This is a genomic window from Streptomyces sp. SudanB5_2050, assembly GCF_964272335.1.
Classification (GTDB): domain Bacteria; phylum Actinomycetota; class Actinomycetes; order Streptomycetales; family Streptomycetaceae; genus Streptomyces; species Streptomyces rochei.
Genome location: NZ_OZ186760.1, coordinates 56,380 through 517,752, shown reverse-complemented (window position 1 = coordinate 517,752; position 461,373 = coordinate 56,380). Strand labels below are relative to the sequence as shown.

312 protein-coding genes and 5 pseudogenes (2 of these 317 cut by a window edge) are annotated in these 461,373 nt (G+C 72.4%); 170 read left to right on the top strand and 147 right to left on the bottom strand.

Annotated features, from left to right (window positions below; genetic code table 11):
* On the top strand, window positions 1-226 hold the 3' portion of the coding sequence (locus ACFZP7_RS01875; RefSeq protein WP_385633656.1) for a hypothetical protein. Its footprint begins 197 nt before the window's first position; only the last 226 of its 423 coding nucleotides appear in the window; its start codon lies beyond the left edge, outside the window; it ends in the stop codon at window positions 224-226.
* A 100-nt stretch (window positions 227-326) separates the two neighbouring features.
* Here ACFZP7_RS01875 and ACFZP7_RS01870 read toward each other — a convergent pair whose 3' ends face one another.
* Window positions 327-737 (bottom strand): arsenate reductase ArsC, encoded by a 411-nt coding sequence (locus ACFZP7_RS01870; RefSeq protein WP_127439371.1) that lies wholly within the window; start codon window positions 735-737, stop codon window positions 327-329.
* Window positions 738-939: 202 nt separating this feature from the next.
* Here ACFZP7_RS01870 and ACFZP7_RS01865 point away from each other — a divergent pair, with 202 nt between their 5' ends.
* The 4 genes from ACFZP7_RS01865 (at window position 940) to ACFZP7_RS01850 (ending at window position 4,480) form a co-directional block, all read left to right on the top strand.
* Window positions 940-1,248 (top strand): helix-turn-helix transcriptional regulator, encoded by a 309-nt coding sequence (locus ACFZP7_RS01865; protein ID WP_030969977.1) that lies wholly within the window; start codon window positions 940-942, stop codon window positions 1,246-1,248.
* Entirely contained in the window at window positions 1,245-2,351 is a 1,107-nt protein-coding gene (gene arsB, locus ACFZP7_RS01860; RefSeq protein ID WP_385633655.1) for an ACR3 family arsenite efflux transporter, read from the top strand. Before ACFZP7_RS01865 ends, arsB begins: the two co-directional genes overlap by 4 nt.
* Before the next feature lie 202 nt (window positions 2,352-2,553).
* The gene (abc-f, locus tag ACFZP7_RS01855; RefSeq protein WP_385633654.1) at window positions 2,554-4,182 is read left to right on the top strand and encodes a ribosomal protection-like ABC-F family protein; all 1,629 of its coding nucleotides are present in this window, start codon (window positions 2,554-2,556) and stop codon (window positions 4,180-4,182) included.
* Between the two features lie 79 nt (window positions 4,183-4,261).
* A complete protein-coding gene (locus ACFZP7_RS01850) occupies window positions 4,262-4,480 on the top strand; it encodes a DUF5302 domain-containing protein (RefSeq protein WP_355271050.1) in 219 nt (72 codons plus the stop codon).
* A gap of 90 nt (window positions 4,481-4,570) precedes the next feature.
* Here the strand turns inward: ACFZP7_RS01850 and ACFZP7_RS01845 are convergent, their stop codons facing one another.
* The 3 genes from ACFZP7_RS01845 to ACFZP7_RS01835 all read right to left on the bottom strand — a co-directional run bounded on the left by ACFZP7_RS01845 (window position 4,571) and on the right by ACFZP7_RS01835 (window position 8,343).
* Complete coding sequence (locus tag ACFZP7_RS01845) at window positions 4,571-6,106, bottom strand: glycoside hydrolase family 43 protein (protein ID WP_385633653.1); 1,536 nt, start codon at window positions 6,104-6,106, stop codon at window positions 4,571-4,573.
* Between the two features lie 84 nt (window positions 6,107-6,190).
* A complete protein-coding gene (locus ACFZP7_RS01840; RefSeq protein ID WP_385633652.1) occupies window positions 6,191-7,156 on the bottom strand; it encodes an alpha/beta hydrolase family protein in 966 nt (321 codons plus the stop codon).
* Window positions 7,157-7,356: 200 nt separating this feature from the next.
* Complete coding sequence (locus tag ACFZP7_RS01835) at window positions 7,357-8,343, bottom strand: amino acid ABC transporter permease (protein WP_109203714.1); 987 nt, start codon at window positions 8,341-8,343, stop codon at window positions 7,357-7,359.
* A gap of 587 nt (window positions 8,344-8,930) precedes the next feature.
* Here ACFZP7_RS01835 and ACFZP7_RS01830 point away from each other — a divergent pair.
* The 12 genes from ACFZP7_RS01830 (at window position 8,931) to ACFZP7_RS01775 (ending at window position 21,258) form a co-directional block, all read left to right on the top strand.
* Window positions 8,931-10,058: an LLM class flavin-dependent oxidoreductase gene (locus ACFZP7_RS01830; RefSeq protein ID WP_385633651.1), complete on the top strand. Its 1,128-nt coding sequence runs from the start codon at window positions 8,931-8,933 to the stop codon at window positions 10,056-10,058.
* The gene (locus ACFZP7_RS01825; RefSeq protein WP_385633650.1) at window positions 10,055-10,591 is read left to right on the top strand and encodes a GNAT family N-acetyltransferase; all 537 of its coding nucleotides are present in this window, start codon (window positions 10,055-10,057) and stop codon (window positions 10,589-10,591) included. Before ACFZP7_RS01830 ends, ACFZP7_RS01825 begins: the two co-directional genes overlap by 4 nt.
* On the top strand, window positions 10,588-11,541 hold the full coding sequence (locus ACFZP7_RS01820; protein WP_385633649.1) for an ABC transporter substrate-binding protein: 954 nt from the start codon (window positions 10,588-10,590) through the stop codon (window positions 11,539-11,541). Before ACFZP7_RS01825 ends, ACFZP7_RS01820 begins: the two co-directional genes overlap by 4 nt.
* A 20-nt stretch (window positions 11,542-11,561) precedes the next feature.
* Window positions 11,562-12,593, top strand: a complete 1,032-nt coding sequence (locus ACFZP7_RS01815; protein WP_385633648.1) for an amino acid ABC transporter permease — start codon at window positions 11,562-11,564, stop codon at window positions 12,591-12,593.
* Entirely contained in the window at window positions 12,590-13,354 is a 765-nt protein-coding gene (locus ACFZP7_RS01810) for an amino acid ABC transporter ATP-binding protein (RefSeq protein WP_125536922.1), read from the top strand. Before ACFZP7_RS01815 ends, ACFZP7_RS01810 begins: the two co-directional genes overlap by 4 nt.
* A gap of 34 nt (window positions 13,355-13,388) precedes the next feature.
* Entirely contained in the window at window positions 13,389-14,381 is a 993-nt protein-coding gene (locus ACFZP7_RS01805; RefSeq protein ID WP_046251680.1) for an ABC transporter substrate-binding protein, read from the top strand.
* Window positions 14,382-14,407: 26 nt separating this feature from the next.
* Window positions 14,408-15,610, top strand: coding sequence for an LLM class flavin-dependent oxidoreductase (locus tag ACFZP7_RS01800; RefSeq protein ID WP_385633647.1), 1,203 nt, complete (start codon window positions 14,408-14,410; stop codon window positions 15,608-15,610).
* Between the two features lie 20 nt (window positions 15,611-15,630).
* Window positions 15,631-17,004, top strand: coding sequence for an NtaA/DmoA family FMN-dependent monooxygenase (locus ACFZP7_RS01795; RefSeq protein WP_046251682.1), 1,374 nt, complete (start codon window positions 15,631-15,633; stop codon window positions 17,002-17,004).
* Window positions 17,001-18,101: an LLM class flavin-dependent oxidoreductase gene (locus tag ACFZP7_RS01790; RefSeq protein ID WP_127432965.1), complete on the top strand. Its 1,101-nt coding sequence runs from the start codon at window positions 17,001-17,003 to the stop codon at window positions 18,099-18,101. The genes ACFZP7_RS01795 and ACFZP7_RS01790 overlap by 4 nt, the downstream gene beginning before the upstream one ends.
* Entirely contained in the window at window positions 18,094-19,299 is a 1,206-nt protein-coding gene (locus ACFZP7_RS01785; RefSeq protein WP_385633646.1) for an LLM class flavin-dependent oxidoreductase, read from the top strand. The genes ACFZP7_RS01790 and ACFZP7_RS01785 overlap by 8 nt, the downstream gene beginning before the upstream one ends.
* Before the next feature lie 155 nt (window positions 19,300-19,454).
* On the top strand, window positions 19,455-20,012 hold the full coding sequence (gene ssuE / locus ACFZP7_RS01780; protein ID WP_062136687.1) for an NADPH-dependent FMN reductase: 558 nt from the start codon (window positions 19,455-19,457) through the stop codon (window positions 20,010-20,012).
* 106 nt (window positions 20,013-20,118) lie between these two features.
* On the top strand, window positions 20,119-21,258 hold the full coding sequence (locus tag ACFZP7_RS01775; RefSeq protein ID WP_385633645.1) for an LLM class flavin-dependent oxidoreductase: 1,140 nt from the start codon (window positions 20,119-20,121) through the stop codon (window positions 21,256-21,258).
* A 189-nt stretch (window positions 21,259-21,447) separates the two neighbouring features.
* On the opposite strand, the gene ACFZP7_RS01770 is transcribed toward ACFZP7_RS01775, so the two are convergent.
* From ACFZP7_RS01770 to ACFZP7_RS01710, 13 genes are all read right to left on the bottom strand, one after another.
* Window positions 21,448-22,392, bottom strand: a complete 945-nt coding sequence (locus tag ACFZP7_RS01770) for an ABC transporter permease (RefSeq protein WP_385633644.1) — start codon at window positions 22,390-22,392, stop codon at window positions 21,448-21,450.
* Window positions 22,379-23,176 (bottom strand): ABC transporter ATP-binding protein, encoded by a 798-nt coding sequence (locus ACFZP7_RS01765; protein ID WP_385633643.1) that lies wholly within the window; start codon window positions 23,174-23,176, stop codon window positions 22,379-22,381. Before ACFZP7_RS01765 ends, ACFZP7_RS01770 begins: the two co-directional genes overlap by 14 nt.
* A 42-nt stretch (window positions 23,177-23,218) precedes the next feature.
* Window positions 23,219-24,337: an ABC transporter substrate-binding protein gene (locus ACFZP7_RS01760; protein ID WP_385633642.1), complete on the bottom strand. Its 1,119-nt coding sequence runs from the start codon at window positions 24,335-24,337 to the stop codon at window positions 23,219-23,221.
* A 196-nt stretch (window positions 24,338-24,533) separates the two neighbouring features.
* On the bottom strand, window positions 24,534-24,635 hold the full coding sequence (locus ACFZP7_RS01755) for a putative leader peptide (protein WP_385633641.1): 102 nt from the start codon (window positions 24,633-24,635) through the stop codon (window positions 24,534-24,536).
* 135 nt (window positions 24,636-24,770) lie between these two features.
* Entirely contained in the window at window positions 24,771-25,229 is a 459-nt protein-coding gene (locus ACFZP7_RS01750) for an Rrf2 family transcriptional regulator (protein WP_046251687.1), read from the bottom strand.
* A 42-nt stretch (window positions 25,230-25,271) separates the two neighbouring features.
* Window positions 25,272-26,510 (bottom strand): acyl-CoA dehydrogenase family protein, encoded by a 1,239-nt coding sequence (locus tag ACFZP7_RS01745; protein WP_385633640.1) that lies wholly within the window; start codon window positions 26,508-26,510, stop codon window positions 25,272-25,274.
* A gap of 13 nt (window positions 26,511-26,523) precedes the next feature.
* Window positions 26,524-27,093 (bottom strand): winged helix-turn-helix domain-containing protein, encoded by a 570-nt coding sequence (locus ACFZP7_RS01740; RefSeq protein ID WP_385633639.1) that lies wholly within the window; start codon window positions 27,091-27,093, stop codon window positions 26,524-26,526.
* A 303-nt stretch (window positions 27,094-27,396) separates the two neighbouring features.
* Window positions 27,397-30,171: a fumarate reductase/succinate dehydrogenase flavoprotein subunit gene (locus ACFZP7_RS01735; protein WP_385633638.1), complete on the bottom strand. Its 2,775-nt coding sequence runs from the start codon at window positions 30,169-30,171 to the stop codon at window positions 27,397-27,399.
* Window positions 30,172-30,182: 11 nt separating this feature from the next.
* A complete protein-coding gene (locus ACFZP7_RS01730) occupies window positions 30,183-30,956 on the bottom strand; it encodes an ABC transporter ATP-binding protein (protein ID WP_385633637.1) in 774 nt (257 codons plus the stop codon).
* Window positions 30,940-31,824, bottom strand: a complete 885-nt coding sequence (locus ACFZP7_RS01725; RefSeq protein WP_385633636.1) for an ABC transporter permease — start codon at window positions 31,822-31,824, stop codon at window positions 30,940-30,942. Before ACFZP7_RS01725 ends, ACFZP7_RS01730 begins: the two co-directional genes overlap by 17 nt.
* Window positions 31,821-33,164, bottom strand: coding sequence for an ABC transporter substrate-binding protein (locus tag ACFZP7_RS01720; protein WP_193449691.1), 1,344 nt, complete (start codon window positions 33,162-33,164; stop codon window positions 31,821-31,823). Before ACFZP7_RS01720 ends, ACFZP7_RS01725 begins: the two co-directional genes overlap by 4 nt.
* 36 nt (window positions 33,165-33,200) lie before the next feature.
* Window positions 33,201-33,428, bottom strand: a complete 228-nt coding sequence (locus ACFZP7_RS01715) for a ferredoxin family protein (RefSeq protein ID WP_046250724.1) — start codon at window positions 33,426-33,428, stop codon at window positions 33,201-33,203.
* A 77-nt stretch (window positions 33,429-33,505) separates the two neighbouring features.
* Window positions 33,506-34,294, bottom strand: coding sequence for a GntR family transcriptional regulator (locus ACFZP7_RS01710; protein ID WP_030970013.1), 789 nt, complete (start codon window positions 34,292-34,294; stop codon window positions 33,506-33,508).
* 258 nt (window positions 34,295-34,552) lie between these two features.
* Here ACFZP7_RS01710 and ACFZP7_RS01705 point away from each other — a divergent pair, with 258 nt between their 5' ends.
* Both ACFZP7_RS01705 and ACFZP7_RS01700 read left to right on the top strand, forming a co-directional pair.
* The gene (locus ACFZP7_RS01705) at window positions 34,553-34,702 is read left to right on the top strand and encodes a hypothetical protein (RefSeq protein WP_175461148.1); all 150 of its coding nucleotides are present in this window, start codon (window positions 34,553-34,555) and stop codon (window positions 34,700-34,702) included.
* Window positions 34,703-34,845: 143 nt separating this feature from the next.
* Window positions 34,846-35,703, top strand: coding sequence for a glutathione S-transferase C-terminal domain-containing protein (locus ACFZP7_RS01700; protein ID WP_127441824.1), 858 nt, complete (start codon window positions 34,846-34,848; stop codon window positions 35,701-35,703).
* A 51-nt stretch (window positions 35,704-35,754) separates the two neighbouring features.
* Here ACFZP7_RS01700 and ACFZP7_RS01695 read toward each other — a convergent pair whose 3' ends face one another.
* Window positions 35,755-36,345: a CAP family protein gene (locus tag ACFZP7_RS01695; protein ID WP_385633635.1), complete on the bottom strand. Its 591-nt coding sequence runs from the start codon at window positions 36,343-36,345 to the stop codon at window positions 35,755-35,757.
* Between the two features lie 283 nt (window positions 36,346-36,628).
* Between ACFZP7_RS01695 and ACFZP7_RS01690 the strand changes: the two genes are divergently transcribed.
* The 6 genes from ACFZP7_RS01690 to ACFZP7_RS01665 all read left to right on the top strand — a co-directional run bounded on the left by ACFZP7_RS01690 (window position 36,629) and on the right by ACFZP7_RS01665 (window position 42,259).
* Complete coding sequence (locus tag ACFZP7_RS01690; protein ID WP_385633634.1) at window positions 36,629-37,369, top strand: FadR/GntR family transcriptional regulator; 741 nt, start codon at window positions 36,629-36,631, stop codon at window positions 37,367-37,369.
* Between the two features lie 222 nt (window positions 37,370-37,591).
* On the top strand, window positions 37,592-38,377 hold the full coding sequence (locus ACFZP7_RS01685; protein WP_062136652.1) for an SDR family NAD(P)-dependent oxidoreductase: 786 nt from the start codon (window positions 37,592-37,594) through the stop codon (window positions 38,375-38,377).
* Between the two features lie 52 nt (window positions 38,378-38,429).
* A complete protein-coding gene (gene dgoD / locus ACFZP7_RS01680; RefSeq protein ID WP_385633633.1) occupies window positions 38,430-39,575 on the top strand; it encodes a galactonate dehydratase in 1,146 nt (381 codons plus the stop codon).
* Between the two features lie 47 nt (window positions 39,576-39,622).
* Window positions 39,623-40,291, top strand: coding sequence for a bifunctional 4-hydroxy-2-oxoglutarate aldolase/2-dehydro-3-deoxy-phosphogluconate aldolase (locus tag ACFZP7_RS01675; RefSeq protein ID WP_030970026.1), 669 nt, complete (start codon window positions 39,623-39,625; stop codon window positions 40,289-40,291).
* Complete coding sequence (locus ACFZP7_RS01670; RefSeq protein WP_385633632.1) at window positions 40,288-41,277, top strand: sugar kinase; 990 nt, start codon at window positions 40,288-40,290, stop codon at window positions 41,275-41,277. Before ACFZP7_RS01675 ends, ACFZP7_RS01670 begins: the two co-directional genes overlap by 4 nt.
* Window positions 41,278-41,386: 109 nt before the next feature.
* Window positions 41,387-42,259, top strand: a complete 873-nt coding sequence (locus tag ACFZP7_RS01665; protein WP_030970028.1) for an SMP-30/gluconolactonase/LRE family protein — start codon at window positions 41,387-41,389, stop codon at window positions 42,257-42,259.
* A 75-nt stretch (window positions 42,260-42,334) separates the two neighbouring features.
* On the opposite strand, the gene ACFZP7_RS01660 is transcribed toward ACFZP7_RS01665, so the two are convergent.
* From ACFZP7_RS01660 to ACFZP7_RS01605, 12 genes are all read right to left on the bottom strand, one after another.
* Window positions 42,335-43,606 carry a DUF4380 domain-containing protein gene (locus ACFZP7_RS01660; RefSeq protein WP_385633631.1) on the bottom strand — a complete coding sequence of 424 codons (1,272 nt, stop codon included), beginning with the start codon at window positions 43,604-43,606 and terminating at the stop codon, window positions 42,335-42,337.
* A 97-nt stretch (window positions 43,607-43,703) separates the two neighbouring features.
* Window positions 43,704-44,771 carry a zinc-binding dehydrogenase gene (locus ACFZP7_RS01655; RefSeq protein ID WP_046250718.1) on the bottom strand — a complete coding sequence of 356 codons (1,068 nt, stop codon included), beginning with the start codon at window positions 44,769-44,771 and terminating at the stop codon, window positions 43,704-43,706.
* 66 nt (window positions 44,772-44,837) lie between these two features.
* Window positions 44,838-46,184, bottom strand: a complete 1,347-nt coding sequence (locus ACFZP7_RS01650; protein WP_385633630.1) for an MFS transporter — start codon at window positions 46,182-46,184, stop codon at window positions 44,838-44,840.
* A gap of 213 nt (window positions 46,185-46,397) precedes the next feature.
* Window positions 46,398-47,645: an arabinogalactan endo-beta-1,4-galactanase gene (locus ACFZP7_RS01645; protein ID WP_385633629.1), complete on the bottom strand. Its 1,248-nt coding sequence runs from the start codon at window positions 47,643-47,645 to the stop codon at window positions 46,398-46,400.
* Between the two features lie 91 nt (window positions 47,646-47,736).
* On the bottom strand, window positions 47,737-49,005 hold the full coding sequence (locus ACFZP7_RS01640) for a cellulase-like family protein (RefSeq protein WP_109203739.1): 1,269 nt from the start codon (window positions 49,003-49,005) through the stop codon (window positions 47,737-47,739).
* A gap of 59 nt (window positions 49,006-49,064) precedes the next feature.
* Entirely contained in the window at window positions 49,065-49,931 is an 867-nt protein-coding gene (locus ACFZP7_RS01635; RefSeq protein WP_385633628.1) for a carbohydrate ABC transporter permease, read from the bottom strand.
* Window positions 49,928-50,887, bottom strand: a complete 960-nt coding sequence (locus tag ACFZP7_RS01630) for a carbohydrate ABC transporter permease (protein ID WP_247693001.1) — start codon at window positions 50,885-50,887, stop codon at window positions 49,928-49,930. The genes ACFZP7_RS01635 and ACFZP7_RS01630 overlap by 4 nt, the downstream gene beginning before the upstream one ends.
* A complete protein-coding gene (locus ACFZP7_RS01625; protein ID WP_385633627.1) occupies window positions 50,884-52,212 on the bottom strand; it encodes an ABC transporter substrate-binding protein in 1,329 nt (442 codons plus the stop codon). Before ACFZP7_RS01625 ends, ACFZP7_RS01630 begins: the two co-directional genes overlap by 4 nt.
* Window positions 52,205-54,580, bottom strand: coding sequence for a beta-galactosidase (locus ACFZP7_RS01620; protein WP_385633626.1), 2,376 nt, complete (start codon window positions 54,578-54,580; stop codon window positions 52,205-52,207). The genes ACFZP7_RS01625 and ACFZP7_RS01620 overlap by 8 nt, the downstream gene beginning before the upstream one ends.
* A 190-nt stretch (window positions 54,581-54,770) precedes the next feature.
* Window positions 54,771-57,320: an ATP-dependent Clp protease ATP-binding subunit gene (locus ACFZP7_RS01615; protein ID WP_385633625.1), complete on the bottom strand. Its 2,550-nt coding sequence runs from the start codon at window positions 57,318-57,320 to the stop codon at window positions 54,771-54,773.
* Between the two features lie 122 nt (window positions 57,321-57,442).
* Window positions 57,443-57,727 (bottom strand): MGMT family protein, encoded by a 285-nt coding sequence (locus ACFZP7_RS01610; RefSeq protein WP_193449699.1) that lies wholly within the window; start codon window positions 57,725-57,727, stop codon window positions 57,443-57,445.
* Between the two features lie 7 nt (window positions 57,728-57,734).
* Window positions 57,735-57,968, bottom strand: a complete 234-nt coding sequence (locus ACFZP7_RS01605) for a DUF2945 domain-containing protein (protein ID WP_030970050.1) — start codon at window positions 57,966-57,968, stop codon at window positions 57,735-57,737.
* Between the two features lie 336 nt (window positions 57,969-58,304).
* Here ACFZP7_RS01605 and ACFZP7_RS01600 point away from each other — a divergent pair, with 336 nt between their 5' ends.
* Complete coding sequence (locus ACFZP7_RS01600; protein ID WP_260616872.1) at window positions 58,305-58,790, top strand: hypothetical protein; 486 nt, start codon at window positions 58,305-58,307, stop codon at window positions 58,788-58,790.
* Between the two features lie 120 nt (window positions 58,791-58,910).
* Here ACFZP7_RS01600 and ACFZP7_RS01595 read toward each other — a convergent pair whose 3' ends face one another.
* A complete protein-coding gene (locus ACFZP7_RS01595) occupies window positions 58,911-61,562 on the bottom strand; it encodes a DUF6493 family protein (RefSeq protein WP_385638299.1) in 2,652 nt (883 codons plus the stop codon).
* A gap of 5 nt (window positions 61,563-61,567) precedes the next feature.
* Window positions 61,568-62,974: an SWIM zinc finger family protein gene (locus tag ACFZP7_RS01590; RefSeq protein WP_385633624.1), complete on the bottom strand. Its 1,407-nt coding sequence runs from the start codon at window positions 62,972-62,974 to the stop codon at window positions 61,568-61,570.
* Between the two features lie 209 nt (window positions 62,975-63,183).
* On the opposite strand from ACFZP7_RS01590, the gene ACFZP7_RS01585 reads away from it, so the two are divergent.
* Complete coding sequence (locus ACFZP7_RS01585; RefSeq protein WP_385633623.1) at window positions 63,184-63,792, top strand: GPP34 family phosphoprotein; 609 nt, start codon at window positions 63,184-63,186, stop codon at window positions 63,790-63,792.
* A 171-nt stretch (window positions 63,793-63,963) separates the two neighbouring features.
* Here ACFZP7_RS01585 and ACFZP7_RS01580 read toward each other — a convergent pair whose 3' ends face one another.
* A complete protein-coding gene (locus ACFZP7_RS01580; RefSeq protein WP_030970065.1) occupies window positions 63,964-64,869 on the bottom strand; it encodes a DUF6597 domain-containing transcriptional factor in 906 nt (301 codons plus the stop codon).
* Window positions 64,870-64,952: 83 nt separating this feature from the next.
* Between ACFZP7_RS01580 and ACFZP7_RS01575 the strand changes: the two genes are divergently transcribed.
* The gene (locus ACFZP7_RS01575) at window positions 64,953-65,549 is read left to right on the top strand and encodes a TIGR03086 family metal-binding protein (protein WP_385633622.1); all 597 of its coding nucleotides are present in this window, start codon (window positions 64,953-64,955) and stop codon (window positions 65,547-65,549) included.
* A gap of 160 nt (window positions 65,550-65,709) precedes the next feature.
* On the opposite strand, the gene ACFZP7_RS01570 is transcribed toward ACFZP7_RS01575, so the two are convergent.
* Together ACFZP7_RS01570 and ACFZP7_RS01565 are read right to left on the bottom strand one after the other, a co-directional pair.
* A complete protein-coding gene (locus ACFZP7_RS01570; protein WP_385633621.1) occupies window positions 65,710-66,324 on the bottom strand; it encodes a hypothetical protein in 615 nt (204 codons plus the stop codon).
* Between the two features lie 49 nt (window positions 66,325-66,373).
* Entirely contained in the window at window positions 66,374-66,757 is a 384-nt protein-coding gene (locus ACFZP7_RS01565) for a cupin (protein WP_385638296.1), read from the bottom strand.
* Window positions 66,758-66,909: 152 nt separating this feature from the next.
* On the opposite strand from ACFZP7_RS01565, the gene ACFZP7_RS01560 reads away from it, so the two are divergent.
* Together ACFZP7_RS01560 and ACFZP7_RS01555 are read left to right on the top strand one after the other, a co-directional pair.
* Window positions 66,910-68,424 carry a multicopper oxidase family protein gene (locus tag ACFZP7_RS01560; protein WP_385633620.1) on the top strand — a complete coding sequence of 505 codons (1,515 nt, stop codon included), beginning with the start codon at window positions 66,910-66,912 and terminating at the stop codon, window positions 68,422-68,424.
* Between the two features lie 174 nt (window positions 68,425-68,598).
* Entirely contained in the window at window positions 68,599-70,659 is a 2,061-nt protein-coding gene (locus tag ACFZP7_RS01555) for a flavin monoamine oxidase family protein (RefSeq protein ID WP_385633619.1), read from the top strand.
* 51 nt (window positions 70,660-70,710) lie between these two features.
* Here the strand turns inward: ACFZP7_RS01555 and ACFZP7_RS01550 are convergent, their stop codons facing one another.
* Window positions 70,711-71,712 carry an Lrp/AsnC family transcriptional regulator gene (locus ACFZP7_RS01550; protein WP_385633618.1) on the bottom strand — a complete coding sequence of 334 codons (1,002 nt, stop codon included), beginning with the start codon at window positions 71,710-71,712 and terminating at the stop codon, window positions 70,711-70,713.
* A gap of 124 nt (window positions 71,713-71,836) precedes the next feature.
* Between ACFZP7_RS01550 and ACFZP7_RS01545 the strand changes: the two genes are divergently transcribed.
* Window positions 71,837-73,246 (top strand): MFS transporter, encoded by a 1,410-nt coding sequence (locus tag ACFZP7_RS01545; protein WP_127441812.1) that lies wholly within the window; start codon window positions 71,837-71,839, stop codon window positions 73,244-73,246.
* Window positions 73,243-74,457, top strand: coding sequence for an amidohydrolase (locus ACFZP7_RS01540; RefSeq protein ID WP_385633617.1), 1,215 nt, complete (start codon window positions 73,243-73,245; stop codon window positions 74,455-74,457). Before ACFZP7_RS01545 ends, ACFZP7_RS01540 begins: the two co-directional genes overlap by 4 nt.
* 130 nt (window positions 74,458-74,587) lie before the next feature.
* Here ACFZP7_RS01540 and ACFZP7_RS01535 read toward each other — a convergent pair whose 3' ends face one another.
* Window positions 74,588-75,082 carry an Lrp/AsnC family transcriptional regulator gene (locus tag ACFZP7_RS01535; protein ID WP_385633616.1) on the bottom strand — a complete coding sequence of 165 codons (495 nt, stop codon included), beginning with the start codon at window positions 75,080-75,082 and terminating at the stop codon, window positions 74,588-74,590.
* Between the two features lie 130 nt (window positions 75,083-75,212).
* On the opposite strand from ACFZP7_RS01535, the gene ACFZP7_RS01530 reads away from it, so the two are divergent.
* The gene (locus tag ACFZP7_RS01530; RefSeq protein ID WP_385633615.1) at window positions 75,213-75,761 is read left to right on the top strand and encodes an RBBP9/YdeN family alpha/beta hydrolase; all 549 of its coding nucleotides are present in this window, start codon (window positions 75,213-75,215) and stop codon (window positions 75,759-75,761) included.
* A 176-nt stretch (window positions 75,762-75,937) separates the two neighbouring features.
* Here ACFZP7_RS01530 and ACFZP7_RS01525 read toward each other — a convergent pair whose 3' ends face one another.
* On the bottom strand, window positions 75,938-76,888 hold the full coding sequence (locus ACFZP7_RS01525; RefSeq protein ID WP_385633614.1) for an alpha/beta hydrolase family protein: 951 nt from the start codon (window positions 76,886-76,888) through the stop codon (window positions 75,938-75,940).
* 122 nt (window positions 76,889-77,010) lie between these two features.
* Between ACFZP7_RS01525 and ACFZP7_RS01520 the strand changes: the two genes are divergently transcribed.
* Window positions 77,011-77,400: a MerR family transcriptional regulator gene (locus ACFZP7_RS01520; protein ID WP_127439407.1), complete on the top strand. Its 390-nt coding sequence runs from the start codon at window positions 77,011-77,013 to the stop codon at window positions 77,398-77,400.
* Window positions 77,401-77,439: 39 nt separating this feature from the next.
* Here ACFZP7_RS01520 and ACFZP7_RS01515 read toward each other — a convergent pair whose 3' ends face one another.
* Window positions 77,440-78,405 (bottom strand): YihY/virulence factor BrkB family protein, encoded by a 966-nt coding sequence (locus ACFZP7_RS01515; RefSeq protein ID WP_385633613.1) that lies wholly within the window; start codon window positions 78,403-78,405, stop codon window positions 77,440-77,442.
* A 143-nt stretch (window positions 78,406-78,548) separates the two neighbouring features.
* Window positions 78,549-79,166, bottom strand: a complete 618-nt coding sequence (locus ACFZP7_RS01510; protein ID WP_385633612.1) for a hypothetical protein — start codon at window positions 79,164-79,166, stop codon at window positions 78,549-78,551.
* Between the two features lie 215 nt (window positions 79,167-79,381).
* Here ACFZP7_RS01510 and uppS (ACFZP7_RS01505) point away from each other — a divergent pair, with 215 nt between their 5' ends.
* The gene (gene uppS / locus ACFZP7_RS01505; protein ID WP_385633611.1) at window positions 79,382-80,260 is read left to right on the top strand and encodes a polyprenyl diphosphate synthase; all 879 of its coding nucleotides are present in this window, start codon (window positions 79,382-79,384) and stop codon (window positions 80,258-80,260) included.
* Window positions 80,257-81,720, top strand: coding sequence for an oxygenase MpaB family protein (locus ACFZP7_RS01500; RefSeq protein WP_385633610.1), 1,464 nt, complete (start codon window positions 80,257-80,259; stop codon window positions 81,718-81,720). Before uppS (ACFZP7_RS01505) ends, ACFZP7_RS01500 begins: the two co-directional genes overlap by 4 nt.
* Window positions 81,721-81,787: 67 nt before the next feature.
* On the opposite strand, the gene ACFZP7_RS01495 is transcribed toward ACFZP7_RS01500, so the two are convergent.
* Window positions 81,788-82,441, bottom strand: coding sequence for a sigma-70 family RNA polymerase sigma factor (locus ACFZP7_RS01495; RefSeq protein ID WP_385633609.1), 654 nt, complete (start codon window positions 82,439-82,441; stop codon window positions 81,788-81,790).
* Window positions 82,442-82,599: 158 nt separating this feature from the next.
* On the opposite strand from ACFZP7_RS01495, the gene ACFZP7_RS01490 reads away from it, so the two are divergent.
* Window positions 82,600-83,667: a MerR family transcriptional regulator gene (locus ACFZP7_RS01490; RefSeq protein WP_385633608.1), complete on the top strand. Its 1,068-nt coding sequence runs from the start codon at window positions 82,600-82,602 to the stop codon at window positions 83,665-83,667.
* A gap of 147 nt (window positions 83,668-83,814) precedes the next feature.
* On the opposite strand, the gene ACFZP7_RS01485 is transcribed toward ACFZP7_RS01490, so the two are convergent.
* Entirely contained in the window at window positions 83,815-85,392 is a 1,578-nt protein-coding gene (locus ACFZP7_RS01485; protein ID WP_385633607.1) for an SDR family oxidoreductase, read from the bottom strand.
* A 351-nt stretch (window positions 85,393-85,743) separates the two neighbouring features.
* On the opposite strand from ACFZP7_RS01485, the gene ACFZP7_RS01480 reads away from it, so the two are divergent.
* Both ACFZP7_RS01480 and ACFZP7_RS01475 read left to right on the top strand, forming a co-directional pair.
* Window positions 85,744-86,157, top strand: coding sequence for a hypothetical protein (locus ACFZP7_RS01480; RefSeq protein ID WP_270890183.1), 414 nt, complete (start codon window positions 85,744-85,746; stop codon window positions 86,155-86,157).
* Between the two features lie 13 nt (window positions 86,158-86,170).
* Window positions 86,171-86,659, top strand: coding sequence for a hypothetical protein (locus ACFZP7_RS01475; protein WP_385633606.1), 489 nt, complete (start codon window positions 86,171-86,173; stop codon window positions 86,657-86,659).
* Here ACFZP7_RS01475 and ACFZP7_RS01470 read toward each other — a convergent pair.
* Both ACFZP7_RS01470 and ACFZP7_RS01465 read right to left on the bottom strand, forming a co-directional pair.
* On the bottom strand, window positions 86,599-87,402 hold the full coding sequence (locus ACFZP7_RS01470) for an NUDIX domain-containing protein (protein WP_385633605.1): 804 nt from the start codon (window positions 87,400-87,402) through the stop codon (window positions 86,599-86,601). The genes ACFZP7_RS01475 and ACFZP7_RS01470 overlap by 61 nt on opposite strands.
* Window positions 87,399-87,782, bottom strand: a complete 384-nt coding sequence (locus ACFZP7_RS01465; RefSeq protein WP_261698295.1) for a DUF4406 domain-containing protein — start codon at window positions 87,780-87,782, stop codon at window positions 87,399-87,401. Before ACFZP7_RS01465 ends, ACFZP7_RS01470 begins: the two co-directional genes overlap by 4 nt.
* A gap of 48 nt (window positions 87,783-87,830) precedes the next feature.
* Between ACFZP7_RS01465 and ACFZP7_RS01460 the strand changes: the two genes are divergently transcribed.
* The gene (locus tag ACFZP7_RS01460; protein ID WP_030970115.1) at window positions 87,831-88,589 is read left to right on the top strand and encodes a DeoR/GlpR family DNA-binding transcription regulator; all 759 of its coding nucleotides are present in this window, start codon (window positions 87,831-87,833) and stop codon (window positions 88,587-88,589) included.
* 170 nt (window positions 88,590-88,759) lie between these two features.
* The gene (locus ACFZP7_RS01455) at window positions 88,760-89,977 is read left to right on the top strand and encodes a serine hydrolase (RefSeq protein WP_030970116.1); all 1,218 of its coding nucleotides are present in this window, start codon (window positions 88,760-88,762) and stop codon (window positions 89,975-89,977) included.
* Between the two features lie 141 nt (window positions 89,978-90,118).
* Here the strand turns inward: ACFZP7_RS01455 and ACFZP7_RS01450 are convergent, their stop codons facing one another.
* Window positions 90,119-91,093, bottom strand: coding sequence for a zinc-binding dehydrogenase (locus tag ACFZP7_RS01450; protein WP_385633604.1), 975 nt, complete (start codon window positions 91,091-91,093; stop codon window positions 90,119-90,121).
* A gap of 150 nt (window positions 91,094-91,243) precedes the next feature.
* On the opposite strand from ACFZP7_RS01450, the gene ACFZP7_RS01445 reads away from it, so the two are divergent.
* Window positions 91,244-91,594 (top strand): hypothetical protein, encoded by a 351-nt coding sequence (locus ACFZP7_RS01445; protein ID WP_019324507.1) that lies wholly within the window; start codon window positions 91,244-91,246, stop codon window positions 91,592-91,594.
* Window positions 91,595-91,880: 286 nt separating this feature from the next.
* Complete coding sequence (locus tag ACFZP7_RS01440) at window positions 91,881-93,044, top strand: serine hydrolase domain-containing protein (RefSeq protein ID WP_385633603.1); 1,164 nt, start codon at window positions 91,881-91,883, stop codon at window positions 93,042-93,044.
* A 31-nt stretch (window positions 93,045-93,075) separates the two neighbouring features.
* Here ACFZP7_RS01440 and uppS (ACFZP7_RS01435) read toward each other — a convergent pair whose 3' ends face one another.
* From uppS (ACFZP7_RS01435) to ACFZP7_RS01420, 4 genes are all read right to left on the bottom strand, one after another.
* Window positions 93,076-94,953 carry a polyprenyl diphosphate synthase gene (gene uppS / locus ACFZP7_RS01435; RefSeq protein WP_385633602.1) on the bottom strand — a complete coding sequence of 626 codons (1,878 nt, stop codon included), beginning with the start codon at window positions 94,951-94,953 and terminating at the stop codon, window positions 93,076-93,078.
* A gap of 55 nt (window positions 94,954-95,008) precedes the next feature.
* Window positions 95,009-95,836 carry an ABC transporter permease gene (locus ACFZP7_RS01430; protein ID WP_385633601.1) on the bottom strand — a complete coding sequence of 276 codons (828 nt, stop codon included), beginning with the start codon at window positions 95,834-95,836 and terminating at the stop codon, window positions 95,009-95,011.
* Window positions 95,833-96,438, bottom strand: a complete 606-nt coding sequence (locus tag ACFZP7_RS01425) for an ABC transporter ATP-binding protein (RefSeq protein ID WP_385633600.1) — start codon at window positions 96,436-96,438, stop codon at window positions 95,833-95,835. The genes ACFZP7_RS01430 and ACFZP7_RS01425 overlap by 4 nt, the downstream gene beginning before the upstream one ends.
* Window positions 96,439-96,612: 174 nt before the next feature.
* On the bottom strand, window positions 96,613-97,473 hold the full coding sequence (locus tag ACFZP7_RS01420; protein ID WP_385633599.1) for a helix-turn-helix transcriptional regulator: 861 nt from the start codon (window positions 97,471-97,473) through the stop codon (window positions 96,613-96,615).
* Between the two features lie 140 nt (window positions 97,474-97,613).
* Here ACFZP7_RS01420 and ACFZP7_RS01415 point away from each other — a divergent pair, with 140 nt between their 5' ends.
* The 8 genes from ACFZP7_RS01415 to ACFZP7_RS01380 all read left to right on the top strand — a co-directional run bounded on the left by ACFZP7_RS01415 (window position 97,614) and on the right by ACFZP7_RS01380 (window position 104,503).
* Window positions 97,614-97,880 carry an Atu4866 domain-containing protein gene (locus tag ACFZP7_RS01415; protein WP_019324513.1) on the top strand — a complete coding sequence of 89 codons (267 nt, stop codon included), beginning with the start codon at window positions 97,614-97,616 and terminating at the stop codon, window positions 97,878-97,880.
* A gap of 110 nt (window positions 97,881-97,990) precedes the next feature.
* On the top strand, window positions 97,991-98,749 hold the full coding sequence (locus ACFZP7_RS01410; RefSeq protein WP_019324514.1) for an SDR family NAD(P)-dependent oxidoreductase: 759 nt from the start codon (window positions 97,991-97,993) through the stop codon (window positions 98,747-98,749).
* Between the two features lie 103 nt (window positions 98,750-98,852).
* Window positions 98,853-99,638, top strand: a complete 786-nt coding sequence (locus tag ACFZP7_RS01405; protein WP_385633598.1) for an SDR family NAD(P)-dependent oxidoreductase — start codon at window positions 98,853-98,855, stop codon at window positions 99,636-99,638.
* A 187-nt stretch (window positions 99,639-99,825) separates the two neighbouring features.
* Complete coding sequence (locus tag ACFZP7_RS01400) at window positions 99,826-100,647, top strand: ATP-binding cassette domain-containing protein (RefSeq protein WP_385633597.1); 822 nt, start codon at window positions 99,826-99,828, stop codon at window positions 100,645-100,647.
* The gene (locus tag ACFZP7_RS01395) at window positions 100,644-101,300 is read left to right on the top strand and encodes a hypothetical protein (protein WP_086875322.1); all 657 of its coding nucleotides are present in this window, start codon (window positions 100,644-100,646) and stop codon (window positions 101,298-101,300) included. Before ACFZP7_RS01400 ends, ACFZP7_RS01395 begins: the two co-directional genes overlap by 4 nt.
* A gap of 183 nt (window positions 101,301-101,483) precedes the next feature.
* On the top strand, window positions 101,484-101,999 hold the full coding sequence (locus ACFZP7_RS01390) for a DinB family protein (RefSeq protein ID WP_385633596.1): 516 nt from the start codon (window positions 101,484-101,486) through the stop codon (window positions 101,997-101,999).
* A 218-nt stretch (window positions 102,000-102,217) separates the two neighbouring features.
* The gene (locus ACFZP7_RS01385; RefSeq protein WP_030970136.1) at window positions 102,218-103,051 is read left to right on the top strand and encodes a PIG-L family deacetylase; all 834 of its coding nucleotides are present in this window, start codon (window positions 102,218-102,220) and stop codon (window positions 103,049-103,051) included.
* 537 nt (window positions 103,052-103,588) lie between these two features.
* The gene (locus tag ACFZP7_RS01380) at window positions 103,589-104,503 is read left to right on the top strand and encodes a YceI family protein (protein ID WP_220670330.1); all 915 of its coding nucleotides are present in this window, start codon (window positions 103,589-103,591) and stop codon (window positions 104,501-104,503) included.
* Window positions 104,504-104,696: 193 nt separating this feature from the next.
* Here the strand turns inward: ACFZP7_RS01380 and ACFZP7_RS01375 are convergent, their stop codons facing one another.
* The gene (locus ACFZP7_RS01375) at window positions 104,697-105,119 is read right to left on the bottom strand and encodes a DUF5959 family protein (RefSeq protein WP_385633595.1); all 423 of its coding nucleotides are present in this window, start codon (window positions 105,117-105,119) and stop codon (window positions 104,697-104,699) included.
* A gap of 45 nt (window positions 105,120-105,164) precedes the next feature.
* Window positions 105,165-105,857 (bottom strand): GntR family transcriptional regulator, encoded by a 693-nt coding sequence (locus ACFZP7_RS01370; protein WP_385633594.1) that lies wholly within the window; start codon window positions 105,855-105,857, stop codon window positions 105,165-105,167.
* Between the two features lie 197 nt (window positions 105,858-106,054).
* Between ACFZP7_RS01370 and ACFZP7_RS01365 the strand changes: the two genes are divergently transcribed.
* Window positions 106,055-106,903, top strand: coding sequence for an SCO6745 family protein (locus tag ACFZP7_RS01365; protein WP_385638293.1), 849 nt, complete (start codon window positions 106,055-106,057; stop codon window positions 106,901-106,903).
* A gap of 539 nt (window positions 106,904-107,442) precedes the next feature.
* Window positions 107,443-108,177 (top strand): dienelactone hydrolase family protein, encoded by a 735-nt coding sequence (locus tag ACFZP7_RS01360; RefSeq protein WP_086875320.1) that lies wholly within the window; start codon window positions 107,443-107,445, stop codon window positions 108,175-108,177.
* Between the two features lie 95 nt (window positions 108,178-108,272).
* Here the strand turns inward: ACFZP7_RS01360 and ACFZP7_RS01355 are convergent, their stop codons facing one another.
* Window positions 108,273-109,157, bottom strand: coding sequence for an NAD(P)-dependent oxidoreductase (locus ACFZP7_RS01355; protein ID WP_385633593.1), 885 nt, complete (start codon window positions 109,155-109,157; stop codon window positions 108,273-108,275).
* 172 nt (window positions 109,158-109,329) lie between these two features.
* On the opposite strand from ACFZP7_RS01355, the gene ACFZP7_RS01350 reads away from it, so the two are divergent.
* Entirely contained in the window at window positions 109,330-110,334 is a 1,005-nt protein-coding gene (locus tag ACFZP7_RS01350) for a GlxA family transcriptional regulator (RefSeq protein WP_385633592.1), read from the top strand.
* A gap of 343 nt (window positions 110,335-110,677) precedes the next feature.
* Window positions 110,678-111,088, top strand: a complete 411-nt coding sequence (gene arr, locus ACFZP7_RS01345) for an NAD(+)--rifampin ADP-ribosyltransferase (protein WP_029393024.1) — start codon at window positions 110,678-110,680, stop codon at window positions 111,086-111,088.
* A 107-nt stretch (window positions 111,089-111,195) separates the two neighbouring features.
* On the opposite strand, the gene ACFZP7_RS01340 is transcribed toward arr, so the two are convergent.
* Window positions 111,196-112,725 carry a monooxygenase gene (locus ACFZP7_RS01340; protein WP_385633591.1) on the bottom strand — a complete coding sequence of 510 codons (1,530 nt, stop codon included), beginning with the start codon at window positions 112,723-112,725 and terminating at the stop codon, window positions 111,196-111,198.
* Window positions 112,726-112,800: 75 nt separating this feature from the next.
* Between ACFZP7_RS01340 and ACFZP7_RS01335 the strand changes: the two genes are divergently transcribed.
* Window positions 112,801-113,469 carry a TetR/AcrR family transcriptional regulator gene (locus tag ACFZP7_RS01335; protein WP_019324530.1) on the top strand — a complete coding sequence of 223 codons (669 nt, stop codon included), beginning with the start codon at window positions 112,801-112,803 and terminating at the stop codon, window positions 113,467-113,469.
* Between the two features lie 123 nt (window positions 113,470-113,592).
* On the opposite strand, the gene ACFZP7_RS01330 is transcribed toward ACFZP7_RS01335, so the two are convergent.
* Window positions 113,593-114,270 carry a response regulator transcription factor gene (locus ACFZP7_RS01330; protein WP_127436155.1) on the bottom strand — a complete coding sequence of 226 codons (678 nt, stop codon included), beginning with the start codon at window positions 114,268-114,270 and terminating at the stop codon, window positions 113,593-113,595.
* Window positions 114,267-115,541, bottom strand: coding sequence for a sensor histidine kinase (locus ACFZP7_RS01325; protein WP_385633590.1), 1,275 nt, complete (start codon window positions 115,539-115,541; stop codon window positions 114,267-114,269). Before ACFZP7_RS01325 ends, ACFZP7_RS01330 begins: the two co-directional genes overlap by 4 nt.
* A 327-nt stretch (window positions 115,542-115,868) precedes the next feature.
* Between ACFZP7_RS01325 and ACFZP7_RS01320 the strand changes: the two genes are divergently transcribed.
* Window positions 115,869-118,103: an MMPL family transporter gene (locus ACFZP7_RS01320; RefSeq protein ID WP_385633589.1), complete on the top strand. Its 2,235-nt coding sequence runs from the start codon at window positions 115,869-115,871 to the stop codon at window positions 118,101-118,103.
* 65 nt (window positions 118,104-118,168) lie between these two features.
* Here ACFZP7_RS01320 and ACFZP7_RS01315 read toward each other — a convergent pair whose 3' ends face one another.
* The 6 genes from ACFZP7_RS01315 to ACFZP7_RS01290 form a co-directional block, all read right to left on the bottom strand.
* Entirely contained in the window at window positions 118,169-119,923 is a 1,755-nt protein-coding gene (locus ACFZP7_RS01315; protein ID WP_385633588.1) for a SulP family inorganic anion transporter, read from the bottom strand.
* Between the two features lie 21 nt (window positions 119,924-119,944).
* The gene (locus ACFZP7_RS01310) at window positions 119,945-120,616 is read right to left on the bottom strand and encodes a GAP family protein (RefSeq protein WP_385633587.1); all 672 of its coding nucleotides are present in this window, start codon (window positions 120,614-120,616) and stop codon (window positions 119,945-119,947) included.
* Between the two features lie 31 nt (window positions 120,617-120,647).
* Window positions 120,648-121,142, bottom strand: coding sequence for a DUF1269 domain-containing protein (locus tag ACFZP7_RS01305; protein WP_385633586.1), 495 nt, complete (start codon window positions 121,140-121,142; stop codon window positions 120,648-120,650).
* 74 nt (window positions 121,143-121,216) lie between these two features.
* A complete protein-coding gene (locus ACFZP7_RS01300) occupies window positions 121,217-123,016 on the bottom strand; it encodes an alkyl/aryl-sulfatase (protein ID WP_385638291.1) in 1,800 nt (599 codons plus the stop codon).
* 206 nt (window positions 123,017-123,222) lie between these two features.
* On the bottom strand, window positions 123,223-124,089 hold the full coding sequence (locus ACFZP7_RS01295) for a phenylalanine 4-monooxygenase (RefSeq protein WP_385638288.1): 867 nt from the start codon (window positions 124,087-124,089) through the stop codon (window positions 123,223-123,225).
* Window positions 124,090-124,223: 134 nt separating this feature from the next.
* Window positions 124,224-125,129 (bottom strand): helix-turn-helix transcriptional regulator, encoded by a 906-nt coding sequence (locus ACFZP7_RS01290; RefSeq protein ID WP_385633585.1) that lies wholly within the window; start codon window positions 125,127-125,129, stop codon window positions 124,224-124,226.
* Between the two features lie 218 nt (window positions 125,130-125,347).
* On the opposite strand from ACFZP7_RS01290, the gene ACFZP7_RS01285 reads away from it, so the two are divergent.
* Entirely contained in the window at window positions 125,348-126,115 is a 768-nt protein-coding gene (locus ACFZP7_RS01285) for a glucose 1-dehydrogenase (protein WP_385633584.1), read from the top strand.
* Window positions 126,116-126,154: 39 nt separating this feature from the next.
* Here ACFZP7_RS01285 and ACFZP7_RS01280 read toward each other — a convergent pair whose 3' ends face one another.
* A complete protein-coding gene (locus tag ACFZP7_RS01280) occupies window positions 126,155-127,003 on the bottom strand; it encodes an NAD(P)H-binding protein (RefSeq protein WP_192341858.1) in 849 nt (282 codons plus the stop codon).
* Window positions 127,000-127,425, bottom strand: a complete 426-nt coding sequence (locus tag ACFZP7_RS01275; protein WP_220670336.1) for a nuclear transport factor 2 family protein — start codon at window positions 127,423-127,425, stop codon at window positions 127,000-127,002. Before ACFZP7_RS01275 ends, ACFZP7_RS01280 begins: the two co-directional genes overlap by 4 nt.
* Before the next feature lie 99 nt (window positions 127,426-127,524).
* Here ACFZP7_RS01275 and ACFZP7_RS01270 point away from each other — a divergent pair, with 99 nt between their 5' ends.
* A complete protein-coding gene (locus tag ACFZP7_RS01270; protein ID WP_385633583.1) occupies window positions 127,525-128,118 on the top strand; it encodes a TetR/AcrR family transcriptional regulator in 594 nt (197 codons plus the stop codon).
* 33 nt (window positions 128,119-128,151) lie between these two features.
* On the opposite strand, the gene ACFZP7_RS01265 is transcribed toward ACFZP7_RS01270, so the two are convergent.
* Window positions 128,152-128,724, bottom strand: coding sequence for a hypothetical protein (locus ACFZP7_RS01265; RefSeq protein ID WP_385633582.1), 573 nt, complete (start codon window positions 128,722-128,724; stop codon window positions 128,152-128,154).
* 111 nt (window positions 128,725-128,835) lie between these two features.
* On the opposite strand from ACFZP7_RS01265, the gene ACFZP7_RS01260 reads away from it, so the two are divergent.
* A complete protein-coding gene (locus ACFZP7_RS01260) occupies window positions 128,836-129,438 on the top strand; it encodes a TetR/AcrR family transcriptional regulator (protein WP_385633581.1) in 603 nt (200 codons plus the stop codon).
* Window positions 129,439-129,523: 85 nt separating this feature from the next.
* Here ACFZP7_RS01260 and ACFZP7_RS01255 read toward each other — a convergent pair whose 3' ends face one another.
* From ACFZP7_RS01255 to ACFZP7_RS01240, 4 genes are all read right to left on the bottom strand, one after another.
* Window positions 129,524-130,411 (bottom strand): septum formation family protein, encoded by an 888-nt coding sequence (locus tag ACFZP7_RS01255; protein WP_029393029.1) that lies wholly within the window; start codon window positions 130,409-130,411, stop codon window positions 129,524-129,526.
* Between the two features lie 201 nt (window positions 130,412-130,612).
* Window positions 130,613-131,428, bottom strand: coding sequence for an alpha/beta fold hydrolase (locus ACFZP7_RS01250; RefSeq protein WP_385633580.1), 816 nt, complete (start codon window positions 131,426-131,428; stop codon window positions 130,613-130,615).
* A gap of 81 nt (window positions 131,429-131,509) precedes the next feature.
* Window positions 131,510-132,373 carry an ergot alkaloid biosynthesis protein gene (locus ACFZP7_RS01245; protein WP_385633579.1) on the bottom strand — a complete coding sequence of 288 codons (864 nt, stop codon included), beginning with the start codon at window positions 132,371-132,373 and terminating at the stop codon, window positions 131,510-131,512.
* Window positions 132,370-132,816: a nuclear transport factor 2 family protein gene (locus tag ACFZP7_RS01240; protein ID WP_385633578.1), complete on the bottom strand. Its 447-nt coding sequence runs from the start codon at window positions 132,814-132,816 to the stop codon at window positions 132,370-132,372. The genes ACFZP7_RS01245 and ACFZP7_RS01240 overlap by 4 nt, the downstream gene beginning before the upstream one ends.
* A 135-nt stretch (window positions 132,817-132,951) precedes the next feature.
* Here ACFZP7_RS01240 and ACFZP7_RS01235 point away from each other — a divergent pair, with 135 nt between their 5' ends.
* A complete protein-coding gene (locus ACFZP7_RS01235) occupies window positions 132,952-133,797 on the top strand; it encodes a helix-turn-helix transcriptional regulator (RefSeq protein ID WP_385633577.1) in 846 nt (281 codons plus the stop codon).
* A gap of 13 nt (window positions 133,798-133,810) precedes the next feature.
* Here the strand turns inward: ACFZP7_RS01235 and ACFZP7_RS01230 are convergent, their stop codons facing one another.
* From ACFZP7_RS01230 to ACFZP7_RS01220, 3 genes are all read right to left on the bottom strand, one after another.
* Window positions 133,811-135,298: a carboxylesterase/lipase family protein gene (locus tag ACFZP7_RS01230; RefSeq protein ID WP_385633576.1), complete on the bottom strand. Its 1,488-nt coding sequence runs from the start codon at window positions 135,296-135,298 to the stop codon at window positions 133,811-133,813.
* A 35-nt stretch (window positions 135,299-135,333) separates the two neighbouring features.
* Window positions 135,334-136,248: an MBL fold metallo-hydrolase gene (locus ACFZP7_RS01225; protein ID WP_385633575.1), complete on the bottom strand. Its 915-nt coding sequence runs from the start codon at window positions 136,246-136,248 to the stop codon at window positions 135,334-135,336.
* Between the two features lie 475 nt (window positions 136,249-136,723).
* Window positions 136,724-139,495, bottom strand: a complete 2,772-nt coding sequence (locus tag ACFZP7_RS01220; protein WP_385633574.1) for an AAA family ATPase — start codon at window positions 139,493-139,495, stop codon at window positions 136,724-136,726.
* 185 nt (window positions 139,496-139,680) lie between these two features.
* On the opposite strand from ACFZP7_RS01220, the gene ACFZP7_RS01215 reads away from it, so the two are divergent.
* From ACFZP7_RS01215 to ACFZP7_RS01185, 7 genes are all read left to right on the top strand, one after another.
* Entirely contained in the window at window positions 139,681-140,076 is a 396-nt protein-coding gene (locus tag ACFZP7_RS01215; RefSeq protein WP_109203787.1) for a MerR family transcriptional regulator, read from the top strand.
* 108 nt (window positions 140,077-140,184) lie between these two features.
* Window positions 140,185-141,108 (top strand): NADP-dependent oxidoreductase, encoded by a 924-nt coding sequence (locus ACFZP7_RS01210; protein WP_385633573.1) that lies wholly within the window; start codon window positions 140,185-140,187, stop codon window positions 141,106-141,108.
* A 194-nt stretch (window positions 141,109-141,302) separates the two neighbouring features.
* Window positions 141,303-142,106 (top strand): alpha/beta fold hydrolase, encoded by an 804-nt coding sequence (locus ACFZP7_RS01205; RefSeq protein WP_385633572.1) that lies wholly within the window; start codon window positions 141,303-141,305, stop codon window positions 142,104-142,106.
* A complete protein-coding gene (locus ACFZP7_RS01200; protein WP_385638285.1) occupies window positions 142,106-143,401 on the top strand; it encodes a PP2C family protein-serine/threonine phosphatase in 1,296 nt (431 codons plus the stop codon). The genes ACFZP7_RS01205 and ACFZP7_RS01200 overlap by 1 nt, the downstream gene beginning before the upstream one ends.
* Complete coding sequence (locus ACFZP7_RS01195) at window positions 143,398-143,736, top strand: STAS domain-containing protein (RefSeq protein ID WP_385633571.1); 339 nt, start codon at window positions 143,398-143,400, stop codon at window positions 143,734-143,736. The genes ACFZP7_RS01200 and ACFZP7_RS01195 overlap by 4 nt, the downstream gene beginning before the upstream one ends.
* Window positions 143,737-143,858: 122 nt before the next feature.
* Complete coding sequence (locus ACFZP7_RS01190) at window positions 143,859-144,476, top strand: TetR/AcrR family transcriptional regulator (protein ID WP_385633570.1); 618 nt, start codon at window positions 143,859-143,861, stop codon at window positions 144,474-144,476.
* Between the two features lie 45 nt (window positions 144,477-144,521).
* Window positions 144,522-145,193, top strand: a complete 672-nt coding sequence (locus ACFZP7_RS01185) for an enoyl-CoA hydratase-related protein (protein WP_385633569.1) — start codon at window positions 144,522-144,524, stop codon at window positions 145,191-145,193.
* An 89-nt stretch (window positions 145,194-145,282) separates the two neighbouring features.
* On the opposite strand, the gene ACFZP7_RS01180 is transcribed toward ACFZP7_RS01185, so the two are convergent.
* From ACFZP7_RS01180 to ACFZP7_RS01150, 7 genes are all read right to left on the bottom strand, one after another.
* Window positions 145,283-146,425 (bottom strand): polyprenyl synthetase family protein, encoded by a 1,143-nt coding sequence (locus ACFZP7_RS01180; RefSeq protein ID WP_385633568.1) that lies wholly within the window; start codon window positions 146,423-146,425, stop codon window positions 145,283-145,285.
* A gap of 13 nt (window positions 146,426-146,438) precedes the next feature.
* Complete coding sequence (locus tag ACFZP7_RS01175) at window positions 146,439-146,606, bottom strand: hypothetical protein (RefSeq protein ID WP_210900842.1); 168 nt, start codon at window positions 146,604-146,606, stop codon at window positions 146,439-146,441.
* Window positions 146,607-146,620: 14 nt separating this feature from the next.
* Window positions 146,621-147,994: a cryptochrome/photolyase family protein gene (locus tag ACFZP7_RS01170; RefSeq protein ID WP_385633567.1), complete on the bottom strand. Its 1,374-nt coding sequence runs from the start codon at window positions 147,992-147,994 to the stop codon at window positions 146,621-146,623.
* Between the two features lie 270 nt (window positions 147,995-148,264).
* Complete coding sequence (locus tag ACFZP7_RS01165; protein WP_385633566.1) at window positions 148,265-149,392, bottom strand: alpha/beta hydrolase; 1,128 nt, start codon at window positions 149,390-149,392, stop codon at window positions 148,265-148,267.
* A 90-nt stretch (window positions 149,393-149,482) separates the two neighbouring features.
* Window positions 149,483-150,526 carry a zinc-dependent alcohol dehydrogenase family protein gene (locus ACFZP7_RS01160; protein ID WP_385633565.1) on the bottom strand — a complete coding sequence of 348 codons (1,044 nt, stop codon included), beginning with the start codon at window positions 150,524-150,526 and terminating at the stop codon, window positions 149,483-149,485.
* A gap of 141 nt (window positions 150,527-150,667) precedes the next feature.
* Window positions 150,668-150,799 carry a hypothetical protein gene (locus ACFZP7_RS01155; protein WP_385633564.1) on the bottom strand — a complete coding sequence of 44 codons (132 nt, stop codon included), beginning with the start codon at window positions 150,797-150,799 and terminating at the stop codon, window positions 150,668-150,670.
* A 101-nt stretch (window positions 150,800-150,900) separates the two neighbouring features.
* Window positions 150,901-151,965 carry an MFS transporter gene (locus ACFZP7_RS01150; RefSeq protein ID WP_385633563.1) on the bottom strand — a complete coding sequence of 355 codons (1,065 nt, stop codon included), beginning with the start codon at window positions 151,963-151,965 and terminating at the stop codon, window positions 150,901-150,903.
* Between the two features lie 134 nt (window positions 151,966-152,099).
* Between ACFZP7_RS01150 and ACFZP7_RS01145 the strand changes: the two genes are divergently transcribed.
* Together ACFZP7_RS01145 and ACFZP7_RS01140 are read left to right on the top strand one after the other, a co-directional pair.
* On the top strand, window positions 152,100-153,008 hold the full coding sequence (locus tag ACFZP7_RS01145; protein ID WP_385633562.1) for a helix-turn-helix transcriptional regulator: 909 nt from the start codon (window positions 152,100-152,102) through the stop codon (window positions 153,006-153,008).
* A gap of 131 nt (window positions 153,009-153,139) precedes the next feature.
* Window positions 153,140-154,573 carry a cytochrome P450 gene (locus ACFZP7_RS01140; protein WP_385633561.1) on the top strand — a complete coding sequence of 478 codons (1,434 nt, stop codon included), beginning with the start codon at window positions 153,140-153,142 and terminating at the stop codon, window positions 154,571-154,573.
* A gap of 45 nt (window positions 154,574-154,618) precedes the next feature.
* Here ACFZP7_RS01140 and ACFZP7_RS01135 read toward each other — a convergent pair whose 3' ends face one another.
* Window positions 154,619-155,221: a TetR/AcrR family transcriptional regulator gene (locus ACFZP7_RS01135; RefSeq protein ID WP_019324553.1), complete on the bottom strand. Its 603-nt coding sequence runs from the start codon at window positions 155,219-155,221 to the stop codon at window positions 154,619-154,621.
* A 72-nt stretch (window positions 155,222-155,293) separates the two neighbouring features.
* Here ACFZP7_RS01135 and ACFZP7_RS01130 point away from each other — a divergent pair, with 72 nt between their 5' ends.
* On the top strand, window positions 155,294-156,121 hold the full coding sequence (locus ACFZP7_RS01130; RefSeq protein ID WP_385633560.1) for a class I SAM-dependent methyltransferase: 828 nt from the start codon (window positions 155,294-155,296) through the stop codon (window positions 156,119-156,121).
* Between the two features lie 100 nt (window positions 156,122-156,221).
* On the opposite strand, the gene ACFZP7_RS01125 is transcribed toward ACFZP7_RS01130, so the two are convergent.
* The gene (locus tag ACFZP7_RS01125; protein ID WP_385633559.1) at window positions 156,222-157,475 is read right to left on the bottom strand and encodes a wax ester/triacylglycerol synthase domain-containing protein; all 1,254 of its coding nucleotides are present in this window, start codon (window positions 157,473-157,475) and stop codon (window positions 156,222-156,224) included.
* Between the two features lie 424 nt (window positions 157,476-157,899).
* Between ACFZP7_RS01125 and ACFZP7_RS01120 the strand changes: the two genes are divergently transcribed.
* From ACFZP7_RS01120 to ACFZP7_RS01075, 10 genes are all read left to right on the top strand, one after another.
* Complete coding sequence (locus ACFZP7_RS01120; protein WP_385633558.1) at window positions 157,900-159,033, top strand: SDR family oxidoreductase; 1,134 nt, start codon at window positions 157,900-157,902, stop codon at window positions 159,031-159,033.
* A gap of 156 nt (window positions 159,034-159,189) precedes the next feature.
* Window positions 159,190-160,677 (top strand): PfaD family polyunsaturated fatty acid/polyketide biosynthesis protein, encoded by a 1,488-nt coding sequence (locus ACFZP7_RS01115; protein WP_385633557.1) that lies wholly within the window; start codon window positions 159,190-159,192, stop codon window positions 160,675-160,677.
* A 47-nt stretch (window positions 160,678-160,724) separates the two neighbouring features.
* Entirely contained in the window at window positions 160,725-166,796 is a 6,072-nt protein-coding gene (locus ACFZP7_RS01110) for an SDR family NAD(P)-dependent oxidoreductase (protein WP_385633556.1), read from the top strand.
* A gap of 57 nt (window positions 166,797-166,853) precedes the next feature.
* Window positions 166,854-173,369 carry a beta-ketoacyl synthase N-terminal-like domain-containing protein gene (locus ACFZP7_RS01105; protein WP_385633555.1) on the top strand — a complete coding sequence of 2,172 codons (6,516 nt, stop codon included), beginning with the start codon at window positions 166,854-166,856 and terminating at the stop codon, window positions 173,367-173,369.
* A gap of 233 nt (window positions 173,370-173,602) precedes the next feature.
* On the top strand, window positions 173,603-174,664 hold the full coding sequence (locus ACFZP7_RS01100; RefSeq protein ID WP_019324560.1) for a GDP-mannose 4,6-dehydratase: 1,062 nt from the start codon (window positions 173,603-173,605) through the stop codon (window positions 174,662-174,664).
* A 431-nt stretch (window positions 174,665-175,095) separates the two neighbouring features.
* On the top strand, window positions 175,096-203,946 hold the full coding sequence (locus ACFZP7_RS01095) for a type I polyketide synthase (RefSeq protein WP_385633554.1): 28,851 nt from the start codon (window positions 175,096-175,098) through the stop codon (window positions 203,944-203,946).
* A 10-nt stretch (window positions 203,947-203,956) separates the two neighbouring features.
* Window positions 203,957-227,431: a type I polyketide synthase gene (locus ACFZP7_RS01090; RefSeq protein WP_385633553.1), complete on the top strand. Its 23,475-nt coding sequence runs from the start codon at window positions 203,957-203,959 to the stop codon at window positions 227,429-227,431.
* A 38-nt stretch (window positions 227,432-227,469) separates the two neighbouring features.
* Window positions 227,470-233,673, top strand: coding sequence for a type I polyketide synthase (locus ACFZP7_RS01085; RefSeq protein WP_385633552.1), 6,204 nt, complete (start codon window positions 227,470-227,472; stop codon window positions 233,671-233,673).
* Window positions 233,674-233,943: 270 nt separating this feature from the next.
* Window positions 233,944-250,857: a type I polyketide synthase gene (locus tag ACFZP7_RS01080; RefSeq protein ID WP_385633551.1), complete on the top strand. Its 16,914-nt coding sequence runs from the start codon at window positions 233,944-233,946 to the stop codon at window positions 250,855-250,857.
* 98 nt (window positions 250,858-250,955) lie between these two features.
* Window positions 250,956-283,235, top strand: coding sequence for an SDR family NAD(P)-dependent oxidoreductase (locus ACFZP7_RS01075; RefSeq protein WP_385633550.1), 32,280 nt, complete (start codon window positions 250,956-250,958; stop codon window positions 283,233-283,235).
* Window positions 283,236-283,815: 580 nt separating this feature from the next.
* On the opposite strand, the gene ACFZP7_RS01070 is transcribed toward ACFZP7_RS01075, so the two are convergent.
* The 9 genes from ACFZP7_RS01070 to ACFZP7_RS01030 all read right to left on the bottom strand — a co-directional run bounded on the left by ACFZP7_RS01070 (window position 283,816) and on the right by ACFZP7_RS01030 (window position 298,831).
* On the bottom strand, window positions 283,816-284,664 hold the full coding sequence (locus ACFZP7_RS01070) for an ABC transporter permease (protein ID WP_052731564.1): 849 nt from the start codon (window positions 284,662-284,664) through the stop codon (window positions 283,816-283,818).
* A 98-nt stretch (window positions 284,665-284,762) separates the two neighbouring features.
* On the bottom strand, window positions 284,763-285,767 hold the full coding sequence (locus ACFZP7_RS01065; RefSeq protein WP_385633549.1) for an ATP-binding cassette domain-containing protein: 1,005 nt from the start codon (window positions 285,765-285,767) through the stop codon (window positions 284,763-284,765).
* Between the two features lie 313 nt (window positions 285,768-286,080).
* Window positions 286,081-291,444: a beta-ketoacyl synthase N-terminal-like domain-containing protein gene (locus ACFZP7_RS01060; protein ID WP_385633548.1), complete on the bottom strand. Its 5,364-nt coding sequence runs from the start codon at window positions 291,442-291,444 to the stop codon at window positions 286,081-286,083.
* A gap of 147 nt (window positions 291,445-291,591) precedes the next feature.
* Window positions 291,592-293,802, bottom strand: a complete 2,211-nt coding sequence (pabB, locus tag ACFZP7_RS01055; protein ID WP_385633547.1) for an aminodeoxychorismate synthase component I — start codon at window positions 293,800-293,802, stop codon at window positions 291,592-291,594.
* 205 nt (window positions 293,803-294,007) lie between these two features.
* Entirely contained in the window at window positions 294,008-294,778 is a 771-nt protein-coding gene (locus tag ACFZP7_RS01050; protein WP_385633546.1) for a thioesterase II family protein, read from the bottom strand.
* Between the two features lie 62 nt (window positions 294,779-294,840).
* On the bottom strand, window positions 294,841-295,035 hold the full coding sequence (locus ACFZP7_RS01045; protein ID WP_019328939.1) for a ferredoxin: 195 nt from the start codon (window positions 295,033-295,035) through the stop codon (window positions 294,841-294,843).
* Between the two features lie 40 nt (window positions 295,036-295,075).
* Window positions 295,076-296,257: a cytochrome P450 gene (locus ACFZP7_RS01040; protein ID WP_385633545.1), complete on the bottom strand. Its 1,182-nt coding sequence runs from the start codon at window positions 296,255-296,257 to the stop codon at window positions 295,076-295,078.
* Window positions 296,258-296,333: 76 nt separating this feature from the next.
* Entirely contained in the window at window positions 296,334-297,392 is a 1,059-nt protein-coding gene (locus tag ACFZP7_RS01035; RefSeq protein ID WP_030971039.1) for a DegT/DnrJ/EryC1/StrS aminotransferase family protein, read from the bottom strand.
* Between the two features lie 62 nt (window positions 297,393-297,454).
* Window positions 297,455-298,831 carry a glycosyltransferase gene (locus tag ACFZP7_RS01030; protein ID WP_385633544.1) on the bottom strand — a complete coding sequence of 459 codons (1,377 nt, stop codon included), beginning with the start codon at window positions 298,829-298,831 and terminating at the stop codon, window positions 297,455-297,457.
* Between the two features lie 370 nt (window positions 298,832-299,201).
* On the opposite strand from ACFZP7_RS01030, the gene ACFZP7_RS01025 reads away from it, so the two are divergent.
* The 6 genes from ACFZP7_RS01025 (at window position 299,202) to ACFZP7_RS01000 (ending at window position 311,023) form a co-directional block, all read left to right on the top strand.
* Window positions 299,202-302,087: an AAA family ATPase gene (locus ACFZP7_RS01025; protein ID WP_385633543.1), complete on the top strand. Its 2,886-nt coding sequence runs from the start codon at window positions 299,202-299,204 to the stop codon at window positions 302,085-302,087.
* 72 nt (window positions 302,088-302,159) lie between these two features.
* On the top strand, window positions 302,160-305,162 hold the full coding sequence (locus ACFZP7_RS01020; RefSeq protein ID WP_385633542.1) for an AAA family ATPase: 3,003 nt from the start codon (window positions 302,160-302,162) through the stop codon (window positions 305,160-305,162).
* Between the two features lie 3 nt (window positions 305,163-305,165).
* Window positions 305,166-307,994, top strand: a complete 2,829-nt coding sequence (locus ACFZP7_RS01015) for an ATP-binding protein (RefSeq protein WP_385633541.1) — start codon at window positions 305,166-305,168, stop codon at window positions 307,992-307,994.
* A gap of 491 nt (window positions 307,995-308,485) precedes the next feature.
* Complete coding sequence (locus ACFZP7_RS01010; protein ID WP_086024807.1) at window positions 308,486-309,181, top strand: PAS domain-containing protein; 696 nt, start codon at window positions 308,486-308,488, stop codon at window positions 309,179-309,181.
* 145 nt (window positions 309,182-309,326) lie between these two features.
* The gene (locus tag ACFZP7_RS01005; RefSeq protein WP_164290487.1) at window positions 309,327-310,100 is read left to right on the top strand and encodes an aminotransferase class IV; all 774 of its coding nucleotides are present in this window, start codon (window positions 309,327-309,329) and stop codon (window positions 310,098-310,100) included.
* Between the two features lie 602 nt (window positions 310,101-310,702).
* Entirely contained in the window at window positions 310,703-311,023 is a 321-nt protein-coding gene (locus ACFZP7_RS01000) for a MerR family transcriptional regulator (RefSeq protein WP_062139375.1), read from the top strand.
* Window positions 311,024-311,143: 120 nt separating this feature from the next.
* Here ACFZP7_RS01000 and cynR read toward each other — a convergent pair whose 3' ends face one another.
* Entirely contained in the window at window positions 311,144-312,055 is a 912-nt protein-coding gene (gene cynR, locus ACFZP7_RS00995; RefSeq protein WP_385633540.1) for a transcriptional regulator CynR, read from the bottom strand.
* Window positions 312,056-312,179: 124 nt separating this feature from the next.
* Here cynR and ACFZP7_RS00990 point away from each other — a divergent pair, with 124 nt between their 5' ends.
* From ACFZP7_RS00990 to ACFZP7_RS00980, 3 genes are all read left to right on the top strand, one after another.
* Window positions 312,180-312,758, top strand: coding sequence for a carbonic anhydrase (locus ACFZP7_RS00990; protein WP_385633539.1), 579 nt, complete (start codon window positions 312,180-312,182; stop codon window positions 312,756-312,758).
* A 103-nt stretch (window positions 312,759-312,861) separates the two neighbouring features.
* On the top strand, window positions 312,862-313,332 hold the full coding sequence (cynS, locus tag ACFZP7_RS00985; protein WP_307949162.1) for a cyanase: 471 nt from the start codon (window positions 312,862-312,864) through the stop codon (window positions 313,330-313,332).
* 892 nt (window positions 313,333-314,224) lie between these two features.
* Entirely contained in the window at window positions 314,225-314,917 is a 693-nt protein-coding gene (locus ACFZP7_RS00980; RefSeq protein ID WP_306693533.1) for a PAS domain S-box protein, read from the top strand.
* A 104-nt stretch (window positions 314,918-315,021) separates the two neighbouring features.
* Here ACFZP7_RS00980 and ACFZP7_RS00975 read toward each other — a convergent pair whose 3' ends face one another.
* Both ACFZP7_RS00975 and ACFZP7_RS00970 read right to left on the bottom strand, forming a co-directional pair.
* Complete coding sequence (locus ACFZP7_RS00975; protein ID WP_046250857.1) at window positions 315,022-315,540, bottom strand: RNA polymerase sigma factor; 519 nt, start codon at window positions 315,538-315,540, stop codon at window positions 315,022-315,024.
* Between the two features lie 103 nt (window positions 315,541-315,643).
* Window positions 315,644-316,984, bottom strand: coding sequence for a phthiocerol/phthiodiolone dimycocerosyl transferase family protein (locus ACFZP7_RS00970; RefSeq protein ID WP_385638282.1), 1,341 nt, complete (start codon window positions 316,982-316,984; stop codon window positions 315,644-315,646).
* A 493-nt stretch (window positions 316,985-317,477) separates the two neighbouring features.
* Here ACFZP7_RS00970 and ACFZP7_RS00965 point away from each other — a divergent pair, with 493 nt between their 5' ends.
* The 4 genes from ACFZP7_RS00965 to ACFZP7_RS00950 all read left to right on the top strand — a co-directional run bounded on the left by ACFZP7_RS00965 (window position 317,478) and on the right by ACFZP7_RS00950 (window position 331,656).
* Window positions 317,478-326,111 carry an amino acid adenylation domain-containing protein gene (locus tag ACFZP7_RS00965; protein WP_385633538.1) on the top strand — a complete coding sequence of 2,878 codons (8,634 nt, stop codon included), beginning with the start codon at window positions 317,478-317,480 and terminating at the stop codon, window positions 326,109-326,111.
* A complete protein-coding gene (locus tag ACFZP7_RS00960) occupies window positions 326,104-330,099 on the top strand; it encodes a type I polyketide synthase (protein ID WP_385633537.1) in 3,996 nt (1,331 codons plus the stop codon). Before ACFZP7_RS00965 ends, ACFZP7_RS00960 begins: the two co-directional genes overlap by 8 nt.
* A 31-nt stretch (window positions 330,100-330,130) precedes the next feature.
* On the top strand, window positions 330,131-331,360 hold the full coding sequence (ccrA, locus tag ACFZP7_RS00955) for a crotonyl-CoA carboxylase/reductase (RefSeq protein WP_385633536.1): 1,230 nt from the start codon (window positions 330,131-330,133) through the stop codon (window positions 331,358-331,360).
* A 98-nt stretch (window positions 331,361-331,458) separates the two neighbouring features.
* Complete coding sequence (locus ACFZP7_RS00950; protein ID WP_019328956.1) at window positions 331,459-331,656, top strand: antitoxin; 198 nt, start codon at window positions 331,459-331,461, stop codon at window positions 331,654-331,656.
* A gap of 63 nt (window positions 331,657-331,719) precedes the next feature.
* Here the strand turns inward: ACFZP7_RS00950 and ACFZP7_RS00945 are convergent, their stop codons facing one another.
* The 3 genes from ACFZP7_RS00945 to ACFZP7_RS00935 all read right to left on the bottom strand — a co-directional run bounded on the left by ACFZP7_RS00945 (window position 331,720) and on the right by ACFZP7_RS00935 (window position 334,356).
* Window positions 331,720-332,490: an enterobactin synthetase gene (locus tag ACFZP7_RS00945; RefSeq protein ID WP_385633535.1), complete on the bottom strand. Its 771-nt coding sequence runs from the start codon at window positions 332,488-332,490 to the stop codon at window positions 331,720-331,722.
* A gap of 115 nt (window positions 332,491-332,605) precedes the next feature.
* Entirely contained in the window at window positions 332,606-334,090 is a 1,485-nt protein-coding gene (locus ACFZP7_RS00940) for a class I adenylate-forming enzyme family protein (protein ID WP_385633534.1), read from the bottom strand.
* Window positions 334,090-334,356 (bottom strand): acyl carrier protein, encoded by a 267-nt coding sequence (locus ACFZP7_RS00935; protein WP_062139041.1) that lies wholly within the window; start codon window positions 334,354-334,356, stop codon window positions 334,090-334,092. Before ACFZP7_RS00935 ends, ACFZP7_RS00940 begins: the two co-directional genes overlap by 1 nt.
* A 336-nt stretch (window positions 334,357-334,692) precedes the next feature.
* On the opposite strand from ACFZP7_RS00935, the gene paaA reads away from it, so the two are divergent.
* From paaA to ACFZP7_RS00890, 9 genes are all read left to right on the top strand, one after another.
* The gene (paaA, locus tag ACFZP7_RS00930) at window positions 334,693-335,703 is read left to right on the top strand and encodes a 1,2-phenylacetyl-CoA epoxidase subunit PaaA (RefSeq protein ID WP_029394107.1); all 1,011 of its coding nucleotides are present in this window, start codon (window positions 334,693-334,695) and stop codon (window positions 335,701-335,703) included.
* On the top strand, window positions 335,700-336,011 hold the full coding sequence (paaB, locus tag ACFZP7_RS00925) for a 1,2-phenylacetyl-CoA epoxidase subunit PaaB (protein ID WP_019328961.1): 312 nt from the start codon (window positions 335,700-335,702) through the stop codon (window positions 336,009-336,011). Before paaA ends, paaB begins: the two co-directional genes overlap by 4 nt.
* Entirely contained in the window at window positions 335,995-336,909 is a 915-nt protein-coding gene (gene paaC, locus ACFZP7_RS00920) for a 1,2-phenylacetyl-CoA epoxidase subunit PaaC (protein WP_385633533.1), read from the top strand. Before paaB ends, paaC begins: the two co-directional genes overlap by 17 nt.
* Window positions 336,906-337,418 (top strand): 1,2-phenylacetyl-CoA epoxidase subunit PaaD, encoded by a 513-nt coding sequence (gene paaD, locus ACFZP7_RS00915; RefSeq protein ID WP_385633532.1) that lies wholly within the window; start codon window positions 336,906-336,908, stop codon window positions 337,416-337,418. Before paaC ends, paaD begins: the two co-directional genes overlap by 4 nt.
* 8 nt (window positions 337,419-337,426) lie before the next feature.
* Window positions 337,427-338,554 carry a 2Fe-2S iron-sulfur cluster-binding protein gene (locus ACFZP7_RS00910; RefSeq protein WP_385633531.1) on the top strand — a complete coding sequence of 376 codons (1,128 nt, stop codon included), beginning with the start codon at window positions 337,427-337,429 and terminating at the stop codon, window positions 338,552-338,554.
* 62 nt (window positions 338,555-338,616) lie between these two features.
* Window positions 338,617-339,393 (top strand): SDR family oxidoreductase, encoded by a 777-nt coding sequence (locus tag ACFZP7_RS00905; protein WP_062139035.1) that lies wholly within the window; start codon window positions 338,617-338,619, stop codon window positions 339,391-339,393.
* A gap of 25 nt (window positions 339,394-339,418) precedes the next feature.
* Window positions 339,419-340,267, top strand: coding sequence for a tryptophan 2,3-dioxygenase (locus ACFZP7_RS00900; RefSeq protein ID WP_046248792.1), 849 nt, complete (start codon window positions 339,419-339,421; stop codon window positions 340,265-340,267).
* Entirely contained in the window at window positions 340,257-341,066 is an 810-nt protein-coding gene (locus ACFZP7_RS00895) for an alpha/beta hydrolase (protein ID WP_355518696.1), read from the top strand. Before ACFZP7_RS00900 ends, ACFZP7_RS00895 begins: the two co-directional genes overlap by 11 nt.
* Before the next feature lie 182 nt (window positions 341,067-341,248).
* Window positions 341,249-341,866, top strand: coding sequence for a DUF1707 domain-containing protein (locus ACFZP7_RS00890; RefSeq protein WP_355101820.1), 618 nt, complete (start codon window positions 341,249-341,251; stop codon window positions 341,864-341,866).
* 89 nt (window positions 341,867-341,955) lie between these two features.
* Here the strand turns inward: ACFZP7_RS00890 and ACFZP7_RS00885 are convergent, their stop codons facing one another.
* The 8 genes from ACFZP7_RS00885 to wrbA all read right to left on the bottom strand — a co-directional run bounded on the left by ACFZP7_RS00885 (window position 341,956) and on the right by wrbA (window position 352,621).
* Window positions 341,956-342,975 carry a hemolysin family protein gene (locus ACFZP7_RS00885; RefSeq protein ID WP_385633530.1) on the bottom strand — a complete coding sequence of 340 codons (1,020 nt, stop codon included), beginning with the start codon at window positions 342,973-342,975 and terminating at the stop codon, window positions 341,956-341,958.
* Window positions 342,972-344,309, bottom strand: coding sequence for a hemolysin family protein (locus ACFZP7_RS00880; protein ID WP_127437705.1), 1,338 nt, complete (start codon window positions 344,307-344,309; stop codon window positions 342,972-342,974). Before ACFZP7_RS00880 ends, ACFZP7_RS00885 begins: the two co-directional genes overlap by 4 nt.
* Before the next feature lie 190 nt (window positions 344,310-344,499).
* Window positions 344,500-345,267, bottom strand: coding sequence for a class I SAM-dependent methyltransferase (locus tag ACFZP7_RS00875; protein ID WP_385633529.1), 768 nt, complete (start codon window positions 345,265-345,267; stop codon window positions 344,500-344,502).
* Between the two features lie 212 nt (window positions 345,268-345,479).
* Window positions 345,480-346,196, bottom strand: a complete 717-nt coding sequence (locus ACFZP7_RS00870) for a hypothetical protein (protein ID WP_385633528.1) — start codon at window positions 346,194-346,196, stop codon at window positions 345,480-345,482.
* Window positions 346,193-350,512, bottom strand: coding sequence for a protein kinase domain-containing protein (locus ACFZP7_RS00865; protein ID WP_385633527.1), 4,320 nt, complete (start codon window positions 350,510-350,512; stop codon window positions 346,193-346,195). The genes ACFZP7_RS00870 and ACFZP7_RS00865 overlap by 4 nt, the downstream gene beginning before the upstream one ends.
* Before the next feature lie 5 nt (window positions 350,513-350,517).
* A complete protein-coding gene (locus ACFZP7_RS00860) occupies window positions 350,518-351,180 on the bottom strand; it encodes a DUF7019 family protein (protein WP_210903887.1) in 663 nt (220 codons plus the stop codon).
* Between the two features lie 337 nt (window positions 351,181-351,517).
* Entirely contained in the window at window positions 351,518-351,961 is a 444-nt protein-coding gene (locus ACFZP7_RS00855) for a nuclear transport factor 2 family protein (protein ID WP_127440537.1), read from the bottom strand.
* A 51-nt stretch (window positions 351,962-352,012) separates the two neighbouring features.
* Window positions 352,013-352,621, bottom strand: coding sequence for an NAD(P)H:quinone oxidoreductase (wrbA, locus tag ACFZP7_RS00850; RefSeq protein WP_019328976.1), 609 nt, complete (start codon window positions 352,619-352,621; stop codon window positions 352,013-352,015).
* A 150-nt stretch (window positions 352,622-352,771) separates the two neighbouring features.
* On the opposite strand from wrbA, the gene sigJ reads away from it, so the two are divergent.
* A complete protein-coding gene (gene sigJ / locus ACFZP7_RS00845; RefSeq protein ID WP_385633526.1) occupies window positions 352,772-353,707 on the top strand; it encodes an RNA polymerase sigma factor SigJ in 936 nt (311 codons plus the stop codon).
* Window positions 353,708-353,716: 9 nt separating this feature from the next.
* Here the strand turns inward: sigJ and ACFZP7_RS00840 are convergent, their stop codons facing one another.
* The 5 genes from ACFZP7_RS00840 to ACFZP7_RS00820 form a co-directional block, all read right to left on the bottom strand.
* On the bottom strand, window positions 353,717-354,364 hold the full coding sequence (locus tag ACFZP7_RS00840; protein ID WP_385633525.1) for an urease accessory protein UreD: 648 nt from the start codon (window positions 354,362-354,364) through the stop codon (window positions 353,717-353,719).
* A gap of 257 nt (window positions 354,365-354,621) precedes the next feature.
* Window positions 354,622-355,320 carry an urease accessory protein UreG gene (ureG, locus tag ACFZP7_RS00835; protein ID WP_385633524.1) on the bottom strand — a complete coding sequence of 233 codons (699 nt, stop codon included), beginning with the start codon at window positions 355,318-355,320 and terminating at the stop codon, window positions 354,622-354,624.
* Between the two features lie 30 nt (window positions 355,321-355,350).
* Window positions 355,351-356,025: an urease accessory protein UreF gene (locus tag ACFZP7_RS00830; protein ID WP_385633523.1), complete on the bottom strand. Its 675-nt coding sequence runs from the start codon at window positions 356,023-356,025 to the stop codon at window positions 355,351-355,353.
* 75 nt (window positions 356,026-356,100) lie between these two features.
* Window positions 356,101-357,954 carry an urease subunit alpha gene (locus ACFZP7_RS00825; RefSeq protein WP_385633522.1) on the bottom strand — a complete coding sequence of 618 codons (1,854 nt, stop codon included), beginning with the start codon at window positions 357,952-357,954 and terminating at the stop codon, window positions 356,101-356,103.
* A complete protein-coding gene (locus tag ACFZP7_RS00820; RefSeq protein ID WP_307949186.1) occupies window positions 357,938-358,600 on the bottom strand; it encodes an urease subunit gamma in 663 nt (220 codons plus the stop codon). Before ACFZP7_RS00820 ends, ACFZP7_RS00825 begins: the two co-directional genes overlap by 17 nt.
* A gap of 298 nt (window positions 358,601-358,898) precedes the next feature.
* Here ACFZP7_RS00820 and ACFZP7_RS00815 point away from each other — a divergent pair, with 298 nt between their 5' ends.
* Window positions 358,899-359,150: a hypothetical protein gene (locus tag ACFZP7_RS00815; RefSeq protein WP_385633521.1), complete on the top strand. Its 252-nt coding sequence runs from the start codon at window positions 358,899-358,901 to the stop codon at window positions 359,148-359,150.
* Between the two features lie 125 nt (window positions 359,151-359,275).
* Here ACFZP7_RS00815 and ACFZP7_RS00810 read toward each other — a convergent pair whose 3' ends face one another.
* Entirely contained in the window at window positions 359,276-359,431 is a 156-nt protein-coding gene (locus tag ACFZP7_RS00810; protein WP_078855194.1) for a DUF6131 family protein, read from the bottom strand.
* A 438-nt stretch (window positions 359,432-359,869) separates the two neighbouring features.
* On the opposite strand from ACFZP7_RS00810, the gene ACFZP7_RS00805 reads away from it, so the two are divergent.
* Entirely contained in the window at window positions 359,870-361,555 is a 1,686-nt protein-coding gene (locus ACFZP7_RS00805; RefSeq protein WP_030971106.1) for a ribonuclease J, read from the top strand.
* Between the two features lie 162 nt (window positions 361,556-361,717).
* Here the strand turns inward: ACFZP7_RS00805 and ACFZP7_RS00800 are convergent, their stop codons facing one another.
* Window positions 361,718-362,836, bottom strand: coding sequence for a fatty acid desaturase family protein (locus ACFZP7_RS00800; RefSeq protein ID WP_385633520.1), 1,119 nt, complete (start codon window positions 362,834-362,836; stop codon window positions 361,718-361,720).
* Between the two features lie 7 nt (window positions 362,837-362,843).
* Window positions 362,844-363,899: a ferredoxin reductase gene (locus tag ACFZP7_RS00795; RefSeq protein WP_385633519.1), complete on the bottom strand. Its 1,056-nt coding sequence runs from the start codon at window positions 363,897-363,899 to the stop codon at window positions 362,844-362,846.
* 87 nt (window positions 363,900-363,986) lie between these two features.
* Here ACFZP7_RS00795 and ACFZP7_RS00790 point away from each other — a divergent pair, with 87 nt between their 5' ends.
* The 5 genes from ACFZP7_RS00790 (at window position 363,987) to ACFZP7_RS00770 (ending at window position 368,300) form a co-directional block, all read left to right on the top strand.
* Window positions 363,987-365,126 (top strand): PucR family transcriptional regulator, encoded by a 1,140-nt coding sequence (locus tag ACFZP7_RS00790; protein ID WP_385633518.1) that lies wholly within the window; start codon window positions 363,987-363,989, stop codon window positions 365,124-365,126.
* A gap of 135 nt (window positions 365,127-365,261) precedes the next feature.
* Entirely contained in the window at window positions 365,262-365,405 is a 144-nt protein-coding gene (locus ACFZP7_RS00785) for a hypothetical protein (protein ID WP_385633517.1), read from the top strand.
* Between the two features lie 257 nt (window positions 365,406-365,662).
* Complete coding sequence (locus tag ACFZP7_RS00780; protein ID WP_385633516.1) at window positions 365,663-366,475, top strand: hypothetical protein; 813 nt, start codon at window positions 365,663-365,665, stop codon at window positions 366,473-366,475.
* Window positions 366,476-366,546: 71 nt separating this feature from the next.
* Window positions 366,547-367,632 carry a sensor histidine kinase gene (locus tag ACFZP7_RS00775; protein ID WP_385633515.1) on the top strand — a complete coding sequence of 362 codons (1,086 nt, stop codon included), beginning with the start codon at window positions 366,547-366,549 and terminating at the stop codon, window positions 367,630-367,632.
* Window positions 367,629-368,300 (top strand): response regulator transcription factor, encoded by a 672-nt coding sequence (locus ACFZP7_RS00770; RefSeq protein WP_127440544.1) that lies wholly within the window; start codon window positions 367,629-367,631, stop codon window positions 368,298-368,300. The genes ACFZP7_RS00775 and ACFZP7_RS00770 overlap by 4 nt, the downstream gene beginning before the upstream one ends.
* Window positions 368,301-368,639: 339 nt before the next feature.
* Here the strand turns inward: ACFZP7_RS00770 and ACFZP7_RS00765 are convergent, their stop codons facing one another.
* Complete coding sequence (locus ACFZP7_RS00765) at window positions 368,640-369,503, bottom strand: SDR family NAD(P)-dependent oxidoreductase (protein ID WP_385633514.1); 864 nt, start codon at window positions 369,501-369,503, stop codon at window positions 368,640-368,642.
* A 93-nt stretch (window positions 369,504-369,596) separates the two neighbouring features.
* On the opposite strand from ACFZP7_RS00765, the gene ACFZP7_RS00760 reads away from it, so the two are divergent.
* On the top strand, window positions 369,597-370,190 hold the full coding sequence (locus ACFZP7_RS00760) for a TetR family transcriptional regulator (RefSeq protein ID WP_385633513.1): 594 nt from the start codon (window positions 369,597-369,599) through the stop codon (window positions 370,188-370,190).
* 108 nt (window positions 370,191-370,298) lie between these two features.
* Here ACFZP7_RS00760 and ACFZP7_RS00755 read toward each other — a convergent pair whose 3' ends face one another.
* A complete protein-coding gene (locus ACFZP7_RS00755) occupies window positions 370,299-371,150 on the bottom strand; it encodes a methyltransferase domain-containing protein (protein ID WP_385633512.1) in 852 nt (283 codons plus the stop codon).
* A gap of 688 nt (window positions 371,151-371,838) precedes the next feature.
* On the opposite strand from ACFZP7_RS00755, the gene ACFZP7_RS00750 reads away from it, so the two are divergent.
* Genes ACFZP7_RS00750 through ACFZP7_RS00740 form a run of 3 tightly spaced genes read left to right on the top strand, consistent with a single transcriptional unit; the run spans window position 371,839 to window position 372,996 of the window.
* The gene (locus ACFZP7_RS00750) at window positions 371,839-372,276 is read left to right on the top strand and encodes a phage holin family protein (protein ID WP_307949199.1); all 438 of its coding nucleotides are present in this window, start codon (window positions 371,839-371,841) and stop codon (window positions 372,274-372,276) included.
* Complete coding sequence (locus ACFZP7_RS00745; RefSeq protein WP_385633511.1) at window positions 372,273-372,704, top strand: DUF3618 domain-containing protein; 432 nt, start codon at window positions 372,273-372,275, stop codon at window positions 372,702-372,704. The genes ACFZP7_RS00750 and ACFZP7_RS00745 overlap by 4 nt, the downstream gene beginning before the upstream one ends.
* A 25-nt stretch (window positions 372,705-372,729) precedes the next feature.
* Window positions 372,730-372,996, top strand: coding sequence for a DUF4235 domain-containing protein (locus ACFZP7_RS00740; protein ID WP_220670099.1), 267 nt, complete (start codon window positions 372,730-372,732; stop codon window positions 372,994-372,996).
* Window positions 372,997-373,299: 303 nt separating this feature from the next.
* On the opposite strand, the gene ACFZP7_RS00735 is transcribed toward ACFZP7_RS00740, so the two are convergent.
* Window positions 373,300-374,292 (bottom strand): YihY/virulence factor BrkB family protein, encoded by a 993-nt coding sequence (locus ACFZP7_RS00735; RefSeq protein ID WP_220670098.1) that lies wholly within the window; start codon window positions 374,290-374,292, stop codon window positions 373,300-373,302.
* Between the two features lie 389 nt (window positions 374,293-374,681).
* Window positions 374,682-375,764 carry a glutamate--cysteine ligase gene (locus tag ACFZP7_RS00730; protein ID WP_385633510.1) on the bottom strand — a complete coding sequence of 361 codons (1,083 nt, stop codon included), beginning with the start codon at window positions 375,762-375,764 and terminating at the stop codon, window positions 374,682-374,684.
* 167 nt (window positions 375,765-375,931) lie between these two features.
* Between ACFZP7_RS00730 and ACFZP7_RS00725 the strand changes: the two genes are divergently transcribed.
* The 3 genes from ACFZP7_RS00725 (at window position 375,932) to ACFZP7_RS00715 (ending at window position 378,798) form a co-directional block, all read left to right on the top strand.
* On the top strand, window positions 375,932-377,368 hold the full coding sequence (locus ACFZP7_RS00725; protein ID WP_385633509.1) for an NAD(P)/FAD-dependent oxidoreductase: 1,437 nt from the start codon (window positions 375,932-375,934) through the stop codon (window positions 377,366-377,368).
* A 117-nt stretch (window positions 377,369-377,485) separates the two neighbouring features.
* Window positions 377,486-378,403, top strand: a complete 918-nt coding sequence (locus ACFZP7_RS00720; RefSeq protein WP_385633508.1) for a class I SAM-dependent methyltransferase — start codon at window positions 377,486-377,488, stop codon at window positions 378,401-378,403.
* Entirely contained in the window at window positions 378,400-378,798 is a 399-nt protein-coding gene (locus ACFZP7_RS00715) for an SET domain-containing protein (protein ID WP_385633507.1), read from the top strand. Before ACFZP7_RS00720 ends, ACFZP7_RS00715 begins: the two co-directional genes overlap by 4 nt.
* Before the next feature lie 674 nt (window positions 378,799-379,472).
* On the opposite strand, the gene ACFZP7_RS00710 is transcribed toward ACFZP7_RS00715, so the two are convergent.
* A complete protein-coding gene (locus ACFZP7_RS00710) occupies window positions 379,473-380,579 on the bottom strand; it encodes a sensor histidine kinase (RefSeq protein WP_385638279.1) in 1,107 nt (368 codons plus the stop codon).
* The gene (locus ACFZP7_RS00705; protein ID WP_210903912.1) at window positions 380,572-381,267 is read right to left on the bottom strand and encodes a response regulator transcription factor; all 696 of its coding nucleotides are present in this window, start codon (window positions 381,265-381,267) and stop codon (window positions 380,572-380,574) included. The genes ACFZP7_RS00710 and ACFZP7_RS00705 overlap by 8 nt, the downstream gene beginning before the upstream one ends.
* Before the next feature lie 485 nt (window positions 381,268-381,752).
* Here ACFZP7_RS00705 and ACFZP7_RS00700 point away from each other — a divergent pair, with 485 nt between their 5' ends.
* Window positions 381,753-382,835 (top strand): endonuclease/exonuclease/phosphatase family protein, encoded by a 1,083-nt coding sequence (locus ACFZP7_RS00700; RefSeq protein ID WP_385633506.1) that lies wholly within the window; start codon window positions 381,753-381,755, stop codon window positions 382,833-382,835.
* Window positions 382,836-382,935: 100 nt separating this feature from the next.
* Entirely contained in the window at window positions 382,936-384,090 is a 1,155-nt protein-coding gene (locus ACFZP7_RS00695) for a lipid II:glycine glycyltransferase FemX (RefSeq protein ID WP_385638277.1), read from the top strand.
* 45 nt (window positions 384,091-384,135) lie between these two features.
* Here the strand turns inward: ACFZP7_RS00695 and murF are convergent, their stop codons facing one another.
* Window positions 384,136-385,479: a UDP-N-acetylmuramoyl-tripeptide--D-alanyl-D-alanine ligase gene (gene murF, locus ACFZP7_RS00690; RefSeq protein WP_385633505.1), complete on the bottom strand. Its 1,344-nt coding sequence runs from the start codon at window positions 385,477-385,479 to the stop codon at window positions 384,136-384,138.
* A 106-nt stretch (window positions 385,480-385,585) separates the two neighbouring features.
* Between murF and ACFZP7_RS00685 the strand changes: the two genes are divergently transcribed.
* The 5 genes from ACFZP7_RS00685 to ACFZP7_RS00665 all read left to right on the top strand — a co-directional run bounded on the left by ACFZP7_RS00685 (window position 385,586) and on the right by ACFZP7_RS00665 (window position 390,543).
* Window positions 385,586-386,563: a D-isomer specific 2-hydroxyacid dehydrogenase family protein gene (locus ACFZP7_RS00685; RefSeq protein WP_385633504.1), complete on the top strand. Its 978-nt coding sequence runs from the start codon at window positions 385,586-385,588 to the stop codon at window positions 386,561-386,563.
* Entirely contained in the window at window positions 386,556-387,602 is a 1,047-nt protein-coding gene (vanA, locus tag ACFZP7_RS00680) for a D-alanine--(R)-lactate ligase (RefSeq protein ID WP_385633503.1), read from the top strand. Before ACFZP7_RS00685 ends, vanA begins: the two co-directional genes overlap by 8 nt.
* Before the next feature lie 14 nt (window positions 387,603-387,616).
* The gene (gene vanX / locus ACFZP7_RS00675) at window positions 387,617-388,321 is read left to right on the top strand and encodes a D-Ala-D-Ala dipeptidase VanX (protein ID WP_385633502.1); all 705 of its coding nucleotides are present in this window, start codon (window positions 387,617-387,619) and stop codon (window positions 388,319-388,321) included.
* A 360-nt stretch (window positions 388,322-388,681) separates the two neighbouring features.
* A complete protein-coding gene (locus tag ACFZP7_RS00670; RefSeq protein ID WP_385638275.1) occupies window positions 388,682-390,049 on the top strand; it encodes a Fic family protein in 1,368 nt (455 codons plus the stop codon).
* A gap of 215 nt (window positions 390,050-390,264) precedes the next feature.
* Entirely contained in the window at window positions 390,265-390,543 is a 279-nt protein-coding gene (locus ACFZP7_RS00665) for a DUF6000 family protein (RefSeq protein WP_385638272.1), read from the top strand.
* Window positions 390,544-390,820: 277 nt separating this feature from the next.
* Here ACFZP7_RS00665 and ACFZP7_RS00660 read toward each other — a convergent pair whose 3' ends face one another.
* Both ACFZP7_RS00660 and ACFZP7_RS00655 read right to left on the bottom strand, forming a co-directional pair.
* Window positions 390,821-391,183 carry an MmcQ/YjbR family DNA-binding protein gene (locus ACFZP7_RS00660; protein ID WP_385633501.1) on the bottom strand — a complete coding sequence of 121 codons (363 nt, stop codon included), beginning with the start codon at window positions 391,181-391,183 and terminating at the stop codon, window positions 390,821-390,823.
* Window positions 391,180-391,566 carry an MmcQ/YjbR family DNA-binding protein gene (locus tag ACFZP7_RS00655; RefSeq protein ID WP_220670088.1) on the bottom strand — a complete coding sequence of 129 codons (387 nt, stop codon included), beginning with the start codon at window positions 391,564-391,566 and terminating at the stop codon, window positions 391,180-391,182. Before ACFZP7_RS00655 ends, ACFZP7_RS00660 begins: the two co-directional genes overlap by 4 nt.
* Window positions 391,567-391,697: 131 nt before the next feature.
* Between ACFZP7_RS00655 and ACFZP7_RS00650 the strand changes: the two genes are divergently transcribed.
* Window positions 391,698-392,633 (top strand): helix-turn-helix domain-containing protein, encoded by a 936-nt coding sequence (locus tag ACFZP7_RS00650; protein ID WP_385633500.1) that lies wholly within the window; start codon window positions 391,698-391,700, stop codon window positions 392,631-392,633.
* Between the two features lie 101 nt (window positions 392,634-392,734).
* On the opposite strand, the pseudogene ACFZP7_RS00645 reads toward ACFZP7_RS00650, so the two are convergent.
* A pseudogene (locus ACFZP7_RS00645) lies at window positions 392,735-392,953 on the bottom strand (hypothetical protein); the annotation flags it as partial.
* A complete protein-coding gene (locus tag ACFZP7_RS00640; protein WP_385633499.1) occupies window positions 392,916-393,515 on the bottom strand; it encodes a TetR/AcrR family transcriptional regulator in 600 nt (199 codons plus the stop codon). The gene ACFZP7_RS00640 and the pseudogene ACFZP7_RS00645, both read right to left, overlap by 38 nt.
* 115 nt (window positions 393,516-393,630) lie before the next feature.
* On the opposite strand from ACFZP7_RS00640, the gene ACFZP7_RS00635 reads away from it, so the two are divergent.
* Window positions 393,631-394,452: an SDR family NAD(P)-dependent oxidoreductase gene (locus ACFZP7_RS00635; protein WP_307949226.1), complete on the top strand. Its 822-nt coding sequence runs from the start codon at window positions 393,631-393,633 to the stop codon at window positions 394,450-394,452.
* 598 nt (window positions 394,453-395,050) lie between these two features.
* On the opposite strand, the gene ACFZP7_RS00630 is transcribed toward ACFZP7_RS00635, so the two are convergent.
* A complete protein-coding gene (locus ACFZP7_RS00630; RefSeq protein WP_307949227.1) occupies window positions 395,051-395,698 on the bottom strand; it encodes a TetR/AcrR family transcriptional regulator in 648 nt (215 codons plus the stop codon).
* 146 nt (window positions 395,699-395,844) lie between these two features.
* Here ACFZP7_RS00630 and ACFZP7_RS00625 point away from each other — a divergent pair, with 146 nt between their 5' ends.
* Complete coding sequence (locus ACFZP7_RS00625) at window positions 395,845-396,603, top strand: SDR family NAD(P)-dependent oxidoreductase (RefSeq protein WP_307949228.1); 759 nt, start codon at window positions 395,845-395,847, stop codon at window positions 396,601-396,603.
* Between the two features lie 165 nt (window positions 396,604-396,768).
* Here ACFZP7_RS00625 and ACFZP7_RS00620 read toward each other — a convergent pair.
* Window positions 396,769-397,103 (bottom strand): annotated as a pseudogene (locus tag ACFZP7_RS00620) (DUF4158 domain-containing protein); the annotation flags it as partial.
* A gap of 119 nt (window positions 397,104-397,222) precedes the next feature.
* Window positions 397,223-398,083: an enoyl-CoA hydratase/isomerase family protein gene (locus ACFZP7_RS00615; protein ID WP_385633498.1), complete on the bottom strand. Its 861-nt coding sequence runs from the start codon at window positions 398,081-398,083 to the stop codon at window positions 397,223-397,225.
* A gap of 154 nt (window positions 398,084-398,237) precedes the next feature.
* On the opposite strand from ACFZP7_RS00615, the gene ACFZP7_RS00610 reads away from it, so the two are divergent.
* The 4 genes from ACFZP7_RS00610 to ACFZP7_RS00595 all read left to right on the top strand — a co-directional run bounded on the left by ACFZP7_RS00610 (window position 398,238) and on the right by ACFZP7_RS00595 (window position 403,043).
* A complete protein-coding gene (locus ACFZP7_RS00610) occupies window positions 398,238-398,837 on the top strand; it encodes a TetR family transcriptional regulator (protein WP_385633497.1) in 600 nt (199 codons plus the stop codon).
* A 768-nt stretch (window positions 398,838-399,605) separates the two neighbouring features.
* Window positions 399,606-400,298, top strand: coding sequence for a TetR/AcrR family transcriptional regulator (locus ACFZP7_RS00605; protein ID WP_385633496.1), 693 nt, complete (start codon window positions 399,606-399,608; stop codon window positions 400,296-400,298).
* Between the two features lie 48 nt (window positions 400,299-400,346).
* On the top strand, window positions 400,347-401,870 hold the full coding sequence (locus ACFZP7_RS00600) for an FAD-dependent oxidoreductase (RefSeq protein ID WP_385633495.1): 1,524 nt from the start codon (window positions 400,347-400,349) through the stop codon (window positions 401,868-401,870).
* A gap of 42 nt (window positions 401,871-401,912) precedes the next feature.
* A complete protein-coding gene (locus tag ACFZP7_RS00595; protein WP_385633494.1) occupies window positions 401,913-403,043 on the top strand; it encodes an alpha/beta fold hydrolase in 1,131 nt (376 codons plus the stop codon).
* A 498-nt stretch (window positions 403,044-403,541) separates the two neighbouring features.
* Here the strand turns inward: ACFZP7_RS00595 and ACFZP7_RS00590 are convergent, their stop codons facing one another.
* The 3 genes from ACFZP7_RS00590 to ACFZP7_RS00580 form a co-directional block, all read right to left on the bottom strand.
* The gene (locus tag ACFZP7_RS00590) at window positions 403,542-404,432 is read right to left on the bottom strand and encodes an NmrA/HSCARG family protein (RefSeq protein WP_385633493.1); all 891 of its coding nucleotides are present in this window, start codon (window positions 404,430-404,432) and stop codon (window positions 403,542-403,544) included.
* A gap of 98 nt (window positions 404,433-404,530) precedes the next feature.
* Entirely contained in the window at window positions 404,531-404,956 is a 426-nt protein-coding gene (locus tag ACFZP7_RS00585; protein ID WP_127440566.1) for a MarR family winged helix-turn-helix transcriptional regulator, read from the bottom strand.
* Between the two features lie 160 nt (window positions 404,957-405,116).
* Entirely contained in the window at window positions 405,117-405,704 is a 588-nt protein-coding gene (locus tag ACFZP7_RS00580) for a TetR/AcrR family transcriptional regulator (protein WP_127440567.1), read from the bottom strand.
* 121 nt (window positions 405,705-405,825) lie between these two features.
* Here ACFZP7_RS00580 and ACFZP7_RS00575 point away from each other — a divergent pair, with 121 nt between their 5' ends.
* The 8 genes from ACFZP7_RS00575 to ACFZP7_RS00540 all read left to right on the top strand — a co-directional run bounded on the left by ACFZP7_RS00575 (window position 405,826) and on the right by ACFZP7_RS00540 (window position 413,997).
* Complete coding sequence (locus tag ACFZP7_RS00575) at window positions 405,826-406,947, top strand: saccharopine dehydrogenase NADP-binding domain-containing protein (protein ID WP_385633492.1); 1,122 nt, start codon at window positions 405,826-405,828, stop codon at window positions 406,945-406,947.
* A 238-nt stretch (window positions 406,948-407,185) separates the two neighbouring features.
* On the top strand, window positions 407,186-408,205 hold the full coding sequence (locus tag ACFZP7_RS00570) for a hypothetical protein (protein ID WP_127440569.1): 1,020 nt from the start codon (window positions 407,186-407,188) through the stop codon (window positions 408,203-408,205).
* Window positions 408,206-408,218: 13 nt separating this feature from the next.
* A complete protein-coding gene (locus ACFZP7_RS00565; protein ID WP_385633491.1) occupies window positions 408,219-409,301 on the top strand; it encodes a hypothetical protein in 1,083 nt (360 codons plus the stop codon).
* A 1,771-nt stretch (window positions 409,302-411,072) separates the two neighbouring features.
* Window positions 411,073-411,399 (top strand): PadR family transcriptional regulator, encoded by a 327-nt coding sequence (locus tag ACFZP7_RS00560; RefSeq protein WP_030975066.1) that lies wholly within the window; start codon window positions 411,073-411,075, stop codon window positions 411,397-411,399.
* Window positions 411,396-411,752: a DUF1048 domain-containing protein gene (locus tag ACFZP7_RS00555; RefSeq protein ID WP_046248775.1), complete on the top strand. Its 357-nt coding sequence runs from the start codon at window positions 411,396-411,398 to the stop codon at window positions 411,750-411,752. The genes ACFZP7_RS00560 and ACFZP7_RS00555 overlap by 4 nt, the downstream gene beginning before the upstream one ends.
* Before the next feature lies 1 nt (window position 411,753).
* Complete coding sequence (locus ACFZP7_RS00550) at window positions 411,754-412,080, top strand: DUF1048 domain-containing protein (RefSeq protein WP_030975062.1); 327 nt, start codon at window positions 411,754-411,756, stop codon at window positions 412,078-412,080.
* A gap of 130 nt (window positions 412,081-412,210) precedes the next feature.
* Window positions 412,211-413,209 carry an ATP-binding cassette domain-containing protein gene (locus ACFZP7_RS00545; RefSeq protein ID WP_385633490.1) on the top strand — a complete coding sequence of 333 codons (999 nt, stop codon included), beginning with the start codon at window positions 412,211-412,213 and terminating at the stop codon, window positions 413,207-413,209.
* Complete coding sequence (locus ACFZP7_RS00540; RefSeq protein WP_385633489.1) at window positions 413,206-413,997, top strand: ABC transporter permease; 792 nt, start codon at window positions 413,206-413,208, stop codon at window positions 413,995-413,997. Before ACFZP7_RS00545 ends, ACFZP7_RS00540 begins: the two co-directional genes overlap by 4 nt.
* A gap of 787 nt (window positions 413,998-414,784) precedes the next feature.
* Here the strand turns inward: ACFZP7_RS00540 and ACFZP7_RS00535 are convergent.
* Entirely contained in the window at window positions 414,785-415,369 is a 585-nt protein-coding gene (locus tag ACFZP7_RS00535; protein ID WP_385633488.1) for a helix-turn-helix domain-containing protein, read from the bottom strand.
* 104 nt (window positions 415,370-415,473) lie between these two features.
* Here ACFZP7_RS00535 and ACFZP7_RS00530 point away from each other — a divergent pair, with 104 nt between their 5' ends.
* Together ACFZP7_RS00530 and ACFZP7_RS00525 are read left to right on the top strand one after the other, a co-directional pair.
* Window positions 415,474-416,241, top strand: a complete 768-nt coding sequence (locus ACFZP7_RS00530; RefSeq protein WP_246605286.1) for an AzlC family ABC transporter permease — start codon at window positions 415,474-415,476, stop codon at window positions 416,239-416,241.
* Window positions 416,238-416,552 carry an AzlD domain-containing protein gene (locus ACFZP7_RS00525; RefSeq protein WP_385633487.1) on the top strand — a complete coding sequence of 105 codons (315 nt, stop codon included), beginning with the start codon at window positions 416,238-416,240 and terminating at the stop codon, window positions 416,550-416,552. Before ACFZP7_RS00530 ends, ACFZP7_RS00525 begins: the two co-directional genes overlap by 4 nt.
* Before the next feature lie 313 nt (window positions 416,553-416,865).
* On the opposite strand, the gene ACFZP7_RS00520 is transcribed toward ACFZP7_RS00525, so the two are convergent.
* Complete coding sequence (locus tag ACFZP7_RS00520) at window positions 416,866-417,933, bottom strand: NAD(P)-dependent alcohol dehydrogenase (protein WP_385633486.1); 1,068 nt, start codon at window positions 417,931-417,933, stop codon at window positions 416,866-416,868.
* 92 nt (window positions 417,934-418,025) lie between these two features.
* Between ACFZP7_RS00520 and ACFZP7_RS00515 the strand changes: the two genes are divergently transcribed.
* On the top strand, window positions 418,026-418,619 hold the full coding sequence (locus ACFZP7_RS00515; protein WP_385633485.1) for a TetR family transcriptional regulator: 594 nt from the start codon (window positions 418,026-418,028) through the stop codon (window positions 418,617-418,619).
* Window positions 418,620-418,803: 184 nt separating this feature from the next.
* Here ACFZP7_RS00515 and ACFZP7_RS00510 read toward each other — a convergent pair whose 3' ends face one another.
* From ACFZP7_RS00510 to ACFZP7_RS00500, 3 genes are read right to left on the bottom strand one after another with little or no spacing between them, the layout of a single operon-like run.
* On the bottom strand, window positions 418,804-420,321 hold the full coding sequence (locus ACFZP7_RS00510; RefSeq protein ID WP_385633484.1) for a GMC oxidoreductase: 1,518 nt from the start codon (window positions 420,319-420,321) through the stop codon (window positions 418,804-418,806).
* Window positions 420,322-420,339: 18 nt separating this feature from the next.
* On the bottom strand, window positions 420,340-421,248 hold the full coding sequence (locus ACFZP7_RS00505) for a sugar phosphate isomerase/epimerase family protein (protein WP_385633483.1): 909 nt from the start codon (window positions 421,246-421,248) through the stop codon (window positions 420,340-420,342).
* 8 nt (window positions 421,249-421,256) lie between these two features.
* Window positions 421,257-422,324 (bottom strand): Gfo/Idh/MocA family protein, encoded by a 1,068-nt coding sequence (locus ACFZP7_RS00500; protein ID WP_385633482.1) that lies wholly within the window; start codon window positions 422,322-422,324, stop codon window positions 421,257-421,259.
* A gap of 155 nt (window positions 422,325-422,479) precedes the next feature.
* Here ACFZP7_RS00500 and ACFZP7_RS00495 point away from each other — a divergent pair, with 155 nt between their 5' ends.
* From ACFZP7_RS00495 to ACFZP7_RS00475, 5 genes are all read left to right on the top strand, one after another.
* Window positions 422,480-423,751: an ROK family protein gene (locus ACFZP7_RS00495; protein WP_385633481.1), complete on the top strand. Its 1,272-nt coding sequence runs from the start codon at window positions 422,480-422,482 to the stop codon at window positions 423,749-423,751.
* A 276-nt stretch (window positions 423,752-424,027) separates the two neighbouring features.
* Complete coding sequence (locus tag ACFZP7_RS00490) at window positions 424,028-425,362, top strand: MFS transporter (protein ID WP_385633480.1); 1,335 nt, start codon at window positions 424,028-424,030, stop codon at window positions 425,360-425,362.
* A gap of 59 nt (window positions 425,363-425,421) precedes the next feature.
* Window positions 425,422-426,720 carry a DUF6379 domain-containing protein gene (locus tag ACFZP7_RS00485; RefSeq protein ID WP_385633479.1) on the top strand — a complete coding sequence of 433 codons (1,299 nt, stop codon included), beginning with the start codon at window positions 425,422-425,424 and terminating at the stop codon, window positions 426,718-426,720.
* Between the two features lie 54 nt (window positions 426,721-426,774).
* Complete coding sequence (locus ACFZP7_RS00480) at window positions 426,775-427,305, top strand: TetR/AcrR family transcriptional regulator (protein ID WP_385633478.1); 531 nt, start codon at window positions 426,775-426,777, stop codon at window positions 427,303-427,305.
* Window positions 427,306-427,359: 54 nt separating this feature from the next.
* Entirely contained in the window at window positions 427,360-427,911 is a 552-nt protein-coding gene (locus ACFZP7_RS00475; protein WP_385633477.1) for a hypothetical protein, read from the top strand.
* Here the strand turns inward: ACFZP7_RS00475 and ACFZP7_RS00470 are convergent.
* The 4 genes from ACFZP7_RS00470 to ACFZP7_RS00455 form a co-directional block, all read right to left on the bottom strand.
* Window positions 427,893-428,477 carry a YrhB domain-containing protein gene (locus ACFZP7_RS00470; RefSeq protein ID WP_385633476.1) on the bottom strand — a complete coding sequence of 195 codons (585 nt, stop codon included), beginning with the start codon at window positions 428,475-428,477 and terminating at the stop codon, window positions 427,893-427,895. The two genes, ACFZP7_RS00475 and ACFZP7_RS00470, sit on opposite strands and share 19 nt — an antisense overlap.
* Before the next feature lie 163 nt (window positions 428,478-428,640).
* Entirely contained in the window at window positions 428,641-429,303 is a 663-nt protein-coding gene (locus ACFZP7_RS00465; RefSeq protein ID WP_385633475.1) for a hypothetical protein, read from the bottom strand.
* A gap of 123 nt (window positions 429,304-429,426) precedes the next feature.
* Entirely contained in the window at window positions 429,427-429,894 is a 468-nt protein-coding gene (locus ACFZP7_RS00460) for a hypothetical protein (protein WP_385633474.1), read from the bottom strand.
* A gap of 169 nt (window positions 429,895-430,063) precedes the next feature.
* The gene (locus ACFZP7_RS00455) at window positions 430,064-430,549 is read right to left on the bottom strand and encodes a DUF2637 domain-containing protein (RefSeq protein WP_385633473.1); all 486 of its coding nucleotides are present in this window, start codon (window positions 430,547-430,549) and stop codon (window positions 430,064-430,066) included.
* Between the two features lie 331 nt (window positions 430,550-430,880).
* On the opposite strand from ACFZP7_RS00455, the gene ACFZP7_RS00450 reads away from it, so the two are divergent.
* A complete protein-coding gene (locus ACFZP7_RS00450) occupies window positions 430,881-431,891 on the top strand; it encodes an aldo/keto reductase (protein ID WP_385633472.1) in 1,011 nt (336 codons plus the stop codon).
* A 59-nt stretch (window positions 431,892-431,950) separates the two neighbouring features.
* Complete coding sequence (locus tag ACFZP7_RS00445; RefSeq protein WP_385633471.1) at window positions 431,951-432,370, top strand: SRPBCC family protein; 420 nt, start codon at window positions 431,951-431,953, stop codon at window positions 432,368-432,370.
* A 365-nt stretch (window positions 432,371-432,735) separates the two neighbouring features.
* Here ACFZP7_RS00445 and ACFZP7_RS00440 read toward each other — a convergent pair whose 3' ends face one another.
* From ACFZP7_RS00440 to ACFZP7_RS00420, 5 genes are all read right to left on the bottom strand, one after another.
* Window positions 432,736-433,578, bottom strand: coding sequence for an alcohol dehydrogenase catalytic domain-containing protein (locus tag ACFZP7_RS00440; protein WP_385638270.1), 843 nt, complete (start codon window positions 433,576-433,578; stop codon window positions 432,736-432,738).
* A gap of 37 nt (window positions 433,579-433,615) precedes the next feature.
* Window positions 433,616-434,344 carry a hypothetical protein gene (locus ACFZP7_RS00435; protein WP_385633470.1) on the bottom strand — a complete coding sequence of 243 codons (729 nt, stop codon included), beginning with the start codon at window positions 434,342-434,344 and terminating at the stop codon, window positions 433,616-433,618.
* Window positions 434,345-434,978: 634 nt separating this feature from the next.
* Window positions 434,979-435,551: a TetR family transcriptional regulator C-terminal domain-containing protein gene (locus tag ACFZP7_RS00430; protein WP_385633469.1), complete on the bottom strand. Its 573-nt coding sequence runs from the start codon at window positions 435,549-435,551 to the stop codon at window positions 434,979-434,981.
* Between the two features lie 330 nt (window positions 435,552-435,881).
* Window positions 435,882-436,811 (bottom strand): NADP-dependent oxidoreductase, encoded by a 930-nt coding sequence (locus tag ACFZP7_RS00425; protein WP_385633468.1) that lies wholly within the window; start codon window positions 436,809-436,811, stop codon window positions 435,882-435,884.
* Complete coding sequence (locus tag ACFZP7_RS00420) at window positions 436,808-437,275, bottom strand: MarR family winged helix-turn-helix transcriptional regulator (protein WP_127440754.1); 468 nt, start codon at window positions 437,273-437,275, stop codon at window positions 436,808-436,810. Before ACFZP7_RS00420 ends, ACFZP7_RS00425 begins: the two co-directional genes overlap by 4 nt.
* A 147-nt stretch (window positions 437,276-437,422) precedes the next feature.
* On the opposite strand from ACFZP7_RS00420, the gene ACFZP7_RS00415 reads away from it, so the two are divergent.
* The 7 genes and pseudogenes from ACFZP7_RS00415 to ACFZP7_RS00385 all read left to right on the top strand — a co-directional run bounded on the left by ACFZP7_RS00415 (window position 437,423) and on the right by ACFZP7_RS00385 (window position 443,153).
* The gene (locus ACFZP7_RS00415) at window positions 437,423-438,628 is read left to right on the top strand and encodes an MFS transporter (RefSeq protein WP_270890069.1); all 1,206 of its coding nucleotides are present in this window, start codon (window positions 437,423-437,425) and stop codon (window positions 438,626-438,628) included.
* A gap of 39 nt (window positions 438,629-438,667) precedes the next feature.
* Window positions 438,668-439,090 (top strand): heme-binding protein, encoded by a 423-nt coding sequence (locus tag ACFZP7_RS00410; protein ID WP_385633467.1) that lies wholly within the window; start codon window positions 438,668-438,670, stop codon window positions 439,088-439,090.
* Window positions 439,087-439,455 (top strand): nuclear transport factor 2 family protein, encoded by a 369-nt coding sequence (locus ACFZP7_RS00405; RefSeq protein ID WP_385633466.1) that lies wholly within the window; start codon window positions 439,087-439,089, stop codon window positions 439,453-439,455. The genes ACFZP7_RS00410 and ACFZP7_RS00405 overlap by 4 nt, the downstream gene beginning before the upstream one ends.
* 24 nt (window positions 439,456-439,479) lie before the next feature.
* The gene (locus tag ACFZP7_RS00400; RefSeq protein ID WP_175462668.1) at window positions 439,480-440,313 is read left to right on the top strand and encodes an aldo/keto reductase; all 834 of its coding nucleotides are present in this window, start codon (window positions 439,480-439,482) and stop codon (window positions 440,311-440,313) included.
* Window positions 440,314-440,459: 146 nt separating this feature from the next.
* Window positions 440,460-441,497: a TIGR03571 family LLM class oxidoreductase gene (locus tag ACFZP7_RS00395; RefSeq protein WP_385633465.1), complete on the top strand. Its 1,038-nt coding sequence runs from the start codon at window positions 440,460-440,462 to the stop codon at window positions 441,495-441,497.
* 218 nt (window positions 441,498-441,715) lie between these two features.
* Window positions 441,716-442,246 (top strand): annotated as a pseudogene (tpg, locus tag ACFZP7_RS00390) (telomere-protecting terminal protein Tpg).
* Between the two features lie 403 nt (window positions 442,247-442,649).
* Complete coding sequence (locus tag ACFZP7_RS00385; protein WP_385633464.1) at window positions 442,650-443,153, top strand: MarR family winged helix-turn-helix transcriptional regulator; 504 nt, start codon at window positions 442,650-442,652, stop codon at window positions 443,151-443,153.
* Window positions 443,154-443,240: 87 nt separating this feature from the next.
* Here ACFZP7_RS00385 and ACFZP7_RS00380 read toward each other — a convergent pair whose 3' ends face one another.
* The 3 genes from ACFZP7_RS00380 to ACFZP7_RS00370 all read right to left on the bottom strand — a co-directional run bounded on the left by ACFZP7_RS00380 (window position 443,241) and on the right by ACFZP7_RS00370 (window position 447,853).
* A complete protein-coding gene (locus ACFZP7_RS00380; protein WP_385633463.1) occupies window positions 443,241-444,137 on the bottom strand; it encodes an SDR family NAD(P)-dependent oxidoreductase in 897 nt (298 codons plus the stop codon).
* A gap of 155 nt (window positions 444,138-444,292) precedes the next feature.
* On the bottom strand, window positions 444,293-444,865 hold the full coding sequence (locus ACFZP7_RS00375) for a TetR/AcrR family transcriptional regulator (RefSeq protein WP_385633462.1): 573 nt from the start codon (window positions 444,863-444,865) through the stop codon (window positions 444,293-444,295).
* A 783-nt stretch (window positions 444,866-445,648) separates the two neighbouring features.
* Window positions 445,649-447,853 (bottom strand): MMPL family transporter, encoded by a 2,205-nt coding sequence (locus ACFZP7_RS00370; protein WP_385633460.1) that lies wholly within the window; start codon window positions 447,851-447,853, stop codon window positions 445,649-445,651.
* 113 nt (window positions 447,854-447,966) lie between these two features.
* Between ACFZP7_RS00370 and ACFZP7_RS00365 the strand changes: the two genes are divergently transcribed.
* Together ACFZP7_RS00365 and ACFZP7_RS00360 are read left to right on the top strand one after the other, a co-directional pair.
* Window positions 447,967-448,572 carry a TetR/AcrR family transcriptional regulator gene (locus ACFZP7_RS00365; protein WP_385633458.1) on the top strand — a complete coding sequence of 202 codons (606 nt, stop codon included), beginning with the start codon at window positions 447,967-447,969 and terminating at the stop codon, window positions 448,570-448,572.
* 208 nt (window positions 448,573-448,780) lie between these two features.
* Window positions 448,781-449,245, top strand: a pseudogene (locus ACFZP7_RS00360) (SDR family NAD(P)-dependent oxidoreductase); the annotation flags it as partial.
* A 122-nt stretch (window positions 449,246-449,367) separates the two neighbouring features.
* Here the strand turns inward: ACFZP7_RS00360 and ACFZP7_RS00355 are convergent.
* On the bottom strand, window positions 449,368-449,988 hold the full coding sequence (locus ACFZP7_RS00355; RefSeq protein WP_385633456.1) for a TetR/AcrR family transcriptional regulator: 621 nt from the start codon (window positions 449,986-449,988) through the stop codon (window positions 449,368-449,370).
* A 144-nt stretch (window positions 449,989-450,132) separates the two neighbouring features.
* Between ACFZP7_RS00355 and ACFZP7_RS00350 the strand changes: the two genes are divergently transcribed.
* Window positions 450,133-451,092 (top strand): zinc-binding alcohol dehydrogenase family protein, encoded by a 960-nt coding sequence (locus tag ACFZP7_RS00350; RefSeq protein WP_385633454.1) that lies wholly within the window; start codon window positions 450,133-450,135, stop codon window positions 451,090-451,092.
* A 205-nt stretch (window positions 451,093-451,297) separates the two neighbouring features.
* The gene (locus tag ACFZP7_RS00345; RefSeq protein WP_385638267.1) at window positions 451,298-451,852 is read left to right on the top strand and encodes a hypothetical protein; all 555 of its coding nucleotides are present in this window, start codon (window positions 451,298-451,300) and stop codon (window positions 451,850-451,852) included.
* 169 nt (window positions 451,853-452,021) lie between these two features.
* On the opposite strand, the gene ACFZP7_RS00340 is transcribed toward ACFZP7_RS00345, so the two are convergent.
* Window positions 452,022-452,396, bottom strand: coding sequence for a hypothetical protein (locus ACFZP7_RS00340; protein ID WP_385633452.1), 375 nt, complete (start codon window positions 452,394-452,396; stop codon window positions 452,022-452,024).
* 197 nt (window positions 452,397-452,593) lie between these two features.
* On the opposite strand from ACFZP7_RS00340, the pseudogene ACFZP7_RS00335 reads away from it, so the two are divergent.
* The 9 genes and pseudogenes from ACFZP7_RS00335 to ACFZP7_RS00295 all read left to right on the top strand — a co-directional run.
* Window positions 452,594-452,767, top strand: a pseudogene (locus ACFZP7_RS00335) (transposase); the annotation flags it as partial.
* Between the two features lie 999 nt (window positions 452,768-453,766).
* Window positions 453,767-454,420 carry a hypothetical protein gene (locus ACFZP7_RS00330; RefSeq protein ID WP_385633450.1) on the top strand — a complete coding sequence of 218 codons (654 nt, stop codon included), beginning with the start codon at window positions 453,767-453,769 and terminating at the stop codon, window positions 454,418-454,420.
* Between the two features lie 8 nt (window positions 454,421-454,428).
* Complete coding sequence (locus ACFZP7_RS00325) at window positions 454,429-455,757, top strand: FUSC family protein (protein ID WP_385633448.1); 1,329 nt, start codon at window positions 454,429-454,431, stop codon at window positions 455,755-455,757.
* 169 nt (window positions 455,758-455,926) lie between these two features.
* The gene (locus ACFZP7_RS00320; protein WP_385633446.1) at window positions 455,927-457,639 is read left to right on the top strand and encodes a RecQ family ATP-dependent DNA helicase; all 1,713 of its coding nucleotides are present in this window, start codon (window positions 455,927-455,929) and stop codon (window positions 457,637-457,639) included.
* Between the two features lie 271 nt (window positions 457,640-457,910).
* Window positions 457,911-458,042, top strand: a complete 132-nt coding sequence (locus ACFZP7_RS00315) for a hypothetical protein (RefSeq protein ID WP_385633444.1) — start codon at window positions 457,911-457,913, stop codon at window positions 458,040-458,042.
* 158 nt (window positions 458,043-458,200) lie between these two features.
* The gene (locus tag ACFZP7_RS00310; RefSeq protein ID WP_385638586.1) at window positions 458,201-458,374 is read left to right on the top strand and encodes a hypothetical protein; all 174 of its coding nucleotides are present in this window, start codon (window positions 458,201-458,203) and stop codon (window positions 458,372-458,374) included.
* Between the two features lie 149 nt (window positions 458,375-458,523).
* Window positions 458,524-458,745: a hypothetical protein gene (locus ACFZP7_RS00305; protein WP_079126796.1), complete on the top strand. Its 222-nt coding sequence runs from the start codon at window positions 458,524-458,526 to the stop codon at window positions 458,743-458,745.
* Between the two features lie 496 nt (window positions 458,746-459,241).
* Window positions 459,242-460,603 carry a bifunctional o-acetylhomoserine/o-acetylserine sulfhydrylase gene (locus tag ACFZP7_RS00300; RefSeq protein ID WP_125538211.1) on the top strand — a complete coding sequence of 454 codons (1,362 nt, stop codon included), beginning with the start codon at window positions 459,242-459,244 and terminating at the stop codon, window positions 460,601-460,603.
* A protein-coding gene (locus ACFZP7_RS00295) for a homoserine O-acetyltransferase (protein WP_385638265.1) crosses the window boundary here: on the top strand, window positions 460,600-461,373 show its 5' portion. 372 nt of this gene lie beyond the right edge of the window; the window shows 774 of its 1,146 coding nt (coding positions 1-774); its start codon is at window positions 460,600-460,602; its stop codon lies off the right edge, out of view. The genes ACFZP7_RS00300 and ACFZP7_RS00295 overlap by 4 nt, the downstream gene beginning before the upstream one ends.

Below are 461,373 nucleotides of genomic sequence, written 5' to 3'. Positions count from 1 at the left end.
CCTGGCGTGGAAGCCGGGCGGCGGCCCGGTGCGGCCTGTCTGGTACGCGTCGGGCTTCCTCGCCCTCGCCTCGGCCCAGGTCGTGCTGGGCATCGCTCACGTTCCGTCGCTCCACCTGCCCCTGGGCGTGCTGATGTTCGGTCTGAGTCTGCTGGCGCTGGTCCGACCTCAAGAGCGGGAGGCAGGCCGACCGGATCACGCGGGTATGCCGACCATCACCGGCTGACTTGCCCCCTCACCGTGGTGGGGCCTCTCCCGGAGTCCCAAGGTCGGGCGGTGCGGTCACGTGTCGGCCCGGCCGCAAGTCCTGAGGGTGCGGCAGAGGTTCACGCAGGGTCGATCTCGGCGATGAGGGCCTCGATGCGCGTCCTGATCTCGTCGCGGATGGGGCGGACGGCGTCGACGCCCTTGCCGGCCGGGTCCTCCAGGGCCCAGTCGAGGTACTTCTTGCCGGGGAAGACGGGGCAGGCGTCACCGCAGCCCATGGTGATGACGTAATCGGACGCCTGGACGGCCTCGGTGGTCAGGATCCTGGGCTCGGCGCCGGCGATGTCGATGCCGACCTCCTTCATCGCCTCCACGGCGGCCGGGTTGACCCGGTCGCCCGGGAGGGAGCCGGCGGACCGGACCTCGATGCGGTCGCCCGCGAGGTGCCGGAGGAAGCCGGCGGCCATCTGGGAGCGGCCTGCGTTGTGGACGCAGACGAACAGTACGGAGGCGAGCGGAGCGGAGGTCACGCGTTCTTCCTTCGCAGAGTGAGTGGCGGGTGATGCAGGAGGGTCGGGTGCTCGGCATGCCGCTGAGCAGGCCGGTGATCCGAAGCGGCGCCGCGACGAGCGGGGAGCAGGGCAGCCCGCGTTCTGGTCACGTACGGACACGACGAGTCCATAGGTCAGCCCCGGCTGGTATCAGTGTCGGGTGATGTGACAGTATCAGCCCATGATGACGTCAGTCGACACTGACCTGATCCGGGTGCTGGCCGACCCGCTCAGGCTCCGGATCGTGACCCTGCTGGCCCGCGAGACGCTGTGCACCACCCACCTCGTCGAGGAGACCGGAGCCCGGCAGACCAACCTCTCCAACCACCTCAGGGTCCTGCGCGAGGCCGGAGTCGTGGAGACCGAGCCGTGCGGGCGCTTCACCTACTACAAGCTGCGCCCCGACGTCATCGCCCAGCTCGCCGGGCAGTTCGCCGCCCTGGCCGAGTCCGCCCGCGACGCCGCCGACAACAAGAGGGCCTGCCCGTGACCTCCACCGAGCCCACCACCTCCGCTCCGGCCGGGGCGGGGGACGACTCGATCGTCAAGAAGCTCTCCACCCTCGACCGCTACCTCGCGGTGTGGATCCTCATCGCCATGGCCGTCGGCCTCGGGCTCGGACGGGCGATCCCCGGACTGAACGACGCGCTGGCGAAGGTGGAGGTCGGCGGCGTCTCCCTGCCGATCGCCGTCGGCCTGCTGATCATGATGTACCCGGTCCTGGCCAAGGTCCGTTACGACCAGCTGGACGCCGTCACCGGCGACCGCAGGCTGATGGCCTCCTCCCTGGTCATCAACTGGATCGTGGGACCCGCGGTCATGTTCGCCCTGGCGTGGATCTTCCTGCCGGACCTGCCCGAGTACCGCACCGGTCTGATCATCGTGGGCCTGGCCCGCTGCATCGCCATGGTCATCATCTGGAACGACCTCGCCTGTGGCGACCGCGAGGCCGCGGCCGTGCTCGTCGCGCTGAACTCGGTCTTCCAGGTCCTGGCGTTCGGCCTGCTCGGCTGGTTCTACCTCGACCTGCTGCCCGGCATGCTGGGCCTGGGCGACGGGGAGCACCTGGACATCTCGATCGGGGAGATCGCCCTCAACGTGGTCATCTTCCTGGGCGTCCCCCTGCTGGCCGGTTTCCTGACCCGCCGGATCGGCGAGAGGAAGATGGGCCGCGAGAGCTACGAGTCCCACTTCCTGCCGAAGATCGGCCCCTGGGCGCTGTACGGCCTGCTCTTCACGATCGTCATCCTCTTCGCCCTGCAGGGGAAGACCATCACCTCCCAGCCGCTGGACGTCGCCCGGATCGCGCTGCCCCTGCTGGTCTACTTCGCGATCATGTTCTTCGGCACCTTCCTCCTCGGCAAGGGCCTGGGTCTGGCCTACGACCGGACCGCGACGCTGGCGTTCACCGCGGCGGGCAACAACTTCGAACTGGCCATCGCGGTCGCCATCGCCACCTTCGGCGTCACCTCCGGTCAGGCCCTGTCCGGCGTCGTCGGACCGCTCATCGAGGTCCCGGTCCTGATCGGCCTCGTCCACGTCGCGCTCGCCTGGCGCAAGAGGTTCACCGCCGACGCGGCGACGGCGAACTGACGACTCGGCACCCTTCCTCCCCGAGACGGCACCCGCCCTCCCCGACACGGCACCGAAATCCGCTTGCCCCCGCCACCGCCTCGTGCAAGCCTCTCCACGCACCTGTCGTCGCACCGAGGAGCCGACATGCTCGACCGGGACGCTCGTCCGACCCCGCGGTCCACCACGGCCGCCCCGCTCACGAACGTCCCGGAGTGCCTCCTTGCCCACGCAGATCAGCGCCCGCGCCCTCACGAAGTCGTACAACGGCCGACTCGTCCTTGATTCCGTCACCTGCGCCCTGACCGCCGGTGAACGCACCGGCGTCATCGGGGAGAACGGGTCCGGCAAGTCCACCCTGCTCCGGCTCCTCGCCCGCGTCGAACGGCCCGACAGCGGCGAGATCACCGTCCAGGCGGAGGGCGGCGTCGGTTACCTCCCGCAGGACGGCGTGCTGCCGCCGCACCACACCGTCCAGCAGGCCGTCGACGACGCGCTGAGCGACCTGCGCGCCATCGAGCGCCGCATGCGGGTGCTCGAAGGCGCCATGTCCGGCGGCGCGGGGGACGACCGGGTCCTCACCGAGTACGGCGACCTGACGACCGCCTTCGAACTGCGCGGCGGCTACGAGGCCGACGCCCGCGTCGAACGCGCCCTGCACGGCCTCGGCCTGGCCCACCTCCCACGTGACCGCGCCCTCGGCGACCTCTCCGGCGGTGAGCAGGTCCGCCTGCGTCTCGCCGGACTGCTCGCCGCCTCCCCCGAGGTCCTGCTCCTCGACGAACCCACCAACCACCTCGACGCGAGCGCCCTGGACTGGCTCGAGGACCATCTGCGCACCCGGCGCGGCACCACCGTCGCGGTCTCCCACGACCGGGTGTTCCTCGACCGCGTCACCACCACCCTCCTGGAGGTCGACGCAGACCGCCGTACCGTCACCCGCTACGGCAACGGCTACTCCGGCTACCTCGCCGAGAAGGCCGCGGCCCGGCAGCGCTGGGTACAGGAACACGCCCGCTGGGAATCCGAGGTGGAGGCCCAGCGCGAAGCCGCCGCGACCACCGCCCGCCGGGTCGCCCCCGGCCGCGCCATGACCGACGGCAACAAGATGGCCTACGACCGTGCCGGTGGACGTGTCCAGCAGTCCCTGGCCGGCCGGGTACGCAACGCGGAGGAGCGACTGCGGCGACTCCTCGCCGACCCCGTCCCCGTCCCGCCCGAGCCGCTGCGCTTCACGCCGGTCCTGCGGTCCGGACGGCTCACCGGCACGGTCCTGGACGCCGCGGCCGTCGGCGTCACCGGCCGCCTGGCACCCACCGACCTCACCGTCAAGGCCGGCGACCGCCTCCTGATCACCGGCGGCAACGGCACCGGCAAGAGCACCCTGCTGCGCGTCCTCGCCGGCCGCCTCGCCCCCGACGAGGGCCGCGTCACCCGGCACGGACGCATCGGACACCTGCCCCAGGAGCCGGGCCCCGGACGCCCCGGTGAGACCCTCCTCGACGCCTACGCCCGCGGCTTCCCCGGCGCCCCCGAGGACCACGCCCCCGCCCTCTTGTCCCTCGGCCTGTTCGCCGAGGACCGGCTCACCGCCCGTGTCACGGAACTCTCCACGGGCCAGCGGCAGCGACTCTCCCTGGCCCGGCTGCTCAGCCGCCCCTGTGACGTCCTGCTCCTCGACGAGCCGACCAACCACCTCTCACCGGCCGTGACCGAGGACCTGGAGGAGGCCCTGGCCGCCTGGTCCGGCACCCTGCTCCTCGTCTCCCACGACCGTCGCCTGCGCGAACACTGGCAGGGCGACCATCTCGTCCTGACGGGCCGGGGCGTGGACCGCTCCCCGGCCCGGTGAAGCGTTCAGGGCGCGACCACCACCAGGTCGCGCCACACCGGATTTCCCTGCCCACCCCCTACCGCACCGGAGGAACACGATGACCGAAACCCCGCAGGACAACACGCCGGAGACGGAGCCCGAGACGGAGACCCCCGAGGCTCCCGAGACCGACACCAAGAAGAAGTTCGAGGAAGCACTGGCGCGCAAGGCCCGCATGGGCCGGGCTCAGCAGGCTCACCAGGACGGACGGCAGAAGATCAAGGGGCTCAACGGCCCCAAGGGCCAGACCCGCAACTTCCGCCGCAAGTCCGGCTGAGCTAATCCCTCCGCACCGGCCGCCCGTTCCGCACGTCCGGACCGGGCGGCCGTTCCGCCGGTGGACCCTTGCCCGGGCCGTTCAGGAACGTCAGGCCGGCGGCGTGGAGGCGGGGACGTACTCGAACCAGTCGAAGGCGACCGTGCCCTCGGTGGCGTACATGCCGATCACACGGCCGGTGAAGCCGCAGGCGACCTCCGTCGACAGGTAGCGCCCGTCCAGTTCGGCGAGCGGCCGGCTGTCCGGGGCGTCGGGGTCGCCGAGCCAGAAGGCGAGGGTGTCGGGTCCCGTCGTCCCGCCGTCGGTGAGTTCGGGAGAGGCGGGAACGAGGCCGGACGTACGGCACGTCACGGTGAGGCGCAGCGGCCCCGCCGGGACCGGCAGGCGGGCCACCGTCTGGCGCAGCGGTCCGATCCGGGCGACGACGCTTGCCTCCCCGGCCCCGGTCTCCACTTCGTAATGGTGGGCCTCGTCCAGGCGCACGCACAGACCACCGCGTCCCGTGCCCGGGTCGATCAGGGCGGTGACGCGGCAGTCGTGGTGCTGCTGACGCCGGCCGACGAAGGTGTACCCGGGACGGTCGAGGGTGGGGCCGGTGGCCCTGAGGACCAGTGAGCCGGGGCGTTCGGTGAGCGACCAGGATCCCTCCGGCCGGGCGAACGGCGAGATCCAGTGCGGTGCGAGAACCGGCCCGTCGAAGTCGTCGCGGGCGGGCGGGGCCGCGACGGGGTGCCAGGCGCCACCCGGTGCCGCATGGCGCTCGGGAACGGGCGCGACGACGGGCCAGCCGTCCGGGCCCCACTCCACGGGGGTCAGGAACGTCTCGCGACCGAGCACGTGCACGTCGGGTGTGAAGCCGCGGGGACGGACGCCGAGCAGCACCATCCACCAACTGCCGTCGACGGCCTCCACCAGGTCGGCGTGGCCGGTGTTCTGGATGGTGCGGGCGGTACCGCTGTGGGACAGCAGGGGATTGGCGGGTGCGGCCTCCCACGGGCCGCGCGGCGAGCGGCTGCGGGCCATGGACACGCTGTGACCGCGTTCCGTTCCGCCTTCCGCGATCAGCAGGTACCACCACGCACCGATGCGGTACAGGTGCGGCGCCTCGGGATACTTGAGGCCGCTGCCCGACCAGGTGGCGAACGGCCCCTCCAGCACCTTGCCCTGGACCGGGTCGATCCTGGCCATGTTGACGCCGCCTCGGGGGCCGGAGAAGGCGCACCAGCAGGTGCCGTCCTCCTCCCACGCCAGGTCGGGGTCGATCCCGCTCAGATCGATCCACACCGGATCGCTCCAGGGTCCCTCGGGCCGTTCGGCCGAGACGATGAAGTTGCCGCCGCCGTCGACGTTGGTGTTGATGACCCAGTAGCGGCCGTCGTGGTGGCGGATGGTCGGGGCGTAGAGGCCCCCCGACGCCTTGGCGCCGGGAAGGGGCAGCGGCAACTGCCCCGGCCGGTCGAGTACGTTGCCGATCTGCTCCCAGTGCACGAGGTCCTTGCTGTGGAAGAGCGGCAGCCCGGGGAAGTACTCGAAGCTGGAGCACACCAGGTAGTAGTCGTCACCGACCCGGCACACGCTCGGATCGGGGTGGAACCCGCTGATCACAGGGTTGTCGTACTGGTGCACGGAAATGTCTCCCCCTTCGCGCGGCCGGGCGCCGTGCGGCGAGTCTAGGCGTGCGTTCGGTTCTCGGTCGCCCGAACGGGACGCCTACTTGGATTCGACCCGGCCCACCGCCCGGGGGCCGGTCGTCAGTGCCTCGCACGCGCTCTGCCAGGTGGGGGCGCCGGGATGAAGCCGGGTGTGGAGGTAGGCCGCGCTGAGCCGGGCGAGGGCGGCGACCCGCTCGGGGCTCTCGTCGGTGGTCTCGGCGGCGTCGTATCCGGCGATCCCGCCGAGTCCGTGCCCCGCGTCGAAGAGGGTGAGCAGGGTCTTGGGGCCGGGAGCGAGGGTGTAGGGGTCGGCGTGCCAGTCCGGTCCCATGTCCGTGAAGTGCCGGGAGTCGTCCTTGTCGCCGGCGACGACCAGCGCGGGTGCGGTCATGGTGGAGAAGTCGACGGCCCCGATGACCGGCCATTGTCCGGCCATGGGCCCGTTGAAGACGTCGCCGCCTCTGCCGGGCGCGGCGAGCAGGACGCCTGCCCTGATCCGGGGCTCGACCAGATGCACCGTGTCGCCGGTGTCGGGGTCCCGGAGCCCGGCGCCGAGCAGGAGGGCGGCGGTGAAGCCGCCGAGCGAGTGCCCGGCGACGGCGACCTTGCCGGGATCGAGCCGTCCCGCGAGCTGCGGCACCGTGCGTTCGATGACGTCGATCCGGTCGAGGATGTGGGTCATGTCCTCGGCGCGGGAGCGCCAGAAGTCGGGTGCGCCGGGCGCGTCGGCGACCAGGTGGCTCAGTGTCCTGGAGGTGAGGTGGGTGGGCTGGACGACGGCGAATCCCTGAGCGGCCCAGTGATGGGCGAGGGGCGCGTAGCCGTTGAGCGAGGAGAGGTTGTTCGAGGGGCCGTGACCGTGGGAGAGGAGGATGACGGGGAGGCCGGTACCGGTCGCGGGAGCGGTGACGCGCACCTGCAGGTCGACCGGGCGTCCGGGGACGGAGAGGACCACGGGACTGAAGGAGAGGATTGGGACGGGCGTGCTCGGGGTGTCGGCACGGGCGGCCGTGGAGGCGCTCACGAGGGGGTTTCCTTTCGGCGGTACCTGTCGTCCGCCGGTCTCCGGACCGGCGACCGGTGGCGGACAGGAGGAGAGGCGTCCACTCCGGAGCATGAAACGGAGCGGCGTCCCGTTTAGTATCCGGAACGCCGTTCCGTTTTGTCAATCGACAAGGAAGGGCGCTGCGGTGCGGACGCCCTCCCCGCATCTCGCCGGCCGTCCTACCGGGCGTCGGCGGCCGTCCTCGCGGCCAGGCGCGTGCGCACGGCGGACAGATGACGGCGCAGCCGCTGCGGCGGCGTCGGCGGCAGCACGCGCGAGTCGCCCCGTGCGTAGTGCCGCTCGATGTAGTACTGACCCGCGCTGAGCACGCTCGTGACCGCGATGTACCAGAGCGTCGCGACCATGAGCAGCGGGATGATCTGGTACGTCTGGTTGTAGATCAACTGCACGGAGTACAGCAGGTCGTGCACGGCCAGCACGCTGACGATGCTGGTCCCCTTGAGGGTGCCGATCAGCATGTTGCCGGCGGTCGGGACGATGGAGCGCATCGCCTGGGGGATGACGACGCGACGCAGGGTGCGGCGCCTGCTGAGGCCGAGTGCCTGGGCGGCCTCGGTCTGGCCGGGGTCGACGGAGAGGATGCCGCCCCGCACCACCTCGGCGGCGTAGGCGCTCTCGTGAAGGGTCAGGCCGATGACCGCGGTGAGGGTCGGACCGAGCAGGTTGACCGTCTTGACGGAGACGAACTCCGGGCCGAACGGGATGCCGAGACCGAGCGTCGGGTAGAGGGCGCCGATGTTGAACCAGAACAGCAGCTGGACCAGTAGGGGAGTGGAGCGGAAGATCCAGACATAGCCCCAACTCAGCGTGCGCAGCACGGGGTTGCCCGACAGGCGCATCACCGCCAGCGCGGTGCCCAGCAGAAAGCCGAGCACCATGACCGCTGCGGTCAGCCACAGGGTCAGCAGCAGTCCGTCGAGCACGGCGGGGGTCGTGAAGTACCGCCCCACGACGGACCATTGGAACGCCTGGTTGCGGACGACGGAGTTGAGCACCATGGCGAACACCAGGAGGGCCGCCGCGGCGGTCGCCCACCGGCCCGGGTGCCGGCGCGGCACGATCTTCGGCAGGCCGGGGTCCGCGGCGCCCGTGGGGCGCGGGGGTTTCGTGACGGGTGCGGAGGTGACATCGGAAGGTGTGACCATGAGGAGGCTCTCCGGGGGAGGGAATCGCAGGCGGGTGACCACCCGGCGGCGCGTACGGTGCGTCCCAGCGGCATCACCGCTGCGCGGGTACGGCGTGCGGCCGGGAAACCGCGTCGTCACGAGCGCCGCGTCCCTCAACGCGGCCGGAGAGGCACCGCGCGGGGCGGGGCCGTCCGCCGCCCATCGTATGTGCGCACGCGACGTGGCTGTCAACAGCGGCCTTCGAGGCGGGAGTCGGCGGTCCGACATACGGGCGTCGCTTGACGAGCGGGACGTTGTACTGCTCAATTGTTCGCATGAACGCCCAGCAGCGCTTGGTCTCGCGCGACCACATCGACTTCGGTCGGGTGTGGTCCGCAGCGTGTCGCGTCTGACTCGGCAGCGGGCCGTCTGACCGGCCCTTCCCTCCCTCGGTGACCCCGTCGCGGGCCGAGTTCTCCCTTCGCGCGCTGCCGCACCACCGCCTTCCCCGACGCACTGCGTCGTCACACCCGCAGTCTCCTGATCACTGACGGTCAGTCACCTCTGTCACCACGCATGGCGCTTCGTCATGCCTGCGTGCGGTCGCTCCTGAAAGGGCCACTGTCATGCCTGTGGAATTCCTCGGCATCGCCGCCACCAACGACGGCTCCGAGACCACCCCGCGCTCCGGCGCCTCCTTCGACAAGGAGTACACGCTCCGTCTCGCCCGAGCCCATGAGGAGCACGGCTGGGACCGGGTGCTGTTCGCCTACGGCTCCGGCTCACCCGACCCCGCCCCGGCCGCCGCGTACCTCGCGAGCCGGCTGGAGCGCCTGCAACTCCTCCTCGCCCACCGGCCCAACGTGTCCTACCCGACGTTCGCCGCGAAGACCTTCGCCACCCTCGACCGGATCAGCGAAGGCCGCCTGACCGTCCACTTCATCACCGGCGGCAACGACCACGAACAGGGCCGCGAGGGCGACACCCTCACCAAGGACGAGCGCTACGCCCGCACCCGGGAGTACATCCGCGTCGTCAAGAAGATCTGGACCACGCACGAGCCCTTCGACCACGAGGGCGAGCACTACCGCTTCCACGACTTCGTCAGCGACGTCTTCCCCGTCCAGCAGCCGCGCCCGAAGGTGTCGTTCGGCGGCTCGTCCCCCGCCGCCTACGCCGCCGGCGGCGCGGAGGCCGACATCTACTGCCTGTGGGGGGAGCCGCTGGAGAGGACCGCGGAGCAGATCGAGGCGGTGAGAGCCGCCGCGAAGGCCGCGGGCCGCACCGACGTGCCCCGCATCCAGGTGGCGTTCCGCCCGATCATCGCCCCGACCGAGGAACTGGCCTGGGAGAAGGCCCGTCGTACGGTCGGCGCCATCCGGGAGCTGGGCGCGGCCGGGCTGAAGCGGCGCCACCGCACCGACGCCCCGCAGAACACCGGCTCGCAACGGCTGATCGCCATCGCCGAGGCGGGCGAACGCTACGACCGCGCCCTGTGGACCGCGACGGCCGCGGCGACCGGCGGCGCGGGCAACTCCAACGCCCTCGTCGGTACCCCCGAGACAGTGGCGCAGGCGCTCCTCGACTACTACGACCTCGGCGTCGAGATCTTCTCCGCCCGCGGCTACGACCTGCTGGACGACGCCATCGACTTCGGCCGGTACGTGATCCCGCTCGTGCGCGAGGAGGTCGCCGGCCGCGACGCCGGACGGGCGGCCGGCGGCTCCCGCTTCCTGGCGGCGGTGGGCGAATGACGTCCGTGGCCGAGACGCCGTCACGGGCGGCCGGCCCGACCGTCGTCCACGTCCCGGTCTCCGACCCGCGCGTGCGGCCCCTGCTGCGCGAACTCGGCCACGAATACTCCACCCGCTACGGCAGGGACGCGCACGCCGAGATCGCCCGCTACCCGGACGAGGAATTCACCCCGCCGCACGGCGGCCTCCTCCTCCTGCTGCTGGAACACGGAGAGCCCGTCGCGGGCGGTGCCTTCCGCCGCCGCGACGCGACCACGGCCGAGCTGAAGCGGATCTGGACGCACTCCGCGCACCGCCGGCGCGGACTGGCCCGCCGCGTGATCGCCGAACTGGAACACGAGGCCGGCGCCCGCGGCTACCGCCGGATCTACCTGACCACCGGCCCACGCCAACCGGAAGCCCGCGGCCTGTACCTGTCCACCGGCTACACGCCGCTGTTCGACATGCGGGCCGACCCGGAAACCGTCGGTCCGCTGCCCTTCGAGAAGCACCTGCCCCTCACCACGTCCCCCGGAAAGGCCACGGACCTGTGAAACAACCCGTTCTCCGAGGCCGCAAGCGCGGCGCCGCCGTCCTGGCGCTGCTGCCGCTGCTCGCGCTGACCGCCTGCGGCTCCGGCGACACCGGCCCCACCGCGGCCGTGGGCGCCCAGGCATCCCCGGCACCCACCGACGACCCGGTCGCCTCCGTCCGCAAGGTGGACTCCGTCGCCGCCCTGCTGCCGGCCGACGTCCGCCGGTCGGGCACGCTGCGCATCGGCAGTTCCATCGGGTTCCCGCCGGGGGCGTACTACCCGAACGGGCCGGACAAGGCGCCGGCCGGCCAGGACATCGACCTCGCCGACGCCGTCGCCAAGGTCCTCGGTGTGCGACTGCAGCGCCAGGACGCCTCCTTCGAGACCATCCTGCCCGCCCTCGGCAGCGGCAAGTACGACGTCGGCACCGGCAACTTCGGCGTCACCACCGAGCGCCTGCGGACCATCGACTTCGTCACCTACGTCAACGACGGTCAGGGCTTCGCGGTGAAGAAGGGCGACACCTCGATCGAGAAGGTCACCGACCTCACCCAACTGTGCGGACTGACCGTCGGAACCGGCGCCGGCACCACCTTCGAGACCACCCTCACCGCGCAGAAGGGCGTGTGCGCCGAGGCCGGGAAGAAGCCCTACGAGGTGAAGGTCTACTCGGAGAACGCGGCGACCCTCACCGCACTCCAGCAGGGCCGCATCGACGTGATCATGTCGACCATCAACGGCTTGCGGTACCAGGCGTCCCAGCCCGCCTCGCAGACCGCCTTCCTGGGTGAGTACCACCGCCTCGACGTCGGTTTCGCCTTCAAGAAGGGCTCCGCGCTCACCGAGGCCTTCCGGGCCGCCGTCAACGAGCTGATCAAGGACGGCACATACGCCCGGATCCTCGAGAAGTGGGGCACCTCCGCCTCGGCGATCGAGACGTCGCGCATCAACCCTCCCGAGCACACGTAAGAGCTGAGCAGGAACCCACCATGGCATCCACCACCGACGCCGCGCCCGCCGGGGCGGCCCCCGCGGGCATCCGCCCGAAAGCCCCGCCCGCACCGGACGATCCGGCCTCCCTCACGGTCGTCCCCGCCCGCCACCCCGCCCGCTGGGCCGCGGCCGTCACCGTGCTCGTACTGGTCGCCCAGTTCACGCACGGCCTCGCGACCAACCCCGTGTGGGAATGGGGCGTCTTCCGCGACTATGTCCTGTCCGAGACCATCGTGCGGGCGGTGTGGGTGACCCTCCAGCTCACCGCCTACGCCACCGTCCTCGGCTTCCTCCTGGGCACCGTGCTCGCCTTCATGCGCCTGTCCCGCAGCCCCGTGCTGCAGACCGTCGCCTGGACGTACATCTGGATCTTCCGTTCGATCCCGATGATCGTGCAGCTGGTGTTCTGGTTCAACCTGAGCGCCCTCTACAAGGAACTGGGCATCGGCATCCCCTTCGGCCCGGTGTTCTGGTCGGTCGACAGCAACAGCCTCATCGGCACCATCGGCGCCGCCGTCATCGGACTGACGCTCCACCAGGCCGCGTACGCCGCCGAGATCGTCCGCGGCGGCGTCGTCTCCGTCGACCACGGACAGCTGGAAGCCGCCGCCGCGCTCGGCATCCCCCGGCTGCGGCAGATCCGGCGCATCGTGCTGCCCCAGGCCATGCGCGCCATCCTGCCCACGGCCGGCAACGAGATCATCGGCCTGCTCAAGGGCACCTCGGTGGTCTACGTGATGTCCATCGGCGAGCTGTTCTACCAGGTGCAGGTGATCTACGGCCGCAACGGCCGGGTGATCCCGCTGCTGCTCGTCGCCACCGCCTGGTACGTGGTGCTGACCTCCCTGCTGTCGGTCGCCCAGTACTACGTGGAACGCCGCTACGCCAGGGGCGCCGACCGCACCCCGCCACCGACACCGGTCCAGCGCGTCCGGCGCCTCTTGCGCGGCCTGCGCGCGGCGGCCGCCCGGCGCGACCGGCCCGTCGTACCGCTGAAGACTCCGGAACCCGTGGGAGAGAGCCGATGAACGAGGTCATGGTGGACGTCCAGGGTGTCCACAAGAGCTTCGGCCCGCTGGAGGTGCTGCGCGGCGTCGACCTGCGGGTCCGCGCCGGCGAGGTCACGGTGGTCCTCGGCCCGTCCGGTTCCGGCAAGTCCACGCTGCTGCGCACCATCAACCACCTGGAGAAGGTCGACCGCGGTCTGATCAGCATCGACGGCGAACTCATCGGCTACCGCCGCGCGGGGGACAAGCTGCACGAACTGAAGGAGAAGCAGGTCCTGAGGCAGCGCACCCACATCGGGTTCGTCTTCCAGAACTTCAACCTCTTCCCCCACCTGACCGTGCTGGACAACCTCGTGGAGGCACCGGTCTCCGCCCTGCGCAAGCCCCGCGGGGAGGCGGAGAAGACGGGCCGCCGGCTCCTGGAGCGGGTCGGCCTGGCCGACAAGGCCGGCGCCTACCCGCGCCAGCTCTCCGGAGGCCAGCAGCAGCGCGTGGCCATCGCCCGCGCGCTCGCCCTCGAACCGAAGGTGCTGCTCTTCGACGAGCCCACCTCGGCACTCGACCCCGAACTGGTCGGCGAGGTCCTCGACGTCATCAAGGACCTGGCCGGCACCGGCACCACCATGATCGTCGTCACCCACGAGATCGGCTTCGCCCGCGAGGTCGCCGACACCGTGGTCTTCATGGACGACGGCCTCGTCGTGGAACAGGGTCCGCCCTCGTCCGTCCTCGACGCCCCGCAGCACGAGCGCACCCGCGCCTTCCTCTCCAAGGTCCTCTGACCCCCTGCCCGTCCCGCACGCGAGGAGCACCACCATGGCCATCGCCCTCACCGTCCGCCGCACCGCCGCGGCAGCCGTCGGACTCGCCACCGCCCTCGTCCTCACCGGCTGCGCCGATCCCACCGACGGCGGCACGACCGAGGTCGCGGCCACACCCGGCGGCACGACGAAAACCAAGATCAACATCAGTCCGGACCAGAACCGCGTCACGACCGCCGAGGTCGCCTCCATCGCCGCCGAGGTCCCGGAGCGGATCCGCGAGCGAGGCACGCTCGAACTCGTCGCCTCCTCCGGCTCCGCCGCCCCGCTCACCTTCTACGCCACCGACAACAAGACCGTCATCGGCGTGGAACCCGACCTCGCCCACCTCGTCGCCGACGTACTCGGGCTGGAGCCGCGCATCCACACGGTCTCCTGGGAGAACATCTTCGTCGGCCTCGACAGCGGCAAGTACGACGCGGGTCTGAGCAACATCACCGTCACCGAGGAGCGCAAGGAGAAGTACGACTTCGCCACCTACCGCGAGGACAACCTGGGCTTCGAGGCGAAGAAGGGCAGCGGCCTGAAGGTCACCGGACCCGAGGACCTGGCCGGCAGGACGGTCGCGGTCAGCAGCGGCACCAACCAGGAGAAGCTCCTCGTCGAATGGAGCGAGGAGAACGAGAAGGCCGGCCGCGAACCGGTGGACATCAAGTACTACCAGAACGAGAGCGACACCTACCTCGCCCTCCAGTCCGGCCGCATCGATCTCTACCTCGGCCCCCACCCGACCGCCGCCTACCACGCGGCCACCACCGGCAGGACCGAGGTCGTCGGCACCTCCTCCGGCGCCGGCGCCACCCTCCAGGGCCTCATCGCCGCCACCACGAAGAAGGACAGCGGCCTGGTCGAGCCGCTCGCCGACGCCCTCGACCACATCATCGCCAACGGCACGTACGCGAAGGTGCTCCAACGCTGGGGCCTGTCCGACGAGGCCGTCACCGATTCCCGGATCAACCCGCCGGGACTGCCCAGGACCGACAAGTAGGCAACCCCGCAGGAGAAAGGCCCCTCATGTCACCGTCCGAACCCTCACCCCTGCACCTCGCCGTCGCCCTGGACGGCACCGGCTGGCACCCCGCCTCCTGGCGCGAGCCGGACTCCCGGCCCCGGGACCTGTTCACCGCCGCCTACTGGGCCGACCTCGTCACCGAGGCCGAGCGCGGACTGCTCGACTTCGTCACCATCGAGGACGGACTCGGCCCCCAGTCCTCCCACGCCTTCGGTCCGGACGACCGCACCGACCAGGTGCGCGGCCGTCTCGACGCGGTCCTCGTCGCCTCCCGCGTCGCCCCGCTGACCCGCCGCATCGGCCTCGTGCCGACGGTCGTCGCCACCCACACCGAGCCCTTCCACGTCTCCAAGGCGATCGCCACCCTCGACTACGTCAGCAACGGCCGCGCGGGGTACAGGGTGCAGATCACCGCGCGCCCCGACGAGGCGGCCCACTTCGGCCGCCGCACCGTCCCGCGCATCGCGGCCTACGACACTCCCGACGCCCTGGCGACGGTGACGGACCTGTTCGACGAGGCCGCCGACCACGTCGAGGTCGTACGCCGCCTCTGGGACAGCTGGGAGGACGACGCCGAGATCCGCGACGCCGCGACGGGCCGCTTCATCGACCGCGACAAGCTGCACTACATCGACTTCGAGGGCACCCACTTCAGCGTCCGGGGACCGTCCATCACCCCCCGCCCGCCGCAGGGCCAGCCGATCGTCAGCGCCCTCGCCCACGACACCGTCCCGTACCGGCTCGTGGCCCGGGCCGCCGACATCGGCTACGTCACCCCCCGCGACGCCGACGAGGCCCGCGCCGTCGTCGGCCGGATCCGCGCCGAGCAGGACGCCGCCGGCCGGGCGTCTGAGCCCCTGCACGTCTTCGGCGACCTCGTCGTCCTCCTCGACGACGACCCCGCCACCGCGCGGGCACGCCGCGAAAGGCTCGACACGCTCGCCGGACAGCCGTACACCGGCGACGCGCCCGTCTTCACCGGCACACCCTCGCAACTGGCCAACAGGCTGGAGCAGTTGCACGCCTCCGGCCTGACCGGTTTCCGACTGCGACCCGCCGTCACCGCGCACGACCTGCCGGCGATCACCCGCGGCCTGGTCCCCGAACTGCAGCGTCGCGGTGCCTTCCGCCGCGCCTACGAGGCCGGCACCCTGCGCGGCCTGCTGGGCCTGGCCCGCCCCGCCAACCGCTACGCCACCGCCTGAGCCGGAAGGACCCCGGACCCATGACCAAGCCCGCGAAGCAGATCCACCTGGCCGCCCACTTCCCCGGCGTCAACAACACCACCGTCTGGAGCGACCCACGGGCCGGCAGCCACATAGAGTTCAGCTCCTTCACACACTTCGCCCGGACCGCCGAACGCGCCAAGTTCGACTTCCTCTTCCTCGCCGAGGGCCTGCGGCTGCGCGAACAGGGCGGGAAGATCTACGACCTGGACGTCGTCGGACGGCCCGACACGTTCACCGTCCTCGCCGCGCTCGCCGCCGTCACCGAGCACCTCGGCCTGACCGGCACCATCAACTCCACCTTCAACGAGCCCTACGAGGTCGCCCGCCAGTTCGCCAGCCTCGACCACCTCTCCGGCGGCCGCGCCGCCTGGAACGTCGTCACCTCCTGGGACGCCTTCACCGGCGAGAACTTCCGCCGCGGCGGCTTCCTCCCGCAGGAGGAGCGCTACTCCCGCGCCAGGGAGTTCCTGGCGACGGCTAACGAACTCTTCGACTCCTGGCACGGCGACGAGATCCTCGCCGACCAGGAGAGCGGCCGGTTCCTGGCGGACGCCAAGGCCGGCGCCTTCGCGCACACCGGCCGGCACTTCGACATCCACGGCCGGTTCAACGTCCCGCGCTCCCCCCAGGGCCGCCCTGTCATCTTCCAGGCCGGCGACTCCGACGAGGGCCGCGAGTTCGCCGCCGCCGAGGCCGACGCCATCTTCAGCCGCCACGGCACCCTCGAAGCGGGCCGCGCCTTCTACGCCGACGTCAAGAGCCGCCTGGCCAAGTACGGCCGGAGCCGGGATCAGCTGCTCATCCTCCCCGCGGCGACCTTCGCCCTCGCCGACACCGACGCCGAGGCCGAGGAACTCGCCCGCGAGGTACGCCGACAGCAGGTCAGCGGGGCCACGGCCCTCAGACACCTGGAGTTCGTCTGGAACCGGGACCTGTCCGCGTACGACCCGGACGGCCCGCTGCCCGACATCGACCCGGACGTCGGCCAGGAACACATCTCCCAGGGCCGCGCCCAGGTACGGATGTACCGGGACCCGCTGGCCACCGCCCGTGAATGGCGCGAACTGGCGAAGGCCCACGCATGGTCCATCCGCGACCTGGTCATCCACACCGGCAACCGGCAGAACTTCGTCGGCTCCCCGGCCACCGTCGCCCGGACCATCGACGCCCTCGTCCAGGCCGACGCGAGCGACGGCTTCATCCTCGTCCCGCACCTCACCCCGACCGGCCTCGACGAGTTCGCCGACAAGGTCGTCCCCCTGCTGCAGGAACGGGGCGTGTACCGCACCGAGTACACGGGCACGACCCTGCGCGACCACCTCGGCCTGACCCATCCGGACCACCTCCGCGCCGAGCGGGTCGCGTCGTGAGGTTCCTCGCCATCACCCTGATCGCGCACCGCCCCGACCCCACCACCGGAGTGCGCACACCCACCCACGACCGCTTCCGGGAGGTCGTCGACAACGCCCTGTTCGCCGAGGAGCTGGGCTTCGACGGCTTCGGAGTCGGGGAGCGGCACGAGCGGCCGTTCCTCTCCTCCTCCCCGACCGTCGTGCTCAGCCACATCGCGGCGCTCACCCGGCGGATCCGGCTCTTCACCGCCGTGACCACCCTGAGCCTGCTCGACCCGGTCCGCGCCTACGAGGACTACGCCACCCTGGACCACCTCTCCGAGGGCCGACTGGACCTGATCATCGGCAAGGGCAACGGCACCGCCCAGCGCGAGCTGTTCCACGTGACGCCCGAGGACCAGTGGGAGCGCAACGCCGAGAGCTACGAGGTCTTCCGACGGATCTGGCGCCAGGACAAGGTGACCGCCGCGACCCGCTTCCGTCCCCCGCTGACGGACGCGGAGGTCCGGCCGCGCCCGTACCAGCGGCCCGTGCGGGTCTGGCACGGCAGCGCCACCAGCAAGGAGTCGGTCGACCTCGCCGCCCGCTACGGCGACCCGCTGTTCTCGGCGAACGTCACCCATCCCGTCGAGCCGTACGCCGAGCTGATCCGCCACTACCGCGAACGCTGGGAGCACTACGGCCACGACCCCGCCCGGATCGCCATCGGCGCCGGCACGGCGGGCATCCACGTAGCCCCCACCTCCCAGCAGGCGCTCGCCGCCTACCGGCCGGTCTTCGAGGCCGACCTCGCCTTCGCCCGGCGGTCCGGACTGCCCGTGGTGTTCGAGACCCTGGAGGACTTCGCCGAGCGCAGCTCCGCCCTGATCGGCAGTCCCGAGCAGGTCATCGACAAGGTGCACCGCTACCACGAGCGCTTCGGCCACACCGTGCTCCACGTCCACGCGGACGCGGGCGGCCTCAGCGACACCCAGCACCGCCGCTCGCTGGAACTGTTCCAGTCGGCGGTGGCACCCGTGCTGCGCGACGACATCCCGGACCCGCCGTTCGCGTGGGCCCCGGTACTTCCGGCATCACCGACCGCTCGCACAGAAGAAGGGCCGGCCCGTGACTGACATCCCCCTCGGCATCCTCGACCTGGTCCCCATCTCCTCCGGGTCCACGGCGGCGGACGCCCTGCACCACTCCATCGACCTCGCCCGGCAGGCCGAGCGACTGGGCTACGCCCGCTACTGGTTCGCCGAGCACCACCTGAACCCCGGTGTGGCGGGCACCTCCCCGGCCGTCGTCCTCGCCCTGACCGCCGCGGCCACGACCACGATCCGGCTCGGCTCCGGCGCCGTCCAGCTCGGTCACCGCACCGCGCTGTCCACCGTCGAGGAGTTCGGCCTGATCGACGCCCTGCACCCCGGCCGCCTCGACCTGGGCCTCGGCCGCTCCGGCGGGCGCCCGCCGGGGGAGGGCGCGACCGGACCGGGGACCACCCCGGCCGCCGCCGGCCGCACCCCCAACGGCCTGCTCATCCCGCCCCGCTTCTCCTTCGCGCACCTGCTCGCCTCGCCCCGCGTCGCCCTGCAACGCAAGCTGCTCCTGCTGCCGAACGCCGAGTCCCAGGACTACGCCCAGCAGATCGACGACATCCTCGCCCTGCTGGCCGGCACCTATCGCTCGGCGGACGGCCTGGAGGCGCACGCCGTGCCGGGGGAGGGCGCCGACGTCGACGTGTGGATCCTGGGCAGCAGCGGCGGCACGAGCGCCGAGGTCGCGGGCGCCCGCGGGCTGCGGTTCGCCGCGAACTACCACGTCAGTCCCGCCACGGTCCTGGAGGCGGTGGACGGCTACCGCTCCTTCTTCAAGCCCTCCGCGTTCCTCGACCGGCCCTATGTCAGCGTCTCCGCCGACGTCCTCGTCGCCGAGGACGACGCCACCGCCCGGGAACTGGCCACCGGGTACGACCTGTGGGTGCGCAGCATCCGCACCGCCGAGGGCGCCATCGAGTACCCGACACCCGACCAGGCGCGGGCCCACCCGTGGAGCGACGAGGACCGCGCACTCGTGCGGGACCGCGTCGACACCCGCTTCGTGGGCTCACCGGGCCGGGTCGCCGACCGGTTGGAGCAGCTTCAGGAGGCCACCGAAGCCGACGAGCTGCTGATCACGACCATCACGCACGGACACGCCGACCGGGTCCGCTCCTACGAACTGCTCGCGGAGGAATGGCGCCGCCGGGGGCACACCTCCGGCACACCCGCCCGGGAAGCCGCCACGCCCGGACCGGCGCCGTCCGAAGCCGCGGTGACGCCCGCGCGGTGACGGCCGCCGTGTTCGCCCCGGGCCCGGAGGGAGGCGTCGGCCGCCGGTTCCGCGGCACCGAGGCCCCTCGCCCGTACGAGCGCCGCGAGGCCGGCCGCCACCTCCCGACGGGCACACCGCCCCACCCCACCCGGTACTCCTGAAAGGTCCCTCTCATGGCCACGATCCTGTCCGTCTCCGGCAGCCCCTCCGCCACCTCGCGCACCGCGCGTCTCCTGCGCCACCTGGACCAGCGGCTCACCGCCCAGGGCCACGAGGTGATCCCCTTGAACGTCCGCGACCTGCCCGCCGACGCCCTGCTCGGAGCGGACTTCCGGCACCCGGCGATCGTCCGGGCCACGGCCCTGGTCGAACGGGCGGACGGGGTCGTGGTCGGCACCCCCGTCTACAAGGCCGCCTACTCCGGGCTGCTGAAGTCGCTGCTCGACCTGCTCCCGCAGTACGCGCTGACCGGCAAGACGGTGCTCCCGCTGGCCACCGGAGGCTCCACCGCCCATGTGCTGGCCATCGACTACGCGCTGCGTCCCGTCCTCAGCTCCATGGGCGCGACCCACATCGTCCCCGGCTGGTTCACCCTCGACAAGGACATCACGGCGGGCGACGACGGCACCCTGACCGTCGCCCCCGGCTCGGCGGAGGCCCTGGCACAGGTCACGGACCAGTTCTCCGCCGCCCTGGGCGGACGCACGACCGTACTGGCGGCCACGGGGTGAGCGCGGCACCCGTGATCGCGGCGGCCACCACGCCCTCGAAGGGCACCGGGCCGCCCCGGCCCGGACTTCTCCGCCCCGCACCCCGCGCACTCGATCGGAGCCCCGCGTGTCCCTCACCTTCCACTGGTTCCTGCCCACCAACGGCGACAGCCGGCATGTCGTCGGCGGCGGCCACGGCACCCCGGCGACGGAGCCCGGCCACGACCGCCCGCCGACGGTCGGCTACCTCAGCCAGATCGCCCGTGCCGCCGAGGACCTCGGCTTCGTCGGCGTCCTCACCCCGACCGGCGCCTGGTGCGAGGACGCGTGGCTGACCACGGCCATGGTCGCCCAGCACACCGAACGCCTGAAGTTCCTCGTCGCCTTCCGGCCCGGATTCGTCTCCCCGACGCTCGCCGCGCAGATGGCGTCCACCTTCCAACGGCACACCGGCGGACGCCTGTTGCTCAACGTCGTCACCGGTGGCGAGAGCCCCGAGCAGCGCGCCTACGGGGACTTCCTCGACAAGGACGCACGCTACCGCCGCACCGGGGAGTTCCTGGAGGTGGTGCGCGGGCTGTGGGCCGGTGAGACCGTCGACCTGCGCGGCGAGCACCTCAGGGTCGAGGACGCACGTCTGGTGAGATTGCCCGACCCCGTCCCCGAGGTCTACTTCGGCGGCTCCTCGCCGATCGCCGTCGAGGTCGCCGCCCGGCACGTCGACGTGTACCTCACCTGGGGCGAGCCACCCGCGCAGGTGGCCGAGAAGATCGCCCGGACACGGGCGTCGGCGGAGCGCGAAGGGCGGACCCTCCGCTTCGGTGTCCGGCTGCACGTCATCACGCGGGACACCGCCGAGGCCGCCTGGGCGCAGGCACACCGGCTGCTGGACGGGTTCGACCCGCGGACCGTGGCCTCGGTCCAGGCCGGGCTGGCCCGCAGCGAGTCGGAGGGGCAGCGCCGCATGCTGGCCCTGCACGGCGGCAGCCGGGACGGGCTGGAGATCCACCCCAACCTGTGGGCGGGGATCGGCCTGGTCCGCGGCGGCGCGGGCACCGCCCTGGTCGGCAGCCACGACGAGGTCGCCGAGCGGATCGAGGAGTACGCGGCCGTGGGCATCGAGGAGTTCGTGCTCTCCGGCTATCCGCACCTGGAGGAGGCCTACTGGTTCGGGGAGGGCGTCCTGCCCAGGCTGCGGGCGCGAGGACGGTGGCGGCACCCCTACGGCCGGACGGCGGCCCCGTCGGCCGGCGCCGGCTGCCCGTGAACGATCCCCGGGCGCCATGCCGTCGCGCGGGAGCGACCGCGCCGTGTGTGCGCCCGCCTCCGCGGTCCCTCGTCCGGGTGGCCCGAGGCCCCGCACGGGTTCGTGCGGGGCCTCGCACGCCGCCTCGGCCGTCGCGTGGCGGACACGGCGACCGCACGGCGGGCCGACACGCCGTGCCCGGGCGCTCGTTCAGCGGGTCACCAGCAGCCCCCGCCCCCGCAGCACCCGCCGCTCCAGTGGGCTGAAGATCAGCAGGTCGATGGCGACGCCGACGAGCAGGATCAGGAAGATGGCCAGGAACACCTGCGAGATGCTGGCGTTGTTCCGTCCGTTCTCCAGCAACTGCCCCAGTCCGACGCCGAGATCGGGCGAGGAGGCGATGATCTCGGCGGCCATCAGCGACCGCCAGGAGAAGGCCCAGCCCTGCTTCAGTCCGGCGAGGTAGCCGGGGAGCGCGGCCGGCATCACGATGTGCCGGGCGCCGCTCGCGCCGGTCGCGCCCAGGGTCCGTCCGGCGCGGAGGAACAACGGCGGGATCTGGTCGATGCCCGCGACGAGGCCGTTGGCGACGGAGGGGACCGCGCCGAGCAGGATCACGGCGTACATCATCGAGTTGTTCAGTCCCAGCCAGAGCACGGCGGGCGGCACCCAGGCCACGGACGGCAGTGACTGCAGACCGGACAGGACGGGGCCGACGGCGGCCCGGACGAACCTCACTCGGGCGACCAGCAGCCCCAGCGGCGTACCGATGGCGAGTGCCATCAGGAAGCCGAGCAGGCCGCGCGAGACGGATGTCCAGATGTAGTCGAGGAGCGTGCCCTGCCGCCAGGCGTCGGTCACCTCGTCCCACACCCCGGACGGCGAGGGCAGTTTGTACTCGGGGGCGACCTCGGCCCACACCAGCAACTGCCAGATCACCAGGACCAGCGCGACGGCGGCGAGCGGCGGCAGTGCCTTGCGGACCAGGGTCTCGCGCAGCGGGGCACGGCCGGCCGGTACCGAGTCCAGCGCGTCGAGCCCGGCCTCCAGTCCCGCCAGATCGTGCGTGTCGCGCGTGCTCCGCGTGTCCTCGGGCTCCCCGGCCGTCGGTGAGCCGTTCTTCTCGGCGTCGACGCCGGTGTCAGTGCTGGCCATGGCGGCGGATCTCCCTGCGCAGTTCCTCGGTGATCTCGACGGACAGCTCGGCGACCGCGCCGTCCTCGATGCGGCGCGGCTGCGGGATGCCGACGGTCCATTCCCGGGCGATCCGTCCCGGCCGTGAGGACAGCAGCACCACTCGCTGCGCCAGCTTCACCGCCTCGCGCACGTTGTGCGTGACGAACAGCACGGACAGTCCCGTCTCGTGCCAGATACGGGTCAGCTCCTCGTGCAGCACGTCACGGGTGATGGCGTCCAGCGCCGCGAACGGTTCGTCCATCAGCAGCAGCCGGCTGTCCTGGGCGAGTGCCCGGGCCAGGGCGACGCGCTGGCGCATACCGCCCGACAGTTCGTGCACCCGCTTGCCGTGCGCGCCCCGCAGCCGTACGAGTTCCAGCAGGCGTTCCGCTTCCGCGCGGCGCTCCGTTCTGGCGACGCCGCGCAGCTTCAGGGCGAGTTCGATGTTCTTGCCCGCGGTCAGCCACGGGAACAGGGCGTGTTCCTGGAACATCAGGGCGGGCCGGCCGTCCGTGCCGATGGAGCCGGCGGACGGCAGGTCCAGCCCCGCGACCAGATTGAGCAGGGTGGACTTGCCGCAGCCGGAGGCACCCAGGAGGGTGACGAACTCGCCCGGGGCGACATCGAGCGTGATGTCGTCCAGGACGAGCTGCCGCCCGCCGGACGTGCCCGGCGCGGGGAAGGACTTCGAGACGTGCTCGATGCGGGCGGCGTGCGTCACCGTCGTGGCGGTCTGGGCGGTCCGGGCGACCGTGGTGGCCATGGTCGTCACCTCCTGGGTCCTCGTCAACGCGGTTGTCGCTCGTCAGTTGTTCGGCTGCTCGGTGCCGAGACCGGCGTCGTCCACGCGGTCCTTGCCCTCGGCCTCGAGGACCTTGTTGAGCGGCGCGAGGTCGTAGATGCCCTCCAGGTCGGGCTTCTCCAGCAGCCCGGCCTTCACCGCGTGCTCCGCCTGGCTGTCGAGGGTGGAGGCCAGCGGGTCGTCGAGGAACGTGATGGACTTCCAGGCCGGGTCGATGATCTCGGCGGGCAGGGCCTTGCCCGCCTCCGCCTTCAGCGCCGCGTTGGCGGATGCCTTCGCCTCATCGGGGTTCGCGTTGATCCACTCGTTGGTCCTCACCGAGCCGCGCAGCACCGCCTCGACGACGTCCGGGTGCTCCTTCAGGAACTCCTGCCGCACGATGATGTTCGTGATCACGAACTTCTTGCCGGGCCACAGGTCGGCCTCGTCGAGAAGGGGCTCGGCGCCCTCGGCGACCAGCTTGGACGCGGTCGGCTCGGGCACCCAGGCGCCGTCGATGGAGCCGGACTTGTAGGCGTCCGGGGTGATCTTGTTGTCCGTGCGGACGACGGAGACGTCGCCCTTGCCGCTCTGCGCGTCGACCTTCCAGCCCTTCTCCGCGATCCAGTTGAGGAACGCGACGTCCTGGGTGTTGCCCAGCTGCGGCGTGGCGATCTTCTTGCCCTTGACGTCGTCCAGGGACTTGATCCTGTCCGAGTTGACCACGAGCTTCACGCCGCCGGAGGCGGACCCGCTGATGATGCGCAGGTTCTTGCCGTCCGACTTGGTGTAGCCGTTGATGGCGGGGGAGGGGCCGATCCAGCCGATGTCGATGGAGCCGGCGTTCAGCGCCTCGATCTCGGAGGGGCCGGCGTTGAAGGTCGAGGGCTTGATCCTGGTGCCGCCCAGCTCCTTCTGGAGCAGGCCCTCCTGGACGCCCACCAGGGCGGTGGCGTGCGTGAGGTTCGGGAAGTACCCGATCTTCACCTCGTCGGCGGAGAGCTTCTCGGCGCCCGCCGCGACCTCGGTCCGCTTGTCGTCGTCGGCGGCGTCGGAACCGTAGCCGCAGGCGCTGAGCAGGAGCGGGAGCGCCGCTACGACGGCGATGGTGCGCAGGGTGGTGAGCGGTCTTGCGGCAGACACGGAGTGTCCTCTCGGGAAGGGGTCGATCGGGGAGATGCCGACCGTGCGTGAACGCGAGAGCGCACGGTCATGGGTACGGGCGTCGGCCCGCGCTGCGTGCATCGGTGAAGGCGACCGGAACGCCGACGGGAGTCCGGAAGCGGAGGTGTGCGTGGCAGACGCGCGCGGCGCTGCCGGCCGGCGGATGCCGACGGCCTCAGGCGGGCCGACAGATGGCGCTGGAGGTGCGGCCGAGGTCGATGTGACGGCGCGAGGTCAGCAGGGCGAGGGGGAGGTCTGCGCGGATACACGTGTGCATGGCTCCCCCGATCCCTATCTTTCCTATCTGGCTGATAGGGATCGTGGCAGAAGGTGAGCCCTGCCCCAAGGGGGAGTTCACATAATGGACGTGGGTATCTCGAAGTTCGGGACCGTCGGGTGCCGGGTCAGGGCGTCAGGGGTTCACCCAGGCGCTCGGGGCGTCGGCCAGTGCGGTGACGGAGGCGGGGAGTCGGGCCGCCGCGACGTCGGCGAGCGACACGCCCTCCAGGATCTCGCGCACATTGGACCGCAGTGCGATCCACAGGGGGAGCAGCGACTCCGCGGGCCCGGAGTAGGACAGCTCGGGCGGGCGGACCCCGCGCACCGAGACGAGGGGCCCCTCCACGACGCGGATGACATCGGCGATGCTGATCGACTCGGCGGGCTTGGCCAGCCGGTAGCCGCCGTTGCCGCCGCGCTGGCTGAGCACCAGACCGCCCCGGCGCATGTCGTTCAGGATGCCTTCGAGGAACTTGTGCGGGATGTCCTGGGCGTGGGCGATGGCCTCCGCCTTCAGCGGCCCGTCGTCCCGTGAGGCGGCGAGCTGCAGTGCAGCACGTACCGCGTAGTCCGCTCTGGCTGAGATCCGCATGGGTGCATTATCCCGTACGGCCGCGCCCGGACGCCTTCCCGGTCAGGCGGGCAGGACGAACGGCGGGTGGGCGCCGTCGAGGAAGTAGCGTCCGACGTCGCGGAGCCGGTGGGTGACGGGCTCGTACAGGGTGTGGGTCCGGGCGTTGCGCCAGAACCGCTCGAAGCCCAGCCGTGCGGAGACGGAACGGGCGCCGATGATGTCCAGGGCGCGGGTGGTCGACTCCTGCGCCGCCCTGGCCGCGGCGGTCTCGGCCATGGCCACGAGGACGGAGATGTCCGCGGACTCGTCGTAGGTGAGGTCGTCGCCGCGTTCCAGCCCGCCGCGCACGGCGTCCAGCGCCTGATCGGCCAGTGCCGACGCGGAGCGGGTGAGGACGGTGAGTTCTCCGTAGGCGCTCTGCACGTGCGGGTCCCGGGGGTCGTGCGGGGTGCCGGCGGGCCGCACGGCGTGCCAGGCCGCGGGGCCGGTCCTGCTGTACTCGCGGGCTTCGGCGAGCACCCCCTCGGCCAGTCCGAGAAGGAGCTGGGTGGAGAACAGGCGCCCCACCGGTGAGGCCAGGGTGACCCGCGGTGAGAGCAAGTCCTCGTCCGTGGACAGGGAGCCGAGCACGTCGTCGGCGGTCACCCGTACGTCGTCGAACTCCACGCTGCCGCCGGCCGCGAGCCGCTGGCCGAAGGTGTCGGCGTCGTCGTCGATCACCACCCCGCGCCGGGTGGGGCCCACCACCACGGCGAACGGCTCACCCGTGTCCTCCCGCACGGCGCGCACGGCGAGGCGGTCGGCGACCAGGACCCCGGTGGTGTAGCTCTGCCGCCCTCTGAGCACCAGGCCCTGGGAGGTCCTGGCCAGTGTCAGCGGCGGTTCCTGGTGAGCGAAGCCGCCGCCCCAACACCATTCCTCGGCCACGGACCGCTCCTCGATCCGCGCGGCCGGAGCGGCCCCGGCGAAGAACCGCACGCTCCACGACAGGAAGTAGTGACAGCCGAGCAGCTGACCGATCGCGCCGTCGGCCGCGGCGATCTCCCGCACGACGCGGTAAGCCGTCAACCGGTCCGGGCCGCCCTCCTGGGACCCGGCCGGCATCAGGAACGTCAGCAGTCCCGCCTCGCGCAGCCGGGACACCTCGTCGAACGGGGCCTTGCCCGCCTGTTCTCTGGCCACCGCGTCCGTGGCCAGGTCGTCCGCCGCCTCGCGGGCCACGCGCAGCCAGTGAGCCGGGCCGGGTCCGGCCCGTCCGGACGGCGCGGCGGAGCAGGACGGCACGGAGGCAAGGCCCATGGAAGTCGACTCCTCAAGGTCGGCCGCAGAGCGCGGCGTCGCGGCTCTCCTGCTGGTCGGGCACGTACTTGTAGCCCACGCGCCGAACGGTGACGATCCGGTGCCGGTGCGCCTGGCCCAGCTTGCGGCGCAGGCGGGCGATGTGGACGTCCACCGTGCGGCCGTCGCCGACGTGGTCGTAGCCCCAGACGGCGGCCACCAGCCGATCGCGCGAGTGCACCTGGTGGGGGTACTGGACGAGATGGGCCAGCAGCGCGAACTCCAGGTAGGTGAGGTCGAGTTCGCGCTCGTCCACCTCGGCGACGTGTCGCGCCGGGTCGACGCGGACGGTCGCGTCCCCGGTCCGCCGGTCAGGGGGCGAGGCCGCGGTGCCGACCGGCCGGATCTCGGGCCGCGGCCCGTCCTTGACGAAGAGTTCGGCGGGGTCGGTGCCCTCCGGGACGAGCACGAGGTAGGCGGCGAGCGGTGCGGGAGCGTGTGCTCGGTCGTCGCCCGGCCCGGTCTCGCCCACCAGGCGGAGGCGGGGCGTGGGGGAAGGGAAGGGATCGTGCGGGGTGGTCTCGGCCGGAAGTGCCGTGGTCATGACGGTTGTCCCTCAGAGGTGTGCGGGAGCCGTCAGGGGTGGCGGGTGACCAGTGGGTGACGGGTGACCACCCCCGACGACGCGGGAAGGCGTGAGCGGCGCGACGGCACGGGTGCGGGTGAGCCGTGTGCCCTACGCGCGACAGCAGGCGGCGCTGACGACGTGACCGAAGTCGACATGCCGACGACGAACGAGTCGTTGCTGTGTACGGGACATGCTCATCATCCTGCGCATCCCCGGTGAACACCGTCAAGCTTTCCCTAGTAACTCCGTAGGAAAAGTAGGGAAGATCTCACACTCTGGTCACCGGGCCCGCGCCGCGTACGCCCTGACGTCCGCGTCCGGGTCCGTCGTCGCCGTGGCCAGAGCCGCTCGGGCGCCTTCGGCGGCACGGTGCCGGGTCAGTGCCGTCACGGCGGCCTTGCGGACGTCGGCGTTGGGGTCGGCGAGGGCCTTGGCGAGGGCCGGTACCGCTAGGTCGGCGGCGGCGAGGGAGAGAGCGGCGGCGGCCCCCGCCCGCACCTGCCAGGCCGGCTCGGACAGGGCCGTCCGCGCCCGTGCGGCCAGCGGTGCCGGGCAGCCGGTCGTGCCCAGCGCTTCGTAAGCCGCCGCACGCACCAAGGCGTCGGGGTCGTCCAGGAGCCCGGTGAGGGCCGAGCGGACCACGTCGGGGCCGGCGCCGGCCGACGTGGCGCCGTCGGGCCGCGCCGCCGTCACGGCGGCCAGGGCCTTGGCGAGGGTGACGCGGACCTCGCGGGACGGGTCGGCGGTCGCCGCGCGGGCCAGCTCGCCGACGGCGTCGACCGACACGAGCGCGCGCACGGCCGCGATGCGCACCCCCGTGTCCGCGTCCGACAGGGAGGCCGCGAACAGACCGGTGTCACCGAGCCGCAGAGCACGCAGCACGTCGAGGGCGGCGGCACGGGCGACGGGGTCCGCTTCGGACAGGGCCGCCACGAGGGCGTCGCCCAGGGCGGGTTCGGGTTCCAGCGTCTCGACCAGTTCGCGCAGCGAGGCGGCCGCGGCGGCACGGACACCCGCGTCGGGGTCGGCGAGAGCGGCGGCCAGCGCCGGACCGGTGCCCGGCGGCACCGTCTCCGTCAGCACGGTGACGGCCGTCCGGCGCACGGTGGGTTCGGGGTCGGTCAGATACGGGGTGAGGGCGGAGAGCCGGGGCTCGTCCTCCGCGAGGGAGAGCAGTTCGAGCAGGTGCGGTGTGGCCGGCGCGTCCGCGTCGCTGCCGGGGCGGTCGCCGGTCCCGGCCGGGGCGGGCTCCCGCCGCGGCGCCACGGGTGCCGCTTCGCGGGCCCCGGCGGTCGCCACCTGTTCCGGGTGCACCTCGCCGAGGCGGCGGGAGGGGCCGCCGACCGCGTCGAGACCGCCGACCGGGACCAGATAGGGCGCCACGGGACGCGCCGTGAACTCCATCGCGCCGGTGGGGGACTTGTACAGGTCGAGGTGGTGGAACCAGGACGCGTCGTCACGCCCCGGGTGGTCGAGCCGTTCGTGGTAGAGGCCCCAGCGGGACTCCGTGCGGGCCAGGGAGGCCCGCGCGGCCATCTCCGCGCAGTCCCGGATGAAGCTCACCTCCGCGCAGCGCATCAACTCGTGCGGGGTGCGCGCGCCCATCGCGGCGATGTCGGCGCGCATCCGCTCGAACGCCTCCAGGGCCAGCGACAGCCGGGCACCGGACTTCGGCGGTGCCACGTAGTCGTTCACGAAGCGGCGCAGCTTGTACTCGACCTGGGGCTGCGGCGGGCCGTCGGGGTGGCGCAGCGGACGGTAGATCAGCTCGTGCGCCTCCTCCAGCTGGTCGAGGGGCAGCTCCCCTTCGTACGGCGTGCGGCGGGAGGCGTCCGCGCCCGCCAGGTCCCCGAAGACGAACGCGCCGATCATGTAGTTGTGCGGCACACAGGCGAGGTCCCCCGCGGCGTACAGGCCGGGGACGGTCGTACGGGCGTGGTCGTCGACACGTACGCCGGAGGCCGAGTGACCGCCGCACAGTCCGATCTCGGAGATGTGCATCTCGACGTCATGGGTGCGGTAGTCGTGGCCGCGGCCCGCGTGGAAGGTGCCACGGGTCGGACGCTCCGTGGAGTGGAGGATCGACTCCAGGGCCGAGATCGACTCCTCCGGGAGGTGGCTCAGCTTCAGGTAGACCGGGCCCCGGTCGCTCGCGACCTCCTCCGTGAACTCCGCCATCATCTGGCCCGACCAGTAGTCGGAGTCGACGAAGCGTTCGCCGTGCCGGTTGACCTGGTAGCCGCCGAAGGGGTTGGCGACGTAGGCGCAGGCGGGGCCGTTGTAGTCCTTGATCAGCGGGTTGATCTGGAAGCATTCGATGCCGGTCAGTTCGGCGCCCGCGTGGTAGGCCATGGCGTAGCCGTCGCCCGCGTTGGTGGGGTTCTCGTACGTGCCGTAGAGGTAGCCGGAGGCGGGCAGACCGAGCCGTCCGCAGGCGCCGGTCGCCAGGATCACCGCGCCCGCGCGGACGGTGACGAAGGCGCCCGTGCGGGTGTGGAAGCCCACCGCGCCCACGGCACGGCCCTGTGCCGTGAGGACGCGGACCGGCATCACGCGGTTCTCGATGCGGATCCGCTCCCGCATCTCGCGCCGCCGCAGTTGCCGGTACAGGACCTTCTTGACGTCCTTGCCCTCGGGCATCGGCAGGACGTAGGAGCCGGAACGGTGGACCTGGCGCACGGCGTACTCGCCGTGCTCGTCCTTCTCGAACTTCACGCCGTAGGACTCCAGCCGCTGGACCATGGCGAAGCCGCGGGTGGCGGTCTGGCGGACGGTGGACTGGTCGACGATGCCGTCGTTGGCGCGGGTGATCTCGGCGACGTAGTCGTCGGGTTCGGCGCGGCCGGGAACGACCGCGTTGTTGACGCCGTCCATGCCCATGGCGAGCGCGCCGGAGTGGCGTACGTGCGCCTTCTCCAGCAGCAGGACGTCCGCGCCGCGCTCGGCGGCGGTCAGGGCCGCCATGGTGCCGGCGGTGCCGCCGCCGATGACGAGGACGTCGCAGACGAGCTCGTCCGCGTCGGTGAGGGCCGGGATCTGCAGAGGGGTGTCCACCAGGGAGCCTTTCAGGAACCGAGTGACGTGAGGACTTCACGACGCAGGGCGAGACGCGCCGGATCGTCGTGGGCGGCGCGCTCACGCGGGCGCGGTACCTCCCGTACGGCGACGAGGCGGCCCGCGCCCAGCAGGGCGACGCGGTCACCGAGGAAGAGGGCCTCGTCCACGTCGTGGGTGACGAAGACGACGGTCGCGCCGGTGCCGCGCAACACGTCCACCAGCAGGTCCTGCATCCCGGCGCGGGTCTGGGCGTCGAGGGCGCCGAACGGTTCGTCCATGAGGACGGCCCGGGGGCCGGCGGCCAGCGCGCGGGCCAGTTGCGCGCGCTGACGCTGTCCGCCGGAGACGCGGTGCGGCAGGCGCCGGGCGTGCTCGGCGAGCCCGACCCGGCCGAGCCACGCCTCGGCCCGGGCACGGCGTTCGGCGCGGGACAGCCCCTTGATGGCCAGCGGGAGTTCGACGTTCGCGCCCAGGGTGCGCCAGGGGAGCAGGGCGTCCTCCTGGAACACGAGGGCGCGTGCGGCGGACGGGGCGGTCAGGGGGCGTCCGTCCTGCGTGATCTCTCCGCGGAGCGGGGGCAGAAGGCCGGCGAGGGTGCGCAGGAGGGTCGACTTGCCACAACCGGAGGAGCCGACGACGGTCAGGATCTCTCCGGGGGACACGTCGAGATCGACCCCGTCCAGCACGGGGGCGCCGGGGTGCCCCAGAGCGACGCCGCGCAGGGCGAGGCGGGTGCCGGTGCCGGTGCGGGACGGTGACGAGAGGTCAGACGAGCTGGTCATGGGACACGTCCTCCTTGGGCCTGGGGGCGACCGGTGCGGGGGAGCGGACTTCGCGTGTCCGTCGCGGGACGCGCGGGCCGGACGCGTACGACGTACGCGGCAGCCAGCGGGTCAGGCGGCGGCCCAGCAGTTCCACCGCCGTGGAGGTGAGCCACCCGAGGACGCCGATGGTGACCATGCCGACGAACACGCCCGGGTAGTCCAGGACCGTGTAGTCCTGCCAGGTGCGGTAACCGACGCCGTACTGGCCGGAGACCATCTCGGCGGAGATCACACAGATCCACGAGACGCCGATGCCGACCGACAGGCCGCCGAAGACACCGGGCAGGGCGCCCGGCAGGACGACCGAGGCGAGGACGCGCCACCGCCCGCCGCCCATCGTCAGCACGGCCTCCTCCCAGACGGGTGTCAGCGCACGCACGGCGTGCCGGGTGGAGACCAGGACGGGGAAGAAGGCGGCCGTGAAGGTGATGAAGACGATGCCCTGTTCGTTGGAGGGGAACAGGAGGATCGCGACGGGGACCAGGGCGATCACCGGGATCGGGCGGACGACCTCCAGCAGCGGTCCCAGCAGGTCCTCGGCCAGTCGGGAGCGCGCCGTGAGCACGCCGCCCGCCACGCCCAGCACGGCGGCCAGCAGGAAGCCGCCGAGGATGCGGGTCAGGCTGTCGGTGAGGTCCCTCCAGTAGTCGGCCCCGGCGAGGCGGTCGGCGAGGGCGTGGGCGACGTCGGTGACCGTGGGGAACTGCGAGAAGCGCAGCCACAGGTCGACGTCCGCGCTGGTCAGGAACTGCCACAGGCCGAGGGCCGCGGTGAGGGCGACCGCCCGCAGCGCGTACCGGGCGGCCGGCCGGGCGAGCCGGTTCACGAGGCACGCTCCAGCGCGTCGGCGTAGGCGATGACACGCGCCCCGTCGTGCCGGTCGACGTACGCCCGGGCGGTCGCCGGGGCGACGAAGGGGAGCAGTTCCTCGCCGTCGGCCACCCACACCGCCTTGTCGGCGAACCAGGGGGTGCCGGTGGTGGCGTCGGGGACGTAGGCGGCGCGGACGGTGTCGCGGTGGGCGGCCACATGACGCAGCAGCGCGGCCGGTGAGGCGAAGGTCCGCGTCCGCTCGGAGCCCTTGGGCCACACCTCTCCCGCGGCGGCCGGGGGAGGGGCGGCGAGCCGCTGGGCGTAGGTCGCGCCCAGGGCCTTCTTCACGTACCGGTCGTCGACGAAGGAGTCCACGTCCACGTCACCGGTCAGCTTCGCGGACTTCAGGACCTCCACGTCCTGCTTCAGAGCGGAGACGAGCTGGGGTTTGATCACCGGGTCGAAGGTGGCGACACCGTGGGCGCCGTTGTAGAGGTAGACGACCTCGGCGGGCAGCCCGGTGGCCTCGGCGACCTCCTCGGCCGCGGTGACGGGGTGGGTGTTGAGGTAGTCGGTGGCCTGCGCCTGGGCCTTCAGGAAGGCATCGAGGACGGCCGGCCGGTCCTGGGCGAAGTCCGCGCGGGCGGTGACGCCGTGGAAGGTGGGCAGGTTCAGCTGCGCGCCGTCGTACAACACCTTCGCCTTGCCCTGGTGGGCCAGCAGACCCGGCCAGGCGACGAACTGCGACAGCGCGTCCGCGCTTCCCGCGGAGAGGGCCGAAGCCCCCACGGCGGGCTGCTGGTTGAGCTTGCGCACGTCGCCGTCCGGGTCGATGCCGGCGCGTCGCAGGGCCCGTACGAGCGTGCCGTCCGCGGCCGACCCGACGCTGGTGGAGATCCGCTTGCCCTTGAGGTCCTTCAGTGAGGTGAGTGCGGAGTCGGGGGCCGTGACGATGGTGTTGAGGCCCCCGCGCAGGTTGTAGCCGGTGACCGAGACCAGATGTGTGGGGCGGTTCAGCTGCTTGCCCCGGGCCGCGTTGATGAGCAGTGGGAAGTCGCCCATCGAGCCGATGTCGATCTTCCCGGCGGTCATCTGGGCGGTGATGGGCGCGCCGGTGGCGTAGTCCTGCCAGACGACCTTGTAGGTGACTCCGTCACCGAGGGCGTCGAGCTGCTTCTCGAAGTAGCCGAGCGAGCGGAGCAGGGTGCCGGCCGTGACCGTGTTGATGGTCTTGGACTGGTAGCCGACGGTGACGGTGACGGTGGAGCCGTCGCCGGCCTCGGCGTCACCGCCGCAGGCGCTCAGCGGGAGCAGGAGGACGATCGCGGATGCCGCGACTGCCGTGCGTTTCATGGTGAGGGGGCCTTTCACCGGAGCGGGTCGGGTCGATCAGCGGAGCAGGTAGGGCATGTTGACCGTGACGGCTCCGGTGGGGCAGCGGGCCGCGCACGGTCCGCAGTACCAGCACTCGTCGACGTGCATGTAGGCCTTGCCGCTGGTGGTGTCGATGGCGAGGGAGTCCAGCGGACACATGTCCACGCAGAGCGTGCAGCCGTCGATGCACTTCGACTCGTCGATGGTCACGGGCACGTCGGCCCGCTGGGGCACCAAGGGCATGGCTGTCTCCAGGAATGTCGCGCTGTGGTTCTGGCTGTGGGTCCTGCTGCTGCTGCGGCGGGGGGAGGAGGAGGGGGTCAGACGGAGCGGTGCAGCAGACCGCTCATCGTGATGCGGTCGCCGCGGAAGCGGATGAACTCCAGGTCCACGGGCTGCCCGTCATCGAGGTGGGTGAGACGTTCCAGCATCAGGACGGCCGCGCCGCGCGGCGCCTGGAGCACGGCGGCGGAATGGGCGTCCGCGTTGACCGCCTCCAGCGTGATGTCGGCGTGTCCCAGGCGCCGCCCGGTGTGGGACTCCAGGAGGCGGAAGACGTCGGTGTTCTCCAGGTCGCAGCCGAGCAGGGACGTGCCGATGTCCAGGGGGATGTAGGTGAGGTCCAGGGACAGGGGGAGCCCGTTCAGGCGGCGGAGGCGTTCGATGCAGAGGACGTCGGCGCCGGGTGCGACGTGGAGGCGTTCGGCGACCGGGGCGGGGGCCGGGACCGGGCCCATGGTGCGGACCTCGTTGGTGACGCGACCGTGTTCGTGCAGGGTCTCCGCCAGGCCCATCAGCCGGTCGAGCCCGTGGGGGTACTTCTCGGCGACGACCACCGTGCCGACGCCGGGGAGGCGCTCCACCAGGCCCTCGGCGCGCAGCAGGTCCAGGGCCTGGCGGACCGTGTTGCGCGAGGCCCGGTACTCGGTGGTGAGGGTCGACTCGTGGGGCAGGGTGCCTGCCGGGAAGCCCCCGGTGAGGAGTTGACGACGCAGCAGGTCGGCGAGCTGGCGTGCCCGGTCCGCGCGCAGCCGACGCCGCGTGCGCTGGGCGGCGACGGTGGGTGCGCCCTGGCCGGCGTGGTCCCGGATGCGGTCGGTGGGTGGCATGCGCGGAACCATACCGATCCGGTAGGGATAGTGGTGTTGCCGAAGTGTTGCGCCACCTGACGCCTCGCCGATCACCGTGCTGACCTGGGGTTTCGGTCGAGGGGAGACGAGATCTGCCAGGTTCGTCGCCTCGTGCCGACGGACGGGAGCCTCTCACCTGATGAGACGTCTCGGTGAGGGACGGGAGGGCCCCTTGACGCGGCTCGACCGCGGCTCGACACTCCCCTACGGGGATCCTAGTGAACAGGTAGGGAAAGCATGCGTGGTGCTGTGCTGGACCTCGGCGGCGACGCGGTCCGCGTCGCGGTGCGGCCGCTGCCCCTGTTGACGTCCCGCCGTCACATCGACCTCGTGCGTGTCTGCAGTGCGGCGAGTTCCCCGCACGCCGGTGGCCCCGCCCCGGCCTGACCTTCCCGCGCACCCGCCCGCGCGGCCGGGCCCCGGCCGTCGTCAGCCCCGGCCGTCGCCTGCCGTGGCCGTCGTATGCCCGTGATCGAGCACATCGAGCACATCGAGCACATCGAGCACATCGAGCACTTCGAGGGAGACGTATGCCCGCCTCAGCCCCGACTGCCGTGCCGTCCTTCCGGAACCGCATCGGCTGCGACGCGCGCAGCGGCTACTACGCCGTGCCGCACCGCTATCGCCTTCACCTCTCATCGGCCTGTCCGCACGGTCTGCGGATCGCCGTCACCCACAGCCTGCTCGGTCTGGACGACGTCCTCCCCGTGACGCCGCTGCCCGCCGTGCCCGACGCCCCGGACGGCGGGTACCTGGCGCTGCGCCCGCTGTACGAGGCCAGTTCGCACCAGCATCCCGGACCGGCGGTGGCGCCGGTCCTCAGTGATGACTGGACCGGCAGGATCGTCAGCACGCACACCCCCGACATCCTCCGGGACCTCGCCCGGCAGTTCGGCGGCCACGGCCCCGATCTCCACCCGCAGGGGGCCGAGGAGGAGATCGCGGCCGTCGGCCGGCTCTGCGAACGGGACATCACCCGGGCCGCCCAGCGCGCCGGCGAGCCCGGTGGCGGCTCGGCGGCCCGTGACACCGCCCTGGCCACCCTCCTGCGCGCACTGGACGCGCTGGAGGTGCGGCTCGGTTCCGGGCGGCACGTACTGGGAGGTGAACTCACCCTCGCCGACGTGCAGGTGTGGGCGACCCTGGTGCACCTGGACACGGTGCACCGCCACCACCTCGACGCCGCCGCGGTGCACGGCATCGCGGGCCATCCCCGTCTGTGGGCGTACGCACAGGCCCTGACGGCGCACCCCGCCTTCGGTACCCACCTCGACCTGGACGGCCTCGCCCGCAGGCACCACGCCCACTGCCGGGGTGAGGAGGCGGCGGGTGCGGCGATGCAGATCGTGGACTGGGCGGCGTACGCCGCGGAATCGGCCTTCGGCTGAGGCGGGGTTCCGCTGGTGTGCGCGTCATCCGGACCGGGGCGAGCGGGCGGGTCAGCTTTGTCCGACCGGTTCGCCCACGTTCTCCGCGAACCGGCCGACGACGTTCCCCGCGGGGCGGTAACTGCAGACGATGTACGTCTGGTACGAGTCTTCGGCGTCCCGCCAACCGGCAGCCCTGCCGCACCCGAGCGTGTCGGTCGCCTTCCACACGACCTGGGTGAAGGAGGCGGTGTCGGGGGCGTAGCCGGGCCGGTCCCAGTCGTAGCCGCCCGTCCAGCGCTGCTCGTACCAGAGCCGCACCGCCTCCTCGCACGTGGCCGGCTCGTGCTCGTAGCCGGCGAACCAGAAGCGGTTCTCCCCCCAGCCCCGCGCGCCTGGCGCCAGCGCGCCCCCTTCCTGGGCCGACGCTTCTCGGGCGCGGCGCACGGCGTACGCGACGGCCGCGTCGTCCAGCCGCAGCGGGGCGGCGCCGTGGCGGGCTCGGTAGCGGTTGTGGGCGGCGAGGCAGTCCTCGTTGAACGCCTCGTCCGTCCGGTCGGGCAACGGCGGCCGCTCGTCCGCCGCTTGCACGGGCTGCACCGTGACAGCCGCGGTCAACATCGCCGCCGCGACCGCCAGAACACCGGATGCGAAAGGGCCCATGGGTCCTCCTCGTACGCCGCACGTTCCCGGCGATCGGGCGAGCGCCGGACCACGCCCATGGAAGAGGTCCGCGCGCTGCGCCACACCACCGTCTCCCGCCCAGTCACCCGTTCGCAGCAACGCCGACGCCCGTAAGCGTGAGCGTCCGGGGGGAGGGGGAGAGAGATACCTGGGTGTTTTTTATTCATATTTAATGTCGGGCGCTATCATGGGCCCGCGCTCGCGCGCCCGCGGCGCCTCACCCGCGCGCCCCCGGCGTGCCCGACGTCAAGGAGATGACGGCATGGCGGCCTACAGCACCCGAGGCGTGCACGGACAGGTGGTCCAGTCGCTCGGAGCGCGCATCGTGGGCGGCGCGGTCCCCGAGGGGGCCACCCTGGACGTGCGGGCGCTGGGGGAGGAGCTCGACGTCAGTCTGACCGTGATGCGCGAGTCGCTGAAGGTCCTGGCCGGCAAGGGTCTGGTGGACGCGCGGCAGAAGCGGGGCACGTTCGTCCGGGAGCGCAGGCACTGGAACCTCCTCGACGCCGACGTCATCCGCTGGCGTGTCGAAGGAGGTGGCGGCGGGGAGTTGATGCGGGACCTCGCCGACGTCCGCTCCATCATCGAGCCGGCCGCCGCGCGCCGCGCCGCCCTTCACCGTACGGGCGCCGACCTGGAGGCGTTGGAGGCCGCGCTGGACTCCATGCGGCGCGCCCAGGGTGACTCGGCGGACGCCGCGGAGGCCGACGCGGCCTTCCACCGCGCCCTGCTGGCGGCCACCGGGAACGAGATGCTGACGCGCATGGACCTGTTCCTCGAGCCCGGCCTGCGGGAGCGCGACCGCCTCGTCCACGCCCACGCCGCCGCCGGCGACCCCGTGCCCAGCCACCGTGCCGTCCTGGACGCCGTGCGCGACGGGGACCCGGTCCGGGCCGAACTCGCCATGCTCGACCTGCTGGCCAAGGCCGTCGAGGACGTGGACCGGCTCACCGGGCGCTCGGCCGCCCCGACGGCCTCCCGCCCCTCCGGTCGGGCCCGCTGACCGGGCCGGGTGTCGCTCCGCGATCGTGCTGTGACCTGCGCCTCAAGCGTGGCGCCTTGGCGGGCCTCAATAATTCATATTTAATAATCCCGGCAGGTCGGCCGCATCCCGGCAGGTCGGCCGCATCCCGGCAGGTCGGCCGCATCCCGGCAGGTCGGCCGTCCCGCCCGCCCACTCGTCCGCTCGCTCAGTCCGTTCGCGCCGCAGCCTCCGGAGCCGCCCATGTCGTCCTCGTATCCGCAGCGTCCCCAGGCGGCGCCCCGTTTCCAGGGGCGCGTGGCCGTCGTCACGGGAGCGGCCGGCGGCATCGGCGCCGCGACCGCACGGCGGCTCGCGGACGAGGGAGCCCGCGTCCTCGTCGCCGACATCGACACCGCGGAGGGCGAGCGCACGGCGCGCGCGATCCGGGACGCCGGCGGCCAGGCGCTCTTCCACCGCACCGACGTCAGCGACGAGGCGTCCTGGGCGTCGGCCCTGGACACCGTGCGCGAGGCGTACGGTCCGGTCTCCGCCCTCGTCTCCAACGCCTACGCCGTGCGCGTCGCCCCCGCCCACGCCACGACGCTCGACCAGTGGAACCAGCAGCTCGGCGTCACCCTCACCGGAGCCTTCCTCGGCTTCAGGGCATGCCTGGAGGACCTGCGCGCCACCCGGGGCGGCGCCGTCCTGATCTCCTCCGTACACGCCCTCGTCGGACTTCCGGGCCGCCCCGCCTACGCCTCCGCCAAGGCCGGACTCACCGGCCTGGCACGCCAGTTGGCCGTCGAGTACGGACCGGACGTCCGGGTGAACGCCCTGCTGCCCGGCCCCGTCCTCACCCGCGCCTGGGACGGCATCGGCGAGGAGGACCGACGTGCCAGCGCGGAACAGACCGTGGCCGGCCGGCTCGGCCGACCCGAGGAGGTGGCCGGCGCCACCGCCTTCCTGCTGAGCGACGACGCCTCCTTCGTGACCGGCGCCTCGCTGGTCGTGGACGGCGGCTGGAGTGCGTACAAGACCTCGTCCTGAGAACGCGCCCGTCCGCGGCGGGCACCCGCGTCCGGCCGCACCAAGGAGAAGCATGAAGATCACCCGCGTCGAGACCTTCGCCGTGCCACCGCGCTGGCTGCTGTGCCGTGTCGAGACGGACGACGGCGTCGTCGGCTGGGGCGAGCCGATGGTCGAGGGCCGTGCGGCCACCGTCCGCACCGCCGTGCGAGAGCTGTCCGAACTCCTCGTCGGGCAGGACCCGCTGCGTATCGAGGACCACTGGCAGACCATGACCAAGGGGTCGTTCTACCGCGGCGGCCCCGTGCTCTCCAGCGCGGTCGCCGGACTCGACCAGGCCCTGTGGGACATCGCCGGCAAGGTGTACGGCGCTCCCGTGTACCAACTGCTGGGCGGCCCCGTGCGCGACCGGGTACGGGCCTACAGCTGGGTCGGCGGCGACGAGCCGGCCCAGATCGCCGAGGCCGTCCGGGAACAGGTGGAGGCCGGCTTCACCGCCGTGAAGATGAACGCGAGCGGCCGGATGAACCGGCTGGCGACCGTGCGCGACATCGGCGAGGTCGTCTCCCGCGCCGCCGCCGCCCGCGAAGCCCTCGGCGACGACCGGGACTTCGCCGTCGACTTCCACGGCAGGTTCACCGTCGCCAACGCCGCCAAGCTGCTGCCGCACCTCGCCCCGTACAACCCGCTGTTCGTCGAGGAACCCCTGCTCCCCGAGTACACCCACCGGTTGCGCGACCTGACCGCGTCCTCCCCCGTACCGCTGGCCCTCGGGGAGCGCCTCTACTCACGCACCGACGTCCTGCCCGCCCTCACCGCCGGAGTGGCCGTCCTCCAGCCCGACCTCTCGCACGCCGGCGGCATCTCCGAGGTCCGCCGGATCGCCGCGCTCGCCGAGACCTTCGACGTGCTCCTGGCCCCGCACTGCCCGCTGGGGCCCGTCTCGCTCGCCGCCAGCCTCCAGGTCGCCTTCACCACCCCGAACTTCCTCATCCAGGAACAGAGCGTCGGCATCCACTACAACGTGGGCGCCGGCCCGCTTGACTACCTGCTCGACACCACGCCGCTGCGCTTCCACGACGGACACCTGCTGCGCACCACCGCCCCCGGTCTAGGCATCGAGGTGGACGAGAAGGCGGTACGCGCCGCCGACGACACCGCCGAGGACTGGCACAACCCGCTGTGGCGGCACACCGACGGTTCCTTCGCCGAATGGTGACCCCGCCCGCAGACCCCCGCTCGACCCCGACCCTTCCGGACGTGACCATGAACGCCCCGCAGTCCCGCGCCACCGACAGCTTCTCCGCCGTGCTGCGCCGCACCCGGCTGGCCGCCATCGTGCGCGGACCGGACGCCGACGCCGCGCTGCGCACCGTCCTGACCCTGCTCGACGAGGGCGTGTCCCTCGTCGAGGTCTCCCTCAACACCGCCGACGCCCTCGGCGTCATCCGCCGGGCCGTCGCCGAGGCCGGTCCCTCGGCCTTCGTCGGCGCGGGCACCGTGCTGACCGAGGACGACGTCGCCCGCGCCCGGGAGGCCGGCGCGAGCTGGATCGTGACCCCCGCCCTCACGGAGTCCCTGGCCGCCTCGGTCCGCGTCGGACTGCCGGTGCTGGCCGGGGCGCTCACCCCGACCGAGGCCGTCGCCGCCCGGCGTGCCGGAGCCGACGCCGTCAAGCTGTTCCCCGCCTCGGCCGGCGGCCCCGCCTACCTCAAGGCTCTCCGCGATCCCTTCCCGGACCTGCCCTTCGTGCCGGTCGGCGGGGTGGACCTGACCGGTGCCGAGCAGTACCTCGCGTACGGCGCCGTCGCGGTCGGCGTCGGCTCCCCGCTGGTGGGCGACGCCGCGCGCGGCGGTGACCTGGCGGCCCTGCGCGAACGCGCCCGCCGCTTCGTCGCCCTCTGCGCCGGCGACACCCCGCGGGGGCGGGCATGAGCACCGGCCCGCACACGGGGCAGGCGGCCGCCGACGTCCTGACGTTCGGCGAGACCATGCTCGCCGCGCAACTGCCCGGACCGCTCGCGGTCGGCGCCGAGGCGCGTACCACCATCGCCGGTGCCGAGTCCAACGTGGCCATCGGCCTGGCCCGGCTGGGCCACCGGGCCGTCTGGGCGGGCCTGGTCGGCGACGACGAACCCGGCCGGCTGATCCTGCGCACGCTGCGCGGCGAAGGCGTCGACACCTCCCACGCCGGCGTCCGCCCCGAGGCGCCCACCGGCGGCATGCTCCGGGAGCGACGCGTCGCCGACCTGGTCCGCGTCCACTACTGGCGCCGCCACTCCGCCGCCTCCCTGCTCACCCCGCCCGACCTCGCGCCCGCTCTGCGCGCCGGCGCCCGCGTCCTGCACTTGACCGGCATCACCTGCGCTCTCGGCACCGGCCCGCTGGAGGCGGTGCGCGAGGCGGCCGCGCACGCGCACGCCCACGGCTGGACCGTCGTCCTGGACGTCAACCACCGGCACCGCCTGTGGACGGGCGAGGAGGCCGGCCGGGCACTTCTGCCACTGCTGGAGCACGTCACCGTCCTGATCGCCTCCGACGACGAACTCCCCGTCGTCACCGGGGCCTTGGCCGAGCGGCCGCGGGGGGAGGAAGCCGCCGTCGACGCGCTGCTGGCGGCCGGGGTGCGGGAAGTGGTCGTCAAACGCGGGGGAGAGGGAGCCGCCTTCCGCGACGGCGACGGTTCCCGGCACACGGTCCCGGCCCTGCGGGTGCCCGTACGGGACACGGTGGGAGCGGGCGACGCGTTCTGCGCCGGCTATCTCTCCGGACTGCTCGACGGACTGCCCCCGGAGCGGCGCCTCGACCGCGCCAACACCCTCGGCGCGTTCGCCGTCGCCTCGGACGGCGACTGGGAGGGCCTGCCCCGCCGAGACGAGCTGGGCCTGCTCACCGCCGCCCCGGGGACCACGATCCGCTGACCGGTCCGGGATTCACCGACTCCTCGGATCACTGACCCCTCCGATCATCCCCCCCGGAGCACTGAGTCCCTCGAACACCGAGACCCCCGACCACTGGAAGCGCCTCACCATGACAGATCTGACGCCCTTGGGCGCACCGGACCGCCTGGAACTCGGCGAGGGTATCCGCTGGGTCGACGGCCGGCTCGTCTGCGTCGACATCCTCACCGGCCGCCTGCTCACTCCCGACGGTGACGGCACCGCCCCGCTGCGGACCCTTGCCCGCCTGGACGTACCGCTCGGCGCGGTCGCCCCGGTCGCCGGCCGGGCCGGCACGTGGATCGCGGCGGCCGGCACCGGCATCTGCCTGCTCACCCCCGGCAAGGCCCCCGAGTGGTCGGCCGACCCCGAGCGGGACGCGCCGACCGCGATGCGCATGAACGACGGCTGCGCCGACCCGCACGGCCGCTTCTGGGCCGGGAGCATGGCCTACGACGGGACACCGGACGCGGGGTCCCTGTACCGGACCGACCCCGACGGCACGGTCACTCGAGTCCTCGACGGCATCACCGTCCCCAACGGTCCCGCCTTCGACTCCGACGGCACCACCCTGTACCTCGCCGACAGCGCGCGGGGGCTCGTACGGCGCTACAGCGTGGACCCGCGCGACGGCGCACTCGGCGAGGGCGAGGAGTTCGCCCGGGTCACCGAGGGCAGCCCCGACGGCATGACCGTGGACGCCGAAGGTGCCCTGTGGACGGCGGTCTGGGGAGCGGGCGAGGTCCGCCGCTACCTGCCCGACGGCAGCCTGGCGACGGTGCTGCGACTCCCGGTGAGCCGGCCGGCGGGCGTCTGCCTCGGCGGTGACGACGGACGCACCCTCCACGTCACGACGGCCCGGGTGGGACTCGCCGCGCCCGGGCCGCTCGACGGAGCCGTGTTCCGGGCCCGGGTGGAGGTGCCCGGCGTGCCGACGGCCGCCTACCGCCCCACGGCGGCCTGACCGCCGTACACCGGTGCCCGGCACCTCGGTCGATCCTGACGATCCGAGGTGCCGGGCACCGGTGTACGCCAGGAGTCAATCGGCGACCGCCACCGCTCCCAGCACGTCCCTGCCGCAACACACTTCGACGCGTACGGCATCCGGCCCGGCCGGCAACCGGACGTCCAGTGCCAAGGGGGAACCCGCCCCGCACTCGCCGAGCGGCTGCCGCCGGAGCACTCGGCCGGCCGTGTCCCGCAGCAGCACGGCCGCCGGGCCGCCGCCCGACGGCACGCACACGCCGGTCACCTTCCCTGCGGTGTACCTGAGCGGTTCGCCCCACCAGGCGTGCGCGCCGACCGAGGTCACCGCGCCGAGCCGGGGACCGAGGGACACGGTGCCGTCCAGCGCGGTGGTGTCGCCGGGGGCCAGTTCCCGGTACGGTCCCAGCGCCTCGCATTCCACGACCCGGTGGCGCGGCCGCAGGCCCCCCAGATGCCCCAGCGGCGCGTCCAGCGGGTGTTCCATCCACACCTCGGCCCGTGAACCGCCGTCCGTGTAGGGGGCGTCGGGGTCGACGGGGAAGCGGTAGGTCCAGGTTCCGGCGGGGCCGACGTGGGCGATCCACCCGGCCGCGTCGGGGAAACCGACCTTGCCGACCACGTCCTGCGCCGGGACGTGCAGGAGGTCGCCGTGGCGCTCGACGCGCGGCCGTCCGGTGCCCGCGACCAGGTCCACGGTGTCCGGCGCGCCCGAACCGGCCGTCCCCAGCCACACCCCGTCACCCGGCCGCTCGGCGGGATGCCCCGGCAGCTGGGTGACGTTCCACAGCGCCCACCGGACCTTCCGCGCCGAGACGTTGCGGGCGCCGAGCCGCAGGGAGAAGTCGCTCCGGCCGGCCGCGAGGGAGATCCGGCGGGTCAGGCGCAGCCCGGTGCGCGGATCGTCGCCGCTGGTGAGCGTGATGTCGGCGCGCGAGCCGTCGTCCGCGACGTCCACCTCGCAGGCGTACGCCCCCGAGTCCAGAACGGCATCCGGGGGTCCGGCCCACTCCCCGGGGCCGGACCAGCCCTGCGGGGCCGGCCAGGTCTTGTCGCCGCCCCAGTTGCGCCAGGCGGACATCGGGCCGTCGTGCGGGCCGACGGTCCGCGGGTCCCGGGCGCCGAGCGCGTCGTCCAGAAGCTCAGGGTTCCGGTGGAGGAACTCCCGGCCGTCCCGGACCGCCGACAGGACGCGGCCGCCCAGCGCGGGGGCGATCACCAGCCGGACCAGGCCGTTGTCCACCTCCACGACCTCGTGTCCGACGCGCGCCCGCCGGACGGCGCTGACCCGGCCCTCGCCGGCTCGGTATGCGGGTGTACTGCTCACGGAGGTGCTCCTCGGGGGAGAACGGGGCCCGGGCGGCAGCGGTGGAGCCACTGCCGCCCGGGCCGCGCGGAAAAAAGGGACGCCGCGGCGCGTGCGGTCAGTCCTCGAAGACGAGGCAGACCTTGCCGGCGGCGCGGCCCGCCGCCGCCTCGTAGGCACGCTGCGCCTCGGCGAGTGGGAAGCGGTCGCTGACCAGCCGCTCGGGGTGCAGCCCCTGACGGGCGAGCAGTTCGGCCAGCCGGGTCATGCCCTGCACGGACGTGACCCAGGAACCGGAGATCAGCACCTGCTTGTGGAGGACGTCGTCCGAGACGTCGAGAGTCATCCGCCCGCCCTCGCCGACGAGCGCGAGACGGCCGCGCACCCGCAGCGCCTTGAGGGCGAGGGAGCGGGCCGCGGGGTGACCGGAGCAGTCCACGGCCGCTTCGACACCGGTGCCACCGGTCAGCTTCAGCACCCGGTCCAGCGGCTCGGCGGAGGAGTCGAGCACCTCGTCGAACAGGCCGAGCGAGCGGGCCCACTCCATCCGTTCCGGGACGACCTCGGCGCCGTACACGGTGCGCACGCCGAACGCGCGGGCGACCATGGCCGCCGCCGCGCCGACCGGGCCGAGCCCGGTGACCAGGAGCCGGTCCGCACCGCTCAGCGCGATCCGGGAAAGCGCCTCGTAGACCGTGCCGATGCCGCAGGCGATGAAGGCGCCGTCGACATAGGTGAGCGGTTCCGGCAGCGGGACGCACGTGTTCTCCTCGGCGAGGAGGAACGGGGCGTGGCCACCGTCGCGCTGCCAGCCGTAGGCGGCGCGGGACTCGGAGGTGCAGCCGATGAAGTAGCCGCGGGCGCACTCGTCGCACTGGCCGCAACCGGAGATGTGGTAGACCGCGACCCGGTCTCCGGGCTTGAGCCGCTTGCAGCCGGGGCCCACCTCGACGACCTCGCCGGCCGGTTCGTGCCCGGCCACCACGTCGTCGTAGCGGGCGCCGCCCTCACCGATGTGGCCGTTGTAGATGTAGTGGATGTCGCTGCCGCAGATGCCCGAGGCGCGCGTGCGCAGGACGACCTGGCCGTGGCCGGCCCGGGGCCGGGGAGTCCCGCGCAGGTCGACGGTGCCGTCACCGGGCAGGAAGGCGCCGGTCATCGTGGCGGTGCTGGACTGTGTGCTCATGTCGTTCCTCGTTGCTTCGGGTACGGGGTACGGGGTGCGGGGAGGAGGGGGGAGAGGGCGCCGCGGTCAGGACGACTGGAGATCCTTCGGCGTGGGCGAGACCGCCGGGACGGCGCCACCGGCACGGTGGGACCCCGGATCCTCGGGCACGTCCAGGAAGCGCCAGGTGAGCAGGGCGCCGACCAGGTACATGCCGATGTAGACGACGACCACGCCGGTGTGGCCCACGAGCGGGTCGACGAGGGAGTACGTCAGGGGGCCGACGAAGGTGGAGAGCCCGGCGGCGAGGCTGTAGATGCCCATGGCGTTGCCCTTGTCCTCCTCGGGCACCAGGGACGGCAGCAGCGCGGACAGCGGGATGTACCCGGCGAGCATGATGCCGTAGACGACCGTGGCCAGCAGGGCGACCGCGTAGTTGCCGGGGGCGAGTTGGGGCACCCAGTAGACGAGCGCCACGCCGAGCGCGCAGCCGACACCGCCGGCCCAGGCGATGGTGGAACGCCAGCCCAGCCGGTCGCTGATCCGCCCGAAGAACGGGTCGGCGAGGATGCCGATGACGCCCATGAAGGTGACCAGGGCGAGGTACTTGGACTCGCTGATGCCGATGTCGTCGGTGAAGAACGACGGCAGGAAGACGAAGAACCCGAAGTACGGCGTGGTGTTGATCATCCGGACCACCGCGGCGATCCCGATGCGCGGGTGGCGCTTGAGCACACTGACACCGCGCAGCAGTTCCGACCGGAAGGAGAAGCCCGGGGCCGTGGTGTCGACCATCGGCCGGGTGCCGCGGGCCTCCTTGACGGCGAAGGAGCCGATCGCCGCGCCCACCGCGACCAGCCCCAGGGAGAGCCAGAAGGTGGCGTAGGCGCCGACCAGGGGGATGCTGACGGCGGCGATGGCGGAGCCGATGGTCGGCAGCCCCGCGCTGTAGGCGAACCAGAACCAGCCCGCGGCGGAACCGCGCAGTTCCCTGCGGGCGGTGAGCTGGATCCACAGCAGGAACGCGTAGGCGAACAGCGGATAGGCGATGCCGCGCAGACCGTAGAAGACGTAGACGAGAAGCTGGTTCTCACTGGGGAGGGCCACGACGAGGAACAGGACCTCGAAGAGCATCCACAGCACCGCGCCGATCCGCATCACGCGGCGCGGTCCCCAGACGTTGGACAGCGCGCCGGAGAGCCAGGACCCGAGGGCGACGAAGGCGCCGTAGACGCTGATGACCAGGCCGGCGCCGGAGGAGCTGAAGCCGGTGTCGCGGAGGTACGGCTCCAGGTAGTTGGACTCCACGCCGTCACCGATCATGAAGATCAGGACCGCGACATATCCCCACATCAGGGGGCGGGGGATGCCTATGCGCTCCACCCAGGGCAGCGCGTCGCGCGACATCGTCGGCGCGCCGGGGGCTGTGCTCATCGAGGTTCCTTCCTGAGGCCCGGGGCAGGCCGGGGACGTGGCCGGTGGCAACCAGCGAGGCCATTAAATATGAATTAATACGGGGCTTCAATGGTGGCGCCCGTCACACGAACGCAACGGCTCGGGTGTGTGGAGACATGCGTAGGTCCCGTCGACCGCCGCTGCGCGCGGGTGATCGACGGGACCGGTGCTCCGCCGTGGTGACCGAGTGGGTCAGGCCGTGCGGTAGGCGGACAGGGCGGGCAGCGCCCGGCCCTGGAAGTCGAAGAGCGTGGTGTTGCTGACGACGTTGGGCCCGCCGACCTCCCAGCCGACCCCCGGGGCGGGGATCATGACCGGGTCCCAGTACAGGTTGCCGAGCACGGCGCCGCCGGCGACGCGTTTCAACTGCGCGAAGAGGTCGGTCAGGAAGTCCTTCTGTCCCTGCGGCGTCTCGGGGTAGGGCACCGGGCCGTTGTCGGTCAGCTGGCCCTCGACGCCTTCATGGGTGAGCGGGGTCCAGTTGACGCCGGTCTCCATCACCATGATCTTCTTGCCGAAGCGGCCGTACAGCTCGTCGAAGAAGGCGCACACCGTCGGGATGTCCTTGCGGGTCCAGAACGGATAGTAGGACGAGCCGATGACGTCGTAAGGGGCGTCGTGGGCGGCGGCGGTGGAGAAGAACCACTCGTACTTGTCCATGTTGCCCGCGTCGTCCAGGTGCAGGATCACCCTGGTGGCGGGGGACACCGCCTTGACCGCCTCGTAGCCCGCGCGGACGAACCGGGCGAAGTGACCCCAGTGGGCGTCGCTGTCGGTGGTCCCGTAGGGGAAGAGGATGCCGCCGGCCGTCTCGTTGCCGAGGGACACGTAGTCCGGGAGGGTCCCCTGGGCCTCGAGCTTGCGCATCAGGGCGTGCGTGTAGTCGCGCACGTGCTGTTCCAGGGCGGCGACGGCCCGGGCCTCGGGGAGCGAGGTGACGGCCCGCCAGTCCTTGGGGATGTCCTGGATCAGGCCGTTGGACCAGTAGTCGCTGTAGTGCAGGGTCAGCTGGATCCTCATGCCCGCCGCGGCGACCCGGCGGGCGGTCCTGAGCATGTCCGGCTCGTCCTGGAACCCCTCGGGCAGGTAGGAGCCGGGGTGACCGATGCGCGGGTGGTCCGGGCCGGTGGCCGTGTAGACGCGCAGCCGGGCGATGTCCATGCCGTTGGCCGCCATCAGCTTCACCGGGTCGACGCGCCGGCCGTCGGCGTCGTAGTACCTGCCGCCGCAGGACTCGACCCAGTTGAGCATGGTGAGGTCGCCGCCGGCGGCGAAACCGTCGTCGGCGCCGCGCCGCGGGCGGCCGCCGCCCCGAGGCCGTCGGTCGACGGCCTCGGCGCCTGTCGCGGAGCCCACGGCCAGGCCCGCGGCGCCGGCCGCGCCGAGCGCGAGGGCGGTACGGCGGGACAGTCCTCGACCATCTTTACGTGTACCTGACATTCGAATGCCTCCGGTTCGGTCGGGTGATACGGGTGGGGCAGCGGCCACCCGGCGCGCCGTCGGCGGCGCGCCGGGGCGGCCCGGCGGGACGTCAGCCGCGCAGCAGGGCGTTGCACTCCCGCTGCAGGGCGACGTCCTGCCACATCGGGTGATGAGGGGCCGCGTTGGAGCACACGACCGCGCCCCAGGCTCCCCGGCGTGCCGCCTCGGCCACGGCGCGCCGGCACCAGGCCGCGCCGACCGGCCCCTCCTCGAACGTGCCGTGCAGCGGGGTGTAGCCGATCCAGCCCTCGCCGAAGACGAGCGGGATCCTCCGCATCGCGGCCCAGTCCGCGGCCGCGGCGATCCAGTCGGTGAGCTTCTGCTCCATGGCCGGGCGGTGGGTGGCGTAGCGTTCGTACAGCCAGGCGTCCCACGCCCGCGCGTCGCACCAGTCGTGGACGTAGACCTCGCGCGGCCCCACGACGGTGGCCTCGGTGCGCCAGCGGTCCGCCTCGGGCGGTGCCCACTCCGCCGGCTCGGGAGCGTCCTCGCGCAGCAGCTCCCGCCGGGCACGCTCCTGCGGGAAGGGCCGGGAGGTGTCGCGCAGGGCGAAGGTGTCCAGCAGCTCGTCCAGGACGCCGTACAGATAGGGGTGGAAGACGGCGACGTCCATGCCGTCCGGCAGGGCGTGCAGGGACCCCACGGGCACCTGGGCGTAGTTGACGGTGACCGGCCGGCCGGGGTGGCGCGCGCGGAAGCGGGCCAGACCGCGTTCGAGGCGCGGCGTCAGCGCGGCGACCGTGTCGTCGCCGGTGAGCCGGTCGGTCAGCCGGCCGGCCTGGACCTCGTTGTGGAGTTCGGTGAAGGCGACCCGGTCGTCCAGACCGTCGTGCGCCGCCAGGAAGTCGATCAGGTCGGCCAGGGCGTCGGCGAGTGCTTCGGCCCGGTCCTCGGGGTCGATGGCCATGATGGCGTCGAACCACGTCCGGTCACCGGCGAAGGAAGGGCTCTGCTGGTACTCCCAGCTGGAGAGGATGACGTACACGTCGTGGCGGCGGGCGGCCTCGAACAGCGCCAGCAGGTGGGCGCGCGGGTCGGGCAGGGTGGTGGTGGCGCGCACGTCGTACCAGCGGACGCCCTGGCCGTACCGGCCGCCCAGGGGGCCGAGGGTGAGCGGTCCGCGTGGACTGCCCGGCCCGAACAGCAGCAGGGGCATGGCGCAGACACGGACGGTGTTGTAGCCGCGTGCGACGGTCTGGGCGAACGCCTCGTCGAGATCGGCGAAGGGTTCGCCGGGCCCGGTGCGCGTGTACCAGCTGAAGTCCCACAGGCAGATGGTGAGGGTGTCGGGCAGGTGGGCGGGGGGTGCTACGGGCATGCGGAAGGAAGCCTTTCGACGGGAAGGGCGTGGGCGTGGCCGGGGGGCGTCCGGGCCGGTCAGCTCTTGACGGCGCCCGCGGTGAGCCCTTCGAGCAGTTGTCTGCGCAGGACGAAGAAGACGATCAGGCTCGGCACGGCGGCGAGGACGGCGCCCGCCAGGACCAGGTCGTACTGGCGTCCGGTGGCGCCGAACAGGGCCTGGATGCCGAGCGGGAGGGTGTAGTCGCCCGGTTCGCTGACCACGATCAGCGGCCACAGCAGGCTGTTGTAGCTGTTGAGGAACGACCACACGCCCAGGGCACCGAGGGCCGGGCGCAGCAGGGGCAGCACGATACGGCGGAAGAGCCCGAACTCGGTGCAGCCGTCGACACGGGCGGCGTCCAGCAGGGCGTCGGGGACGGACTGCTCGGTGAACTGGCGCATCATGAAGATGCCGAACGCGGGTGCCACCCAGGGCACGACCAGCGCGAAGTACGGGGTGGTCAGGTGCGCCTTGGCGACCATGATGAACAGGGGCACGACGATGACCGCGAACGGGACGGCCAGCGAGCTGAACATGATGTCGAACAGCAGGTTCTTGCCGCGGAAGCGGTACTTGGCGAAGGCGAACCCGGCGAGCGCGCACAGCACGACGGAAACGAGGGTGGAGATGACGGCCACCACGGTGCTGATCAGCAGCCAGCTCCAGAAGGGGTTGCCGTCCAGCAGCCCGCGGTAGTTGTCCAGGGTGCCCGGATCGGGCAGCAGCTCGGGCGGGTGGGCGAAGATCTCGCTCCGGTCCTTGAAGGAGGACGACAAGGCCCACAGCAGGGGCAGGGCGAACACCAGCAGCAGGGCGGTCAGGAAGGCGTAGAGCAGCACGCGGCCGGCGCGGCGGCGGGCGCGGACCGGGGCTCGGGCACCCGTCGTCTCGAACGTCGTCATCGGTCGTCTCTCCCCACTCCCAGCAGCCGCATGGCGAGGCGGCCCAGGACGAACACGGCGACGAAGAGCAGCACGCCGGCCGCCGCGGCGTAGCCGAGCTGCTGGCGCTGGAATCCGGCGCGGAAGATGAACATGGCCACCGACAGGGTCGACTCGCCCGGGCCGCCCTGAGTGAGCAGGAACGGCTCGTCGAAGATCTGCGCGGTGCTGACCAGGACGGTCACCGCGACGAACGCGGTGACCGGGCGCAGACTGGGCAGGGTGACGTTGCGGAAGCGGCTGATCGGCCCGGCGCCGTCGATGGCGGCCGCCTCGTACAGTTCCTTGGGGACGTTCTGCAGTCCGGCCAGGAAGAATATGGTCAGGTAGCCGGTCCAGCGCCACAGCACGAGGACGACGACGGTGACGCGCGCCCAGCCGGGGGAGCCCAGCCAGTCGATGCCGCCGAAGCCGAACAGCGCCTGCCCCACCGCGTTGAGGAGACCGAACTCGGTGTCGAAGAACAGGCCGAAGACCAGGGTGATGACGATGGGTGAGATCACCACGGGCATGAAGTAGGTCAGCCGGAACAGGTCGCGTCCGCGCAGGCCGCGGGCGTTGAGGGCCTGGGCGATGAGCAGCGCGGCGGGCAGGACGACGCACAGCGTGAAGACGATGTACAGGCCGGTGTTGGCGACGGCGGTCCAGAAGCTGTGATCACCCAACAGGTCCCGGTAGTTGCGCAGTCCCACCCAGCGGGGCGTGCCGAGGCCGGCCCACTCCGTGCAGCTGAGATACAGCCCGATCAGGATCGGCACCAGCAGGAAGAGCCCGTACAGCACGTAGAACGGGGAGATGAACACATAGGGGGCCCAGGCGCGCTGGCGGCGCGACCACCAGGACCGTGACGGGGCGGGGGTGAGGGGGAGCCGCGCCGAGGCGGTGGCGGGTGCGCGGGTCGGAGGCGGAGCGGTCATCGTTTCACCTGCTGTCGGTAGGCCCGCAGGCCGGCCTGGAGTGCGGCGTCGGGCGAGGTGCGTCCCTTGAGCGCGTCCAGGACCGGGCCGCCCAGCACGTCGGCGAGGATCTGCATCCCCGGGGCCTGGTAGAAGAGGGGGAGGTCGGCGGCGGCCTTGCCGTACACGTCGAAGACCGGCTGACCCCCGAGGTAGGCGTCCTCGGTGGCGACGAGTTCGGGGTCCTGGTACAGGTGCTTGAGTGTGGGCAGGAAGCCGCCCGACTTGTAGCGCAGTATCTGGCCTTCGCGGCTGAGGTAGACGCGTCGGAGCAGTTCGAGGGCGGCCTGGGAGTGGGGCTTGTCCTTCAGTACCGCGAAGGCGGTGCCGCCCAGGGTCGAGCCGATGTGCCCGCCGCCGGCGAAGCGGGGCAGGGTCCGCATCCGCCAACGGCCCTTCTGGTCCGGCACGTTGGCCTGGAGGCCGTAGGCGTTGTACCAGTTCGGCATGGCGGTGGCGGCGAGCCGTCCGGACTTCAGCGCGGCCGCGCAGGCGCTTCCGTAGGGGTCGGGCAGGGCCAGCAGCGCGCCCGAGCGCACCCCGCGGGTCATGAACCGGAGCACCTCGAGTGCCTCGGGCGAGTCGAGGACGAGGTGGCCGGCTTCGTCGAAGAACCCGCCGCCGCGCTGCAGCAGGAACTGCAGGAAGCCGTTGACGATGGACCCGTTGTCGCCGGTGGAGACCATGCCGACGCTGACCTCGTGGTCCTTGCTGAGGCGCTCGCCGTGTTCGAGGAACTCCTCCCAGGTGGCCACCTGCTCGGGGACCCGGTACTTCTCGAACAGGTCCTGCCGGTAGTACAGGACGGTGATCGAGTTGTCGGAGTCCAGCCCGTAGGGAACGCCGTCGACCGTGTACGGGGCCAGTTTGAGCAGGTCGTCGCCGAAGGGGCGGACGGTGTCGCCGAGGTCGACGAACAGGTTCCGCGCGATGGAGGAGCCCATGACCCGGGGGAACTGGTCGATGACCAGACCGGCCAGGTCGGGGGTGTTCCCGTCGGCGACCGCCTGGGCGATCATGCGGGTCATCACGTCGCCGGGTGCCGCACTGGTGACCTTCAGCCCGTAGTCGAACCTCGACCCGCGCATCAGGCCGGTGTCCCGGATCGCGGTCCGGAACGTCTTGATGTACCCGGGGTCATGGGTCCACAGGCTGATGCGGACGCGCCCGGAGCGCACCGGCGCGGCCGAGGAGGCTCCGCACGCGGCGAGCGCCGGGACGGTCAGCAGACCCGCTCCCGCCCCGACGCCGGCGCGCAGCACGCTTCTGCGGCTGAGGTCAGACACGTCCCTCTCCCTCGGCGGTCAGGCTCACCCGGGGCACGGCCACCAGCGCGGCGGACTCGACGGCGGCGCGGGTGACGGCGCCGTCGAACCGGGGTCGCACCGAGGCGTCGACATAGACGCGTGCGGCGGGATCGCGGGGCAGGACACGGATCTCCAGACCGTGCCGGACCACCGCGTCGGCGAACCGGCGCAGCCCGATCTCCCAGTCGGGCCCGTACCAGAAGTGATCGGCGACCAGCCGCCCGTCGAGGTAGGCGCGGGCGGCGTCACCGGTGCAGCGCAGCCTCAGCAGCACCTCGCCGTCGCCGTCGAGGGCGGAGGCGGGAACGGTGAGACGGAAGACGGCGGCCTTGTCCCAGTCCGCCTCGCGGGGTGCCGAGGCGCGGTCGTGGGACCCGCCGGTACGCGCGGGCGCGGCGACGGCCTGCTCTCGCACGGTCTCCAGGACCGGCTGCGGCAGTCGGGGAGCCGGCGCCAGCGGCCAGCGGGTGAAGACGCCGTCGGCCACCGGTTCCCCGACACCGCTTCCGACCAGGGAGGCCGGGGCCGGCAGCAGGGCGACCGACGGGGCGTCGGAGGCGATGTGCAGACGCAGCCGGTCGCCGTCGGCGAAGACCACGTCGTCGCTGAGGACCAGCCGGTCCTGCCCGAAGACCCGCATCCGGTTCAGTCGGAGCGCGTGCTCGGGGGAGAGCACCAGGACGCGGGCCCGGCCGGCTGGACCGGTGAGGGTGAGCAGTGCCGAGGTGCCCGGTTCGGTCACGGTGACCAGCGTGGTCCCCTCCGCGGTGTCCACCCGGGCCGGGCCCTGGATCTCCACGTCCGCCGCCAGCGCCAGCGTCGCAGGGACGCCGTCGGTCGCCGCGAGCACGGTCAGCGGGAGCCCGTCGACCTCGAGTCGGGTGACCGGCTCGGCGCCGGCCCACTCCAGGCGCAGACCGGCACCGAGGTCCAGCCCGATCGGCCAGACGAAGTGGGCGCCGGACGGGATGCGCACGGGCTGTGCCGGCACGGCGACCGTACGGCCGCTGGGGAGGGTGACGCCGAAGCGCACGCCGTCGTGGTCGGGCAGCGTCTCGTGCGGCTGGTGGTTGTTGACGAACAGGAAGCCCTGGTCACCCGCCGAGCGAACGGCCCAGCGCAGTGTGGACCGGTCGTCCAGTGAAGCCGGTTCCCGGTCGGGCAGGTGCAGCGGCATCCGCGCGAGCTCCGCACCGTAGGCGTGCAGGAACAGGTGCTGTCGGCGCAGCGCGTGGAAGGCCGGCCGGACCTGTCCGTACTCGCCCAGCGGAGCCTGGAAGTCGTAGGTGACCGTCGGCAGGTCGTTGGGGTAACCGGTGTCGTGGCTCTCCTGGTTCGGCTCCTTGAGGTCCACGCGCTGCGAACAGCCGTGGTACAGGTAGTAGCCCTGCCACACCGAACCGCTGCCGAGCTTGGTCAGCGCCAGCGAGGTGATGTCCGCGGCCGGCACGAGCGGCCTGCGGTGGTAGGCGATCGCCATGCCGCCGCCCAACTCGCAGGTGGCGTACGGATAGCGGCGCGCGTCCGGGCCGGTGCCGGTCGGGGCGCTGGAGCGCAGGTCGGCGCCGATGGCGTGGTCGTCGCGGATCGGCGTGAAGAAGTAGTGCCGGCGCATGTCGCGGGCCCAGCCGTCGTGCGCGTCCTCCCAGAAGGCCTCGGGATAGCCGCCGTACAGCGGCAGGAGGGTGTCGGCCGGGATGTCGGCGGCGCCCCAGCCGGTCGCCGTCCACAGCGGCGCGCGGATGCCGGCCTCCTCGGCCATGCGCCGCAGCGTGGCCAGGTGCTCGGGCTGGTCGTACAGTTCGTTCTCCACCTGCACGGCCACGATCGGGCCGCCGTCCTCGTGGAAGAGGCCGCGCAGCTCGTGCGCGATGCGCCGGTAATAGGGTGCGACCAGGGCGAGGTACGCGGGATCGTCGGTGCGCGGGGCGCAGTCGACGTCCTCCAGCCAGTCGGGGAAGCCGCCGTTGCGGCATTCGCCGTGGGACCAGGGGCCGATGCGGACGGCCACGGCCAGGTCCAGTTCCGCGCACAACGTGACGAACCCGCGTACGTCGAGGTCACCGTCGAAGCGGTAGGTGCCGCGGTCGTTCTCGTGCTGGTTCCAGAACAGGTAGGTGGCGAGCAGATCGACGCCGCCCGCCTTGATCTTGAGGAGTTCCTCGCGCCACTCGGCGGCGGGGCAGCGGCTGAAGTGGAACTCCCCCATGACCGGGATCCACCTGCGGCCGTCGCGCGACAGGCTCTGACTGTCGACCGTCACGGGGGACGGGGTGCCGGCGGGGCTGCCCAGGGGCAGATGCCCGGCCAGGGGCACGGAAGGGTCGTGGGCATGCAGAGACAACATGACAGGCGGCTCCTGCGGCATGACTCAGTGAAGTGGGTTCATCGTGGGTGGGGCCGGAAAGCCTGTCAAGATGTATTCATAATTAATAACCACGGCGGGAAGGGCGTCGCACCGCAAGAGGCGGCCCCGCGCACCCCCTGGAGTACCTGATCGACCAGGTGACGCGCCGGTGCGCCGTCGTCGTCGCCCGTCAGGACTCGGTCGTGCCTGCCGGGTCCGGGGACGGAGCGTCCGGGGTGCCGCCCGCCTCCGCGGTGCCGGCCTTGGCGACCGTGCAGTGCAGGGAGTCGTCGACCACGTCGGCGACGATGGTGTCGCCGGGGTCGGCCTCACCGCCGAGGAGCAGGTCGGCGATGCGGTTGTCGAGTTCCGTCTGGATGGTGCGCCGCAGCGGACGGGCGCCGAACTCCGGCTGGTGACCGTGGGCGATGAGCAGCTTCTTCGCCGCCTCCGTGACCTCCAGCCACAGGCCCTGGGCGTGCACCCGCCGTTCGCTCCGGGCCAGCAGGTGGTCCACGATCCGTGAGAGGTCGTCCTGAGTGAGTCCGTGGAAGACGATGATCTCGTCGATGCGGTTGAGGAACTCCGGCAGGAACCGGCCGCGCAGCTCCTCCATCAACTCGTCCTTGAGGTCGGACACGTCGCCCTTGTGGTCGAGGATGCGGTGGGCACCGATGTTGGACGTCATGATGACCACGCAGTGCCGGAAGTCGACGGTGCGGCCCTGACCGTCGGTCAGGCGGCCGTCGTCGAGGATCTGCAGCAGGGTGTTGAAGACGTCGGGGTGGGCCTTCTCCACCTCGTCGAACAGGACCACGCTGTAGGGCTGCCGGCGGACCTTCTCGGTGAGCTGGCCGGCCTCCTCGTAGCCGACGTATCCCGGGGGCGCGCCGACGAGCCGGGCGACGGTGTGCTTCTCCTGGAACTCGCTCATGTCGAAGCGGATCATGCGGTTCTCCTCGCCGAACAGCAGCTCGGCGAGGGTCTTGGCCAGCTCGGTCTTGCCGACGCCGGTCGGGCCGAGGAAGAGGAAGGAACCCACGGGGCGGTCCGGGTCGCCCATGCCGGCCCGGCTGCGGCGCACGGCCCGCGAGACGGCGGTGACCGCCTCGTCCTGCCCGACGATCCGGGCGTGCATCTCCTCCTCCAGCTTGAGCAGCCGCTCCTTCTCCCCGGCCGTCAGTTGGGAGACCGGGATGCCGGTGCGGCGGGAGATCACGTCGGCGATGTCGTCGGCGGTGACGGAGACGACGCCCTCGCGGCGCTCCTCGATGCCCGCGAGTTCGCCCTCCACCTCGGCGATCTCGCGCTTCAGCTCGCCCGCCCGGTCGTAGTCCTCGGCGGCCACCGCCTGCTCCTGTTCCCGGCGGAGCCTCGCGATGCGGTCCTCGCGGCCGACGACCTCGGTGGAGCGGCTCGCGCTGCGCAGCCGTACCCGGGCGCCCGCCTGGTCCATGACGTCGATCGCCTTGTCGGGCAGGAACCGGTCGCTGACGTAGCGGTCGGACAGGTCGGCCGCCGCCGTCAGCGCTCCGTCGGCGAAGCGGACCTGGTGGTGCGCCTCGTAGGCGTCGCGCAGACCCTCGAGGATCTGCACCGTCTCCTCGACCGAGGGCTCGGGGACCATGACGGGCTGGAAACGGCGTTCCAGGGCCGCGTCCTTCTCGACGTACTTGCGGTACTCGTCGATGGTCGTCGCGCCCACCACGTGCAGCTCACCGCGCGCGAGGGCGGGCTTGAGCATGTTGCCCGCGTCCATCGAGCCCTCGCCGGTCGCCCCGGCGCCGACGACGGTGTGCAGTTCGTCGATGAACAGGATGATCTCGCCGCGGGCCTGCTGGACGTCCTCGATGACCTTCTTGAGCCGCTCCTCGAACTGTCCCCGGTACTGCGCGCCCGCCACCATGGCGGACAGATCGAGGGCGACCACCCTCTTGTCCTTCAGCGTCCGCGGCACCTCACCGGCCACGATGCGCTGCGCCAGACCCTCCACGATGGCCGTCTTGCCCACGCCCGGCTCGCCGATCAGCACCGGATTGTTCTTCGAACGCCGGGACAGGATCTCGACGGTCTGCTCGATCTCCTCGGCCCGGCCGACGACCGGGTCGAGCTTCCCGGCCTTCGCCTCCTCGGTCAGGTCCCGTCCGTACTCGTCCAGCGTGGTGGCGGGCTTGCCGCCGCCGGCACCCTGAGCGCCGTCGGGGCGGGCGGGCTGCTCGGTCAGTCCCTCCAGCCTGCCGACGTCCTGCCCCTCCGCGCCCAGCAGCCGGGCCGCGCCCGTGTCGCCGTCCGCCAGCAGAGCACCCAGGATGTGCTCGGGGCCGATGTAGGAGGCGCCGGCCGCGCGGGAGCGGGAGTAGGCGGTGGCGAGGGTGCGTTTGGCCGCCGGTGTGAGGCCCGGATCGGCGGACGGCTCGCCCGCCTCGCGGGGGAGGACCTCGGCGATCCGGGTCGCGAGCGCGTCGGGGTCCGCGCCCGCCTGGGCGAGGAGCCCCCGCGAGGGCTCGACCCTCGTGGCCGCCCAGAGCAGGTGCTCGGTGTCCAGATCGGACGTGCCGTCCTCCAGTGCGCGCCGCGCCGCCAGGTTGAGGAGTTCCTGCGAGGACTCGGTCAGCAGTCGGCCGATCGGCACCCGCTGCACCGCCGGGGGCGACGATGCCGGTGACATCCCGAAGAAGCGGTTGAAAAGATCACTGAAGGGATCGGGGGAACCGAACGCTGAGCCGAACGACATCGACATGGCGACTCCTGGTGCCGGATGGCTTTCCTCCAGCCAAGCGCGAGGGGTGCACTGCTGCAAGCGGGCCGTGCCGTGAGGAGCCGGGCGTGAGCGCGGGCCGGCGGGTGGGGCGCGGGTGCGGGTCAGGGCGTCCAGCGGTGGCGGGCACGCGCCATGTCCACGCGTGCCCCGCGCATCGGCGTCGCCTCGGTGCCGAGAAGGTCCGGCGCGCGCCCGCCGTGGCAGGAGGGCGGCGTACCGTCCGCGTACACGACCCGCCACCAGGGCACCGTCTCGTCGAGCAGGCTCATGGCCCGCCCCACCTGGCGTGGACCGATACCGACCCGTCGGCCCACGTCACCGTAGGAGGCCACGGATCCCGCCGGTATCGCGCGCACGGCTTCCCGGACGTCGTCGACGAAGGTCATGGCGTGGCTAGTCCCCGTCGCGCCTCGGCCCCCGCGTCTTCGTCAGCGCTCCACCCTTGTGCATGGCGACATGGTCGGTCTTGTCGCTCCGGATCTCGTACTGCGGGTCGTCCTCGGAGCAGTGGCGCGTACGACCCTTGAAGGTCACGTCGTGCGTGTGCTTCTCGATGATGACGCCTTCGACGTGACCGGCTTCGGAATTCCAGCGCACGTGGTCTCCCACGGAGAAGTCGCTCGCCATGTACGGTCCCTCCGTCGCGCACCTCGGATTCTCACGACTTCCAGCGTCTCACGCGGCCGGGGTGGCGGTCGCCCGACGGCGCGCCGCCGAGGCGTCGAGCCGGGGCCCGTCCTGACGCGGGCGAACAACGTGGCCCCCGAGTCGGTTCCGGCTCGGGGGCCAAGGTGTCACGGGGATGCTCCGACGGTGAAGAAGCGTGCATGCGATGTCCGCGGGATCACCGGCGATCGTCGACCGGATCGTGCGGGTGCGTGGCGTGATTGCCGCCGTTGACCGCCTTGTCCGCACCGTGTCACCTTCGGGCGTCGAAGCAGTCGGCCACGGGAGGGGCACACGGTGATCACAGGCAGCGGGCACAGAAGAGGCGGCGGCACCAGGATCGCGGTCACGCTCACGGCGATCCTGGTCGCGACGGCCATGGCGGGACCGGCCACGGCAGCCGCCGGCGGTCCGCCGCCCGGCGCACCGGTGACCGCGCAGTCCCGCGCGATGAGCGACCCCACCCCCGACGAGCAGGAACAGTTGCGGGCCGTCGCCGGGGCCATCTGGACGCCGGAGCTGGCGGCCGGCTGGAACATGAACGCGGAGGTGGCCGACGTACTGTCCACGGCCACAGGCGAGATCCTCAAGTGCAGCGAGGCGTTCGCCCTCGTGCCGCGTCCGGCCGGATTCGTGCCCGGTCTCGGCTATCTGGTCAACTACTGGAAGAACCTTCGCGACTACTTCCTGGCCGTGAAGAGCGACCGGACGTATCGCGCCTGCGTGGTCACCGCCGCGGCCAACTACCGCTCACCCATCGAAATGGCCTCCATGGGCATCTGACCCGCCCGCCCGGCCGACGGAACGCGGGCGTCCACGATGCGCGGCGCGCGCTCCTGTCGGCCGGCCCCCTTGCCCTCCGCCGAGGGCCGTCAGCGTCCCTCGGCGGACGGACCGGCGGTCTCAGCGCAGGACGTCCCGCAGCAGCCTGGCGTGCTTCACCGTCTGGCTCGACCCGGTGCGCGCGGCCACCACCTCTACCTCGGGGATGGGGCCCTTGGCCGCGCAGCGCGATGCGCACTCGACCGCGAGCGCGAGGAACGCCCCGGCTTCCCGGACCGGTGTGCCGCGCAGCAGCGCGGGCAGGGCGGCCTCCAGTACGGACCAGACCGTGGCGTACGCCCCGGTCCCGGCGGCCGCGCGCAGTGCGTCGACGACGCGCTTGGGCGAGCTGGACCGGTTGCGTATCGACGCCTGCAACTGCCCCGCGAGCAGTCGGCCGTCCAGCTGTCCCTGGGCGGCGAGCACGAGCAGGGCGTCCACCGCCGAGTCACGGTCCTCGCCGAGCCGGCAGGCGATCTGCCAGTGGAGGGCGTATCCCGCGGGGCCGCCCGCTTCGGCCAGCAGCGCGAGCATGCGTCCGTCGACGCAGCTCTTGGCGTACGCGGCCACCTCGTCGCGGTGATGCGGCAGCTGAGCCACCCAGTACGGTGCGGCGTACGCGTCGTAAAGGCTGTAGCCGCCTCCGGGGGACCGGCCCCGTTCGTACGCACCGCACACGGCCGCGGCGACCGGCGGAAGCGGAACACCCTGATCGGGCCCGGGGGACACGGGCTCCCACAGTCCGGGCGGGGCGTCGGTCGGATCGGCGACCGGCCACTTCTCCGGAGTCGAGTCCTGGTGCGGCAGACCGCCCTCGCGCAGCCAGCGCGCCAGCCGCCGGCCGGCCTCCGACCGCAGGCCGCCCGCGGCACGCAGAACCGACTCGTCCGAGGTGAGGATCACCCGCAGCAGGGCCTGCGCCAGATCGACCGGTGCCGGTTCGACCCGCGCGCGCTCCAACTCGGCGACGCGCTCCACCAGTACGCCCGCGTCCACCGCGCCGGTGACGTGGGTCGGCAGGGCCAGCAGGAACGGCTGCGCGCCGGACTCGATCACGTCGAGGGCCTCGATCAGACGCGCCATGAGCAACTTCCCGGGCGGGGAGATCGCCTCTCCGTGACTGATCCGACGGTGGGGACGGCCGTACAGTCTCCTCGGCTCGTCACCCCGCACGGCCGCCGCCACGTCGTACAGGTCGCTCTGGCCGCAGTCGCGGTGGACGCCCGGTGCTCTGCGCATGACCGGTTCGAGCGCCCGGGACAGCGCCGCACGGTCGAGCCGGGCCTGTCGGACCAGCCCGTCCAGCGCGCGCTCGAACGCCACCACGTCGTCGTCGGCGAGGACCACGGCGAGCTCCTGGGCGACCTCGACGGCCGTCCCCACGGGACCCGGTACCGGCCGGAGCCCGGGCAGATGGGGCAGCACCTCGGCCTCGGTGACCCGCTCGGTGCCGGTGTCGGTGCCGGTGCCGGTGTCGTGCTCGGCACCGGGCGCCTCCGCGCCGAGCAGCTGAGCGGCGCGTGCGGCCAGCGCCGGCCCGAGCGACGCGGCGGCGGCCGTCCGCAGTTGCGCCCGCACCGGGTCTCCGGCGTTCTTGAGGTGGCGGGCGACGAGGTTGAGGGCGCGTTCCTGCACGGACACGTCCGGGTGCCCGAAGGCGAGCGCCGCGCAGACCGATATCCGGCCCGCGCGTGCGGGCTCCCGCCGTGCCACCCGGTCGAGCCAGGAGAGCTGGGCGCGTACCAGCTTCTTCTCCGGGCGCAGCAGCACGCGTTCGCACGCCTCGCTCAGCACGTCCTCCTCCAACAGCCCCGCCTCGTCCAGCTCGCGCAGGACCTCCTGGCCGTAGGAGGCCACCGGGGACGACAGGTCGAGCAGGGCCACGTGGTCCCGGAGGAAGGGGGCCTGCTCCGCCGGAGTGAGGGCCAGTGCCCGCAGGAACGTCATGACGGGTGTGACCGTCTTGGGCGCACCGTCCTGGAGGAGGCGTGTGAGCAGCTTCTCGGCCAGGGCAGTCCGCTCGGGCGCCGTCCGGGCGTGCTCGTCGCCGGTGAGGGGGACGGCCTGCCAGTAGGGGAGGGCGGCGGTCGGATGCGCGTCGGCCACGATCGCGAAGGTGCGGCGGACGAGCGCGGCACGGTCCACCGTGCCCTCGGCGGCGAAGGCGCACAGGGCGGACAGCAACTGGGGGGTGAAAGGAAGGGACGACCGTTCCAGGACGAGGGGGAGGAGCTTGGGGGCCAAGGGGTCCTCGCGCAGCCGCTCCAGGACACCCTCCGACGTGGCTCTGTGGTGCGAACTCAGCCAGCCCGAGAGGAAGTAGTCGGACTCCGGCATCGGGCAGCCGGTGGTGCGGACGATGTGGTCGACGACGAGGTGGAGGCGTTGGGAACCGCTGCGCTCACGCACCTGCTCGTCGAGCCGCGCCACGAGTTCGGTCCGCCAGGCGACGGGGAACAGCTCCACGACGTCGACCATCCAGGCGTCGTTCGGGGGCACGTAGCGTCCGCCGTGGTGGAGGTGACGGGCCGCGGCCTCCGAGGTCGGCTGGCAGCCCAGCCGCGCGCCGGCCAGGGCCACACGCTGTTCCACGGTGAGTTCCAGCCAGCCCGGGAAGCCCAGCTCCTCGTAGCGGGCGTCGAGTTCCGGCAACTGGGCCGCGCGTTGCTCCGCGCCGAGTTCACCCAGGGCCCGCAGGACGCCGGGGACGTCACCGGCCTCCACGAGGGTCATCAGTCTCACCGTGCCGACTCCTTCTTCTCGTTCAGGACCGAGCGGGTGGCGAGTACGTGCTTGCACGGTCCGCGACCACCCCGGTACTTCGCCCACCACGGGCAGGTGCAGCTCATCCGCTCGCCGGCCTCGATGCGGACCAGATAGGCGTGCTCGTCCTTCCCCACCCACGCCAGCGCGCCGTCGACGCGGACCAGGCCCTGGGAGACCAGGGCCCTCGCCCCGCGCAGCCGCGGGTTGCGGGCCTCAGCGGCGCCCGCGGTGTAGGGCAGGTGCCGGTGGTAGTACGCCTCTTCCGCGAGGTCGTAGCCGATCTGCCCCGATGCCCCCAGCACCGTCAGGGCCGCGCGGACGCGTTCCGGCTCCAGACCGGACTGCGCGGACAGGTCGGCCACGTCGATCGTCGGCTCCCAGGCCAGCAGCTCGGCCACCCGGTCCGTGTCCCGCTCCGCCGGCCCGTCGGCGAGATCGTCGAGTACGCCGCCCTCGCCGGAGAAACCGCGTGAGGCGTGTGGGGAGAGCAGGAGCGTCAGACGCATGCCGGGCAGCGTGGCCTCCCACGCGACGGGCGCGGTCCGGTCCTGGTGGGCCCGGCCCCGCTCGTCATGGCTCCGCTCGGGCCGCGGGGCGTAGACCCGGACCGTCGACGCGTGTCGCAGTACATGCTGGAGGCTCAGCAGTCGCTCGCAGCCGGGCAGGCACACGGCACCGGGCGCGGGCCTGGTCGTCGGGCGCAGGGTGCGGCCCGAGGGAACCACCCAGCGTGTCGTGTGCGCGCCGGACCGCTGGGTCGGCCGCGGCAGCGACCGCAGGAGGGCGGCCGCCTCCGCGGCGGGTATCTCGGCCCTCGGGGCGAGGCCCGCCGCGATCACCTGGGCCTCCGCGAAGCCGCGCAGCCAGCGCTCCGGCAAGGGGACCTTCTTCTCCACGAACCGGCCGTCGAAGGTGGTGGCCTCCAGCCCCTCCGGCCCCACCCGCAGGTGCAGCGGGTCCAGACCACCGATCCTGGCGAGGGCCAGGCGCAGCGGCGTGTTGATGTCGACGTTGGTGGTGCCGTGGCCGACGTCGTCACCGTCGAGGCCGGCGGCGAGGACGTCGAGGCGCGCGTGGACACCGCAGCAGGCGGAGAAGGACTCCAGCCGCAACCGGTCGCCGCCGGCCGTGACGACCGGGTCCAGGAAGGCCGACGGCCGCGGCCGGTAGTAGCGGCTGGCGGCTACGTCGGCGACCGCGAGCAGTGCCGTCGCGGCGGCGGCCGGCGCCGTCAGGAACCCGTCGAAGAACCGGGGGTTGGCCGCCTCGCCGTCCGGCGTGGCACCCCCCGAGGTCTCCAGGGCGAGGGAGCGGCCGGCCGGGGTCTCGCGCACGGCGGACGCGTGCACGTAGGCGTAAGCCTGGGTCGTTGAACTCACGTGCGAAGCCTAGGGGTTGACGCTGACATCGCCCGCCGAGACACCGTCTGCGCTTCACCGAAGGTGCTCCGTCCTCGCCGGCGGATGGATACTGGTCATGAGCGTCGTCGCCGCCGGTCGGGACTTCGGTCGCGGGGTCGGTCGGAATTCGGCCGTGCGGCCGGCCGGCGAGTCGCGTGATCCTCGCGGTTCGGAGAGGGGAGCCGTACATGAGCACGGCGGAGGACCTGTTCATCACCGTCATGGACGGGGAGCGCCCCGTAGGGAGAGGCGACCTGTCCCTCGCTCTCGCCGGGGCCGAGTTGATCGATCTCGTCGGTGCGGGAGTGGTCACCGTGCGTGACGGCCGTCTCGTGCCGGGCGGACCTGCGGCGCTGGGTGACGGGCTCACGGGCGAGGCCGCGGCGGCGCTCACCCGGCAAGCACCCTATGAGTGGATCGAGGACTGGTTGTGGCGTCGGGGCAACGGCCTCTCGGACGCGTACCAGGCTGCCATGGAGGCGAGTGGTGAGCTGCGACCTCGACGCAGCGGTCGGTCGCCCTTCGGCGGCAGTCGACTGGAACCCGCCGATACCCCGGCGAGCCGTCGCGCGCGAGACCGCTGGAGCGAGAGGGAGCCCGTTCTCATCGCCCTCGCCACGGTCGTGGGGGCCGAGGACGAACCAGACGACCGAGACGAGGACGCCCCCGGCCTCGATGACGAGGCGGTGACGACCGTGGTGGCCGCCGTGCACGACGCGGTGATGGAGCTGGAGGCCGTGCGCCAGAGGCGCACCATCGAGAACGCGGCCTTCGCCAACCTCTGGCGCGGTCCGTGAGCCGCACCGGCAGCCCCCCCACCGACCCGCGCGCATCAGCGGAGCGCGCCGCGTGGATCTCCTCGGCCGGCGCCGGCTCACCGGAGCCCTCACGGCTACTCATCCGCACAGTGCCCTTCGCCATCGCCCGCAGTGCGTCCGGGTACCCGGGCCTGCGGGCCGCTGAGTGACTCAGGCCGCGCTCCTCGCCGCGTAGGCGGTCGGTGGGACGCCCACGGTGGTGGTGAAGTCACGGACCAGGTGGGCCTGGTCGGCATAGCCCAGCTCCGCGGCGATCCTCGCCCAGTCGGCCGCTCCGTCCGCCGCGGCCCGTTCCAGGGCGTCGAGTACCCGGTAGCGCAGGACGACCCATTTGGGACTGACCCCGACGTACGCCGCGAAGAGCCGCTGGAGTGCGCGGACCGAGAGGCCGCCCAGCTCCGCGAGACGGGCGGTGCGGCACACCGTGCGGTCGTGGCATGCCAGCTCGGCCAGCTTGACGGCGAGGGCGGCCTGCGGGTCGGGGCGCGGAGTCAGGGAGAGCAGCCAGGCGTCGACCGCGGCGGCGCGGTGGGCGTCGTCGCCCTCCTCGCCGAGGACGGCAAGCGCCTCGGTGAGCGCCGGCCCGGCGCCGGTGACCTCCTCCGCCGGAAGCCGGCGCCCGGTCCATTCCGCGACGGGCACCGTGGGCGCGAACGGCCGGAAGCCACCCGGCCGGAACTGCACCCCGGCCACCCGCCCCGTACCCTCCAGCCGCTCGGTGTGCACCCGCAGCCCGACCCCGGACACCTCGCACCGGGACCGCCCGCCGCGCCACTGCAGGACGGCGTTGACCGCCGGATGCGGCAGCACCCGCGCCTCGTACGGGGCGGGCAGGTCCCAGTCGATCAGCCAGTAGTGCTCGACGTACGGCCGAAGCGCGGGTGCCGGTGGCAGACGCCGGAAGGAGATGTGGCGCAGCAGCGCCGACGGTTCGAGGATGCCGCGGGTGTCACCACGGGGCGCGGTGCCGGAGGAGAGGCCGGGGCCGCCGGGGACAGGGGTGCGGGCGGCGTCGTCACCGGGCTGGCCCGGGCGGGGGGCGGCTGGGGGACTCACGGGGCCGATCTTAGGACCGGGCATCCCGGTCGATGTCGCGTTTCTTCAATACGACGCGCCGCCCCGTTCCTAGCCTCGAAGACATGACCACCACCTCACCTACCGCCGCTCACGTCCCCGTCGCCGTCCTTCTCGACGCCGCCGCCCGCCAGGCCGTCCCCGTGGTGCGCGGCATCGAGGACGACGCGCTCTCCGCGCCCACCCCGTGCGCCGACTACGACGTGCGGGCGCTGGTGGACCATCTGCACCACGTCGTCGTCCAGTTCCAGGAACTCGCCGCGAAGAAGGCGGCCGACTTCTCCACCACCCCGTCCGTCGTGCGTCCGGACACCGACTGGCGCGCCGCCTTCGTCCGGGAGGCCGATGCGCTGGTCGCGGCCTGGGCGGCACCCGGCGCGGAGGAGGGCACCACCGGGCAGATGGAGATGCCCGCCCGGACCGTCGCCCATATGGCGCTGCTCGACCTGACCGTCCATGCCTGGGACCTCGCCGTGGCCACCGGTCAGTCCTACGAGGCGGACCCCTCGGTCCTCACCGAACTGGTCGGCGCGGTGGAGGCGATGGCCCCGCAGGCCCGGGAGTACGGCGTCTTCGGAGCCGAGGTGCCGACGCCCCGGCACGCGACGGAACTGGAGCGGGTGCTCGCCCTGACGGGCCGGGACCCCCGGTGGAGGGCCTGAGCACCGGGACCCGGGCGGACCGGCTCCCATGTGCTGGGGGCCGGCCGCCGCGCCCGGGACGGAAGGTGCCGGTCGGCATGTCTCCTGACGGCAGGACGGGGCCCGTGCCGACGACGGCAGAACGGGGTCCGTGCCGGCGACGGCAGTGCGAGGGCCGTACCTACTCGCTCAGCCCCACGACGCCCCAGCCTCTGCGCGCCGCTTCGGTCAGGACACGGCCCCAGTCCTCCAGCAGGGTCCGGAAGGCCGGAAAGTCGCCGACCCATCCACCCGGAGCGGCGGCGTACGCGGCGAAGGGCTCACGTACCGTGCCGAGGTCGGCCCGCGCCCGCTCCCACACGGAGGCCAGCGCCCGGACGCTGTCCGGTGACCGCGCGAGCAGCACTCCGTAGGTCCGGGGACCGTCACCGGCGAGTGCGGATTCCACGTGCCGCGCCGCGCCGTCCGGACCGTCCCAGACGAGCCCGCTCAGCAAGGCGTCCACATCTTTGCGCAGCGCCGCCCCGACGTGGCCGCGCACGGCCTCCCACCGCTGTCCGGCCCAGAAGTGCGGCTTGAACGAACCGCAGGTGTCCCGAAACTCGTACACCGCGAAGACGGAAGCGCCGGGCCCCTGCGGCCGACACCAGTCGCCTTCGACCGCCGAGGCATCGTGGTCCCACAGACCCGTCTCGTCGTCGTACCAGGCGGCCCTCAACCGCGGCAACCGCTCCCGGGGCGGGAACTGCTCCAGCCACGCGCAGTCGGTGATCAGCACCGTGATGTCCAACCCCATGGCCGCGAGCGTACCGACCGGTCGGCGACACCTCGGATGTGAGGCCCGGTCAAGCTTCGGTCCGCTTCTGCAGGCGGCTGCCGCGCGGAAGGGTGACGGACATGATGTCGCTGGGGCCGTCCAGGGCGATGCGGTGCCATCGCCCGCGCGGAACGATCGTCGCCGTGCCGGCCGCCAGCCTGACCTCCCCTTCCTCCGCGCCCGGCTGCTCCGGGCGGAAGTAGAGACGTATTCCGCCGGCCAGACAGGACACGAGTTCGTCCGCCTCGGTGTGGATCTCCCAGTGGTCGCCGTGGACGTCGGCGTCGGTCTCCACATGGAAGGTCATCAACTGCCAGTCGTCCCGCACCCCATCAACCCGGTCTCCGTGGGGCCGCTGTCGAAGACGCGCGACCGATCGAGGGCAGCCGGTGGGCGTGTTGTGCGCACACAGCCGCGCGTTTTCTCGAGGAGGGCGCGCTCGGTTTCCGACGCCGGCCTCGTCGGCTCGGGGGAGTCCCTGAGGTCCGTCTCGGGGACGAATGAGGGGTCGGCCAGGGGCTTGCCCCGATGCCCGGCCTCCTGACCGGCCAAGATCCTTGGGACATGTCCCGGACGAAACGCGTACTCCTCATCTCCGGCTCGGTCCTCACCGCGCTGGCCCTCCTTGTCGGCGGGGCCTTCCTCTGGCTGTGGACGAGCGCCGACGTGACCACCGTCGGTAAGGAGTCCTTCGACAACGAGCTCGCGATACCGCCTCTCGCCGAGTCGCGCGTCGACAAGGACGGGACACGCGTCTTCGACCTGCGCATGCGTCCGGGGCGCAAGGAGTTCGTGGACGGGCGTACGACCGACACCTGGGGCTTCAACGGCGACCATCTGGGACCGACCCTGCGCGCGCAGCGCGGCGAGAAGGTCCGTGTACGGGTCCACAACGGCCTCGACGAAGCGTCCACCGTGCACTGGCACGGCATGCACCTGCCCGCGAAGATGGACGGCGGCCCGCACCAGATGGTGGCCGCGGGCGCCACCTGGTCCCCGCACTGGACGGTCGACCAGCCGGCCGCCACCCTCTGGTACCACCCGCATCCCCACGGCGCGACGGAGAAGCACGTCCAGCGCGGGCTGGCCGGCATGTTCATCCTCGACGACCCCGCGTCCGACCGACTCGCGCTGCCGACGCGCTACGGGATCGACGACATACCCCTGATCGTGCAGGACGTCTCCTTCGACGGAGCCGCTTTCGACCACGGTCGCGGCCCGATGCAGAACGTCGGTTTCCTCGGCGAGCGGACCATGGTCAACGGCACGCTCAGCCCGTACCGGAAGGTCGCCGACGAACGGGTACGCCTGCGCCTGCTGAACGCCTCGACGGCCCGCACCTACGCCTTCGGGTTCTCCGACGACCGCGCCTTCGACCTGGTGGGTACCGACGGCGGCCTCCTGGAGCGGCCCGCCGCGATCGAACGGCTCCAACTCTCGCCCGGGGAGCGGGCCGAGATCGTCGTGACGATGCGCCCCGGCGAGCGGACCGTCCTGCGCAGCTACCCCCAGGACAACTACGGTGATGCCTGGCAGCGGCGGTTCAACGGCGGTGACGACTCTTTCGACGTACTGCAACTGCGCGCCGCCGACCGCCTGCGCCCCTCGCCCGGGACACCCGCCGAACTGGGCACACCGGAGGTGCCGGACGGCACCGAGGCCGTGAAGACCCGCCACTTCGACCTCAAGCGCTCGGGGATCAACGGCCGAGCCATGGCCATGGACCGGGTGGACGAGACCGTCACCCGGGGGACGACCGAGATCTGGACGGTGCGCAACACGAACGGCATGCCGCACAACTTCCACGTCCACGACGTCCAGTTCCGCGTGCTGGAGGTGAACGGCGAAGCACCGTCGGGAACGCTGCGCGGCCCCAAGGACACGGTCTTCGTGCCGAACGGCACCACGATGAAGCTGGCCCTGCACTTCGACGGCCCGGCCGACCCGAACACGCCGTACATGTACCACTGCCACCTGCTCTACCACGAGGACCAGGGAATGATGGGGCAGTTCGTGGTCGTCGAGAACGGCCGACAGGCGGGCGGGCCCGGCCGGCACCAACACCAGCATCAGCACTGACCGGCATCGGCGGGGGTGTCGCGGTTCTCCGGATTCCCCCAGTGAGGCGCGGGCAGTTCGACGGACGTGCTGGTGAACCCCGGTACCGCCCGTGGACCGCATCGAGTGGTTTACGCCTCCCGTCCGTGTGAGGGCACCGCCACCGCGCCGCTCCCGCATCAAGGGTGGGACGCGATGAACACTCAGAACGCGAACACCTCAGGTACCAGCACGTCGTCCGGAACGCAGGTCCCCGCGGCCGTGGCGGAGCAGTCCGCCCCGGGTGCTCAGGGCGCACCGACCCGGCCGCCGGCACCCCGTCGCACCACGCCCTCGCGGCGCTCCGTGGTCACGGCGACCGGAGCCTCCGCACTCGCGGTCGGGCTCGCCACCGCCTCCGTCACGCCCGCGACGGCGCTCACCCCGGCGACCACGCCCGCGGTCACGCCGGCCGCCGCACCGCCCGGCACCGACCCCGAGGCGTACCGGACGGTCGCCCGCGCGGTCGTCGTCCACGACGAGAACGACAAACCCCTGGTCCCGGCCTACGTGAAGGCGGTCAACGACGGCCTGCCCGCCAGCCGGGGGAAGGCCACCAAGCGGGTCCTGGTAGTCGGGGCCGGTCCGGCCGGACTGCTCGCCGCCGACCTGCTCAACCGGGCGGGCCACGACATCGTCGTGATCGAGGCCAACGGGAACCGGGTCGGCGGACGCATCAAGACCTTCCGCAAGGGCGGTCACGAGAAGGGCAGGCAACCCTTCGCCGACCCCCGGCAGTACGCGGAGGGCGGAGCCATGCGGCTGCCGGAGAGCCACCCGCTCCTCATGGCCCTGCTCGAGAAGTTCGACCTCCCCCGCCAGGAGTTCTACCTGGTCGACGTCGACCCCGACGACCCGGCGAAGAAGACCAACCGCACCTGGATCCACGTCAACGGCGTCCACGAGCGCCGGGCCGACTACGAGAAGAACCCGGAACGGATCAACGACACCTTCGGGGTCACCGGCGCCAACCGCGGGAAGACCGCCGCCGCCATCCTCGCCGACGCCCTCGAACCCGTACACCGGCTGATCCGGGGCAAGGAGGGGACCGCTCTCGTCGACGGGTGGGCCGAGGTCCTCAAGAAGTACGGCCACTGGTCCATGTACCGCTACCTCACCGAAGCCGCCGGCCTCGACACGCGGACCATCGACCTGATCGGAACCATCCAGAACCTGACCTCGCGGCTGCACCTGTCGTTCCTGCACAGCTTCCTGTCCAGCGCGCTCATCGACCCCAGGACCAGGTTCTGGGAGATCAAGGGCGGCACCGCGCTGCTCGCCGACGCGATGTACGCGCCGGTGAAGGGGAAGGTGCGGCTCGACCGCCGCGCCGTTCGCATCGAACGCACCGGCGGCAAGGTCCGCGTGCACACCGTCTCGGAGGACTGCCAGACGGGCAAGGGAGGCACCACAGAGGTCTTCGAAGGAGACGAGGCGATCATCACCGTGCCCTTCTCCGGGCTGCGGCACGTCGCCTTCGACCCCCCGCTGTCCTACGGCAAGCGCCGGGCCGTCACGGAGCTGCACTACGACGCCGCGACCAAGGTGCTGCTGGAGTTCTCCCGCCGCTGGTGGGAGCTGACCGAGGAGCAGTGGAAGCAGGCGCTCGACACCATCGAGGACGGCCTGTACGAGAAGTACCGGGCGGGCAAGGTCACGGACGCCAGGTACCTCGGCGCGCACAAGTCCGTGAAGGCCCTCGGCGTGACCGTCCCCGATGCCTACAAGCACTGCTTCACCGCCTTCCGGCCCGCCGGGGACGGCGAGGTCGAGGCCGCGCACGTCCGCGGCGGCGGATCCGTCAGCGACAACGCCAACCGCTTCATGTACTTCGAGCACGCCCACCCCATGGAGGGCAGCGACGGCGGCATCGTGCTGGCCTCCTACAGCTGGTCCGACGACGCCCTCAAGTGGGACGCCTACGCCGACGAAGAGCGCTGTCTGCGTGCCCTCGCCGGAGTGCAGGCCGTCTTCGGCCGCCGCTGCGAGGTCTTCTTCACGACCAAGTGCCAGACGCAGTCGTGGATGCGCGACCACTACGCCTACGGAGAGGCGTCCGTGCTCTTCCCCGGCCAGCACACGGAGCTGTTCCCGGACATCCCCACCTCGGAAGGGCCGCTGCACTTCGCGGGGGACCACACCTCGATCAAACCCGCCTGGATCGAGGGCGCCCTCGAATCGGCCGTCCGAACGGCCCTGAAGGTACACACGGGCTGACCCTGCCCGCCCGCCCGGGGGCCCTCGCCACCCGCCCCCGGGACGGCCGTCTCACCAGGGTCGGATCGGACGGACGCCCGTGCGTCGCCCCGCACCGTCCAGCAGATGCCCCATCCGTTTCACGGTGCGCGTGCCGAGGACGCGCTCGGTGATGTGGAGCGCGGGCAGGTGGGCGCAGGCCGCCGTTTCGCGTTGCTGGACCGCGCCGATGTCGCGGAGCCAGTAGGTGGCGAGCACGTTGGCGGCTCCGGTGACGGCCGCCAGCAGCCGGCACTCGGTCAAGGTCGCGAGGGTGCGGTGCAGGCGGTTGACGTCATGGGCCGGGGCGTGGCCGCGGAAGGTGACGGACACGGGCAACCCCGAGACCGCCGGGGCCACGTCGCAGCGGAACGCCACGACGCCACCGGTGGTGAGGCGGTGCAGTCGTCTGCGCGCGGTGGCGGCGCTCGTGCCGGTGAGGTCGGCCAGCTCGGTGAGCCGTGTCCGCCCGTCCCGTACCAGCGCGTCGAGCAGGGCGCGGTCGAGCGCGCTCAGGTCGGCGAGGGGTGTGCCCGCCGCGTCGCAGGCGCGCGGCCGGCCGAGCACGGAGAGCTGGGAGGCGTCGAGCGAGCCGAGACGCCACCGTGAACCCTCGGCGTACAGGGACGTGGCGAACACGCACTCCACGTCGAGGACGTCGGGAAGAGCGGCCAGTTCCTCGTCGACGAAGCGGTGCACCGTCCCCGGGTCGGACGCCAGCACGTCCAGCATGAGGTCGGCGCGCCCGGGAGCGAGCAGTTCGACCGTCACCGCCTCCGGCAGTTCCGCGACGCGCGCGGCCAGTCGCTCCCGGGCCGCCGGGGCACAGCGGAGGAAGACGAAGGCGGTGCAGCCGCCGTGGGCGAAGGCGGGTCCGGGGACCGCCGACACCCAGGCCAGTCCCTCCTCGGTGAGCCGCTCCCAGCGGCGGGCCAGGGTCACGGCGGTCGCGCCGAGCAGGGGAGCCAGGTCGCTCCAGGAGGCGCGGGGCCGGACCTGGAGGGCGTGCACGAGGGCGAGATCCAACTCGCTCACCGTGACCGGATCCAACACCGCGCCCCCGCTCTCTGCCGGTTCTCTTCGTTTTCCCGCCCACTTCGATCGGCGGTCGCACTCTAGCCACCAGCCGTATTTCAGCCAAGGAGAAGAGGGTGAGGCCATGACGAACGCCATCAGCCGGGGTCGGGGACTGATCGCGGTGATGATCCTCATCGTGGTCTGCAGTGGTGTCGTCCAGGGGTATCTCACACCGCTGCTGCCGGTCGTCGGCGCCCACGTGGGTCTCGGCGGGGTGGGCCAGAACAACCTGTATCTGCTGTCGCAGATCGCCTTCACCGTACTGACCCCGCTGCTGTCGCGCTGGGGTGACATGTGGGGGCACCGGCGGCTGCTGCTCGTCGCCGTGACGATGGTCGCCGCGGGCTCGCTGCTCATCGCGGCCCGGCCGACCGCTGCCACGCTGGCGGTCGGCATGGTGCTGCAGAGCGCCGTCGTCGGCTTCTTCCCGCTGCTCGCCGGCATCCTGCGCTCACGTTCACCCGAACACGGCCGGATCGGCATGTCGGTGCTGGTCGGCGCGCTGCTCCTGTCCATCGGGACCGGTGGCTTCGTGGCCGGCACGCTCAGCGACCAGCACGCCCTCGCCGGGCTGTGGACCGCGGTGCCCTTCGGCGCCCTGGCGGTGGCCGCCGCGATCGCCTTGCCGGCCAGTACGGCCCCGCGCGCCGGCCGTTTCAACCTGGCCGCCGCACTGCTGCTGACGTGCGGGCTCGGCGTGCTGATGCTGGGCCTGACCGAGGGCGATTCCTGGGGCTGGACATCGGCCCCGTCCCTGCTGGCGGCGGTGGCGGCGGTGGTGCTGCTGGCCGCCTGGGCACTGGTGGAGCAGCGCTCGTCGCATCCGCTGGTCGACCTGAGGATGCTGCGTGACCCCCGGCTCGCGGCGGTCAGCGCGCACACTTTCTGCGTCGCCTTCGGCGCGATCGGGTTCCTCGGTGCCAACGCGGTCTACCTCGGCACCGAGCCGGACGGCGACGGGTTCGGGCTCGGCCTCGGCGCACAGGCCATCTCCCTGGTGTCCCTGGCCATGGTCGCCGTCGGCTTCGTCGGCTCCACGATGACGCCCTGGCTGGCCCGGCTGATCGGCGACCGGGCCGTGCTCGCGGCCGGCGGGTGCGCGGGTGCGGCCGGTTTCCTGAGCCTCGTCCTCTTCCACTCCTCCGTGCCCCAGTACCTGGCGGGCGCCCTCGTCGTCGGCCTGGCCACCGGGATGTTCGAAGCGGCCACCCGGACCCTGTCGGTCGAGGTGGTCGACGAGGCCGACACCGCCTTGTCCGTCGGAGTCAACGAGATGGCGCTCTCCCTCGGTGCCGCGATCGGCGCCGCCGTGATCGGCGCCCTGTGGTCCTCCCACACCACCGCCCAAGGTGCCGTCACCGGCACGGGTTACCAGTGGGCGTGGGCCGCGTGCGCGGCGGTCGCTCTCGGCGGAGCCGCGGTCGCCCTCTTCTTCCGCTCGCCGTCCGCCGCCCCCGAAGCGGCCCTCGACCCCGCCGGGAGGACCGCGTGATCAGCCCCGCCTCGCCCACCAGGGACTGGGCCCGCACCGTCGCCACCGACGCCGTACGCGCCCAGGCACACCACCTCGTCGCACTGAGCCACAGCCTGCACGCCGAACCGGAGACGGCGATGCGCGAACACGAGTCGGCCGCGAAGATCGCCCTGCTCGCCGAGGAGGCCGGCTTCGACGTCACCCGCGGGGTCGCCGACCTGCCGACCGCCTTCGTCGCCACCCGCGGTGACGGGGAACTCGTGGTGGCCCTGTGCGCCGAGTACGACGCGCTGCCCGGCATCGGACACGCCTGCGGACACAACGTCAACGGCGCCGCCTCGGTCGGCGCCGCCCTCGGCCTCGCCGCCGTCGCCGAGCGACTCGGCATCACCGTCAAGCTCGTCGGCACCCCCGCCGAGGAGGACATCGGCGGCAAGGCGCTGCTGCTGGACGCCGGCGTCTTCGACGACGTGGCCGCCGCCTTCATGGTCCACGCCGCGCCGGAGGACTCCGTCGGCGCCTCCTCCCTGGCCGTAGGAGCCTGGGACGTCTCCTACACGGGCAGGCCGGCGCACGCCGCACTGGCGCCCTGGGAAGGAGTCAACGCCCTGGACGCGATCACCTTGGCCCACACCGCGGTCGGGCTGCTGCGCCAGCAACTCCCCCCGGGCACCCTGGTCCACGACGTCGTCTTCGAGGCCGGACACGCGGTCAACGTCATCCCCGCGACCGCCCGAGCCCGCTACGAACTGCGCGCCCGCACCACGGAGGACCTGGCCCGCGCCCGCCGCCGGGTCAGGGCGTGCCTGGAGGCGGCGGCCCTGGCCACCGGAGCGGAGCTGGATCTCACCGAGCACGGTGCCGACTTCGCGGACCTGCGCCAGGACGAGTTCCTGACCGCCGCCTACACTCGCGCCGCACGCTCGCTGGGCCGCGACCCCGTGGACCGCCGAGGCGAGGTCATGGCCTCCACCGACATGGGCAACGTCTCCCACGTCCTGCCCGCACTCCATCCCACCATCGGCTACGACACCGAGGGCGCCCGGCACCACACCGCGCCCTTCGCCCGGTACGGGAACTCGCCGGGGGCCGATCGCGCCGTGGTCGACGGGGCGATCGCCCTCGCCCACGTCGGCGTCGAGTTGGCCACGGACCCGGCACAGCGCAGACGCTGTCTGGACCTGCTCGCCGCCCGCCGGCCGGTGAACGGCGGCTCCTCCCGTGGGTGACCGGCTGCGCCCCCGGCGGTGACGTTCCGAGGGACGACGGCTCCGGGGCGAACCGAGTCCGGGCACGCCCCTTGGCGACGTCGCGCCCCGCCGTCGGCGAACAGGACCGGGGACCGGGGAACCCGGCAGATCACGGGGGAGTCGGGGTCTTTCGGTGGGACGCCGAGGGCGTGGCCTCGGCCAGCGGCTTCCCGGGGTAGGCGCGGAGCACGAGGGACGTGGTGACGGGGCCGTAACGGGCCAGCGCGTCCACGACTTCCTCGAGTCGCCCGGCCTGCGGGCAGTGGACGTCGAAGATGAGGCAGTCTTCCCCGGTGACCCTGAGGGTGGAGGTGATCTCGGAGGTCCGGGAGGCGAAGTCCAGGGCGCGTGCGAGGTGGGCGTGCGTGGTGCGCAGCCGGACGACCGCGTGAATGTTCAGCCCGAGGGCTGCCGGGTCGACCACGGCCCGGTAGCCGGTGATGACGCCGTTCTTCTCGAGCCGTTGGATGCGCGCACTGGCCGCGGGCTGCGAAAGACCGACGCGGCGCCCCACCTCCGCGCCGGACAATCGGCCGTCGCGCTGGAGCAGAGCGAGGATGTCTCGGTCTATCTGGTCGAGTGCTGTCTGGTCGAGTGATTCCATTGTCGTCCGCACCGTCTTCTTTGAGATCACTTGCGTCACCACCACGGTCCTGACACATCCCGCAGAATCTGCGCCAGGCGCTCCCGTGAACGGAGGGAGCGAAGGGCGACGAGTGGAACGGTGGTGGGCAGTGACGGCGTACGTCATCATCCCCGGAATCGACGGCTCGGACGGGCAGCACTGGCAGACCTTGTGGGAACGGCAGTGGGGCACCTCGGCGGTGAGGATCCGCCCGGCCTCGTGGTCCGCCCCCGATCTGGACGACTGGGTCGACGCCGTGCAGGCGGCCTACGACGACGCTTCCCGGCGGGAAGACCAAGTGGTGTTGGTGGCCCACAGCCTGGGCTGCTGGGCCGCGTCCGCCTGGCTGAACAAGAACCCCGCGAGCCCGACGGGCGGCGCGTTCCTGGTCGCACCGCCCGACCCGCACGGGCCGGCCTTCCCACGCCGGGCGGCCGCGACGTTCCTCGAGGTGTCGGCCCAGCCGTTGCCGTGCCCGGCCCTGGTGGTGGGCAGTGCCGATGACCCCTACTGCACGCCCGAGGCAGCCGCCGGCTTCGCGGCGCGCTGGGAAGCGCGGTGGCATCCGGCGGGCGCGCTCGGACACATCAACTCCGCCGGCGGCCTGGGCTCGTGGGAACAGGGCCGCGCGCTCCTGGACTCATTGACCCGGCCCTGATCAGCCACCGCCTGGACGCGTCGCCACCACCGCGGCTCGCGGCTCCCGTCCGAGGGCGGGACACGCCCCTGCCTGGGCGCGGACACGCTCAGGGCGCTTCGAGGGCGGCCTGCACCGCGTCTTCTGTGGGTTCCATGACGACCGCCGGACCGGGAGTGCGCTGACGCCGTGAGGCGCTAGACGGCTTGCTTCGACTCCAGCCGTCCCAGCGGATGGGTGTCACCGGCGAGGGCGGCTCGCGCCGTCTCCCAGTCGGTGTCGTCGACGCCGGTGACATGGCGGAGGTAGGCGAGCGTGACCTGCTGGACGAGGGCGACGCGCTCGGGGTTCTCGTCGGTGGTCTCGGCCGCTTCGTAGCCGGCGATGCCGCCGAGGGAGTGCTGCCCGCCGTAGACCGTCAGCAGGCTCTTGTCGCCGCGGGCGAGGGTGTAGGGGTCGGTCGTCCAGGAAGGCCCCCGGGTCGAGAGGGGGAGTTCGTCCTGGTCACCGGCGACGACGAGCCCGGGTGCGGTGATGTGGGAGAAGTCCTGCTCGCGCAGCCAGGGCGCGTTCTCCAGGGCGAACGGCGTCAGATCTTCGCCTCCCTCGCCGGCCGTGGCCAGCTGGACGCTGGCCATGACCCGGGGGTCGGACAGATCCTCCGCGGTCCCGGTCAGGGTGTCCTTGACGCGCAGACCCACGAGGATCCCCGCGGTCTGGCCGCCGAAGGAGTGTCCGGCCGCGACGACGCGGCCTCGGTCCACGCGGCCGGCCAGACCGGGTACGGACGACTCCAGGATGTCCAGCGAGTCGAGGATCGTCTTCATGTCCCGCACCCGGTGGTGCCAGAGCTGAGACCTGCGGGGGTCGTCCGCGGCGAGGCCCAGACGCCGGGAGTCGAGGTGGGTCGCCTGGAGCACCACGAAGCCGTGGGAGGCCCAGTGGTCGATCAGGGGCGCGTAGCCGTCCAGGTGCGAGCCGAAACCGTGCGCGAACAGCACGATCGGCAGCTCGGCACCGGTGACCGGCGCGGAGACGCGGACGTGCAGGTCGTCGCCGCGGTGCGGGGCGGGCAGCACCACCGGTCGGACGGACACGGACGGGGTGGGCGCGGGACCGGTGAGGCCGGTCGCCGGGTAGGCGGTCATCACGTGGCTTCTTCCTCGGAGAGGGCCCCGGCGAGCGGTACGCCGGGCCTGCGCCGGTTACGCTAGAACCTGACGTTGACGTCAGAGGCAAGTCACAGACCGGCCGCCGCACAGGAGGGGCCATGCGCATCGGAGAGCTGGCCGCCCGCACCGGCGTGAGCGTCCGCGCCCTGCGGTACTACGAGGAGCAGGACCTGCTCGCGGCAGAACGCAGCCCCAGCGGCCAACGCCGCTACCCCGAGAGCGCGGTCGACCGGGTCGTGCTGATCCAGCAGCTCTACGCCGCCGGACTGTCCAGTAGGACCATCGCCGAGCTGCTGCCGTGTGTCGTCGACGGCCGGGCCACCCCCGCCCTCATCGAACGGCTGGCGGCGGAGCGCGAGCAGGTCGACCGGCGCATCACCGACCTCCTGCACGCCCGGGACCGGCTCGACTCGGTCCTCACCGCGGCCACCGCCAACCTGCGCACCGGCGCCGCGTGCCGCCGGGAGGCCGCCCCACGGGCCCGCTGAGGCCCGCCCGGGTCCCTTTGCTGACGACAACCCCCTAGGTCACGCGCCCGGTCCGGGGTCCGGCTCCACCGGCGTACGGATGCCCGCCCGGGCCGCCTCCAACTGGGCCGCGAACGCGATGCCGAGGAAGAGCGCCACGGCGGTCAGGTTGGCCCACAGCAGCAGGGCGATGAAGGCCGTCAGCGGACCGTACACGGCGCCGAAGGCCCCGCTCCGTCCGACGTACAGCGCGAGCAGCCAGGTCGCCGAGATCCACAGCACCAGATGGACCGCCGAGCCGAAGGCCAGCCAGGTGTAGCCGGGCTGGTCGCGGCGGGGGGACCAGCGCAGGATCACCGCCGACGCGACCCAGGCCAGCAGCAGTCCGGCCGGTACGTCCAGCACGGCCCACCACGCGGCCCCGTCCGCCCCGTGGCCGAGGGTGCGGGCCACGGCGTCGCCGACCGTCTCACCCGCGACGAGCACCAGGAACCCCAGGACCATCGGCAGGCCGGCCGTGAAGGCGAGTGCCAGGGCCCGGCCGTACTTGCGGACGAAGGGACGGTCGCGCTCGATGCCGTAGATGCGGTTGGCGCCCCGCTCGATCTGCGCCATGGCCGAGGCGAGGTTCAGCACGGCGAACCCGAGGCCCAGCCAGAGCGCGACCGTGCCCCACACGTCGCTGCCGGCGCTGCGCCGGGTGCCCTCGAAGGCCTTCTCGACGACGTCCGCGCTGGCGCCCGGCACGATCCGGCCGAGGGTCAGCTCGACGACCCGGCCCACACTCTCCGTGTGCACCGACGTGGCGAGCCCCACGAGCACGACGGTGAAGGGGACCAGGCCGAGCACCACCTGGAAGGCGAGGGCCCGGGCGTTGGTGAAGCCGTCCGCGTAGCGGAACCGGGTGAAGGAGTCGACCAGCAGCCTGAGGCCCCCGTACCGACGCAGGGCGGTGAGGGCTTCGTCGCCGGAGAGTTCGTCTCCGAGCATGTCCCGGGTCTGCGGAACGTGAACGGCGGTTCCCACGATGCGGCTGCTCCTCGTGTCGGGGCGGGCGAGGACGTCGTCCTCCACCCGTGCGCATGCCCCGTGAACGAGACCGCAGCGCGCAGGAGACGGGGCTCAGGCACTTTCGGCGACGCACCGGCCGGCGGAACACACTGTGCTCGTCAGCGGTGTCGGCCGAACACCTCACGGAGGCCGGCCAGGTCCGCTTCCCTCTCCTTCTCGTCCTTGTACCCGCCGTCCTCGTCCCGGTCCGCGACGATGGACTCCGGGGTGAAGTCCTGGCCCAAGCGGTAGGCGTCCAGGCAGTAGTCGAAACCGGACTCGATGAAGAGGTCCACGCCCTCGCGGCGGCAGTACTCCGCCAGACCCTCGGACACCTGCCAGCGCGTGCCGTCGTACCAGAAGACACCGCCCGCGTAGTGGATCGTCCGGCCCGTCGTCGCGTCCGTCAGGTTGAGCGACTCGTAGTTCTCGGGACGGTCGCGGACCAGGGTGACGAGAGATTCGGGGACACCCTCGAAGAAGGACTCCTGAAGGGCGAAGTCGTCCTCGGCGTAGAGGTTCAACACCGACTCGTGGTCGAAGGTCAGCAGCAGCACGCGGCCGTCCTCCGTGAAGTACCAGACCGCGGACTGGCCACCGCCGTCGTTCCAGGCCAGACGGTGCGCTCCGGGCACCGTCACCGGGTCGACCTGGGTGAGGTCGTCCAAGACGGCGGCGCGGCGCCGTATCTCCGGGAGGGGCGTCACCGTCAGGGCGTCCCATATCGCGTTGCTCATGCCGGCAGGGTATCCACCGCCCCGGGCCGGTCGCCGTGCCGACCGTGGACGTGACGGGCCGATGCCGTTCTCGCCGGACGAGTACGAACTCACGCTCCAAGGGTGATGGTCACTCATGTGGCCGGTCAGGGACCTCCGCGTCCTGTCAGACTGCCTGCACGCAGGACTCCGGTGGGGCAAGGGTCCGGCCGGGCATGGGGGCGGGACGGGGCGGAATGACCGAGCGCGGTGCGGCCGATCGGGCCGTTCTGGACGAGCCGGGGCCGGGTGTGCGGGACGACGGCGTCCCGGGAGCACGCACGGCGGCGGGGGAGCGGCCGGGAGGGCGACGGTACGGCGGCGGCCTCGACGAGAACACCTGGGACGGTACGCCCGCACGTGCGATGCCGAGGCACGTGGCCTGCGTCATGGACGGCAACGGCCGCTGGGCGCAGCGGCGTTCGCTGCCCCGCACGGCCGGACATCAGGCTGCCGAGACCACGGTCATCGACATCATCGAGGCCGCCCGTGCCTCCGGTGTCGAGTGGCTCAGCCTGTACGCCTTCTCCACCGAGAACTGGAACCGTCCGGACCCCGAGGTGGAGTTCCTGATGCGTCTGGTGCGCCGGGTCGTGCGCAAGCACGCACCGTCGCTGCTCGCCCGCGGCATCCGCTGCCGGTTCCTCGGAGTCGCGGACCCGCGCGTCCCCCGAGGACTGGCGCGGGACTTCGACGACCTGACGACGCTGACCGAGGAGAACCGGGGCATGACGCTGACCGTCGCCTTCGACCACGGAGGGCGTCGGGACATCGTCCAGGCCGCGAGGTCGCTGATCCTCAGCGGGACGCCCGCCGACGACGTGACCGAGCGGCTCTTCGCGGAGCACCTGCCGTTCCCCGACACCCCCGACGTGGACCTGGTGATCCGCACCTCCGGCGAGCAGCGGATCTCCAACTTCATGCTCTGGCAGGTCGCCTACGCCGAGTGGGTCTTCCCCGAAGCCCTCTGGCCGGACTTCCGCGCCGCCGACTTCCTCGCCTGCCTGCACACCTACCGGTGCCGCGACCGCCGATTCGGCGGCGTACCGCCTCGGACGAACGGAGACCGTTCATGACCACCACGACCACGGGCACGACCGACGAGGCGTCCTTCTTCGGCCCGGACTCGCAGTTCAGCGCCTTCTTCGACGACCCGCGCTGGGCGCTGGCCATGATCCGCGCCACGGTGCTGGAGGCCGCTCATCCGCAGATCGGCGCCGCTCTCGTCGACAACTCCACCTTCGTCGCGCACCCTTGGCGCCGCCTGCGCAACACCTTCCTCAGCATGCGGCGCATGTTCGGCGCCGACCCCGCGGTGCGCGAAAGGGAAGCCGCCCGGCTCAACCGGCTGCACGCCCGCATGAGCGGCTCCGATTCCCGTGGTCGCTCCTACGACGCGATGGACCGGGCGACCCGGGCCTGGGTGGTCGCCACGCTCTTCGAGAGCGCGGTCACGATGTGCAGGCTGAGCGGTCAGCCGCTCGGCCGGGACAGCATGGAGCGCATGTACGCCGAGTACCGCGCGTTCCTCGCCGCGCTCGACGGAGACGCCGAAGAACTCCCCGAGGATCTGAACGACTTCTGGCCGTACTTCGACCGGGTCGTCGAGAACGAGCTGGAGAACACCGAGGCGGCCCGCGTCATCCTCTACCGCCTCTTCGACCACCTGCCCGCGCCCGCGCTGCTCGACGGCGCCCCGGCACTGTGGGCGGCCGGCCGTGCCATCGGTGGCCCGCTCCTCGGAGCGATCACCGTCGCCTCGCTTCCCGAGCCGTACCGGCGCCGGGCCGGACTGCCCGAGACGCCCGGCGCCTCGACCCTCATGCAGGGTGCCTACCTCGCCGCCGGGCTGGCGCGCTTCCTGCCCGCCGGCTGGATCAACGCCGAGAGCATCATCGAGACCCTGTCCCTCTCACCCGACAGTGACGACCCACGCGCCCGGACCGCGGCCGCCCTGAACTCCCGTGTGAAGCGAGCGGCGGCCCTGCTCCGCCTCCTCACGCCGCTGGGCGCGGATCCCGAGCCCGACCGGTCATCCCCGACGGACAGGGGTGAGGGCCGGCGTTCGGCGGAGGAGTTCTTCCGAACCGTGCTGGACCAGACGGGAGACGGCCTCCTCGACTGGCCCGACCTCGCCGCCATGGCTCGTGAACTGTCCACGCGACTCGACCTGGACGAGCCGGAGGAAACCCGGCTCTACGACGCCTTCGCCGCCTGGTGGCGGGAGCTTCAGGCCGCCCTGGACACGGACGGCGACGGCCGGGTGAGCGCGGAGGAGTACGCCGCCGCCGTCCCGTCCCTCGCCGGGCCCGCGCTCATCCGCGTCGCCGAGGTCCTCTTCGAGGCCACCGACAAGGACGGCAGCGGAACCATCGACGCGGTGGAGTACCGGGCGCTCTTCCGCACCGCCTTCCACCGCGACCTGGACACCACCGACGGTACTTACGGGCGGAGCGCCTTCGTGGGCGACTTCGTGTCCTTCATGTCAGGACGCCGCACGAGCACCCCTTACGACCCCCTCCTCGCCGACGCCTGACCCGCCCCCGCGTGGTCCTCAGCCCGTACGCGCGCCTCCGGCCACCAGTAGACGACCAGAAGGGCGGTCAGCCGATGCGAGCGGCAGCTCGATCGGGGGTCGGCCGTGCGGAGTCCTCGTCCTGGGCGCGGCCCTGCTCCATCCCTTCGCGCAGCCGGAGCAGGCCGCGTCGGGTGTGACTCTTCACGGTGCCCAAGGGCATGCCCGTGCGCTCGGCGATCTGGATCTGGGTGAGGTCCTCGTAGAAGGCCAGGCACAGCACCTCGCGCTGACCGCTCGGCAGCCGGGACAGGGCGTCGACCAGGAGGACCCGGTCCAGGACGTCGTCCGGCACACCGTCGCGGGACTGCCGGGCGGTGGTGTGATGGGCGACGGTGTCGACCAGGTCGAGGCGCCTGGTCCGGGCGGCCAGGGCATCGACGATCTTGCGGCGGGTGATGCCGACGAGCCACCCGCCGAGCGGCCCCCGCTGCGGGTGGTAGCCGTTGCGCCCGCGCCAGGCACCGAGGAACACCTGCTGGGTCACGTCCTCCGCCTCGTGCGTGTCACCGAGGGAGCGCGTGGCCATCGTGTGGACGAGCGAGCCCCAGCGCCGGTAGACGGCCGCGAAGGCGGTCTCGTCCGCGGCGAGCAGACCACGCGCGAGTTCGTCCTCGACGGCGGTGTCGGTGGCCCGTGGGTGTGCCTGGCCTGCCGGTGTGTGTCGTGAGTGGGTGGGCATGACCTGTTCCTCCTGCCGTCCGCGCGGAGCGCGGGAGAAGACCGCCCGGGGAGCGGGTCGGGACGGCGTCCGCCGTTGCCAACGGCTCGTGGAGTTCAGTGTGGTGAGGTGAAACGACGCGGACAACACGCGTCGTTTATGCGTCGTAAGGTGGTCCCATGGACATGGATGAGCGCGATCCCGACGCGTCGGGCGGACCGAGCGGCGGCGGGCTCTCCACCGGCGAGGTGGCCAGGCGGCTGGGCGTGGCCCCGACGACGGTCCGCACCTGGGACCGCCGCTACGGCCTCGGCCCCGCCGCGCACACCGGCGGCCGGCATCGCCGCTGGACGCCCGAGGACCTGGCCCGACTGGAGCGCATGTGCGCACTGACCGCCACCGGCCTGCCGCCGTCCGAGGCGGCCCGCCTGGCCCTGGACCCGGCCGGCACGGGCGCGTCCGCCCCGGTGACGGACCGGTCGGTTCCCGACGTCCGGACGGCGCGGGAGGCGGCGGTACCCGGCGCCCCGCCGGCGGCCCGCGCGCGCAGCATGAGACGCCGGGCCGGCACCGGACTCGGGCTCGGTGACGTACGCCAGGAGTGCAAGGGAGTCGCCCGCGCGGCCCTGCGCCTGGACGCCGCCGCCCTGGAGACCCTCCTGGGGGAGGCGATCGAGCAGCACGGCCTGGTCGCGGCCTGGACGGAAGTGATCACGCCGACGCTGCAGGCCGTCGGCCGGAAGTGGGAGAGGTCGGGGGAGCGGTACGTCGAGGTCGAACACTTCCTGTCGTGGCACGTCTCCGGCGCTCTGCGCCGCCATGCGCCGCCGGTGCCCGCCGATCGCCCCGGCGCGCTGACGGTGCTCGCTTGTGTGCCCGCGGAGCACCACACGCTGCCCCTGGAGGCGCTGGCCGCGGCGCTCGCCGAACGCGGCCTCCCGGTGCGCATGTTCGGCGGCGCGCTGCCCGTCGAGTCCCTCGTGGCCGCCGTACGCAGGACGGGGCCGGCGGCCGTGGGGCTGTGGGCGCAGTCGCGGACCACGGCCAGCCGGCCGCTGGCGGAACACATCGCGCAGATCGAGTGGGGCGTGCGCGGCGCCCGCCGCAAACCGGTCGTCCTGACGCTCGGCCCCGGCTGGGCGGGGCAGACCGCACCCGGCCTGCCGCGTCCCGCCGGGCTGGCGGAGGCGGTCGCGGCGGTGGCGTCCGCCGCGACCGGTGAAGCGACCCCGCAGCCGGGTACGTGACGTGACGTCCGCGGGGACCGCCGCACGACCGGCACGTCGAGGGGGCCCGTCCTCGGGCTCCCGGGCAGCAGGCCGACCGCTCGCCGACGCGGTGCCCGGCGGAGGAGGCCGCGCGGCCCCGGTCCGTCGGTGTCCGCCACGGGCCGGTCAGCGAGGGCCGCCCCGCGGAGTACGGGGGCGCTGAACGCGCTTCGTGGGCGCCGTGGACCGGTGGGCGCTCATGCCCTTGACGGCGGCCTGTGCGATGTTGCGCGCCATGCCGCCGAAGACGACCGCGTGGAACGGCGAGACCGCCCACCAGTAGGCGTGCCCCAGCAGGCCACGGGGGTGGAACAGGGCACGCTGGCGGTAGCGCGTGCGGCCCTCGGCGTCCGTCTCGGCGTACATCTCCAGCCAGGCCAGACCGGGCAGCCGCATCTCCGCGCGCAGCCGCAGCAGTCGGCCGGGCTCGATCTCCTCGACCCGCCAGAAGTCCAGTGAGTCACCGACCCGCAGGCGCTCGGCGTCGCGACGGCCCCGGCGCAGGCCGACGCCGCCGACGAACCGGTCGAGCCAGCCGCGCACCGCCCAGGCGAGGGGGAAGGAGTACCAGCCGTTGTCACCGCCGATGCCTTCGATGACCTTCCACAGCGACGCGCGGGACGCGTGGACCGGCAAGTGGCGTTCGTCCCGGTAGAGGCTGCCGCCGGCCCAGTCGGGGTCGGTCGGCAGCGGGTCGCTGGGAGCGCCGGGCACGGCCGCGGACGACCAGCGGGTGGCCACCTGGGCGTCCCGGACCTTGCGCAGGGCCAGTTCCAGGGCCTCGTCGAACGGCAGCGGCCGGCCCGGCGCGTCGGGCACGTAGCGGGCGATGTCGTGCTCGTGGCAGACGACCTCGTGGCGCAGCGACTCCGTCAGGGGACGGGCGATGGAGGCCGGCACCGGGGTGACCAGGCCCACCCAGTGGCTCGAGAGTCCGGGGGTGAGGATCGGCACCGGCACGATGAGCCGTCGCCGCAGTCCGGCGACGGCGGCGTAGCGGCACATCATCTCCCGGTAGGTGAGGACGTCCGGCCCGCCGATGTCGAAGGCCCGGTCGACGTCGGGCGGCATGCCGGCGGAGCCGACGAGGTAGCGCAGTACGTCGCGGACGCCGATCGGCTGGGTGCGCGTGTGCACCCAACTGGGTGTCACCATGACCGGCAGGCGCTCGGTGAGGTAGCGCAGCATCTCGAACGAGGCCGAACCCGATCCGATGACGACCGCGGCCCGGAGCACCGTGGCGGGCACCGGCCCCTCCAGGAAGATCCGCCCGACCTCGGCCCGGGAGCGCAGGTGGGGGGAGAGGGAACGCTCGGGTACGCCCGCCGGGGTGAGTCCGCCCAGGTAGACGATCCGCCGGACCCCGGCGGAGTGCGCCTGCTCGGCGAAGATCCGGGCGGCCCGGCGGTCGGTGTCCTCGAAGCCCGAGCCGGAGCCGAGGGCGTGCACCAGGTAGTAGGCCACGTCGACCCCGCGCATGGCCTCGGCGACGGACGCGGCGTCCGTGACATCGCCGCGCACCGTCTCGACCTCCTGCGCCCAGGGATGATCGCGCAGCTTGCCGGGGGAGCGGGCCAGACACCGGACCCGGTGACCGGCCCGCAGCAGCTCCGGCACCAGCCGGCCGCCGATGTATCCGGACGCCCCGGTGACCAGGCAGAGCAGTCGCTCGCCGTCCGGCTGTCGATCCTCGTCCGCCACCACTGTTCCCCTCACCCGTCGGGTACGACGTGCCTCTCCTGTCCGATGATGAGCGCTGTGAGGTGACCGCGCCCGCCGCGCCGGTGCGATCAGCGACCCCGACGACGCACCGGAAACCGCTCGGTTCCGCCGCCACCTCCAGCCGGTACCGGCCTGTCGGGGCCGGCGACCGCATGTCGAGGCCGAGGCGAGTCACGGCGCCCGCCGCCCTGCCCCACGCATCCACTTCAGCGGCGGATCGGGGCGCGGATGCACGACGTGGCCCGCAGGCGCCCGTGACACCCCTCGCGGGTGACCGGCCGGGGCCGGGTCTGCCCGCTCCGGCGTCTCTGTGATCAGTAAGGTCATGGACCTATGAAGGGCCTGATCGTGCTGTCCGCCGTGTTCGTCGTCTTCGTCATGCCAACGGTCCTGGTATGTCTGCTGGCTCGGCGCGCGAGGGTCCCCCACTGGATCCTGACCGTGTTCCTGCTGGCCGGGTGGCTGACCGTGTTCACCGGCTGGTTCCTGTCCCAGCGTGCGCAGCCGGGCCTGTTCCCCGAGACGTCGCCCTGCCACGGCATCCGCGCCACCCCTGTCTCGCGGTACCTCCCGCCCGATTCCTTCTGCCGCCACGCTGACGGGGAGTTGCGGACGGTCAACGGGCCGGACGCCAAGTTCCTGTTCTGGGCCGCGGCCTGCACCACCGTGGCGATGCCGATCGCCGCCGTCCGCGCACGACGCCGTGCGGCGGGCCGAGCGGCGGGCCGAGCGGCGGACGGATCTTGAGAGAATCCACCCCATGGGATCTTGGGGAACCTTGGGGCCGGCGTTGTTGTCTCTCGCCGGGGTCGCGCTCGGCGCGGGCGGATCGCTGTTCGGTCAGTACCTCGTCTCACGTGCGTCCGAACGACAGCTCGAAGTCCAGGAGTCGGCCGCCCATCGGGCGGAGCTCAAGGCCGCGGTGCTGCAGTTCGTGAGGCTCGCGTCGCAGGTCGAGAAGGTGGTGGTCTCACGTGCGGAGGCCGACGGCCCCGAGTCCGGCCCCGAACTCGGGCCACTTGTCGATGATCTGTGGATCGCCCAGGCCGAGATCGATCTGGCGGCCAGGAGCGAGCCCTTGCGGGGCGCCGCCTATCGCTATGCCTTGCGCCTTGCCGAGGCGGCCCGAGGCGAGGTGACTGACGCGTCGGCGCTGCGGGGGCCGCAGGTCCAGTTCATGGACGCCGCCTACGGCGACATGTGGCCCGGTCGGCGACGGGGGGACGTGGATTCCAGCTCCTCTCGGTGAGAGGCCCTTGCTCCGGGCGGCGTGCAACAGGGCGGCGGGGGCTGAAGGCGCACGGATGCGGGTGCGTCGGCACCGGACGGGGGCGGGGCGAAGGGACCGTGCAGGGCCGCCCATTGCAGCAGCAGCACGGTCTTGCCGTCGGCGATGCGGCCGTCGCGGGTCATGTCGAGGGCTTCGGAGAAGGGCAGTTCGAGGACTTCGATGTCCTCGCCCTCCTCCTCCACTCCGCCGCCGGCCCCGGCGCGGTCGGCGGGAGTGTACGGGGCGGCGAAGAAGTGGAGGCGTTCGGTGACGGAGCCGGGGCTCATGTACGCGTCGAGGACGTGGGTCAGCGGGCCGAGGACGACACCGAGTTCTTCGGCCGCCTCGCGGCGGATCGCGGTGTGAGGGTCGTCCGCGTCGAGCAATCCGGCCGCGGCTTCGACGAGCATCCCGTCGGGGTGGTCGTTGACGTAGGCGGGGTAGCGGAACTGGCGGGTGAGCAGGACGCGGCCGCGTGCGGTGTCGTAGGGAAGGACGACGGCGCCGTTGCCACGGTCGTACGTCTCGCGGATCTGGGTTTCCCAGCGTCCGTCGCGGCGGAGGTAGTCGAAGGTGGTGCGACGAAGGACGTGCCAGCCCCGGGAGGTCAGTTCGACGTCGCGGACCCGGACGCCGGGGTTGCGGTCGAGGTCCCGCCCCGCTCGGTCGAGCCCTGTCCGGCCGCGGTGGTCCGGGACGTCCACCCCGGGGCGGGGCTTCACGCCGCCCCCTGCCGGTCGAGGGCCGGGATCTGAGCGACGTCGTGGTAGACGGGCAGGCCGCGGCGGCGCGCGAGGGCGACGTCCTGGTCGGCGCCGACGGATTCCCCGGGCAGTCGCAGCACGGCGTCACAGCGCGCCAACAGGCGGTGGGCGGTCGGGTACAGCACCTGGTCGGCCAGGGCGTCGGTGGGGCCCGCACCGGCCGAGCGCAGGACGGGCAGCGCGATCCACTCCCCGATGACGGGGAGATGCCCGGCGGCGAACACGGGCCACGCCGCCGCTTCGAGACGCGCGAGGTTGGCGGCCATGGCCCGGGGATCGCCGTCGGTGCCCGAGCGGTAGGGCCCGGCGATGAGGATGAGCATGCGCTTGTCGGTCATGAGCGCTACGATACATGCAGAAACGTGCAAGAACGGGAGAGAACAAGGATGCTGGCTGCCGAACGGCGCGATCACCTGCTGGAACTGCTGGCTCGACAGGGCAAGATCGTCGCGAAGGAGGTCGCCGCCGAGCTGGGCATCTCCGAGGACTCCGTGCGGCGTGACCTGCGCGACCTGGCCGCCGAGGGACTGTGCCAGCGGGTCTACGGAGGGGCGCTCCCGGTCTCACCGGCCGTGGTGGACTACGGCGCCCGGCAGAGCGTCGCCCCGGACGGCAAACGGAAGGTCGCCTCGGTGGCCGCCGGGCTGGTACGACCCGGCGGCACGGTGATCCTCGACGGCGGCACCACCGCCCTGGCCGTCGCCCACGCGCTCCCGCGGGATCTGGCCTGCACCGTCATCACCCACAGTCCGCCGATCGCCGTCGCCCTGCTCGACCACCCGCAGGCGGAGGTCTTCGTGCTGGGGGGCCGCCTCTTCAAGCACTCGGCGGTCACCTGCGGCGCCGCCGCCGCCGAGGCCGCGCAGAACGTCTCCGCCGACCTCTTCCTCCTCGGCGTCACCGGCGTGCACCCCGAGGCGGGACTCACGACCGGCGACGCCGAGGACGCGGCGATGAAGCGGGCCCTCGCGGCACGGGCGGCCGACACCTACGTCCTCGCCTCCTCCGAGAAGATCGGCACCGCGTCCCGGTTCCGGGTCCTGCCCTGGGAGGAGACCAGCGGGCTCATCACGGACAAGGACCCGCACGACCCGGTGCTGGAGCAACTCGCGGAGAACGGGGTCGAGGTGCTGCCGGCCGGCTGACGGCGCGGAACTCTCTGAGGCGGCCCCTCGCCTGGGCTATCGTTCTCAGCGCCCTGGAGATCACGTCCGTCGCGCGGACGGGGAGTGCCAACACGCCCCGGTACGGACGGGATTCACCGCTCCGGAACGGAGACCAGGGCATCCGCCCGATCACACACAGAGAGAATCGGATGCGCATCAGAAACGCGAGCCTCGTGCTCGCCGGTTCCGCGATGGTGGCTGCTCTGGGCACCGCCTCGCCCGCCGTCGCGGACTCGTCCCCCACACTTCCCCACCCGTCACCCACAGGCGTGCTCGCCGTGCAGAAGCAGGCGATGGCCGCAGGGGCGCCCGGCGCCCTCACCAGGATCGACTCCGGTTCCACCGTCTACCGGCTCTCCATGGGCAAGGCGGACCGGGCCGCGGGGACACCCATGGACGCCGACCGCAGGTTCCGCGTCGGCAGTGTCACCAAGAGCTTCACGACCGTCGTGCTGATGCAGCTCGTCGCCGAGGGACGCGTCGACCTGGACGCGCCGGCCAACGACTACCTGCCGCAGGCCCTGCCGGACGACCGCATCACCGTGCGGCACCTGCTGAACCACCGCAGCGGGCTCTGGGACTACACGAACGACATGTTCTACCACACCGTTCCGGGCTTCGAAGCCGTGCGGAACAAGGTGTTCACCTATCAGGAGCTCATCGACCTCTCGACCGCGCACGCCCCCACCAACCAGCCGGGCGCCGCCTACAGCTACTCCAACACCAACTTCGTGGTGCTGGGTCAACTCATCGAGCACACCACCGGCGTGTCGATGGGCACACAGTACGAGCAGCGGATCTTCAAGCCGCTCGGGCTGAAGAACACCTCGTACGTCCACCCGCGGACGACCCTCACCGGCTCCTACGCGCGGGGGTACGTCCGGGACGACGACACCACGCTGCCGCTGGTGGACTCGACCGAGCAGACCGCCTCCTGGGCTCAGTCGGCCGGTGCCGTCATCTCCAACTCCGCGGACCTGAACCGCTTCTTCGCCGCGGTCGTCTCCGGCGGACTCGTCCCGCCCGCGCAGCTGCGGGAGATGATGAGCTTGGTCCCGGTCAACGCGGACGGAACGCAGTCGTACGGCCTCGGCCTGCGCGGGAGGACGCTCTCCTGCGGCGTCACCGTCTACGGCCACACCGGCACCGTGCAGGGGTACTACACGTACGCGTTCACGACGGCCGACGGCAAGCGCCGTGTGTCGTCGATGGCGAACACCTCGAACAACGGCACGGTGAACACCATCCTCGGAGGCACGCTGGAGGCCGCCTTCTGCGGCACGGACCCCACGCGGGCGAGCACGTCGGCCCGTTCCGCCGGTGGCGACCACACTGAGGACATCGCTCCCCAGATCGCACGCCGCTGACCCGTCCCCGGCACGTGACCGGTCTGCGGTCACGTGCCGGTGGACGCCGCCGGCGGTGCTCGACCGGCGCCCGGAACGCATCGAGGCGACCGTCGGGAACCACTCCCCTCGCCGCCCGTGATCCGGCAGCTCGCCGTCCGGTCAGGCGTCGGGGACCAGGACGACCTTCCCCGTGGTCTGCCGCGACTCCAGGGCGGCGTGTGCCGCTGCCGTCCGGGACAGGGGGAAGGTCTGGAAGGCGGGCACCAGCTCCCCGGCGGCGGCGTGCGCGAGGGCGCGGGCCTCGTCGGCGGGCGTGTCCTGGCCGGCGAGCAACAGGGACAACGCGTCGGTGAGGCGCACGTCGCGCTCGTCGAGCTGGGCCGCGTCGGGGCGGAACTCCGTACGGGAGGCCGCACCGATGGTGATGTAGCGTCCGCCCGCGGTCAGCAGCCCGAACGCGGCCCTTCCCTTCTCGCCCTCGACTCCGTCCAGGACGACCGTGACACCGCGCCCGCCCAGGGCCTCGCGGACGGTGCCGGCCCACTGGGGCAGGTCGTAGTCGACGGCGACGTCGGCTCCCAGCCCGCGCACGGCCGCCACCTTGGCCGGTCCGCCCGCCGCTCCGACGACCGTCGCGCCGAGGCGGTGGGCGAACTGGACGACGAGACGGCCGATTCCCCCGGCCGCGGAGGTGACCAGGACCACGTCGTCGGAGGTGAGGGCCGCGATGTCGAGCAGTCCGATGGCGGTGGTGCCGGTGACGATCATGGTGACGGCTGCTTCGTGACCCAGTCCGTCCGGGATCCGGTGCAGGGCGGACACGTCGGCGACGGCCAGCTCGGCGTAACCGCCCGGCCTGCCGTGCGCGGTCACCACGTCGGCGCCGATCCAGCTCCCGTCCACGTCGGGCCCGACCGCCGCGACGACACCGGCGACCTCCCCACCGAAGATCGCCGGGAGTTCGGGCAACGGCGGTCCGATCGTCAATCCCTCCCGCATGGCCGTCTCGATCTGGTGGACGCCCGCGGCCCTGACCGAGACGAGAACCTCACCCGGCCCCGGCACCGGATCGGGCACCGTCTCGTAGCGGAGGTTCTCAGCGGGCCCGAACTCGTGCAGTACCACGGCGCGCATGTCCGTTCCTTCCGGTGGATCAGCAGGAGAACGCCCACTCTGTGACCTCCACTTCACTTGAGGTCAAGCAGCGATCTCCGGTGCGGCGACAACCGGGTGCCGTGCGTCCCGAACTCGCCTGCGACCGCCTCGCACTGGCACAGTCGGGGCATGAACGAGGACTTCCTGATTCGACATCACGAGCACTTGACGGCGTGGCTGAGGGACGGAGAGGCCGACCGACTCGACGCGTTCCTGCGTGCGCACCATGAGACCTTCACCCTCGTGACGACAGAGGGAGCGGTACTCGGTCTCGAGACGCTTCGACACGCCTTGCGCGGCGCGGGCGGTAGCCGGCCCGGCTTGTCGATTCGGATCGAGGACATCACCCGCATCACCTCCGAGGTGTACCGGTTCCTGGAGCGCCACCTCGTCGACGACTCCGTGGTGGACGAACGCGTGGTGACCGCCGTCATGGAGGACGGATCGCTGCTCAGCGTTCAGGAGACGGCCCGCGGCTAGGCTTTCGGGCTGCTCGCCGGGCTGCTCGCCGGGCCGTTCGCGGGGCCGTTCGCGGGGCCGCGGGCCGCGGGCCGCGCGCCTCGCCCGCCGTGGCGCGCGCCGGTCCGGCTCGGTGCCGCCGTGCGCGCAGGCGGCCAAGGTGGGGTTGTCCCCAGGTCAGGGGTTCGGGGTCGCCGGATGGGCGGGTGTCGTCGCGGTCCGTAGCGTCTGAGGTGTGTGGACGATGATGCGGAAGCAGAGAGGCCGACCGAAGGGCGTGCTCGTGGCCGGGGTCGGTGCGGCTGTCGTGGGCGCCTTCGTATGGGCGTCGGGAGCCTGGGCGCAGGGCGGTGGCGACGGGACGGCAGGAGGTACTCGTCTGCAGCGGGCCGCGGACGCGGTGGTGGGCGCGGGAGCCTCCGGGCTGGTCGTGCAGGCGCGAGATGCCGAGGGCCGCGACCGTGAGGCCAGGGCCGGTGTCCGGGACCTGGCGCGGGGTGGGCGGATCCCCCTCGACGCGTACTACCGGATCGGCAGTGACACCAAGACCTTCGTGGCCGTGGCCGCGCTGCAGATGGTCGCCGAGGGCAGGCTGGGCCTGGGGGACACCGTGGACGAGTGGCTGCCCGGGGTGGTGAACGGAAACGGCAACGACGGAAGTCGGATCACCGTCCGTAATCTGCTCCAGCACACCAGCGGGTTGCCCAATTACACGGACATCCTCTTCGGCGACCCCGAGGAGCTGACGCCCGAGAACTACCGTGCGAAGCGGTTCACGGCGCGTACTCCCGAACAGCAGGTCGCGTTGGCCATGTCCCGTGCCCCGGGCTGGCTGCCGGACCCGGAGAATCCCGGCGCCGAGACCCGGTGGGCCTACTCCAACACCAACTACGTCCTGATCGGCATGATCATCGAGCGGGTCACCGGACATCCCTGGGAGCAGGAGATCCACGAGCGGATCATCGAGCCGCTCGGCCTGCGTCACACTCTGACGATGGGCACCTCCGCCTACGTTCCCCAGCCCACCGCCACCGCTTACCTCCAGTTCCCCGGCCGGCACGACCTCACCGACACCACGCTCCAGGTCGACGGCGGCGCGGACGGCGGCATCGTCAGCACCACCACCGACATGAACACCTTCCTCCGCGCCCTGATGGACGGCACGTTGCTGCCCGCCGAGCAGCTGGAGCAGATGCGCACCACCGTCCCGGCGCCCGACTTCTCCGGCGGCGCCGAGGCCCGTTACGGGCTGGGCATCGCCTGGCGTCCGGTCGAGGGCTGCGACAGCGGTGTCTGGTACCACGGCGGTACGTCCTTCGGCACCGTCTCCGAGACCGCCGTCACCCCCGACGGCGACGTCTCCGTCGCCGCAGCCGTCTTCACCACCCGCTTCGGGAACCCGGGGCGTGCCGCGGCGCAGGACAAGGCGACGTACGAGATGGTCGAACGCGCGGTGTGCCGGAAACCGTAGGCGCTGCGCCGCGACGCCTCACCCTGGAACGTCAGAGGTTCCCGGCCCCCACGTTCTCCGCGGTCCCTGAAGGCGGTGCCGTTCCGGGGGTTCCCGGGACGGGGCTGTCGGCTGAGGCGCCGTGGCGGCGCTGTCGGCGGGTGTACTCGCCGATGGCCTGCCACAGGTGGCGCCGGTCGGTCTCGGGCCAGTGGTCCGGAGTGAAGCACAGCTCGGCGTAGGAGGTGTGCCAGGGCAGGAAGTTCGACACGCGCTGCTCGGCGCCGGTACGCCACAGGAGATCCACATCGGGCATGTCCGGTTGGGGCAGGTGCCGCGCGAGGTCTTCCTCACGGATCGCGTCGGGGTCGAGTTCACCGTCGCGGACCCGCCGGGCCAGGGCGGCGGCGGCACGGGTGATCTCGTCCCGGCCACCGTAGTTGATGCAGGTGGTCAGTGTCAGGCCCGTGCGGTCACGCGTGGTGCGCTCACGCAGCCGCATGCTGTCGACCACGTCCTGCGGCAGTCGCTCCGGACGGCCGTGCCAGCGCACCCGGACGTCGAGATCCTGGAAGGGGTAGTCCTCCAGCTCCTCGCGCAGGATGTCGAGGATGGCGCCGATCTCCTCGCCGTCGCGCTTCCAGTTCTCGGTGGACAAGGTGTAGAGGGTCAGGTGCCGCAGGCCGATCTCCAGGGCGCCGTAGACCATCTCGCGGGCGGCGGCGCGGCCGGCGCGGTGGCCTTCGTGCCGAGGCAGGCCGCGGTGCCGCGCCCACCGGCCGTTGCCGTCCATGATCACGGCGACGTGGGTGGGCATCTGGTCGGCCGGGATCCGTGGCGGCTGCTCACCGCTGGGGTGCGGCGGCGGACGGTCGAACACCGGGCGCCGCGCGGGTGGGCTCTGCGCGGGGACGGCGGGGGCCCGGGCCTCGCGTGGCCGTGGGACGGTCACCGGGGTCAGGCTCCAGGCCAGGGCGGACCGCGCTCGGGCGGGGACGACGAGACGGGCGGTGGCGGCCGTCGACGGCCTGGGCGGGGTGCGCAGGAGAGCGGGACCGGCGGCGTCGACGGCGTCGAGCTGTGCGCGCAGCAGCCCGGCCATGGTGTCGAGGACGACGGCGGGGCCGGGGTGCATGCCGTGGGCGAGAGCGGGCTGGCTCACCCATGCGCGGGCGAGCCGCGTCAGGTCGGTGATCAGGGCGGCGGTGGCCGGACTCCAGCGCAGGTGCGACAAGTCGTCCTCGCAACCGGGGAAGTGATCCAGGGCCTGACCGGGCAGGAGGAGGTCCCCCTGGGCCAGGTCGGCGGACAGGTCGGTGAGGATGTCCGTGAGGCGGACGCCGTCGAGGAACGTCGTGTAGACCTCCTGTCGGTCCAGGCGCAGCGCCACCCCGGCCCCGGCCTTGTCGAAGAGGTCACGGACCTGGTCGAACCAGGGGAGGAGCGTGCCGCGGCCCCACGCGCGCCAGCTGTTCCAGTCGGCGAAACGCTGCCCGTGGCTGTCTCGCCGCACCACCGCCATGGCGCCGTGCAGCCCCGAGATGTCCAGGCGCCACCGCCAGGCGGTGTCCACCAGAGCCCGGCGGACCGGGTCCGTGCTCGACCCGGTCGCCACGTCGTGATCCAACGCGGCGATCCATGCTCCGACCCGCTCGGCACGCCGTTCCGCGTCGACCGAGTGGTCGTCGGCAAGATCGTCGATGGCGTTGGCCGCCGCCCACAGGGCCCAGCACGCCGGACGCATCACAGCGGGCACGAGTTGGATCAGAGCGTATTCCGCGGGGTCCTGTCGCTTGGTCCTGGCCCGGCAGAGCCGGTACGCCGCCCGCAACGCCGGATCGTCACCGACCGCCTCCCACAGCGATCTCGTCGTGCGGCGGCCGGCCCGCGGAACGGCGGAGCGTCGCGGGCCTGGAGATGTGGAGAACACAAGGATCACAACGACAGTCGGGCGACGAGGTTGTGCCGGTGATCAGAAACGCTGCTCAGCCCTCCGGAAGCGGCCGCGGTTCGGCAGGCCGCGGGCCGTTGCCCCGCGGCGCCCGTCGGTTCGAGGGCAAGGTGCTGCGGGTGCGCCACTGGAAGGTCAGCAGCCCCACGAGTGCCGCCGCGGCGAACCAGGTCAGTTCGACGAGCAGGTGCCCCGGGACGGCCGTGCGGGAGAAGGCCGCCGCGGTGGCCGCCTGCATGGCCCCGTAGGACGGCAGAAAGTGTGTGATGGCGCTGTCCGCACGGGAACTGATGATGGGATTCTGCAGCGCGAGGTCGATGACACTGGTCATCACGATGGCGAACATGCCCTCCACTTCCTTGCGCAGCAGAGCACCGAAGCCGACTCCCAGGATGCCGTACGTCAGTCCCGCGCTGAACAACGCCCCGGCCAGCAGCAGGGGCTGACGCGGTGTCCAGGCCAGGCAGATGACGGCTGTCGCGTAGGCGGCCACCACCGCCGACGCGAGAGTGAGGCCGGCCAGCTTCGCCGCGATCAGATGGGGCCGAGGAAAGCCGGCCATGGCCAGGCGCCGGTCGAACATGCTGCCGCCGAAGGTCGCGGCGAACATCAGGAACGCGGTGATCAGGGTGACCGCGTTGAGCGCTCCGCTGACCGCGGTCAGCTCGTTGCCGCGAGGCGTCAGCAGTTCCCCGGTGGCCCGAAGGCGCAGCCGCACCGGCTGGTCCGGCATCGACACGTACGCCAGCAGCGTCCACAGGGGAAGGAAGAGCGCGATGAGCACCGCGGCGAACCGGTTACGGGAGTGCTCGACCAGCGTGTACCGAGTGGCCGTGACGAGCAGCGCCGTCCGCTCCCTCATGCGGCTCCCCTCTCCTGTGTCCGCAGACGGCCACCGTCCAGGCGCCACAGTGTGTCCAGCCGCTCGGCGTCGTAGGCGAGGTGGGAGACCACCAGGATCGAACGCCCTCGCTCGCGCAGCCGGGCCGCGAGGTCCCAGAAACGCAGGTACGTTTCCCAGTCGAAGCCCTGATAGGGCTCGTCCAGCAGCAGAACCTGCGGGTCGTGCATCAGCGCGAGGGTCACGTTCAGCTTCTGCCGCGTGCCCCCGCTGAGCAGGCCGGCCCGCTCGTCGATGTAGTCGGTGAAGCCGAGCACCTCCATGACCTCCCCGGCGTATGCGAGGTCGTCGAGACGGAACGCCGCCCGGAAGTACGACAAGTGCTGACGCACCGTCAACGCGTCGTTGATCACCACCTTCTGCGGGCAGTACCCGAAGCGGCCACCGTGACGGACACTGCCCCGCGCGGGACGCAACTCCCCGGCGAGGATCTTGAGCAGCGTGGACTTGCCGGTGCCGTTCTCTCCCACCACCCCGGTCAGCGCTCCCGCGGGCAGGGTGAAGTCGATACCCCGCAGTACCCGCCTCTTGCCATAGTGATGATGCACATCCACGACTTCCACGCTGTGACACTCCCACGCTGCTCGCCCGGACGACCGAAGGCTTCAACGAACCCGGCCCGCCACAGGCACGCAGCCGAGCGCCGGCGTCCTTTGCCGGTCCGGCGAACAGATGCCTCCCCGCCCCGCCGTGCCGAAGCGCCGCGGCGGCCTGCGGCGTGGTGCCCGGCTTGCTGATCAGCGGTGGGACCGGTGGCCCGGGCGAGGGTCGGAGCTGCGACGGGTCGCGTGGAGGGAACCGAGCAGATCGAGGGACTGGGCACTGGGACTGCCCGGTTCGGCGTGGTAGATGACGAGCTGCTGACCGGGGGCGTCGCGTACGTCGAAAGCCTGGTAGGTGAGGCTGAGGGGGCCGACCTCCGGGTGGAGGAGGTGTTTGGCGTCCCGGGTCTTGCCGCGCACGGTGTGGGCGTTCCAGAGGCGGCTGAAGTCCGGGCTGCGCTCCGTGAGGGTGCGGACGAGTTCGCGCAGCCGCGGATTGTCCGGGTCGAATCCGGATGCCTCGCGAAGGTTGGCGACGGTGGCCTGTGCCGCCCGGTCCCAGTCCGTGTAGAAGGCGCGGCCCGCGGGGTCGAGGAAGGTCATGCGGGCCAAGTTGTCCGCCGGCTCGAACGGGGCGTAGAGCGCATCGGCCAGGGGGTTGACGGCGAGGAGGTCCAGGGTCCTGCTCATGACGAACGCCGGGGTGCCGGGGTAGCCGTCCATCAGCTGTCGCAGTGACGGGCTCACGTGCTCGGCGGTGTGGACCGAGAGCCCGTCGTTCGGCGTGGCCCCGGCCAGCCGGTACAAGTGCGCGCGGGCGTCCTCGTCGAGGCGCAGGGCGCGGCTGAGCGCGTCTACCACCTTGGGGGAGGGGTTGCGCTCGCGGCCCTGCTCCAGCCGGGTGTAGTAGTCGGCGTTCACCGCGGCCAGGACGGCGACCTCCTCGCGGCGCAGGCCGGCGACTCTGCGGGCCCCGTAGCTCGCCATGCCCACATCCTCCGGCCGCAGCCCGGCGCGGCGTGTGCGCAGGAAGTCACCCAGGTGGTTGTCGTCCATGTGTTCAGGCTAGGCGAGGGCGCGGCCCGCTGCCTGGGTGTGCCGTACCCAGGCAGCAGTCGTCCTGGTCGACGGGCGCCGACCTGCACAGACTCGGTGGGGCGGGAACGACCCGCACCGTGCGAGGAGAGGAGTCCGCCATGGCTGGGAGCGTCGAGGACGACGACGTCGACGTGGTCGGGATGTGGGTGACCGCGGACGGTCACATCCGGCAGGAGCTGCTGCCGGACGGGCGCTACGACGAAGCCCGCGGCGAGCGGCGCAGCGCGTACACCGGCCGCTACACGGTGACCGGCAGCCACCTGGACTACGTCGACGACACCGGGTTCACCGCCACGGGCGACATCCGGGACGGAGTGCTCTACCACGAGCACCTCGTGCTCCACCGGGAGCAGAGGCCGTCGTAGACGGCCGGGCCACGGCCGCCCGGGGCACCGGGCGCGCCTCCCTCACCAGGGGACCAAGAGGTGACTGCACAGCAGTCGGCCAGCGGCAACGAGAATCGAGGACCATCTCCATGACAGGACAACGACTCGCCGGCAAGGTCGCGCTGATCACGGGCGCGACCGGCGGCCTCGGCGCGGCGACCGCCGAACTCTTCGCCCGCGAAGGCGCCCGGCTGGTGATCACCGATATCGCCGAAGGCCCCCTGCGGGACCTGTCCCACCGGATCGAGGCGCGCGGCGCGGAGGTGGTCGCCGCCCGCCTCGATGTCTCCTCCGCACGGGAGTGGGACGAAGTGATCACCGTCGTGCGCGACCGGTTCGGAACGCTGGACGTGCTCGTGAACCTCGCCGGCATCGTGGACTGGCCAGGGGTCGAGGACACGCGCGAAGAGGCGTGGGACCGCGTCATCGCCGTGAACCAGAAGGGCACATGGCTGGGCATGAAGGCGGCGATGCCGCTCCTTCGAGCGAGCGGCAACGCGTCGGTGATCAATACGTCGTCCGTACTCGGCCTGGTGGGAAGCGGTGCGGCCGCGGCCTACCAGGCGTCCAAGGGGGCCGTGCGCCTGCTGAGCAAGACCGCAGCGGTCGAGTACGCCCGGCAGGGAGTACGGATCAACTCGGTCCACCCCGGGGTGATCGCCACTCCGATGATCCAGGACCTCCTGGACGACCAGGGCGACCAGCAGCCGGACATCCGCCGCACCCCCATGAACCGGGCCGGCCGGGCCGACGAGGTGGCCCCCGCGATCCTCTTCCTGGCTTGCGAGGACTCCTCGTTCGTCACCGGCGCGGAGCTGGTCGTCGACGGCGGGCTCACCGCGTACTGAACCACCCGTGCGGCCCACCGGGCCCGTCCACCGGGCCACCGCACTTCCGGTGCCCCGCACCGGCGTCCGCACGCACACCGACCCTCTCCGGGGAGAGCGCACCATGACACCTGCGACCGCATCCGCGGCATCCGCCGCACCAGCCGAATCCACCGAGTTCGCCGGGAAGACCGCCCTCGTCACCGGAGCCGCGCGAGGGGTGGGCCGGGAGACCGTGGCACTCCTCCACGCCCGCGGCGCCCGGGTCGTCGCCCTCGACCTCCGCCCCGACGTCGAGAACCTGGCGGACGAGTTTCCCGGCGTCGCCGCGACACAAGGCGACATCACCCAGGAGGAGACCGCGCACCGCGCCGTGACAACAGCCCTGGACGCCTTCGGCGGACTGGACATCCTCGTGAACAACGCCGGCCGCACCCAGAACAAGCCCGTCACCGAGACCACGGCCGAGGACTGGGACACGGTGATGGCGGTCAACGCCCGAGGCTCCTTCTTCTGCGCCCGCGAGGCGTTCCGGGCCATGAAGAGCCGCGGCGGCGGTGCCATCGTCAGCACCGGCTCCTACGCCTCCACCGTCGCCCTGCCGGAAGGCGTCGCCTACAGTGCGTCGAAGGGCGCTCTGGCCCAACTGACCAAGGTGCTCGCCGTCGAGGGCGGCCCGCTGGGCATCCGCGCCAACCTCGTGGCCGCGGGCGTCATCGAGACGGACTTCCTCGACACGATCCGCCCCGACAGCCGCGCCTACCTGGCGTCCTTCGGCGCCGCGCAGCCTCTGGGACGTGTGGCGCGGCCCGAGGAGATCGCCGAGGTCCTGTGCTTCCTCGTCTCGCCCCGCTCCAGCTTCGTCACGGGAGCCGTGGTCGCCGCCGACGGCGGTTTCACCGCGCTCTAGCGACGCACCGGACCGCGCCTGTCCCGCGACCACGGACACCAAGGGCTTCACCTGCCTGTCAACGTGACCGCCGAGCCCGTCCGTCAGACTGGAACGACCAGCGCGCGGGCCACGGTGAGGAGTCGAGTTGTTACGTTGTGAGGCGGTCGGCAAACGGTACGGCGCGGGACGGTGGGTCCTCAGGGACGTGAGCCTGGAGGTCCCGGCCGGTGACGTCCTCGCGGTGGCCGGCGGCAACGGTTCGGGGAAGTCGACCTTGCTGAGGATCCTCGTCGGACTGTCGCGCCCCACCACCGGGAGCGTGTCGGGCCGACCCTCGCGCATCGGTTACGTACCGGACCGCTTCACCGTCCACGACCGCGTCTCGGCGATCTCCTACCTCACCCACATGGGGCGTATCCGTGGGCTGTCGGCCTCCGCCGCCCGCGCCCGAGGCCACAACCTGCTGGAGCGGCTGTCCCTGGTGGGCGGGCGAGACGCACCGCTGCGCACGCTGTCGAAGGGCAACGCGCAGAAGGTGGCGCTCGCCCAGGCCCTGCTGGTCCCACCCGACCTGTTGGTGCTCGACGAGCCCTGGTCGGGTCTGGACGTCTCGGCCCACGGTGTCCTCGCCGAGTCCATCGACGAGGTGGCCGCACAGGGCGGGGCGGTGGTCTTCACCGACCACCGCGAGGCGATCACCGAGACGCGCGCCCGAGGTGTCTGCACCATCGACGACGGCCGGCTCTCCCTGCGGGGCGGCCGGCACACCGGGAGTCGCCCCTCGACGGCCGAGCTGGTGCTCACCGCGCCGCCCACCGACGTCACGCCGATCGAGGTGAACTGGTCCGCGCTGCCGGGTGTGACCGGCGTCGTCCAGTGCGGCGAGGAGGTCGTCCTGCGGGTGTCGCGGGAGCGCTCGGACGCCGTACTGCTGACGGCACTGCGGCACCGGTGGTCGGTGGTCAGCCTGACCGGGACCGCGGACGCACGCGGTTCCCGGGGTGACGCGAGGGGGACCGCCCGGTGATCGCCCTGGTCGGCTACATGGTCACGGTGCTGCTGCTCTCCCAGCGCTACCTCGCGCCGCTGCTGCTGTTCCTGGGCCTGGTGGCCGTGCTGACCAGCAGCGACAGCGGCCCGCTCACCGCGACCTACGCCTCGGTGGCCGGGGCCATGCTGCCGTGCTCGGTCTGGCTGACCGTGACACTGATCGGTCTAGAGGACCGGGCGCACCGCTCGATCGTCGTCATCAGCGCCGGCAGCCACCTGCGCGTGCTGCTCGCGACGGTCGCGACGGCCGCGACGGGGTGCCTGCTGCTGACGGCTGCCGGCCTCGTGCTGCCGCTGATGCTCGGAGCCCACACACCCGGCCTCGCCGATCTGGCCCTGGGGATCGCGGCCCAACTCACCTGCGCCTGCACCGGCATGGCGATCGGGCTGGTCTGCTCGCGGCTGATCTTCCGCCGGCCGGGCCACGCGCTCGTCCTCGCCCTGGTGCTCCTCCTGGCCGTGCTGCTCGGCAAGGGCGTGTCCCCGGTCAACATCATGCTCACCCGCCTGCAGAGCGCGTCGGACTCGGCGGACGTCCTGGCGCCCACGGGTGCCCTGCTCGCCGTCACGGCGGGAGTCTTGGCGGCCGCGGTCGCTGTCACCCAGGCGGTCACCCGCAGGAAGGCATGAACCCCACGAGACGCGTGCGGCTCACGACCGAGGCCAGGCACGACTTCGGACGCTCCGGAACCGTCGTCACGGGGGCGGGCCGGTCGTCACCGAGCCGCGGGGCGCCGCGTCAGCGGCGTTCGGTGCCCGCCCGGCGCCCAATTCACGCGACACCGCCCCCGAGCTGTGGGAACCTCACGCGTGATGACACAACGAACCGATACGCCCCCCACATGGGACGAACGTACGCAGCTGGCCACCTTCCTGGATTACGCCCGTGACACGGCGCGAGCCAAGTGTGAGGGCGTGTCCGAGGAAGACGCCCGCAAGGCACCGCTGCCGAATTCACCGTTGATGACGATGTGCGGGCTGATCAGCCATCTGCGCTGGGTCGAGTACCACTGGATCCAGGTGATGTTCCTCGGCGAGGAGCCCGAGGGGCCGCTCACGGCGGCGACCGACGACGACCCCGACCCCGAGATGCGGACGGCGGTCGACACCCCGTTGCCGCGGCTTCTCGCCGAGTACGAGGAACAGAGCGCCCGCTATCGCCGGCTGGTGGCCGACCGCGACCTGGACTCGACGGCCGAGCGCCCCATCGGCGACGGTCGCCACGTGGACCTGCGCTGGGTGGTCCTCCACCTCATCGAAGAGATCTCCCGCCACAACGGTCACCTCGACATCGTGCGTGAGCTGGTCGACGGACAGACCGGCGTCTAGCAGCCGCGCTTGTCGTAACGGACTCATTCGCCCCACGCCCGACGGCCGCATCGGGAACAGCCGGTCGGGCCCGCACGGTTGCATCGCATGAGAGACCGGCGCCGCACGGCGGGGGAGCACGGAGGCCACAGGGGCGTCCGCCCCCCCACGATCCGGGCCGGATGCGGTACACCCGCCGCTGCGGCGGGACACGACGATATCTGCAGGAGGACTGTTTCATGATCGACCGGCCCTTGACGCTGATGGCAGTACACGCCCACCCCGACGACGAGGCCACCGGAACCGGAGGGGTCCTCGCTCGGTACGCGGCCGAAGGCATCCGCACGGTTCTCGTGACGTGTACCGACGGCGGTTGCGGCGACGGTCCGGGGGGTGTCAAGCCGGGCGATCCCGGGCACGATCCGGCCGCGGTCGCCCTGATGCGACGTCAAGAACTCGAGGCGAGCTGTGACGTGCTGAAGATCAGCGATCTGGAGATGCTGGACTACGCCGACTCCGGGATGATGGGCTGGCCGAGCAACGACGCCCCCGGCTCCTTCTGGCGGACCCCCGTGGAGGAAGGCGCGGCCCGACTCGCGGAACTCATGCGGCACTACCGACCCGATGTGGTCGTCACCTACGACGAGAACGGCTTCTACGGCCATCCCGACCACATCCAGGCCCACCGCATCACGATGGCGGCGCTGGAGATGACCGCGCTGACACCGAAGGTGTACTGGACCACGATGCCCCGCTCGGGGATGCAGCGGTTCGGGGAGATCATGCGCGAGTTTCATCCGGACATGCCCGAGCCGGATCCGGCCGAGGCCGCCGCGATGGCCGAGATCGGCCTCCCCGACGACGAGATCACCACGTGGGTGGACACCACCGCGTTCAGCGGTCAGAAGTACGACGCGCTGGCCGCGCACGCCAGCCAGGGCGAGAACATCTTCTTCCTCAAGCTGGGCAAGGAGAGGTTCGGCGAGCTGATGGGCATGGAGACCTTCCTACGGGTCCAGGACGCCACCGGCGCGCCCGTACCGGAGAGCGACCTCTTCGCCGGACTGCGCTGATCCACTTCGGAGAGACGGAGCCGCCGGCGTCTCATGAGGCGCCTGGCGGACTGGAGAAGGACGGCTACCGGGCCCGGCTCGCCCCGGGGCCGTCCTCGCCCGGCCGCGGCAGGCGGAGTGGCGCGAGGGTCGCGAGTGCACCTCGCCGATGGCCGCGATCGGAAAGAGCCGCCCCGGGAACGGTCTCCTGGCCGGCAGGCACCACCGCCTGTGTCGGGTCCGTGGTGAATTCGCAGACCGATGGTGAACTTCCTGGCCCTCTTGCGTGCTCTTCACCACAGCGTGGCTGCAAAGAAGCGAAGTCAAGGTGTGGCGATATGGCCCCTCGATGTGCTGATTTGTGACCCCACATCCTGCGGCAGGGTGTTGAGCGGCGCTGACATGGGAGGGAAGGCCCGGCAGGTGGGCGGCTTTATGATCGTCAACGACTGTTGAATCCGCGACCATCCTTCTGTCGTCGGACGGTACTTGGCGACCGCGAACGCACTCGCTGAGCGGGCCGCGTGGCGGCGACGCATGTGAAGAAAGGTGGACCCCATGGCCCTCGGGCTGCTGCGACGTCGGCGTTCCCGCGGCGCTTCCGGTGCCGGAGCGAGCATCTCGGTGCCCCTGCCGCCCGATGCCGGAGCGTTCGGCATCGAGGTCGTCGATCCCATGGGGCAGCCCATGGGCGGAGCCGAGGTCACGGTGACCGCGCTGGACAGCCACCGGGTTGTGACGCGCGGCACCACGGACCCTCACGGCTACTTCATAGCGACGCTGTCACCGGGCTCCTACAGCGTGATGACCGTGGCCGAGGGCCTGTCGCCCAGCCGCGAGAACCTCGACATCACCGCCGGTGTGGCTCTGCCCCCGATGCGTATCGCGCTCCTGCCCGCCCGGCAGATGGAACTCCCCACGGCGGGAACCTGGCTGTTCGACCCTCCGCACACCGCGATCCGGTTCATCGCCAAGCACGTGGGGATGGCCCACGTCCACGGCCGGTTCACCCGCTTCCAGGGCGGCATCCGCGTCGCACCGGACATGGCCGACTCGCAGGTCTCGGTGCGCATCGACGCCGCCAGCATCACCACGGGCAACAACACCCGTGACAACCACCTGCGTTCCGCCGACTTCCTGGACGTCGAGCGCTACCCCTACATCGACTTCACCAGTACCCGGTTCGCCTACCGCGGCGGTTCCAAGTGGACCCTGCACGGCACGCTCACCATGCACGGCACCAGCCGCTCCGTCGGCCTCGACACGACCTACCTCGGGATGGTCAACGGAGGCTACGACCAGGAACTGCGGTGCGCGGCCCTCGCCAAGACGGAACTCCACCGGGAGGACTACACCCTCAACTGGCGTTCCATGCTCGCCCGCGGCATCGCCGTCGTCGGACCGACCGTGCAACTCGAGCTGGACGTCCAAGCGATGTACCGCACCCACGACACGCCCACGCCCCCGGAGTAGGCCCTCACAAGCAGGCGCCTGACGCGGGCTGCGGCCCGGCAGGCGCCTTCCGGCCGTTCGGGGGTGCCGATCGGAGGCGGTACGGCACCCCCACGGCCGACCCCACCGGATCGCGTGCGCTCCGTCGCGACGAGGCGCGTTCACCGGCTTGCGGATCCCTCCCCACAACGATCACCACATCCCGCGAGCCCTGTCAGGACGCGGAGACAGCCGCTCGGGCCCGAGCCAACCGCAGCCGGTTCTCCTCCAGCCACTCCGAAGCGACGTCGATCGGCACCCGCACCGCGATCTGCGTCGACGGTGAGTCGTGCACGGTGACCTCCACAGGGTCATCGGGGACCACGTCCACCCATGCGCTGCGGTCACCGGCCGGCCACTCGGCCCCCTCCTCCGCCTGGAGGGCATCGAGGCAACGCTCCCACTCGTCCAGGTCCTCATGCGACACCTGCAGGCCGACCCGCCCGGAAACGAAGCCGCTCTTCACCACGATCTCGGCTGAGTAGTAGCGCTCCTGGTCCACCGTCGCCACAGGCGCACCGCACCTCACCTCAACCGCGACGCTTTGGGCCGGATCCGCGAACCGGAACAGCTCGAACGTCTGCACTTCATCAACCACAGTTGCCTCTTGCGCGCTTGGTGGACCAGATCGCTGTTGATCCTCTCAGGTGGCCTGGCCGGAATCGTCGGTCAGAGCGGCCGCGGTCGAAGTGAGGTGCTGGACCAGGAGCGCGGCCGCGGCGTCGGCGTCGCGGGCCAGCACCGCCTCCTCCAGCCTGCGGTGTTCCAGAGCACCGTCCCGATCGGGGTTGCGGTGTGCCGACCAACGGCGGGCCAGCTCGCTCTGGGTCCACAACCGGTCGAAGGTCTCGAGCAGTGCGCGGTTGCCGCACCCCTCCAGCAACGTGCGGTGGAAGGCTCTGTGCGCTTCGGCCCAGGCGTCGGTGTAGTACTCGCCCTCCTCCGGCGCGAATGCCGGAGTGCGCACCAGGCGATGGTGGGCGGCCCGCACGCGGGCCTCCCAGTCGACGTCACCGCGCTCGACGGACATGCGCAGCACGGCCGGTTCGACGGTCCGGCGGGCTTCCATGATCTCTTGCCAGCGGCGGTCGGAGAAGGACGGGACGGCGAAACCGCGGTTGGGCAGCCGGTCGGCGAGCCCCTCGCCGACCACCCGCACAAGTGCCTCGCGCACCACGGCCAGGCTCACGCCCTGCTCCTTGGCGAGATCCTGCGGCTTGAGGGGAGCCCCAGGGGGGTGGTCCCCACGCATGATCGCGTCCCGCAGATGTGCGTAGACCTGGTCGGAAAGCATCAGCTTCCCCGGCGGGGTCGAGGCGTGGGCCGTCTGAGTCATGAGCTCATCCTAGACGATCTCTTCAATAATCGATTATCGGTGCTACTGTCGATTCAGCAGCCGATGAGGACGTCCTCGTCCGGAAAGGAGCGACAGCTGTGCCTGCCGACGACCCCTTCGCCCGCCTCCCCCAGGCGGCCGCGTTCACCATCACCAGCACCACCGTCACCGACGACGCCCGCGCCGGCGACGGCCCGATGGACCTCGACGCCGTGCGGGACGTCAGCCGCGCCGTCAGCGCCGCCCACCTGTTCATCTATCTCGTCCCCGAAACCGCCGAGGAGGCGGCCGGGCTCGGCGTGACCGACCGCGGCCCGGCGTATCTGGCCTTCCGGTCGGCCGCGATGGGCGCGGTTCCGTGGCAGGTCACGCTCGCCGCCTTCTATAACTTCAGCCCGCGGGCGGTGCGGGCCATGGCGGGCGTGTGGGAGGCCGCGCCGCCCGAGCGGTGGCAGGCCGCACGCTTCCGGGCCGCCGGCCGGGCGATGCGGCGCGTCGGCGTACAGCTCACGGCCGATCACCTCGCCGAGGCGCGGTGGCTGATCGACCCGGTTCTCGCCGGCGCCGACTACGCAGGCAAGGTGCTGGCCGCCGCGAACGCCTCGGTCGTGCTTCCCCCTGATCCTCTTGTCGCGCTGTGGCAGCAGATCACGGTGGCGCGCGAGTGGCGCGGCGACGCCCATCTCGTCGTACTCGCCGACAACGGCCTCGGGCCGTGCGACTGCCTCCTGCTGCACACCGCGACCGGCAGTCTCCCGACACCCCTCGTGCGAGCGACCCGCCGGTGGGACGACGAGGAGTGGAGTGCGGCCACGGCACGCCTGATCGCGCGCGGCTGGCTCGACTCCCACGGCGTGGTCACCGACGCCGGCCGTGCGGCACGCGAGCGCATCGAGGGGGAGACGGACGAGCACTGCGCCGCGCTGTGGGCACCCGTCGGCAACGCGGGCGCCCGCCGCTTCGCTTCGCTCATCTCGCCGATCTCCGACGCATTCGCCGCGACGACCACGCTTCAGGGGATTCGCGGCCAGTCTGATCTCGCCTGAACGGTCCCTCGCGTGAGCAGGCCCTGTTCCAGTACGAACGACCGCAGTGTGCGGGCCGCAGCGGCTCTCACGAACCGCTTCTCGCGGTGGGGGCGGTCGTACGGGAAGGATGCCCTGGCCCGACAGGTCCCGTGTGGTCCATTGATGGTCGCTCAGGATGGCCCGGGCCAGGATGGACAACCAGGCGCGGTACCTGGAAAGTGGCCAAGCAGCGGGCCACCGGCCTGCTCGGGTGCTGCCGCCTCGCCAACCCGGACCAGCCCCAACTGGCGGTCATGGGTGATGTTCGCGCAGCTTGAAGGTTCCCATGAGCTGCGCTGTTATGTGGAGTCCTGGCGGCGGCCTGATGCGGTGGACTAGGCTATGGGGATGACTACCGGGACGGCATTGCGCCACACACGGATCGGCGACCCGGTGCTCCTCTGAGCACTGTGCGGGCCATTGCGGGCCCGCCGTTGGATCGAAGATCTTGCCCTGTTGCGCGGGCTCCGCCTCCGTCGTGTTGATCTGAGGACATATCAACCACGACAGGAGACTTCATGCCCACCAAGATGTTGCACATTCCCACTGCGGACGGCCGGGCAGATGCCTTGGCCGTCTTTCCCGACGGCGGCGAGCGGCACCCAGGGGTGCTGATGTACGCGGATGGCTTCGGCATCCGACCCGTGCTGCGGGAGATGGCACGTGAACTGGCCGGCCACGGGTACTACGTGCTCGTTCCCAACTTCTTCTACCGGCACGGCCCGGCACCTGTGGTCGAACTTCCCGAGCACATCGGAGAAGAGGCGCGGACCGCGGTCATGGGTCAACTGATGCCCCTGATCGAGGCGCACACCGTCGAACGGACCTTGCGGGACGCCGACGCCTACCTCGGGTTCCTCACCACGCAGCCCGAGGTCAGCGCGGGACCCGTCGCGGTGACCGGCTACTGCATAGGGGGCCTTCTGGCGGTGCGCACCGCTGTTGCCCACGCCGGTCGAGTGGCCGCCATCGCGGGATTCCACGCTCCCGTGGGCGCCGCCGGGTCCGACAGCCTGCGCCGCCTCATCGCCCAGGTCCACTTCGGCCACGCCGAAACCGACCTGACGCCCGGGGCCCTCGGCGAAATCAACCAGGCCCTGGACGCCGCGGGTGTCGACTACACCTCTGAGATCTACCCCGACACCGTCCACGGCTTCACCATGGCCGACACCGATGCCTTCAACCCGGCGGCACTGCAGCTTCACTGGGACCACCTGCTCCCCCTCCTCGGCCGCACTCTGGCCGGCGGTTGATGCTTCGGTCCGGAACGCGAACTGATGCGGGCTTGCTTCGTCAGGGGCAGTGGGATCGAACGCGCACCGCGAGGGCGCGCGGTCCAGTGTTCCGCTCAGGCGTGGTCGCTCGGCTTCCGCAGTACCTCGATCACGCTGGCGTAGCTGTCGGAACCGTGACCGGCCGCCTTGGCGCGTTGCATGGTCGCCTTGAGCAGGGCAACCAGCCCGGTGTCGATGCCCCGAGCCTGTGCGGCGTGGATGAGGTGGTCGATCGTAGCGATCTGTACGTCGACGGTCGCGTCGTCGCCCGGGTACTCGGCGGCGTCCACCTGGGCAGAGTAGGTGGTCACGAAGCCGGACACCGCGGTCAGCCAGCGGACGGCGATGGGCGTGAACGCTCCGGCCTCGACGCCGTCGGCGCCCACCAAGGCGGCGCCGTGCAGCCAACCGGTCAGGGTGGACCACATCAGACCGAGCAGGGCCGCGTCGTACAGGGAGGCCAGGCCGGGGTCGTTGCCCAGGTAGACCGGGTCTCCCAGCGCCTCGAGGACCTGGCGGTGGGAGTCCAGGACTGAGGGCGATCCGCTGTAGAGGAACATCGTGGCCGGGTCGCCGACGCCGGGCGGGGTAGTCATGATTCCGCCGTCGAGGTGGCCGGCGCCGTGGAGGCGGAGCCAGCTGTCCAACTCGCGTGCCTGCTCAGCGGACCCGGAGGTGACGTTGATCAGGTCCCGCCCCGCGAGGGCGCCGGTGGCGGGCCCGAGCAGCGTGCGCAGCACGTCGTAGTCGAATACGCAGGTGAGCGTCACGGGGCTGGCAGCGATGGCTTCCTCCGGCGTGTCGGCAAGGCGTGCGCCCTTCTCGACCAGGGGCCGGGCCTTGCCGGGCGAGCGGTTCCACACGGTGAGCGGGTGCCCCCGGTCAAGCAGCGCGGCGGCCAGCGCCGAGCCCATGGATCCCAGTCCGATGACGGTGACGGCCTGCAGATCGGTGTGCATGGTTCAACTCCTGTTGTCCGAGTCCTGGGTGATGCCGCAGGCCTTCCGGCCGTGCGGTCGATCATGTGCGACTACGTTCGCAGTGCTGGGCGGCCCCGGACAGTGACACCGGTGACGCCGACCACCAAATTCCTGCCGTAGGCTTCACGGAATGACAGTGGGGTCAGTCGCCGTGGTGGTGACGGAGGAGATAGGGCTCCCCTCTTGGGATCTCTATGAGTTGAGCATCCCGTGCACGGTTTTCGGGAAACCGCAACCCGATCTGGCCGAGTCCTGGTACGACTTCCGGCTGTGCGGCGTGGGCGACCGCCTCGCGGAGGCGGATGGCGGATCGCCGGGTCCGGCCCGTTTCACCGTCCGGACCCCGTACGGCGTCGACGACATCGTCGGCGCCGACACCGTCATCGTGCCGTCCGTGCCAGACTCCTGCGTCGAGGGAGAACAGCCCCTGCCCGCGGAATTCGTCACCGCACTGCGCCGGGCCCACGACGCGGGGGCCCGCATGGTCTCCCTGTGTAACGGCGCCTTCGCGCTTGCCGAGGCCGGACTGCTCGACGGCCGCCGTGCCACAGCCCACTGGATGCACACTGCGCAGCTCGCTGAGCGATACCCGAAGGTGACGTTCGACGACTCGGTCCTGTACGTGGACGAGGGCGACGTGCTGACCAGCGCGGGCCTGACCGCGGGCCTTGACCTGTGTCTCCATCTGGTGAGACTCGATCTCGGTGCGCATGTCGCCAACCAGCTGGCCCGGCGTATGGTCGTGCCCGCCCATCGGCCCGGCGGTCAAGCGCAGTTCATCGACATGCCCGTGCCCGTCACCGACGACGCCGGACTGACCCCCGTACTGGCGTGGGCGCGAGCGCACCTTGACGAACCGCTGACCGTCGAGGACCTGGCCCTGCGAGCGGCCATGAGCCCACGCACCTTCTACAGACGTCTGCAGGAAGCCACCGGCACCACGCCCTTGCAGTGGCTGCTGAACGAGCGTCTGAGTCTGGCCCGGAGCCTGCTGGAGTCGACGGCACTGCCGGTTGAGAGGATCGGTGCGCTCACCGGCCTCGGCACGGCCAACAACCTGCGCCACCACTTCCTCAAGCGCGTGGGTGTCTCCCCTAGTGACTACCGGCGAGCCTTCCCGCCCCAGCGAACCCGGCCGGAACGAACGTCCACCTGATGCACGCCGTCGAGACCGCGGGGCCCACCTCGACGCCACAAACCTCCGCAAGGCGGGCCTGCACCTCATCGGCGGTGAGGCCCGTCGCGACCAGCGACATCTCATCTCGTCGACGCCGGTCAGGCGCTTCTGCGGCTTCTTGACGACCTTCGGTTCGAAGGAGGCCTCCCGGTCGCGGGGGCGTTTGCCGTTGCGGGAGTTGTCACCGTCCTTGCCCGTCGGATCGCGCTTGTCCTGGCCAAGGTGGTAGGTGTTCTCACCTTCGAGAGCGGACTCCAGCAGCCGATTGGTCAGCCGCTGCAGCATTCCCTCGCCGGTCTGCTCACTGCGGTAACCTGCTGCGATGCAGAAGGTCTTGGACGAGGGTCCGTTCTTTCACGGTACAAAGGCGGCCTTGCAAGTCGGGGACCATCTCACCGCCGGTTTTCGTTCCAACTACCGGCCCGAGATCGTGATGAACCACGTCTACTTCACCGCGTTGCGCGACGGCGCCGGCCTCGCCGCCGAACTTGCGGCAGGTGACGGAGAGCCGCGGGTGTATCTCGTCGAACCGACCGGCGAGTTCGAGAACGATCCCAACGTCACCGACAAGAAGTTTCCCGGCAATCCCACCCGCTCCTACCGCAGCAAGGAGCCGCTGCGGATCGTGGGCGAAGTCACCGACTGGACGCGGCAGACGCCTGAGGCCCTCAAGATGTGGCGCGACCGGCTGGCGGCCATGCGTCAGGACGAGCGCGCCGAGATCGTCAACTGACCGGGACGAGCCCACCACTGCTTCGTGACGGCGCTTACCGCTCGCGCGAGACCCGACGCTGTTCCTGACAGGCCGACGCACGTCGATCGGCAGACGTCTCCATGGTCTCAACCGGTAGGGCACTCGCCGAGGGTGTGTCGGCGGCCCAGTGACCGAGTGAGGGCGGTCAGCCGTTCGGCCTGGCGCGCGGTCGGGTCGGTGGTGCGGGTGGTCCAGGCGATGTGACCGTCCGGACGGATGAGGATCTCGGTCATTCCCCGCAGGCCCGGGTGGTCTTCGTGGTCGGTCACCACAGCGGTGGTGAGGCGTGCGTCGGGTTCCGGACCGGCGGTCGCCGTGGGGTCGGGGGCCAGGTCGAGGTGGACGAACCGGGCGGTGTGCAGGAGGTCGTAGAACCGGGTGGCGGACGAGCCCGCGACCGTCAGCGTGATGTCCGGCATCCGTCGTCCCACCAGGGGATCGGCGTCGGCGTCCGTGGGAGGGTAGGCGGTGTCCAGTGCGGAGACCCGGCCGGCGAGCGTGCGGTTGACCTCGTCCTGGCCCAGGAGTTCGTCCATCAGGCCCCGCAGGGCGGCGGCGGGACGCTCGTACCGGGGGACGAGGGTGAGTTCCATGAGGAGGGTCTGGACCTCCGTGTTCTCGGTCACCCTGCGGCCCACCGGGCGGCGCTCGGCGTCGTAGCTGTCCAGGAGGCCGGGGCGGGCCCAGCCCTGGACGGCGGCGGCCAGCTTCCAGCCGAGGTTCATGGCGTCCTGGAGGCCGGTGTTGAGGCCCTGGCCGGCGGCGGGGAAGTGGATGTGGGCGGCATCCCCCGCCACCAGGAGGCGTCCGGCCCGGTACCGGTCCGCGAGCCGGGTGGCGTTGCCGAAGCGGGAGAGCCAGCGGGGGTCGGCGACGCCGAGGTCGGTACCGCACATCCGGAGCAGGATCTGGCGGAACTCCTCCAGGGTGACCGGTTCCGTGGCCCCCACGCGCATCCGTTCCGGATCCACCAGGACCAGCCGGGTGACGCCGCCTTCCAGCGGCGCCACCAGCACGCCCGCGGCCCGCGCGGCGTCCAGGGCGGCGGGGTCGGTGTCCACGACCGCGAAGTCACCGAGGACTCCGGTGAGCGTCTCGTCGGTGCCGGGGAAACCGATGCCGGCGGCCCGCCGGACCACACTGCGTCCGCCGTCGCAGCCGACCGCGTACTGAGCCCGGACGGTCTCGGCGCCGTCCGGTCCCCGTACTTCCGCCTCGACCCCGTGCTCGTCCTGACGCACGCCGACGACCTCGTGGCCACGGCTGATCCGCACCCCCAGCTCGGCGGCCCGTTGTGCCAGCAGCGCCTCGGTGCGCGCCTGGGCGAGGAACAGCGTGTAGCCGTGCCGGGAGTCGAGCCGGGAGAAGTCGAGCCGGGTCGGAAGCTGGGCGAAGTGCCAGCCGGGGACCGTGCGGCCGAGTGGCAGGAAGCGGTCGAGCAGGCCCCGCTGATCCAGCAGCTCCAGACTGCGGGGGTGCAGGGTCAGCGCCCGGGAGTCGCGCTGCGGCTCGACGCGGCGCTCCAGGATCCGGGTGCGCACCCCCGCCAGGGCCAGCTCGCAGGCGAGCATGAGTCCGGTGGGGCCGCCGCCCGCAATGATCACGTCGTCCTTCATGGAGGGTCGCCCTCTCGTGTCACGCGCAATTAGTGAACGGCGTTCACGTGAACGCTGTTCACTATACTGCGGGGCATGAACTCCTCGTCAACCCGTTCACGGGGGCGCCCCTCGCGCATCGACAGCCCCCGCACCCTGCGCACCGCACTGGAACTGCTGGACGAGGCGGGTCTCGACGCCCTGACCATGCGGCGTCTCGCGGACGCGATGGAGGTGCGGGCCGGCGCCCTGTACCGCTACTACGCCACCAAGCAGGACCTGCTCACGGCCATGTCGGAGCAGATGATGGAGGGCGTGACCGAGAAGGTCCTGGCGACCGACGGCGCGCCGTGGCACGAGCGGGTGGCGGACTTCGCGCGCGCCCTGCGAACGGCGCTGCTCAACCACCGCGACGGCGCGCGGGTGTTCGCCGGGACCCACCCGACGGGCGGCAACGTCCTCGGTTTCTCCGAGGCACTGGTCGGCGTCCTGCTCGACGCGGGCTTCCCCGCGGACGACGCGGCCCGGACGCTCTACGCGCTGTCGAACTTCACCGTCGGCCACACCCTGGAGGAGCAGGCCGCCCGGTCGGGGGAGAACGGCGGAGCGGACGCCGCCGGACTGCTGCGCTCCGCGGTGACGGACGGCTCGTATCCCCACCTGCACACCGCGTTGTCCGCGCTGGCCAGCACGGACTTCGACCGTCACTTCGAGTACGGGCTGGGTCTGCTCATCGAGGGCCTGCGAGCGCGCCGTCCGGGCTGAGGGTCGGGCGCCGGGACCTCTTCCTCGGTCGGGGTCGGCTCGAGGCAGGTGACGTGCCCTCGACGCGTCACCTCGTGATCCCGCGTGCCGACCCTTCTCGGCTTCCGCTGCCGCAGCCGGGGTCTACGTCTCCCGCTGCGCCGTGACCAGGCCCGTCTCGTAGGCCGCGATGACGGCTTGGGCCCGGTCCCGGACCCGGAGCTTGGCGAAGAGGCCGGTGATGTGGTTCTTCACGGTGGAGCCGCTCACCCCCAGCCGTTCGGCTATCTCCGTGTTGTCCAGTCCTCCGGCGATCAGCCGCCACACCTCCCGCTCACGCGGGGTGAGTTCCTCGGCGTCGGGGGGAGCCGAGGGCCGTGACCGGTGGGCATGGGCCTTGACGTGCGTGGAGATGAGGCGGGTCAGGAGCCGTGGGGCGAGGATCGCCTCCCCTTCGTGGACGACGTGCAGGGCGGCGACGAGGTCCTCGGGCGAGATGTCCTTGGGCAGGAAACCGCACGCCCCCGCCCTGAGGGCGTCCACCACGTACTCGTCCATGTCGAAGGTGCTCAGGGCCAGGACCCGGCAGTCAGGCAGTTCGGTGCTCAGCCGTTCGGTGGCGGCGATACCGTCCAGGACCGGCATGCGGATGTCCATGATGACCACGTTCGGCCGGTGTGTGTGGGCCAGACGGAGCGCCTCGGCGCCGTCCCCGGCCTCGGCCACGACCTGGAAGCCGGGTTCGGGATCCAGCATCAGGGCGAGGCCGCGTCGGACGAGGGGCTGGTCGTCGGCGATGAGAACCTTCACGATCGCGCTCACGTGTACGACTCCTGGCGGTCGGCGGGCAGGGGAAGACAGGCGCGGACGGCGAATCCGCCACTCACCGGTCCGACCCGCAGGGTGCCGCCGTGCAGGACCACGCGCTCGCGCATCCCCACGAGCCCGTGGCCCGTGCCGCGTGCGACGAAGTGGCCGGGACGCGGGCCGTCGTCCGTGACGGTGACCCGGACCTCGTGCATGGTGCGGGTGAGTTCCACGTCGACGTGCGCGCCGTGGCCGGCGTGCTTGCGGGCGTTGGTGAGAGCTTCCTGGACGATGCGGAAGACGGTGAGCGCGACACCGGGCGGCAGCGACTGGAGGTCGCCCTCCGTGGTGAGCGTGGTGGGCAGACCGGCGCGGCGACTGTCCTCGACGAGGCGGTCGAGGTCGCCGATGCCGGGCTGTGGTGCGGTCGTCGCGCCTTCTCGTCCCTCTTCCCCGCCCTCGTCACCGGCCCGCAGTACGTCGAGCAGATGACGCATCTCGTGCAGAGCGGAGCGGCCGGAGCCCTCGAGGGCGACGAGTGCCTCGCGGGCCGCGTCCGGGGACCGGTCGAGGTTGGCCCGGGCGCCTCCGGCCAGCAGCTGCATCGTGGTCAGGTGGTGGGCGACGACGTCGTGCAGTTCCCGGGCGATGCGGCGCCGTTCGTCGGAGACGGCCCGCTCGGCGAGGCGCCGCCGCTGGGCCTCGGCCTTGTGTTGCCAGCGCCCCACGGCGACGGCGGCCCCGGCCACGAACAGCGCGGACACCGCGTTGGGGGCCAGCTCGATCAGGGGCGGTGCGGGCCTGCCCGGGTGGAACAGGTGCAGCACCGCGACGCACCCGACGACGGCCGTCGCTCCGACCACGGCTCTGGAGTGACGGACGGCGGTGTAGAGGGCGATGATCGTGGCCGCCCCGTAGTGCAGGCCCACGGAACTGAACCAGCCGGTGGACAGGTTCGCCGCGAGGACGCACACGAGGACCGCCAGAGGCGCGCGGCGCCGCGCCGGCAGGAAGAGCGAGGCGACGACCGTGACCAGGCACCCGGCCACGGGGACATGGCCCTGGTCCATCTGGCTGGTTACGGTGAAGCCCACGAGATCGATGGCCGCGGCACCGGCGGCGACGAGTCCGTCGTGCTGGGTCCACAGTCCCGGCCATCCGGTCCGGCTCGTCGCCGCGGCCGTGTCGGGGCCCGTCCCGCTCGCGAGATCCGGCGATTTCGCGCCTGGTGCGTCGGCACCGCTCCATGCCCGGACGGCGTGCCCTTCGTTCACGCTGTGTCCCATCTCCGCCCTCCCTGCGCGTCCCCGCATCCCCGTGGCCGTAGCGGCAGCGCGGTGACCTGCGGTTCTTCCGCAGAGTGTCCCATAGTTCCGGTGTGCCGGGCCCCGTGTTCCCCAGGCCGGGAGCGGACGGGGCGACCAGGAGCAGGCTCCCAGTGGGGCGACGATGCGGGGCCGTGCTCCCAGATGACTTTTCGTTCTCGGCTCCGAGTTCCGGGCCGCGCCCGGCTGATGTGCTGGACGAGTGCCGGGACGCCCCGGCTCGGGCCCCGCCTCGGACCGCGACGGTCCGTGGCGCCCGGCCTTCCGTACCCTTCCCGGAGGCATTCTGTGATCCGTTCCCTGACCGGATACTCGACCCGCAGACCATGGCGGGTCATCATCGTGTGGGCCGTGGTCGGCATCTTCGTGACGCTCGTGGGTCAGGCGCTCGTCTTCCGTGTGACGCACACCGACAGCGCCGGCTTCCTGCCACCGCAGTACGACGCGGCCGCGGCGTTGCGCGTCGCCGAGGAGGAGTTCGGCGCCGAGCCGGACGCCAACGCGGTGACGGTGCTGGTGGCGCGGCGCGACGGCAAGCCCCTGCGGGACGCGGACGAGGAGCGCATAAGGGACGCGGTGCGTGAACTGAACGCCACGCGCCTGCAGATGCCGTGGACGGACGAGCAGATACGGGGGCTCTCCGAGGACTACTCCCAGGTCCCCCGAGTGGCCTTCATGACGAACGCCCCGGACCGATCGTTCGCGCTGCTCGACGCGCGGCTGCGGGGCAACTCCACCGACCCCAGCATGCATTCCCTGTACCGGGTCTTCCACGACCGTGCCGAGCAGGAGTTCGGCGAGGCCGGCTTGCGCACGGGGTTCACGGGCGGCCTGGCGGACGTCGTGGACCGCGCCGACGCGGAGGAGACCACGCAGACGGTGGTCGGCCTGCTGGTGGTCGGTCTGATCGTTCTGATCAACGTGTTCGTGTTCCGCAGTGTGCTGGCCGCGTTCGTGCCGCTGTTCGCGGTGTCCGTGGTGGGGGGAACCGCCGTCGGTACGGTCGTGGGTGCGGCCCTGCTGACCGGATTCGACCTGGACCCGGGCACTCCGAGCATGATCGGCACCGTGCTGGTCGGCATCGGCGTCGACTACTTCCTCTTCCTGCTGTTCCGCTTCCGTGAGGAGCTGAGGCGACGCCCGCAGGAACACCATCGCCTGGTGGCCGCGGACGTGGCCGGGCGAGTGGGCACGGCGGTGACCTCGGCGGCGCTGACGATCGTGGCGGCCTTCGCGACGCTCGGCGTGGCGACGTTCGGCCAGTTCCGGGTGCTCGGCCCGTCCGTGGCGGTGTCGGTGCTGGTGATGCTGGTGGCGAGCCTGACGCTGATGCCGGCGCTGCTGGCGGTGACCGGGCGGAAGATGTTCTGGCCGTCGCGGATCCTGTCGGAGAAGGCAGGGCGGCCCGGCGCGGCGGGCCGTACCGGCGAGTGGGTGGCACGTCGCCCGCTGCTGGTGCTCGTGGCGTCGGTGACCCTCCTCGGCGCGTTGGCGGCCGGTGTGGTGGGCGTCCGGATGGACTTCAGCACCGGCGGCACCCCGCACGACACGGCGGCCGCCGCGACGGCGAGGGAAATCGCGGGCGCCCTGCCGGCGGGAGTGTCCGATCCGACGACGGTGTACGTCACCGCCGACGACGACCGGACCTTGGACTCCAGGGAGCTGGACGTCGTGCACCGGGCGCTGTCGGAGGTGGACGGAGTGGGCAAGGTGGCCGCCCCCGTGTTCGACGCCGACCGCACTGCCGCCCGGCTCGACGCCTACCTGACGGTGGACTCCCAGTCGCAGCGCGCGCGGGACCTCGTGGCGGGCCCGGTGCGCCAAGCCGTACGGGAAGCGACGCCCGCCGGACTCACCTCGCACGTGGGCGGCACGGCAGCCGTGTTCGCCGATGTGGCCACTGCGGTGGACCGGGACCTGCGGACGGTGTTCCCGGTGGCGGCGGCGCTGATCGCACTGATCTTGGTGGTGCTGTTGCGCAGCTTGGCGGCGCCCGTGGTGCTGATGCTCGCGGTCGGACTGTGCTTCGCGGCGACGTTCGGTGCCTCCGCGCTGGCCTTCCAGCACATCGGCGGCGAGGCGGGCGTGACCTTCGTCCTGCCGCTGGTGCTGTTCCTGTTCGTGGTGGCGCTGGGCACCGACTACAACATTCTGATCAGCGACCGTCTGCGTGAGGAGATGGCCCACGGGGGCTCCGTCCGTGCCGCCGTGGCCCGGGCGGTACGGCACACGGCTCCGGCCGTCGCCACGGCCGGTGTGGTTCTCGCCGCCTCCTTCGGCAGCCTCGCGGTGAACGCGGATCCCTCCACCCGTCAGCTGGGCTTCGCCACGGCCCTCGGCATCCTCCTGTCCTCCTTCGTCGTGTCACTCCTGCTGGTCCCGGCGGCCGCGGCCCTGCTGGGCCGGGGAATGTGGTGGCCGGTGCGCGTGGCACGAGTCCGGCGGGACGGGACCACCAGCCACGACACCGCGGAACCGGAAGGACACCGGACGGAGGACCGGCCGCTGTCCCGGCGGCCCTGACAACGCCCGTCCCGCCGGCGTTCGTCAGCCGCCCGTGTCCGTGCTTCGAGCGGGTGCTCCAGGGGCTATGAGGGCGGTGTCTCATCACTGTTGCGGGTGGGTGTGGCGGGGGGACGGGAACCTTCCTGGGGGACACCCGTAGCAGCTCGCACCGCGTCGTCCACGGTCGGGTGGAGGGCGTGCCGCCCGAGCCGGGTGGCGAGTGGGTGGCGAGCGAGGTCGGTGGCGGCGCGGGCGCGGACGTGGGCGAGGCACAGGGCGACGCCGTGGCGGTGGAGTTCGTCGCGGAGTTCGTCGAGGGTGTCGAGGACCGGTACGCCGAGGTGGTAGCTGTCGCCCAGGTCGAGTACGACGGTGTGGGGCGGGGGATCGGCGGCCCGGACCTGGTCGCGGACGGCGAGCCGCACCCGGCTGATGTTGCCGAAGAAGAGGCTGCCGTCGGGACGCACGACGAGCACACCGGGGACGGGTTCGGCGTCGGCGTGCATGTCGGTGTCGCCGTACAGGAGAACGCGCCCGTCCCCGGGCCGGCCGTCGCGGGCGCCACTGCCCGGCAGCCGGCCCAGGACGGCCACGTGACGGCGGCTGGCGGCGGCGATGAACAGTACGAGGGAGAGAGCCACCGCCAGCAGCAGGCCGGGCAGCAGGTCGAAGAGGAGGACGCCGAGGAGAGCGGTCAGCGCGACCCACAGACTGCTCCGGTCCAGGCGTGCGTACCGTCGCAGTTCCCCCACCCGCAGGAAGCCGCGCACCGCCACGATCACGATGGCGCCCAGGACCGCCTCGGGCAGATCGGTGAACAGCGGAGTCAGGAACGCTCCGGTCAGCAGGATGAGCGCGGCCGCGATCAGCGAGACCATGGGCGTACGTCCGCCCGCGCCGACCGCGGCGGCGGACCGCGAGGCGCTGCCGGAGACGACGAAACCGCGTACGAGGCCGACGGCGACGTTCGCGGCCCCCACGGCGATCATCTCCCGGTCGGCGTCGACCTCCTGGCCGTGCTCGCGGGCGAACCGGCCGGCGATGCTGTACGCCTCGGCGAACACGACGAGGGCGACGCCCAGGGCCCCTCCGGCGAGCGCGAGCCAGTCGGCGGCGGGGATGCCCGGCAGGCGCGGTACGGGAACCGCCGACGGGATCTTCCCGACGACCTCCACCCCGTGCTTCTCCAGCCCGGCGCCGGCGGACACCGCGAGGCCCAGCACCAGGACCAGCAGCGCGGCGGGCAGGCGGGGCAGGAACCGCTCCAGCAGGAGCAGCACGCCCAGCGCCGTCAGCCCCACCGCGAGGGTGGCGAGCGACCAGTCGGGGACGTGCCGAAGGAGCGCCCGGAGCCGCTCGAAGAAGTCGCCGTCGCCGCCGTCGGCGCCGGTGAGTTTGGACAGCTGACGGACGATGATCGTCAGGGCCATGCCGAACAGGAAGCCGACCAGCGCGGGTTCCGCGAGGAAGTTGGTGACGAAGCCGAGCCGCGCGAGCCCGGCCGCGACCAGGACCGCGCCCGAGACGACCGCGACGGCCGCCGACAGACCCACCGCGTCCGCGGGGGAGCCGACGCCGGCGATGGCGGAGGCGGACAGTACGGAGGCGGCCGAGGTGGCGCCGACGACCAGGAAGTTCGAGCGGCCGAGCAGCGCGTAGACGAGGAGGGCGACGGGCGCGGCGTAGAAGGCGTTCTGCGGCGGTACGCCGGCGATCTGCGCGTAGGCCACGCACTCGGGCACGATCAGCGCCCATGCCGTCAGCGCGCCGAGGCCGTCGCCGCGCAGCCCGGACAGGCGGTAGCCACGCAGCCGGCCCATCACCGCTGTGTCCTTCATGTCGTCTGCCAGGGGTCGATGTCACAGGCCGCCGACCGCGTCGCCGATGTACTTGGCGCCGAGGACGAGGAGCAGTGTGGTCATGATGGCGGCGTTGTGCCGGGCCATCCACGCCTTCCACCCGCCCAGTACCGCGTCGGACCTGGCGCCGCCGACGAGGTAGACGGCGAGCGGTGCCAGCGCGCACAGAGAGCCGAGGAGCACCATCAGTACCACCGCTACGGTCTTGCCGCCCGCCGAGGCGCCACTGCCCGCGATGGAGACGGCGCCGCCGACCGCCAGGACGAGGTTCTTCGGGTTGGCGACCGAGAGCAGGGCGGCCAGCCCGCCCGCCTTGCGGGGCGTGAACCGGTCGATCGCCTTCATCCAGCCCGGCTGCTCCGCCTGGTGGCCCTCGACGGGTCGCCCTTTCCACTGCTTGGCGCCGAGCAGCAGGAACAGCACACCGAGCACGAGCTTCACCCACAGCGTCCAGTCGGCCGGTGCGTCGCCGTCGGAGGCGTCCGCGCCCGAGCTGAGGAGGACGACCGCCGTCACCACGACGGCGAGGCACCCGATCCAGCTGAGGGCGAACGCCGTGCCGTTGGCCCGGCCGCGTGGGGTGGCCAGCATCAGCACGACGGCGATCAGCGGGATCGGGCTGATGGCGATGCCGACCGCAGAGGCCAGCATCTGTCCGACGGCGTCACCCATGGGCTGTCTCCCCGCTCGGGCGTCGTGGGGGTCAGTGGTCCTCGTGGGAGAAAACCTCGCGCAGCCGGGCTTCCTTCTCCCGGTCCAGGTTCGAGTGGATCAGCTCGGTGTGCCCGGACGGGAATGCCTCCTTCACCCTGTCCACGACCGCGTCCCGCGACAGCAGGAACAGCGCCGAGGTGCCCGGCTTGACCTGCGCCTTGACCGACTCGATGAAGTCGTCGTCGATGCCGACGTCGGCCATTCTGCCGCCCAGCGCGCCGGCCGCGGCGCCGACGGCCGCTCCGAGCAGCGGCATGAAGAAGATCAGTCCGAACAGCATGCCCCAGAAGGTTCCGGAGAGGGCTCCGGCGCCGGTGAGGTCGTTGAGCTGCTTCGTCCTCGGCTTGTTCGCCTCTGACGGCCAGCTCACGACCGCCGCGTCCAGGACCTTGATCAGTTCTTGCTTCTGCAGGTCGAGCAGGGTGCTCTCGACCGCTTCGGCGCCTTCGGGGGTGTCGAACTTCCATGCAGTCAGCGTGGCCACGTCTGTCTCCTGGAGCGGTGATGGGCGGGAGGGTGCCGGCGGACGCACGGTGAGGACGGTGCGGCGCTCGGGGGTCAGGGGGTGACGATGGGGAAGTTGGGGTCGGGCTCGTCCAGAACCGACAGCAGCGTCCGGAGCGCGGTCGGGTCGCCGGTGTGCTCGATGCCGTCGAGGTCCGTCGGCCCCGCCAGCAGGTCTGCCAGTCCGGGCTTGGTCAAGGTGAGTGTCAGGTCGGTGCGCTCGTCGGGGCGCTCGGTGGGGTAATGGACGAGGACGCCGTTGCGCAGGATCACCTGGTGGCGCTCACCGAGGTCGGTGAAGTGCCAGTGGGTGGAGACGGCGTGCTCCCACGCCTTGGGCCCGTTGACGCGGATGGCGAGCGAGTCGAGGATCTGGTCCACGGTGAGCGCCGACGCCATGCTGCCGGCGGCGATCGGGACCTGCTTCACCCCTTCGCGCAGCTCCTGTGCGGCTGTGAGGTAGTTGTTGCGCCATGTCCCGCACTCGGCGCCGTACCCGAGGCGCTCGAAGACCTGCGCCAGCAGCTCTTTGGCCTCGGTGCTGTCCGGCGCGGCGAAGGTGGCGTGCTTGAGGAGCTGGGCGGCGAAGCGCAGGTCGCCTTCGTCGGCGTACGAGCGGGCCTTGGCCACCACCGCGTCCAGGCCCCCCATGCAGTCGACGTACCGCTGCGCGCTCGCGGTCGGCGGGTGCTCCCACAACGAGGCCGGGTGGCCGTCGTACCAGCCCATGTACCGCTGGTAGATCGCCTTGACGTTGTGGCTGACCGACCCGTAGTAGCCGCGCGCGTGCCACGCCCGCGCGAGCACGGGCGGCAGTTCGAGGATCTCCGCGATCTCCGTGCCGGTGTGGCCCTGGTTGGTCAGCCGCAGGGTCTGGTCGTGCAGGTAGGCGTAGAGGTCGCGCTGCTCGGACAGGAACCGCTCGATCCGGTCGGCGCCCCAGGTCGGCCAGTGGTGCGAGGCGAACAGGACGTCGGAGTCGTCGCCGAAGAGCTGGATCGCCTCGGTGAGGTAGCGCGACCAGACCCGGGCGTCGCGGACCACCGCGCCGCGCAGGGTCAGGATGTTGTGGAGGTTGTGGGTGGCGTTCTCGGCCATGCACAGGGCACGCCGCTCCGGGAGGTGGAAGTTCATCTCCGAGGGAGCCTCGGTGTCCGGCGTCAGCTGGAAGCGGAAGAGCACGCCGTCCAGCCGTTCCTCCTGCCCGGTCCGGGTGATCTCCAGCGTCGGCGGCAGCAGACTCGGCAGCCCGTGCGACGCGGTGAAACCCAGCCCCACCCCGATCAGGCCCTGCGGACCCGGCGGCAGGTCGCCGCCGGTGTGGTAGACGCCGCGTCGCAGCATGGCCGTCCCCGCGTACACGTTCTCCGCGACCGCGTGCTCCATCAGCCCCTCGGGCGCGACGATCGGTACGTCCGCGCCCTCGTCCACGACACCGAGGGTCCCGCCGAAATGGTCGATGTGCGAATGCGTGAACACGATCGCCGTGACCGGCCGTTCCCCCCGGTGCGCGCGGTACAGCGCCAGTGCCTCGCGCGCGCACTCCGCCGAGACCAGTGGGTCGACCACGACGACGCCGCGCTCGCCCTCGATCAGCGACATGTTGGACAGGTCGAAGCCGCGCACCTGGTAGACCCCGTCGGTCACCTCGTACAGCCCGGCGCGGGCGCACAGCTGGGACTGGCGCCACAGACTCGCGTTCGCCGTCGCCGGACAGTCGCCGTCGAGGAAGGCGGTGGCCCGGAAGTCCCAGACCACCCGACCGTCCGCACCGGTCACCGTCGGCGCCGCCGGCGGTGCGACCAGTCCGCGGTCGGCGTCCTCGAAGTCCGTACGGTCCCCGAAGTCGGGCATCTCGGGAGCGGTCGGCCGGTCGGGAACGCTCACGTGGGCCTCCTGGACGCGCGGACGGCACCAGGGCGAGCACCGCCACCTTCGTTTCCCCATCCTCGGTACGACGGTGGGACTCGGCCTGCCGTAGTGAGCCGTTCGGCGGCGTGAGCGCCCCAGGGCCAGGCCCTCAGTCGTGAGGTAGGCGCTGCCGGCCGGTCCGGGGCGTCTCAGGGCTCCGCGACCCGTCCGAAGCGCGGCGCGCTCTCGTCGTCGAGCGCAGCCAGGAAGCCGCCCAGCGTGTCGGAGACCTCGGTCAGGCTGCGGGCGCTGAAGAGCACTGGCTGGTACCCGGAGATGTCGTACGCGGTGGCCAGCATCGCGCGGATGTCCAGCGGACGGATCCGAGCCTGCCGCAGGCGGCAGATCTCCGCGGACGAGGAGAGGAGAGCCGCCCCGTACGCCTTGGGCGTCCCTCCCTCGTCGAGGATGCCGTACTCCAGGGTGAACCAGTACACGTCGCTGATCATCTGGAGGACGTCCCCGCTCCGGACGCGCTGCGCCGCGTCCCCGATCATCCGGTAGACGTCGGCGAAGGCCGGCGAGGCCAGGTGGATCCCGTGACCGAAGACGTCATGGATGATGTCCGGCTCGGGGGTGAACATCGGGACGTCCGGGTGGCGGACGAACTGCACGGCGTGGAAGTAGCCGTCGGCCATCGCCCCCAGGAACCGCTTGTTGGCGACCACGCCGCCCGCGAGAGTGAAGTCGAAGCCCGTCAGCCTCCGCAGGTGCAGGCCGACCTCGGCATGCTGCGGGATGTGGTCCGCCGGAACGGGCGCCTGTTCGCGAGCGTCGAGAGCGGCGGCGCAGGCATGCTCACGCTGGGCGTCCCAGAGTCGCCGGTGGACGGTCCGCCAGGTCCGCTGCTCGGCCTCGGTGTACTCCACTGGAGGCGAAGGGTCACCGACCCGGTGTCCGCGGGCCAGCGAGGCGATGGCCCGACGCCGTCGCAGGTAGCGGGGGTCGCTGAGGCCGGGGTGCTTGCAGGCGGCGTCGAGTCGGCCGTCGGCCGTGATCGGAGTACGCACGTGCATGTCTTTCACGAACCGATTGTTTCGGCCGGCGCGCAGCCGGAGCACCCGGACACGCCTGCCCTGGCGGCGTGTCTTCCACGACCCGATCGGATCGCCCGGCCGTCCTGCCCGCCCACCTTCTCGCGGGCCCGGACTCAGGGCCTATGTGAGGGGCTTCGGTCGTTGCCGGGTTCGCCGTCCGGCCGCCGGCTGCCGTCGAGTGTGGCTGCCCAACTGGCGAGCAGGGTGAGGCCGTCAGCCGATGAGGTGCCGGGTTCGGCGCTCATGGCGGTGAGGGTCAGACCCGGGTCGGTCGGTACCGGCAGGGCTTCGAAGGCGAGGGTGAGGTCGCCGACCGCGGGGTGGCGGAAGCGCTTGAGGCCGGTGTGGTGCAGGCGCACGTCGTGTGCCGCCCACAGCGATCGGAAGTCCTCGCTGCGGGTGGAAAGCTCGCCGATCAGATCACTGAGGTCGCGGTTGTACGGGTCTCGTCCCGCCTCTGTGCGCAGAAGGGCGGCGGCCGCGGCCCTCTGGTGGTCCAGTTCGGTCATGTACTGCTCGGCACCGGGGTCGAGGAACTGATAACGGGCCATGTTGACCGGCCGGGCGGGGTCCTGGAACAGCGGCCAGTACAGGGCCTTGCCGAGACGGTTGGTCGCGAGGATGTCCAGGCGGCCGTTGCGGATGAAGGCGGGAGCGTCGGTCATCGCGTCGAGCAGCTGCTGCAGGGCGGGCCGCACGGGTCGCGTCGTGCCGTGGCGGCGGGCGGGGCCGCGGGTGGTGCTGGCTGTCCTGGCCAGGTCCATGAGATGGGCACGCTCGGATGCGTCGAGCCGCAGCGCGCGGGACAGCGAGTCCAGGACGGCCTCAGAGGTGCCGGAGAGATTTCCGCGTTCCATACGGGCGTAGTACTCCGCGCTCACCCCGGCGAGCATCGCGACCTCCTCGCGGCGCAGCCCCTTGACCCGCCGGTGCCCGGCGACCGGCAGGCCTGCCTGCTGCGGGGTGATCTTCGCGCGGCGGCTGGTGAGGAACTCGCGGACCTCGCTTCGGTTGTCCATGTCTTCGAGGCTACGACGGTCGCGGCGCGTGAGGGGTGCCCTGCCGGTACACGTAACAGCGGGTCCTTCCGCACGCGCGTGACCTGCCGTTTCCTGGACGGCGGGCCAGCAGACGGCTGCCCCCCCCGTCCGGTGGAACACACCATCCGGTCAGGGCCCCGGCACGAGACGGTGTGCCGTCGCCGGGCCCGCCGGCCACAGAGATCGGAGCCCTGAGCATGAACCCGCAGTACGACTTCGAAGGCCAGGTCGCCCTGGTCACCGGCGCGGCCTCCGGCATGGGACTGGCCGCCGCCCGCGCCTTCGCCCAGGCCGGCGCCGCCGTCGTCCTGGCCGACGTCGACCAGGACGCCGTCGAGAACGCGGCGAAGGAACTCACCGACGCCGGACGCCGGGCCATCGGCGTGGCGTGCGACGTCACCGACGAGGACCAGGCCGCCGCCATGGTCCAGAGCGCGGTGGACACCTACGGCCGCCTCGACATGGCGTTCAACAACGCCGGCATCCAGGTCCCGCCCTCGGACGCCGCCGACGAGACGGCCGAGGACTTCGACCGCGTCAACGCCGTCAACCTGCGCGGCGTGTGGGCCGCCCAGAAGCACGAGCTGCGGCAGATGCGGATCCAGGGCTCCGGCGCGATCGTCAACTGCTCCTCCCTCGGTGGGCTGGTCGGACTGCCCGAGCGTGCCGCCTACCACGCTTCCAAGCACGGCGTGATCGGACTGACCAAGAGTGCCGCGGTGGAATACGCGCCCCGGGGCATCCGCATCAACGCCGTCTGCCCGGGTGTGATCGAGACCCCGATGGTCGCCGACATGCTTGAGGGACAGGCCGAGGCCATGGCCGCGATCATGAGCGATCAGCCCATCGGGCGCCTCGGCCGGGCGGAGGAAGTCGCCGCCGCGGCCCTGTGGCTGTGCAGCCCCGGCGCCGGCTTCGTGGTCGGCGTCGCTCTGCCCGTCGACGGCGGCTACACCACCCACTGAACCGGGTCTCGGACCAGAACTGCTGATCGTCCCGGAACGTCAGCTGCCGCTTCGCGTCTCGCTCTCGAGGAGGGCGCGGAAGGTGCGCGGGGGCCGACCCGTGAGACGGAGGACGGTGTCGGTGATGCGGTCCTCCGCCCCCGCGGCGATGGCGCGGTCCATGCCGGCCAGCAATGCGGCGAACTCCACGGGCACCTGCGCCGTGAGGCGGTCACGCATCTGCTCGTAGGACAGACGGCGGTGGACGACGGGCCGCCCGGTGACCTCGGTGACGATCGCGGCGATGTCGTCGTAGCCGAGTGCCTCTGGACCGGTGAGGAGGAGATCGGTGTTGGGGGCTTGCTCGTCGGTCAGAGCGCGGACGGCGACGGCCGCGATGTCCTCGGCGTCGATGAACCCGACCCGGCCGCTTTCGGTGGCGGTCCAGATGCTGCCCTCGTCGCGGATGCTGCGCGCGTGCGCGTGCGTACCGGTGAAGTTCTGCATGAACCACGAGGGCCGCAGTACCGCCCACTGCGGGAAGAGTCCGGGCAGGGCTCGGTGCACCGTCCCCACCGCCGGGCCGCCCTCGGGGATGGCCGAGGAGCTCAGCAGCACCGCGCGGTGCACGCCGGCCGTGCGGGCCTGCCGGAGGAACGGCAGCATGGTCGCCGCGGGGTCGGAGTCGCCCAGCGGCGGGACGAGGTAGACGCGGTCGACGCCGTCGAGGGCGGCCGCGTGGGTGGCGGGGGAGTACCAGTCGAAGCGGACCGGCTCGGCGTCGGCGACCGGGGTGGCCCGGCGGCCGGCGGCTTTGACGCGGTGTCCCGCGGCCGTCAGCTGTGCGACGGTACGGCTTCCGGTGGTGCCGGTGGCGCCGATGACCAGTGTGGTGCCCGTGGTGCTCATCGGCTGCTCCCGGTGAAGTCGGCGCCGGGCTGCTGGACGCCGAGGGGGTTCCAGTAGTCGCGGTAGGAGGTGATGTGGCCGTCGTGAACGGTCACGACGGCGATGTAGGTCATGTCGAAGGGAGCGTCGCTCTCCACCAGACGGCCGACGCCGCGCATCTCGACCACGATGGTCCGCGGATCGGTGGTCTCGTGGATCCGCAGGTCGGGGAAGTCGTGCAGGTCGATGTGGTCGGGGTAGTGGCGCATGTAGGCGGCGATGGCCTCCTTGCCCTCCAGACGCCGGGGCCAGCCGTCGGGAGCGAACGGGAACTCCATGAGGCCGTCCTCGGCCCACAGGGCGACCCACGCGTCGATGTCCTTGTCGAGCAGCAGGTGCAGGCTGTGGCGGTACAGATCCGTCGGAGAAGTAGGTGCGGACATGGGTATCCTCCAGCTCTAGAATGCGGACCCTGGGTCCGCTTCAACAATACGGACCGCAGGTCCGCTTTGTAAACGGAGGAGCAGCAATGGAGGAACGGCATGCCTGAGCGCAAGCCTCGTAAGGACGCGGCCCGCAACCGGGAGGCCGTGCTCGCGGCTGCCGACGCCCTCTTCGCCCGCCGCGAGAGTCCCGAGGACGTCACCATGGCCGACGTCGCGGCGGCGGCCGGCGTGGGCAAGGGCACGCTCTTCCGGGCCTTCGGCGATCGTGCCGGGCTGCTCCGCGCGCTGTACGAGGCGCGGATGGATCCGATCAGGCAGGCCGTCGAGGCCGGCCCACCGCCCCTGGGGCCCGCGACCCCACCGCGGGATCGCGTGCCCGCCCTGCTCGATGCCGTCCTGTGCTTCAAGCTCGACAACCGGCGCCTCGCGCTGGCTCTGGAGGAGAGCGGGAGCGGCAGCCCGTACCGGGCGGAGCACTACGAGAGGTGGCACGGCCTGCTCCGAGCCGTACTGGAGCAGGTCCCCGGCTTGACCGACAGCGGCTTCACCGCCCACGCCCTGCTCGCCGCCGTGCGGGCCGACCTCGTCGAGCACCTGGCCGGAGAAGAGCACATTCCGCGGGAAGCGATGCGGGCGCAGTTGGCGGACTTCGTTACCGGCGTCCTGGCCTCCAGCCCCCGCGAGGGGTGAACGTCGGGGGATGCCGGTCGGCCTCGACTGTGTTCAGCTCCGCCGGTGCGTGGAGTTGAGGCGCAGTGCGGACGCCAGGAAGAAGAGGCCGCCGAGGAGGGCGTACCCGGCGAGGTTCATGAGGGTGGCGCCGTCCTTGCCGGCCTGGACGAAGAAGCTCACGCCGGCGAGCGCGGAGATCGTCCCGCTCGCGATCATCGGCCACTGCCCGCCCATCCGACGCCGCACCAGACCCACGGTGAGCTGTGCGATGCCTGCCGTGACGGCCCAGACTCCCCACACCCGCAGGACGGCCGGGATACCGGAGGCGAGCGCGACGGCCAGGGCGATGCCGGTGAGAACGCTGAGCGCGATGTTCGCCCACAGCCTCGTGGTCACGCCGTCGGCTCCCCGAGACGACCGTAGGTCGACCACTGCGCAGGCCGCGTCGAAGAGGGGATAGAGCACCAGCAACACCCCGCTGAGCAGGCCCAGTTCGTCGGCCGTCGAGAACAGCAGGGCCGCCCAGACGGAGGCGAAGGCGAAACGCAGCAGATACAGCTTGCGGAGCGCCGCCGGCGGCGTGGCCGGGGCGATGGGGGTGGGTCGGCTGACGACGGTGTCCATGGCGAATCCGCCTTCCGAGGTGAGGGAGAACGTTCGGTCTCTTTCTATCGTTGGGGGTGCCGGTCAACCTGTCAAGACCGAACGTTCTCCCTCCGCTGTAGGATGGGAGCCATGAACCGGAAGGCAAAGGCGGGCGGCGCGTCCGAGGCGCGAGCGCGGCTGCTCGGGACCGCGGTCAGGATCTTCTACGCGGAGGGGATCCACTCCGTGGGCATCGACCGGATCATCGAGGAGGCGAAGGTGACCCGGGCGACCCTGTACCGGCACTTCTCCGGCAAGGAGGACCTCGTTCTCGCCTACCTCGAGCAGGCCGACCAAGGCATCAGGGCGCAGCTGTCGGCCGCTCAGGAGAACGTTCACGCCCCGGACGAGAGGGTGCGCGCGGTCGGCCGCGCCATCGCCGAAGGGATCCGGTCCGAGGGCTTTCGCGGCTGCGCCTTCCTCAACGCCGCGGCTGAGTACGCCGATCCGGCGCACCCCATCCACCGAGCCGTGCTCGCACACCGGCAGTGGTTCCTCGACATGGTCACGGACCTGCTGGCGCAGGTCGGCGACGAGCCCGCCGAGTCGGCGGGACGGCACTTCGTCATGCTCCGGGACGGGGCCATGGCCGCCGGGTGCCTCTCCGATTCCGGGCTGGTCACCGAGACGTTCCTGGACGGCGTCGAAGGGATCCTGCGGGCGCGTGTCGCGGCACGACCGGCGGGCGCGTAACACCCCGCTTCACACGGGCCGGAGCACGTCCCCACGCTGAGGGGGCGGGCACCGGCCGACCGGTGCCCGCCCCCCCGCGGGTGTGTCAGCTCGCCCAGACCTCGGCCTCCTCGGCCGGGACGGTGGTGGCCAGGCCCAGCTCCTTGCGGGCGGCGACCGACTTGTTCGGGTCGATGCCGGTGAACGCCGGGTCGTAGGCGGCGTAGAACGCGTCGGCGTCGGTGGCGCGCGCGGCCTTCTCCCAGTCGCCGGCCGCCTTCGCCAGCGTCGAACGGAGCGTCCCGACCTCGGCGCCGTCGATGCCGTTCAGGCCCTCGACGTGGTCCTGGAGAGCGGCCGCGACGGCCTTGGCCTGCGCCTTGTAACCGGGCAGGTCGGCCTCGACGGTGTCCTTCTCGGACTGGTTCGCCCACAGGGCCTCGTAGACCGCGTTCGACCCCTTGAGGTACGTGAGCTGCTCGGGCTTGAGGGACTTGGCGGTGTCCAGGGTGCCGCTCAGGGTGCCCTGTTCGGCGGTGTAGGTGCAGCTCACCAGGCGGTCGCCCGTTGCCCAGCTCTCCGCGGTCGGGGTGTAGAAGAAGAGTTCGGCGCCCTCGGGGAGCGCCCAGGTGTCCGGGGCGTACTTCTGCGCCTCGACCGGGCAGCGGGTGTCCGCGATCGCCGAGACCCCGTCGTCGCCGGGGTACTCCTTGCCCTCGTCGATCGAGAACTCGCCGACGACCTGGCCCTTGTGCGCCTCGTCGCAGGGCACGACCTCGACGGTGTACGCCGTCCCCTCGGCCTTGCCGTAGGGGTTGTAGCAGTCACCGGTGTCCAGCGAGAACACCGAGCGCTGGCGGGCCACCTTCTTCGCGCCCTCCTTGGCGCTGTCGACGGTGTCGGTGACGTCCGAACACCCCACCGCGCCGATCGCGAGCAGGGCGGCAACGGCGGATATACCGCGAAGGGAACGATAGGGGGCACGGGCAGTCATGACGTGTACATCCTCTTACTGGATCTTTATGAGGGGCATGCGGATCGTATGCCATCTCTGTGCCCGGTCATGGACCGGTGGCTCCGGGGCAGGCCCTGGCCTCATCACGGCTTCTCAGACTCCGGACGGGCCGCGAGGGTTGTACCGTCCTTCAGGAGGCGTGAGGGGAGTGTCCGGGACGGCTCGGGGGGACCGGGGTCTTCAGGTCGCGTCGGGAGCCTGCGTCCGGAGGAAGTCCAACAGGACGCGGTTGAAGCGTTCTGGCTGCTCGGCGCCCGGAAGGTGCCCGGCGCCGTCGATGACACTCAGTACGGAACGCGGGGCGAGGCGGCTGATGGCTTCGGCGTCCGCGACCGGCGTGTAGACGTCATCGGCGCCGACGACGACCAGCACGGGGCATCGCGCGGCGGCCAGCGTGTCACGGTAGTCGGGGCGTTCGGCGCGGCCCCGCAGGGCGGCCGCGGCACCACGGGGGTCGGTGGCGCGCATCATGCCGAGGACGTGTGCGGCGACGGCCGGCAGCGCGGTGACGTTGTAGGCGGCCAGCATCTTGTCGATGACGTCGTCCGCGTAACCGGCCATGCCCTCGGCGAGCAAACGGTCGGCCAGGTGGTTGCGCCAGGTCTTGCCTTCGGGTGTCTCGGGGAGTGCCGAGGTGTCCGACAGGACGAGGGCACGTATCCGGTGGGCGTAGCGGCGATGCACTTCCATGGCGATCTGCCCTCCCATCGAGACGCCACCGATCACGGCCTGATCGACGGTGAGCAGGTCCAGGAGGCCGATGAGGTCGTCTGCGAAGTCGGACAGATACACCTTTCCGGGGGTGACATCGCTTGCGCCGTATCCGCGCAGGTCCGGGACGATGACCCGGTAACCCGCCGCGGCCAGCGCGCTGCTCTGCGGAACCCACAGCGTGCGGTTGAAAGGGTGCCCGTGAATCAGGAGGACCACCGGTCCCGTCACGGGTCCGTGGTCGTCGTAGTGGAGCGTCGCTCCATTCACCGTCGCGTAGCTCATCGGGCGTCCCTGGGTGGGTGGTTGAGGCTGTCGCGGCACAGTACGACCGTGATACCCGCTGCGCAAAGAGGTATCGGTCGGTCATCGGGTGTCCCGAGGGTCCGTCCAGTGGAGTGCGTGGTCCTGGACGAACTCGGCGAAGGTGCGGGGCGGGCGGCCCGTCAGGTCCAGCACCGCGGTGCTGACCTGGTCGTCCCGGCCGGTGCGGATGCCGGCGTCGACAGCGGCGAGGGCGGTCGCGAAGGCGTCCGGCATGCCGGACGCGCGGTAGGCGTCCGCCTGCTCGGCGACCTCGACGGGCACGACCCGGATGGGCCGGCCGGTACGGAGCGTGATGGCCTGCGCCGCATCCTGGTAGTTCAGCGCCTTCGGCCCGGTGAGCAGGTAGTCACGCCGGTCGTCCTGGTGGCCGTCGGGTTCGGTCAACAGCACGGCGGCCACCGCCGCGATGTCGCGAGCGTCGATCCAGCCCACCCGGCCGCTTCCGGCAGCGGTGCGGATCTCACCGCGTCGCCTGATCCGCTCGCCTAGCGGGTGGGGTGCCAGGAAGTTCTGCATGAACCCGGAGGGACGCAGCACCACCCAGCCGGGCCGGGCCCGCACCCGCGCGGCCAGTTCCAGCGCGCCGGCGGCACCCGGCAGCACGATGGCGGAGCCGAGGAGCACCACTCGGCGTACGCCGAGGCGTTCAGCCTCGACCAAGAACGGTTCGACCAGCGGCATCGGGTCCGTGGTGTCCACCGGAGGCACCAGGTAGACCCGGTCCATCCCGTGCAACGCGGCCGGATGGGTGGCCGGATCGCTCCAGTCGAACCGGACGGCGTCCGGAGCGTCGGCCGGTGGGACGCGGCTCGCCACCCGGACCGGCACACCGCTTCCGCGGAGCAGTTCGGCCAGGACGCTTCCGGTCTTCCCGGTGCCGCCGGTGATCAGCACGCCGGTCATCGGGTGGCCCGCGGGCGCAGCGAGTCGAGCAGTTCGGGGAGCGTGCCGGCCGCCGAGGCGGCCGCCAGCGGGTTCCAGTAGTCCCGATAACGGGTGATCAGGCCCTGGTGGGTGGTGAGCACCGTGATGTAGTCCAACTGGTACGGCTCATCGGTGGCCACCGTGCGACCGCGCGCGGTGAACTCCACCACGACGGTGTCCGGCTGGTCCGTGTGGCGCACGGTGAGGGTCGGGATCGCCCGTACGTCCATCAGGTCGGGGTAGCCGGCCAGGTAGTCCCGGACGGCCTCACGCCCGGTCAGCCGTCTCGGTGAGGCTCCCTCGGCGAAGGGGAACTCGGCGGTGCCGTTCTCCGCCCACAGATCGGCGACGGCATCCATGTCCTTGGCCAGCAGCAGCTCCAGCAGCCGGCGAAAGGTCTCTTCGGGAGTGCGTGGTGACACGGTGATTCTCCGGTGTTCTGCACGAGGGGTGACCGCACCAGAGTGGGCGCGCGGGGCGGTGCCGTGGAACGCACCGGTGAGCCCCGGACTACTGGTGCGTGGCTGAGCCGAGGGCCGCTGTGTCACCCTGCCGGGGTGAGAAGAGCGGAACTGGCTGACTTCCTGCGCCGTCGACGGGAGGCGCTGCACCCGTCCCGGATGCCGGCCTCGGCTGTCCACCCACCCGGCCTGCGCGCCCGGCGCACCCCCGGGCTGCGGCGGGAAGAGGTGGCCGCCCTGGCCGGGGTGTCCACAAGCTACTACGAGCGACTGGAGCAGGCCCGCGCCCCGCGTCCGTCGCCGCAGGTGCTGTCCGCACTGGGCACCGCGCTGCGCCTCACCGACATGGAGCGTGAGCACCTGGCACGGCTGGCCGGGCAGATCCCGCCCAGTACGGACGCCGATCAGGCGCCGGTACCCGCCGACGCGCTCCGACTCCTCCATCGGCTCGGGCCGTTCCCCGCCTATGTGGTGAACGACCTGGAGGACATCGTGGCCTGGAACTCCGCGGCGGCCGCGTTGATCACCGACTTCGCGCAGGTGCCCGCCCACGAGCGCAACACCGTGCGCCTCGCCATCCGCCTGGGCGGCACCCTCTGCTCGGCACCCGTCGGCGCGGAAGGCGACTTCGCCCGACAGTCGGCCGCCCACCTGCGCGCGGCCGGCGCCCGCCACCCGGCGGACTGTGCGCTGGGCGAGCTGGTCAACGAGTACGCCGCGCACAGCCCGGACTTCGTCGCCGGCTGGCGCAGCCACGACGTGCACCTCCGGCCGACGCTGCGCAAACGCCTGCACCACCCCGAACTCGGCGAGCTGGAACTGGACCGTCAGACCCTGCTCGTGCCCGGCACCAGCCTGCGGCTGGTGCTGTACACCGCGGACCCCGGCAGCCCGAGCGCCACCGCACTGGCCGAGCTTGGCCCTCCCGACGCGGCACCGTGACCGTCGGTCGGGATCAGGTCCAGGCCAGCCGTTCCCGGCCGTGGGGGTCGTCGACCTGGGACCACTCGGTGTCGATGCGCATGGTGGCGCGGCGGCCGGTGTCGTACCGGTCCCAGCCGGGGTCGCCGGTCCGGGCGAACCGGATCCAGGTCTCGTGGACGCGGGTGGCGAGGTCGGCGGGGGCCTGGTCGGGGCCGAGCAGGGCGTGGGGGCCGTTGAGTTCGGGCCGGTCGGCGAGGTCGAAGACGAAGGGCAGTTCGACCCCGTGGGCGGCGCCGAGTTCTCCGCCCAGGGCCTGTGAGCGCCAGGCGAACTCGTAGGCGTAGGTAGCGGACCGCGGACGGGCGGCATGGGCGTCGGCCAGAGCGCGGCTGCCCACGCCGAACAGGGCGTCGCCCATGATGGCGGAGCGCAGTTCGGCGAAGGACGCCCCGGGGCGTGAGGCGCGGTAGGTCTCGACGAGTCGCGCGGGGTCCGGGTGCGAGCGTGCGGCGGCCTCCTCGACGTCGGCGGCGGTCGAGGTGGCGTACTTGCCCACCGGGGCCAGGTAGAGGTTCCCCTCTTCGGTGTTGGTGCCGACGAGCAGGTCGACGTCGGCGCCGCCGGCGGCGACGGACACGGCGGGCTGGGTGTCCAGGACCAGGCTGAAGGGGCTGAGGCCGATCAGCGGATCGCCGTGGGTCCCGGTCCGCAGATCGATGCCCGTGAGCGTGCCGGCCGTCTCGACGAGCCGCTCGTCGGGGACGCCGGCGAAGGCGTCGACCGAGGGCTCGACACCCAGGGCAGTGCTCGCGGCCCTGGTGACACGGGCGGCCTGCTCGGGCGTGAACGCGCCCAGGCCGCTGCCGCTCTGCACGATCGCGCGGCGGAACAGCCCGGCGGCCTCGGGGGTGGCGAGGACGCCGCCGACGACGGTCGCCCCGGCGGACTGGCCGAAGAGGGTGACGTTGTGCGGGTCGCCGCCGAAAGCGGCGACGTTCTCCCGCACCCAGCGCAGTGCGGCGACCACGTCGAGCAGACCGCGGTTGGCGGGCGCCCCGGGGAGGTCGAGGAACCCGGCGATGCCGAGCCGGTAGTTGAGGGTGACGAGGACGACGTCGTCGCGGGCGAAGGCGGAGCCGTCGTACAAGGTCGCCCGCGTCGATCCGGCGACGAAGCCGCCGCCGTGGACGAAGACCATGACCGGCAGGTCGCCGCCCCCCGTGGCGGGCGTGAAGACGTTGACGGTGAGGTAGTCCTCGCCGCGGATCCAGCCGGTGCCGAAGTAGGGGGTCATGTCGATGTCGCCGAGCCTGCGTTGGGCCTGCGGGGCGGTGGGTCCCGGCACGGTGGCGTCCCGTACGCCCGGCCACGGTTCGTGCGGGCGCGGCGGGGCGAACCGGTCGGCGCCGCGGGGCGGGGCGGCGTACGGAATGTTCCGGAAGGTGAGGGTGCGGCCCCGGCGCAGGCCGCGAACGGTGCCCTGCACGGTGGTCACGACGGGGGAGGGGTGCTGGTTCATCGCGTGTGTCCTTCTCGTCTTTCCTGCCGTGGGCCTCAGACCTGCTCGGTGTACGGGGAGAAGGGCGCCCAGCCCTTGACGGCGAACCTTCCGCCCGCGCGGACGACTTCGGCGGCGCCGTGGCCACCGAGGTGTGCGGGGAAGACGAGGGCGTTGCTGTCGGCCGCCGAGCCCAGGAGCTTGCGGCGGGTGGCGCGTGCTTCGGCGGGGTCCTCGCAGAAGCAGCTGTTGGCGTCGGGCTCGTGGATCTGGATCGGGCTGTGCATCAGGTCGCCGACGAACAGGGCGCGGTCGGAGCCGGACTCCAGCCGCAGCACCGATGAGCCGGGGGTGTGGCCGGGAGCGAGGTCGAGGCGCAGGTGGGAGTCGATACGGTGGCCGTCCTCCCACAGCAGGGTGAGGCCGGCCTCGTGCACGGGGGCGACGCTGTCCTCGAAGACGTTCTGGTTGCCGCGGCCGAGCCGGGTCTTGATCTCGTTGGCGGGGTTCCAGTAGTCGAAGTCGGCCTTCGCCATGAGGTAGGTGGCGTTGGGGAACGTCGGTACCCAGGTCCGGCCGTCGAGGTAGGTGTTCCAGCCGACGTGGTCGATGTGCAGGTGGGTGTTGATCACGATGTCGACGTCCTCGGGGCGCACCCCGGCGCGGGCGAGATTGCCCAGGAAGTCGGTGTCCAGGCGGCTCCACACCGGAGCGTACGGCCGGTCCTTGTGGTTGCCGACGCCGGTGTCGACCAGGATGGTCCTGCCCTCGCTGCGCAGGACCCAGGTCTGGATCGCGGTGTTGACGACGCGGGTCTCGGCGTTCAGGAAGTCCGGCACCAGCCAGGAACGGTGCGTGTCCCAGGCCTGGGCCGGACTGTCCGGGACGAACGCCTCGGGCGTCATGCCCACGGGGCCGTAGTACTCCCGGACTCGCGTCACGGTGACGTCGCCCAGGGTGATGGTGTCCACGATGGTCTCCGGTTCGATCGATGTCGCGTGTGCAGGCCGCTGGCACGGGCTGGACACGGATGAGCCTCTGCTCATGACGGGTAGGGGGCGTTGCGCTGCGCCTCTGCCGGGGCCGTGCGCAGGTGGTGCCGTGACTGCGGGTCGCGGCGTCTGCTGCTTCGGGGCGGTCCGCAGCCGAGGCTGGTCGCGGGCATCGGACCGCGGGGTCCTCGCCGTGCGGGCGGGCCGCCCGGAACGCGTCCGTTCGCGGGCGGCCCCGCTCAGCCATGGTGCGTCCGGCCGGGCGCGGCGCGGTATGCGTCATGTGACTGCACCCGGGCGCAGCGGTCCCCGCGCGGGGACAGTGCTCCGGCGCCCACCCTCCCGCAGACGACCGACGAATCGTGAGGGGAGTGCTCCCGGGTGCTGAGGCCCCCGCCTAGGGACAGTCCTCGACGTGCGGGCCGGCACGGGTGCGGCGGCGGACGCAGCCGTCTCAGATCTGGGTGCCGGTGCCTGACAGAGGGCCTTCGATCACATCGCGGAGCTGCGACCGGGCGGTGATGCCCAGTTTGGGAAACACCCGGTAGAGGTGGGAGCCGACCGTGCGGGGCGAAAGGAACAGGCTCTCTCCGATCTCGCGGTTCGTCAGGCCGCGGGCGGCGAGTCGCACGATCTGTTGCTGCTGTGGGCTCAGTTCGGTGAGGGCACTGGGCACCACGCCGTCGGCGGCGGTGATGCCGGCGGCGCGAAGTTCTGCCTGCGCCCGCTCGGTCCAGGGCCGCGCGCCGAGTCGTCGGAAGGTGTCGAGTGCCATGATCAGCTGCGGGCGGGCCTCGGCGATGCGACGTCGTCTTCTGAGCCATTCGCCGTAGTCCAGCCGCGTCTGTGCCCGCTCGAACGGCCACTGCTCGCCCGTGTCGTCCGCCAGCGCGGCCCGGAAGTACCGTTCCGCGTGCTCCGGTTCGGCGAGCAGAGCGCGGCCTCGGTCGAGCAGTGCGGTGACCCGCGCCGACACGCCTGTGCCCAGGCGTCGCGCCGATCGCTCCAGCAGGTCGGCGGCGTCCTTCCGCCGGCCCAGGCGGGCGGCCGCCGAGGCCAACTCGGCCAGGAGGGTGTAGGAGACGTGGTAGTGCACCGGATCGCCGTCGTCGGTGAAGGCGGACCGGAACTGCGCGTACGCGGTGTCGTAGTCGCCCTCGGCCATTGCCGCCAGGCCCAGGGCCCGGCGGGCGAAGACCGCGACGGAGCGGCTCTCCAGCGGGTCGACGAGGACCAGCGCCCGCTCGGCACCCCGTCGCGCGTCGGCCGACTCGCCGAGCAGCGCGAGTACCGCCGCGTCGAGCACATGCGCACACGCCTCGGCGTGGTCCAGCCCTGCCACGGACGCCACCGCCGAGATCTCGGCGGCCACCGAACGGGCCTCGGCCCACCGGCCCTGCTCCAAATAGGCCCAGCCGACGGCACATCCCAGACCGTCCGGGAGCGAGCCACGGGCCTGCCACCGGTCGAACGCCTCGTCGAAGGTCCGGGCAGCCAGAGCGGTCTGGTCCAGGATCCACGCCACGATGGCGAGCGCGGTGAGACTGTCGGCGTCGTCCTTGGCCTCGGCGATCAGTCCGGGCAGCGCCGGGACGAGGGAGGCTCCCTCGCCGTAGGGGTCGGAGACGGCCGGCACCCAGGCGCGCAGGGCGTCCCTGACGGTGGCGTCCGGCACAGCGCCGAGCAGCTTCTCGATGTGCTGCCGCTGGGACTCCTCGCCCGAGTAGTAGCGGACCACCGCCGCCGCGGCGAGCGCCTCCAGCAGACGGGGCGACCGGGTGTCCGCGGCCTCCTCGGCGATGCGCGTCAGCAGGGCGAAGGCCGCCGCATGGTGCCGACGCAGGGCCATGAGCCGTCCGGTGGCCAGCGACGTCCTGCTGATCAGCGCCGGATCGTCACTGCGCCCCCGGACCTCGGCGGCCAGGCGGTCCACCCAGTCGAGCTGACCGGTGAAGACGGCCATGGCGGCGGCCTCGGTCAGCAGCCGCGCCTGGTCCGCGCGGCTCGGGCTCAGCTCCGCGGCGCGCTCCAGAGCGGCGGCAGCGGCCGCGTAACCGCCCCGACGGCGGGCCCGGTCGGCCGTCTGCCGCAGGGCGGCCGACACGCCTTCGTCGGGACGTGTGGTCGCGGCGGCGAGGTGCCAGGCGCGGCGGTCAGGCTCCTCGCTCAGCAACTCGGCGAGCGCGAGATGCGCGTGCCCGCGTTCCTCGAAGGACGCCGCGTGGTAGACGGCCGAGCGGATGAGCGGGTGGCGAAACGAGATCCGGGAACCGTCTCGGCGTACGAGACCGGCCCGCTCCGCAGGCGCCCACGTCTCGTCGTCGGCCTGGGGGAGTCCTCGATGAGCAGTCGGTGCGTCCGTCGCATCGGCAGCCGCGAGCAGCAGGAGGGAGCGGCGCGTCACGTCCGGCAGGAGCCGCGCGTGCTGCGCGAAGATCCGCTCCAATCGGTCGGTGACGGGCAGCGGGCCCTCCACGGTGCCGCCGTCGGGCTGCCGGGTCGCGGCGGCGCGGGCCAGTTCGATCAGGGCGAGCGGATTTCCGGCCGCCTCCTGCAGCACGCGCACCCGAGTGCGCCCGACGGGCGGGGCCGGCTGTCGGTCGAGCAACCGGTTCGCTGCCTCACCGCTCAACGGACCGATGTCGAGACGCTCGTATCCCTTGTCGAACCCGGGCAGCACGGCCGCGGCGCGCACACCCAGCAGCAGCGTGACGGGTTCACTGTCCATGCGCCGGGCCACGAAGGAGAGAACGTCCAACGACGCGCGGTCGATCCACTGGGCATCGTCGATCACCACGAGCAGCGGCGCCGGTTCCGCCAGCTCCGACACCAAGGTGAGAACCGCGAGACCGACGAGCATGCCGTCAGGGGCCTGCGTGCATTCGCTCAGACCCAGGGCCGCCCGGAGCGCGGAGTGCTGCCGCGCCGGCAGGCTGTCCAGCTCGCCGAGGACCGAGCGGAGCATCTGATGAAGGCCCGCGAACCCGAGGTGTGCCTCGGACTCGCTGCCGACCGCTCGCAGTACCCGGCTGCCCTCGCGCCGCGCGCGGTCGGCCGCGAAGTCGAGCAGTACGCTCTTGCCGGCACCGGGTTCCCCCGCGAGGATCAACACCTCGCTGTGACACCGGTCGGTGGCGAGGCGCCGCATGATTTCCGCGGTCTCGGTCTCCCGACCCACCATCGTCAGTTCACGATCGCGTGTCGAGCCCTGGTTCCCTCGCGTCATTCCACCATTTTCCACGCATGCTCCACGAGGCGAGATCGCCTCGATGCCGAGAGGCATCAAGAAGGCCGTCGGACGTGGCAGTGGGTGATCGGTGCTGAGGGGGCCTGGGCCGGTGGAGGGCGTCCGCGAGTGGCCAAGACGCGACGGCGGCCGGTACCTCAGCACGCGGGCGTAGGCTCTCGAGGATGCGGATAGGCGAGTTGTCCAAGCGCACGGGCGTGAGCCCGCGCTCACTGCGCTACTACGAAGATCAGGGCCTGCTGACCAGCTCACGCTCCGACGCGGGGCAGCGTCACTACTCCGATGCCGCGGTCCAGCGCGTGTCACTCATCCGACAGCTGCTCGACGCGGGCCTGTCCAGCAGGGTGATCGCGACGGTGCTGCCGTGTGTGGACGTCCCGGGTGACCTGGACGTCGCCGAGGAGACGTTCACGGCGATGATGCGCGAGCGCGACCGGATCGACGCCGAGATCGCGCACCTGATCGAGACTCGGGACGCACTCGACGTGCTGATCAGGGCCAACAGCCGACACCGGGCTGAGCTGTCCACGGCACGGGAGCCGGTGGCGCAAGAGGTCTGAGGGTGTGTGATCTGCGTCTCAGCCGGTTGCCCTTCACATCAATGTCAGAGGTGAGGATGGCGACAACGCCCGGAAGTGCCGGGCCGGTTGTACGAGAGGCGGCGAAAGATGGGGAAGGCGTGGGGTTTCGGCAGGCACGGCGGGCCCGAGGTGCAGGAGTACTTCGATCGTCCCGACCCTGTTCCGGGGCGCGGCGAGGTGCTGATCCGGGTGGACGTCGCCGGCGTCAATCCCCTCGACCACCTTCTGCGCTCGGGTCCGCTCGACGGGCTCGACGGCGGGCGTCCGTTTCCCCGCGTGCTGGGCATGGAGGCAGCCGGAACCGTCCTCGCCCTGGGGGAGGACGTCGACGGGCTCGAGGTGGGTGACGCGGTCTTCGGCTTCGCACTCACCGGTGGCGGCACCTACGCCGAGACGACGGTGCTGTCCGCGCCGCACACCGCGCGCATCCCGGAGGGTCTGTCCGCGACCGTGGCGGCAACGCTGCCGGTGGCCGGGACGACCGCGGTGGACGTGCTCGATCAGCTCGGCCTCCCGGCCGGTGCCACGGTCCTGGTCAACGGAGTCGGGGGCGGGGTCGGCCTCGCCGTCGCCCGGCTGGCCGTCGGGCGCGGGCTGCGGGTGATCGGCACCGGGAGCACCGCCAAACGCGAGCACGCCGAGGCCGTCGGGGCGCGGTTCGTCGACTACACCGCTGAGGACGTCGCCGCCGTGGCACGCGCGCTGGTTCCGGACGGCTTCGACGGGATCGTCGACCTGGCCGGCGGCAGCTCGCTGCGGACGGTCGCTCCGCTGGCCCGGGACCCCCGCAACGTCATCGCCGTGGGTGACATGTCCGTGCCCGATCTCGGTGGGCGTTTCGTCGAGCGTCGCGTCGACCGCGAGAACCTGGAGCGGTCGGCCCGGCTGGCTCTCGACGGCCTGCTCGCACCCGTGATCACCGCGGTCCACCCCCTCTCCGACGCCCCGGCCGCCCTCGCCGCCGTCGAGAACGGTCACGCCTCGGGAAAGATCGTCATCAGCGCGGCATGAGAAGTGCCCGGCCGTCCGGCACTGTCCACCGTCCACCGCCGCGGGTGCCGTCCGCGCGACTCACGCCGAAGAGGGCCGCACGGCAATAGTTTTCCGTGACGTGGTGACCCCGCACGGTGAGACCCGCTGGCCGGGGCGTGGGGGCCGTCCGCAGCCGTGCCGGGGGAGTGGACAGAGCCTGAGAGAGTGGGGGAATGGATGTAGAAAGCAGGAACAACGTCACGGTCACCGGTAACCCGTCCGGACCGACGGTGGTGCTGGCGCACGGCTTCGGCTGTGACCAGAACATGTGGCGTCTGACCGTGCCCGCGCTGGCCGAGGACTACCGGGTGGTGCTGTTCGACTACGTCGGTGCGGGCCGGTCCGACCTTTCCGCGTTCTCGGAGGACCGCTATGCCTCGCTGGACGGTTACGCGCAGGACGTGGTCGAGGTCTGCGAGGCGCTCGATCTGCGGGATGCGGTGTTCGTGGGGCATTCGGTCAGCGCGATGATCGGCGTGCTGGCGGTCGGTAGGGCGCCGGAGCGTCTCAGGGCGCTGGTGATGGTCGCTCCGTCCCCGCGGTACATCGACGACGACGGCTACCGGGGCGGATTCACCGCCGAGGACATCGCCGAACTCCTGGCGTCGCTGGAGTCGAACTACCTGGGCTGGTCGGCGGCGATGGCACCGGTGATCATGGGCAACGCGGACAGGCCCGAACTCGGTGAGGAACTGAAGAACAGCTTCTGTGCCACCGACCCCGACATGGCCCGCGTCTTCGCCCGGACCACGTTCCTGTCGGACTCGCGGGACGACCTCAAGGCGGTGGCGGTGCCGACGCTGATCCTGGACTGCACCCAGGACGTCATCGCCCCACGTGAGGTCGGCGCGTTCGTCCACCAGGCGATCCCCGGCTCGACACTGGTGACACTCGACGCGACCGGGCACTGCCCGCACCTTTCCGCACCCGAGGCCTCCAACGAAGCGATCACCGATTTCCTGGCGCGTCTGGCGTGATGCGCCGCATCGGCCAGGAGCCCGGTCCGCACGACGCGGACAACGAGGACGACGAAGAAGGACCGACTGCGGCGTTCGCCGCGTTGCTGGAGGACAGCGTCGAGGAACTCTACGAGAACGCGCCCTGTGGATACCTGTCCACGCTGATGGACGGCACCATCGCCAAGATCAACGGCACGTTGCTGGCCTGGCTCGGCCAGGAGCGGGACGCTGTGGTGGGCCGGATGCGGTTCACCGACCTGCTGACCGTGGGCGGCAAGCTCTACCACGAGACCCACTTCTCGCCCCTGCTGCGGATGCAGGGCGAGCTGAGCGGCATCGCCCTGGAGATCAAGGAGGCGGGCGGCGGGCGCATACCGGTCCTGGTCTCCTCCGTCGTCAAACACGGAGGCGGCGGAGAACCGCAGCTGATCCGCACCACCGTCTTCGACGCCCGCGACCGCCGCGCCTACGAGGAAGAACTCCTGCGAGCCCGTAAGGCGGCCGAACAGGCGCAGAAGGAGGCGGAGGCGGACCGTGCCCGGCTGCAGGACGCCCTGGCCGTGCTGCAGCAGTCGCTGCTGCCGGACACCCTGCCCTCGGTGCCGGGACTGGACGCGGCCGCCCACTACCGCACCGCTTCCCCGGACCGGCTCGGCGGCGACTTCTACGATCTCTTCCCCATCGACGCCGATCGCTTCGCCTTCTTCCTCGGCGATGTGTGCGGCAAGGGTCCCCAAGCCGCCGCGGTCACCTCACTGACCCGCTACACCCTGCGTGCCGCCGCTGTGCACGACCCCGACCCCGTGTTCGCCCTGACGACTCTCAACCAGGTGCTCCATGAGCGCTACACCGGCGGTGACCCGCGCTACTGCACCACGATCTTCGGCACCCTGGCCCCCGACCCCGCCACGGGACGGGTCACCGTCCATCTGGCCGCGGGCGGGCACCCTCCGGCACTCGTCCTGCGCGGCAACGGGAAGACCGAATACCTCCCTACTCCCGGCGGCCTCCTCGTCGGCGTCCTGCCCACCGCGACCTTCACCGCCGCCACGACCGTGCTGGAACCCGGGGACACGCTGCTGCTCTACACCGACGGCCTGACCGAGGCCCGTACCGGCGACGACCGCACCGCCCTCTACGGTGAAGAGGCGCTGCTCGACTTCGCCGCCGACCATGCCGACCGCTCGGCGCAGGACGTGATCCAGGCCCTCACCGGCCTGCTGGACGACCTCGGTGACGGCCTCGACGACGACACAGCCCTGCTCGCCCTCGGCGCACCCGCCCTCACCCCCCGGACCGAAGCCACCGCATGAACCCGCTGCAGACCACCATCCGCCACGCTCTTACCGGACCCGTCCTGGAGGTCAACGGCGACCTCGACTACACCAGTGCCGGCGAATTCCGCGCACTGATCACCGCGCTGACCCTCCAGCCCGGCCAGCGCCTCGTCCTGGATCTGACCGGTCTGGAGTTCTGCGACTCCAGCGGCATCACCGCCATGATCGTCGCCCGCAACCACGTCCACGCCGCCGACGCCGACATCGCACTCGCCGCCGTCCCCGACCACACCTTGCGCGTGCTGCGCATGGTCGGGCTCGACCAGATCCTGGCTCTCCACCCCGACAGCGAGGCCGCCACACGGCCTTGACCGGCGAGGGGTGGCGATCTCCGGACCTCACACCCCTTGCATGTTCTATGTCATACCCCATAAGTTACCGACAGGTAGCCCTCTCCGTTCGCGGAGGCCACATCGTCGGGAGGTGCTGGGCGGTGAGTCCGCGCAGGAGCGAGAGCCGTGACCGGATGGTCCTCAGCGCCGCCGCGCTGCTGCGTGAGTACGGGGCGAGCGCGACCAGCATCGACCGGGTCCTCGCCCACAGCGGAGCCCCAAGGGGCTCGGTGTATCACCACTTCCCCGGCGGGCGTGCGCAGCTCATCGACGAGGCGGTGGCGCTGGCGGGGGACTTCATCGCGGGCCTGATCGACGCCGCCATGGGGGCGGACGATCCGGTGGAGGCGGTCGACGCGTTCTTCGAGCTGTGGCGCGACCGGCTCGTGGAGAGCGGGTTCAGGGCCGGTTGCCCGATCGTGGCGGTGGCCGTCGAGACCAATGACGACGCGCCTCAGCTCGCCCGCTCCGCCGCCGCGGTCTTCGCCCGCTGGCAGGAAGCGCTCGCGGCCCTCTTCCTCCGGCACGGGCTGACCGAGGAGCGCAGCCGCCGGCTCGGTGCCTTCATCATCGCCGCGGTCGAAGGCGCGGTGATCATGTGCCGGGCCGAACGGAGCACCGCCCCCATCGAGGCAGCCGCCGCCGAGATCCACGACCTGCTCCGCTACGCCCTGCGGGACCGCCCGGGCGCCGGTTCCGGGCCCCGCTCCGAGGCGTAGTTCGCACACCTCGACCCATGTCAGATCGGTAACCAAGGAGTCGCCATGCCCTCGCTCGACCGCCACGACGACGTCTTCGTCCTCGACCTCGGGGACGGCGAGAACCGCTTCCACCCCGACTGGCTCACCGCCGTCGGCGCCGCGCTCGACGAGGTGGAGAAGGCGGAAGGCCCCCGGGCCCTGGTCACCGCCGCCACCGGCAAGTTCTACTCCAACGGTCTCGATCTGGACTGGCTGTTCGCCCACGCCGACCAGCACCAGGACTACGTCGTCTCCGTCCACGAGCTGTTCGCGAGGATGCTGTCGCTGCCGGTCGTCACGGTCGCCGCGCTGCAGGGGCACACCTTCGCCGCCGGCGCGATGTTCTCCCTCGCTCACGACTTCCGCGTGATGCGCGCCGACCGCGGCTACTGGTGCCTTCCCGAGGCCGACATCAACATCCCCTTCACCCCCGGCATGACGGCCCTCATCCAGTCCCGGCTGACTCCGCAGACCGCGCACACGGCCATGCTCACCGCCCGCCGCTACGGCGGCACCGACGCCGCGGCCGCCGGCATCGTCGACCGGGCCGTCGCCGAGGACGCCGTGCGCTCCACCGCGATCGAGATCGCCCGGGAACAGGTGAACAAGGCGGGCGACACCCTCGGCACCATCAAGGCCCGCATGTACGCCCCCACCGTGGCCACCCTGCGCGACACCGACAACCCGCTCGGCTGAGCCGGCGTCTCACCGACGCGCCCCGCCCCCGGGACCCCTGCCCGGGGGCGGGCCGTCTCCGCCGTCCACCGCCTGAGCCGGAACTCTTCTCACGCGACCTCCTCCGACCGGTGCGCGGCGACGCCGGTGGCGCGTTCCACCAGTGCGGCGAACTCGCGGCGTACGGCCGGGTGGGCGCCGGCGCGCTCGAAGTGGCCGAGGCCCGTCTCGGCCAGTTCCTCGATCTTCGCCTCCACGAGCTTCCGGGCGCCGGTGCGTTCGAGTGCCGCCCGCACGCGCCGCACGGCGTGCCCGGACCCCGGGTCCGCGTCCGGCGCCAGCGTCGCGGCGGCCAGGTGGTCGTCGGTGGCGTCGGCCAGTCGCACGGCGACGGCGAGGAGGTAGGTCAGCTTGCGGGAGCGCAGGTCGTCGTCGGCGGACTTGCCGGTCCGCGCCGGGTCGCCGAAGGCTCCGAGCAGGTCGTCCCGGAGCTGGAAGGCCAGCCCGGCGCACCGGCCGGCCGCCCGCAGGGCCTCCACCACGTACGCGTCGGCTCCGGCCAGTGAGGCACCGAGCGCCAGGGGCCGGGCGACGGTGTACAAGGCGCTCTTGAGCGTGGCGATGGCCAGCGCCTCGTCGACATCCGAGGAGCGAGCGGCCTCGGCGTGCAGGTCGCGGTACTGCCCGGCGACCATCTCGGTGCGCATCACCCGCCACTCCTCGTGCAGGTGCCGGCCGTGCGGCGTGCCGAGCGCCGTCTCCGTCAGCAGGTCGTCCGCCCAGGCCAGCGCCAGGTCGCCGGCGAGCACGGCGGCCGACGTCCCGAAGTCCTCCGCGGAACCGCGCATGCCCGCCGCCCAGTGCACACGCGCGAGGTCGACGTGCAGGGCCGCACCGCCCCTGCGCCGCACGGAGCCGTCCATCACGTCGTCGTGCACGAGGGCGCAGACCTGGAGCAGTTCGAGGGCGGCTCCCGTGCGCAGCACCGCGGTGGCGTCCCCCGAGCCGCCGGCGGCGCGCCAGCCGCAGTGGGCGAACGCCGTGCGCAGCCGTTTGCCGCCCCGCTCGACCAGGGCGGCCAGCCGGGTGGCCAGCTCCTGGGCGAAGACGGGGTCGACCGTGCGGCAATGACGCAGTCGCTCGTCGAGGATCTGCCGGAGCACGGCGCCGACCGCCTCGGTGGCCTGGGAGGCGGTGAGCGGCTCCGCTACGAGATCGGCCGGTGGGGCCACCGCCGACGGCAGTCCAGGCATGCACAACCCCTTTTCACTCTCGGTCGTCCGCACGGCAGTGCTTCGGCCGGGTGCCCTCGTACGGATGCACTGATTCCAGCCGGCCGATCACCGTCCACGAGCAGGCCGTGCCCCCGCCGGGCCCGTCCTCGTCCGGTGCGAGGAGGTGCGGGCCGGGCGGGTCGCCGAAGAGCCGGTGCACGAGAGATCGTCTCCTCAGTCGCGGCCGCGGGCGTGCCTGAAGCGTGTGAGCCCTTCGGCGAGGTCGACGACCGGCTCCGGATAGTCGAGCGCGGAGCGCTCCTGCGCCCTCAGGCGCCAGGGCTCGTGCACCCTCCCGCCGTCCACATCGCCGAGTTCGGGGACCCAGCGGCGTACGTAGGCACCGTCCGGGTCGAACCGTCTGGCCTGGACGAGGGGGTTGAGCACCCGGTGGGGGCGGGTGTCGGTGCCGGTACCGGCGACCCACTGCCAGTTCATCTGGTTGTTGACGACGTCGCCGTCCACGAGGAGGTCCAGGAAGTGCCGGGCGCCGATCCGCCAGTCGACGTACAGCGTCTTGGTCAGGAAGCTCGCCACCAGCAGGCGCGCCCGGTTGTGCATCCAGCCCTCGTGGCGCAGCTGACGCATCGCCGCGTCGACGACGGGATATCCGGTACGTCCCTCCCGCCACGCGGCGATGTCCTCGGCCGCCTCCTCCTCGTCCCGCCACCGGTCGTGGCGGGTGCGGTAGTCCTCGGTCGACGCCCCGGGCCGCGCCGCCAGCACCTGGTGGTGGAAGTCCCGCCAGCACACCTGGCGTACGAAAGCCTCCGCGCCCGGCCCGCCGTGTGCCCGGGACCGCTGGACGAGTTCCACGGGGGACAGCGCTCCGAAGTGCAGGTACGGCGAGAGCCGGGACGTGCCGTCGCCCGCCAGGTCGTCGTGCCGGTCCTCGTAGAGGGGCAGCCCGGAACGCGTCCACCGCGAGAACTGGTCGCGCCCGGCGGACTCCCCTCCGGTCGGCAGACCGGGCGAGACGCCGGGCACCTGCGCTCGGTCCGGCAGCGGCTCGCCGCGCACCCCGTCGGGCACGCGCACGGTCCGCGGCGCGGCGAGGGGATCCCTCAGCGACTCCTGGGACCAGCGGCGGAAGTACGGGGAGAACACGGCGAAGTGGTCGGAGCCCGCGGGCGTCACCGCCCCCGGGGCGACAGCGGTGATCACCGCCTCGTGCACGCGCAGGGCGACACCGTCGCCGCCGAGCGCCTCGCGCAGCCGCTCCTCACGGCGGTGGGCGTACGCGGTGACGCCCGCGGCCATGTGCACCTCGGTGGCCCCGCACTCGGCGGCGACGGCGCGGACCTCGCGGGGGACCGGCCCGGCGCGGATCACGAGCCGGCCGCCGCGGCGGCGCAGCGAGGCGTCGAGGTCGTTCAGACAGTCGGCGAGGAAGGCTCTCCGATTGGGCGCGTCGAAGCCCGCCGCGTGGATGCCGGGGTCGAGCACGAACAGCGGCACCACCTCGTCCGCCGCCTTCAGCGCGGCGTGCAGCGGAGGATGGTCGTGCAGACGCAGATCCGAGGTGAACAGGACGACCGCGACGGTCATGGTGTCACTCCTGGCGCAGTGGTACGCGGTGGTACCTGAACGGGTGCCTGTCGCTCCGCACTTCGTGGGGGACGCGCGCGCCGGATGCGCCGCGCGCGCCGATCACTCCTCCGCGCGGTCAGCTCCTCGCCGCGGCCCGGCCGTTCGTCACCACCATCGTGCCCTCCTGCTCTCTCCACCGCTCACCGTCCCACCTACCGATCATGGGCCCCACGGCGTGACCGCGCCCGTCGAGACCGGGCCGCACCGGCCCGCCGGGACGCCTGACGGTCAGGCGAGGTTCTCGGTGAAGAACTCGTCGAGCCGGTCGAAGGGGATGAGGTCCTTGCGGTCGTACAGGTCGACGTGGTCCGCGCCCGGGACGACCACGAGGTCGACGGTCTCGGGTGCCGCCTTCCGGACGTCCTGGGAGTAGTAGAGGGAGTGCGCCTCGGAGCCGGCCACCAGGAGGGCTCTGCGGGGCGCCAGCATGTCGATGTTCGTCATCTGCCGGTAGGCGAAGAACGACATGGGCGTGGTCGCGGTCCACGCGGTGGTGGAGTTGATCGAGCGAGGGTGGTAGCCGCGCTCGGTGCGGTAATAGGCGAAGAAGCTCTTCGTGACCGGGTCGGCATCCGCCGGGAGGGTCTCGGGCAGGACCCGGTCCGAGGGGGCGACGTCGCCGTTCTCGTCGAAGGGGACCTCGTGGGAGCCCCGCGCGTAGGTGCCCTGCTCGGCGTCGATCCAGCGCTGTCGGCTGACGTGGTCCACGATCTTCCGGCGCTGCTCGCGCGTGTAGAAGTCCTCGTGGCCGCGGGAGATGCTGCGTGACATGTCGTACATCGAGGCCGTGGCGACCGCCTTGATACGGCTGTCCGCGGCCGCGGCGGTGAGCGCCATGCCGCTCAGCCCGCACACGGCCTGCAGGCCGATCCGCTCGCGGTCGACGAACCGCTGCAGGCCGAGGAAGTCGACGGCGGCATGGAAGTCCTCGGTGAAGATCTCGGGCGAGCCCACGTCGCGCACCCTGCCGCCGCTCTCCCCGGTGAAGGAGGGGTCGAAGGCGAGGGCGACGTAGCCGCGGCGGGCGAACTCGTTGGCGTAGAGCCCCGAAGACTGCTCCTTGACGGCGCCGAACGGGCCGCTGAGAGCCAGGGCGGGCAGCCTGCCCCTGGCGTTCTTCGGCACGTAGAGGTCCGCGGCAACCGTGATGCCGTAGCGGTTCTCGAACCGTACCGGGGTCCGCTCGACGTTCCTGTCCAGTGCGAAGGTGTAGCCGCCCTTGCCCGTGGCCTTGCCCTGTCCTGCGGCGCCGGCGGCGCGGCCGGCCTCCGCGCCGAAGGCGGGCAGAGTCGTGAAGGACGCGGCGGCGGCAGCGCCGCCACCGGCGATCAGTCCGAGCGCTTTGCGACGCTCCATGGGAAGGACCTCATATTCGATCGGTGGTGGAGGAAAGCGGAGCGACGGGCCGGGCTCGGAGGCCCGCCGCTTCGGGTGAGCGGGGCCGGGTCATGGCTTGACGAGGACCTTGAGGCTCTTGCGGTCGGCCATGTCCTGGTAGCCGGCCGGGACGCCGTCGAGGTCCGTGGTGACGTCGAAGACCTTCCCCGGCTCGATGGCGCCGTCCAGGATGTCGGGCATCAATTCCTCGATGTAGGCCCGCACCGGCGCCGGTCCGCCGGCGAGCCGGATGTTGTGGCGGAACAGACTCCCGAAGCCGATCGGTGCCTCCTCGTACTGCGGGACGCCGACGCGGCTGATCACGCCGCCGGGGCGGACGATCCCGGTGGCCTGCTGGTAGGCGGCCATGTTGCCGACGCACTCCAGGACCACGTGCGTGCCGTGCCCGCCGGTCAGCTCCCGCACCGCCTCGATGCCTTCCTCGCCGCGGGCGGAGACGACGTCGGTGGCGCCGAACTCACGGCCGAGGCCGGTGCGCGCCCGGTGGCGGCCCATCAGGATGATCTGCTCGGCGCCCAGGCGCTTGGCCGACAGGACTCCCAGCAGGCCGACCGCGCCGTCACCGATCACGGTCACGCGGGTGCGCTCGTCGACCCCGCCCGCCACGGCGGCGTGGTAGCCGGTGCCGAAGACGTCCGAGAGGGTCAGCAGGGACGGGATGAGCGCGGAGTCGGCTGCGACGGGCAACTTGACGAGGGTGCCGTCCGCCAGCGGTACGCGGACGGCTTCGGCCTGGCCGCCTTCCTCGGCTTCACCGTCCCAGAAGCCGGCCTGCGGGTGGGAGCAGGAGGTGTGCAGGCCCTCGCGGCAGAACTCGCAGGTGTTGTCGGAGATGGCGAACGGGGCGACGACCAGGTCGCCGCGCTTCACGGTGGTCACCTCGGAGCCGGTGTCCTCGACGATGCCGATGAACTCGTGGCCCATCCGGGCCGGGCCGTCCTCGGGCTTCATCGAGGCGTACGGCCACAGGTCGCTGCCGCAGACGCAGGAGGCGGTGATGCGGACCAGGGCGTCGGTGGGGTGCTTGACGACGGGGTCGGGGACGTTCTCGACGCGGACGTCGCCGGCGCCGTACATGAGGGTCGCGCGCATGGGGTGGTGCTCCGTTTCCGAGTGGTGCGTGAGAGGTGTGGCGTGGATCGGTCCGGCTCCCCGTACGAGGGCCGTACCGAGCGTGCTGCCGGGGGCGTGAGCTGGTCGTGACCACTCTCGCCGGTTTGATCCGTTTGGGCCCTATTTGGCGGCCTTCTTCGTGATCGTTGTCGCGTCGGTGTCCGTGCCGGCCCGGGCGAGGGCTGCTGCCGTGCGGCGGCGCTGGTGGAGCGCGATGAGGACGGCCGGGATCAGCGTGAGGGCGGCGATCACGGTGCCGACGAGGGCGGGACCGGTGGTCCCGAGCGGCGAGTCGAGGGTGAGACCGGCGATCCATGAGCCGACGGCGGTACCGAGATTGAACGCCGAGACGGTCAGGGCCGAGGCGAGCAGGGTGCCTGCTTCGCGAAGCGGACCGCCAGTGCCATCAGCACCGGGTTGGCACCCAGGCCGAAGAAGCCGAGCAGGGTGACCAGGACGATGGTGGGCACGGCGTAGCCGGCCAGCAGGGAGACCGCCAGCAGCAGGAGGGTCGCTCCGGCAGCGGCCACGACCGTGACGGTGTGCGGGTGGCGGTCACCCAGGCGGCCCCCGACCAGCGAGCCGGCCAGGGCGCCCAGGCCGAATCCGACCAGGACCAGCGGCACGATCCCGGACGCGATGCCGGAGCGCTCGGTCAGCAGCGGGGCGATGTAGGAGTAGGCGGCCAGGACACCTCCGGTCGTGGTGGCGCAGGCCGCCAGCACCAGCCACACACGGCCGGAGCGCAGCGCGGTCAGCTCGGAGCGGACCGACACCGTCTGCCGGGCATGTCCGTCGTGTCCGACCGTGCGGGCGATCAGCACGATGGCCGCGGCGGACAGAGCCGCGAGTGCCCAGAAGGGGCCGCGCCAGCCCACGAGCTGTCCGGCGAACGCGCCCAGCGGCACGCCGACGACGTTGGCGAGCATCGCGCCGGCCCCGACGAGGCCGAGGGCGCGGGAGCGGGCGGCGGGGCCCGCGGCGTCGGCGGCGGCCACGTTGGCCACCGCCCAGAACGCGCCGGTGGCGATCGCGGTCAGGAACCGTGCTCCGAGGATCACGGAGAAGTCGGAGCCGAGCGCGACGATGACGTGTCCGGCGGCGAAGATCCCCAGGGCGAGCATCAAGGTGAGCCGTTTGGGCAACCGCAGGGTGAGCATGGCCATCAGCGGCGCACCGACGATCATCCCGACGGCGAAGACGGTGATCAGCAGACCGGTCCGCGCGACACTGACTTGCAGGTCGCCCGCGATCTCGGGCAGCAGGCCGGCCACGACGAACTCGGTCGTGCCCATCAGGAACGTGCCGAGCGCCAGGATGTGGACGACGAGCGGCAGCCGGGACGATCCCGCTGCCTGCTCGGCCGGTTCGGTACGTACCTCGGCGGGAGCCTGGAGGGTTCCTCCTCGCGTACTCACGGTGCATCTCCAAAGGGGGGTGATCGGGGTGCGTCATCCAGGAAACCGGCCGCCCCGCCCTCGAGGAAGGTGGCGTTTATGGGGGGTACAAGCTCAACCTCCCTCCCCGAGTGAGCCTGACTACCGTGGAGGACATGGACGACGACCAGCACGATCACCGCACCGAGATCCGGGACTTTCTCGCCGGCCGCCGCGCCAGGATCAGCCCGGAGCAGGCAGGAATGCCTACCAGTGGCCGGCGCCGGGTCCCGGGCCTGCGGCGCGAGGAGGTCGCCGTGCTGGCCGGGATGAGCACCGAGTGGTACACCCGTCTGGAGAAGGGACACATCAGCGGCGTCTCCGAGGACATCCTCGCCGCCGTCGCCCAGGCACTCCAGCTCGACGAGGACGAGCGCACCTATCTGTTCGATCTGGCCCGGGCCGCACGCCCCGCTCGCCGCGCGCCGTCGCGCCGCCGGGACGTCGAGGTCCCGCCCCGCATCCAGTGGCTGCTCGACTCCATCACGATGTCCGCCGCCTTCGTGCGCAACGGCCGCCTGGACGTCATCGCCCACAACGCCCTCGGCCGCGCCCTGCACGCCCCGATGTTCGACAGCCCCACCACCGACGAGCGCGGCCGCCCCAACTTCGCCCGCTACCACTTCCTCGACGACACCTCCCACGACTTCTTCGCCGACTGGGAATCCGGCGCCGCCGCCACCGTCGCCCTGCTGCGCGCCGAGGCGGGGCGTGAACCCCACGACCGGGCCCTGCGCGAACTGATCGGCGAGCTGTCCACCCTCAGCCGCGACTTCCGCACCCTGTGGGCCGCGCACGAGGTCCGCATCCGCCACGACGGCGTCAAAGGGCTCCAGCACCCCGACGTCGGCGAGCTGGAGCTCACCTACCAGTCCGTGGACCTGTCCGTGTCGCAACGGGCCGTCCACGACCTGAGCCTCTACACCGCCGAACCCGGCAGCACCTCCGAGGAACGCCTCAAGCTCCTCGCCAGCCTGACGGCGACCCCGTTCCAGGCGGCAGAGCCCACCGACCGACTCACCTGAACCGGACGGTCCTGTACGGGCAGGCCGACCGCTCCGGCATGTGAAGATCACGCGCAGACGGCATCCACGGGATTGATCTTGGGCATGCATCGGCCGCACCTCGATGCCCCCACCATGAGGAGAGCCGAGCAGTGAGCACCCCCCTCTTCACGCCCACACCGACGGCGCCGGGCAGCCTCCCCCTGATCGGACACGCCCACCGTCTCGCCCGCACCCCCCTGCCGTTCATGGCCTCGCTGCGAGAGCACGGCAGCGTCGTCCGCATACGCATCGGCACCGCGCCCGCCTACGTGGTCACCGACCCTGCCCTCACCCGCAAGGTCCTGGTCACCGACGCCGCCGACTTCACCAAGGGCGGCAAGATCATCGACGCTCTGCGCGTGTTCTTCGGTGACGGACTCGCCACCGTGGCCGACGGAGACGTCCACCTGCGCAACCGACGCCTGATGCAGCCGATGTTCAACAAAGCGCACATCGCCACCCGAGGCGACGCCATGATCGACCAGGTCCGGTCCATGGTCGCCACCTGGGAGGACGGCGAACACCGGGACGTCTTCGCCGACATGAACAACCTGACCCTGGCCGCCTTCCTCGTCGCGCTGTTCGGCACCGATCTGCCGCCTCACCTGCAAGAGGAGTTCACCACCCTCATGCCGGCCATCATGAAAGGAACGATCCGCCAGACGATCCTGCCGCCCTGGGCCAACCGGCTGCCGCTTCCGGCGAACCGCGCCCACGCAGCCCGGGTCGCCCGTCTGCGCACCCTCATCGACCAGGCCATCGACCACCACACCGGCCAACTGCCCAGCTCGACGGGGGCGGCGGCGCCGACCGGATGCCCCCACGCCGCTCGCCCCACCGGCCTGTTCGAGACTCTTCTCACCGCACCGGAGCCCCTGAGCCGTCAGCAGCTCCAGGACGAAGCCATCACCCTGCTGACCGGTGCCATCGAGACCACCGGCACCACCCTCGCCTGGACCCTGTACGAGATCAGCCAGGACCCGCACGTCGAACAACGCCTGCGCGCCGAACTCGCCTCGGTCTGCCAGGACCGGCCGCTTCGCTACACCGACGTCGACCAACTCCACTACGCCCGCAGAGTGCTGCAAGAAGCCGTGCGCAAGTACGGGCCGGCCTGGATGGTGACGCGCACCGCGACCCGGGACACCCGGCTCGGCGGACACTCCATTCCAGCGGGCGCGGACGTCGTCTGGAGCCCCTACCTTCACCAGCACGACCCGGAGGTCTTTCCGGAACCCGGTCGTTTCGACCCGGACCGCTGGACGCGCGCGGAGACCACGGCGGCCCGTGGCTCCTTCCTCGCCTTCGGCGACGGACGCCGCAAGTGCATCGGTGAGAACTTCGCCTGGGCCGAGCTGCAGATCATCCTGGCGACCATCCTCCAGAACTGGTCGCACCTTCAGCTGACGACACGGCCGCCGCGGCCGCAAGCCGTCGTCACCGTCAAACCCGACCGCCTGACCATGTCCTACCGTCACCCCACCACGACCGGGCACCAGGGCGACGAAGACCGGGCCCACCGCCCGCCCGCCCGACCGGTATAGAGCGGACACCGACCGAACGTCGTGCCCGCGCTTCCGGCTCGACCGTCAGCGTGGCCGCCGTTGCACGACGTCGGCGAGCACCGTGGTCACGAGCTTGTCGACGGTTGCCGTGGGCGGCGGGCCGGGGTCGCGGTCCGCGAACAGGAGATGCCCGCCACCGACCAGGGAGAGAGTGAGCGAGTCGATGTCGGCGTCGGCCGCGATGCGGCCCAGTTCACGCTCGTCGGCCAGGTAGGCGGAGATCGCGGTCGCGACCTGGGCGAGGATCGCGATGCCGCCCCCGGGAGTGGCTCGTCGAAGCCGCGCGCGCAGCTCGTCCCGGAAGGTGATGAGCGGGATGACGGCCACCGGAACCGGGCCGAACAGGGTGGTCAGCGCAGTGGTGAGGTTGTCGGTCACCGTGCCGGTGCCTGCGGATTCGCGCAGCGCGCTCGCCTGCGTCTCCAACTGCGCGGCCCGGTCGAGCACGAGGTCGGTGAGGAAGGCGTCGAAGTCGCTGAAGTACCGGTGCAGGACGCCTTTGGCGCAGCCCGCCTCGTCGGTGACGGCGCGGCTGGTCAGGGCGTCCGGCCCGTCCCGCAGCAGCACGCGTTCGGCGGCGTCGAACAACTGCTGCCGCGCGTCGCGAAGGTGCACCCCGGTCGGCACTCACAGATCCTCTCGTGCGTCGGACTGTCGGCATCCATTGCCCAGTGGGCATGTGCCCACTAAGGTGGGCACATGCCCACCTTACCGCGAGAGCAACCAGAACCTTCCCGAGTGGAGTCGCACGAGGTCCGGCGGATGGCCGAGTCGTTCGGTGCGGACGCGCAACGCTACGACCGGGCCCGTCCCGGCTATCCCGACGCGTTGGTGGCGCGGGTCGTCGCCGGGAGCCCTGGGTCCGAGGTGCTCGACGTGGGCTGCGGCACCGGCATCGCGGCCCGCCAGTTCCAGGCCGCCGGCTGCGCCGTGCTCGGCGTCGAGCCGGACGAGCGGATGGCCGAGTTCGCGCGCGCCCACGGCCTGGAGGTCGAGGTGGCGACGTTCGAAGCCTGGCGGCCGGCCGGACGGACGTTCGACGCGGTGATCGCGGCCCAGTCCTGGCACTGGGTGGATCCGGTCGCCGGCGCGGTCAAGGCGGCCCGGGTACTGCGTCCGGACGGGCGTCTGGTGATCTTCGGGCACGTGTACGAGCCGCCCGCCGAGGTGGCCGAACCGTTCGCCGCCGCCTACCGGAGGGTGGTGCCGGACTCTCCGTTCAGCGGTCAGCCGGCCCGACGCCCACTGGACGTGTACCGAGCGGGGTACGCGAAGTTCGCCGACGCGATCCGTCGGACCGGGCGCTTCGACGACCCCGAACAGTGGCGGTTCGACTGGGAACGGTCCTATACGCGCGACCAATGGCTGGAGCTGCTCCCCACCACCGGCGGCCTCACCCGACTCCCTCCCGACCGGACAGCCGAGATCCTTGACGCGGTCGGGGCCGCCATCGACTCGATGGGCGGTTGCTTCACGATGCTCTACACCACCCTGGCCACGACCGCCGTACGCGCCGGCACCTCCTGACCCTCCCGGGGCGTCGGCCGTGCGGTTCCCCGCTCCACGACCACTCGATCATCCGCAGCCCCCTCGGCAACGCCTACGGCGACGACCTGCTGGGGCAGCACTACCCGACCTCGCCGAGGTCCTGCTCGAGTTCCTCCACGGCGTCCGTCCACAGGCCGGGCAACCGCCCGCCGTGGGGAAGCGCGTCGTCCACCGTGAAGGAGACCTCGGCCCAGTCCCCGAAGAAGGCCAGTCCCACGCCGCAGAGGTGGCCCGGCAGGAGCAGCGGGAGCAGCGCGGCGCCCGTGACGTCGGTGGCGCCCAGGACGCCGTCCTCGGCGAGCGGCACGGAGGTCGCCAGCAGCGTGGTGACGCGCGGTGAGGTGATCTGCCGCATGTACCAGGCCGTGGGCCGGGCGGGCATGTACCGGACCAGGTCGTGGACGGCCTGCCTCCGGGGCCTCCGCTTCACCGCGGAAGTCGCCGCCGCGACGAGTTCCAGCCGCCGAAGGGGCGAGGGCTCGGTCAGGGGGAGCCGCACCCGGACGGCGAAGGTGCGGTTCCCCCACGTCTGCTCCTCGTCGTGCCGGCGTGCGTCCACGGGCAGCAACGCCGACGTGTGGGGCAGGGGGATGCCGGCCTCCTCCGACCATCTGCCCAGGGCACCCGCCAGCGCCGTGAGGTGGACGTCGTTCGCCGACACCCCGCGTGCCCTGCCGATCCCGCGCAGCCTCTCGACGGGCAGCCGGGTCCGCAGCAGTTTCCGCCGTCCGGTGGGTACGAAGGCCGTCGAGGAGCGCCGGCCCGGACGCGGAAGGACGTCGAAGGCGTACGCCACCGCGAGGCCCAGCGCCGTGACCGTCCTGCGCAGGTTCTCCCCGCGACCGCGCGGCCGGGGCAACGGTCGGAGGGCGGGCTCCCCGGTGCCGAGCAGAGTACGGAAGGCCAGGGCGGCGGCGACACCGTCCTGGCACACGTGCTCGAACCGGTAACACACGGCGTACTCGTCGGGCGTCTCACCGTGCACCAGCCACAGTCCCCAGGGCGCGTCGCGGGGAAGTGGTGCGCCGAGGGCGGTCTCCAAGGGCGACGGCGGTGCCTCCGGGCCGGCCGTCACCACTTCGTGGACGTGGCGTTCCAGAGTGAACGCCTCGTCCGGACGCCACACGGGCGGCCGCGCGGTCCGTTCCAACCGATAGGTGAGCATGGGGAGTTCCGGCAGGCGCATCCCGACGTAGGCGCGGAAGTCGGCCAGGCTCGGTGGCCGGCCGCTGAGGTACGCGATGCCTCCCGTGTCCCAGCGGGCACCGGGACGGGCCTGCTCCAGTCTGAGGTACGCGCGGTCGATCGGGTGCGTGCGCACGTCGGCGGGCATGATCACCATCTTCCGGTCGAGGCGGTCCGGCGGGGCCGGGAAGCGGTCGGCATCCAGGAGGGCACGCCGGCCGGCGGACGGAGGAGCGTGGGGCCGGGGTGGGCGGTCGCTCGAACGGGCGGCGACCGGGTCGGAAGCACAAGGTAGACGGCCCTCCGCTGTGCCGACGCGGGGTCCCAAGGGTTCTTCACGCGGCCGGACCAGGTGTTCGCGTGCCTGTTCGTCAACCTCCGTACCCGGGGAACGCCTTGGGGGATGACCATGGGCGGAAGGGACGCAGCCGACCCCCGCCACCTGGCACTGTCCTCGGTGTGCGTGCGGAGCGTCCGACGGGGAGGCCGGGGATGAGAGCGGGCGAGTCGGTGGCGCGGCGGCGATTACGGCCACCCGCCTCCTCGGGGCGCGAGCACCGGGAGTCACGGTCGTGAACATCGCCCTCACCGGTGCCACCGGATTCCTCGGCCTCCGACTGCTGCGGTGCCTGCTGGAGCGGGACGGAACGCTGACCTTGCTCACCCACGCGGCCTCGGCGGACCCCTTCGGCCGCATCACACGGTTCCTCGAAATGTCCGGTGCGCCGGAACGGATGATCGCGGAACTGCCCACGCGGGTGCGGGTGGTACCCACCGACCTGAGCCGACCGCTCATGGGGCTGCCCGCGGACCGGTTCCGGGAACTGGCGGACCGCTTCGACGCGCTCTGGCACTGCGCCGGCTCCATCAACCTGGAGGGCGACCTCGCCTCGCTGCGCCGGGTGAACGTCGAAGGCACCAGAGCCGTACTGGAGTTGGCCGCCGCCGGGGGCCGTCGACCGGTGGTCCACCACGTCAGCACGGCCTTCGTGGCCGGAGCACGCCGTGAGGGCGTGGTCTACGAGGACGAACTCGACGACACCCACGGCTTCGAGAACGCCTACGAGCGGTCCAAGTACGAGGCCGAGACCCTGGTGCACGCATGGTCGCGGACACACCGCAGACCGGTGATCGTCCTGCGGCCCAGCATCCTGGTGACGAACCTGCCCCCGCACCCCGAACTGCCCCGGCACCCGCTGCAGGTCCTGGACCACTTGGTGGGGGACGCGCTGCGCGCCGTCGGTCTCGCGGACCCGGGACGTGAGCGGTCCGAACGGCCCGTCGCCCGACTGGTCGGCCGACGCTACGGCCACCTCAACATGATGCCCGTCGAGGACGCGGCGAAAGTCATGCTGCGCCTGGCGGACCGGGAGCCGTCCGGCCGGGTCGACACCTACCACGTCGTCCACGAGCACGACGTTCCGGTGGCCGCGATCACCGAACTCATGGAGCGGCTCGCGCCCCTGCGGACCCGCCTGGTCGAGAGGCGACCCGACGACGTGTCCGCCCTCGAAGCGTCCATGGACTTCTACCCCGGCATCACGCCCTACCTGAGCCACCTGCGCCGCTACGACGACACCCGGGTACGCACCGCGCTGGGAACCCCCCGGTCCGTCACCCGGGTGGACCTCGACTACCTGCTGTCCGGTCTCCGCCCGGCGCCCCCGGCCCGCGCGGAGGCGGATCCCGCGCGGCAGCGGCATTGAGCCCGCCCCGGGCCTCTCAGCCGACCGTCACCCGTACGCACGCCTCCTTGGAGCCCGCCCTTGTCCGCTCCCGCCCGGCCCGGCAGCACGGATACGCAACCGCCGGCCTTCTCACCCGAAGCGATCACCGCCGGCACCCGACGGATCCGGGAGCACGTGCACGTCGTCACCGACAGCACCCGCCGGACCCTCGGCCTGGCCTTCGGACCGCGCCCGGCCGACGAGGTCGTCGGCACGCTGCCGCCGCTGTACCCGGAGTGGCTCGGCGGGCGCGCCTTCTGCGAGGCCCACGGTGTCCGCTTCCCCTATGTGGCGGGTGAGATGGCGAACGGCATCGCGACCACCCGCATGGTCACCGCGATGGCCCGGGCCGGCATGCTCGGCTTCTTCGGCGCGGCGGGTCTCGGCCTGCCGGAGGTCGAGCGGGCCGTGCGCGAACTGGCCGACCGGCTCCGGGACAGGACCAACTGGGGCGTGAACCTCATCCACTCACCGGCCGAACCGGGGCTGGAACTGCGGACCGCGAAGCTGCTGCTCCACCACCGGGTGCCCCGCGTGTCGCTCTCGGCCTACCTGGAACTCACGCCCGCCGCGGTGCTGTGCGCGGCCCGCGGACTGCGCCGGGACACCGACGGGAGCGTCCTGCGACCCACCCGGATCCTCGCCAAGGTGTCCCGGCCCGAGGTCGCCGAGAAGTTCCTCTCACCCGCACCGGCCGAGCTGCTGCGCCGACTCGTCGAGCAGGGCGAGCTGAGCGCCGACGAGGCCGAACTGGCCCGTCGGGTACCGGTGGCCGAGGACGTCACGGTGGAGGCCGACAGCGGTGGCCACACCGACGGACGCCCGCTGGGCTCCCTCCTGCCCCGCGTGCTGATGCTGCGCGACGACGTCACCCGTCGTTTCGGCTACCGGCGCCCGGTCGGGATCGGTGCCGCGGGAGGGCTCGGAACGCCCGCCGCGGTGGCCGCCGCCTTCGCGCTCGGGGCGGCCTACGTGGTGACCGGGTCGGTGAACCAGACGGCCACCGAGGCCGGCATCTCGGACGACGCCAAGACACTGCTCGCCCAGGCGGACGTCGCCGACGTCACCATGGCGCCCGCGGCGGACATGTTCGAGATGGGCGTCACCCTCCAGGTGCTGCGCCGGGGCACGATGTTCGCCCCCAGGGCCTCCCGGCTCTACGCCGCCTACCGGGCCCACCCTTCCCTGGAGGACATCCCCTCCCCGGAGCGGCAGAAGCTGGAACGGGACGTCCTCGGGGCTCCCGTCGACGAGGTGTGGGAACGGACCAAGCGGTTCTGGGCGGCGCGCGACCCCGCACAGATCACACGGGCGGAGAACGACCCCAAGCACCGGATGGCCCTCGTCTTCCGCTGGTACCTGGGCAGCTCCAGCCGCTGGGCCATCGACGGGGACACCGGCCGGCGCACCGACTACCAGATCTGGTGCGGCCCGGCGGTGGGAGCGTTCAACCGGTGGACCGCGGGAGGCTTCCTCGCCGAACCGGAGAACCGCACCGTGGTGCAGATCGCGCTCAACCTCCTCGAAGGCGCCGCCGTTCTCACGCGGGCCCATCAACTGCGCACCTACGGCGTCCCGGTCCCGGCCTCGGCCTTCGCGTACACGCCGCGCAGGCTCGCGTGACCGCGCTCCCCGCCCCGGAAGCCGACGCCCCACGAAAGGGAGAGCCCGTGTCCGAGACCCACCCCCCGCAGGTACCCGTCGCCGTGGTCGGCGTCGGAGCCCTGGCCCCGGGCTCGACCGACCCCACGGAGTTCTGGCGGACCGTGCTCTCGGGCCGGGACCTGATCACCGACGTGCCTCCGTCGCGCTGGCTCGTCGAGGACCACTACGACCCCGACCCCGCCGCGCCGGACAAGACCTACGCGCGCAGAGGGGCGTTCCTGCCCGAGGTCGGCTTCGACCCGCTGGCCTACGGAATCCCGCCCACCACCCTCCCCGCCACCGACACCAGCCAGCTGCTCGCCCTCATGGTCGCCGACCAGGTGCTCGCCGACGCCGGCGGGCTGTCGGGTGTGGACCGCGACCGGGTCGGCGTCATCCTCGGCGCGTCCTCGCTGGAGCTGCTGAGCCACATGCAGGGGCGGACCCAACGCCCCGTGTGGTTGAAGGCCCTGCGGGAACAGGGCGTCCCCGAGGCCGAGGCACAGTCCGTGTGCGACGCCGTCCAGGACCACTACACGCCCTGGCAGGAGGCGACGTTCCCCGGGCTCCTCGGCAACGTCGTCGCGGGACGCATCGCCAACAGGTTCGACCTGCACGGCACGAACCACACCACCGACGCCGCGTGCGCGAGTTCGTTCGCCGCCCTGTCGACCGCGGTCGCGGAACTCTCCTTGGGCCGTGCCGACCTGGTCGTCAGCGGGGGCGTCGACACCCTGAACGACATCGGCATGTTCATGTGCTTCTCGAAGACACCCGCGCTGTCGCCCACCGGGGACTGCCGGCCCTTCTCCGACCGGGCCGACGGCACGATGCTCGGTGAAGCCGTCGTGATGTACGCGCTCAAGAGGCTGGCCGACGCGGAACGGGCCGGCGACCGGATCCACGCGGTGATCCGGGGGATCGGCAGCTCGTCCGACGGCAAGGGGACGGCGATCTACGCGCCCCTGCCCGAGGGCCAGGCACGGGCGCTGCGACGCGCGTACGAGCAGGCGGGCTACGACCCCGGCACGGTCGAACTCGTCGAGGCGCACGGCACCGGTACGAAGGCCGGGGACGCCGCCGAACTCGCCGCGCTGCGCACGGTGTTCGAGGAAGGCGGGCGCCGGGCCCGGCAGTGGTGCGCGATCGGCTCGGTGAAGTCCCAGATCGGCCACACCAAGTGCGCCGCGGGAGCCGCCGGCCTGCTCAAGACGGTCCTGGCCCTGCGCCACCAGGTCCTGCCGCCCACCATCAAGGTCGAGCGTCCCGCCTCCGCCCTGCGGACGCGGGACAGCCCGTTCTACGTCAACACCGAGGCGCGCCCATGGGTACGTCCGCCCGGCCATCCGCGCCGCGCCTCGGTGTCCAGCTTCGGCTTCGGAGGCAGCAACTTCCACGTCACCCTGGAGGAGTACGTGCCTTCGGCGGGGAACGGCCGTCCGGCGTGGCGCAGCCGGTGCGCGCCCACGGAACTGGTGCTGTTCAGCGCCCCCTCGCCGGACGCCCTGCTGGAGCGGACCATCGACCGGGGCCGCCCCCTCGCCGAGATCGCGCGGGAGAGCCAGGCCGGGTTCCGGCCCGGCGACGAGGCACGCCTGGCCGTAGTGGCGACCGACACCGACGACCTGTACGACAGGTTCGCGCAGGCCGCAGCCGCGATCCGGCGGCGGCCGCACGACGCGTTCTCCCTCCCGGGCGGGACGCACTACGGCACCGGCGACCCCGCCGTCGGCAAGGTGGCGTTCCTCTTCCCGGGACAGGGAGCCCAGTACGTCGGCATGGGGGCCGACCTCGCCATGTTCGCCCCCGAGGCCCAGGCCGTCTGGGACCGTCTGGCAGGCCGCCGGTTCGACGGCCGCGCCCTGCACGGCGTGGTGTTCCCGCCTCCCGGATTCGACGACACGGAGCGGGAGGAGCGGGCCGCCCTGCTGAACGCCACCGAGTGGGCGCAGCCGGCGCTCGCCGTGCACAGCCTGGCCCTCCTGGAGGTGGTGCGCGGCCTCGGACTGCGGCCCGACTGCGTGGGCGGCCACAGCTTCGGCGAACTGGTGGCCCTGCACGCCGCCGGAGCGCTGGACGCCGCATCCCTGGTCGCGCTGGCCCGCCGGCGGGGCGAGCTGATGCGCGCCGCGGCCGACACCCCGGGGGCGATGCTGGCCGTGGCCGCGAGCCGCGACCTGGTGACGGCCGTCCTCGCCGGAACGGGCTCGAAGAACGTGTGGCCGGCGAACCACAACGCGCCGGACCAGGTCGTGGTGTCCGGCGAGCGCGCAGCGATCGACGCGGTGGAGCGGGAGTTCCTCTCCAGGGGCGTCGCCGTGCGCCGGCTGGACGCCTCGCACGCCTTCCACAGCCCGCTGGTCGCCTCGGCGGCCGAGCCGCTGTCCGCGTTCCTGAACGACCTGACCCTCACGGCACCCGTGATCGACGTGTACGGCAACGCGGACGCGGCACCGTACCCGGGGGACGCCGGCGAAGTACGCCGCAGGATCGCCGCGCACCTGGCCGCGCCCGTGCTGTTCGATGAGCAGATCGAAGCCATGTACGCGGCGGGCGCGCGGACGTTCGTCGAGGTGGGCGCCGGGGCCGCGCTGACCGGCCTGGTCGGACGCGTCCTCGGTGACCGCGAGCACGCCGCGGTCGCCCTCGACCGCCGGGGGCAGGACGGGGTCACCACCCTGCACGGCGCGCTGGGCAGGCTCGCGGCGCGCGGTGCGCAGTTGGACTACGGCTTCCTTTGGGCGCCGTACGGACCGTCAGCGACAGCAGCGAAGGAGCGCGAACCGCGCATGACCGTGCAGATCAGCGGTGCCAATTACGGTCAGCCCTATCCCCCCGAGGGCGGGGCGGCCGAACTGCCGCCACCCAATCCGCCCCGGACTCCGCCGGTAGCCGCACCGGCCACGACGCTCGCGCCCGCCCCACCGCCGTTGCCGCTCGGCGGCCCTGTTCCGGCACAGGAACCGGAACCCGTATCCGGAGTGGGACCCGTATCCGGAGTGGGACCCGCGCCGGTCCGGGAACCGGCATCGGTACCGGAACCCGTACCGGCCGCCCGATCACTGCCGGAGCCGATCGACCCCGCCCTCCCCGCGGACCCGCACTGGTCGGCCATGGTCGAGAGCGTGCAGCGGCACGCGGCGGAGGCCCACGCGGCCTGCCACCGCATGATGGCCGACAGCCACATGGCGTTCCTGCGGATGACCGAGACGACCCTGGCCGCGCTCCTGGGCGCGCCCCCGAGGGAGGACGCTCCGGTCCTGCCCGCTGCGTCCGCGGCCCCCGATCTCGCCGCGGCGTCCCCCGCCGGCCTCCCGCCGGCCCCCGCTCCCGTGCACCATGGGCCCGAGACGCCCCCCGGGGCGATGCCGCGGACTCCCGCCCCGCCACCGCCGGCCGCCCCCGCGCCGACCGCCGCCTCCGTCGTACCACCCGCCCGTCGGCCCGAGCCCTCACCGGCTCCGTCCCGCGCCGACGCGCCGTCGGCCGCGGACCCTGCGCGGTTCGAGGAACTGCTGCTCTCGGTGGTCGCCGAGCGCACCGGATACCCGGTGTCCATGCTGAACGCGGACATGGCGCTCGATGCGGACCTCGGCGTGGACTCCATCAAGCGCGTCGAGATCCTCTCGGCCGTTCGGCAACGGGTGGGCGACCTGCCGACCGGGGACGTGGCCGCGCTCGGCAGGCTCAGCACGCTCCGCGAGATCGTGGACGCCCTCAAGGCCGCGGTCGCTCCCGCCGCCGTACCGTCCGCTGTCGCACCGTCCACCGCTGCCGTACCGTCCGCCGCTGCCGCACCGCCCGACGCCGAGCCCGACACGGCCGTCGCGAGCCGGGAACCGGAGCCGGTGGAACTGAGGCGCCTCGTCCTGCGCACGGTGCACGCGCCCGCGCCGGGACTGGAGATGGCGGGCCTCCGCGACGGCCCGGTGTCCGTGGTCGGAGGACCTTCCGCGCTCGCCGCCCTGGTGGCCGGGAAACTCACCGGTCGCGGAGTACGGGCCGGGACCGCGACCCAGGTGCCCGACGGAGCGGGCGCCGTCGTGCACCTTGGCGGACTGCTCGACATCGGGTCACCGGAGGAGGCCGGACAGATCCTGCGCGACGCCTTCCGCACGGCACGCTCGGTCGCGCCGCGCATGGAGGCCGCCGGTGGGGTGTTCGTCACTGTCCAGGACACCGGTGGCGACTTCGGGCTGGACGGCAGGGAACCCGGCCGCGCCTGGCTCGGCGGCCTCGCCGCCCTGACCAGGACCGCCGCACAGGAGTGGCCGGACGCCTCCGTCAAGGCCATCGACTGCGAGCGCGGCGGCCGGGACGCCGAGACCGTCGCCGAGGCGATCGTCGAGGAACTGCTCGAAGGCGGACCGGCACCGGAGGCCGGCCTGCGCGCGGACGGCACCCGCCTCGTACCGTGCGCCGTCGAAGCACCGGCGGAACCGGGCCCGGAGACGACGGGCATCGGCCCGCGGTCCGTGATCGTCGCCACCGGGGGAGCGCGGGGGGTCACCGCGGCCGCCCTGACCGACCTCGCCCGGACCCACCGGCCGCGCATCGCTCTGCTGGGCCGCACGGAACTGGTCGCGGAGCCCCCGGGCGCCTCCGAGGCCGCCGACGAAGCCGCACTGGTGCGCTTGCTCGGGGAGCAGCGGACCGCCGGCACCGGCCCGGCCGAGATCCGCGCGCGGGCGAGGGCCGTCCTGGCGGCGCGCGAGGTACGGGCGACACTCAGCCGACTGGAGGAGGCAGGCTCCCCGGTCCGGTACCTGACCGTGGACGTCAGGGACGGCGAGGCCCTGGCGTCCGCGCTCCGCGAGGTCCGAGAGGCATGGGGCCCCGTCACCGGGATCGTGCACGGCGCCGGAGTCCTGGCCGACAAGCGGATCTCCGACAAGACGGACGAGCAGTTCGACCGGGTGATGACCACCAAGACCGACGGTCTGCGGGCGCTGCTCGCCGCGACGGCCGACGACCCGGTCGAGACGATCTGCCTGTTCTCCTCGGTGGCCGGGGTCTTCGGCAACGCGGGACAGTGCGACTACGCCATGGCCAACGCCGTCCTCGACCACGTGGCGTCGGCCGAACGGGCCCGGCGGCCGGACTGCCGGGTGCGCTCCATCGCCTGGGGGCCCTGGCACGGCGGCATGGTGACCCCGGCACTGGCCGAGCGCTTCCACCGGTCGGGTGTCGAGCTGATCCCACGGGAGCGGGGCGCCGCCGCCTTCACCACCGAACTCGACGCGGCGGCCCGTGACAGTCGCATCGTCGTGGTGGCCGGCGACGGGGAGGCGCCGTCGTACGGTGCGGGCGACCCGCCCGCCGCCCATGTCCGCGTCACCTCCGCCACCCACCCCTACCTGGCCGACCACCGCGTCGCCGACGACCCGGTGCTGCCCCTGGCCTTGGTCCTGGACTGGTTCACCGGCGCGGCCGGCGTCTGGCGCCCCACGTCCGGAGTTCCGGTCCTGCGCGACGTGCGGGTGCTCGACAAGGTCACCCTGCCGGGGCTGGAGAACGAAGGGCACCGCTTCACCGTGCACGGCCGCCGCCGCGCCGTCGGCCCCCCGACGGGGCTGGAGGCCGAACTGCGGGACGCGGACGGGGCGCCGCACTTCCACGCCGTACTGGACTTCGGGGCGGCACCCTCAGAAGAGGGGACATGGGCCGGCCCCCGGGAGGGGGACGACACGGAACGCCCCGTCTCCTACGACGGACGGACCCTTTTCCACGGACCACGGTTCCAGGCACTCCGCACCCTGCGCGGTGTCGGCTCCGACGGGGCGGAGGCGACCGTCGTGGGCGTCACCGGGCTGGGCTGGGGCGGCACCCACTGGCAGACCGATCCGGCCGCGGTGGACGGCGCGCTGCAACTGGCCCTGGTCTGGGCGGACCACGCCCTGGGGAGCGCGTGTCTGCCGATGGCCGTCGCCGAGTGCCGCGTCCACCGGCGCGGCCCCGCCGCGGACAGCCTGAGGTGCGTGGTGCGGGCCCGGAAGGTGCACGACACCGGCGCACGGTGCGACGTGGCCCTCCTCGACCCGGACGGCACCCCTCGCGTGGAACTGCTCGGCGTGGAGCTCGTCCGCCGTCCCGACTGAACGAGCGCGCTCCGCGCCCCCGTTCCTCCGTATGCGTGCGCCCCGAAGTGGAGCAGTATGGGATTCGAACCGATCGCCGTCGTCGGACGCGGCTGTGTGCTGCCCGACGCGTTGGACCCCGACACCTTCTGGGACAACGTCGCGGCACGCCGCTGCAGCCTGTCGGCGGTCCCGGAGGAACGGTGGCGGCTGCCCCACCGCTGGGCCATGGGCACGGTCGACGACCACCAGGACCGCACCTGGACCGACGTCGGCGGCTATGTCCGGGGGTTCGAGGAGGTCTTCGACCCGAGCGGTTTCCTCATCGGGCCGGAACGGATCCTGACCCTCGACCCGCTCTTCCACTGGGTGCTGTACGGCGCCCGGCAGGCACTGGGGGAGTCGGGTTACGGGGGTCCCGGCGAGCGCGCCGGTCTGGTGCTGGGCAACCTCGCCTACCCCACGAGCGCCGGGTCGGCCTTCGCCGAACACGTCTGGCTGTCCGCCCAGGGGCCGCAGGTGCGGGACGCCCTGCTGACCGGCGGGCGCCGTACGCGCCCCGACGCACGCAACCGCTTCTCCTCCGGACTGCCCGCCCACTTCGCGGCCCGGGCACTCGGCCTGGGAGCGGGCGCCTTCGCGCTCGACGCCGCCTGTGCCTCCTCGCTGTACGCGATCAAACTCGCGTGCGACCGCCTGCACGACAACACGGCCGACCTGATGCTCGCCGGCGCGGTCAACCGCGTCGACAACCTGTTCCTGCACGTGGGGTTCTGCGGCCTGTCGGCGGTGAGCAGGTCCGGTCGCAGCCGCCCCTTCCACCGGGAAGCGGACGGATTGCTGCACGGCGAGGGCGCCGGGTTCGTGGCCCTGATGCGGCTGGCGGACGCACTGGCGGGCGGCGCACCGGTCCTCGGGGTGATCCGGGGCATCGGACTGTCCAACGACGGCCGTGGCCGCGGCCTGCTCAGCCCCGCCCAGGAGGGGCAGGAGCGGGCGATGGGGCTGGCGTACGCGGCGGCCGGCGTCGCACCGGAGACGGTCTCGCTCGTCGAGTGCCACGCCACGGGCACCCCGGTCGGGGACGCCGTGGAGGTCCGCAGCATGGCACGGACCTTCGCGCAGGCCCGCGACGTCCCCATCGGCTCCGTGAAGTCCAACGTCGGTCATCTGCTGGCCTCGGCCGGGGTGAGCGGCCTGCTCAAGGTGCTCGGGGCGATGCGCGCGGGCATCCGCCCGGCGACCCTCGGCGCCGACCGTCCCCTCGACGGCCTCGACGGCACACCGCTGCGCGTGCTGAGCGAGCCCGAGCCGTGGCAGGGGCCGCGCAGGGCCGCCGTCAGCGCGTTCGGTTTCGGAGGCACCAACGCCCACCTGATCGTCGACGCCTGGGACGGCGACCCGGCAGCACACGCGGAGGGCACGCCCCTCCCGTTCCGTGCGGCGCCGGACGCCACCGACTCCGACGGCCCGGCGGCGGAATCCGCGATCGCCATCGTGGCCGTCGGCGCGCGGACCGGCGACGGGGCCGGCACCGAGGACTTCCGTCGCGCCGTCCTCGACGGAGAGCGACGCGGACCCACCACGAAGGTCGGCGTGTCACTGCCCGACCTGTGCTTTCCCCCGTCGGCGCTGCGCAGTACCTCGCCCCATCAACTCCTGGTGCTGGAAGCGGCGCGCGAGGCCGTGCGAGGGATCTCCCTGCCCCGCGAGCGGACCCTGGTGCTCATCGGGGCGGGGGTCGACCCCGAGGTGGCGCGCGGCGGCGCACGCTGGAGACTGCCGCACTGGGCGGAGCAGGCCGGGTGCGACACCGACCCCGACCTCCTCGCGCGTGCCCGCGACGCCTTCGTCTCCTCCATGGGGGCGGAGCGAGTGATCGGCACCCTCCCCAACCTCGTGGCCAACCGGATCAACACCCAGCTCGACCTGGCGGGACCCGGCTTCGCGGTGTCCGCGGAGGAGGCGTCCGGACTGGTGGCGCTCACCCTCGCCGCCCGGGCCATCAGGGCGGGCGAGGCCGATGCCGCGCTGGTCGGCGCCACCGATGTGTCCAGTGGAGCCGTGCACCGTGCCGCCCTGAGCGAACTCGGCCGTGAGACCGGCACCGGCGATGCGGCCGTCGTCCTGGTGCTGAAACCGCTCGCCGCCGCCCGCCGGGACGGCGACACCGTGCTCGCCCTCCTCGACGAGGACGGCGAGGGCGAGGCCGATCTGCTCGTCGGGGACGACGCGGCGGCCACCGTCGACCCGGCCGCGGTCTTCGGACGGGTCCACGCCGCCCAAGGGCTGCTGGCCGCCGCCGTCGCGGCGACCGCCCTCCCGCACCGAGCGGTGCCCCGCCCGGGGGCGCCCGCGGAGCCGCGGCCGGGCCTGCGTACCGCGGTTGCCGTCGTCACCCCGCTGGAGGCCCCCTCCGCGCGTGTCCGGCTGCGCGCCGGAGACCCGCTGCCCCGGATCCCGGGAGCCCTGCCGCGGCTGCACGTCTTCTCCGGCGGCGACCGGCGGGAGGTGCTGGCCGCGCTGGAGCGGGGAGCGGAGTCCTCGGACGGCCCGGCTCGCCTGGCACTCGTCGTGGACGACGATGACGGACTTCCCACGGCCGTGGAGGGCGCGCGCCGTTGGCTCGCTCGCGGTGGGATCAAGCCCGCTGGTCTCCTCTACCGGGACGCCCCGGTGACCGGGGAGACCGGGTTCGTGTACACCAACGGCTCGGCCGCCTACCCGGGCATGGGGCGCGAGCTGATGCTCGCCCTCCCGTCACTCGGTGAGACCGCTTCGGCCGGGCGCGGCGCCGCCACCGGTCCCGTGGAGCCGGGCCCCGAGCCGACCACGCTCGAACGGATCCGGAGCGCCGCCCGGCTCGCCGCGCTCCACACCGAGCTGTGCCGGGGGCTGCTGGGCCTGCGGCCGGACGCCGCCCTCGGCTACTCCTCCGGTGAGACGGCCGCTCTGGTGGCCCTGGGAGCCTGGCCGGACGCCGAGGGGCTGTACGTGGACGCCCGGGACAGCGGCCTGTTCACCCGGGAGCTGACGGGAGAACTCCGCGCGGTGCGACGGGCGTGGGAACGCGCCGGGGTGACCGGGACCCGGTGGTCCAGCTACCTGGTGACCGCCCCCCTCGAACGGGTCGAGGAGGAGATCGCGCACGAACCGGCCGTTCACCTGATGGCGGTCAACGCGCCCGGGGTGTGTGTCGTCGGCGGGGAGTCCCGGGCGGTCACGGCCGCCGTGGAGCGGCTCGGTGCCGGCGACGCCCTCGCGATCGACTACGACCTGGCCGCCCACGCCCCGGAGCTGGCCGAGGTCCGCGAGGAGTGGCGCCGCCTCCACCTGCGGCCCACCACGAAGGTGCCCGGGGTGCGCTTCTACAGCGGGGCCGAGCGGCGGGCGTACCTTCCGACCGCCGAGCGGGCCGCCGAGGCGATCACCGCCCAGGGCCTCGGCACGATCGACTTCGCCGGCACGGTGGAGAGGGCCTGGGCCGACGGGGTCCGCGTCTTCGTGGAGCAGGGGCCGCGCGGGCTGTGCACCGGGTGGATCAAACGGGTGCTCGGGGAACGGGAGCACGTGGCAGTGACCCTGGACGCTCCGGACGGCAGAGGGCTCCGGCAGCTGTGCCTGGCCGTCGCCGAACTCGTGGTCGCCGGTGTGCCGGTGCGGGCCGACGCCCTCTTCGCCGAACTGCGGCGGGTCCCGGAGGCCGGGACCGCGCGCACCGGTCCGACGCTGGAGGTCCCGGTTCTGCCGGAACCCCGGCTGCCCTCCTCGCTCGGCCGCCCCGCCGTGACCTTGCCCGCGGCACCCCGCCTCGCTCCCGTCCACGACCCCGGCCCGCCCGCCCCGCCGCCCGACTCGCCGGCCGTCGTCGCACCCCGCGTGAGCGACGGTCGGTCCCCGGCGTCCGCGGACCGCAGGGCCCTCGCCGCCCGGCACGCCCTGCGGGTGACGGCGCTCCACCGGGACGTGATGGCCGGCCAGGCGCACCTGCACGCACGGTTCCTGCGGCTCACCGAACAGTCCCTCGCCGCCCTGGGCCGTGCGGCACCGCCGACGGCCGCCGACCCCCGGCAGCGGCCGGGCGTACCGCGTACCCGGACCAGCGGGCCGCCGCCGGTCGCCCCCGCCGAACCGTGCCGGTCACTGCCCGTGGTCCGGCCCGGACCCACGTTCGACAGGGCCCAGTTGGAACACCTCGCGTCCGGACGCGTCTCCGACCTCTTCGGACCCGTGTTCGCCCCGCAGGACGCCTACGCGGTGCAGACGCGGATGCCGGAACCGCCGATGCTGCTGGCCGACCGGGTCACCGGTATCGACGCCGAACCGGCGGTGCTCCTCGCACCCGGACCGGCGAACCGGCAGGGCACGATCTGGACGGAGACCGACGTCACCCTCGACAGCTGGTACCTCGACGCCACCGGGCGGATGCCCTGCGGCCTGATGGTCGAGGCCGGCCAGGCGGACCTCCTGCTGATCAGCTGGCTCGGCATCGACCTGCTGAACCGGGGCGAGCGAGCCTACCGGCTGCTCGGCTGCGAACTGACGTACCACGGAAGCCCTCCCCGCGCGGGAGAGACCCTGAGCTACGAGATCCACATCGACGGACACGCCGAGCACGACGGTGTCCGGCTCTTCTTCTTCCACTACGACTGCCATGTCGACGGAGAGCTGCGCCTCAGCGTCCGCAAGGCCCAAGCGGGGTTCTTCACCCGGGACGAACTCGCCCGGAGCGCCGGAGTGCAGGGCGACCCGGCCGCCGACCCACCCGGCCCCGACCTCCCCACCGACCCACCCGCGGTCCGGTGCACGTACGGCTCCTTCGACGCGGATCGGGTGCGGGCCTTCTCCGAGGGGCGTCCAGCGGACTGCTTCGGGCCCGGGTGGGAGCGGGCCGCGGCCCACGTACGGTCACCGCGCATCGACAGCGGCCGGCTGCGCCTGCTGCGCGAGGTCACCGCGTTCGACCCGGCGGGCGGGCCCTGGGGCCGCGGCTACCTCCGCGCCGAGACGCCCGTCGCGCCCGACGACTGGTTCTTCGACGGGCACTTCAAGAACGACCCCTGTATGCCGGGGACCCTGATGCTCCAGGGCGGGATGCAGGCGATGGCCTTCTACCTGGCCGCCATGGGCTTCACCGTCGACCGGGACGGATGGCGCTTCGAGCCGGTCGACGGCGCCCCCAGCACGGCCGAGTGCCGGGGCCAGGCCACTCCGAGCAGCCGACGGATCGTGTACGAGGTCTTCGTGCGCGGAGTGTCGGCCGGCCCCGTGCCCACCCTGTACGCCGACGTGCTGGGCACCGTCGACGGGTGCCGGGCCTTCCACGGCCGGCACGTGGGGCTCCGGCTGGTGCCGGACTGGCCCTTGACGCACTGGCGCCAACTCGGCCCGGCCGCCCGGCAGACCAGCGGTACCCCGGTTCCTCTCGCCTCGCTCGGCGGCCTGGTGGGGCACCGGGAGCCCTCGGCGACCGCGGTGGTGGACGGTTTCGCCTTCGACTACGCCTCGCTGCTCGCCTGCGCCTGGGGCAGGCCCAGTGAGGCGTTCGGCCCGGCCTACGCACGCTTCGACGGGACGCGCCGCAGCGCGCGTCTTCCGGGGCCTCCGTACCACTTCATGAGCCGGATCGTGGAGGTGGAGGGGCCGCCGAACGGGATGGCGGAGGGCAGCCGCGTCGTCGCCGAGTACGACGTCCCCGACCGTGCCTGGTACTTCGAGCAGAACGACGGCCGGACCATGCCGTTCGCCGTCCTCATGGAGATCGCCCTCCAGCCGTGCGGTTGGCTCGCCACCTATGTGGGCAGCGCCCTGACCAGCGACATCGACCTGCTGTTCCGCAACCTGGACGGCTCGGGGACCGTCATCGCGGCCGTCACCGACGCCACCGCGACCGTGCGTACCCACGCCGAGCTGACCCGGGTCTCGCGCGGCGGCGACATGATCGTCGAGTCGTTCACGGTCCGCTGCTTCGCCGGCACCCGACTCGTCTTCGACCTGTCCACGGTCTTCGGGTTCTTCCCGCACTCGGCCTTCGAACAGCAGACGGGCATCCCGGTCTCCACCGACGACCGCGCCGCGCTCACCGCGCCGTGCGACCGCACGGTGGACCTCACGACGCGTCCGGCAGCCCTCTTCGACGGCCCGGCGCGTCTGCCGGGGCCGATGCTGCTGATGATCGACAGGGTCACCGGCTACTGGCCGGACGCGGGCCGCGCCGGTCTCGGCCGGCTGCGGTCGGAGAAGGACGTGGACGCCGGGGAGTGGTTCTTCAAGGCGCACTTCTTCCAGGACCCGGTGCAGCCGGGATCACTCGGCATCGAAGCCATGGGCCAGCTCCTGCGCTACTACATGATCGAACGGGGACTCACCGGCGGAATGCCGTCTCCCCGGTTCGAGCCGGTGATGCCGGGCCGGGAAGTGGCCTGGAAGTACCGGGGGCAGATCACCCCGGAAACCCGGCTGATCACCGTGGACATGGAGATCCTGGCGGTCGGCGAGGACGCCACCGGTCGCTGGGCCGTCGCCGAGGCGACCCTGTGGGGCGACGACACCTGCGTGTACCGGGCCCGAGGGATCGGGGTGCGCGTCCTTTGAGCGCGCCGCGCGGGGCGGGCCCCTGAGCCCCTGGGAGATATGCCGGTTGCCTCGGTGTTGCGACCCGTTTCGTCCGCGCGGGACGGGCGGAAAGACTCGCAAATTCCTTAGCCTCGCCCGTGCTTGCATGGCTGCGACGAGGACGGCTCGTGCAGGGGGTGTCGACCGGTCCGCCCCACGGGCGCGGATTTCCGCCCGACCGCGTCCTCACCGTGGCGGTGGAAAGAGGGAACATGACCAAGCGCGCACTCATCACCGGAATCACCGGACAGGACGGGTCGTACCTGGCGGAGCACCTCCTCGGCCTGGGCTACCAGGTGTGGGGGCTCTGCCGGGGTCAGGCCAACCCACGCAAGGACCGGATCGCCAAGCTGATCCCCGAGCTGTCCTTCGTGGACGGCGACCTCATGGACCAGGGCAGCCTGGTGTCGGCCGTGGACCTGGTCCAGCCCGACGAGGTCTACAACCTGGGAGCCATCTCGTTCGTCCCCATGTCCTGGCAGCAGCCCGAGCTGGTCACCGAGGTGAACGGCCTCGGCGTGCTGCGGATGCTGGAGGCCGTGCGGATGGTGTCGGGCCTGAGCAAGTCCTCCGGGGGCGCGAGCCGCGGCCAGATCCGCTTCTACCAGGCGTCGTCCTCCGAGATGTTCGGCAAGGTGGCGGAGAGCCCGCAGCGGGAGACCACCTTCCTGCACCCGCGCAGCCCGTACGGGGTCGCCAAGACGTTCGGCCACTACATCACGCGCAACTACCGGGAGTCGTACGGGATGTACGGCGTCTCGGGCATCCTGTTCAACCACGAGTCGCCGCGACGCGGGGCCGAGTTCGTGACCCGCAAGATCTCCCTGGCGGTCGCGCAGATCAAGCTGGGACTGCTGGACAAGCTCAGCCTCGGCAACCTCGACGCCGAGCGCGACTGGGGCTTCGCCGGTGACTACGTCCGCGCCATGCACCTGATGCTCCAGCAGGAGGAGCCCGGGGACTACGTGGTGGGCACCGGCACCATGCACAAGGTCAGCGACGCGGCACGCATCGCCTTCGAGCACGTCGGCCTCGACTGGCGGGACCATGTGGTCGTCGACCCCGGACTGGTCCGCCCCGCCGAGGTGGAGACTCTCTGCGCGGACTCCGGCAACGCCCGCCGGGAGCTGGGCTGGAAGCCCGAGGTCGACTTCGAGGAACTGATGCGCATGATGGTCGAGTCCGACCTGCGCCAGGCCTCCCGGGAGCGGGACTACAGCCGTCTGCTCGCCACCGGAGCCTCCGGTCCCTCCGGACTCCTGGGCAACTGGTAGACCCGGTGACGGGTCCCTGCCGTTCCGTCGGCGGTCCCTGCCGTCCCCGCGGCCGAGCATCGACGACCGCCCTCACACACTAGGGATTTCCAGAGCGGGCGCCGTCGCAGACTGTGCCCATGGTCAGCGGAACAGTGTGCTCGGCACGCGCACGGGGCGTGTGCCGCGGAGGAACGGTCCGGGCCCTGCCCGTCCCGCCGCGCGCCGGGGGACCGTCACCGGGGTGCCCCGCGCGACGTGACATCCCACCCGCCCTCGCGGGCGCGTGAGCCACCGAGCCGGGCGGACCGCCGCGGCGGTCGTGTCCCCGGTCGCCCTCCCTCCCTCGGGCACGCCCGACCCCCCGGCGCCGTACGGCCGCCCGGGACGTCCGCCGTCCACGTCGGACCGCCAGCCGTCCGCCGGTCTTCTTCCAGATGGGTTGCGTTGAAATGGACAAGGAACAGAAGCTCCGGGACTACCTCCGCCGGGCCAGCGCCGACCTGAAGCGCTCGCGGGAGCGGGTGGGCGAGCTGGAGGCGGCGGCCACCGAGCCCATCGCGATCGTCGGGATGAGCTGTCGCTACCCGGGTGGCGTCAGCAGCCCCGAGGACCTGTGGCGGATGCTGGAGGCCGGTGAGGACGGCATCACCGGCATGCCCGCCGACCGCGGCTGGGAGACCGCCCTCGGCGACGGACCGGCGGACTTCGCGGGCGGCTTCCTGCACGACGCGCCCGCCTTCGACCCGGACTTCTTCGGCATCTCGCCCCGCGAGGCGCTGTCCATGGACCCGCAGCAGCGGCTCCTGCTCGAAACCGGCTGGGAGGCGTTCGAACGCGCCGGCATCGACCCCGCCGGGGTGCGCGGCAGCCGTACCGGCATGTTCGTCGGCGCCATGCCGCAGGACTACCGCGTCGGCCCCGACGACGACGTGCAGGGCTTCCAGCTCACCGGAAACGCCACCAGCATCCTGTCCGGCCGCCTCTCCTACTTCTTCGGTGCCGTCGGTCCCGCCGTGACCGTCGACACCGCCTGCTCCTCCTCACTGGTGGCGGTGCACCTGGCGGCTCAGTCGCTGCGCGCGGGGGAGTGCACCCTCGCCCTGGCCGCCGGCGTCACCGTGATGGCGAGCCCCACCACCTTCGTCGAGTTCGCCCGGCAGGGCGGCCTGGCCGGCGACGGCCGCTGCAAGTCCTTCGCCGACGCCGCCGACGGCACCGGCTGGTCCGAGGGCGTCGGCGTGCTCGTCCTCGAACGGCTCTCCGAGGCCCGCCGCAACGGCCACCACGTCCTCGCCGTGGTCCGCGGCTCCGCCGTCAACCAGGACGGCGCCTCCAACGGCCTCACCGCCCCCAACGGCCCCTCCCAGCGGCGCGTCATCGAATCCGCCCTGGTCAACGCCCGGCTGACCGCCGCCGACGTCGACGTGGTCGAGGCCCACGGCACCGGCACCGTCCTCGGTGACCCCGTCGAGGCCCAGGCCCTCCTCGCCACCTACGGCCAGGGACGCGATCCCGAACGCCCGCTGCTGCTGGGGTCGGTGAAGTCCAACATCAGCCACACCCAGGCCGCCGCCGGCATCGCCGGCATCATCAAGACGGTCATGGCGATGCGCCACGACCTACTGCCCCGCACCCTGCACGTGGACCGGCCCTCCAGCCACGTCGACTGGACCGAGGGCGCCGTCCGGCTGCTCACCGAACCGGTCCCCTGGCCGCGCCGCGACGGCACACCCCGCCGGGCGGGCATCTCCTCCTTCGGCCTGTCCGGCACCAACGCGCACACCATCATCGAGGAGGCCCCGGCCGAGCGGTCCGCCGGCGCCGACGACGAGGGCGAGTCCGCTCCCGTCGTCGAGGCCGGCCCACTGCCCTGGCTGCTGTCCGGCCGCACCCCCGAGGCACTGCGCGCCCAGGCCACCCGGCTCCTCGACCACCTGGCCGCCCGGCCGGGACTGCGCGCCCTGGACGTGTCCCACGCCCTGGCCACCACCCGCTCCGCCTTCGAGCACCGGGCGGCGTTCACCGCCTCCGACCGGGACACCGCCGTCGCCGCTCTCACCGCGCTGGCCGCGGGGGAGGACGCCCCCGGCCTGCGCACCCACCAGCCGCGCGGCCGTACCAAACTCGCCGTGCTCTTCTCCGGCCAGGGCTCCCAGCGACCGGGCATGGGACGTGACCTGTACGCCCGCTTCCCGGCCTTCGCCCGCGCCCTCGACGAGGTGCTGGGCCACCTCGACGCCGGCCTCGACCGCCCGCTGCGCCCCCTGATGTTCGCCGAGGAGGGCAGCGCCGAGGCGGCCCTGCTCGATCGCACCGCGTACGCGCAGCCCGCCCTGTTCGCCCTCGAAGTGGCCCTCTACCGGCTCGTCGAGTCCTTCGGCGTCACCCCGGACCACCTCGCCGGCCACTCCGTCGGGGAGATCACCGCCGCCCACGTGGCCGGGGTATTCTCCCTGGAGGACGCCTGCACCCTGGTCCTCGCGCGCGGCCGGCTCATGCAGGCGCTGCCCGAGGGCGGCGCCATGGCCTCCCTGGAGGCCACCGAGGACGAGGTCGCGCCGCTCCTGGCCGCGCACCCCGGACAGGTCTCCGTCGCCGCCGTCAACGGTCCCCGGGCCGTGGTCGTCGCCGGTGAGCGCGGTGCGGTCGAGGACGTCAGCTCGCGCGTCGCCGCCCTGGGACGCCGCACCCGCCGGCTGCGGGTCTCGCACGCCTTCCACTCGCCGCTCATGGAGCCCATGCTGGAGGAGTTCCGGACGGTCGTCGCCGGACTCTCCCCGCAGGCCCCCACCATCCCGGTCGTCACCCACCTGACCGGCGCGCCCGCCACCCTGGAGCAGCTGACCTCCGCCGACCACTGGACCGACCACGTCCGAGAGGCGGTGCGCTTTGCCGACGGTGTCTCCTGGCTCGCCGGCCACGGCACCGGCCTGTTCCTCGAACTCGGCCCCGACGCCACGCTCGCCGCCCTCACCCGCACCGTCCTGGACGATCAGGGACACGACCGGGCCGCCGTGCTGCCGGCGCTGCGCAAGGACCGCCCCGAGGCCGCCGCGCTCACCGAGGCCGTCACCGGTCTGTACCTGCGGGGCACCCCCGTGCGCTGGAAGGGCTGGTTCGAGGGGACCGGCGCCGCCCGCGCCGACCTGCCCACCTACGCCTTCCAGCACCGCCGCTTCTGGCCCAAGGGAGTCGCCGGACTCCCCGGCGACCTGCGGTCCGCGGGACTCGGCGCCGCCCACCACCCGCTGCTCGCCGCCGCCGTCACCCTCGCCAACTCCGACGGCCTGCTCCTCACCGGCCGTCTGTCGGCGCGCACCCACCCGTGGCTCGCCGACCACGCCGTGCGCGGCACCGTGCTGCTGGCCGGCACCGCGTTCCTGGAACTGGCCGTGCGCGCCGGCGACGAGGTCGGCTGCGAGCGGGTCGAGGACCTCACCCTGGCCGCGCCGCTCGCCCTGCCCGAGGACGGCGGGGTCCAGCTCCAGGTGTGGATCGGCAGCCCCGACGAGACCGGCCGCCGCCCCCTGAGCCTGTACTCCCGCCCCGACGGCGAGGAGGACCGGCCCTGGACACGGCACGCTGAGGGCACCCTCGCCCCCGGCGCCCACGCCGCGCCGGAGACGGAGGAGTTCGACGCCGCCGTCTGGCCGCCCGCCGGTGCCGAGCCCGTCGCGCTCGACGGCTTCTACGACGGTCTGGCCGACGCCGGGTTCTCCTACGGCCCCGCGTTCCGCGGCCTGCGCGCCGTCTGGCGGCGCGGCGAGGAGACCTTCGCCGAGGTCGCCCTCGACGCGGGACCGGCCGGCGACGCCCCCTCCTTCGGCCTCCACCCCGCGCTGCTCGACGCCGCCCTGCACGCCACCGCGCTCGCGCCGCTGGGCGAGGACGCCCGCGGCGGGCTGCCCTTCGCCTGGCAGGACGTGACCCTGCACGCGAGCGGCGCCGCCGAGGCCCGGGTCCGCATCACTCCGGCCGGTGACGACGCCGTCGCCGTGGCCCTGGCCGACACCACCGGCGCGCCCGTCGCCTCGGTCGGCTCCCTGGTGCTGCGCTCCGCCCCCGACGCCCGGGGAGCCGCCGCCTCCGCCCTGGAACGCGACGCCCTGTTCGCCCTGGACTGGGTACGCCTGCCCGGCCCCACGGGGGAACCCCTCACCGATACCGTCGGCCTGCTCGGCGCCGACCCGTACCACCTGGGCGACGCGCTGGCGGCCGCCGGGACGCCGGTCGACGCCCTCACCGGGGACACCCCCACCTTCGGCGCCGGCACGCCCGAGCTGGTGCTCGCCTGCGTCACGGGCGCCGGCGACGACGTCCCGGCCGCGGTGCACACGCTCACCGCCCATGTCCTCACCCGCCTCCAGGAATGGCTCGCCGCGGACACCCCGCGCGGCTCCCGCCTGGTGTTCGTCACCCGGGGCGCGGTCCCCGCGGGCGGCGACGGCGTCACCGACCCCGCCGCCGCGGCCGTCTGGGGCCTGGTGCGCGCCGCCCAGACCGAACACCCCGGCCGCTTCGGCCTGCTCGACCTCGATCCCGCCGCCGCCGTGGGCGACGCGCCCGCCGCCCTCGCCGCCGCCCTGTCCGCCGACGAACCGCAGACCGCCCTCCGCGACGGCACGGTGCTCGGCGCCCGCCTCACCCGCGTCCGCCCCGGCGACCGTGACACCGCCGCACCCTGGGACCCCGAGGGCACCGTCGTCGTCACCGGCGGCACCGGCGGCCTGGGCGCCGTACTCGCCCGCCACCTGGTCGCCGAACACGGCGTACGGCACCTGCTGCTCGCCGGACGCCGCGGTCCCGACGCCCCCGGCGCCGCCGAACTCCGCGCCGAACTGCGGGAGTCCGGGGCCGAGGTGACCCTCGTGGCCTGCGACGTGAGCGACCCGGAAGCGGTACGGCGGCTGTTCGCCTCCGTGCCCGCCGACCACCCCGTCACCGGCGTCGTGCACACCGCGGGCACCCTCGACGACGGCCTCGTGGAATCCCTCACCGAGGAGCGCCTGACCGCCGTCCTGCGCCCCAAGGCGGACGCCGTGTGGCATCTGCACCAGGCCACGCGCGACCTGGACCTCGCCGCGTTCGTGGTGTTCTCCTCCCTCGCCGGCACCACCGGCACCCCCGCCCAGGCCAACTACGCGGCGGGCAACGCCTTCCTGGACGCCGTGGCCCGCCTGCGCCGGGACGCGGGCCTGCCCGGACTCTCCCTGGCCTGGGGCCCCTGGGCGCCCACCGGCGGCATGACGGGGGAGCTGTCCGAGCAGGACCTGGAGCGCATGTCCCGCTCCGGCACGCCCCCGCTCACCACCGAGCAGGGCCTCGCCCTCTTCGACGCCGCCCTCACCGTGCCCCGCGCCGCCGTCGTCCCCGCCCGTCTGGACCTCGCCGTCCTGCGCGGTCACGGCGAGGTGCCGCCCCTGCTGCGCGGCCTGATCCGCACCCGGACCCGCCGCACCGTGCGCACCGGCTCCGAGGCGGCCCTCAGCCTGGCCCAGCGCCTGTCCCGGCTCGACGAAGAGTCCCGCGCCGAGGCCGTCGTCGACCTGGTCCGCACCCAGACGGCCACCGTCCTCGGGCACGCCTCCGCACACGACATCGACCCCGAACGGCCCTTCCAGGAACTGGGCTTCGACTCGCTGACCGCCGTCGAACTGCGCAACCGGCTGGCCGCGGCCACGGGCCTGCGCACCTCCGCGACCGTCACCTTCGACTACCCGACCGTCGCCGCCCTCGCCGGCCACCTGCTGCGGGAACTCACCGACACCGCACCCGAGACCGCCGCGCCCGACACCGGCACGCCCACCCGCGCCACCGCCGACGACCCGATCGTCGTCGTCGGCATGAGCTGCCGCTACCCCGGCGGCGTCACCTCCCCCGACGACCTGTGGCGCCTGGTCGCCGAGGGCACCGACGCCATCGGCGGACTGCCCGTCAACCGCGGCTGGGACCTCGACCACCTCTACCACCCCGACCCGGACCACCCCGGCACCTCCTACGCCCGTCACGGCGGCTTCCTGCACGACGCGGGCGAGTTCGACGCCGGCTTCTTCGGCATGAGCCCGCGCGAGGCGCTCGCCACCGACTCCCAGCAGCGTCTGCTGCTGGAGGCCTCCTGGACGGCCGTCGAGCACGCCGGGATCGACCCCGTCTCCCTGCGCGGCAGCCGGACCGGCGTCTTCGCCGGCGTCATGTACAGCGACTACTCGGCGACACTCGCCGACGAGCGCTTCGAGGGCCACCAGGGCAGCGGCACCGCCCCGAGCATCGCCTCCGGCCGCGTCTCCTACGCCCTGGGCCTGGAGGGCCCGGCGGTCACCGTCGACACCGCCTGCTCCTCCTCCCTGGTCGCGATGCACTTCGCGATGCAGGCGCTGCGCGCGGGGGAGTGCTCGCTGGCCCTGGCCGGCGGCGTCACCGTGATGTCCACCCCGAGCTCCCTGATCGAGTTCTCCCGCCAGCGCGGCCTGTCGCCCGACGGCCGCTGCAAGGCCTTCTCCGACGAGGCCGACGGCGTGGGCTGGTCCGAGGGCGTCGGCGTGCTGGTCCTGGAGCGGCTGTCCGACGCCCGCCGCAACGGCCACCGCGTCCTCGCCGTCGTCCGGGGCTCGGCCGTGAACCAGGACGGCGCCTCCAACGGCCTGACCGCCCCCAACGGGCCGTCCCAGCAGCGGGTCATCCGCCAGGCCCTGGCCACCGCCGGCCTGACCCCCGCCGACGTGGACGCGGTCGAGGGCCACGGCACCGGCACCCCGCTCGGCGACCCCATCGAGGCGCAGGCCCTGCTCGCCACCTACGGCCAGGACCGCGACCCCGAACAGCCCCTGCTGCTCGGCTCCGTGAAGTCCAACCTCGGCCACACCCAGGCCGCCGCCGGTGTCGCCGGCGTCATCAAGATGATCCAGGCGATGCGCCACGGCGAGCTGCCGCGCACCCTGCACGCCGGCGCACCCTCCCGGCACGTCGACTGGGAATCGGGCGCGGTCGCCCTCGTCCACGAGCACACCCCCTGGCCCGAGACCGGCCGCCCGCGCCGTGCCGCCGTCTCCTCCTTCGGCATCAGCGGCACCAACGCCCACGTCGTCCTCGAACAGGGCGAGCCCGCGAAGGCCCCGGAGACCACCGACACCGGCGGCACCGTCGCCGCGGCCGTCCTGCCCTGGACCCTGTCCGGCCGCACCCGCCCCGCGCTGCGCGCCCAGGCCGCCCGCCTCCTCGCCCACCTCGACGCCCGCCCCGCCGACGCCCCCGCCGACGTCACCCTCTCGCTGGCCACCACCCGCCCGGCGTTCGAGCAGCGCGCCGTCGTCGTCGGCACCGCCGAGGACGCCCGCCGCGCCCTGGCCGCGCTGGCCGCCGACCGCACCGACCCGGCACTGGTCCTCGGCGAGACGGGCGGCGCCGGCCGCACCGCCCTGCTCTTCACCGGCCAGGGCAGCCAGCGCCCCGGCACCGGCCGCGAACTGTACGAGCGCCACCCGGTGTTCGCTGAGGCACTCGACGAGGTCGTCGCCCGCCTCGACCCGCTGCTCCTCGACGCCCCCGCCGGCACCCCGCACGGCTCCCTGAAGGACGTCCTGTTCGCCGAGGAGGGCACCCCCGGCGCCGCCGCCCTGTACGAGACCGGCTGGACCCAGCCCGCCCTGTTCGCGCTGGAGACCGCCCTCTACCGGCTCGTCCGCTCCTGGGGCGTGCGCCCCGGCGTGCTCCTCGGTCACTCCATCGGCGGGATCAGCGCCGCCCACGCTGCGGGCGTCCTCTCCCTGGGCGACGCCTGCGCCCTGGTCGCCGCCCGCGCCCGCCTCATGCAGGCCCTGCCCGAGGGCGGCGCCATGTGGTCCCTCCAGGCGTCCGAGGAGGAGGTGCTGCCGCTCCTGGCGGGCCTGGAGGACCGCGTCTCCCTGGCCGCCGTCAACGGGCCCTCGGCCGTCGTCGTCTCCGGCGACGAGGAGCCCGCCGGACGCATCGCCGCCCACTTCGCCGAACGGGGCCGCACCACCCGCCGCCTGCGGGTCAGCCACGCCTTCCACTCGCCCCGCACGGACGCCGTCCTGGACGCCTTCCGCGAGGTCGCCGAGGGCCTGACGTACCACCGGCCCACCGTGCCCGTCGTCTGCGACCTCACCGGCCGCCCGGCCGAGGGCGACGACCTGCGCACCGCCGCCTACTGGGTGCGGCACGCGCGGTCCACCGTCCGGTTCGCCGACGCGGTGCGCGCCGCCCATGAGGCGGGCGCCGCCACCTTCCTCCAGATCGGCCCCGGCGGCTCCCTGTGCGCCGCCGCCCAGGACACCCTCGGCGACGACTCCGACGCCGACGCCGTGCCGCTGCTGCGCACCGGCCGCCCGGAGGACGAGTCCGCCCTCACCGCCCTCGCCCGCCTGCACGTGCGCGGCGTCCGCGTCGACTGGGCCGCCGTCCACCGGGGCACCGGCGCCACCACCGTCGAACTGCCCACGTACGCCTTCCAGCACGAGACGTACTGGCCGGACACCACCGCGCCCACCGCCCGCCGCGGCGCCGCCGGAGCCACCGACCCGGCCGACGCCGCACTGTGGACCGCCGTCGAGTCCGGCGACGCCGCCGGGCTGGCCGGGCTGCTCGGCCTGCGCGACGAGGAGCACGCCTCCCTCTACGCGCTGCTGCCGTCCCTGTCGTCCTGGCGGCGCGCCCGCCAGGAACGTGCCGTCCTGGACGCCGCCCGCTACCGGGTCGCCTGGCACCCCGCCGGCACCGGGGGCGCCCCCGTCCTCGACGGCACCTGGCTCGCCGTCACCACGGCCCCCTCCCACCCCGACGGGGACCTCGCTCCCGGTTCACCCGCCGACGAGGCCGCGGAGGTCCTCGACGCCCTGCGCGGCCACGGAGCCGTCGTCCGACGCCTCGTCCTGGACGAGACCCACCTCGACCGCGACCACCTCGCCGAGACCCTGCGCGCCGCCGTCGAGACCGCGGCCGCCGACGGCGGTACGGGCGTCAGCGGCGTCCTCTCCCTACTGCCGCTCGGCGACCCGGCCCACCCCGAAGACGGGTTGCCCACCGGCTTCGCCCTCGGCGTCGTCCTCGCCCAGGCCCTGGGCGACACCGGCGTCACCGCCCCGCTGTGGACGGTGACCCGCGGCGCCGTCACCACCGGCCCCGGCGACCCCCTGACCCACCCCGCCCGGGCCGCCGCCTGGGGCCTGGGCCGGGCAGCCGCCCTGGAGCGGCCCGAGCAGTGGAGCGGCCTGGTCGACCTGCCGCAGGTCCTCGACGCCCCGGCCGTCCAGCGCCTGGTGAGCGTCCTCGCCACCCACGAGGGCGAGGACCAGCTCGCCGTGCGCGCCGACGGCACCCTCGCCCGCCGCGTCGTACGCCACCCCGGCGACGACCTGCCCCGCGAGGACGAGTTCACGGCCTCCGGCACCGTCCTGATCACCGGCGGCACCGGCGGCCTCGGCGCCGAGACCGCCCGCTGGCTGGCCCGTTCCGGCGCCACCCACCTGATCCTCACCGGCCGCCGCGGCGGCGAAGCCCCCGGCGCCGTCGAACTCCGCGCCGAACTGGAGGAACTCGGCGCCCGGGTCACCCTCGTCGCCTGCGACGCCGCCGACCGCGGCGCGCTGGCCGCGGTGCTCGACGGCGTACCCGACGACGCGCCCCTCACCGGTGTGGTGCACGCGGCCGGCGTCGGCCAGTCCGCGCCGCTGACCGCCACCCCGCTGGACGAGGTCGCCGCGACGATGGCCGCCAAGACCCTCGGCGCCGCCCACCTCGACGCCCTGCTCGGCGACCGCGACCTGGACTTCTTCGTCCTGGTCTCCTCCGTCGCCGGCGTGTGGGGCAGCGCGGGACAGAGCGCCTACGCCGCCGCCAACGCCTACCTCGACGCACTCGCCGAGAACCGCCGCTCCCGCGGCCTCACCGCCACCTCCGTCGCCTGGGGCCCCTGGGCCGAGGTCGGCATGGCCAGCGCCCACCGCTCGGTCTCCGAGGGCATCGAGCGCACCGGACTGCGGCTCCTGCGGCCGGACACCGCCATGACCGAGCTGCGCCGCGCCGTCGTACGCGGCGAGAGCGCCGTCACCGTCGCCGACGTCGACTGGGAGCAGTACCACCCCGTCTTCACCGCCGCCCGCGCCGGCCGCCTGTTCGACGCGATCGACACCGTCGCCGCCCTGCGCGCCCCCGCCGCCCCGGGCGCCTCCGGCACGGCCGCCGAGCTGGCCGGCCGGCTCGGCGGCCTCACCGCCGAGGAGCAGGAGCGGCTGCTGCTCGACCTGGTGCGCTCCGAGGCCGCCGTCGTCCTCGGCCACACCTCCGCCGAGGGCGTGCCCGCCAAACGCGCCTTCCGGGACGCCGGCTTCGACTCGCTGACCGCGGTGGAACTGCGCAAGCGACTCGCCGCGCTCACCGGGCTCACCCTGCCCACCACCCTGGTCTTCGACTACCCCAACCCCGTCGCCCTCGCCCGCCACCTGCGCGGCGAACTCCTGGGCGGCGCCGAGTCCTCCGCCGCGCCCGCCACCGCCGGCGCCACCGACGAGCCCATCGCCATCATCGGCATGAGCTGCCGCTTCCCCGGCGGCGTCCGCTCCGCCGACGCCTTCTGGCGGCTGGTCGCCGACAGCACCGACGCCATCTCCGAGTTCCCCGGCAACCGCGGCTGGGACGCCGACGCCCTGTACGACCCCGACCCCGACCGGCCGGGCACCACGTACTCCACGCGGGGCGGCTTCCTGCACGACGCGGGCGAGTTCGACGCCGGCTTCTTCGGTATCTCGCCGCGCGAGGCCCTGGCGATGGACCCGCAGCAGCGCCTGCTCCTGGAGACCACCTGGGAGGCGTTCGAGCACGCCGGCATCGACCCCGCCTCGGTGCACTCCACTCCCACCGGCACCTTCATCGGCTCCACCTACCAGGACTACGGCGTCGGCATGGACGACGGCTCCGCGGGACACGTCGTCACCGGCTCCAGCCCCAGCGTCCTGTCCGGCCGCCTCGCCTACACCTTCGGCCTTCAGGGCCCGGCGGTCACCGTCGACACCGCCTGCTCCTCCTCCCTGGTCGCACTGCACCTGGCCTGCCAGTCGCTGCGCAACGGCGAGTCCACCCTCGCCCTGGCCGGCGGCGCCACGGTCATGACCAACCCGATGCCGTTCATCGCCTTCAGCCGGCAGCGGGCCCTCGCCCGGGACGGCCGCTGCAAGGCCTTCTCCGAGGGCGCCGACGGCATGACCCTCGCCGAGGGCATCGGCGTGCTCGTCCTGGAACGGCTCTCCGACGCCCGCCGCAACGGCCACGAGATCCTCGCCGTCGTCCGGGGCTCGGCCATCAACCAGGACGGCGCCTCCAACGGCCTGACCGCCCCCAACGGCCCCTCCCAGGTCCGCGTCATCCGCCAGGCCCTGCGCGCCGCCGGCCTGACCACGGCCGACATCGACGCCGTCGAGGCCCACGGCACCGGCACCGCCCTCGGCGACCCCATCGAGGCCCAGGCCCTGCTCGCCACCTACGGCCAGGACCGCGACCCCGAACACCCGCTGCTGCTCGGCTCGGTGAAGTCCAACATCGGCCACACCCAGTCCGCCGCGGGCGTCGCCGGCGTCATCAAGATGGTCCAGGCCATGCGCCACGGCGAACTGCCGCGCACCCTGCACGCCGACGAACCCTCCAGCCACATCGACTGGTCCGGCGGCACCGTCCGCCTCATCACCGAGAACACCGGGTGGAGCCGGACCGACCGCCCCCTGCGCTGCGCCGTCTCCTCCTTCGGCATCAGCGGCACCAACGCGCACGCCGTCCTGGAACAGGCACCCCCGGCCCAGGAGCCCGCGACCGCCCCCGAACCCGCCCTGCCGGCGGGAGGCACCCTGCCCTGGATCCTGTCCGCCGCCGCCCCCGCCGCCCTGCGCGAACAGGCCGCCAACCTCGCCGCGCACGTCACCACCGACGCCGCGCCGCACCCCAGCGACGTCGGCCACACCCTGATCACCGCCCGCTCCGTCCTGGAGCACCGGGCCGTCGCCCTCGGCTCCGACCTCACCGAACTCGCCGACGCCCTCCACGCGTTCGGCGCCGGCGAATCCACCGCCCGGGTCGTCCAGGGCACCGCCGACACCGACGGGCGCACCGTGTTCGTCTTCCCCGGCCAGGGCTCCCAGTGGGCCGGCATGGGTGCCGAACTCCTCGACACCTCACCCGTCTTCGCCGAACGCTTCCACGAGTGCGCCGCCGCCCTGGCCGCGTACACCGACTGGTCCCTCACCGACGTGATCCGCCAGGCGGACGGCGCCCCCTCCCTGGACCGGGTCGACGTCGTCCAGCCCGCCACCTGGGCCGTGATGGTCTCCCTCGCGCGGCTGTGGCAGGCCCACGGCGTCACCCCCGACGCCGTGATCGGCCACTCCCAGGGCGAGATAGCCGCCGCCGTCGTGTCCGGCGCCCTCTCCCTGGAGGACGGCGCCCGCGTCGTCGCCCTGCGCTCGCGGGCCATCGGCCGCGTCCTCGCCGGAGCGGGCGGCATGATGTCCGTCCAGGTGTCCGCCGCCGAGGCCGAGGAGTACCTGTCCCCGTACGACGGCGCGGTGTCCGTCGCCGCCGTCAACGGGCCGCGCTCGGTGGTCCTCGCCGGCACCCCCGAGGCCCTGGACGCCCTCCAGGCCGAGTTCACCGCCCGCGACCTGCGCGCCCGCCGGATCGCCGTGGACTACGCCTCCCACTCGCCGCAGGTCGAACGCATCGAGGCGGAACTCCTCGACGTGCTCGCCCCGGTGACGCCCCGCACCCCGCGCCTGCCCTTCCACTCCACCGTGACCGGCGAACTCCTCGACACCGCCCGCACGGACGCCGCCTACTGGTACCGCAACCTGCGCCGGACCGTCCGCTTCGAGGAGACCGTCCGCGCCCTGCTCGACACCGAGCACACCGTCTTCGTCGAGGTCAGCCCCCACCCGGTGCTGACCATGGCCGTCCAGGCCACCGCCGAGGACACCGGCCGGCCGGTCGCCGCCGTCGGCACCCTGCGCCGCGAACAGGGCGGCACCGACCGCTTCCTGACCTCTCTCGCCGAGCAGTGGGTCCGCGGCGGACGCGCCGACTGGAGCGCGGTGTACGCCGACACCGGCGCCCGCAGGACACCCCTGCCCACCTACGCCTTCCAGCGTGAGCACCTGTGGGCCCTCGCCGGCCGCCCGCACGGCGGCGAGGGGGACCCGGCGGACGCCGAGTTCTGGTCCGAGGTCGAGCAGGAGGACGTGGACTCCCTCGCCTCCCGGCTCCACCTGGACCGCGACGCGCTCGCCCCGCTGCTGCCCGCCCTGTCCACCTGGCGCAAGGAGCGCCGGGACCGCTCCACCGCCGGCTCCTGGCGCTACCGCGCCACCTGGAAGCCGCTCGGCACGCTGCCCGACGCCGGCCTGGACGGCACCTGGCTGCTCGTCACCGCCGACGGCACCGACCCGGCGTACGCGGACTTCGTCACGGACACCCTGACGACGCACGGCGCCCAGGTGCTGCCCCTCGCCCTCACCGCCGCCGACACCGACCGGGACGCCCTCGCGGACCGGCTGCGCGCCCTGTGCGCACCGTCCGCCCCCACCGGCGTGGTCTCGCTGCTCGCCGACGCCGAGGACACCGGCACCGCCCACCCGGTGCTGACCACCGGCCTCGCGCTGAGCGTGGTCCTGATCCAGGCGCTCGGCGACGCCGCGATCGAGGCGCCCCTGTGGACCCTCACCCGGGGCGCCGTCACCACCGGCCGCGCCGACCGCCTCACCCGGCCCGCCCAGGCCATGGTCCAGGGCCTGTCCTGGACCGCCGCCCTCGAACACCCGGAGCGCTGGGGCGGCACCGTCGACCTGCCCGACACGCCGGACCGGCGGGCCGGCGAACGGCTCGCCGCCCTGCTGGCCGGCGCCACCGGCGAGGACCAGCTCGCCGTACGCCCCACCGGTGTCCTCGCCCGACGCGTCGTCCCCGCCCCCGCCCCCACCGGGGCCGGCACCTGGACTCCGCGCGGCACCGTCCTGGTCACCGGTGGCACCGGCACCCTCGGCCCGCACCTGGCCCGCTGGCTCACCGACCAGGGCGCCCGCGACCTGGTGCTGACCAGCCGCCGCGGCGCGGACGCCGCCGGCGCCGCCGAACTCGTCGCCGAACTCGCCGAGCGGGGCTGCGCCGTGACCGTCGCCGCCTGCGACGTCCGCGACCGCGACGCCGTCGCCGCCCTCCTGGACCGGCTCGCCGCCGAGGGCCGCACGGTGCGCAGCGTCTTCCACACCGCCGCCGTCATCGAGCTGCAGACGATCGAGGAGACCAGCCTCGACGCGTTCGCCAAGGTCGTGCACGCCAAGACCGCCGGCGCCGCGCACCTGGACGAACTCCTCGACGACGACCAGCTCGACGCGTTCGTGCTGTACTCCTCCACCGCCGGCATGTGGGGCAGCGGCCGGCACGCCGCGTACGTCGCCGCCAACGCCCACCTCAACGCCCTCGCCGAGCACCGGCGTGCCCGCGGCGCCCACGGCACCGCGATCTCCTGGGGCATCTGGGCCGACGACATGAAGCTCGGCCGGGTCGACCCCGGCCAGATCCGGCGCAGCGGCCTGGAGTTCATGGACCCCCGGCTGGCCCTGACCGCCCTGCGGCAGGTCCTCGACGGCGACGAGGGCGCGCTGGCCGTCGCCGACGTCGACTGGGACCGCTACCACCCGGTCTTCACCTCCTCGCGCCCCACCGACCTCTTCGCGGAGGTGCCCGAGGTCCGCAGGATCACCGAGGAGAGCACGACCCGCGCCGCGGAGGGCGGCGAGTTCACCGCCCGGCTGCGCGCCCTGCCCGCCGGCGAGCAGGACCGCCTCCTGCTCGACCTGGTGCGCTCCGAGGCCGCCACCGTCCTCGGCCACGCCTCCCCGGAGGTGCTGTCCGAACGGCGCGCCTTCCGCGACGTCGGCTTCGACTCGCTCACCGCCGTCGACCTGCGCAACCGGCTCGCCACCGTCACCGGCCTCACCCTGCCCAGCACCCTGGTGTTCGACTACCCGGACCCGCTCACCCTCGTCGGCCACCTGCGCGAGCTGATCGGCGGGCCCGCGGCCGAAACCGACGCGCCCGTCCGCGCCGCGGGTGCCACCGACGAACCCATCGCCATCGTCGCCATGAGCTGCCGCTACCCGGGCGGAGTCACCTCCCCCGAGGCCCTGTGGGATCTCGTCGCGGCCGGTGCCGACGCCATCACCGGCTTCCCCGCCGACCGCGGCTGGGACGCGGACGCCCTGTACGACCCCGACCCCGACCGGCCCGGCACCACGTACTCCACGCAGGGCGGCTTCCTGCACGACGTGGCCGACTTCGACGCCGGCTTCTTCGGCATCTCCCCGCGCGAGGCCCTGGCCATGGACCCGCAGCAGCGGCTCCTCCTGGAGACCGGCTGGGAGGTCATGGAACGCGCCGGGATCGACCCCGCGACCCTGCGCTCCAGCCGCACCGGCACCTTCATCGGCGCCAGCTACCAGGACTACACGGCCGGCGGCGCCGGCTCCGAGGGCGCCGAGGGCCACCTGATCACCGGCACCATCTCCAGCGTGATGTCCGGCCGCCTCGCCTACACCTTCGGACTGGAGGGCCCGGCGGTCACCCTGGACACCGCCTGCTCCTCCTCCCTGGTGGCACTGCACCTGGCCTGCCAGTCGCTGCGCAACGGCGAGTCCACCCTCGCCCTGGCCGGCGGCGTCAGCGTCATGGCCACCCCGCAGGCCTTCATCGGCTTCAGCCGCCAGCGCGCCATGGCCCCCGACGGCCGCTGCAAGGCCTACGCCGACGGCGCCGACGGCATGAGCCTGGCCGAGGGCGTCGGACTGGTCCTGGTCGAGCGCCTGTCCGACGCCCGCCGCAACGGACACCCCGTCCTCGCCGTGATCCGCGGCTCCGCGGTCAACCAGGACGGCGCCTCCAACGGCCTGACCGCCCCCAACGGCCCCTCCCAGGCCCGCGTCATCCGCCAGGCACTCGCCGACGCCGGACTCACCCCGGGCGAGGTGGACGTGGTCGAGGGCCACGGCACCGGCACCGCCCTCGGCGACCCCATCGAGGCCCAGGCCCTGCTCGCCACCTACGGCCAGGACCGGCCCGGCGACCGGCCGCTGCTGCTCGGCTCGGTGAAGTCCAACATCGGCCACACCCAGATGGCCTCCGGCATCGCCGGCGTCATGAAGACGGTCATGGCGATGCGCCACGGCACCGTCCCGCGCACCCTGCACGTGGACACCCCCTCCAGCCACGTCGACTGGACCTCCGGCGCCATCGAGCTGGCCACCGAGACCCGGCCCTGGCCCGAGACCGGCCGCCCCTACCGGGCGGGCATCTCCTCCTTCGGCCTGTCCGGCACCAACGTCCACACCATCGTCGAGCAGGCCCCCGAGCCGCCCGAGCCCGCAGCCGCGCCGGCGCCCGCGGCGGCCGACCCGGACATCCTGCCCGCGGGCGTCCCCGTGGTGCTGTCCGCCCGTACCGCCGACGCCCTGCGCGAGCAGGCCGCCCGTCTCCTCGACCACCTGACGGACCACCCGGAGCTGCCGCTGACGGACGTGGCCCACTCGCTGGCCACCTCCCGCGCCGCCCTGGAACACCGGGCCGCCGTCCTGACCGACGACCGCCGGGCACTGGAGCGCGCGCTGTCCGCACTGCGCGACGGCACCCCCGACACCGCCCTGGTCACCGGTGCCCCGGCGCGGGGCCGCCTGGCCTTCCTCTTCACCGGGCAGGGCAGCCAGCGCGCCGCCGTGGGACGCGGTCTGTACGAACGCCATCCCGTCTTCGCCGACGCCCTGGACGCCGTACTCACCCGCTTCGACCAGGAGCTCGACCGTCCGCTGCGCGAGGTCCTCTTCGCACCGGAGGGCACCGAGGAGGCCGCCCTCCTGCATGACACCGCGTACACCCAGCCCGCCCTGTTCGCCCTCGAAGTGGCCCTGTACCGGCTCGTGGAGTCCTGGGGCGTCGCCCCCGACGGCGTGGCGGGTCACTCCGTCGGAGAGATCGCCGCCGCCCACGTCGCCGGAGTGTTCTCCCTGGAGGACGCCTGCACTCTCGTCGCCGCACGCGGTCGCCTCATGGCCGCGCTCCCGGCCGGCGGCGCCATGGTCGCCGTCGAGGCCGCCGAGGACGAGGTGCTGCCCCTCCTGGCCGGACTGGAGGACCGCGTCTCCCTCGCCGCCGTCAACGGACCCCGCTCCGTGGTGATCGCGGGCGACGAGGAAGAGGTGGCCGGCGTCGCCGCCCGCCTCGCCGCGGACGGCCGTCGCACCCGCGCCCTGCGGGTCAGCCACGCCTTCCACTCGCCGCGCATGGAGCCCATGCTCGACGACTTCGCCCACGTGGCCCGGGGCCTCACCTACCAGGCTCCGGTCCTGCCGGTGGTCTCCACCGTCACCGGCGACCTCGCCACCGCCGAGGAACTGCGCACGCCGGAGTACTGGGTGCGCCAGGTCCGCGCCACCGTCCGGTTCGCCGACGCGGTACGCGCCCTGGACCGCCAGGGCACCACCTCCTACCTGGAGCTGGGCCCCGACGGCACCCTGTCCGCCGCGACCCGCGCGATCCTCGACGGCGACGGTGGCCGTGCGGACGGCTCGGCACCCGTCACCGTCCTCCCCGCGCTCCGCCGCGACCGCGACGAGGTCTCCTGCTTCACCGCGGCCCTCGCCGGGCTGTACGTGCGGGGGACCGGCGTCGACTGGGGCGGCACCCTGCACGGCACCGGCGCCCGCCGCGTCGACCTGCCGACGTACGCCTTCCAGCGCAGCCGCTACTGGCCCGACACCACCTTCGCCCCGCACACGTCCGACACGGGCACCGACGGTAGTGCGGACGCCGCCTTCTGGGCGGCCGTGGAGCGCGGCGACCTGCCCGCGCTCGGCGCCGACCTCGGACTGGACGAGGAGACGCTGACCGCCCTGGTGCCCGCCCTGTCCTCGTGGCGGCGCCGCCGCACCGAGCGGGCCGCCGCCGACCACCACCGCCACCGGATCGTGTGGAAGCCGCTGGACGGCGCCCCCACCGGCCGACCCGCCGGCACCTGGCTGGTCCTGCGCCCGGCCGGCACCCCCGCACCCGAGGCGAGCGCACTCCTGGAGGCACTCGGCCCGGACACCGCCGTCGTCACGGTCGACACCCCGGCCACCGCCGACCGCACCGCGCTCACCGCCTCCCTGCGCCGACTGGCCCACCCCGACGGCGGGTTCACCGGCGTCCTCGCCCTGCTCGCCCTCACCCCCGCCGGTACGACCGAACCGGGCGTCGCCGAAGACCCGGCCGGCACCGCGGCAATCGTGCCCACCGCCGCCGCCCTCACCGCCCTGGACGACGCCGGGATCACCGCTCCCGTCTGGCTGTTCACCCGGCAGGCGGTGAGCACCGGCCGTGCCGACCGCCTCGCCCACCCCGGGCAGGCCGCCCTCTGGGGCCTCGGCCGCGTCGCCGTCCTGGAGCGCCCCGAGCGCCGGCTCACCCTGGTCGACCTGCCCGAGCACATCGACGAGCGGGTCGTACGACGCCTCGCGCACCTGCTCACCGCACCCGGTGCGGAGAACCAGCTCGCCGTCCGCGCCTCCGCCACCTACGCGCGGCGCCTCACCCGCCACCCTGCCCCCCAGGGACCGGCGCCCCGCGCGTTCGCCCCCGAGGGCACCGTCCTGATCACCGGCGGCACCGGCGCCCTCGGCGCCCACGTCGCCCGGCTGCTCGCCGGACGGGGCACCCCGCACCTGCTGCTCGCGGGCCGACGCGGCCCGGACGCCCCCGGCGCCGCCGAACTCGTCGCGGAACTGCGCGAGAAGGGCGCCCGGGTGACGGTCGTCGCCTGCGACACGTCCGACCGCGCCGCGCTCGCCGCGACCCTGTCCGCCGTACCGGAGGAGCACCCGCTCACCGCCGTCGTGCACGCCGCGGGCGTCCTGGACGACGGCCTGCTCGACACCCTCACCCCCGAGCGGTTCGCCTCCGTCCTCGACGCCAAGGCCCGCTCCGCCGCCCACCTGCACGAGCTGACCCGCGACCTCGGCCTCACCGACTTCGTGCTCTTCTCCTCGACCGCGGGCGTCCTCGGCTCCGCCGGCCAGGCCAACTACGCCGCGGCCAACGCCTACCTGGACGCCCTGGCCGAGCACCGGCGCGACCTGGGCCTGCCCGCCACCTCCGTGGCCTGGGGCCCCTGGTCCGGCACCGGCATGGCCGGCGACGGCACCGGCGTCGAGGACCGGGTCCGCCGCGGCGGCTTCACCCCGATGAGCCCCGAGGACGCCCTCGCCGCCCTCGACAGCGCCGTCGGCCACGGCGACACCGCCCTCCTTGTCGCCGACATCGACTGGCAGCGGTACGCGGCCGTGTTCGCCCCGAACCGGGCCCTCGTCGGCGACCTGCCCGAACTCCGCGCCGGCGGCGGCGCGCACGGCGCCCCCGCGGACACGGAGCCGGTCCTGCGCCGCCAGGTCGCCGCCCTGTCCGGCGCGGCCCGCGAGCGGTACCTGCTCGACTTCCTGCGCGCCCAGGTGGCCGCCGTGCTCGGCCACCCCGACCCGGCCGCCGTCGAACCCGACCGGGCCTTCACCGACCTCGGCTTCGACTCGCTGACCACCGTCGAACTGCGCAACACCCTGACCGCCACCACCGGCCTGCGGCTGCCCGCCACCCTCGTCTACGACCACCCGACCACCCGCGACCTGGCCGCCCACCTCCTCGCCGAACTCCTGGGCGACCTGCCCGAGGCGGCTTCCGGACACGACGCCGACGCGGGAGCGGGACGGTCCACGGACGACGACCCGGTGGTCGTCGTCGGCATGGGCTGCCGGTTCCCCGGCGGCATCGAGTCCCCGGACGACCTGTGGCGCCTGCTGGCCGACGGCCGCGACGCCGTCGCCGGCTTCCCCACCGACCGCGGCTGGGACCTGGAGTCCCTCGCCCGGGGCGGCTCCGCCACCCTGGAGGGCGGCTTCCTCGACGGCGCCGGACTCTTCGACGCCCCCTTCTTCGGCATCTCGCCGCGCGAGGCCCTGGCCATGGACCCGCAGCAGCGGCTGCTCCTCGAAACCGCCTGGGAGGCCCTGGAGCGGGCCGGCATCGACCCGCAGAGCCTGCGTTCCAGCGCCACCGGTGTCTTCGTGGGCACCAACGGCCAGGACTACGCCACCGTGCTCCGCCGCGGCACCACCGACGTGCGGGGCCACGCCGCCACCGGCACCACCGCCAGCGTGATGTCCGGCCGCCTGTCCTACACGCTGGGCCTGGAGGGCCCGGCGGTCACCGTCGACACCGCCTGCTCCTCCGCCCTGGTCGCCCTCCACATGGGCGCGGGGGCGCTGCGCTCCGGCGAATGCTCCCTGGTCCTCGCGGGCGGCGTCTCGGTGATGTCCAGCCCCGACGCCTTCGTCGAGTTCACCGCGCAGGGCGGCCTCGCCGCGGACGGCCGCTGCAAGGCGTTCGCCGACGCCGCCGACGGCACCGCCTGGTCCGAGGGCGCGGGCGTCCTGGTCCTGGAGCGGCTGTCCGACGCCCGCCGCAACGGCCACCCGGTCCTCGCCGTCCTGCGCGGGTCGGCCGTCAACCAGGACGGCGCGTCCAACGGCCTGACCGCCCCCAACGGCCGCGCCCAGCAGCGCGTCATCCGCCAGGCGCTGACCGACGCCCGCCTCACCCCGGCCGACGTGGACGCCGTCGAGGCGCACGGCACCGGCACCACCCTCGGCGACCCCATCGAGGCGCACGCCCTGATCGCCGCCTACGGCGAGGGACGCGACCCCGGGCGACCGCTGCTGCTCGGCACGGTCAAGTCCAACCTGGGCCACACCCAGGCCGCCGCCGGTGCCGCCGGCGTCATCAAGACGGTCCTGGCCCTGGGCCGCGGAGAACTCCCGCGCACCCTGCACGTGGACACCCCGTCCTCGCACGTCGACTGGTCCGCCGGCACGGTCGAACTGCTGCGTGAGCACCGGGCCTGGCCCGAGACGGGACGCCCGCGCCGCGCCGGTGTCTCCGCCTTCGGGGTCAGCGGCACCAACGCCCACGTGATCCTGGAACAGCCCGCACCGGTCGCCGAGCCGAACTCGTCGGTGGAGCCCGAGACCGCCCCGACCGTCGTACCGTGGCCGGTCTCCGCCCGCTCCGAGGCGGCCCTGACCGCCCAGCACACGCGGCTGACCTCCTTCACGCAGGCACGGCCGGAGGTCCCGGCGCTCGACACCGCCTACAGCCTGGCCGTCGGCCGCTCCGCCTTCGCGCACCGCGCGGTCCTGCTGGTGACGCCCGAGGGCGAGCCGGTGGAGACCGTCCGCGACCACGCCACCGAGCGCAGGCTCGCGGTCCTCTTCTCCGGCCAGGGTTCGCAGCGGGCGGAGGCGGGACGTGAGCTGTACGCGCGCTTCCCGGTCTTCGCCGAGGCCCTCGACGCGGTGGCGTCCCGGCTCGACGCCGACCTCGAACGACCGTTGCACGAGGTGCTGTTCGCGCCGGCGGGGACGCCCGAGGCGGCTCTCCTCGACACCACCGGGTACACCCAGCCCGCGTTGTTCGCGCTCGAGGTGGCGCTGTTCCGACTGATCGAGTCGTGGGGCGTGGTTCCCGACTTCGTCGGCGGTCACTCCGTCGGTGAGATCGCGGCCGCGCACGTGGCGGGGGTGTTCTCCCTGGAGGACGCGTGCACGCTGGTGGCGGCCCGGGCCCGGCTGATGCGGGAACTGCCCGCGGGCGGTGCCATGGTCGCCGTGCGGGCCTCGGAGGAGGAGGTCGCCGCACGGCTCACCGGAGGTCTGTCGCTGGCCGCGGTCAACGGACCGGAGTCGGTCGTCCTGTCCGGTGAGGAGAGCGAAGTCCTGTCAGTCGCCGCCGCGTTCGCGGCCGAGGGCCGCAAGACGCAGCGTCTGTCGGTCAGTCACGCCTTCCACTCGGCCCTGATGGAGCCGATGCTCGCGGAGTTCCGCCGCGTCGCCGAGACCCTGGAGTACGCCGAACCCCGGGTCCCCGTCGTCTCGAACGTCACCGGTACGGTCGCCGAGCCGGGGCGGCTCACCGACCCCGAGTACTGGGTACGGCACGTCCGCGCGACCGTCCGGTTCGCCGACGGCGTACGCGCCCTGGCCGAAGCGGGTGCCGACGCCTACCTGGAGATCGGCCCCGACGGCGTGCTGACCGGCCTGGCCGCCCGGGTGCTCGACGACGCGACGGACGCCGACGGCGGCGACGCGGCGCGCAGCCCGCTCGTACCCGCGCTGCGCAAGGACCGTGACGAGGAGCGCGCCCTGCTCGCCGCGCTCGCCCGCCTGCACACGGCCGGCGTCGGCGTCGACTGGGCGGCGTGGTTCCACGGCACCGGCGCGCGCCGCACCGAGCTGCCCACCTACGCCTGGCAGCACCAGCACTACTGGCCCGAGCCCGCCTCGGCCACCGGCACGGGTGCCGGGCAGGACCCGGTCGACGCCGCGTTCTGGGCGGCGGTCGAGCGGGAGGACACGGAGTCCCTGTCCGCCACCCTCGGCCTCGACGACGCGGTCCTCTCCGGCGTGCTGCCCGCCCTGTCCGCCTGGCACCGCGGCCGGTCCGAGCGCGCCCTGGTGGACGGCTGGCGCTACCGCGTGACCTGGCAGCCCCTCACCGCCACCGCCCCCGCCGGCGGCACCACCGGGCGGTGGCTGGTCCTGACCCCGGCCGCGCTCGACGGCGACCCGTGGGCCGAGGCCCTGGCCGGGGCGCTCGGCGAGGACGCGGTACGCCTCGTCGTCCCGGCCGAGGACGAGGGTGCCGCCGCCCGCCTGGAGACGGCGGCCGACGGCACCGCGTACGCCGGTGTCCTCGCCCTGCTCGGCGCCGCCTCCGCGCACGCCGCCGGTCCCCTCGACGGTCCCGCCCGGCCCGACGCCCTGCTGCGCCTCCTGGCGGAGACCGGGATCGATGCCCCGCTGTGGTGCGTCACCCGCGGCGCGGTCCGCGTGGGCCGCACCGACCGGGCGGCCGACCCCGGGCAGGCCGCCCTCTGGGGCCTCGGCCGGGTCCTGGCCCTGGAGGAGCCGGAACGCTGGGGCGGCCTCGTGGACGTCGACCACGTCGCCGACGCCCGGTCCGCCGACCGCCTGCGGGCCGTGCTGGCCACCGGCACGGCCGACGGCACCGCCGAGGACCAGGTGGCGCTGCGCGCCTCCGGCGCCTTCGGCCGCCGCCTGACGCGGGCCGCCGCCCAGCGCCCCGACACCGTCTGGCGCCCCACCGGAACCGTCCTGGTCACCGGAGGCCCGGAGGGCTTCGGCGGCCACGTCGCCCGCTGGCTCGCCGCCCACGGCGCCGCCGGGGTGCTGCTGGCCGGTCCCACCGACCCGGCCGACGACGCCTTCGCGGCGCTGCGCACCGAGGTCGAGGCCGCCGGCGCCGTCCTCACCGCGGTCCACCACACCGACCCCGCCGACGCGGGCCCGCTCACCCGGGCCGTCGCCGCCCTGCCGGCCGACCGTGCGCTCACCGCGGTCGTCCACACCGGCGACACGGGCACCCCGGACGAGCCCTCGACGACCACCGTGCACGCCGCCCACGACGCGCTGACGGCCGCCGTGGGGGAGCGGACCCTGGACGCGTTCGTCGTCTTCAACTCCATCTCCGCCGTCTGGGGCGTCACCGGCCAGGGGCCGGGCGCCGCCGCGGGCGCCTACCTGGACGCGTTGGTCCAGCGGCACCGCGCGAGTGGCGTCAACGCGCTCTCCGTCGCCTGGGGCGCCTGGCAGGGCGCCGGGCCCGACGGGCTCGCCGCCCACCTGCGCGTCAACGGACTGCCCGCCATGGAGCCCCGGCACGCCCTCGCCGCCCTCGCCGCACTGGTCGGCGAGGCCGCCGAGGACCCGGCGGCCCCCGCCTCCGTCACCCTCGCGGACGTGGTGTGGGACCGGTTCGCCCCCGCGTTCACCCGGACCCGCCCGGGCCGGCTGTTCAGCGCGCTGCCCGAGGCCCGCGAGGCCCTGCGCGCCGTGGACGGCGGTGACGCGAGTACCGCCACGGACCTGCGGCACCGGCTGCGCCCCCTGGGCCGGGCCGACCGCGAACGCGGCCTGCTGGACCTGGTGCTCGCCGAGGTCGCCCCGGTGCTCGGCCACGCCGACGCGGGGTCCGTCCCGGCCACGAGTTCCTTCAACGACCTGGGCTTCGACTCGCTGACCGCCGTCGACCTGCGCAACCGGCTCGCCGCCGCCACCGGCCTCACCCTGCCCGCGACGCTCGTCTTCGACTATCCGACGCCCGCCGCCCTGGCGGCGCACCTCCTCGACGAACTCCTCGGCGGGGACGGGGACGAGTCCACCACCGCCGCCGACGCGTCCGCGTCCCGTCCCGCCACCGACGACGGTGACGACCCGGTCGTCATCGTGGGCATGAGCTGCCGCTACCCGGGCGACGTCCGCTCGCCCGAGGACCTGTGGGAACTGCTGGAGGCCGGGACCGACGCGATCGGCGGCTTCCCCACCGACCGCGGCTGGGACCTGGAACGGCTCCTGCACGGCGACCGGGACGGCCGTGGCCGCAGCGTCAGCCGCGAGGGCGGATTCCTCTACGACGTCGCCGACTTCGACCCCGCCTTCTTCGGGATCTCCCCGCGCGAGGCCCTGGTCATCGACCCGCAGCAGCGGATCGTCCTCCAGGCCGCCTGGGAGGCCCTGGAACGGGCCGGCATCGACCCCGCCACCCTGCGCGGCGGCGACACCGGCGTCTTCGTCGGCGGCGGCAGCGGCGACTACCGTCCCGCGATCGGCCAGACCGGGCACGTGGAGACCGCCCAGTCGGCGAGCCTGCTGTCGGGCCGGCTCTCCTACACCCTGGGCCTCGAAGGGCCCTCCGTCAGCGTCGACACCGCCTGCTCGTCCTCCCTGACGGCCCTGCACCTCGCCGCCCAGGCGATCCGCGGCGGCGAGTGCACGCTCGCCCTGGCCGGCGGCGTCACCGTGATGTCGACACCGGTCGGCTTCGTCGAGTTCGGCGAGATGGGGGCGCTCTCCCCGGACGGCCGCTGCAAGCCCTTCTCCGACGCCGCCGACGGCACCGCCTGGGCCGAGGGCGTGGGCATGCTCGTCGTGGAGCGTATGTCCGAGGCGCGCCGCCGCGGCCACGAGATCCTCGCCGTCCTGCGCGGGTCGGCCGTCAACCAGGACGGCGCGTCCAACGGCCTCACCGCGCCCAACGGCCCCTCCCAGCAGCGCGTCATCCGCAAGGCGCTGGCCGCCGCGGGCCTGACCGCCCGCGAGGTCGACGCGGTGGAGGCGCACGGCACCGGCACCGCCCTGGGCGACCCCATCGAGGCCCAGGCGCTGCTCGCGACGTACGGCAGCGAGCGCGACCCGCAGCGCCCGCTGCTGCTCGGGTCCGTCAAGTCGAACATCGGCCACGCCCAGGCCGCCGCCGGTGTCGCCGGCGTCATCAAGATGGTCCTGGCCATGCGGCACGGCACCCTGCCCCGCACCCTCCACGTCGACCGGCCCTCCAGCCACGTCGCCTGGGACCCGGACGCGGTACGGCTGCTGACCGAGGCCACCGACTGGCCCGACACCGGACGCCCGCGCCGCGCGGCCGTGTCCGCCTTCGGCGCCAGCGGCACCAACGCCCACGTCGTCCTGGAACAGGCCCCCGCCCCGGAGGGCACGGCCGGGACCACCGGGCCCGCCATCGAGACCGCCGGGCCCGCCATCGAACGGCCCCTGCCCGTGCCGCTGTCCGCGGCCAGCGCGGACGCCCTGCCCGACCAGGCCGCACGGCTCCGCGACCGGCTGCTCGCCGCCGACCCCGCCGCCCTGCCCGGCCCCGCCGACCTGGCCCTTTCCCTGGGCACCACCCGCTCGGCGTTCGAACACCGCGCGGTGCTCGCCGTCGCCGGACGCGACGAACTCCTCGACGCGCTCACCGCCCTGGCCGAGGACCGCGACGACCGCGCGGTGCTGCGCGGCCGCGCGACACCCGGCGGCCGGACCGCGTTCCTCTTCCCCGGCCAGGGCTCCCAGCGGGCCGGCGCGGGCCGTGCCCTGTACGCCCGTTTCCCGGCGTTCGCCGAGGCCCTCGACGAGGTCCTTGCCCACTTCGACCAGGAACTCGACCGTCCGCTGCGCGAGGTGATGTTCGCCGAGGAAGGCACCGTCGAGGCGGACCTCCTCGACAGCACCGGCTGGACCCAGCCCGCCCTGTTCGCCCTCGGGGTGGCCCTGTACCGGCTGTGCGAGTCCTGGGGCGTGCGTCCCGACCTGCTGGCCGGCCACTCGGTCGGGGAGATCGCCGCCGCGCACGTCGCCGGAGTGTTCTCCCTCCAGGACGCCTGCCGGGTCGTCGCCGCCCGCGCCCGCCTGATGCAGGCCCTCCCGGCCGGCGGCGCCATGCTGGCCGTCCGCGCCACCGAGGACGAGGTCGCCCCGCGGCTGACCGACCGGCTCTCCCTGGCCGCGGTCAACGGCCCGGAAGCCGTGGTGGTCTCCGGGGACGAGGACGCGGTGACCGCGCTCGCCGACGAGTTCGCCGCGCTCGGCCGGAAGACTAGGCGTTTGCGGGTCAGCCATGCATTTCACTCACTGCACATGGACGCCATGCTGCAGGACTTCGAACGGGTCACCCGTAGCGTGTCGTACACCCCGCCGAAGCTGCCCCTGGTGTCCAACCTCACGGGGGAACCGGCCACCGACGGGCAGGTGTGCGACCCCGGGTACTGGGTCCGGCACGTGCGCCGCGCGGTCCGCTTCGGCGACGGTGTCCGCACCCTCGCGGCCCGGGGCGCCACCCGCTACCTCGAACTCGGCCCCGACGGCGTCCTGTGCTCCCTCGCCCAGGACACCCTCGACACCCTGGCCGACGAGAACCGTCCCGCCCCGGTGGTCGTTCCGGCGCTGCGCACCGGACGCGACGAGGAACGCTCCCTGATCACGGCGGTGGCCCGGCTGCACGCCGCCGGCCAGCCTGTCGACTGGGCGGCGCTCCTGGAGGGCACCGGTGCCCGCCGGGTGGACCTGCCGACCTACCCGTTCCGCCGGCAGCGGTTCTGGGCCGACGCGGCACCGGCCGCCGCAGGAGCGGCCCGGGACGCCGGGAGCGCCGGGGACGAGGCGTTCTGGGCCGCCGTCCAGGACCAGGAGTTCGACTCCCTCGCCGGCGAGCTGGGCGTCGACGGCGACGCGCTCTCCCGCGTCCTGCCCGCGCTGCGCGACTGGCGCCGCAAGCACGGCGACCAGGCCACCGTGGACGGCTGGCGCCGGCGCATCGCCTGGCGCCCCCTGAACCGGAGCGCCGCCGGTACGCCCGTCGGCACCTGGCTCGCCGTGTTGCCCGAGGGACACGCCGACGACCCGTGGACCGCGCAGGTCCTGCGGATCCTCGGCAGCGGTGCCGTGACGATCGAGGTGCCGGCCCACGACCACGACCGTGCCGCGCTCGCCGCCGCGATCCGCCACCACCTGGACGTCTCGGGCCCCTTCACGGGCGTGGTCTCCCTGCTCGCCCTCGCCGGCGAGACCCCCGCCGGCGACACCCCCGACGGCGACACCCCCGACGGCGACACCCCCACAAGCGTCGCCCCCGGCGGCGGCGCGGGCACGGGCCTCACCGCCGACGGCACCCCGCTCGGCGCCGCCCTGACGGCCACGCTCGTCCAGGCCCTCGGCGACGCCCGCACCGACGCCCCGCTGTGGTGCCTCACCCGCGGCGCCGCCGCCGTCTCGCCCGGCGAGACCGTGGCCGCGCCCCTCCAGGCCGCCGTCCACGGACTCGGCCGGGTCGCGGCCCTCGAACACCCGCAGCGCTGGGGCGGCACCGTCGACCTGCCCGTCACCCTCGACGGGCGCGCCGCCGAACGGCTCGCCGCCGTCCTGGCCGACCCCGAGGGCGAGGACCAGCTCGCCGTCCGCCCCGGCGCGGTCTTCGGCCGCCGCCTCGCCGCCGTACGCCCCGAGGCGCCCCGCGACTGGCAGCCCGACGGCACCGTCCTGATCACCGGTGGCACCGGCGCCCTCGGCGCCCGCACCGCCCGGCGGCTCGCCGGGGCCGGGGCCCGCCGCCTGCTCCTGCTCAGCCGCAGCGGACCCGACGCCCCCGGCGCCGCCGAACTCGCCGCGGACCTGCGCGCACTGGGCGCCGAGCCCGTCATCACCGCCTGCGACACCGCGGACCGGGACGCCCTGGCCGCCGTCCTCGCGCAGCTGCCCGAGGACGCTCCGCTCACCGGTGTCATCCACGCCGCCGGCGTCCTCGACGACGGCGTGCTGGACGGCCTCACCCCCGAGCGGTTCGCCACCGTGTTCCGCGCCAAGGTCACCTCCGCCCTGCTCCTCGACGAGCTGACCCGCGCCCACGAACCGGAGGTGTTCGCCCTGTTCTCCTCCGCGTCCGCCGCGGTCGGCAACCCCGGCCAGGGCACGTACGCCGCCGCCAACGCGGTCCTCGACGCCCTCGCCGAACGCCGCCGGGCCGAAGGTCTCGCGGCCACCTCGGTGGCGTACGGGGCCTGGGACGGCGAGGGCATGGCCGGCGGCGAGCGCGCCGCCGCCCTCGCCCGCCGCACCGGCGTCCGGCCGCTCGACCCGGACCTCGCGGTCCTGGCCCTGCGGCAGGTCGTCACCGGCACCGACCCGGTCGCCGTCGTCGCCGACGTCGACCCGGACCGGTTCGCGCGCGCCTTCACCAGCGTCCGGCCCAGCCGCCTGCTCGCCGAGATGCCCTCCCACACCGCCCTCGCCGCCTCGGACGGCGGACGCGACGCCCGGCAGTCCGGACCCGCCCTGCGCGAGCGCCTCACCCGGCTCCCGGAGGGTCGCCGCGCCACGACCGTGCTGACCCTGGTGCGCGAACGCGCGGCCGAAGTCCTCGGACACCCCGGCACCGACCAGGTCGGCCCCGACCGCGCCTTCCGCGACCTCGGATTCGACTCCCTCGGCGCCGTCGAGCTGCGCAACCAGCTCAACGCCGCCACCGGACTGACCCTGTCCGCCACCCTCGTGTTCGACCACCCCACCCCCGCCGCCCTCGCCGGGCACATCCTCCAGCAGCTCCTGCCGAGCGGCAGCGGCGGCACCTCGCACGCCGCCACGACCGGCGACGACGAACGCGCCGTGCGCGCCGCCCTCGCCGGCCTGCCCCTGGACCGGCTGCGCGCCGGCGGCCTCCTGGACCGGCTGCTGGAACTCGCCGGACAGACACCGGACACACCCGGCGCCCACCAGGACACCACGGCCGTGGACGACGACGCCTACGGCGTGTCCATCGACGCCATGGAGATCGACGACCTGGTGCAGGCGGCACTCAACGCCCACCCTGACGAAGAGCGGGACTGACGGAGCCATCATGACCACGCCCAGCGAAAAAGTAGTCGAAGCTCTCCGGGCCTCGCTCAAGGAGACCGAGCGCCTCAGGCGGCAGAACCGCGAACTCGCCGCCGCGGCCTCGGAACCCATCGCCGTCGTCGCGATGAGCTGCCGCTACCCCGGGGGAGTCAACTCGCCCGAGGACCTGTGGGACCTCGTCTCCTCCGGCACCGACGCCGTCTCCGGCTTCCCCACCGACCGAGGCTGGGACCTGGACGCCCTGCGGGACGCCGGCGTCGACGCCCGCGGCCACTCCGTGAGCCAGCAGGGCGGCTTCCTCGACGGCGTCGCCGACTTCGACGCCGGCTTCTTCGGCGTCTCCCCGCGCGAGGCCGTCTCCATGGACCCGCAGCAGCGGCTCCTGCTGGAGACCACCTGGGAGACGATCGAACGGGCCGGCATCGACCCCCGGCGGCTGCGCTCCAGCCCCACCGGTGTCTTCGTCGGCACCAACGGCCAGGACTACGCCTACCTGCTGATCCGTTCCCTGAGCGACGCCACCGGTGACATCGGCACCGGCATCGCCGCCAGCGCCACCTCGGGACGGCTGTCGTACACGCTGGGCCTGGAAGGGCCGGCGGTCACCGTCGACACCGCCTGCTCCTCCTCGCTCGTCGCCCTGCACGCCGCCACCCACGCGCTGCGCGCGGGCGAGTGCACCCTCGCCCTGGCCGGCGGCGTCAACGTCATGTCCGCCCCCGGCTCGCTCATGGAGTTCAGCCGCCAGGGCGGACTGGCCGGCGACGGCCGCTGCAAGGCCTTCTCCGACGAGGCCGACGGCACCGGCTGGTCCGAGGGCGTCGGCATGCTCCTGCTGGAGAAGCTGTCCGACGCCCGCCGCAACGGCCACCCCGTCCTCGCCGTGATCCGCGGCTCCGCCGTCAACCAGGACGGCGCCTCCAACGGGTTCACCGCGCCCAACGGGCCCGCGCAGCAGCGCGTCATCCGCCAGGCCCTGGACAGCGCCGGCCTGACCCCCGCCGACGTGGACGCGGTCGAGGCGCACGGCACCGGCACCCCGCTCGGCGACCCCATCGAGGCGCAGGCCCTGCTCGCCACCTACGGCCAGGACCGCGACCCGGAGCACCCGCTGCTGCTCGGGTCCGTCAAGTCGAACATCGGCCACGCCCAGGCCGCCGCCGGTGTCGCCGGCGTCATCAAGATGGTCATGGCCATGCGCCACGGAATCCTGCCGAAGACCCTGCACGCCGACCACCCCTCCCGGCACGTCGACTGGTCCTCCGGCTCCGTACGCCTGCTCACCGACCGCACCGACTGGCCCGAGACCGGCCGCCCGCGCCGCGCCGGCGTCTCCTCCTTCGGCATCAGCGGCACCAACGCCCACGTCGTCCTGGAACAGGCCGAACCGGCCGCCGAACCGGAACCGTCCGCCGCGCCCGAGCCCGATGCCGCGCTCGTCCCGGCCGTCGTGCCCTGGCCGGTCTCCGCCCGCACCGAGACCGCCCTCGACGACCAGATCACCCGCCTCACCGCCCTCACCGGCGCCACCCCCCTCGACATCGGCCACTCCCTGGCCACCGGGCGCTCCACCTTCGAGCACCGTGCCGTCCTGCTCACCGGCGTCGACGGCACCACCACCGAAGCGGCCCGGGGCCACGCCACCGCACGCACCCTCGCCGTGCTGTTCTCCGGCCAGGGCTCCCAGCGCGCCGGCATGGGACGCGAACTGCACGCCCGCTTCCCGGTGTTCGCGGCCGTCCTCGACGAGACGTGCGCCCTGCTGGACCCGCACCTGGACCGGCCGCTGCGCGACGTCCTGTTCGCCGGGCGCCGCACCCCCGAGGCGGCCCTCCTCGACAGCACCGGCTACACCCAGCCCGCCCTGTTCGCCTTCGAGGTCGCCCTCTACCGCCTGGTGGAGTCGTGGGGCGTGGTCCCGGAGTTCGTCGCGGGTCATTCCGTGGGTGAGATCGCTGCCGCGCATGTGGCGGGGGTGTTCTCGCTGGAGGACGCGTGTGCGCTGGTGGCGGCTCGGGCCCGGTTGATGCAGGAGCTGCCGGCGGGTGGCGCGATGGTGGCGGTGCAGGCGACCGAGGCCGAGGTCGCGCCGCTGCTGACGCCGGGGGTCGCCCTGGGCGGGGTCAACGGCCCGGACTCCGTCGTGCTGTCCGGTGAGGAGGGCGAAGTCCTGGCCCTGGCCGCCGGGTTCGTCGCCCGGGGCCGTAAGACCCAGCGGCTGTCGGTCAGTCACGCCTTCCACTCGCCGCTGATGGAGCCGATGCTCGCGGAGTTCCGCCGCGTCGCCGAGAGCCTCACCTACCACGAGCCGCTCCTCCCGGTCGTCTCCAACGTCACCGGCACCCTCGACGACGAGCACCGGCTCAGCACCCCCGAGTACTGGGTGGACCACGTCCGCGCCACCGTCCGCTTCTCCGACGGAGTACGCGCCCTCGCCGACGCCGGAGCGGACGCCTTCGTCGAACTGGGACCCGACGGCGTCCTCACCGCCCTCGCCCAGCAGAGCCTCGACTCCGACACCGGCACCGGAGCGCTGGCCGTGGCGGCACTGCGCAAGGACCGCGCCGAAGAACGCTGCCTGCTCACCGCGCTGGCCCGGCTGCACACGGCCGGCGTCGACGTCGACTGGTCCGCCTGCTTCCACGGCACCGGGGCCCGCCGCACCGACCTCCCCACCTACGCCTGGCAGCACGAGCGCTACTGGCCGGTGCTCATGGCCGCCGCCGGCGACGTCAGCGCCGCGGGCCTGGTCTCCGCCGAACACCCGCTGCTCGGCGCCGCCGTCTCCCTGGCCGGAACGGACGGCGTCCTGTTCACCGGACGCCTCTCCGCCCAGACCCACCCCTGGCTGATGGACCACACCGTCGGCGGCATGGCGGCCTTCCCCGCCACCGGCTTCCTGGAACTCGCCGTCCGCGCCGGCGACCAGGTCGGCTGCGACCGCGTCGACGAACTCACCCTCGCCAAGCCCCTCGTCCTCACCGAGAACTCCGCCGCCGTCGTCCAGGTCTGGGTCGGCGCACCCGACGAGAACGGGTCGCGCCCGGTCACCGTCTACTCCCAGGCCGTCGACGACCCCGAACAGCGCTGGACCGAGCACGCCTCCGGCCTCCTCGCCGAGGGCGAGCGCACCGCGGGCTTCGACGCCACCGTGTGGCCGCCCCGCGGCGCCGTCGCCGCCGACCTGGAAGGCTTCTACGAGCGCACCGAGTACGGACCGGTGTTCCAGGGGCTGCGGGCCGTGTGGACCCGCGCCGACGAGGCGTTCGTCGAGGTCGCGCTCCCCGCGCAGGTCGACGACGCCGAGTACTACGGCATGCACCCCGCCCTGCTCGACGCCGCCGTCCAGTCCGTCGGCTTCGCCGGCCTCGGCGACGGCAAGAAGCTCGTACCGTTCTCCTGGTCCGGAGTCTGCCTGCACGCCGGCGGAGCCTCCGTCGTCCGGGTCCGCGTCGCCCGCACCGGCGAGGACACGGTGTCCATCGCCGCCGTCGACGTCGAGGGCGCCCCGGTGCTGTCCGCCGAGTCGCTGAGCCTGCGCGCCCCCTCGACGCCGCACGCCCCGGCCCTGCACCGCGGCGCACAGGACGGACTGCTCCGCCTGGAGTGGCTGCCCGTCCCCGACGACACCGCCACCACCGCCGTACACCCGGTCACGCTCGGCGCCGGCACCTCCTGGCCCACCCCGGTGACCACCCTCGCCGAGGCCGCCGCCCTCACCCCGGCCCCCGACCTGGTGCTGGTCCCGCTGGACACCCCCGACGGCGACACCCCCGCGGCGGCCCACGCCCTCACCGCCCACGCCCTCGGACTGGTCCGGCAGTGGCTGGAGCTGGATGCCCCCGGCACCGCACGACTGGTGTTCGTCACCCGCGGAGCCGTCGCCGCCGGAAGCGACGGCACCGTACGGGACCTGGCGGCCGCCGCCGCGCACGGCCTGGTCCGCGGCGCCGAGGCGGAGAACCCCGGCCGCTTCGCCCTGCTCGACCTGGACGCCGGAACGGACGCCCCCGCCGACGGCGTCCTGGCACGGCTCCCCGCCCTGCTGGCGGACGGCGACACCCAGTTCGCCGTCCGGGACGACACCGTCCTGGTGCCCCGCCTCGCCCGGCTCACCACCGGCGCGGGCCTGCTGCCCGTCCCCGGACTGCCCTGGCGCCTCGACAACACCACGCCCGGCCGCATCGACGGCCTCGCCCTCGTCCCCTGCCCCGAGGTGCTGGAGGCGCCGGTGGGCCGGCAGGTCCGAGTGGAGGTGCGGGCCGCGGGGCTGAACTTCCGTGACGTGCTGAACGCGCTCGGCATGTACCCCGGTGAGGCCGGACTGCTCGGGTCGGAGGCGACCGGTGTCGTGACGGCCGTGGGTCCCGAGGTGACCGGTCTGGCGGTCGGCGACCGGGTGATGGGCATGGTGCCCGGCGGCCTCGCCGACACCGCCCTCGTCGACGAGCGCTATCTCGCCGTCGTCCCCGCCGACTGGGACGACGAGACCGCCGCCTCGGTGCCGTTGGTGTTCCTCACCGCGCTGTACGCCTTCCGTGATCTCGCCGGTCTGTCGGCGGGGGAGCGGGTGCTGATCCATGCGGGTGCGGGTGGTGTGGGGATGGCGGCGGTGCAGTTGGCGCGTCATCTGGGTGCCGAGGTGTTCGCGACGGCCAGTGAGGGCAAGTGGGACGTTCTGCGGGGGCTGGGTCTGGACGGGGATCACATCGCGTCCTCGCGTGATGTGGGCTTCGAGGAGAAGTTCCGTGCGGTCACGGGTGGCCGTGGGATGGATGTGGTGCTGAACGCGCTGGCGGGTGAGTTCGTGGACGCCTCGTTGCGGATCACGGCGCCCGGTGGGCGGTTCCTGGAGATGGGCAAGACCGACATCCGCGACCCGGAGTCGGTCGGCGGTGGTGTGCGCTACCGCGCCTTCGACCTCGGCGAAGCCGGACCGGACCGTACCGGTGAACTGCTGGCCGAGCTGCTGGCCTTGTTCCACTCGGGTGTGTTGAGTCCGTTGCCGGTGCGGGTGTGGGATGTGCGGCGGGCGCGTGAGGCGTTCCGGTTCATGAGCCAGGCCAAGCACGTGGGCAAGATCGTGTTGCGGATGCCGTCGCGCTGGAACCCCGAGGGCACGGTTCTGGTGACGGGTGGTACGGGTGGTCTGGGCCGGGTGCTGGCCCGTCATCTGGTGGAGTCGCGTGGGGTGCGTCGTCTGCTGCTGGTGTCGCGGCGTGGTCCGGCGGCCGTGGGTGTGGACGCGTTGTGTGCGGAGTTGGAGGGGCTGGGCGCGGTCGTCGAGGTGCGGGCGTGTGATGTGGCCGATCGTGCGCAGGTGGAGGGGTTGCTGGCGTCGGTGCCGGCGGAGCATCCGCTGACGGCGGTGGTGCATACGGCGGGTGTTCTCGATGACGGTGTGGTGACGTCGTTGTCGGGGGAGCGGTTGTCGGGTGTGCTGCGTCCGAAGGTGGATGCGGCCTGGCATCTGCACGAGTTGACGCGTGGGTCGGGTCTGGCGGCGTTCGTGGTGTTCTCCTCGGTGTCGGGTGTGATGGGCAGTGCGGGGCAGGCCAATTACGCGGCGGCGAACGTGTTCCTGGACGCGCTGGCCCAGCGGCGTGCGGCCGAGGGGCTGCCGGGTCTGTCGCTGGCCTGGGGTGCCTGGGAACAGACCGTCGGCATGACCGGCACCCTCTCCGAGACCGACATGCAGCGCATCGCCGCCTCCGGCGCCGCGCCGCTCCCCGTCGAACGCGGACTCACCCTCTTCGACACGGCCACCGGCTCCGACGAACCCCTCGTCGTCGCCGTCGGAGCCACCTCAGGCGACAACAGGATGCCCGGCGAGGTCCCGCCGCTGCTGCGCAACCTGGTACGCGGCACCCGCCGCACCGCCGCGACCGCCGGCGGGGGCGCGAGCACCGCTGCCGCCCTCGCCCGCCGCCTCCTGGACATGCCGGCGGACGAACGGGTCCGCCACACCGTCGAACTGGTGCGGGCCGAGGCCGCCGCCGTACTCGGCCACTCCTCCGCCAAAGCCGTCGAACCGGGCCGTGAGTTCCGCGAGCTGGGCCTCGACTCGCTCACCGCGGTCGAACTGCGCAACCGCCTCACCACCGTCACCGGCCTGCGGCTCAGCGCCACCCTGGTCTTCGACTACCCCACCCCGCACGGCCTCGCCGAGCACCTGGTGGGTGAACTCCTCGACGAGCACGGCGAGACCGGCGCGCCCGTCGTGGCGGCCGACGTCGCCGAGGACCCGGTCGTCATCGTCGGCATGGCCTGCCGGATGCCCGGCGGCATCGCCACACCGGACGACCTGTGGCGGATGCTCGCCGACGGTGAGGACCGCATCACCGACTTCCCCACCGACCGCGGCTGGGACCTGAACGCCCTGTTCGGCGGCGGTCACGACAGCCGCGGTGTCAGCGCCACCCGGCGCGGCGGCTTCCTGCAGGACGTCGGCGGCTTCGACGCCGGGTTCTTCGGGATCTCGCCGCGCGAGGCCCTGGCGATGGACCCGCAGCAGCGGCTCCTCCTGGAGACCTCCTGGGAGGCGTTCGAACGCGCCGGCATCGACCCGGCGGGTCTGCGGGGCAGCGCCACCGGCATCTTCGTGGGCACCACGGGCCAGGACTACGCCAACCTCGTCATGACCTCCCGTGAGGACGTCGAAGGGCACGCGAGCACCGGCCTCGCCACCAGCGTCATCTCCGGACGCGTCTCCTACGCCCTGGGCCTGGAGGGACCGGCACTCACCGTCGACACCGCCTGCTCCTCCTCGCTCGTCGCGCTCCACCTCGCCGCCCAGTCGCTGCGCAGCGGGGAAAGCTCCCTCGCCCTGGCCGGCGGCGTCACCATTCTCTCGACCCCGATGAACTTCTCCGGGTTCACCCGTCAGGGCGGCCTGGCCGGTGACGGTCTCTGCAAGGCCTTCGCGGACGCGGCCGACGGCACCGGCTGGTCCGAGGGCGTCGGCCTGCTCGTCCTGGAGCGTCTTTCGGACGCCCGCCGCCACGGCCACGAGGTACTGGCCGTCCTGCGCGGCTCGGCCATCAACCAAGACGGTGCCTCCAACGGTCTGACGGCGCCCAACGGCCCTTCCCAGCAGCGCGTCATCCGCCAGGCACTGGCCGGCGCCGGGCTCACCGCCATCGACGTGGACGCGGTCGAGGCGCACGGCACGGGCACCACCCTGGGCGACCCCATCGAGGCGCAGGCCCTGCTCGCCACCTACGGCAAGGACCGCGACCCCGAGCGCCCGCTGCTGCTGGGCTCCATCAAGTCGAACATCGGGCACACCCAGGCCGCCGCGGGCGTCGCGGGCGTCATCAAGATGGTGCTCGCCATGCGCCACGGCACCCTGCCCAAGTCCCTGCACATCGACCGGCCGTCCACGCACGTCGACTGGGAGGCCGGGGCGGTCCGGCTGCTCACCGAGGAGACCCCGTGGCCGGAGACCGGGCGCCCCTGGCGTGCGGGTGTCTCCTCCTTCGGCCTCAGCGGCACCAACGCCCATGTGATCCTCGAACAACCGGAGCCGGCCACCACCGAGCCGGAGGCCCTTACGGACCCGGACGAGCCCGCGCTCGTTCCGGCCGTCGTGCCGTGGCCCGTCTCCGCCCGCACCGAAGAGGCCCTGCCCGGACAACTGGACCGGATCACCGCGCTCGACGCCTCCCCGCTGGACCTGGGCTTCTCCCTGGCCACCGGGCGCTCCTCCTTCGAGAACCGCGCGGTTCTGCTGGCCTCCGTCGACGGTGCGGGGGAGCCGGTGGAGATGGCCAGGGGGCGGGCCGTGGAGCGTTCGCTCGCGGTGCTGTTCTCCGGTCAGGGGTCGCAGCGGGTGGGGATGGGGCGTGAGTTGTATGCCCGTTTCCCGGTGTTCGCGGGGGCGCTCGACGAGGTGCTGTCGTTGCTGGACCCGCAGTTGGAACGTCCTTTGCGTGAGGTGCTGTTCGCGCGGGAGGGCAGTGCGGAGGCGGCGCTGCTGGACGCGACCGGGTATACGCAGCCTGCGTTGTTCGCGGTCGAGGTGGCGTTGTTCCGGCTGGTCGAGTCGTGGGGCGTGGTCCCCGAGTTCGTCGCGGGGCATTCCATCGGTGAGATCGCGGCCGCGTACGTCGCGGGGGTGTTCTCGCTGGAGGACGCGTGCACGCTGGTGGCGGCTCGGGCCCGGTTGATGCAGGAGCTGCCGGCGGGTGGCGCGATGGTGGCGGTGCAGGCGAACGAGGCGGACGTCGTCGACCGCCTCACCGGCGCTCTGTCCGTGGCGGCGGTCAACGGCCCGGACTCCGTGGTCATCGCAGGTCCCGAGGCAGAGGTGAACGCGCTGGCAGACGAGTTCGCGGCCGAGGGGCGCAAGGTCCAGCGTCTGTCGGTCAGTCACGCCTTCCACTCGGCCCTGATGGAGCCGATGCTCGCGGAGTTCCGCCGCGTCGCCGAGACTCTGGCGTACGCCGAACCGCGCATCCCGGTCGTCTCCAACGTCACGGGCAGGGTGGCCGAGCCGGGCCGGCTGACCACTCCCGCGTACTGGGTGGATCACGTCCGCGCGACCGTCCGTTTCGCCGACGGAGTACGTGCCCTCGCCGATGCCGGTGCGGACGCCTTCCTGGAGATCGGCCCCGGCGGCGTCCTGGCCGCCCTCGCCCAGCAGAGCATCGACGCCGCCGCCGGGGCGGTGGTCGTCCCCGCGCTGCGCAAGGACCGCGACGAGGAGTCCGCGCTGCTCACCGCGCTGGCCCGACTCCACGTGGTCGGCACGGACATCGACTGGGCCCGCTGCTTCGAGGGGACCGCTGCGCGCCGCGTCGCGCTGCCGACGTACGCCTTCCACCACGAGCGCTACTGGCCGCGCCCGGCCACGCACACCGGTGATGTCACCGGCGCCGGGCTCCGCCCCGCCGAGCACCCGCTGCTCGGTGCCGCCACCGCCCTCGCCGCTTCCGAGGGGGTCCTGTTCACCGGGCGCCTCTCCCTCTCCACCCACCCCTGGCTCGCCGACCACACCGTCGGCGGCGGCATGGTGCTGTTCCCCGCCACCGGCTTCCTGGAACTGGCCGTCCGCGCCGGGGACGAGGTCGGCTGCGACCGGGTCGAGGAGTTCACCCTCGCCACGCCGCTCCTGCTGCCCGACGACGCCGCCGTCGTCGTACAGGTGTGGGTCGGCGCCCCTGACGAGGGCGGCTCCCGGAGGGTCAGCCTGTACTCCCGGCCGGCCGACGCCCCCGAGGAGACCTGGACCGAGCACGCCTCCGGCGTCCTGACCACCGGCGCCGCCGTCCTGCCCCTGGACACCTCGGTCTGGCCGCCGGAGGGCGCCGTCGCCGTCGACCTGGAAGGCTTCTACGACCGCACCGAGTACGGTCCCGTCTTCCGCACCATCCGCGCCGTCTGGACCCGTGACGAGGAGGCCTTCGTCGAGGCGACGCTGCCGTCCCAGGCAGACGACGCCGGCTACTACGGCATGCACCCGGCGCTGCTCGACGCCGCCGTCCAGTCCGTCGGCTTCGCCGGCCTGGACGACGAGCACAAGTTGCTGCCGTTCCTGTGGGCAGGGGTGTCGCTGCACGCGGGCGGCGCCTCCGTGGTCCGCTTCCGGGTCGCGCGTACCGCCGAGGACACGGTGTCCATCGCCGCCGTCGACGTCGAGGGCGCGCCCGTCCTGTCGGCCGAGTCGCTGGTGCTCCGCGTGCCTGCGGGGACGCAGGCCCCTGCCACCCGCCGTCCGGAGCTTGACTCGCTGCTCCGTCTGGTGTGGTCGCCGTTGCCGGAAGCCCCGGGTGCCCCGGAGACCGCGGAGGCCCCGAGGTCCGGAGACGCCACCCCTTCCTTCCGGTACGCCACCGTCGCCGCACCGGGCGAGGACGGCGCCGCAGCCGCCCTGAGCGGGCTCACCGGCGACGAAGACCTCGTCTGCGTACCGTTCCTCGGTGACACCGGCGACGGGACCGAGGGCCGTGACGTGCCCCTCGCCACCCACACGCTCACCGCCCGCGCCCTCGGCCTGGTGCAGGAGTGGCTCGCCCAGGAGCGATTCGCCGACTGCCGGCTGGTGTTCGTCACCCGCCGTGCCGTCCAGGCCGGCCCCGAGGACCGGGTCGAGGACCTGCCCGCCGCCGCCGTCTGGGGTCTGGTCCGCGCCGCGCACTCCGAGAACCCGGGCCGATTCGCCCTGGTCGATTTGGACGAGGCCACTCCCGTCGAGGACGTCCTGGCGCAGCTGCCCGCGCCGCTCGCGGACGGCGACGCCCAGTTCGCGGTCCGGGACGGCGCGGTGCTGGTGGCGCGGCTGGACCGTGCGGTCGCGGGTCCCGGCCTGCTGCCGCCTGCCGAGGGCCCGTGGCGCCTGGACACCACCGCCCCGGGCAACCTGGACGCGCTGACGCTGCGCGCCTGCCCCGAGGTGCTGGAGGCGCCGGTGGGCCGGCAGGTCCGCCTGGAGGTGCGGGCCGCGGGTCTGAACTTCCGTGACGTGCTGAACGCGCTCGGCATGTATCCCGGCGAGGCCGGACTCCTCGGCGCCGAGGCGACCGGTGTCGTGACTGCCGTGGGCCCCGAGGTGACCGGTCTGGCGGTCGGCGACCGGGTGATGGGCATGGTGCCCGGCGGCCTCGCCACCGACGCGCTGATCGACGAACGGTTCCTCGCCCGCGTTCCCGAGGGCTGGAGCGACGAGGAGGCGGCCTCGACGCCGCTCGTCTTCCTCACCGCCCTCTACGGACTCACCGAACTCGCCGGTCTGTCGGCGGGGGAGCGGGTGCTGGTCCATGCGGGTGCCGGTGGTGTGGGGATGGCGGCGGTGCAGTTGGCGCGTCATCTGGGGGCCGAGGTGTTCGCGACGGCCAGTGAGGGCAAGTGGGACGTTCTGCGGGGGCTGGGTCTGGACGGGGATCACATCGCGTCCTCGCGTGATGTGGGTTTCGAGGAGAAGTTCCGTGCGGTCACGGGTGGCCGTGGGATGGATGTGGTGCTGAACGCGCTGGCGGGTGAGTTCGTGGACGCCTCGTTGCGGATCACGGCGCCCGGTGGGCGGTTCCTGGAGATGGGCAAGACCGACATCCGCGACCCGGAGTCGGTCGGCGGTGGTGTGCGTTACCGCGCCTTCGACCTCGGCGAAGCCGGACCCGAACGCATCCACGAGATGCTCCGCGACCTCGTCGGCCTCTTCACCGACGGTGTGTTGAGTCCGTTGCCGGTGCGGGTGTGGGATGTGCGGCGGGCGCGTGAGGCGTTCCGGTTCATGAGCCAGGCCAAGCACGTGGGCAAGATCGTGCTCACGATGCCGTCGCGCTGGAACCCCGAGGGCACGGTTCTGGTGACGGGTGGTACGGGTGGTCTGGGCCGGGTGCTGGCCCGTCATCTGGTGGAGTCGCGTGGGGTGCGTCGTCTGCTGCTGGTGTCGCGGCGTGGTCCGGCGGCCGTGGGTGTGGACGCGTTGTGTGCGGAGTTGGAGGGGCTGGGCGCGGTCGTCGAGGTGCGGGCGTGTGATGTGGCCGATCGTGCGCAGGTGGAGGGGTTGCTGGCGTCGGTGCCGGCGGAGTATCCGCTGACGGCGGTGGTGCACACGGCGGGTGTTCTCGATGACGGTGTGGTGACGTCGTTGTCGGGGGAGCGGTTGTCGGGTGTGCTGCGTCCGAAGGTGGATGCGGCCTGGCATCTGCACGAGTTGACGCGTGGCGCGGGTCTGGCGGCGTTCGTGGTGTTCTCCTCGGTGTCGGGTGTGATGGGCAGTGCGGGGCAGGCCAATTACGCGGCGGCGAACGTGTTCCTGGACGCGCTGGCCCAGCGGCGTGCGGCCGAAGGGCTGCCGGGTCTGTCGCTGGCCTGGGGCGCCTGGGAACAGACCGTCGGCATGACCGGCACCCTCTCCGACACGGACGCGCGCCGCATGACGGCGGCCGCCGCACCGCCCCTCACCGTCGACCAGGGCCTCGCCCTCTGGGACGCCGCGACCGTCTCCGACGAGCCGTACCTCGTGCCGATCGGCGCCTCCGGCAACAGCAGGATGCCCGGCGAGGTCCCCCCGCTGCTGCGCAACCTGGTACGCGGCACCCGCCGCACCGCCGCGACCGCCGTCGGCGGCGCGAGCACCGCCGCGGCCGTCACCCGGCAACTCCTCGACCTGCGGGAGGAGGAGCGCCTGCGTTTCGCGGTCGACCTGGTCCGCGCCGAGGCCGCCCCGGTCCTCGGGCACTCCTCGGTCAAGGCCATCGACGCCGAACGCGACTTCCACGACCTCGGCTTCGACTCGCTCACCGCGGTCGAACTGCGCAACCGGCTGACCACGGCCACCGGCCTGCGCCTCCCCGCGACCCTGGTCTTCGACTACCCCACGCCCACCGTTCTCGCCGAGCACCTGGTCTCCGCCCTGCTCGACGAGCAGCGTGCCACCGGCACGGCCGCCCCCGTCCCCGTCTCCGCGGCCTTGGCCGAGGACCCGGTCGTCATCGTCGGCATGGCCTGCCGGATGCCCGGCGGCGTCAGTTCCCCCGAGGAGCTGTGGCAGCTGGTCATGGAAGGCGGCGAAGGGATCTCCGCCTTCCCGACCGATCGAGGGTGGGACCTGGAGACCCTCCGGCGGGGCGGCGAGGGCGGCCTCGGCCGCAGCGCCACCTCCGAGGGAGGGTTCCTGTACGACGTGGCCGACTTCGACGCCGGGTTCTTCGGCATCTCGCCGCGCGAGGCCCTGGCGATGGACCCGCAGCAGCGCCTGCTCCTGGAGACCACCTGGGAGGCGTTCGAACGCGCCGGCATCGACCCGGCCACCGTGCGCGGCAGCCGCACCGGCGTTTTCGTCGGCACCAGCGGCCAGGACTACACCACCCTCGTCATGAACTCCCGTCAGGACGCCGAGGGACACGCCCCCACCGGCCTCGCCACCAGCGTCATCTCCGGGCGCCTGTCCTACACGTTCGGACTGGAGGGCCCGGCGGTCACCATCGACACCGCCTGCTCGTCCTCCCTGGTCGCCCTCCACTGGGCGGCGCACGCGCTGCGTTCCGGCGAAGCCGACCTGGCCCTCGCCGGCGGCGTCACCGTCATGTCCACCGCCATGGGCTACGCGGGCTTCACCCGGCAGGGCGGCCTCGCCCCCGACGGTCGCTGCAAGGCCTTCGCGGATGCCGCCGACGGCACGGGCTGGTCCGAGGGCGTCGGCATGCTGGTCGTGGAGCGGCTGTCCGACGCCCGCCGCAACGGTCACCCGGTCCTCGCGGTCCTGCGCGGCTCGGCCGTCAACCAGGACGGCGCCTCCAACGGTCTGACGGCGCCCAACGGGCCGTCCCAACAGCGTGTCATCCGCCAGGCCCTCGCCAGCGCCGGGCTCACCCCCGCCGACGTGGATGCGGTCGAGGCGCACGGCACGGGTACCACCCTGGGCGACCCCATCGAGGCGCAGGCCCTGCTCGCGACGTACGGTCAGGACCGGCCCGAGGACCGGCCGCTCTTGCTGGGCTCCATCAAGTCGAACATCGGCCACGCCCAGGCCGCCGCCGGTGTCGCCGGCGTCATCAAGACCGTCATGGCGCTTCGGCACGGCGTCCTGCCCAAGTCCCTGCACATCGACCGGCCGTCCACGCACGTCGACTGGACCGAGGGCGACGTACGCCTGCTGACCGAGACCACCGCCTGGCCGGAGACCGGACGCCCGCGCCGTGCGGCCGTGTCGTCCTTCGGTATCAGCGGGACCAACGCGCACACCATCATCGAGCAGGCCCCCGAGGCCGACGAGCCGGTGCCCGTCGCCGAACCGGAGGCGGCTCCCGCCGTCGTTCCGTGGCCGGTGTCCGCGAAGTCCCCGGAGGCGCTGGACGCACAGCTCGCCCGGATCACCTCCGTCACCGGTTCCACACCACTGGACGTGGGCCTGACGCTCGCCACCGAGCGCTCCACCTTCGAGCACCGCGCGGTCCTGCTGACCTCCGTCGAGGGTGCGGGGGAGCCGGTGGAGGTGGCCCGGGGGCGGGCTGTCGAGCGCAGGCTGTCCGTTCTCTTCTCCGGTCAGGGGTCGCAGCGGGTGGGGATGGGGCGTGAGGTGTATGCCCGTTTCCCGGTGTTCGCGGGGGCGCTCGACGAGGTGCTGTCGTTGCTGGACCCGCAGCTGGAACGGCCTTTGCGTGAGGTGTTGTTCGCGCAGGAGGGCAGTGCGGAGGCGGCGCTTCTCGACACCACCGGGTACACGCAACCCGCCCTGTTCGCCTTCGAGGTCGCCCTCTACCGCCTGGTGGAGTCGTGGGGCGTGGTCCCCGAGTTCGTCGCGGGTCATTCCATCGGTGAGATCGCTGCCGCGTATGTGGCGGGGGTGTTCTCGCTGGAGGACGCGTGCACGCTGGTGGCGGCGCGGGCCCGGTTGATGCAGGAGCTGCCGGCGGGTGGCGCGATGGTGGCCGTGCAGGCGACCGAGGCGGAGGTCGTCGACCGCCTCACCGACGGTCTGTCCGTGGCGGCGGTCAACGGCCCGGACTCCGTGGTCATCGCAGGTCCCGAAGCCGAGGTGACCGCGCTGGCGGACGAGTTCGCGGCCGAGGGGCGCAAGACGCAGCGTCTGTCGGTCAGTCACGCCTTCCACTCGGCCCTGATGGAGCCGATGCTGGATGCCTTCCGTCAGGTGGCGGAGACCCTGGAGTACGCCGAACCCCGCATCCCGATCGTCTCCAACGTCACGGGCAGGATGGCCGCGCCGGGCCAGTTGACCACTCCCGCCTATTGGGTGGACCACGCCCGCGCGACCGTCCGCTTCGCCGACGGCGTGCGCGCCCTCACCGATGCCGGTGCGGACGCCTTCCTGGAGATCGGCCCCGGCGGCGTCCTCACCGCCCTCGCCCAGCAGAACATCGACGCCGCCGCCGGAGCAGTGGTCGTCCCCGCGTTGCGCAAGGACCGCGACGAGGAGTCCGCGCTGCTCACCGCGCTGGCCCGACTCCACGTCGAGGGGTCCCGGGTCGACTGGGCCCGTGTCTTCGACGGCACCGGTGCCCGACGAGCCGACCTGCCCACCTACGCCTTCCAGCGCGCCCGCTACTGGCCCGACACCCGGCGCCCCAGCGAAGGCGCCGGGAGCGCCGATCCGCTGGACCACGCCTTCTGGACGGCCGTCGAGGGGGAGGACCTGACCGGTCTCGCCTCCGACCTGGACGTGGACACCGACGCGCTGGGCGCCGTGCTGCCTGCCCTGTCCACCTGGCGGCGCAGGCGGCGTGACCAGGCGAGGGTCGACTCCCACCGGCACCAGGAGGCGTGGAAGCCACTGTCGTTGCCGGCCAACGCACCCGTGCCCTCCGGCACCTGGCTGGCCGTGGTGCCCTCGGCACTGGCCGAGGACCCGTGGACCTCCGCCGTGCTCGACGCCGTCGGCACCGATGTCGTACGCCTCACCCTCGGCCCCGAGGACACCGCCGGGCGGGAGACGCTCGCCGGACGGCTGCGCGGGCTCTCGGCCGACGGCTCCGTCCTTACGGGCGTGGTGTCCCTGCTGGCCCTCGCCGACTCGTCGGAGGCCGCCGCGCTGCAGGACGGGACCGATGCGCCCGCCGTCGCGAACGCGGTCCTGTTCCAGGCCCTCCTCGACGCCGGCGTCGCCGCACCCCTGTGGTGCGTGACCCGGGGAGCGGTCGCCGTGGCCGCTCCCGAGGCGCTCACCGCTCCCGCCCAGGCGGCCGTGTGGGGCATCGGGCGGGTCGCCGCGCTGGAACACCCCGCCGCCTGGGGCGGTCTCGTGGACCTGCCCGCCGAGCTGGACGAGCGGACCGCCCGCCGGTTCGCCGCCGTCCTCGCCGGCCACGACGGCGAGGACCAGGTCGCCGTCCGCGCCTCCGCGGTCTTCGGCCGCCGCCTGGTCCCGGCACCGGACACGGCTCCCGACACCGGCTGGGAACCGCGCGGCACGGTCCTCGTCACCGGCGGCACCGGCGGCCGGGGCGCCCACCTGGCCCGCCGGCTCGCGACCGCGGGCGCCGAGCACCTGGTGCTGCTGAGCCGGCGCGGCCCCGAGGCGCCCGGCGCCGACGACCTCCGCGCCGAGCTGGAGGGACTGGGTGCCCGTGCCACCCTGATCGCCTGTGACGTGGCCGACCGTGAAGCACTGGCCGGCGTCCTCGCGGGCCTCGCGGCCGACCTCCCGCTCACCGCGGTGGTGCACGCCGCCGGGGTCGTCGACGACGGCGTCCTCGACGAACTCACCCCCGAGCGGTACGCCGCCCCGCACCGTGCCAGGACCGTGCCCGCCCTCCACCTGCACGAACTGACGCGGGACCTGGACCTGGACGCGTTCGTCCTGTGCTCCTCCGTCGCCGGCACCGTCGGCACGGCCGGCCGCGCCAACCTCGCCGCGGCCACCGCCGTCCTCGACGCGCTCGCCCGGCACCGACGCGACGCGGGCCTGCCCGCCACCTCGGTGGCCTGGGGCGCCTGGGTCGGCGACGAGCCCGACGCCCCCGCGGACGCGCAACGGTCCGAGGGCGAGGGGAGGCCCGCACGGCGTGCCGTCGGCCACCCGGCCGTCCACCCCGACCTGGCGGTGGCCGCACTGCGGCAGGCCGTCACCCGGCCGGAGGCCGTGACCGTGCTCCTCGACCCGCGTCAGCCGCAGGTCCTGGACGGTCTCATCGGGATGCGCGGCAACGCGCTCCTGCGCGACCTGCCGGAGGCCCGGCAGGCACTGGCCGAGGCCGAGGACACGCGGGACCGGACCAGGAGCACCGCGTCCGGGCTCGTGGGCCGGCTGCGCGACCTGCCCGCCGACGAGCGGACCGGGCTCATCACGGACCTGGTGCGCACTCACGCGGCCTTCGTCCTCGGTCACCCCGGCCCGGAGGCCGTCGCCCCCGACCGGAACTTCCGCGACCTGGGCTTCGACTCGCTCACCGCGATCGAGCTGCCGAACCGGCTCGCCCTCGCCACCGGGCTGCGGCTGCCCGCCACCACGGTGTACGACTACCCGACCGCGCAGGCGCTCGCCGAGCACCTCGTGGCCGAACTGCTGGGCGAGCAGGGCAGCCCCGCTCCCGACCCGGCCACCGCGGCCGCCCTGGCCGAGGACCCCGTCGTCATCGTCGGCATGGCCTGCCGCCTGCCCGGCGGGGTGCGCTCCCCGCAGGACCTGTGGAAGATGCTCAGCGAGGGCCGCGACGGGATCGAGGCCTTCCCCGAGGACCGCGGCTGGGACCTCGCCACACTGACGACCGGAGGTGCCGACGGCCGAGGCCGCAGCGCCACCCTGCACGGCGGCTTCCTCGCCGGAGCCGCCGAGTTCGACGCCGCCTTCTTCGGCATCTCGCCGCGCGAGGCCCTGGCGATGGACCCGCAGCAGCGGCTCCTGCTGGAGACCACGTGGGAGGCGTTCGAACGCTCGGGCATCGACCCCGACGGGCTGCGCGGCAGCCGCACGGGCGTGTTCGTCGGCACCAACGGCCAGGACTACTCCACCCTCGTCATGAACAGCCGGGAAGACCTGGAGGGTCACGCCGGCACCGGCCTGGCCGCGAGCGTCGTCTCCGGCCGCCTCGCCTACACCTTCGGCCTGGAGGGCCCGGCGGTCACCGTCGACACCGCCTGCTCCTCCTCCCTGGTCGCCCTGCACTGGGCGATGCAGGCCCTGCGCGCCGGCGAGTGCGACCTGGCCGTGGCGGGCGGCATCACCATGATGAGCACGCCGTCCGCGTTCTCCGGGTTCACCCTCCAGAACGGCCTGGCCACCGACGGCCGCTGCAAGGCGTACGCGGACGCGGCCGACGGCACCGGCTGGTCCGAAGGTGTCGGTCTGCTCGTCGTGGAGCGTCTTTCGGACGCCCGCCGCAACGGGCACGAGGTCTTGGCCGTCGTCCGGGGCTCGGCCATCAACCAGGACGGCGCCTCCAACGGGCTCACCGCGCCCAACGGGCCGTCCCAGCAGCGCGTCATCCGCCAGGCCCTGGCCACCGCCGGCCTGACCCCCGCCGACGTGGACGCGGTCGAGGGTCACGGCACCGGCACCCCGCTGGGCGACCCCATCGAGGCGCAGGCCCTGCTCGCCACCTACGGCCAGGACCGCGACCCCGAGCGCCCGCTGCTGCTGGGCTCCATCAAGTCGAACATCGGGCACACCCAGGCCGCCGCCGGTGTCGCCGGCATCATCAAGACGGTCATGGCGATGCGCCACGGCGTCCTGCCCAGGTCCCTGCACATCGACCGGCCGTCCACGCACGTCGACTGGGAGGCCGGGGCGATCCGGCTGCTCACCGAAGAGACGGCCTGGCCCGAGACGGGGCGCCCCTGGCGGGCGGGCATCTCGTCCTTCGGCATCAGCGGGACCAATGCGCACACCATCATCGAGCAGGCCCCCGAGGCCCCCGAGCCCGACGTGCCGGTGACCGCCGACGGTCCGCGGGCCACCCCGTCCGTCGTGCCGTGGCCGGTGTCGGCCAAGTCCGGGCAGGCCCTGGACGCCCAGGTCGCGCGTGTCACGGCGCTCACCGGCGCCGAACCGCTCGACGTGGGCTTCTCCCTCGCCACCGGCCGCACCCGGTTCGACCACCGTGCCGTGCTGCTCGCCGGGCCTGACGGTGCCCCGGCCGAGGTCGCCCGCGGCCGGGCCGCCCACCGTGGCCTCGCGATGCTGTTCTCCGGGCAGGGCTCGCAGCGGGCCGGGACGGGGCGTGCGCTGTACGCACGCTTCCCGGTCTTCGCCGATGCGCTGGACGAGGTCATGGCACGCCTCGACACCGAACTGGCCCGTCCGCTGCGCGAGGTGCTGTTCGCGCCGGAGGGGACGCCCGAGGCCGCCCTCCTGGACACCACCGGGTACGCCCAGCCCGCGTTGTTCGCGGTCGAGGTGGCGTTGTTCCGGCTGGTGGAGTCGTGGGGTGTCACGCCGGAGTTCGTCGCGGGGCATTCCGTGGGTGAGATCGCTGCCGCGCATGTGGCGGGGGTGTTCTCGCTGAAGGACGCGTGTGCGCTGGTGGCGGCTCGGGCCCGGTTGATGCAGGAGCTGCCGGCGGGTGGCGCGATGGTGGCGGTGCAGGCGTCCGAGGCCGAGGTCGCGCCGCTGCTGACGCGGCAGGTCGCCCTGGGCGCGGTCAACGGCCCGGACTCCGTCGTGCTGTCCGGTGAGGAGGGCGAAGTCCTGGCCTTGGCCGCCGGGTTCGTCGCCCGGGGCCGCAAGACCCAGCGGCTGTCGGTCAGTCACGCCTTCCACTCGCCGCTGATGGAGCCGATGCTCGCGGAGTTCCGCCGCGTCGCCGAGACCCTGGAGTACACCGAACCGCGCATCCCGGTCGTCTCCAACGTCACGGGTACGGTCGCGGAGCCGGGGCAGCTGACCACTCCCGCGTACTGGGTGGACCACGTCCGCGCCACCGTCCGTTTCGCCGACGGGGCACGCGCCCTGGCCGAAGCGGGTGCCGACGCCTACCTGGAGATCGGCCCCGGCGGTGTCCTCACCGCCCTCACCCAGCGCGTCGTGGACGCCGACGAGCGGGACGAGGCGGTCGCGGTCCCGGCCCTGCGCAAGGACCGCGACGAGGAGACCGCCCTGCTCACCGCCCTCGCCGCACTCCACGTCAGCGGCGTGCACGTCGACTGGGCCGCCTGGTTCCACGGCACCGGAGCCCGCCGCACCGAGCTGCCGACCTACGCCTTCCAGCGCGAACGCTACTGGCCGCGCCCGGCCGCCCTCACCGGCGACATCAGCACGGCGGGCCTCATCTCCGCCGACCACCCCCTCCTCGGCGCCGCCGTCCCGCTCGCCGACTCCGAGGGAGCCCTGTTCACCAGCCAGATCTCCTTGCAGGTCCACCCCTGGCTGCTCGACCACAAGGTGGGCGGAACGGTCATCATGCCCGGCACCGGCTACCTGGAGATGGCGATCCGCGCCGCCGACCAGGTCGGCTGCGCCCGCGTCGAGGAACTCGTCCTGGCCGCCCCGATGGTCCTCGACGAGAAGGTGCCCACCTCCGTCCAGGTCGTCATCGGCGCACCCGACGACGACGGCTCCCGCTCGCTCACCTTCTACTCCCGCCCCTCCGACGCCGTCGACGGTCCCTGGACCCGGCACGCCGACGGTGTCCTCGCCGTCGAGGAGCACAGCGACCCCTTCGAGACTCCCGTCTGGCCGCCGGCCGACGCGGCGTCCGTGGGATTCGACGGCGACTACAGCCGCACCGAGTACGGGCCCTCCTTCCACGGGCTGCGCCAGGTGTGGGTCCGCGGGGACGAGGCGTTCGCGGAGGTCACGCTTCCCGAGGAGATCGCCGGGGACGCCCAGTACTTCGGGATGCACCCCGCCCTGCTGGACGCCGTCCAGCACGCGAACGGCTACCTCGGCGTCGGCAGCGCCGACCATCCGCTGCTGCCGTTCGCCTGGAACGGCGTCTCCCTGCACGCCGGCGGCGCGACCACCCTGCGGGTGCGGATCACCCGGCTCGGCGACGAGTCGGTCCGGCTGACCGCAGCCGACGCCGAGGGCGCCCCGGTGCTCTCCGCCCGGTCCCTGGTCCTGCGCGCCCCGAGCGTCCCCCGCGCCCCGGTGACCACCGGCGGTCAGGAGCCGGTGTTCCGGCTCGACTGGACCGCCGCCCCAGAGGTCAAGCCCACCGAGGGCCTGACCGCCACGGTCCTGGGGGAGGACGTGTTCGGCGCCGGCGGCAGCCTGTCCTCCCTCGCCGACCTCACCGCCGCCGACGCGGACCCCTCCGCCGCCCCGGACTTCGTCCTCGTACCCCTCGGCGGAACGTACGACGGCCCTGCCGACGCCGGCGACCCGTACGCCACCGGGAACGACGTGCCCGGCGCCGTCCACGCGCTGACCACCCGTGCCCTGAGCCTCGTCCAGGAGTGGCTGGACACCCGAGGACTCGACCACTCCCGTCTGGTGTTCGTCACCCGGGGCGCGGTCGCCGCGGACGACACGGAGACGGTCCACGACCTCGCGGCGGCAGCCGCCTGGGGCCTGGTGCGCTCCGCCCAGTCCGAGAACCCCGACCGGTTCGTCCTGCTGGACCTGGACCCGAACCCGGCCGTGGACCCGGACGCGACGGCCGCCTCCGCACGGTCCGGCGCACCGGCCGCCCCCGACGCCCTGCGGGCCCTGCTGCCGGGCCTGCCGGGGCTGCTCGCCACCGGTGACGCCCAGTTCGCCGTACGCGGGGGCACCGCCCTCGTCGGCCGGCTCGACCGGCTCGCCACCGCGCCCGGCCTGCTCGCGCCGACCGGGGTGCCGTGGCGCCTCGACACCACCGGCAAGGGCAGCCTGGACAACCTCGTCCTGGCTCCCTGCCCGGAAGTCCTGGCACCGCTCGGCGCCCACGAGGTACGCATCGACGTGGACGCCACCGGCCTGAACTTCCGCGACGTGCTGAACGCGCTCGGCATGTACCCCGGAGAGTCCGGCCCGATGGGCACCGAGGCCACCGGCACGGTCACCGCCGTCGGCGAGGCCGTCACCGGCCTCGCGCCCGGCGACCGCGTCCTGGGCACCGTGCCCGGCGGCTTCGGCCCCGTCGTCGTCGCCGACGAGCACTACCTGGCCCGCGTCCCCGAAGGCTGGACCAAGGAGCAGGCCGCCTCGGTGCCGCTGGTGTTCCTCACCGCGCTGTACGCCTTCCGTGATCTCGCCGGTCTGTCGGCGGGGGAGCGGGTGCTGATCCATGCGGGTGCCGGTGGTGTGGGGATGGCGGCGGTGCAGTTGGCGCGTCATCTGGGTGCCGAGGTGTTCGCGACGGCCAGTGAGGGCAAGTGGGACGTTCTGCGGGGGCTGGGTCTGGACGGGGATCACATCGCGTCCTCGCGTGATGTGGGCTTCGAGGAGAAGTTCCGTGCGGTCACGGGTGGCCGTGGGATGGATGTGGTGCTGAACGCGCTGGCGGGTGAGTTCGTGGACGCCTCGTTGCGGATCACGGCGCCCGGTGGGCGGTTCCTGGAGATGGGCAAGACCGACATCCGCGACCCGGAGTCGGTCGGCGGTGGTGTGCGCTACCGCGCCTTCGACCTCGGCGAAGCCGGACCCGAACGCAACAAGGGCCTCCTCGGCGAACTGCTCGACCTGTTCGCCGAAGGCGCGCTCCGGCCGCTGCCGGTACGCACCTGGGACGTGCGCAGGGCCCGTGAGGCGTTCCGGTTCATGAGCCAGGCCAAGCACGTGGGCAAGATCGTGCTCACCATGCCGCCCCGCTGGAACCCCGAGGGCACCGTCCTCATCACCGGCGGCACCGGCGCCCTCGGCGGACACCTCGCCCGCCGCCTCGCCACCGCCGGCATGCGTCACCTGCTGCTCACCAGCCGCCGCGGCACGGACGCCCCGGGCGCCGCCGAACTCGCGGCGGAACTGCGCGAACTGGGCGCCGAGGTGACCGTCGCCGCCTGCGACACCACCGACCGCGACGCCACCGCCGCCCTCATCGGCTCCGTACCGGCACAGCACCCGCTCACCGCGGTCGTCCACACCGCGGGCGTCCTCGACGACGGCGTGATCGCCTCGCTCACCCCCGAACGCCTCGCGGCCGTCCTGCGGCCGAAGGTCGACGCGGCCTGGCACCTGCACGAACTGACCCGCGACCTCGACCTCGCCGCGTTCCTGCCCTTCTCGTCCATCGCGGGCGTCATGGGCAGCCCCGGCCAGGGCAACTACGCCGCGGCCAACTCGTTCCTGGACGCCCTCACCCGCCACCGCCGTGCACTCGGCCTGGCCGGCACCTCGCTCGCCTGGGGACCGTGGGCCCACGACGGCGGCATGACCAGCACCCTGTCCGACACCGACATGCGCCGCATGCAGTCCGGCGGGCTGCCGCCGCTCGCCGTCGAACAGGGCCTCGACCTGTTCGACATCGCCCGTGGCTCGGACGAGACCTTCCTCGTCCTGGTCGGCCTCGCCCCCGGCGCCATGCGCGGTGCCGCTCCCGAGGACCTGCCGCCCCTCTTCCGCTCCATGGTCCGCAGCGGCCGCCGCACCGCTGCCGCCACCGACGCGGCCGGCGCCGCGGCGGCACTCGGCGCCGAACTCGCCGGACTCGACGCCGCCGACCGGGTCCGGCGCGTCACCGACCTGATCCGCGAACAGGCCGCCAGGGTCCTCGGCCACGCCTCCCCGAAGGCCGTCGACGTCACCCGGGAGTTCCGCGAACTGGGCCTGGACTCACTGACCGCGCTGGAACTGCGCAACCACCTGTCCACCGCGACCGGACTGCGCCTCCCGGCCACCCTGGTCTTCGACTACCCGACCCCCACGGCCCTCGCCGAACACTTCGTCTCCGAACTGACCGGCGACGACACCCCGCAGGGGCCGTCCCTGCTCGCCGAACTCGACCGGCTCGACGCGCTCCTCGCGGCGGCGGCGGACGACCCGGACGAGATCACCCGCGCGGGCCTCGCCCTGCGCCTGGGCCGGATGCTCGACAAGGTGCGCGGCACCGCACCGGATCCCACCGGCCCGGACGTCGCCGACGACTTCGAGTCGGCCAGCGCCGACGAGGTCCTCGCGTTCATCGACAACGAGCTCGGCCGCCTGGGCGACCGCTGAGACGAGCTTGATCCACCACAGGAAGGTTCCCCACCGTCATGCCCGATGACAAGAAGCTCGTCGACTACCTCAAGTGGGTCACGGCCGATCTGCACAAGACCCGGCGCCGCCTGGAGGAGACCGAGGCGGAACGCCGCGAACCCATCGCCGTCGTCGGCATGGCCTGCCGCCTGCCCGGCGGCGTGAACTCCCCCGAGGACTACTGGCGGCTCCTCGACGAGGGCCGCGACGGCATCACCCCCTTCCCCGACGACCGCGGCTGGGACCTCGACGCCCTCAACGGCGAAGGCGCCGGCAGCAGCGCCGCCGCCGAGGGCGGATTCGTCGACGCCGCAGCCTTCGACGCCGGCTTCTTCGGGATCTCGCCCCGCGAGGCCGTCGCCATGGACCCCCAGCAGCGCATCCTCCTGGAGACCACCTGGGAGGCCGTCGAACGAGCCGGCATCGACCCGGTCTCGCTGCGCGGCAGCCGTACCGGCGTCTTCGTCGGCACCGCCGGCGTCGACTACGTCGGCGTCGTCATGAACTCCCGCGAGGACGCCGAGGGACACGCCACCACCGGCCTCACCGCCAGTGTCGTCTCCGGACGCCTGTCCTACGCCTTCGACCTCGCCGGACCCGCCGTCACCGTCGACACCGCCTGCTCGGCCTCCCTGGTCGCCATCCACCTGGCCGCCCAGGCCCTGCGCAACGGCGAGTGCGGCCTCGCCCTCGCCGGTGGCGTCACCGTGATGTCCACCCCCATGGGCTTCTCCGGGTTCACCCGCCAGGGCGGCATCTCCACCAGCGGCCGATGCAAGGCCTTCGCGGACGCCGCCGACGGCACCGGCTGGTCCGAGGGCGCCGGCGTGCTCGTCCTGGAGCGCCTGTCCGACGCCCGCCGCAACGGCCACCAGGTCCTCGCCGTGATCCGGGGCTCGGCCGTCAACCAGGACGGTGCCTCCAACGGTCTGACGGCGCCCAACGGCCCTTCCCAGCAGCGCGTCATCCGCCAGGCACTCGCCGGGGCCGGGCTCTCCGCCGCCGACGTGGACGCCGTCGAGGCACACGGCACCGGCACCCCGCTGGGCGACCCCATCGAGGCGCAGGCCCTGCTCGCCACCTACGGCCAGGACCGGCCCGCGGACCGCCCCCTGCTGCTGGGCTCCGTGAAGTCGAACATCGGCCACTCCCAGGCCGCCGCCGGTGTCGCCGGCGTCATCAAGACGGTCCTCGCCATCCGGCACGGCGTCCTGCCCAAGTCCCTGCACATCGACCGGCCGTCCACGCACGTCGACTGGGAGGCCGGCAACGTACGCCTGCTCACCGAGCCCACCCCGTGGCCGGAGACCGGGCGGCCACGCCGCGCCGGCGTCTCCTCCTTCGGCATCAGCGGCACCAACGCCCACCTCGTCATCGAGCAGGCCCCCGACGCTGAGGAGCCCACCGACGACGCGACGGAGGAACCGGGAGCCACGCCCGCCGCCGTTCCCACCGTCGTCCCCTGGACGGTGTCGGCCAAGACCCGGGGCTCCCTGGACGCCCAGATCGCCCGGCTCACCGACGTCACCGGCGCCACCGCCCTGGACCTGGGCTTCTCCCTGGCCACCGGCCGCTCCACCTTCGAGCACCGTGCGGTCCTGCTGGCCCCCGTCGGCGGTGCGGGGGAGCCGGTGGAGGTGGCCCGGGGGCGGGCCGTGGAGCGTTCGCTCGCGGTGCTGTTCTCCGGTCAGGGGTCGCAGCGGGTGGGGATGGGGCGTGAGTTGTATGCCCGTTTCCCGGTGTTCGCGGGGGCGCTCGACGAGGTGCTGTCGTTGCTGGATCCGCAGCTCGATCGACCTTTGCGCGAGGTGTTGTTCGCGGAGGAGGGCAGCGAGGAGGCGGCCCTTCTCGACACCACCGGGTATACGCAGCCTGCGTTGTTCGCGGTCGAGGTGGCGTTGTTCCGGCTGGTGGAGTCGTGGGGTGTCACGCCGGAGTTCGTCGCGGGGCACTCGGTCGGTGAGATCGCGGCCGCGTATGTGGCGGGGGTGTTCTCGCTGAAGGACGCGTGCACGCTGGTGGCGGCTCGGGCCCGGTTGATGCAGGAGCTGCCGGCGGGTGGCGCGATGGTGGCCGTGCAGGCGACCGAGGCGGAGGTCGTCGACCACCTCACCGGCGCTCTGTCCGTGGCCGCGGTCAACGGCCCGGACTCCGTGGTCATCGCAGGCCCCGAAGCAGAGGTGACCGCGCTGGCAGACGAGTTCGCGGGCGAGGGGCGCAAGGTCCAGCGTCTGTCGGTCAGTCACGCCTTCCACTCGGCCCTGATGGAGCCGATGCTGGATGCCTTCCGTCAGGTGGCGGAGACCCTGGCGTACGCCGAACCCCGCATCCCGGTCGTCTCCAACGTCACGGGCAGGGTGGCCGAGCCGGGCCGGCTGACCACTCCCGCGTACTGGGTGGACCACGTCCGCGCCACCGTCCGTTTCGCCGACGGCGTGCGCGCCCTCGCCGATGCCGGTGCGGACGCCTTCCTGGAGATCGGGCCCGGCGGCGTCCTCACTGCCCTCACCCGGCAGACCCTCGACAGCCGCGACGGTGCCACGGACACCGTCGCGGTGCCCGCCCTGCGGTCCAAGCGCCCGGAGCAGCACGCCCTGCTGACCGGCCTCGCCGAGCTGCACGTCGCCGGTGTACGCGTCGACTGGGCCGCCTGGTTCCACGGCACCGGAGCCCGTCGCGCCGACCTGCCCACCTACGCCTGGCAGCACCGCCGCTACTGGCCGCGTCCCCTCGCCCACGCCGCCGACATCCCCGGCGCCGGCCTCACCCCGGCCGGGCACCCCTTCCTCGGTGCCGCGGTCGCCCTCGCCGGCGCCGAGGACGTCCTCCTCACCGGACGCATCGGACTGCGCACCCACCCCTGGCTCGCCGACCACACCATGGGCGGCGTGATCCTCTTCCCCGCGACCGGCTTCCTGGAACTGGCCGTCCGCGCGGGCGACCAGGTCGGCTGCGGACGCGTGCAGGAACTCACCCTCACCACCCCCCTCGGCCTCGACCCCAAGGACGCCGTCGCCGTCCAGGTCCGCGTCGGTCCCCCCGACGCCTCCGGCGGACGTCCGCTCGGCATCCACTGCCGGCCCGCCGACGCCGACGACGCACCCTGGACCCAGCACGCCACCGGCGTACTGACCCCAGGCGAACACGTCGTCCCCTTCGAATCCCCTGCCTGGCCGCCCGCCGGTGCCGACCCCGTCGACCTGACCGGGTTCTACGAGCGCACCGAGTACGGCCCCCTCTTCCAGGGCCTGCGCGGCGTCTGGACGCGCGGCGACGAGGTCTTCGCCGAACTGGAACTGCCCGACCGCACCGACGACGCCGCCCTGTTCGGCCTCCACCCGGCTCTGCTCACCGCCGCCCTGCACGCGGTGGAGTACGTCGACCTGAAGGACGCCGACCAGGGGCTGCTGCCTTTCTCGTGGGCCGGTGCCACCCTGCACGCCTCCGGTGCCACCCGGCTGCGGGTCCGCATCGGCAAGGCCGGCGAGGACTCCGTGTCCATCGCCGCCGTCGACACCTCGGGACGGCCCGTCCTCTCCGTCGAGTCGCTGGCCCTGCGGCCCTCGTCCACCGCCCGGCTCCTGGGGCCCGGTGCCGCGGACCGCGCCTCCCTGCTCGGCCTGGAGTGGGTCCCCGCCGAACCGGCGCCCGCGCCCGTCGCCACCGGCCCTCGCGTCGCCCTCGGTACCGACCCCTTCGCCACCGGCACCGTCCTCACCTCGCTCTCCCAGGTCACCGAGGACGACACCGTCGTCCTCGTGCCCATGATCGGCGGCGACGACGCCGAGGCCGCCGGCTCCGGCGACGGTCCGGTCACCGCCACCCACGAAGCGACCCGGGCCGCCCTCGTGCTCCTCCAGGAGTGGCTCGGCACCCCGAGGCCCCCGGGAGCCCGCCTCGTCTTCGTCGCCCGCGGCGCCGTCGCCGCCCTGCCGGGCGACCCGGCCGTCTCTCCCGCGGGCGCCGCCGTGTGGGGCCTGATCCGCACCGCCCAGGCCGAGCACCCCGGTGCCTTCACCCTCGTCGACCTCGAACCCGGCGCCCGGCTTCCCCTGGACGACGTGCTCGCCGTGGGCGAACCCCAGACCGCCGTCCGCGACGGGCGGGTACTCGTCGCGCGGCTCGCCCCGCTGGACCCGCCCGCCGTCCAGGACGGCCCTGATCTCCCCGACGCCTTCGGCGCTGGCCGCGACGGCACCGTCCTCGTCACCGGTGGCACCGGCACCCTCGGCGCGGCCACCGCCCGCCACCTGGTCACCCGCCACGGCGTCACCCGGCTCCTGCTGGCGGGCCGCCGAGGCCCGGACGCCCCGGGCGCCGACGGGCTCCGTGCCGAACTGGAGGCGCTGGGCGCCCACGTCACCTTCGCCGCCTGCGACGTGGCGGACCGCGACGCCCTGGCGTCGCTGCTCGCCGACATCCCCGCCGCACACCCGCTCACCGGCGTCGTGCACGCGGCCGGTGTCCTGGACGACACCGTGCTCACCACGCTCACGCCGGAACGCCTCGCGGCTGTCCTGCGGCCCAAGGCGGACGCCGCCTGGCACCTGCACGACCTCACCCGGGACCTCGGCCTCGACGCCTTCGTCCTCTACTCCTCCATCTCCGGCGTCACCGCCCGCGCCGGGCAGGCCAACTACGTCGCCGCCAACTGCTTCCTCGACGCCCTCGCCCGGCACCGCGCCGCCCAGGGCCTGCCCGCCCTGTCCGTCGCCTGGGGAGCCTGGGACCTCGACGACGGCATGGCCGGAGACCTCCTCACCGACAGCGGCCGGCAGCGCATCCGCGCCGGCGGCATCGACACGCTGTCCCGTGACCGTGCCCTCGTACTCCTCGACACCGCGCTGCGCCTCGACGCACCCCTGGTGGTGGCCACCGCCCTGGCGACGCCCCCGGGTATCGCCCACCCCGACGACGTACCCCCGCTCATGCGCGGCCTGGTCCGGGCCCCGCGCAACACCGCCTCGGCCACCACCCCGCGCCCGGCCCGTCCCACCGAACCGGCCTCCTTCCGGGAGCACTTCGCCTCCCTGAGCGCCGCCGAGCAGGACACCGCCCTCCTCGACCTGGTCGTCGACTGCGCCGCGGAACTCCTCGGACACACCGACACCGCCGACGTCGACCCCGACCGCGACTTCCTCGAACTCGGCTTCGACTCCCTGATCGGCATCGAGCTGCGCCGCAGACTCAGCGAGGCCACCGGACTCCAGCTTCCCGCGAGCATCGTCTACGACAGCGGTTCCCCGAGCGGTCTCACCGCCTGGCTGCGCACCGAACTCGGCGCCCAGGGCGGTGCCGCCCCGCAGACCGGCGCCACCGGCGGCCCCGCCGAGAACGACTCGATGGAACGCCTCTTCCTCGACGGCCTCGCCCAGGGCAAGCTCCGCGAGGCCCAGCGGATGCTCGCCACCGTCGCCGCGCTCCGCCCCTCCTTCGAGGTCACCGCCGAACTCGAGGACCTGCCCTGGCCGGTGACGCTCGCCGAGGGACCCGCCCCGTCCCGGCTCGTCTGCGTCAGCGCCCCCACCGCCAACGGCGGCGTCCACCAGTACGCCACCCTGTCCGGCCACTTCCGCGGCAAGCGGGACGTCACCGCCCTGCCCCTCATCGGGTTCAACACCGGAGAGGCCCTGCCCGCCCACCCCGAGGCAGCCGCCCGGATCATCGCGGAGAGCGCCCTCCAGGCCGCCGACGGCAAGCCCTTCGTCCTCCTCGGCCACTCCTCCGGCGGATCCCTCGCCTACGCCGCGGCCGGCGTCCTGGAGAGCACCTGGGGCATCCGCCCCACCGCCGTCGTCCTCCTCGACACCCTCAGCATCCGGCACGACAGCGACGAGGGCGTCGACTACAACGGCATGATGAAGTTCAACTTCACCGCCGTGGACGACTCCCCGGTGCGCCTCACCAACTCCCGGCTGTCCGCCATGGGCCGCTGGATGGTGCTGCTCAACGCCCTCGACGTGCACCCCACCACCGCGCCCGTCCTGGAGATCAAGTGCACCCGGGCGCTCATCGAGGGCGTTCCCGCTCCCGACCCCGAGCGCCTGCACGAGCCGGTCGTCCCGGACGCCACCGTGCGCCCCCTGGACGCCGACCACCTCTCCCTCATCCGCGAGGACTCCGGCCCCGCGGCCGGACTCGTGGAGGAGTGGCTCACCGCCCTGGAGACCACGGTCACCTCCGACGCCGCGTCCCGGCAGGACACCGCCGTCGTCGGCTGACCGCACTCCGTCCGGAAGGCCCCGGCCCCGTGTCCGACCACGGACCGGGGCCTTCCGGCTCCGTACGCCCCCCCGGCGCACTTTAGGGAAACCCGCAGTCCGGGACGGCCAGACTGGCCCTCGGACCGGGTCGGCCTGTCGCCCCGGACCGGATCTGCCGGACGGGCGCCGCGCCCGCCGGAACATCCAGCAGTGTCGGGGCGTGGAATCCGGATTCGCCGCTCTCCGCTTTTCGCGAGTTCCGGAATCTCATGGAGAGGTGGGCACCTGATGTCGAACGAGGACAAGCTCCGCGCGTACCTCAAGCGGGCCGTGGCCGACCTTCAGGAGGCACGTCAGCGACTCGACGAGGCCGAGAACCGGGACCGCGAGCCCATCGCCGTCGTCGCCATGGCCTGCCGCTACCCCGGCGGCGTGCGCTCCCCCGAAGAACTGTGGGAACTGGCCAGGGACGGCGTGGACGCCATCTCCGCCTTCCCCACCAACCGCGGCTGGGACCTCGACCGGCTGTTCCACCCCGATCCCGCCCACCACGGCACCACCTACGCCCGCGAAGGCGGCTTCCTGCACGACGCCGGTGAGTTCGACCCGGCGTTCTTCGGGATCTCCCCGCGTGAGGCCCTCGCCATGGACCCGCAGCAGCGGCTGCTCCTGGAGACCTCCTGGGAGACCCTGGAACGCGCCGGGATCGCGCCCGACGCACTGACCGGCAGCCCCACCGGCGTCTTCGTCGGCACCGGGCACGGCGACTACGACGGTGCCGCACGAGGACGCCAGGAGGAGGTCGCAGGCCACCTCCTCACCGGCAACACGGTCGCCGTCGCCTCCGGCCGCCTGTCCTACACGTACGGCTTCGAAGGCCCCGCCGTCACGGTCGACACCGCCTGCTCCTCCTCGCTGGTGGCGCTGCACCTGGCCGTGCGCTCCCTGCGCCAGGGGGAGTGCTCCCTCGCCCTGGCCGGCGGTGCCACGGTCATGTCGACGCCGAAGATGTTCACCGAGTTCGCCCGGCAGCGCGGACTCGCCGCCGACGGCCGCTGCAAGGCCTTCGCCGCCGCCGCCGACGGAACCGCCTGGTCCGAGGGCGCCGGCCTGATCCTGCTGGAGCGCCTGTCCGACGCCCGCCGCAACGGCCACCCCGTCCTCGCCGTGATCCGCGGCTCCGCCATCAACCAGGACGGCGCTTCCAACGGCCTCACCGCCCCCAACGGCCCCTCCCAGCAGCGGCTGATCCGGCAGGCCCTCATCGACTCCGGCCTCACCTCCGCCGAGGTCGACGCCGTCGAGGCGCACGGCACCGGCACCACCCTCGGCGACCCCATCGAGGCGCAGGCACTCCTCGCCACCTACGGGCGGGACCGCGGCGACGGACGACCGCTGCTGCTCGGCTCGCTGAAGTCCAACACCGGGCACACCCAGGCCGCGTCCGGCGTCGCCGGCGTGATCAAGATGGTGCAGGCCATGCGCCACGGAATCCTGCCCAAGAGCCTCCACATCGACGCGCCCACCCCGAACGCGGACTGGGAGGACGGCGGAGTGGAACTGCTCACCGAGCACACCGCCTGGCCGGAGACCGGCCGTCCGCGCCGCGCCGCCGTGTCCTCCTTCGGCGTCAGCGGCACCAACGCCCACCTCGTGCTCGAACAGGCTCCGGCCGAAGAGGCACCCGAGGTCGCGGAGCCCGGACAGGCCGAGGGCGCGTGGTGGCCGTGGGTGGTGTCGGGCAAGTCGCGTGCGGCGGTGGGGGAGCAGGCGGCGCGGCTGGCGGCGACGGTGCGCGCGTCGGACGCCTCCGTGCTGGACGTGGCGCACGCGCTCGCGGTGACGCGGGTGGCGATGGACCAGCGAGCGGTGGTCGTCGGCCGCGACGTGGACGATCTGCTCGCCGGCCTCGACGCGCTGGCGGCGGGTGAGCCCTCCGCCCGGGTCGTGGAGGGCGCCGCGGGGGACGGCACGGGGGGCGTGGTGTTCGTCTTCCCGGGCCAGGGCTCGCAGTGGGCCGGGATGGCGGTGGAACTGCTGGAGACCTCGCCGGTGTTCGCGTCCCGTATCGCCGCGTGCGCGCGGGCGTTGGCGCCGTTCGTGGACTGGTCGCTGCCGGATGTCCTGCGCGGCGTGGAGGGTGCGGCGTCGCTGGAGCGGGTGGACGTGGTGCAGCCCGCGTTGTGGGCGGTGATGGTGTCGCTCGCCGAAGTATGGCGTTCGCGAGGTGTGCGGCCGGCCGCGGTGGTGGGGCACTCGCAGGGGGAGATCGCGGCCGCCGTGGTGGCGGGCGGTCTGTCGCTGGAGGACGGCGCGCGGGTGGTGGCGTTGCGTTCGCGGGCGTTGCGGGCGCTGTCAGGTCTGGGCGGCATGGTCTCGGTGGCGCGTGGCGTGGACGAGGTGCGCGGGCTGCTGGCCGGCTACGAGGGCCGGATCGGTGTGGCGGCGGTGAACGGCCCGTCGTCCGTGGTGGTGTCCGGAGACGCGGACGCGCTGGACGCGTTCGTGGCCGAGTGCGAAGCGGCGGGAGTGCGGGCGCGTCGGGTGGCGGTGGACTACGCGTCGCACTCGGCGCATGTGGAGCGTATCGAGGAGGAACTGGCGCGGCTGCTGGCTCCGGTGACGGCCCGGTCCTGCGAGGTGCCGTTCTACTCGACGGTGACGGGGGAAGCGATCGACACCGCCGTTCTGGACGGCTCGTACTGGTACCGCAATCTGCGGGGGACGGTGGAGTTCGAGGCGGCGACGCGTGCGCTGCTGGCGGACGGTTTCCGGGTGTTCGTGGAGGTGAGCGCGCATCCGGTGGTGGCGACCGGGGTGCGGGAGACCTTCGAGGACGCCGGTGTGCGGGCGGGTGTGGTGGGCACGCTGCGTCGTGACGAGGGCGGACTGGAGCGGTTCACCACGTCACTGGGGGAGGCGTGGGCGCTGGGCGCCGACGTCGACTGGGACGCGTACTACGAAGGCACCCGGCCCCAGCGCGTCGACCTCCCCACCTACCCCTTCCGTCGCGAGTGGTACTGGCTGACACCCGCCGAGTCGGCCGCCGCCGCGTCCGGTGGAGACACCGCGGACGGCGAGTTCTGGTCGGCCGTCGAGAGCGGCGACATCACCCGCCTCTCCTCCGTCCTGGAAGTCACCGGGGACGACGTCGAGGCCTTCGGTACCCTGCTGCCCGCGCTGGCGTCCTGGCGCCGCCGCCGTACCCTGCGCTCGACCCTGGACGGCTGGCGCTACCGCGTCACCTGGACCGCGCTGACCGGCGCCGGCGGCACCGTGCCCGGCGGCCGCTGGCCGGTGCTCGTCCCCTCCGGGCACGCCGACGACCCCTGGGTGGCGGACGTACTCGCGGCCCTCGCCGCCCGCGGCCTGCGCATCGAACGCCACGACCTCACCGGCGACGAGGACACCGCCGCCCTCACCGCCCTCCTCACCACGGGCCCGGGCCACGGCCCGGACACCGACGGCGACGCACCCGCCGGAGTGCTCTCGCTGCTCGCTCTCGACGAACACCCCCACCCCGACCACCCCGTCGTACCGCGCGGCCTCGCCACCGCCAAGGACCTGGTGCACGCCCTGTCCGGGACCGGAGCCCGGCTGTGGGCCCTGACCCGCGGTGCCGTCTCGGTCGACGGCCGTGACCCGCTGACCTCGCCGGTCCAGGCCGAGACCTGGGGCTTCGGGCGTGCCGTCGCCCTGGAACTGCCCGACGCCTGGGGCGGTCTCGCCGACATCCCCGCGGAGCCCGACGCCCGGTGCCTCGCCCGGCTCGCCGCTCTCCTCGGTGGCGAGGAGGACCAGATCGCCGTACGGACTTCCGGCGCGTACGCCCGCCGCCTGGCCCGTATGCCGCTCCCCGAGCCGACCGCGGCCACCGAGGACGCGCCGAGCGTGACCGCGGCCGGCGAGGACGACGGGATCGGCGGCTGGGGCGACCACGACACCGTCCTGATCACCGGCGGCACCGGCGCGCTCGGCGCCCATGTCGCCCGCTCGCTGGCCGCCCACGGCGCACGCCACCTCGTCCTCACCAGCCGCCGCGGGTCCGACGCGCCCGGCGTGTCCGAACTGGTGGCGGAACTGACCGGCCTCGGAGCCCGGGTCACCGTCGCCGACTGCGACGTGGCCGACCGCGACCAGCTCGCCCGCCTCCTGGCCGGTCTCCCCGCCGAGCTGCCCCTCACCGGTGTCGTGCACGCCGCCGGCGTCCTCGACGACGGCGTCCTCGACTCCCTCACCCTGGACCGCTTCGAGGCGGTCCTCCGCCCCAAGACGGCCGGCACCGCGCACCTGCACGAACTGGCCCGCGACCACCCGGTCACCCTGTTCGTGCTGTTCTCGTCGATCGTCGGCGTCCTCGGCAACGCCGGACAGGCCAACTACGCCGCCGCCAACGCCTACCTGGACGCCGTCGCCGAACAGCGGCGCGCCGAGGGCCTGCCCGTCACCTCCGTGGCCTGGGGCCCGTGGGCGGACGCCGGCATGGCCACCGCGGACGTGCTCGCCGACCGGATGAGCCACGACGGCCTCACCCCCATGGCCCCCGAGACCGCCGTCGCCGCGCTGCGCGCCGCCGTCGCCGAGGGCGCCTCCCACACCACCGTCGTCGACGTGGACTGGCGCGCGTACGCCTCCGTGATGACGGCGGCCCGGCCCAGCCCGCTCGTCGGGGACCTGCCGGAGGTCCGCCGCGCCCTGGCGGCGGCCGCCGCCGCGGCGCCCGACACCCATGCCCTGCGCGACCGGCTGCGCGCCCTCGCGCCCGCCGAGCAGGACCGTCTGCTCACCGACCTGGTCCGGGCCGAGGTCGCCACCGCCCTGCGGTACTCCTCACCGGAAGCGGTCGACGTCGACCGCGCCTTCAAGGACCTCGGCTTCGACTCGCTGACCGCCGTGGAGGTCCGCAACCGGATCACCACCGCCACCGACCTCAAGCTCCCCACCACCCTGCTCTTCGACTACCCGAACACCGCGGCGGTCGTCGCGCACCTGCGCACCCTGCTCCTCGGCGAGGACCGCACCGCCGCCGCGCCCGCCGTGGTGTCCGCGGGCATCACCGACGAGCCGATGGCCGTCGTCGCGATGGCCTGCCGCTTCCCCGGCGGCGTCACCACGCCCGAGGAACTGTGGGAGCTGATGGCGGCCGAGCTGGACGTCGTGTCCACCCCGCCCGAGGACCGCGGCTGGGACCTGGACTCCCTCTACGACCCGGACCCCGACCGGCAGGGCACCACGTACAGCCGCGAGGGCGGCTTCATCCGGGACGTCGCCGGATTCGACCCCGCGTTCTTCGGGATCTCCCCGCGCGAGGCGCTGGCGATGGACCCGCAGCAGCGGCTGCTGCTGGAGACCTCCTGGGAGACCTTCGAACGCGCCGGCATCGACCCGCGGACCCTGCGCAACAGCGCCACCGGCGTCTTCGTCGGCAGCATCACCACCGACTACCAGGTCCGGCTCGGCGGTGCCGCCGCCCAGGAACAGCTCGCCGGACACCTGATGACCGGCAACGCCTCCAGCATCGCCTCGGGCCGTCTCTCCTACACGTACGGCTTCGAGGGCCCCGCCGTCACCATGGACACCGGCTGCTCCTCCTCGATGGTGGCTCTGCACCTGGCGCTCCAGTCGCTGCGCACCGGCGAGTGCACCATGGCGCTGGCCGGCGGCGTCACCGTCATGTCCACGCCCGAGCCGTACGTGGAGTTCTCCCGGCAGCGCGGCCTGGCCGCCGACGGCCGCTGCAAGGCCTTCGCGGAGGGCGCCGACGGCATGGGCTTCGCCGAGGGCGTCGGCCTCGTGCTCCTCGAACGGCTCTCCGACGCGCGCCGCAACGGCCACCCCGTCCTCGCGGTGGTCCGCGGCTCGGCCCTCAACCAGGACGGCGCCTCCAACGGCCTGACCGCCCCCAACGGCCCCTCCCAGCAGCGCGTCATCCGCCAGGCCCTCGCCAACGCGGGCCTGACCCCCGCCGACGTGGACGCCGTCGAGGCGCACGGCACCGGCACCCCGCTCGGCGACCCGATCGAGGCGCAGGCCATCCTCGCCACCTACGGCCAGGACCGCGACCCCGAGCGGCCCCTGCTCCTCGGCTCGTTGAAGTCGAACATCGGTCACACCCAGGCCGCCGCCGGCGTCGCCGGCATGATGAAGATGATCCTGGCGATGCGGCACGGCACCCTGCCCAAGAGCCTGCACATCACCAAGCCGACCCCCGTCGTCGACTGGTCGAGCGGCGCCGTCCGCCTGGTCACCGAGGCCACGCCCTGGCCGGAGACCGGCCGTCCCCGCCGGGCCGGCGTCTCCTCCTTCGGCATCAGCGGCACCAACGGCCACCTCATCCTGGAGGAGGCTCCGGCACCCGATCCGGCGCCGGCCGAGGAGGCGGCGTCGGCCGAGGAGGCGACGCCGGCCGTCGAGGACGGCTGGTGGCCGTGGACGCTGTCGGCGAAGTCCCGTGCGGCCGTGGGCGAGCAGGCCGCGCGACTGGCCGCCGCCGTGCGCTCCTCGGACGCTCGGGTGCTGGACGTGGCGCACTCGCTGGTGACCACCCGCGTGGCCATGGACCACCGTGCCGTGGTCGTCGGCCGGGACACGGAGACCCTGCTCGCGGGCCTCGACGCGCTGGCCGCGGGCGAAGCCGCCGCCGGTGTCGTGGAGGGCGTCGCGGGCGAGGGCTCGGGCGGTGTGGTGTTCGTCTTCCCGGGCCAGGGCTCGCAGTGGGCCGGCATGGCGACCGAACTCCTGGCGACCTCACCGGTGTTCGCGTCGCGCGTCGCGGAGTGCGCGGCGGCGCTCGAGCCGTTCGTGGACTGGTCGCTGCCGGATGTCCTGAAAGGCGCGGAGGGTGCGCCGTCCCTGGAGCGCGTGGACGTCGTCCAGCCCGCGCTGTGGGCGGTGATGGTGTCCCTCGCCGAGGTGTGGCGGTCCCGGGGCGTGGAGCCCGCCGCGGTGCTGGGGCACTCGCAGGGCGAGATCGCCGCCGCGGTGGTGGCCGGTGGGCTGTCCCTGCGGGACGGCGCGCGGGTGGTGGCGCTGCGGTCGCGTGCGCTGCGCGCCCTGTCCGGGCTGGGCGGCATGGTGTCGGTCGCGCGGGGCGTCCGGGACGTGCGCGACCTGCTGGACGACTTCGACGGACGGATCGGCGTCGCCGCCGTCAACGGCCCGTCGTCGGTCATCGTCTCCGGCGACGCCGACGCCCTGGACGAGCTCCTGGACCGGTGCGAGCGGACCGGCGTCCGGGCGCGCAGGGTGGCCGTCGACTACGCCTCGCACTCGGCACACGTCGAGCGGATCGAGGAGGAGCTCGCGGAACTGCTGGCCCCGGTCGTCGGACGGTCCTGCGCAGTGCCGTTCTACTCCACCGTCTCCGGGTCGCTGATCGACACCGCCGAGCTGGACGGCGGCTACTGGTACCGCAATCTGCGCGGGACGGTGGAGTTCGAGGCGGCGACGCGTGCGCTGCTGGCCGACGGGTTCCACGTCTTCGTCGAGGTGAGCGCGCACCCGGTCGTCGCGACCGGGGTGCAGGAGACCATCGAGGACGCGGGCGCGAGCGCCGGTGTGGTCGGCACGCTCCGCCGTGACGAGGGCGGACTGGAGCGGTTCACCCTCTCCCTGGGCCAGGCGTGGGCGCTGGGCGCCGACGTCGACTGGGACACGTACTACGAAGGCACCCGACCCCACCGCGTCGACCTCCCCACCTACCCCTTCCAACGGCAGCACTACTGGCCGCGCTTCGCCGACTTCGGCGGCGACGTGACCTCCGCCGGCCTCGACTCGCCCGACCACCCGCTGCTCGGCGCCTCCGTCGAACTCGCGGGCGGGGACGGCCTCGTGGCCACCGCCCGCTGGTCGCTGCGCACCCACCCCTGGCTCGCCGACCACGCCGTGTCCGGCACCGTGATCGTGCCCGGCACCGCGCTCGTGGAGTCCGTGATCCGCGCCGGTGACGCACTGGGCTGCGGCCAGGTCGACGAACTCACCCTGCAGGCGCCCGTCGTCCTGCGGGAACGCGGAGAGGTCCAGGTGCAGATCGCGGTCGGTGAGCCCGACGCGTCCGGGCGCCGCCCCGTCAGCGTCCACACCCGCACCACCGGACCCGACGGCGGCGGCGAGGAGTTGTGGACGCTCCGCGCCCGGGGAAGCCTCACCGAGCCCGGCGTACCGGGCGTCGAACGGCCCGAGGACTTGACCGTCTGGCCGCCCCGGGGCGCCACCACCGTCGCCGCCGACGGCTTCTACGACTTCCTCGCGGGCCGCGGGTACGAGTTCGGCCCCGTCTTCCAGGGCGTACGCGCCGCCTGGAGCCGTGGCGACGACGTGTTCGCCGAGGTCGTCCTGCCCGAACAGGTCCGCGGCGACGCCGGACGCTTCGGCATCCACCCCGCCCTCCTCGACGCCGCCCTGCACGCGGCCAACCTCACGTCCGACGGCGACCGCACCGTCGTGCCGTTCGCCTGGTCCGGCGTGTCGCTGCACGCGACCGGCGCCACCGCGTTGCGCGTGCGGGTCTCCCCGGCGGGGCCGGACACGATCACCGTCCACATGACCGACCCGACGGGCGCACCGGTCGCCGTCATCGAGTCGCTGGCCGTCCGCGAGGTCACCGCCGAGGCCCTCGACCCGTCCGCGCGCGCCGCCCGCGACTGGCTGTTCCGGCTCGACTGGACCCCCGTCACCCCGCCCGTCGCCGCCCCCGCCGCGCCCGGCCTCGCCGTCCTCGGTACCCCCGCCGCCGCACCCGACGGCAGCGGAACCCCACTGCCCGCCTTCGGCACCCTCGCCGAGCTGACCGAACACCACGCCACCACCGGGCGCCCCCCCGGCGCCGTCCTGCTGTTCGCCCGGGAGCCGGAGGCGGCGGACGACTCGGACGTCCCCGACACCGTCCTCGACCACGTGCTCGCCACCGTCCAGGACTGGCTCGCCGACGACCGCACCGACGGCACCCCGCTGGTCGTCGTCACCCGCGGCGCCGTCGCCACCGGACCCGGCGACCCCGCCCACGACCTGCCCGGCGCCGCCGTGTGGGGCCTGGTGCGCTCCGCCCAGACCCAGCACCCCGGCCGCCTCGTCCTCGTCGACCTCGACGCCCACGACGACTCCTGGCGGGCCCTGCCCGCCGCGCTCGCCACCGGCGAACCGCAGCTGGCCATCCGCCAGGGCGAGCCGTACGCCCCCCGCCTGGCCCGGCCCCGCACCGGCGACGCGCTCACCGTGCCGTCCGGTGCCGGCGCCTGGCGGCTGGACATCCCGCGGAAGGGCTCCGTCGACGAGCTGGAACTCGTCGCCTGCCCCGAGGCGACCGAGGCCCCCGCCGCCGGTCACCTGCTGATCGAGGTGCGCGCCGCCGGCCTCAACTTCCGCGACGTGCTCAACACCCTGGACATGTACCCCGGCCCGGCCGTACTCCTGGGCGCCGAGGCCGCCGGTGTGGTCACCGCCGTCGGCGACGGCGTCACCGACTTCGCCCCCGGCGACCGCGTCATGGGCCTGGTCACGGGCGGCTTCGCCACCCACGCCGTGGCCGACGCCCGCATGGTCGCCCCCGTACCCGACGGCTGGACCTGGGCGCAGGCGGCCTCCGTGCCCGTCGCCTTCCTCACCGCCTACTACGGCCTGCGCGACCTCGCCCGCCTGGAGGCGGGGGAGTCCGTCGTCGTGCACGCCGCGGCCGGCGGCGTCGGCATGGCCGCCGTCCAGCTCGCCCGCCACTGGGGCGCCGAGGTGTACGGCACGGCCGGCGAGCACAAGCGCGCCCTGCTGCGCGCCGACGGCTGGGACGACTCCCGCCTCGCCTCGTCGCGGGACCTCGGCTTCGAGGACCGGTTCCGGGCCGCGAGCGGCGGACGCGGCGTCGACGTCGTCCTCAACTCCCTGGCGGGCGACTTCGTCGACGCCTCGCTGCGGCTCCTCGCTCCCGGCGGGCGCCTGGTCGAGATGGGCAAGACCGACGTCCGCGACCCCGAGCAGGTCGTCCGCGACCACCCGGACGTCGCCCTCTACCAGGCGTACGAACTGCGCGAGGCGGGCGAGGACCGCATCCGGGAGATGTTCCGCGACCTCACCGGCCTGTTCGCCTCCGGCGCCCTGCGCCCGCTGCCCACCGTCACCTGGGACGTGCGCCACTCCCGCGAGGCCTTCCGCCACATGGCGCAGGCCAAGCACTACGGCAAGATCGTCCTCACCCTGCCGCGCGCCTGGGACCCCGAGGGCACCGTACTGATCACCGGCGGCGCGGGCGTCCTCGGCGGCATCCTCGCCCGCCACCTCGTCACCCGGCACGGCATGCGGCACCTGCTCCTCACCGGGCGCCGCGGCCCCGAGACCCCGGGCGCCACCGAACTCCGGACCGAACTGGAGGCACTGGGCGCCCACGTCACCCTCGCCGCCTGCGACGCCGCCGACGCCGACGCGCTCTCCCGGGTCATCGCCGCCGTACCCGCCGCACACCCCCTCACCGCGGTCGTGCACGCGGCGGGCGTCCTCGACGACGGCGTCCTCGAACACCTCACCCCCGACCGGATGCGTACCGTCCTCGCGCCGAAGGCCGACGCCGCGCGTCACCTGGACCGCCTCACCCGCGGCCTCGACCTCGCGGACCTCGTGCTGTTCTCCGCGGGCGCCGGCGTCTTCGGCAACGCCGGACAGGCCAACTACGCCGCCGCCAACACCTACCTCGACGCCCTCGCCCACCGGCGCCGCGCCGAGGGACTGCCCACCACCTCGCTGTCCTGGGGCCTGTGGGCCGACGCCAGCTCCCTGACCGGCCACCTCGACGACACCGACCTCGCCCGGGTCCGCCGCTCCGGCGTCCTGCCGCTGACCGCCGCCGACGGCATGGCGCTCTTCGACGCCGCCCTCGCCGAGCAGCGTCCCCACCTCGTGCCCGTACGCCTCGACGCCGGACAGCTGCGCGCCTGGGGCGGCGACGTGCCGCACCTGCTGCGCTCCCTGTACCGGGGCCCCGCCCGGCGCACCGCCGAAGCGGGCGCGCCCACCGGCACCGACGGACTGCGGACACGTCTGGCGGGTCTGTCCGCCGACGACCGGCTCGCCGCCCTGCGCGACCTGGTCGGCACCTGCGCGGCGGCCGTCCTCGGCCACACCGACCCCGCCCACCTGCACGCGGGCCGCGCCTTCCGCGACCTCGGCTTCGACTCGCTGACCGCCGTCGAGCTCCGCAACCGGCTCAACGGCGCCACCGGACTGCGGCTGCCCGCCACCCTCGTCTTCGACCACCCGACCGTCACCGAACTCGCCGCCTTCCTGGACGGCGAACTCACCGACGCGTCCCCGGCCGCGCCGCCCGCCGCCCCCGCCCCGGCCACCGCCGCGCACGGCGACGACGACGTCTTCGCCATCGTCGGCATGGCCTGCCGGCTGCCCGGCGACGTCCGGTCGCCCGAGGACCTGTGGCGGCTGCTCACCGACGGCACCGACGCCATCGCGCCCTTCCCCGCCGACCGGGGCTGGGACCTCGACGGCCTCTACGACGCCGTACCCGAACACCAGGGCAGCTCCCGCACCCGCGAGGGCGGCTTCCTGCACGACGCCGCCGACTTCGACGCCGACTTCTTCGGCATCTCCCCGCGCGAGGCGCTCGCCATGGACCCGCAGCAGCGCCTCCTCCTGGAGACCTCCTGGGAGGTCTTCGAACGGGCCGGCATCGACCCCCGTTCCGTACGCGGCAGCCGCACCGGCGTCTTCGCCGGCCTGTCCTCCAGCGACTACCTCAAGCGCGTCACCCACGTACCCGACGAGATCGCCGGGTACGTCAACAACGGCAACGCCAACAGCATCGTCTCCGGCCGGGTCGCCTACACCCTCGGCCTCGAAGGTCCCGCCGTCACCGTCGACACCGCCTGCTCGTCCTCCCTGGTCGCCCTGCACATGGCGCTCCAGGCGCTGCGCGGCGGCGAGTGCACCATGGCACTGGCCGGCGGCGTCACCGTGATGTGCTCGCCCGAGATCATCGTGGACTTCTCCCGCCAGCGCGGCCTGGCCGCCGACGGCCGCTGCAAGCCGTTCGCCGCCGCCGCCGACGGCACCGGCTTCTCCGAGGGCGTCGGCCTGGTCCTCGTCGAACGGCTCTCCGACGCCCGCCGCAACGGCCACCGGGTACTGGCCCTCGTCCGGGGCTCCGCGGTCAACCAGGACGGCGCGAGCAACGGCCTCAGCGCCCCCAACGGCCCCGCCCAGCAGCGCGTCATCCGTCAGGCGCTCGCCGACGCGGGCGTCCGCGCCGCCGACGTCGACGCCGTCGAGGCGCACGGCACCGGCACCCGGCTCGGCGACCCCATCGAGGCCCAGGCGCTGCTCGCCACCTACGGCCGCGACCGGGACGCCGCCCACCCGCTGCTGCTCGGCTCCGTCAAGTCCAACCTGGGCCACACCCAGGCCGCCGCCGGCGTTGCGGGCGTCATCAAGACGGTGCTGGCGCTGCGGCACGGCACGCTCCCCAAGAGCCTCCACATCGACGCGCCCACCGAGCACGTGGACTGGCAGAGCGGCGGCGTCCGGCTGCTGACCGAGGCCACCGAGTGGCCCGTGCCCGCCGTGCCCCGGCCGCGCCGTGCCGCCGTCTCCTCCTTCGGCATCAGCGGCACCAACGCCCACGTCATCCTGGAGGAGGCACCGGCCGACACCCCGATCGAGGCATCGTCCGACACCCCGGTCGAGGCATCGTCCGACGCCTCGACCGACGTGCCGGCCGTCTCCGACGCCCCCGGAACCGACCGTACGTCCGTCCCCGTGTGGGCCGCCCCGACGGCAGGGACCGAGCAGGCCGACGCCACCGCGGACGCCCGCGCCACCGGCGGGACGGCGCCCCTGCCCTGGACGCTGTCCGCCCGCAGCGAGGCCGCCCTGCGCGGCCAGGCCAAGGCCCTCCTCGCCCACCTGGACGCACACCCCGGAACCGCCCCGGCCGACATCGCCCACTCCCTGGTGACCCGCCGGGCCCTCCTGGAGAAGCGGGCGGTCGTCATCGGCACCACCCCGGGCGACTTCCGCGCCGGACTCGCCTCCCTCGCCGAGGGCAGCCCCGCCGCCTCCGTCGTCAGCGGCGGCCGGGGCGCCGGCCGCGACCGCAGGACCGTCCTGGTCTTCCCCGGCCAGGGCACCCAGTGGGAGGGCATGGGCGCCGAACTCCTCGACGCCTCACCGGTCTTCGCCCGGTCGATAGCGGACTGCGAGGCCGCCCTCGCCCCGCACGTCGACTGGTCGCTCACCGAGGTACTGCGCCGGACCGACGGCGCCCCCACCCTCGACCGGGTCGACGTCGCCCAGCCCGCCCTGTGGGCCGTGATGGTCTCCCTCGCCGAGCTGTGGCGCGCCCACGGCCTCGAACCCGCCGCCGTCCTCGGCCACTCCCAGGGCGAGATCGCCGCGGCCGCCGTCAGCGGTGCCCTGTCCCTCGCCGACGCCGCCGCGGTCGTCGCCGTCCGCAGCCTCGCCATCGCCCGCGAACTGTCCGGGCACGGCGGCATGGTGGCCGTCGCCGTCTCCCACGAGCAGGCCGACGCCCTCGTCGCCGACCTGCCCGGCGTCTCCGTCGCCGCAGTCAACGGCCCCGCCTCCGTGGTCGTGTCCGGAGACCCCGAAGGACTCGACACCCTCCTCGCCCGGTGCCGGGAGCAGCGCATGCGCGCCCGCCGCGTCCCCGTCGACTACGCCTCCCACTCCGCGCACGTCGACCGGCTCGCCGAGAGCCTGCCCGCCGCCCTCGCCGGCATCGCACCCCACGACGGCGACATCCCGTTCTTCTCCACCGTCACCGCCGACTGGCACCCGGGGACCGGGCTCGACGCCGCGTACTGGCACCGCAACCTGCGGAGCACCGTGCGCCTGGAGGACTCGCTGCGGGCCCTCGTCGACCAGGGCCACGACGTGTTCGTGGAGTGCAGCCCGCACCCCGTGCTCACCGTCGGCATCGAGGACACCGCGGCCTCCGCCGGGGCCGACGCCGTCACCCTGGGCTCCCTGCGCCGCGACGACGGCGGCGCCCCCCGCTTCCTGACCGCCCTCGCCGCCGCCCACGTGGCGGGCGTGCCCGTCGACTGGCGGCCCGCCGTCGCCCACGGCCACCCCACCGACCTGCCGACCTACGCCTTCCAGCGCGAGCGGTACTGGCTGGAGGCGGGCGGCGAACAGGCCGACCCGGCGGGCCTCGACACCGTCGTACGGCTCGCCGACGGCGGAGCGCTCCTCAGCGGCTCCCTCTCCCTCACCACCCAGCCCTGGCTCGACGCCCACCGCACCCACGGCACCGCCGTCGTCCCCGCCACCGCCCTCCTCGACTGGGCGGTGCGCGCCGGTGACGAGACGGGCCTGCCCCGCGTCGTGGAACTCGACGAGCACATTCCGGTCGCCGTCCCCGACCAGGGCCGCGTCGAGATCCAGCTCACCGTGTCCGCGCACGACGGCACGGGGCCCGGCCCGGAGGGCACGGACACCGGCCCGGACGGCACGGACAGTGGCCCGGAAGGCCCGGACACCGGCCTGGGCGGCCCGGAGAGCGGACGCGAAGGCTCCGGTGGCCGCACCTTCACCGTCCACTCACGCCTCCTCGGGCCCGACGGTGACACGGCAGGCGGCGCCACCCCTTGGACCCGCAACGCGACCGGCGTCCTCGCCCCCGCCCCGCACACCGACCCCGCCCCGGCGAAACCCGGCCCCGGCGCGTCCACCGACGCGGCCGCCACCGTCGACCTCGACCGGGCCCACGACCTCGTCCACCGCAGCGGACTCGACCTGGACGCCCCGTTCCGCACCGTACGATCCCTGCGACACTCCGGCGACACGCTCCTCGCCGACGTCGAACTGCCCGAGAGCGCCCACGCGGACGCCACCCGCTTCCGCCTCCACCCGGCGCTCCTGCAGACCGCCGTCGCCCTGGCGGCGACCCCCGACGACGCCACCGCGCCGGTGCTGCCCGCCGCCTGGCGGAACGTCACCGTGCACGCCACCGGAGCCGCGCGGCTCCAGATCGCCCTGACGCCCGTCGGCGAGGACACCTGGACGGTCGACGCCCACGACACCACCGGCACCCCCGTCCTGACCGGCACGGTCACCACCCGACGGGCCGGCCCGGAGCGGCTCCCGGCGCCCCCCGGCCCCGACGCCCTGCACCGCGTCATCTGGACCCCGCTGACCGACGGCACCCCGAGCGCCACCCAGGACCACGACGGCACCCGGAGCGCCACCCCGGTCCACGACGGCCCCTGGGCGGTCCTCGGCATCCCGGGTCGGCTCACCGCCGCCCTGGAGCGGTCCGGCGCCACCGTCCAGGTCCACGCCGACCTCGCCGCCCTCACCGCGGCCCTCGACAGCGGCGCGGCCGAGCCCCCCGCCGTGGTCGTGGCCGTACACGGACCCACAGCGGGCGACGACCCCGCGGCCGGCGCGCACGACTCCGCGCGACAGGCCCTCACCCTGGCCACCGACTGGCTGCGCGACCCCCGCCACGCCGGCACCCGGCTGCTCGTGGTCACCGAAGGAGCCGTCGCCACCGGACCGGACGACACCGTCCCCGGCCTCGCCGACGCCACCGTCTGGGGCCTGCTGCGCTCCGCCCAGACCGAACACCCCGGCCGCTTCCTCCTCGCCGACCTCGACCCGGCGGCGCGCGACGAATCCACCCCGGACGGACCCGACTCACCCACCGACACCGACACCGAACCCCAGGTCCCGGACGCCTCGGCCGACGCCCTGATCAGCGCCGTGACCGCGGCGGCCCGCACCGGCGAGACCCAGTTCGCCGTCCGGGCGGGCACCGTCACCGTGCCCCGCCTGGTGCGCGCCGACCACCCCGACGACGCCCCCCGGCCCGCCACCACCGGTGCCTGGGGCGACGGAACCGGCGCCGGCACCGTCCTGATCACCGGCGGCACCGGCGTCCTGGGCGCCCACGTCGCCCGCCACCTGGTCACCCGTCACGGCGTACGGCACCTGCTGCTCACCGGCCGGCGCGGACCCGACGCCCCCGGAGCGAACGCCCTGCGCGAGGAACTCACCGCCCTCGGCGCCGATACCGAGATCGTCGCCTGCGACGCCGCCGACCGCGACGACCTGGCCCGCGTCCTCGCCGGCATCCCCGCCGAACACCCCCTGACCGCGGTGGTCCACGCGGCCGGCGTCCTCGACGACGGCCTCCTGGACGACCTCACCCCCGACCGCGTCGACCGGGTCCTGCGCCCCAAGGCCGACGCCGCCTGGCACCTGCACGAACTCACCCGCGACAGCAAACTCACCGCGTTCGTCCTGTTCTCCTCCTACGCCGGAGTCGCCGGCGGACCCGGCCAGGCCAACTACGCCGCCGCCAACGCCTTCCTGGACGCCCTCGCCCAGTACCGGCGCGCCCGCGGCCTCACGGCGCACTCCCTGGCCTGGGGCTTCTGGGCGGACCGCAGCGGACTCACCGGAGCCCTCGACGGCGCCGACCTGGCCCGCCTGGCCCGCTCCGGCATCCGGCCCCTGACCGCGGACCAGGGCCTCGGCCTCCTCTCCGCGGCCACCGGCCTCGACACCGCCCAACTCGTCCCGGTCAGCCTCGACACCCGCGCCCTGCGCGGCGACGAGGTGCCGCCACTGCTGCGTGCCCTCGCCCGCCCGGCCCCACGGCGCACCGCCCCCACCGGCACCACACACCCCGCCGGCAGCGGAATGCCCGACCGCGAAGGACCGGCGGACCTCCTCCGACGACTGGCCGGACTCCCCGGCCCCCAGCAGCAGGCACTGCTGCACCGCATCGTCCTCGGCCACGTCGCCGCCGTCCTCGGCCACGCCTCCGCCGAATCCCTCGACGCGGGCCGCGGCTTCCTCGACCTCGGCATGTCCTCACTGACCGCGGTCGAACTCCGCAACCGGCTCAACGCCGAGACCGGCCTCTCCCTGCCCACCACCCTGATCTTCGACCACCCGGACCCGGCAGCCCTCGTACGTCACCTGCGCACCGAACTGGGCACCGACACCGGCGAGACGCGGCAACCCGTCTTCGCCGAACTGGCCGACCTCGAAGCCGCCGTCGGCGGCGCAGAACTCGACGACCAGGAACGCGCCCACCTGGCCAAGCGCCTCAAGGCCCTCCAGTGGAAGCTCGACTCCACCCCGGACGGCGCCCAGCCCGACGACGACTCCGACCTCGACACCTCCACGGACGACGAGATGTTCGACCTGATCGACAACGAACTGGGGCTCGCCTAACCGCCCCGTCCGCCGGCGCGCCACGAGCACGCCGCCGGACGCGCCCCCGCACCCCGATCCGGTCACCGCGTCCTTCTCGAACCCAGAGGATCCACCCCATGGCAAGCTCCGAAGACAAGCTCCGCGACTACCTCAAGAAGGTCACCGCAGACCTGCGCCGCACCCGGCAACGGCTGGAGTCTGTCGAGGCCCGGGACAACGAGCCCATCGCCGTCATCGGCATGGCCTGCCGCTTCCCCGGCGGCGTCCGCACCCCGGAGGACCTGTGGCGCCTGGTCGCCGACGGCACCGACGCCGTCGGCCCCCTGCCGGAAGACCGCGGCTGGGACCTGGACTCCCTCTACGACCCCGACCCGGGCACCCCCGGCAAGAGCTACGTTCGCGAGGGCGGCTTCCTCGAGGACGCCGCCGACTTCGACGCCGACCTGTTCGGGATCGCCCCCCGCGAGGCCCTCGCCATGGACCCCCAGCAGCGCCTCCTCCTGGAGACCGCCTGGGAGGCCGTCGAGCGCGCCCGCATCAGCCCCACCGCCCTCCGCAACACCGACACCGGCGTCTTCGTCGGCGGCGCCGACACCAACTACGGCTCGCTCGCCCGCTCCGCCGAGGAGACCGAGGGCCACAACCTCACCGGCGGCGCCATGAGCGTCCTGTCCGGCCGCATCTCCTACACCCTCGGCTTGGAGGGCCCGGCCGTCACCGTCGACACGGCCTGCTCCTCCTCCCTCGTGGCCCTCCACCTGGCGGTCCGCGCCCTGCGCGCCGGTGAATGCTCCCTGGCCCTCACCGGCGGCGTCGCCATGATGCCGACCACCGAACTGTTCACCGAGTTCTCCCGCCAGCGCGGGCTCGCCGCCGACGGCCGCTGCAAGCCCTTCGCCGAAGCCGCCGACGGCACCGCCTGGGGCGAGGGCGTCGGCGTCCTCCTCGTCGAACGCCTCTCCGACGCCCGCCGCAACGGCCACCCGGTGCTCGCCGTGGTCCGCGGCTCCGCCGTCAACCAGGACGGCGCCAGCAGCCGCCTCACTGCCCCCAACGGCCCCTCCCAACGACGCGTCATCGAAGCGGCGCTCGCCGACGCCCGCCTGACCGCCGACCAGGTCGACGCCGTCGAGGCCCACGGCACCGGCACCACCCTGGGCGACCCCATCGAGGCCCAGGCCCTCCTCGCCACGTACGGGCGCAGTCGCCCCGACGGACGCCCGCTGCTCCTGGGCGGCATCAAGTCCAACATCGGACACGCCCAGGCCGCCGCCGGTGTGGCGGGCGTCATCAAGATGGTCATGGCGATGCGGCACGGCCTGCTGCCCGCCACTCTCCACGTGGACACCCCCACCACGCACGTCGACTGGTCGCCCGGCACCGTCGAACTCCTCACCGAGGCCGTCGACTGGCCCGAGGCCGGCCGCCCCCGCCGGGCCGGCGTGTCCGCCTTCGGCATCAGCGGAACCAACGCCCACGTCGTTCTCGAACAGGCCGACCACGAGACCGTCGAGAGCGACGGTGCCGACGGGACAGAGGGCACGACCGCCGACACCGGCACCGCGGGGACACCGACCGTCACGGACCCCGCCCTCACCCCCTGGGTGCTCTCCGCCCGCTCGGAGACAGCGCTGCGCGCCCAGGCCGCCCGCCTCCTGGCGCACCTCCGGTCGACCCCCGACGCGCGCCCCGCCGACATCGCCCTCTCGCTGGCCACCAGCCGCGCCGCCCTCCCGCACCGCGCGGTCGTCCTGGCCACCCCCGACCCCGAGGCCACCGAGGCGGCCCTCACCGCCCTCACCTCCGCCGACCCCCACCCCGCCGTCCTGGAGGACAGCGTCCGCGGCGGCCTCACCGCGTTCCTGTTCTCGGGGCAGGGTTCACAGCGGCTGGGGATGGGGCGTGAGTTGTATGCGCGGTTCCCGGTGTTCGCGGAGGCGTTCGACGCCGTGTGCGCGGGACTCGATGAGCATGTGGAGCGTCCGCTGCGTGAGGTGATGTGGGGTGAGGACGCCGAGTCGCTGAACGGGACGGAGTTTGCTCAGGCGGGTCTGTTCGCCGTTGAGGTGGCGTTGTTCCGTTTGGTGGAGTCGTGGGGTGTGCGGCCGGAGTTCGTGGCCGGGCATTCGATCGGTGAGGTGGCGGCGGCGCATGTGGCGGGGGTGTTCTCGCTGGAGGATGCCTGTGCGTTGGTGGCGGCGCGTGGCCGGTTGATGCAGGCGCTTCCCGCGGGTGGCTCCATGGTGGCGGTGGAGGCCACCGAGGCGGAGGTGCTTGAGCACTTGGACGCCGTCGCGGGTGTGTCGATCGCTGCGGTCAACGGTCCGTCGTCGGTGGTCGTTTCCGGCGTCGAGGAGGCCGTCGCGGCGGTGGCCGAGGCGTTCCGGGAGCAGGGACGGCGTACGTCCCGGCTGCGGGTTTCGCATGCCTTCCACTCGCCGTTGATGGAGCCGATGCTCGATGAGTTCCGTGGGGTGGTTGCGGGGCTGTCGTTCGGTGAGCCGCGGGTGCCGGTGGTGTCGAATGTGACGGGCCGGGTGGCGGAGGCCGGTGAGCTGGCGGACCCGGGTTACTGGGTGCGTCATGTGCGTGAGGCGGTGCGTTTCGACGACGGTGTGCGGGCTCTGGTCGAGCAGGGTGTCTCGCGGTTCGTGGAGCTGGGGCCGGACGGTGTGCTCTGCGGAATGGCGCGGGAGCGTGCGGGTGAGGACGCGGTCCTGGTCCCGCTGCTGCGCAAGGACCGTGACGAGGAGGGCACCGCGCTGGCCGCACTCGGCCGGCTGCACGTCACCGGTGTGACCGTCGACTGGGCCGCCGTCCTCGCCGGGACGGGTGCCCGTGCCGTCGACCTGCCGACGTACGCCTTCCAGCACCAGCGCTACTGGCCCGTACCCACTCCTTCTGTCGCCGAGGACGTCGAGTCGGCGGGCCTGCGACCCGCCGGACACCCCCTGCTCAGCGCCGCCATCGAACTCTCGGATTCCGGCGGCCTGTTGCTCACCACGCGACTGTCGCTGCGCACCCACCCCTGGCTCGCGGAGCACGTCGTCATGGGCAACGCACTGCTGCCCGGCACGGCCTTCGTCGAACTGGCGGTCAGGGCCGGCGACGAGGTCGGCTGCGACCGCGTCGAAGAACTCACCCTCGCCGCCCCCCTCGTCGTGCCCCCGCAGGGCGGAGTGCAGCTCCACCTTCACGTCGGCCCGGCCGACACCGCGGGCCGTCGTACGCTCACCGCCCGGTCCCGCCCCGAGGACGCCGAGGGCATGCCCTGGACCGAGCACGCCACCGGTGTTCTCGCCCCCGGCGAGCGCACCGCCGACTTCGACACGACGGTCTGGCCGCCGACCGACGCCGAACCCCTCGACCTCACCAACCTCTACGAGCGCATGGCCGAGGGCGGTTACCGCTACGGCCCGCTCTTCCAGGGCCTCCGCGCCGCCTGGCGACGCGGCGACGAAGTCTTCGCCGAGGTCGCCCTGCCCGAAGGCGCCGAGCGCGAGGCCGCCGGTTACGGACTGCACCCGGCGCTGCTCGACGCTTCCCTGCACATCTCCGCCCTGGGCGGTCTCGCCAGGGGCGTGGTTCCGTTCTCCTGGGAAGGAGTGTGCCTGCACGCCTCCGGTGCCCAGGCAGTAAGGGTCCGCATGACCCGTACCGCCGACGAATCCGCGGCGGTCGCCGTGGTCGATCCCGCCGGTGCCCCCGTCGCCAGCGTGGAGAATCTGGTGCTGCGCGCGGTAACCGGCGGGACGGCCGCTGCCGACACCTCGAACCGGGACGCACTCTTCGGCGTGGAGTGGGTCACCGCCCCGGCCATGGAGGACGGTTCCGCAGCGGGCCCGGTCGGCGTGCTGGGCGAGGTCGCCCATCTGCCCGGTGAGAGGTTCCGAGCCTTCGACAGCCTCGAGGAACTGGCCGGTTGCGGTGAGGTGCCGGAGACGGTACTGGTCGACGCTGGCGCCCCTGCCGGTGACGGCGGTGTGGCCGATTCCGTCCATGCTGCCGCGGTGCGGGCGCTGGAGCTGGCGCGTGCCTGGCTGGCGGAGGAGCGGTTCGCCGCATCGCGGCTGGTGTTCGTGACGTCGGGCGCCGTGGACGGCTCGGACCTGGCCGGGGCGTCGGTGTGGGGGTTGGTGCGGTCGGCGGTGTCCGAGCATCCTGGGCGTTTTGGTCTGCTCGATGTGGGCGGTGGCGCGGACGCTGAGTCGGTGGTGGCTGCGCTGGCGTCGGGGGAGCCGGAGGCGGTTGTCGTCGGTGGTGAGGTGCGGGTGCCGCGGTTGGCGCGCGTGGTTCCGGACGCGGTCGCGGATGGGGACGGGAGTGCGGGTCCGGAGTGGGGCCGTGGTCCGGTTCTGGTGACGGGTGGTACGGGTGGTCTGGGTCGGGTGGTGGCTCGGCATCTGGTGGTGGAGCGCGGGGTTCGTGAGCTGCTGCTGGTGAGTCGTCGTGGTCCGGCGGCGGAGGGGGTTGAGGGGCTGGTCGCGGAGTTGTCGCGGGCCGGCGCGCGTGTGTCGGTCGAGGCTTGTGATGTAGCGGATGGGGCTGCGGTCGCTGACTTGGTCGCGCGGCACGGGGTGGGTGCGGTGGTGCACTCGGCCGGTGTGCTGGATGACGGGACTGTGGAGTCGTTGACGCCGGAGCGTCTGGCGGGTGTGCTGCGTCCCAAGGTGGACGCGGCGTGGAACCTGCACGAAGCGACCAAGGACCTCGATCTCGACGCCTTCGTCCTCTTCTCCTCGATGTCCGGCATCCTCGGCGGCCCCGGCCAGGCCAACTACGCCGCGGGCAACACCTTCCTCGACGCCCTGGCCCGCCACCGTCGCTCCCTCGGCCTGCCCGCCACCTCCCTGGCATGGGGGCCGTGGACCCAGGACGCAGGCATGATCGGCACCCTCTCCGACACGGACGTACGGCGCATAGCCCGGGCTGGAATGCCCGAGCTGACCCCCGAACAAGGCGCCGCGTTGTTCGACGCGGCCCTGGCCTCCGGTGAGCCGAACGTCCTTCCCGTGCGCTTCGATCTGGCGGCCCTGCGCGAGCAGGGCGACCCGCACCCGATGCTGCGCGGTCTCGTCCGCGCGCGCAGGCGTCGTTCGGCGGCCGGTGGTTCGGCGGCGACGGCGGGGCTGGTGCAGCGCCTGGAGGGACTGGGAGCCGAGGAGCGGCGTGAGGTGCTGCTGGACCTGGTGCGCGGCCAGATCGCGGTGGTGCTCGGCCACGCGGGAGCGCAGACGGTCGACCCGGCGCGGGCCTTCCAGGATCTGGGCTTCGATTCGCTGACGGCGGTGGAACTGCGCAACCGGCTGGGCAAGGCGACGGGCCTGCGGCTGCCGGCGACGGTGGTCTTCGACTACCCGACGGCCCATGCGCTGGTGGGTTACCTGCTGGACGAACTGTTCGGTGCGGCGGAGCCGGCGGTGGTGCCGGTGGCGGCGTTGCCGTCGGTGGCGGACGATCCGGTGGTGATCGTCGGGATGGCGTGCCGTTATCCGGGTGGGGTCGCCTCGCCCGAGGACCTGTGGCGGGTCGTGTCGGAGGGTGTGGACGCCGTCACGGAATTCCCCGTGAACCGCGGCTGGGACATCGACACGCTCTACAACCCGGACCGTGAGGCGTCGGGTACCACGTACTCCAAGGCCGGTGGCTTCCTGCACGACGCCGGTGCCTTCGATGCCGAGTTCTTCGGGATGAGTCCGCGGGAGGCGGTGGCCACGGACGCGCAGCAGCGGTTGCTGCTGGAGACGACGTGGGAGGCCATCGAGCGTGCCGGGATCGACCCGGTGTCGCTGCGCGGCAGCCAGACCGGCGTCTTCGCCGGCGTCATGTACAACGACTACGGCAACATGCTCGCCGACGAACAGTACGAAGGGTTCCGCAGCAACGGCAGTGCGCCCAGCATCGCCTCGGGTCGTGTGTCTTACACGTTCGGGTTCGAGGGTCCGGCGGTGACGGTGGACACGGCGTGTTCGTCGTCTCTGGTCGCGATGCACTGGGCGGCGCAGGCGTTGCGTTCGGGTGAGTGTTCGCTGGCGGTGGCCGGTGGTGTGACGGTGATGTCGACGCCGACGACGTTCGTGGAGTTTTCGCGTCAGGGTGGGTTGTCGGCGGATGGCCGGTGTCGTTCGTTCGCGGATGCGGCTGATGGTGTGGGCTGGTCCGAGGGTGTGGGGATGGTGGTGCTGGAGCGTCTGTCGGATGCTCGGCGTCATGGTCATCGGGTGTTGGCGGTGGTGCGTGGTTCGGCCGTCAATCAGGATGGTGCGTCCAATGGTCTGACGGCGCCGAACGGTCCTTCGCAGCAGCGGGTGATCCGGCAGGCGTTGGCCAGTGGTGGTCTGTCGGTGGCGGACGTGGATGTGGTGGAGGCGCACGGTACGGGGACGACGCTGGGTGACCCGATCGAGGCGCAGGCGCTGCTGGCCACCTACGGACAGGGGCGTGAGGGAGACCGGCCATTGTGGCTGGGGTCGGTGAAGTCGAATCTGGGTCATACGCAGGCTGCCGCGGGTGTGGCGGGTGTGATCAAGATGGTGATGGCGATGCGGCACGGGGTGCTGCCGCGGACGTTGCATGTGGATGCTCCGTCGTCGCATGTGGACTGGTCCGCGGGTGCGGTGGAGCTGCTGACCGAGGTGCGGGAGTGGTCGGGCGGTGAGCGTGTGCGCCGGGCGGGTGTGTCCTCGTTCGGGATCAGTGGCACTAACGCGCACCTCATCCTGGAACAGCCCGAACCGGTCGCTGAGCTGGAGCCCGCCGGTGAGGGTGTCGCATCCCTGGCCCCGGGTGTGGTGCCGTTGGCGCTGTCCGGGCGGTCGCCGGAGGCATTGCGGGCGCAGGCCGCACGGCTCCTTGCCCGTATCGAGGCCGACCCCGCCCTGCGCGCGGTGGACCTGGGGCACTCCCTCGCCACGCGGCGCTCGCACTTCGATCACCGCGCCGTGGTCCTGGCAGACGAGTGGGAGACCGCCGTACGCGGTCTGGCCGCTGTGTGCGTGGGCGAGCCCGACCCGGCCGCGGTCGTGGGTGAGTGCGAGGCCGGCCGTACGGCCTTCCTGTTCTCGGGGCAGGGGTCGCAGCGGCTGGGGATGGGGCGTGAGTTGTATGCGCGTTTCCCGGTGTTCGCGGAGGCGTTCGATGCCGTGTGTGCGGTGTTGGACGGGCTGTTGGGGCGTCCGTTGCGTGAGGTGGTGTGGGGCGAGGACGCTGAGTCGCTGAACGGGACGGAGTTTGCGCAGGCGGGTTTGTTCGCCGTTGAGGTGGCGTTGTTCCGTTTGGTGGAGTCGTGGGGTGTGCGGCCGGAGTTCGTGGCCGGGCATTCGATCGGTGAGGTGGCGGCGGCGCATGTGGCGGGGGTGTTCTCCCTCGCAGATGCCTGTGCGCTGGTCGCCGCGCGTGGCCGGCTGATGCAGGCGCTTCCTGCGGGTGGCTCCATGGTGGCGGTGGAGGCCACCGAGGCGGAGGTGCTTGAGCACCTGGACGCCGTCGCGGGTGTGTCGGTCGCGGCTGTCAACGGTCCGTCGTCGGTGGTCGTTTCCGGCGTCGAGGAGGCCGTCGCGGCGGTGGCCGAGGTGTTCCGGGAGCAGGGTCGGCGGGTGAGCCGTCTGCGGGTTTCGCATGCCTTCCACTCGCCGTTGATGGAGCCGATGCTCGATGAGTTCCGTGGGGTGGTTGCGGGGCTGTCGTTCGGTGAGCCGCGGGTGCCGGTGGTGTCGAATGTGACGGGCCGGGTGGCGGAGGCCGGTGAGCTGGCAGACCCGGGTTACTGGGTGCGTCATGTGCGTGAGGCGGTGCGTTTCGACGACGGTGTGCGGGCCTTGGTCGAGCAGGGTGTGTCGCGGTTCGTGGAGCTGGGTCCGGACGGTGTGCTCTGCGGTATGGCGCGAGAGCGTGCGGGTGAGGACGCGGTCCTGGTCCCGCTGCTGCGCAAGGACCGAGAGGAAGTCACCACCGCGCTGGCCGCTCTGGCCGAGCTGCACGTGTCCGGCGTCGCCGCCGACTGGGGAACCGTCCTCGACGGGACCGGCGCCCGTGCCGTCGACCTGCCGACGTACGCCTTCCAGCACGAGTACTTCTGGCCGACGGGCACCGTCGCCGGCTCCGGGGACATCAGGCTGGCCGGCCTCGGCGCGGCCGGGCACCCCCTGCTGGGCGCGGCTGTGGAACTCGCGACGGGAGACGGGGTGGTGTTCACCGGCCGACTGTCGGCTCAGTCGCACCCCTGGCTGGCCGACCACGCCGTCCAGGGCGCGGTACTGGTGCCGGGCACGGCCCTGCTGGAGCTGGCCGTCCGGGCCGCCGACGAGGTCGGCTGCGACGCGGTCGAGGAACTGACCCTGCCGGCACCGCTCGTACTGCCCGAGCGCGGCGCCGTGCGCATCCAGGTGAGTGTCGGTGAGCCGGACGACTCGGGACGCCGCACGATCACGATGCACTCCCGGGACGACGCCGGTGACGAGCGGCAGCCGTGGACACTCAACGCCGAAGGCGTCCTGGCTCCGGACACGGTGGCTCCGGAGTTCGACGCCTCGGTGTGGCCGCCTCGCGATGCCGAGCCGGTCGACGTGAGCGACTGCTACGAGAGGCTCGCCGACGCCGGTCTTCGTTACGGCCCCGTCTTCCAGGGTCTGCGCGCCGCGTGGCGGCGCGGCGACGAGGTGTTCGCCGAGGTCGCCCTGAGCGAGGCGACGGACGGTACGGCCTACGGCCTGCACCCGGCGCTCTCCGACGCGGCCCTGCACGCCTCGTTCGCCTTCGGAGAAGGCGACGCTCCGGGCGGGGTGCCGTTCATCTGGGAGGGCGTGTCCCTGCACGCGTCCGGCGCGTCGGCGCTGCGGGTCCGGCTGTCCCGGACCGGGGACGACACCCTGGCCGTGCACATGGCCGACCCCTCCGGGGCGCCGGTCGCCTCCGTCGAGTCCCTGACGGTGCGCGCGGCCACCGCGGGCGTACGCCCCGACGATGCCTCCCGGGCGCTGTACCGAGTGGAATGGGTTTCGGCCCGGGATGCCGACGGCGATGCCCTTCCGGGCCAGGTGGGCGTGCTGGGCACGATCGGGACGACGGCGCTCGCGGGCCTGCCGGGTGACGGATTCGTGACGTTCGCGGATCTGGCGGATCTTGCGGGTGCGGGTGAGGTGCCGGGGACGGTGCTGGTCGGGGCCGATGCTGGTGCCGGTGGTGCTGATGTGGTCGGTTCCGTGCACGACGCTGCGGTCCGGGCGCTGGAGTTGATCCGTGCCTGGCTGGCGGAGGAGCGGTTCGCCGCATCGCGCCTGGTGTTCGTCACTCGTGACACCGAGAGCGCCACTGACCTGTACGCCGCCGCTGTGCGGGGCTTGGTGCGCTCCGCGTCGCTGGAGCACCCGGGCCGCTTCGGCCTCCTGGACGTGGAGCACGGCACGGACATCGGAGCGCTGACCGCCGCCCTCTCGGTTGAGGAGACGGAGACCGCCGTACGGGACGGCGAGGTGCGGGTGCCGCGGCTGACGCGGGTGGTCTCCGCCGATGACACCAGCAGCGCGGCGACCGACGTCCCGTTGTCGGACACGGACGGCGGCACGGTGCTGCTGACCGGCGGTACGGGCGGCCTGGGCCGGATCCTCGCGCGGCACCTGGTCGTGCAGCACGGCGTACGGGATCTGCTCCTCGTGAGCCGGCGCGGGCCGGCCACCGGGGGCATCGACGCCGTGACGGCTGAACTGACCGGTCTGGGTGCCCGCGTCTCGGTCGCGGCCTGCGACCTCGCCGACCGTACGGCCGTCGACGCCTTGCTCGCCGGGGTGCCGGCCGACCGCCCGGTCCGGGCGGTGGTGCACGCGGCCGGTGTGCTGGATGACGGGACTGTGGAGTCGCTGACGCCGGAGCGTCTGGCGGGTGTGCTGCGTCCCAAGGTGGACGCGGCGTGGAACCTGCACGAAGCGACCAAGGACCTGGACCTCGACGCCTTCGTCCTCTTCTCCTCGGTGGCGGGGACGTTCGGCAGCGCGGGCCAGGCCGCCTATGCGGCGGGCAACGCGTTCCTGGACGCGCTCGTGGAACACCGCCGCTCCTCCGGGAGGACTGCGGTATCCCTGGTGTGGGGTCCGTGGTCGCAGGAAGCGGGGATGACGGAGGGGCTGTCGGAGACGGACCGGCGGCGTATCGCGCGCTCGGGTCTGCCGGCGGTCACGGCGGAGCAGGGCACCGCGTTGTTCGACGCGGCCCTGGTCTCGGGCGAGCCGGTCGTCCTCCCTGTACGCCTCGATCTGGCCGCACTGCGGGGCCGGGAGGACGTTCCGAATCTGCTGCGCGGTCTCGTCCGTGCGCGCAGGCGTCGTTCGGCGGCCGGTGGTTCGGCGGCGACGGCGGGGCTGGTACAGCGACTGGAGGCTCTGGAAGAGGCGGAGCGTCGCGAGATGATGCTGGACCTGGTGCGTGGTCAGGTCGCGATCGTTCTGGGTCATTCAGGTGTGCAGAGTGTCCATCCTGACCGGGCTTTCCAGGATCTGGGCTTTGATTCGCTGACGGCGGTGGAGCTGCGCAATCGGCTGGGCAAGGTGACGGGGCTGCGGCTGGCGGCGACGGTGGTGTTCGACTATCCGACGGCCACGCTTCTCGCCGGTCATCTGCTGGACGGTGTCTTCGGTGCGGAGGCGGCGGCGGTGGTGCCGGTGGCGGCGTTGCCGTCGGTGGCGGACGATCCGGTGGTGATCGTCGGGATGGCGTGCCGTTATCCGGGTGGGGTTGCCTCGCCCGAGGACCTGTGGCGGGTTGTGTCGGAGGGTGTGGACGCGGTCTCGGAGTTTCCGTCGGACCGTGGCTGGGATGTGGAGTCGCTCTACAACCCGGATCGCGGGGCGTCGGGTACGTCGTACACGCGCTCGGGTGGATTCCTGCATGACGCGGCTGAGTTCGATCCGGAGTTCTTCGGGATGAGTCCGCGGGAGGCGGTGGCCACGGACGCGCAGCAGCGGTTGCTGCTGGAGACGACGTGGGAGGCCATCGAGCGTGCCGGGATCGACCCGGTGTCGCTGCGCGGCAGCCAGACCGGCGTCTTCGCCGGCGTCATGTATCACGACTATGCCAATCTGCTGGCCGGTCCCGAGTTCGAGGGCTACCAGGGCAGCGGCAGCGCCGGCAGCATCGCCTCCGGTCGTGTGTCTTACACGTTCGGGTTCGAGGGTCCGGCGGTGACGGTGGACACGGCGTGTTCGTCGTCTCTGGTCGCCATGCACTGGGCGGCGCAGGCGTTGCGTTCGGGTGAGTGTTCGCTGGCGGTGGCCGGTGGTGTGACGGTGATGTCGACGCCGACGACGTTCGTGGAGTTTTCGCGTCAGGGTGGGTTGTCGGCGGACGGTCGGTGTCGTTCGTTCGCGGATGCGGCTGATGGTGTGGGCTGGTCCGAGGGTGTGGGGATGGTGGTGCTGGAGCGTCTGTCGGATGCTCGGCGTCATGGGCATCGGGTGTTGGCGGTGGTGCGTGGTTCGGCGGTCAATCAGGATGGTGCGTCCAATGGTTTGACGGCGCCGAACGGTCCTTCGCAGCAGCGGGTGATTCGGCAGGCGTTGGCCAGTGGTGGTCTGTCGGTGGCGGACGTGGATGTGGTGGAGGCGCATGGGACGGGGACCACGCTGGGTGACCCGATCGAGGCGCAGGCGCTGCTGGCTACCTATGGGCAGGACCGTGCTCCGGAGCAGCCGTTGTGGCTGGGGTCGGTGAAGTCGAATCTGGGTCATACGCAGGCTGCCGCGGGTGTGGCGGGTGTGATCAAGATGGTGATGGCGATGCGGCACGGGGTGCTGCCGCGGACGTTGCATGTGGATGCTCCGTCGTCGCATGTGGACTGGTCTGCGGGAGCGGTGGAGCTGCTGACCGAGGTGCGGGAGTGGCCGGGAGCGGAGCGTGTGCGCCGGGCGGGTGTCTCCTCGTTCGGTATCAGTGGCACCAACGCGCACCTCATCCTGGAACAGCCCGAGGTAGAGACGGAGGGCGAGGGGGCCGCTTCCCTGAGCCCGGGTGTGGTGCCGCTGGTGGTGTCCGGGCGGTCGCCGGAGGCGTTGCGGGCGCAGGCGGGACGGTTGCGGGAGTTCCTGGCGGCCGGGTCGGCGGATGCGCTGGACGTGGCGTTCTCGCTGGCCACGCAGCGTTCCCGGTTCGATCACCGTGCGGTGGTGGTGGCCGGAGACCATGACGGGGCGCTCGCGGCGCTGGAGGAGGGCCTGCCGAACGCCGGGGTCGTCGAGGGCGTGGCCACCGGCACGGGACGTACCGCGTTCCTGTTCTCGGGGCAGGGTTCGCAGCGGCTGGGGATGGGGCGTGAGTTGTATGCGCGGTTCCCGGTGTTCGCGGAGGCGTTCGATGCCGTGTGTGCGGTGTTGGACGGGCTGTTGGGGCGTCCGTTGCGTGAGGTGGTGTGGGGCGAGGACGCCGAGTCGCTGAACGGGACGGAGTTTGCTCAGGCGGGTCTGTTCGCCGTTGAGGTGGCGTTGTTCCGTTTGGTGGAGTCGTGGGGTGTGCGGCCGGAGTTCGTGGCCGGGCATTCGATCGGTGAGGTGGCGGCGGCGCATGTGGCGGGGGTGTTCTCGCTGGAGGATGCCTGTGCGTTGGTGGCGGCGCGTGGCCGGTTGATGCAGGCGCTTCCCGCGGGTGGCTCCATGGTGGCGGTGGAGGCCACCGAGGCGGAGGTGCTTGAGCACCTGGAGGCCGTCGCGGGTGCGTCGATCGCGGCTGTCAACGGGCCGGCTTCCGTGGTGGTCTCCGGTGTGGAGGACGCGGTGGAGGCGGTGGCCGACGCGTTCCGGGAGCAGGGACGGCGTACGTCCCGTCTGCGGGTTTCGCATGCCTTCCACTCGCCACTGATGGAGCCGATGCTCGATGAGTTCCGCCAGGTCGTGGAGGCCCTGTCGTACGAGCGCCAGCGGATCCCCGTCATTTCCAACGTGAGCGGTGCACTGGCGGAACCGGGACAGGTGCAGGACCCCGAGTACTGGGTGCGTCATGTGCGTGAGGGGGTGCGTTTCGACGACGGTGTGCGGGCCCTGGTCGAGCAGGGCGTGTCGCGGTTCGTGGAGCTGGGTCCGGACGGTGTGCTCTGCGGTATGGCGCGAGAGCGTGCGGGTGAGGACGCGGTCCTGGTCCCGGTGCTGCGCAAGGACCGTGACGAGGAGGGCACATCGCTGGCCGCTCTCGGCCGGCTGCACGTCACCGGTGTGAGCGTCGACTGGGCCGCCGTCCTCGACGGCACCGGCGCCCGTGCCGTCGACCTGCCGACGTACGCCTTCCAGCGCCGGCGCTACTGGCCGGCCGACGTGCCGACGCGGGCCGGGGACATGCGTTCCGCCGGTCTCGGTGTCGCCGGGCACCCGCTGCTGGGTGCCGCCGTCGAACTCGCTGGAACCGAGGGTGCGGACGGCGTCGTCCTCACCGGTCGGCTGTCGACGCAGTCACACCCGTGGCTGGCCGACCACGTCGTTCAAGGTGCCGTACTGGTGCCGGGTACGGCCCTGTTGGAGCTGGCCGTTCGGGCCGCCGACGAGGTCGGCTGCGACGTGGTCGAGGAACTGACCCTGTCCACCCCACTGGTGCTGCCCGACCGCGGCGGCATCCACATACAGGTCAGGGTAGGCGCGCCCGATGAGGACGGTCGGTGCTCCTTCGGCGTGCACGCGCGCGCCGAGAACGCCACCGGTGCCCCCTGGACCGTCCATGCCACCGGAGTCCTGGCGCCCGGAAGCGCCACGCCCACCGGCTTCGACACCTCGGTCTGGCCCCCGCAGGACGCCGCGCCGGTCGACGTGAGTGACTGCTACGAGCGGCTTGCCGAAGCCGGATTCCACTACGGGCCGTCCTTCCAGGGGCTGCGTGCCGCCTGGCGGAGTGGCGACGAGCTGTTCGCCGAGGTCGCTTTGGCGGACGGGACCGAGGGTGACGCCTTCGGCCTGCATCCGGCGCTCTTCGACGCCGCATTGCACGCCTTCGTCGTCGGTGACGACGGCCGCGGCGGGGTTCCGTTCTCCTGGGGCGGAGTGCGCCTGTATGCCTCTGGTGCTTCCGCACTGCGTGTTCGGCTCAGCCGGGACGCCGACGGCACCATGGCCCTGGAACTGGCCGACACCGCCGGCGCCCCCGTCGCCTCGGTGGAGTCCCTGACCGTGCGCCCGCTGGCAGCCGGGCAGCTCGACGCCACCGGCCGTGACTCACTCTTCCAGGTGCAGTGGGTGTCGGCTCGGCCCATGAGCGATACCACCGGGCTGGGTCCGGTGGGCCTGTTGGACGGTGACGCGGGGCTCGCGGGCCTGCCGGGTGACGGATTCGTGACGTTCGCGGATCTGGCGGATCTTGCGGGTGCGGGTGAGGTGCCGGGGACGGTGCTGGTCGGGGCCGATGCTGGTGCCGGTGGTGCTGATGTGGTCGGTTCCGTGCACGACGCTGCGGTGCGGGCGCTGGAGTTGATCCGTGCCTGGCTGGCGGAGGAGCGGTTCGCCGCATCGCGCCTGGTGTTCGTCACCCGTGACACCGAGGGCGCCACTGACCTGCACGCCGCCGCTGTGCGGGGGTTGGTGCGGTCGGCGGTGTCCGAGCATCCTGGGCGTTTTGGTCTGCTCGATGTGGGGGGTGGCGCGGACGCTGAGTCGGTGGTGGCTGCGCTGGCGTCGGGGGAGCCGGAGGCGGCTGTCGTCGGTGGTGGGGTGCGGGTGCCGCGGTTGGCGCGCGTGGTTCTGGACGCGGTCGCGGATGGGGGCGGGGGTGCGGGTCTGGAGTGGGGCCGTGGTCCGGTTCTGGTGACGGGTGGTACGGGTGGTCTGGGTCGGGTGGTGGCTCGGCATCTGGTGGTGGAGCGCGGGGTTCGTGAGCTGCTGCTGGTGAGTCGTCGTGGTCCGGCGGCGGAGGGGGTTGAGGGGCTGGTCGCGGAGTTGTCGCGGGCCGGTGCGCGTGTGTCGGTCGAGGCTTGTGATGTGGCGGATGCGGCTGCGGTCGCTGCCCTGGTCGCGCGGCACGGGGTGGGTGCGGTGGTGCACTCGGCCGGTGTGCTGGATGACGGGACTGTGGAGTCGCTGACGCCGGAGCGTCTGGCGGGTGTGCTGCGTCCCAAGGTGGACGCGGCGTGGAACCTCCACGAAGCGACCAAGGACCTGGACCTCGACGCCTTCGTCCTCTTCTCCTCGGTGGCGGGGACGTTCGGCAGCGCGGGCCAGGCCGCCTACGCGGCGGGCAACACCTTCCTCGACGCCCTGGCCCGCCACCGTCGCTCGTTGGGTCTGCCCGCCACCTCCCTGGTGTGGGGTCCGTGGTCGCAGGAAGCGGGGATGACGGAGGGGCTGTCGGAGACGGACCGGCGGCGTATCGCGCGCTCGGGTCTGCCGGCGGTCACGGCGGAGCAGGGCACCGCGTTGTTCGACGCGGCCCTGGCCTCGGGCGAGCCGGTCGTCCTCCCCGTACGCCTCGACTTCCCGGCGCTCCGGGCCAGGGGCGAGGTTCCGCCGCTGCTGCGGGGCCTGATCAGGACCCCTGCTCGCCGTAGCGTCGCGGCGGCGGGTTCCGCCACGGCCTCGGATCTGGCAGCACGGCTCAACGCGCTGAGCGAGGCGGAGCGCCGCGAGATGATGCTGGACCTGGTGCGTGGTCAGGTCGCCATCGTTCTGGGTCATTCCGGGGTGCAGAGTGTCCACCCTGACCGGGCTTTCCAGGATCTGGGCTTTGATTCGCTGACGGCGGTGGAGCTGCGCAATCGGCTGGGCAAGGTGACGGGGCTGCGGCTGGCGGCCACGGTGGTGTTCGACTATCCGACGGCCACGCTTCTCGCCGGTCATCTGCTGGACGGTGTTCTGGGTACGGATGCGGCGGCGGTGGTGCCGGTGGCGGCGTTGCCGTCGGTGGCGGACGATCCGGTGGTGATCGTCGGGATGGCGTGCCGTTATCCGGGTGGGGTTGCCTCGCCCGAGGACCTGTGGCGGGTCGTGTCGGAGGGTGTGGACGCGGTCTCGGAGTTTCCGTCGGACCGTGGCTGGGATGTGGAGTCGCTCTACAACCCGGATCGCGGGGCGTCGGGTACGTCGTACACGCGCTCGGGTGGATTCCTGCATGACGCGGCCGAGTTCGATCCGGAGTTCTTCGGGATGAGTCCGCGGGAGGCGGTGGCCACGGACGCGCAGCAGCGGTTGCTCCTGGAGACGACGTGGGAGGCCATCGAGCGTGCCGGGATCGACCCGGTGTCGCTGCGCGGCAGCCAGACCGGCGTCTTCGCCGGCGTCATGTACAACGACTACGGCAGCATCCTGACCGGCGAGCAGTACGAGGGCTACCGGGGGAACGGCAGCGCCGGCAGCATCGCCTCCGGTCGTGTGTCCTACACGTTCGGGTTCGAGGGTCCGGCGGTGACGGTGGACACGGCGTGTTCGTCGTCTCTGGTCGCCATGCACTGGGCGGCGCAGGCACTGCGCTCGGGCGAGTGCTCGCTCGCCGTCGCCGGTGGCGTGACGGTGATGGCCACTCCCACCGCCTTCGTCGAGTTCTCCCGCCAGGGCGCCCTGTCACCCGACAGCCGCTGCAAGGCATTCTCCGACTCCGCGGACGGTGCCGGTTGGTCCGAGGGTGTGGGGATGGTGGTGCTGGAGCGTCTGTCGGATGCTCGGCGTCATGGGCATCGGGTGTTGGCGGTGGTGCGTGGTTCGGCCGTGAACCAGGATGGTGCGTCCAATGGTTTGACGGCGCCGAACGGTCCTTCGCAGCAGCGGGTGATTCGGCAGGCGTTGGCCAGTGGTGGTCTGTCGGTGGCGGACGTGGATGTGGTGGAGGCGCATGGGACGGGGACGACGCTGGGTGACCCGATCGAGGCGCAGGCGCTGCTGGCCACCTATGGGCAGGGGCGTGAGGGAGACCGGCCGTTGTGGCTGGGGTCGGTGAAGTCGAATCTGGGTCATACGCAGGCTGCCGCGGGTGTGGCGGGTGTGATCAAGATGGTGATGGCGATGCGGCACGGGGTGCTGCCGCGGACGTTGCATGTGGATGCTCCGTCGTCGCATGTGGACTGGTCCGCGGGTGCGGTGGAGCTGCTGACCGAGGTGCGGGAGTGGCCGGGAGCGGAGCGTGTGCGCCGGGCGGGTGTGTCCTCGTTCGGGATCAGCGGTACGAATGCGCACCTCATCCTGGAACAGCCCGAGGTGGAGACGGAGGGTGAGGGTGTCGTTTCCCTGAGCCCGGGTGTGGTGCCGCTGGTGGTGTCCGGGCGGTCGCCGGAGGCGTTGCGGGCGCAGGCGGGACGGTTGCGGGAGTTCCTGGCGGCTGGGTCGGCGGATGCGCTGGACGTGGCGTTCTCGCTGGCCACGCAGCGTTCCCGGTTCGATCACCGTGCGGTGGTGGTGGCCGGTGACCATGACGGGGCGCTCGCGGCGCTGGAGGAGGGCCTGCCGAACGCCGGGGTCGTCGAGGGCGTGGTCACCGGCGCGGGGCGGACCGCGTTCCTGTTCTCGGGGCAGGGGTCGCAGCGGCTGGGGATGGGGCGTGAGCTGTATGCGCGGTTCCCGGTGTTCGCGGAGGCGTTCGACGCCGTGTGGGCGGGACTCGATGAGCATGTGGAGCGTCCGCTGCGCGAGGTGATGTGGGGTGAGGACGGGTCCGTCCTCGACGGCACCGCGTATGCGCAGGCGGGTCTGTTCGCCGTCGAGGTGGCTCTGTTCCGGCTCCTGACGTCGTGGGGTGTGCGGCCGGAGTTCGTGGCCGGGCATTCCATTGGTGAGGTGGCTGCGGCGCATGTGGCGGGGGTGTTCTCCCTCGCAGACGCCTGTGCGCTGGTCGCCGCGCGTGGCCGGCTGATGCAGGCGCTTCCCGCCGGTGGCTCCATGGTGGCGGTGGAGGCCACCGAGGCGGAGGTACTTGAGCACCTGGAGGCCGTCGCGGGTGCGTCGATTGCGGCGGTCAACGGTCCGTCGTCGGTGGTCGTTTCCGGCGTCGAGGAGGCCGTCGCGGCGGTGGCCGAGGTGTTCCGGGAGCAGGGACGCAGGGTGAGCCGGCTGCGGGTTTCGCATGCCTTCCACTCGCCGCTGATGGAGCCGATGCTCGATGAGTTCCGTGGGGTGGTTGCGGGGCTGTCGTTCGGTGAGCCGCGGGTGCCGGTGGTGTCGAATGTGACGGGCCGGGTGGCGGAGGCCGGTGAGCTGGCAGACCCGGGTTACTGGGTGCGTCATGTGCGTGAGGCGGTGCGTTTCGACGACGGCGTGCGGGCTCTGGTGGAGCAGGGTGTCTCGCGGTTCGTGGAGCTGGGTCCGGACGGTGTGCTCTGCGGAATGGCGCGAGAGCGTGCGGGCGAGGACGCGGTCCTGGTCCCGCTGCTGCGCAAGGACCGTGACGAGGAGGGCACATCGCTGGCCGCTCTCGGCCGGCTCCACGTCACCGGTGTGACCGTCGACTGGGCCGCCGTCCTCGACGGCACCGGCGCCCGCGCCGTCGACCTGCCGACCTACGCCTTCCAACGCCGGCGCTACTGGCCCGAGACGACCGCCGTCACGGCGGCGGACCCGAGGTCGGCCGGTGTCGACGCCGCGGAGCACCCGTTGCTGGGTGCGGTGGTGGCTCTGCCGGACTCCGGTGGCGTGGTGCTGACGGGCAGGTTGTCGGTGGAGGCGCAGCCCTGGCTCGCCGACCACGTGGTTCTCGGCCGCATCCTGCTGCCCGGCACGGGCCTGGTGGAGATGGCCCTGGCGGCCGGCGAGGCGGCAGGCTGCGCCACCGTGGAGGAGCTGACCTTGGCGGCACCCCTGGTGCTGCCCGAGAGCGGCGGTCTCCAGGTGCGGGTCGTCGTCGGTCCGCACACGGACGCGCGTCGCACGGTCGCCGTCTACTCGCGCCCCGAGAACGCCGGTGATGCGCAGTGGACGGCTCATGCCTCCGGTTTCCTCACGGAGACGGCTGCGGCGGCTGCGGCCGAGTGGGGTGAGTGGCCGCCGGCGGGTGCCGAGGTGCTGCCGGTGGAGTCGGCGTACGAGGTCTTCCGGGAGCGTGGTTACGGGTACGGGCCGGTGTTCCGGGGGCTGCGGGCGGCGTGGCGTCGAGGGGAGGAGTTGTTCGCCGAGGTGGCGCTTCCGGAGGAGGCGTCGGGCGAAGCGGGCCGGTTCGGCCTGCACCCGGCCCTGCTGGACGCCGCGATGCACGCGGGCATCCTCAACGACACCGACGACGAGACGGCCGTCCCGTTCGCCTGGAACGACGTCTCCCTGCACGCGGTCGGCGCCGCCGCTGTCCGTGTCCGGATCGGTCGGCTCGACGGCCGTGCCGTCTCCCTGTCCGTCGCCGACGTGACCGGTGCCCCGGTCCTGACGGTCGGTTCCATAGCCAGCCGTCCGCTCTCCGCCGACCAATTCGTCACCGCATCCGCTGACGGGGGCGCGCTGTACGGCACCGCATGGGTGCCGACCGCCGTGGACGCTACCGCGGAGCCGGCCTGGGCTGCCTGGCCCGAGGTCGCCGAGGGCGGCGAGGACGCCGACGTGCCGGGCGTGGTGCTGCTGGACTGTGGCGTGTCTGACGGTTCTGTGGGTGTGCCGGTGGGTGTGCGGTCGGTGTTGGACCGGGTGTTGGGTGTGGTGCAGGAGTGGCTTGCCGGTGAGCGGTTCGCGGGTTCGCGTCTGGTGGTGGTGACGCGGGGTGCGATGCCGGTGGGTGTGGGTGGTTCGGCTGCTGCGGGTGATGTGGTGCAGGCTCCGGTGTGGGGTCTGGTGCGTGCGGCGCTCGCGGAGAACCCGGGGCGGTTCGCCCTGGTTGACCTGGAGGAGGACCACGGCCAGGACCAGGACCAGGATCTGGACCCCGACGCGCGCGTGCCGGCTGATGTGGATGCCGCGGTGGCGGCGGTGGTCTCGGGTGAGTCCGAGGTCGTGGTGCGTGGTGGCGCGGTGCTGGTGCCCAGGCTGACGCGTCTGCCGGACGACCAGGCCGGTCAGGACGACACACACCCCGCTGGTCAGGCCGACAGCCTCGCGTCGATACCTGCGTTGGATGGTTCGGGTGCGGTGTTGGTCACGGGTGGTACGGGTGGTCTGGGTGCTGTGGTGGCCCGGTATCTGGTGGCTGAGCGTGGGGTGCGGGATCTGGTTCTGGTGTCGCGGCGTGGTCCGGGGGCGCCGGGTGCGGTGGAGCTGGCCGGTGAGCTGCGGGGGTTGGGTGCCGCGGTGCGGGTGCTGGCTTGTGATGTGTCGGATCGTGGGGCTGTGCGGTCGTTGGTGGATTCGCTGGTGGCGGATGGTGGTCTGCTGGCGGTGGTGCATGCGGCCGGTGTGGGGGACAACGGGCTGGTGGGTGCGTTGTCGCCGGAGCGGCTTGATGGGGTGCTGGGTCCGAAGGCGGATGCGGCGTGGTGGCTGCATGAGGCGACGGCGGGTCTGGAGCTGGCGGCGTTCGTGTTGTTCTCTTCTGCGGGTGGTCTGGTGTTGACGGCCGGGCAGGGCAACTATGCGGCGGCGAATGTGTTCTTGGACGCGTTGGCGGCGTGGCGTCGGGCCGGGGGGTTGGTGGCGACGTCGATGGCGTTCGGGTTCTGGGATGTGGGTGCTGGTCTGGGTCAGTACTTGTCTGAGGTGGACCGGCGGCGGATGGCTGCGCAGGGTTTGCCGGTGCTGTCGGCTGATGCGGGTCTGGCGTTGTTCGCGCGGGGTCTGGATCGTGGTGAGGCGACGGTGGTGCCGTTGCGGGTGGATGTCGCGGCGTTGGGTGTGCGTCGTGATGAGGTGCCGGCTCTGTTGCGGGGGTTGGTGCCGGTGAGGCGTGCGGCGGCTGCGGCGTTGCCGGCGGCTGGAGCGGGTGAGGGGGGTTCGCCGGCTGGTCGGCTGGCGGGGCTTGGCCGGGCGGAGCGGCATCGGACGGTTCTGCGTCTGGTGCGGGAGCAGGTGGCTTCGGTGCTGGGTCATGGTTCGGTGGAGGCGGTCGGCGCGGACCGGGCGTTCCAGGAACTGGGTTTCGACTCGCTGGCCGCGACCGAACTGCGCAACCAGCTGAACACCCTGACCGGGCTCCGGCTCCCGGCGACCCTGGTCTTCGACCACCCCAACGCCCTCGCCGTCACCGAGCACATCGTGTCTCGACTCGACGGCAGCGAGACCGCACGGGCGGCCGACGCGAACGGTGCCGGCGCCGGACGGCCCGCCGACGACGAGCCCATCGCCATCATCGGCATGGCCTGCCGCTACCCGGGCGGGGTCACCACCCCCGAGGAACTGTGGCGCCTGGTCATGGACGGCACCGACACGGTCTCCGACCTCCCGGACGACCGGGGCTGGGACGTGGAGGACCTCTACGACCCGGAACCGGGCAAGGAGGGCAAGAGCTACACGCGCCGCGGCAGCTTCCTGCACGACGCGGCCCAGTTCGACCCCGGCTTCTTCGGCATCTCACCCCGTGAGGCCCTGTACATGGACCCGCAGCAGCGCATGCTGCTCGAGACCTCGTGGGAGGCCCTGGAGCGGGCGGGCATCGACCCCACCTCGCTCAAGGGCAGCAGGACCGGTGTCTTCGCCGGTGTGATGTACCACGACTACGCGCTCAACGTCTCGCCCTCCGGCACCGCCGGTGGCAGCGTGGCGTCCGGTCGGCTCTCGTACACCTACGGCTGGGAAGGCCCGGCCGTCACCGTCGACACCGCCTGCTCGTCCTCGCTCGTCGCGCTGCACCTGGCGGTGCAGGCGCTGCGGTCGGGGGAGTGCTCGCTCGCCGTGGCAGGTGGCGCCACCGTGATGTCGACGCCCGGCATGTTCGTCGAGTTCAGTCGCCAGCGCGGTCTGTCCGTCGACGGCCGCTGCAAGGCGTTCGCGGGCGCGGCGGACGGTGTCGGCTGGTCCGAGGGCGTCGGTGTGCTCCTGGTGGAACGTCTCTCGGACGCGGTGCGCAACGGGCACCGGGTGCTCGCGGTCGTCAAGGGCACGGCCGTCAACCAGGACGGCGCGAGCAACGGGCTGACCGCCCCCAACGGCCCCTCCCAGCAGCGCGTGATCCGCCAGGCGCTGCTGGGCGCCGGAGTCGCCCCGTCCGAAGTCGACGTGGTGGAGGCGCACGGTACGGGCACCACGCTCGGCGATCCGATCGAGGCGCAGGCGCTCCTCGCCACGTACGGCCAGGACCGGCCCGAGGACCGGCCGCTGCTGCTCGGCTCGGTCAAGTCGAACATCGGCCACACCCAGGCCGCCGCCGGTGTCGCCGGCGTCATCAAGATGGTCATGGCGATGGAACACGGCACGGTGCCGCGCACCCTGCACGTCGACCGTCCTTCCCCGCACGTCGACTGGACCGAGGGCCACGCCGAACTGGTCACCGAGGAACGGCCCTGGCCGGCCACCGGTCGGCCGCGCCGGGCCGGCGTCTCCGCCTTCGGCCTCAGCGGCACCAACGCACACGTCGTACTGGAGCAGAGCCCCACCCGGACCGCGGACGAAGCGCGGCCCGCAGCCGGAACGGATTCCGCCACCGGGCGTCCCGCACCCGCCGTCCTGCCCTGGGCACTGTCCGCGGCCACCCCCGAGGCGCTGCGCGCCCAGGCAGCCCGGCTGCTCGACCACGCGACGGCACGCCCGGACGACCGTCCGTTGGACACGGCGTACGCGCTGGCCACCGCCCGCACCGCGTTGGAGTCCCGCGCGGTGGTGCTCGGCACCGGCCGAGACGAGATCCTGACCGGACTGCGGGCCCTCGCGGAGGGCACGGACGCCCCCGGCGTGATCACCGGCGAGGCACGGTCCGTCGGCACCACCGCGTTCCTGTTCTCGGGTCAGGGCTCCCAGCGCCTCGGCATGGGGCGTGAACTGTACGAGAACTTCCCGGTGTTCGCGGAGGCTTTCGACGCGGTGTGCGCGGGACTCGACGAGCACCTGGAGCGTCCGCTGCGCGCAGTGGTGTGGGGCGAGGACGCCGAGTCGCTGAACGGCACCGCGTACGCGCAGGCGGGTCTGTTCGCCGTCGAGGTGGCACTGTTCCGGCTCCTGGCGTCCTGGGGCGTCACTCCCGACCTGGTGGCCGGCCACTCCATCGGCGAGGTGGCGGCGGCACACGTCGCCGGGGTGTTCTCCCTCGCGGACGCCTGTGCCCTGGTCGCCGCGCGCGGCCGGCTGATGCAGGCGCTTCCCGCCGGCGGCACCATGGTGGCGGTGGAGGCCACCGAGGAGGAGGTCCGGGAACAGCTGGACTTCCACGAGGCCGAAAGCGTGTCGATCGCCGCCGTCAACGGCCCGACCTCGGTGGTGGTCTCGGGCGTGGAGGAGGCCGTCGAGACGGTCGCCGAGGTGTTCCGGCAGCGGGGACGCAGGGTCAGCCGGCTCCGCGTCTCGCACGCGTTCCACTCGCCGCTGATGGAGCCGATGCTCGACGCGTTCCGTGAGGCCGTCGAAGGACTGTCGTTCGCGGAGCCCCTGGTGCCGGTGGTGTCCAACGTGACCGGCCGGATCGCCGAGGCCGGCGAACTGACCACCCCGGACTACTGGGTGACGCACGTCCGCCGGGCCGTCCGGTTCGCCGACGGTGTCCGCGCCCTCCGCGCCGCCGGAGTGGACCGCTGCGTCGAGATCGGCCCCGAGGCGGTCCTGACCGGGATGGCCCGGACCTGCCTCGACCGTGCCGAGGACGCCACCGTCCTGCTCGTGCCGACGGCCCGCAAGGGCCGCGACGAGACGTTCGCTCTCCTCACCGCGCTCGCACACCTGCACACCGCGGGCACCGCGGTCGACTGGTCCGGCTTCTTCGACGGCACCGGTGCCCGTGCCGTCGACCTGCCGACGTACGCCTTCCAGCGGCAGCGCTACTGGCTCGCCGCGACCGGCGCGGCTCCCGCGGCGACGGAAGACGTCGGACTCGACGCCGCCGAACACCCGTTGCTGGGTGCGGTGGTGACTCTGCCGGACTCCGGCGGCGTGGTGCTGACGGGCAGGCTGTCGGTGGAGGCGCAGCCCTGGCTCGCCGACCACGTCGTCCTGGGCCGCATCCTGCTGCCCGGTGCCGTCCTCGTCGAACTGGCCCTGGCGGCCGGCGAGGCCGTCGACTGCGCCACCCTGGAGGAACTGACCCTCGCGACGCCGCTGGTGCTGTCCGAGCGGGGCGGCGTCCAGGTCCGTGTGATCGTCGGGCCGCCCACCGCCGAACGCCGCACCGTCACCGTCTACTCCCGCCCCGAGGGCACCCGGCAGGATTGGGCCACCCATGCCACGGGCTTCCTGACGGAGACGGTCGCCGAGACCGCACCGGCCGGGCTCGACGAGCAGTGGCCGCCGGCGGGTGCCGAGACGCTGTCGGTGGAGGCGGCGTACGAGGTCTTCCGTGAGCGTGGGTACGGGTACGGCCCGGTGTTCCGGGGGCTGCGTGCGGCGTGGCGTCGGGGGGAGGAGCTGTTCGCCGAGGTGGCGCTTCCGGAGGAGGCGTCGGACGAGGCGGGCCGGTTCGGCCTGCACCCGGCGCTCCTCGACGCCACCATGCACGCCGCGATCCTCAACGACAGCACCGACCCCGGCCACGAGGACGACGACGGCGGCACGGTGATCCCGTTCGCCTGGAACGACGTCTCCCTGCACGCGGTCGGCGCCGCCGCCGTCCGCGTCCGGATCGCCACCGCCGAGGACGGCGGCATGGACATCCGGGTCGCCGACGTGACCGGCGCGCCGGTCCTGACGGTCGGCTCGATGGTGGGCCGCCCGGTCTCCACCGAGCAACTCGGCGCGGTCCCGGGCGAAACGGGTGCGCTGTACGGCATCACCTGGGTGCCGGACACCGGGAAGAGCGGGGCAGACGCACGCTGGATCCCGTGGAGCGAGGTCGCCGACGCGGCCGGCGCGGTGCCGGACGTGGTGGTCCTGGACTGCGGTGCCGCCGACGCCCCTGGCGCGTCTGACGGTTCTGTGGGTGTGCCGGTGGGTGTGCGGTCGGTGTTGGACCGGGTGTTGGGTGTGGTGCAGGAGTGGCTTGCCGGTGAGCGGTTCGCGGGTTCGCGTCTGGTGGTGGTGACGCGGGGTGCGATGCCGGTGGGTGTGGGTGGTTCGGCTGCTGCGGGTGATGTGGTGCAGGCTCCGGTGTGGGGTCTGGTGCGTGCGGCGCTCGCGGAGAACCCGGGGCGGTTCGCCCTGGCGGATCTGGACCCCGACGCGCGCGTGCCGGCTGATGTGGATGCCGCGGTGGCGGCGGTGGTCTCGGGTGAGTCCGAGGTCGCGGTGCGTGGTGGCGCGGTGCTGGTGCCCAGGCTGACGCGTCTGCCGGACGACCAGGCCGGTCAGGACGACACACACCCCGCTGGTCAGGCCGACAGCCTCGCGTCGATACCTGCGTTGGATGGTTCGGGTGCGGTGTTGGTCACGGGTGGTACGGGTGGTCTGGGTGCTGTGGTGGCCCGGTATCTGGTGGCTGAGCGTGGGGTGCGGGATCTGGTTCTGGTGTCGCGGCGTGGTCCGGGGGCGCCGGGTGCGGTGGAGCTGGCCGGTGAGCTGCGGGGGTTGGGTGCCGCGGTGCGGGTGCTGGCTTGTGATGTGTCGGATCGTGGGGCTGTGCGGTCGTTGGTGGATTCGCTGGTGGCGGATGGTGGTCTGCTGGCGGTGGTGCATGCGGCCGGTGTGGGGGACAACGGGCTGGTGGGTGCGTTGTCGCCGGAGCGGCTTGATGGGGTGCTGGGTCCGAAGGCGGATGCGGCGTGGTGGCTGCATGAGGCGACGGCGGGTCTGGAGCTGGCGGCGTTCGTGTTGTTCTCTTCTGCGGGTGGTCTGGTGTTGACGGCCGGGCAGGGCAACTATGCGGCGGCGAATGTGTTCTTGGACGCGTTGGCGGCGTGGCGTCGGGCCGGGGGGTTGGTGGCGACGTCGATGGCGTTCGGGTTCTGGGATGTGGGTGCTGGTCTGGGTCAGTACTTGTCTGAGGTGGACCGGCGGCGGATGGCTGCGCAGGGTTTGCCGGTGCTGTCGGCTGATGCGGGTCTGGCGTTGTTCGCGCGGGGTCTGGATCGTGGTGAGGCGACGGTGGTGCCGTTGCGGGTGGATGTCGCGGCGTTGGGTGTGCGTCGTGATGAGGTGCCGGCTCTGTTGCGGGGGTTGGTGCCGGTGAGGCGTGCGGCGGCTGCGGCGTTGCCGGCGGCTGGAGCGGGTGAGGGGGGTTCGCCGGCTGGTCGGCTGGCGGGGCTTGGCCGGGCGGAGCGGCATCGGACGGTTCTGCGTCTGGTGCGGGAGCAGGTGGCTTCGGTGCTGGGTCATGGTTCGGTGGAGGCGGTCGGCGCGGACCGGGCGTTCCAGGAACTGGGTTTCGACTCGCTGGCCGCGACCGAACTGCGCAACCAGCTGAACACCCTGACCGGGCTCCGGCTCCCGGCGACCCTGGTCTTCGACCACCCCAACGCCCTCGCCGTCACCGAGGTCATCGAGGAGGAACTGGCCGCCGCGTACCCCGAGACCGGCCCGGACGGCGGTGGGACGGACACGGAGGACGGCATTCGCCGCGCCCTGTCGTCGATCCCGACCCGGCGCCTGCGCGACGCGGGCCTGGTCGAGACGCTGCTCGAACTCGCCGACGAGGCCGGTGCCCTGCCGGACACCGAGCGGGACGCCCTCCTGGCGTCGCTGGACGCCGACGACGAGGACGACACCGCCCACGCCGCGCACGGAACCGTCGAGACCGACGGAACCGGCGAGCACGAGCGTAAGACCGGCAGCGACGCCGACCCCGCTGACGGCGACGCGCCCCGGGCCGGCCTCGACGACACCGGAGCCACCGGTACCACCCTCACCGGCGACGACGGTGACACCGGCGCCCTGCGCGCCGCCCGGGCGGAGACCGCCCGGCTGCGCCGGGACAACCGCAGGCTGGCCGCGGCCCGGCACGAGCCCATCGCCATCGTCGGCATGGCCTGCCGCTACCCGGGCGGAGTCACCTCCCCCGAGGACCTGTGGCGCCTCGTCACCTCCGGCGAGGACGCGATCGTCCCCTTCCCGCAGGACCGCGGATGGGACCTGTCGATCCTGCGGGACCCCGAGGGCAGGCACCCCGACGGCCTGTACGCCAGGGAGGGCGGCTTCCTCGAAGGAGCGGCCGACTTCGACCCCGGGTTCTTCGGCATCTCGCCCCGCGAGGCCCTCGGCATGGACCCGCAGCAGCGCCTGGCCCTGGAGATGTCGTGGGAGGCCCTGGAGCGGGCCGGGATCGATCCGTCCTCGCTCAAGGGGAGCAGCACCGGTGTCTTCGCCGGTGTGATGTACCACGACTACCCGGGCAGCGACGGCAACGGCAGCGTCGTCACCGGCCGGGTCGCCTACAAGCTCGGCCTGGAGGGCCCGGCGGTCTCCGTCGACACCGCCTGCTCCTCCTCGCTCGTCGCGCTGCACCTGGCGGTGCAGGCACTGCGGCAGGGTGAGTGCTCGCTCGCCGTCACCGGCGGTGTCACCGTGCTGTCGACGCCCGCCGTGTTCGCCGAGTTCGGCCGCCAGGGCGGACTGGCGCCCGACGGCCGTTGCAAGTCGTTCGCCGCCGCGGCCGACGGCACCGGCTTCTCCGAAGGCGCGGGCTTCCTCGTGGTCGAGCGCCTCTCCGACGCCGTCCGCAACGGCCACGAGGTGCTGGCCGTGGTCCGCGGCTCGGCCGTCAACCAGGACGGCGCGAGCAACGGGCTCACCGCCCCCAACGGCCCTTCCCAGCGCCGGGTCATCCGGCAGGCCCTCGCCAACGCCCGGCTCGCCGCCGACCAGGTGGACGCGGTCGAGGCCCACGGCACCGGGACCACGCTCGGCGACCCGATCGAGGCCCAGGCGCTCCTCGCCACGTACGGCCAGGACCGGCCCGAGGACCGGCCGCTGCTGCTCGGCTCGGTCAAGTCGAACATCGGCCACACCCAGGCCGCCGCCGGTGTCGCCGGTGTCATCAAGATGGTGATGGCGCTGCGCAACGGACTGTTGCCCGCCACGCTCAACGTGGACGAGCCGAGCGACCAGGTCGACTGGACCGCCGGGTCGGTGGAGCTGCTCACCGAGCCGCGGGAGTGGACGGGCGGCGACCGCACGCGCCGTGCCGGCATCTCCTCCTTCGGCATCAGCGGCACCAACGCGCACGTCATCATCGAGCAGGCGCCCGCCGTCCCGGCCGGAGCCGCACCCGGTGCCCCACGCACCGAAGGCACGGGTTCCGGCGTGCCCACGGCTCCCGTCGTGCCGTGGCTGCTGTCCGCCCGCTCCCGGGACGCCCTGCGCGCCCAGGCGCAGCGACTGCTCCACCACCTCGCGGCGCACGGCCCGGCGGGCTCCGGCAGCGGGGCCGCGGTGCCGCGCCCGGTGGACGTCGCCTACTCCCTGGCGACCACCCGCACCGCCTTCGAGCACCGCGTGGCCGTCACCGGCACCGACCGGGAGGGCCTGCTCGCCGCACTCGGCGCCGTCGCGCGGGGCGAGGAGCCCGCCACGACGGCGGGCGAAGGACTGCTCGCCCTGCTCTTCCCCGGGCAGGGTTCCCAGCGGCTCGGTATGGGCCGCGACCTGTACGAGCGGTTCCCCGCTTTCGCCGAGGCGTTCGACGCGGTCTGTGCCGCACTGGACGAGCACCTGGAACGTCCGCTGCGCGAGGTGATGTGGGGCGACGACGAGACCGCGCTCCACGCCACCGCGTACGCCCAGGCCGCGCTGTTCGCCCTCGGGGTGGCCCTGTACCGGCTGACCGCGTCGTGGGGCGTCGCCCCCGACTTCGTGGCCGGCCACTCCGTCGGTGAGGTCGTCGCGGCGCACGTGGCCGGGGTGTTCTCGCTCGCGGACGCCTGTGCCCTGGTCGCCGCGCGCGGCCGGCTGATGCAGGCCCTGCCGGAGGGCGGCGCCATGGTCGCCGTACAGGCCACCGAGGAGGAGGTGCTGCCGCTCCTCACCGACGGCGTCTCCGTCGCGGCGGTCAACGGTCCGGCGTCCGTGGTGGTGTCCGGTACGGCGCGGGACGTGGAGAGCGTCGCCGCCGTCCTGCGGGAACGGGGACGGCGCACGACCGCACTGCGCGTGTCGCACGCCTTCCACTCGCCGCTGATGGAGCCGATGCTGGAGGAGTTCCGCGCGGTCGTCGCCGGCCTCTCCCCGCAACGGCCCGCGGTGCCGGTCGTCTCCAACCTGACCGGGGCCGTCGCCGACGCCGACGAGTTGTGCACCGCCGAGTACTGGACACGGCACGTCCGCGAGGCCGTCCGCTTCTCGGACGGCGTCCGTGCCCTGCACGAGGCCGGCGTGACCCGCTTCCTGGAACTCGGCCCGGACGGCGTCGCGGCGGCCATGGCCCGCGAGTCCCTCCCCGAGGAGGCCGTCACGGTCTCCGCCCAGCGTCGCACCGTGCCCGGTGAGGACGCCCTGGTGGAGGCGCTCGCCCGGCTCCACGGCCACGGTGTCCGCGTCGACTGGGCGGCGTTCTTCGCCGGACTCGGCGCCCGCCGTGCCGATCTGCCCACCTACGCCTTCCAGCGGCGCCGCTTCTGGCCCGCGGAGATGATGGCGAGGGGAGCGGGAGCGGAAGCAGCGGGCCTCGCGCCCGCCGATCACCCGCTGCTCGGCGGCGCGGTGGAACTCGCGGGCACCGACGGCCACCTGTTCACCGGGCGGCTCTCCCAGGGCACCCACGGCTGGCTCGCCGACCACCGCGTCATGGGCGCCGTCCTGGTGCCCGGCACCGCCCTCCTCGAACTCGCGGTCCACGCGGGCACCGTCCTCGGCTGCGACCGCGTGGAGGAACTGACGCTGGCCGCGCCGCTGGTCCTGCCCGAACGGGGCACGGTTCAGGTGCAGGTCGGCGTCGGCGCCCCCGACGAGTCGGGACGGCGCACCGTCCGTATCCACTCGCGGCCCGCGGACGACCCCGGAGCGCCCTGGACCTCGCACGCCGACGGCACCCTGGCATCCGGCGGCGCGGACACCCCCGCCACCGACTTCGACGCCACGGTGTGGCCGCCGGAGAAGGCCCAGCCGCTCGACGTCACCGGCCTCTACGAGCGCTTCGAGGACACCGGGTTCGTCTACGGGCCGGTGTTCCAGGGCCTGCGGGCCGCCTGGAGCAGGGACGGCGAGGTCTTCGCCGAGGCGGCCCTGCCGGAGAGCGCCGACGGCGGTGCGTTCACCCTGCATCCGGCCCTGTTCGACGCCGGACTGCACGCCGTCGCCCTGGCCGGCGCGGACGAGGACGCCACGACGACGGAGGAATCGGGCCCCGGCCGGGTCCCGTTCTCCTGGAACGGGGTGTCCGTACACGCGGTGGGCGCCTCCGCCGTACGCCTGCGGCTGTCTCGCGCCGACGACGGCACCCTCGCGATCGCCGTCGCCGACACCACGGGCACCCCGGTGGCCGCGGTCGCCTCCCTGGTGACCCGTCCGGTGGCCGCCGGACAGTTCGGCGGTACGGGCGGGGCGGACCGCGACTCCCTGTTCGTCCTGGACTGGGTGACCGTCGCGGACGCCGGTGACGCCGCCGCGCACACCGACGCGAGGTCCGGCCCGCTCACCGTGGTCGGCCCCGACGCCGCTCTGCTCGGGACCGCCGACATCGAGCGGGTGCCCGGCCTCACCGACCTCGGTGACCGCGCCGGTGCCATCACGGACGCCCCGGGCGGCGGCGGTGTGCCGCCGGTGGTCTGGCTGCCGGTCGGTACCGCCCCCGAGACGGAGCCCGGCACGGTCGGCCGGAGCGTGGCCGACGACGCGGCGGAGGCCGCCCGCACGGCGACCGTCAGGGTCCTCGCCACGGTCCGCGACTGGCTCGCCGAGGAACGGTTCGCCGCCTCCCGCCTGGTCGTCGTGACCCGGGGCGCCACCGACGGCGCCGACCCGGCCGCCGCCGCGGTGTGGGGACTCGTACGCGCCGCCCAGGCGGAACACCCGGGCCGGTTCACCCTGCTCGACCTGGAGTCCGCCGCCACCGGCCCGGCCGGAGCGACGGACCCGGCGGCAGCGCCCGACGGCACGCCGGCACTGCGGGCCGCCGCACGCTCCGACGAACCCCAACTCGCGCTGCGCGCGGGCCGGCTGCTGGCACCCCGCCTGGTGCGGACTCCGGTGCCGGGCACGCCTGCGCCCACGGACGCGCCCGCCCCCGACGCGCCCGCCGGCTGGGACCCCGAGGGCACCGTCCTCGTCACCGGCGGCACCGGCGGTCTGGGGGCCGCCGTCGCCCGCCACCTGGTCACCGCGCACGGCGTCCGCGACCTGCTCCTGGTCAGCCGGCGCGGCCCGGCCGCCGAAGGTGCCGGGCAGCTCACCGCCGCCCTGGAGGAGGCGGGGGCCCGGGTCACCGTCGTGGCCTGCGACGTGGCCGACCGGACGGCCGTGGACGCACTGCTGGCGGACATTCCCGCCGACCGCCCGCTGCGCGCGGTGGTCCACGCGGCCGGCGTCCTGGACGACGGAGTCGTCGACTCGCTCACCCCGGAGAGGCTCACCTCCGTACTGCGGCCCAAGGCGGACGCCGCCTGGCACCTGCACCAGGCCACAGCGGAGCTGGAACTCGACGCGTTCGTGCTGTTCTCCTCGGTGGCCGGCACCCTCGGCAGCGCGGGACAGGCCAACTACGCGGCGGGCAACGCCTTCCTCGACGCGCTGGCCCGCCACCGCCGGGACCGCGGACTTCCCGCGGTGTCGATGGCCTGGGGCCCCTGGACCCGGGGCAGCGGCATGACCGGCGAGTTGACCGAGGCGGACATCGCGCGCATGACGCGGGCGGGCATGCCTCCGATGACCCCCGAGCAGGGCCTGGCCCTGTTCGACACGGTCACCGGACCCGCGGGGTCCGCCCCGGCGGTCCTCCCGGTGCGACTGGACCTGGCTGCCCTGCGCTCCCTGGGCGAAGTGCCGCCGCTGTTCCGGTCGCTGATCCGGACCCCGGCCCGCCGGACCGCCACCGCGGGGAGCGCCGCCGCGCCCGCCGACCTCACCCGGCGGCTCACCGGCCTCACCCCGGCCGAGGGCCAGGAAGTCCTCCTCGACCTGGTGCGCGGTCAGATCGCGACCGTGCTGGGCCACGCGGGTCTGGCCGACGTCGAACCGACCCGCGCCTTCCAGGACCTCGGCTTCGACTCGCTGACCTCGGTGGAGCTGCGCAACCGGCTCGGCGCCCTCACCGGTGTCCGGCTGCCGGCCACGCTGCTGTTCGACTACCCGACGCCCAGCGAACTCGTCGCCCACCTGTACGCCAAGGTCGCCCCCGCCGCGGTGGACGGCCCCGAGTCGGTGCTGGCGGAACTGGACAAGCTGGAGCGCAGCCTCTCCGGCATCGAGGCCGGCAGCGAGGAGTTCGGTGCCCTCTTCGACCAGGTGGCCGGCCGGCTGGAGGTGCTCCGCAGCAAGTGGCAGTCGCTGCGGACCGAGGCGGGCACGGCGCCGGGGGAGAAGGCCGGGGACGAGTCCTTCGACTTCGACTCCGCCTCCGACGAGGACATGTTCGACATGCTCGACAACGAACTCGGGCTCTCCTGACCCCCTCCGAGCTTCGGGCCCGCCGCGCGGCCCGAAGCTCGGAGGGACACCCGCCCGCCGACCGACGGGGCCCGGTGCCACCGGCACCGGGCCCCGTCGCGTCCATGACGTCTGTGCGCCGGTGCTCCCGCCGGTTCCTGTCGCTGTGTGGTGACCCCGAGCCCCTGGTTCCTATCAATGTCTGTGGCGTCCCCGAGTCCCCGGCTCCCATCGGTGGGTGGCGCCCCCGAGCTGCCCGCTTCCCATCGGTGGGTGGAGCCCCGAGCTGCCCGCTTCCCGCCTCAGCGGGGACCGTTTCCAGGGCGGGTGTACGGCGCGACCGGCGCGACGGGCCTGGTGGGAGCCGGCGGCCTCACGCGCCGGCGGGCGCGCCGTGCCCGTTCGGGCGAGTCGCGTGCCCGAGGCGGGCAGGCGGGCAGGAGGGCGGCGGACGGCCGCACGGGCACGGCGTATCGACGCGCACATCTCTACGGCGGAAGGGGCCCGAGGACCGGCGAGGGCAAGGCAAAGGCCCGCGGACGCGGGGGTGTGCGTCCGCGGGCCTTCGCCTTGCCCGCACTCCGGGGGGTTCGTGCGGGAGTCAGAGGGGCCGACGGAAGCCGCGCAGGGCGGCGACCATACCGAGCACGGCGATCACCGCGCTGATCAGCACGGACGGGATCGCGTGGTCCAGGCCCGGCACGTCGAGCGCGAGCGCGCGGCTGGCGTCGATGGCGTACGTCAGCGGGTTGACCGAGGCCACCGCGGCCAGCCAGTCGGGCAGGTCGGCGACGGGGACGTAGGCACTGGAGGCGAACATCAGCGGGAAGATCACGATCAGGGCGAGGTTCTGGAGCGGCTCGGCCCGCCGCAGCCACGCACCCGCCGCGATGAACGCCCAGCCCAGCGAAAAGCTGATGAAGACCGTCAGGCCGGCGGAGAGCGCCAGCTCGGCCGCGCCGCCGTTGGGGGAGTAGCCCAGCACGGTGATCGCCAGCACCATGATGATCAGCACCTGCACGGTGGCGCGCACCAGCCCGACCAGGCTGCGCGCGGCCGGCAGGGCGCCCGGATGGACAGGCAGCGACCGCAGTCGGGCGACCATGCCGTTCTTCTGGTCCTCGACCAGACCCACACCGGACTGCATCGCGGACTGGGCGGCGTTGTCCACGAGGATCGCCGGCAGCACGTAGTCGAGGTAGCTGACGCCCTCCGGGAAGTGCGGCGGCATGCCCATCTTGCTGAACACCTGGGTCAGGACGAACAGGATGACCACCGGTTGGATCAGGCCGAAGAGGACGATGCCGGGGTCGGTCACCATGGCCCGCAGCGACCGCCCGGTCAGGATCCGTATCTGGGCGGGGAGCGAGGTCCCCCCGAACACGGGCGCCGTGCCGGCCGCGGTCCGGGGCGCGGCCGGACGGGGGGCCGGGGGCAGCTGAGTGGTCACGGGGTCCTCCACAGGAGACGTCGGGCGGCGGTTCCGCCCGCCGGGTGTCGCGGTGTTTCGGTGACGGCGCACGGCGCCGGGGGCCGGGGGCCGGGGTCTCACACAGGTGTGCGGGACGCGGCCTGATCGGCGAGTGCCAGGTACACGTCGTCCAGGGTGGGCTCGCCGAAGGTGAGTTCGGTGGCCTCGACGCCCACCTGGTCCAGGGCCCGGACGACCTCGGCGATCTCCCGGGTGGCGTCGATCGGGACGACGACGGCGCGGGGGTCCTCCTCGCCGACCACCGGGGCGAACCCCGCGCCGCGCAGGGCCGCGCCCGCCGCGTTCCGGTCCTCGCCGGTCTCGAGGGCCAGGGTGACCGTGCGGCGGCCGACGGTCGCCTTCAGTTCCGCGGCGGTCCCGGCGGCGACGACCCGGCCGGCGGACAGCACCGCTATGGAGTCGGCCAGCCGGTCGGCCTCCTCCAGGTACTGGGTGGTCAGCAGCACCGTGGTGCCCTGCTCGACGAGGCCCTCGACGATCTCCCACAGGTTGAGCCGGCTGGACGGGTCCAGGCCGGTGGTCGGTTCGTCGAGGAAGAGCACCGCGGGCGCGCCGACCAGGGACACGGCCAGGTCGAGGCGGCGTCGCAGCCCACCGGAGTAGCCGCTCGCACGCCGGTCGGCGACCTCGGTCAACTGGAACAGCTCCAGGAGTTCGTCGGCGCGCGCCCGGGCCGCCCGCCGTCCGGCGCCCAGAAGCCGGGCGATCAGGACGAGGTTGTCGCGTCCGCCGAGTTGCCCGTCCACGGAGGCGAACTGCCCGGTGAGCCCGATCCGCCGACGGATCTCGACGGGCTCGCGGGCCACGTCGTAACCGGCGACCGCGGCCCGCCCCGAGGCGAGCGGCAGCGCCGTCGTGAGGATGTTGACCAGGGTGGTCTTCCCGGCGCCGTTGTGACCGAGCAGCCCCAGGACCGTCCCCCGGGGCGCGCTGACGCTCACCGAGTGCAGGGCCTGGACCGGGCCGAAGGACTTGCTGACGCCGTCGGCCTCGATCATCAGGTCACCGGTCCCACCGGCCGGTCCTGACGGGGCGGCGACGGGCGTGACGGTCGGGTTCATGAAAGGTGCTCCCGCTGGTGGGGCCGCGCCGGGTGAAGGGCGGCCGGTGGAAGGCGGAGGACGCTCCGCGCAGGTCGACCGGTCGGCCGGTGGCCGGCCGGGCACGCGTCCGGGGCCCGCGCGGCGGGCGGCACCGGACCTCGCCACGGGCACGGACGGTCCCCGGCCCGTGCGTCTGCGGTGGTCGACGGCCCGCGCGCCGCGCCCGAACGGGCACGCCCGCGACCGGTTCGGGCAGAGGACGTGCCGGTGCGCGTGCACCTGCGTGCGTCCGAACGTACGGCGGGCAGGGCGCGGGACCGGGTGGGAACGGTCACCGGACACCGCCGGCAGCGGCGTCGGCCGACCCGGTCGTGCCGTCCGCGGTGTCCCCGGGGAGGCCGGCGCCGTCCATGAGGCGGAACAGCTCCTCGTCGGACGCGGAGTCCAGGTCCAGCGGGCCGGCGGCGCGGGCCGGCGTTCCGTTCCGGGCGGGGGCCCAGCGGCCGGCCAGGGCCCGCAGCCGGGCGCCCGTACCGGTGTCGAGGGCCGCGCCCGAGACGAGCAGTTCCTCCAGCTCGTCCACGAGGGAGGCCGCGTCCCGAGGGCGCCGAGGACCGGAGGGCCGGAGCCCGTCGCGCACGAGACGGGCCACGGCGGCGGGGGAGGGGTGGTCGAAGACCAGGGTCGGAGGCAGCCGCACGCCGGTCGCGGCGGTCAGGCGGTTGCGCAGCTCCACAGCGGTCACGGAGGTGACGCCGAGGTCGGTGAACACGGTGTCCGCCCCGGCCTCGGCGGGGAGTTCACCGCCCACCACGGCCGCCAGCTCGCCCCGCACCAGATCGACGACCAGCGCCTCGGCCTCCTCCTCGGACAGGACGGCCAGCCGCTCCTCCAGCTCGGCCCGGGGGTCGCCGGTCGTGGCGGTCGCCGCCGGCGGCCCCACGGCCACCGCCGCGGAGGGCACCGAGGCCAGCCAGTACGCCTCGTGCCGGAAGGCGTAGGTGGGCAGATCCACCGCGCGCGCTCCCGGCAGGGCCGCCCGCCAGTCCACCGGGAGTCCCGCCGCGTGCAGGCGTACGGCGGTGGTGAGAAGGGCACTCGCCTCCTCCTCGCCGTCCCCGCCGCGCAGCGCCGGCACCACCACGGGCGCGGTGGTCGGCTCCCCCTCGCCCAGGCACTCCTGGACCATCGGGGCGAGGGCCGCCTCCGGGCCCAACTCGACGTAGACGGTGGTGCGTTCCTCGGCCAGCCGGTCGATCGCGTCGGCGAACCGCACCGTGTCCCGGACGTGGCGCACCCAGTGCTCCGGATCGCGGGCCTGCCGAGCGGTGAGCGGCCGGCCGGTGACGCAGGAGACGAGGGGCACGGTGGGCGCGTGGAAGGACAGGCCGGCGACCGTCTCGCGGAAGGCGGCGAGCATCGGCTCCATCAGTGGTGAGTGGAAGGCGTGGCTGACCGCGAGGAGCCGCGTCCGGTGCCCGGCGGCGGAGAGTTCGGCGGTCAGCTCCGACAGGGGCTCCCGCGCGCCGGACAGGACCACGGAGCGGGGCCCGTTGACGGCGGCGACGGCGACCTCGTGGGTGCGGTCCGCGAGCAGGGGCAGGACCTCCGCCTCGGAGCAGCCCACCGCGACCATGGTCCCGCCCGGTGGCAGCGCCCGCATCAGCCGGCCGCGCGCCGCGACCAGGGCGCAGGCGTCCCGGAGCGACAGCACGCCCGCCACGTGAGCCGCGGCGATCTCGCCCACCGAGTGCCCCACCAGCCGGTCGGGGACGGTCCCCCAGGACTCGAGGAGCCGGTACAGGGCCACCTCGAAGGCGAACAGCGCGGGCTGGGCGTAGCCGGTTCCGTCGAGCGACGCCGCCTCCTCGCTGCCCGGCGGGGCCCACATGACCTCGGTCAACGGCCGTTCCAGCAGCGGATCGAGGAGGTCGCACACCTCGCGCAGGGCCGCGTCGAAGACGGGGAAGGCGGCGGCGAGCCCGCGCCCCATTCCCGGGCGCTGGCTGCCCTGCCCGGTGAAGACGAACGCCGTCTCCGCCGTGGCGCCCGGCAGGGTGCGGACGGCGCTCCCGGGGGTCTCCCCGCGGGCGAACGCCTCCGCTGCGGCCCGTAGTCCGTCCCGGTCGTCGCCGGTCAGCACGGCCGCGCGCGGGTGCAGCGTACGGGTGGTGAGCAGGGAGTAGGCGATGTCCCGGCCGGACAGCTCGGGGTGCGCGGCGGCGTGGGCGGCCAGCCGCCGGGCCTGTCCGCGCAGCGCGTCGCCGTCCTTCGCCGACACCAGCCACGGCACGGCGGCGGCCGGGTGAGCGGAGCCCTCGGGGTACGTGGCGTCGTCCGGCTCCCGCGCGGGCGCCGGGTCCGGGTCCTGGGCCGGATCCGGCGCCTCGGCCAGGATCAGGTGGGCGTTGGTCCCGCTGATGCCGAAGGACGAGATCCCGGCGCGCCGCTGCCTGCCGTCCTCGCGGGGCCAGTCCCGGGCCTCGGACAGCAGCCGTACGGCGCCCCGGTCCCAGTCCACCCGCGTGGTCGGGGTGTCCGCGTGCAGGGTGCGCGGGAGCAGGCCGTGCCGCAGGGCCAGCACCATCTTGATCACGGCGGCGGCGCCCGCGGCGGCCTGGGTGTGCCCGAGGTTCGACTTGACGGAGCCCAGCCACAGCGGCCGTCCCGGCGGCCTGTCCTGCCCGTAGGTGTCCAGCAGGGCCTCCGCCTCGATGGGGTCGCCCAGGGCGGTGCCGGTGCCGTGCGCCTCGACGGCGTCCACCTCGCCGGCGCTCACCCCGGCGTCGGCCAGGGCCTGACGGACGACCTGGCGCTGGGCGGGGCCGTTGGGCGCGGTGAGGCCGTTGCTCGCGCCGTCCTGGTTGACGGCGGAACCCTGGATCACGGCGAGGACGGGATGGCCGTTGCGGCGGGCGTCGGACAGCCGCTCGAGCAGCAGCAGGCCCGCGCCCTCGGACCAGGCGGCGCCGTCCGCGCCCTCACCGAAGGACTTGCAGCGGCCGTCCGGCGAGAGACCCCGCAGCCGGGAGAACCCGGTGAAGGCGGCCGGGGTCGCCATCACGGCGACCCCGCCGGCCAGCGCCAGATCCGACTCCCCGGCCCGCAGGGAACGGCACGCCAGGTGCAGGGCGACCAAGGAGGACGAGCAGGCCGTGTCCACGGTCAGCGCCGGGCCGTTCAGACCGAGGGCGTAGGCGATACGACCGGACAGCGCGCCGCCCGCGGTGCCCACCGGCAGCAGGCCCTCCAGGTCCCCGGCCGCGTCGGCCGCGCCCGCGGCGTAGTCGTGGTACATCGCGCCGGTGAACACGCCGGTGCGGCTGCCGCGCAGCGTCGCGGCGTCGATCCGGGCGCGCTCCACGGCCTCCCAGGCGGTCTCCAGCATCAGCCGCTGCTGCGGGTCGGTGGCGAGGGCCTCCCGCGCGGACATCTGGAAGAAACCGGCGTCGAAGTGGGCCGCGTCGCGCAGGAAGCCGCCCTCGCGGGCCACGGAGGTGCCGGAGGCGTCGGGATCGTCGCCGAAGAGGGCGTCCAGGTCCCAGCCCCGGTCCTCGGGGAAGGCGGACACGGCGTCGGTGCCCTCGCGCAGCACCTCCCACAGGGCCTCGGGGGAGTTCGCGCCGCCGGGCAGGCGGCAGGCCATGGAGACGATCGCGACCGGTTCGCCGTCACCGGCAGCCGTTCGGGCCGGTGCCGTCACATCGACCACCTCGCCGGGCCGGCCCGCTCCGGCGAGTTCGCGGGCCAGGGCGGCGGGGGTGGGCAAGTCGAAGGCGAGGCCCGCGGGCAGCGGCAGGCCGGTGGCCTCGGACAGCACGTTGCGCAGCCGCACCGAGGCGACCGAGTCCAGCCCATGGGCACGGAACGTGGTGTCCGGACCGATGGGCGCCGGCGTCGTGCCACCGTCCCCGCCCTCCCCGGACGCGGCGGTCACCTCGGCGACCGCCGCGATGACCAGGTCGAGCGCGGTACGCAGGTCGGGGCGGACCACGTCGTCCGGGAGCGGCGCGGGACGCGCGGCGTCCTCGGCGAGGAGCCGTTCGAGCGCCAGCCGGTTGATCTTCCCGGCGGGAGTGCGGGGCAGCTCGGGCAGCACCACCAGCTCCAGCGGCATCTTGTACTCCGCGAGGCCCAGCCCGCGCAGGAACGCCGTGACCTCGTCCAGCCCGACGGTGCCGCGCGGACGGCCCGGCGCACCGCCCGAGGCACCGGCGGTGCCCGGGGCCCCGTCCTCCGCCGGGCGCTCGGTGACCACGAGAACCGGGTACTCGCCCAGCCGCGGGTCCGGCTTGGCGACGACGGCGAGCGGGCCGATGCCGGGCAGGTCGGCGAGGAGCGCCTGGACCTCCACGGCGTTGAACTTCCGGCCGCCCACGTTGATCAGTTCGGCGGACCGGCCGTGGAAGACGACCAGCCCGTCCTCGCCGATCGAGGCCAGGTCGCCGGTGCGCAGCCAGCCGTCCCGCGACACCACCCGCCCGGTCAGCTCCGGCTCGCCGAGGTAGCCGCGGAACATGCTGGGACTGCGGTAGTGCAGTTCGCCGGGCTCACCGGGCGGGCACGGGCGGCCGTCCTCGTCCAGGACACGCAGCTCGGCGTCCCGCGTGGGGCGGCCCACGCTGCGCGAGGCCACGTCCGGCGGGTCCCCGGCCAGGCTGCTGGTGCCGTTGCCGGCCTCCGACATGCCCCAGACCACCACCAGAGCCGTGTCCAGGACCTCGCGCACCGAGCGCACCAGCGCCGGGGGCAGGGCGGCCCCCGCGGTGAGGACCCGGTCGGGACGGAAACCCGCGCCGTCGGCGGAGCCCTCCGCCCGGGAGACCATGTCGTGCAGTTGGGCGGGCACCGCGACCACCACGGTCGGGTGCTCCCGCCGGGCCAGCTCGAAGAACCGGTCGACATCCCAGGTGCCGAGGAGCACCTGGCGGCCCGCGCGGAACAGCGCCGAGTACGCCGACTGCAGGCCGAAGCAGTGGGTCAGCGGGCACGCGGTCAGCACCGTACCGGCGTAGGCGTCGGCCGAATCCTCGGTCGCCGCGCGGGAGTTGGTGAGCAGTCCGTCGTGGGAGTGCACACAGATCTTGGGCCGTGCGGAGGTGGTGCCGGAGGACGGCAGCAGCAGGAACGGCGACTCGGGACGCACCTCGACGGGGTCGGGCCGCTGTCCGGAGAACCGCTCCAGCAACCCGGTCACGGTCCGCGTGCCGGGGGCGGCCGTGTCCCCGGTGACCAGCACGGTGCGCAGTGCGGGCAGCGCCTCGCGCAGCGTCGCCGCCGCCAGCGGCCCGCCGTCCTCCTGTGTGCGCGGCGGCAGGACGAGAGCGGCCGGGCCGACGCGTTCCAGCAGGGCCCGTACGTCGGCGGCGGCGTTGCCCTGGTGCACGGGCATGGTGACGGCCCCGACCTCGGCGGCCGCCAGATGCAGCGTCAGGTACTCCCAGCTGTTGGGCAGGTGCAGGGCCACCACGTCACCGGGGGCGATGCCCGCCTCCTGAAGACCGCGCGCCAGCGCGTCCACCTCGGTCCGCCAGGCGTTCCAGGTCCGGGCGCGCTCGCCGTCGAGCAGGGCCGTCGCGTCGCCGCCGCGGCGCACCGCCGCGGCGAACACCTCCGGCAGGGTCAGCCCGTCCAGGGACCGGCCGGTGGCACCGGGTGGATCGGTCGCGTAGTCGTGTGCGTGGACGGGCACCATCACTCCCGGGATGTCGAGCGTCGCCGTCGTGCGGGGATCGGCTCAAGGCTCTTGCCGAGCGGTCCGGGTTTTCCCTAGAGATGCGGGCGGGGCACGAGCGTGGCGGGGACGGGAGCCGGCCCGGGGCGGGGGCGGCTCCCGTCGCGGTCACCGGGTGACGGCCGACTCCGCCCGCGCCGCGGGGGCGGGCTCGGGGGCCGCGGCGGGGACGCGGGCGGCGGGCCGGACGAGATCCCCGCCGGCCTCCTCGCGGCCGGGGAAGCGCGCACCGAGCAGGCGCAGCATCGGGGCGGCCTTGACCGCCGTCTCCTCGAACTCGGCCGCCGGGTCGGACAGCGCGATGACGGCGCCGCCGACGCCGTAGCGCAGCCGGTTGCCGCTGAGCACCAGGGTGCGTATGACGATGGACAGGTCCACCGCGCCGGTCAGCGAGAAGTAGCCGATGGCACCCGAGTACACGCCGCGCGGCCCGCCCTCGAGACGGTCGATGACCTGCATGGTGCGGATCTTCGGGGCGCCGGTCATCGATCCGCCGGGGAAGGCGGCCCGCACCGCGGCCACCGGGCTGGTGCCCGGACGCAGCCGGGCCCGGACGGTGCTGACCAGCTGGTGCACCGTCGCGTAGCTCTCCACCTGGAACACCGGGTCGGCGACGACCGAGCCGACCTCGGCGCACCGCCCCAGGTCGTGCCGGACCAGATCGACGATCATCAGGTTCTCGGCGCGGTCCTTCTCGGAGGAGGCCAGGTCCTCGACCAGCCGGGCGTCCTCCTCGGGGGTGGCGCCGCGCGGCCGCGTGCCCTTGATCGGCTTGGACTCCATGGCGCCGTGCCGGTCGATGCGCAGGAACCTCTCGGGCGAGCTGCTGAGCACCGCCAGCGGACCGAAGTGCAGGTACGCGGCGAAGGGTGCGGCGCTCAGCCGGCGCAGGGACCGGTAGGCCTGCCAGGGATCGAGGTCGGTGTCGACCTCGGCCATGTTGGTCAGGCAGACCTCGTAGGTCTCGCCGGCGGCGATCTCCTGCTGGCAGACGTCGATCATCTTGAGGTAGGCGTCCCGGTCGTGCCGCAGCTCCACGGGGCCCGCGGTGCACTCGGGCACCGGGGGACACGGCGCCGGCGGCCGGCCGGCGATGCCGTGGAGCGACGCGGCGGCTTCGGCGAGCCAGGCGCGGGCGGCGTCCTCGTCGCCGTCCTCGGCGAGCGCGAGCAGGTAGCCGGTGTCGGTGCGGTGGTCGAGGACCAGGGCGCGGTCGGCGAAGACGAGGACGGCGTCGGGGTCGGGGGAGCGGTGGGCGGCGTCGCCGCCGCACTCGGCCTTGAGTTCGTAGCCCAGGCAGCCCACCCAGCCCAGGGCGAACTCGAAGGGCAGCTCGGGCACCTCGGTGCGCAGCCCCGCCAGGTCGTTCTCCAGCCAGGACAGAAAGGGCCCCGACACGGTGCGGCTGGTGCCGTCGGCGGTGACCGTCACGGTGCCGGCCTGCACGTCGGCCCGGGCGATCCGGGCGAGCGGGCCCGAGGCGTCACCCATCACCGACAACTCGCCCAGGCGACCGCCGGGGCGGCTGCTGTCCAGCCAGAAGGGGTGCTCACCGGTGCGGAACAACGTGTCGAAGGCGACCTCCGCGTCCCAGCGCGCCGGCAGCCGCTCGGCGAGGACCCGCAGCCGCCGGACGGAGCCGGGCGTGTCCGGTGCGGACCGCGCGGCGCGAGCGGACGTGTCCCCGGTGGCGGGCGCGGGAGCGGTGCCCGCCGGGCCCGCACCGCCGCGCCGTGAGGAGTGGTACCGCTCGGTGAGCCGGCGGAAGTTGTCCAGGAGGCGGTGCCCCTCCTGGGTCCCGATGGACTCGGGGTGGAACTGCACGCCCCACAACGGCAGCGTGCGGTGGCGCAGCGCCATCAGCACGCCGTCCGACGACCAGGCGGTGGCCTCGATCTCGGGCGGCAGGTCGGTCACCGCCAGGGAGTGGTAGCGCACGACCTCCAGCGGGAACGGCAGCCCCGCGAAGAGGCCGGTGCCGTCGTGCCGCACGACGGAGGTGCGGCCGTGGCGCGGCTCGGGTGCGCGCCCCACCCGTGCGCCGTGGGCGAGCGCCAGGCCCTGGTGGCCCAGGCAGACACCGAGCACCGGAAGCCGGCCCTCCTCGGCGATGGCGGCGCACAGGCCGAAGTCGGCGGGCCGGTGCGGGGTGCCGGGGCCGGGGGAGAGCACCACGTTGTCGAACGCGTCGAGCAACTCGGGCCGCCAGCCCGGATCGTCGTTGCGGATGACCTCCGGCTCCCGTCCGTTGACCCGGGACAGGTAGTGGAAGAGGTTGTAGGTGAAGGAGTCGTAGTTGTCGACGAGAAGTGTGCGCATGGTGTCCTTGTCCGGGGGGCGCGGGAGCGGAAAGTGACGTGAAGGGCGACGGACGGGGTCGCCGTCCGGCCGTGTGCGGGCTCTCCGGTGATGCGTCGGCCACGGCTGCGGTGAGCGGACTCGGGCACGGCACCGACGGGCGTACGCCGGTCACGGCTCCAGCACCGGCCCGGGCGGCGGCCCATCCCTCGCCCGGGCGGGGCGCTCAGGAAGCGTTGGCGGGCGGGACCGGGTCGAGGGCGCGTCCGATCTCGGCCTGGACCGCCGCGAGGTGCTGGGTGAGGAAGAAGTGGCCGCCGTCGAACACCCGCAGCCGGAACGGCCCCGTGGTGTGCTCCTGCCAGCGCTCGGCCTCCGCGACCGTGGTCAGCGGGTCGTCTCGGCCGGTGAGGGCGGTCAGGGCGCAGCGCACCCGGCGGTCGGGCGGGCAGGAGTAGGTCTCGATGGCGCGGTAGTCGCCGCGCAGCGCGGGCAGCGCCATGCGCAGGATCTCCTCGTCGCCGAGGACACCGGCGGCGGTGCCGTTCAGCCGCTTCATCTCGGTGACGATCCCGTCGTCGTCGCGCAGGTGGACCTCCTCGGCGCGGGTGGTGGACGGGGCCCGGCGGCCGGAGGCGAGGACGGTGTGCGGGCCGGCGTCCCGCTGCTCCAGGCGCCAGGCCGTCTCGAAGGCCAGGGCCGCGCCCATGCTGTGCCCGAAGAACACCGTCGGCCTCTCGTCCAGGGCGAGGAGCTGCTCGGTGATCAGGTCGGCCAGGGTGCCGAGATCCGTGACGCAGGGCTCCTTGCGCCGGTCCTGACGGCCGGGGTACTGCAAGGAGATGACCTCGGCCCGCGGTGCGAAGCGCGCCGAGACCGGGTGGTAGAAGCTGGCGGAGCCGCCGGCGTGCGGGAAGCAGACCAGCCGGACGGCGTCGGTGCCGGCCGGGTGGTAGCGCCGCAGCCACAGGGCCCGGGTGTCCTCAGCGGTGGTCACGGTGTGTGTCCTTCCGGTTTCTTGCTCTGGTGGTTCCGGCTCGGTGGTGGTGTCGGCCGGGGTCAGTCCTCGTGGACGGTGATCGAGCCCGACGGGCACAGGTCGCCCGCCTCGTGGACCGCGTCCGCGTCCTGGGCGGCGGGTTCCTCGTGCAGCAGGACCACGACGCCGTCGTCGTCCTGGTCGAAGACGGAGGGGGCGTTGAGCACGCACTGGCCGGCGCCGACGCACCGTTCGCTGTCGACGGTGACACGCATGATCGTCTGGCTCCTCGGTGGTAGGGGGTGGTACCGGCGGCTACCAGCGCACCGGCAGTTCGTGCAGTCCGAAGAGGATCCCGTCGTACTTGAAGGCCAGTTCCTCCAGCGGGACGGCCAACTCCAGGGTGGGGATGCGCTCGAACAGCTTGCGGTAGGCGACGTCCATCTCGACCCGGACCAGGTTCTGGCCCAGGCACTGGTGGACGCCGTAGCCGAAGGCCACGTGCCGCCGCTCGGACCGCTCGGGATCGAAGGCGTGCGGGCAGCCGAAGACCTCCGTGTCGTGGTTGGCGGCGGCCAGCAGCGGGACGATGCCCTCGCCCTTGCGGATCACCTGGCCCGCGATCTCCACGTCGTCCACCGCGACGCGCAGCGCCACCATGTCGGCCACCGAGTGCAGCCGCAGCAGCTCCTCCACGGCCCGCTCGTCGCCGGCCCACTGCGGGTGGGAGAGCAGGGTGACCACACCGAGCCCGATGTTGTTGGCGGTGGTCTCGTGCCCGGCGATCAGCAGGAGCAGCAGGACGCCCGAGAGTTCCTCGTGGCTGAGCTGCCCCGTGGACAGCAGGCGGCTGATCAGGTCGTCGCCGCGCCACTTGTCCTTGATGGCGATCAACCGGTTGATGTAGCGCAGGAGTTGACGGGTGGCCGTGGCGCGCTGCTCGTCGGTGGAGGAGCGGATGGCGACCAGGGTGCGGGTGCGGGACTCGAAGAAGTCCCGGTCGGCCGGGGGCACACCGAGGAGGGAGGAGATCACCAGGGACGGCACCGGCAGCGCGAAGTCGTTGACCAGGTCCGCGGTGTTGCCGCCGGCCAGCATCGCGTCGATGCGCTCGTCGACGATCCGCTCGACGGCGGGGCGCAGCTCGCGGACGCGGCGTACCGTGAACTCGGGGATGAGGACCTTGCGGAAACGGTCGTGCTCGGGGGAGTCCAGGCCCACGAACCAGCCGGGGATCTGGTCCTGTTTGGGCACGCCCATCGTCTCGCCGACGTTCGGGAACCCCTCGTTGTCAGGGTTGGCGCTGATCTTCGGATGGGTGAGCACCGCGCGCACGTCCTCGTGCCGGGTGACCAGCCAGATCGGTACGCCGTTGGGCAGGTGGGACTGCACCAGGCCGCTCTGCCGCCGGTGGCCGGCGTACTGGGACAGCGGCAGCGGCTCCTCGGGTGTGCGCAAGGGGAAGTCGACCACCGTGGGGCCGGTGCTGGTCGTCATGTCCGTTCCTCGTCTCTCGTCGTGCGGTCGCGGTGCCGCGCCCGCGTCGGGCGGGCGGCGCACGGGCCGGCCGGTCTCAGCCGGAGGTGTAGAACTCCCGGACCGCCCCGGCGATGTACTCCTGGTCGTCGGCGGTGAGCCCGGTGTGGGTGGGCAGGTACAGGCCGTCCTCGCTGAAGCGGTGGGCGTTGAGGGTCGGCCAGACCGGGTCCAGGTAGCCGGGCTGCCGGCTCATCGGCTTGAAGAACAGCCGGGTCTCCACGCCGCGTGCGTCGAGGTGGGCGCGCAGTTCCTCGCGGCGCTCGGCGCGCAGGTCGTACATCCACAGCACGTCGCGCGGCGGCATCAGCGTGATGCCGGGGACGTCCTTGAGAGCGGCGTCGTAACGGGCCTCGATCTCCCGGCGTGCGGCCAGGATGTCGTCCAGGCGCTCGACCTGGGCCAGCGCCACGGCGCCCTGCATGGCGGTCATGCGGTGGTTGTAGGCCAGCTTCTTGTGGAGGAAGCTGTGGTCGCGGGTGAAGGCCATGGCCCGCAGGTGCGCGAGCTGCCCGGCGAGCCGGGGGTCGTCGGTGAGGCAGACGCCGCCCTCGCCGGCCGTGATGATCTTGTTGGCGAAGAGCGAGAAGCAGGCGATGTCCCCCACCGGGCGCACCCCGTGCGCCTCGGCGGAGTCCTCCACCACCCGCAGGTTGTACTGGTGGGCGATGTCCATGATCGCGTCCATGTCGCAGCGCCGCCCGTAGACGTGCACCGGCATGATCGCCCGGGTACGCGGGGTGATCTTCTCCTCGACGCGGGTGACGTCGATGTTCAGGTCGTCCGCGCAGTCGACGAAGACGGGGGTGGCGCCGGTGTAGGTGACGGCCCAGGCCGAGGCGATCATCGTGAACTCCGGCACGATCACCTCGTCGCCCGGGCCGATGCCCAGGGCCCGCAGCGCGAGGGTGAGGGCGGCGGTGCCGGAGGAGCAGGCGACGCCGTGCGCCACGCCGTTCCACGCGGCGAAGGCCTCCTCGAAGCGCCGCACGTACGGTCCCTGGGAGGAGATCCAGCCGCCGGACACGGCGTCGGTGACGTACTCCAGTTCCCGGCCGGTCAGGAAGGGCCGGGAGACGGGGTGGGTGAAGGCCATGCGGTCCTCGCTGCTGTCGCTGGGCTGGGAGTCGACGGGATGCGGCCGGTGCGCCGGGCGGCTCATGCCGCCGCCAGCAGGCCGAGTACGGTGTCGGCCGCGGCCCGGCGGCCACCGGCCGCCTTCTGCAGCTCGCCCAGCCGCTCGGCCCGTTCGCGGAAGGACGGATCGGAGGTGACCCGGGTCAGCTTGTCCACCACGTCGTCCGGGTCGACGGTGTGCGGCCGGTCCAGGGTCAGACTGATGCCGAAGTCGTGGCCGCGGACCGCCTGGTCGAAGCAGTCCACCCACAGCGGCCGCACCACCTGCGGCTTCCCGAAGTAGACGCCTTCGTGGTAGGCGTTGCCGCCCCCGTGCGAGAAGAACACCGACACCTTCGGGTGGGCCAGCACGTCCAGCTGGGAGGGCACCCAGTTCTCCACCCGCAGGTTCGGCGGCAGGGAGGCGGCCGGCGGCAGCAGGTGCTGCTGCTCCCGCGGCAGCTTCCACAGGAACTGGTGCGTGCCCGACATCCGCCGGGCCACTTCCACCAGCGCGCCGACCTCCTCGCGGGTCAGGCGGGTGATGGTGCCGAAGCCCATGTAGACGACCGAGGTCTGCTCGTCCAGCCACCCCGCCACCGCACGGTCGTCCGGGGCCTCCGGCAGAGGCGGCAGCACGGCCCCCACCAGGCGCACCTTCTCGGGGACGTCGAAGGGGTAGTCCAGCTCCGCGATGGACGCGCACAGCACGGCGGCGGCCCCGTCCACCCGTGTCATCGCGTTGGGCGGGGCGATGCCCAGCTCCTTGCGGATCGCCGCGTCCTCGCGCAGCACCCTGCCCATCCGCGGATGCAGGAACATCCCGAGCGTGCGCCACTTGAACAGCGTGTTGGCCAGCCTCTGCCGGGCCGACATCGCCAGCGGCAGACCCGAATTGGGCACGGGGAAGTTCTTCGGGGTGTACGAGGTGCCGAAGGGGTTGTGCGAGGTGAGCACGTTGCTGGCGACGAACGGCACGTTGAGCACGTACGGGATGCCCCGAGCCAGCGCCAGGTCGACCGCGAAGCCGGCCACGCAGTCGACGACCATGAGCGCCGGCCGCACCTCGTCCACGACGCGCTCCAGCTCGCGGTACTTGCGCGCCTGGAGCGTCGGCCTGTAGGACTGCCGCACCACCGCGCGATGCGCCTTGAACCGCGAGGACTGCGTCACCTCGCGGTACACCGCGTCGTCCCAGGTCACCGCCGACAGTTCGGACACCACCCCGCCCAGCGAGGCGAACGACACCGCGGACGCGGCCGCGAGGCCCTCCACGTCACCCCGCCGGTGCTCGTCGGTGGCGAACCACAGGTCGGGCACGCCGCGCCGGGCCAGCTCCCCGGCCAGCACCAGCAACGGGTTGAGCAGTCCGCTCTCGGGGAGGCTGACGAAGAGGATCGGCCGGGCGGCGGAGTCCATGCGGGCCCTTTCACGAAGTGACTGCCGTGGTGCGCCGTGGCCCGCCGGTCAGGCGTGCGACGGGCGCGACGATGCGATGGCGTGCGGCCGGCCGGGGGTCGGACACGGGAACGACGACCGCACCACCACTTGATCTCACGGCTGCGACGGGGGAATTCCTTAGATTTCTCGCCTCACGAGGCCGCGAAGCCTCTCCGAGGCGTACTTGTGACGTATACGTAGGCATGGCGCGGGGGGAGCGGGGCAGTCGCCCGGTCACCTCGGTCGCGCGGGGCTCCGGCGCAGCCCGGGCCGGCCGGCGCGGGAGGACCACCGGCCGGCGCACGAGGACCACGGCGCCGTCCGGCCCGTACGACCCTAGGGAGAGCAAGTGACCGACCGGGCCGGCACCGCGCACCCCGTCCCGCCGCTGGTCGGGCGGTCCGGGCACCTCGAGGCACTGGCCGGGCACGCCGCGGCCGCCCGGGCCGGACAGCCCCGCCTGGTTCTCCTGGACGGCCCGGCGGGCGCGGGCAAGACGGCCCTGCTGCGCGCCGCCCTGGCCGACGGCGGCCCCTTCGCCGGCATGACCGTCCTGCACGGATCCTGCCGCGCCGTCGAGGCGACCACCGGCTACAGCGCGGTGCGTGCCCTGTTCGGCCCGCTCGGCCTGACCGGCCGCAGGGGCCGCTCCTCGACCCTGCTGGACGGAGGCGCCCGGCACGCCCTGCCCGCCCTCACCGCCGCACCCCAGGAGGGCGACGCCTTACCCGGTGGGACCTTCTCGGTGCTGCAGGGCCTGTACTGGCTGACCGTCAACCTGGCGGCCGACGGCCCCCTGGCGCTCGTCCTGGACGACGCCCACTGGTGCGACGAACGCTCCCTGCGCTGGCTGGACTTCATGCTGCGCCGCGCCGACGGCCTGCCGCTGCTCGTGGTGGCCGCCCACCGCACCGAGGCCGGTCCCGCCGCCCGCGACGCGCTCGCCGACCTGGTCGCCCACCACCTGCCGGTGTCGCTGCGGCTGGGGCCGCTGGACACCCCGCGGGTGGCCGAACTGACCGGCCTGCTCTTTCCCGCCCAGCAGCCCCGACCGTCCTTCGTCGACCGTCTGGCGTCCGTCACCGGCGGCAACCCCCTCCAGGTCGTCCGCCTGCTGGACGACCTGCGCGCGGCCGGCCTCGGCCCGGACGAGGCGGGGGAACGCCGGATGGCCGAGATCGGCGGGAGGACCGTCGCCGCCTCCGTGCACCGGGTGCTGGAACACCAGCCGGACTGGGTGGGCCGCACGGCCCGCGCGATGGCCGTGCTCGGCGACGAGGACACCGCCTACCTCGCCGCGTTGGCCGGACTGTCCGTCCCGCACGTGGAGGAGGCGGTGGACGTACTGCGGGAGGCCGGCCTGGTCCGGGCCGACCGCCGCGAACTCGTCCACGACTTGGTCGGTGCCGCGGTCCTCGAGACCCTCGGCGCGGCCCAGGCGGCCGAGCTGCGCCTGCGCGCCGCCCGGCTGCTCAGCGACATCGGCCGCCCGCCCGAGGAGAGCGCCGCGCAACTCCTGCTGGTGCCGGGGGCCACGGACGCCTGGGCCCTGGACGTACTGCGCGCCGCCGCCACCCAGGCCGAGCACCGGGGCGCCCCCGAAGCGGCCGCCCGCTACCTCCAGCGGGTGCGCGAGGCCGGACCGGACGACCCCGCCCTGCTGACCCGGCTCGCGAAGGCGCTGGCGGAGAACGACCCGGAGCGTTCCCTCAGCCTGCTGCACGAGGCGCACGACCTGTCCACCGACGCGCGCGCCCGCACCAGCACCGCGATCCAGCTCGCCCTGACCTGTCTGAGCGTGCAGCGGGCCCCACAGGGCACCCGGATCCTCACCGAGGCCCTGGACGCCCTCGACGCCGAGGCGGGCCCCGTGCCGGACCCCGCCGAACGGGAACTGCGCACACTCGCGGAGTCGGCCCTGCTGATCGTCGGCTCCGACGAGAAGTCCACCTTCCCCCAGGCCCTGCGCCGCGCCGCCCGGACCCCCGAGCCGCCCGGCGACACCCCCGCCCAGCGCCAGCAGCTCGCCATGCTGAGCGTGCTCTGCGCGGCGGACGCCGGCCGCGCGGCGGACAGCGCGCGCCGCGCACGCCGGGCGCTGCGCACACCGGACGCACCGCTCGGGACGTGGTCGCTGCTGCCCGCCTCGCTCGCCCTGTACCTGGCCGAGGAGGACCGGGCCGCCGACGACGCGCTGGAGGCGGTGCTGCGGGACAGCCGGGACAAGGCCGCGGTGTGGACGTACGCCCTGGCCCTGTCCACCCGGGCGATGTTCCGCCTGGAGAACGGCGCGCTCGCGGACTCCGCGGCGGACGCCCAGACGGCGCTGGAGATCATCGGCCGGGAACGCTGGGGCGACAACGCCACCATGGCCCACACCGCCTACGCGACCTCCCTCGTCGCACGCGGTGAGACCGAGCGGGCCGAGGAGGCCCTCTCGGCGATCAAGCGCCCCGGTCTCGACCGCTTCGTGTGGGAGTACCACTGGTACCTGATGGCGCTGGGTCGGCTCCGGCAGGCCCGCGGAGACCTGGAAGGGGCACTGGAGACGTTCGTGGCGTGCGGCGACTCGCTGGAGGAGGCCGGGCTCGCCAACCCCGTCTTCGCCCCCTGGTGGCTGGAGGCCGCCTGCCTCCTCGGCGGGCTCGACCGCACCGAGGAGGCACGGGAGTTCGCCGAACGGGGCGCCGCGCCCAGCGAGCGGTGGGGGACCCTGCGTGCCCGCGGATACGCCGCCCTGGCCCGCGGCGCGAGCACGCCGGGCGCGGCGGCGGTGGAACCCCTGCGCGAGGCGGTGGCCCTGCTGCGGTCCTCACCGGCCCGCGGCCACGAGGCCCGTGCCTCCCTGATGCTGGGCCGCGCGCTGGTGCGGGAGGGCCGAGCCCGGGAGGCACGGGAACACCTGCGCGAAGCGGTCGCGCTGGCCCGACGCTGCGGCTGCGTGGCCCTGGCCCGGCAGGCTCGTCAGGAGCTGGTCGCGGCCGGCGGGCGCATGCGGGAGATCACCTCGTCCGCGCTGGACATGCTGACGGGCACGGAGCGGACGGTGGCCGGCCTGGTCGCCTCCGGAGCCGGGAACAGGGAGGTCGCGCAGTCGCTCTTCGTCACCGTGCGCACCGTCGAACTCCATCTGACCAGCGTCTACCGCAAACTGGGCGTGCAGCGGCGGGCCGATCTGGGCGCGGCCCTGCGAGCGGAGGACGCCGTCTCCCGGCCGGGCGGAGACGGCAGATGAACGTTCCGTCAACGGGGGAACAAGACGTCCGACGCGCGAACCACCGGCCTCGCGGAAATATAAGATCACGACATGGCACCCCCTGACCTGCCACTGTTCGAACGCGACCGGGAACAAGCGGTCCTCTCCGCCGTGATCGGTGAACTCCGCTCCGGCCGCCCGGCCCTGGTCACCGTCACGGGAGAGCCCGGTCTGGGGCAGAACGAGCTGTTGCGCTGGGCCGCGGGGCAGGCGCGGGACAGGGGAGTCCACGTACTCGCCGCCCGTGCCACCTCCGCCGAGCACGAACTGCGCTACGGGGTGGTCGCCCAGCTCCTCGCGCCCGAGGACCGCGACATCGCCACCCGCCTCTTCGTGGCCCCGCAGCGCCCCGGCGGCCTGCCAGGCCTCAACCACCTGCTCACCGCGTGCCACGACCGGCCCACCCTCCTCGTGGTGCAGGACGTCCAGTGGCTCGACCCGGCCTCCCTGCGCTGGCTGGAGGCCCTGGCCCGCCGCCTGCCCCGGGCTCCTCTCGCCCTGCTCACCAGCACCACCGGCACCGCCATCGACCGGCCCGAGTGGAGCGTGGGGACCCCGCTGACCGGCCTCGCCAGCACCATCGAACTCGCGCTGCCGCCCCTGACGACCAGCGGCGTGAGCGCCGCCGTGCGCACCGTCTGCGGCGTCCCCGGCGACACCGACTTCACCGACGCCCTCGCCCAGGCCACCCGCGGCGTCCCGGCCGTCGTCCACGAGGTCCTCCTCCGATTCACCCGCACTGGATGCGCCCCACGCGCCGAGCACGTCGAGCACCTGCGCGCCCTGACCGCCGAAGTGGTCGGCGACCACGCCGCGCAGGCACTGAGCGAACTGCGCGACCCGGTCGCCGTCGACGTCCTGCGCGCGCTCGCCGTCTGCGGGGACCTGCTCGACTTCCCGCTGGTCTGCACGCTCGCCGGCCTGCATCCCGTGCCCGAGGCCCGGCTGCGCGCCACGCTCATGGCCAGCGGCCTGCTCACCCCCCGCGACGGATCGCCCCCCGGCCACGACGCCGTGGTGCGCGCCCGGATCCTGGAGGAGATGCCCGCAGCCGACCGCGCCGACCTGTACGCGCGCGCCGCCCGGCTCGCCCAGCGGGTCGCCGTGGCCGACCAGGGCATCGCCGAACTGCTGCTGCGCGCCCGCCCCGTGGGAGCGCCGTGGGCCGTGGCCACTCTGCGTCGGGGCTTCGCCGCCGCACTGCGCAGCGGAAGGCGGGATCGGGCCACCGCCTACCTCGCCCGCGCCCTGGACGAGCCGCTGCGGTCCGAGGAACGGGCCCGCGTCGAACTCCAGCTGGCCTCGGTGCAGATGGTCACCGCCCCCACGGCCGCGGAGCGCCGCCTGCACGGCCTCATACGTTCCACCGGCACCGGTACGGGCCTGCGTGCCCAGGCCGTCGACCTGTGCCTCCTCGGCGGCGACACCCGCGCCGCGCGCCTTGCTCAGCCCACCGGCCCCGGAACACTCGGCGCCCCTGCTCCCTTCGACGCGGACGTCCCCGCGCCGGGGCGGGGGAGCGGCATGGGAAGCCCGCCCGGCCGCCGCGCCCGGGCCGTCGCGGGCGACGCGACCGCTCCCCGTGGCGGAAACACGTCCGACCCGGCGCACCGGGACGGGTCCGACGAGCACCCCGAGCGCACCGCCACCGCTGACAACGATGCCACCGTCAGTGAGCGGGACGACCTTGCCACCGTCGGCGAGCGGCACGAGCTTGCCACCGTCAGCGAGCGGCACGAGCTGATCGCCCTCCTGCGAGTCGCCCGGTTCCTGCGTCACGAGGAGACCTGCCCGGGCGTCCCTCCCGCCCCCGCCCTGCCCGAGCACTCGCACAGCCCCGCCGTCGCCGGCGTGCGCGCCTGGGAACACGCGATGGCCGGCGTCCATCTCGAGGCGTCCCGCCGGCTGGCCAGGGCGGCCTTCGCGCCCGATCCCGGCGGCCGCCCCCCGCTCGTGACGCCCCGCCTGTTCGCGTGCCGCGCGTTGTTCCTGACCGACGACGGCGACGAGGCCGAGGCCCACCTGGCCACTCTGCTCAACGAGGCCCACCGGCAACGCGCCGCGATAGCCATCGCCCACGTCCTGGCCGTCCGCGCCGACCTCCACCTGCGGCACGGTCGCCCCGACGCGGCCGCCCGCGACCTGGCCGCGGCCGAGGCGGAGCTGCCGCCGGCCCGGCTCCACCCGCTGTTCGTCCCCTACTGGGCCTCGCTCAACCTGGTCGCCGACCTGCAGAACGGCCGCCCCGACCGGGCCCGCGAGATCGCCGCCCGCCCCGTCCCGTCCCTCTCCGAGGAGTGCGCCACCAGCGCCTATCTCCTCTTCGCACGCGGCGTGCTGGCCCGTTCCGAGGACGATCCGCAGCGGGCACGCGCCTACTTCCGCGCCTGCGGACGCTGGCTGCTGCACTACGGCTGCGTCAACCCGGCGGTCCTGCCCTGGCGTTCCCTGGCCGCCGAGGCCGCCCACGCACTCGGCGACGACGCGGAGGCCCTGCGCCTGACGCGCGAGGAGGTGCGGCTCGCCGCCCGCTGGGGCACCCGCAGCGCCCTCGGCCGCGCGGAACTCGGCCTGGCGGTGGTGATCAGGGAGAACCGTACCGAGCACTTCCGGGCCGCGGTCGCCACCCTCAGCGAATCCCCCGCTCGTACCGACTACACCCGCGCCGTGCTCGAACTGGCCTCCGCGGAGAGCGCGGAGGCCGAGCGCAGGACCGCGCTGGCCCTCACCTCCCGCAGAGCCTCCACGGCCGGCGGCGTCGCTCCCGGCCCGCTCCCCGGGTTCTCCCAGGTCCTGCCCGCTCCGGCCGGCGTACCGCCCGGGCGGGGCGCCGCGCCGCACCCGCGGCCGCCGGCCGGCTGGCCCGCGCTGAGCCCCGCCGAGCACGAGACCGCCCTCCTCGCCGCGAGCGGTCTGGCCAACCGGGAGATCGCCACCACGTTGTCGGTGACGACCCGCGCGGTGGAACTGCGCCTCAGCGGTGTCTACCGCAAACTCCGCATCCGCGGACGCGAGGAACTGCGCGCACTGAGATACGGACCGGAGGGCGGCTGACCCATGCTGCTGGAGCGCAACACCGAGATCACCCTGGTCGACGCCGCACTGGGCGCCGCCGCCGAAGGACGGTCCTCCCTCGTGGTGGTCACCGGCCCCCTCGGCATCGGACGCTCGGCGCTGCTGCAGCGGCTGTCCGCGGTGGGCGACGCCCACGAGGACGTCCGGGTGCTGCGGGCCAACGCCGCACCCATGGAGCAGGACTTCGCCTTCGGCGTCGTACGGCAGCTCTTCGAGCCCCTGCTCAGCGGCTCGCCCCAGGACGTGCGCGGCCGCTGGATGGACGCCCACGCGTCCTTCGCCCGGCACGTGCTGGCCGACGACACCGCTTCGCCCGGCGCCGACCAGGCGATCGCCGCCACCGAAGCGGTGCTGCACGGACTGTTCTCGCTGCTGGCCAACGTCAGCGCCGACAGCCGACTGCTGGTCCTCGTGGACGACCTCCAGTGGTCCGACGTGCCCTCGCTGCGCTGGCTCACCTTCCTGGCCAAGCGGCTGCACGGACTGCGGGCCGTCGTCGTGTGCGCGCTGCGCGACGGCGACCCCCGCACCAGCCACGCCTTGATCCGCGAACTGCGGGAGGCCGCCACCCAGACCCTGAGGCCGGCCTCCTTGAGCCTGGAGGCCGCCCGTACGCTGGTCCGTGACCGTTTCGGCGAACCGGGCGACGAGGAATTCGTCCGGGCCTGTCACGAGGCCTCCGCCGGAAACCCCTTGTTCCTGATGTCGACCCTGGTCGGCACCGACCTCGTCGGCCGCCGACCGCAAGCCGAACACGCCGATCTCACCCGGAGGCTGAGCCCGTCCCAGTTGCGGGAACACCTCGCCAGCACCCTGCGCACCCAGCCCGCCCCGGTACGCGACCTCGCCGCCGCCATCGCCATCCTCGGTGAGCAGGGCGACGTCGCCACCCTGACCCGCCTGGCCGGACTGGACGACGCCGGCTACTCCGGAGCCCTGCGCGCGCTGGGCGCTCTGGGCATGCTCACCTCCGCGCACGAGCCGCGCTTCACCCACCGCGCCGTCGGTGACGCCGTCGAGTCCACCCTCACCATGGACCAGCGCGAGCGGCTGCACGACGAGGCCGCGGCCCTCCTGTACGCCTCGGGCAGTCCAGCGGAGCAGGTCGCCGCCCAGCTCATGGCCGTCGTCACCCGGCGCCAGCCCTGGGCCGTGGAGGTCTTGAGCGCCGCCGCCGACACCGCCATGCGCCGCGGCGCATCCGACACCGCCGCCCGCTACCTGCGGCGCGCCCTGCTCGACAGCCCCGCCGAAGGCGTCACCCGCGCCCGGCTCCTGGTCGAACTCGGAACCGCCGAGAGGGACTTCGACCCACTCGCCTGCGAACGGCACATCGCCCAGGCCATGACGCTGCTGCCGGAGCCCCGGGACCGGGCCGTGGCCGCGCTGCGCATCTCACCCACTCCGCTCGGCCCGACCCCGCTCACCGTCGTCGACCTGCTGCGCCAGGCGGCCGAGGGTCTCGGCCCGGCCTCCGGGCTCACCGGCCTCGACCGCGACCTCGCGCTGCGGCTGGAGGCCCGCCTGCGGCACTGCGGCCACGAGGACCCCTTCGAGCTCGCGGCGGCCGCCGAGCGGCTGAAGGAACTCGGGCCCGAACCACCTGTGGACACCGGCGCGGAGCGCGAGCTGACCATCGCCCTGCTCGGTGCCGTCACCCTCAGTTGCCGGCTGCCCGCCGCGGAGGTGGTGCGACTGGCGGAACGCATCCTCGACCGCGAACCCGCCACCTCCGCCCGCGTCCACTCCACCCTCCCCTTGGTGATCATCACGATGATCGCCGCCGACTCCGTGGAGGCCGTCGACTCCTGGCTCCCGGTCGAACAGCGCGCGCACGAGCGGCGCACCACCCCCGCCAACGCGCTCGCCCACATCGAACAGGCCCTCGTCCACCTGGGCCGGGGCCGGCTGGCCCAGGCCCGCGAGTGGTCCGAGGCGGCGCTGGGGATGACCGAGACCGACCACCACTCCCTGGGCACGGTGGCGACCATGACCCACGCCATCGTCGCCCTGGAGACCCGTGACCCCGCCCTCGCCGAACGCGTGCTGGGCCGAGTCGACCGGACCCGGTCCCAGGGCCTCCCCCTGACCGGCCTGCTCCGCCTGCTGGAAGCCATCGGCGAGATCGCCACGGGCGATCACACGGGGGCCCTCGACTCGCTGCAGTCCTGCGGCCGCCAGATGGAGGCCGCGGGCTGGCACAACCCGGTGCTCTTCCCCTGGCGTCCCTGGACCATCAGCGTGCACCGGCGCATGGGCGACACCCGCACCGCACGGGTCCTGGCCGAGGAGGAGTACGCCCGCGCCGAGCAGTGGGGTGCCCCGGTGGGCGTCGGCCGGGCCCTGCGGCTGCTCGGCCGGCTGGAGGAGGGCGGACGGGGTACGGCTCGGCTGCGCGAGGCGGTCACCGTCCTGCGCGGATCCGCCAACCAGTTGGAACTCGCCCGGGCGCTGCTCTCGCTCGCCGAACGCCTGGGCGGCGGCCCCGAGTCGGAGGCGCTGGTCCGGGAGGCAGCCACCCTGGCGACCGCCTGCGGTGCCCCGGCGCTGGCCGAGCGCGCCACCCGCGGCACCGTGAGGACGCCCCTGTACACGGCGTCCCCGGAGACCGTGCTCACCCCGACCGAGCGCCAGGTGGCGGGGCTCGCCTGCCGCGGCCTGACCAACCAGGAGATCGCCGGCGAGCTGGGTGTCAGCTCCCGCGCCATCGAAAAGCACCTCACCCACGCCTACCGGAAACTGGGTATCCCCGGACGCCGGGAACTCATCGCTCTTGTTTCCCGCGCGGAAGGCGCGAGTTTCCACAGGTAGCCATTCGGTGAAGTCGCCCGGGTCGTCGTCCCCGCCATATCCGGGACGAGGCCCGGGCCTTTCCGTTTTCCCTCCGAGTGCGTCCCGCCGAGGGCAACCGCTTTCTCTCCTCCGCTCCTCCCCGGATGGGCACCGCACTCGCGAGGCGATCCGCGCGTGCCTGCTCTGAACTGGCGCGATGACGTCGGCCCGCTGGGGGCGGGCTGTCTCTTTTGGCGCGTTCTGGGGTCAATTCCATCGGCCGGAGGGGGCGCCGAAGGGTTCGGTGTCCACACCGAACCTCCCCGACCGAACCCCTTCGGTGCGGAACCGTACCTACCGAAGGAGTCACCACAGTATTAGCAGGTCAAACCGTTGTCGCGTTGACCGGTCATCGTCGGCCTTCGTAATATTCCAGCGTCTTCCTTTTCTGTCGCATTCTTTTTCGCGCTAGGCCAGTCGCTTACCTGGCCCTCCTCCTAAAGCACCGATAGAAGAAGGGTTTGAGTTCCTTGGCGCCGACCCCCCACGCCACGCTCATGGACCGCACCCCCGTGGCCGGTCCGGCCGGCACCGCCGTGCCGGCAGCCGGTCACACCGACGGCTTCGACCGGGCTGACGCCTACATCGCCTGCCTGGATCCGGCTCTCACCATCCAGCAGGTCAACCAGGAGTTCGACCGCCGCTTCGGCGGACCGGCCTCCAGCCTCTGCGGCCGGAACTTCTGCGACCTGATCCACCCCAGCGTCCGGCCACCGCTGATGCAGCAGTTCTCGCGTCTGCTGGAGGGCAAGCGGCGCCGCTTCCTCACCGACGTCATCGCCGTCGATCAGGAGAGCACCGCCTCCGCGCTCCCGCTGCGCGCCATGGCCGTCCAGGGCGGCCACACCCCCGACGTGGCCGCGATTCTCGTCGTCATGTCCGGTGCGGACGAACGGACCGAGGACGCCGAGGAGATGGCGCCGCGCAAGAAGCTCCTCAGCGAGATCGACGCCCGCATCCTGGAGGGCATAGCCGCCGGTGTCTCCACCATCCCCCTCGCCTCCCGCCTTTTCCTCAGCCGCCAGGGCGTGGAGTACCACGTGACCGGCCTGCTGCGGGCGCTCAAGGTCCCGAACCGGGCCGCCCTGGTGTCCCGGGCCTACTCCATGGGCGTCCTCAAGGTCGGCACCTGGCCGCCCAAGGTCGTCGAGGATTACATCAAGTGAGCCGGACCGTGCCCGGTGTGCGGGGCGGCGGCACCGTCGCCCCGCACACCGGGCACCCCCGTCCGGCACCCACCCGTCCCGCGCGGCACCCACGGCAGCGCGCCGGCCGCCGTGCCGGCCCGGGCAGGCACGAAGGGGAGACACCGTGATCGAACTCGACGGCCGGCCCGCGGGCGAAGACGCGCTCGCGGCCCTGGCCCTGACCAACTACGGCCATTTCACCACCCTGTTGGTGGAGGACGGCCGGGTACGGGGCCTCGGCCTCCACCTGGAGCGTCTGATCCGCGACTGCCGGCTCCTCTTCGACACGACACTCGACCCGGACCGCGTGCGCGCCCTGGCCCGCCGGGCCGTCCCGCGAAGCGGCCGCCGGATCGTCCGCGTCACCGTGTTCGACCCTGCGCTGGACCAGGCCACCATCGACGCGGACGCCCGTCCGCGGATCCTGGTCACCGCACGGCCGGCCCCGGAGACGGACCCCGGGCCCCTGCGGGTGCGGACCGCGGTCCACCGCCGTGACCTGCCCGAGGTGAAATCGGTCGCCCTGGGACCCGCCCTTCGGCTCCGTCGCCGTGCCCGGCGGGAGGGCTACGACGACGTGCTGTTCACCGGAAGCGCCGGCGAGGTGCTGGAGGGCGGCACCTGGAACATCGGCCTGGTGCGCGAGGGCCGGGTCGTCTGGCCCGGGGGAGACGTCCTGCCCGGCACGACACGGCACCTCCTGCGCGAGACCGGGGGAGACCCCACCGAGCTGGTCGGCCTCCCCGACCTCGACGGCTGCGAGGCGGCCTTCGCCACGAACGCCACCGCCGTTCTGCGTCCCATCACCCGCATCGACCACCGGGAGTACCCCTCGTCGCACCCGGAGATGACCCGGCTCGTGGAGAGCTACCGGGCGCTGCCCGCTCACCGGCTCTGAGTCAGGCGCCCCCCCGCCGTCCCGGCCCGCACGGCACCGTCCGGCTCAGAGCCGTCGAGGTCGGGGACCCAGCGGGCGCCGTCGTCTTCGACGAAGAATCCCCGGTCCCGCAGGTGGAGTAAATCTGTCGTCGTCGCTGTAGACATTGCTGTCGCCCAGGGCTAGAGTTTGTGTCGTACCCAGAAGTCGATGGGCACGGCAGAGACGAACTGCCGTGCAGCAGGTCGAAGGAGCGGAACGGCAGCGGAGCGGCGGAGCCGGAAGTGACGGGTTCCTCCACTGGCTGCCGGGCCGAGCGGCCCCAGGGGTCGCACAGCAGTACCGCACAACCCAGCAGTACGGATGGAACACCCGCAACAGGTAAGGAGCAGAACGCCATCAGGATCGCCCGGGCCGAGTAGACCGCCCGGGTACCGCAGGCCCCGGATTGGAAGGTGGTCCCCGGTCACGCATCCGCGATCCCCGCAGCCCCGCCCCTCCAGGCGGAGAGCAGCGGAAAACGAGAGTCGGCTCGCAGAAGCCGGCAGATGGTGTTGAAAGCTCGGGGTCCGGGCGCCGGTCGGCGCCCGGACCCCTCGACGCGTCCTCGGAAGAAGAGGTCTATGCCCTCACGCAGTACCCGCCCCGCCACCCCTCTCGATGACGACGACTATCCTGCCTACACCATGGGCCGGGCCGCCGACATGCTCGGCACCACCCCCGCCTTCCTCCGCTCCCTGGGCGAGCACCGCCTGATCACCCCACTGCGCTCCGAGGGCGGCCACCGCCGCTACTCCCGCTATCAACTGCGCATCGCCGCCCGCGCCCGCGAACTCGTCGACGCCGGCACCGCCGTGGAAGCCGCCTGCCGGATCATCGCCCTCGAGGACCAACTCGAAGAAGCCCAACGCATCAACGAGCAACTCCGCGCCCGAGCACGGTGAGTCGCTCGTCCCCGGGCCGCATGCGGCCGCGCCGCCCGAGCCCGCAGCGATGACCAGCGCCGGCAGGCCACCGATCACCCCGCGGTACGAGCCGGGTTCTCACCGGCTGGTCCGGCGGGCTTACGCCGCGGGCGGGTAGCCGCGGGTGCGGACGAGGTCGTGCGTGAGTCGGGTGAAGGCGCGAGTGGCGGCGCCGCGGTAGGCAGTCTCGCGGTGCAGGAGGGTGACGGTGCGGGTGGGGAGGGGTGGGTCGAGAGGGACGGGGGCCAGATGGGGGTGGTCGTGGGTGACGGCGTCGGGCAGGACGGTGGCCAGGCCGGTGCGCTGGACGATCTCGGTGAGTGCCTGGATGGAGTTGGCCTCGACCCTGATGCGTGGGGCCGTCCGGTGGCGGGCGAAGTAGGCGTCGATGTGATCACGGGTGACGAAGTCGCCATTGAGCAGGACGAGTTGCCGGTCGGCCAGCTCCCTCACGGGTAGCGGGGTGACGTGGCCGGCGTCGGGCCGGCGGGTGCCGGTGACCAGGGTGAGTGTCTCCGTGAACAGGGCGGTGGCGGCGATGCCGGGGAGGTGGGGGCCGGCGAAGGCGATGCCGAGGTCGAGATCATCGGCGAGCAGGGCCGCTTCGACGCGGTCCTGGGTCATCTCCATCAGGGTGAGGCTGATGCCGGGGTGGCGAGTGTGGAACTCGGCGGTGAGCGGGCCGACCAGATAGGCGGTGAAGGTCGGAGTGACGCCCAGCCGGAGGTGACCACGGGAGAGGTCCTGGACGTCGTGGACGGCACGCTCCGCGGCGGCCAGGTCGCGCAGCGCGCGCCGGGCGTGGTCGGTGTACACGGCGCCCGCGTCGGTGAGCCGCACCGCGCGACCGGTGCGGTCCAACAGCTGCACGCCCAGGGACCGCTCCAACTGCTTGATCTGCTGGGAGAGCGTCGGCTGGGAGATGTGCAGCTCCTCGGCGGCGCGGGTGAAGTGGCCGTGTTCGGCGACCGCGAGCAGATAGCGCAGGTGACGCAGTTCGAGAGCAGCCATGGAATGAACTATAGATGCAGGCAATAGCTCCTATCTCCAACAGCTCTTGGACGCTATAGCAGGAGGTCATGCAGGGTGGATCTCACCAGCCCACAGGGCCGATCACCACCCGAAGGGAGTGACCATGGAGGACCTCACCGAAGGCGTCACCCGTTTTCAGCGGGACGTCTTCCCGGCCAAGGCGGAGCTTTTCGCCCACCTGGCCACGCATCACACACCGCACACACTGTTCATCGGCTGCTCCGACGCCCGCGTCGTCCCCGAGCTGATCACCGGCACCGAGCCGGGTGACCTGTTCGTCATTCGCACCGCCGGCAATCTGGTGCCCGCCTACACCCCCGAGGCCGACGGGATCACGGCGAGCATCGAGTACGCCGTCACCGCACTCGGCGTCAAGGACATCGTCGTCTGTGGTCACTCCGCGTGCGGTGCCATGACCGCACTCGCCGAGGGCCACGACCTCAGCGGTGCTCCCGCGGTTGCCACCTGGCTGCGGCACGCGGACGCCTCCGTGGCCCGCACCGTCGCAGGCGGTGACGTTCCCGCCCTGGTACGGCAGAACGTACTGGCCCAGCTCGCGAACCTGGCCACCCACCCCTCGGTCGCCAAGGCGTCGGCGCAAGGGAAGGTCACCGTGCGCGGCTGGGTCTTCGACATCCCCACCGGCCGGGTCCAGGACCTGACCGTCCCGCAAGCGGCCTGATACTCCCGGCCCCGGCCACCCACCCGGGACACTCCCCTCCCCCCACTCGCCATCTCACCTCATCCTCGTGAGGTGGCCCAGCTGAGAAAAGGACGTACTGATCATGGTGCACGCACAGCTCGACTCGACCGCCCGTGAAGCCCTGGCAGCCAAGGCCGTGGAGGCCAAGACCGTCAAGAACCTCTCCTGGCAGCAGATCGCTGACGCCTCGGGCCTGTCGGTGGCCTTCACCACCGCTGCCGTCCTGGGTCAGCACGCGCTGCCGGAGGAGTCCGCGAACGCCGTGGCCGAGCTGCTGGGCCTGGGCGACGACGCGGCGATGCTGCTGCAGACCGTTCCGCTCCGCGGTTCGATGCCGAACCGGGTTCCGACGGACCCGACCATGTACCGCTTCTACGAGATGCTCCAGGTCTACGGCACGACCCTCAAGGCCCTGGTCCACGAGGAGTTCGGTGACGGCATCATCTCCGCGATCAACTTCAGGCTCGACGTGAAGAAGGTCGCCGACCCCGAGGGCGGCGAGCGCGCCGTCATCACTCTGGACGGCAAGTACCTGCCGACCAAGCCCTTCTGACCGGCGCCGCTACGGCGTCCCATACCGGCGGCGACGGGGCGGGCCGGAAGAACATTCTTCCGGCCCGCCCCGCCCCGTTCCTCCGGCACTCACTGGCTCGGCTCCGGTGGCACGAACCCGCTGGCGACAAATCCTCGGAGCAACGGACAGGGCGATCCCGTCGTGACGGCAAGGGGACTCCGGCTGCCCGTTCGGGCACGTCGATTCGTCGGTTCCTCCCGAAGTCCGCGCGGCGCGCGGATGCTGGTGGACGTGGGGGAAATCCCCTTTCGAAGGGCAGCGGCCGGCACTCCGGCAGTGTTTGTATCGGTGGTTCTCGCGGCCCGAAAAATGCCCGGTCACAAAGGGGTTGGCGGGTTACCGAGGTCACTTGACGGACCCTTGCTAGGGAGGTTGTCGGCCCTTAGTCTCGAAACCGCTCCTTGATACGGTCATCCTTCATCTCGTGGAGGTTTTCGTGCTGTACAGCTCTCGGCCGGACTCCTGGCGCAGGCCGACCGTACGGCCGAACGAACCCCCCGGCGCCCACCCGGAAAGGTCGGGCAGCGATATCGAATGGCCCTGACAACGTTGTCCGACGCATAGGGATGTCGGCTGCCTCGCCGCCGTCCGCTCAGCTCACCTCGACCCCTCTCGACCCATCCGGGGAGCCCGGCGCCCGCTGCCGGTCGACCCGGGGCGACGCGGAACATCCGGCCCGGCCACCGACCCGGTGGTGCGTGCCGTCACCGGGCGCCCGTCGACACCCAGGCCCAGCGCACCGGTCCGCTCCGCGCTCGCCGACCCTTCCCAGCCCCCCACGCGCAGGAAGAAGGACGGTACGTCCGTGGCGACCACGAGTTTCCCCGACGCCTCGCCCAGCAAGAACAAGAAGGGCGCCGCCGCCCCGGCCGTGCCCGCCCGCCCCGGCCCGACCGGAAGCGGCACGCACCGCGGCGCCCCTTCGGTGAGGGCCTGCACGGCCCGTGTCTCCCCCGGGGACCTGACCGTCACGGTCGCGGAGCCCGAGTTCGCCCGCCGATTCGGGATGAGCACCGACGAGATTCGCGGACGCCGCATTCTCGACCTGCTCCATTCACCTGTTCCCGTACGGCTGCGGAAGAAGTTCACCGCCCTCTCGACAGGCGCGTGTCGGCGATTCACGGAGACCGTGACCTATCGGGACGGCGGTGGTCGGGAATTCATGGCCGAAGTCACCGGGGTCGCCGTCAGGAAACCCTCGGGTGCCGTTTCCGGCTTCGTCGTCTCTCTGCGCCGCGCGGAATCGGCGCCCCGTGCGGCGGGCATACGTCGGGCCGGAGAAAAGCGCGGAACCCAGCGGGGCACCCGACCTGAGGCCGCCGACGGACCCGTGCTCAGCGCCCTCGACGCACAGGTCCTGGAAGGGGTCGCGAGTGGCGAGTCCACGGCGCAGTTGGCCTCCCGTCTCTATCTGAGCCGTCAGGGAGTCGAGTACCGCGTCGGGCAGATGTTCCGGCGGTTCGACGCACCCAACCGGCCGGCCCTGGTGGCGCGAGCCCACGCCCTCGGGATGTTCGCGGCCGGCCAGTGGCCCCCGCGTGTGCTGCCCGACCGCGTGCGGTAGCGCGAACGGGGCCGCGCTCCCGGGTCCCGGGCGGTGGCCGTGGCGGTGACGCACCGCCGCGGCCACCTGCGTACGCAACCGGCGGCGCGGCACCGGCGAGCGCCTCACGCCGCCGAGGGCTGCCACGCCTCCTGGAACCGCCGTCGGGCGCGGAAGAGACGGGAACGGACGGTGCCCAGGGGCAGGGCGAGCACCTCGGCGATCTCGTCCTCGTTGAGTCCGTAGGCGCGCAGGGTGAGCACCTGCCGGTGCGCCTGGGACAACCGCTCCAGCACGTCGCTGATGTGCACCGCGTCCAGTGGGTTGGTCTCCTGCCGTGTCTCCAGCTCGCAGCAGCTGCGTTCCTCGCCGTAGCGCTTGGCGGTGCGGACGGCCTCGCGGACCGTCACCGAGCGCACCCAGCCGTAGAACGCCGCCGGTTCGCGCAGCGTCCTCAGGCCGCGGTAGATCGCGAGCAGCGCCTCCTGGGTGGCGTCCGCACCGTCGTCATGGGTGATGGACCGGCAGATGCGCGCCACGTAGGGCGTGATGCCGGTGAGCAGGTGGTTCATCGCGTGCTCGTCGCCCGCCTGGGCTCGGGGGAGCAGCGTCAGGGGAGAGGGGAGTTCGCTGACGGTGGTCATGTCGGGCAGAGACTCCTTCGGGCAACCGTACGGCCGGGATGCGTGAGCCGGGGCGAAGAGACGGGCTGACGGGCTGACGGGCTGACGGGCTGACGGGCTGAGGTCAGCCGGTGACGGCGTGGGCGTGGGCCGGCTCGGGTCCCGTCGCGGTCGCGAAACGGAGGAGGCCGGTGCGTACGTCGTCGCGGAACGCCCGCATGAAGTCCGGGCTGAAGCAGGCTGTGGAGTGCGGGAACTCGATGGCCAGCCGGCCTTCGAAGGAGACCACGCACGCCATGACGGGGCTGCGTCCCGCCTGCGGGAAGTACTGCTCGCGGGCCGGCACCAGCCGCACGTCCACCGCCCGCAGACCGCTCGGCAGCCGCGGACCGGGGACGGCTCCCATGTTGGTGGCGATCACCGTGGCCAGTTGCAGGGCGGGATTGCGGGGGATCTCCGGCGTGATGCGCATCTCGTGGAGATGGTCGCCGCGGGTGAGGAAGTCGCTCAGGCGGGTGTGCACGGCACGGGCCAGCTCCAGCGGTTCGGAGGTCCGGGACACGGCGAGGGTCTGGAGGTGGGTGGTCACCGCGGGCACCATCGCGGAGGCGGGCAGCGGCGGGGACAGCCGGGACCGCAGGTCGACGGGGGAGAGGCAGCCGAGCGTGCGGGGGCCGTCGCCGTCCAGGCGCCGCCGGGCCGCGGCCAGCAGCGACGCGGCGACCAGGGCGTGCACGGAGACGCCCGAGGCACGCGCCGTCCGGCGCAGGCGCGAGGTGAGGTCGGCCTCCAGCGTCAGCCGGCTGACCTCGATGTGCCCGTCGGTTCCGGCTGACCGGCCGGCGGTGCCGGAGGGGCGCCGCACGTCGTACGGCACCAGCTCGACCGGGTGCAGCCGCGTCTCGGCCAGGCGGCCCTCCAGGTACTTCGCCGTGTCGGCCGCGTCGGCGGGCGGGAGCAGCCGGCTGACGGGTATGGGCCAGGGCGGAGGGCCGGCGTCGCCGGTTGCCGCTGGGCGCTCGCCGTCGACCAGGGACCGGTAGCGGTCCCAGAGCGCGTTGTGCAGGGCGATGCTGCTGTGGCCGTCGGTGACGGTGTGGTCCACCACCAGCACGAACAGGTGGCTCTCGCCGTCGGGCGCGCTGACCAGGACGGCACGGCTCAGCGGGCCGCCGACCGGCAGGGGCCGGTTCAGCTCCGCGGCGTAGGCCTCCTCCACGCCGCCGGTGCGGGTGGCCAGCCGGGGCCGCTCGTCCTCGTCCAGGAGGCGCAGTACGTGGCCCGTGCCCTCGCCCGTGCCCTCCTGGACGATGCGGGTCCGCAGCGTCGGGTTCGCCTCCGTGAGGGCGTCGAAGGCGGCCGACAGCGCCGCGACGTCCACGGGTCCGCGCAGGGTGCAGGACAGGACGGCTCTGCTTCTCTGGCCCACGTAGAGCGCCTCGACCGGACACAGCGCACGGTGCATGCCGTCAGCCTTCTTTCCGTCGTTCATGTCGGGGTTCCCACGGCCCGGGATCGGTCTGCCACCGCCGGCTGTCCGCGGGGGTGAGGGGCTTTCGAGAGTGCACGGCAGCACGCGGCCGGATCCAGCCGAAGACCCGGGGCGAGGGGAAGTCGCGTGATTTCTCTAGAAGTTGCGGTGAGCCGCCCACACCCCGTCCCCGCACACTCCCGCGCACTCCCCGCCCCCGCGCACTTCAGGGAAATCCCCGGAACCGAGGCGGACGGGGCCCGGTCCCGCTTGACCCGCCCGGTTCCGTGTCCCACCGTGATGTGCCGTGAGACCGGGGCCGGGTGACCTGAACCCCTGCCCCGGGCGTGCGACCCCTTCTCCGTCCCGTGGGCCGGCCCGGTGCGTACACACACGCGAGGGCGGCACGGCGCGACGGGCGCACGCGTCCGAACAGGCCGGGCCTTCGTCGTCCGGGACATTACGGCTTGCCACGTGAGGTTGTGCTATGTCACTCCAGGCGGACGAACGCCTTCCGCTGTCCGGGGCCCAGGAGGGCCTCTGGTACGCCGGACGGCTCGCACCGGACAGCGCCGCGTACCACACCGCGGAGGCCGTGGAGATCCACGGTCCCCTCGACACCGGCCTGTTCGAGACCGCGCTGCGCCGTACCGTCGCTGAAGCCGACACCTTCGCCCTGCGCTTCACCGACACCGACGACGGCCCCCGCTGCCACCGGGCCGCGGACGCGGACGACTGGCCCCTGCACCGCGTCGACGTCAGTGGCGCCGACGATCCCGAGGCCGCCGCGTGGGCGCACGTCCGCGCCGACCTCGCGGTCCCCGTGGACATCGAGAAGGGACCGCTGTTCGCGCACTCCCTGCTGACGCTCGCCCCCGACCGTTTCCTCTGGCTGCTGAGGGCCCACCACCTCCTGCTCGACGGCTACAGCTACAAACTCCTAGGGCGGCGCCTGGCCGACACGTACAACGCGCTGGCCGAGGGCCGCGAGCCGGCCCCCTGCGACTTCGCGCCGGTGAGCCGGCTCCGGACGGAGGAGGCGGCCTACCGCGCCTCCGAGGGGTACGCCCGCGACCGCGACCACTGGGCGCGCCGCCTGGCGGATCTGCCGGAGCCCGCCCGGCTCACCTCCCGTACGGCCGCCCCCGCCGCGCCCTTCCTGCGCCGCACCGCCGAGCTGGCGACCGCCGACACCGACGCCCTCGACGCCGCCGCGGCCCGCCTCGGTGTCCGGCGTACCGACCTGCTCGCCACCGCCACCGCCGCCTACCTGCACCGGATGACCGCCGCCGGGGACCTGGTGCTCGGCCTGGCCACCATGAGCCGCCTCGGCAGCGCCGCCCTGCGCACGCCCGGCACCGCATCCGACGTCCTCCCGCTGCGCGTGACCGCCGCCCCGGACACGTCCGTCGCGGAGCTGGCGCGGGCCGTCGCCGACGAGCTGAAGGCACTGCGCCGCCACCAGCGCTACCGGGGCGAGTTCCTCCGCCGCGACCTGGGCCTGCTGGGCACCGGACGCCGCCTGTACGGGCCGGTGCTGAACATCGTCCCGTTCGACGAGTCACCCGTCTTCGGTGGACACCCCACCACCTGGCACCACCTCTCCGGCGGAGCGGTCGACGACCTCCAGATCTCGGTACGCCCGGGCGGCCTCTCCGGCGGAGTGTGGCTGGCCTTCGACGCCAACCCGGCGCTCTACGACGAGGACGAACTCGCCCTGCACCGCGACCGGTTCCTCACGGTGCTGCGTCGGCTGGCCGAGGCGGCACCGGCCACCCCGCTGGGCGACCTGGACGTCCTGCTGCCGGGCGAGCACCCCCGCGACGCCCCCGTACGCACCTTCCCGGTCGAGCGGACCCTCACCGAGCTGTTCGAGGAGCGGGCGGCGGACGGGCCCGAGCGCACCGCCGTCACCTGCGGCGACGACCGACTGACGTACGCCGCGCTCGACGCCGAGGCCAACCGGCTCGCTCGGCTGCTCGTCGATCGGGGCGCGGGGCCGGGCCGGGTGGTGGCCCTGGCCCTGGACCGGGGGATCCGGCTGCTGCCCGCCCTGCTGGCCGTCCTCAAGACGGGCGCGGCCTACCTGCCGCTGGACCCCGGACATCCGGCCGAGCGGCTGCGGCTGGTCGTCGAGGACGCGTCCCCCGTCGTGCTGGTCACCGAGCGCGCCCACGCCCACCTCGCCGGGGACGCGCTTCCCGTCGTCCGCCTGGACGACGAGGGGGTCGCGGCGGATCTGGCCCGCCGCTCCGCCGCCGACCTCACCGACGCCGACCGGCTCGGGCCGGTGAGCCCGTCCGACACCGCGTACCTCATCCACACCTCCGGCTCCAGCGGCCGCCCCAAGGGCGTGCCGGTCCCGCACTCCCACGTGGTGCGGCTGTTCACCGCCGCGGCCGAGCACTTCGACTTCCGGGCCGACGACGTGTGGACGCTGTTCCACTCGTACGCCTTCGACTTCTCCGTCTGGGAGATCTGGGGCGCCCTGCTGCACGGCGGCCGGGTCGTCGTCGTCCCGTACGCCGTCAGCCGCTCGCCCCGGGAGTTCCTGGAGCTGGTGCACCGCGAGGGGGTGACCGTCCTCAGCCAGACCCCGTCCGCGTTCGAGCAGCTCGTCGACGCCGACCTGGAGCGGGGCGGGGACGCCGGGGCGCTGCGCCACGTCGTCTTCGGCGGCGAGGCCCTGCGCCCGGCCCGGCTGCGCCCCTGGGCCGACCGCCACGGCCTGGACCGCCCGGCGCTGGTGAACATGTACGGCATCACCGAGACCACCGTGCACGTCACCCACCACCGCCTCACCCGCGCCGACCTGGACGACCCGCGCCGAGGCAGCGTCATCGGCACCCCCCTCGCGGACCTCCGCGTCCACCTCCTGGACGCCGCGGGACGCCCCGTGCCGCCGGGCGCCACCGGGGAGATGTACGTGTCCGGCGCCGGCGTCGCCCCCGGCTACCTCAACCGGCCCGAGCTGACCGCCGAACGCTTCCTCGACGACCCCTTCGGCCCGCCCGGCACCCGCATGTACCGCTCGGGCGACCTGGCCCGGCGCCGCCCCGACGGCACGCTCGACTACCTGGGCCGCGCCGACGCCCAGATCCAGTTGCGCGGGTTCCGCGTCGAACCCGGAGAGATCGAGGCCGTCCTCGCCGCCCACCCGGGCGTCGCCCGCGCCGCCGTCGTGCCTCGCCGTGCCGACAACGGCGCCCAGCACCTCGTCGCCTACACGGTGCACTCGGGCGGCACGTCCGTGACCCCCGCCGAGCTGCGCGCCCACGCCGCGGCCCACCTGCCCGAGCACATGGTCCCCGCCGTCTGCGTCCCGGTCGACGCGCTCCCCTTGACCGCGAACGGCAAGCTCGACGTACGGGCCCTGCCCGCCCCCGACTTCACCGCCGCCGCGGCCGGCACCCGGCCCGAGACTCCCGCAGAGGCCCTGGTGTGCCGGTTGTTCGAGGAGGTGCTGAAGCTGCCCGGGGACACCGTGGGCACGGACGTGAACTTCTTCGACCTCGGCGGCGACTCCCTGCTCGCCACCCGTCTGCTGGCCCGCCTGCGGCACGGGACGGGTGCCGAGATCCCCATCACCGCCCTGTTCGAGACGCCGACCCCCGCCGCCCTCGCGCTGCGGCTCACCGCGCACACCGACGCCGGCCCGCCCCGGCCGGACCTCGGTGACGTCGTACGCCCGGGGCGGGTTCCGCTGTCCTTCGCCCAGGAGCGCATGTGGTTCCTCAACCGGCTCGACGACGGGGCGGCCACCTACAACATCCCGCTCCTCGTTCCGCTCGCCGCCGACCTCGACATCGAGGCGCTCCGGGTGGCCCTCGGTGACCTGGCCGACCGCCACGAGATCCTGCGGACGGTGATCGCCGAGGACGACGGCGTCCCGCACCAGCGCATCCTGCCGCCGGGGGAGACGCGTCCGGTGCTGCGCCGGGTGGACTGCCCCGCCACGGAGACCGCCGCCCACGTCACCGCCGCGCTGCGGTACCGCTTCGACCTGACCGCCGAAAGCCCCCTCGCCGTCTGGCTGCTGGGCACCGGTGCCGACCGGGTGCTGCTGTTCGTCCTGCACCACAGCGCCGCCGACGGCTGGTCCCTGCGCCCCTTCGCCGACGACCTGAGCACCGCCTACGCGGCCCGCCGGGCCGGCCGCGCCCCCGCGTGGGCGCCGCTGCCGGTGCAGTACGCGGACTACGCCCTGTGGCAGCGCGCCCTCCTGGCACCGGGACCGGACGGCCCGGGGCGGCTGGAGCGGCTGACCGCCCACTGGCGCGGCGCCCTGGACGGTCTGCCCGAGGAGTGCACCCTGCCCGGCGACCGGCCGCGCCCCACCGCGCCGCGCGGCGGCGGCGCGCACGTCGAGGCCGGCCTCGACGCCTCCTCGCACCGCGCCCTGGTCGACCTCGCCGACCGGGAGGGCGCCAGCCTGTTCATGGTGCTGCACGCCGCCCTCGGCGCCCTGCTCACCCGCTGCGGCGCCGGTGAGGACATCGTCGTCGGCACCCCGGTGGCCGGCCGCACCGAACCCGCCCTCGACCCTCTGATCGGCCTGTTCACCAACACCCTCGTCCTGCGCGCCGACACCTCCGGCGACCCCGCCTTCCGGGACCTGCTCGCCCGGCTGCGCACCGCCGACCTGGCCGCCCTGGACCACCAGGACCTGCCCTTCGACCGGCTGGTGGACGCGCTCAACCCGCCCCGCACACCCGGCCGGCACCCCCTGTTCCAGATCATGCTGGCCCTCCAGAACAACGAACCCGCCGTCCTCGAACTGGACGGCTCACGAACCCGGCTGCGGCCCACCGCCACCGGCACCGCCAAGTTCGACCTGTTCGTCGACGTCCTGGAGAGCCGCACCCCCGAGGGCGCCCCCGACGGCCTGACCCTGCACGTCGAGTACGCCACCGACCTGTACGACACCGGCACCGTCGAGGCGTTCGCCCACGCCCTGCGCGAGGTGCTGCGCACCGTGGGCGCCGACCCCGGCGTCCGCGTCGGGCGGCTGCCCGCGCTCCCCGAGCGTGCCCCCGCCCCGTCCGCGACCGGCCTCACGGAACTGGAGGACGCGGCCCGCTCCGTGCCCGGCGTCCACGACGCCCACGCCCTGCCCGGCACCGACGGCGCCCCACCGCGCCTGTACGTGGTCCCGGCACGGGCGGACGCCGCCGAACGCGTCGAGGACGCCCTGGACCGCGCGGGCCACGGCACCGTCCGCGTCACCGCCGTCAACGCGCTGCCCCGCACCGAGGACGGCACCGTCGACACCGCGGAGCTGGGCGCCCTGCCCACCGTCGACCGCACCGCCGCCGGGACCTGGCGGGAACGGCTGGCCAGGGTCCCGGGCGTCACCGTCGCCGAGGTGACGGTGGAGAACGCCCCGGAGGAACTGGAGCGCCGCCACACCGGCCTGCCCGACCGCCCCACGGGACCCGCCCCCGCCTCCGCCCGCCCCGGCCGCGCCTCCGCCGTACCGGCGCTCAGCGAGGGTCCCGCCCTCGCCGAACCGTCCGTGCCGAGCTGGGCCGACGCCCTGCGCCGCGCCGCCGAACGGGGCCGGGGAGACATCGTCCACGTCCACGCCGACGGCAGCGAGCACCGGCGCGACTACGCGTCCCTGATCCCCGAGGCGTCCCGCGTCCTGGCCGGACTGCGTCGGACGGGCCTGCGCCCCGGCGACCCGGTCATCCTCCAGTGCGACGCCACCGAGGACTTCCTCGCCGTGCTGTGGGGCTGCCTCCTGGGAGGCTTCGTCGCGGTCCCGCTGACCGTCCCCGCCTCCTACGACACCCCCTCGGCGGCCCTGACCAAACTGGAGGGCATCTGGCGGATGCTCGGCCGTCCCCGGATCGTGTGCTCCGCCGGACGCGAGGCCGGGCTGCGCGACCTCGCCGCCCGGCAGGACTGGCCCGGACTGCGGCTCACCACGGCCGACGCACTGCGCGAGGCGCCCGAGGACCACGACTGGCACCCCGCCCGGCCGGACGACCTCCTCCTGATGCTGATGACGTCCGGGAGCACCGGCCTGCCCAAGGCGGTGCGGCTCACCCACCGCAACGTGCTGACCCGCTCCGCCGCCACCGAGCAGCTGAACGCGCTCGGCGCGGACGACGTCTCCCTGAACTGGATCCCGCTCGACCACGTCACCGGCGTGGTGATGTTCCACCTGCGGGACGTGTACCTGGGCTGCCGCCAGATCCACGCCCCCACCTCCTGGATCCTGGAGGACCCCCTGCGCTGGATGGACCTCGCCGACCGGCACCGGGTCACCGTCACCTGGGCGCCCAACTTCGCCTTCGGCCTCCTCGCCGAGCAGTCCGACCGCTTCGCGGGACGCGCCTGGGACCTGTCGCCGATGCGGCTGGTGATGAACGCCGGCGAGGTCGTCGTGGCCTCGGCCGCCCGTCGGTTCCTGCACACGCTCGAGCCGTTCGGGCTGCCGCAGGACGTGATGCACCCCGGCTGGGGCATGTCCGAGACCTGTTCCGTGGTCACCGACACCGTCCTGCCCGCCGAACCCGTCCCGGACGAGGGGACGTTCGTGAGCTGCGGCCGGCCCTACCCCGGCTTCGCCATGCGGATCGTCGACGAGCAGGGCACGCTCCTCACCGAGGGTGAGGCGGGCCGCTTCCAGGTCCGCGGCACCTCCGTGACCGGCGGCTACCACGACAACCCGGAGGCCAACGCGGAGGCGTTCACCGAGGACGGCTGGTTCGACACCGGCGACCTCGCGTACCTGCGCGACGGCGAGCTGTACATCACCGGCCGCGCCAAGGACGTCATCATCGTCAACGGCGTCAACCACTACAGCCACGAGATCGAGGCGTGCGTCGAGGAACTGCCGTTTGTGGAGCGGAGTTTCACCGCCGCCGTCGCGGTGCGTTCCGATCCGTCGTCGCCCACCGACGAACTGGCCCTCTTCCTCCACCTCACCGAGGAGGCCACCGCCGAAGCCCTGCGGGAGATCGCCGGGAAGGTGACCCGGGAGATCGGCGTCAGCCCGGCCTTCATGGTCCCGGTCGGGCGGGACGCGATCCCCAAGACCGAGATCGGCAAGATCCAGCGCACCAGGCTCCGCAAGAGCTTCGAGGCGGGCACCTTCGACGAGGAGATCCGGCGGACCCAGCTCCTGCTGGGCAGCGCCGCGACCGTCCCCGACTGGTTCCTGCGGCCGGTGTGGCAGCGGGCGGAACGCCCCGAGGTCCGTACGACGCCGGCCGGCCGGCACACCCTCGTCCTCACCGGCGCCGACCCCCGGGTGCGGCGCCTCGCGGAGCGGCTCGCCGACCTCCTGCGGTCCGGCGGGGGCTTGTGCACGGTCGTCGACGAGGGGACGGCGTACGCCCGGCTCGACGCCGCGCACCACCGGGTACGGCCCACCGAGGAAGCCGACCACGCCGAGCTGCTGCGGCGGCTGGAGGCGGACCGGCGGCCGGTCGACGCCGTCCTGCACCTCGACGGGCTGCGCGACAGCCGTGATCCGGAGACGGCGCCGCAGGACACGACCGATGCGCGGGAACTGCTCGCCCTCGCCCGCGCCCTCGCCGCCCGGCCGGGCCGGCGACGCCCGGTCGACCTCGTGTACGTGACGGCGGGCGCCCAGGCCGTACGCCCCGGCGACCGCCCGTCCCCGGCCCACGCCATGGCGGGCGCGCTGCTCAAGTCGCTGACCGAGGAGTTCGGATGGCTGCGCGGCACCCACCTCGACCTCCCGCCGGACGACAGCACGGACCCGACGGCCCTGCTGGCGGCCGAGGCGACGGTCACCGTGAACGGCGCGGAGGTGGCGTACCGCGACGGACACCGTTACGTACGCCGCCTCGCCGCCCTGCCCGACACCCCGCCCCGCGCCGAGCCGCCCACACGCGACGGCTTCACCCTGCTCACCGGCGGCCTGGGCGGCGTCGGCACCGAGATCGCCACCCATCTGCTGCGCACCCCCGGCACCCGGCTGCTGATCACCGGCCGCACACCGGAATCCGAGACCGAGGGCCTGTCCCGTCTGCGCGAGCTGGGCGACGTCCGCTACGCCCGCGCCGACGTCACCGACGCACACCAGGTACGGGCCGCGGTGGAAGCCGCCGGCGAGGCGTGGGGCGCGCCCCTGACGTCGGTGCTGCACCTGGCCGGAACGCTCGAGGAACGCCCCGTGGGCGAACTGGACGCCGCCACCTGGAGCCGGGCCCTCGCGGCGAAGACGTGCGGCGCGTGGACCCTGCACCGGCTCACCGCCGACCATCCGGTCACCTCCTTCGTCACCTTCTCCTCGGTGAACGGCTTCTTCGGCGGCGCCATGAACGCCGCCTACGCCGCCGCCAACGCCTACCTGGACGCCCTCGCCCGGTACCGGCGGAGCCTCGGCCTGCCCGCGCAGTCGCTGGCGTGGAGCATGTGGCGCGAGCGCGGCATGAGCCGGGGCTACGGACTCACCGCCCTCACCGAGGCCCGTGGCTACCGGCTGCTCGACGTGCCCGCCGCACTGCGCTCGTTCGACCTGGCCCGCACCCTGGACGAACCGCACCTGCTGATCGGCGCCGACCGCACCGCCCCCTGGGTCCGCAGCCACGTCGTCGCCCCCGTGCGCCAGACGCGGCGCCTGGTGGCCCGCGTCGGCCTGGAGGACGGCACCGACCTGGGGGCCCTGTACCGCGCGGCGGCCGACGCGGCCCGCGCGACCGGACTGCGCGACGAGGTGTGGACGCTGTGCTCGGCGGGCACCACGGCACACTCGGACAGGACGGAGACGGGGGAGGAGCTGCGGCGGCTGGAGAGCCGGGTCGCCGAGGTGTGGCGCGGCGTCCTGGGCCGCGACCGGGTGGGCCGGGACGACAACTTCTTCGACCTGGGCGGCAACTCCCTGCTCCTCGTCACCGCCCGGACCGCCGTCAACCGCGCCTTCGGCACCGACCTGTCGGTCGTCGACCTGTTCGCCCACCCCACCGTGCGGGACCTGGCCCGCCACCTGTCGGCCACACGGGCCGGCTCCCCGACGGTCGCCGAACAGCCGGCACGGCAGGAGACCGGCGGCCTGGACCGCGCCAAGGAGCAGGCACAGCGGCAGCGCGCCGCCCGCGCCCGCCGTACCGCACGGCACGGCAAGGACCGGGGCCGTGCCTGACGGCACGGACGGCGGCGTGCCGCACGCCACCGGGCCGGGAGCCGGCCCGACGCACTCTTTGCGGCACCCCGCCCAGCCGTACGACGACCGGACGAAGCCCGCGCCGCACACCACCCAGCCCGGAGAGGACGAGGCACCCGCCGTGCACGACACCAGCGCACCGCCCGACGAGGAGTTCCCCGAGTTCCCCGCCGTCGCCGTCATCGGCATGGCGGGCCGCTTCCCCGGCGCCGACGACCTCGACGCCTTCTGGGAGAACCTGGCCGCCGGACGGGAGTCCGTACGGCCCGTCACCGACGAGGAGTTCCTCGCCGCCGGCGGCGACCCGCGCGACCTGGACGACCCCTCACTGATCCGGCTGGCGTCGGTCGTCGAGGGCATCGACCGCTTCGACTCCGGCTTCTTCGGCTACAGCCCCGCCGAGGCCGCCGTCGTCGACCCGCAGCAGCGGCTGCTGCTGGAGACGGCGTACCACGCCCTGGAGGACGCCGGCTGCCTCGGCGGCGACCGCACGGGCGAGGCGTTCGGCGTCTACGCGGGCGCCGGCGACAGCCGCTACTACCCGGCCCACGTGTACCCGCGCTTCGCCGGGCAGCCCGGCTCGGTGGCGCTCGTCCACGCGGCCACCGCCAACTCCCTGGGCACCCTCGCCACCCGCCTCTCCTACGAACTCGGCCTCACCGGCCCCAGCGTCTCCCTCCAGACCGCCTGCTCCACGGCGCTCGTCGCCGTCCACACCGCCTGCCAGGACCTGCTGGACCACCGCTGCGACACCGCACTCGCCGCGGCCGTCTCCCTCAACCCCTCCGCCGTACTGGGCTACCGCCACGTGCCCGACGGGCCGTTCTCACCCGACGGCCACTGCCGCGCCTTCGCAGCGGACGCCGCCGGCACCTCCTCCGGCGACGGCGTGGGAGCCGTCGTACTCAAGCGCCTGGAGGACGCCCTCGCCGACGGCGACCGCGTCCGCGCCGTCATCCGCGGCAGCGCCGTCAACAACGACGGCCGCCGCAAGGTCGGCTTCAGCGCGCCCAGCGCCGCCGGACAGACCGAGGTGATCCTCGCCGCACAGGCCCAGGCGGAGGTCGACGCCGGCACCATCGGTCTGATCGAGGCGCACGGCACCGCCACCAAGCTCGGCGATCCGATCGAGGTGTCCGCGCTCACCGAGGCGTTCCGGCACAGCACCCGACGGACCGGGTTCTGCGCGCTCGGCTCGGTCAAGACCAACATCGGCCACCTGGGCGCCGCCGCGGGCATCGCCGGACTCATCAAGGCCGTCCTCGCCCTGGAACACCGGCAGATCCCGCCGAGCCTCCACTTCGACCGGCCCAACCCGCTCATCGACTTCGACGCGAGCCCCTTCCGGGTCCCCACCGCCCTGGAGAAGTGGCCCGCGCCCGGCCACCCCCGCCGGGCCGCCGTCAGCGCCTTCGGCATCGGCGGCACCAACGCCCACGTCGTCCTGGAGGAGGCCCCGCCCACCACCTCCGACGCGCCCCGCCCGCGCGAGGACGGCCGCCGCCTGGTCCTGCCGCTGTCCGCGCGCACCGCCGTCGCCCTGCGCGGCCAGGCCGACGCCCTCGCCCGGCACCTCGAACGCCGCCCCGGACTGCGCCTGGACGACGTCGCCCACTCCCTGCGCACCGACCGGCCCGCACTGCGCCACCGCCTCACCGTCACGGCGGCCACCCGCGAGGAGGCCCTCGACGCGCTGCGCTCCGCCCCGCCCGGCCCCCCGCCGGCCGACGACCCCGTCCGCGTGGCGTTCCTGCTGCCGGGCGGCGGCACCCAGTACCCCGGCATGGGCGCGGAGCTGTACCGCGACCACACCGTCTACCGCGACACCGTCGACGAGTGCGCCCGCGTCCTGCGCCCCGTCCTCGGCGCCGACGTGCGCACCGCCCTCTTCGAGGAACGGCACCCCGACGACACGGCCGCGTTCCTCGGGCTCGTCGTCACCGAGTACGCCCTGGCCCGCACCCTCGTCGAGTCCGGGGTCCGCCCCGACGCGCTGATCGGCCACTCGCTCGGCGAGTACACCGCCGCCTGCCTGGCCGGCGTCATCGACCTGGACGACATGCTGCCCCTGGTCACCGAGCGCATCCGGCTCATCAGCTCCGCCGGCGGCGCCACCGTCGGCGTGGCCGCCCCGGCCGAGGAGATCGAACCGCTGCTCGACGACACACTGTCCCTGGCCGCCGTCAACGGCCCGAACGCCTGCACCGTCGCCGGACACCTCGAAGCCGTCACCCGCTTCGAGGACCGGCTCACCCGCCGCGGCGTCCCGTTCCGCCGCCTGCGCATCCCCGTCGCCGCCCACTCCCACGTCCTGGACCCGGTCCTGCCCGCCTACGAGACCCACCTCGGCCAGGTCACCCTGCGCCCGCCGCGCCTCCCGTACGTCACCAACGTCACCGGCACCTGGGTCACCGACGCCCAGGCCACCTCCGTACGGCACTGGCTGGACCACACCCGGAACACCGTGCGGTTCACCGACGGCATCGCCGCACTGTGGGACCGTCTGCACCCCGTCCTGGTGGAGATCGGGCCGGGCGACACCCTGACCAAGCTGGCCACCGCCCGGCTCGCCGACGAGGCACCGGTGACGGTGACCACCATGCGGCACGCCAAGGCCGACGCGTCCGACGGCTTCGTCCTCGCCGAGGCGCTGGGGCGGCTGTGGAGCGCGGGCTTCGACGGCGCCCTGCCCCCGGTGCCGGGCGCACCCCGGCGGGTTCCGCTGCCCCCGTACGCCTTCGAACGCCGACGCCACTGGATCGACGCCCCCGGCGCGCGCACCGGTACCGACGACGCCCCGGCCACGGAGGACGCCGTCCCCGCCCTCGCCCCCCGGCCCCGGCTGACCACCGCACACGTGCCGCCCCGCACGGAACGGGAAGAGGCGGTGACCCGCCTCTGGGAGGAGACCCTCGGCATCGGCGGAATCGGCGTCCACGACAACTTCTTCGACCTCGGCGGCGACTCGATGCGCGCCGTGCTGCTGGCGGGCCGGCTGCGGCAGACCGGCACCCTCGACGTGCCGGCGGCGACCCTGCTGGCCGCGCCCACGGTCGCCGGGGTCCTGGCCGCCGCCGACGAGCCCACCGACGGGCCCGACGGGGAGACGCCGGGATCCGCCCCCACCGCTCTCGCCCCGTTGCTGCCGCTGCGCCCCGAGGGCACCGCCCCGTCCCTGTTCTGCGTCCACCCCGGCGCCGGCGTCTCCTGGCGCTACACCGGACTGCTGCCCCACCTCGGCGGCGACCAGCCGGTCTACGGCATCCAGGCGGCCGGCCTCGACGGCACCCGGCCACCCGCGCCGGACGCCGCCGCCATGGTCGCCCACTACCTCGACCTGATGCGCCGGGTGCAGCCGCACGGCCCGTACCGGCTGCTGGGCTGGTCCTACGGCGGATTCGTCGCCCACGCCCTGGCCTGCGCGCTCCAGAGCGCCGGTGAGTCCGTCGAACTCCTCGCCCTGCTCGACGCCCCCCAGCCGCACGGCACCGCCCACGACCCCGACGCCGTCGAACGGCAGGTGGCGGCCCTGCTGTCGCGGGTGGCCGGTCTCCCCGTCGACACCGGGACCGCGGACGTGGACACCGTCCTGCGGCGGATCGACGCCCGGGTCACCGCCGACCCGACGAGCACCCCCGTCACCCGCGCCGAGGCCGCCGCCATCGCCGCCGTCATGCGCAACAACCTGCGCATCGCGCCCCAGTTCGTCCCCGGGGTCTACCGGGGCGACGTGCTGTTCTTCAGCGCGGCCGAGGAACGGCCCACCGACTTCCCGGCGGACCTGGCGGTGCTGCCCGGCAAGGCCGACAGCTGGCGCCCCCACGTCGACGGCACCCTCCACGACCATCAAGTGCCCTGCGGCCACTACGAGATGACCGAACCCGAACCGATCGCCCGCATCGGCGAGGCGGTCGCCAAGGCCCTGCGGGACCTCGGTGACCGAGCCGCCGCGCCCCCTGCCCCCTGAACACGTCGAACGCGCCTTGAGGAGAGCCAGCGTGGGACCGACCCAGGACCTCTACGAACTCGGCGACGCGCCCGAGATCGGCACCGCACCGAAGCAGATGTACGCCTCGCTCATCCGCCGTGAGCGCTACGGACAGCCCGTCGACGCCTTCCGGACCGAGGTGGTCGACGTCCCGCCCGTGGGCCGCGGACAGGTCCTGGTGAAGGTGATGGCCGCCGGCATCAACTACAACAACGTCTGGGCGGCGCTCGGTTCGCCGCTCGACGTGATCGCCGCCCGGCAGAAGGCGGGCGCCACCGAGGACTTCCACATCGGCGGCTCCGACCTGTCCGGGATCGTCTGGGCGGTCGGCGAGGACGTGCGCGGGGTGAAGCTCGGCGACGAGGTCGTCGTCCTCGCCAACCGCTGGGACGAGAAGGCCGACGACATCCGCCTCGGCGGCGACCCCACCTGGTCGGCCAGCCAGCGGGTGTGGGGCTACGAGGAGAACTACGGCTCCTTCGCCCAGTTCGCGGTCGTCGACGACTACATGCTCCACCCCAAGCCCGCCCGGCTGTCCTGGGCGCAGGCCGCCTGCTACATGGCGACCGCCGCCACCGCCTACCGCCAGCTCTTCGGCTGGCCGCCGCACACGGTGCGCCCGGGTGACCCCGTGCTGATCTGGGGCGGGGCCGGCGGCCTCGGCTGCATCGCCATCCAGCTGGTCCGGCACGTCGGCGGCATCCCCGTCGCGGTCGTCTCCAGCGAGGAACGCGGCGAGTTCTGCCTCAAGCTGGGCGCCGAGGGCTGGATCGACCGGCGGGAGTTCGACCACTGGGGGCGGCTGCCGGACACCTCCGACGAGGAGGCGATGGGCCGCTGGCTGTCGGGCGCCCGCGCCTTCGGCCGGGCCTTCTGGGAGGTCATCGGCGAGCGCCGCGGCCCGCGCGTCGTGCTGGAACACTCCGGCGCCGACACCGTCCCCACGTCCCTGTACGTGTGCGACAACGGCGGCATGGTCGTCCTGTGCGGCGGCACCACCGGCTACAACGGCGACGTCGACCTGCGCTTCCTGTGGATGCGGCAGAAGCGCCTGCAGGGCTCGCACGTCGCCACCGCCCGCGAGGCACGGGAGGTCACCCGGCTGATCGACCAGGGCATCGTCGACCCGTGCCTGTCCCGCGTCTTCGACTTCGAGGAGATCGGCCTCGCCCACCAGCTCATCCACGACAACCGGCACCCGGCCGGGAACATGGCCGCACGGGTCGGTGACCGCGGGTGAGGAGCGTGACGGAGGTGAACCGGAAGGGGTGATTCGCCCAGGCACCGAGGGGTACCTGCGGTGGGGTACGAGGAACGCGCACCACCGGGAGGAACCCCATGGGCAAGCTGGGCGACATGATGAACAAGGCCAAGCAGATGGCCAAGGGCCACCCCGATCAGGCGGACAAGGGCGTCGCGGGCGCCGAGCGGGCGGTCGACCAGCGGACGGGCAACAAGTACGACGCCCACACCGACAAGGCCGCCGACGCGGTACGGCGTTCCTACCGGGACGGCGGCGGCACGCCCGAACGCTGAGCCGACCCGGCACGACTGCCTCGCCGGTCCCGACGCATCGCGCCGGGGCCGACGAGGTCCTGCTCAGATGAGGGCGGCGGACGGGCCGAGGCCGGGGGACGGGCCGAGGACGTAGCCGAACACGCCGGTCCCGACGCGCACGACCCGCACCCGCACGGCGCGTGCCGGGTCCGCACGCAGCCGGACGACACACAGCCCGTCCTCCGCCGGGCCCACCCGCAGGTCGCGCAGGCTCACTGTGGGCCGCGCAGGACGCAGGCCCTGGGGCGTCTCCCCAGCCTCGCCGAGGCACGCAAGGCCGAGGCCGAGGTCGGGGTCGGGGTCGGTGCCCGTGCCGGCCAGAGCCTTCCACGCCGCCTCCTTGGCGGAGAACAGCTCCGTCACCGTCCAGCCGGCGCCCGTCAGCCGGGAACCGGCGTGGAACGGTTCGTCTCGGTCGTCCAGTAGTTCCTCCTCGTCCTCGCGCAGCACCAGGCGGGCCGCCGCGCGGGGGAGGGGCCGCAGCTCCAGGTCGCAGCCGAGCGGCAGACCTGGGCCTGCCGCTCGGGCCACGGCGACGGCGATGCCGGCGCTGTGCGAGATCGACGCCGCCCGGCCCGGCGGGAACACCGGCAGCCGCCCCGACCGGGGGATCTCACCGCAGTCCAGGCCCACCGCGCGCAGCGCCCGGCGGGCGGCGCGTCTGCCCGCCAGGAACTCCAGCCGGCGCCGAGCCGGCATCGAGGCGGCCGCGGCCGCCTCGGCGGGCCCCGCCGGCCGCGGACCCGGCTCCCGGACGGTCGCCGTGCCCAGACCGAGCCCGGCGGCGGCCAGCAGCGGGCGCAGTGCGGACACCTCACCGACCACGTCGGCGGGCTCGCGATCGGCCCCGGTCGGCCGCGAGGCCCGTGTCACGGCCGGCCCGGCCGGCGCGGGGCGCCCGGTGCTCGCCGTACGACGCGGCATCCGCTCACGCCCGCAGCAACTTCTTGACGATCTTCCCGGCGGGGTTGCGCGGCACCTGCTCGATGAACTCCACGCGCCGCGGCCACTTGTACGGCGCGAGCAGCCCCTTGACGTGCCCGAGGAGCGCCGCCGCGCCCGGGTCTGCTCCCGGTTCCGGGACGACGTACGCCAGCGGTACCTCGCCGTAGTCCTCGTCGGGCATGCCGACGACCGCCGCGTCCCGTACGGCCGGGTGGGTCAGCAGGGCGCGCTCGATCTCCGAGGGGTAGACGTTCTGGCCGGCGCGGATGATGACGTCCTTCGTGCGGTCCACCAGGCTGATGCGGCCCTCGTCGTCCAGGAAGCCGAGGTCGCCCGTCCTGATCCAGCCGTCGAGGGTGATCTCCCGGGTGGCCTGCGGGTCGTTCCAGTAGCCCCGCATGACGCCCGGCCCGCGCACCACGATCTCGCCGATCTCGCCGGGCGGCAGTTCCCGGCCGCCCCCGTCCACCGCGCGGGCGGACATGCCGGGCACGACCCGCCCGCACGGGATGCGGGCGGTGACGTCTCCCGGGGCGGGGTGCTCGTCGGGGCCGAGGGTGACGAACGGGCCGCCCACCTCGGTCATCCCGTACACCTGCCGGAAGCCGCAGCCGAGCCGTTCGACCGCGTCGGCGTAGACGTCGAGCGGCATGGGAGCGGCGCCGTACAGGATCTCCCGCAGACAGGACAGGTCGGTGCGGTGGGACGCCTTGGCCTGGAGCATGAAGCGCAGCATCTGCGGCACCAGCCACATGTGGGTGGCGCGGTGCCGCTCCACCGCGGTCAGCGCCCGCTGCGGCGTGAAGCCGGGCATCAGGACGACGGTGGCGCCGGCCGCCAGATAGGTCAGGGACACGACCATGCTGCCGTGGTACAGCGGGCAGCAGTTGACCATGACGATGTCGTCGGTGGGCCGGGCCATCACCAGCCAGCCCAGCGCGATGGCCCGGAACGACCCGCTGTCGACGGTGACCCCCTTGGCCTGACCGGTGGTCGCCGAGGTGTGCAGCACGGCGATCGGGTCGGTGTCGGCGACCTCCGGCAGGTCCCGCTCGGCGGCGAGGGTGCCCAGCGCCTCGAAGGCGGGCTTGTCGAGGGCGAGCCTGATACGCACCGACGCCGGCAGCTCGGGGTGCCGGTCCAGCAGCTCCGACTCGCCGATGACGGCCACCGCCCCGACGCGCTCGATGATCCCGGCGACCTCGGGTTCGGCCAGACTGTGGTTCAGCGGTACGAACAGCGCACCGAGCCGGGCGAGCGCGAAGTAGCTCTCCAGGACCTCGATCCGGTCCTTGGACAGCACGGCGACCCGGTCACCCCGCTCGATGCCCAGCTCGGCCAGTCCGCGCGCCAGTTCGAGCGTGCGGTCGTGGAACTCGGCCCAGGTGACGCTGCGTTCCTCGTCCACGAGGGCGGTACGGCCGGGCCGGCACTGGCGGTTGCGCTCCAGCAGTTGCGTCAGCCACATCACGCACCGCCGCTCGCACCGACGACGCCGCTCGCACCGGCGGCCGAGTGCCCGGCCACGAAGCGCTCGTAGTCGGCGATCGTGCGCAGCCCCTCCATGTCCTCGGCGGTGATCTCCACGCCGAGGCGCTGTTCCACCAGCAGCACGAGGCGCACCAGATCGCCCGAATCGATGCCGCTGGCGGCCAGGTCCACGTCGTCGCCGACCTGGTCGGCGTACTCGGCCGTGCCCGTGAGTTCGACCAGCAACTCCCTGATGGTGCTCATGGTTTCCCCTTTCGCCTCGGCGTGCCGGCCGCCGTGCGGTTCTCGACTGTCACCCCCACAAGAGGCGGGCGCCCGCGGCTCCCACTCCCCGGGCCACCCCGTGAGCTTTGTCACGCGGCCGAACCGCCGCACGCGGGGATAGCCGGACCGTCCGTCCGGCCTCTTACCGCAACGAGACGATCCGCTCCGCCCGGCCCCCGCGGCCGGCCGCGGGGCGTCCCGAGCCGAAGGAGTGATGCGAGTGCCCAGGCAGCCGGTACGGGTCCGGGCCCCGGGACGGCGCCCGACGCGCCGCACCACCGCGGCCGCCGGCACCGGACGCGCCGGTGGTGCCCGGTGACCGCGCCCCCTGCCGTCAGTGCCGTGTCCGAGGACGGGCCGTCGGCGCACTTCGACGCCTTCGTCGCGGCCGGTGGCACGGTCGAACCGCGCGACTGGATGCCCGACGGGTACCGGCGCATGCTGGTCCGTCAGATCGCCCAGCACGCCCACTCCGAGATCATCGGCATGCAACCGGAGGGTGCCTGGCTCACCCGTGCCCCGTCCCTGCACCGCAAGTCGGTCCTCATCGCCAAGGTCCAGGACGAGGCCGGACACGGCCTGTACCTGTACTCCGCCGCCGAGACGCTCGGCGTGGACCGCGCCGACCTGCTGGACGCCCTGCACCGCGGGCAGCAGCGCGCCTCCGCCACCTTCAACCACCCCGCGCTGACCTGGGCCGACACCGGTGCCATCGCGTGGCTGACGGACGGCGCCGCCGTCATCAACCAGGCACCCCTGTGCCGCACCTCCTACGGTCCGTACGCCCGCGCCATGCGCCGCGTCTGCCAGGAGGAGGCATTCCACGTACGGCAGGGCTACGACCTGATGCGCGCGCTGTGCGAGGGGACACCCGAGCAGAAGGAGATGGCGCAGGACGCGGTGAACCGGTGGTGGCTGCCGGCCGTGGCCCTGATGTTCGGGCCGCCCGACACCGCACAGGGCGGCGCCGACGCGCGGACCGCCGCACCGGGCGCCGCCGTCTCCCGCCGAGCCCGGGCGTGGGGCATCAAGCACCACACCAACGACGAGCTGCGCCAGCGCTTCGTCGACAGTTGCGTCCCGCAGGCCGAACGCATCGGCCTGACCCTGCCCGACCCGGCGATCCGCTGGAACGAGGAGCGCGGTCACTACGACTTCACCCCCGTCGACTGGGACACCTACCGCAGGGCCCTGGGCGACGACACCCACTGGGCGCGGCAGCGGATCGCCCACCGCCGGGCCGCCCACGAGGACGGGGCCTGGGTCCGGGAGGCCGCCGCCGCGTACGCCGCCCGGTCGGACGAGACGGAAGGACGGACCGGATGAGCGGGGCACGGGAGGGCGCGCCGGCGTCCTGGGAGGTCTTCCTGCGAGTCCGCCGTGGCCTGGCCCACCAGCACGTGGGATCGGTGCGCGCGGCAGACCCCGACGCGGCGCTGGCCGCGGCCCGCGACCTGTACACCCGCCGGGGCGAGCCGATGTCGCTGTGGGTCGTCCGCTCCGACGCCGTGCACACGGCCTCCCCGGACGAACGCGACCCGTACTTCGCCGCCGCCCGTCACAAGCCGTACCGCTACCCCGAGCACTTCGCGCCGCTGACCGAGAAAGGCCCCGAAGGTGAGCACGACGCGTGACACCTCGACGAAGACCGCGACCATCGACCTCTCGGTGGCGCCCACGCCGATGTCGGCTTCGGAGGCTCCCACGCCGACATCGGCCCCGGCGACCGGCGCGTCTGGGGGGACAGCGGGCGCCGCGCCGGGGGCTGCGCCGGCCGGCTCGGCCGCCGACCTGGCGCTCCACCTCCAGCGCCTCGGCGACGACGCCCTGGTCCTCGGACAGCGCCTGTGCCAGTGGATCACCCGCGCGCCGACCCTCGACGAGGACCTGGCCCTGTCCAACATCGCCCTCGACCTCGTCGGCCACGCCCGCACCCTGCTCACCCACGCCGGACGGCTCGACGGCACCGGCCGCACCGAGGACGACTTCGCCTACGGCCGCCCGGACCGCGAGTTCACCAACACCCTGCTGACCGAACTCCCCAACGGCGACTTCGCGACGACCGTGGCCCGGCAGCTCGCCTACACCCACTACGCCGTCCTGTACTACGAGCAGCTCACGCACTGCCCCGACACCGAACTCGCCGCGTTCGGGGCGCGGGCCGCCAAGGAGGTGGCCTTCCACCGGCTGCACGCGGACCGCTGGACGGTGACGCTGGGCCGCGGCACCGAGGAGAGCGCCCGCCGCATGCGCCACGGCCTGGAACGGGTGTGGCCGTACACCGGTGAACTCTTCGAGGAGGACGAGGTACTGCGCCGCCTGTCGGCCTCCGGCACGGTGCCCTCGCCGGCACCGCTGCGCGAGACGTGGCTCCACCGCGTGACGGGCGTCCTCACCGAGGCGGGACTCGCCGTACCCGCGCCCACCTGGTCGGCCAGGGGCGGCCGATCCGGGCTGCACACCGAAGAGTTCGGTGCACTTGTCGCCGAACTCCAGTCGGTGCGCCGCCAGTTCCCCGGAGGCACCTGGTGAGCGGGCGGGAACCCTCCACGCCGCGCCGGTCGGCCCGGGAGGTGCGCGAGCGGGTGCTGGCGCTTCCGGACCCGGAACTGCCGGTCATCGGCCTGGGCGACCTCGGCGTGGTGGGCTCCGTCGCCCCGGGGGCCGACGGCGTGCTGGAGGTCGAGATCACCCCCACCTACCTGGGCTGCCCCGCACTGGCCGAGATCACCGCCGCGGTACGGGACGTCCTGACCGCCTGCGGCCATCCCGACGGCCGCGTACGGCAGGTCCTGGCACCGCCCTGGACGACGGACCGCATCACCCCCGAAGGGCGGCGCAGGCTCGCCGCGCACGGGATCGCCCCGCCCGTGACCCCGGCCCCCGACGGCCCCGTCCCCGTCGGGCTGGGCGATGTGCCCTGCCCGCACTGCGGTGCGCGCGCCACCCGCCCGCACAGCCCCTTCGGCCCGTCCCGCTGCCAGTCGGTGTGGTGGTGCACGGGGTGCCGCGAGCCCTTCCCCCACGTGACCGCGTTGTGAGGCCCACCGTGAACACCGCCACCGTCACTACCTCGCCCGCTCCGCCGGCCGGCCTCGCCCACCCCGCCCGCCGGCACCGGCTCCGCGTCACCGAGGTCCGTCACCTGACCGCCGACACCGTGGCCGTCACCCTCGACGTGCCCGACGCCCTGCGCGCCGTCTTCACCCACCGCCCCGGACAGCACGTCACCGTCCGGCACCGCGAAGCCGGCCCCGGACTGCGCCGCAGCTACTCGATCTGCCCGCCCCCGTACGCCCCCGAGACACTGCGCCTGGTGATCAAGCGGGGCCGACCCGACGGTTTCGGCGCCCACGCGGCCACCGTCCTCGCACCCGGCGATCACCTCGAACTCTCGCCGCCCACCGGGACCTTCGCCCTGCCGGAGCTGTCCGGCGCCCACCACGTCCTGATCGCGGGCGGCTCCGGCATCACCCCCTTGGCCCCCATGGCCGCCCACGCGCTGCGCCACGACGCGGCCTGCCGCGTCAGCCTCGTCCACTCGGTCCCCACCTCCGCCGACGCGCTGCTCGCCGACGAACTGGCCGAACTGAAGGACGAGTTCGTCGACCGCTTCACCGTCCTGCACGTGCTGACCCACGAGGACCGGGGGAGTGGTGGCGGCCCGCTCACGCGGCGGCTCGACGAGGCCGGGCTGCGCCGTCTGCTGACGGCCGTGGACGCCCGCCCCGGCCCGGACACCACCTTCGCCCTGTGCGGACCGCCCGGTCTCGTCGCCACCGCACGGCGGGTCCTCACGGACGGGGGAGCCGATCCGGCACTCGTCCGCCAGGAACTGTTCACCACGGCACCACGGGCCCCGCGAGCACCGGAGCCGGCGCCGCCGGCCGACGCGGGAAGGGCCCGAGTCACCGCCCTGCTCGACGGACGCCGCCGCGTCGCCGCCGTGCTGCCCCACGACACGGCCCTCCTCGACGCGCTGCTGCGCGCCCACCCCGACGTGCCGTACGCCTGCCGCGAGGGCCTGTGCGGCAGTTGCCGCGCCAAGGTCGTCTCCGGACAGGTGAAGGCGGACCGCCAGTACGCCCTGGACGAGCGCGACCGCGCCGCCGGATACACCCTCGCCTGCCGGGCCCGGCCCCGCACCCCCGAGGTGACCCTCGACTTCGACGCCTGACCCGATCCCTGCCCACCCCCGGCCGGTCGGCCGCCCCACCCCCTCACCGAAGGAGCCCCACCATGACCACCGCCGCCCGCCACGACGGAAAGACCGCCCTGGTCACCGGAGGCAGCCGCGGCATCGGCAGAGCCATCAGCCGCCGCCTCGCCCGCGAGGGCGCCCTGGTGGCGGTCCACTACGGACACGACCTGACGGCCGCCGAGCGGACGGTCAAGGAGATCGAGGCCGACGGCGGCCGCGCCTTCCCGGTGCACGCCGAACTCGGAGTCCCCGGCGACGCCGACGCCCTCTGGGCCGCCTTCGACCGCGCGCTCGCGGAGCAGGACGCGCCCACGGGCCTGGACATCCTCGTCAACAACGCGGGCATCACCGTCCCCCGGCGCATCGCCGACGTCACCGAGGCCGACTACGACCGTGTCTTCGCCGTCAACACCAAGGCACCGTTCTTCATCGTCCAGCGCGGCCTGGACCGCCTGCGCGACGGCGGCAGGATCGTCAACATCTCCTCCGTCGCGACCCGCGTCGCCTTCCCGGCGATCGTCGCGTACACCATGACCAAGGCGGCCCTCGACTACCTCACCCTCTCCCTCGCCCAAGAGCTGGGCCCCCGGGGCATCACGGTCAACGCCGTCGCCCCCGGATACACCGAGACGGAGATCAACCCCACACTCGCCGTCCCGGAGATCCGCCGTAGATACTCCGAGGCATCCACCTTCGGCAGGCTCGGCGACCCCGTCGACATCGCCGACATCGTCTCGTTCGTCGCGAGCGACGACGCCCGCTGGGTGACCGGCCAGTGGATCGACGCCTCCGGCGGCGCCCACCTCGGCGTGTGACCCGTACGCACCCCCAGGAGAAGCGATGAACGACAGCACGACCGCCCTCGACGAGCCGGTGACGGACGCCGCCCTCACCCGGCCCTTCACGGGCGCCAGCCCGTACGACACCTATGTGCGCGCCTCCGTACTCAACTCCCTGCAGCAGCCGCTCACCGAGGCCCCCGACGAGATGGGCTTCCTCGTGACCACCCAGGTGATGGAACTGTGGTTCACCCTGATCGTGCACGAGTGGCGCACGGCACGGGTGGCCTTCGCCAAGGACGACCTGCACGCGGCCACGGACGCGCTGACGCGCAGCCGCCGGGCCCTGACCGCCCTGGGCGGCGCCTGGGCGCCCATCGCCGCACTGACCCCCGCCCAGTTCAACGGCTTCCGGGCCGCCTTCGGCCAGGCGTCGGGCTTCCAGTCCGCGATGTACCGGCACATGGAGTTCCTCCTCGGCGACAAGTCCGCCGGCCTGCTGCGCGCCCACCGGGGCGACCGAGCCGTCCACGAGGCGCTCGCCGAGACCTACCGCGAACCGTCCCTCTACGACGAGGTGCTGGCGTACCTCCACCGGCAGGGCCTGCCCGTCCCGCGCCACGTCCGGGAGCGCGACGTGACGCGTCCGTACACCGGCGACCCCGGGGTCGTGGAGGTGTGGCGGCACGTCTACACCGGACCGCCGCACCACCCCCACCTGGCGCTCGGCGAACTGCTCACCGACATCGCCGAACTCGTCACCCGCTGGCGCTTCGACCACGCCCTGGTGGTCCGCCGCGCCATGGGCGCCCGACCGGGCAGCGCCGGTTCCGCCGGGCTCGCCTGGCTGGAGCGGCGTGCCGCCCGCCCGGTCTTCCCCGAACTGTGGGAGGTGCGCGGTGACGTCTAGGACGATCTCCGCCTTCGCGGCCGAGGAGGAGCGGCGGGTCCTGAGCCTGAAGCCGGTGCTGGCACCGGTGCACGGCCGCTACGGCGACCATCCCCACCAGACCTACGACGCCTGGCCGTCCGGCGACACCGACGCCCCGCTGGTGATCCTGCTGCACGGCGGCTACTGGCGCTACGACCGGATGCACCTGACCCCGTTCGCGGCGTACCTGTCCGAGCAGGGCTTCGACGTGCTGCTTCCCGGCTTCCGCCGCTCCGGGGGCGCGGGTGGCTACCCGGAGACCTTCGACGACGTCTCCCGCGTCGTGGACACCCTGCCCGAAGGACGACCCTACGTTCTGGCGGGGCACTGCTCCGGCGGTCACCTGGCGCTGTGGTGCGCAGCCCGGGGACTGCTGCCACCGGGCTCCCGCTGGCACACGCACACACTGCCGACGAGCGTGCTCGCCCTCGCCCCGCTCACCGACCTCACCGCAACCCGACGCGACGGCCTCAGCGACGACGCCGCGCTGCAACTCCTCGGTGGCGAGGAGCACTTCGACGAACGCTGCCGACAGGTGGACCCCCTCACCCTGCTGCGCGGCGCCGGCACCACCGGCGTGCCGACCGTGCTGCTGCACGGCGCCGCCGACGAGGAGGTCCCGCTCACCCAGTTCAGCGACTACGCGGCCGTGCACCGGGACCTCAGAACGGTCGTCCTGCCCGGTACCGGCCACTACACCCTCATCGAACCTGGAGCCCCCGGCGCCCGCGCGGTCACCGACACCCTGCGGGAGATGACGGCCGTCTTCGCGGCCTGAGAGGGGCGGAGGGGGCGGGGTGGGCGGCGGCGGTGACGGCCGCCGGGGGGCAGGTATCCGCACAGGGCAGGGCCGATGCTTCGCTCACCCCGTCCCGTCGACTAGTCGTCGCAGAGAGGGAATAGCGATGGAATGAGACGGTCCCAGTCCCTTCACCCCGTCGGCCGCATATCCTTTCGGCCATGACCGCCCAGTCTCCTGAGCCTTCTCCGCGTCCTGCTCCGTCCGGCGAGCTCCGCGCCTCTCACGACGACCGCGAAGTCGTGGTGGAGCAGTTGCGTGATGCGGCGGCCGAGGGACGCATCGATCTCGATGAGCTCGATGCGCGCCTGGAGCAGGCGCTGAAGTCCAGGACTCACGCCGAGTTGGCCGTACTGACCGCTGACTTGCCGAAGCCGCAGGCCACGGAGGACCGGTCGCCGCTGGTGCTCAGGGGCGGCATGTTCGGCGCGTCCCGCGGTCCCGGACGCTGGGAGGTTCCCAGGCGTGTGATCGCCCATGGAGGCGTGGGGGGCGTGAAGATCGACTTCACCCGCGTCGAGTGCCGCCTCAAGGAGGTGGCGGTGGAGGCGTTCGGGGAGACGTCCGGTGTCACGATCGTCCTTCCCGACGGTTGGGCCGCGGACACCAGCGGCATGGATCCCGGCGTCGGCGGCCTGAAGGACGAAACCACTTCCGACCGTCTCCCGGGTACACCGCTGATCCGGCTCACCGGGTCCGGTGGGTCCGGAGGAGTGGTCATTCGCCACCCCGATCAACGGGAACGACGCAAGCTGCGCAGCAACCCCGCGCAAGGCTGATCACCTCGACTGGGCGATGACGGATCCGCTCGTCCGACGGTGGGGGGCGTTCCGCCAGGACTCCACGCCCGGATGCGGCGGGTGGGTGGTCATGCCGTCTGGGGCTGGAGGTAGCGGGCCAGGAGGTCGTCCAGGCTCACCATGCCGGTGAGAGCGCCGGTGCGGTCGCGGACCAGGGCGAGGGTGGCCCGGCGTCGGCGCAGCAGTTCGATCGCGTCGGCCACCGTGGTCTCCTCGGCCAGTTCGGGCACGGGACGTGCCAGGGCGCGGGCCGTGGTGGGTCGGCCCTGGGCACGGGCGACCAGGACGTCACGGGCATGCACCGAGCCGAGCACGTCTGCGCCCGCACGGACCAGCAGCCGGGTACGGTCACTGGCTGCGGCGAGGCTCAGGATCCGTTCCGCGTCGGCGTCCGCGTCGACCGCGGTGATGTCGGCGGCCGGGATCCGCAGCTCGCGCACCGGGGTCTCCGGTTCCGTCAGTGAGCGGGTCAGCAGGTCGGAGTCGGTCTCGCTGATCAGACCGAGGCGTTCGGATTCCTCCACCAGATGGGTGAGCTGCTCGCGGTTGTGGACGGACGCCAGCTCGTCGCGCGGAGTCACCCGGCACAGCCGGACGAGGGCGTTGCTGAACGTGTTGAGGACCCGGATGAGCGGACGTACCGCCTTCACGATCCCCCTGAAGGGCGGGGAGAGGAGCATCGCGGAGCGCTCGGGGTGGGCGATGGCCCAGGACTTGGGCGCCATCTCACCGAGCACCATGTGCAGGAAGACGACCACGATCATCGCCACGGCGAAGGCCACGCCGTAGCTGAGCGCGGTGGGCAGGCCCAGCTTGTGCAGCAGCGGGTCGAGTTCGTGGGAGATCGCGGGCTTGGACACCGAACCGAGGCCCAGGGTGCACACGGTGATGCCGAGCTGGGCGCCGGCCAGCATCAGCGACAGCTCACGCATGCCGGCCAGTGCCGCTTTGGCGCCGCGCTGCCCGTCGGCGACGGCCTTCTCCATACGGTGCCGTTTGGCGGCGACCAGCGCGAACTCGGCCGCGACGAAGAACCCGCTGCCGATGAGCAGCAAGACGGTGACGAAGAGCGCCATCGGGAAACTCATACCTGCTCCTGCGTCTGCTCGGTCGTCCGCTCGATCCGGACCCGCTCCGGTACGTGCCGGTCGAGGGTGCGTACGTCGATCGTCACGTCTCCGCCGTCGGGCAGAGTGACCGAGAGGTGGTCGCCGATGGCCGGGAAGCGGCCGAGCCGGTCGACGATCAGGCCGGCCACGGTGTCGTAGTCCTCGTCCGCGGGCAGCTCGATGCCGGTGATCTCGGCGACCTCGTCCAGACGGCGCCCGGCGTCCACCAGCCAGCCGCCGTCGTCCGCGACCGCGACCTCGGTGACGGTGTCCGACTCGTCGGCGATGTCACCCACGAGTTCCTCGGCGACATCCTCGTAGGTGACGACGCCCGCCACGCCCCCGTGCTCGTCGAGCACGACGGCGAACTCGTCGTTCCGCTCACGCATCCGCTCCACGGCGTCCGGCAGCGGCAGAGTGTCCGGCAGCAGCAGCGGCTCACGGGCCACCGCACCCGCCGTGACGGAGGTGAGTCGGCCGGCGGGCAGCCCCATCAGCTCCCGTACGCCCAGCACACCCCCGACGTCGTCCGGGTGGTCACCGAGCACCGGGTAGTTGGAGTGGCCGTGCTCGCCGATGAGGCCGATGGCCTCGGCCGCGGTGGCGTCCTTGCGGACGTAGACGGCGTCCACGCGCGGCACCATCACCTCGTGCAGCGTCCGCTCGGAGAACTCCAGGGCGTGGTCGATCAGCTCGGCGGTGCCGCGCGGCAGTTGCCCCTGCTCGTGGGACTCGCCGATCAGATGGCCCAGTTCTTCCAGGGTGGCGCCGTGGTGCAGTTCCTCGACCGGCTCGATACCGACCTTGCGCAGCAGCTTGTTCGCGGCGCCGTCGAAGACACGGACCACCGGGCCGACGACCTTCAGGTACGCCAGCGTGGAGCTTGCCAGCGCCTTCGCCAGCCGTTCCGGGACGGCGATGGCGAGGTTCTTCGGCGCCAGCTCACCCAGCACCATCTGCACGACGGTGGCCAGAACGAACGCGAGCACCACGGAGATACCGGTGACCGCGCCGTCGGGAACGCCGAGACCGGACAGGACCGGCCGGAGCAGCGCGGAGACGGACGGCTCGGCGATGAAACCGACGACCAGACCCGTCACGGTGATGCCCAGCTGCGCACCGGAGAGCATGAACGACAACCGCTCCAGCACCTTCAGCGCCCGGGCCGCCTTCCGGTCCCCGGCGTCGGCCTCGCGGGCGAGGGCGAGCCGGTCGGCGGAGACGTACGCGAACTCCTGGGCGACGAAGTAGCCGGTGCCCGCGGTCAGCACGAACACCGCCAGCACACCCAGCCAGGCTTCCACGGCACTCATCCGACACCGCCCCGCCGCTCGCCGTGCTCAGAAGATTTTGGGCGGGATGGTCGGGGACTGTGCCCCGAAGGGTCCGTCGATCGGGCGGACAAGCGTTGACTCCTCGTCTAGGCGTGCGGACAGGAAAACGATTGTGACCGAAAACAGGTTCCCGACCGTCAGCGACCTGCTGACCTGGTAGGTGTCGTGATCAATCGTCGTGGCCCCGACGCGCGAGGTGGACGGTGATGTCGGCTGCCATCTCGACTCGGTCCGGCAGTACCTGCATGATCCGGCTGAACACCTGCGTTCGCTCCGCGGTCGGCAGGACGAGATAGGCCGAGACGGTGGAGAGATGACCCACGTAGTCGCGAGCGCTCATCGTCACACGCCGTTCGATCACGGACTGCTGGACGTCGGTGAACCACTCGGACTGTCGCAGCTCCGTACCCGGCCACTGCATCTCCTGATCCGGAGGCGTCCCGTCAGGCGACGGGATCTCGTCACTCTCCAAGAAGGGTGCTCGCGCCGCGCGGACAGCTTCCTCCACAGTCGGGTCAGCCAGTTGACATGGCCCGCCGCAGGAGGCGAACACGCCACCCGGCTCCAGCAGCGCGGCCACGCGTGACCACCGGCCCCTCGGGTTCGTCCAATGCAGCGCTGCTGCGGCATAGACCAGTCCGTACCGTTCACCCGGTCGCAGGTCCTCGAACGCGGCTCGCACCGTTCTGACGCCCCTCGGCACGTGCTTGCGCAGTTCGGCGAGCATGGCTCCGTCAGGGTCGGTCGCGGTGACCATGACCCCTCGTCGAGCGAACAGGCGGGTCGCCTTGCCCGTTCCGGCGCCGATCTCGAGGGCGGTCCGAACCGGATGGCCCGCGTAGGCCATCACTCTGTCGAACAGCTCCACGGGATACTCCGGCCGGAACCGTTCGTAGGCTTCCGCCACCACTCCGAAACTCAGCGCGCGACCAGACATGCCCAGCATCCTGACACGAGCGCCCTGCGGTGCTTCAGAGGGAGCCTGGGCCGCCGAAGTGAAGCAGGGACGTCTCGTCGTTGACGGCCGCTCCTTGACGATGGTCGGCTCGAAGGAGCCGTCGTGGTCGCAGGGCACCTTCACCTGCACCGGACCGACGTCGGTGTGACGTGGGGTGCGGGCGGCGAAGGGCGGGAGGGCGTACCGCCGTGTCAGCGCGGCACTTCCACCTCGATGCCGCCGAGACGGTAGTTCCAGCGCCGGTCGGACCGGGAGCCGCTCTTCCGGGCGCCCTTCAGGTGCTTCACGAAGGCCCTGCGCTGGGCCGGGGTCGCCGAGCGCCAACGCAGTTCGAGGACCGGGCGCACCGGAGGGACGAGTTCGCGCATCCGCTGGTCGACTTTGGCGAGGCTCGCCTCGTAGTCGTACGGCCGGTAGACCAGGTCGAGATCGATCGACGGTGCCGTGCCGCCCGCCTCGTGGTGACAGGAGCCCAGCCAGTCGGCGAGGTAGTCCAGCCCGAGCCGCACGTCGAAGGAGCTCTGGTCCTGCCACGCGCCGAGGTAGGGCGCGTTCACCGCCTCCGCCGTCACCTCTTCCGGCATCACGATCAGACCGCGGACGGAGGTGCCCGGCAGGGTGACATGGATGCGCGGCCAGATTCCGCCGGCCTCGATCCGGAAGGAGGGGAAGTAGCCCGCCATGGCCGTCCCCGTCCGCAGTTGGGCCCAGCCCATCGCGTCGGACGGGGGCCGTTCCGGTGAGTAGGGCCCGCTGGTGCGATGCCCGAGGTCGCCCTCCCGCATCATGAAAATGGCCTCGAACACATCACCGCGCAAGGCCATGCTCACGGGGAAGTACGCCCCGACCTGCGCCGTGAACGCCTTGCCGGTGATCAGGGCGCCGATGCTGGACCGGTCCGCGGTCATCGTCGTCTCCTCCATCCCCTCCGTCTCGGCCCGGGCGGTACCGGGTCGGGCAGACGGTCCAGTTCGGCCTGGACGGCGAGGGTGTCCGCGTGGTGCTCGCCCAGACGCAGCCGCCGTTTCGCCAGCACTTCGCGCAGGGTCTGCGCCGCGTCACCGTGCCGTCCGAGCCGAAGGTGCACACGGGCCAGCCCCACCCGGGCCTCCAGGGTCCGCAGGTCGTCGGGGCCGCGGCGCCTCACGAGCTGGGGCACCAGCACGGCGTACAGCCGCTCGGCCTCGTCCAGTTCGCCCTTGTCGGTGAGCAGGGAGGCAAGTGCCGTGATCGCTTCCAGGGTGGCGGGGTGGTCCGGTCCCAGGACCCGTTCGCGTTCCGCGGTCACCGCCCGGATCAGGGCCAGGGCTTCCGTCTGCCGGCGCAGGTCGATCAGTACCGCGGCCCAGCCGAGCATCGCGCGCTGGGTCTCGACGTGCCCGGCGTCCCACAGGTGGGAGCGCACATCGACCACGAGCTGCCAGGTCCGCTCGGCCGCGACCGGGTCGCCCTCGCTGTGCAGGACGGGGGCGGCCTCGGCGAGCGTGACGAGGTCGTCCTGGAGCACGGCGGCGAAGTGGCCGGCCCAGAAGGTCTCGGACCGGTTGAGTTCCGCCTCCGGTCTCAGCAGCAGCGTGAGCGCCTCAGCCGTGCCCGGCGTCGTGTCGGGCTCCCGGCTCGCCAGGTCCTCGGCCACGGAGTGCATGTAGAGGCGGTAGCCCGTGTCGTCGCGCGAGGGGACCTTGTCGAGTTCGGCGGCGAGTTCCAGGGTGCGGATGACAGCGTGCCGCTGCCGCTCGCCGATGCGGGCCATCGCCTCGACGAGCGCCGGGCGGCTGTCGTCGCGGGACGGCAGTTCGACGGCGACCTCGGCCCGCAGTTCCTCGATCACGGGCTCGGACTCCGTCCGCAGCACCCCGGTCGCCGCGCCGAAGTCGTACTCCCAGTCCAGAGCCCAGGTCAGCAGGCGGCCGCGTTCGTCACCGGCCAGGAGCAGGGCGCCGTCGGGGGCCAGCTCGACATCGGTGACCGCGGTCGAGAAGCCGGTGAAGGCCCGCAGTTCGCGGCCGGCCGTCAGGTCCCACAGGCGTGCCCGGCGGTCCTCGCCGCCGGACGCCGCGAGGAGGAAGTCCGGTGTGACGGCGAGGCTGTGCACCGCGGCGGTGTGCCCGGTGAGCACATGGACGCAGCGGGCGGCGGCCACGTCCCACAGCCGCACGGTGCCGTCGGCGGAGCAGGACAGCAGGCGCCGGCCGTCTGCGTCGGGCAGGACGTCGACCACGGCGTCGGTGTGTCCGGTGAGCACCGCCTCGCACTGTCCGTCGGCGGTCCGCCAGACGCGTACGGTCGCGTCGGCGCCGCCGGTGACGACGTAGCGGCCGTCCTCGCTCAACCGTGCGGCACCGATCCACGCCGTGTGCCCGCCCAGCACCCACCGCGGTTCGCCTGTGTGCAGGTCCCAGATCTTCACGGTGACGTCCTGGCCACGGGAGAGTCCGTACCGGTGGTCGGCGCTGACGGCCACGTCGAGCACGGCTCCGGAGTGGGCCTCCCAGCGTCCGAGGGACCGGCCGCTGGGGATGTCCCAGGCGGAGACGACGCCGTCGGCGGTCCCGGAGAGGGCCACGTGGCCGTCCTCGCTGACCGCGACGTAGTACACGTGGTCGCGGGGGTTGGTGAAGAGCTGGACGATGCGCCGCTCGCGGGGCTGCCAGGCGACGACCCGGCCGTCCTCGCCCCCGGACACCGCGAGCCGGCCGTCGGCGGTCATCGCCAGGGCACTGAGGTGGCCGGTGTGCAGACTGAGCGTGTGCAGCAGCTGCCCGGTCTCCACGTCGAAGACCCAGGCTTCGGAGTTTCCCGACCGGGCGAGGGCGGTGGGGCTGCGCCCGCTGAGTTCCAGGGCCCAGGACCGGTCGTCCTGGGGGGTGATCCGGCCCGCGGACCAGGCGTCGACGAGTGTGCCGCGGCGGCCGAGGGCACCGAGTCGACGCCACAGGCGTACCGGCTCGGTGTGGCGCCGGTGACCGGGCAGTGCCCGGGCGGCGCGGATCAGTTCGGCCGCCTCCTCCAGGCGTCCCGCCGCGCCGTGCGTGACCGCCTGGTCCAGCAGTTCGGCCGCTCGGGCGGCAGCGGCGCTGACCTCCGCGGCCTGGTGCGGGCGGACGTAGCTCCAGGGGGCCGGTGGTCCGGCAGGCGGCAGATGCCATACCCGCACGGTCTTGCCCTCGGCGGTGAGCGCGAGGCGGCCGGTCGCGCTCAGCGCGACCTTCTTGGTGTCGGGTGTCGCGTCCAGGGAGAGGCGGCAGCGGCCCGTCGTGAGGTCCCACACCCGTGACGGCTCGGCGCGTCCGCCGCTGGAGAAGCCGACCGTGCCGTCCGAGTTGAGGGCTGTACGGCCGTACTCGGTCTTCAGTACCCGTGAGGCGTCACCGGACCGGAGGTCGGCCAGTCGGACGTGGGCGCTCCCGCCGGTGACCGCGACGAGACGGCCGTCGTCGGTGAAGCGCACGCTCAGACAGGTGTGGTCGAACCGGTGGACCAGGGCGCCCGTGCGGACGTCGTACACCGAGCTGGTCCGGCGTGTGTGGTCGACGACGCAGCACAGGGTGCCCCGAGCGCCCAGGTGATCGGCCTTGCTCTCGAACTGCCGGACCTCCACCGGTTCGCCGGTCTCCAGGTCCCAGGTGACGATCTCTCCGTCGTACCCGCTGGTGACCGCGTGCCGCTGGTCCCCTGTCAGCGCGACCGCGAGTACCCAGCTGGGGTGGCCGGGGAGTTCGAACCCGGTGGTGGCCTCGAGGTCGAGCACCAGCGCGCGCCGGGTGCCCCCGCCGACGACCAGGAGGCGTCCGTCGTCGCGGACCGCGAGAGCCGAGGCTCTGTAGTTCTCCAGGTGCAGTTCCTGGCGGCACTCGCCCGCGGCCAGGTCCCAGATCCGCAACCCGCCGGAACCGTCCGCCGAGACGCCGGTCGCGCCGTCCGGCGTCAGGGCGAGGGCACTGATCCAGTCGTCGTGTTCCCCGGGCAGCACGGACTGGGCCGGGGCGGGCGCGTCCCGCACCGAGGCGAGGGCGGCGGTGATCTGCGGGTCGTCGGGCATCCGTGCGGACGCGTCCCGCAGCAGTTCGGCCGCGGCACGCGCGTCGCCCCGCTCGCGGTGCACCAGCGCGAGCAGGTACGTGCCGTTCTCGGGGTCGCCGAACCGCACGGATTCCAGCTCGTCCACCAGGTCGGCGTCGGTGATCACACCCGTTCGCCAGCGATGCAGTCCGCGGTTGTAGCGGGCGTGCGGGTGGTGGGGATCCGCCCGCAGGGCGCGGGTCCACAGCTCCTCGGCGCTGTCGTGGCGGCCGAGGTCCAGCATCGACAGCGCGTGGTTGGACAGGCTGTCGGCGAGCAGGGTGGCCGCGGACGGGGCCCGGCGGGGATAGGGGCCGACCTCGCGCCGGTGCACCGCGACCAGCCGCTCGGCGAGCGGGCCGAGCCGGGAGGGGCGTGCGGCGGGATCCTCCGCGAAGCACTCCCGCAGTACGTCCACCACCTCGTCCGGCACCCGCTCGATCGCGCCCGGCGTCCGGGACCGGGCGTATTCCTCGAAGGCGGCACCCGCGGTGGTCCCGTCCCGCACCGGCGGCCTGCCCAGGAGCATCTCGAACACGGTGACCGCCCAGGACCACACGTCCGTGGCCGAGGTGAGCCCGGACGGCGACCGTGCCTGCTCGGGCGAGCAGTAGGCGGGGTCCAGACCGCCCCGGCTGACGAACGGCTCCGCGTCCCCGGCCGCGCGGGCCCGCGCCAGACCGAAGTCGGTGACCTTGACCGTGCCGTCCCGGGTCAGCATCACGTTGGCGGGCTTGACGTCCTGATGCACGACGTCGTTCTCGTGCGCGTGGTCCAGGCCCCAGGCCGACTGGATCGCGACGTCCAGCAGCGTCGCGAGGGGAGCGTCGCCGTACAGGGTCCGGTTGCGGACGCCTTCCGCGAGGCTGCCGCCGTCGGCCCACTCGGCGAACACCCTCGGCACGTCCTCCAGGGTGCGCACGTAGACGCAGTTGGCGATGTGCGGATGCAGGCCCAGGCCCACCCACACCTCCGCCTCACGCTCGAAGTCCCCGATCCCGTCCGGCGAGCGGACGACGGCCGGGCGCGGGGTCTTCACGGCCAGGTCGATGTCCCAGCCACGGTGGTGGACCCGGTGCACCAGTCCGAGGCCGCCGGAGCGCACCACATCCAGGACCTCGTACAGATCCAGGATGACGTCACCGCGGCGCCAGGTGGCCATCCGCGTCAGTCCACCACGGCGGCGTACAGAGGTGTTCCGAGCAGTACCGACGTGCCGGTACCGTCCGGGCTTTCGCCGTGCAGCAGCCGCTTCGCCACGAACTCGACGTTCTGCGCCGGCCAGCGCAAGCGCGCGACGGCCTGCTCAACACGGCCCAGCGCCGCGCGATCGACGCGGTCGAGGTCGCCGTCCACCGCGTCGGCGACGTACTCGTCCTCCAGATCGGAGGTGATCCCGAGGCCGTCGAGCATGGAGGACATCATCGACCGCCCCACGCCGTGGGCCTCTGCGTCCGGCACGTGGTCGAACACGTGCCGGTTCGAGCCGCCCAGGGCGACGACGGTGTCCTCGGTGCGCCCGCCGAAGAACACCAGGGAGGACGCGGGGTCGTCGCGGAACGAGCCCCATCGCATCCGCAGCGAACCCCAGAAGTACTGGCCCGGTGCGTCCACCGTGCCGAGGTCACCGTGGTCGCGGAGGTACCGGACGACTGCCTCGAGACGCGTGATCCGGTCGTTCGGCGGGCCGTCGGTGGTGCGCTTCGCCGACAGCACGGAGAGGTTCACGCCCACCTCCGTCTGTCGCTTGGCCCCGAACCCGGGGTCGATCTGCGGCAGCAGCATGTCGACCTTGCTGTCGGAGATGTACACGTAGTAGCTCAACGACACTGCCGATCCTCCCGAGCCTCGACCCTCCCAGCCTATCGATCACGGCCGTCGTGAGCCATGGAATGCGCGGTCGAAGGGAGTTGACCGAAGCGTCGACAGCGCTGCAGATCACCCAGGCGGTTGCAGTGCACCGAAGTCCGACAAGACCGATCACAAGCAGCAGCGCATGGTCGAGTGCGGGATCAATCGGCTCCAGCACCACCGGGCCGTGGCCACCCGGTGCGTCGAACTCGCCGTCCGCCACGGAGCGACGGTGCTGGTCGCAACCATCGACGCCTGGTTGCGACCAGCACTTCGCACCGGCTCTCGGACGACGTCACGTTCGTCGCGAACGGGGTCAGGCGAGCTGGTCCTTGTCGGTCGGGAGCCAGACCGTCATGGTCGCCGGGTCGATGGGGATCGAGACATGCTCGTGCGTGATCGACCACGCTCCGTGCGTCCGCCGGAGGCAGACGCTCTCCCGTACCCATATCGAGGTCTGGAGGCCGCCCTTCCGCTCTCCCGAGTCACGGTGGAGCATGTGCGCGAAGGCGGTGTCTTCGCCGGCCACGAGGGTGAGGTCGTGCGTCTCCAGGCTGATGGGGCCGACGTATCCGTCGAACCACCGCACGAAGTTGCGGCGGATCTCGTCGGTGCCGGTGAACCTCAGCGGGGGGACGACGTCGTAGTAGACGGCGTCGGCGGCGTAGAAGGACATGAGTCGGTCGATGTCCTTGGTCTGCTGGGCGTCGGCGCGGCTCGCGAAGAGGGCCCGGAGCTCCGACTCGTGGGTGGTGGTCATTCGAGTACTCCTTCGGTGGTGTCGTGCTGGAGGGGAGGAGGGAGGGCGGACTCAGGCGGCGCGTCCGGCCTTGAGCGCGGCGGTGACCTCGACGACCCGGCGAGCCTGGTGGCGAGCGGCCGCCAGGCTCACCTCGCCGGGCTCCGCGTCGCCGACCACGGCCGAGGTGCCGTAGGGATTGCCCGACGTGAACTGGACCGGGTCGGTGTAACCGGGCGGCACGATGACGCCGCCCCAGTGGTAGAAGGTGTTGCCGAGCGCCAGAAGGGTCGATTCCTGCCCGCCGTGGGCGGTGTTGGAAGCGGTGAAGGACGAGTACACCTTGTCCGCGAGCTTGCCCGCGAACCACAGGGGCCCGGTCGTGTCGATGAACTGCCTCAACTGCGCCGCGGGGTTGCCGAATCGGGTCGGGGTACCGAAGAGCACCGCGTCGGCCCACTCCAGGTCGCCGTGTCCTGCCTCGGCGACCTCGGCGGTGTCCCGGTGATGCCGGGCCCAGGCCGGATGGGCGTCGACCACCTCGGCCGGGGCGGTCTCGGCCACCTTGCGGAGCCGGACGTGCGCCCCGGCCTTCCGCGCGCCCTCGACGACGGCTCGTGCCAGGGCGTGCACGTTGCCGCTGGTGCTGTAGTAGATGACTGCGACGTTCACGGGCTCCATGCCGTTCTGCCTCCGTCTGCTTCCGTCACGTTCCTTTGCCGGGTACGACGAGACGGCCCGGCGAAATGTGAGGCGGGGCGGCGACCTCACGTTTCGGGGCGCTGCCGCGTCATGACGATGAAGGAAGAAGCGACCGAGGAGCCTTGGACCATGACGCACCGTTCGACCGCGCCGCAGGACAGCCGACCGGATTCGACGACGAACGCGCTCGAGGCCGAGCGCCGCCGGCTGATCAATCTTGCCTACCGCATGCTGGGCTCCCTGGCCGAGGCCGAGGACACCGTTCAGGAGACGTACGCCCGCTGGTACGCGATGCCCCCGCGGCAGCGGGAGGCCGTGGCGTCCCCAGGTGGCTGGCTGACCAAGGTCACCGGCCGCATCTGCCTCGACGTGCTGCGCTCGGCACGGGCCAGGCGGGAGCGCTACGTGGGGGAATGGGTGCCCGAGCCGCTGCCCGCGCGCACCGAGTGGCCCACCGGCGCGAGCGACGACAGCACGGCCGACCCGGCCGATCGGGTCACGCTCGACGAATCGGTCAGCATGGCCTTCCTCGTCGTCCTGGAGGCGATGACCCCGGCGGAGCGCGTGGCGTTCGTGCTGCACGACGTCTTCCGCTACCCGTTCTCCGAGGTGGCCGACATCGTCGGCCGCACCCCGGCTGCCTGCCGACAGCTGGCGTCCTCCGCCCGACGCCGCGTCGACGCCTCACGGGCTCCCCTGTCACCGGCGGACCAGCGGGCGGATGTGGTGAGGGCGTTCAGGCAGGCGTGGGAGGCGAAGGACATCCCCGCCCTCATCGGCCTGCTCGACCCCGGTGCCGTCGCCGTCGGTGACGGCGGCGGACTCGTCACCGCCTTGCTCCACCCGGTCGAGGGCGCGGAGTCCATCGCCCGCTTCTTCGCCGACCGGACGCTCCCGGGCCGGCTGACGGTCCGGGAGCGCACGGTCAACGGCCAGCCCGGCCTGGTGGCCCACGTGGACGGCGCCGTTGTGTCGGTGTACGCCTTCGACATCGCGAACGGGCGGATCCGGCGGATCTGGGCCGTGCTCAATCCCGAGAAGCTCAGGCCGTGGAAGTCGGCCTGAAGGTGAGATCTACTGCTCGCCTTCGGCTTCCGGCCGCGGCGTCTCGTAGACGTGGGCGAGGGCGGTGTCCAGGAGGTGGCGCAACTGGGCCGGCGTCGGGGCGACGGCGGTGGCGATGAGGGCCTGGGGGTCGGCGAGAGGGGTCAGTACGGCGTGTCCCTCTGCCGAGCCGTCGCCGATGACGTGCGGCTCCCGCGGCGCGTCCAGTCCTGGATCGACCAGGAGGAGTTGTCCGGTCGCCCGGTGGCCCCCGAGGACGGCGGGGCCGTCCCATGCCGGTGCCGGGTGGCCGTAGGCGGAGTGCTGGTCGAGGAGCGGTCGTCCGCCGCGCAGTACGGTCAGCCGGGTGGTGAGATGACCCGGCGCCTCGCCTGAGCGGCCCAGGAGCTGCTCCTCCCGCATGAGCAGACGGGAGGTGGGGGCGAGGTCCACGGTGAACGTCTGGTGGAGGATGCTGCCCCGGGTACTGATCAGGGGCTCGGGCAGCCAGTGCAGGGACGCGTCCTCGTCCACCCTGATCCGTACGTCGTAGGTGGCTAGGGCGGTGGTGGGGCCGCGCAGGGCGATGGTGGCGGCCGCGTTGGTCACTTCCAGCCGGGCGCATGTCTCGGCGCTGATCTCGAGGGCCAGCCGGTCTCCGCCGAGCGGTGCGCTCATCGCGCCGAGCACGCAGACACGTGCCTGAGCGCCCCGGGCCCGTAGCCGGCGCAGGTGGAAGGGGCCGTCGCTGTGGAGGAGGGGGACCGTCGTGGCGCGGCCGTTGTGAGCGGCCCGGATGCGTGCGGTGGCGGTGACTCCGGACGGGTGCGTCGGGGCGGGTTCGGCGGAGCGCCGGCCGTGTGTTCCACCCTCCGCTCGGAGGGGTTCTCCGGTCGGTGGCGGAATCACGGCCGGAGTCCGCGCGGTGGTGACGTTCACCGGGAGGGTCCTGCGGCGTGCCAGGCGGCAAGGCAGTCGGTGACCCAGTCGGCGACCGGCTGGACGCCGTCGGGCGAGGTGAGGCTGGTGAAGGCGTAGGGCAGGTCCTTGCGCTGCTTACGGGTGTCGGACCTCATGGTGTCCAGGTCGACGCCGACGTAGGGGGCCAGGTCGGTCTTGTTGACCACGAGGAGGTCGGCGGTGGTGATGCCGGGACCGCCCTTGCGGGGGATGTCGTCGCCGCTGGCCACGTCGATGACGAAGACCTGGGTGTCGACGAGTCCGCGGGAGAAGGTCGCGGTGAGGTTGTCCCCACCGGACTCGATGAGGATCAGGTCGAGCGGGCTCAGGGTCTGCTCGAGTTCCTCGACGGCTTCGAGGTTGGCGGAGATGTCGTCCCGGATGGCGGTGTGCGGGCAGGCTCCGGTCTCCACGGCGGTGATCCGCTCGGGCGGCAGGACGGCCTCGCGGCGCAGGAAGGCGGCGTCCTCCTGGGTGTAGATGTCGTTGGTGACCACGGCGATGGAGAGCCGGTCACGCAGGGTGCGGCACAGTGCGGCCACGGTCGCGGTCTTGCCCGAGCCGACGGGTCCGCCGAAGCCGATGCGCAGGGCACGGCGGCTGCCGTCGGCGAGCAGCGGTTCGGCGCTGTGGGTGTGGCGATGCGGCATGGTCACGGGGTGGTCGAGATGCACAGGGATGCTCCAGGCAACGGTCAGGGCGGGTCAGGAGGCGAAGAGCCGGACGGTCCAGGCGGCGTGCTGCTCACCGGTGATGTCCAGCAAGGGAGCGGACGCGGCGGGCAGGGCGGCGATCCCCTCCGCCGCCACCCGCCCCGCCGCGTCGGCCGCGGTGTCGGCGACGGTGTCGAGTTCGTCGGCGAGCCGCGCCAGGACGGCGGTGGCCTCGAACGGGTCGAGGCTCAGCAGGCGCACCGCGGCGGTCGCCGGACCGCCCACGCTCTCGTATCCGGCGGCCTGGGCGGCGTCCAGTGGAGTGAGTCCGGCGGCGCGGGCGGTGACGCCGAGCACGACCGGCTGGTGGGCGCCCTGCGGCCGGTGAAGGGCGAGGTGGTCGAGGTCGGCGCTGGGCCAGGTGGCCCGGGCCGCGCGCATCAGTTGCCGGCCCAGGCGGCGTGCGATGCGGCGCAGCGCCGGGACAGGGGTGCGGGCGTCGGCGGCCTCGTCCAGGGCCAGGGCGTCGTAGCCGTTGGCGGCGGCCGCGGCGAGGCCGGCTGCGACCAGGCCCGCGGTGTGCAGCCGCCCCCGGCAGAACGCCTCCAGGCTCGCGCTGTCGTGGACCCGACCGGAGGAGACGGCGGGCTCCACGCCGCCGGAATGGGCATGTCCGCCGGCGGGGAAGCGGCCGTCGGCCAGGACGAGCAGGGCAGTGCGGCTCATGGGGTGGCGGAACCGCCTTTCACGGGGAGGTGACGGGGCCGGCCGTACGGTCGTGACCGAAGCCGGCCGTGGCGATCAGAAGAGGAAGTACCGCTGGGCCAGGGGCAGCTCGGTGGCGTAATTGCGTCCGACCTCCTGTCCGTCGACCGTGGTGCGGACGTCGGAGGTGGTGGCGCCGCCGATGGTGACGTCGAAGGTGTCGGGGTCGATGTCGATCTTCGGAACGCCGTTGTTGTGGATCATGTCGGCCTTGGTGACCTCCCGGGTGGAGCGGATCGCGCGCATGGGCTTGAGCAGCCCGATCTCGGCGAGTTCGCCGTCCAGGGCGGCCTCGGCCACGAAGTTGAAGGAGTTCGCCGCCGGGGCTCGGCCCTTGAAGCCCCAGACGGGTCGGGGGAGGTAGGGCTGCGGGGTGGGGATCGAGGCGTTGGCGTCGCCGATCTGGGCGTAGGAGATCTGGCCGCCCTTGATGACCATGTGCGGCTTGACGCCGAAGAACTTCGGCTCCCACAGCACCAGGTCGGCGAGTTTGCCGGTCTCGACGGAGCCGACCTCGTGGTCGATGCCGTGGGTGATGGCCGGGTTGATCGTGTACTTGGCGACGAAACGCCGGGCGCGGAAGTTGTCCGCGTGGGCGTCGTCCTCACGCAGGTGGCCGTAGCGGGCCTTCATGACGTGCGCGGTCTGCCAGGTCCGCATGATCATCTCGCCGATGCGGCCCATGGCCTGGGCGTCGGACGACATCATCGAGATGGCGCCCATATCGTGCAGCAGGTCCTCGGCGGCCATGGTGGAGGGCCGGATCCGGGAGTCGGCGAACGCCATGTCCGCGTCGACCTCCGGGTTGAGGTGATGGCACACGATCATCATGTCGACGTGCTCCCTGACGGTGTTGACCGTGAAGGGCCGGGTCGGGTTCGTCGACGCGGGCAGCACGTTGGGTTTGCCGGCGAGACTGATCATGTCGGGGGCGTGGCCACCGCCGGCGCCCTCGATGTGGAAGATGTGCAGACTGCGATACTTCGCCTTCTTGGCGCCGCGGTCCTCCCTGGTCGCGGCGAAAGTGCTCTGCACGAACCCGGCCTCGTTCAGCGAGTCGGCGTGCAGTGCGACCTGCACACCGGTCTCCTCGCACACGCTCAGCGCGGCGTCGATCACCGCCGGAGTGGCACCCCAGTCCTCGTGGATCTTGAAGCCGAGGGCGCCTGCCGTGACCTGGTCGTGCAGCGCCTTGGTCGAGACGGTGCTGCCCTTGGCGAGCAGGCCGATGTTCACCGGGAAGGCGTCCAGCGCCTCGAAGGTCCGCTGAAGGTGCCACTTGCCGGGCGTCACGGTGGTGGCCGTACTGCCCTCGGCCGGACCGGTGCCGCCACCGATCAGCGTCGTCACGCCCGACGCGACCGCCTCGTGGATCTGCTCCGGGCACAGGAAGTGCACGTGGGTGTCGACGCCGCCCGCGGTCAGGATGCGTCCCTTGCCGGAGATCACCTCGGTCTCGGGACCCACGATGAAGTCCGAGGCGCGAGGGTCGTCGTTGGGGCGCGGCGTCATGGTCTCCGGGTTGTACGCCTTGCCGATGGCGTGAATACGGCCGTCGCGCAACCCGACGTCGGCCTTGACCACGCCCCAGTGGTCAAGGATCAGCGCTCCGGTGATGACGGTGTCGACCGGTTCGCGGGGGTCATCACGGGGGATGTGCGACTGGCCCATCGACTCGCGGATCACCTTGCCGCCGCCGAAGACCATCTCGTCCCCGCTGCGCCCCGGACCACCGCACCAGTCCGCGTCGATGCGCAGGACGAGATTGGTGTCGGCGAGCCGGACCCGATCGCCGGCGGTCGGCCCGTACAGGTCGGCGTAGCGGGAACGCAGCAGCGGGTCCCAGGGCTTGTCCTTCTTGACCTTGTCCTTCTCAGCCCTGTTCGGCATCGAGGTGCTTCTCCTCTTCGCTCTTGTCGGCCTGGAGCCCGTGGACGATCCGCTCGCCGGCGATCGGCACCAGCATCACGGTGCGCTTGTCGCCGGGTTCGAACCGTTCCGAGGTGCCGGACGGGATGTGCAGCCGCATCCCGTGAGCCGTCTCGCGGCGGAACTTGAGTCCCTTGTTCGCGTCGGCGAAGTGGAAGTGGGACCCCACCTGGATCGGGCGGTCCTTCGGGTTGCGCACCACCAGCGGCACGGGTGTCACGTCGTCGTTGAAGGCCACTCGGTACTCGTCCTCGTCCGGCAGCAGCTCGAGCTTGCCGGGATGGACGTCCACCTTCGTGGACGCCTCGTCGAACGGATCACTGATGGTCACCAGCTTCGTTCCGTCCGGGAACGTCGCCTCGACCTGGACGTTGTCGACCATCTCCGGCACGCCGTCCATGACCTCGCTGCGCCGAAGCACATGGCGCCCGGACTCCATCACCGCGTCGACCGTCGCCCCGGCCCGCGCCTCCTCGAAGACATGCGCCGTCAGCAGCGCCATGACCTCGGGATAGTTCAACAGCAGACCGCGCTCACGCCGCCGTCGGGCGACATCGGCCGCCACGTGGATCAACAGACGCTCCTGCTCGTGCGGTGTCAGATGCACGCTGGTCCCCCTCTCCTGTGTGTCGCTGCACCCGTGCGGTGAGCACCACGAAGCGGAAAGTGAATGCCGCTCGTGGTACCTGCCGCGGACCGATCCTGAGAGAAGGGAGAGCCCAGGACCAGTGAAACGGGCAGGTCAGCCCTGATGGAGTGAAACGGGGGCACTGGGCGCGTACGGGGCGCAACGACCGCGTGCGGGGTAGACGGGCAACGGCCCCCAGCAGCGACACCTCCCCTTGCATCCGTCGTAGTGGGAGGATGGGCATGAGCGGGTCGGTCGCCGGATCCAGCGTGGAAAGGTGCCGGAAGATCCCGCCGAGCAGCCGGCCGCGGTCGACATCGCGACGCGACAGCGCCGCGTGCTGAGCGTGCAGAGCCGTCGCTGGGTGTGGTGGCTCCTGGGCGCTGCGGCGCTGCTGTGGCTCGCGAACGCGGTGGCCCGGCTGTTGCTGATCAATCCTCTGTCCATGCGTCGGCAGCGACGGCGGTTGGAGGCCGTGGAGCATGCCCTACATGTTCAGGGGACGCCAAGAGCCCCCAGCGCCTCTTGACGAGCAGCGAGGGTCCATAGGGAAGCCGCAGCGTGGATGATCTTCGGGGCAACGCTCACGTGGGGCCCATCGCGACGGGTTGCGCGATGGGCCCCACGTCCATGTGCAGGCATGGAGTCAGCAGGTCAGAAGTAGTGCTTTCGTCCGCCGACGGCTCGACCAGTGGCGCCGAGGAGCCACAGGACGGCGCCGACGACGAGGAGGATGCCGCCGATGGTGGTCAGGATCGGAATGCCGACCAGTATGCCGATGAGAAGCAGAATGACGCCGAGTATGAGCATGTCGGTTGCCACCTTCGTTTTCTTCTTCGGCCGGTCTCTGCGCTCGCCACTGCGACGCACGGGGGCGTCCAGGAGAGGCGTCCGAGGACCGGCTTGCCCTGATGGGCGTCTACCTGTCGCGGTTACTGTGCGACGACGTCCTCGTGCCCGGCTCTGCGGCATCTATGCAGCCGGATACCTCCCGGGCGCCGACGGCGCACGGTTCTCGTCCTAAGCGAAGTCGGTCACGAGCGGGGGAGGGGGTGGGCTGGTGCGTCCACTGCTGTTGCTGGATGAGGACGGGCCAGTGAATCTCCTGCCGCGAAGGGCCCGCCTCCACCCCTCCCTGCCCGGCCGCCGGCGTCATCGGAGCGTCCCCGGACACCCATTGTGGTGCCCCGACCCTGTCGGGAGGAGTTAATGGATCATCCTGTCCCGCTCTCCGGGTACCGTCAGGGTATGAGTCATCCACACCCCGAACTGAAAGCCGCCCCTCCCCTTCCCGAAGGAGGGCTGCGGGTCATCGCCCTGGGCGGCCTGGGTGAGATCGGCCGCAACATGACCGTCTTCGAGCACGCCGGCAAGCTGCTGATCGTCGACTGCGGGGTGCTGTTCCCCGAGGAGACCCAGCCCGGCGTGGACGTGATCCTGCCGGACTTCACCTCGATCCGGGACCGGCTGGACGACATCGTGGCGGTGGTCCTCACCCACGGTCATGAGGACCACATCGGCGGCGTGCCGTACCTGCTGCGCGAGCGGAGGGACATCCCGGTCGTCGGCTCCAAGCTGACGCTGGCGTTCCTGGAGGCCAAGCTCAAGGAGCATGGCATCCGGCCGCGCTCGGTGCGGGTGCGGGAGGGCGACCGGCGTGGCTTCGGGCCCTTCGACTGCGAGTTCGTGGCGGTCAACCACTCCATCCCCGACAGCCTCGCGGTCGCGATCCGTACCCGGGCCGGGATGGTGCTGCACACCGGCGATTTCAAGATGGACCAGTTCCCTCTCGACGACCGCATCACCGATCTACGTGCCTTCGCCCGCCTCGGCGAGGAGGGCGTGGACCTGTTCCTCACCGACTCCACCAACGCCGAAGTACCCGGCTTCACCACCTCCGAGCGGGAGTTGAACCCGGCGATCGAGCAGGTGATGCGCACCGCGCCGCGCCGGGTCATCGTCTCCAGTTTCGCCAGCCATGTGCACCGCATCCAGCAGGTCCTGGACGCCGCCCACCAGCACGGACGCAAGGTCGCCTTCGTCGGCCGGTCGATGGTCCGCAACATGGGCATCGCCCGGGACCTGGGCTATCTGAAGGTCCCCTCCGGTCTGGTCGTGAGCACGAAGGAGCTGGAGAAGCTCCCGGATCACAAGATCGCTCTGGTGTGCACCGGCTCCCAGGGCGAACCGATGGCCGCGCTGTCACGGATGGCCAACCGGGACCACATGATCCGCATCGGCAAGGACGACACCGTCCTGCTCGCCAGCTCCCTCATCCCCGGCAACGAGAACGCCATCTACCGGGTGATCAACGGACTCACCCGGTGGGGTGCCCACGTGGTCCACAAGGGCAACGCCAAGGTGCACGTCTCCGGGCACGCCAGCGCCGGCGAACTCGTCTACTGCTACAACATTGTCAAGCCCCGCAATGTCATGCCCGTGCACGGTGAATGGCGCCACCTGCGGGCCAACGGTGACCTCGCCATCCGCACCGGTGTGGATCCCGACCGGGTGGTCATCGCCGAGGACGGCGTCGTCGTCGACCTGGTCGACGGGCGGGCGTCCGTCACCGGCAAGGTTCCCGCAGGCAACGTCTACGTGGACGGCATGGAGGTCGGCGGTGCCACCGAGGCGTCCCTCAAGGACCGTCTCACCCTCGCCGCCGAAGGCGTGGTCACGGTGGTGGCGATCGTCGACGCGGACACCGGCGCCCTCGCCGAGGCCCCCGACTTCCTGGCCCGGGGCTTCGTCCACGACGACGCGACCTTCGAGCCGGTCATCCCCGTCATCGAGAAGACGCTGGCCACCGCTGCCGAGGAAGGCGTCGGGGACGCGCGCCAGCTCGAACAGCTCGTGGCCCGCGCCGTGGCGAACTGGGCGTTCCGCACCTATCGCCGCAAGCCCCTCATCATTCCCGTCATCATCGACGCCTGAGCAACATCCGGGCAGCAGCTGAGCTGCCGCAGGTTCCCCTCCCGTCCACACACCCTGTGACGTGTTGCCACTGACACATCACGTGGAGTGTGTGGCGGTCGGTCTGGAGCCTGCGGACAAGGGCGCCTGACCTCGGGTCCGTGAGCCAGGCGCTCGTGACGATCAGGCGGCGACGAGCTCCTGCTCGCGGTCCGGCGTTCCGACCTCGGGCTTCTTGTTCGGCAGCGAGAGCCGGAAGACCTTGCGCCACGCGGAGAACACCTGCTTGGGCAGTGGCCCTGTGACGTACTCCAGCTCGTACTTCTCGAACAGGGCGCGCACCTTCACCGCGACCTCGGCGTACCGGTTGCTCGGCAGGTCGGGGAACAGGTGGTGCTCGATCTGGTGCGACAGGTTGCCGGTCATGAAGTGCATGGCCTTGCTGCCGCTGATGTTCGCCGAACCCATCATCTGGCGCAGATACCACTGGCCGCGCGTCTCGTTCTTGATCGACCGGCGCTCGAAGACCTGTACGCCCTCCGGGAAGTGTCCGCACATGATCACCGAGTGGGACCAGATGTTGCGGACCAGGTTCGCGGTGAACGTGGCGGCGAGCGTGGGGAGGAACGACGGGCCCGACAGCAGCGGGTGGATCAGGTAGTCCTTGAGCACCTGCTTGCGGATCTTGCGGCCCACGGCCTTGGCCCGCTCGCGGAACTCCGGGTCCTTGCGGCGGCGCTTGCTCAGGTTCTTGCCGAGCTCCAGGTCGTACGCTGCGATGCCGTACTCGAAGAAGCAGGCGTTGACGAAGTTCCACAGCGGCTGGCCCAGGTGGAACGGGTGCCACTTCTGGTCCTCGTCGACGCGCATGATGCCGTAGCCGAGGTCGTTGTCCTTGCCGATCACGTTGGTGTACGTGTGGTGCAGCTCGTTGTGCGAGTGCTTCCACTGGTCGGCCGGCGAGACGTGGTCCCACTCCCACGTGGTGGAGTGGATCTTCGGGTCCCGCATCCAGTCCCACTGGCCGTGCAGGATGTTGTGGCCGATCTCCATGTTGTCCATGATCTTCGCCACGGACAGACCGGCGGTGCCGACCAGCCACGCGGGCGGGAACATCGAGAACAGCAGCACGCCCCTGCTGACCAGCTCCAGCTTGCGCTGGGCGGCGATGATCTTACGGATGTAGGCGGCGTCCTTCTCGCCTCGGCTGGCAATCACCTCGTCGCGGATTGCGTCCAGCTCGCGGCCCAGCTCCTCGATCTGCTCCGCAGTGAGGTGGGCGGTGGGGTCGATAGCGGTCAAGATGCTCCTACCGTTCGATGTCGCAGGGGCCCGCGGCGGCGGACACACAGGTCTGGATGAGGACGCCCGGCTCGGCCTCGGTGATCTCGCCGGTGCGTAGGTCGCGGACAGCGCCCGCCTTGAGCGGCGTGACGCAGCCGAAGCAGATGCCCATGCGGCACCCGGAGGGCATGAGCACGCCCGCCTCTTCGCCGACGTCCAGCAACGGCGTGGCGCCGTCCGCGTCGACGGTCTTGCCGGTGGCGCTGAACGTGACCTCGCCGCCATCACCGGCGACGACGATGCTGGGGCGGAACCGCTCGGTGTGCAGACGGTCCTGGAGGCCGTGTGTGCTCCAGTGCTCTTCGGCGGCGTCGAGCAGGCCCGCGGGCCCGCAGGCCCAGGTCTCGCGCTCGGCCCAGTCGGGCACGAGTTCGTCGAGACGGGTGATGTCGAGCATGCCGTGCCTGGCGGTGTGCACCTCGGTGAGCCGCAGCTTCTCGTCCGCGACCAGGTCGTGCAGTTCGTTGCGGAAGATCACGTCTTGGGGCTGTGGCGCGCAGTGGACCATGACGACGTCGTCGAACTCGCTGTCGCGCAGCATGCCCATCACGGGTGTGATGCCGCTGCCGGCCGTCAGGTAGAGCACCTTGGCGGGCTTGGCCTGCGGCAGCACGAAGTCACCGGTCGCCTGGTCGAGCTCGATCAGCGTGCCCGGTTTCGCCCTGCGGACCAGGTGGTTGCTGACCTTGCCGTCCGGGACAGCCTTCACGGTGATCGTGACGCGGCCGTCCTGGCGGTTCGTCGGCGAGGTGATGGAATAGGCACGCCACAGGCGCACCCCGTCGACATCGACCCCGATCCGCACGTACTGACCGGCTGTGTGGCCGCGCCAGCCCCGCCCCGGCCTGATCACGATGGTCGCGGCGTCACCCGTCTCGGGGTGCACGGCCTCGATGCGCCCACGCAGGTCGGCGCCCGCACGCAGTGGGCTGACCAGGTCGAGGTAGTCCGACGGCAGCAGCGGCGTTGTGACCATCTCCAGCAATTTCCACGCCCTGCTGCGGAGGGCTGCACTCGTCATGGCTCCAGCTTGCTGCGCCTCAGGGCGTAAAGTCCTGACCGCAGGACGTGAATCTGGTGGGTGGAATTGTTCGCAGGGAACAAAGACGTGAGCCATGCAATCCGGAGGGCCAGTGAACTGGCCTTTGATGAGACGACGGTCACCGCACTGAGGGCCGCGCTGAAGACCACAGCCGACGAGGTCGTCCAGGCGATCATCGACGAGGTCCCCTCTTACGCCAACGCCCTGTCGGGCCATATGGGCGCCACCATCCGCCGGGCCGTCCGGACCGCCCTGGGGCACTACCTGGACCTCGCGAGCGGGAATGTCACAGGCGGGGACGCCGGCGATGCAGCCTACGAGCTGGGCCGCGGCGAGGTGCGCGACGGCCGTTCGATGGACGCCCTGCTCAGCGCCTACCGCGTCGGCGCCCGCGTGGCCTGGCGATGCCTGGCAGCGGGCGCCGTGTCCGCAGGTCTGCCCGCCGCCGAGGTCGCCAAGTTCGCCGAGCTGACCTTCGCCTACATCGACGAGCTCTCCGCCGCGAGCGCTGCCGGCCACGCCGACGAACTGGCCGCCCGGGGCAGGGCCCACGAGCGCCACCTGGAACACCTGGCCCGCGATCTCCTCGCCGGCGCGAGCCCGGACGTGCTGCTGGCCTCTGCTCAACGGGCCGGATGGCAGCCTCCGGATTCGCTGACGGCGGTCCTGCTGCCCGCCGCCCAGGCCCGGCCTGCCTACCGCGCGCTCGACCCGAGCACCCTCGTCCTCGACGATCTGCCGGACGCCACCGGTGTGCTGCTCGTCCCCGATGCCGACCGATCACATCTCTTGCGGCAGCTGGCCGGCCACACGGCCGTGGTCGGCCCGCCCCGGCCATGGACCCGCGCGTCCGCCTCGTACGGACGAGCCGTACGCGCCCGCTCCCTCTCCTCTGATATCCGCGACACCGAGGACCACCTGCCCGAGCTGGTGCTGACCGCCGATATGGACACGTTCGCAGACCTGCGTGCCCGAGCCCTCGCACCGCTCAGGGCCCTGCCTGTCACGACCGCACGGCGGCTGGAGGAGACGTTGCGGGCGTGGCTGCTGCACCAGGGCAGGCGGGACGAGGTGGCGGCAGCGTTGTTCGTCCATCCCCAGACCGTCCGGTACCGGATGTCGCAGCTGCGCGAGCTGTTTCCGGACCTCGCATCGCCACAACGGGTCCTTGAACTGACGCTGGCGGTCGGTCTTCGGGCCAGTTGACGCGTACGTCGACCGTCCACGAACTCCTGACGGGGCCCGGCATCACTCGGTGTCTACTTGGACGTCCTACACCGAACTGGCCAGCGCCTCGGCGCAGGTGGAACCGGTACGCGCGGGCCCTGGAACGAGACGCCGGTGCCGGTGACGCCGACCGAGTTGCTCGGGCAGGGCGGCATCACCGTTCACGCCGTGCAGCCCAACGGCGACGGGGCGTTGGTCTTCGCGCCCGACGATCCGGCCGCGGACGCCGACCAGGCACTCGACGACCTGAACATCTAGGCTTCACCCATGCCGGTACCGGCATCATCCTGGCGTTCCGCGCGGTTCGAGGACTACCCGGACGGACCGGCGTCCCTGCGTGAGGACGGCGCATCACCTGTGAGTCAGGAGTGAAGTGAGGTCGCGGTGATGAATGATCAGGTGAATGCCTCATCACCCATCGCCACGTCCCATGCCTTTGTGAGAAGTCCTAAAGAGACGGAGGGGCGTAACCATTGGCGGATGTCAGGGTGCCGGCGGGCGGCGAGGCTGCTGGCATGTCCTTACACCACACGCCCGCCCCCGAGGGCGGCGCGCAAGAAGAAGCTGTCTGGCTTCCCCGCAGAATCTGGTTCCCCGGTCGCTTCATCGGTGGGACGGCTTGCATCCTTGCTCCCGTCGTCTGGTGCGTCGGGCTGCTGCTGCGCTACCTGGCCGTGCGCACGGCGGGTTTCACGCCGGAGCAGTTGGCGTGGTACGACAGCCAGCCGTTCCCCTTCTACGGCCAGCTCGCTGCCTTCCAGGCCAACCCCGACCTGATGACCGCAGGCTATGGATGCTTCGCCGCAGGCGCCGTCCTGCTCTGTATCGCCTGCGTCGCCCTCGCCGGGATCATCGCCGTGCGCGCCCCGAGACTCGCCTGCACCGGCGGCACGCTGGTCGTGATCGGCCTGTTCTGCCGCCTGTACTGGGCCGGGGTGGACCACACCGCCTTCCAACTGATCGAGCCGCTGGGGCTGGAGCGCGCCACCCAGTTGGTGATGGCCGACTACACGGACATCTCCTACGGACCCCTGCGGGTGCCCATCACGGCCGCTTTCGCCCTGTACGCCGGCACGGCAGTGCTCGCCATCGGGGCTTTCCGGTCGGGAACCTTCGGTACGGGGCGGCTGGTGCTGTTCCTCCTCGCGGGATCGCTGTGGACCGGCGCGCTCAAGGAGAGCGGGCTTCTCGACGTCGTCCTGTCCGTCGGTCTGTGCGCGGTGTTCGTCCCCCTCGGCATCCGAGTGCTCCGGGACACCGTGCCTGAGCTGCGCAGCCAGGGGGTGCTCGCGGCCGGACGCAGGCCGTTGAGGATCCTGAGCTGGTGACACAACCATCATGCACGGCAAGGACGTTGGCGAGGCCGAGTGATCCGGTCCGTCGTCGGCTGCGAACCTGGTTGCTTCCCGTCGTCGCGTTCGGCAGCGCGTTCTTTCCGGCCGCACTGCCCGGTCCGTACGGGCCGGCATGGCCGGTGCTCGCCTCGGTGCCCGGCCCGGTCGTGGCCGCGGTGGTGGGGCTGCTGGCGGCGGTGGCGGTCCGGACCGCATCGGAGCGGCCGTGGCTGCTGTTCCTTCTCGCAGGCGTCGACTCTGTGGTCAGGCCGCCGGGGCTGCTGGTATCGGTGGCCTCCTATGTGGCCGCGACCTCTTACCGACGGCCTCGTCACCTGCTGCTCTTCACGGTGGCCGCGAGCCTGCTGGTGGCGGTGCCCCGGCCGGGAGTCGAGGCGGTGTCGGCGCTTGGCGGTGTGGCCTTGTTCGTCTGGCTGCCCGTCGTGGGCGGGCTGTGGCAGGGTGCCCGGGCGCTGGTGGTGGCCGGGCTGCGCGAGCGGGCTGAACGGTTGGAGCGGGAGCAGGTCGTACGGACCGAGCAGGCCCGCGCGCAGGAACGTGCCCGCATCGCCCGAGACATGCACGACGTCGTGGCCCACCGCGTCTCCCTGATGGTGCTGCGAGCCGGAGCCTTGGAGATCAGTACCACCGACGAGAGGGCCGCGCAGGAGGCGGAGCTCATTCGCACCACGGGAAGGGAAGCGCTCGCTCAGCTCCGCTCCGTCCTGGGTGTCTTGACGGAAGGGGAGACAGCCGATCCGTTCCTGCCGCAGCCGACGCTCGCCGACCTCGAACGGCTGCTGGAGCAGTCCAGGTCGGCGGGTATCCCCGTCGAGCGGCAGGACGAGGGCACTGTGCGCGACGTCCCCGCCCTGGTCGAGCACACCGCCTACCGGGTCGTTCAGGAAGCGCTCACCAATGTCCACAAGCACGCCGTCCGGCCCACGGTCCGGGTGGCGGTACGGCACCTGCCGTCGGCGTTGGAGGTCACCGTCACGAACACCACCGTGCACGTTCCCGCTCCTCCGCTGCCCGGCAGCGGCCTGGGGCTCGTGGGGCTGAGGGAGCGCGTCGAACTCCTCGGCGGGCAGTTCGCGGCTGCCCCCGAACCCGCTGGAGGGTTCGCTGTCACTGCGAGACTGCCGACATGACCCGGACCTCCCGCCTCATCCGCACTCTGGTAGTCGACGACGAAGCCCTCGTCCGGACCGGCCTGCGCATGATCCTCGAAGCCGCCGGGAACATCGAGGTGGTCGCCGAGGCCGACTCCGGAACCGCTGCCGTCGACGCGGTCGCACGCCACCGGCCGCACGTCGTCCTGATGGATGTACGTATGCCCGGCATCGACGGCGTGGGCGCGCTGACGGAGATCAACCGGCTGCCCGACCCGCCGGCCGTGATCATGCTGACGACCTTCGACCGCGACGAGTACGTCCACGGCGCCCTCCGCGCCAGGGCCGCCGGGTTCCTGTTGAAGGACACCGCACCGCGCGACCTCATCGCCGCCGTCCGCGCGGTCGCCGAGGGCAGCGCGATGCTCGCGCCGACGGTCACGAGGCGACTGATCGATGCCTACGCCGGACAGCGCTCCGCCGACTACGTCGCGGCCAGGCAGCGTCTGTCGGTCCTGACTGACCGCGAGCGAAGGGTCGTCGGCGCGGTTGCCCGCGGGCTGGCCAACGCGGAGATCGCCCGTGAGCTAGGGATGGCGGAGACCACCGTCAAAGTTCACGTGAGCCGGTCGCTCACCAAACTCGGCCTGTCCAACCGGGTGCAGATCGCCCTCCTCGTCCGCGACGCGGGCAGTCCGGGGGGCTGAATCGCGGGGTTGGCCCGCGTCGTCACCTTGGCCTGGTCGCTGTTTCGGCCGTGGATCCGCCAGCCTCCGCCGTCGGGGATCCGGCCCACCGTCTTCACGGGTGGACCGTGTGCGACGGGCCGGCGGGCAATGATCTTGCCGGGTCTGCGGTTGGTGCCGCCCGCTGGGGTCCATGAACCGTCGTCGGCCCAGCCCCAGTCGGCTCAGGTGCCGCCCGATCGTGCGTCGCCCGATGCAGAGGCCAAGGTCGGCGAGTTCGTACGTGCTCCGTGGGGCGGACGGGGCTCAGCGGGGCGTTGCCATGCACCATGAGCACATCCATTCTCGTCGGTGACAGCGTTACGCCGTGGTCGGACGGTCGCGCTGCATCTCGCACAGCTCCCAGATGGTGTTGCGGGTGGTGTCGTCCAGAACGGCGTCGGGCCACGGGGTCCGTTTGGCCTTGCTGTTGAAATAGACGCCGTTCGTGGTGCGCTCCTCAGGGCTGGAGGCGAGGTAGACGCTGGAGCGCGTGGCCCTCAGCAGCGCCCGGCGGCCGTAGACGACGGGCATCGCCAGCCGCAGCAACGGGACGATCGGGCGAGCCAATGGCGGATAGGTGCCGACGGTCAGGTTCTTGTTCATCGAGGTGTAGGCGTGTCCGGGGTAGGCGACGTTCAGCGTTACCGGTGTGGCCGCAAGTTCCTGGGCGAAGCGGTAGCTCATCGCCATCTGCGCCAGCTTGGTCTGGTTGTAGAACGACAGCCCGACATAGGACTTCTCGCCCTGCAGGTTGTTGAGGTCGATCTGCCCCCGGGGGATGCCGCCGGTGATGTTAATGACCCGGGCCTGCCCGGACGCGGTCAGGGCAGGCATCAGCCAGTGGGTGAGGCAGAACGGCGCGACCACGTTGACCGCGAATGCGGTCTCGATGCCGTCCTCGGTCACCTCGCGGTGGGATTGGGTCGCTCCCGCGTTGTTGATCAGCACGTCCACCACGCCGCCGGCCCGGGCGCCGGCCTCCTGGGCGAGGCGACGGACGTCGCGCAGCCGGGACATGTCGGCCGTGATCGCCGTGACGTCGTCGTTCCCGCTGGTGTGACGAAGATCCGCCACGGCAGCGTCAGCGCGGGACTTGTCCCGTCCGACGAGGATCACGCTCGCGCCGAGCACGGTCAACTGCCGTGCGGTCTCCTTGCCGATGCCCCCCGTGCTGCCGGTCACCAGGACGGTCCTGCCTTCCACTGACACCACCCCATTCGTATCTGTCACTTGGTGACATGGTAGTCATCGAATGAAGCAAAGTAGACTGGGTGCATGAAAGAGGGACTGCGGGAACGCACCCGCCGAGCAGTGCGGGCGGAGCTCGCCAAGGTGGCCATCGACCTGTTCGCCCGCCAGGGCTTCGACGAGACGACCGTCGAGGACATCGCCCGAGCAGCCGGCATGACCAAGCGCAGCTTCTTCCGTTACTTCCCGACCAAGGAAGACGTTGTCTTCGACGGCATCGACTTCACTGGAGAGAGCGTCGTCGCCGACATCGCAATGCGGCCGGCGAGCGAAGGGCCGTGGGAGTGCCTGCATCAGGTCCTGCGGGCTTGGCAGGATGAGATTCACGCCAGTGCGCAGGCCCTCGCAACCATCCGCCTGATCGAGGCGACGCCCGCACTGGCCGGGCGACTCCACCAACGCAGAACCGAATGGCGCAGGCGAGTCAGCGACGCGCTCCGAGATCGGCCAGGGACCGACCTCGACCCGTACACCGCGGATCTGCTCACCAACGCCGCCACGGCGGTGCTCGACGCCGTATCCAGCCAGTGGGCCCGATCGGACGGGAACGTGGACCGCCCAGCCCTGCTGGACCAGGGGTTCCACCAGGTCCACGTTGATCCCGGCCAGCGGCAGGTGTGACCCGCCTCCCCGTCACCAACGTCCTGCCTTCCCCGCAGCTGCGGGGAAGGCAGGACGCCGGGCGTGCCCATCGCTCGCCGGTCAGCGGGCGTATGCGCCCGCCCGTGGTCACCGAGGCCGGTAGGCGGTGGCCAGTACGGAGACAGTGACCTGATCGGGCAGGAGGACGCAGTCGTTCATGTCTGCACGACTCACGTGGCGTGCGCTCGGTGTCATTGCCACCAGGTCCAGGGCATCCGGCCTGGTGAGGGGTGCGGAGTACTCCACCCGTTCAGTGACGGCTGCCTCGAAGAAGGGGTCGAGCGCCCGGTGCAGGCGCTGTTCCTTGGCCGGGTCGATCGTGACCATCGCAGGCAACTGACCGCGCAGCTCGGCCAGGTGCCGCCCGGTGGGCCGGACCACGATCAGCCGACCGGTCGAGCGCAGTACGCGGTGGAACTCGACCGGGTTGCGTGGGGCGAACACGTTCAGCACGACATCGGCCGCCCCGTCGACCAGCGGGAAGTGACGGAAGACATCCCAGGTGACCGCGGCGGCGCGGTCGTGGGCACGGGCTGCCGAGCGCAGCGCGCGCACCGATGTGTCCAGCCCCAGGCCACGGGCGTCGGGCAGCCGGTCGAGTACGCCGGCCAGGTAGTAGCCGGTGCCGCACCCCACGTCCACCACCGTGCCCTGCTCGGACATGGCGTCGGCCGCCAGTCGGGCCCCGACTTCGCGGATGGGCGCGTAGATGCCGGTGGACAGGAACCGGTTCCGGGCTTGGACCATGGCTGCGTCGTCGCCGCTGGTGGCGCGGGTGCCCGTCAGCAGGCCGGCATAGCCGTGACGGGCGATGTCGAAGGTATGGCCTACCGGGCAACGCAGCGCACCGCCCTCGGGGTGCAGGTGCCGCGTTCGGCACGTCGGACAGCAGAGCAGGTCGAGGGACAGATCGAGGGCAGGGGGAAGCGACACGGGCACGAGGCACTCCTGGCAAGGGGTGAAGGGAAGGGATCGTGCCTGCGCGCTCAGAGCGTCACTGCCTCGGGAAGTAACGGGCAGCGTCGGGACGTGATGCATGCAGCAGGCACACCGAGGAGGGCGACGCCGTCCGGCATCGCCCTCAGCGCCTTCCGATCACAGGAAGCAGCAGTGCGGGGTGCTCATGAATGCCACGTCATAAGTCTACGAACACGACGGGACCCTCGATGCCTCCGCGTCCAAGAGCTGGGAGACACGACCCAGGGGGCCGGCCACCGGTGTAATAGCGAGCTATCGGGTTGCCCTGCACTGCCGCCGTCCAGCAGGCCGCGCTCTGGGCTTCCCACAGGACGGTGGCGGGGTCGACGGGCTCGTTGCGGAGGGCGAGCGTGGTCAGGCACTGCTGGCCGGCGTGCAGCGGCAGGGTGAGGTCGTCGGGGACCAGCCACAGCACGGTGTCGATGTCGTCAGGGCGGGCGGTGGCGAGCAGCAGTTGCTCCTCCTCGACCGCCTCGGTGTGGTCAGGGGCGGCGGGGCGCGGTGCCGGGGTGCGGGGGAGTCGTGCACTGGCTGTCGCGCCTGCCAGGGAAGGTGATCTTGTGAACGGGTTGTGTCAGTGCTGCCGGGCAGGTGTTCCTGCGCCTGTCGGTGGGACTCGGGTGGTCACTACGGCAGAAGGGTGACGACGATGGCTGAGGCGAGCAGTCCCGACTTCGGCAGCCACACCGGGCGTTCTTCTTCGGGTGGCGAGCCAGTGGGAGAGCTGGTGCAGCGTGCGTCGCAGCAGCTGACTGAGCTGGTGCGGGCCGAGATGCGGTTGGCGCAGGCGGAGATGAAGGAGAAGGGCAAGCGCTACGGCAAGGGCGGCGGCCTGTTCGGCGGGGCCGGTCTGGCCGGCTTCTTCACCCTCCAGACCTTGATCGCCACGGCGATCGCAGCCCTCGCCGTGCCGTTGCCCGTGTGGGTGGCGGCCCTGATCGTCACCGCGGTGCTCGGCGTGGTGACGGGGGTGCTGGCGCTGACGGGCAAGAAGGAAGTCACCCGGGCCGCCCCGCCGACCCCAGAACAGACCATCGACAGCGTGAAGGCCGACGTGGCCGAGATCAAGGAGAGTGCCAAGCGATGACCCAGCCGCCCCACGACAAGCCCACCGCCGCCAGCCCCGAGGAGCTGCGCGAGCAGGTCGAGCACACTCGACACGAACTGGGGGACACGGTCGAGGCCCTGGCCGACAAGACCGACGTCAGGGCTCGCGCCCAGGAGAAGGCAGCCCAGGCCAAGGAGCAGGCGTCGGCGAAGGCCACGGAGCTGACCGGGCAGGTCAAGGCCAAGGCGGCCCAGGCCGCGCACCTCGTGGAGGACAAGCTGCCCGACCCGGTCAGGGCGAAGGCCGCCGCAGCCGCGGAACAGGCGAAGGCCAAGGCGGGGCAGGCCCAGCAGATGTGGCACGACCAGGCGCCCGAACCGGTACGCAACAACCGCACTCCGCTGATCGCCGCAGGAGCAGTGCTGGTCGTCGGCTGTCTGCTGCTGCGCCGCAAGAAGAGGCAGTAGACGCAAGGACGCAAGGGAGGCAGCGATGAAGGCGTCGAAGGTGGCGTACAAGCCCGTCGGACTCGCACTCGGGGCCGTCAGTGGGGTGCTGGCGGGTGGCCTGTTCAAACAGGTGTGGAAGATGCTCGGGCATGCCGAGGACGCGCCCGATGCCACGGACGAGGAGCGCGGGTGGGGAGAGGCCGTGGCCGCTGCCGTGCTGCAGGGTGCGATCTTCGCGGGCGTCAAGGCGGCCGTCGACCGCGGCGGCGCCGCGGCCACCCGTCGTCTGACCGGTACCTGGCCCGGCTGACCAGGAGAAGGATTGCTCCTACCCGCACGCGATGCCCGCAGACACGGTACCGCCCTGTCCTGATGCTGCGCTGGGCCACCACCCGCACCCGGCGTCAGGGAGCGAGCTCTGCCCGCCCGCCCTGGCGCCGCACCGCCCCACCACACAGGTCAGCGTTCCCCACCAGGGATCCGGCCGAGACCGACGAGCAGGCTGAGGCACTCCTGCGGGAGGCCGAGGAATACACGCGCCGGCACTGGCAGCGACTGCGCACCCAGCGTCCACCGCACGAGTAGCCCGCTGCCCCGTCGTCCCTGCCGAAACTCACCCTACGTCTCCATGCGGAGAATCGGGCGGCAGTTTCCGGGTGTCGCGGGGCTCGGCGTAGGGCTCGTCGCCCGGTGGGCGGCCGCCCTCGATCGCCCGCTGCCGTTCCGTCTCGGCGTTGAACTCCAGGCCGAGGAGGATGGCGATGTTCGTGATCCACAGCCACACCAGGAAGATGATGATGCCGGCGAAGGTGCCGTAGGTCTTGCTGTAGCTGCTGAAGTTCGCCACGTAGAAGGCGAACGCCACCGACGCGACGATCCAGATGAGAACGGCCAGCAAGCTGCCCGCACTGACCCAGCGAAAGCGCCGCTTGACGTTCGGGGCGGCCCAGTAGAGCAGGGCGATGGCCAGGCTGACCAGGAGGACCATCACCGGCCACTTGGCGATGTTCCACACGGTGACGACGGTGCTGCCCAGCCCCAGCAGGTCACCGGCTTTCTGCGCCAAGGGGCCCGTGACGACGACGCCGACCGCGGTCAGGGCCAGCAGGATGATGACCGCGACGGTAATGCCCAGCCGGGTCGGCAGGGTCTTCCACACGGGTCTGCCCTCGCCGATGTCGTACACGTTGTTGGCGGCGCGCATGAAGGCCGCGACGTATCCGGAGGCGGACCACAGGGCGAGGACGATACCGATGACGAGGGCGATGCCTGCCTTGCCCTGGCCTCCGCCGAGCTGCTTGAGCATCGCGGTCAGGATGTCACCCACGGCCCCGGGAGCGAGGCCCGCGACGTTGTCGATCAATGGTTGGATCGCCGACTTCCCGATCAGCCCCACAATGGACAGCAGGGCCAGTGCGGCGGGGAAGAGCGCTAGGATCCCGTAGTAGGTCAGGGCCGCCGCCCAGTCCGTCAACGCATCGGCCTTGAACTCCTTGACCGTGCGCTTCAGCACACCGGTCCACGAGCGCTTCGGCAAATCCTCCGGCCCCTTGACCGGGTCGCCGCGGTCACCGGCTGGGCGGTCAGGTTCTTCGGATCGCGCCATGACTCCTCCGCCGCACTCTGCCCCGCCGTCGGCCGACGGGGACACTGCCCAAGCTCCACCGACGCTAGGACCACCTGCGCGCGAAAGCGGCGACTGACGACCTGCACCACGGCACTGTCGCCCTGATGGAGCAGTGCTCCGGCCACCCAAGCTGCTTGATCGACAGCCAGCCAAAAACTGCCTGGAGCAGGGGCGCCGCCGATGAGCGGGGCCAGGGCGCTGGTTGCCACGGCCCCGCCGAAGCGGGGGCTGTGGCCGGCTTCGCACTTGTGCAAGCCGGCCGGGCACCTGCGGCGCCGCTGGAGCAGTTCCCTGGGCCGTGGAGGAGACCGCGAGATGGTGACCCGTCCCGCTCCGGTCTGTGACGCTGCAATGAGTATGCGTGGCTTCTACGGGGGGCAGGTGGCGGAGATGAGGTAGTCGACGACGTCGTGTGCACTGGAGCGTTGGCGGTAGGCGGCGCGTTGGCGGTCCGCGCCGGTTCCTTCGGTGCGCAGGCGCTGCCACTGCTCGTGCACCAGATCGAGGTCGCCGCTGTGCCGCAGTGCCGGCGTGACGGTGTGCAGCAGTTGCTCGACCAGCGTGGTCTGGGCCACCAGGCGGCCGGTGAGTGGGTCGATGCCGTGGCCGGCCAGTCCGTCGCGGGCGGCGCGCCAGCAGGCTGCGCGCAGGATCTCCGGTCCCGGGCGTGGGGCGGGTTCTTTCGCGTGGACGGCGGTGAGGGCGCCGGCGGTCAGGGCGCGGACGACAGCGGCGAGCATCAGGGTGTCGTCGGGGCTCAGGGCGGCGTCGGCGACACGGATCTCGATGGTGGGCAGGTGGTGGGAGGGGCGGATGTCCCAGTACAGGCCGCCTCGGTCGATCAGGGCCTCGCTCTCGATGAGGGTGTCGACGAGGTCGTCGAAGTGGGCGGGGGATTCGAAGTAGGGGGGCGGGCCGGCGACGGGCCAGCGCCCCCACGTGGTGGTGCGCCAGCTCGCGTACCCGGTGTCCCGGCCGTCCTGGAACGGGGAGTTCGCGCTCAGGGCGGTCAGGGCCGGCAGCCAGGGGCGCAGGTGGTTGCTGACGTGCACGGCATCGCGGGGGTCGGGCAGGCCGACGTGGATGTGGCAGGCGCACGCGGTCTGCTCGTCGTCCAGGGCGCGGAAGTGGGCCGCGCTGTGGGCGTAGCGGGCGCCTGGGCTGATCGGGACAGGGACCGTCTGGCCGAGTACAGGGGTGCCGGTGGAGGTGATGCGCAGTCCGAGGCGGGCAGCTGCGCGGGCGGCCGCCGCTCTCGTGGAACGGATCTGGCCGGCGGCTTCCTTCAGGCAGGTGTGCGGGTCGGTGCGCAGCTCGACCTGGTAGCGGGTCAGCTCGGTGCCTGCCCGGTCACCGAGTTCGCCGGCCGCCTCGCCCACCAGCTGGGGTCCCTGGGGGCTGAGGGCGCGCGTGGCTGGATCGACCAGGAGGACCTCCTCCTCGATGCCCACGGTCAGCGGGACCTGAGTGTGGCCTGATTCCCGGGAGTGGACTGGCGTGAGGGTCTCTGTCGGGGCTGCCTCGCCGTGAGGTTCACTGCTCATAGTGATGACACTGTGTCAGACAGTGCTCGGCTGGGGTGGGCAAACGGTGTTCGTCGACGGTTGAGGAGCCCGGCATGCGTGAAGAGACCGACGTGCTGGTGGTCGGTGGCGGTCCGGCGGGCGCGACCACCGCGGCTCTCCTGGCCCGCCAGGGCCACCAGGTGCATGTGCTGGAAAGGGAACGGTTCCCGCGCTACCACATCGGAGAGTCTCTGCTCCCGTCCCTGCTGCCCGTGCTCGACGTGCTCGGCGCGCGTGAGGTAGTCGAGGCGCACGGTTTCGTCCGCAAGACGGGGGCGTTCTACGGCTGGGGCGGTCAGGAGTGGTCGCTGGGGTTCGATGAACCGGACAGGCCGGCGGCCTACAGCTTCCAGGTCATCCGTTCCCAGTTCGACCAACTGCTGCTGGAGCACGCCCGCACACAGGGGGCCGACGTGCGAGAAGAGGTCCGCGCGGGACGCACCGCGTTCGAAGACGGCAGCGGCCACGGCCAGGGCAAGCGAGCCGTGGAAGCGACCTGGAACGGCCCTAACGGCACCGAAGGGCGCATCCGCTTCGACCACCTCATCGACGCCTCCGGCCGCGCAGGCCTCCTCGCCGCCCGGCAACTGCGCACCAGACGCGTCCACGACGTCTTCCGCAACGTCGCCACCTGGAGCTACTGGCGTGGCGCCGCGCCTCTCGCCACTGCGCCCAGCGGCGCGATCGGGGTGTTCTCCTTGCCCGACCATGGATGGCTGTGGGCCATCCCCCTGCACGACGGCACCCTCAGCGTCGGCCTGGTCACCGACAAACGCTCCTTCGCCCACGCCAGGCAGGCGGCCGGCGGATCGCTCCAGACCGTCTACGACGAAGCCATCGGCCGTTGCCCGCGCCTGGCCGGCATGCTCACGGGCGCCCGCCAGAGCGCGCCGCTGAAGACCGAGAGCGACTACTCCTACGTCAGCGACACGTTCACCGGACCGGGCTGGTTCCTCGCCGGAGACGCCGCCTGCTTCCTCGATCCTCTGCTGTCCACGGGCGTGCACCTGGCTATGTACAGCGGTCTGCTCGCCGCCGCCTCCATCAACAGCGTGCTGCGCGGCGACATCGACGAGGACGCTGCCTGCGCCTTCTACCAGACCGCCTACCGGCACGCCTATGAGCGCCTTCTCATCCTGGTGAGTGCCTTCTATCGCGTCCACGACGGCCGCGACCACTACTTCCGCACCGCCCAGCAGCTCAGCGTCCGGGACCAGGAACCGTTACGCCTGCACGAAAGCTTCCTCAACCTCATCACCGGCGCGGAAGACCTCTACGACACCCAGACCGACGACGCCGTCAGCACCTTCCTGAACACCGTGCGCCGACCGGTCAACGGCCGGTTCCCTCAAGGACTCGCGGGCCACGGAACCAGCGACCTGCTTCCCCTGCCCACCACGAGCGCCCAAGCCGCCGCCGGCCTCTACCTCCACCTCCATCCACATTCCCACCTGCGCACAGGCAGCGGTACTGCACATCGTCCGGTGTAGTCGAATCGGCCCGCACGTTGCGAGATACGGACACGGCCGGAAAAGGCCCGTGTTCCACCGCTGTGGCTCGGGCAGGTATCCGGCGGTCTCTTCAGCCGCTGCCGGAGGTGCGCCGTCGTGGAGTCCTTACCCGTTTCCGCCTCCGTCCGCCGCCTCGGGCCCTCCGCGGCCACGGAAACGGAGCTGGCCGAGATGGTGCGCGCCCATTACGACAACGAGCCGCTGCTGCGGCTCGCCGGTGAGATCCACTTCGACACCGAGCTGAGCCGCGCCGAGGTCCGGGCGGCCGCACGGGTGTACGGCGACCGGCCGCCGGATTTGGTGTACCTGCCGTGTGCCGGGACTCTGCGCCACGCCGCACCGCTCCTCGCGGAGGGCGTGCGGCAGGTCGTCGCGGTCGATCTGTCCGGGCCGAGCCTGAACGCCGGACTGGGCCGCAACGTCTCCGCCGGTCTGCGCAGCCGGGTCATCGTCTACCAGGGCGACGTGCGCGATGCCGGGCAGGTGCTCCCCGACGAGGGGGTGCGCATGGTCTTTCTCGGCGGCAACAGCCTGGGCGACATCACCACCCGGGCCGCCCACCAGCAGTTCCTCCACGCGCTCGCCCGGTCGTTGTCCCCGGGTGGGGTTCTCGTCTTCGACTACGTCTCCGACCGCTACCTGCCCGCCGGCACCGGACCGGAGACCAGCGAATGGCCGCAGGTCTGGCACGGCCCGAAGGGCGACGTGGACGTCGTGGACCGGCGCACGCGCACCTGCCGGCCACTGGGCACCTCCGGGATGGCGTTGCTGAGCATCCGGTGCGAGATCCTGGACCAGCACGGCCGTCGACCCCTCGTGCCGGCGCACACCTACAGCAAGCTGGTCGTGCCCGACGCGCTGCTGAAGGAGCAGTTCGCCGAAGCGGGCCTGGAGCTGACCAATGTCGGTCCCGTCGCCGAGTGGTCGGACTACCACCGTGACCGCATCGACCGCGTGGGTGATCTCGGCATGATGGGTGAGCCCGACTGCTGGTACCGGGCGGTGCGCCCGTGAACGTCCCGCACGCCGCGGCGAGCGGCCCCGGCCACCTCCGGATCGGCGTCTCCGCGGTCCACGGCCGCGGTGTCTTCGCCACCCGCGCCCTCACAGCAGGCGAGACCGTCGAGTCCTGCCCCGTGATCCTGGTACCTGCTTCACAGCGCCACCTGGTCGACGACACGGCACTGTACGACTACTACTTCAACTGGCCCGGCGGCCAGGCTGCCCTCGCGTTGGGCTACGGCAGCCTCTACAACCACTCGCCCCGCCCCAACGCGCGCTACCGCAAGAACACCGACGCCCTCACCGTGGACATCCACGCTGTGCGCGCCATCGCGCCGGGACAGGAGATCACCGTCAACTACACCTGTGACGGCACCAACCCCCTGTGGTTCGACCCGGTCCCATGACTCGGTGACGCCGAGGCGACTTCCCTCATGGTGCCGACTCCTGGCCACCGGTTGTGCAGTCGCATGAATGCTGATCAGAAGTGAACCGAGTGCCTGCCGGGGTGCCCGCGACGCTGTGCACCACTTCCCGCCCGGCGCTTGAGCACCGCCAGGGCGGGAAGCCCTCCAGCGCCCTCGCTCCCGAAGCACGGAAGGTCAAATGCCCAGTCGAGGGTGTGGACCCTCGCCGTGCTGGTGATGGCATTCGCATGGAGCACGGCGATGACCGTGACCGTGCTGGGACACCCCGCCGCGGTTGTGGCGCTGCTGCCCTCGCTCGGACTGCTCGTGCAACAGCTCACCGCCGCCGTCCACGCTCCGGTACCGGACCCGCTCGCGCGACAGCATGCCCTTCGGTTTGCCGCAGCTCAACGTGCGGACGTGGAGGCCGCAGACCCGTACGGGCGCTGGGCCACCCACTGCACCACCGCAACGGCATCGCGGGGAGGAACCACGCGTGCCATGGCGGTGCCTCGGCCGGATCGAGGCGACCTATGGGTTCGAATTCTCCCCAGAGCGTCGGGCTTTCCTGGCGGTAGGGCTGCCGGTTTCCTCACCTCCCAACGAAGACGCGACGTGGCAACAGCCCTCAGCGACGGCGTCCACCACGCCATGCTCGCCTGATTCCTGACTCGCTACCTGCCGGTGTGCTGGGCTGTCGTGGGCAGTTCCACAGTGCTGCGGAGCCCGCCGGCAGAGCGAGGGGCAAGGGTGAGCGTTCCGTCGTGTGCCTGGGTGATGGTCTTGACGATGGCCAGGCCAAGGCCGACGCCTGCGTGGTCGCTGTGGAGGCGCTCGGTGCCGCGCTGGAAGGGTTCGGTGAGCGTGGAGACCAGCTGGGGGGAGAGCTGCTCGCCGGTATTTTCGACAGTGAGCACGACGGCGTCGGGGCGGACGCTGGTGTGGACCCGTACGAGGCCGTGTTCGGGCAGGTTGTGGACGATCGCGTTCTGCACGAGGTTGGTGGTCAGCTGGAGCAGGAGCGCCGGTGATCCAAGCACGGGGGCGATGTCTCCGCTGGTGTCGATGGTGACACCGCGCTTTTCCGCGAGGGGGAGGAGCGTCTCGGTGGCTTCTTCCGCCATGAGGGACAAGTCGACGTGTTCCCTGGTGAACGACTTCTGTCCCGCGCGGCTGAGCAGGAGCAATGCTTCAGTGAGGTCGATGGCTCGGGTGTTGACCACTCGGAGGCGCTCGACAAGCTCGCAGATGTCGTGGTCGGGATCGTTGCGGGCCACATCGAGAAGCGACTGCATGACCGCCAGCGGGGTGCGCAGTTCGTGAGAGGCGTTGGCCGCGAATCGCTGCTGTTCGGCGATGTGCGCCTCGAGCTGCGCAAGCATCGTGTCGAAGGAGTCGGCGAGTTCGCGAAACTCATCTCGGCGGCCCGGCAGACGGATTCGGAAGGACAGCTGTCCGTTCGCCATCCTATGTGTGGCGTCGGTGATACGCGATAGCGGGGCGAGCATCCGGCCGGCCAGAATCCATCCGCCTACGAGACCGATCACGAGCAGGAACGTCAGAGCAAGGATTCCCGCCGGGACGAAGACGACTGGGCCGAAATTGGTTGGGTCGAATGCGCGCGGGAAGTCGGACAGCTTGGGAAAGACCAGAGCCTTCGAACTTCCTCGCATGAGGAAAATCCACGCGGCGACGAACAGCAAGACGCCCGCGACCAGGAGGAACCCGGCGTAGCTGAGGGTGAGCTTGAGGCGGACACTCAAGCCGGGCCGCCTATCCACGGTCACCATCACCGTGCCCGGCGCCGGGTGCCGTGTCGATGCGGTAGCCCACGCCTGCCACAGTGGCGATGATCCAGGGCTCGCCGAGGCGTTTCCGCAGGGCCGAGACTGTGATCCGTACGGCGTTGGTGAACGGGTCGGCATTCTCATCCCATGCGCGTTCCAGTAGCTCTTCGGCGCTGACGACGCCGCCTTCGGCAGCGACGAGGACTTCGAGCACTGCGAACTGTTTCCTGGTGAGCGCGACATAGCGGTCGTCGCGGTAGACCTCGCGGCGGAAGGGATCGAGCCGCAGGCCTGCGATCTCTCGTACGGGAGGTCTGGTGTGCGCACGTCTGCGGTCGAGTGCTCTGAGACGGAGCACGAGTTCCTGCAGTTCGAACGGCTTCGTGAGGTAGTCGTCGGCACCGAGCCCGAACCCGGAAGCCTTGTCATCGAGACGGTCCGCCGCGGTGAGCATGAGGATCGGCATGCCGCTGCCGGAGGCGACGATGCGCCTGGCGATCTCGTCACCGGAGGGTCCGGGAATGTCACGGTCGAGGACGGCGATGTCGTAGGTGTTGATGCTGAGCAGTTCCAGTGCGGTGTCGCCGTCACCGGCAATATCGGCCGCGATCGCTTCCAGGCGCAGGCCATCGCGGATGGCTTCCGCCATATAGGGTTCGTCCTCGACGATCAAGACACGCATGCTTCAAGGCTACAAGCCGGCACATATCGTCCACGTATCGAAAACCGCATACACGTTGGCAACATCCGGCTGTTTTCACTTGCGGTATGTCTCGCACCCATCCCTCAGCACGAACAGCAACCTGCCGGGTTCGTCGGCCGATTGTCGGCCTGAAAGTCGTGGCAGCAGGGCCCACCGCAGCCCTCAGTCACCAGGCGTCGTCCCTCTCGGCCTCCTCGCCGGCCGCAGCACCCTCGCACGCGCCTCGCGGTGAGCGCCATGGTGCACTGGGCGCGGCCGACGGGGCCGTACCCGACGGCGTGACGGTCTTCAACGACGCTTGTCCGGCCGCGGCCAAGCTCGATGAGAAGGCCGCGCGCCGGGTGGCCACCGCGACGACGTCTGTGCACGTTTCGGGTGATGCGGTCGACGTAGGGGCCGATCCCACCCTTGACGCGAGAACGCAGCAGTGATCAGCAGTGCACAACAGTGAGCGAGAACAGACGATGACACAGGTGGACACGGCGAAGGTCACACAGGGCAGCCCGGCGGCCGCCGGCGGCGGCACGCGGCGCGCGGGCGTATCGGGCGTACGCCGAGCGACGCGTATCGCCACCCGGCCGGGGCCTTGGAAGCGAGGCCCGGTGCTCGCGGCCCTCGCGTTGCTGCTCGGTCTGATCCTGCTGCTGCACGCGCAGATTCCGAACGGTACCGGTGGCCTCGGCAGTCTGGTCGAGACCTTCCTGCCGTGGTTGGGGCTGTTCGTTCCGGTGCTGCTGGCCGGGGCGCTCTGGCGCCGCTCCATCTCGGCGGTGGTCGCGCTGCTGCTGCCGGCCGTGGTGTGGCTGAACCTCTTCGGCGGGCTGCTCGGCGACAAGTCCTACCCGGGTGGCGACCTCACGCTGGTCAGCCACAACGTGGCCGCCGAGAACCCCGATCCGGCCGGCACAGCCCGCGACCTGGCCGCCTCCGGCGCGGATGTGCTGGCGCTGGAGGAGATCAGCGCGCAGGCCAAGGGCACGTACATGAAGGAGCTGGCGAAGGCGTACCCGTACCACACCGTGCAGGGCACGGTCGGGCTGTGGAGCAAGCTGCCGCTGTCCGGCACCAGGCCGGTCGACATCAAGCAGGACGTCGGGCCGCTGGGGGCCACGAAGCCGGCCGAGGAAAAGCTGCCCTCCAACCGTGCGCTGCGCACCACGGTGGCCACGGACAAGGGGCCGCTGGCGGTGTACGTGGCCCACCTGGGATCTGTACGCGTGAATCCCAGGGGAGGCTTCTCGACGGGCGATCGGGACAGGAACGCGCAGGCGCTCGGCGAGGCCCTCGCCGCCGAGAAGAACAAGCGGGTGGTGGTGCTCGGTGACTTCAACGGCACCATGGACGACCGTGCGTTCGACGGCCTCACCTCTCAGCTGCGCTCGGTACAGGACGTGGCCGGGGACGGCTTCGGCTTCAGCTGGCCAGCATCCTTCCCGGTGGCGCGGATCGACCAGATCCTGGTCCGCGGGGTGGAGCCGAAGAGTGCGTGGTTGCTGCCGGAGACCGGCAGTGATCATCTGCCGGTGGCGGCCGGGATCAGCTGGTGAACACGAGGACAGGTACGTGGCCGGAGAACACCGGCACATATCGTCGGCGTATCGAAAACCGCATACGCGCCGACAACGTCAAGCCGCCTTGACTGAAGGCATGTCTTACAGCGAACCGGCACGAACAGCGGGCGTGAGCCTGACAGTAGAACCGATCAGCGCCGCCGAGCACGTGGCGTTCGTGCGGACACAGCGGTCGGTCAGTTTCCTGCAGACCCCGGCGTGGGGCCGCGTCAAGACCGAGTGGCGCAGCGAGTCCCTCGGCTGGTTCGACGGCGGGCGCCTGGTTGGTGCCGGGCTCGTCCTGCACCGACCGGTGCCGAAGCTCGAACTGTTCACGCTGGCCTACCTGGCCGAGGGCCCGGTCATCGACTGGAGCGGCGAGATCGGTGCGTGGCTCGATCCGCTGGCGGCGTATCTCAAGGCGCACGGCGCGTTCGCGGTCAGGCTCGGCCCGCCGGTGGTCACGGACACGTGGAGCGCCGCCCAGGTCAAGGAGGGCGTCGCCGACCCGGGCCTCCGGCGGCTCACCGAGATGCCCAGCCAGTGGACCGACCCGGTCGGTACCCGTGTCACCAGCCGGCTCAGGGACGCCGGCTGGCTGCCGCAGAACCCTCAGGACGGCTTCGGGGTCGGGCACCCACAGTTCAAGTACGAGGTTCCGCTGGCCGGCAGGACCGAGGCCGAGCTGCTCAGGGGCATGAACCAGCAGTGGCGCCGCAACATCAAGAAGGCGGCCAGGGAGGGAGTCGAGGTAACGGTCGATACGGTCGGCGTGGGCCTGAAGGTGTTTCACGACCTCTACGTCCACACCGCCGAGCGCGACCGGTTCACGCCCCGGCCCCTGCGCTATTTCGAGACCATGTTCGCGGCGCTGCGCGCCGAGGACCCTGAGCGGATCAAGCTCTACCTGGCCCGCCATCAGAGCGACCTGGTCGCCGCCACCGTCATGGTCCGCGTCGGCACCCACGCGGTGTACGCCTATGGCGCATCCTCCACCGAAAAGCGCGAGGTGCGCGGCTCCCACGCCTGCCAGTGGGCGATGATCCGCGACTCCCTGGCGGCCGGCTGCGACGTCTATGACTTGCGCGGCATCACCCCCACCCTCGACGCTGATGACCCGCACGTCGGACTGATCCAGTTCAAGGTCGGCACCGGTGGGCAGGCGGTGCGGTACGTCGGCGAGTGGGACCTGCCGTTGCGGCCGATGGTCTACCGGGCCTTCGACCTCTACATGAGGCGGCGCGGGCGATAGGCCCGGATCTCCTGCCAATCGGCCCGGGGGCCGCGTACGAGTGACTCAGTCGAGCGCGGCAGTGACCTCGTCGAGGCGCGCTCCGCGGGATGCCTTGACGAGCACCACGTCGTCGGCAGCGAGGTGGCCGCGCAGCCAGTCGATGGCAGCAGCGGTGTCGGCCAGGACCACCGTCCGTTCCCCCGCACCGTCGGCGATCGGCCGGGCGGCCTCGCCGACCGCGGCGACCACGTCGGCCCGGGAGGCGGCGTACTCCCCGACGGCGCGGTGCTCAGCCTCGCTGTCGGCGCCGAGTTCGAGCATCTCACCGAGGACGGCGATGCTGCGCCCGCCCTCGATCGCCGCGAGTGCGTCCAGGGCGGCGCGGGTGGAGTCTGGGTTGGCATTGTAAGAATCGTTGAGCAGGATCGCGCCGCAGGCGAGGACGCGCATCTCCATGCGCCACTTCGACAGCGAGGCGGTGGCCAGCGCCGCCGTGGCCCGGCTGAGGGGAACACCGGCCGCAAGTGCCGCCGCCGCGGCGGCCGACGCGTTGCGCGCCTGGTGGGCGCCCACGAGCGGCAGCACGACGGGAACCGAGGCGTCGCGGGCCCGCAGCGTGAAGGACGGCCGGCCGAGCCGGTCAAGCGCCAGGCCGACCGCCCGCACGTCGGCGTGTTCCGCCCGGCCGAAGGTCAGCACCGGACCGTCGGTGAGCGCGCGCATCGCGACCACCCGGAGATCGTCGGCGTTGAGGACGGCGGTGCCGCCGGGCGCCAGCCCCTGCACCAGCTCTCCCTTGGTCCGGGCGATGGCCGCGCGCGACCCGAACTCGCCGAGGTGGGCCTGGCCGACGTTGAGGACGACGGCGATGTCGAGCGCGACCAGGTCGGTGAGCGCGGCGATGTCGCCGACGTGGCGGGCTCCCATCTCGAGTACGAGGAACCGGGTGGCCGCGTCGGCGCGCAGCATGGTGAGTGGCACGCCGAGCTCGTTGTTGAGCGAGCCGACCGTAGCGATCGTCGGCGCGGAGCTCGACAGCACGGCCGCCAGCAGGTCCTTGGTGCCGGTCTTGCCCTGGGAGCCGGTCAGCCCGACAACGGTCAGCCCGTCGCGTAGCCGGGCCACGACGTGGGCGGCGAGTGCCTGAAGCGCGGCCTGGGGGTCCTCGACGACAACAGTGGGCAGTGCCGTGGGCCGGGAGCCGAGCACGGCCACCGCGCCGACCCGGCCCGCTTGGCCGGCGTAGTCGTGGCCATCGACGTGTTCGCCGGCGAAGGCGACGAAGAGACCGCCTGGCTCGGCCTGCCGGCCGTCGAGCACGGCCGGCGCGGTCACTGTCACGGATGCGTCGCCGTCGACCTTCCCGCCGACGACCTGGGCGATCTCGCCGAGGCTGAGGGGGATCATGCTGGTTCCTGGTACGTCATGCGTCCAGTCAAGGCGCCGCGGTGTATCGCCGGCATATCGAAAAATGAATACGTTCGGGCAACAGCACGCCGCGTTGACTCTGGACATGACCTACAGCGAAGCGCCCCGAATCGCCATCTACGGGTGCGACCCGGATGAGGCAGCCTTGTTCCGAGAGCTGGCGCCTCGCTTCGGCGTGACGCCGATCATCACGGATGCGCCGGTATCCGAAGTCAATGCCGAACTGGCATCCGGAATCCGGTCCATCAGTGTCGGCCACAAGACCCCCATCGCTGACGCCACTCTCCTTGCGCTGGGCCGAGCCGGCGTGACGTACATATCCACGCGGAGCATCGGCTGCAACCACATCGATGTGGCATACGCGGGGAGCGTCGGCATCACCGTGGGAAACGTCAGCTACTCGCCGGACAGCGTGGCCGACTTTGCGTTGATGCTGATGCTGATGGCAGTGCGCGACGCGAAATCCATCGTCCGGCGCGCGGATGTGCACGATTATCGGCTGAACGCGGGGCGTGGCAAGGAACTGCGCGATCTGACCGTTGGTGTGATCGGCACAGGCCGGATCGGCGCCGCGGTCGTGGGCAGGCTGCGGGGCTTCGGCTGCCGGATACTCGCCCACGACAGCCGTCCCAAGACCCCTGCCGAATACGTCTCTCTTGACGAGTTGCTGCAGCAGAGCGACATGGTCACGCTCCACGCCCCGCTCACCCCGGATACGTATCACCTGCTGAATCGGCGGCGTATCGAGCGGATGAAGCAGGGCGCCCTGATTGTCAATACCGGGCGTGGGGCGCTCATCGACACCGAGGCCCTGGTATCGGCACTGGAAAGCGGCAGGATCGGCGGCGCGGCATTGGATGTCGTCGAGGGCGAGGAAGGAATCTTCTACGCCGACTGCCGCACCAGGCCCGTGGAAAGCAAGTCACTGTTGCGGCTGCAGGAGCTGCCGAATGTGCTCATCAGCCCGCACACCGCCTACTACACGGACCACGCCCTTCGCGACATGGTCGAAAACTCCCTCATCAACTGTCTGCAATTCGAAAGCGGGAACCAGCATGGATAAGCTGAAGGTCGGCATCATATTCGGCGGCCGTTCCGAAGAGCACCCCATCTCCATCAAGTCCGCACAAGAGGTCGCCCGGAACCTCGACACAGAGAAGTACGAACCGTACTACGTCGGTATCACGAAGGACGGAGCGTGGAAGCTCTGCGACGGCCCCGACGCGGAGTGGGAGAACGGCAAGTGTCGTGCGGCCGCACTGTCACCGGACAGCACCGTTCACGGACTGCTCGTCCAGCAGCAGGGGCAGGAGGGGTACGAGACGATCCCCCTCGACGTCGTGCTGCCCGTGCTGCACGGCACATGCGGCGAGGACGGCGCGATGCAGGGACTCCTTGAGCTCTCCGGCATCCCGTACACGGGCTGCGATGTGCAGAGTTCGGCCCTGTGCATGGACAAATCCCTCGCCTACACCGTCGCCGCAAGCGCGGGAATCGCCACGCCGGTTTTCTGGACCGCCGCGGCCGACCAGAGCATCGACCCCGAGCAGCTCACCTACCCGGTGTTCGTGAAGCCGGCGCGATCGGGCTCGTCCTTCGGCGTCAGCAAGGTGTCCCGGGCGGAAGAACTGCAGAGCGCGGTCGAGACCGCACGGCAGTATGACGCGAAAGTGCTGATCGAGGAGGCCGTCGTCGGCAGCGAGATCGGCTGCGCCATCCTGGGCAACGAACCCGACCTGATGGCGGGCGAGGTGGACCGGATCGCGCTCTCCCGCGGTTTCTTCCGGATCCATCAGGAGGAATCGCCGGAGACTGGTTCCGACAACTCGACGGCGATCGTTCCCGCCGACATTCCGCCGGAATTGCGCCTGCTCGTCCAGGAGACCGCCATGGCCGTGTACCGCGCCCTCGGGTGCAGCGGTCTCGCACGTGTGGACATGTTTCTCAAGGAGGACGGAGCAGTGGTCCTCAACGAGGTGAACACCTTCCCCGGCATGACGTCGTACAGCCGCTACCCGCGCATGATGGCGGCCGCAGGAGTACCGCTCGGCCAAGTCCTCGACCGGATCCTGTCCTTGGCCTTGACGAGGAAGAACCGATGACGGCGGAAAGGCCGATGGAGGACGACTTCGTATTCATCGACGAGTTTTCCTCCGGAATAGCCGGAATAGCCGGAATACGCTGGGATGCCAAGTACGCCACCTGGGACAATTTCACCGGCAAGCCCGTGGACGGGTACCTGGCCAACCGGATCGTCGGCACGAGGGCGCTGGGAGAAGCCCTGGAACGAGCACGCGAGCAGGCCGAAACTCAGGGCTTCGGCCTGCTTCTCTGGGACGGTTACCGTCCGCAGCGTGCCGTCGACTGCTTCATGCGCTGGTCACAGCTGCCGGAAGACGGCCGCACGAAGGCGCGGCACTATCCCAACATCGGCCGGGCCGAGATGTTCGAACGGGGGTACGTGGCCGCCAAGTCGGGACACAGCCGGGGCAGCACCGTCGACCTCACGCTCTACGACCTCGCTTCTCAGGAGATCGTCCCGATGGGCGGTGGCCATGACTTGATGGACCCCCTCTCCCACCATGGAGCACAGGGGATCACGCAGGCCGAAGCGAGAAACCGCCGGCACCTCCGTACCATCATGGAGGCCTGCGGTTTCATCGCGTACGACTGCGAGTGGTGGCATTACACGCTGGCCGACGAACCGTATCCGGACACCTATTTCGATTTCCCCATCACCTCCTCCTCACGCGGGGGAGTACGCCGAAGGGACGGCGTACCCCGACGTGCTGTCGGAGTGTGCCGCCCTGAAGGCGGGTGAATCACCCGAGGCGGTCGGCAGCGGGTGGAAGGCGAGGACCGCCGCACCCATCGCACTCAGCGCCCCGGAAGGCAAACCCGCCCTCGGCTCGTTCCCGCTCGGCGTCTCGCCCGGACGGCCCGATCGTCTCCACCCGCGCCCGGTTCGGGTCACCGCGGCACCGAGCACCACCGACGACGCCCGCACCGCGATGGGCCGCAGCACGCTGGTTGTCGCACAGGCAGGCTCGCCGTCACCAAGTTCGCAGCCGGTCCCTGTAGGGCGACGGGCGGGACGACACCACCTCGGCTGGTGCCTGAGCGCTCCAGCCGGTAAACCGTTTGAACTGCAGGCGGGTGGGCGTGGCAAGCTTGTGCGGTGATGGTCGAGCTGGCTCCCGGTTATCTGACCTGGGGCGATGTGGATCCCGCGCGTCATTTCTTCGACAGCGCGTTGGCGCCGCAAGTGGTGCGGTCGCTCGGGCCTGCTCGGAGGGTGCCCAGCCGTCCTGACATTCCCTTCGGCGACCCCGCGATGAGTGCCTGGAGCTCGGGCGAGGGGCGGCCCTGGGCCGATGCCATGTCGCATGCCCTCGCCGAGCGTTACGGCCGCTGGACCGTGGGCTGGCGCTGGGCGCACGACGAAGGGGACTTCGACGGGGGACCGGTCGGGAACTGGTGCTGTCCGAGGGACTCGATCACCACACCGCAGGAGACCCTCGCCCGCGTCGTCGCGGCCCTCTGCGAATGGCGCGGGTGGCTGGAGAGTCTCGCCGGGTGGTTCGACGCGTACCCGTTGAACCTGACCGAGGTCGAGGGGCAGCGGATCCTGTGGGAGCGCGCCGCCCGAAACCTGATCCTGCAGGTGACCGACCGGACCGGCTGCGGCAGTGGCTGGCACGGGCACTGCCGGCAGGTGCTCACCTGGTTCCTCATCCGTTGGAACGTCGCGCCCGACGTCGCCGAGAAGCTGGTCGACGATGCGATCGGCGGGCGGTTCGAGAGCTGGATCGGCCCCGACCCGGTGCTGGTCGAGGACGTCGCCGAGCGACTCTCGCTCTCGCTGCGGCCGGACCACGCCGGACGAGCGGGCGGGCTCGCGCAGGACCACCTCGAGCGCTGGCTCGCGGTACGCGAGACCGTGCCCTGGCACGAGGCCCCCGACGGGGGCGGCGATGAACCCGTGACGCCGTCATGCGACGGCGCGGTGGAGGACATCCGTGCCTTCGACGGCGCCATCGACCCCGCCCGCGCCGACGGCCTGCTCGCCGCCCTGGAACTGCTGCGGGCCGACGCGGCACGCGGCGCCCGACTCGACTTCGAGCTGCTCCGTCGATGGCAGCGACATGTCCTGGGCTCAGAGCAGTTGCCGACGTTCCGCGAGTTGCCGGCCTTCGCCAAGGGAGGCAGGGAACGCTATGGCATCGGCCCGGACACCCGAGCCCGCCTCGACGCCTGTCTGGCCGAGAGCGCGCGGGACACCGAGCAGCCCCTTCCGCTCACCGCCCGGGCCGCACGCGCCTATCTCGACGTCTGCTTCTTCCATCCCTTCGACGACGGCAACGCCCGGTCCGCCTTCCTCGCCCTCGTCTTCGTCCTCGCCCGCGAGGGCGTCGCGCTCGACGGGGTCAGCCTGCTGCGTCGCGTCACCTTCCAGGCCGATGAACCGGACGATGCGTTGGCCCTCACGCGGTACGTCGCCATGCACCTCTCGGAGACCCGACGCAACACCGCCGCCCTCGGCTCCTAGCGCTCGGGCAAGAAGGCGCTGCTGAGACCAACTGAGTCGATGGATCGTACGGACCCGCCCTGCAGCCCAGACAGTGCCGCAGTACTGGAACCGGTCACCACTGCTCCGCCTCCGCGTTGCCGGTGACAAGTAGCGTGCCGACCTGGTGACAACTCCGGCGGCGCGGCAGCCCGCAGCTGCGCCGAAGCATCGGCCTGGTCGACTTGAACGACTCTGTGCTGTGGTCGGACAGTGGGACGGACCGGTTCATGCGAAATCTTTGTGAGGACGCGGCCCTCATCACCGCCGATGAGATCGCCGCGCTTCTCGAAGGCGGCTGGCGAGAGCGGAGAACTGCGGCTTGGCTCGTAGCTGTCTCCCGCCGGACCGAGTTCCGTGAGCGTCTTGGGGAACTCCTGCCGGCCAGCGAGGTTTGCTGCGCTGGGCTGGCATACAGCGTGGACCTGGCCGGCAGTCGCGTCTGGCGTATCCGGGCCAGCTGGTGGCGTTGCTGATACTCATGCCGGTGAAGTGGGCGAGGACGGACGCCGGTAGGTCCATGGCGAGCGCGAAACGAGCGTTGTTGCGGCCAGCGCGGGGCGCGACGGCCCAGAGGATCACCGGCCAGCACAACGAACCCCTCACCAGTGTCTACATCTCCGAGCATGCCGCCGGAGAAGGTGGCCGAGACCGGTCGAAGAGCGGCAGGGCCGGTTTCATGGGGGCTTTCGATCGGCAGCGAGCTCTGTACGGGAGTGTCGGCTCAGCTGTTGGTGGGCGCGCTGGGGGTGCTCATCGGGGGCGGTCGCGTCGTGGCAGCCGCTCGACGACCAGGTCGTAGGAGTCCTCGACCGCTTCGGTGATCAGCGGCTTGGTGATGCCGGGTCCCGGCCCGAGCGTGATCCAGTGTCGTTTGTCGAGGTAGCGGCCCGGTGTGATCGAGGTGTGCCTCTGTACCTGCGCGCGGGCGTGTTCGGGTTCGCATTTGACCGTGATGATCTGCTCGTCCGGGTAGTCGGTGACGATCAGGAACACCTTGCCCGCGACCTTGTACACGTCGAGCTGGGGGGTGAAGGGGCGTGAGTGGCTGACGTCGGGCAGGGCGAGGGCCGTCTGGCGGGCGGTGTCCTGGAGCCGGTCACCGGCGGCGCTCACCGGGATGCCCGCGTTCCGCCGGCGTAGGTGTGCGGGTCGACGGGCTGCTCGGCCTTGGGCAGGTGGGCGACGACGAGCCGGTAGGACTCGGTGACGAGCTCCCTGACCAGCTTCTCGTCGATGCCCTCCCCGTCCTCCAGCGTGATCCAGTGCTTCTTGTTCATGTGGTAGCCGGGGGTGATGTGGCTGTGGTGTTCCCGCAGGGCCAGGGCCTCGCCGGGGTCCGACTTGAGGATCACGACGGGACGTCCGGGAACCTCGGTCATCAGCATGAACACCTTGCCGCGCACCTTGAAGACCTCCCAGTCGTCCCCGAAGGGATGCTCCAGCTCGGCTCCGGGAAGCTCCTGCGCGTAGTCGGCGGCAGTCTTGTGCAAAGTCATCGGGCGTTGTCCTCCTCGAGGTGATGGCAGGCTGCGGCGTTGAAGACCGCCGAGTGCGCCCCCCGCAGGTGCGGCGGCACGCTCCATCCTTGCCCGGTAACCGCCGAGAACGGACGGTAGGCTGCGGACACATGATGGTCGGCAAGCGACATCCAGCCTCGAACCCCCAGGCCGGACCGGCCGAGGTCCCCTTGTACGGCTTCCAGCCCCCGGTCGGCACGCCCTTCGGGCTGGAGGTGAGCACCGTGCAGGACTTCTTCGCCGAGCACGACGACTGGCCGTGGAACCCGCCCCACCCGGGCCGCGCCACCTTTCACTACCTCATCGCGGTCACCGAGGGCGAGCTGCTCCACGACGTCGACCACCTCACGCGGACCGTCGTCCCCGGCCAGTGGTTGTGGGTGCGACCTGGTCACACGCAGTGCTGGCATCCGCCGGGCGCCGCCCGCGGCCCGTTCATCCTGTTCGAACCGGACGTCCTGACACCCGCCACCGCTCGCCTGCTGGCCCCGCTCACCGCCCACGAGGCCCCCGCCGTGCTCAGCCCGCACCCCGACGAAGCCGCCTGGCTCCACCAGACGGCACTGCAGCTCCTGGCCGAACACCGGGCGCTCGGACGCCGCCCCCTCGATGTCCACCACGCCCTGCGCCGCAGCCTGCTCGAAGCACTGCTGCTGCGCCTCGCCAACACGCCCGGTGCCACCCCCACGGGCGCGGCGACGGCCGGCACGGGCCACTGTGACACCTACGGCCGGTTCGCTGACGCCTTGGAGCTGCACTTCCGCGAACTGCACCGGGCAGCGGACTACGCCGAACTTCTCGGCTGCTCGGTGCGCACCCTCAGCCGCGCGGCCCGCCACGCCACCGGATACGGGGTGCGTGACCTCATCGACGAGCGGCGCCTCCTCGAAGCCAGACGGCTGCTGGGACACGCCCAGTGGGACGCCCGGAGCGTGGCCGCTCACCTCGGCTTCACCGATCCCGCGAACTTCGGCCGCTTCTTCCGCGACCGCACCGGCATCACGCCGGCCGCCTACGCGGCCCGCAGCGCCACCACTGGTCCGTGAACGGAGTGCGCCCCCGGACATTCCGCTTCTCAGTCCTCCAGAGGGCGACGTGCTTGCCCAGAATGGTGCCGGACTCGACGTCGGCATGGGCGTCACGGACCTGCTCCGGTGAAGCAGACGGTGCCGTGCCGGCGGACGGTGCGCAGGGTGTCGACGAGGACCGAACAGCCCACCAGCTCCAGCGCCGCGTCGACACCCTGCGGCACGAGGGCACGGATCGTCTCGGTGAGGTGCCCGTCGTCCACGACCGGGTGGTCGACACCCACGGTCCGCAGTACCTGGTCAGGGACCGAAAGCTCGGAGTGTCGCGTCGACGAGCGAATCCGCGTACGCGGTCGTCAGCGGACCGCTACGGTGCAGCCATCTCAGGAAGAGCGGCGCGTAGAGCACTTCGAGGACCAGGTCGAGGTCGGCGTCGGGGGCGAGCTGACCGGCCTTCTGGGCGCTGCGGAGGCGTGCCTTTTTTGCCTCGTCCAGTGGCCCGGCCAGCTTCTCGCGGTACTCGACCGCCAGTGCGGCGTCGTTGGCGATTTCGGTGTTGAGGGCGCGGATCAGCTTGTCGAAGGACGGGTCGGCGAACTCCTCGACCGTGGCGCGCATGACGAGCCCCAGGTCGGCTCGGAGGTCGCCGGTGTCCGGCAGCGTGACCGACTGCCCGTCCGCATCCTCGCTCAGAGCCAGAAGGGCAGCGACGACGACCGCGCTTTTCGACGGCCACCGCCGATAGATCGTCTGCTTGCCGACGCCGGCACGGGCGGCGATGGCTTCGACCGTGACCTTCTCGTACGTCTCTTCGGTGACCAGGGCGCGGGCAGCCGCGAGGATCGCCTGCCGGGACCGTTCCTTGCGCCGGGAGTGGTCCGGCCCCTTCTCCTTGGACATGCGCCCAGCCTACCCGCGAAGGAAACGAGACGGACCGTATTGATGTCATCGTCTCGATGCCCTACGCTCGAAACGAACCGAGACGGATCGTTTTATTTACTTGGGGTGACGCAACATGGCGGACGCAAGAGTCTGGCTCATCACCGGCGCATCCCGTGGCCTGGGGCGCGCTTTCACCGAGGCCGCCTTGGCGGGCGGCGACCGCGTGGTGGCTGCCGCCCGCGACATCGGTCCCCTGGCGGAACTGGCCCAGGAGCACCCCGGCCACCTGGTCCCGCTCCCGTTGGACGTCACCGACCGCCGGGTGGTGTTCGACGCGGTGGAGCAGGCGGTGGCCGCCTTCGGCAGACTGGACGTCGTCGTCAACAACGCGGGCGTAATGCTCTACGGCATGGTGGAGGAGGCCACGGAGGAGCAGGTCCGGGCCCATATGGACGTGAACTTCTTCGGTGCCGTGTGGGTGGCTCAGGCAGTCCTTCCACACCTGCGTGCCCAGGGCGGCGGGCGCCTTCTCCAGGTCACCTCGATGGGCAGCGGCGGCGGCATGGCCACCGTCGGCTTCTACGGTGCGGGCAAAGCCGCACTGGACTCGGTGAGCGAGGCACTCGCGATGGAGGTCGAAGGGTTCGGCATCAAGGTCACCATCGTGCAGATGGGCGGCTACAACACCGGCTTGTTCACCGCCGGGACCACAACCACCGAGCCCCTGCCGCAATATCAGCCCCTGCGCACCGAGATGGAGGCGATGTGGGGCGATGCCGTCGCCCCGGAGCCGGACACCGCCGCCCCCGTCATCATGAAGCTGGCCGCACTGCCGGATCCACCCCGACGGCTGATCGTCGGCAGCCAGTCCTTCGATCACGTCCTGCAGATGGACCAGGCCCAGGCGGATCTCTACCGGTCCTGGGAGCACCTCAGCCGTATCGCTCCAGGGTGATCGAGTCCGCCGGCCGAGTTGTCGGCCTCGCCCGCGAGTTGGCAGACCGGTCCTCCGTGAGCTGCCGGGAAGTCCGGCTCCGCCATAAGTGGAATGGCTTCGTCACTGGCGCAGGTCGGGGCCTGGTTGGCGGTCGTGGGGGCCTTTGCGCGGCGGTCGTCGGGTGAGGCCATGGCCAGTTGCCGTGGTGGAGGTCGGCCCAGCGGCAGGTGCCGTCCGGGTTCGACTGCACGCGCACGGGCCTAGCCGCCGGTGGGGTCGGTGCGGCGGATTGCCGCCGGGCAGCCGAGGAGGTTGGCGCCGGAGGCTGCTGCCGTCCAGAGGGAGGCTTGCTCCGTGCTGGTCCAGGGCCTGGAGTACGTCGGCGAGCAGTGCCCAGAGCTGGACGGGGTCCTGGGGCAGCGTGCGATGTGGCAGTCAGAGGTGACGATTCGGCGGGCGGCCTCGTCGCCGCGGCGGTATCAGATCCCGTTGCCCGACACAGCCCGTACGGCGGTGCTCAGCTCGTTCACGTCCGGGCCGGCCGGTTCTTCGGGACGGGTGAGGATGCGGCACGTCTCACCCATCCCCAGGCAGAAGCCGGCCTCGTGGGCCGGCGTCAGCCGGCCGTCGTCGGCGCGGGTCGGGGGGCGTATCTGGCGAGCATCGTCTGGACGGCCTCTTCGACGGCGTTGTGGATGTCGGAGGCTGTGGGATTCCAGTCGGTCAGCAGCATGCGGGGCCACAGGACGTAGTTAGCGATCATGCCGAGGAACTGGTTCGCGGCGCTTTCAGCGTCGGGCACATCAGCGTTACCCGCCTCATGCTCGGATTCCAAGTAGTGCTGGACGGAGGCGAAGTAGGGCATTTTGCCGAGCCGGAACTGCATCCGCCCCAACTCGGGGAAACGAGGCAGTTCGGAGATGACGATCCGGAACAGGCCTGTCATGCGTGGCTGGCCGATCAGGTCGGCGTAGCGGTGGCCGATGGCTGTCAGCCCGGAGCGCAGATCTCCCGCCTGTGGCCGTGCGGCGGTATCGCCGGCGTCGCGCTGCCAGGACTCGGTGACGATGACCTCGAAAAGGGCCGCCTTGGTGGGGAACTGCTTGAACAGGGTGGACTTCGAGACCCCGGCCGCTTCTGCGATCCGTGCGAGGGAGGTGCCGTCGTAGCCACGGTCCAAAAACAACTCTGTGGCCGCGGAGGTGATCGCCTCGCGCTTCTGCTGGGCGAGCCTGCGGTGATGCGCGGTGAGTTCTGCTGCCATGCGGAGAGTATGCCGTAGCCCCGAGGCGAGTCACTTGACTCGCCTCTGGGGCCCGCTTACGGTGCACCAACAAGGCGAGTCGAGTGACTCGCATCTGATCTGTGGCACCTGGGCGCGTCCTGGTTGTCGCGCGGCGGAGGAAGTTCATGACAATCGACAAGATCGCTTTGGTGACGGGTGCGAATCGCGGCCTAGGGCGCAGCGCGGCCATCGCCCTGGCCACACGCGGGGTGCGGGTCGTGGTCACGCACCGCAGCGATGCGGCCGGGGCTGAGAAGACGGTGGAACAGGTGCAGGCCGTGGGTGGGACTGCCGCTGTTCTCCGGCTCGACATCAGCGACGTCTCCTCCTTCGCGTCCTTCGCCTCCGAACTGGGCGTGCAGCTGGAGCGCTGGGGTACTTCGCGGCTCGACATCCTGGTCAACAACGCGGGAGTGGGAGTCTTCGGGCCGCTGGAGACTGTCACGATCGACGACTTCGACACGGTGATGGGCACCAACGTCCGGGGCACGTTCTTCCTCATCCAGTCGCTCGTGCCGCTGCTGGCCCAGGGCGGCCAGGTCATCAACGTCTCGACATCGCTGACCCGCCACACCAGCCCCGCCACCTCGGTCTACTCCGCCTCGAAGGCCGCCGTCGAAGCTCTGAGCCGCACCCTCGCCGCAGAACTCGGCCCGCGCGGCATCCGGGTCAACTCCATCGCGCCGGGGCCGACCGCCACCGATTTCAACGGTGGAGCGATGCGGGACGACGCCGGAATGCGCCAGGTTCTGGCTGGTCAGACCGCGCTCGGCCGCGTAGGCGAACCTGAGGAGATCGGCGACGCCATCGCTACGCTGGCCTCCGAGGGCCTGCGCTGGGTCACCGCCGAGCGCATCGAGGTCTCCGGCGGCGCCCTCCTGTGACGCCGGGCGACGGCCGGTAGGGGCGACGACCGGTAGGGAAGCAGGCAGTGACGGCCCCGACTCACTCCGAGCCGGCCGACTCGTCCTCATCCTCGTCCAGCTCTGGCGCATCAGGGTCGCGCAGCGGGCGCACAGCGCCGGCGGCTGGGCTGCTGGCGGTGAAGCCTCGTCCACCCGCTGCAGCGCGCGGGCGAACGCCGTCCCGGTGGTCCGCGTTGGCGGCCGGCGCCCGCGAGGCTGGCGTGCAGCCGCTTGTCCGCGACTCTGACACCTGCCGAGCCGGCACTGCCACCCCAGGCAGCGGCACCCGGTGACGGCGCAACCAGCCCACCGCCTGGTGGAAAGTGCCAACCGGCCCCCGCGGCGTGGGTCCGCGCCCGCCCGTGCGGGAACGTGCGAAACCGTCGCGACCACTCCGCGTCCTCGTGCTCGTGGTACTCGTAGGCGTCTTGGATCTCGCACGTGTGCTCGTACGCCGTCGGCTTGCACTCGGTGCACCGACCAGGTGGAGGTGACGTCCGCGTCCGGGCTGGACGTCGACCACATGGTGCCCCACCAGCCTGGTCGCGGTCACCGCGCGCTCGAACCGGTCCAAGGCCGACCAGGACCCTGCCGGCACTCAGATGCTGTTGGCGATGCGCTCGTGGTCCCGTTCGCCCTCGCGGGTCTGGATGCCAGCGGCGAGCAGCTTGTGGGCGAGCTCGGTGACCTCATCGCCGAACGCCGCGAACAGGCCCTTGTTCTCAACGGCGTATGCCGCACGCGGAATCGGCGGCGCGACCGCGTCGACCGCAGCCTTCGTGATGGAGATCACCTCCGGCCGGAGGCCGGCGATCCGTCGGGCGAGTGCGTCGACGAAGGGATCGAGTTCTGCGGCGGGCAGGGCACGGTTGATCAGGCCGTACCGTTCCGCGAGCTCCGCGCCCACGAGCTCGGCACCGAGGATGAGCTCCAGCGCGCGTGCCCTTCCTGCCAGGCGCGTCATGTTCACCGTGCCGCCGCCTCCAGGGAGTATCCCCATCAAGGACTCCGGCTGCCCCTGCCCCGATTTGCCGATCGCGGCGAATCGCATGTCCAGGTACATGAAGAACTCGTTGCCCGCGCCGCGCGCGAAGCCCGCCAGCTTGCCGATGGTGACCTGCGGCAGCGAGCGGACCTCCTCACTCATCGCCTGGAGGATGTTCAGGTCTTCCGGGACGGTCGAGCCCGGCGCGGCCGCGATCGCGGCGCGGGTGGCTGCGGGCAGCGCGTCAGGGTCGGTGAGGTAGGCCATGTCGCCGTGGGCAATGAAGAACTCCGGGTCGGCACTCTCGAAGACGATGACGCGGACATCGGCGTCATCCCGCACACGCGCGACGAACGCCCGGAGTGACGGCAGGAGGACCGAGTCCATCAGATTGAGCGGCGGGTGATCGATTTTCACCGTCGCGACCCCGTCCGAGACGTCGACCGTCAGGGCGGGAAGGTCCTCGTAGCTCATGAGGTGGCTCCATATCGCGGTAAGGGACGGCCCGTCTGACCGGGCCGTCGGCTGAGACAGCGTGGTGAACTCGGTTTCTCGTCTGACACTGAGTGTCAGGATAGGAACCCGTTTCCAAAAAAGGAAGCGAGTGTGTCGGAGTACACTCGTCCCCATGAGTGCAGCGCCAGTCGGTACCCGTGAGATCAGCCGCCACGCGGTGCGAGCAGAGCTGGCCCGCGTCGCGTTCAATCGGTTCTGCCTCACCGGCTTCGACCAGGTCACCTTCGCTGACCTCTCCGAAGCCGCCGGAGTGTCGCGGAGCACCTTCTTGCGTTACTTCGGGACCAAGGAAGACGTGGTTCTGTTCGTCTTCGACCCTGTCGGCGACGTCATCACTGACGCACTCGATGCCGAGCAGGCCGACCAGGACGACTGGAGCCGGTTGCGAAACGCCCTGGAGTCAGCCGTGAGATTCCTCGTGCGCGACGTCCAGGAACTCGTGACGATCCTCGGCCTCATCGAGCAGACCCCAGCCCTGTGCGCACACCTCCGTGAGAAGCAGGCTGAATGGCGACCAGAGATCGTCGCCCGACTGCAGAAGGCAACCTCCCCGACCGACGGAGCATCGGTCATCGCCAACGTACGAGCAGCAGCGGCGCTCGAAATCCTGTGGATCGTCCTCGGGGAGTGGAGTGCGAGCGACGGTCAAGAGGACCTTGGCAAGCTGCTGGACGCCGCGTTCGCCGCCTTCTCGATCCCGGCACGCCAGTAGACTGACGTTCCGTTGTAAAGGGCGGAGGCGGCGGCTTCCTCGGCGGTGCCGAAGGGGTTCAAAGGAGCGTCTGAAGTGGTGAGCGCCCCGGCGGCAGTGATCGCGTTGTCGGAGTCCAGCCCCCGGCCGTGAGCGCAGGGGTCTTCGGGACTCGGCACGCAGCGCAGCCGGCGGCTTCCCGCCTGGTCGTGGGAATGTCACATCTGGCCGAGACCGGGAGCTCCGCGCCCCGCTCCTGCTGCTCGGGGATGGGTCATGTCGCGTGTGCTCTTCCCTCAGCGTGCTCTTGTCGTCGATCAGGAACGGCAGCGGACCAATGGGTCGTTCATGTGAGGACGCGCGGCAAGGGCAGCGGTTCGAAGTTCTGCCCGGGTTGTCAGCGGGAAAACGAGGGGCGCCGGCACCTGAGCCACTGTGGACCACGGTGGTGACGGAGAGACTCGGGGCGGGTTGAACACGTAGTGCACGCCTGCCCTTGCAAGCTTCGGCAGACTCCGGCGCGACCGGTGGGCGAGGCCGCCTGCGTCTCCTTCGCCGCGCTGTGCGCCGTGAATGTCACCGTCCCGCTGAGCTTCGGCGTACTTGCCAGGACCGACAGCGCGGTTCTCGCCTTTCACCTTCGTCAGTTTTCGGGGCCCCCTGGGCGACAGGCTGGCCCGCTGGGTCACCGGAACCCGCCAGGTCTGGCAGGCCCTCTCGGGAGCGGCTATCACATTTGGAGCGCTACACCAATTTGGTGCAGCGCACCAAACGTGTCATGGTTGAGGCATGGCCACGAGGAAGCCCCGCTCGGCGCGGCGTAATCAGGTGCTCTCCCAGGAGCGGATCATCGAGACGGCGATCGAGTTGCTCGATGCGGGCGGTGAGGCTGCCATGACGACGCGGGCGCTCACCGAGCGCCTGTCCACCGGCTCGGGAGCGATCTACTACCGGGTGGGTAGCCGCGATGAGCTGCTGGACACAGTGACCGAGGCGCTCGTCACCGCTGCGCTGGCCGCCGACTCCGTGACGGCTTCATCCTCGCCCGAGGATGAAATCCGCACTGTGGCGCTTGCGCTGTTCGACGCGATCGCCGAGCACCCGTGGCTGGCGTCGCGACTGACCCAGCAGGTGGTCCGCAAGCCGTTCGGGCTGGTGACGGTCGGCATCTTCGAGCGGATCGGCCGCCAGGTCGGCGCGCTGGGTGTACCGCGGGCTTCCTGGTTCGATGCGGCATCGACGCTGGTGCACTACATCCTCGGCGCCGTCAGTCAGAACACCCGGATAGAGGGCGACACTCCGGACGGTTCGCACAACCGTGAGACGTTCCTCGATGCGACCGCGGTGGCCTGGCAGCAGCTCGACGCCGAGGACTACCCGTTCATGCACGCCGTCGTCTCCCAGATGCAAGCTCACGACGACCGCGAGCAGTTCCTCAACGGCATCGCCGTGATCGTCGACGGCCTCTCCCGGCTCGGTTGACCCCGCACTGGACGGCCCACCCCTTCGTGCGTCAGAAAGGAATCCCTCATGCGTGACGTGGTGATTGCGGGAGGCGGCCCAGTCGGCCTGTTCCTGTCCACCGAGCTCGCCCTGGGCGGTGCCTCCGTCCTGGTCCTGGAGCGGGACGAGGACGCCGCCTCGCCGTGGAAGACACTCCCCTTGGGGCTGCGGGGCCTGAGCGCGGGATCGGCCGAGACGTTCTATCGCCGTGGCCTGCTGGATGCTGTGCTCAGTGCCTCGCACGCCGACCCGGCCGAGATCGGTGCTGCACCCGACCTGACCGAAGCGCCGGCCCCCCGCGACGTGAGCCACTTCGCCGGCATGGGCCTGGACGCGGCCGACATCGACGTGGCCTCGCTCCCGTGGCGGCTGCCCAGCCCGGCGATGGAAGGCTTCATGACCAGCCTGGAGGCGGTCACCGCGGTCCTGGCCGAACGCGCCGCCGAGTTGGGTGTTCAGATCGTGCGCGGCGCGCCTGTCACGGCATTGGCACAGCACGCCGATCATGTCACGGTAGAGGCCGTCGACCAGGAATACCGGGCCCGCTACCTGGTGGGCTGTGACGGCGGGCGCAGCACGGTGCGCAGCCTGGCCGGCTTCGACTTCGTCGGCACGGACCCGTTGTTCACCGGCTACGCTGCCCAGGTCACCTTCGCCCAACCCGACCAGCTGTCCGTCGGCTTCAACCTGACGGACAACGGCATGTACCTGCGCACACCCTTCCCCGGTCATGTGGGCATGATGGATTTCGACGGCGGCTCCTTCGACCGGTCGCAGCCGCTGACGCGCGAGCACCTCCAAGAAGTCCTGCGCCGTATCACGGGCGCCGACGTGACGCTGAGCGAGGTGCATCTGGCGTCGAGCTTCACAGACCGTGCCATGCAGACCACGACCTACCGCAACGGCCGCGTTCTGCTGGCCGGGGATGCCGCCCACATCCACTCGCCGCTCGGCGGCCAAGGCCTGAACTTGGGCATGGGAGATGCCGTGAACCTCGGCTGGAAGCTCGCGGCGACCGTGCGCGGCACCGCACCCGAGGGCCTGCTCGACACCTACACGAGCGAACGCCACCCCGTGGGCGCTGCGGTGCTCGACTGGTCGCGCGCCCAGGTAGCGACCATGAAGCCGGGCCCCAACGCACCCGCGCTGCGCAGGTTGGTCCACGAACTGCTGAGCACCACCGACGGCACGACCCTCGCCTACCGGCGAACGAGTGGCCTGTTCCACCGCTACGACCTGGGCGATACCCAGCCCCTCGTCGGCCGCACCGCCCCCGACTTCTGCCTCGAGGACGGCACCCGCCTCGGTGAGCTGCTGCGCCAAGGGCAGGGCGTTCTGCTCGACTTCGGTGCCGACGACGCCCTGCAGCGTGCGGCCAAAGGCCATCAGGGCCAGATCGTGTACCGGTCCGGCCCGGCGCGCAACGACCTCGGCTTCACGGCGCTTCTCGTCCGCCCGGACGGCGTTGTGGCCTGGGCCGCAGCACAGGACCGTGACCCGAGCGCCTTCGAGCGGGCCGCGACACGCTGGTTCACCCCCGCCCAGCACTGACCCGGCCTCAGCCCATCACCGCGCCCTTCTTGGAGAACGATCATGACCGGACGCCGTCGTACCTTCTCGACGAAGAGCAAAGCCTTCACCGCCGTGCTGACGACCGTAGCGGCGGCGGGGATCGCCATACCGGTGATCGTGAGCGGCCAAGGCGAGCCGGCGACGTCCGCGGACGCGGGCACCGCGCACACGCCCCCCAGCCGTGTGCAGAAGCTGCACCCCGACGCGGCCTGCCACGAAGTACGGGTCCCGGTGTCGGTGAAGGAGATGGGCAACGCCCACATCTACGGGGAGCTGTGCCAGCCGCGCCACCGGAGCGCGACCAGCAAGACCGTGCAGCTGCTGGTCCCCGGCTCCACCTACAACCACAGCTACTACGACATGCCGGTCGCCAACGGCCGCTACTCCTACGTCTCCTCGGCACTCGACGCGGGCTTCTCCACCTTCAACGTCGACCGCCTCGCCACCGGCAGGAGCACGTTGCCGCCCAGCTCCACGTACACCCTCGCCACCGGCACCGACGCCCTCCACCAGGTCATCACCCAGCTGCGGGACGGCCAGATCAAGGACCGCACGTTCGACAAGGTCGTCTGGGTCGGCCACTCGCTGGGTTCGTCCATGGCCTGGGCCCAGGCCGCGAAGTACCCCCGTGAAGTGGACGCCTTCGTGCTCACCAGCATGAGCCACGTCGTTCGTGAGGAAGAGCCCTCCGACGACGGCCCCGGCCAGGACATCCAATTCGAGATCAAGGCGAAGGACGACCCCAAGTTCCGCGGCTCGATCAACGACCCCGGCTACCTGACCACAAACGCCGGCATGCGGCAGTTCTTCTACGACACCGCCCACACGGACCCCGCCGTCATCAAGGCTGACGAACGCCTCAAGGATGTCAGCACCGCGGCAGACTCTGAGACCACCCCTCTTCCGCCCGCCAAGTCCCCCTCCCGCGCCATCAACGTGCCCACCCTCCTGGTCACCGGCGACAAGGACCAGTACTGCACCGCCGGCACCTGCACCTCAAAGACGATGCTGGCCGGCGAACGGCCCTACTACTCCGACCAGGCCGGCCTCACATCGATCGTCGTGCCCAACAGCGGCCACAACGTACAACTGCACAAGAACGCACCCGAGACGAACGCCCAGATCCTGAACTGGATCAAGACCACGAGCTGAGGGCGGCCTCGGACGCGCAAGCTCCCACAGCCGTCCCTGACATTCGTATCGCTGCCGACGGCCGTCCCTGTCATGCGTATCGCTGCCGACGGAAGGCGATGTCGGGATCGCCCACTGAACCAGCGGGCGCAGGCCGCTTCGGCGGTCCTGCCGTCTGGCGCTCCAGCTGTGGACCGCGACCAGGGTTGTCGGGCGGCCTGTCACCGGTGGCGGCCGGTGCGGGCGCGGGCTTGGTGTCGCCGGCGCCGGTCAGACGCCGGCGCGGCGGCCACGCGGGCGTAGTCGGTGAGGACTTTCGGCTGGCGGCCTGGGGCCCTGGACATGGATCCTCCCCTCGGCGTCGACCGGCAGGCAGCCTCTCGACAACCGCTGTGCCGGTGTCGGCCCCGGCCGCGCCCCGGGAGCTCCGTGACTACTTCGACCGTCGGCGGATGCGGTGCCGTGCCCGGAGCACCGAGGCCCTGGGGCACCATCGCGGGCTTCATCGCGGCCGGAGGTTCAGGAACCGGCCGCGTTCGTGGGCGCCGTCCAGCCGGAGGCTCGGATCCACTCGACCAGGTCCAGGGTGGCCGGCTCGATCGAGCGCACCACCGCGGGGTCCGCAGGGTGTTCCGCCGCCTTCGCGAACTCGCGGAACATCACCCTGTCGAGGTCGTTGGGAAGCACGCTCACCGGGAGGGCCTCGTACCGTGCCGGGAGCCCGGCGTGCGCGCCGAACGCCGCGGCGATCTCAGGGCCCGTCAGCTCGTCACCCACGAGATCGACGGCTCCGCCGGGCGCCTGGGCGATGTCGAGCAGGAGCGCGGCGGCGACCCGGCCGATGTCCCTGACCGAGATCATCTTCAGAGGGACGTCCTCCGGCAGCGGCATCCTCAGCACGATCTCCCCGTGCTCCAGGCTCGGTGCCAGCACGCTCGCGAAGTTCTCCATGAAGGCGGTCGCGCGAACCATCGAGGTCCTGAGGCCGGACTTCCTCAGATGCTCCTCGATCGCGTGCTTCGAGTCGTGCTGCGGCACACCCCGCTCCCGGTCCGCTCCGAAGACCGAGTTGAACACGACGTGCGGGACGCCCGCCTCGGCCGCCGCGTCGACGAGCGCGGTACCGATGCGGATCTCCGCCTCGACCTCTTCGAGGCTGTTCGCCTCCGGGGTCATGAAGTAGAACCCTTCGACCGCCGCCAGCGCGTCGGCCAGCGACGCCGGGTCGTCTGCCCGGACGACCGCCAGCTCGACGCCGCGGGCGGCCAGCGCCTGAGCCCGGTCGGACCGCGGGTCGCGGACCAAAGCCCGTACCCGCGCCTTGTGGTCCAGCAGCGCGTCGACCACCGCCCCGCCCTGCTGCCCCGTCGCGCCGAAGACTGCGATCGTGCCGGTCTCCTGAGTGCTCATCGCTGCCACCCTTCATTGGTTCATGGCATGAACGAAATTAGTTCATGGCATGAACTTCGTCAAGGCATGGGTGTGGCGAGGTCTTGCGATGTGATGGGTCAGTTCGAGGCAGGTGAAGAGAGGTCCGAGGTGTCGACGATGGCGGTGGTCATGCGCTCGAAGTCGCGCTGATCGTCAGCGTCGAGGTTCGTCGTGATCTCGGGCAGGCGCTTGGCGACCTCGGCGTAAACGGCCTCGGCGAGCACCTTCCCCGTGGGTGTCACGCTGAGCATGACGACCCGTCGGTCCTGCTTCGAGCTTGCCCGGTCGACCAACTCACGCCGCGCGGTGCGATCGACCAACTGACTCAATGCGTTCTTGGTCATCCCCAACGACGCGGCGAGGTCGGCCATCTGCCGCGGCTCGTCCCTGACTGCGCAGAGCAGCGTGGCCTGCGAGGGGGTCAGGTCGAACTCGGCGCAGATCTGCGCGTACTTGCGTTGAATCACAACCGAGAGCCAGAAGAGCTTGTCGCCATAGTTCACGCTGACCTCCCCGGCCCGATGACGAACAGCATACTGACCGAGGGGCGTCGTGCCGCGCCACCCGCCAGGAGATGCGCACCTCCGCGAGCCCGGCGTGGCACTCGCACCCCGACCACTGTGATCGACTCGAGTGCCCCAGCTGTAAAGCTTGGGGGAGTGGTCACTCGGAGTGAATGGTCACGTTGTCTGCGGTGAGCGCCTCTCGAAGCGACGCAGTGGCTGTGTGGAGGCAGGCCGCGAAGTCCTTCTGGCCGCGCGCGTCGATCCAGCGGTCGAAGGCGTTCTGGCAGGCGATGGTGGCGATCTGAGCCACCGGTTTCGCGCTGTCGTCGCCGACGCCTCGTTCCAGGAGCGCTTCGTGGATCGCGCTGGTGACTGCGGCGAGTTTGGTGCGCTCCCGCTCCTGGAGCTCCGGGCTCGAGGCGATCACGGCGCGCCGCTCGGCGATGTGGCCGATGTGTTCGACGAGGGTGGTGCCCAGCTGGGCGAGGGCCTCGAGGGCCGCCGATAGAGGGGAGGCGGCCGGGCGGGCATCGAGGACCGCCTCACGGATCACGGAGGGCAGTCGTTCCGAGCCGGCGAACAGGACCTCGCGCTTGTCAGGGAAGTACCGGAAGTACGAGCGTCGGGTGATCCCGGCCCGCTCGGCAATCTGCGTCACGGTCACGTTGTCGTATCCGTGCTCCGTGTAGAGCTCGAGCGCCGCTCGTGTGAGGCGCTCCTCGGTTCCGGGGTCCCATCTGGCCATGGTCGGACAGTAGCAAGTGACGTCTCAGTGTGTCATCCGTGTTAGGGTCAGTGATGACACAGTGAGACATCGCTGTGTCGGCGGGCGGCCACCGCATGTGCCGAACGACAGGAGGCAGCACATGACTGACACCACCCAGAGCGCACCATCCGGAGAGATCTGGATCCTGGGCGCCGGCGGGCGCATCGGAAGTGCCGTCTCGGCGAATCTCGCCGCGCAGGGAATCAACCCGGTTCTCGTCGGTCGCGAAAGCTACCGACTGCGCGAGGCCGCTGTGGGCCTCGGTAGCCGTGTCATCATCGCGCACGGCGTCGACGCCATCGCGGCGGAGATCACTCGGCAGCGACCCGCTGTGGTCTTCAACGGCATCGGTAACTACGCCGAGACGGCTGCGGTCATCGCCCGGGCGTGCATGCCCGGTGGCCACTACCTGGACCTGGCCGCCGATCTGACAGCGGTCCCCCGCCTGCTCGAACTGGATGCGGAGGCCGAACAGGCGGGCAGCACACTGGTGACCGGTTCCGGATTCGGCGTGCTGGCCACCGAAGCCGTCGTGATCAAGCTGTGCGAGGACCGCCCGGCCCCCGCCGCCGTGCGCGTCGACGCCCTCGCCTCGGTGTCCCTCAGCGCCGGAGTCGTCGGCACCGCCTTCGCAGCCTCCATGGTCGACATGTTCGCTACGGGTGGACGCCGCTACACCGAAGGACGCATGGTCGCTTCACGTCTCGGCGCCGATCCCCAGAACCTCACCCTGCCCGACGGGCAGCAGGCGAAGTCTGCGAGCGCTCCCGGTGCGGAACTCCTCGCCGCGCACCGGGCCAGCAAGGCTCCGTCCGTCACCGTGACCACCGGGATGGCTCCCACCTCGCGAGTTGTACGGTCCCTGGCCCCGCTGGCCGGGAAGCTGCTCTCCATCGAGCCGCTGCGACGCTTCGCCGTCGGCCAGATGGCCAAGGCCAAGATGAAAGATGCCCCGGCCCCACGCCGGCACTCCTGGGGGCACGCGGTCGTCACCTGGCCTGACGGCACCCGCCGCGAGGGCTGGCTGCGCGCCGACGACGGCATGGTCTACACCGCCTCGGTGGCAGCAACAGTGGCCGCCGAACTCGCCCGCGGCGAGGGCCGGCCGGGCGCCTACACACCCGGCGCTCTGTTCGGTGCAGACGTCGCCGAGCAGGCGGGCGCAAAGATCCTTCTCCCCGACGAGCCCCGTCCCGCCCAGGGCGGATCGGCCATCGACTGAAGAGGTGGCCGCCCCGCCGCATGGCTGTGCTGCCGACGGCTCCGGCAGTGCCGACCGTGCTGCGCGGGTGCTGGGCGCGGACGCGTTCGCTGCCGGCCTCGGCGTCATCAGGCCAAGGGTGGAAGACAGTGTGTCTTCGGGTCCGCGCCGTTTCAGCCGGCGGCCGGCGGCAGGGGCGGCGCGGGCAGTCCCTCCGGCGTGTGTCACGATCTCCCCAATCTGTGGGGGGTGTTGCTGAATGGCGCAGGACATTGCGCTGCGGCCGGTGGTGGATCCGGCCCTCGAGAAAGCCGAGCGCACGCTGCTGGAGAAGTCCGCCGACGGACTCTTCCCGGCCACGCTGCCGCTGCCCGAGGAACCGGGGCTGGGCGGACGCACCAAGGCCGACATCTGGACGGCCCTGGGGGTCTCCGCGGTGTGCGCGCTACTGCCGGTGACGATCCTGTGGGCGCTGATCGGCGTGTGGCCCGGCCTGGCCGTCGGGCTCGCGGCGCAGGCGGGGCTGATCTGGGTCGGGGTCCACTTCGGCTTCGAGGCGTTCATCCTGACCGTCGTGGGCGTGCACCTGCTGGCCTGGCTGCTGATCGTCGTCCTCGGCTGCGGGACCGACGAGCGGCAGCGGGTGGCCCGGCTGCGCCACGGCCGGTACTACCTGGCCGAGGACTTCGGCGACGACTCCCTGCGCGAACTGCTGGGCCACTCGCCGCTGCGCCGGATGGAGCGCGCCCAGGCCGCCGTGACGGCGGTGCTCCAGTCGCAGGTCGACCGGGAGGGGCTGCTGGACGACATCGCCAACGACGTGACGCTGCCGGCCCAGCAGTACGAGATCGCCCAGCGCCTGGCCGAGCTGACCCGGCTGGCGCGGAAGGTGCGCACCGCTGCCGGGGACGCCTCCGGCTCGCGGGTGGAGGAGGTGCTGCGGGCGCAGCGGCAGGCGCTGCGGTTGTCGTCGAGTGCGCTGGAGGAGCGGGTGGAGGCGCTGGAGCGGTACGCCGAGAACACCCGCGCGGCGGACGCGGCGTACCGCGAGTGGGAGGCCGTACGGGAACTGGAGCAACTCGGCGAGGACATGCACGAGCTGGTGGTGAACACGGTGCGGGACGAGCTGGCCGTCGCCGAGATCGAAGGGCTCGCCGACCGGTCCCGGCTCCAGGACCTGCACCGGATGCTGGACGAGGCACGGGAGGCCGGGCTGCTGGCCACACGTTTCCCCGGCGAGCCGGCCGACCGCCGCTCCGGCGACAGCAGCCGGGCGTGAGGGGGAGGACGACATGACGCAGACACCCCAGCCCAGACGCGAGTTCCACTCCGGCCGCGGCAGGAAGACCTTCGACCGGATCCCGGGCGGGTTCTACCTGGTAGGCGCCCTGGTGATCCTCTTCGAGGTGGTCACCCTCGGCGCGGTCGGGCTGGCCCTGGCCGTCGGCGACCCGAGCGGCGCCGAGGCGTCCCCGGACAAGAAATCCCGGCAGGTCGAGGTCACCTACATCGCGACGGGCGACCACCCCTCGGTGGACCTCACCGTCGGGGAGGCGGACAGCCACGTCCCCTACGGCATCGCCATCCTGCCGTACCGCAAGACCCTCACGCTGGCGAGGGGCGCCGAATTCTATCTGGACGTCAGAAGCCAGGAGGACCAGAAAGGGGGCACCCTCACGTGCACCGTGCTGGTCGACGGCAAGGTGGTCCAGCAGGCGCACAGCACACCCGACTCCTCGGCCGCCACCTGCACGGGCAGCACCGCGGACGCCCCGCAGCGGGGGATCCCCGTGCCCACTCTCACCCCCGGCGCCTCCCCGCTGCCCGAGGAGCGGCGGCTCACCGAGACCGTCAAGGTACGGGACTACCCGGGCCAGGGCTCGCCGGTCATCGGCACCGTCACGGACTCCTCCCTGCAGTACGCGGAGCTGGGCGGGACGTGGGACCGGAGCGAGCCGCTGGATCCGGTCTTCGACGGCTTCACCCGCAAGCAGGAGGGGCGCCAGCGTGCACTCGTGAAGTCCACGCAGGTCGACGAGGACATCATGGCCGCGGCCGGCGGCACCGGGGAGCTGCGGGGCGTGGCGGGCGCGGTGATGGACGAGCGGCGGCGCTACGAATACCCCCGCGACCAGGCGATCCTGGTCGACGTCGCCTCGCAGCCGTTGAAGGTCGACGGACACGACGCCTGGCTGCTGGTCAGCGAGATCCACTTCCACAAACGCGGGGTGCCGTCCACGATGGACCTGAACGCGGTCCTCGTGGTCGACACCGGGCGGGTCCGCCCCTCGGTGCTGTGGGTCGTACTGCCGGAGACGAACAAGAAGCTCTGGCCGGACCTCAATACTCTGGTCGCCTCCGTCCAAGTGCGCTGACCCGCACCGGTACGGGACGGACGGGCCCGGGCGCGCGACGCGTCCCGGGCCCGCCCGGCAGAGCGCGACGCTGTCCGGCACGGCATCGAAGAGCGCGACGCTGTCCGGCACGGCATCGAGTCGGCGGCGATCAGGTCGGCGAGCGTGCCGCCCCGGCCCCGGCCCGCGACGGCCGGAATCCTGTCGAGCAGGGGCAGCAACCGGGGGACCTTTCCGCGCGCTGACCGGCCGTGTCCCGGACGCGGGCAGTGGTTGCTGCGAGCGTCCGGTCACCCAGGGTTCTCGACAGGGAGAACCTGATCTCCCGCGTGGTCGTCGCCGGCGAGTTGGTCGGCGGATGCGAGTAGTGAGGCCCGACGTGATACGGACGGTGCGTCAGGCGTTGCTCGCTGCGGTGGCGTAGTCGTCGTAGAAGCCGCGGCCGGTCTTCACGCCGAGGCGGCCGGTGTCGACGTACTCGTGCAGCAGTCGGCGGGGCCCCTCGGGCAGATGCGGATTCTCCGCGGCGTAGTGGTGCTCGATAGCGCGGCAGCTCGTTCTTGAGCTCAGCAGGCGGCGCCCTCACCATGGCGCTCAATGTCCGCGCCCGGGACGAACACCGTCCCCTTCCCGGCGCGGTCCTGCTGTTCTCGCCCTATGCAGACGGACCCTCACCCGCCCCGACATCCCCGTCCTCGAACCGCGAGACCCCATGCTCGGCAGTGAAGGGCTGTGTTGGACCGTTCGCCCGCCAACCGTCGCAAGGCGTCCTTGAGCGAGCTGGATCATGATCATGCCCCCGTATCACTCCTGGTGCGGGCGCGACAGCTGAGACTACCGACGTCCCAGCCCTCAAGAGTGGGGACGTCGGATCGATCCGCGTCAAGCCTCACTCATCTCTGTCCTTCCTTGTGGTGACCGGCCGCGTGGCACTGCCCACCGGCATCCGCCGGTGGCGCAGAGTGGGCCGGTGTCCTCTCGACCGCTCGCTCTCCTGCTCCTGGTCCTGCTGAGCGCCACGGCCTGCACCGTGGTGAAGCCTGCCCCGCTGGTGGCCGACCGTCACCCGCAAGGCGTCCGCGGCCCCGCCGTCCCGGCCCGTCCGGCCGAGACGACGCCTGCCGTGCCCGTTGTCCAGCCGTCGGGTCGTTCCGCTCTCGTCCGGATCGAGCCTGACCGGCCGCTACGCGCCCCCAAGGGCGAAGGGACACCCGGGCGCCACGTCCAGGAACCCGGGGGAGCGCCACGCCGTGCGGTTTCGCCGAAGCGGTCCGCTCCCCGTCTCGGTCCGGCTGCTCCCCAGCGCCAGGTGCAGCCGCGCGAGCGGCCTCGCCCGTCGGTGCAGCGTCGTGTGCCGCAGACGCCGTCGGCAGGGACGCAGCCGCGTGAGCAGATGCGGGAGCTGTGCGACCGTGCGGACGGGGTCGCTGCGTCGGATGTCGTGGGCCTTTGCCGCCAGACCTGGGGGTAGCACGGCGACGCACCGCGGCGGCCTTACGGCTCGGAGGGCGGATACGCCGTGTCTGGCGGTGTGACCCTTCAGCAGGCCCCGCCAGACGGCGGGCACCGCAGCTCGGACAAGAGACTGCGATGCCCGGCCCACTGGTTCTCGGCTGCCTCTCAAGTCCACGCCGTGCCGGTGGATGGTGCCCCGCACAGGGGAGCCATCTCTCCGCGGATCGCAAAGTCCGGTCCGTGGCCGCCACTCGCTGGCGCCCTCTACTACTCAGTGCTACTTTGTAGCAGTACTCGGTACCACGTAGTACCGACCCAGGGCTGAGGTGGGTTTGCGATGGATGACCTGACGGAGATGCTGAAGGGCACGCTCGAAGGGTGCGTGCTCGAAATCATCGGCAGCGAGGAAACCTACGGGTACGCCATCACCCGCCGGCTGAACGAGCTCGGCTTCGCCGACGTCGTCGAGGGGACGGTGTACACCATCCTGCTGCGGTTGGAGCGGAACGGACTTGTCCAGGTGGTGAAGCGACGATCCGAGGCCGGCCCGCCGCGCAAGTTCTACTCGCTCAACGACGCCGGACGCGAGGAACTCGCGAAGTTCTGGGCGAAATGGCAGTACGTCTCATCACGCATCGACAGGCTCAAGGAGGGCGGGAGATGAACTTCTGGGAGAAGATCACAGGCAGCGATCTCACTCGGGATTGGAAGGCGTTCGAAGCCCGGGCCGAGGCTCTGCCGGAGGACTACCGGGCGGCGTGGGAACAGATCAAGGCTCATCTCTTTCCCCATGGGGACTTCACCGGTCGCAATCTGACGCCGATCTTCGACGCCGCCCTGGGGCTGCTGGAGGAAACCGCGGCGGACGGGCTGAGCGTCCAGGAGGTGCTCGGCGACGACATCCCGGGCTTCTGCGTGGCGCTGGCCGGTGGAGAAGGGGCCCGGACCTACCGCGACCGGTGGCGTGAGCAGTTGAACAGGAACGTCGCGAGGAAACTGAGCCGGCTGGAGGGCTGACGTGAGCATCCACGACATCATCGAGGGCAAGAAGCAGTGGCGCGCGCACATGGCTCGGGTCAAGTCGCTTCCGCCGGACTACCAGATCGTCTACAAGGAAATGCAGAGGTACCTGTTCAAGGTCGGACCGACCGACCTGACCGACGGGCCGCTGCTCCCCGGGATCGTCGACTTCTTCGAGGAGGGCGCCGCCGAGGGCAAGGGTGTCCTGGAACTCATCGGCGAGGATGTCGCCGCATTCTGCGACGACCTGATCAAGGACTCCCGTACCTACGCGGACGTCTATCAGGAGTCCCTCGGCGGGAAGCCCGGTACGGCCGAGAAGTAGTACCCGTCGACCTAGACGGCCCCGGCCTCACATGGCGGGCCGGCTGCGAATGACGCCGGCGCCCACAGGGCGGCCCCCCGGGCCCGGCCCAGATCTCCTCCATCACCCCTTGCTTCCAGGGAAGTCCCGCATGCCTTCGCCTGTCATGCCCACATCCATCGATGACGGTCGTCGCCCGTCCTCGCCCGCCATCTCCGCCGTCGGCCTGCGCAAGGCGTACGGCGACAAGACCGTCCTCGACGGCATCGACCTGTGCATCCCGGAAGGATCAGTCTTCGCGCTGCTCGGTCCGAACGGCGCCGGCAAGACCACCGTCGTGAAGATCCTTTCCACGCTCATCGGTGCCGACGGCGGGCAGGCCGAGGTCGCGGGCCACAACATCGCCACCGAGCCGGACGGGGTGCGGGCCGTGATCGGAGTCACCGGGCAGTTCTCCGCCGTCGACGGCCTGATCACCGGTGAAGAGAACATGCGCCTCATGGCAGACCTCAACCACCTCTCGAAGCGCCAGGGCAAGCAGGTCGTCGCCGAACTCCTGGAGCGCTTCGACCTCGTCGATGCCGCCGACAAGCCAGTGCAGAGCTACTCCGGGGGTATGAAGCGGCGCCTGGACATCGCCATGACCCTGGTCGGCGGCCCCCGCGTCATCTTCCTCGACGAGCCCACCACCGGACTCGACCCGCGCTCCCGCCACAACATGTGGCAGATCATCCGCGAGCTCGTCTCCGACGGTGTCACGGTCTTCCTCACCACCCAGTACCTGGAGGAGGCCGACGAACTCGCCGACCGGATCGCCGTGCTCCACGACGGCACGATCGCCGCCGAGGGCAGCGCCGACGAACTGAAGCGGACGATCCCCGGCGGGCACATTCGCCTTCGTTTCACCGATCCGTCCGCCTACCACAGCGCCGCCACCGCGTTGCGCGAAGTGCAGCGGGACGACGAGGCGCTGGCGTTGCAGCTTCCCAGCGGCGGCAGCCAACGTGAACTGCGCTCCGTCCTCGACTGGCTGGACGCCGCCGGCATCGAGGCGGACGAACTGACCGTGCACACCCCCGACCTCGACGACGTCTTCTTCGCCCTCACCGGCAACAACGCCGCCACCCCGGCCGAGGAGGCCGCCCGATGAGTACCCTGCCCCTGGCCGTGCGCGACTCGTCCACGATGCTGCGCCGCAATCTGCTGCACGCGCGCCGCTACCCGTCCGCGACGCTGAACCTGTTGCTGACACCCGTCATGATGCTGCTGCTCTTCGTCTACCTCTTCGGCGACGCGATGAGCGCCGGCCTCGGCGGCAGCGGCGCGGACCGCTCCGACTACGTCGCCTACATCGTTCCGGGCATCCTGCTGATGACCGTCGGGAGCACCACGATCGGCGCCGCGGTGTATATGGCCATGGACATGACTGAGGGCATCATCGCCCGCTTCCGGACGATGTCGATCCACCGCAGTTCTGTACTCATTGGGCACGTCGTCGGCAGCGTGCTGCAGTCGGTCATGAGCGTGGTACTCGTCGGGGCCGTCGGCGTGGCCATCGGATTCCGCTCCACGGACGCAGGCGTCCTGGAGTGGCTGGCGGCGCTCGGGCTGGTCACTTTGTTCTCCCTGGCGCTGACGTGGATCGCGGTCGGGATGGGCCTGTCCAGCCCGAACGCAGAGGCGGCCAGCAACAGCGCCATGCCCCTGATCCTCCTGCCGCTGATCTCGAGCGCCTTCATCCCGGCCGAGACGATGCCGGGCTGGCTCCAGCCGATCGCCGAGTACCAGCCCTTCACCCCGGCCATCGAGACCCTGCGCGGCCTGCTGCTCGGCAGCGAGATCGGCCACAACGGCTGGCTGGCCGTCACCTGGTGCCTGGGCCTGACGGTCCTCGGCTATCTCTGGTCCAAGGCCCTGTTCAATCGCGACCCGAAGTAGCCGAGCAGCCCCGCCTCTGATTCCCTTACGGCGTCCGGTACCTGGCCCGACGACGCCAATCCGTACGGCCGAGGCGAGGAGCGGCTCGGTGCGCACCGCTGCGAACTCAGGACAACGGGCCAGGCCAGGACCACTCCGTTGATTCTTCGGCAACCAGTACCGCGGACCTTGTCTGGCGCCGACCGGTCCTACTGGAGTTCGCTGAAGCACTCGGTTGCTCGCGTGCGTCCCGTGACGATGATGGTGTCGTCCGCCTCCACGACGGTTTCGGCTGTGTTGCCGTGCACCTACACCGGCTGGGTGGCCCCCGCTCACCTACTCATGGACCGCGACGCCACTGCGCCTGTGGCCCGGCGAGGCCGGCCCCCTGTCGGAGTCGTACGCCGTGCGCAGCAGGCGCTGCAGCTCAGAGGAGTTTCCACGCGTCCGGGCCCACGACCGATACAGCTCCTGCACGGTGGGCATGGAGGGGGCGCTGCTGATCTTGGCGAAGGCGGCCGACCACACGGCGTGCTGCTCGGGCGGGATGCCACAGCCGGGCGGGAAGGCGCGCAGTTGCTGGGCGCTGGCGGGGACGGTGCCGCGGTTGACGACGCGGGCGGCGGTGCTGACGGGCAGGGCGAGGGGGTTTGCCCGCGCCGTCCCGGATGTCGTGCAAGCTGGGGGCTCCGGCCTGTTCCCGCACCACCTCCAGGGCCCGGTTCCGGTCGGCTGCGGCGGCGATCGGCTCGGGCGCGGCGCGGACAGCTGCGCGAGCCGGCCGCGTTCCTGATCCAAACGGCTGGGCCTAGACGTGCTGCATGACCATCACGAACATCGTGCCCGGCTCAAGGGCCTCGTAGGAGTGCGGCACGTCTCCTCGGTACGACATGTAGTCACCGGGGCCCAGCTCCACCGTCTCGCCCCGCGGGCCCGCGAGCAGGCGGCCGGTGCTGATGACCAGGTGTTCCATCGAACCCGGGATGTGCGGATCCGACTCACGCGGGGCGCCCGGCTCCAGCGTCCCGTGGTAGATGTCCCGCCGCACCCCGGTCGGCCCCGCGGAGAGCAAGGTGCCCGCGTACGAGGAGTTCTCCGCGTGCATGGTCGGGCCCTCGCCCGCCCTGATCACCGTCACGGCGGGCGAGGGCGACTCCACCAGGACGCTGAACGGCACCCCGAGCGCCACGGCGAGCGCCCAGATCGTCTCGATGCCGGGATTGCCGGTAGCAGCCTCAAGCTGCGAGAGGGTGGACTTCGCGATCCCCGCGCGCTTGGCCAGCTCGGAGAGGGAGATCCCGGCCTTTGCGCGCTCGCGGCGTAGCGCCGCGGCGACCCACTCACGGGGCATGCGGGACGGCTGGGCGCCACCGGGGCCGGTGCCGTTGTTCATCGCTTTCGCTCCTGATCGAGACGCTTCGTGTCGCACATCGTTCGCTGTACAAGGTCATTCGTTCGCCTTGACGAACGCACCCCGCACTGCCCATCCTACGATGCATGCGTTCGTCAAACCGAACAAACGACCCGCCAAACCGAACGACCCGCGCGCCCGGCGCCTCCCTCGTCCGCCTCTCCGACCTCCCGCCCGGCGTCCTGCGCGACATCGCCCTCGTCTGGCTCGCCGACGCCGTCGTCGGCGTCTCCTTCGGCGCGATCGCCGTCGCGGGCGGGCTCCCCCTCTGGGTCCCCGTCCTCATGTCGCTGCTCGTGTACGCGGGCTCCGCCCAGTTCAGCGCGGTCGGACTGCTCACCGCGGGCGGCGGCCCCGTGGCCGCGGCGGTGACCGGGCTGCTCCTCAACTCCCGTACCGCCGCGTTCAGCCTGGCCCTCGCCGACGACCTCGGCCGCTCCTGGGCGGCACGGCTGATCGGCGCGCACCTCATCACCGACGAGACGGCCGCCTTCGTGCTCGCCCAGGACGAGGGCAGGGCGCGCAAGGCCGCGTTCTGGATATCCGGCATCGGCCTGTTCCTGGCGTGGAACGTCAGCGTCCTCGCGGGCGCCCTCGCCGGCACGGCGCTCGGCGACACCGACAAGTTCGGGCTCGACGCGGCGTTCCCTGCGATCCTTCTCGCCCTGGTCCTGCCCGCGCTGCGCGCCGACAGTGCGGCACGGCGGGCATCGGCCGCCGGCGCGGTCATCGCGGTCGCCGCCGCCCCGCTGCTGCCCGCCGGGGTGCCGGTGCTCCTCGCCCTGCTCGGCCTGCTCGCCGCCCGCCGCGGCCCCCGCCGTCCGCGCACCACCGCCCCCGGGAGCGCCTCGTGAACGCCACGCTCGCCTGCGTCCTCGTCCTCGCCGCGGGCACGTACGCCTTCCGCCTGGCCGGACCCGTGCTGCACGGGCGCGTGGAACTGCCCGCCCGTGTCCAGGAACTGCTCACCGTGGGGGCCACCGTGCTCCTCGTCGCCCTGCTCGTCACGGGCGCGCTGACCGAGGGTCAGGGCCTCGCGGGCTGGGCGCGACCCGCGGGCGTCCTCTTCGGCGGAATCCTCGCCTGGCGCAAGGCGCCGTTCGTGGTGGTCGTCGTCGGCGCGGCAGCGGCGACAGCGCTGTTGCGCCTGGCGGGAATTCCCTAGGTGAGGCCCCTTCGCCCCCCCCGCTCGGGCCAAGCCGGAAGGAACCGTCCCTCTAGTACTCCAGTGTGGCTTCGTGATCTCCCCGGTCGCGGGGGCGGGAAGTCGTCGTCGGTAGTGGCTGCGCCGGGCTGTGGTGCGCGGTTCAACCCGCCTGGACCGGCCGCGATCCGGGCCATGGCCTGGTCGAACATCGCCCGCCAGCAGGCGGCGCCTAGTCCATGGAGGCGGTAGCCCATCTCTTCCGTATGACGCATGACCCGGGCATGGCGCCAGGCGGCGTCACCGGACAGACCTCCCGTTCACGGTCGACCGCTCAGTTTGTCCGGACGCTCGTCGCGCGGTCCAGGTCGGACATGTCGAGTACGAAGCGGTAGCGGACGTCATTGCGCCGGAGACGGTCGAGGGCCTCGTTCACCTGCCCTGAGGGAAGCACCTCGACGTCGGCGGTAATGCCGTGCTGGGCGCAGAAGTTCAGCATGGCGGCGGTCGCGGGGGTGCCGCCACTGCCTGCGGAGCTGAGTTTCCTGCGTCCGATGAGCAGGTCGACGGTCTCCACGGTGACGGACCCGAGGTGCCCGAGATGGCTGAGCGTCCCGTCCAGGGCCACCAGGCGCAGGTAGGGGGCGAGGTCGTGCGGGGCGGAAACGGTGTCGATGACGATGTCGAACCGGTCGCGGGCGTCGGCCATCTGCTCCGGGTCCGTGGAGACGATGAGACCGTGGGCGCCGAGACGGCGGGCGTCGCCGACTTTGTCCGGTGAGCGACTGATGACCGAGGTCTCCGCGCCGAGCGCCACCGCGATCTTGACCGCAAGGTGGCCCAAGCCACCCAGTCCGGCCACGGCGACGCGGGTCCCCGGCCCCACGCCGAGGGCGTGCAGCGGTTCCCAGACGGTGATCCCCGCGCAGAGCAGCGGAGCGGCGGCGGCCGGATCCAGTCCGGCGGGGAGGAGGTGGGCGAAGCGGTCGCGGACGACGTACTCGCGGGAGTAGCCCCCCAGGGTGGGCGATCCGTCGTGCCGGTCGGTGCCGCCGTAGGTCAGTGTCGGAAAGGAGTGGCAGAAGTTCTCCTGGCCGGCCCGGCACATGGCGCACTCGCCGCACGAGTCCACGATGTTGCCCACCGCGACGGAATCGCCGGCGGTGAAGCGGGTGACCGCGGGGCCGGTCCCGGTCACCACGCCCGTGAACTCGTGCCCGGGCACCAGGGGCTGGTTTCCCGCACCGCCGTGGGCGTCGACGGCGTGCAGATCGGAGTGGCAGACGCCGCAGTAGTCCACCCGGACAGCAAGGTCGTCGGGGCGCAGATCGCGTCGTTGCAGTGGCGTCCGCCGCAGTGCCGACGACGAGTCGTCCAGCTGCCAGCCAATGGTGTTCCGCACGGTGTCTCCTCACAGACAGACTGTTCGGTCTATTACCGTAGTGCTTCCGGCGCCATAAATAAACCAACTGTTCTGTCTGGTAGTTTGGAGGTATGGCCGATCAGCCCCTGACCGCACGCGGAGCCGCGACGTACCAGCGCATCCTCGAAGTGGCGACCCAGGAATTCGCCCGGCACGGGATCGCCGGAGCGCGCGTCGAGCGGATCGTGGCTGCCGCGCGCACGAACAAGGCCCAGCTCTACGCCTACTTCGGCAGCAAGGAAGGGCTCTTCGACGCCATTTTCCTCGGTTCGCTGGAGCGGATCGTGAACGTCGTCCCGATCGACGCCGACGACCTCGCGGACTGGGCGGTACGCCTCTACGACGAGTACCTTCGCCGCCCCGACCTCATTCGGCTGGCCACCTGGGCGCGCCTGGAGCGGCGCCCGGCCGGTCACCTGGTGGACGATCCCGACCGCCTCGATGACCGGAAACTGCGCGCCATCGCCGAGGCGCAAGCCGCCGGCCTGGTGCGCCAGGGAGACCCGTTCGACATCATGGCCATGGTGATCGCCATGTCCATGGCGTGGTCACCGGTCAGCAACGTCTACGCGGCGACGGCGCAGGAGCCCTCCGAACTCCACGACCAGCGTCGAGCCCTGCTCCGCGACAGCGTCCGCCGCGCCGTGACTGCCGACCATGCCTAGAACTCCAGCAGGTCGCACAGCAAAGACCTGCTGGAGCAACTGGTCGAGCGTGCGCAGCGCGCTCGACCTCGCGCCGTTCTTCGTCGGTGATCCAGTCGGTGATCCAGCGGCGGGCGCGTTCCAGGTTGCGCAGAGGTACCCGCTCCAGGGAGCGGAGCAACGTGCGGCACACACCGGACAGACCTCAGGCAGTTCCGAGCGCCGGCTGCGGGGCCGGTGCGCCGTGTTCGGCTGCGGAGCCCAGGTGGTGCAGGAGTGATGACGCGCCTCGGACGGCGAGGGCGAGGGAGGTCAAGGTCGGGTTGCAGGCGGTGGCGGTCGGGATGACGTTGTTGCCCGCGACCCACAGGCCCCGGACGTTCCAGACGCGGCTGTGGCTGTCGCAGACGCTGGTGCCGTCGTCGGCGGGCCCCATGCGCGTGGTGCCCTGGTAGTGCAGCGAACTGCCCGCGGGCAGGAGGACGGGGGAGGCGTCCAGGGGGATCCCCACGGCGGTGCCCGCTTCGGTGACGGCCTTCTTCGCTTGTTCGATCGTGGCGAGGTCGCGCGGGGTGTAGCGGTAGTGGATGTGCATGGCGGGCAGGCCGTACGCATCGGTCGTGGTGTCGTCGAACTCGACGCGGTCCTCGGCGGTGATGTCCTTGGCACAGAACCAGCCCAGTCCGACGACCGTGCCGGGCTTGACGGTCGTCTCGTCGGCGAGCGGGACCGGTGACGCGTCGAGCTGCATCACCTGGCCATGGAAGGGGTGAGCATCGGTGTACGGGACCCAACTGACGCCGCTCTGGGGGAGGATGGCACCGTCCTCGTCGCGGGCGCGGTCCGTGACGGCGCGGTGGGTGGTGACGACGTCGTCGGGCAGGCGGGCGGCATGGACGATCTGCGGCTGGTCGTTGAGGTAGCGGCCGAGTGCGGGCGGGCGGATGCCGGAGGCGTGCAGGAGCTGCGGGGTGCGCAGGGCGTCCGCGGCCACGACGACCGCCCGTGCGGAGACCGTCCGCTCCTCGCCGTCGGCCAGGTTCCGTACGGTCACTCCGGCCGCGGTGCCGGCGTCCAGGACGACGCGCAGGCACAGGCAGCGGTCGGTGATCTCGACCCGCGGGTCGCGTGCCGCCGGGCCGAGGACGACATCCGTGCCGCTCCAGATGTGGGCGCCGTCGGGACGCCTGGTGACGGCCAGGGGCATCGGGGCCACCCGGCGGTGGTCCGGCCGGCCGGGGTCGAAGAGGGCGGAGAGGCGGGTGCGTACCTCGTCCGCGAAGGGAGCGTGGTCGAAGGCGTGGGCGTCGACGCGCAGGAGCTGCTCGGCCCGGGTGAGGTGGGCGTCCAGCTCGGTGTCGGGGATGAAGCCGATGCGTTCGCCGTCGCCGGGGCGGGGGCAGGCGCCGGTCCAGTGGGCGCCCATGCCGCCGATGTTGGTGGAGAGTGCGGCCGCGGGGAGGTCGGGGGCGCCGAGCAGGCGGGTGCCGGGTCGACCGGCCGGGCCGGGACCTTCGGAGGCGTGCTGGGCCAGCGCGCGTTCCTCCGGGTCGGGGATGTTCTTCACGTGCGTGCCCGGCACGTCCGTCAGTCGCGGACCGGCGTCGAGCAGCAGGATGCGGGCGGTGGGGTGGTGGTCGTACACCTCGCGTACGTAGGTGCTGCCGGCGGGGCCGCTGCCGACGACGACGAGGTCGTAGGAGGTTGCCGAGGGAAGGGACATGGAGGGCTCCGGGTGAGGTCAGGCCACGACGAGGGGGCGCAGGGTGCGGTGGGCGATGGTCAGGCCCTGGCAGACCTTCTCGGGTGTGCCGCCCCACAGGGGGTCCTCGTGCTCGACGGAGAGGGTGCCGGTGAAGCCCGCCTCGTAGAGGCGGTCGACGACACGGGCCCAGTCGACCTGGCCGCGGCCCGGGACGCGGTAGCGCCACCAGCCGGTGGCCCAGGGGTCGCCGTTCTTGGCGGTGGTGCCGAAGAAGCCGTAGCGGTTGCGGGCGACGGGGTCGAGCTCGATGTCCTTGGCCTGGGCGTGGAGGATGCGGTCGGCGTACGGCGTGATGGCGGCCAGGGGGTCGACGCCGAGCCACATCAGGTGGGAGGGGTCCCAGTTGAGGTACAGGCCGAGGGAGAACATCCACTCCCACAGCTCGGGGGAGTAGGCGATGTTGCCGGGATATCCGTCGGGGTGCCAGCCCTCCATCACGCAGTTCTCGATGATCAGCTTCACGCCGCGTTCACCCGCGTACTCGACGAGTTCGGGCAGGACGCGTTCGGCCTCCCGCTGGTTGTCGGGCACGCTGCGGGCCGGGTCGCGGCCGATGAAGGTGCCGACGTACGGCACGCCGAGGGCCCGGGCCGCGTCGACGGCGTGCTTGAGGTGGGTGCGGATCTCCTCGCGGCGGACGGGGTCGGGATGGAGGTTGTTCTCGTAGTACGCCAAGGCCGAGATCCGCAGGCCGGTTTCCTCCGTCAGCCGCTGTACGCGCTCGCGTTCGGCCGCGTCGAAGCGGACGACGTCGATGTGCGCCGCCTCGAAGTCGCGTCCGCCGGTGCCGGGCCAGACGGCGACCTCCAGACAGTCGTATCCGGCTCGCGCGGCCCAGCCGGCGACCTGCTCGAGCGGCCAGGTGGGCAGGCAAGCTGTGAGCATGCCGAGTCTCATGCGGGGACCTCCGTCCATGTGGCGTCGTCGGCGGCCGAGTCGAGCACGGCCTGGGTCAGGCGGGCGGCGCGCAGCCCGGCGTCGAAAGTGGGCAGGCCGTCGACGCTCTCGCCCCGCACGGCGGCGTAGGTGTCGGCGACGAAGTCGGTGAAGCACGCGCGGTAGCCCTGCGGATGGCCGGGCGGGAGTGCGTCCGGGCGTCCCCCGACGCGTGCGGGGTCGCGGGTCAGGACGCGGTCGGCGTCCCGGCCGCCGATCCAGAGGCGTTCGGGGTTCTCCTGGTCGAAGACGTAGCTGGCGTCCGGGCCGTCGAAGGAGAACCACAGCCGGTTCCTGCGTCCGGCGCTGGCCTGGCTGACGACCAGGGAGCCGAGCGCTCCGGTGTCGGTGCGCAAGGAGATCACTCCGCCGTCCTCGGTGGCGACGGCCCGGCCCGCGCGGACGGGGTGGGCGCGACCGAGCGTGGCCTGCACGGCGGTGATGCGCTGCCCGGTGACGAACTCCATCAGGTCGCACCAGTGAATGCCGATGTCACCGAAGGCCCGGCTGCCGCCTCCGCGGCCCGCGTCCACCCGCCAGTTGTCGGTTTCCGCGTCGGCGAGCCAGTCCTGGAGGTAGGAGCCGTGCAGCAGCCACGGTCCGCGGGCGTCGGCCGCGATCAGCGAGCGTGCCAGCCGTACGGAGGCGTAGAAGCGGTAGACGAAGGGCACGGTGGCCACGCGGCCCGTCCGCGCCGCGAGATGCGCGAGGTCGTCCGCCTCCTTCACCGAGACCGCCAGCGGCTTCTCGCAGACCACGTGCTTGCCGGCCTCCAGCGCCCGCCGGGCCATGTCGTGGTGCAGATGGTTGGGCGTGCAGATGTGGACGACGTCCACGTCCGAGGCCAGTACGTCCTCGAAGTCGGCCGGCGCGGCACCGGGAACGGCTTCGGCCAGCTCCCGGGCGCGGGCGGGCGAGCTGCCGGCGACCAGGCGCACCCGGCCCCTCGCCGCCGTGACGGCACGGGCGTGGACGGAGCCCATGAAGCCCGTGCCCACGATCGCGGCCTCTATCTGCTGCGTCATGGCAGCCTCCGGCTTCTCCTGCGGTGGGTATCTGTGATGAGTGGTGATGCGCATCGACGGCATCGACGGCATCGACGGGGAGCACTATTGCACATGACATGCAAAAGTCGTCAAGGGTGTGCTCCGTCACGGCAGAAGTGCGGAATGATGTCGGCATGCCACGCCGACCCCCGACCGCCGTCGACCAATACGAGGCCCTCGCCACCGTCCTGCGCCTGGTGCGCCGCAACCGGGCCCGCACCCGTCCGGAACTGGGTGCCGTCGCCCTCCTGGGGCGCACCGTCATCTCCCAGCGGGTGGAGGAGGCCATGGAACTGGGCCTCCTGGAGGACGCCGACACCGGCCCGTCGAGCGGCGGGCGGGCGCCCAGGCGGCTGCGGTTCCGCTCCGAGGAGGGGCTGGTGCTGTCGGCGGTGCTCGGTGCGGCGGCGCTCGACGTGGCGGTGACCGACCTCGACGGCGGCGTACTGGAGCACCGGCACCTGGAGTGGCCCGTCGCGCGCGGCCCCGAGGAGACGCTCGACTTCCTCGACGGCCAGTTCGCGGGCCTGCTCAAGGGGTGCGACGCGGCCCGGCTGTGGGCCGTGGTGATCGGGCTCCCCGGACCGGTGGAGTTCGCGACGGGCCGTCCCTCACAGCCTCCGATCATGCCCGGCTGGGACGGGTACGACCTGCGTGGACGCCTCCAGGACCGCTACGGCGTGCCGGCCTGGATCGACAACGACGCCAACCTGCTGGCCCTCGGCGAGGCTTGGACCACGGGGCTCGACGACGACCGGCACATGATCTACGTGAAGGCCGGCACCGGCATCGGCGCGGGCATCGTCAGCGGGGGGCGGATCCACCGCGGCAGCAAGGGCTCCGCCGGCGACATCGGGCACGCGCGCGTGCTGGAGGACAGCTCCGTGATGTGCCGGTGCGGGCGGACCGGCTGCCTGGAGGCGCTCGCCGGCGGCTGGGCGCTGGCCCGGGACGCGGTGACCGCCGTGCACGAGGGGCGCAGTCGCTTCCTGGCCGACATCCACCGGGCCGCCGGGGAGATCACGCCCGCCGACATCGGGCTCGGTGCCGCGGCCGGGGACCCGTGGTGTCTGACCGCGGTGGCGCGGGCCGGTGAGCGCATCGGCAGCCTGATGGCCGCCCTGGTGAACTTCTACAACCCCGACTGCCTGGTCTTCGGCGGCGGCGCGGTCACCGGCGCGGACACCTTCCTGCGCGTCGTCGACCACACGGTGCGCAGCCGGGCCCTGCCCCTGGCCTCGGCGGACCTGATCGTCCGGGCCTCCGCCGCGGGCGAGACCGGCGGCGTCGTGGGCGGCGCCCACCTCGCCGTCGAGGCCCTCCTGTCGGCGGACGCCCTCGCGGCCTGGGCGCCGTACGGAAAGCCGTCGGCGGTGGAGCCCGCCCGGCTCGTGGGCGGAGCCTGACACACGGTCGGGCCCTCCCGCCCGCGCCCATGGATGCCCGGCGGGCGGATGCTCGGCGGACGGATACCGGCAGGGTGACGCATCCGTCCTGTCTATCTCGCGCACAGGCTCCCCTGGAACCATTGACTTATGTCTGTGGCATGCATAAGTTCCCACGGCAGTGAGCGGACTCAGGACGACGTCCGCCGCAGTCACCGGCAGCCGCCCTCCCGCTCCGCCTTCCGCGCGTCGCGGCGGCCCGCCCCTGCCTCCCGAAGGGACTCGACGATGAGTGCCGTGCCCTCACCCGCCCCCGGCGTGGCCGCCCCGCCGTCCGCCGAGCCGCGTCCGCTGACCAGGCCCGCCCAGTTCGGCTACGGGCTCGGCGACCTGGCGTCCAATCTGACCTGGACCACGCTGACGGCGTTCCTGCTGTTCTTCTACACCGACGTCGCCGCCCTGACCGCGGCCACCGCCGGCACCATCCTGCTGATCGGCCGGATCGCGGACGCGGTCATCGACCCGGTCGTCGGTCTGGCCGTCGACCGCACCCGCAGCCGCTTCGGCCGCGCCCGCCCCTACCTGATCTTCGCCGCGCCCGTCCTCGGCCTCGCCTTCGCTCTGGCCTTCACCTCGCCCGGCAGCGGCACCACGGCGGTGATCTGGGCCGCGGTCACCTTCGTCGTCGTCGGCGTCTGCCACTCGCTCGTCAACGTCCCCTACGGCGCGATGCTGCCCATGCTCACCGACGACACCGACACCCGCCTGAAGATGAGCGGCTACCGGTTCGTCGGCGCCTCGCTGGGCCTGATCACCGTCTCCCTCGCCGTCATGCCGCTCGTCGAGGCCCTCGGCGGTGCCGACCGGGCCCGCGGCTTCACCGGCATGGCGATCGTCCTGGGCGCGGCCGGCACCCTCCTCTACTGGATCGTCGCCCTGCTGTGCCGGGAACGCCCCGCCCCGCCGGCCGCCCGCGAGGCCACCTCCCTACGCGCCCTCGCCTCCCTGCCCCGCAACCGCCACTGGCTCGGGGTGAGCGCCGCATCCCTGGCCGCCTTCGTCCGGCTGGGCATCATCACCGCCGGCGCCGTCTACTACGCCCGCGACGTCCTGAACGACACCTGGGCCACCAGCTACATCCTGCTCGCCTTCTCCCTCTCCGCGCTCGCCGGCTCCCTCGTCACGCCCTGGTGTCTGCGCCGTGCCGGAAAGCGCCGCGGCATCGTCCTCGGCCTCGTCGCGACGGCCGCCCTGTACGTTCTCCTCTTCTTCCTGGACGGACAGCCGGCCGCGTTCATCGCCGTGTTCCTCCTCGCCAACCTGCTCGGCGGCTTCGGCTTCGTCGCCGCGCCTGCGCTCGTCTCGGACACCATCGACCACCACGAGACCCTCACCGGCCGCCGCGACGAGGGCCTGCTCTACGCCGGCTACAGCTTCGCCACCAAGGTGGGCACCGCGCTCGGCGGCTCCCTCTTCGCCTGGGCGCTGGCCTGGGGCGGCTATCACACCGACCACGTCTCCGCCGGCGCGAGCCGCGCCATCGAGTGGGCCTTCATCGGCCTCCCGGCCGTGCTCTGCCTGGCCCAGGCGGCCTGCATGCGCCTGTACGACCTCGAGCGGCACGACGCCTGACCGCGGAGCCGACGCCGGGCCACCCCCTCACTCCCCACACCGAACAACGAAGGACGACCATGCTCGAACGCCCGATCATCCAGCAGCGAGGCTTCCGCAACGCGACCGACGACACCGGCGCCACGGGCTTCCAGCTCCAGCTGCGCAACCCCAACTACCGCGGCATCGCCGGCAGCCTCGTCGACGGCGCCGATGTGGTGGTCGACGGCCACTCCTTCCCCCGCCAGGACCAGCGCTGGACGCTGCAGGGGCGCACCTTCACCCTGGACGAGCTCCGCGCCTCCACGGACGTACGCTGGCAGCTCGACGAGCCCGCCACGCTCTTCATCCCTCACGCAGGCGGCCTGAGCGCGGGCGTCCACCACATCGAGGTCGCCGTCCACCTGCGCCGGCCCTACATCCCCGAGATCGCCGGACCGTCGGTGTTCCGCTCCACCGCCGCAGCCACGATCGTGCCCCGTGACACCGCGCCCCATGGTCTGCGCCACGGAGTCTCCCTCTACAGCTACTCCGGCGACCTCTATACCTCGATGACCCTCGAGGACGCCATGGCCGACATCGCCGACATCGGCGCCACCGGCATCGAGATCCTCGGCGAAGGCAACATCCCCGGCTATCCGCACCCCGACCCGGCCTGGACCGACACCTGGCACCGGCTGCTGGACCGGTACGGACTCACCCCGACGAACTACGGCTCCTGGGTCGACACCGCCATGTGGCGCGACCGCGACCTCACCGTCGAGGAGGGCAGGGCCCAGCTCGAACGCGACCTGCGCCTGGCCGAACTGCTCGGGTTCACCTCGATCCGCCCGAAGTTCGGCGTCGTCACCCCTGACCTCGACCCGCACCCCATCTGGCAGCCGGCCGTCGAACGTGTCCTCGATCTCGCCGCCGACCTCGATATCGTCATCTGCCCCGAGATCCACAGCCCCACCCCGATCAAGCACCCGGTCACCGAGGCGTACCTCGACTTCATCGAACGGACCGGCAGCGACCACTTCAAGCTGCTCATCGACACCGGCATCTTCCAGACGGCGCCGGTCGACGACGGCCACGAGGGCTTCGAGGGCAAGAAACGGCCGGCCTTCCTGGAACCCCTGGCCGTTCCCATGTCCGACCTGGCCGACGTACTTCCGCACGTGCACTTCATCCAGGCGAAGTTCTTCGAGATCGACGACCAGCTCACCGACCTGCACATCCCCTGGCCGGACATCATCTCGACACTGCGCGCGGCCGACTGGCAGGGCTGGCTGTCGAGCGAGTACGAGGGCCGACGTGAGCCCTACCGAGGCCGTGACCAGGTCCGCCGCCAGCACGCCATGCTGCGCACCCTGAGCCGGGACACGGACCTCGGCTGACGGCCGGACCTGGTACGCCCTCACCCTCGGCGAGCGGTTCCCTGGACTGGGCGGGTGCCCACCTCCCAGAAGCGCACCGCGAAGTCGTCCGGCATCCGAGCTCCCAAGCATGAGCGCAGCCAGCGGTCTTTCGAGCTGGTGCTGGACACCACGCTGGAACTGCTCGCCGAGAAGGGCTACCAGGGCTTCTCGCTCACCGAGGTGAGCCGCCGTTCCAAGGTGTCGGTGGGCGCCGTGGACGAGACGGTGGCCAGGGTCGGCAAGGCGGGCTACTTCGATCTGCGGGACCGCTTCACAGCCCTGCTCCTGGAGCGCCGCGGCGAGATCCACCACCCCGATCCGGAGCGGGCGGTCGGGTCCTGCCTCGTCACCGTCTACGCGGTGCTCGCCCGCGCCATGGCGCTGGACGTCGCGGAGGAGGCGGGGGCAGCAGCGGTGACCTGTCCGCGCCCACCGGGGCCAGCACGACGCACGGGACGAACCTCGTCGAGCGCGACTGGACCGGCTAGGCCGGCAGCCGGCGAAGTGACAGATGATAAGTCGGTTTCTCTCATGGGCGAGCCCCGGCATCATGGTCGTCGGTAAGTCGGTGCGCGAGAGGGACGAGTGCGGCGGGTGTTTGGAGACGGGCGGGCTGACTTGACGGAGTTGTGGCAGCGGCGTTGGCCCGGTTGCCCTCCGGTTGGGTACAAGCTCCGTGACCCATATCGGAGTGTCTGGGTACGTTTTCACAGCCTGCCGGAGTCGAAGCGGTATCCCGAGGACGAGAGCGAGTACACCGTCGTCCTGGAGCGTTATAACACCGTCCTTGATGAGTTGTTCGCTGGTGAGGACGTCTACGTCATCACTCCGACCTGGACGACCGAGGCCGAGGTTCCGTCAGTGAAATCCGGAACGGAGACGGAGTATTGGCAGAGCTTGCCGGTGGTGGACGATCCCGACCCTGAGTTCCGCACCTACTGCCACCTCTTCACAGCCCGCCGACCCTGGCAGCGCGGCTGCGTCGACGACTTGCTCCGAGATACCGCTGACGACAAGGTGGCCGGAATCCTCATCACCGACACCCGCATGCAACGCATCCACCACCCCTACGACGGTGGTGCCGACGTCTTTCTCACCACGTCCGACGAGCGGGACCAGATGCGCGATCGGCACGTCGACTGGCTTTCCAGTCACCCTGCGGGTCTCTGACCGGCTCGGATCGCAGCCCCGCTCAGAATGGTCTTCACTCCAAGTACCGGGTTGAGAGGCTCCACGAGTTCCCTGGTGGCGACGGCCACGAGGCGGGCGGGTGCATTGCCCTCCAGCAAGCCGCTCACGTATGTGATGGCTTCTGCGGGCGAGAACACAGGCAGCCTCTGGCGCAATGTCCGCACAGCATGCATGCGTCCGCGCGTAGCGGCGACTCCGCGGAGCACGTCGTGCAGATCGTCCACTGCAGTGCGCACCGGCAGACCGCGTATCCGAGCCCGGTAGTCGGCCTCCCACTCCCCGGTTACCGCGGAGACGACGCCGATCTGATGCAATCCTCCGTCGACGCGGTCGACCAGGTACGGCCCGTTGCCTGCGAGCATGAACTCCGGATTCCGAGTGCGCACGAACTCCTCGGACGTCCAGGAGACGATCCACACCAGTTCGTGCTCTTCGACGTCCGCCACAGCCATGCGCAGTGCCTCCGCACTCGCTGCCCGCCACCTTTGATAGTCACGGTTCAGTTGTTCCTCAACGGCCCGGACGGCGGCTTCTCGCTCGATCACGCGTGTAGCATCCCGTGCCGGCCCCTCTTGCGACCAGTGAATTCGCGTCGGCCAGCGCCCCGTACGTGGGGCCTGACGGACCTTCCTATGCAGTCGAGTAGGTCCTGAAGTCCCCAGGGCCGCTCGCATCCGCTCTGACCGCGGTGCTGAGTGACTCCCCGCTCTACCGCTCGGCGGTGCCGTCCGCACCGTCCATTTCGTAGATCCGCTCTTGAAGCCGTTCACCGGCCCAGTCCAGCTCGACACCCAGGTCGAACCAGTGCCGATCCCTGCGTACTCCGGGCGGTGAGAGGTTCACCGCCGCCCACGAGAACACCCCCTGGAGGATGGAACGTCCGTGCTGCGTGGTGCGCACGGACAACGCAAACGGTGCGGCGAGTGCCGCGCGGGTCACCAACATGACCTGTTCGTCCGCAGAATGTCGACGCCCACCCGTGAGAAACCGAGGGGTCTCGAGGATCTTGACCCACTCGACCACTGCATCTGCCACCTGGGCGCGCAAGGACTCTTCGATGCCCGTCCGGACGGCGGCCGCGGGATCATCGCCGAGCCAGCCAAGCCAGTGATCAGGGTCAGTGAGCTTGCTGAAGTCGTCTTGAGGCACCCCGTGACGGGGATTCTCCTCGTACTCACCTGTCAGCTTCCCGCTGGTGTCCACCAACCACGCGCCGCGGATTGCCTCGGGCGGTACGTAGCCGTTCGGGTCGTCGACATACGTCGGGTCGATCTCGGCGACGCTGCCGCCGGGATTCTCAGCAGCCGCCGCCAGTAGTGCCGGCTCGTTCGGTATGCCCTTACGTCGGCTTCGCGAGCCAAAACGCCCCACGTTCCCACCCCTACCGTTGCCTGCCCAGTTGACCATGATTGTGCCGCACTGGTCAGGGCCGCGTGAGGTCCGTGTGCCTGGTGAATCGCTACGACTATCGGTCCCGGTCGGGCCGTTCACGCATCAGACGCTGGGCTTCGGCCGTGACCTCGGCATCGAGCTGGGCCAACGTCTTGTTCCCGTACTCGACGATGTCGTACTCGTCATCAAGCTCAGCAAGGCGCTCGGCCAGGGGTAGGCGGTCTGGTGGCCGAACCGCTGGTGGATGCGCATAGCAAGCTCTCGCGGCGGCAGCCTGCCCGCCAGCATCCGGTGCGCGAGTGCCCGCACGGCAGCGTCCTGTCCGACCTCGCTGTCGCGTGTGTAGAAAACAAGATCCAGCTCGTCGACCAGGAAAGGAAGCAGGTCGGGAACGCCGTACTCCGCTTCCGCATGTGTGTATCCGGCCAGAATGCGCAATGCCGGACTGTCCAGTCCGGCAACGAGCGCCGCGCAGGCAGCCTCGACGACATCGTGAGCATGGGCCTCGCCGATACTCCAGAGAACAGCGAGGTTTTGCAGGTCATCGGTTGCGGCTTCGATCGGCGACACCTACGCATGATCCCCTGCACGAGATGATCCGGTCGACTGCCTTTCGACTCAGGCGCCGACCGCGCTGACGGATGATCTACCACTCCTCCTTGCGCGCGATCTCCCGGCGCGTCTGCGCGTCCAGGCGCCGTGGTTCGGTCTCCTCCGCGAGGTCCTCAGCAGCGCGTTCCTACTGCTCTGACATCGCGAGGGCCTGCGCGACGCTGTAGCCGTGGGCGGCCATCTTCATCGGCAGCAGTTCGTCAGTGATCAGGTGGCGGGCGGCCTCGACGCCGATCACGAACAGGATCGGCATGACGCTGTGGCTGGCGGCCTTCACCGGGTCGGTGCCGATGTGGCCCTGTGAGCTGGCGTTGCACCAGATCGTCGCGCCCGTCATGGCGTGCGCGGCCATCCGCAGGAGCGGCCACGGGATTCCCTTGCGGATCAGGTACAGGTCCAGTGCGAGGAACGCGATGATGCCGGCGTCGACGCCGACCGGAAACCAGGGCGCCAGTTCCCGGCAGGCGCGGGGACGACGACCTCGTCGGAACCGTCGGGGTGGAGTACCTAGAGCAATCCCCGCAGGTGTGAGGACGACGCCCAGAAGCTTCGGCGGATGACCCGACCGCAGGCTCTCCGGCCGGCGCGGGGACGAATACAGCCCGTCAGTCATGCCGACGGGTGTGACGCCCTCGTTGAGCGCCGGTCCGCCCTCAGCGGGCCAGGGCCTTCTGGTTCGCGTCGACCAAGAAGCTGCGGTGCCGTTCGTTGTTGGTGCGGCCCCACTTCCCGTTCATGCACGCCTCGCTCCGACCAGGGGAATGTGACCTGTCGGCGTGCGGCAGCGATGGGGTCGACTGAACCGACGGGTCGGCACGCCTCCTGCGGCACCATAAAAACCAACCGCCTTGCATTAGCCCGCGTATGCAAGTATTGTCAGGGCTTGTAAGGCGCGCGTGCATCAAATGCCGTAGCGTCCCTCCCCGCAAAGGCAAGGCATCACCATGTCCCTCAAGGAAATCCTTCCCGGCAAGCTCGGCTTCGGTACTGCCCCGCTCGGCAACATGTTCCGCGCCATCCCCGACGACGAGGCCCGCGCCACCGTCGAAGCCGCCTGGAACCAGGGCGTCCGCTACTACGACACCGCCCCGTTCTACGGCGCCGGCCTCGCGGAGTCGCGCCTGGGCGAAGTTCTGTCGACCAAGCCCCGCGACGCCTACGTCCTGTCCACCAAGGTCGGCCGTGTCATCCTCGACGAGGTCGAGGAGGGCACCCGAGACCTCGGCGAGAAGGGCGGAATCTTCGAGCACGGAAACCCGAACAAGATCGTCCACGAGTGGACCGCTGAGGCTACCGAGCGCTCCATCGAGGACAGTCTCAAGCGCCTGGGCACCGACCGGCTCGACATCGTCTGGGTCCACGACATCGCACAGGACTTCCACGGCGATGCGTGGCTGAGCAAGTTCGAGGAGGCCCGTACCGGTGCCTTCCGCGTCCTGTCCCGGCTGCGTGATGAGGGCGTCATCAAGGGCTGGGGCCTCGGTGTCAACAAGACCGAACCCATCGAGCTGACCCTCGGGCTCGACGAGCCGCAGCCCGACGGCTTCCTGCTCGCCGGGCGTTACACCCTCCTCGACCACGAGCACGCCCTGCAGCGCCTGCTGCCCATGGCCCAGGAGCAGAACGTGGACATGGTCATCGGCGGACCGTACAGCTCCGGCATCCTCGCTGGCGGCACCCACTTCGAGTACCAGCAGGCCCCGGCCGAGATCCTCGAGAAGGTCTCCCGCCTGAAGGCTCTGACCCAGAAGCACGGAATCTCCATCAAGGCCGCCGCCCTGCAGTTCTCCCTCGCCCACCCGGTTGCCGCCGCGGTCATCCCCGGCGCCACCCGCCCCAGCCGGATCGCCGAGGACACCGCTGCCCTGAACGAGACCGTCCCGGCCGCGTTCTGGACCGACCTGCGCGCCGCCGGCCTGGTCAGCTCGGCTGCCCCGCTCCCCAACGACGCCTGACCCCTATCGCCCCCACCCCCACACCCTCACTCCAGCACCAGGATCCAGGAGAAAGATTCATGGCCTCCACCTCAATCAGCCGCGTCGTCCCCGCCTCGCCCGACAAGGTCTGGAGCCTCATCGGCGGCTTCGACACGCTGCCCGACTGGCTCCCGTACATCCCCGAGAGCACCGCACTCGAAGGCGGCCGCGTCCGCCGTCTGGCCAACCCCGACGGCGATGTGATCGTCGAACGCCTCGTGGAATTCAACGAGGCCGAGCGTCACTACAGCTACGCCATCCTCGAGGCGCCGTTCCCTGTCAACGGCTACGTCTCCACCCTCCGCGTGCACGCGGTTCCCGGCCGCGACGACGTCGCGGAGGTCCAGTGGTCCGGTCGCTTCAACCCCGACGGCGCCACCGAGGACGAGGTCGTCGACCTCTTTGCCGGCATCTACGCCGATGGTCTCGACGCCCTCCACAAGACCCTCGCAGCCTGACACCGGCGCCCCTCCGTAGCGGGGCCCCACCGCACAGCCCGGGTACGCACCCCACGTGCCCGGGCTGCGGCGTCCTGCAGAACCGAGTCGGCTCAGTCCGGACATCAGAGACTGCTCGTGGAGGGAGCACGGAGCGACAACCTGCTTCCGCCCGCCCCGAGCACGCTGAACTGCCTCCTATGAGGTCATGAACTGCACAAGGAGGCCTGTAGTCGATGAAGGACCATTCGAAGGTGCTCGCGCTGGGAGCGACCGCTTTCCTCGCCGTCACTTTGTTCGTAGCCCTCCTCCAGCACGCCTACCGGCCATGACTCCGCCCGGTCCGCACCACCACCGGCGCCGCAGGGTGCGGTGGCCCGCGTTGGTCAGGATGCGACGATGTTGAAGCCACCCATCGGCACATTGAGCACCGTCGGCAGAATGGGACGATGTGGGCTCTGCGGAAGAACTTCCAGGGCTTCACCCACGACGACGAGCTGCCCGCGGACGGCGAGGCCCCCGATGAGCGGCGACATCGAGGCGCCACTGCCGGCGGTGGCGAGAACGACCTTGGCACCACCGAGTTCCTGCAGCGCCTGCGCCGGGTCGCTTGCGGTGGAGTCGATGTAGTGATGCGCGCCGAGCTTGAGCGCGAGCTCCTTCTTGTCCCGACCGCGGGCGATCGCCGCCACCCGGAATCCCATGGCGCGCGCGTACTGGATCCCGAGGTGTCCCAGACCGCCGACGCCCTGGACGGCGACGAGGTCGCCGGTGCAAGCGGCCGAGGTGATCAGGGAGTGATGCACGGTCAGGCCCGCGCACGTCAGGGGAGCCAGTTCGGCCGCCGGTGTGTCCTCCGGCACCGCCACGAGACCCGATGCCCGGGCCGTGACGTACTCCGCGTACCCGCCCCGATGGCTGTCGCCCAGCATCGGCTGGTCGGTGCAGTACACGAAGTCTCCGCGCCGGCACATCGCGCAGACGCCGCAGTGCCCGCCCAGGTAGCCCAGCCCGACCCGCTGCCCCACGCGCCACCCGCAAACACCCTCACCCAGAGCGTCGATCCGGCCGACGACCTCGTGCCCGGGCACCACCGGCACACCGGACGGCCGACTTCCGGTCATATTCATGATCCCGGCGACATCGCTGTGGCAGACCCCGCACCCTCGACGGCGACCCGGACCTGCCCCGCCCCCACCGGCTCGAACTCCCGCTCCACGAGGGTGAATCCACCGTCAGCAGTCGCCTCGACAGCGCGATAGTCGCTCATGACGAGACCGTGATGTCGGTGAGGTCGATGGAGATGATCACCGGTTCGGCGACCTTTCGGTTGTGCTCGTCGGTGAGGTGCACCGAGCGCCTGGCCGGGAAGACCAGCCCGTCGACGGTCCGGTGGTCGTACGTGTAGTGCGCCGAGTCGCGGTCGGCGGCGCCGAACACGTCGGGCCGGTAGTCGTGGCGCCGGATGAGGCCCTCGGCGTCGATGTAGTAGGTCTGTACCCGGCTGTGGGTGGCGATGTGGTCCGGGAAGGTCACCTCAAGGCGTCGCCACGTCTCACCGTTCTCCTCCCACGGCTCGATCTCCGTGGCGATGAAGCCCGGCTCGGCGAAGAGGAAGGGTTCGGTCAGGTAGGTCCACATGGCATAGCCGGCGAAGTACGCCGCATGCAGACGGTCCCACGGCGTCTCCAGCGTGTGCCCGGCGAAGGACTCCCGCGGCCGGACACGCTCCTCGGCCACCCGGCCGTCAGGCGTCTCGAGTGCGACCCGGCCGGGGGTGTAGACCGCGCGCAGCCCAGGCTCCGCGAAGGGCGCGAGGGTGGCCGCCTGCCGGTGCAGGTCGACGGAGATGGTGTACCGGTCGAGGACCCCGGGCTGGTCCTTGAGGCCCCACAGTGCGCCGCCGGCCTGCACCTCGGCCGTGAGCCGGGTGACGGAGCGCCAGCGGTCGAGGCCGCCGTGGGCGGTGACGACGGTGTCGAGAAGGTCGGACATGGGGTTCCTTTCTGGTTGCGCCGGTTCAATATGACCGGTCGTCTTAAACGCTACGGGTGGATCGGTCCGAACACAAGAGACCCCTCGTCGGGACCCGGTGGGCCGCGACGGAGCGGCGCATCGGTCGTCCGGCCGGGCTCGCGTGTGTTCGTCGCCCCGGGTTTCGCGGCGCGGTTGACGCGGATCGACTCATGCCGGTGACGGGTGCAGGGCTACCGCCGGCCTGGGGGCGTGCGGGGATCCATGTCCCGCTCCCGGCAGCACGAAGACTCGCGCACGCCGGGCGGGTTCATGGCTTCCGGGGCCGACAGGGCTAGTTGCCCCTGTCGTTGATGATCAGGGGTACTGCCGCCGGTCTGGCGGCGCCGGACGGTTGCCTGCCGCACCAGGCCGACCGATCTGACCCCACCGGCCGGGATGTCCACGCTTCAGGTGCTGAAGCTGACGGAATGCCCGGTGGGGCCTTTCCGCGGTCGCTGAACCACGCCGCACCACGTGAGTCCAGCGCGGCACCCCCGACGCGACACCCACGGTGGGCAGACCCACGCGGCGACACTCGGCAGCCCGGGATGCCCCCGGTGGCTGCTGCAGAATGAACGGCGCCGGGCGGCGCAAGACTAGATCTCGACTGAACTCACTGGACGACGAGCGAGTCGAAGACGCCGAAGAAGCCGTCCAAGGGAGCCCTGCTTCGGGTCACCTTCGCCCGCAGCGCCGCGCCTTCCCAGCCGTCTACGAGAAACTGCCCAAGTTGGGCGGGGGAGAGGGGGGTCATCAGGGCACCGGCCGCACGAGCTTCTTCCAGGACCTGCGTGACGGCGTCTGCCCACGAGCTCAGCCGGGTATCGACCTTGCTGCGCATGGTGTCCGTCTGGTTCGACAGCTCCGCCCCGAAGTTCCCGAACATGCATCCACGCCCATAGGAGAACCGCTCCAGATCCGCCGCGAGGTACTCGAAGTGGGCGCGTAGCCGTGGCACGGGCGCCAGGGTCTCGTCCCTCAGCATCTCCAGCCTGCGGGAGGCGGCGTAGCGGTCCATGACCTCTCCGGCAAGAGCTTCCTTGTTCTCGAAGTGGTTGTACACCGACCCCTTGGGGATACCGGCAGTGCGGGCGATGTCCTGGATCCCTGTGCCGTTGAAGCCGCGCTCGTGGAAACACTCCATGGCGGCCTCGATCAACTGCTCACGAACGCTGGGCCTGGGCATCCGGACTTCCTTTCTCCCACACGGGAGAATATGAACGGTCGTCTTGCATGTCAATCGGACGGTCGGACGGTCCGGAGATCGGTCGCAGCGGGCCGCCTGTTCCGGCATCGACACGCTGTCGCAGCGCAGGAAGGATGCCGGGAACGACATCCTCGGCGAGACCTGCACATTGATCCGCGGGCATGGTCGCCCCGGACGCCACGAAGGCCGCGTGCTTCGACGCCCCCGACGACACCCACCCGGAGATCATCGAACCCATGGGCGGGTTCGCCGGCCGGCGTTCCTGTGGTCGCTGCCGGGATGCGTACAGACCACAGGAACCGCCACGCGTCAGCCCTGCTCCACGGTCAGGACGAGTTTGCCGCGGGTGTGGCCCGCGGCGCTCAGGCGCCAGGCTTCTGCGGCCTCGGCAAGCGGGAGCGCCCGCTCGATGTGCACGGTGAGTTGTCCCTGGTCGGCCAGTTCAGCGAGGGCCGTGAGGTCGGCCGTGTCGGGGCGCACCCACACGTAGTGGCCGCCCCTGTCGGCCGCACCGGAGTCGACGATGGACGCGAGGCGTTCCGGACGCCGCAGCAGGTGCAGCGAGGTGTCCACGGCGTCCGCGCCGGCGAAGTCGAGGGCGGCATCGATTCCGTCCGGGGCCAGGCGGGTCACGCGGTCGGCGAGGCCGGGGCCGTACGTGACAGGTTCCGCGCCCAGCTCCCGTACGAAAGCGTGGTTGCCGGGACTCGCCGTGCCGATGACGCGGGCGCCGAGCGAGACGGCGATCTGCACGCCGAACGAGCCGACCCCGCCCGCCGCGGCATGCACCAGGACGGTGTCGCCCGCGTGCACGCCGATCCGCTTGACCGCCTGGTAGGCGGTGAGTCCGGCCAGGGACACGGCCGCGGCCTGTTCCCAGGTGAGGGCCGCGGGTTTGCGGGCGAGCATGCGGACGTGCGCGGAGACCAGCTCGGCGTAGGCGCCGTGCTGCACGGAGTCCTTGCGGATGTAGCCGAAGACCTCGTCGCCGGGTGCGTACTCCTCGACATCGAAGCCGACCCGTTCGACGACTCCGGCGACGTCCCAGCCCGGGACCAGCGGAAAGTGGGTGTTCATGATCGGGTCGAGGTGGCCTTCGGCGTGCTTCCAGTCGACCGGGTTGACCCCGGCGGCCCGAACACGGATGAGGACCTCGCCGGGTGCGACCTTCGGGTCCGGCAGGTCGGTGTACCGCAGATCGTCCCGTCCGCCGTACCCGTCCAGGGCGATGGCCTTCATGCCACCACCACCGGCGTGCGGATGGCCTCGACCGTGCGGACGAGGGGCTCGAGCTGCGGGTCCTCGGCGGCTTCGGCGAGGGCTTCGCGCAGCGCGGCCTCATTGGTGGGACGCGCCTCCTCGAGGAGCTTCAGGCCCTCCTCGGAGACGTTGGTGTAGATGCCCCGGCGGTCGGTGGGGCACAGGTAGCGCAGGAGCAGGCCGCGGTCCTCGAGGCGCGTGACCAGGCGGGTAGTGGCGCTCTGGCTGAGGACGACGGCGTCGGCGACCTGCTTCATCTGCAGGTGGCCGCCCTCTCCGTCGTGCTGGCGGCTGAGCACGTCGAGCAGGGAGTACTCGCGCACGCTCAGGCCGTGTCCGGTCTGGAGGGCGCGCTCCAGGTGGGACTCGATCCGGCCGTGCAGTAGGGAAAGAGCGCACCAGCCGTGGGCCAGGGCGGTGAGTGCGGGGGAGGTGGCGGTCATCGGGGCTCCTTCGTCGGGCCGTCCCTTCAATAGTTGCACACGAGGGCTAACGCCTGCGAGGGTTAGCCCCGCTTGCATTTATACCGCGCTTGCAATTATTGTCCTGTAGCGTAACCACTGCGCACAATCACTCGGAAGGTACTCGCCATGCCACTCGCGCTCCTGGCCCTCGCCATCGGGGCCTTCGGGATCGGCACCACCGAATTCGTGATCATGGGCGTGCTGCCCCAGGTCGCAGGAGACTTCGGCGTCACCATCCCGACGGCCGGCTGGCTGGTCTCCGGTTACGCGCTCGGCGTCGTGATCGGCGCCCCGCTGCTGACCGTGCTCGGCACCCGGGTCTCCCGCAAGAAGATGCTCCTGTTCCTCATGGGCCTGTTCATCGCCGGCAACGCCCTCTCCGCCGCCGCCCCCAGCTTCGGCCTCATGCTGACCGGTCGGATCGTCGCGTCCCTCGCGCACGGCGCGTTCTTCGGCATCGGCTCCGTCGTCGCCGCCGACCTCGTCGCCCCGCAGAAGAAGGCATCGGCGATCTCCCTGATGTTCATGGGGCTGACCGTGGCCAACATCATCGGCGTCCCCGGCGGCACGTACATCGGACAGGCCGCCGGCTGGCGCGTCACCTTCACGATCGTCGCCGCCCTCGGTGTGATCGGCCTCCTCGGCGTGGCCAAGCTCGTCCCCGAGACCGGCCGGCCCGAGTCGGTGAGCGTCCGCGGTGAGTTCGCCGCCTTCCGCAACGTCCAGGTCTGGCTCGCAATGGCGATGACGGTCCTCGGATACGGCGGTGTGTTCGCCGCGATCACCTACATCACGCCGATGATGACCGAGGTCGCCGGCTACACCGAAGGCGCGGTGACCTGGCTGCTCGTCCTGTTCGGCGTCGGCATGTTCCTGGGCAACCTGCTCGGCGGCAAGTTCGCCGACCGCGCCCTGATGCCGATGCTCTTCACCGCCCTGGCCGCTCTCACCGCCGCCCTGCTCCTGTTCACGGCCACCGCGCACAACAAGGTCCTCGCCGCGATCACCCTCTCCCTGATCGGCGCCCTCGGCTTCGCGACCGTACCGCCGCTGCAGAAGTGGGTACTCGACCAGGCCTCCGCCGCACCGACCCTCGCCTCCGCCGCCAACATCGGCGCCTTCAACCTCGGCAACGCCCTCGCCGCTTGGCTCGGCGGTGTCGTGATCGCCGCGGGCCTCGGCTTCACCGCCCCGAACTGGGTCGGCGCCATCCTCTCCGGCACAGCCCTGCTGCTCGCCTTCCTCGCCGCCCACCTCGACCGGCGCACCCGTAGGGCGAGCCGCGCCGTCACCGGTTCCGCGACGGCCGAGCCGGCCCCGGCAACGGTCTGACCCACCCGCACACAGCAACCCCTTCGAGAAGGACCTTCCATGAGCACCACTCCCCACACTGCCCCCAGCCCGCTGACCACGCAGGACGCCGAAACCCTCATCACCGCCGCCCGCCGCGCCGCGGAGGCCGCCGGAGTCACGGTCAGCGTCACCGTCCTCGACGCCGGCGGCCACCTGCTCGCCTTCCGCCGCGACGACCAGGCCGTCCTGATCTCCGGCGAGACCAGCACCCGCAAGGCGTACACCGCGCTGCAGCTGAACGCACCCACCGCCGACCTGGTCGACCTGGTCAAGCCCGACGGGCCCTTCCACTCGCTGCCCACCGCCCTCGACAAGCCGCTGCTCTTCATCGCCGGCGGCATCCCCGTCCACCGCGACGGCCGGCTGATCGGCGCGATCGGTGTCGGCGGCGGCGCCCCGGAGCAGGACCACGGCTTCGCCGCCGCCGCACTCGCGCGATGAGCCGCACTCCGCAGGAAGTCTTCGCCGACCACGGCAACCGGCTCGGCACCGGCGACCTCGACCTGATCAGCCGGAACTACACCGAGGACGCCGTCTTCCTCACTCCCGACGGCACCCTCACGGGACGCGAGGGAGTACGGCGGGGCATCGGCGCCCTGCTCGCCGATCTGCCGGACGCCGACTGGCAGCTGGCCCCGCAGTTCGCCGGTGACGTGCTGTTCCTGCAGTGGAACGCCACCACGGACACCCACGAGGTCACCGACGGCGTCGACACATTCGTCTTCCGCGACGGACTCATCAGCGCCCAGACCGTCCACTACACCCTGACCACCCGTACGACCGGCACCATCCGCACGACCGCCTGAACAACCTGAAAGGTCACACGCACCATGGCAACCAACAGCAGCATCCCCACGGTCACCCTCAACAACGGCGTCGAGATCCCCCAGCTCGGCTTCGGCGTCTTCCAGGTCCCCGACGAGGAAACCACCGCCGCCGTCACCTCGGCCCTGGAAGCCGGCTACCGCTCCATCGACACCGCAGCGATCTACGGCAACGAGACCGGCGTCGGCAGGGCCCTCGCGACCTCCGGGATCGCCCGCGAGGACCTGTTCATCACCACCAAGCTGTGGAACGCCGACCAGGGCTACGACGCCACGCTCCGCGCCTTCGACGACAGCCTGGCCAAGCTCGGCCTCGACCACGTCGACATGTACCTGATCCACTGGCCCACCCCGGCCCGTGACCTGTACAAGGACACCTGGAGGGCCATCGAGAAGCTCGTCGCCGACGGCCGGGTCCGCACCGCGGGCGTCTCCAACTTCCAGCCCGACCACCTGAAGCGGCTGATCGACGGCGCCGAGCTCGTTCCGGCCGTCAACCAGGTCGAGCTGCACCCGGGCCTGCAGCAGAGCGAACTGCGCGCCGTGCACGCCGAGCTGGGCATCGCGACCGAGGCGTGGAGCCCGCTCGCCCAGGGTGCCGTCCTCAAGGACGAGGCCATCACGAGCGTCGCCGGCCGGCACGGCAAGTCCCCGGCCCAGGTCGTGCTGCGCTGGCACCTGCAGCTCGGCAACATCGTCATCCCCAAGTCGGTGACGCCCGAGCGCATCCGGCAGAACCTCGACGTCTTCGACTTCACCCTCACCGACGACGAGATGACCGCGATCGCCGGCCTCGACCGCGACCTGCGCACCGGCCCCCACCCCGACCAGCTCAACTGAGCCTGACGGGTTGCCCCGGCTCGCGCGGGCGGGATGGCAGGCCCCGCCCGCGCGAGCGCGTTCACATACTCCCGACGTACTTCCTCCGCCACCCGCCGTCCCCACCGCACTCCCGACGTACCGAGTCCCGAAAGCCGTGCCCTCTGATGCCTGACTCCCTTACCGCCCTCGACCGGCTCGTGAGTCCCACGGGCCTGCCGACCCTGGGCCTCGAACTGCCCCTCGACAACGACTGGGGCAGCGCCCGGCTGCGCGCCCTGCGCGCCGACCCGTCCGGCGACGGCCGCCCCTTCGGCGTCGCCGATCTGGCCCGCCACACCGAGCTCGCCCGGCTCGCTGACCAGTTGGGGTTCGCGGCCCTGTGGGTACGGGACGTGCCGCTGTACGACCCCGAGCAGTTCGGTGACGCCGGCTCGGTCTTCGAGACGTTCACGCACCTCGGCCACCTCGCCGCCGTCACCGAGCGCGCCGTCCTCGGCACCGCGGCCGTCGTTCTTCCGCTGCGGCAGCCACTGCTCGTCGCGAAGGCCGCCGCGACCGTCGACGTACTCTCCGGCGGGCGCTTTGTCCTGGGCCTGGCCAGCGGCGACAGGCCGGTCGAGTACCCGCTGTTCGGCGAGGACTTCCACGCGCGCGGCGCCACGTTCCGTACTGGTGTGGAGACGCTCCGCGCCGCCTGGGCGGCACGCGCCGGAAACGAGGGCATGAGCCTGCCGGAGCTCGGTCTCGACGCCGACCGCCGCCTCGACGTTCTGCCCAAGCCGACCGGTCACTCCGTGCCCATTGCGATCGCCGGGCATGCCCAGCAGTCCGCCGAGTGGATCGCCGAGAACGCGGACGCATCCCTCAACTACCCCCGCCCGCTGGGGGCGCTGAAGCTCCGAACGCGGGAGTGGCAGGAGCTGACGGCCGAGGCGCCGAAGCCGTACCTCACGCCCATGCAACTGGACCTCACGGAGGACCCGGCCACCCCGGCGAGCGCCATCCGCCTCGGCCTGCGCACCGGCAGTGAAGCCTTGGTGGAGCACCTGCGCGCGATGGGCGAACTCGGCGTCGCCCACGTCTCCTTCAACCTCCGCCCCGGCGACCGCCCGGTGGACGAGGTCCTCCAGGAACTCGCCGAGACGGCGCTTCCACACTTCCCCTCCGCTGCGGCTTCTGCATCGAGCACCGCGTCGGCCTGAGCACCTCCCAGTGTCCTGGCAGCGATGGGACTGGTCGGCCTGCTCGTGGGACCCGGCCTGGGCAAGCCGGGGTCCCCATCGCGGGCCGAGGTCACGAGTGCCACCAGCAGAGGACGTCCGAACGCACCGCTGACATGACGAGGTAGGGGTGCGGTCTGCTCGCCCTGCGGGCGACATACTGCAACTCTCGAAGGCACAAACGGGGCCACAATTCCACGATTGTCGAATCGATTGGGGAAAGCCTGGACCGCGCTCTGGAGGCGGCGTTCACCCGCCGCCCTCCGCAGAGCCCTCAGGCACAGAGGGCACCAGGACCGTCGCCCAAGCCCTCGGGATCTCTCAGCACATCGTCGAGCGGTACCTCAAGGGACAGCTCACGCGGCCCCGCCAGGACCTGCGAGGCCGCATGGAGCGCGAGGCCGAGAAGCGGTGGCAACCACAGGTCAGGGCAAAGGCGAAGCAGAAGGCGGCCTCCACCGGCGGTCTGATCGTCTCCACGCGCCCGGTTCGGGTTCACCGCCGCCCGGGGCACCACCGACGACCCCCGCATCCGCGACATCACCCAGGCCCTGCCCCCGCAGTTCGCTGACCGCCTCTTCACCCCGAAGGAACAGGGCGCCACCGAGCAGCAGCTCCAGCGGATCGCGGCCGAAGGCTTCGCCCAAATGTACTTCCGCGCCAACAACACCCGCGCCCACGGCCTTGACGTGGAGTTCACCGACGTGGAGCACATCGACATCGAGTTGTAGGCCGGCTCCCGCACCGGAACTGGCCTCGAGTTGGCGGTCCTGAGCGCCATAGTCGGCAAGTGGCCAAGTGGGACATCGGTGCGCCAACTACGAGAGCGCGCGGGGACGACGAGCAGGGTTCCGTCGTTGTCGCGCCAGGAGCGCCCTGGCCCTCGGTGGTGAGGACCGGCTGGACGGCATTCCCCTGCGCCAGTACCCCAGTACGGTTTCGTGATCTACCCGCTGGCTGCGGGGCGAGCGGTCCTCGGTAGTCGCCACGTCGGGTCGTGGCATGGTGCCGTGTAAGGCTGCGGCGCCCCTGAGGATGACGGTGGTCGGCGTTTCGACGCACATCCAGGACGAGTTGCAGTGAATGGCGCATTCCGGTGGTTCAGTGCGCCGGAGGGAATGTAGCGTCGCGATCATGGAATCGCTGATAGGCACCACCACTGACCAGGCGCCGGCGAACCCGGCCGCGACGGATGACATGCTGGCCACCCAACCGATCGGCTACTGGAGCGGCTTGGCCCATGCGACCGTCACGCGGTATCTGCGTGACGCGATGGCCAAGGTCGACGTCACGCAGCCGCAGTACTGGGTACTCAACCGCGTGAACGGCGGCCCTGCGGCGCCGAGCCGCGAGGAGGTCGTCGCGCAGCTGACGCACCTTGCCGACGGCCCGCACGAGATCGCCAGGGTCGTCGACCAGCTGCTCCACCGCGAATGGCTGCGGATCGACGACGGGCAGCGCCTGCACCTCACGGATGCCGGGGAGGCCGCCAGAGCGCGGCTCCGTGAGCTGGCGACCGAGGTACGCGCCGTAGTCCACAAGGGCATCAGCGACGATGAGTACGTGGCCGCGCTCAAGGTGCTTCGCACGATGGTGGCCAATGTCGAGGGCAACGGGGCTTCTGGTAAGCCGTTCTGATCTGGAGATCTGGTGATGAACCCGGCTGGGAACGCGTGCGGCCACCGCGTGATCATCGGGGGTTGCGTCGTCCCGGGCGGGCGGATGTCACTTGTGTTGCACGCCGTGACCACCGTCCAGGGGCGCCAGCCGCCGGCTGAGCTCAAGGACCCTCGCGATGGTCCGGGGGTCGTCGGCAGCACGGAAAACGGGGGTCGGGCGGGTCCCGGGCCCGATGAGTACGCCGGTCTGCCCCTCGAGTGAGCCATCGGTGGCCGCGAAGACCGACGGCGAGGCGGCCGCCGACGCGGGGCCGGCGGTGGCGCGTGTGAAGGTCCGGCGCACCAGCGGCCACAGCAGGCGCAGGGGCGGGGAGACGATCTTCGGTGAGGTCATGGTGCCGTCGGTCATGCTGGTGGCGGCGCCGCCGGGGTCGGCCGCGAAGACGGTGACGCCGGTACCGCGGAGGCGTTCGGCCAGGTGAAGGGTGTAGGCGAGGTTGGCGAGCTTGGCTCGGCCGTACCAGTGGAAGCCGTAGTAGCCGCCCGGCGGTTCCACAGCGTCGAAGGTGCGCCTGGCGGCCTTGACGGCGGCGGAGGTGACGTTGACGATCCGGCTCGGTGCGGCCGCCTGGAGCCGGTCGAGCAGCAGCTCGGTCAGCAGATACGGCGAGAGGTGGTTGACGGCGAAGGACGACTCGATGCCGTCGACGGTCTGGCGGCGTTGGGTGAACATCGCACCGACGTTGTTGACCAGCACCTTCAGCGGACCTTCGGCTGCCAGGTGCGCAGCGAGCGCGCGCACCTGGTCGAGCGATGCGAGGTCGGCGGTCACGAATTGCGGTGCGGCTCCGGTCGCGGCTGCCGCGATCTCCTTGATGGCACTCGTGCCGCGCTCGGCGTTGCGGCCGACCACCGTCACGGCGTACCCCTGCCGCGCGAGTCCCTTCGCGGTCTCCAGGCCGATGCCTCCGGTCCCCGCCGTCACCACTGCCCGCTCGCTCATGACCCCGCCCCTCACTGCCGCACATCAAGTGGATAGTTATCCGTTTCGATGGGCGCACGCTAACACAATCGGATAGCTATCCGGTTGGTGCGGGGAAGACGAACAGCCCGACGGACCGCCGGACTGACACGGGCAGGAGACGAGGTGCGCCGCCGTCAGCGCGGCGGGCGCAGACCCTCCAGCAGAACGTCCAGGTAGAGGTTCCGGCGTGCACCGCCCCCGGTGTGCACCGCATGGTGCACACCGCACAGCAAGCGGCGCACGTCCTCGGCATCGACACCGTCTCGGATCGCGCCACTCAGACGGGCGCGGTCCAACAGTCCGGTGACCGCCTGGTCGAGCTCGGCCCTCATGTCCGAGGTCTGCGCACTGGCGTCGGCTGCAGATTCCAGCACGGCCGCGAAGTCCGAATCGTCGAGCATGCGGTCCAGCGCGAAGCGCAGCAGACGGTGCAGGCCCGCGCGCGGGTCGTCGGCGGCGACCGCCGCCTGCGCCTCTGCGATCAGTTCCCGGAAGCGTTCCGTCGAGAGCGCCTCGACCAGCGCGTGGCGGTTGGGAAAGTGCCGGTAGACCGTCCCGACACCCACCCCGGCAAGCCGGGCGATGGCGTTCAGCTGCAGTGACGTGTCACCAGCGGCCAGTCGCTCACGGGCGATCCGCAGGATCCGGGCGCGATTGCGCACCGCATCCGCCCGCAGCTCCGTCTCCTGCCCCGCCTTCGGTGTCACCGCCCCAGCATAAGCAGCCAGCAGGCCCCGGCCGGAGCCGAGGCCAACCGAAGCTGCACCGAGGTCGGGCACTTGCATCCAGCCTCAACCTGAGGACGTGTCCTCGGGTGCCTACCCGCCTTACCGAGCCTGTGGGCCGTCTTGGGTCGGCCGCATGAATCCGGCTCTGGGTCTGCCGGGCAGGTAATCGTTCGTTGCCATCCTGCGCGAGAGAGCTGAACGTTCTCCTTGCACATGTCGAGGATCTGGTGCAGCAGGAAGCCGGGATAGGCGACTTCCTGGAAGACCTCCTCGTCCAGCCGCCGAGCGCGGCCCCGCCGATATGAGGTCTGCAGGTACAGACCGGGCTTCTGCCCGAGGGGTCCGCCTGAGGGGGAGGACGGCCTGGGCGGCGGTGACGAGGGTGACGTGGTGGTGCCAGTCGCGCCAGGTGTGCCGCGCATGTCGCGGCGGCGCTGGTCGACGTTGCTCCGGCCGCGCGTGGTGGGACGAACCCTGCCGTCGCTGCATCAGCGGCACGACCTGGGTGCTCACCGGCCCGCTCGGGACACCGAGTTCGCGCGCCTTCACCGTCCCGACGCCTGACAAGCACGTTCCGAGCCGCCGCACGGCATTCGGCAACGATCAGTCAGCATCGCCTCGAGCAGCGCGGTCGGCCTGGCGGGCGAGGCGTTGTCGCTGAGGACGCCGAGGACGATGACGCGGAGCCAGGCCGAACGGGGGTGCCCACCGAGCGCGTGGGCTCGACGGGCCCCGCGGTCTTGTCGTGGTTCCGGCGTGGGGTCAGGCGTCTGCGGGGGCGGGCTGTCCGGGGCGGCGGGTGCTGGGGCGGCCGAGGCGCTCTTCGAGCTTTTCGCCTTCGATGTCGGGGTCGGGGACGAGGCGGCCGTACCACTCGGGGTGGTGCCAGATCCTGCTGCCCACGAGTGCCATGAAGGCGGGTACCAGGGCGAGGCGGACGACGAAGGCGTCGAGGAAGACGCCGATGGCGAAGCTGAAGCCGAGGGCCTTGACGACCGGGTCGGTCTCGGTCATGACGGCGACGAAGATGGACACCATGATCAGGGCGGCGGCGGTGACCACGCGGGTGGACAGTCCGGTGCCGGTCACGGCGGCGGCGCGGGCGTCGCCGTGCCGGGTGTAGTGCTCCTTGACGCGGGAGACCACGAAGATCTCGTAGTCACTGGACAGGCCGAACATGATGGCCAGCAGGATGATCGGCAGGAAGCACAGGGTCTGGGAGGGGGTGATGCCGAGCGCGTCCTTGAGCCAGCCCCATTGGAAGACGGCGACCTGGGCGCCGAAGGCGGCGCCGGTGGAGAGCAGGAACCCCACGATCGACTTCAGCGGCACGAGGATGGTGCGGAAGGCGAACGTCAGCAGGACGAAGGCGAGTCCGACGACGACGAGCAGGAAGACCGGAAGGGCGTCGCCCAGCTTGGTCGCGATGTCGATGTGGGTGGCGGTGGCGCCGCCGACCAGGAGGTGGGCGCCGGTTCCCGCGGCCAGCTCGGTGCGGCGGTCGCGGATGTCGTGGACCAAGTCGGAGGTGGCGGAGTCGCTGGGGCCGGTGGTGGGCACGACGTTGATCACCGCAATGCCGTTGACGACAGCGGCCGGGTCGGCCGACGCGACGCCGTCGAGCTTCCTCAGGGCGGAGCCGATGGCCTGCGCCTGAGCGGGCTGACCGACGTTCTCGGCGACGATGGTCAGGGTGCCGTTGTAGCCGGGGCCGAAGTGCTCCGTCGTCAGGTCGTACGCCTGGCGGGAGGTGTCGGAGGTGGGGCGGGCGTCCGCGCCGGGCAGCCCGAGGTCCATGCTCGCGGCCGGGACCGCCATCAGCCCCAGGCCCAGAACGCCGACGACCAGGACGGGGACGCGACGGCGTACGACCCACTTCGCCCAGCGGGTACCGGTCAGTTTCTCGGGCGCGTGGACAGCGGTCTCGGTCGCCGGGCGGGCACGGCGCAGGCCGGGGAGGCGGGAGAAGCGGCCCATCCGTTCACCGGCGAAGCCGAGGAAGGCGGGCAGCAGGGTCAGGGCGATCAGCAGGCCGATGGCGACCGTGCCGGCGGCGGCCAGGCCCATGACGTTCAGGAACGGGATACCGACGACCGTCAGACCGCACAGGGCGATGATGACGCTCAGGCCCGCGAACAGCACCGAGCTTCCGGCGGTGCCCGCGGCTCGGCCGGCCGCCTCTTCAGGACTGTGGCCCGCCTGCAGGTTGGCACGGTGGCGCGAGACGATGAACAGGGCGTAGTCGATGCCACAGGACAAGCCGAGCATGGTGGCCACCGAGGTGGCGGCCGAGGCGATGTCGAAGACGGCGGCGAGCATGGTGAGGCTCATCATCGAGATGACCACGCCGAACAGGGCGGTGACCAGGGGCATACCGCCCGCCACAAGCGAGCCGAAGGTGACCAGCAGAACGAGGAGGGCGACGACCATGCCGACCGCCTCGGAGTTCACGCCCGCCTCGTCGTGGGGGTAGACGTCGCCGGAGAACGCCACCTTCACGTCGGCGTCCTCGGCTGCGGCGGTGGCCGGCTCCAGCTTGTCGACGGTGGCCTCCTCGACGTCCCCGGCGGCTGTGTCATAGGTGACGGTGGCCAGTGCGATCCGCTTGTCCGGTGAGACGAGGTTCGTCTCGAACGGGTTGCCGACCCGCGTTACCTGGGGCAGGGCGCCCAGGTCCCTGATGGCCTGAGTGATCGCCTTCTGACGGGTCGCGTCGGTGATGTCCTGCCCGTCGGGGGCGGCGAAGACTACCTGGGTGGAGGCGCCGGAGGCGGCCGGGAGCTTGTCCTTCAGCACGCTCACGGCCTGCTGGGACTCGGTGCCGGGGATGGAGAAATTGTCATCGGTCCTGCCGCCGGCGGCCTGAGCGCCCAGGACGGCCACGGTCACGATCAGGACCCAGGACGCCAGGGTCGCCCAGCGATGCCGGAAACACCACCGGGACAGTCGGTACAGGTAGGTGGACACAGCCACGAACTCCTTGGAACAGGCCGGATCGGCGAGCGGACCCCCGAGATACCTGCCAACCGTAGCATTTTTGCGTTAGAACGCAGATTCGCGCCCCATGTTAGGCTTCCGATATGACCGCACCTGGGACGACATCGGGGTCGCACCGTGAACGCGTCAAGGCGAAGCGCCGTGAAGCGATCCGCCGCTCCGGCATGCGCCTGTTCGCCGAGCACGGCTATGACGGCACGACCATCGCCGACATCGCACGCGCCGCCGACGTCGCACCGCGCACTGTGCAGCAGTACTTCCCCTCCAAGCACGACATCGCGCTGAGCGTGGCCAACGAGGTCGCCTCCCGGCTCACCGACGCCGTCGAACAGCACCCCGAGGCCGGCTTCCTCGACGTGGTGAACATCTGGCTCGCAGCGGAAGCGGAGTTCAACGACGCGGAACTCATGGCACTCACCAAGGCCATGAACGAAGCCAACCCCGGCCTTCAGGCACTCAGCAGCAGCCAGCTGACCGACGTCGTCCAGGTCGCCTCGGCCCGACTCGGCGCGGAAACCGGCCTGGCGGTCGACGAACCCCTCAGCGCCGTCCTCGCCGCCGCCGTCGGCGCCGCACTCGCCCAATACATCGGCATCGCCCACCAGTTCCGCGACAGACCGGAGCTGCACGACCACGTGATTGCCTGCCTGCGCGCCCTCATCGACGCGGCCAGAGCCACCCACGACTGAGGCCGACGGCCGAGCCCACCGCCGCTCGGCGGACCGTGTCCACCGCCGTGGTGTACGCGCTGACCAGCAGCTGCGCCTGGCGACGACGGTCGGGGGTGAGTCGTTCACGGCGGCGGAGCCCGGACTGCTCGTCGAGGTGCTGCGGACCGGTCAGGAGGAACAGTCCAGGTCCTCACCGCGCGTTCCGTGGACGCACTGCTGGTCGCCGGGGACCGTCCACACCACCAGCGACGAGGACATCGACGAGCAGTTCGCCGTGAACTTCCGCGCGCACTGGACCGCCATGAACGCCGAGGCCGCTCTCATGCGGAAGAACGGCGGCGGGGCGATCGTCAACACCTCCAGCATCGGCAGCCGCCGCGCGAACCCGGCGCCGCCCGCCTACGGCGCCATGAAGCGCGCGCTCAACAGCCTCACCGAGACCGCCGCGGTGAACTGGGCCGGTGACCGTATCCGGGTCAACGGCATCACCCCCGGGGGCACCGCCACGGAGATGATCGACACCTGGGAGGCGGCGACCCCCGGCATCGTCGAGCAGATGACCAAGTCGATCCCGCTCGGTCGGACGGGCGAGCCCCGGCAGATCGCCGAGGCGGCCGCATGGCTGCTCAGCGACCGCGCCTCGTACGTGACCGGCGCGATCCTGCCGGTCGACGGCGGCGCCGGCGCCTGAGCAAGACAGCCCAACGCCGCCCGCCGAGGCCCACCCTCGGCCTGGACGAGGTACGCGTCCGACCGTGGCCGGGGTGTCTTCAGCGTTGACGCTCCAGGGTGAGGAACGTCGCACGGGCGGGCTCAGTGCCCTGCGTGCGTGGCGTGGGGTGACAGGCCGAGCAGGGGCAGCCACACCGTGTCCACGATTTCGACGATCGACTCGTCCGGCACCGGGCCCATGGTCATCAGCATGTCGTGGCGCACCAAGTCGAAGGGCAGGTTCACCACACGTGCGGAGCGCGGCACATCCGTGAGTTCACCGCGCGCGGCGGCCCGGTCGACGAGCTGCACGAAGGGCGGCGTCCGGTCCGCAGGGAGGAGGCGGCTGCGCAGATCGTTGAAGTCGGTGCCCGTCTCGCGGAAGTAGTCCGCCAGATGGATGCGGAGGAGTATCACCGTGCGGCCCCGCTCGGCGTTCACCGTACGCAGGAGGGTGAGGGCGTCTTGACGCAGGCTGCCGGTGTCGGGGATGCCGAGGGGGCGCCAGTACCGAGTGAGTGTGGCGATGAGAAGGTCCTCGCGCTGCGGCCAGCGCCGGTAGAGCACCGGCTTGCTGGTTCCGGCGCGGGCTGCGACGGCCTCGTAGGTGAAGCCGTTGTAGCCGTGCTCGACGAGTACGTCCCAGGCGGCATCGGTGATCGCGTTCTCCAGGGCGGCGCCCCTGCGCCGGGTGGGGGTGCCCTCTCCGTGCCGCTCACTCACTGGTACCCCCGTATGTCGACTCTCACAGGATGTGGCGATGCGATTGGATCCGCTTGCGTATCTTAACTTGCAGCCGTACGCTCGGGGTAATAGAAAACGGCTCCGTATCTTAACGGGGTCATGCGTCAAGCAAGGGAAACGCGCATGCCCATGATCAATGCCGCGCTCGTGGAGTCATTCGACGAGCCGCCGCACATCCGCTCCATCCCCGCGCCGGAGGCCGACCCGGGTCAGGAAGTGGTGGATGTCCTGGCCGTCGGCGTGCACCGTGCCACCAAGGGAATCGCCGCAGGCAAGCACTACACCAGCCCCAAGACACTGCCTGCCCTGGCCGGCGCCGACGCCGTGGTCCGCCGGGCCGACGGCAGCCTCGCTTTCGTCATGCCGATGGGCGCGGGCTCTCTGGCCGAGCGCATCGCAATCGACCCGGCCACCGCCATCCCCGTCCCGGACGGAACCGACCCCGCGCTCCTGGTCGCCACCATGAACCCGGCCCTGTCTTCGTGGGCCGCGCTGCGCACCCGGGTGCCTTTTCGGGCCGGGCAGTCGGTCCTGGTGCACGGCGCGACCGGCAACGCCGGATCGATGGCCGTCAAGGTCGCCAAGCATCTTGGCGCCGAGCGGGTGATCGCCGCCGGGCGCAACCGCGGCCGCCTCGACGAACTCACCGCCGAAGGCGCGGACGACGTCGTCCGACTCACCCCCGACCAGGACGCCACCGCGGCCGCGCTCGCCGAAGCCGCCGCAGAGGTCGACGTGGTCCTCGACTACGTATGGGGACCTCCCACCGAACTCGCCATGCGCGCCGTCCTCGGGGCGCGCACCCAGCACACCCGCCTGCTCGACTGGGTGCAGATCGGCGGCATGGGCGGAGACACCATCACGCTGTCCGGACACGCCATGCGCTCCAACGCGTTCCGCGTCCTGGGCAGCGGTATCGGAGCGGTCCCCATGGACGTCATGCAACGGGAGTTCACCGAGCTCGTCGCCGCGATCGCCGCAGGCGGCATGGCCGTACGCCCGAACCCCTTCCCGCTCGACCAGGTCGAGGCGGCGTGGGCCCACCAGGACGCACCCGGCGAACGCGCCGTCATCCTCCTGTAACACACCTGCCGCCGGCTCGGGTACGGCGGGAGCCTGGAGTATCAGCAGTCTGCCCATCGGCAGACTCTTTCCAGTGCGAGACGGCGCTTGCAGACACGCTCCAGTACTCCAGTCGTAGATCGTGACCTTGTGGGCGTGGCTGGGATCGGGTGGCCGGATCGATATCGGATCGCTTGAGGTGGTCGCCCGCTGGCACGCTGCCACCATGGATCACGCAGAAGTACTGCTCATCGGAGGACGAGCTGGTGTCGGCAAGACGACGGTGGGGTGGGAGGTTTCCGCGTTGCTGCGTACCGAGGCGGTCGCTCACGCGATCATCGACGGTGACTTCATGGGGCAGGCGCATCCGGCGCCAGAGGGAGACCCTCACCGCGCGGAGATCACCGAAAGCAACCTGACTGCCGTGTGGGCGAACTTCGCCCAGCGTGGCTACCGACGCCTGATCTATACGAACACCATGAGCGTGCTGCCGGAAGCGACGGGCATGTTCGAGCGTGCCATGGGGGCCGGAGTGGGGATCATACGAGTCCTGCTCACCGCCTCCGACGCCACCGCCCGCGAGCGGCTGATGAGCCGAGAACTCGGCTCAGAGCTAGAACGCGAGCTGGCAGGAAGTATCCGCAAGGCGCGGCTCCTGGATCAGCGGGCCCCCGCAGAGACCGTGCGAGTGGCGACGGACGGACGGCTCGTCGCTGACATCGCGCGGGAGGTAGTGGCCGCCACCGGTTGGGCCGGGCCTCACTTCCCCCGCGGATCGTGATCGTGTTGGCAGGCTGGTCCGGGGACAGGCACGGCCACCGGTGATCATCAGGACGCCCCTGAGGCAACCGAAGCCCTTACCGCTGCTATCCGACCGGTCCGGGCAGAGGACACGATGGATCGTCAATCCCGAGACTGGCTAACTGATCGTTTCAGAATGGGGCCGACGGTCAGTCGTCGTCGAGCCGCTGAAGGACCTGCGTGAAGTCACCACAATCGAGCAGACCAGTCAGCACGGTCGTGATGTTGTCGATGCCTGCGTCTCGAACGATGAGGCCGTCGGAGCACCAGAAGTAGCGGCCGCTCAGAGACTCGCCGGTTCGGGAGTCCTTTCCCAGGAGGCGCTCGACCTCAGCAAGAGTGAACACGGTCGCGCTCCAGCGTGACTCGTCCGCTGTCAGCCGGACCTCGACATCGACGTTGCAGACGGCATCCAGGGGCTCGTCCGCGCTGGGCAGGAATGATGCCTGGAAGCGTTCTGTTCGGACGCGATACCAGGGAGCGTCCCACCCCTGCTCAGTGGCTCCGGCCCCGTTGCTGGTCATGCGGGGAGTATGTCGAGCTGGCCCGGTGGGCTCAACCGGATTCTCTGGCAGGCTTCAGCATCGTGACCAAGAACCTTGTCCCCGACGAACTGTGGGACCGGATAGCCCCGCTGCTGCCAGCACGACCCGCGCGCCGACATCGCCCCCCCCCGGGCGGCTCCCCGTGCCGGACCGGGTCGCACTGGCCGGCATCATCCCGTCCCGGTTCCAAACACCACCTGATCGTCGACCGCCACGGAACCCCGCTCGCCGTCACACTTACCGGCGGCAACCGCTATGACGTCACCCAGCTCCTGCCGCTACTCGACGCCGTCCCGTCGATCCGAGGTATGCGGGGACGCCCCCGCCGCAAGCCCCGGCGCCTGTATGCCGACCGGGGGTCGGCGCGTCGTTCGTAGCGGATGCGGAGTCGTTTGAACTGGTGCAGCCAGGCAAATGCATCCACCAAGGTCTCCTCCAGCTTGCCTGCAGCATCATCTGTCTCCGACGGCTTCGGGCGGCATTCCGAAACGATCGGTAAAGCCTGGCCTCCTCGGCAGCGCAGGAGAGAGCGGGAACCGCAGGAGACCGCCGGCTCGGCGGCGCGGACCTGGCACGCGAAGGATGTCACCTGCCCGAAGTGCCAGGCCCGCCCGAACTCCCCCTGCACGCTACAAGGCCCGCACCAGGAGCGGGTGGAGTGGGCGAAGGAGTTCACCCGCAAACTGTGGGGCTGAGATACCCGCCACTGCGCCACCGGGCGAACGCGGTGTTGTCGTTTCCAGTGGAAACGTTCCATGAGAGGCGCCCCCCGCCGGGCCGGACGCCTCTGATCGCTCGGCCCCACCCCGTCGGCCTCTGGGCGCGGCGTCGTCGGCCGGGGGCGAGGGACCCGGCGCACACCGACGCCGGCCGCCGGAAGGCGGGTCAGCCGTGCTGGTCGTCGTCCGGACGAGTCGGGTGAGCGGCGTCCACGGACCCGCGGGAAGACGCCCGGGCGCACCGCCGAACCGCCCTGACGTCAGAGCGGTCGGCGGTGCGCCCGGTGCCCGCTGCGCCGGTCGGGCGAGCGTGCCCGGCGCTCGGGTGCGGCAGCGGTCCCGCATTTCGGCGGTTCGGCATGATGTGTCGCCCGCGGGACCCCGCGGCTGAGTGTCCGGCGCGGGTCGACCGCCGGGAAGGGGAACCGATGCCGAAACTGCCGTCGCCCGCCGCGTCGTTCGGTGGTATCGGGCGCGCGGTCCGGGTGTCCGTGGCCTCGGCCGCCGGCTTCTACCCCGCGGCGTACCTCCTGGACCGGCCGGTCCTCGCGCTGTACGCCCCTCTTCACCCCCATCGCCTTCGGTGTCCTGTCCCCCCTGCCGGGCTCGGGCAGCCGCCGCACGGGCACCGTGCTGCGCGCCGCACCGGCTGCCGCCGCCCTGATCGCGTCGGGCACCGTCCTGGCGGTCACGACATGGACGGCGGCCCTCGGCATGCTCGTCGTCGCCCTCTCCCTGACCTTCGGTGCGGCCTGCGCAACCCGCCTCGCCGGCGTCGTCCCCGGCCTGCAGCTCTGCTACATCCTGGCCTGCTTCCCGCCCTACGCCCCCGCCACGCTGCCCGAACGGCTGGGTGGACTGGCACTGGGCGCGGCGGTGCTGTGCCTGGGCGAAGTCCTGCTGTTCCCGTCGCCCCGGCGGCCGTCGTACGCCGTGCGCGTCGCGGACGCCCTCGACCTGGCGGCCCGCACGGCGCGCGTCCTGCTCCGGGCGGAGACCGTCGACAGCGAGCGGGCGCGCTGCTGCGGACGACCGGGCGGGAGCTGCGCTTCTCGCGGCAACCGCACGGCGGCCGGCCGACCGGCGCCGGCCGGACCGATCGGGCGCTGGCCCACGCGGGGTCGGCCGCCCGCCGACTGCTGGACCAGCTGGCCACGCTCGGCGAACTCCCCGCAGCCCCGGCCGACACGGCCTCGCGGAACCTCCTCCACGGCGTCGCGGCGACGTGCGAGGAGACCGCGGACATCCTCCGCGGCGACCGGCCGGCGGGCGGCGCGGAGCTGATCGAGGAGATGACGGCCCGGTTCCTGGACGAGCGCGGCGAGCCCCCGGAGGGAGGCCGCGCACGCCCCTACGCGCTCCTGCGGCGCCAGTCGACCCTGCTGACGGTGGCGGTGTCGACGGTGACCGTGCGCACGGCCGCGCACCTCGCGGCGGGCGCCGGCCGTGCGGTGCCCGGACTGCCCCGCGAGCAGTTCTGGTACGCGAGGCCGTCGACGGCGCGCCTGTGGCTCGTACGGATCCGCGGCAACCTCACCCCGCGCTCGGTCGTGTTCCAGAACGCGGTCCGTACCGCGCTGGGCCTCGCCCTCGCCCGTCTGGTGGCCGGGTCGCTGGACCTGTCGCACGGCTTCTGGGTACTGCTGAGCGTGCTCACGCTGGCCCGCACGACGGCGGTGGGCACCTGGTCGGCCGTACGGTCGGCCGCGGCCGGGACCCTGGCCGGCGCCGTGCTCGCGGGCGCGCTCATCATCGGCGCGGGGGACGCGACCGAGGTGTACGCCGGTCTGCTGGTGCCGACGATGGTGGTCGCCTTCTCGGTGGGACCCGCGGGCGGACCCGCCTGGGCGCAGGGGCTGTTCACCCTGGTCGTGTCGACGGCGTTCGCCCAGATCGCCCCCGTGACCTGGTGCCTGGCGGAGGCCCGGCTCGTGGACGTGCTGACGGGCAGCGCGATCGGACTGGTCTGCGCGCTCCTCGCGTGGCCCGCCGGCGCGCGCACCGAGCTGCGGCGCAGCGTGGCGACGCTCTTCCGGGCCGCCGCGCCGGTGGTGCGGGAGACCGCCGACGTGGTGGCCGGCCGCGGCGCCGTGCCGCGGGGCGACAGGTCCAAGCGGCCCACGACCGGACCGCTGTGGCCCGCCCTGCACCACTTGCGGATCGCGGAGGCGGCGTACGCGCAGTTCCGTACGGAGCCGGCCCCGCGCGCGGACGGCGACGGTCCCGACTGGCTCGCCGCCCTGAACTACGGCTCCCGTGTGCTGACCGGCGCCTACTGGCTACCGCCCGCGCGGGGCGTCCCCGGCCTCCCGCCCGAGGCACGGCGGTGGGTGGACACGGTCGCGCGGCAGGTAGCGGATGCCGGCCTGAGAGCGGCGGACCTGCCCCCGGGGGGGGGGGGGGGGGGGGGAGTCGACGTCCGGCTCGCACCGCTGCCGGTGGCCACCTCGTCCGACACGACGCCCGGGGCGTCGTCCCTCCTGGTCGACCTGGAGGTGTGGCTGCACGCCCTCGCCTCGGACCTCGCCACCGCCACCGGAGCGGACCGCGCGGCCGCCGCGGACGCCCCGGGACCCGTACGACGGTCGTGTGCCGGTGCACCGGACGCTCCGGTCGACTGATTGCACGCCACTGACTGGGTACCCGAGTGCCGCCACCCGAGCCGGCCTCCACACGGGTGCGGCAGGCCGGCCGGAGGCCGACAGGTGGCGTGCGACGCGGACGGTCGCGGGCGCCCGCCCGGAGTGCCACGGTGTGCTCGGCCGTCAGGACCAGGGTGAGGAGCCGGGCATGACCAGTACGACCGAACCGTCCGCGGGCGAGGGGCGCGCCGCGCGGTTGCGCGCCGTGGCGGCCGAGGTGTTCGGCTGGGACAGCCTGCGCCCGGAGCAGGCCACGGCCATGGAATGGGTGCTGGACGGGGCGGACGTCCTGGTGGTGATGCCGACGGGATCCGGCAAGTCCGCGGTCTTCCAGGTGCCCGGTTGTCTGCTGCCGGGACCGGTGGTGGTCGTCTCACCGCTGCTCGCCCTGCAGCGCGACCAGATCGCCGGCCTCCCCGCTGGGGACCGGGCGCCGGACGCCGTCGCCCTGAACTCCGACCTCACCGCCGCACAGGAACGGGCCGCCTGGGAGAAGGTGCGCGAGGGCGGCGCCCGTTTCGTCTATCTCGCACCCGAGCAGCTCGCCAACAACGAGGTGGTCGAGCGGCTGGCGCGGGCGCGGCCCGCCCTGTTCGTGGTGGACGAGGCACAGTGCGTCTCCTCCTGGGGCCACGACTTCCGGCCCGACTACCTCCGTCTGGAACAGGCCGTACGCCGTGTGGGCAGGCCCCCGCTGCTGGCCCTCACGGCGACGGCCGCGCCGCCGGTGCGCAGGGAGATCACCGAGCGCCTCGGCATGGACGACCCGCGGGTGATGGTGACCGGCTTCGACCGCCCCAACATCCGGCTGGAGGCCAGCCGGTACCAGGACGAGGACGACCGCCGCAGGGCCGTCCTGGAGCGGGCAGCCGCCTCCCCCAAACCGGGCCTGCTCTACGCGGGGACCCGCAAGGACACCGAGTACTACGCCGGGGAGCTCTCGTCGCTGGGGCTGGCGGCCGAGGCCTACCACGCCGGTCTGCCCGCCGCCGAGCGCACCCGGGTCCACCGTGCGTTCCAGTCCGGGGAGGCGGACGTGGTGGTGGCCACCTCGGCCTTCGGCATGGGCATCGACAAGGAGGACGTGCGGTTCGTGCTCCACGCCGCGCTCCCCGGGTCGCTCGACGCCTACTACCAGCAGATCGGCCGCTGCGGCAGGGACGGCCGGCCCGCCGACGCCGTGCTCTTCTACCGCCCCGAGGACACCGGCATGCAGGCGTTCTTCGCCGCCCGCACCACCGGCAGGAAGGCGCTCACGGAGGTCGCAGACGCCGTGCACGACCGCGAGGACGATCCGGCCGACCTGGCGGAACTGCGCCAGGACACGGGTCTGTCCCGCCCCCGGGTCACGGCCGCGGTGAACCTGCTGGAGGAGGCCGGCACGGTCAGCACCGGAGAGGACGGCGGGATACGCCCGGACCCGGCCACCCCGCCGGAGGAGGCGGTGGAGGAGGCGACCCGCACGGCCGAGGCCCGTCGGCGCACCGACCGTACCCGGGTGGACATGGCCCGGGCCTACGCGGAGGGAACCGGCTGCCGACGCTACTTCCTGCTCGGCTACTTCGGCGAGGCCTACGAACCGCCCTGCGGAAACTGCGACCGGTGCGACGCGCAGGACGCGGCCGACGACCCGGCCGAGGCCGACCGGCCCGTCCACCCCACCGCCACCCGCTATCCGGTCGGCACTCAAGTACGGCACGCGGAATGGGGCGACGGCACCGTGCTCAGCGAGGACGGCGACCGCATCACCGTCCTGTTCGACGAGGCGGGCTACCGCACCCTGTCCCTCAAGACGGTGGCGGGCCGTGACGACCTGCTCACCGTGCAGCACCGGGCCGGAGGGGACGAGGACTCGAGGTAGCCCGGGCCGGGGGTCGCGCGAGCGTGGCCACGGGCGCAGGCTGCGGGACGCCTGCCCGCCTTCTCGGGTCAGCGCACCGGACCTCCGTGCCCGGTGCGGGCGTCCGCGTCCGCGAGGGGTGCGCGAAGTCCGTGCGCGAAGTCCGCGAGGAGCGCACGAAGGACCGTTCCGTCCGGGGCCGGGCGCGGGCACTCGCCACTGCCCGCCGTTCGCGGCCCGGGGACCACCCGTCGCCCTCCCCGCCGCCCAGTCGGCGGGCCTGACCAGCAAGATGATCATCAATGCCACCACGCCCGTCCATCCCGTCGCCCGCGGCAACTTCTCGACGCCCACCATGGACCTCCCCGAGGCCAGGGAGTGGGCGGCCAAGCTCCAGCGCCTGCTGTCCGAAGCCCGCGGCTGACGCCCGTCACCGCCACCGGCCGACCGGCCGGCCACCCCACCCCGTTGCGAAGGAAGACGACCCGATGACCGACCACCGCCCCGGTGCCCCCGCTGCGCCCACGAGAGCGTCAGGACCTTGTACTACTCGCCCGTCCCCGGCGTCTGGGACGTCCTGCAGTGCGGGCGCTGCCTCTACACCTGGCGGACCAGCGAGCCGGGCGCACCTGCCGCGACGCCTACCCGGAGGCGTTCCGGCTGAGCCCCGAGGACATGGCGAACGCCGCCGAGGTGCTGACCGTCCCGCCCCTGCGCACCACCGGCACCACCGGCACCCCCGGTCAACCGAACTGACCGGCGGCTGACGGCGGTACCCGTGGTTTCCGGCCTTCCTTCCCCCGGCCGGAAGACGACGCCGGTTGACGGGCACACGAACAGTCATGACGGACACACAGTTACGGCACGACGAAAGCGATGTGCGGGAAACCCGTGAGCGGGGGACCATGGCGATCTGGCGGTGGGCCAGGTGGGCGGCGCTCGCCCTCGCCGTCGGCTGGGCGCTGAACTCGGTCGTCAGGCTCATCGAGGGCGAGCAGGGGCGGGCGCTGTGGTGGCCCCTGATCAGCACGGTCATCTGGGCCGGGGTGACCGTCAACGGCTTCGTGACCTACCACCGGACCAGGGCGAGGACACGGCCGTCCGCCACCGGCCGTCCGTCGGCCTGACGGCGGGGCGGCCGAGCGTCCCGGGGACCGGCTTCGTCCGAGCGCGTCACCCCCGGGCCGGAAGAAGATCCCGTCCGCCGGCCGGCACACGGGCTGCCACCGGGCCGGTGGCGGTGTGCCGGAGACGGTTCGTGGCGGCTTTGTTGCGGACACATGGCAAGGTCCTCAACGAGGCGCGATCCGCTGGTCCTTGCGCCTGCGCATGTGCTTACCTGGCCGCATGACCGTCCTCGTGACCCCCTGTCACCTCACCCGCGTGCGTGCCGTCGCCGCCGAGGATTGTACCGCTCGCGTCTGACGCCCCCGCGTCGATCGACTCACGTCCCCACGTACCCCCGGCTCACGCCACACCGACCGCCGCCCCCGCCCCGGCTCGGCCCCGGTCCCGCACCCACACCACCGGCACACCGCGCGATCCGTACACGACGCGGTCCGTTTCGCGGTGCGTGCACGTCTGGGCGCCGCACACGTCACCGTTCGCAACAAGGAGCACCACATGAGCCAGCCGATCGACTCCGTCACCGCAGGTCACACGCCCGAGAAGACGCCCGCCGGCCCCGACGCCCCGGGCTGGTCCTTCGAGACCAGGCAGCTCCACGCGGGTGCCGCGCCGGACCCGGTGACCGGAGCGAGGGCGACCCCCATCTACCAGACGACGTCGTTCGTCTTCCGGGACACGCAGCACGCCGCCGACCTGTTCTCCCTCGCCGAGCCGGGCAACATCTACACCCGCATCCACAATCCCACCCAGGACGTCTTCGAACAGCGGGTCGCCTCGCTGGAAGGCGGCGTGGCGGCGGTCGCCCTGGCGTCCGGGCAGGCGGCGCAGACCCTGGCGGTACTGACGTTGGCGGGCTCCGGTGACCACATCGTCTCCAGCACCTCCCTGTACGGCGGCACGTACAACCTGTTCCGTCACACGCTGCCCAGGTTCGGCATCGAGGTGACCTTCGTCGACGACCCGGACGACATCGAGGCCTGGCGGGCGGCGGTCCGGCCGGACACCAAGGCGTTGTTCGCCGAGACGCTGGGCAACCCGCGCGGCAACGTGCTCGACATCCGGGCCGTGGCGGACGTCGCCCACGAAGCCGGCGTCCCGCTGATCGCCGACAACACGGTGCCCACGCCGTACCTGCTGCGCCCCATCGAGCACGGCGCGGACATCGTCGTCCACTCGGCCACCAAGTTCCTGGGGGGACACGGGACCACGATCGGGGGTGTCGTCGTCGACGGCGGGTCCTTCGACTTCGGCGCCCACGTCCAGCGCTTCCCCGACTTCAGCGAACCCGACCCCAGCTACCACGGCCTGCGGTACTGGACCGCGCTGGGGCCCGGTGCCTTCGCCGTCAAGCTCCGGGTCCAGTTGCTGCGCGACCTCGGGCCCGCCCTCTCCCCGCACTCCGCGTTCCTGCTCCTGCAGGGTGTGGAGACGCTCAGCCTGCGCGTCGAACGCCACTCCGCCAACGCCCAGGCCCTGGCGGAGTGGCTGGAGCAGCGCGACGAGGTCGCCGCCGTCCACTACCCGGGACTGCCCTCCAACCGCTGGTACGAGGCCGGGCGGCGCTATCTTCCCCGCGGCGCGGGCGCCGTCCTGGCCTTCGAACTCCATGACGGTGTCGAGGCCGGCAAGCGGTTCGTGGACGCCGTCGAACTGTTCAGCCACCTCGCCAACATCGGCGACGTCCGCAGCCTCATCATCCACCCGGCGTCCACGACCCACAGCCAGCTGGACGAGGCGCAGTCGGCGGCCACCGGCGCCTCGCCCGGCCTGGTGCGGCTGTCGGTGGGCATCGAGAACCTCGCCGATCTGAAGGCCGACCTGGAGGCCGGGTTCAGGGCCGCGAAGGGCGCGTCCTGAACACCGTACTGCCGCCCGGACGGGCCTCCCTCCCACGGCCCTCCGGGGCCTGGCGGGAGGGCGACCCGCCCGGGCGCCGCCAGTGGTACGAGCGGGAGACACCGCTGCGGCTGGAGGCGGGCGGCCGGCTGCCCGGCCTGCGGCTGGCCTTCGAGACCTGGGGGCGGCTCGCGCCGGACGGCTCCAACGCCGTGCTGGTCCTGCACGCCCTCACCGGCGACAGCCACGTCACCGGCCCCGCCGGGCCCGGGCATCCGACGCCCGGCTGGTGGGAGGGGCTCGTCGGGCCGGGGCGGGCACTGGACACGGACCGCTGGTTCGTCGTCGCCCCCAACGTCCTCGGCGGCTGCCAGGGCAGCACGGGGCCTGCGTCCGCCCGCCCGGACGGACGACCCTGGGGCGGCGACTTCCCGTTCCTGACGCAGCGCGACCAGGTCGCCGCCGAGGTCGGTCTGGCACAGGCGCTGGGCGTCGACCGCTGGGCGCTGGTGGTGGGCGGCTCGATGGGCGGCATGCGCGCGCTGGAGTGGGCCGTGGCCCACCCCGAACGCACGGGCGCGCTTCTGCTGCTCGCCACGACGGCGGCCGCGAGCGCGGAGCAGATCGCCTGGGCCGGCCTGCAGACCCGCGCCGTACGCTCGGACCCGCACTGGCGAGGAGGCCACTACCACGCCACCGGGTCGGGGCCGCACGCAGGACTCGGTCTCGCCCGCCGGATGGCCCACCTCACCTACCGCAGCGAACCGGAACTCCAGTCGCGCTTCGACCGC

Coding starts and splice junctions, on each gene's coding strand:
- uppS (WP_385633611.1), top strand. CDS start 79,382: ATGACCGAGCGCGGTGCGGCCGATCGGGCCGTTCTGGACGAGCCGGGG.
- ACFZP7_RS00735 (WP_220670098.1), bottom strand. CDS start 374,292: ATGGCGCGATCCGAAGAACCTGACCGCCCAGCCGGTGACCGCGGCGAC.
- ACFZP7_RS01245 (WP_385633579.1), bottom strand. CDS start 132,373: ATGACCGGCGTGCTGATCACCGGCGGCACCGGGAAGACCGGAAGCGTC.
- ACFZP7_RS00485 (WP_385633479.1), top strand. CDS start 425,422: ATGCTCGAACGCCCGATCATCCAGCAGCGAGGCTTCCGCAACGCGACC.
- ACFZP7_RS00510 (WP_385633484.1), bottom strand. CDS start 420,321: ATGTCCCTTCCCTCGGCAACCTCCTACGACCTCGTCGTCGTCGGCAGC.
- ACFZP7_RS01105 (WP_385633555.1), top strand. CDS start 166,854: ATGGGATTCGAACCGATCGCCGTCGTCGGACGCGGCTGTGTGCTGCCC.
- ACFZP7_RS01130 (WP_385633560.1), top strand. CDS start 155,294: ATGCCCACCTTACCGCGAGAGCAACCAGAACCTTCCCGAGTGGAGTCG.
- ACFZP7_RS00365 (WP_385633458.1), top strand. CDS start 447,967: ATGACCGCACCTGGGACGACATCGGGGTCGCACCGTGAACGCGTCAAG.
- ACFZP7_RS01270 (WP_385633583.1), top strand. CDS start 127,525: ATGCCTGAGCGCAAGCCTCGTAAGGACGCGGCCCGCAACCGGGAGGCC.
- ACFZP7_RS00610 (WP_385633497.1), top strand. CDS start 398,238: ATGAGTGCAGCGCCAGTCGGTACCCGTGAGATCAGCCGCCACGCGGTG.
- ACFZP7_RS01205 (WP_385633572.1), top strand. CDS start 141,303: ATGGATGTAGAAAGCAGGAACAACGTCACGGTCACCGGTAACCCGTCC.
- ACFZP7_RS01570 (WP_385633621.1), bottom strand. CDS start 66,324: ATGGGGTTGGACATCACGGTGCTGATCACCGACTGCGCGTGGCTGGAG.
- ACFZP7_RS00320 (WP_385633446.1), top strand. CDS start 455,927: ATGACCAGTACGACCGAACCGTCCGCGGGCGAGGGGCGCGCCGCGCGG.
- ACFZP7_RS01480 (WP_270890183.1), top strand. CDS start 85,744: ATGAAGGGCCTGATCGTGCTGTCCGCCGTGTTCGTCGTCTTCGTCATG.
- ACFZP7_RS00570 (WP_127440569.1), top strand. CDS start 407,186: ATGGCGCAGGACATTGCGCTGCGGCCGGTGGTGGATCCGGCCCTCGAG.
- ACFZP7_RS00685 (WP_385633504.1), top strand. CDS start 385,586: ATGACCTACAGCGAAGCGCCCCGAATCGCCATCTACGGGTGCGACCCG.
- ACFZP7_RS00650 (WP_385633500.1), top strand. CDS start 391,698: ATGATGGTCGGCAAGCGACATCCAGCCTCGAACCCCCAGGCCGGACCG.
- ACFZP7_RS00405 (WP_385633466.1), top strand. CDS start 439,087: ATGAGCCGCACTCCGCAGGAAGTCTTCGCCGACCACGGCAACCGGCTC.
- ACFZP7_RS00635 (WP_307949226.1), top strand. CDS start 393,631: ATGGCGGACGCAAGAGTCTGGCTCATCACCGGCGCATCCCGTGGCCTG.
- ACFZP7_RS00345 (WP_385638267.1), top strand. CDS start 451,298: ATGGATCACGCAGAAGTACTGCTCATCGGAGGACGAGCTGGTGTCGGC.
- ACFZP7_RS01020 (WP_385633542.1), top strand. CDS start 302,160: ATGGCACCCCCTGACCTGCCACTGTTCGAACGCGACCGGGAACAAGCG.
- ACFZP7_RS01295 (WP_385638288.1), bottom strand. CDS start 124,089: ATGCACGTGCGTACTCCGATCACGGCCGACGGCCGACTCGACGCCGCC.
- ACFZP7_RS01810 (WP_125536922.1), top strand. CDS start 12,590: ATGAACGAGGTCATGGTGGACGTCCAGGGTGTCCACAAGAGCTTCGGC.
- ACFZP7_RS01465 (WP_261698295.1), bottom strand. CDS start 87,782: ATGACCGACAAGCGCATGCTCATCCTCATCGCCGGGCCCTACCGCTCG.
- ACFZP7_RS01090 (WP_385633553.1), top strand. CDS start 203,957: ATGACCACGCCCAGCGAAAAAGTAGTCGAAGCTCTCCGGGCCTCGCTC.
- ACFZP7_RS01690 (WP_385633634.1), top strand. CDS start 36,629: ATGGCGGCCTACAGCACCCGAGGCGTGCACGGACAGGTGGTCCAGTCG.
- vanA (WP_385633503.1), top strand. CDS start 386,556: ATGGATAAGCTGAAGGTCGGCATCATATTCGGCGGCCGTTCCGAAGAG.
- ACFZP7_RS00630 (WP_307949227.1), bottom strand. CDS start 395,698: ATGGCAGCAGAACTCACCGCGCATCACCGCAGGCTCGCCCAGCAGAAG.
- ACFZP7_RS00575 (WP_385633492.1), top strand. CDS start 405,826: ATGACTGACACCACCCAGAGCGCACCATCCGGAGAGATCTGGATCCTG.
- sigJ (WP_385633526.1), top strand. CDS start 352,772: ATGACGCACCGTTCGACCGCGCCGCAGGACAGCCGACCGGATTCGACG.
- ACFZP7_RS01415 (WP_019324513.1), top strand. CDS start 97,614: ATGGCTGGGAGCGTCGAGGACGACGACGTCGACGTGGTCGGGATGTGG.
- ACFZP7_RS01100 (WP_019324560.1), top strand. CDS start 173,603: ATGACCAAGCGCGCACTCATCACCGGAATCACCGGACAGGACGGGTCG.
- ACFZP7_RS00970 (WP_385638282.1), bottom strand. CDS start 316,984: ATGCACCGTGCGCTGTGTCCGGTCGAGGCGCTCTACGTGGGCCAGAGA.
- ACFZP7_RS00625 (WP_307949228.1), top strand. CDS start 395,845: ATGACAATCGACAAGATCGCTTTGGTGACGGGTGCGAATCGCGGCCTA.
- ACFZP7_RS00885 (WP_385633530.1), bottom strand. CDS start 342,975: ATGAGTTTCCCGATGGCGCTCTTCGTCACCGTCTTGCTGCTCATCGGC.
- ACFZP7_RS01265 (WP_385633582.1), bottom strand. CDS start 128,724: ATGGACACCGTCGTCAGCCGACCCACCCCCATCGCCCCGGCCACGCCG.
- ACFZP7_RS01165 (WP_385633566.1), bottom strand. CDS start 149,392: ATGGAGCGTCGCAAAGCGCTCGGACTGATCGCCGGTGGCGGCGCTGCC.
- ssuE (WP_062136687.1), top strand. CDS start 19,455: ATGGCCACGATCCTGTCCGTCTCCGGCAGCCCCTCCGCCACCTCGCGC.
- ACFZP7_RS01730 (WP_385633637.1), bottom strand. CDS start 30,956: ATGACCAGCTCGTCTGACCTCTCGTCACCGTCCCGCACCGGCACCGGC.
- ACFZP7_RS01710 (WP_030970013.1), bottom strand. CDS start 34,294: ATGCCACCCACCGACCGCATCCGGGACCACGCCGGCCAGGGCGCACCC.
- ACFZP7_RS01450 (WP_385633604.1), bottom strand. CDS start 91,093: ATGCGCGCCGTGGTACTGCACGAGTTCGGGCCCGCTGAGAACCTCCGC.
- ACFZP7_RS00455 (WP_385633473.1), bottom strand. CDS start 430,549: ATGACTGACGGGCTGTATTCGTCCCCGCGCCGGCCGGAGAGCCTGCGG.
- ACFZP7_RS01720 (WP_193449691.1), bottom strand. CDS start 33,164: ATGAAACGCACGGCAGTCGCGGCATCCGCGATCGTCCTCCTGCTCCCG.
- ACFZP7_RS00560 (WP_030975066.1), top strand. CDS start 411,073: ATGGATGACCTGACGGAGATGCTGAAGGGCACGCTCGAAGGGTGCGTG.
- ACFZP7_RS01740 (WP_385633639.1), bottom strand. CDS start 27,093: ATGACCACGGCACTTCCGGCCGAGACCACCCCGCACGATCCCTTCCCT.
- ACFZP7_RS01460 (WP_030970115.1), top strand. CDS start 87,831: ATGCTGGCTGCCGAACGGCGCGATCACCTGCTGGAACTGCTGGCTCGA.
- ACFZP7_RS00640 (WP_385633499.1), bottom strand. CDS start 393,515: ATGTCCAAGGAGAAGGGGCCGGACCACTCCCGGCGCAAGGAACGGTCC.
- ACFZP7_RS00385 (WP_385633464.1), top strand. CDS start 442,650: ATGGAATCGCTGATAGGCACCACCACTGACCAGGCGCCGGCGAACCCG.
- ACFZP7_RS01255 (WP_029393029.1), bottom strand. CDS start 130,411: ATGACTGCCCGTGCCCCCTATCGTTCCCTTCGCGGTATATCCGCCGTT.
- ACFZP7_RS01045 (WP_019328939.1), bottom strand. CDS start 295,035: ATGCGTGTCACCGTCGACAGCGAACGGTGCGTCGGCGCCGGCCAGTGC.
- ACFZP7_RS01220 (WP_385633574.1), bottom strand. CDS start 139,495: ATGACGCGAGGGAACCAGGGCTCGACACGCGATCGTGAACTGACGATG.
- ACFZP7_RS00745 (WP_385633511.1), top strand. CDS start 372,273: ATGACCCAGCCGCCCCACGACAAGCCCACCGCCGCCAGCCCCGAGGAG.
- ACFZP7_RS00325 (WP_385633448.1), top strand. CDS start 454,429: ATGACGGCCCGGTTCCTGGACGAGCGCGGCGAGCCCCCGGAGGGAGGC.
- ACFZP7_RS00380 (WP_385633463.1), bottom strand. CDS start 444,137: ATGAGCGAGCGGGCAGTGGTGACGGCGGGGACCGGAGGCATCGGCCTG.
- ACFZP7_RS00545 (WP_385633490.1), top strand. CDS start 412,211: ATGCCTTCGCCTGTCATGCCCACATCCATCGATGACGGTCGTCGCCCG.
- ACFZP7_RS00515 (WP_385633485.1), top strand. CDS start 418,026: ATGGCCGATCAGCCCCTGACCGCACGCGGAGCCGCGACGTACCAGCGC.
- ACFZP7_RS01605 (WP_030970050.1), bottom strand. CDS start 57,968: ATGGCGAGCGACTTCTCCGTGGGAGACCACGTGCGCTGGAATTCCGAA.
- ACFZP7_RS00935 (WP_062139041.1), bottom strand. CDS start 334,356: ATGAGCACCATCAGGGAGTTGCTGGTCGAACTCACGGGCACGGCCGAG.
- ACFZP7_RS01610 (WP_193449699.1), bottom strand. CDS start 57,727: ATGACCTTCGTCGACGACGTCCGGGAAGCCGTGCGCGCGATACCGGCG.
- ACFZP7_RS01315 (WP_385633588.1), bottom strand. CDS start 119,923: ATGAAGGACACAGCGGTGATGGGCCGGCTGCGTGGCTACCGCCTGTCC.
- ACFZP7_RS01195 (WP_385633571.1), top strand. CDS start 143,398: ATGAACCCGCTGCAGACCACCATCCGCCACGCTCTTACCGGACCCGTC.
- ACFZP7_RS01285 (WP_385633584.1), top strand. CDS start 125,348: ATGAACCCGCAGTACGACTTCGAAGGCCAGGTCGCCCTGGTCACCGGC.
- ACFZP7_RS01835 (WP_109203714.1), bottom strand. CDS start 8,343: ATGGTCACACCTTCCGATGTCACCTCCGCACCCGTCACGAAACCCCCG.
- ACFZP7_RS01865 (WP_030969977.1), top strand. CDS start 940: ATGATGACGTCAGTCGACACTGACCTGATCCGGGTGCTGGCCGACCCG.
- ACFZP7_RS01595 (WP_385638299.1), bottom strand. CDS start 61,562: ATGACCCTCGTGGAGGCCGGTGACGTCCCCGGCGTCCTGCGGGCCCTG.
- ACFZP7_RS00350 (WP_385633454.1), top strand. CDS start 450,133: ATGCCCATGATCAATGCCGCGCTCGTGGAGTCATTCGACGAGCCGCCG.
- ACFZP7_RS01360 (WP_086875320.1), top strand. CDS start 107,443: ATGCCCACCAAGATGTTGCACATTCCCACTGCGGACGGCCGGGCAGAT.
- ACFZP7_RS00725 (WP_385633509.1), top strand. CDS start 375,932: ATGCGTGAAGAGACCGACGTGCTGGTGGTCGGTGGCGGTCCGGCGGGC.
- ACFZP7_RS01185 (WP_385633569.1), top strand. CDS start 144,522: ATGCCCTCGCTCGACCGCCACGACGACGTCTTCGTCCTCGACCTCGGG.
- ACFZP7_RS01445 (WP_019324507.1), top strand. CDS start 91,244: ATGAACGAGGACTTCCTGATTCGACATCACGAGCACTTGACGGCGTGG.
- ACFZP7_RS01655 (WP_046250718.1), bottom strand. CDS start 44,771: ATGAGCACACAGTCCAGCACCGCCACGATGACCGGCGCCTTCCTGCCC.
- ACFZP7_RS01520 (WP_127439407.1), top strand. CDS start 77,011: ATGCGCATCGGAGAGCTGGCCGCCCGCACCGGCGTGAGCGTCCGCGCC.
- ACFZP7_RS00950 (WP_019328956.1), top strand. CDS start 331,459: ATGGGCAAGCTGGGCGACATGATGAACAAGGCCAAGCAGATGGCCAAG.
- ACFZP7_RS00600 (WP_385633495.1), top strand. CDS start 400,347: ATGCGTGACGTGGTGATTGCGGGAGGCGGCCCAGTCGGCCTGTTCCTG.
- ACFZP7_RS01650 (WP_385633630.1), bottom strand. CDS start 46,184: ATGAGCACAGCCCCCGGCGCGCCGACGATGTCGCGCGACGCGCTGCCC.
- ACFZP7_RS01000 (WP_062139375.1), top strand. CDS start 310,703: ATGCCCTCACGCAGTACCCGCCCCGCCACCCCTCTCGATGACGACGAC.
- murF (WP_385633505.1), bottom strand. CDS start 385,479: ATGATCCCCCTCAGCCTCGGCGAGATCGCCCAGGTCGTCGGCGGGAAG.
- ACFZP7_RS01180 (WP_385633568.1), bottom strand. CDS start 146,425: ATGCCTGGACTGCCGTCGGCGGTGGCCCCACCGGCCGATCTCGTAGCG.
- ACFZP7_RS01035 (WP_030971039.1), bottom strand. CDS start 297,392: ATGGCCTTCACCCACCCCGTCTCCCGGCCCTTCCTGACCGGCCGGGAA.
- cynS (WP_307949162.1), top strand. CDS start 312,862: ATGGTGCACGCACAGCTCGACTCGACCGCCCGTGAAGCCCTGGCAGCC.
- ACFZP7_RS01575 (WP_385633622.1), top strand. CDS start 64,953: ATGACCACCACCTCACCTACCGCCGCTCACGTCCCCGTCGCCGTCCTT.
- ACFZP7_RS01805 (WP_046251680.1), top strand. CDS start 13,389: ATGGCCATCGCCCTCACCGTCCGCCGCACCGCCGCGGCAGCCGTCGGA.
- ACFZP7_RS01645 (WP_385633629.1), bottom strand. CDS start 47,645: ATGTCAGGTACACGTAAAGATGGTCGAGGACTGTCCCGCCGTACCGCC.
- ACFZP7_RS00435 (WP_385633470.1), bottom strand. CDS start 434,344: ATGTCCGACCTTCTCGACACCGTCGTCACCGCCCACGGCGGCCTCGAC.
- ACFZP7_RS00425 (WP_385633468.1), bottom strand. CDS start 436,811: ATGAAGGCCATCGCCCTGGACGGGTACGGCGGACGGGACGATCTGCGG.
- ACFZP7_RS01125 (WP_385633559.1), bottom strand. CDS start 157,475: ATGCCCGCCGACGTGCGCACGCACCCGATCGACCGCGCGTACCTCAGA.
- ACFZP7_RS01060 (WP_385633548.1), bottom strand. CDS start 291,444: ATGGTGCCCGTCCACGCACACGACTACGCGACCGATCCACCCGGTGCC.
- vanX (WP_385633502.1), top strand. CDS start 387,617: ATGGAGGACGACTTCGTATTCATCGACGAGTTTTCCTCCGGAATAGCC.
- ACFZP7_RS01280 (WP_192341858.1), bottom strand. CDS start 127,003: ATGAGCACCACGGGCACCACACTGGTCATCGGCGCCACCGGCACCACC.
- ACFZP7_RS00750 (WP_307949199.1), top strand. CDS start 371,839: ATGGCTGAGGCGAGCAGTCCCGACTTCGGCAGCCACACCGGGCGTTCT.
- ACFZP7_RS00760 (WP_385633513.1), top strand. CDS start 369,597: ATGAAAGAGGGACTGCGGGAACGCACCCGCCGAGCAGTGCGGGCGGAG.
- ACFZP7_RS01335 (WP_019324530.1), top strand. CDS start 112,801: ATGAACTCCTCGTCAACCCGTTCACGGGGGCGCCCCTCGCGCATCGAC.
- ACFZP7_RS01095 (WP_385633554.1), top strand. CDS start 175,096: ATGGACAAGGAACAGAAGCTCCGGGACTACCTCCGCCGGGCCAGCGCC.
- ACFZP7_RS01405 (WP_385633598.1), top strand. CDS start 98,853: ATGACACCTGCGACCGCATCCGCGGCATCCGCCGCACCAGCCGAATCC.
- wrbA (WP_019328976.1), bottom strand. CDS start 352,621: ATGGAGCCCGTGAACGTCGCAGTCATCTACTACAGCACCAGCGGCAAC.
- ACFZP7_RS01815 (WP_385633648.1), top strand. CDS start 11,562: ATGGCATCCACCACCGACGCCGCGCCCGCCGGGGCGGCCCCCGCGGGC.
- ACFZP7_RS01830 (WP_385633651.1), top strand. CDS start 8,931: ATGCCTGTGGAATTCCTCGGCATCGCCGCCACCAACGACGGCTCCGAG.
- ACFZP7_RS01455 (WP_030970116.1), top strand. CDS start 88,760: ATGCGCATCAGAAACGCGAGCCTCGTGCTCGCCGGTTCCGCGATGGTG.
- ACFZP7_RS00940 (WP_385633534.1), bottom strand. CDS start 334,090: ATGTGGCTGACGCAACTGCTGGAGCGCAACCGCCAGTGCCGGCCCGGC.
- ACFZP7_RS01675 (WP_030970026.1), top strand. CDS start 39,623: ATGAACGCCCCGCAGTCCCGCGCCACCGACAGCTTCTCCGCCGTGCTG.
- ACFZP7_RS01215 (WP_109203787.1), top strand. CDS start 139,681: ATGCGGATAGGCGAGTTGTCCAAGCGCACGGGCGTGAGCCCGCGCTCA.
- ACFZP7_RS00830 (WP_385633523.1), bottom strand. CDS start 356,025: ATGAGCCGCACTGCCCTGCTCGTCCTGGCCGACGGCCGCTTCCCCGCC.
- ACFZP7_RS00795 (WP_385633519.1), bottom strand. CDS start 363,899: ATGACGAGTGCAGCCCTCCGCAGCAGGGCGTGGAAATTGCTGGAGATG.
- ACFZP7_RS00495 (WP_385633481.1), top strand. CDS start 422,480: ATGCCACGCCGACCCCCGACCGCCGTCGACCAATACGAGGCCCTCGCC.
- ACFZP7_RS01355 (WP_385633593.1), bottom strand. CDS start 109,157: ATGCACACCGATCTGCAGGCCGTCACCGTCATCGGACTGGGATCCATG.
- ACFZP7_RS01640 (WP_109203739.1), bottom strand. CDS start 49,005: ATGCCCGTAGCACCCCCCGCCCACCTGCCCGACACCCTCACCATCTGC.
- ACFZP7_RS01340 (WP_385633591.1), bottom strand. CDS start 112,725: ATGAAGGACGACGTGATCATTGCGGGCGGCGGCCCCACCGGACTCATG.
- ACFZP7_RS01585 (WP_385633623.1), top strand. CDS start 63,184: ATGAGCACGGCGGAGGACCTGTTCATCACCGTCATGGACGGGGAGCGC.
- ACFZP7_RS01380 (WP_220670330.1), top strand. CDS start 103,589: ATGGCCCTCGGGCTGCTGCGACGTCGGCGTTCCCGCGGCGCTTCCGGT.
- ACFZP7_RS00395 (WP_385633465.1), top strand. CDS start 440,460: ATGCCTGACTCCCTTACCGCCCTCGACCGGCTCGTGAGTCCCACGGGC.
- arr (WP_029393024.1), top strand. CDS start 110,678: ATGCAGAAGGTCTTGGACGAGGGTCCGTTCTTTCACGGTACAAAGGCG.
- ACFZP7_RS01475 (WP_385633606.1), top strand. CDS start 86,171: ATGGGATCTTGGGGAACCTTGGGGCCGGCGTTGTTGTCTCTCGCCGGG.
- ACFZP7_RS01490 (WP_385633608.1), top strand. CDS start 82,600: ATGGACATGGATGAGCGCGATCCCGACGCGTCGGGCGGACCGAGCGGC.
- cynR (WP_385633540.1), bottom strand. CDS start 312,055: ATGGCTGCTCTCGAACTGCGTCACCTGCGCTATCTGCTCGCGGTCGCC.
- ACFZP7_RS00410 (WP_385633467.1), top strand. CDS start 438,668: ATGAGCACCACTCCCCACACTGCCCCCAGCCCGCTGACCACGCAGGAC.
- ACFZP7_RS01230 (WP_385633576.1), bottom strand. CDS start 135,298: ATGAACCAGCACCCCTCCCCCGTCGTGACCACCGTGCAGGGCACCGTT.
- ACFZP7_RS00880 (WP_127437705.1), bottom strand. CDS start 344,309: ATGAGTGCCGTGGAAGCCTGGCTGGGTGTGCTGGCGGTGTTCGTGCTG.
- ACFZP7_RS00565 (WP_385633491.1), top strand. CDS start 408,219: ATGACGCAGACACCCCAGCCCAGACGCGAGTTCCACTCCGGCCGCGGC.
- ACFZP7_RS00590 (WP_385633493.1), bottom strand. CDS start 404,432: ATGAGCACTCAGGAGACCGGCACGATCGCAGTCTTCGGCGCGACGGGG.
- ACFZP7_RS01665 (WP_030970028.1), top strand. CDS start 41,387: ATGACAGATCTGACGCCCTTGGGCGCACCGGACCGCCTGGAACTCGGC.
- ACFZP7_RS01765 (WP_385633643.1), bottom strand. CDS start 23,176: ATGGCCACCACGGTCGCCCGGACCGCCCAGACCGCCACGACGGTGACG.
- ACFZP7_RS01620 (WP_385633626.1), bottom strand. CDS start 54,580: ATGTTGTCTCTGCATGCCCACGACCCTTCCGTGCCCCTGGCCGGGCAT.
- ACFZP7_RS01705 (WP_175461148.1), top strand. CDS start 34,553: ATGCGTGGTGCTGTGCTGGACCTCGGCGGCGACGCGGTCCGCGTCGCG.
- ACFZP7_RS01170 (WP_385633567.1), bottom strand. CDS start 147,994: ATGACCGTCGCGGTCGTCCTGTTCACCTCGGATCTGCGTCTGCACGAC.
- ACFZP7_RS00670 (WP_385638275.1), top strand. CDS start 388,682: ATGGTCGAGCTGGCTCCCGGTTATCTGACCTGGGGCGATGTGGATCCC.
- ACFZP7_RS01615 (WP_385633625.1), bottom strand. CDS start 57,320: ATGTCGATGTCGTTCGGCTCAGCGTTCGGTTCCCCCGATCCCTTCAGT.
- ACFZP7_RS01300 (WP_385638291.1), bottom strand. CDS start 123,016: ATGCCCGACTTCGGGGACCGTACGGACTTCGAGGACGCCGACCGCGGA.
- ACFZP7_RS01700 (WP_127441824.1), top strand. CDS start 34,846: ATGCCCGCCTCAGCCCCGACTGCCGTGCCGTCCTTCCGGAACCGCATC.
- ACFZP7_RS00315 (WP_385633444.1), top strand. CDS start 457,911: ATGATCATCAATGCCACCACGCCCGTCCATCCCGTCGCCCGCGGCAAC.
- ACFZP7_RS01635 (WP_385633628.1), bottom strand. CDS start 49,931: ATGACGACGTTCGAGACGACGGGTGCCCGAGCCCCGGTCCGCGCCCGC.
- ACFZP7_RS00430 (WP_385633469.1), bottom strand. CDS start 435,551: ATGCCCAGGCCCAGCGTTCGTGAGCAGTTGATCGAGGCCGCCATGGAG.
- ACFZP7_RS00420 (WP_127440754.1), bottom strand. CDS start 437,275: ATGACCGCCACCTCCCCCGCACTCACCGCCCTGGCCCACGGCTGGTGC.
- ACFZP7_RS01420 (WP_385633599.1), bottom strand. CDS start 97,473: ATGGACGACAACCACCTGGGTGACTTCCTGCGCACACGCCGCGCCGGG.
- ACFZP7_RS00580 (WP_127440567.1), bottom strand. CDS start 405,704: ATGGCCAGATGGGACCCCGGAACCGAGGAGCGCCTCACACGAGCGGCG.
- ACFZP7_RS01750 (WP_046251687.1), bottom strand. CDS start 25,229: ATGCGGATCTCAGCCAGAGCGGACTACGCGGTACGTGCTGCACTGCAG.
- ACFZP7_RS00655 (WP_220670088.1), bottom strand. CDS start 391,566: ATGACTTTGCACAAGACTGCCGCCGACTACGCGCAGGAGCTTCCCGGA.
- ACFZP7_RS01670 (WP_385633632.1), top strand. CDS start 40,288: ATGAGCACCGGCCCGCACACGGGGCAGGCGGCCGCCGACGTCCTGACG.
- ACFZP7_RS01555 (WP_385633619.1), top strand. CDS start 68,599: ATGAACACTCAGAACGCGAACACCTCAGGTACCAGCACGTCGTCCGGA.
- ACFZP7_RS01030 (WP_385633544.1), bottom strand. CDS start 298,831: ATGGACTCCGCCGCCCGGCCGATCCTCTTCGTCAGCCTCCCCGAGAGC.
- ACFZP7_RS01015 (WP_385633541.1), top strand. CDS start 305,166: ATGCTGCTGGAGCGCAACACCGAGATCACCCTGGTCGACGCCGCACTG.
- ACFZP7_RS00340 (WP_385633452.1), bottom strand. CDS start 452,396: ATGACCAGCAACGGGGCCGGAGCCACTGAGCAGGGGTGGGACGCTCCC.
- ACFZP7_RS00900 (WP_046248792.1), top strand. CDS start 339,419: ATGAACGACAGCACGACCGCCCTCGACGAGCCGGTGACGGACGCCGCC.
- ACFZP7_RS01495 (WP_385633609.1), bottom strand. CDS start 82,441: ATGCCCACCCACTCACGACACACACCGGCAGGCCAGGCACACCCACGG.
- ACFZP7_RS00740 (WP_220670099.1), top strand. CDS start 372,730: ATGAAGGCGTCGAAGGTGGCGTACAAGCCCGTCGGACTCGCACTCGGG.
- ACFZP7_RS01795 (WP_046251682.1), top strand. CDS start 15,631: ATGACCAAGCCCGCGAAGCAGATCCACCTGGCCGCCCACTTCCCCGGC.
- ACFZP7_RS01695 (WP_385633635.1), bottom strand. CDS start 36,345: ATGGGCCCTTTCGCATCCGGTGTTCTGGCGGTCGCGGCGGCGATGTTG.
- ACFZP7_RS00875 (WP_385633529.1), bottom strand. CDS start 345,267: ATGTCTGGTCGCGCGCTGAGTTTCGGAGTGGTGGCGGAAGCCTACGAA.
- ACFZP7_RS01310 (WP_385633587.1), bottom strand. CDS start 120,616: ATGGGTGACGCCGTCGGACAGATGCTGGCCTCTGCGGTCGGCATCGCC.
- ACFZP7_RS00595 (WP_385633494.1), top strand. CDS start 401,913: ATGACCGGACGCCGTCGTACCTTCTCGACGAAGAGCAAAGCCTTCACC.
- ACFZP7_RS00990 (WP_385633539.1), top strand. CDS start 312,180: ATGGAGGACCTCACCGAAGGCGTCACCCGTTTTCAGCGGGACGTCTTC.
- ACFZP7_RS00535 (WP_385633488.1), bottom strand. CDS start 415,369: ATGAACAACGGCACCGGCCCCGGTGGCGCCCAGCCGTCCCGCATGCCC.
- ACFZP7_RS00445 (WP_385633471.1), top strand. CDS start 431,951: ATGGCCTCCACCTCAATCAGCCGCGTCGTCCCCGCCTCGCCCGACAAG.
- ACFZP7_RS01080 (WP_385633551.1), top strand. CDS start 233,944: ATGTCGAACGAGGACAAGCTCCGCGCGTACCTCAAGCGGGCCGTGGCC.
- ACFZP7_RS01800 (WP_385633647.1), top strand. CDS start 14,408: ATGTCACCGTCCGAACCCTCACCCCTGCACCTCGCCGTCGCCCTGGAC.
- ACFZP7_RS00965 (WP_385633538.1), top strand. CDS start 317,478: ATGTCACTCCAGGCGGACGAACGCCTTCCGCTGTCCGGGGCCCAGGAG.
- ACFZP7_RS01365 (WP_385638293.1), top strand. CDS start 106,055: ATGGACCTCGACGCCGTGCGGGACGTCAGCCGCGCCGTCAGCGCCGCC.
- ACFZP7_RS00450 (WP_385633472.1), top strand. CDS start 430,881: ATGTCCCTCAAGGAAATCCTTCCCGGCAAGCTCGGCTTCGGTACTGCC.
- ACFZP7_RS01040 (WP_385633545.1), bottom strand. CDS start 296,257: ATGACGACCAGCACCGGCCCCACGGTGGTCGACTTCCCCTTGCGCACA.
- ACFZP7_RS00780 (WP_385633516.1), top strand. CDS start 365,663: ATGTCCTTACACCACACGCCCGCCCCCGAGGGCGGCGCGCAAGAAGAA.
- ACFZP7_RS00705 (WP_210903912.1), bottom strand. CDS start 381,267: ATGCGTGTCTTGATCGTCGAGGACGAACCCTATATGGCGGAAGCCATC.
- dgoD (WP_385633633.1), top strand. CDS start 38,430: ATGAAGATCACCCGCGTCGAGACCTTCGCCGTGCCACCGCGCTGGCTG.
- ACFZP7_RS01545 (WP_127441812.1), top strand. CDS start 71,837: ATGACGAACGCCATCAGCCGGGGTCGGGGACTGATCGCGGTGATGATC.
- ACFZP7_RS01370 (WP_385633594.1), bottom strand. CDS start 105,857: ATGACTCAGACGGCCCACGCCTCGACCCCGCCGGGGAAGCTGATGCTT.
- ACFZP7_RS01160 (WP_385633565.1), bottom strand. CDS start 150,526: ATGCGCGCGACCCTCATGTACGGCGCCGGCGACGTCCGCGTCGAGAAC.
- ACFZP7_RS01065 (WP_385633549.1), bottom strand. CDS start 285,767: ATGAACCCGACCGTCACGCCCGTCGCCGCCCCGTCAGGACCGGCCGGT.
- ACFZP7_RS01630 (WP_247693001.1), bottom strand. CDS start 50,887: ATGACCGCTCCGCCTCCGACCCGCGCACCCGCCACCGCCTCGGCGCGG.
- ACFZP7_RS00500 (WP_385633482.1), bottom strand. CDS start 422,324: ATGACGCAGCAGATAGAGGCCGCGATCGTGGGCACGGGCTTCATGGGC.
- ACFZP7_RS00530 (WP_246605286.1), top strand. CDS start 415,474: ATGCGTTCGTCAAACCGAACAAACGACCCGCCAAACCGAACGACCCGC.
- ACFZP7_RS01560 (WP_385633620.1), top strand. CDS start 66,910: ATGTCCCGGACGAAACGCGTACTCCTCATCTCCGGCTCGGTCCTCACC.
- ACFZP7_RS01510 (WP_385633612.1), bottom strand. CDS start 79,166: ATGAGCAACGCGATATGGGACGCCCTGACGGTGACGCCCCTCCCGGAG.
- pabB (WP_385633547.1), bottom strand. CDS start 293,802: ATGCGCACACTTCTCGTCGACAACTACGACTCCTTCACCTACAACCTC.
- ACFZP7_RS01755 (WP_385633641.1), bottom strand. CDS start 24,635: ATGCACACGTGTATCCGCGCAGACCTCCCCCTCGCCCTGCTGACCTCG.
- ACFZP7_RS01525 (WP_385633614.1), bottom strand. CDS start 76,888: ATGACCGCCTACCCGGCGACCGGCCTCACCGGTCCCGCGCCCACCCCG.
- ACFZP7_RS00865 (WP_385633527.1), bottom strand. CDS start 350,512: ATGGCCACCTGGCGCCGCGGTGACGTCATCCTGGATCTGTACGAGGTC.
- ACFZP7_RS00505 (WP_385633483.1), bottom strand. CDS start 421,248: ATGCTCACAGCTTGCCTGCCCACCTGGCCGCTCGAGCAGGTCGCCGGC.
- ACFZP7_RS01385 (WP_030970136.1), top strand. CDS start 102,218: ATGATCGACCGGCCCTTGACGCTGATGGCAGTACACGCCCACCCCGAC.
- ACFZP7_RS00805 (WP_030971106.1), top strand. CDS start 359,870: ATGAGTCATCCACACCCCGAACTGAAAGCCGCCCCTCCCCTTCCCGAA.
- ACFZP7_RS01410 (WP_019324514.1), top strand. CDS start 97,991: ATGACAGGACAACGACTCGCCGGCAAGGTCGCGCTGATCACGGGCGCG.
- ACFZP7_RS01500 (WP_385633610.1), top strand. CDS start 80,257: ATGACCACCACGACCACGGGCACGACCGACGAGGCGTCCTTCTTCGGC.
- ACFZP7_RS00695 (WP_385638277.1), top strand. CDS start 382,936: ATGTCTTACAGCGAACCGGCACGAACAGCGGGCGTGAGCCTGACAGTA.
- ACFZP7_RS00890 (WP_355101820.1), top strand. CDS start 341,249: ATGACCGCCCAGTCTCCTGAGCCTTCTCCGCGTCCTGCTCCGTCCGGC.
- ACFZP7_RS01430 (WP_385633601.1), bottom strand. CDS start 95,836: ATGAGGGAGCGGACGGCGCTGCTCGTCACGGCCACTCGGTACACGCTG.
- ACFZP7_RS01075 (WP_385633550.1), top strand. CDS start 250,956: ATGGCAAGCTCCGAAGACAAGCTCCGCGACTACCTCAAGAAGGTCACC.
- ACFZP7_RS01260 (WP_385633581.1), top strand. CDS start 128,836: ATGAACCGGAAGGCAAAGGCGGGCGGCGCGTCCGAGGCGCGAGCGCGG.
- ACFZP7_RS01325 (WP_385633590.1), bottom strand. CDS start 115,541: ATGGGACACAGCGTGAACGAAGGGCACGCCGTCCGGGCATGGAGCGGT.
- ACFZP7_RS01250 (WP_385633580.1), bottom strand. CDS start 131,428: ATGAGCTACGCGACGGTGAATGGAGCGACGCTCCACTACGACGACCAC.
- ACFZP7_RS00305 (WP_079126796.1), top strand. CDS start 458,524: ATGGCGATCTGGCGGTGGGCCAGGTGGGCGGCGCTCGCCCTCGCCGTC.
- ACFZP7_RS00615 (WP_385633498.1), bottom strand. CDS start 398,083: ATGAGCTACGAGGACCTTCCCGCCCTGACGGTCGACGTCTCGGACGGG.
- ACFZP7_RS00855 (WP_127440537.1), bottom strand. CDS start 351,961: ATGACCACCACCCACGAGTCGGAGCTCCGGGCCCTCTTCGCGAGCCGC.
- ACFZP7_RS00540 (WP_385633489.1), top strand. CDS start 413,206: ATGAGTACCCTGCCCCTGGCCGTGCGCGACTCGTCCACGATGCTGCGC.
- ACFZP7_RS01210 (WP_385633573.1), top strand. CDS start 140,185: ATGGGGAAGGCGTGGGGTTTCGGCAGGCACGGCGGGCCCGAGGTGCAG.
- ACFZP7_RS00975 (WP_046250857.1), bottom strand. CDS start 315,540: ATGACCACCGTCAGCGAACTCCCCTCTCCCCTGACGCTGCTCCCCCGA.
- ACFZP7_RS00825 (WP_385633522.1), bottom strand. CDS start 357,954: ATGCCGAACAGGGCTGAGAAGGACAAGGTCAAGAAGGACAAGCCCTGG.
- ACFZP7_RS00555 (WP_046248775.1), top strand. CDS start 411,396: ATGAACTTCTGGGAGAAGATCACAGGCAGCGATCTCACTCGGGATTGG.
- ACFZP7_RS00700 (WP_385633506.1), top strand. CDS start 381,753: ATGACACAGGTGGACACGGCGAAGGTCACACAGGGCAGCCCGGCGGCC.
- ACFZP7_RS00415 (WP_270890069.1), top strand. CDS start 437,423: ATGCCACTCGCGCTCCTGGCCCTCGCCATCGGGGCCTTCGGGATCGGC.
- ACFZP7_RS01275 (WP_220670336.1), bottom strand. CDS start 127,425: ATGTCCGCACCTACTTCTCCGACGGATCTGTACCGCCACAGCCTGCAC.
- ACFZP7_RS01685 (WP_062136652.1), top strand. CDS start 37,592: ATGTCGTCCTCGTATCCGCAGCGTCCCCAGGCGGCGCCCCGTTTCCAG.
- ACFZP7_RS00810 (WP_078855194.1), bottom strand. CDS start 359,431: ATGCTCATACTCGGCGTCATTCTGCTTCTCATCGGCATACTGGTCGGC.
- paaB (WP_019328961.1), top strand. CDS start 335,700: ATGAGCGGGGCACGGGAGGGCGCGCCGGCGTCCTGGGAGGTCTTCCTG.
- ACFZP7_RS00870 (WP_385633528.1), bottom strand. CDS start 346,196: ATGACCGCGGACCGGTCCAGCATCGGCGCCCTGATCACCGGCAAGGCG.
- ACFZP7_RS00605 (WP_385633496.1), top strand. CDS start 399,606: ATGGCCACGAGGAAGCCCCGCTCGGCGCGGCGTAATCAGGTGCTCTCC.
- ACFZP7_RS01850 (WP_355271050.1), top strand. CDS start 4,262: ATGACCGAAACCCCGCAGGACAACACGCCGGAGACGGAGCCCGAGACG.
- ACFZP7_RS01535 (WP_385633616.1), bottom strand. CDS start 75,082: ATGGAATCACTCGACCAGACAGCACTCGACCAGATAGACCGAGACATC.
- ACFZP7_RS01745 (WP_385633640.1), bottom strand. CDS start 26,510: ATGGGCCTTGCCTCCGTGCCGTCCTGCTCCGCCGCGCCGTCCGGACGG.
- ACFZP7_RS00400 (WP_175462668.1), top strand. CDS start 439,480: ATGGCAACCAACAGCAGCATCCCCACGGTCACCCTCAACAACGGCGTC.
- ACFZP7_RS01770 (WP_385633644.1), bottom strand. CDS start 22,392: ATGGCCAGCACTGACACCGGCGTCGACGCCGAGAAGAACGGCTCACCG.
- ACFZP7_RS00840 (WP_385633525.1), bottom strand. CDS start 354,364: ATGAGCGCACCGCTCGGCGGAGACCGGCTGGCCCTCGAGATCAGCGCC.
- ACFZP7_RS01390 (WP_385633596.1), top strand. CDS start 101,484: ATGACACAACGAACCGATACGCCCCCCACATGGGACGAACGTACGCAG.
- ACFZP7_RS00300 (WP_125538211.1), top strand. CDS start 459,242: ATGAGCCAGCCGATCGACTCCGTCACCGCAGGTCACACGCCCGAGAAG.
- ACFZP7_RS01145 (WP_385633562.1), top strand. CDS start 152,100: ATGGACGACGACCAGCACGATCACCGCACCGAGATCCGGGACTTTCTC.
- ACFZP7_RS01715 (WP_046250724.1), bottom strand. CDS start 33,428: ATGCCCTTGGTGCCCCAGCGGGCCGACGTGCCCGTGACCATCGACGAG.
- ACFZP7_RS01085 (WP_385633552.1), top strand. CDS start 227,470: ATGCCCGATGACAAGAAGCTCGTCGACTACCTCAAGTGGGTCACGGCC.
- ACFZP7_RS01825 (WP_385633650.1), top strand. CDS start 10,055: ATGACGTCCGTGGCCGAGACGCCGTCACGGGCGGCCGGCCCGACCGTC.
- ACFZP7_RS00905 (WP_062139035.1), top strand. CDS start 338,617: ATGACCACCGCCGCCCGCCACGACGGAAAGACCGCCCTGGTCACCGGA.
- ACFZP7_RS00770 (WP_127440544.1), top strand. CDS start 367,629: ATGACCCGGACCTCCCGCCTCATCCGCACTCTGGTAGTCGACGACGAA.
- ACFZP7_RS01290 (WP_385633585.1), bottom strand. CDS start 125,129: ATGGACAACCGAAGCGAGGTCCGCGAGTTCCTCACCAGCCGCCGCGCG.
- ACFZP7_RS01200 (WP_385638285.1), top strand. CDS start 142,106: ATGCGCCGCATCGGCCAGGAGCCCGGTCCGCACGACGCGGACAACGAG.